Genomic DNA, 440530 nt, shown 5'->3' with positions numbered 1-440530 from the left:
GGAGGCCGTGCGTCAGGGCGTGCAGGTCGCGATCGTCGTGGGCGGCGGCAACTTCGGCATGGCTGTCTACACCCTTCCCGAGCTGTCGTACGACTACGGCGCACTCGAGCCCCACATCTCCGGCCGCATCATGGAGCTGCACCACTCCAAGCACCACCAGGCCTACGTGACCGGCGCCAACACCGCGCTCGACAAGCTCGCCGAGGCCCGCGACTCGGGCGACCTGGCCGCGGTCAACCTCCACGAGAAGAACCTCGCGTTCAACCTCGGCGGCCACGTCAACCACTCCGCGTTCTGGACCAACCTCTCYCCCGAGGGCGGCGGCGAGCCCACGGGCGACATCGCCGCAGCCATCGACGAGGACTTCGGCTCGTTCGAGAAGTTCAAGAAGCACTTCGCCGCGGTCGCCGCMGGCGTCCAGGGCTCGGGCTGGGCCATCCTCGCCTGGGACACCCTCGGCAAGAAGCTCATCATCGTCCAGCTCTACGACCAGCAGGGCAACATCGCCCTGGGCCTGGTCCCCATCGTCCTGCTGGACGTCTGGGAGCACGCCTACTGCTCGTAGACGGTCCGGAAGTCCTCGTCATCGAGCCCCGCGAGCAGCTGTTNCATCCTCGCCTGGGACACCCTCGGCAAGAAGCTCATCATCGTCCAGCTCTACGACCAGCAGGGCAACATCGCCCTGGGCCTGGTCCCCATCGTCCTGCTGGACGTCTGGGAGCACGCCTACTACCTCGACTACCAGAACGTGCGCGCCGACTACGTCACCGCCTGGTGGAACCTCGTCAACTGGGCCGACGCCGACGCACGCCTCGCACGCGCCCGCACCCAGGGCGAAGGCCTCATCATCCCCGCCTGACCCTCTGCGTCGCCCCACGGGCCGCACAGCCCCCTTCTCGGGGTGCCTGTGCGGCCCGTGCGTCGTCCGGGGACGCCCACGGGGCACCGATCTCCGCGGTGCGCCAGCCGTCGCGGCTCGAACGCCGGACGTGCACACATCGAGGCGTCCCGTCCCGCTCGTCGCCGCCCAGAGTCAGCAGACCGGGACGGCGCGCGCACCGGTCAGGGCCGACGACGAGGCGCGCTCTCCTGCCGGCCTGGAAGGCTGCGACGCCGGTTCCTGCTCCGGCCTCCCTTCCTCGGCCGAGGAGCTCTGGAGGGAGGCTGCTGGGTCCGCGTGGTCGTAGGGCGGCCACAGGTGTCGCCCTCGTGGCCTCTCCGATGCTCTTCGTGCTTGCCTCCGGCAGACCACCAGGTCTTCTCGCCCAGATCGAGCAGCGCCCCTTCTCCTCGATCACACAGGCACTCCTCCGGCGACGCCCCCGGGCAACGATCACGCCCTGGGGCGGCGCGCCGGTCCCCCACGGAGAACACGCCCTCGTGCAACGTGAGCAGGAGTCCGCGCTTCGTGCCCGGGAACGCCGACGGGCCCCGCCTCCCAGAGGGAGACGGGGCCCGTCGTGACGTTCAGGCGATCAGTGCGCGTGCTGTCCGCGAGAGAACTCGAAGACCCAGCCCACCAGTGCGACGGCGCCGAGGACGGCGCCGATGCCGAAGATCCACCAGCCCAGGGCGAGGCCCAGGAAGGCGATCGCCGCTGCACCGGCGATGGCCAGCGGCCACCAGCTCCAGGGCGCGTACACGCCCTGGTCGCCGGCGCCCTGCTCGATGAGACCGTCCGGGTCGTCCTCGGGCCGGGCGTCGATGCGCTTGGCCGTCAGCGCCAGGTAGCCACCGATCATGGCCGCGAGGCCGAAGGTCAGGAACAGCGCTGCGGAGCCGACGGGCTCCCAGTGGCTCCAGAACCCGTAGACGAGCGCCACCAGGAGGAAGAACGGTGCGAGGAAGAGGTGGAGCCTCGATTCGACCTTCACTTGCCGTCCTCCTTCTCGCCGGCGTGCGGCTCGTCGATGATCATGGTCGAGGTCGACGAGCTGGAACGCTCGGTGCCCTCGACACGGTCCACGGCGGCTGCGGTCTCGCCGCGGCGGTCGGCATCGCCGTAGACCTGCTGCAGGACGCTCGGGTTGGGCTCCGCGTGGTCCATGGCCGCGACCTCAGGGTGGTGCAGGTCGAACGCGGGGCGCTCCGAACGGATCCGGGGCAGCGAGGTGAAGTTGTGCCGCGGAGGCGGGCAGGACGTCGCCCACTCGAGCGAGGCCCCGTAGCCCCACGGGTCGTCCACGGTGACCTTGGGCGCGTTGCGCCAGGTCGTGTAGACGTTCCAGAGGAACGGCAGGGTCGAGGCGGCGAGGATGAAGGCGCCGACCGTCGAGACCTGGTTCATCCACGTGAAGCCCTCCTCCGGCATGTAGTCCGCGTAACGACGCGGCATGCCAGCCACACCCAGCCAGTGCTGGACGAGGAAGGTCGCGTGGAAGCCGATGAACAGCAGCCAGAAGTGCAGCTTGCCGAGCTTCTCGTTGAGCATGCGACCCGTGAACTTGGGCCACCAGAAGTAGAAGCCCGCGAACATCGCGAACACCACGGTGCCGAAGACCACGTAGTGGAAGTGCGCCACGACGAAGTAGGAGTCGGAGAGGCTGAAGTCCAGCGCGGGGCTCGAGAGGATGACTCCCGTGAGACCACCGAAGAGGAAGGTCACGAGGAAGCCGATCGACCAGAGCATGGGCGTCTCGAACGTGAGCTTGCCCCGCCACATGGTGCCGATCCAGTTGAAGAACTTCACACCGGTCGGAACTGCGATGAGCATGGTCATGAACGCGAAGAACGGCAGCAGGACCGCACCGGTGACGTACATGTGGTGAGCCCACACCGTCACGGAGAGGGCAGCGATCGCGATCGTCGCGTAGACCAGACCCTTGTAGCCGAAGATCGGCTTGCGGCTGAAGACCGGCAGGATCTCGGAGACGATGCCGAAGAACGGCAGCGCGATGATGTAGACCTCGGGGTGCCCGAAGAACCAGAAGAGGTGCTGCCAGAGGATGGCGCCACCGTTCTCCGGGTTGAAGATCTGCGCACCCAGGCGACGGTCCGCGCCGAGCGCGAACAGCGCTGCGGCCAGCGGGGGGAAGGCCATCAGGACCAGGAGGCTCGTGACGAGCGTGTTCCAGGTGAAGATCGGCATGCGGAACATGGTCATGCCCGGGGCGCGCATCGTGATGATCGTCGTGATGAAGTTGACGGCACCGAGGATGGTTCCGAACCCGGCCAGCGCCAGGCCGAAGACCCAGAGGTCTCCACCAGCTCCTGGACTGAACGTCGTGTTCGACAGCGGCGCGTACGCGAACCACCCGAACGACGCGGCCCCCTGCGGGGTGAAGAAGCCGGCGGAGGCGATGAGCCCACCGAACAGGTACAGCCAGTACGCGAACATGTTCAGTCGCGGGAACGCGACGTCAGGCGCGCCGATCTGCAGCGGCATGATGACGTTCGCGAAGCCCGCGAACAGCGGGGTCGCGAACAGCAGCAGCATGATCGTGCCGTGCATCGTGAAGAGCTGGTTGTACTGCTCCTTGCTCTGCACGATCTGGATGCCGGGCTCGAAGAGCTCGGCACGGATCACGAGGGCCATGAGGCCACCGATGCAGAAGAAGATGAACGACGTGATCAGGTACATGTACCCGATCGTCTTGTGGTCGGTCGAGGTGACCCACTTGATGACGGTTCGTCCGAGCGTCTGGCGCTTCGGGGCGAGACCGGGAATGACTTCGGCCTGCGCGACCATCAGTTCTCACCTTCCGTGACGACGGGCTGGTTCGGGTCCTGGAGGCGGTTCAGGTCCAGCCCGAGCTCGCCGATCTGTCCCTTGTCCTCGAGCTTCTGCATCTGGGCGTCGTACTCCGCACGGGAGACCACGGCCACGTTGAAGAGCATGCCCGAGTGGTGCTCACCGCAGAGCTCGGCGCACTTGCCGGCGTAGACACCCTCACGCGTGGGGGTGACCTGGAACTCGTTGGTGCGCTCCGGGATCATGTCCATCTTGTAGAGGAACGCGGGGATCCAGAACGAGTGGATGACGTCGCGGGAGTCCAGCTTGAAGCGGACGACCTCGTTGACGGGCAGGTAGAGCGTCGGCAGCGAGGTCGCGGTGCCCGGGGCACCCTCGATCTCGTCCTCGGAACGGAGGTCGCCGACGTTGGCCTCGTGCTGGCCGGACTCGTAGACGTCGTCCGTCAGGTAGTTGAAGTCCCAGCTCCACTGCTTGCCGATGACCTGGATCTCGACGTCAGGGGTCTCGGAGAGATCCTTGATCGCCGTCATGTCACGGTCGGTGTAGTAGAAGAGCACGAGCACCATGACGATCGGCACAGCCGTGTACATGATCTCGAGGGGCAGGTGGTAGCGCGTCTGCACGGGCAGGACGTGGTCGTCCTTGCGCTTGCGGTAGGCAGCGACGCACCACAGGATCAGTCCCCACGTGATGACGCCGACGATCAGTGCCGCGATCCAGGACCCGTTCCACAGCGATGTGATGCGGGCGGTCTGGTCGGTCACCTCACCGTCGGAATATCCGGGGAGAAATCCGCGCTGAACGGTCTCACTGGCACAACCGGACGCCACCGCAGCGACAGCGACAGCGGTTGCCGTCGCTCGCAGGATGGTTCGCCGTGTGCGGCTAGGGGATTGCGAGTGCAAGGGGGGCCTTTCACTTCAACGTCCGACAGGGGGGCTCGATCTCTCCACGAGGTCCCCGCAGAACCTTCGTCCTCGACCCACAGAGCCTAGCGCTTGAATGCCCTCCCGCGCGCCGTCAACGCGCCTTGTGAACGTGACGAATCCGCCAACTTTCCCCGAAAACACGGGGTTCGGCACACCTCTGACCGTTCTGTCAGATCGTCGCTTCGCCCGAGCCTCGCGCTACCGTGCAGACTGTGAGAAGCAGCCTCGGCACATTCGGCGCATCTCCAATGAAAGTCCGCCGATCGACGGGCCCGCGGAGCCCTCCCCACCGTATTCCACGCCACTCAGGAGCACATGTGACGGATACCACCACTCCCCCGCGTCGGGTCTACCTCGACAACGGGGGCAGGGCGCTCCTGCACCCCCTCGCCCGCACCGCGTTCGACCAGGCGCTCGACGACGGCTGGGCGGATCCACGTCGACTGCACGCCGAGGCACGTCGCGCGGCCGTGCTCCTCGACGGCGCACGCGAGGCCGTCGCGGCGGGCCTGGGCGCCCGCACCGAGGAGATCCGCTTCTCGTCCTCGCACACCGCGTCGCTGCACGCGGCGGTCGGTGCGGTCGCGCTCGGGCGTCGGCGGGCTGGACCGGGCATCGTCGTCTCGGCGGTCGAGCGCGCGGCCGTCCTGCACGCGGCCGAGCTCGCGACGTCCTCGGTCACCCCCACCGCCCCCGACCTCTCCACGACGGACACCCCCCGGACGGACCTCCGCCCGGAGACCAGCGTGGCTCTCGAGACGCCGTCGACGGCGCGCCCCCTCGTGACCGTCCCGGTCGACCTGCTCGGACGGGTCGACGAGGCCGCGATGATCGCGGCCGTCTCGTCCCCGGGCGTCGCGCTCGCCGCGCTCCAGGCTGCCAACGGCGAGGTCGGGACCCTCCAGCCCGTCGGAGCCGTCCACGACGCCGCCCGCCGCGCGGGCGTCCCGCTCCTCGTGGACGCGGGCGCCGTCGTCGGGCACGCGGAGGTACCCGGTGCCTGGGACCTGCTCGCCACCGACCCGGGCGACTGGGGCGGCCCCGCCGGGGTCGGTGTCCTCGCGGTGCGCAACCGCGTCCGCTGGCGCCGCACGTGGCCCGAGGACGCCGACCCCTGGTTCCCGGGCGGGGTGAGCGTCCCCGCGGCGTTCGCCGCGGCCGTCGCGCTCCAGTCCGTCCTGGCCGACCGCGCGGCCCAGGACGCGCGCCGGCGCGCGATCGTCGCCAAGGTCCGGGCCGTCGTCGGGCAGATCCCCGACGTCGAGGTCGTGGGCGACCCCGACGACCGGCTCCCCCACGTCGTGACCTTCTCGTTCCTGTTCGTCGACGGCGAGGCCCTCGTGAGCGAGCTCGACCGTGCGGGCTTCGCGGTCGGGTCCGGCTCGGCGTGCACGTCGAGCTCGCTCGAGCCCAGCCACGTCCTGGCCGCCATGGGCGTCCTCACGCACGGCAACGTCCGCATCGCGCTCGACCGGAGCACGACCGAGGAGGACGTCGACCGCTTCCTCGCCGTCCTGCCCGGCGCCGTGGCGCGCGTGCGCGCCTCCCTCGGGGTGAGCGGGCTGTGAGCATCGAGCCGACCACGCAGCCGCCGGTCCCGGAGGTCGTCGACGCGCGCGGGCTGCGCTGCCCCCTGCCGGTCATCCGGCTCGCCGCGGTCGCGCGCGACCGGTCGCCGGGCGACGTGCTGACGGTCTGGTCGACCGACCCCGCGGCCCGCCACGACGTGCCCGCGTGGGCGCGCATGCGCGGGCATGCCGTGGTCGAGAACGCCGTGCTGGACGACGCCGTGGTCGAGACCGCGCGCGACGCGCGTCCCGCGCCCGCCGACGCCGCCCCACCGGGCGCGCAGGCGGCGGCCCAGGAGAGCACCCCGAGCGTGCCCGACGGCGGCACGACCTGGGCGATCACGATCCGTCTGGGCGGGTGAGCGGAAGGTCCGAGGACGCCGACGGCCCGGCCACCGTGAGGTGACCGGGCCGTCGTGGCTCGACCGCTGCGAGGTCCGCAGGGCCGGGCGCCGCGGATCAGCCGAACGAACCGCCGCACGCGCAGGCGCTGCCCGCGTTGGGGTTGTCGATCGTGAAGCCCTGCTTCTCGATCGTGTCGGCGAAGTCGATGGTCGCGCCGTCCAGGTAGGGGACGCTCATCTTGTCGACGACGACCTCGACGCCGTCGTAGTCCTTGAGGACGTCGCCGTCCAGGACGCGCTCGTCGAAGTAGAGCTGGTAGATCAGGCCCGAGCATCCGCCGGGCTGGACGGCGACGCGCAGACGCAGGTCGTCGCGGCCCTCCTGCTCGAGGAGGCTGCGGATCTTGCCGGCCGCGAAGTCCGTCAGCAGGACGCCGTGGGTGGCGGTCTCGGTGGTCTCGCTCATCGTGTTCTCCGCACAGTCTTCGGTGGGCTCTCGCCCCGTGGTGTGCCGTCGGCCTGCGGCTCCCGCTCCCGGGCAGGCCGATCGGTCCTCAGGCTTGTCGCATACCCGTCAACACGACGGGTCGTGGTTCTGTTCCCGAGTCTACGACGGCGGCGCCCGCGGCTCGTCGTGGGGCCCACGAGGCGGTCCGCGGGTACTGGGCCTCAGGCTCCCGGCACGCTGCCGCTCCACGTCCGCGCCACGCGCCCGACGCGTGCCCTCGCCGCCGACAGGTCGCGGCCCAGCTCGTAGGCCCCGCTGATCCCCGCGGCAGCCTGCTCGCGCCGGCCGGCGAGGACCTCCCGGGCGAGGACGACGACGGGGAGGCCGAGCGCGGCGGCCCGGCGGGCGACCTCGGGCAGGGCGCCGTCGTGCACGGCCGAGGCGTCGAGCGCATCGACGACCACGACCGCCAGGTCGGCCGCGGCGACCCGGGCGTCGAGCCCCACCACGTCCGCGACGACCGCGATGCCCGGCAGCAGCCGTGCTCCGAGCGCCGCGAGGCCGAACCCCAGCCCACCACCGGCCCCAGCACCGGGCAGCGCCGTGAGGGCACGGCTCGTCTCCCGGACGGACTGCGCCGCGCCGGCCGCGGCCCGAGCGCTCGGGCCGGGCGGCGCCGTCGGGCCTGCGAGCAGCGAGCGCGACGCCGGACCGGTCGGCACGTGCGCGAGGGCTCGCGAGACCTCGTGGGCCCAGTGCCCGTGCGCCCGCTCGAGCTCCTGGGCGAGCGCAGCCAGGGCGGGGTCCGCGTCCGCGAGCGCGCCGTTCGTCCCGTGCAGGCCCAGCAGGGGCAGGTCGGAGTCCACGGCGCCGACCAGCTCGGTCCCCGCGAGGTGCTCGCGCGCCGCGAGCACCTGGGCCGCGTCGGCCCGGCCCGCCTCGCCGAGAGCCGTGCCTCCCCGGGTCAGGGGCCCGTCCCCTGCTCCCGCGAGCGCCGCGACCAGGCCCGCGCCCGCGTCGTGCGCGCCCAGGCCGCCGGTCGCCACGACGACGCGCGACGCGAGCCGTGCGGCCTGCGCGACGACCTGCCCGACGCCGTAGCTCGTCCGCGCGCCCAGGTCGCCCTGGTCAGGGTGCGCAGAGGCGCCCGGGGGGTCGGTGGGTGCCGAGCCGACCGTCGCCCGGAGAGCCGCACCCTCGACGTACGCGGTGCGCGCGCCGCCCGTCGAAGCCTGTCCGAGGCGGAACGTCACGGGCACGTCACGCCCGCGGGTGTCACGGGCGACTGTCACGACCTCGTCCGTGACGTGCTCGGCCAGCGCGCGCAGGAAGCCGCCCGCGCCCGGGTCGAGCACGCACGCGTCGACCAGCGCCCCCGACGCCGCCCCCCAGGCCGTGGCGACCAGGTCCCGCACCTCGCTCGCGGAGAGCGTGCCGTCGGTCAGTGCGAGCGGTTCCGCGACGGCGAGGAGAAGGCGCATGGCGCGATTGTGCCAGGTCCGCGTGCCGTCGGTGGCGCAGGTCACACGGGGTCGCTCTCGCGAGGCGACCACCTCGCGAGACGGACCTGCTCACGAGACGTGCGCGGCGCCGTCGGGCGGCCCGGAGGAGCCGGACGAACCCCCTCGTCCCGGCCTCGTTGTGCGACGATGTTCCCGTGAGCACCCTGCTGGACAACACCTTTGCGGAACCTGCCCCGTCCCCCCTCCTGCTGCTCGGGCAGGGCCGGGACCTGGCCTCCGAGCGGGGGGTCGAGTGCACCGGCGAGCTGCCGGCGGCGAGCGACCCCGACCTCGTCGAACGTGCCCGCGCGGCCCGCGCCGCGCTCGGCTCGCGAGCCTTCGTGCTGGGCCACCACTACCAGCGCGACGAGGTCATCGACTTCGCGGACGTCACGGGCGACTCGTTCAAGCTCGCACGCGAGGCCGCGGCCCGCCCCGAGGCCGAGTTCATCCTCTTCTGCGGCGTGCACTTCATGGCCGAGAGCGCGGACATCCTCACCTCGGACGCCCAGCAGGTCGTCCTGCCGGACCTCGCGGCGGGCTGCTCGATGGCCGACATGGCCGCGATCAACCAGGTCGAGGACGCGTGGGAGGTCCTCCAGGACGCCGGGATCGCCGACGTCACGCTCCCCGTCACGTACATGAACTCGACCGCCGCGATCAAGGCCTTCACGGGTCGGCACGGCGGGACCATCTGCACGTCCTCGAACGCGGAGGTCGCGCTGCGGTGGGCGTTCGATCAGGTGGGTGGGGTCGACGGCACGGGCAAGGTCCTGTTCATGCCCGACCAGCACCTCGGACGCAACACTGCACTCCTCAAGCTCGGCATGTCCCCCGCGGACTGCGTCGTGTTCGACCCCCGCAAGCCCAACGGCGGCCTGACCGACGCCGAGCTGCGCGACGCCCGCATGATCCTGTGGCGCGGGCACTGCTCGGTGCACGGGCGCTTCTCCGAGCGCAACGTGACCGACATCCGTGCCGCCGTCCCTGGCGTCAACGTCCTGGTCCACCCCGAGTGCAAGAACGAGGTCGTGGAGGCCGCGGACTACGTCGGCTCGACCGAGTACATCATCAAGATGCTCGACGCGGCCGAGCCCGGCTCGTCCTGGGCGATCGGCACCGAGCTCAACCTGGTGCGCCGCGTCGCGCGCGCGCACCCGGACAAGCAGGTGCACTACCTCGACTCGACGGTCTGCTTCTGCTCGACCATGAACCGCATCGACCTGCCCCACCTCGTGTGGGCCATGGAGTCGCTCGTCGCGGGCCGCACCGTCAACCGGATCGTGGTCGACGCCGACGACGCCCACTGGGCTCGCGTCGCGCTCGACCAGATGCTCGCCCTGCCCGGGCTGTAGGACCCCCGGCGGGTCCGTCGGCGCGCGCCGGCGGACCCGCCGACCGCACGACTGCACTGCCGCAGAAGAACCGAGGGGTGAGTGATGACCACCGGAAACGGTCTGAGCATCGGCATCTACGTGTTCGACGGGGCCGAGGAGCTCAACGTCGCCGGCCCCTTCGAGGTGTTCACCGCGTGGCGCGAGCGCTCTGCCCTCAAGCCGCGGGTCGCCACGTTCTCGTGGGACGGGCGCGGGGTCCGGCTGGCGCAGGGCCTGCACATGGTGCCCGACAGCTCGGCCGACGACGTCGGCCCCCTCCAGCTTCTCGTCTATCCGGGCGGTCCCGGGGTGCAGCCGCTCGTCGGCGACCGGATCCATCTCGAGTGGCTCCACGCCATGCGCGTCCAGACCCCGCTGCTCGCGAGCGTGTGCACGGGCTCGCTCGTCCTGGCAGCAGCCGGGCTGCTCGCCGGTCGCCCCGCGACGACCCACTGGGACCACTACGACGAGCTGGCCGGGATCGACCCCAGCATCATGGTCGACACCGAGACCCGCTTCGTCGACGACGGCGACGTCGTCACCTCGGCAGGAGTCTCGGCCGGGATCGACATGGCGCTCCACCTGGTCGAGCGGTTCGAGAACGCGGAGGTCGCGGACCAGGTGCGCCACGACCTGCAGTACGAGGGCGCCTGAGCCCGAGGGAGGGCGCGTCGCCGGACAGGCGGACCGGCGCGTCCGTCAGGCGCTCGTGCGCTCCTCGTACCGGCCCGATCGGTGGGCCCACCGGTCGAACACGACCGTGAGGAACGGCGGCAGCGTCGCCGCGAGGGCGAAGAACACGGTCAGGAGCGTCCAGCGCTGGCGGACCGCGACGAGGATCGCGAGGAGGACGTACGCGATCACGAGCGCGCCGTGGACCGGGCCGAAGACCTTCACCCCGATCTCGGAGGCCTCGGCGATCCACTTGACGTACATCCCGACGAGCAGGCCCGCCCAGGAGAACGCCTCGGCGATCGCGACCGCGCGGAAGGCGCGGACGCTCCAGTGGTGCGAGGTCGTGGGCTGCGCGGCCTGGTCGGCGTGCGTGGCGCTGTCGGGCAGGGGGGCGGCGGTCCGGGAGGTCACGGGGGCCATCCTCACACGTCGCCCTGGACGGTCCGAAACCCTGTGGCGCGTCTCCGCGACGGCCTCGGCCTGGCGTGACGTCGCCCGGGATACCTGATACCGCACGTTCCGGGTTGTACCCTGCGACGGTGACCCGACAGATCCAGCTCACGATCGCCAGCACCCTGCCGCGCAAGGCCGTCCCGGGCCGCGGGGTACTCGACCCCTCCGTGACACGCATGCGCGTGCGCCCGGGCGACCTCGACTTCTACCTGCACGTGAACAACGGCGTGTACCTGCAGATGATGGACGTGGCCCGCAGCAACTTCCTCGCCGACCTCGGCGCGTTCGGCCTGCTCCGCGACAAGGGCTGGTACCCCGTCGTGGCCTCCTCGACCATGAAGTACCGCCGCTCTCTCCAGCTGTGGGACCGCTTCGAGATCACGACCCGGGTGCTCGGGTGGGACGAGCGCGTCGTCTACCTCGAGCAGGTCTTCTCCCGGGGCGGCGACCTGTGCGCCCGCGGGCTGATCGCGGGCCGGTTCCTCTCGAAGGCGGGCGACCGCATCCCCGGGCCCGACGTCGTCGGGCTGCTGGGCGCGGACGTCACGAGCCCCGAGCTCCCCGCGGACGTGCGCGACTGGGCCCAGGCCGTGGACGTCGCGGCCCGCTGACCTCCGGTCGCCCTAGGGTCGTGGCCATGACCGACGAGGTGCTCGAGCACGCCCTGCTGCACGTGGTTCCCGGCCGCGAACAGGCCTTCGAGGAGGCCTTCGGCACGGCGCGCGGGATCATCGCGTCCGTGCCGGGCTTCCGCGACCTCTCGCTCGGCCGCTGCCTCGAGCGGCCCGCGACGTACCTCCTGCTCGTGCGCTGGGACAGCCTCGAGGCACACACCGTGGGTTTCCGCGGCTCGGCCGGGTACCAGGAGTGGAAGGCGCTGCTCCACCACTTCTACGAGCCGTTCCCGGTCGTCGAGCACTTCCGCGAGGTGTCGTGGGACGAGGCCGACCCGACCACCCGTCCCGCCTGACGCACAGCCTGGGCTCCGGTCCCCAGGAAGCCCTCGCGCGACGCGGCGCGGCGAGGGCAGCGCCCGCCAGGATCGTCACGAGCCTGGCGGGCACCACCTGGAGGGGCCGGTGGGCTCTGCGGGGAGCCGCCGACGCTAGACGAGGGCGAGCTCCTTGACCGGCTCGGGCTCGTCGGCGTCCGGCTCGTGCGGCACCGACCCGGTGCGCAGCGGCTTGAACCTGTCGATGACCACGACCAGCGCGAGGGACACGGCTCCCCAGATCCCGAACGTGGTCAGGTGCGCACCGACCGTGTCGCCGCCGAAGTAGAGGATCGAGCGGATCGCCTCCACGGCCGCGGGCATGGGCAGGATCTCGTGCAGGACCCGGAAGACCTCCGGCTCCATGTAGATCGACAGCCCGCCCCCCGAGGCGGGGACGCCGACGAGCATCAGGATGCCGACCGCGGGGACCACCGCGAGCATCCCGAACAGCCGTTCGAGCACCGCGCTGAACATGGCCACGCAGAAGATCGCGACGATCCCTGTGCCCCACAGCGGCCAGAAGTGCCCGGACACGCTCCCGGTGATCGGACCGGCGATGAGCCACAGGACCGCCGACATGAACACCGCCCACCCCGCCACGATGGGCACGAGCCGGCGCAGCGGTCGGGAGCTCGGTGCCGCGTTGGCGCCGACGATGATGATCATGAATCCCGACAGGACCCAGCCCATGGCCAGGTACATGCTCACCGAGCCCATGGTGTCGGTGGTCGACAACGGGGCGACGTCGTCGGTCTCGAGGTCGAGCTGCTGCCCCGCGGCGACCTGACCGAACACCGCCGTGACGACCTGCTTCGCGCTGGCGCCGGCGGCCTGGTTGGTCACCAGGGTCGCGCTCGGGCGCTCGGCCGACGGCAGGACGAACGCCGCGCTGACCGTGCGGTCCCGCACCTGGGTGCGCGCCTCGTCGGCCGAGCCCACGGCCCGCAGGTCGAACAGGCCCGGCATGCTCCGGTCGAGCCCGTCGACCGCGTCCTGGGCCTGGTCCACCGTGGCGCCGACGACCGCGACGGGCATGTCCCGCGGCGTCGGGGACGACATGGCGCCGAGCATGACCGAGATCATCATGGTGACCATCGCGAGCGGGAAGAAGAGCAGGGCGGCATAGCGCCACCGGCGGGTCGCAGGCCGCGGACCGCCGTGCAGCGAGGGCACGGTCACGGGGGGCGGCCCCGCGTCCGGGTTGCGGCGGCGCTTGCGAGCGTCGAACACGAGCGTCAGCACCAGAGCGACGACCGCACCCACGACCAGGACCAGCAGGTGCGAGCCCACGCCTGACCCGTCGAAGTACAGGACCGAGCGCAGCGCCTCACCGACCGCCGGCAGGGGAAGGAACCCGTGCAGGACCGTGAAGAACTCCGGCATGGTGTAGACGCTCATGCTCATGTTCGAGGCCGGCATGCCCAGCACGGTCAGGAGGAGCATGGCCGCGATCACGGCCATGGGCCCCAGGAAGCGCGTCAGCAGGAGCTGGACCGCGCCGACCGAGAAGACCCCCAGCCAGGCGATGCCCAGCACCTCCGGGGTGTGCCCCTGGACCACGCCGAGCAGCGGACCGGTGACCGTCCAGACGAGGGCCGCGACCAGGGCGGCCCAGCCGGCCAGGAGCGGTATCGCTCGCCGGAAGCGCAGGAGCTCGGGCGAGTTGGAGAGGGTCACGCTGAAGGGCAGGTAGCCGGCCATCACCAGGCCGTGGCCAGGAACATCGCGCCCAGGCCCGCCGGGTCGGACGTGGGGAGCGGGGCGAGGTCCTCGGTCTCCAGGGTCAGCCCCTGGGCCAGGACCTGCGGGGCGAGCATGCCCGTGACGGTCGAGGACTGCGACGCCCCGGCCGAGCTTGCGGTGTACACCGTCGCAGCGCCGTCGGCGACGTGCACGGCTCCGGACACCTCCCGGTCGAGCACCAGGCCGCGCGCCTCCTCGTCGGAGCCGACGAGGAGGACGTCGACGGCGTCGGGGTCGGCAGCCTCCAGCGCGTCGGCGAAGGCCTGGGCCCGCGGCGCGCTGCCCGAGACGGCGACGGGCATGTCGTGCGGCGCCGGGGCGTGCATGGTGCCCAGGTAGCCGCTGATCATCATCGACACCATGACGAGCGGCATGAAAAACATTGCCACGTAGCGCCCGATGGTCTCGGCCTTGGCGCGCTTGAGGGCGGCCGCCTCGGCGTCGGCCTCAGCGCCGTCCGTCGTCGTGACGGCCGGGGAGTCGGGGTCCGGTAGCACCTGGTCCGAGCTGCGCGCGGGTGTCTTGTTGCTCAAGTGTGTGCTCCTGTACGGCGTGGCGAGAGGGCGACGTGCTACCCCGTGCGCCGTTGCAAGGGCGCCGCCTCGATGTGCGGCTGGGATGAACCAACCGGACGAGATTACGCCACGTGGCGTAAAAATGTCACGTGCTGGACGCGAGGGTCCCGCCCAGCGACGCGGCGAGCACCCCGGCCGTCCGGATGGCATGATCGCCGCAGTCGGGACCGCCGCACGAGCCGTGGCTGCCGGCTGTCCACGGAGCCTGACGGGAGCGGGCTCGTGCCCGCGCAGGTCGGAGCCCCTGACCGGTCCTCGACGAGGCGCCCCCAGCACACGACCGAACCACCACGAGACGAGGCCCCACCGCATGGGACAGCACAGCGACCGGGCGCGCGAGACGCTGCTGAACTCGGCCGAGGAGCTCTTCGCGCGCGACGGCATCGACGCGGTGTCCAACCGGCGGATCACCGAGCACGCGGGCACCGCCAACCACTCGGCCATCGCCTACCACTTCGGCGGCCGCGACGAGCTGCTGCGCGCGCTGCTGGGCCGGCACCTCGAGGAGATGAACAGGCGCCGGACGGCGCTCGTCGCATCCTTGAACGACGACTCCGACGTGCGCGACCTGCTCGCCTGCCTGCTCCTGCCCTGGATCGAGCACCTGGCATCGTTGCCCGTCCCCAGCTGGCGTGCGCGGTTCGTCTTCCAGGTCCGCACGGTCCCCTCGGTCGCCGAGGCGCTCGCCGGACTGACCACGGCCAACCCCGTCGTCGAGGACCTCGTCCGCCGGCTGCAGGCCGCACTGAGCGACCTCCCCCCACGCGTGGTCCGGGGACGTTTCGAGATCCTCGGCCCCATGACCCTGGGCGTCTGCGCCGAGCACGAGGCGCGCGTCCACGAGGGGACCCCGCCGGCCTGGACCGGGGTCGGCTACTTCCTGATCGACGCGAGCGCGGGCATGCTCGCGGCGCCCGTCACGCACCCCGACGACTACCTCACGGTCCCCAGCACGCCGTTCCTCCTGTGAGGCGGCAGGTCGCCCCGACCGTCCCGACGCGCTCTCTCACCCCTGCGCGTCCAGCCACGCCCGAACGTCCTCGAGCTGCGTCAGGATCGTGGTCAGGTCCTGCGTGAGGTGCTGGCCTCGCGCCACGGCGACGCACCGGTCGACCTCGTCGAGCATGCGCCGCGCCGTCCCGGCGTCGTCGAGCCGCACGGCGAGCTCGGCCCGGTAGGCCTGGGCCTCGACCCGGTCACGCGCCGACGCGCCGGCGTCCCCGAGGGCCTCGTCACGCCGCAGTGCGCCGTCGAGGATCTTCGCGGCCTGCTCGACGTCGCCGCGCGAGTCCGCCTGGACCACCGCGTTCGAGACGGCTCGCAGCAGGCGGGACTCACCTGCCAAGGCCTCGCCGATCCCTGCCGCATCGACGTCGCCGGCCGGCACCTCGGGCACCGGGCCGGCCGCCCTGTCGGCCGCGACCCCCGCCGGCTCGCTCGCGGCCCTCCGCACGACGCGGATCCAGTTGCCCGCAGGGTCCACCAGGCTGAAGCCGCTCAGACCGTCCGCGTTCGCCCGACGGCGAGGCCGGGTGATCCGGGGGAACCCGCTCAGCGGGAGCCTCCCGTGGACCGCGCGCAGGCCCGCGGCCCACGCCTCGTACAGCGGCTCGGTGTCGTCGACCACGACCAGGCACGAGCCGTACGAGTCCTCCGGACGGAAGCCGTCGATCCCGAAGTAGTGCAGGTCGATACCCTCCCGCCGGAGCGCGAGGTACGGGTTCGGTCGGGTCTGCCGGAAGGTGACCTCGAACCCGAGGGCCGCGGCGAAGTCACCGATCTCGTCGATCGAAGCACACGGCAGCAAGGGGACCATCGACTCGTTCGCCATGTCCCCATCCCACCACCGGTCGCAGGAGACGACCACCGCCCAGGCGCCGGACGACGCGACCTCCGCGCGCGGTGACACGGCTGCGCGCGGAGGGGACGTCGTCGGGCAGAGTCTGCCCTGGGTGGCGGGGACTCCCGCGGCTCAGGGCGCGGAGGCTTCCCCGCTGCTCAGGCCGCAGCCGCTGCCCCTGTTCAGGCCGCAGCCGCTGTCCCTTTTCAGGCCGCGACCGCCTGAGCCACCCGCACCATGTTGCCCGACGGGTCCCTGAACGCGCAGTCTCGCGGGCCCCAGTCCTGGTCCATGGGCTCCTGGAGGACCTCGGCACCCGAGGCCCGGACGGTCTCGAAGAGCGCGTCGACGTCGTCGGTCTCGAACACGAGGATCGGCAGGACGCCCTTGATCATGAGCTCCTGGAGCGCGTCCCCGTCGGCCTGCGACCGGCCCGCGTGCGGGGCCGAGAGCACGATCCCGAGCCCCGGCTGCACGTCGGACCCGAGCGTGACCCAGCGGAACCCGCCGGCGCCCACGTCGTTGTGCACCTTGAGGCCGAGCGCGTCGCCGTAGAAGGTGATCGACTCGTCGACGTCGTTGACGGTGATGTTGCAGAACTTCAGCGAGATGGTCATGTCGGCGACTCTAGGACGAGGCCCGTGCGCTCGCTTCTCCGATCCTGCTCGATGCTCCGGCCGCACCTGCGGACGCGCCCGTCGCTCCGCGGGCCGGGCGCGTGAGGACCTGCGCGACGCACGGCGGCATCGCCTTCACGGCAGCGTGCTCGCGGCTCCGGTACACCGACGGGGGCTCGCCCACGATCTCCGCGAACTTCGCGCTGAACGAACCGAGCGACGTACACCCCACGGCCATGCACGCGTCCGTGACGCTCGCGCCGCCGCGCAGCAGGGCCATGGCGCGCTCGATCCGGCGCGTCATGAGGTAGCAGTAGGGCGTCTCGCCGTAGGCAGCGCGGAACCGGCGCGAGAAGTGCGCCGGAGACATGAGGGCCTTGCGCGCCATGGTCGGGACGTCGAGCGGCGCCGCGTACTCCCGGTCCATCAGGTCCCGGGCGCGGCGCAGCAGGACGAGCTCCTCGAGATCCTGCGGGGTCATGCTCCGAAAGTAGCACCGGGCTCCCCCGCCAGACAGGGCGGGCGTCGGGGAGCGGTACGGGCCGCCCGTCGGCCACGCCTCGCCTCCCCCGGCCCAGGTCCTGACGACCCGAGGCCGGGTCCGGGGTCGCCGTCAGACCGACGGCGACCCCGGACCCGGCCTCGGGTGACAGGAGCGCGGGGGCGTCAGCCCTGCGCGAGCCTCGTGAGCAGCAGCGCCTCGGCCAGGACGACCTTCTCGAGCTCGCCCAGGTGGACGGACTCGTTGGCTCCGTGCGCCCGCGAGTCCGGGTCCTCGACGCCCGTGACGAGGATCGACGCGTCCGGGAAGACGTCGAGCAGGTCGGCGATGAAGGGGATCGACCCGCCGATGCCGATGTCGACCGGAGCCGTGCCCCACGACGTCTCGAAGGCCCAGCGCGCGGCCTGCATCGCCACGGAGTCGGTCGGCGCCTGGAACGGCTTGCCGAGCTCGCCGTCACGGACCGTGACCTGCGCTCCGAAGGGAGCGTTCGCCTCGAGGTGCGTCCGCAGCGCGGCGAGCGCGGCGGCGGGGTCCTGGCCGGGCGCGATGCGCAGCGAGAGCTTGGCGGTCGCGCGCGGGGTCAGCGTGTTGGACGCGTGCGCGACGCTCGGGGCGTCGATCCCGATGACCGACAGCGCGGGCTTGGTCCACAACCGGCCGGACAGGGCACCCTCCCCCGCGAGACGGACCCCGTCGAGGACCGAGGAGTCGGCGCGGAAGTCCGCCTCCTCGTAGTCGACGCTCGGGTCCGGCGCGGACACCAGCCCGTCGACCGCGACGTTGCCCTGGTCGTCGTGGAGCGTCGTGATCAGGCGCGCGAGCAGCGTGAGCGCGTCGAGCACCGGGCCGCCGAACATGCCCGAGTGCACCGCGTGGCCCAGCACGGCGACCTCGACCTCGCAGTCGACCAGCCCGCGCAGGCTCGTCGTGAGCCCCGGCACCCCGACCTTCCAGTTCGAGGAGTCCGCGACGACGATCACGTCGGCCGCGAGCAGGTCCTGGTACTGGTGCAGGAAGGGCAGGAAGCTCGGCGAGCCGACCTCCTCCTCGCCCTCGACGAAGACCGTGACGCCGATCGGCAGGTCCTCCCCGAGCGCGGCGAGCGCCCGCAGCGCACCGACGTGCGCGACGATCCCGGCCTTGTCGTCGGCCGCACCACGACCGAACAGGCGACCGTCGACCTCGGTCGGGACGAACGGGTCGGTGTCCCACGCGGCGGCGTCACCCGGGGGCTGGACGTCGTGGTGCGCGTAGAGCAGGACCGTGGGCGCGCCCTCGGGGGCCGGGCGGCGCGCGACGACCGCGGGCGCGCCGAGCGGGCCCGCGACCCCGGTCGCCTGCAGGATCTGCACCTCGGGCAGACCGGCCCCGCGCAGGAGCTCGGCCACGGCCTCGGCGCTCGCCGCGACGTGGGCCTGGTCGAACGCCGAGTTGGACACTGACGGGATGCGCACGAGCGCCTCGAGGTCCTCGCGCAGGGCGGGGAAGAGCTCGGCGACCCGGGCGCGCAGGTGAGCGACGTCGTCGGGCTCGGAAGGAGTACTGGTTCCAGGTGTGCTGTTCACCCGGCCAACGCTACCCGTCGGTACGTTCTCGCTCCGGCCCACGCGCGTGACGAGGCAGCCCCCGTCCTCGACTACGCTGGACCTGTGTTCTCACGCAACAAGTCCTCCGCGCCCTCGTCGAACGACGCCCCCGATCCCGTTGCCGCTGCAGCCGAGATCGAGAAGGCCGGCGGCAAGGGCAGGCCGACGCCCAAGCGCAAGGTCGCCGAGGCCGCCAACAAGCGCCCGCTCGTGCCCTCGGACCGCAAGTCCGCGGCCAAGACGGCGCGCCAGCAGCAGCGTGACGCACGCGACCGCCAGTTCCAGGCCATGCAGACGGGCGACGAGCGCTACATGCCTGCCCGCGACAAGGGCCCGGTCAAGCGCTACGTGCGCGACTACGTGGATGCCCGCTGGAACCTGGGCGAGTTCTTCCTGCCCGTGGCTCTGGTGTTCATCGTCCTGACGTTCGTGTTCAACCAGAACCTGAACATGGCGACGATCATCATCTTCGTGCTCTACGGGATCGTGCTCATCACGATCATCGACGCGTTCATCATGTGGCGTTCGCTCAAGAAGCGCCTGATCGCCAAGTTCGGGCCGTCCGCCCCCAAGGGCAACGCCATGTACGCCGTGATGCGCGCGTTCCAGCTGCGCCGCGCGCGCCTGCCCAAGCCCATGCACAAGAAGCACGGCACCTTCCCCGAGTAGCCGCCCGCCGGGCCGCCGGACGGGCCGGAGTTGCACCGAGGTGCCCCGGGCAACCTAGTGTTGTCCCCATGCCCAACTACCGCTTCCTCGGCAACTCCGGTCTCAAGATCTCCGAGATCACCTACGGCAACTGGCTCACCCACGGCTCGCAGGTCGAGAACGACGTCGCCACCCAGTGCGTCCACGCCGCCCTCGACGCCGGCATCACCACGTTCGACACCGCGGACGTCTACGCGAACACCAAGGCCGAGCAGGTCCTCGGCGACGCCCTCAAGGGCCAGCGCCGCGAGTCGCTCGAGATCTTCACCAAGGTCTACTGGCCCACGGGCCCCGGTGGGGCCAACGACTCGGGCCTGTCGCGCAAGCACGTCATGGAGTCCATCAACGGCTCGCTCCAGCGCCTCGGCACCGACTACGTCGACCTCTACCAGGCGCACCGGTTCGACCAGTCGACCCCGCTCGAGGAGACGATGCAGGCGTTCGCCGACATCGTCCGCCAGGGCAAGGCCCTCTACATCGGCGTGAGCGAGTGGACCGCGGACCAGATCCGTGCGGGCCACGCCCTGTCGAAGGAGCTCGGCTTCCAGCTCATCTCGTCCCAGCCGCAGTACTCGATGCTGTGGCGCGTCATCGAGGACGAGGTCGTCCCGACCTCGCGCGAGCTGGGCCTGTCCCAGATCGTCTGGTCCCCCGTCGCCCAGGGCGTCCTGTCCGGCAAGTACCTGCCCGGCCAGCCCGCCCCGGCGGGTTCGCGTGCCACGGACGCCAACGGCTCGCGCTTCATCCAGCAGTTCATGACCGAGGACGTGCTCACGCGCGTCCAGCAGCTCAAGGCCGTCGCCGACGAGCTGAGCCTGACCCAGGCACAGCTCGCGGTCGCGTGGGTCCTGCAGAACGACAACGTCGCTGCCGCCCTGATCGGCGCCTCGCGCCCCGAGCAGGTCGCCGAGAACGTCAAGGCCTCGGGCGTGGTCATCCCCGCCGAGCTCATGACGAAGATCGACGAGATCCTCGGCGACGTCGTCGAGCGCGACGCGGGCAAGACCGCCGCCGGAGCCCCCGGACCGCGCTGACGCTGTTCGCTGTTCGCAGGACCTGAGCGAGTTGTCAGAAGTGCACCGGGGAATACCCCGGTGCACTTCTGACAACTGAGGGGGGACCTCCGCTCGCACCCCCGCCGGACCCCGCCGACCGGAGCGCGCCGGTTGGCCGGTGCGCGGTACACCCTGGCCCCACAGCACCCCCTCCCCCGACCTACGGTGTGAGGGTGTCCTCACCTTGCTTCCCGGCCCGCGTCGTCACGGCGACGCGCATCACGCCGCACATGGTCCGTGTCCATCTCGAGGCCGTCGGCGACTGGCGGTGGACGACCGACGGGCAGGGCGACGAGCGCATCGACCTCGCCTTCCCCGTCCCCGGCGAGACCGTCGCCGAGATCGACTTCTTCAACCAGGACGACTACGGCGTCGTGCCCGTCGAGGGCACCGAGCCCCCGTGGCGCCACTACACGGCCCGCCGCGTGCACGACGAGGGCCGGACGATCGTGGTCGACCTCGCGGTGCACGACGGCGGCCTCGCGTCCGACTGGGCCGTCCGCGCCGAGCCGGGCCACGTGCTCGGCGTGTTCGCGGGGGGCGACTCGCGCAGCTACTACGACGCCCCGGCCGACGCCGGCTGGCGCCTGCTCGTCGCCGACCCGACGGGGCTGCCGGGGCTGGGGCGGATCGTCGAGGAGCTCGCGCCGGGTGCCGTCGCGCACGCGGTCGTCGAGGTGCCCACGCTCGAGGACCGCCAGGAGCTCGAGACCCGGGGCGACGTGACCTATACCTGGCTCGTCACGGCCCAGGGCGCCCGCACGGGCGCCGCACTCGTCGAGGCCGTGCGCGACCTGCCCGTCCTGGAGACCCCGGGCTACGCGTGGGTCGCGTGCGAGAGCGCCGCGAGCCGCGACATCCGCCGCACCCTGCGCACCGCGTGGGGCATGCCGCGCGACCGGCACCAGGTCGTCGGGTACTGGACCGCGGGAGCGGTCAACGTGCGGGCCGACCGCGACGACGAGGACGCGCCACCGCACGACCACGACCACGAGCACGGCCACCCCGAGCCCGCCCACCAGCACTAGGCCCCGTCGGGCGCGCTGACGGCGTTCCGGCCACCTGACTGCCCGACGACGGAGCGCGCCCGCGCGCCCGGGTGCGCTCCGTCGTCGGGCTTCCCCTCGTGGGGGGACCCGTTGTCAGAAGTGCACCGGGGTATCCCCCGGTGCACTTCTGACAACTGATCGCGTAGCCGCGGCGAGCCGGACCTAGGCCGCGTGGGGCTCGGGCTCTCCCGGCACGTCCCCCAGGGCGACGTCCCCCGGGAGGTGCGCGACGCCGTCGAGCACCTCGACCGGCACGACCGCCGGACGCAGGTGCGGCGCGAGCCACCTCGCCGCGACCTGGACGACGGGGCCCACGCCCAGCGCGTAGAGGACCGTCGCCCACCCGAGCGTCCCGCCCAGCGCGAACCCGATCGCGACCACGAGGACCTCGATCGCGGTCTTGACGCGGCGCACGGGCCAGCCCGTGCGGGCGACCAGGCCCGTCATGAGGCCGTCGCGCGGGCCGGGGCCGAGTCGCGCACCGAGGTAGGCGGCGGTCGCGATCCCGTTGAGCACCACGCCCGCGACCGCGAGCGCCACCCGTCCGGCCGTCGTGGGCTCGGGGTCGATGCGCTCGAGCAGCAGCAGGAACGGGTCGAGGGTCGCGCCGATCACGACGATGTTGGCGATCGTGCCGATCCCTGGGCGTTGGCGCAGCGGGATCCACAGAAGCATGACCACGACGCTCGCGGCCACGACGACCACACCGAGCGGGAGCCCCGTGCGCAGCGCGACCCCCTGGTGGAAGACGTCCCACGGCATGGCGCCCATGCCCGAGTGGAGGAGCAGGGCCATGGTCAGCGAGAAGCCGAAGAGCCCGAGCACGAGCTGGACGGTGCGGCGGAGGGGGCCGAAGCCCTGGTTGATCGACACTCCCCCACTGTGAGGCACGAATGGACTGGTAATCCATAGCCAATTCGGCGAGAGTGGCCTCATGCCCACCTCGCTCGCCGCGCCCGCCCCCACGCTCCCCCCGGTGCACCGCCGACTCTCTGCACCCGCGCTCGGCGCACTCATCGCCGGGTGGCAGACCGAGGGGCCCGCGTACGTCGCGCTCGCCGACGCGGTCCGTGGCGCCGTCCTGTCCGGCACGGTCGCCCCGCACACGCGCCTGCCGAGCGAGCGCGACCTGGCCGGGGCCCTGGGCGTCTCGCGGACCACCACGGCCGCGGCGTACGCGGCGCTGCGCGAACGAGGGTTCGTCACGAGCCGCACGGGTGTCGGGACCGTCGCGGTCCTGCCGCGCCCCACGCGCCGCGCCCAGCCCCGCTGGTGCGGCGGTGACGCCCCGGTCCCCGTGGGCGTCGAGCCGCCCGACGACCTCGTCGACCTGGGCCAGGCCGCCCCCGCCGCCCCGCCCCAGCTCCACGCGGCCTACGGGCGGGCTCTCGAGGCCCTGCCCGACTACCTGTCCGGCCGCGGGTACGAGCCGCTGGGCCTGCAGCCTCTGCGCGAGGCGATCGCGCACCGGCTCACCGAGCGCGGCACCCCCACGACCCCCGACCAGGTCCTCGTCACCACGGGAGCCCAGCACGCGATCTCGACCATCGCGCAGTCGGTGCTCGGCCCGCGCGACCGGGTCGTGGTCCAGTCGCCCACCTACGCGCACGGCATCGAGGCCATGGTCGGGCGCGGGGCGCGCGTCGTCGGCTTCCCGGTGGGCGCGGGGCTGCCGGGCGACGGTCCGGGCTTCGACGTCGCACTGTTCGAGTCGACGGTCCGCGCGGCCACGCCACGGCTCGCCTACCTGATCCCGGACTTCCACAACCCCACGGGGTACAGCCTCACGCCCGACGAGCGCGCCGAGGTCCGCCGTATCGCGCTGCGCCACCGCGTGACCGTGATCGGCGACGAGACGCTCACCGACATCGTGCTCGACGGGCCCGCGCCCGAGCCGCTCGCGGGCGACGGGTCGGCGACGAGCCACCTGCTCACCGTGGGCTCGGCGTCCAAGACCTTCTGGGGCGGCCTGCGCGTGGGGTGGGTCAGGGCGCACCCCGACGTCGTCGCGCACCTCGCCCGGACCCGCGCGGCGAGCGACATCGCGACCTCCGTCCTCGAGCAGCTCGCGGTGACCGAGCTGCTCGCCCGGCGCGAGGAGGTCCTCGCCGAGCGGCTTCCCCTGCTGCGGTCCCAGCGGGACCTGCTGCGCTCGGCCGTCACGGCCGCGGTGCCGTCGTGGCGCGTGGCGTCACCCGCGGGCGGCCTGTCGCTGTGGATCGACCTGGGGCGCCCGCTCGCGCACGCCCTGACCGCGGCGGCGGCCGTGCGCGGCGTGGTGATCAACCCGGGTCCGTCCCTCACGCCCGACGGCGGAGCCTCCTCGCGTGTCCGTCTCACCTTCGCGCCGGACGCCGAGGCGATCGGACGGGCCGTGCCCCGGCTGGCGGCCGCGTGGGAGCACGTCGCGGGGTAGGCGGGGTGGAGCCGGCAGGACGGGGTCTCGGTGCCCGGGCCTCGGTGCCGAGCATGCGGTTGTCGTCGCGAGTCGCCTCCTGCGCGACGACAACCGCATGCTCGACCAGCGGCAACCGCATGCTCGGCGGGACCGGGGAAGGCTCGGGCGCCGCCTCGTGCGCGGCCGCTAGGGTGACCCGATGCCGACCGCCGCGACCTTCTGCGCCCCGACCGACCTCGACCGCGGGTCTGCCGAGTACCTCGGGCTCCTCGAGTCGGCCAGCGGCCATACCGGCGCCGCGTTGCAGAGCCTCGCGGCCGAGGTGCAGGACCACCTGACGACGGTCGTCGCGCTCGTCGACGGCCGACTGGTGGGCCTCGCGGCGTACGAGACGGGCCGCACGAGCACGGTCCTGCGCTACCTCGCGGTCGAGGGCACCCGCAGGGAGGACGGGCTCGGTCGCGCGCTCGTGTCGGCGGTGCAGGCCGCCGCGCCGGATGCGCCGGTGGTCGCCGAGACGGACGACGACGCCGTCGGCTTCTACCGTCGGACCGGCTTCGCCGTCACGGCGTTGCCGCGCGATCCGCGCCGGCCCGACGTCCAGCGATACAGGTGCATTCTCGCTGCCGCCGGGCGCTGACCTCGACGGGCATGTCCCGGAGCGCGGCTCACGCCGTGCGCAGCTCCACGGTGGCCGTCGCCTGGGCGCCGTCGTTCAGGAGGCGCGCCGCGGCCGCTCCCTGTGCCGCGAGGTCGCGCCAGCTCTCGCCGAGCCACTGCTCGGCGTCGAACTGGTTGGTGAACGCCGGGCTGACGGGTGTCGTGAGCGCGCGCCCGTCCGCGTCGTCGAGCTCCCACACCCACTGGGGTCGGATCATCGTGCGCCTCCACCTCGGGTTCCTCGGACCGCGTCGCGGACCAGGGACCGGTTGATGCTCGCGGCCCAGAACGGGCCGTTGTAGATCATGCCGGTGTAACCCTGCACGAGGTCGGCACCGGCCGCCAGGTAGGCGCGCGCGTCGTCGGCCGTCGAGATGCCGCCCACGCCGACGATCGCGACGTCCGGGCCGAGCCGGCCGCGGAGGCGAGCGACGACGTCGAGCCCGCGCTCGAGCAGCGGGGGCCCCGAGAGCCCACCGGGGCCCAGGTCGTGCCCGATCGTCGTGTTGACCGCGATGACGCCGTCGAGGCCCAGCTCGAGCGCGAGGTCGGCGACCGCGTCGACGTCCTCGTCCGCGAGGTCCGGGGCGATCTTGACGAGCAGCGGGATGCGGCGCGCCCCGGCGGCACGCGTCGCGTCGTCGGCCGCCTCGCGGACGGCCTGGAGGATGGGTCGCAGCGCCTCGGTCGACTGCAGGTCGCGCAGGCCCGGGGTGTTGGGCGAGGACACGTTGACGACCAGGTAGTCGGCGTGGGGCGCGAGGAGCGCGGCGCTCGTCGCGTAGTCGCCCGCGGCGTCCTCGGCCGGGGTGACCTTGGTCTTGCCGATGTTCGCGCCGATCATGACGGCCCGCCCGGACGCCGAGCGCCGCAGGGACTCGAGACGCTGGGCCGCGGCCGCCGCGCCCTCGTTGTTGAAGCCCATCCGGTTGCGGATGCCGCGCAGCGACAGCTCGCGCCACATGCGCGGCTTCTCGTTGCCGGGCTGCGCGTGCGCGGTCACGGTGCCGATCTCGATGAACGCGAAGCCCAGCATGGTCAGGCCGCGGATCGCCTTGGCGTTCTTGTCGAACCCGCCCGCGAGACCGAACGGCGCGGGGAACGAGCGGCCGAGCGCCTGGACGCTGCCGGGGCCGTTCGTGCCGCGACCCAGGTAGGGGGCCGCGGCCCCCTGGATCACGTCGCCCACGACGGGCGTGCGTCCCGCGAGGGAGATGACCGGGAACACCACCTCGTGCGCCTTCTCGGGGTCCATGTGCCTGAAGACGCCGTTGAAGAGGAGGGAGTACAGCCGGCTCATGCGGGATCCTTCGGTTCGGTGGTGGAGTTCTGGGGCGGGCGCGTGCGCCACAGCCAGGTGAGGCCCACGACCGGCAGGACCAGCGGCACGAACCCGTACCCGATCCCGAAGTCGGACCACACCGTGGGCTCGGGGAACGCGACCGGGTCCAGCAGGGACCACGCGCCGACGGCGAGCACGCCCACGAGCTCGACGCTCACCGCGGTCCAGGCGACGGTCCGCGAGGTGCGCGACCCGCGCGCGAGCGCGACGGTCGCGACGATGTACACCACGGCCGCGAGCGCCGACAGGACGTACGCGACAGGCGCCTCGTGCCAGTCGCGCAGGAGCTGGACGGAGGCGCGTGCGGTCGCGGCGACCGCGAAGATCCCGTAGACGAGGACCAGGACGCGGCCGAAGCCGCTGCCCGTGGTGCGCGGCGTGTCCGGGGAGCGGGTGGTCCGGGACGGCCCCGGGCCCGACGACGTCGCCGGGGTCGCGGGGTCGGGTGCGGTCTCGGGGTTCTCGGGGTGCGTCACGCCATCTCTCCTCAGGCGGTCCAGATCTGCCACAAGCGCCACTCGAGGAACGCGACCGTGATCGCGGCGACCGCGAGCACGACCGAGCTCCAGCGGGTGCGTTCGGCGAACGCCCACACGGCGGCGACGGGCAGGATGAACAGGGCGGTGATCAGGTAGCCCCAGAGCTTCACGGGGTCGCTCGCCGTGCTCCCGGTCGCGGCGAGGACGCCCGCGACGATCATCTGCACGACGATCACGCCCTCGATGACGGCACCGCCCCACAGCTGCTTGAGGATCACGGCGCGGTCGCGGGCGACGAACCACCCTGCCCAACCGGTGAGGGCCGCGCACAGCGCGACGGCGAGGAGGACGAGGGGGAGGACCACGACGCCGAGCCTACCGGCGAGCGGCCCACGGGCAGGAATCGCCCGTCCGCCCTCGCCCCGCACGGCGCGCCCCGCCCGGCTCGTCGGGGCGCGCTCGTCGGGGCGTGCTCGTCCCGCCGGTGGCCCGCGGCCTGGCAGCGGCTAGCATCGAGGCGTGGCTGAACTCACTCTCTCCAGCAAGAACCCGACCGGCGTGAAGGTCGACGCGCTCGTCGTCGGGACCCAGACGACGTCAGACGGCGTGGCCGTCGTGGGGGACGACCTCCCCCGCGACGTCGTCGCCGAGCTCGAGGCCCTCGCTCCGGCGCTGGGCATCACGGGCGCGCGCGACGAGGTCCGCACGGTGCCCGCGGGCGCCCACCTCAAGGCGGGCGTGCTCGTCCTGACCGGCCTCGGCGCCCGGGACGGCTCGGGCTCGTTCCCGGCCGAGACCCTGCGTCGCGCGGCCGGCGCGGCCGTCCGCGAGCTGACCGGGGCGTCGTCCGTCGCGGTCGCGCTGCCCGCGGCCGACGAGGCCGAGGTCGCGGCGATCGCCGAGGGCGCGCTCCTCGGGGCGTACTCGTTCACGCGCTACCGGGACACGGCGGGCGCCGCCGCCTCGACCAAGCCTGCCAGCGGCGTCTCGACGATCGAGGTCCTCACCTCGCTCGCCCGCGGGGCCAAGGCCAAGGCCGCGGTCGAGCGTGCCGCGACGATCGCCGCGGCGGTCCACGCGACGCGCGACCTGGTCAACACCGCCCCGAACGACCTGTTCCCCGCGGCCTTCGCCGACATCGCCAAGGCCGCGGCCAAGGGCACGGGCGTCAAGGTGACCGTGCTCGACGAGAAGGCCCTCGCGGCCGGCGGCTACGGCGGCATCCTCGCCGTCGGGCAGGGGTCCTCGCGCGGCCCGCGCCTCGTGAAGGTCTCCTACTCCCCCTCGCGCCCGCACGCCAAGGTCGCGCTCGTGGGCAAGGGCATCACGTTCGACTCGGGCGGCATCTCGATCAAGCCCGCCAAGGGCATGGAGGCCATGAAGTCGGACATGGCCGGTGCGGCTGCCGTCCTGCACACCGTGCTCGCGGCCTCGAGGCTCGGCCTGCCGGTCGCCGTGACGGGGTGGCTCTGCCTCGCGGAGAACATGCCGTCCGGCACGGCCCAGCGCCCCTCGGACGTCATCACGATCCGTGGCGGCAAGACCGTGGAGGTCCTCAACACCGACGCCGAGGGCCGCCTGGTCATGGCCGACGGCCTGGTCGCCGCGATCGAGGAGAACCCGGACGTCGTGCTCGACGTCGCGACGCTCACCGGGGCTCAGATGGTCGCGCTCGGTACCCGCGTCTCGGCCGTCATGGGCACCGAGTCCGTCCGCAGCGAGGTCGTCGCCGCGGCAGAGTCCGCAGGCGAGCAGTTCTGGCCCATGCCCCTGCCCGAGGAGCTCGCCGCCTCCATGAAGTCGAAGGTCGCGGACATCGCGAACATCGGCGACCGTTTCGGCGGCATGCTCGTGGCAGGCCTGTTCCTGCAGGAGTTCGTCGGGTCCACGCCGTGGGCACACCTGGACATCGCGGGCCCCTCGTTCAACGAGGGCTCGGCGTTCGGCTACACGCCGGTCGGCGGCACGGGGGTCGCGGTGCGCACCCTCGTCGAGCTGCTCGAGGCCCGCGCCGCGAAGTAGGCCTTCCGGTGCACGACAGGGCGGGCACGACCTCGAGGTCGTGCCCGCCCTGTCGTGCACCGGGGGCCGGTTGGGCAAGAGGCCCGCTCGGAGCGCTCAGCGCCGTCGTTGCTTGGAGTTCCAGTCGCGCATGCGCTGCGGGTAGCCCGTGAAGTTCACGTCGTAGACCGGCAGCTCGAGCTGCTCGGCGAGCTTGCGCGCGGTCCTGGCGTCGGGGACCCGGCGCCGCGTCCACTCCCCCGTGGTCGCGATCAGCATCAGGGTCGTGGGCGTGTCGTTCGTGGGCGGCTCGATGTACGCCTCGACCCCGACCCGGGTGCGCGCGAACTCGGCCAGGTGCTCGACCGTCGCCCGTCGCTGGTCGGCGGCGGACGGCGAGCCGGCGCCGCCCGACGACGCGGGACCGTTCGCGGGCTTGCGGGAGAAGAGCTGGGACAGCCTGGACATGGAGGCAGAGTACTTGCTCCGCCTGGAGCGGGCCTGAGATCGCCCGCCCTCCGGTCCGTGTCGTGGTCGGGCGGGGTCGCCCGCGCCGGCCGGTGCGCTCAGCCGGCTCGCGCGGCGAACCATCGAGAGACCGGGCACCCGACGGCGTGCCCGGGCCCTGGCTGTTCCCTGCCTCACCTGTCTTGAGCATCACACCGCCGACCGTGCGTTCCGATTGGGGTACGGGTGCCCAAAGTGCCAAGATGTCACAAGAACTTTGCTCTCCCTCTTTTCGTATGCCCCTAAGGAGCTGCACGTGGCCGAGACCGGCACACCTTTCGACGTCGTCGTCCTGGGCGGAGGCAGCGGCGGTTACGCCACGGCGCTGCGCGCCGCCGAGCTCGGCCTCAACGTCGCCCTTGTCGAGGCGCACAAGCTCGGCGGGACCTGCCTGCACAACGGCTGCATCCCCACGAAGGCCCTGCTGCACGCGGCCGAGCTCGCCGACAACGCCCGCGAGGGCAGCGCGTACGGCGTCCTGAGCCAGCTGCAGGGCATCGACATGAACGGCGTGAACTCGTACAAGGACGGCGTCATCGCCGGGCTGTACAAGGGCCTGCAGGGCCTGATCAAGTCGCGCAAGATCACGGTGATCGAGGGCCACGGCACGCTCGTCGCCGCGGACACGGTCGAGGTCGCGGGCCAGCGCTACACGGGCAAGAACGTCGTGCTCGCCACGGGCTCCTACGCCCGCTCGCTCCCGGGCCTCGAGATCGGCGGCCGGGTCATCACCTCCGACCAGGCGCTGAACCTGGACTACGTGCCCAAGAGCGCGATCGTCCTGGGCGGCGGCGTGATCGGCGTCGAGTTCGCGAGCGTCTGGAAGTCGTTCGGCGCCGACGTGCAGATCATCGAGGCGCTCCCGCACCTCGTCCCCAACGAGGACGAGTCGCTGTCGAAGGCCCTCGAGCGCGCGTTCCGCAAGCGCAGCATCGGCTTCACGCTGGGCGACCGGTTCTCGGGCGTGACCCAGGACGACTCGGGCGTGCACGTGACCCTCGAGTCCGGCAAGACGTTCGACGCGGACCTCCTCCTGGTCGCCGTCGGCCGCGGTCCCCGCACCGCGGACCTGGGCTACGAGGCGCAGGGCATCACCATGGACCGCGGCTTCGTGATCGTCGACGAGCGCCTCCACACGGGCGTCGGCAACATCTACGCGGCCGGCGACATCGTCCCCGGGCTCCAGCTCGCGCACCGCGGGTTCGCCCAGGGCATCTTCGTGGCCGAGCAGATCGCGGGCCTGAACCCGACGCCGATCGTCGAGTCGGGCATCCCCCGCGTGACGTACTGCGAGCCCGAGGTCGCCTCGGTCGGCCTGACCGAGGCCAAGGCCAAGGAGCTGCACGGCGCCGACGGCGTCGAGACGCTCGAGTACAACCTTGCCGGCAACGGCAAGAGCAAGATCCTCGGGACCACGGGCTTCGTCAAGCTCGTCCGCCAGAAGGACGGCCCCGTCGTCGGCGTGCACATGGTCGGCGCCCGCGTCGGCGAGCTCATCGGCGAAGGCCAGCTCATCGTGAACTGGGAGGCGTACCCCGAGGACGTCGCCGCCCTGGTCCACGCGCACCCCACGCAGAACGAGGCTCTCGGAGAGGCCCACCTGGCCCTCGCCGGCAAGCCGCTGCACGCCCACAACTGACCCAACGATCGAAGGAGACCCGAGAGGTCATGTCTGACAACGTGCAGATGCCCGCACTGGGCGAGTCCGTCACCGAGGGAACCGTCACCCGCTGGCTCAAGGCCGTCGGCGAGAGCGTCGAGATCGACGAGCCCCTGCTCGAGGTCTCGACCGACAAGGTCGACACCGAGATCCCCTCGCCGTTCGCCGGCGTGCTCGAGCAGATCCTCGTCCAGGAGGACGAGACCGTCGAGGTCGGCACCGACCTCGCCGTGATCGGTACCGGCGCGGACGCAGCCCCCGCTGCCCCCGAGGCGCCGGCCGCTCCCGCCGCTGAGGCCCCGGCACCGGCCGCTGCTCCCGCAGCTCCTGAGGCGCCCGCCGCCGAGGCTCCGGCCCCGGCAGCCCCCGCCGCAGAGGCGCCTGCCACCGAGGCGCCCGCCGCCTCGGGCGGCGAGGAGATCAAGCTCCCCGCGCTCGGCGAGTCCGTGACCGAGGGCACCGTGACCCGCTGGCTCAAGGCCGTCGGCGAGACCGTCGAGATCGACGAGCCCCTGCTCGAGGTCTCGACCGACAAGGTCGACACCGAGGTCCCGTCCCCCGTGGCCGGTACCGTCCAGCAGATCCTCGTCCAGGAGGACGAGACGGTCGAGGTCGGCACCGTGCTCGCGATCGTCGGCTCGGGCGCCGCGGCTCCCGCACCGGCCGCAGCAGCACCGGCACCCGCCGCTGCGCCCGCTCCGGCTCCCGCCCCCGCGGCACCTGCAGCGCCGGCACCGGCTCCTGCCCCTGCTCCGGCACCGGCCGCTACCCCCGCCCCGGCTCCGGCTCCCGCCGCAGCCCCGGCCCCCGCCGCTGCAGCCCCGGCCGCTCCGGCGGCCCCGGCCTCGCGTGCCACCTCGGGCGCCACCGGTGGCTCCTACCTGACCCCGCTCGTGCGCAAGCTCGCCGCGGAGAAGGGTGTCGACGTCGCGTCCCTCACGGGCACGGGCGTCGGTGGCCGCATCCGCAAGGAGGACGTCCTCGAGGCGGCCGCCAAGGCGGAGGCTGCCAAGGCGACTCCTGCACCTGCCGCTGCTGCGCCGTCGGGCACCGCGCCCAAGGCCCCCAGCGTCCCGGCCGTCTCGCCGCTGCGCGGGACCACCGAGAAGATGTCGCGCCTGCGCAAGCTCGTCGCGACGCGCATGGTCGAGGCCCTGCAGACCCAGGCCCAGCTCACCACGGTGGTCGAGGTCGACGTGACCAAGGTCGCCAAGCTGCGCGCCAAGGCCAAGAACGACTTCAAGGCTCGCGAGGGCGCCAACCTCACGTTCCTGCCGTTCTTCACGCTCGCCGCGGTCGAGGCCCTCAAGGCCTACCCGAAGATCAACGCGAGCATCGACGGCGACTCGGTCGTCTACCACCCGCAGGAGAACGTCGGCATCGCGGTCGACACCGAGCGCGGCCTGGTCGTGCCGGTCATCAAGGACGCCGGTGACCTCAACCTCGCCGGGATCGCCCGCAAGATCGCCGACCTCGCCGGCCGCACCCGCATCAACAAGATCGGGCCGGACGAGCTGGGCGGCGCGACGTTCACGATCACGAACACCGGTTCCGGTGGCGCCCTGATCGACACGCCCATCGTCCCCGGCGGCCAGGTCGCGATCCTGGGCACGGGCACGATCGTCAAGCGTCCGGTCGTCGTGACCGACGCAGACGGCAACGAGTCGATCGCGATCCGTTCGATGAGCTACATCTTCCTGTCCTACGACCACCGCCTGGTCGACGGCGCGGATGCAGCCCGCTTCCTGGGTGCGATCAAGAGCCGCATCGAGGAGGGCGCCTTCGAGTCCGAGGTCGGTCTCTGACCCTCGGAGCTCGCTGAGCCCACCACGACGGCGGCCCCTCGACCCTCACGGGTCGGGGGGCCGTCGTCGTGCTCGGGGGCCCCGGGCACCGGACACGCCGGACGGCGCGTGGCCCGAGCAGCGCAGGCAGGCCGCACGGGCCGTACCGTGGTCGCATGGACATCGTCGTGGCCGGCTCGCACGGTCTGATCGGGACCGAGCTGCTCGAACGTCTGCGCGAGCGCGGGGACACCGTGCGCCGCCTGGTGCGCCGTCCTCCCCAGGCCGCGCACGAGGTCTTCTGGGACCCCGACGAGGACGCGCTGGACCCGCAAGCGCTCGAGGGCGCGGACGCCGTGGTCAACTTCGCGGGCGCGGGGGTCGGCGACCACCGGTGGACGACCGAGTACAAGCGCACCATCCTCGAGTCCCGGACCCGGACCGCAGGACTGCTCGCGCGTACGCTCGCGCACCTCGACGCTCCCCCGCCCGTGCTCCTGCAGGGCACCGCGGTGGGCTACTACGGGGACCGGGGTGCGGAGGTCCTGACCGAGACCTCGGGCCCGGGCACGACGTTCCTCGCGCGCGTCGTCACCGAGTGGGAGGCCGCCACGGCCCCCGCGCAGGACGCGGGGGTGCGTGTGGCGCACCTGCGCACGGGGATCGTCCTGTCCCCCGACGGCGGCGCCCTCGCGCGCATGCTGCCCCTGCTGCGGCTCGGCGTCGGGGGGAGGCTCGGGAGCGGCACCCAGTACTGGAGCTGGATCACGCTGCGCGACCACGTGTCGGCCGTGCTGCACCTGCTCGACGCCGACGTGCGCGGCCCCGTGAACCTCACGGGTCCCGCTCCGGCGACGAACGCCGAGGTCACGCGCGCGCTCGCCCAGGCGCTGCACCGACCCGCGGCGCTGCCCGTGCCGTCCGTGGCGCTCAAGGTGGTCCTGGGCGAGTTCGCGTCCGACGTCCTGGGGTCGCAGCGCGCCCTGCCGCGCGTCCTGGAGGCGAGCGGCTTCACGTTCGAGCACGACGACCTGGAGTCGGCCGCCCGATGGGTCACGAGCGGCTGAGCGCCCTCACCCGACCTCCCCGACGCGCCACGCGCCGTCCGTCCAGCGCAGCGTGAGCACCGCGACCTCGGGCTCCTCAGCAGGGACCTCGATCACCGTGCCGTCCGCGGCGCGCTGGGTGTGGGCGCCCACGACGTAGGTCACCTCGACGCTCGCCTGGTCCGGGCTGCCAGCGTCCGCGCTCACCGCGTCCAGCCCGCCGGTGGCGATGTTCCGGGCGTCGAGGACCTCGGCTCGGGCGCCCTCGACGACGACACCCGTGTCGGCGATACGCTCGAGCAGCTCGGCGTCGGCCTGCTCCGCGGGTGAGCCCGGCACCACGACCTCGGCCATGGCCCGGTCTCCCGCCAGCAGCTCGACCCTGCGCTCGGTGAGCTCGACCGTCGCGGCGAGCGGGTCGTCGTGGTGACGCGTCGGGTCGGCGCCCGTGGCGTCCTGGCCGTTCGTGCGGGGTCCGGCGAGCACAGGGTCCCGGGCGCCGGACGTGTCCCCGGCCCAGGACCGCAGAGCCAGGCCCCCTCCCGCGAGTGCCGCGCAGACCGTGAGCACGAGCACGACGACGAGGGCGGGATGGCGTTGCCCGCGCGACCGGCCACCGCCTCCCCGGCGGCCGCTGCGGCCGTCGGGTCCACGCGCGGTCGAAACGGCCCGACCGGCAGTTTCACCACCGCGACGGGGCCGCTCGGGGGCCCTCGCCCGCGACGCGGCACGGGTGGCCAGCGCGGGTGCTCCGCCGTCGCGGGCGCGCGCCGGACGGACGACCGCACCGCCGGCCCCGGCCCCGTCCCGCGACGGAAGGCCGGAAGCGTCCCCGCCGCCCGCTCGGCCCGCAGCCGGTCCTCGGGGGCTCGAACGTTCCGCGATGGCCGCGGCCGCGAGGCGCGCGGGGTCCGGGAGGACGAGTGGAAGAGGCGGGGCGGCCTCGTAGCAGAGCGCCGCGAAGGTCCCGGCCTCGGGGCGCCCGCGGGGGTCGGCGCGCTGGGCGGCGGCGAGCTCGGCGTGCAGTGCGGCGAGCGCCGCCTCGTCGTTCCCTTCCCCCGGCCCGACGGCGCCGCGAACGCCCGCGTGCAGCGTCGCGGGGGGCGGCACGAGCCCTGTGACGAGCGCGGCGAGCGCCCGGACGTCCTCCGCGGGGCTCGCGGTCGAGACCACGAGCGGTGCGCGCAGCACCGCACGGCCGTCGGGACCGACCGTCACGTCCCTCCGGCTGAGCGCGCCGTACGTCTGGCCGGCGTGGTGGAGCGCGGCGAGCGCCTGCGCGAGCGGGACCACGAGCGTCGCCGCCTCGCCGGCGCTCAAGGGTCCACGGCACCTCAGGAGAAGGTCCAGCCCGGTCCCGTGGGGACGTCGGGTCAGGACCCCGAGGTGCCCCGGGTCCCCCTCGACGACCTCGTCGATCGCGGCGAGGTGCTCGTGGTCGAGCGCGCGCAGCACGCCGAGGCGTTCGACGACCAGGGCGCGCTCGCGGTGCTCGGCGGGCACGGGCACGAGCGTCAGGTCGTCCTGTTGCCCGGCACGGTCGACGACGACCCACGCCTGATCGTCGGCGCCGTCGCCCGGCGCGTCCCGCGACGTCGCTCGGTCGGCGATCCTCCAGCCGCGGCTCACGAGCTGTTCAGCAAGGGTGGGAGGGAGCACCGGGCCGTCCGGTTCGCTCCGCCTCCCCGGTCGCCGGGGCCGTGACTCGCGGACGGGGCGTGCACTCGACATGCCCCCATCCCACCAGGGCGGAGCGGGCGTCCCGGCTTGTCCACAGGCCGGGCGTGTGCGCCGGCCTCGGGCTCAGACGTCGAGGCGGCGCCCGCTGCGCGCGCTCTCGCGCGCGACGTCCAGCACGTGTGCCGTCCGCACGGAGTCGGCCGGGTCGACGGGCGCCGGCCCGCCCGCGAGCCACGCGGCCACCGCGCGGTAGAAGTCGGCGTGCCCCCCAGGGGCACGCGGCACGGGCGTCCGCTCGCGTCCGCGGGTGATCCACCCCTCCGTGCCCTCGGGAGCCGCGTCGTCGAAGACCTCGAAGGGGGAGGCGTCGTTCTCGAACGTGGTCACGACGTACGCGCCCGCGGTGCCGAGGACGCGCGTGCGCGGGCCGGGCGCACCCACGACCGAGGCCGCCCAGAGTCGGCTGACGACCTCCCGGCCCTGGCGGCCCTCGTGGTGGAGGGTCAGGAAGACGTCGTCCTCGGTCGGGGTCGTCAGGGAGCGCAGCTCGGCGTAGACCGAGCGGACGGGTCCGAAGAGCTGGGTCGCGGAGTCCACGAGGTGCGGGCCGAGGTCGAGCAGGAGCCCGCCCCCGACGGGGTCGTTCTCCTTCCAGCGCTGCTGCGGCACGGGTCGCCACCGCTCCCACCGGCGCTCGAACGTGTGCACCTCGCCGAGCTCGCCCGACGCCAGGACGGACTCGAGCGTGAGCTGCTCGGGGTCCCACCGCCGGTTCTGGAAGACCGTGAAGGGGGTCCCCGCAGCAGCCGCGACCGCGACCACCTCGGCCGCCTGCGTGCCGTCGAGCGCGATGGGCTTGTCGAGCACGAACGGGACGCCGGCCGCGGAGACCTGCGCGGCGTGCTCGGCATGGAGCGCCGACGGGCTCGCGACGACCACCACGTCGTAGGTGCCCCGGTCCGCCAGCAGACCGGCGAGGTCGTCGTGCAGGTGCACCCCCGGCCAGTCCTGCTCGGCCTCGGCGCGACGTCCCGGGTCGCGCGCGACCACCGCGGTGACCTGGAGCCCCGCCTCGCGCGCGAGGCGGGCGTGGATGCCTCGGCCCGCGCCGCCGTACCCGACCAGCCCGACGCGCGCGACCTGTTCCTGCGTGCTGCTTCCGCTCATGGCGACCAATCTAGCGGCCGTCCCGGAGCACTCCCGAAGACTGGCAGAATGTACCGAATCCTCCTGGAACTGTCGTTCTCGGCATGTGCCCGAGTTCGGGAAGGTCGTCCGTTGAGCACCAAGAGCTCGAAGAGCCAGAAGAGTCACAAGAGTGCGCGCCTGCGCCGCGCCGTACGCATCACCCTCATCGCCCTGGCGCTGGGCGTCGTCATCGCCAACGCCGTGAACCAGCAGACGATCGAGGCCCACGAGGCGCCCGCCTCGGGGACCGCGCTCGCGGCCCTCGCGACGCTCGACGTCAAGGGGCCCGCGGCCTCGACCGGGTACGAGCGCGAGAACTTCGGCTCGGCATGGGCGGACGTGGACGGCAACGGGTGCGACACGCGCAACGACATCCTCGCGCGCGACCTCACCGATCTCACGTACTCGACGCGCGACAAGGCGTGCGAGATCCGGACGGGCACGTTCGACGACCCGTACACGGGCGAGGTCATCAGCTTCGTGCGCGGCAACAAGACCAGTGCGGCGGTCCAGATCGACCACGTGATCCCGCTCATGGACGCCTGGCGCAAGGGCGCACAGTCGTGGGACGCGCAGACGCGCCTGCGCTTCGCGAACGACCCGCTCAACCTGCTCGCGTCGGACGGCTCGGCGAACCAGTCGAAGGGGGCACGCGACGCATCGGCCTGGCTGCCGCCCAACAACGCGTTCCGCTGCACGTACGTCGCCCGCCAGATCGCGGTCAAGGTGACCTACGACCTGTGGGTGACCCCCGCCGAGCACGACGCCATGGCCACGGTCCTGGACGGCTGTCCGTCGGAGCCCCTGCCCGTCGCCTCCTGAGTCCTCAGATCGCGCGGCCCGTCGTGCTCCTCTGGACGCGCCGCCGCTGGGCGCACCGCCGCTCGGCGCGCCGCCCCTGGGCGCCCGATCGACGCCCCGATCGACGTCCCGCTCGACGTCCCAGGCACCGCCCACGTCTCCCGAGCGGGTCCCGGGCGAGCCGCCTGACGCGAGGCGGCCCGTCCGGGCCCGCGGCTCAGGGCGCGGCGCGGCGGAGCGAGCCCGGCCACCACACGACGCGTCCGACGTCGTGCACGAGGGCCGGGACGAGCAGGCTCCTGACGATCAGGGTGTCCACCAGGACACCGAACGCGACGATGAACGCGAGCTGGGCCAGGAAGAGCAGCGGGATCACCCCGAGCGCAGCGAAGGTCGCGGCCAGGACGACTCCCGCCGACGTGATGACCGAGCCCGTGACGGCGAGCGCCCGCAGAGTTCCGCGACGCGTGCCGATGATCCCGGACTCCTCCCGGACTCTCGTCATGAGGAAGATCGAGTAGTCGACGCCCAGCGCGACGAGGAAGCAGAACGCGTAGAGCGGGACGGTGGGGTCGGCGCCGGGGAAGTCGAGCACGTGGTTGAACACCAGGGCCGCGACGCCCAGGGCCGCTCCGAACGAGAGCACGTTGGCCGCCATGAGCAGGACGGGCGCGAGGATCGAGCGCAGGAGCAGCATCAGGATCAGGAGGATCACGACGAGCACGACCGGGACGATGACCCGCAGGTCGTGGTCGCCCGCGATCTGGGTGTCGAGCCGCTCGGCGCTCGCCCCGCCCACGAGGGCCTCGGGCGAGACCTCGTGCACCGCGTCGCGCAGCGCGGCGACGGTCTGGGTCGCGGCGTTGGTGTCGCTCGGGTCCTCGGTCACGACGTCGACGCGGACGTCACCGTCGACCACGAGGGGCGGGCCCTGCGCGGGGGCTCCCGGCGCCCCGCCCGTGCCGGCCTCGGTCACCGCGGCGGCCGACGCGACGCCGTCCGTCGCGGTCGCGGCCTGCAGCACGGCGTCGAGGTCCTCCTGGGGGGCGATCACGATCGCGGGCTGGACGCCCACTCCCCCGAAGTGCTCCTCGAGCGCCTGCTCCCCGTCGACCGAGTCGACCTGGGTGAGGAAGACGTCGGAGTCGCTCGTGCCCTCGGCCTGGAACGTGGGGACGAACGCCGCGCACCCCGCGAGCACGAGTGCCGTGACGATCCACACCGCCCGGTCGCGGCGCCCCACGAAGCTCGCGACGCGGGACCAGATCCCGTGCCCCGCGACGTGCACCTCGACGTCGTGGCTCGCGGCGAGCGCGAGGTCGCGCGCGCCCTCACCGGAAGCCGGCGTGCTCGGGTCCACGGCCACCGGCGCGGGGGCCGCACCCTCGTCCGCTGCGGCGGGGTCGTAGGTGGGCTTCTGCGGCCAGAAGATCCCGCGCGAACGCCTGCCACCGAGCACGAGCAGCGCAGGCAGGAGCGTCAGTGCGGCCAGGAAGGCCGCCGCGATGCCGATCGCCCCGACGGGGCCGAGGCTCCGGTTGGACCCGAGGTCGGACAGCAGGAGGCACAGCAGGCCCGCGATGACGGTCCCGGCCGAGGCCGCGACGGGCTCGATCGAGGCGCGCAGGGCCCGGCGGACCGCGGTGTACGGGCTCTCCACGACGCGCAGCTCCTCGCGGTAGCGGGCCACGACGAGCAGCGAGTAGTCGACCGCGGCGCCCACGACCAGGATCGACAGGATGCCCTGCGCCTGGCCGTTGAGCGTGAGCGTGCCGTTGTCGGCCAGGAGGTAGACGACCAGGCCGGCGAGGCACAGCGCGAAGACCGCGGTGAGGATCACGATGAAGGGCAGGATCGGCGAGCGGTAGACGATCGCGAGGATGATGAGCACGGCACCGAGCGCGACGAGCAGCAGGACCGTGTCGATCCCGCCGAACGCGTTGACCAGGTCGGCGACGAACCCGGCGGGCCCGGTGACCCAGGTCTGCAGGCCCGAGTCGGCGAGGGCGGTCTCGAGCTCGGCGCGCACCTCGGCCACCACGACGTTGTTGACGCGCTCGTCGTCGGCCATGAGGTTCGAGGCCTGCGACGCGTCGAGCGAGGCGACGATCATGGCCGCCTCCCCGTCCTGCGAGGGCACGACGACGGGGTCCCCCGTGAGCGCGTCCCCGACGGTCTGAGGGTCGTCGGGTCCGGCGCCGGGCAAGGGCAGGCCGGGCAGGTCCGCAGCGACGTCCTGGAGGAGCTGGAGCTGCTCGGGCGTGACCGCTCCCCCGGCGGTCGGCACCGCGACGACGAGCGCGGGCAGGCTCTCGTCGGACACGAACGCCTGCGCCTTCTCGGCGGCTCGGGTCGACTCGGCGCTCGAGGGCAGGAAGGCCGCGGAGTCGTTGGTCTGGACCGTGCTGAGCTTGCCCTGCGCCTGCCCCCCGATCGCGCCGATGGCCAGCCAGACACCGAGTACTGCGACAATGACCAGGCCTCGGAGCACACCACTCCAGCGATTACTCAGCATGCTGAGTACTATTGACGACGGAGGTCTCAGAAGCAAGTGGACGCCAACCCCGTGAGCAGGGAACCGAAGGACTGGCCGACCGGCCGGCTCCTGTCGGCGGTGACCCGGCGGATCGAGCGTGAGTGGAACCATCACCTCGACGGCTGGGACCTCAACCACGCCTCGATGCCCGTCCTGCTGCACCTCCTCGCCGGCCCGCGGACCCAGCGCCAGCTCGCGGCCGAGTCGCACATCACCGAGCAGACCATGAGCCGCGTCCTGGCACGCCTCGAGCGGTCCGGGTACATCACGCGCGAGGACGACCCGTCCGACCGCCGACGACGCGCCGTGGCCATCACCCCGCCGGGACGGCAGGCCGCGCTCGCGGCCGCGAGCCCCCGGCCTGCCGAGGAGCTCAGCACCCGCGGCCTGAGCGACGACCAGATCGCCACGCTGCGTGAGATCCTCATCACCATGGTCGAGGCCCACCCGCGCCCGGGCGAGGACTAGCCTGACCGCATGCACTTCCGCACCGAGGGGCCCGGCCTGACCGACTACCAGGACGCCTGGGACCTGCAGCGCCAGGTCCACCAGGAGGTCGTGGACGGTCTCGCGCCGGACACCGTGATCCTCGTGGAGCACCCGAGCGTCTACACCGCGGGCCGGCGCACCAACAGGGCGGAGCGGCCCGACGACGGCACGCCCGTGGTCGACGTCGACCGCGGCGGGAAGATCACCTGGCACGGTCCGGGCCAGCTCGTGGCCTACCCGATCGTCCGTCTCGCCGAGCCCGTCGACGTGGTCGCCTACGTGCGCGCCCTCGAGGGCGCGGTCATGGACGTGTGCACGAGCCTGGGCGTCGAGACCTTCCGGGTCGAGGGGCGCAGCGGCGTGTGGCTCGCCGCGACCCCGACCCGGCGAGAGCGCAAGGTGTGCGCGATCGGGGTACGGGTCGCACGCGGCGTGACCATGCACGGGCTCGCGCTCAACTGCTGCCCGGACCTCGGCGAGTTCTCCCGGATCGTGCCGTGCGGCATCGCCGACGCCGACGTCACCTCGCTCTCGCTCGAGACCGGCCGCCAGGTCACGCTCGACGAGGTCTCCCCGCTGCTCGTCGCGGCACTGCGCACGCACCTGGCACCGCTACTCGCGGAGCACGAGGCGGCTCCTCTCCCCTTCTGAGGCGTTCGCCGCTAGAATGGGCCTCACCTCAAGGGAATCCTTGCGCAACCGGAGTACGGGTGGGTCGGTGCGCGGATCGGTTGACCCCTGAAGGACCCTCATGACCCGCACTCCCAGCCCCCTCGCGCCCGCTCGGCGCGACGTCGAGCCTGCCGCGACCGGCACCCTCGGCTCCCCTGCTCCGGCTCCTGACGACGTCGAGCCCCGGCGCGGGACCCTCGCCACGTACGGCGAGCTGCCTCGCCTGGCCGGCAAGGCCTTCCTCCCCATCGCCTTCCTGGCGCGGCTCCCGTTCTCGATGATCACGATCGGCACGCTGCTGCTGGTCAGCACGACCACGGGGTCGCTCGCGCTCGGCGGGCTCGCGAGCGCGGCCGCCGCCGTCGGGACGGCGCTCGGTGGCCCCACCCAGGGGACCCTCGCGGACCGCATCGGGCAGCGCACGGTGCTGCTCGTCGTCGTGCCCCTCAACGTCCTGGCCGTCCTGGGGCTCGTCCAGGCCGCGAGCGCCGGGGCCTCCTCGGCCGTCATCCTCGGAACCGCCGCGCTCGTGGGAGCGTTCGCCCCACAGGTCGGACCGCTCGCGCGCGTGCGCTGGATCGCCATGACCCAGCACCGCCCCCGGACCCTGCTCGCCGCGATGGGATACGAGTCCACGGCCGACGAGATCGGGTTCGTGCTCGGCCCGGCGCTCGTGGGCATCCTCGCGAGCGTCTGGTCGCCCCAGGCGGCGATGCTCTTCGCCGCGGGCGTGTGCGCGGTGTTCGGCCTGGCGTTCGCGCTGCACCCCACCGCGACCCCCGGCGCCCCCAAGCCGTCCCCGGAGGCCTCGGCCGCCGCCGGGCAGGACGCCCACGGCTCGTTCGCAGGGCTCCTGCGCCGGGTCCTGGTGCCCGTGCTCGGCATGCTCGCCATGGGCATGCTCTTCGGCAGCACCCAGACGGCCGTCACGTCGTTCATGCGCGACGCGGGGTCCGAGTCGCAGGCGGGCCTCGTCTACGCCGTGCTGGGCTTCGGTTCGGCGATCACGGCCCTGGCCGTCGTGGCGCTGCCGGCCCGCTTCGGTGCGCGCTCGCGCTGGGTGGCCTTCGCGTCGGGCCTGACCGTCGCGGCCGTCCTGACGTTCGTCGCAGGCGGCAGCGGGTCCCTCGGCACCCTCATCGGTGCTCTCGCGCTCCTGGGCCTGTTCGTGGGTCCCGTCATGGTCACGATCTTCACGGTCGGCGGAGACCTGAGCCCCACGAGCCGCAGCGGGGCCGCCATGACGATGCTCGCGAGCGCGAACGTCGTCGGTGTGGCCGTCGGCGCGAGCGTCGGCGGCCAGGTCGCCGAGGGGGTCGGGACCGCAGCCGCGTTCGCGCTGCCCGCGATCGCCGCCGCGCTGCTCGTGGTCACGGGACTGTCGCTCAGGTCACGTCCGGCACCGGTGGACGCTCCGGCACCCTCCGCGGCTCCTGGCGTACGCTGACTTTCACCCGATACCGGGCACGACTCCAGGGGGCCACCGCCCACCACGGACTGGGAGAGACCGCGTGACGATCGCACCTGAAGGGCGGCGCATGCTGCGGGTCGAGGCCCGCAACGCTGCGACACCCATCGAGAAGAAGCCCGAGTGGATCAAGACCCGGGCGACCATGGGACCCGAGTACACCGAGCTCAAGGGCCTCGTGCGCAAGGAGGGCCTGCACACGGTCTGCGAGGAGGCGGGCTGTCCCAACATCTTCGAGTGCTGGGAGGACCGCGAGGCCACGTTCCTCATCGGCGGTGACCAGTGCACGCGTCGCTGCGACTTCTGCCAGATCGACACGGGCAAGCCCGCCGACTTCGACGCGGACGAGCCGCGCCGCGTCGCCGAGTCGGTCCAGGCCATGGGTCTGCGCTACTCGACCATCACGGGCGTGGCCCGCGACGACCTGGCCGACGGCGGCGCGTGGCTCTACGCGGAGACCGTCCGCCAGATCCACGCGCTCAACCCCGGTACGGGCGTCGAGCTGCTCATCCCGGACTTCAACGCGATCCCCGAGCTGCTCGACGCGGTCAACGAGTCCCGCCCCGAGGTGCTCGCGCACAACGTGGAGACCGTGCCGCGCATCTTCAAGGAGATCCGCCCGGGCTTCCGGTACGACCGCTCGCTGTCCGTCATCACGCGGGCCCGCGAGGCCGGCCTCGTGACCAAGTCGAACATCATCCTCGGCATGGGCGAGACGATCGACGAGGCCAAGGAGGCCCTGCAGGACCTCCACGACGCAGGCTGCGACCTCATCACCATCACGCAGTACCTGCGCCCGTCGCTGCGCCACCACCCGGTCGCACGCTGGGTCAAGCCCGAGGAGTTCGTCGAGCTCTCCGACGAGGCCGAGCGCATCGGTTTCCTCGGCGTCATGTCCGGTCCGCTCGTGCGGTCGTCGTACCGCGCGGGCCGGCTGTGGGGCCAGGCCATGAAGCGTCGCGGCATGGAGATCCCCGCCGCGCTCGCCCACCTGGCCGAGCCGCGCACCTCCCGTCAGGAGGCAGCGAGCCTGCTGGCCCGCTGATCCCCCGCAGGACCGTTCGACACCGCTCGTCCCCGGGCCGGTCCCCGCTCCCGTCCTCCCGTCGTCGTGCGAGAGAATCGTGGGGCGGGGTCCGGCTCGCCGCCGTCCTCGCCCCTTCACCGGAGCACTCTCCGCCACCACTAGACTGAGGCACCATGGCCCGCAACAAGAGCACCGACCCCTCGACCGGGGTCGACGGCACCAAGCCGAAGAAGCAGAAGAAGCAGCGCTGGTATCACCAGGTCTGGGACGCGTACAAGATGACGCGCACCGAGGACCCGGCGGTCACGTGGATCATGCTCGCCGTGTTCGTCGGCATCCTCGCCGTCGCGATCGGGATCGGGCTGGCGTGGGGCCCCTGGGTCTACACGCTCATCGTGGGTCTGCCGTTCGCGTTCCTCGGCTCGCTGTTCGTCCTGACCCGTCGCGCCGAGACGGCTGCCTACAGCCGCATCGACGGCCAGCCCGGTGCTGCCCGTGCCGCGCTCGGCACGATCCGCCGCGGCTGGACGTTCGACGACGAGCCCGTCGCCCTGACCCCCCAGCAGGACCTCGTGTTCCGCGGGGTCGGCCGTGCCGGTGTGGTCCTCGTCGGCGAGGGCCCCACGCACCGCGTGACCAAGCTGCTCGAGGGCGAGAAGCGTCGCATCACCCGCGTCCTGCCGAACGTCCCGGTCACCACGATCCAGTGCGGCAACGGCGAGGACCAGGTGCCGCTCAAGAAGCTCGCACGCCAGGTCCAGAAGCTGCGCCCGACGCTCACCAAGCCGGAGGTGGCCGAGGTCAGCAAGCGCCTGCGGGCGCTGGGTGGCGCCAAGCTCCCCATCCCCAAGGGGATCGACCCCACGCGTGCACGCCCCGACCGCAAGGGCATGCGCGGGCGCTGAGCCTGCGTGCAACGCACCGACAGCCCGTCGACAGCCCGTCTGTCGGCGGGCTGTCCGCGTTCCTGGACCGGCAACACCGACACCCTGCGCCGACGACGCCGGAGGAGACCCGTGAGCGACCCGTGCTGGAACCACAACACCCACTACCACCCCGACCTCACGCGGCTCGTCGGCCCCGGGACGCGCACGGCCCTGGACGTCGGGTGCGGTGAGGGGCTCCTGACCCGTCGCCTGCGGGCGGCCGGTGCGGGACGTGTCCTGGGGATCGACCTCGACCAGGACCAGGTCGAGCGTGCGCGGGCAGCGTCGGGCGGTCCGCCCCAGGCGACCGGGCTCGACTACGTCGCGGGCGACGTCCTCGCCCCGCTGCCCGGCCTCGCCGAGCCGTTCGACCTCGTCACGACGGTCGCGACCCTGCACCACCTCCCGCTCGACCTCGGGCTGCGGAGGCTGCGCGGGCTGGTCGCACCGGGGGGCACGCTCGCGGTCGTGGGTCTCACCCGGCCCCGCACGGCGTGGGACCACGCGGTCAGCGCGGCCGCGATCCCTGCGGCCGTCTGGGCCCGACGGCGTCGCGGCGAGTGGGAGCACGGGTCACCGATCGCCGAGGTCACCACGAGCCACGCCGAGCTGCGCGCGGCGGCCCGCGAGATCCTGCCGGGGGCACGCCTGCGACGGCGCCTCTACTGGCGGTACACGCTCGTGTGGCGCGCGCCCGCGGCGAGCGGGGACCAGGGCGAGCGGGCACACCAGCGGACGTGACGGCGTCGGGCCACGGAGCCGTGGACCGGGAGCCTCGCGGGCGTCACCAGGCGGCGCACGGGAAACAGGGAGAGGGGCCGGGTCAGGCGCGGACGATGACCGTGCCCGCGGCCTTGTCGTGCATGCCGCGCCCGTCGCCGTCCCACACCACGGCCGGGACGACCAGGCACAGCAGGGCAGTGCGCACGAACCCGCGCCACAGACCGACCATGCGCCCCTCGCCGCCCAGGACCCGCACCTGCAGGCCCAGGACCCGGTGCCCGACCGTGTAGCCGAGCGTGCTCACCAGGAGCAGGTTCTCGACCGCGAACACACCGAGCGTCGCCATCGAGTTCGCGTCGAACACCAGGTAGCTGATGAGCATGCTCAGCAGCCAGTCGATGCACAGCGCGACGACCCTGCGCCCGACCGTCGCCATCGAGCCGGGACCGTCGGGCGGCAGGCCGAGGCGGCCGCCTCGGCCGTCCTCCCCACCGGTCGGCGTACCCTCGAGCCAGGAACCCACATCTTCACGCGACACCACGGCCCCAGCCTACGTGTCGGCGAGCGAGGTTCCGGCGCCTGACCGGCTTGTCCTGGTTCGGGGTCCCCCACCACGCATCGTCGCGCCGATGTCACACGGCAGGACGCTGTGTAACACGGACGAAACATTCGGTACACGGTGGGGAAACTCCCGGGGCCTAGGTTCGAGGCGCCACTGGAGGTACGGCCAGAGGACCCACTACCAAGGAGTTACGGATGTTCAAGAACGCGGAGGAGGCAATCGCCTTCACCCGGAACGAGGGCGTCGAGTTCGTCGACGTCCGGTTCTGCGACCTGCCGGGCGTCATGCAGCACTTCAACATCCCGATCTCGCAGTTCGCCGAGTCCGCCTTCACGGACGGCATGATGTTCGACGGGTCCTCGATCCGCGGCTTCCAGGCGATCCACGAGTCGGACATGAAGCTCATCCCTGACGTCACGACCGCCTACATCGACCCGTTCCGCAAGCGCAAGACGCTCATCGTGAACTTCTCGATCGTGGACCCCTTCACCGACGAGGCGTACTCCCGCGACCCGCGCAACGTGGCCTTCAAGGCCGAGGCGTACCTGCGCAGCACCGGCATCGCCGACACCGCGTTCTTCGCCCCCGAGGCCGAGTTCTACATCTTCGACGACGTCCGGTTCAAGACGAGCCAGAACGAGTCGTACTACCACCTCGACTCCAAGGAAGCGGCCTGGAACACCGGCCGCGTCGAGGAGGGTGGCAACCTCGGCTACAAGACCCGCTACAAGGGTGGCTACTTCCCCGTCTCCCCCAACGACCAGATGGCCGACCTGCGCGACGAGATGTGCGCAGTCCTCGACCAGGTCGGCCTGGACGTCGAGCGCGCGCACCACGAGGTGGGCACCGCCGGCCAGCAGGAGATCAACTACCGCTTCTCGACGCTCACCGCAGCGGCCGACGACCTGATGAAGTTCAAGTACGTCATCAAGAACGTCGCCTGGGAGGCCGGCAAGTCCGCGACCTTCATGCCGAAGCCGATCTTCGGTGACAACGGCTCGGGCATGCACTCGCACCAGTCGCTCTGGAAGGACGGCGAGCCCCTCTTCTACGACGAGAAGGGCTACGGCGGCCTGTCCGACCTCGCTCGCTGGTACATCGGCGGCCTCCTCAAGCACGCGCCCGCGCTGCTCGCGTTCACCAACCCGTCGGTCAACTCCTACCGTCGCCTGGTGCCCGGCTACGAGGCCCCCGTCAACCTGGTCTACTCGGCGCGCAACCGCTCCGCGTGCATCCGTATCCCCGTGACGGGCAACAACCCCAAGGCGAAGCGCGTCGAGTTCCGCGTCCCGGACCCGACGGCCAACCCCTACCTGGCGTTCGCGGCGCAGCTGCTCGCGGGCATCGACGGCATCAAGAACCGTATCGAGCCGCCGGAGCCGGTCGACAAGGACCTGTACGAGCTGCCCCCCGAGGAGCACGCCGCGATCCAGCAGGTGCCCGCGTCGCTCGAGGAGGCTCTCGACGCCCTCGAGGCCGACCACGACTTCCTGACCGTCGGGGACGTCTTCACGCCTGACCTCATCGAGACGTGGATCGCCTACAAGCGCGAGCACGAGGTGGACCCGATCCGTCTGCGCCCGCACCCGCACGAGTTCGAGCTCTACTACGACCTCTGATCGGTCCCGCTCCCCGCACCCGCGCTGAGCTGCTGAACTGATGCGCCGGCACCCCGGCCGCCCTCGTGGCGGTCGGGGTGCCACACTTTTGCCGCACGGCGCCCGGGGACGCCCTCTCACCGGCGGTCCGGGGCGCCGACTGCGCCGCCCCGCGAAGTTGGCGCGCCCGGCGCCCATCAGACGAAGCGCCTACAGGTCGCGCGCGCCGATGACCGTGAAGCCGCACGCGCCGAGATCGCCGCAGGACACCAGCGGTGAGCACCACCCGAGCCCACGGCACCGGCCGCCGGATCGACAACGGCCACGTCTGTGACGCGCTCCGTTAGCGCACCTGCCTCGCCACGGCACGCCCGACACCAGTCTCGTGACGGGTGGCTTGTGGGACGCTCCTCCACATGACGCCCAACTCTCCGACGAAGACCGAACTACGAGTCCGCACGCGCCGGAACGTCGCCGGGTGGTGTGCCGGTGGGGTGCTGCTCCTGGTTGGAGCGCTACCAGCCATGTACTTCTACATCCTGGGCAGGGAGTCGCAGAGCAGGTATTGCAACTCGGAGGTGTTCGTCAGGAGCGTCTGCGACCTGGCTCCGGAGAGGTTCGTCTGGGTCGCCGCCCTGCTCGCCGCGCCGCTCCTGATCGGGCTTCTCATCGCGCGCCCACGGGGTGTGCGGATCTACGTGACCGTAGTCACCCTGGCCGCCTTTGGGCTCTTCGCCCTCCTGCTCGCGACCGGCGACCCGGACCGCCCGGTGTTCGAGCTCCACCCTCGCGAACATGGCGATGCCCGTGCCGACACTGCGCGCCAGCCTTCGTCGGTCACCGTGGACGACCGCGGTGCCGCATGACTGCCCGTCCCTCCCCCTGGACGAACGCCCGCGTGCTGCGTCGATGCCTAACCCCTGCCCCGGGGATCCGAGGCCCGGCGCGCGGAGGGTGCGTCCGCCTGCGCCTCGCAGGCCCCCGGGTGGTAGGAAGGACGCGCCCACCCGCCACGAGCGGGTCCGTCCTGAGGAGACCCATGGCCTACTTCCGTCGCACCGGCGCGACGACCTTCGACCCGACCGAGCACGTGGGGGGCGCGTGGCGCACCGACGAGCAGCACGTCGCGCCCTCGCTCGGCCTGCTGGCCCACCTCGTCGAGACGGACCGCGACGAGCGCGGACGCAGCGACCTCGCCGTGACCCGGCTGTCGTACGACATCTGGGGGACGTACCCGCTCCTCGAGGTCGACACCCGGCTCACAGTGCTACGCACCGGGCGCACGGTCGAGCTCGTCGAGGCAGAGCTCACGTGCGGCGACCGCCGCGCGATCACGGTGCGCGCGTGGCTCGCCCGGACCTCCGACACCACAGCCTTGGCGGGCGGCGCTCCCCCGCCCGTGACCGGCCCGCAGGAGACGCCCGCCTGGGATCCCTCGACCGTGTGGCCGGGCGGCTTCATCGAGTCGATCGACGTGCGTCGCTCCCTGGTCGAGCCCGGGCGCGGGACCGTGTGGGTCCGGACCGACCACGCGCTCGTCGCGGACGAGGACGCGAGCCCGCTCGCCCGCGCAGCGGGCCTGCTCGACGCGGCCAACGGCATGTCGGTGCGCGCGCACCCGCGCGAGGTCGCCTTCCCGAACCTGGACCTGACCGTCCACCTGCATCGCTCGCCTCGCGGGGACTGGGTGGGCCTCGACACGACCGTGACGTTCGGCCGGACCGGGGCCGGACTCACGCACGCAGTGGTGCATGACGAGCACGGAGCTGTCGGGGCGCTCGCGCAGTCGCTCGTCGTGCGCCCGATCTGATGCGAGCCCCCGCCGCGGGCGCAACGACGGAGTGAGCGCCGCCGTCGGGAGGCCCGACGACGGCGCGCGGCCGGGGTGGCAGGCTCACCTGCCACCCCGGCCGTCGGACGAGGGCGCCGCTCAGAGGCGACGCTCACGACGGAACAGCGAGCGCGCCCACACGTACCCGGCGACGCCGATCACGACGCACCACGCCACGGCCTGCACCGCGGTCGAGCCCTCGAGCCCCGCACCGCCCGCGAGCAGGCCGCGCACGGTGTCGATGATGGGCGTGAACGGCTGGTGCTCGGCGAACCAGCGCACGGCGGTCGGCATGGTCTCGACGGGCACGAACCCGCTGCCGAGGAACGGCAGGAGCAGCAGGATCATGGGTGTGTTGCTCGCGGTCTCGACGCTGCGCGCGTTGAGCCCCATGGCGACGCACAGCCAGTTGAGGGCGATCCCGAGCAGGACGAACAGGCCCAGCAGCGCGAGCCAGTCGAGCGCGTCGGCCTCGGGGCGGTAGCCCATCGCGACCGCAGCGCCCAGCACGAGCACGAGCGCGATCAGGGCCTGGACGACGAACCCGAGCACGTGGCCCGACAGCACCGACCCGGGCGAGATCGCCATGGTCTTGAACCGGGCCATGATGCCGCTCGCGGCGTCCATGGCGGCGCTCACGGCGACCGACGTCGCTCCCCCGACCACGGTGATGACCAGGAGCGTGGGCGTGATGTAGTCCAGGTACGCGGCACGTCCGTCGGCTCCGGGCGTGACCCCGGGGGCGACGCCCGCGCCGAACGCCCCGCCGAACACGTACACGAACAGCAGGAGCATGACCAGGGGGCCGGCGACGATGAAGACCGTCAGTCCCGGGTAGCGCACCGCGCGCAGCAGGCTGCGGCGCAGCATAGTCAGGACGTCGGCGAGCGGTCGAGGTCGCGCGACGGTGGTGGGGGCGGTGGTGGCGATGGCGGTCATCGGACGTTCTCCTTGTCCTGTGTCGTTCCGGTCTCTTCGTCGGTGGACGGTTCGGTCAGCGCGAGGAACACCTCGTCGAGCGATCCGGCGTCGTGCACGGCCTTGAGCTCGTCGGGCGTGCCCTCGGCCACGACGCGCCCGTCGTGCAGGACGGCCACCGAGTCGGCGAGCCGGTCGGCCTCCTCGAGGTACTGCGTGGTGAGCAGGATCGTGGTGCCGCCAGCGACGAGCGTGCGCACCTCGTCCCACAGGGTGATGCGGCTGCGTGGGTCGAGGCCCGTGGTCGGTTCGTCGAGGAACACGACCGACGGCGTCCCGACGAGCGTCATCGCGAGGTCGAGCTTGCGCTTCATGCCGCCCGAGTAGGTCGCCACGGGCTTGCCCGCGGCCTCGGCGAGACCGAACTGCTCGAGCAGCTCGGCCGTCCGGCGCCGCCCGGCCGTCCGGCCCAGGTGGTTCAGGTCGGCCATGAGGCGCAGGTTCTCGGTGCCCGTGAGGAGCTCGTCGACCGCGGTGATCTGGCCGGTCACTCCGATCGAGGCGCGCACCGCGTCGGGCTCGCGGGCCACGTCGTGACCGGCGACCCGCACCGTGCCGGCATCGGCCGCCAGGAGGGTGGACAGGACGCCGACCGTGGTGGTCTTGCCCGACCCGTTGGGGCCGAGGAGCGCGGTCACGGTCCCGGCGGGGACCACGAGGTCGACCCCGTCGAGCACGAGCTGCTTGCCGGACTTCGACGCGTAGGACTTGCGCAGGCCGGCGACCTCGATCGCGGGTCCGCGGGTTGGGGTGGTCATGTGCTTCTCCTTCGATGGTGGTGGACGTGCGGGTGGAGCGACGATCAGGTGGGGCACGGAGTGCAGGAGGTCGACGAGACGATCAGGCGTGCGGCCGACGGACGACGACGTCGCCGTAGCTGGTGCCGGCACGGACCTCGACGGTCAGGTCGCTCTCGTCGGGTCCTGCTGCGTCCTGGAGGAGGTTGCGGACCTGGCCGTGCTGCGACGTCGCGTCGAGCCAGGCAGCCGTGCCCTCGGGCACGCCGACCTCGATCGAGCCGTACGAGCTCTCGAGCTGGACACGACCGTTCACGGCCTGCTCGACGCGGATACCGCCGTGCGCGCACCGGACCACCGTGTCGCCGTGCGACCGGTCGATCGCGATGTCCCCGTGCGCACCGTTGACCCGCAGGCTCCCCGTGGTCCGGCCGATCTCGGTCGTGCCGTTGGGGACCTTGACGACGGCGTCGCCGTCGAGCTCGCGGACCCGCAGCCCGCCCGCCGTGACCACCGCGTCGACAGGGCCGGAGACCCGGCCGACGCTGAGCGAGCCTGCCGAGACCTTGATGTCGAGGCGGTCGACGTCGTCGAGCCGGGCGTTGCCGCCGTTGAGGTTCAGGTCGACGGACCCGAGCCTGCCCTCCGCGTACAAGGACCCTGCCTTGCCGCGCAGGTCCGACCCGGCCGGGAGCTCGATGGTGACCTTGGCGCCACCGGACGCGAACGGCAGGACGTACTGCTTCCAGGAGCTGGGGTAGACGACGGAGATCGCGTCGCCGTCGCGTTCGACGCGCGTCTCCTCGGCGGCGCGGACCGAGCCGGACTTGGTCGGGTCGGCCGGCAGGACGGTCACGACGACGTCGTCCCGCTCTCCGGCGACGACGTACAGGTTGCCGAACGGGACGTCGATGACGACCGGGACGGGCGTGGGAGCAGCGAAAGTGGGCATGACGGATCCTCCAGAGGGGTGTACGTGTCCGCCCCGTGATGGCGGGGCGCCGGATGTGGTGTCGAGTGGTGGTCAGCGCACCCAGCCGGTCACACGACCGGAGGTGCTCGTGGCCCGTGCGGCCGGGCGGGACGTGGCGGTGGGTGCGAGCGCCGCGGCGACCGCGCGCACGAGCCACGTGTTGACGGACATGCCCTCGCGGGCTGCCGCCTCCTCGACCTGCGCCTTGAGCTGGTCGGGCAGTCGGAGCGTCGTGCGGGACGTGCTCACGTCGTCGGGGTCCAGGACCGCCGGGCGGGCGGGCTCCGCCGCCGGGGCGGCAGCTCCGTCGAAGGCCGGGCTCGGGGCCGGGGTCACGACGAACTCCGGGTCACGACCACGGAGCCGGACGTCCACCGCCCCCGGGGCGAGCTCGGCCGTGATCTCGTTGGCCGCGGTCGAGAGCGCCTCGAGCAGGACGAGGCGGACGGCTGCGTCGAGCGGGGCCGTCAGACGACCTGCGAGCTCACGTGCCTCGTCCCCGCCTGCGGCGGCCGCGGTGGCGAGCTGGTGCTGCAGCTCGTCGACATATCTCGTCAGTTCCATGACGCCACTATGACACCACTAATGGTGTCACCGCAAGAGATGTGGCGTCACTTCTTCGAAGTGGTGGTGTCATCGAGACGTCATGTCAGCGTCTTGGCAGGTCAGAGCGCTGCCGTCGCGATGCTCTTCACGACGTGCGCGCCTTCTTGACCGCCCCGAAGATGACCTGGATGCCGAGGCCGAGGATCACGAGGTCGAGCAGCACCTGTGCTGCCACGAGCAGCCTGACCGGTTCCGAGCGAGGGGCGATGTCACCGAATCCCACGGTCGCGAACGTCGTGATCGTGAAGTAGAGCGCGTCGGACCGGGTGAGCGGCTCGCTGAACGTGGTCGGGTCCTGGAACGCGATCATGAAGTACGTCGCCGCGAAGACGAGCAGGAACAACGGCACGGTCGTCGCCAAGGCCTGGGTCGCCCGGATCCCGGGGAACCTGGCGCGGACGATCGCGCGGACCTCCCAGTACATCGTGGTCACGAGCACCAGGAGGCAGAGGACGAGGGCGACGACCAACGACGACGGCGACGGGCGGTCGAGCGGCACCAGGTAGTAGAGCGCGACCAGCAGGATCGCGATCCCGCTCGCCCGGAGCAGTCCGAGCGCGATCAACGTCCATCGTCGCCGGGTCGAGAGGCCGCTCATCGGCCCCTGACCCGCCTCGCCGCCGTCGTCGTCGGGCATGCCCTCGACGGGTGCGTGCGCTGTCACGACGTCCTCCTTGCCATCTCGGACGCCCCCTGGGCGTCTCGTCTACTGGAGCATCCGTCGCACGACGGGCTCGGCCGTCGTTCGGACGCCCCCTGGGCGTCTCGTCTACTGGAGCATCCGTCGCACGACGGGCTCGGCCGTCGTGACGACGTGGTCGAAGAAGCCGTGACGACGCAGGCGGGAGACGCCCTCGGTGGCTACCGCCCAGGCCCGGACGGCGAGGATCAGACCGACGATCCCGCCCACGACCCCGCCGAGCGCCGTCACGACCAGCACGACCAGCGGATGGATGTCGAGCGTGCGGCCCATGACCCGCGGCTCGACGAAGTTCTCGAGCAGCAGGTTCGACGCGACCACGACGACGAGCATGATCACGGCCGGGGCGATCCCCCCGTCGCCCAGCGCCACGGCCACGGCCAGACCGCCCCCCAGGAACGCACCGATGTACGGGATGTACCCGCCGATGAAGTTCACCACCACGATCGTGAAGATCAGAGGAAGGCCCAGGAGGAGCGCGGCGACCCCGATGACCACGGCGACGACGACCGACATGGTCGTCCGGCCGCGGCCGTAGTCGCGCAGCGTCCGGCACGAGTCACCGATGAAGCCGTCGATCTCGGGCTGTGCTCCCGCCCTGAGCTGAGCGACGACCGAGCCCCTCAGCCGGGCACCGTCCTTGACGAGGTAGTACATGATCAGCGCGCCGAGGATCAGCCCGCTCGCGATGCCCACGAGCGCGCCGATCCCGCTCACGAGCCCGGTCAGGAAGCCACCGGTCACGCCCGGAGCCGAGTCCACCAGGGTCTCCCGTACGGCCTCGAGCGACTGCTCGTCGACGTCGAGCTCCGCGACGAGCTGGTCCGTCGCAGCATCGACCGAGGCACCGATCTCGTCGGTCTGCTGGACGATGCCGCGCGCGGCAGCGACGGCGACCGTGGTCGTGAGGGCGATCAGCGCCAGGACGACCACGCCCGCGGCCAGGCTGCTCGGAACGCCCCGTCGCCGCAGCCGGTCCGCGATCGGCTTGAAGCACACCGCGAGCACGGCCGCGAAGGTCAACGGCAGGACGATCTCGCTCACGGCCGCGAGCGCCAGCACGACGAGGACGACGGCCACGACCGTGCCGACGAAGCTCCACGCCCAGAGGCCGACCTTCGGGCCCCAGGAGAGCGTGGCGACCGGGCCGGCACGCCCTCCTGGACGCCCGTCCGCGACGCCGGGAGGGGGTTCGGCTGACTCGGGGATCACACGCCTACGCCTCGTTCTGCTCCGCGATGTCGGCGACCGCGACAGCGATCTCGAACGCGAGCGACTCCGCGATGCCTGCAGACGCCGCGACCACGCGAGGAGTGCCGACGATGGGCGCGACCGCCGCGAGGACGCCTGCGACCATGTCCGCGTCGATCCCGGCCTCCATCCCGGCCTCCAGGTTCATCAGGTACGACACCGGGGGCGCGTCGACCGCCACGAGCGCCGCGAGCCGCACCAGCATCACCGTCTGGATGTCGAGGCTCGACGCCTCGACCGAGTCCGCCGTCATCTCCACCAGCAGGTCGAGCACGGGGGTGCCCTCGGTCTGTTCGCTCATGATGGATCCTCTCCGTCCCGGACCGGTCAGGGTCCGGCGTGCCAGGTCTGCTCGGGTCGTGCGTGACGTCGGCCCGTCCTGAGGTCACCCCTCGGCACGGCGAGGTCGACGTCGGCTCTCGCGCAGGGCGCGGTTGCGCGCCTCTCCCATTGAGCGCCCCGGGCGCGCGGCCGCGCGTCATGCAGTTCGTGTGAACCTGCGCCTTGTCGCGCCCTTGAGCCGACCTGTCGGTCGAGCAGGAATCGAGAAGCCCGGCGTCGGTGGACCCCGCTAGCGTGTCCCGCAGGCCCCTGCCGCACACCTCGCCCTGCGTGCGCAGCGGGGCCGAGCGTCCGACGATGGACGGAAGCGTCCGGCGACCACGGCGGGGACCGCACCCCGCCCACCAGGAGGAGACAGATGAGCACCGCCACGAGCACGGGCACTGCCGTGCCCGCACCCCACGTCGCCGACACCCACGACATGATCCGCGTGCAGGGCGCCCGGGAGAACAACCTCCAGGACATCAGCGTCGAGATCCCCAAGCGCCGCCTCACGGTGTTCACCGGGGTCTCCGGCTCGGGCAAGAGCTCGCTCGTCTTCAGCACCATCGCTGCCGAGTCCCAGCGCATGATCAACGAGACGTACAGCGCGTTCCTCCAGGGCTTCATGCCCTCGCTCGCGCGCCCCGACGTCGACCTGCTGGACGGGCTGACGACCGCGATCATCGTCGACCAGGAACGCATGGGGGCCAACCCGCGCTCCACGGTGGGCACCGTGACCGACGCGAACGCGATGCTGCGCATCCTCTTCAGCCGCCTCGGGCAGCCGCACATCGGCTCACCGCAGGCGTACTCGTTCAACGTCCCCTCGGTCTCGGGCAGCGGCGCGATCACGATCGAGCGCGGCGGCAAGACGCAGGCGGAGAAGGCCTCGTTCCACCAGCTCGGCGGCATGTGCCCGCGCTGCGAGGGCAAGGGCAGCGTGACCGACTTCGACCTCACGGCGCTGTACGACGACAGCAAGTCGCTCGACGAGGGCGCGCTGACGATCCCGGGCTACTCGATGGACGGCTGGTACGGGCGCATCTACCGGGGCAGCGGCTTCTTCGACGCGGCCAAGCCGATCAGCAGGTTCACCCAGCGCGAGCTGCACGACCTCCTCTACAAGGAGCCGACCAAGATCAAGGTCGAGGGCATCAACCTGACGCACGAGGGCCTGATCCCCAAGATCCAGAAGTCCTTCCTGTCCAAGGACGTCGACGCGATGCAGCCGCACATCCGGGCGTTCGTCGAGAAGGCCGTGACGTTCCAGACGTGCCCGGAGTGCGACGGCACGCGCCTGAGCCCCGAGGCACGCTCGTCGAAGATCGGCGACAAGAGCATCGCGGACGTGTGCACGATGCAGATCAGCGACCTCGCCGAGTGGGTCCGCGGTCTCGACGAGCCCTCGATGGCACCGCTCCTCAAGGGCCTCCAGCACCTGCTCGACTCGTTCGCGGAGATCGGCCTGGGCTACCTCTCGCTCGACCGCCCCTCGGGCACGCTGTCAGGCGGCGAGGCGCAGCGCACCAAGATGATCCGCCACCTGGGCTCCTCGCTCACCGACGTCACCTATGTGTTCGACGAGCCGACCATCGGGCTGCACCCGCACGACATCCAGCGCATGAACACGCTGCTGCTCCAGCTGCGGGACAAGGGCAACACGGTCCTCGTCGTGGAGCACAAGCCCGAGGCGATCACGATCGCGGACCACGTCGTCGACATCGGCCCGGGAGCCGGGCGGCACGGGGGCACCATCTGCTTCGAGGGCACGGTCGAGGGGCTGCGCGCGAGCGACACCACGACCGGCCGCCACCTCGACGACCGCTCGACGGTCAAGGCGAACGTGCGCGCTCCCCGGGGCGCGCTCGAGATCCGTGGCGCGACCGAGCACAACCTGCAGGGGGTGGATGTCGACGTCCCGCTCGGGGTCCTGTGCGTCGTGACGGGGGTCGCCGGGTCGGGCAAGAGCTCCTTGATCCACGGCTCGGTCGCGGGCCGCGAGGGGGTCGTCGTGATCGACCAGAGCGCGATCCGCGGGTCGCGCCGGAGCAACCCGGCGACCTACACGGGCCTGCTCGACCCGATCCGCAAGGCGTTCGCCAAGGCCAACGGGGTCAAGCCCGCGCTGTTCAGCGCCAACTCCGAGGGCGCCTGCCCCGTGTGCAACGGTGCGGGCGTCATCTACACCGACCTCGGCGTCATGGCCACGGTCGAGACGCCGTGCGAGGAGTGCGGGGGCAAGCGGTTCCAGGCCTCGGTGCTCGAGTACACGCTGGGTGGGAAGAACATCGCCGAGGTGCTCGCGATGTCCGTCACCGAGGCCGAGGAGTTCTTCGCGGCGGGCGAGTCGCGCATCGCGGCCGCCCACTCGATCCTCACGCGCCTCGTCGACGTGGGCCTGGGCTACCTGAGCCTCGGCCAGCCCCTCACGACGCTGTCGGGAGGCGAGCGCCAGCGGATCAAGCTCGCGACGCAGATGGGTGCCAAGGGCGGCGTCTACGTGCTCGACGAGCCCACGACGGGCCTGCACCTGGCCGACGTCGAACAGCTGCTCGGCCTGCTCGACCGGCTCGTCGAGTCGGGCAAGTCGGTCGTCGTGATCGAGCACCACCAGGCGGTCATGGCGCACGCCGACTGGATCATCGACCTCGGCCCGGGCGCCGGGCACGACGGCGGCCAGGTCGTCTTCGAGGGCACGCCGGCCGACCTGGTGGCCGACCGCTCGACGCTCACGGGCCAGCACCTCGCGGCGTACGTCGCCCCCTGACGGGGAGCACTGCCCGGTCCCCGCGCGCACCGCGCCCCCGGGCGACGCGGCCTCACCACTCCCCCGGTGCTCCCCTCACTGCCTTGCCATGGCGATGCGCAGGCGCTCGTCGGGGTCGATGAAGTGGTCGTGGTCGTCGGTCCCCACGTCGATCTGCACCCAGTGGATCCTGCCCGAGAACCGGCTCGACCGCGGCGAGTAGTCCGGGCTGACCGGTGTCCCCGACTCGTACCCGACGTCCGTCGTCTCGTCGGCGGAGAAGACCATGGCCTGGGTCGCGCCGACCCGGCCGGTGCCCACGGGGGTGCCGTCGTGGAAGAGCGTCACGTCGCCTCCCTTGGCGAGCCCTCCGCCGTCGTACGCGAACTCCATGCGGACCTGGTGCGTGCCCTCCGGGACCGTGGCCTGTGCCTCGGTCGCGAACTCCTGGATGCCCAGGACGTTGTAGACGAACTTCAGCCTGCCCTCCTTGGCGTACAGGCTCCAGCCGCCGAACCTCCCACCCTGCGCGATGATCACACCGTCCGCACCGGAGGCCGGGACCTCGATCTCCGCGGTCACGGAGAACGACTTGTTCTTGATGTTCACGACACTGTTCTCCGAGAGCCGCCCCATCCCGGCGAACAGCAGCTGGCTGTTCCCGTGGACGAGGGTCGGGCGCCCGGCGGTCTCGGGGTTCAACCGGTCCGCGGTCCGGTCGTCGAGCGGGAGCACGTCGTACTTGACCGCCTCGATGAGCCACAGGCGCTGGAGGGAGTGCAGCCGTTCGGGCTGCTCGGCGGACAGGTCGTGCGCCTGGCTGTAGTCGGTGCTGCCGTCGTAGAGCTCCCAGACGTCGTCGTCGAACGCGATGGCCGACCCGCCGACCATGTCCCACGGCGTGCGGTGCTTGGTGACCGCGCTCCACCCCTTGTGGTAGATCCCCCGGTTGCCGAACATCTCGAAGTACTGGAGGTCGTGGCGCTCGGGCGCGTCTGCGTCGTCGAACGCGTAGAGCATGCTCGTACCCTCCATGGGTGACTGGAGCACGCCGTTGACCTGGGTGGGCTCGGGCAGGCCCGCGGCCTCGAGGATCGTGGGGGCCACGTCGATGCAGTGCGTGAACTGCGAGCGCAGCCCGCCGGAGTCCGTGATGCGCCGGGGCCAGTGCACGACGGTCCCGTTGCGCGTCCCTCCCCAGTGCGAGGCGACCTGCTTGGTCCACTGGAAGGGGGTGTCCATGGCCCAGGCCCAACCCACGGCGTAGTGGTTGTACGACGACGGCGAGCCGAGCTCGGCCAGCTTGGACGCCATGAACTCGGGTGTCTCGAGCGCCGCCATGCCGTTGAAGTTGGCCATCTCGTTGAACGCGCCGTTGATCGTGCCCTCGGCCGAGGCGCCGTTGTCCCCGATCACGTAGTAGATGAGGGTGTCGTCGAGCACCCCCAGGTCCTCGATCGCGTCGACGACCCGGCCCACGTGGTGGTCGGCGTGCTCGAGGAAACCCGCGTAGACCTCCATCTCCCGCTCGAGCACGGGCCTGAGGTCGTCCGGCATGTCGTCCCACGCCGGGATCTCGGCGTGGCGCGGCGTGAGCTCGGCCTCGGGCGGGATCACACCGAGCTCCTTCTGACGCGCGAACGTGCGCTCCCGCTGGACGTCCCAGCCGTCCGCGAACCGGCCCGCGTACCGGTCGGCCCACTCCTGCGGGACGTGGTGCGGGGCGTGCGTCGCGCCCGGGGCGAAGTAGGCGAAGAAGGGCTTGTCCGGCATGAGCGCCTTCTGCGTCCGGATCCAGCTGATCGCCCGGTCGGCGAGGTCCTCGGTCAGGTGGTACCCCTCCTCGGCGGTCCTCGGGGGTTCGACGGGCGTCGTGCCCTCGTAGAGCGCCGGCTCCCACTGGTTGTTCTCGCCGCCGATGAAGCCGTAGAACGTCTCGAACCCTCCGCCGACGGACGGCCAGGCATCGAACGGCCCCATGGGCGAGGACTGCCAGACCGGGACCTCGTGGCACTTGCCGAACTGCGCCGTCGAGTAGCCGTTGAGCTTGAGCGTCATCGCGAGCGGCGCCTTGGTGTTGGGCTTGAGCGAGCTGTTCCCGGGCGCGGACGTCGCGGTCTCGGTGATGCTCCCCATGCCGACCGAGTGGTGGTTTCTCCCGCTGAGCATCGCGGCCCGGGTGGGGGCGCACAGCGCCGTGGTGTGGAAGCGGTTGAACGTCAGCCCGCCGGCCGCCAGCCGCTCCGCGGTCGGAGTGTGGCACGGCCCCCCGAACGCGCTCGACGCACCGAAGCCCACGTCGTCGAGCAGGACGATCAGCACGTTCGGTGCGCCCTCGGGCGGGCGCAGCGGCTCGATCGGCGGGTAGGACGTGTCGGGGTCCTTGGCGTCGTACGTCGTCAGCCCGGGCCGAGGGCGGTCCGGGATGGGCAGCATGGTGCGGGCGTGCTGGTCGGGACGCATGAGAGCTCCGCTCGGTCGGGCACGAGGACATGGATACCTTTCACGGTAGGGACGGGTGCTCGCGCGCGCATCACCCAGTCCACGTGATCACCGGCGCCACGGGTGCTGCCCGCCCACCCCCCACGGGTCGGTTCCGTCGGAGATCCAGTCCGGAGGACACGCAGCAGACGTCCGGCGCTGCGACGACCCGCGCCCTATGGTGTGAAGGTGAGCGACGAGCAGGGGACGGCGCGTGCGGACGAGGAGCTCGACGGGCTGCTCCTCGAGGCCAAGTTCAGCGTGCCCCGGCGGCACGCGCCGGTCGTGAGCCGGGCCGACCTGATCGACGCGACCCGCGCGAGCGGACGGCGCGTGGTCGGGGTCACGGCGCCCCCCGGCTACGGGAAGTCGACCCTGCTGGCCGAGTGGGCCGAGCGCGACCCTCGTCCCGTCGCGTGGGTCACGCTCGACCGGCTCGACGACGACCCCGCGAGACTGCTCGTCGTGCTCGCCTCGGCCTTCGCGCGCCTGGGTGCGGGGCGCCCCGACCTCGTGGCGGACATGGTCGGAGCCGACACCTCGCTCCTGGGCCGAGCCGCCCCGCGCCTGGCGTCGGCCCTGCGCTCGAGCCCCGAGCCGTTCGTCCTGGCGCTCGACGACCTGCACGAGGTGCGGTCGGCGGCCTGCCACGACGTGCTGGGCATCGTGCTCGCGGGGATACCCGAGGGGTCCCAGCTGGTCGCGGCGAGCCGAGACGAGCAACCCCACCTCGCGCGCCTGCGCGCGGCTGGCGAGTCGGTCGAGATCGACGCGCAGGACCTGGCCCTCGACGTCTCCGGCACCGAGCAGGTCTTCGCCGCCTCGCAGGTCCGGGTCACGCACGAGATCGCGACCGCCGTGACCGAGCGGACCGAGGGCTGGCCCGTCGGCGTGTACCTCGCCTCGCTCGTGGCCGCCGGAGACGGCTCCGGCCCCGAGACCGTGACCGGCACGGACCGCTACGTCGCGGACTACCTCCAGCGCGAGTCGTTCCGCCGGCTGTCCGCCGAGACCCAGCTGTTCCTGCGACGGACCGCGGTGCTCGACGAGCTCAGCGCACCGCTGTGCGACGCACTGCTCGGCGTCCGCTCCTCGACCCGGATCCTGCGCGCGATCGAGGCCTCGCACCTCTTCCTCGTCCCGGTCGACCGGCACAGGCAGTGGTTCCGCTACCACGCGCTGTTCCGCGAGTTCCTCCTCGACGAGCTCCTCGCGACCGAGCCCGAGCTCGCCGACGACCTGCGGACGCGGGCAGCCGACTGGTACGAGGAGAACGGCTCGCCCGAGCGCGCGATCGAGATGCTGCTCGCGACTCCCGAGATCGAGCGGACCTCCCGGCTCGTCGCACGCGTCGTGATGCCCCACGTCCAGGCCGGACGGGTCACGACGATCGACCGGTGGCTGGCCGCGCTCGGCGACGAGTCGATCACGAAGTACCCGCCGCTCGCGGTGCTCGCGGGCCTCGTCGCCGTGCACGAGGGGCACGCCGCGACGGCCGAGCGGTGGGGGTCCGTGGCAGACACCTCCTCGGCCGACGACGAGCCGGTCGACGGCACCGCCTCGTTCGAGTCGGCCCGCGCCATGTTCCGGGCGCTGCGCTGCCCGGACGGCCCCGAGCAGATGCTCGACGACGTCGGGACCGCCCTCGACTCCGAACCGGCGTGGAGCACGTGGCGGGACACGGTGTTCGTGCTGCGCGGCGACGCCCTGCGCCTGGTCGGTGACGACGACGCGGCGACCGAGTACCTGGAGCGCGCCACCGAGGCGGCCGGAGAGCTCGATCATGCGAGCACGCTCGTGCTCGCCGAGGCGCAGCTCGCGCAGCTCGACATGGATCACGACCGGTGGGCGCGCGCAGGCGACCGGGTCCGCAGGCTCCTCGACGCGATCGACGCACGCCGCATGCACGACTACCCGACGAGCGCCCTCGGGTTCGCGCTGGCCGCACGGTACCGCCACCATGCCGGCGACCTCGCGGGCACGCGCGCGCTGCTCACCCGGGCGATGCGTGCTCGCACGTTCAGCACGTACGCGTTCCCGACGCTCGCGGTCCGCACCCGCCTCCAGCTCGCCCGGACGAGCTGGGCGACGTCGGACGCCTCGACCGTCAACCACCTCCTGCGGGAGATCGACGACGTGCTGCTGCGTCGCCCAGCGCTCGGCGTGCTCGCCGAGGAGGCGGTCGAGCTGCGCACGGCGTTCGACGCCGCCTCGCGCACGGCGGCCCTGCCGACGTCGAGCACTCCCCTCACCCCTGCCGAGCTGCGCCTCCTGCCGTACCTGCAGACCCACCTGACGATCCGCGAGATCGGAGAGCGGCTCTTCGTGTCCCGGAACACGGCCAGCTCGGAGATCGGGTCGATCTATCGCAAGCTCGGGGTCTCGAGCCGGAGCGACGCCGTGCGCACGGCGATCGGTATGGGACTGCTGGGCGCCTGACCGCTACCCGGGTTCTCTCACGTCGAACGGGTCGAACCCGAGCGCGAGGGCGAGCTTGGGGGCTGCCGCCACGACGCTCGGCAGCCCGACGATCGGGATGGTCGCCGACAGGACGTCGACGATCTCGGCGGTGGTCGCCCCTGCGTTCACGGCGTCGTCGACCTCGCTGCCGTAGGTCGGCTCGGCTCCGCCGACCGCGACGAGTGCCGCCAGGCGGACGAGGGCGAGGGTCTTGGGGTCGAGCATCACCTCCTCGGCCTCCAGGTCTTCCTCGAGCCGTGCGTCGTTGGCGGCGAAGCGCCGTAGTCGGTCGGTGTAGTCCACGTCGTGCCCTTCGATCCTGTCGCCGGGTCATGTCCCCCCATTGCCGCACGCCGGCAGACCGCCGCGCATCACCACGATCACATGATTCGCCGGGACGTCGGGTGTGCGGTCCCTGACCCGAACTTCATGCGGTCTGCATGACGACGACCACGCTCCTGCGGAGCAGTCTGGTCCCAGGCAGGGCGGTGTGCGCGCCCCGTGCAACCGGGCCCAGCCCCCGAAGGAAAGGACGACCGACCCATGACACAGGAGCCGACCGACCTGCAGGAGTCGGGACCCATCGACTACCTGATCGTCGAGTTCCCGTCGGAGGCCATGACCGGCGAGGCGTTCCCCCTGCTCGTCGACCTGGTCGACCGAGGGATCGTCAGGGTGCTCGACCTGCTCGTGCTCCGCAAGGAGGACGACGGGACCGTGACCGGCCTCGAGCTCGACGAGCTCGCCGACGGCACGACCGGGCTCGAGATCTTCGCAGGGGCCGTGTCCGGTCTCCTGGGCCACGAGGACCTGGCCGAGGCGGCGGAGGCCGTCGAACCGGGCAGGACGGCGGCCGTGCTCGTCTACGAGAACGTCTGGGCCGCCCCTTTCGCGACCGCACTACGGCGAGGCGGCGCCCAGCTCGTGGCCGGGGGGCGCATCCCTGTGCAGGCCGTGCTCGCCGCGCTCGAGGCCGACGAATCCACCGACTGATCCCGGACCGACCTAGGAGGCCCACACCATGCCCGGACTCATCCGAGGAGTCGCACGCACCGCCGTCGTGGCTGGGACGGCGACGGCCGTCTCCAACCGCGTCTCGCGACGACAGGCGGGGCGCTGGGCGTCCCAGGAAGCCCCGCCACCGCAGCAGCCGGCACCCCAGCCGACCTACGCCCCCGCGCCACCGCCACCGGCACCCGCACCGGCGCCGGTCGACATGGACGCCCGGATCGCGCAGCTCACCCAGCTCGCCGCTCTGCGCGACCAGGGCATCCTGAGCCCCGCAGAGTTCGAGGCCCAGAAGTCTCAGATCCTTGCCGGTTGACCGGCACCCGTACGAGGAGGACGTCGCATGGACAGCTTCATGGACTGGTTCTGGTTGATGATCTGGTGGTTCTTCTTCTTCATGTACCTCATGATCCTGTTCAGGATCCTGGCCGACCTCTTCCGGGACCACGAGCTCAGCGGCTGGTGGAAGGCGCTGTGGATCGTCGCGCTGGTCCTCGTCCCGTTCCTCACGGCGCTGATCTACGTCATCGCCAGAGGGCGCGGCATGGCCGAACGGCAGATGCAGGACGTCTCGCAGGCCAAGGCCCAGACCGACGCGTACATCCGGGGGGTCGCGAAGTCCGAGTCCTCCGCGGCGACCCAGATCAGCGACGCCAAGGCCCTGCTCGACGCCGGCGTGATCGACGAGAACGAGTTCGCCACGCTCAAGGCCAAGGCACTCGCCTAGTCGGACGAGCGCGCACAGGACCGACGTGACCGACCACGGGAGCCCCAGCCCCCGTGGTCGGTCCACGCCTGGGGCCACCAACCCGTCGACCGGTCCGGGCAGCCCGGCCGCACCGGGCGGCCCCGTCGCTGCGGTCCACCGGCACCTCGAGCTCGTCGCGGCCGTCCTGCTCGCGATCGCGACCGTCATGACGGCCTGGTCCGCGTTCCAGAGCGCGCAGTGGGGTGGGGAGATGGCGACGTCGTACAGCGCGGCCGGTGCCGCACGCACCGAGAGCAACCGCGCCTCGACGCTCGCGGGGCAGCAGACCATCATCGACGTCCAGCTCTTCACCGACTGGCTGAGCGCGCTCGACGAGGAGCAAGGACGCGTGGGCCCGGCTCCCGGCTACGTCCCCGACCCCGCGACCTACTCGGGGTTCCTCTACGCACGGTTCCGCGAGGAGTTCGAGCCCGCGGTCCAGGCGTGGGTCGCGCTGGACCCGTCGACCAACGCCGACGCACCGCCCAGCCCGTTCGCGATGGACGAGTACGTGCTCTCCGCGACCCAGGAGTCGCAGCGGCTCGAGAAGAAGGCCGACGCTGCCGCCGCGCGGGCGCACCACGCCAACGGGGTCAAGGACAACTACGTGCTCGCCACGGTGCTGTGCGCGTCGGTGCTGTTCTTCGGCGGCATCGGGGCGAAGCTCTCGTCGCCCCGGCTGCGGCTCGCGATGGTCGGGATCGGCGGTGTCGCGCTCCTCGCGACGCTGGGCGTCCTGATCTCCTACCCGGTGCAGGTGTGAAGCCGTGAACATCCTGATCGCAGCGCTCGTCACGTTCGGCGCCACGGCCGTGACGGTCACGGCCATGCTGCTCGTGCGCGCGCGGGCACCCGAGGGCAGCCGCTTCCGCGACGGGGACCGCGCCTCGGGCGTGTTCGGGGTCCTCGCCACGGGCTTCTCGGTGCTCCTGGGCTTCATCATCTTCCTGGCCTTCGAGTCCTACGACGAGGCGCGCAGCGGCGCCGAGGAGGAGGCGCAGGTCGTCGCGCAGCAGATCCAGACGGCGCAGTTCCTTCCCGCTGACGCCGGGGCCGAGCTGTCGGGCCAGCTCGTCTGCTACGCGCGCTCGGTCGCGACGACCGAGTGGGAGGCCATGGCCGACGCGCGGCTCGGCGACGCCGTCAACCCCTGGGGCGTCGAGATGTTCCGCACCATCCGCGGGGTCGAGCCCGCCTCGGACACCGAGCAGTCGGCCTACGACCGGTGGATGGACCAGACCGCCGACCGGGAGCAGGCGCGCCAGGCCCGCGTGCACGGCGCCGAGGGACTGATCCCGCTCCCCCTGTGGCTCGTCCTGTTCGCCATCTCCGCGACGATCTTCGTGTTCATGCTCTTCTTCGCCGACTCGGCCGAGGGCGCCGTCACGCAGTCGGTGCTCATGGGCAGCGTCACGCTCGTCATCTCGCTCATGCTCTGCCTGCTCGTCTTCTTCGACCATCCGCACGGGCACCAGGTCGGCAAGCTGCAACCCGTCGCGATGGAGCGCACGCTCGTCCTCGTCGAGACCCAGCTCGACGCGGTCGGCATCTCCGTGACCCCGCCGTGCGACGAGGACGGCCGCGCGCAGTAGGCGCGAGGGTGGCCGGGTGTGGGAGCGTGCGACGAGCCCGCGCCGACGCCACGGACCACGTCGACCGGGCCACCGGCTCGACGAGGAACGGGACGCTCAGTCCTCGCCGTAGAACACGCGCTCCATGACGGCACGCGCCCGCCGGGCCGTGCGCAGGTAGCGATCCTCGAGCTCGGCCCCCGACTCCTCACCGATCACGCGCGCCAGGCCCGCGAGCGCCCGGACCTCGTGCGGCAGGACGTCGGCCGAGGGGCCCCCGGTGCGACCGGACCAGAGCACGAGCGCGCTGCGCAACCGCGACGCGAGGTGCCACGACTCCCCCAGGGTCGCGGCGTCGTCGGGCGTGACGATGCCCGCGTCCGCGGCCGCCTCGAGGGCGTCGACCGTCGACGTCGTCCGCAGACCCGGGACCTCGTGCGCGTGCTGGAGCTGGAGAAGCTGGACGGTCCACTCGACGTCGGAGACCCCGCCGCGGCCCAGCTTGAGGTGGCGCGAGGGATCGACGCCGCGGGGCAGCCGCTCGGCCTCGACGCGCGCCTTGATGCGCCGGACCTCGCGCTCGGTCGCGGGCTCGATCCCGCCCGCCGGGTAGCGCACGGGGTCGACCAGCTCGACGAAGCGCTCGCCGAGCCCCGGGTCTCCTGCGACGGGCCGCGCGCGCAGCAGGGCCTGGCTCTCCCACGCGGCCGACCAGCGGTCGTAGTACTCGGCGTAGGACTCGAACGAGCGCACGAGCGGGCCGTTGCGGCCCTCGGGGCGCAGGTCAGCGTCCACGGGCAGCCCCGGCTCGGGTCCCATGTCCCCGAGCAGCGAGCGCAGACGGGTCGCGACGAGGAGCGCGAACGCCTGGGCGTCGCGGTCGGCGGCCCCCTCGACGGGCTCGTACACGAAGAGCACGTCGGCGTCCGAGCCGTAGCCCATCTCCCGGCCACCCAGGCGTCCCATCGCGACGACCTGCAGGCGGGCGGGATCGTCGGCGGGGCCCGCGATCCCGAGCTCCTGGCGCGCCACGAACTGCGCGACCCGCAGTCCGCCCACGAGCAGCAGGTCGGCGGCGTCGGAGATCGCGCGCGCCGCGTCGACCGCGTCCACGACGCCCAGGATCTCCGCGGCCCCCGTGCGTGCGAGCTCGCGACGGCGCACCGCCCGCAGGGCCTTGGCCGCAGGACCGGCCACGTCGGCACGGGTCAGGATCGCGTCGGCCTCGACCGCCAGCCGGGCCGCTCCGCGCGGGGCCAGCTCGGCGTCGTCCGCGAGCCAGGCGACGGACTCGGGCGAGCGCGAGAGGGCGTCGGCCATGTAGCGCGAGCTCGACAGGAGCGTCGCGAGACGGTGCGCGGCCGACCCCGAGTCGCGCAGCAGCTTGAGGTACCAGTGGGTCGAGCCGAGCTCCTCGGACAGCGTGCGGAAGTTCAGGAGCCCCGCGTCGGGGTCCGCGCCCTCGGCGAACCAGCCGAGCATCACGGGCAGGAGCTGACGCTGGATCGCCGCGCGGCGGCTCACGCCCTCGGTCAGCGCGACGACGTGGCGCATGGCACCCGCGGGGTCGCGGTAGCCGATCGCCTGGAAGCGCGCCTTGGCCGCCTCCGGTGCGAGGCTCGCCTCCTCGGTCGAGAGCTGCGCGGTCGCCGGGAGCAGCGGCCGGTAGAACAGCTCCTCGTGCAGCGCGCGCACCTCGCGGCGCGTCGCGCGCCACCGTTCCATGAGCCCTTCGGCGCCCTCGGAGCGCATGCCCACCGACCGGGCCAGACGGCGCAGGTCGTCCTCCCCGGTCGGGATGAGGTGGGTGCGGCGCAGGCGGAAGAGCTGGATGCGGTGCTCGAGCGAGCGCAGGAACCGGTAGCAGGCGGCCAGGCGGGCGGCGTGCTCGCGGCCGACGTAGCCACCCGCCGCCAGCGCGGCGAGCGCCGTGAGGGTGCTGGGGCTGCGGATCGAGTCGTCGGCCCGGCCGTGCACGAGCTGCAGGAGCTGGACCGTGAACTCGACGTCGCGCAGTCCCCCCTTGCCGAGCTTGAGCTGGCGGTCCGCCTCGGCGGCCGGCACGTGGTCCTCGACCCGGCGGCGCATGGCCTGGGAGTCCTCGACGAAGTTCTCCCGAGCCACGGCCGTCCACACGAACGGGTTGATCGCGTCGTGGTAGGCCGCCGCGAGCTCGGCGTCCCCCGCGACCAGGCGCGCCTTGAGCAGCGCCTGGAACTCCCAGGTCTTGGCCCAGCGCTCGTAGTACGCGAGGTGGCTCGCGAGGCTCCGCACGAGCGGCCCGTTCTTGCCCTCGGGGCGCAGTGCGGCGTCGACGGGCCACAAGGGCGGTTCCGAGGACGTGCCCGAGCAGACCCGGGCGAGCCCCGTCGCGAGGCGTGCCCCGACGCTCGTGGCGTAGGCCTCGTCGTACCCGTCGGCGGGCTCGGCGACGTAGATCACGTCGACGTCGGACACGTAGTTGAGCTCGCGCCCCCCGCACTTGCCCATGCCCATCACAGCGAGCCGGACGCCCGCGCCGTGGTCGTCGAGCTCGGAGCGGGCGACCGCGAGCGCGGCCTCGAGCGCGGCCGCAGCCAGGTCCGCGAGCGCCGCGGCCACGGCGGGCATCGCGGTCAGGGGGTCGGGCGCGGTGAGGTCGGTCGCCGCGATCCGCAGGATGCGCGCACGGTAGGCCCGGCGCATCGCGTCGGTGGCCGCGCCGACGGGGACGGCCGCGACCGGCTGCCCCGCGTCGGGGTCTGCATCCACGGCGCGCAGCAGCTCGGCGCGCACGGCCTCCGCCGGCACCCCGGTCCCCGGCGTCGGGTCGGCGACGACGTGCAGCAGCTCGGGGTGGGAGACCAGGTCGTCGCCGAGCGCGACCGAGGCGCCGAGCACCGCCAGGAGGCGGTCGCGCCCGGTCGGGACGGGGCCGTGCGACGCCGACGCATCCTCAGTGGCGTCATCCGAGCCTGGGCGCGAGGCGGTCGCCGGGGCGCCCGCGCCCGCAGCCTTGCCGGCAGTGTCGGTCGGCAGCTCGCCGGTGTCCGCGGCGGCCTCGCCCGCCGCCGCGCCCGAGAGCACGTCCCTGAGCAGCGTGCACGACGCCTCGTCCCCGGCCACCGCGGACGACAGCCGGGCGAGCTGGAGCAGCGCAAGGTCAGGGTCCGCGGTCGCGCCGACCGCGGCGAGCAGCTCCTCGGACAGGGGCCCGAGGACCCCCACGAGGTCCTTGTCGTCGAGCAGCGACAACGAGCGGGTGACGTCGGCGAACCCGAGCCTGCGCAGGCGCGAGGTCGGGGTGGTGCGCCGGGAACCCGCAGGCGCGCCGAAGCTGCTGAGGTGAGCGCCGCCGTCGGGCCCCGGGGTCATCGCGACCACCAAGGCCCGACGGGCCCGCGGGAGGACGGGCTCACAGGACCTGCAGGAACCGCTTCAGCTCGAACGGCGTGACCTGCGAGCGGTACGCGTCCCACTCCTGGCGCTTGTTGCGCAGCACGAAGTCGAACACGTGCTCGCCCAGGGTCTCGGCGACGAGCTCGGACGTCTCCATGATCTGGATCGCGGCGTCGAGCGACTGCGGCAGCGGCTTGATCCCGAGCGCACGGCGCTCGGAGTCCGTCAGCTCCCACACGTCGTCCTCGGTCTCCTCGGGGAGCTCGTAGCCCTCCTCGATGCCCTTGAGACCGGCCGCGAGGATGACCGCGTACGCGAGGTACGGGTTGGTCGCGGAGTCCAGCGCGCGGTACTCGATGCGGCTCGAGTTGCCCTTGCCCGGCTTGTACATGGGCACGCGCACGAGCGCCGAGCGGTTGTTGTGGCCCCAGCAGACGTAGCTCGGGGCCTCCGACCCGCCCCACAGGCGCTTGTAGGAGTTCACGTACTGGTTGGTGATCGCGGTGATCTCCGCGGCGTGGACCAGCAGGCCCGCGATGAACGAGCGCGCCGTCTTGGACAGCTCGAACTGCGCACCGGGCTCGTGGAACGCGTTGCGGTCGCCCTCGAACAGCGACAGGTGCGTGTGCATGCCCGAACCCGGCTGGTCGGCCATGGGCTTGGGCATGAACGACGCGAAGACCCCCTGCTCGAGCGCCACCTCCTTGACGACCGTGCGGAACGTCATGAGGTTGTCGGCCGTGGTCAGGGCGTCGGCGTAGCGCAGGTCGATCTCGTTCTGGCCGGGGCCGGCCTCGTGGTGGGAGAACTCCACCGAGATGCCCATCGACTCGAGCATCGTGATCGCCGCGCGACGGAAGTCGTGCGTCGATCCGCGGGCCAGGTGGTCGAAGTACCCGCCCTGGTCGACCGGGACGAGCGGCGACGAGGCGTCCGCCGGGTGGTTGAAGAGGTAGAACTCGACCTCGGGGTGCGTGTAGAACGTGAAGCCCTTGTCGCTCGCCTTTGCCAGCGCGCGCTTGAGCACGTTGCGCGAGTCCGCGAGCGAGGGCTCGCCGTCGGGCGTGAGGATGTCGCAGAACATCCTGGCCGTCCCGTGGCGGTCGCCGCGCCACGGCAGCACCTGGAACGTGGTCGGGTCGGGGCGCGCGATCATGTCCGCCTCGTACACGCGCGTGAGGCCCTCGATCGAGCTGCCGTCGAAGCCGATGCCCTCCGAGAAGGCCGACTCGAGCTCGGCGGGCGCGATCGCGACCGACTTGAGCATCCCCAGCACGTCGGTGAACCAGAGACGGATGAAGCGGATGTCGCGCTCCTCGACCGTGCGGAGCACGAACTCCTGCTGCCTGTCCATGGCTACATCCTGCCTGATGAGTGTGTCGAGCGGGTTACGACGCGTCCTGACGGCGCGACGTGTCGCCAGCGTGCCACGGCCGCGCGCCGAACGGTACCGATGGGCACCTGACCGGCGGGTTCGCATAGGCTGGCGAGCATGGCAGAACTGCGCATCGCCCTCGCACAGATCGACACGTGCGTCGGAGCGATCGACCAGAACACGGCGAAGATCCTCGAGTGGACCCGGCGCGCGGCGGGCGAGGGCGCCCACGTCGTCGCGTTCCCCGAGATGACGCTCACGGGCTACCCGATCGAGGACCTGGCGCTGCGCGCCTCGTTCCGTCGCGCCGCATGGGCCGCGGCGGCCGACGTCGCCGCGCAGCTCGAGCGCGAGGGCCTGGGTGACGTCACGGTCGTCCTGGGCACCGTGGGGACCGCCGGGACGCCGGACACGCCCGAGCGCGCGGCCTCGGGGGCACCGGCCGACCTGCCGACCAACCGCGCGGTCGTCATCCAGCACGGCGAGGTCCTCGCCGCCTACGACAAGCACCACCTGCCGAACTACGGCGTGTTCGACGAGTTCCGCATCTTCGCGCCCGGGACCGAGCCGCTCGTCGTCGAGATCGAGGGCCGCGCGGTCGGCATCGTCATCTGCGAGGACATCTGGCAGGACGGCGGGCCGATCACCACGCTGGGCGGTCTCGACGAGGCCGGCCACGGGATCGACCTGCTGCTCGTGCTCAACGGCTCTCCGTACGAGGAGGGCAAGGGGCACGTCCGCACGGACCTGGCCGCGCGCCGCGCCGCAGAGGTCGACGCCCCCGTCGCGTACGTCAACATGGTCGGCGGGCAGGACGACCTGGTGTTCGACGGCGGGTCGTTCGTCGTGGGCCCCGACGGCTCGGTGCTCACGTCCTCGCCGCAGTTCGTCGAGGACCTGCTGGTCTGGGACCTGCCCGCGCGGGCGTCCTCCACCGACCTGACGGGCACCGCGCCGGCGACCGTCTACCCCACGGGGCGCATCGCTCCCCCGCTGCACCCCGACGAGGAGGTCTACCGGGCCTGCGTCACGGGCCTGGCCGGGTACGTGCGCAAGAACGGCTTCCGGTCGATCGTCCTGGGGCTGTCGGGCGGGATCGACTCGGCGCTCACCGCGACCCTCGCGGCCGACGCGATCGGCGGCCAGAACGTCGTGGGCGTCTCGATGCCCTCGTCGTACTCGTCCGAGCACAGCAAGGACGACGCCGCCGACCTCGCCAAGCGCCTCGGCGCCGACTACCGCGTGCAGCCCATCGCGCCCATGGTCGAGGCGTTCCAGGGCGAGCTCGCGCTCGAGGGCGTCGCCGAGGAGAACCTCCAGGCACGCGTGCGCGGCGTGGTCCTCATGGCGATCTCGAACCGCGAGGGCCACCTCGTCATCGCGCCGGGCAACAAGTCCGAGCTCGCGGTGGGCTACGCGACCATCTACGACGCGGGCAGCATCGGCGGCTACGCGCCGCTCAAGGACGTCGACAAGTCGCGCGTGTGGGCCCTCGCGCGCTGGCGCAACGACGCCGCGCTCGACGCGGGCGAGATCCCCCCGATCCCCGAGTCCTCGATCACCAAGCCGCCGTCGGCCGAGCTGCGACCCGGCCAGACCGACCAGGACTCGCTGCCTCCCTACGACCTGCTCGACGAGGTCCTCGACGCGTACATCGAGCACGCCGAGGGGCGCGCCGAGCTGCTCGCCCGCGGGTTCGACCCCGAGGTCGTGGACAAGGTCGTGACACTCGTCGACCGCGCCGAGTGGAAGCGGCGCCAGTACCCGCTCGGCCCCAAGGTCACCTCGCTCGCGTTCGGCCGCGACCGCCGCCTGCCCGTCACGTCCCGCTGGCGCGAGCCGGCCGAGTAGTCCGGCTCACCGCCAGGGCCGCACGCCCCCACCTGCTTCCCGTACGACCGGCCCACCGACCACCGGCGGGCCGCACGACCTGGAGAGACGAGAGCATGTCCGCACACACCCAGCCCGGCCAGACCCCGGCCACGCCCGTCAAGCGCTTCCGCGTCCACCACCTCGCGGAGGCCAAGGCGCGGCACGAGAAGCTCACGATGCTCACCGCGTACGACGCGGTGACCGCCCGCATCTTCGACGAGGCGGGTATCGACATGCTCCTCGTCGGCGACTCGATCGGGAACACCATGCACGGGCACCGGACCACGCTGCCCGTCACGGTCGACGACATGATCCCCGCCGCGCGCGGCGTCGCACGGGCCGCGCAGCGTGCGCTCGTGATCGTGGACCTGCCGTTCGGCTCGTACGAGGCCGGGCCGGAGCAGGCCCTCGCGACGAGCGTGCGCATCATGAAGGAGACCGGCGCGCACGCGGTCAAGCTCGAGGGCGGGCGTCGCTCGGCCACGCAGATCCGGGCGTTGACCGACGCGGGCATCCCCGTCGTCGCGCACCTGGGCTTCACACCGCAGTCGGAGAACATCCTGGGCGGGCCGCGCGTGCAGGGCCGCGGGGACGACGCCGCCGAGCGCCTGTGCGAGGACGCCGTCGCCGTGACCGACGCGGGCGCGGTCGCCGTGGTCCTCGAGATGGTCCCGGTCGAGGTCGCGGCCCGCGTGACGGAGATCGTGCGCATCCCGACCATCGGGATCGGCGCGGGTCCCGAGTGCGACGGCCAGGTCCTCGTCTGGACGGACCTCGCCGGGATGACCGAGTGGTCGCCGCGCTTCGCCAAGCGGTTCGCGGAGATCGGTGCGGCCCTGGGCCGGGCCGCGCAGGACTACGCGGAAGAGGTCAAGGGCGGCACATTCCCGGACGCGGCGCACAGCTTCGAGAAGTAGCCCCTCCCCGCCCGACGGCGTCGCTCCCCCCGGGGTGCTCCGGTGCACCCGGGGTGCGTGGCGCCGTCGGGCGTCGCCGTGCCGGGCCCCTTGCCTCGGGGCGGGGAGGCTCGCCGGCCTGCGGTTGCTCCGGGGAAGGGGGCTACCCCGCCCAGGCGACCACGCCCGCGGCGATCGCGTCGGCGTAGCGCTGGCGTCCCTCCTCGGAGGACGCCAGCGCGGCCTCGTCCGGGTTGCGCATCTCGGCGAGCTCGAGCAGCACCGCGGGGCGCGCGGCGAGGTTGAGCGTCGCGAGATCGCCGCGCCGCGAGATCGCGCCGGCGACGCTGCCCGAAGGCGTGAAGCCCGCGGATCCCAGGGCTCCGACCATGGCCGTCGCGAGACGCTCGCTCGACGCCGCGTCGTCGGCCCGCGGCGGGCCGTCGATCTCGACGACCGGCGGCGGGTCCGCGACGATGACGAAGAACCCCTTCGCCGCGCGGTCGTCGCTGCCGTTGGCGTGGACCGAGACGAGCACGTCCGCCCCCACGTCCTGGGCGAAGCCTCCCCGGACGTCGACGCACGGCCCGACCCCATCGTCGTCCGCGCGGGTCAGGACGACCCGTGCACCGAGGTCCTCGAGCGCCGTGGAGGCCCGCGAGGCGACGTCCCACGTGAACGCGTGCTCGGCGTAGCCCGCGTCGGTCGACGTGCCGACCGTGTTGCACGCCTTGGAGCCCCCGCGACCGTCCGGCACGAGCGCACCGGCCTGGTCCGGGTGCTGGGCGTTCGCGCCGTTGTGCCCCGGGTCGAGCGCGACCGTCAGCCCGGTCAGCGGGAGCGACGCAGGGTCCGGTGGGGACGATTTGCCGGAGCCTGCGACGCCGGGGACGTCGGTCGCGGACGCACCCGAGGTGCGCTCCGTCGTCGGGCTCGGGGAGGGCGCCGGGCGCTCGTCGCCCGCGCCGCTGCCGAATGCGAGCCAGGACACCCATCCCACCGCGAGGCCCGCGAGCAGCACCGCGAGCGCCACGGTCCAGCGGCCGGCCCGACCGGCCGGATCCGTCACTTGTCGCGCTCGCGCTCCCGTTCCTCCTCGTCCCAGGCCTCGGAGCGGGCACGGGCCAGCTCGAGCGCCTGGGCCGCGGCCTCACGCGTCGGGTACGGGCCCATGCGCGAGGACCACGTCGACTGCGGGCCCTTCGAGACCTCCCCCGTGCGCGTGTCGAAGTAGTACTGGTCCTCGGAGACCGGGTCGCCGTCGTCGGAGAATCGTTCCTTCGTCATAGGACGATCCTGCCTCACCCGCGCGCACGGTGTCGGCCGTACGCACCGGGCCGCGGGCACTCCGTAGACTGGCGGCATGCCCGATTCCTCCGTCCTGACCGCCCCACGCGGACCGTTGGTCCCGGGGTCGGTCTCTCCCCTGCGCGTCGTGCCACGCTCGATCGCACGGCCCGAGTACGTGGGGCAGCCCGGCCCGCAGCCCTTCACGGGCGACGACGTCGTGGACCCCGAGACCCTCGACCGGATCCGGGTCGCGAGCCGCATCGCGGCCCAGGCCCTCGCCGAGGTCGGGATGCACGTCGCCCCCGGAGTGAGCACCGACGAGCTCGACCGGATCGGGCACGAGTTCCTCCTGGACCACGGCGCCTACCCGTCGACGCTCGGCTACCGCGGCTTCCCCAAGTCGCTGTGCACCTCGCTCAACGAGGTCGTGTGCCACGGGATCCCGGACTCGACCGAGATGGTCGAGGGCGACATCGTCAACGTCGACATCACCGCGTTCATCGGCGGCGTGCACGGCGACAACAACGCCACGTTCGCGGTCGGTGAGATCAGCGAGGAGGCCGCGCTGCTCGTGCAGCGCACGCGCGAGTCGCTCGACCGGGCCATCAAGGCCGTGCGACCCGGGCGCGAGGTCAACGTCCTGGGCCGCGTCATCGAGAAGTACGCGCACCGGTTCGGCTACGGCGTGGTGCGCGAGTACACGGGCCACGGCGTCGGCGAGTCGTTCCACTCGGGGCTCGTGATCCCCCACTACGACGCGGCCCCCGACCACGACACCGTCATGGAACCGGGCATGGTCTTCACGATCGAGCCCATGCTGACGCTCGGCGGCCCCGAGTGGCGCATGTGGGACGACGGGTGGACCGTAGTCACCGCGGACAGGTCGCTGACCGCGCAGTTCGAGCACACCCTGGTCGTCACCGAAGACGGAGCGGAGATCCTGACCCTGCCATGAGCAAGCACTCACACCACCACCACGGGCTGGCCTTCGGGATCGACGTCGGCGGCAGCGGCATCAAGGGCGCACCGGTCGACCTCGCCACGGGCGAGTTCGCCCAGGAGCGTCACCGCATCCCGACGCCGCAGCCCTCCACGCCCGAGGCCGTCGCCAAGGTCATCGCCGAGCTCGTCGACGAGTACGACCTGCCGCACGACGTCCCGATCGGCGTGGCCTTCCCCGGCCCCATCCACCACGGCGTGATCGGGTTCATCGCGAACCTCGACAAGTCCTGGAAGGGCGTCGACCTGCCCGCGCTGATCAAGAAGGAGACCGGGCGGCACGTCGTCGCGGTCAACGACGCGGACGCCGCGGGGATCGGCGAGGTCCGCTACGGCGCGGCCAAGGACACCAAGGGCGTGGTCCTGCTCGCGACCCTGGGCACGGGCATCGGCAGCGCCCTGGTCGTCGACGGGATCCTCGTGCCCAACACCGAGCTGGGCCACCTCGAGATCGACGGGTTCGACGCCGAGTCACGGGCCGCGGAGTCGGCGCGCGGCCGGGAGGACCTCTCGTGGGAGGAGTGGGCCGCTCGGCTCCAGCGCTACTTCGAGGTCGTCGAGATGCTCTTCTCGCCCGACCTGATCGTGGTCGGCGGCGGGATCTCCAAGCACCACGAGAACTTCCTGCCGCTGCTGCACCTCAAGGCGCCCATCATCCCGGCCGAGCTGCGCAACGCCGCGGGCATCGTGGGCGCGGCCGCGCTGGCAGCCGAGGGAGCCGGGCTGGCCTGATCGGCGGTCGGCCTGACGGCAGGCCGACCCGGCCGACTGTCCGGCCGCGCTCGGACGGGTGCGCCCGGCGCTTGGTCGGGTCCGTCGCCGCCGGGCGTGGTCCGTCCCGCTCCGCCGGGCGTGGTCCGGCCCGCCGCGAGGCGGGTCAGACCGCGCTCTGGTGCTGTGGTTCGTCGTGCTCGACGTGGTGCGTCGGCAGCCCCGGGAAGATGTCGATCACGCCCAGCATCTCCAGGACGTCCGTGACGACCGTCGGAGGGTTGCGCAGGCTGACCTGCAGGCCCTCCTCGCTGCCGATCGTGTAGAACTGCACGAGGAACGCGATGCCCGTGGAGTCCATGAACGTCACCTTCGAGGTGTCGATCACGACAGGCACGTCCCGGTCCAGTGCGTTCGCCAGTGCGGCACTCGCCTCGCTGCGCAGCGCCACGTCGATCTCGCCCCACATGTCCACGACACTCGAATCCGGCTGCTCGAGGAGAGTGATACCGCCGGTGGTCGTCGTCTTGCTCGGAGTCATGAGTCCAGAGCCCCCGCTCGTCGTGTTCTCGGCACCCGACGTCTAGAGCGCCGTCAACAGAGCCAGGGTACCCCCAAGTGGCACCGGCATGACAGCATTCTGGGGAGCGCTTTACCTGGGATGCCATCGGCGTGCGTTTTTGGGCGAATCCTCCTCCTGGTCGTCTTCGCCGCTCTTGACCTGCTCTGGCCCGGTGCCACGTGCCGAGCAAGTGCTGCGGGGTCGTCGTACGGTCGAGAGACCTGTTCATCGAGACCTCGAGAGGTGATCCTGTGCCCAGGCGAGACCCCGGTCCTTCGGTCAAGGACAAGGAGCTGTACGAGACCCTGCGCGACGAGGGGAACTCCAAGGAGAAGTCCGCGCGTATCGCCAACGCCGCGGCGGCATCGTCCCGCAGCACGGTCGGGAAGAAGGGTGGGTCGTCGCCCGCCTACGAGGAGTGGACCGTGACCGAGCTGCGCAAGAGAGCTCGCGAGATCGGGATCGAGGGCCGCTCGACCATGCGCAAGAGCGAGCTCGTGTCGGCTCTCCGGAACCACTGACGAGGCCGCCGTGGACACGGGCGGTGGGGGTGGCCGGGAGCCCGTGGGCGATCGGGCCGGCGGCTCGGGGGCCGGCGGCTCGGGGCCCCGGCACTCGCAGTCGTCGGGGGACGACGTGGCTGGCGCTGCCGACTCGCGCCACGAGTCGGCCGAGGAGCGCGCCGACCGCAACTGGGCCGAGCTCCTGCAGGAGCTGCGCGTCACGCAGATGGGCGTGCAGATCCTCACGGGCTTCCTGCTGACCCTGCCGTTCCAGCAGCGGTTCGGCGAGCTCGACGACACCCAGCGCACCATCTACCTGTGTCTCGTGGTGCTCTCGGTGCTCGCGACCGGACTGCTCGTCGCGCCCGTGTCGTTGCACCGCCTGCTGTTCCGCAAGCACCTCAAGGCCCGGCTCGTGACGTCGGCCGACCGCCTGGCGCGCGTCGGGCTCGTGGTGCTCGCGCTCGTCGTGGCCGGGACCGTGCTTCTCATCTTCGACGTGGTCGTGGGGCCCGCCGCCGCGGTGATCGCGGCCGTGGGAGCGCTCGTGCTGTTCGCGCTGCTCTGGGTAGCGCTGCCGCTCGAGCTCATGCGGCGAGCGGGGTCAGCCGACGGGTGACGGGTGACCGGTGACGGCTCAGACGCGGTGGTCGTAGACCGCCTCGACCGCCTCGTAGGGCGCCTCGCCGGGTACCAGGTTGAGCATGGTCATGCGCCCGCCACCGCCCTCGACCGGAGCGACGAAGATCTGCCACCAGCCCCAGTCCGGCCCTTCCGGTGCGGCATAGCTCCCGGTCAGCCGGACGACGCTGTCCTCACCGACCGACCCGGCGAACAACATCCAGGCGGGCGACGAGTGCCACGAGTCGACCCAGACAGCGGAGACCCCCTCCTGACCCGAGCCGCCGCTCAGGAGGAGAAGTCCCTCCTGGGGCGCGTCGCCGTCGGACCACGTGTAGGCGAGCGAGACGAACTCGCGGGCCGTGACCGTCACCGACGCCGTGGCGTCCGACGCCACGAACTCGTCCGTGGGCAGGAGCCGTTGACGGTGGACGCCCTGCCACTGCCCCAGCACCGGGGCCAAGCACTCGACGATCCTCATCCAGCCAGCGTACGCAGGGCGAGGTACGGGCGACAGAGGAGGCGGGGTCGCCGGGACGGGTGAGGGCGGATGAGTCGGTCGGTACGCCGGGTTCTGTCCCCGCGCGCGGTTGCCCCCGCACGGGTGACGGCCATCCATCTACGACGTACGTTGCCGCACGCCTCCAGCGGTCTACCCGGAAGCTCGGGCGAGCAGCCCTCGAACGCTTCCTGTCTGACCTTGCTCCAGGTGGGGTTTACCTAGCCGGACCAGTCACCTGGCCCGCTGGTGGTCTCTTACACCACCGTTTCACCCTTACCGCCCACGGCCGAGGCCGTGGGAGGCGGTCTGTTCTCTGTGGCACTGTCCCGCGGGTCACCCCGGGTGGGCGTTACCCACCACCTTGCCCTGTGGAGCCCGGACGTTCCTCGGCGGTGCCACGAGGGCACCGACGCGGCCGTCTGACCGACTCATCCGCTCCCGCAGCCTACACGTCCACGCGGTAGCCCAGCGCGAGCTCGTCGCCGCTCCTGCCGCGGATCCCCCAGCTCTCGGGCGGGCTCTCGAGGATGACGACCTCGAGGTCGTCCGCCGCCAGCCCCAGGAAGGGCGCGACGTCGTCGAACATCGCGGCGATGAGCGCCCGCTTGGCCTCGCGCGAGCGGCCCGTGAAGCACACGACCTCGATGACGAGGTAGGCGTCGCTGCGCTGCGGCGCGATCAGGTCGCCGTCCTCCATGAGGAGGAAGCGGTGGAAGCGCTTCTCCTCGGGCAGCCCCCAGGCGCCGACGACCGCGCGGTGGATCGCGTCGGAGATGTCCTCGCGCTTCATCTCCCAGACCGTGCGGGTGCCGTAGACCTTGACCTGAACCATGCGGCACAACCTAGTGCCGGGGCGAGCGGTCCGCCACGGGTGACCATCGCCACGCCCCGCCGCGGTCCGTGGCCGTCCGCGACCGCCCTAGAGTGGCGGTGTGCTTCTGCTCCTGCCGCCCTCCGAGGGAAAGTCCGTGCCCGACGACGGAGCTCCCGTCGATCTCTCGGCCCTCAGCTCGCCGTCGCTCACCCGGCACCGCAAGGCCGTGCTCCGCGCGCTCGTCGCCGCGAGCAGGCGTCGCGACGCGCTCGACGTGCTGGGCGTGAGCAGCGGGCTGGCCGACGAGGTCGCGCGCAACGTGTCGCTGCCCACCGCGCCCGCGGCTCCGGCCGCACAGGTGTACAGCGGCGTCCTGTACGCAGCGGCCGGGCTGGCCGACCTGCCGCCTGCCGCGGCTGCCCGGGCCGAGGAGTCGGTACGGATCGTCTCGGCACTGTGGGGCGCGGTCTCCCCCGCCGACCGCATCCCCGCCTACCGGTTGTCGATGGGGACCAGGCTTCCGCCCCTCGGCGCGCTGGCTCCGACCTGGCGCCCGCACCTCGCCGGGGCGCTCGACGCGCGGGCTGCGGGAGACGTCGTGATCGACTGCCGGTCGGCGCCGTACGCGGCTGCGTGGAAGGTGCCCGCGGACGCCGAGCACGTCGCCGTCCGGGTGCTGCGCGAGCTCGACGGCCGGCGCAGCGTCGTCTCGCACAACGCCAAGCACACGCGCGGCGTCCTCACGGGGCACCTGCTGACCCGTGCCGAGCCCGTGCACTCGGGCGAGGAGCTGCTCAAGGCCGCGTACGAGCTGGTCGGGACGGAGCTGCTCGACGCGACCATGCTTCCTGGGGCGCGCGGCGCCTCGACGCTGGAGCTCGTGGTCTCCTGAGCCGTTCTGCGGCGCGAGCTGCCCTGCGGCACGCGAACGGTCGCCGACGCGGGGTCGACGTGTGGTCGACGTGGATCGGCGGACACGAACCATCTGGTCGCCGCTTCCCTCACCGACTGTTTGCCGAGTCCGGGTGTTCGAGGCGTGCGGGTGCCGAGAACGAGGTTCCGCGCGGTCGAGCACGAGGTTGAGAACGCTGAGGACCTCAGAACGACCGCAACCTCGTGCTCGGCACCGTGCGGGGGCGGGGCGCTGCGGGACGGTCTAGGGCTCGCTCGGGCACCCGACCACGGTCAGCTCGGTCGCGCCGTCGGCCCACAGCCGCAGGATGCTGACCGATCCCGGCGGCACCCGGAAGCCGGCCCACCGCGAGGGCGGCGCCTCGATCGCGCGGCCGACCGCGGCACGCACCTGCACCGCATGCCCCACCACGACCACGGTCCGGCCCGTGCCGCGAGCCAGCAGGTCCTGCAGCCCGGCCCAGACCCGGTCGCCGACGTCCGCCATGGACTCCCCACCCGGCGCGACCTCGGTGCCCGACGTGAGCCACCTCTCCGGATGCCCGTCCCACCGCTCGGCGATCTGCGGGGCGGTCAGTCCCTCCCACTCACCGAAGTGGACCTCGGCGAAACGGTCGTCGGTCCCGACGTGCAACCCGAGACGGCGCCCGACGGCCCGCGCGGTCTCCTGCGCACGCACCATGGGCGAGGCGACGATCGCTGTCGGTCGGGGCAGGTCGGTCCAGCGGTCGCGACCGATGCGGTAGACCAGGTCGGCCGCCTGCGCGGCCTGCACCCGTCCCCGCGCGGTCAGCGACGGGCCCGGGACCGAGGAGCCCGAGTAGGCGCCGGCGACCGTGAGCGGGGTCTGACCGTGGCGGACCAGGACGACGGTGAGCGGCTCGGCGCCGTCGAACCGTGCGCGGGCCCCGGAAGGGCGTGACGGCGTGTCGAACGCCGCGGCGTCGTCGGTGGCCGGACGGGCAGAGCTGTCGACCGCACCCGAGGTCTCTTCGGCGCGTCGTCCCTGGTCCTCGCCCCTGCTCTGGTCGTCGTGCGCTTCGCCGACGGCGGGGTCCGGGTAGTCGCGCGCGATCTGGCCGCCCGTGTCCATGGCCTCGTTGGCAAGCTTGTCGGCTGCGGAGTTGTCGGCGCGCGGCACCCACTCGTACGAGACCTGGGACGGCGGGAGGACGAGCGCGGCCTCGGCAGCGAGGCGTCGCATGTCGTCGTGCTTGATCTTCCAGCGGCCCGACATCTGCTCGACGACGAGCTTGGAGTCCATCCGCACGAGCACGCGGGCATCGGGGTCGATGCCCCGCGCTGCCTCGAGACCCGCGACGAGTCCCGAGTACTCGGCGACGTTGTTCGAGACGACGCCGAGGTAGCGCGCTCGCTCGGCCAGCACTGTTCCCGTCGTGGCGTCCCGGACGAGCGCGCCATAGCCCGCCGGACCGGGGTTCCCGCGCGACCCGCCGTCCGCCTCGACGATCAACGACCTACCCATGCTGTTCCTCCACGTCCGTCTCGCCTCGTCCATCCGGCGCCTGCTTGCTCGGCCGCCTCTGCGTGCTCGGGTGCCTCTGTCGGCGATGGCCCGGGCTTCACGCGCCCGGAGCCGTAGCCCGACCGTGTACCCATGCCAAGGTGCGCCGCCCGGCCACCTCAGTGTTCCTGGTGCTGGTCGTGGCGTCGAACAGGGGCGATGCGGGCGTGTCTCGTCGAGGTCAGTCGAGGGGGTCGGTGACCAGGCGCGAGCGTGCCTCGTAGATGGTCAGGGGTGGGGCGGTGGCGGTCGTGTGCGCGGTACCCGTGATGGGGGTCCAGCTCGAGGTACCGGTGATCTGGAAGCGTCCTTCCCAGGTGGTGCCGAGGGTGATGGTGGCGGTGCCCTCGTCCGTGTAGGTGTGGAAGACGCTCTGGTGGGGATAGGGGGCGCCGGGGTCGGTGGTCTGGGTCGGGGTGGTGCCGTCGTCGTAGTCCCAGGTGTACGTCGCGGGCGTGGCCTGGATCGTGACCGGGATGCCGAGCAGGGTCGTGGCGAAGGTCTGCGGGGTTGGGGTGGTGTAGGTGATGGTCTCGATGTTGACCAGCGTCCAGCCGTCCGGCGGCTGGACCGTGACGGGCGACGGGGCGATCGTCAGGCGTTGGAACTCGACCTCGGCCAACGGTGCGAGGTCGACCGCGGTCAGGCAGTCGCCGTCGTTGAGCAGGGTCCAGCCGGTCAGACCACTGATGGTTCCGTCCGGGTTGTTGGTCCAGGTCTGCACGAAGACGGGTTCCAGGGCGATCTCACCCTCGGGACACGAGACCTGGAACTCTCCCTCGACCTCACCGTCGGCACAGGACCCGATCTGCCCCTTGGTCGTGGTGAAGTCCGCGCTGTGGCACAAAGCGGCGGGCATCCGCCGGTACTCGGAGGACGCAGGGGTTCCGTCGGAGTTCTTCGGACGATGGGCGGAGCCGTCTGCGGAGACGTCGGTGGCGACGACATCGACAGCATTACCCTCGGCGTTCCCGAAGATGTCTTTGCCAGCCGGTAGTGCCGTCCCAAAGGCGAGCGAAGTTACCCCGATCATCAATGCTAATGCCGCTGTCTTCATGATGTTGGCATGTTGGTCGAGACCTCCAGCAAGAGCCATGCAACACCGTCGTTCATGACCTCGACACGAAGTGGACCCGATGCTGATTCGCTGCTCTCGACCACAGTTCCACCTTCGTCAGCAATGACGGATGCATCTTGGCTGAGCACGACATCAACTGGGAATGCTCCTAGCAGAGTGTCGAGGGGATAGGTCTTCGTCACGTCGACTTCGACATCCCCACCGCTGTACGTCGTCCTGGCCGCTTGCTGGGACGCCACGTCCGCAGAGACCTTGACACAGAACTCACAAAGGTCAACGAGGGAGATCCGCTCCCACTCCTCGAGGTCCCCCGTCGCCATCACGTACGGGTAGAGCTCCAGGAAGTAGGTCGCCGCAGCCGCCGCCCCCACCTCGTCGGTCCGGTCCATGTCTGCCGGTCGCTCGGGCTTGACCGGACCTGTCGGAACAGGCGTGGGCGTGGACGTGGGGCTCGGAGCCTCGCTCACGACCGACGGTGTCTTCTCCACCTCCGGCGCAGGCGTCGAGCAGCCGCCCAGGACCACACCGATCCCGACCACCAGCGCGATCGCGCCCACCGACCACGACCGGCCCCAGTCGCCGCGCTCGTGTCGACGCCCAGCGCCCGACACGCCTCTGCGCGCATGCGCGGCAGCCCTGTGCAACCCCTGCGAACCCATCCCTGCCCCCTCGGTAGGTACCGGCACAGGGCCACACCGCCCCCTACCTCCCCAGGAACCTAACGGGTCAAACCGCCGCACCACCACCCCCCGTCCCAGGCTGTGGACAACCGGCCTCCACCGACCTCGGGCAGCACCGGACCCGACGACCGGCTGCCACCGCGGGCCGGCCGCCACTGCCCCAGGCCACCGCCCGCGCATCCCGCACGACACCCACCACCGCGACCATGCGGTTGACGTCCCACGAGCATGCGGTTGCCGTCGCTCTCAGCCCGAATCACGACGCCAACCGCATGTTCGGCACCACGAGCGACGTCAACCCACCGAACACGACGTTGCGCGCATGCGAGCACGAGGTTGCGGTCGTGGAATCCGTCAGAACGACCGCAACCTCGTGCTCGGCACCGGAACCCCCCGGACACAGCACGACCCCGCCCCACGAGGGACGGGGTCGTGTCGACCGTTGCGACCGCAAGACCGGCCAGCAGGTCCGGTCAGCAGAACCAGCAGCACCGGCAGGTCCCATGAGCAGAACCAGCAGCACCGGCAGGTCCCGTCAGCTCCAGCTAGCGGACAGTCCCAGCAGTATCAGCAGCCCCTCAGGCGTCGAGACGCACCAGGATGCGCGAGCACTCCTCGCAGCGCGCGACCTGGTCGGGGCTCTTGGCCTTGATGATCTCGACGTCGGACGGGTTGAGCTCGAGGCGGCACCCCTCGCAGCGGCGACCGCTGAGCACGGCAGCCCCCAGGCCACCGAGCTGTGCGCGGAGCCGGTCGTAGAGCGTGACGAGCCCGGTGTCGAGCCCCTCGACGGCCTGGGCGCGCGCGGCGGTCACGGTCGCGACCTCGGCGTCGATCTGCGCGAGCTCGGCGTCGCGCTCGACCACGACGGCGGCCTTCGCGGCGAGCAGCTCGTCGTTCGCGGCGTCGAGCTTGGCGAGCGCGTCCTCGTGCGCCTCGAGGCGCTCCATGACACCGAGCTCAACCTCCTCGAGGACCTCCTGGCGGCGGGCGAGCGAGGCGAGCTCCCCCACGAGCGCCTGGGCGTCCTTGGCGCCGACCTGGCCCGAGTCGAGGCGGGTCTGGTCGCGGGCGGCACGCGTGCGGACCTGCTCCACGTCACCCTCTGCCTTGGTGAGCTCGCGCTTGAGGTCGCTCACGGCCGTGCGGGAGGCGACGAGCGAGGTGCTCAGGTCGGAGATCTGTGCGTCGAGCTCCGCGATGCGGGCGATCGAGGGCAGCGAGGTGCGCTTGTGCGCGAGCTGCTGCAGGCGGGTGTCGAGCGCCTGGACCTCCAGCAGTCGTCGCTGGTCCTCGGGGGGTGCAGTGGTCACAGGGTGCGTTCCTTTCGATGCAGTTGTGGGGCGCCGTCTCAGGCGCGGGGCGCGGAGCCGATCCGGGCGGTCCAGGGGTCGGTCCGTCGGACGCTCACGCGGGTCTCCACCGTACCCGCATCTGCAAGCCGTTCCGTCAGGTCGGCGGCGGCGTAGCGCAGCCAGGGCCACTCGCTCGCGAAGTGCGCGACGTCCACCAGGAACGGACCGCCCGCCGCGCCGCCCTCGAACTCGGCGCGCTCGCGCAGCTCGGACGCCGGGTGGTGGCGCAGGTCCGCGGTGACGTACACGTCGGCCCCCGCGCTGCGGACGGCGTCGAACAGCGAGTCGCCCGAGCCCCCGACGACAGCCACGGTGCTCACGGTCGCGTCCAGGTCGCCTGCGACGCGCACGCCCTGCTCGGTCGCGGGCAGCGCGGTGGCGACGCGCTGTGCGAAGGCGCGCAACGTCGTCGGCTCCTCGAGGCGTCCCACGCGACCGATGCCGGTCTCGACGGGGTACGCGCCGCCGTCGGGCGCAGAGGGCGCCGGGACGAGCGGCGACCGGTCCACCAGACCGATCGCGTCCGCGAGCGCGTCCGCGACCCCGCGCGGCGCGGCGTCGGCGTTGGTGTGGGCGACGTACAGCCCGACCCCGGCCCGCACCAGCCGGTGCACGAGCGAGCCCTTGAACGTGGTCGCCGCGATCGAGTGCACGGGCCGCAGGAAGAGCGGGTGATGGGTCACGATCAGGTCCGCGCCCCACTCGATCGCCTCGTCGGCGACCGTCGCGACGGGGTCCACCGCGAAGAGGATCTTGCGGACCTGCTGGGCGGGGTCGCCCGTCACGAGCCCGACGGCGTCCCACCCCTCCGCGGTCGACGGCGGGTAGAGCGCCTCGAGGGTCCGGACGACGTGGGCGAGCGTGGGATGTGCGGTCACGGGCACCAGGCTATCGGCCGCACGCCGTCGGACGGCTGTCACGAATCCTCCTGGGAGCGCTCCCTAGGTGTGTCCGGCAGGGGAGCCGGACCTCGCGACGACGCCCCGGCGTCCACCGGCACCGGACAGACCCGTGCCCACGGTGCGCACCGCACCGCACGTCACCCGCACCTCCCGTACCGGCGAGCGCCGGGTTCACCAAGCCGTCCACGACGACGGTCCTGCCCGCAGCGCCGCCCAGACCACGGGCGCCCGACGTCGACGTCCCGCGCCCGAGGAGAGAACCGATGATCAGGAAGACCAAGAGCATCAGACGGCCGCGCACCACGCGCGGACCGCAGCGGACCGGCACGATCGGGGTCGCGCTCGCCCTCGTCGGGGCGCTCGCGCTGGGCGCGCCCCCCGCCCAGGCGCACGACGACCGGTACGGCCACGGCGGAGGCGGAGGCGGCCTGCCGACCCCCGGCAGCCCGCAGACCCTCGCGACCGGGCTCCTCGGCCCGCTCTCGCTGGGTGTGGGCGACGACGGCTCGTCGTACGCCTCGCAGAACTTCGGCGGCTTCGTCACCGAGGTGAACCGCCGTGGCCAGCAGAACGTCTACGCGGCCGCCGTCCCCGGCTCGGAGATCAGCGCTGTCTCGACCGACGGGCGCCGCGTCCTGTTCACCGAGGGCACCCCCGACGGGTCGAGCGTGCTCCTCCAGGAGCGCGACAAGCGTGGGAAGATCCGCACGGTCGCCGACATCGGCGCGCACGAGCAGGCCACCAACCCCGACGGCGGCGTGATCTACGGCTTCCGCGACCTCGCGCCCGACTGCGCGGCCCAGGTGCCGCCCGAGGTCGGCGGCGCGAGCCACCCCGGCGAGGTCTACTCGCACCCGTACGCCTCCACGACGATCGACGGCACGACCTACGTCGCCGACGCCGGGGCGAACGCCATCTGGTCGGTCGACCGGCGCGGGACGGTCCGCACCGTCGCGGTCCTGCCCGCCCAGCCGCTCGCGGTGACCGCAGAGGTCGCCGCGGCGACCGGGATGCCCGAGTGCACGATCGGCCACACGTACTACAACGAGCCGGTCCCGACCGACGTCGAGCGCGGCCCCGACGGACGCCTGTTCGTCTCGCTCCTGCCCGGCGGGCCCGAGGACCCCTCGCTCGGAGCCCGTGGAGCGGTCTACACCGTGAGCCAGCGCGGGAAGGTCTCCTTCTACGCCGGTGGTCTGCTCACGGCGACCAACCTCGCGGTCTCGCCGCGCGGCGACGTGTACGTGGCCGAGCTCTTCGCGAGCCGCATCTCGGTGATCCGCAAGGGCACCACGACCCCCGTTCCGTTCGCCGAGGTCGTCATGCCCGGCGCGCTCGAGTGGACCTCGTCCGCGCTGTACGTGACCTCGGACGTGCTCGCCGGCCTGCCGACCGGACCCGAGGAGCCCGGCGAACCGGGCGGGGCGAGCATGCTCTCGCCGACCGACTCCGCGAGGCACCGCCCCACGCCCACGCCGACCCCCGAGCCGGTCCCGGGCGGGACGCTCGTCAAGATCCCGCTCAAGGGCGGGCGGTAGCGCGATCCGTCACGACGGGCGCCGGCCGCAGGGATAGTCCTGCGGCCGGCGCCCATCGCCATGTCACCTCCCCCGGGACGGTCAGCCACCGGCCGGGGCACGGACCGCAGCGCCGCCTTCCGGGACGTCCTACGGTGGAGGGATGAGCCAGCACTACGTGCGCTCCTCGCCGACCGGTCCCCTGGCGTCCGCGGTCGGTTCGATGCTGGGCTACGAGATCGCCGACGACGCCCCGTCGGTCCACCGCGGACTGCCCTCCCCCTGGCTGACGCTCGTCATCAGCCTCGACGGTCCGGTCCCGACGGCGACCGGCCCCGGCGCGGACGCACCGCTGCACCGCTTCGAGTCGCTCGTCGGCGGCCTGCACACCACTCCCGCCTACATACATCAGCCTGCGCACCAGGCCGGCGTCCAGCTCGCGCTCGACCCGCTCGCCGCCCGTACGCTGCTCGGGGTGCCCGCCGGAGAGCTCGGCATCGTCACGGACGCCGACGACGTGCTCGGGCGCGCCTCGCGCGCGCTCCGGGAACGGCTCGGCGAGGCCGGCTCGTGGGCCGAGCGGCTGGCCCTCGTGGAGGATGCCCTGCGGCGCGCGGCGGCCTCCCGGCGTCCTGCGCTCGGCCCGGTGCGGGCCGAGATCGCCGAAGCCTGGCAGCTCATGGTGCGTCGGGGCGGGCGGGTCCGGGTGCCCGAGGTCGCCGCGCACGTGTGGCTCAGCACCCGCCAGCTCTCGTCGCTGTTCACGGCAGAGCTCGGCCTGAGCCCGGGAGCCGCCTGCCGCCTGGTCCGCTTCGACGCTGCCCGGGACGCCGTCCGCGCGAGGTCCCTGGCGCCGTCGGGCCCGAACCTCACGGCGATCGCCGTGCGCACCGGCTACGCCGACCACTCCCACCTGGTGCGGGACTTCCACGCGTTCGCGGGTCTGAGCCCCACGGCATGGTTGGTCGAGGAACGCGCAAACATCCAAGCCGGGGGCGGTGCCCCGCGCGCAGGATGAAGGCATGGACACCGACAGAACACCTCAGGCACAGGTCTGGCCCACGCTCCAGGCGCACGACGCGCCCGCGCTGATCGATTTCCTCGTCGACGTCGTGGGCTTCCGGCGCAACACCGTCATGACCGACGAGGACGGGCGGGTCGCGCACGCGCAGCTCGACTGGCCACCCGGCGGGGGGATCATGCTGGGGTCTCACAAGCCCGACGGCGAGTGGTCCCGTCAGCCCGGCACGTTCGGGGGGTACGTGGTCGCCGGGGACTCCGGGAGCGGCGTCGGGGTCGAGGAGATCGAGGACCGGGCGACGCGCGCCGGGGCCACGATCCTCGCCCCGCTCCGTGAGACCGACTACGGCAGCCGTGAGCTGGTCCTCGCCGACCCCGAGGGCAACCTCTGGTCCATCGGGACGTACCGCGGCGAACCGCGCGCCGACCTGTGACCGGTCGTCCGCCAGGTCCTGGGACGTCCGTGAGCGCCCGCCGCCTACTTGGCCTGCGAGTAGTCGTCGACGATCGCGACCGTCAGCGGGAAGTCGACCGGGAAGTCGCCGAAGAGCAGCTTCCCGGCCTCGGTGCCCGCGGCCCGGATCTCGTCCGCGACCTGCTCGGCGAGCTCGGCAGGGGCATGCACGATGATCTCGTCGTGCAGGAAGAAGACCATGTGCGGCTGCTCGGTGAAGGGAGCCGGGGCCCGGCCCGGGGTCCGGGCCTGCGGCATCGCGGCGAGCCGTCCCCGCAGCGAGGCCATCCAGCACAGCGCCCACTCCGCTGCGGTTCCCTGCACGACGAAGTTCCGGGTGAAGCGGCCCCAGGCGCGGGTCTGGCTGCGGGCGCGGGACTGGGCGTCGCTCGACGCGGACTCGTCGTACGCGCTGCCCTGCGTCTCCTCCCAGCCCGACCCCGGCGGGGGCGAGCTCCGCCCCAGGCGCGTGGTCACGATCTCGCCGCGCTCGCCCGCGCGCGCGGCCTGCTCGACGAGCTCCAGGGCCCGGGGGAACGCCTTGGCCAGGCGCGGCAGCATGAGTCCGCTCTCCCCCGTGGTGCCTCCGTACATGGCGCCGAGCATCCCGATCTTGGCCTGCGCGCGCGTCTCCACCGCGCCCGCGTCGACGATGCCCTGGTACATGTCGCCGCCGCGCCCGGCCTCTGCCATGACGAGGTCTCCCGAGAGCCCCGCGAGGACGCGGGGCTCGAGCTGAGCCGCGTCGGCCACGACGAGCTTCCAGCCCGGGTCCGCGACCACGGCCGACCTGACCTGGTGCGGGAGCTGGAGCGCTCCCCCGCCGTTCGCGGCCCAGCGCCCCGTGACGACTCCCCCGACGACGTACTCGGGCCGGAACCTCCCGCCGCGCACCCAGGTGTCGAGCCAGTTCCAGCCGTTGGCCGTGAGCAGGCGGCTGAGCTTCTTGTACTCGAGCAACGGGGCCACGACCGGGTGGTCCACCCGTTCGAGGTCCCACTTGCGGGTCGACTTCACGCCCACCCCGGCGTACTCGAGGGCCTTGAGGAGCTCGGGTCCCGAGTCGGGGTTGAGGGCCGGCGCGTCGAGCGCGGTCCGGACCTGCTCGGCGAGCGCCTCGAGGCGGGCCGGGCGCAGGCCCAGCGGCGGACGTGTCCCCAGGACTCCCGTGAGCATCGCGTCGTGGAGGTCCTCACGCCACGGCAGCCCGGCATGGCTCATCTCGGCGGCGACCAGGGCGCCCGCGGACTCCGCGGCGAGCAGCAGCCGCAGCCGCCCCGCGCCCGACGACGTCGCGACGGCCTCGAGCTGTCTGTGCAGCTCCCCGACCGGGTCGGGTGGGGAGACGGCGCGCCGGTCGCCGAGGTCGAAGAGCGCGTCGGGGCGGTCGAGCCCCGGGACGGGGGCGGTGGGCACGGGGTGCATCTGGTCCCACGCGTCGCGCGGCGCCCGTGCGAGCGGCGTGCCGACCGTGAGCGTCGAGCGGCGCAGGATCGCGCGGGACAGCCGCAGGTCATGCGCGCGCTCGATCCGTCGGCCCGCTGCGAGGGCTGCCGGGTACCAGAGGTTGGTGTCGTCCCAGACCCAGCGGGTCACCGGGGGCGGGGAAGGCTCGCCGCTCCGACCGTTCGGCTCGCGCGCGAGCAGCCCCGGCCAGGGCGCGTGGGTGCGCGGCGGGCCGAGAGGCTCGCCGCGGGCGTCGAGGTCCTGGACGTCGACGAGGCCCGGGTCGGCGGGCGACGTGCGGAGCGGGACAGAGTACACGACGCAGAGTCTGCCGTGCGGGTCTGACACTCTTCGTCGCACCTCCGCGGGCCCCATCGCTCTCCCGGGCCGACGAGCGCACCCCTGACCCGGGTCCGTCATCCCGTGAGCGCGAGCGCCCGCCCGAGCACGAACCGCGCCCGCAGCACGTTCTCCGTCGTGGGGTCGGCGAGCAGGTCCGCGAGGGACCGTCCGACGGTCGCCATCCCGAGGTCCCCCGCGAGGCGCTGACGTGCGGTGAGCGCCTCGTGCTGCCATCCCGTGAGGCGGCGACGGCCCGTCGCCCCGAGCGAGTCGACGACCTCGAGCGCGGGTTGGCAGACGCGCACCACGGGCCCCCGGTCGACCGGCTCCGCGACGTGCGTGGTCGACCCCTTGCGCAGCGCGGCGATCCGCGCCGTGAGGCGACGCATCGCGGTCCAGCCCGGCGAGGTGCGGTACACGGGCGACATCGAGGGGGAGAAGAGCTCGATCCCCCCGGTGCCGTCGCGCAGGAAGATGCCTACCGGCTCGTCCGCTCCCCCGCCCGGCTCGCGCTCGACGAGGACCGCGACCACCGGTCGGCGCGACGCCACGACCGACAGCAGCGCCTCGACGCTCCGTTCCTGGTCGACCGCGACGCGCAGGACCTGCGTGCCGCCGTCGGCCGCCGTGACGGGCCAGGTGACCTCGCGCCGCACCTCCTCGACCCCGATCGCTCCCGTCTCGCGCACCATGACCAGGCGCACCCGGCGGGCCGCGCGACCGAAGCCCACCGTCCCGGTCGTCGCCGAGTCCCGGAGCCGGTCGGCGACGGTGCGCAGCTCCTCGACGTCGAACCTCCCGTCGCCCACGCGACGCGTGCGCGAGGTGACGCTCAGGGTCCCGTCGGGGCGGGTCTCAGGGGCGTCGAGCGTGAACGGTCCTGCGCAGACGCTCGCGACCGAGGACCCCCACAGCATCGGCAGTTCCACGTCCCGGCGGAAGGCCGGGTCTGCCCCCGAGGGGCGTGCGGCCGTCGCCGTGCGCACCACGCCGTGCTCCTGGTCCCAGGCCGTGAGGGTCATGCCGCGCGCCCCGCTCGCTGCCCGCCACCACCGCACCCCGAGCGGCACGAGGCGTCCGGGGCGTTCCTCGCCCTCGTCGTCCGCCGCGCCGCGGGCGCGCCGGGCCGGGGCGCCGACCAGGTCCGGCAGGGCCCCGGCAGGGGCGTCGCGGAGCGCGGCCGCGAGCGCCCAGGCCTCGGCGAGCGCGCCCAGCGCGTCGGCCTCGGTCACGTCGTCGTCGCGCGATGCGAGGCCGTCGACGAGCCCTGCGGCGACGAGCAGGAGCCGGTGGAGGAGGAGCAGGCCCACGAGCCGGGCACGTCCGGCCGCGCCACGCAGCGTGTCGGCGGCATCGGCCCCGAGGTGGGACAGTCCGGCATCGACCACGTGCCCGACGACGGCGCTCGCCTCCTCGATCCCCGCCCGCTGGGCGGTGGTCAGCTCGCCCGAGCGCTCGACCTCGATCTCGTGGGGCCACGACCACGAGCGTCCCTCGCGGGCGAAGGCCCGGACGACCGCCTCGAGCCGGGCGGCGGCCTGGTCGGCGGCGGTCGACTTCCCTGCGACGACCATGCCGCCGTAACCCGCGGGGGCGACGAACACGACGACGTTCGACGGCCCGGCCGGTACCGTGGCACGGCCCTCGGGCGCGGGGTCACCGGTGGCCGGGCGGGCCAGGCCGGCGATCGGCCACGAGATCGTGAGCCGTGCGCCGTCGACCGCGAGGTCGCACGCCTCGGTGATGCCGTTCCCCTCCGCCGCGACTCCGGCGAGGAGCGCGCTCGGCAGACGCTCGACGACCCGGCGCACGGCCACCTTGCCCGCAGCCCGGCACACCTCGGCCGGGCTCAGGGAGAGGAGAGCAGCCAGAGGGCTGGCAGCCTCGTCAGTCGTGGCAGGTCCGGGGCCGGGGCCCGTGGGGTCGCCACCACCGCCGTCCGTTCCACCGTCCGTCGCCGCAGCCCCAGGACCGGCGTCGTCCACGCCGGGTTCAGGCGTCGAGCCCGCCGGGTGCTCGCGAGCCCAGAGGCACGCGGCCACGACGTGCTGGCACACGCCCGCCGTCGGGCACGAGCACGACGCCGCGACCGGACCCTTCGGCCCGAGCCGGACCACCGCGGACCCGCAGGCGACCACGACCTCGTCCGGGGACTCGGACGCGAGCGACACCTCGCCCCCGACGAGGTCCTTGCGGGCGCGCCGCAGGAGGCCCGCGTTGCCGAGCGCGATCAGCGCTGCGTCGTCGTACCCCGCGAACACGGCCAACCACGCGGGCGTCATACGAGCACCTCCCCGAGCCACTCGGCGAACCGCTCGGGCGTGAGCGCGGCGACGTGCATGCCGCTCTCGGCCAGACGACGCGCCGTGCCCTGGTCGTAGACAGGCTCGGCGGACTCGTCGAGCGCCGCGAGGCCGAGCAGCCGGACGCCCGACTCCGCGAGCCGCCGGACCGACGCGAGGAGCTGGGCCACCGACCCGCCCTCCTCGAAGTCGCTCACGAGCACCACGACCGTGCGGCTCGGGTTCGTCACCTGCTGCTCGGCGTAGCGCATGGCCTTGGCGATGTCGGTGCCCCCTCCGAGCTGGGCCGTGAGCAGGACCGCGACCGGGTCGTGCGCGAGGTGCGTCAGGTCGACGACGCTGGTGTCGAACACCGCGAGCCGCACCGAGATCCCGGGCAGGGCCGACATGATCCCCGCGCAGACCGCACTGTAGAGCAGCGAGGCCGCCATGGAGCCCGACTGGTCGACGAGCAGCACGACCTCCCACGTCAGGGTCCGTCGCGCCCTCGACACGAACCGCACGTCCTGGACGATCAACCGGCCGGACTCGGGGTCGTAGCGCGAGAGGTTGGCCTGCAGCGTGCGCTTGCCGTCGAAGTTCTGGCTGACCTTGTGCATCGAGCGGCGCGACCGGTCCTTGCGGCCGCTCAGGGCGGTCGCGAACTGGGGGCGCAGGCGTCGCACGATGTCCTCGACCACGCGAGCGATCACGGTGCGGAGCCCGGCCGCGGCGCGATCGTCGAGCCGGCCACGGACCTGCAGCAGCGCGGTCGCGAGCTCACGGCTGGGCTCGAGGGCCTCGGCGGCCGCCGGGTCGGCGAGCAGCTCCGTGAGCCGGTAGCGGCTCACCGCGTCGACCTGCATGCGCTCGAACGTCTCGCGCGGGAAGAGCGTGCGTGCCTGGCCGAGCCAGTCGAGCGCCTTGAGCGCCGAGGGGTCGAGGCTCCCTCCGCCGCCGCGAGCGCCCGGCTGCTTGCCCAGACGGTGACCACGCTCGACGTACTCACGGTCGTAGAGGTACTGCAGTGCGCGCTCGATCCCTGCGTCGCCCGGCCCCTGCTGGAGCTCCTGGGCGGCGTAGCGGCCCAGGACGAGCCGCCAGCGACGAGCGGCCTCCTGGTCGGTCACCTGGCTGGTCGCCGCGCCTCCCGCACGATCGGTCACGGGAGCGAGGGCGCCTCGGCCCAGGTGGGCGTCGGCATCGCGGCCGAGCTGCGGGTCGGTCACGGGTGGTTCTCCTGGAGGTCGTGGCGGTCGCCCTGGTCGTCGAGCACCTGGTCGGCGGGCGAGCCGGTGGGGCCGACAGGGCCGTCGAGGCCTGCTGCACCCGCCGCGGCCGGTGCTCCGACGGGCTCGCGGCGCGTCCCGCCGCCCCAGGCACCGAGGCCGTCGCGGTCGAGCATCGCGGTGAGCTCGCGCTCGAGCGCGAGGCCCACCTCGAGGTCCCGCTCGGTCGCCGTCAGGTGCACGTCGATCCGCTCGGCGCGCGTACCGGTGCGATCGGCCACCTGCTGGGCGAGTTGGTGCGTCTCGGCGGGCTTGAGCCACGTGAAGGCGCGGCGCAGGTCCGGCAGGACGGCCAGGAACGCCGGCTCGTCGAGGTCGCGCAGCCCGGCGTGGACCGCGTCGAACAGCTCGGGGGTGTGCAGCAGGAGATCGGGGGCCGCGCGCAGCAGCCCGCCGAGGAAGCGGACCGCGGCGACCGGGTCCGCGCCGGGACTGAGCTGGGCGCGCACCTCGGCGACCAGGACGTCGTCGCCGAGCGAGTCGTCGACCGACGCGAGCGCGACGAGCGCTCCCCGCACCCCGGGCGCCGTCGCGCGATCCTCACGCAGGCGGGTCAGCTCGCGGCGCACGGGCACGGGGCCGCCTGCCCCGGGACGGGTCGGCGCACCGCCTGCCGCGGACGAGGCCGGTGCGCCGCCCGCCTCGGGCGCGTCCGCGAGAGGCCGCGCGACGCCGTCGGGCACGGTGCTGAGCGCACCCGCACGGTGCACCTCGCGCAGGAGGTCGCGCAGCGAGACGAGCGTCCCGACGGCCGCAGGCTCCGCGTCCGCGTCGACCTTCCCGAGGCCGGGGACCAGGTAGGCGGCCGTCGCCAGACCGTGGTCCACCAGGTCGAGCAGCTCGGGCGCGTGCCCGTCCAGGCCGAGCTCGACGCGCGCGTCCCACAGGTCGACGAGGCGGTGCAGCCCGCCCACGACCGACTCGAGCGACGGGTCGACGTCGAGCGTCGACCGCAGCAGCGCGACGAGCCGGTCGAGATGGTCAGTGAGGCCCAGGACGACGGCCTGCGCCACGAGTCGCGCGACCCCGAGGGCCGAGCGGCCGGTCGTCGCGAGCTCGTGCTCGAGCCGGTGCAGGCGGTGCACCGCGACCGCCTCGAGCGTCGCGCCGTGGTGCGAGAGCTCGACCAGGGAGGCCTCGACGAGCGGCGTCCAGGCGTACTCCCACTCCTCGACCAGCAGGCCGAGGCCGCGACCCGAGACGTGGTCGGGACCCGAGACCCGGTGCGCGAAACCGCTCCCCACGAAGTCCATGAGGGCCAGGAACGCCCGGCGTTCGCGGTGCCGGGGCGTGCGCCGCGCGTCGAGCCTCGTGCGGCGCGGCGTCGAATCGGTCACGACGAGCCGCAGCGCCTCGGCCCGCTCCCGGGCGCGCTGGACGAGCGGGGGCGACGCGAGACCCGGCGGGACCTCACCCAGTGCCCGGCCTCCGAACACCTCGGCGACCGCCTGCCCCAGGGGACGCCCGAGGCCCAGGTCGAGCCCGCCGTCGTCCTTGACGAAGCACGAGGTGAGGGCGTCGAGCAGGTCGGTGCGCCCGGGCCACGGTCGCTCGCGCAGGTCCGCGAGACGACGCGCCTGCTCGGCTGCCGACGCGACCTCGGCGAAGCTCACCTGCGCGCCACGGGTCGTGGCGGCGGCCGCGACGTCGACGAGCAGCGCGGTGCTGAGCGCCGCAGGCCCGGCGGGGTCGCGATGGGCGGCCCAGAGGCGCTCGTAGTAGCCGGGCGAGGGCATGCCGGCCCCGTACCCTCGCAGGCCGTCGAGCCGTTCGTGGTCGTAGCGGATCAGCCAGGCGTCGGCCGCAGCCGGGTCGCCGTAGCCGCCCGCCGGCCGCCGGTCCACGACCGCCCCGCCCTCGGGCGCCCCGGTGAGGGCCTCGACGAGCGCGAGCGTGTGGAACGCGCCGGTCACGACGACCACAGGCCCCTCGACCCGCGCCCGGTGCTCGGCGACACGGGCGGACATGAGGGCCTCGCGCGCGAGCGACCCGTCGGCGTCGAGCACCTCCTCCTCGTAGTCCAGGCGCGCGAGCGCGGCCCACGCGAAGACGTCGTCGAAGAGCTCGCGCCAGTCCGTGAGCTGCTCGCGCGTGCGCGCCTCGAACAGGTGGTCCCACACCTCGTCGTGGTCGCGGCACCCGAGCCGCTCCGCGATGGCCGCGACCGTCCGCGAGTGCGCGAGGTTCCGCTCGGACTGCAAGGTCCGGGCGAACGCGTCGTCCTCGGCATCGCCTGGTGCGTCAGGTGCGTCGGGCGCGTCCGACGTGCCCGGCGCGACGGCCGCCTCGCGCGCGGCCCAGGACCGGTCGACGAACGCGACCTCGGCTCCCAGCCGGTCGGCCGTGCGCAGCGCGACCCACTCGGGCGAGAACTCGGCGAGGGGGTAGAACCCCGCCCCCTTGCCGTCGGTCCCGAGGCTCAGCACGGCGACGGGCGGGCGCGTGCGGGGGTCGAGCAGCACGGGCAGGAGCCGGCCGTACTCCTCGGGCCCTTCGACGAGCACGACGGCGGGGCGGACCTCGTCGAGGAGCGCCTCGACCGCGAGCGCGCAGGCCGGGCTGTGGTGCCGCACCGGGGCGAGGTAGATGCCCTCGGCACGCAGCTGCTCGACGCCGGCGACCGCACGCTGCATCCGCTCGGGTGCGAGCCCCCAGGCCGCCCGCACCGGCCCGGGTGCTACTGCCACAGGGACTCCGCCGCCGAGAGGAACGACTTCCAGCGCGGGTCGCGCCGCGCCCGCTCGCGCACGACGTTGTCGACGTAGTGCCGCAGCCGACGGGCGTCCTCCTCGTCGCCCTTCGAGGCCACGCCCGCGAGCTGGCGTGCGACCTCGGCAGGGGTCACGGTGCCGTCGCCGAGGTACCGGGCCTCGAGCGAGGCCGCGACCGCGACGTTGACGGCCTCGGCCGTCGACATCACGGTCTCGGGCCGCTTGACGGGTGCTCCGTTGCTCGTGGCGCCGGTCCGCAGGTCCTGGAACGCCGTGACCAGCACGTCCAGGACGTCGCGCGAGAGCGGAGGGCGGTCGGCGGGCGCACCGAGCTCGGCGGTCAGCTGCGCCTCGATGAGGTCGATCTCGAACTGGCGGTCCGTCAGCGGCTTGATGGTCTCGAAGTTGAACCGTCGCTTGAGCGCGGCCGACATCTCGTGGACGCCCCGGTCCTTGAGGTTCGCGGTCGCGAGCACGTTGAACCCCGGCCGGGCCGAGACCCTCGCCTCGCTCCCGAGCTCGGGGATCATGAGCTGCTTCTCGGAGAGGATCGAGACCAGGGTGTCCTGGATCTCCGGGGCGCAGCGCGTGATCTCCTCGAACCGGACGATCTTCCCGGCGCTCATGGCCTGCTGGACGGCCGACGGCACGAGCGAGCGCTCGCTGGGCCCCTCGGCGATGAGCAGCGCGTAGTTCCACGAGTACCGGATGTGGTCCTCCGTGGTGCCGGCCGTGCCCTGGACCGTGAGGTTCGACGTGCCGCTCACCGCGGCGGCGAGCAGCTCGGACAGCATCGACTTCGCGGTGCCGGGCTCGCCCACGAGCATGAGGCCCTGGCGTCCCAGCAGGGACACGACGGCACGGTCCACGAGCGGGTCGTCGCCGTAGAACTTCCGGCGCACCCCGAGCTCGGCGTCGCCCACGACGAAGGCGCGCACGGCCCGCGGGCTGAGCCGCCAGCCGGGCGGCAGCTCTGCGCCACGCGCCCGGTCGGCCGCTTCGAGGGCCGCGAGCTCGTGCGCGAACCGCACCTCGGCGGGCGGGCGGATCTCCTGCGCCGCCTCGCGGTCGATGACCGGGGGCGTGCCGCTCGGTGCGGCGGTCGGTGTGGTCACCATGCGCTCTTCTTCTCCCACTCGGCGTCGAAGCTGCCGGCGGCAGCGACGGTCAGGTAGTCGCGGTAGGACTCCGCGACCAGGACGGGCGGCAGGTCCGCGAGGCGCGCCTCGGCGCTCTGCCCGTAGGCCCGCGTCGTGCGCCGGAAGACCAGCTGGGTGAGGGCCGCGGGGATGTTCTCCTCGGGCAGGAACGCGCCCGTGAACTCGATGATCGCGGTGATCCCGACGCTCGGGTACGCCTTCTCGTAGCCCGAGAACCATCCGCCGTCCTCCGCTTGGCTGCGCGAGTACCCGAGCTTGGTCGCCCGGCCGCGCACCGTGAAGCTGTCGGTGAGCCAGCCCTTGCGGTCCGCGATCGACGTCGCCTTCTGGTCGGTGACGGGGACCGCGACCTCGAGCTGGTCGAACAGCGGCTTGATCTCGTAGTCGGCGAGGTGCTCGCGCCAGCGACCGGCCTGGTCCTCGCCGAGGAGCACGCCGTGCGCGACCGACACCGTCGCGCCGTCGGCGAGGGTCACGTCCTCGTCGTCGACGTCGATCAGCACTCCCCCGTCACCCGGGCGGAACGCCCGCTGGTCGGGGCCGGGGTTCTCGAGCCAGACGAGACCGGCCGCGAGCCGCGACATGATCGGGTGCCCCAGCACGAACTCCTGCCAGTCGGCGGCGGGCCACTCACGTCCGGTGCACATGGCCTCGTACAGCCGCTGGGTCTGCAGCGCGACGACGGCCTTGAGCTCCTTGCGGCTCGCGGAGAGCTGCGACTTGGCGGCCTTGACCTGCTCGGCGTCGTCGTCCACCCGTGCCGCGGGCAGGGCCTTGACGACCTTGCCCGCCTCGTTGGTGAGCTCGAGCGTGAACGTGGGCGTGATGCGTCCCGTGTACTCGCGCGCCCCGAGGTGCAGGTGCAGGATCCCGTCGTCCTCGAAGCCCGCGGTCTGCACCGTGCGGTCCGCGAGCTCCTCGGCGGACCAGCCCCGCCGCTCGGCCAGGTCCTGGGCGAGCGCCTGGGCGGTCGCCTGCACGGTCGCCTGCCGGTGGCGGCGCGCGACCGACAGCAGGAGCTGGATGGCCGCCGGGTCGCCGTTGGCCGCGAGCGCCCGGACGAGCGCCTCGATCTGCGCGCGTCGGGTGTTGTGCGCCTTGAGGTACTGCTGGGCGGCGCGGGACAGGTCCGTACCCGGCATGCCGACCGTCAGGGCGAGCAGCCCCTTGTCGCTGATGGCCGACCCCAGGTAGTTGGCCTGGTGCTCGCGGAACGCGTCCTGGTGGTGCTGGTCGACCGTCCTGGACGCCTCGGCCTCGTAGTACTGCGGGTGCTGCTTGTACCAGTGCTGGTAGCGGTCGTAGCGCTGCTGGGCCTCGCGGTCGGCATAGGCGCGGCTCTCCTCCGCGGAGGGGCCCCGTGTGTCCTGACCGATCCACGCGTCGAGCACGAACCGGCCGAGCGCCGCGCGGCTCTGGTCGTCGAGCAGCGAGACGTAGCGGGCGATCAGGCCGAGCCCGCTGGGGTCCTTGAGCTTGACTGCGAGCACGACCCACCACCGCACGACCTCGGCCGGCACCGGCTGGGCGTCCGCGGCCCACCGCAGCTGCGGCAGCCCGTCCACGGGGAACCAGGCCATGCTCGCAGGAGCCTTGCCCTTGAGCCCCTTGGTGGCCTCGGCGAGCAGGGTCGCGGGAGCGATCTCCGTGGAGATGTCGTCGCCGAGCGCCTCGAGCGCACCGAGGAGCGCCGCTCGGGCCACCTCGCGGCGTTCTTTGGCGAGCGCGGCACGCAGCGCCGGGATCGCGGCCGGGTCGCCCAGGCGCTGGAGCCAGACGGCGGCCGTGACCCGGATCTCTGTCTTGCCGTCACGCAGCCCCTGCTCGGCGAGGTCTCGCGCACCGGCGTGCGACTCGAGCACCTTCTGCGCGGCGACGCGGTGCGTCTTGCCGTCTCCGAGCGCCAGCTCGGCCAGGCGTGGGAGGTAGCGGTTCGGGAGCGTGGGGAAGCCGCCGAGGATCGTGAGCGCGACCTCGAGCCGCTCGGAGCGGCTGTAGCTGTCCACCTTGGTCGGGGGACGCAGGCCGAGGTGGGTCTCGAGCGCAGCCGGGTGCTCGGCGTAGTAGGGCCACAGGTGCTCGGGCGCGAAGGTCTCCCGGGCGAACCAGGAGTCGAACACGAGCTCCGCGACGGCCACCTCGGAGTCCTGGACGCCCGCGCGCTCGACGCCGTCGGCCAGGATCCGCACGTCCATCGCGAGGTCGGCCGTGGCGTTGAGCTGGTACCAGGGGTACCGCTGCCGGCCCCCACCGTGCGAGCGTGCGAAGCGGATGTCGTGGAGCATGGTCAGGCCCTCGAGGCGGTTGCGGATCGCGGGGGCCTGGAGCTCGACGAGCACCGTGCGCGGGGGCACCTTGGTCAGGGCGCCAGAGAGGTACTGCGCGACCTGACGGAGGTGGTCGTCGGTGATGGCCGACAGGTCCTTGACCGCGCCCCGGGCGTGCGTGAGGCGCCAGCCCTGGGCCTCCGCCTTGGGCAGGGCCTCGAGGTCCTCGAGCTCCTTGCGGGCCGCGGCGAGGCGACGGTCGACCGCGTCGCGCGCCGAGCGCACGAACGGCTCCCCGAGCTCGGCGTCGGGCAGGGGCGTGAAGGGAGGGAGGACGAGGGGCTCGTCGGCGGCCACGGTCTCGACGTCGAGGGCCGTGGCCCGCTCGAGCGCGTTCGAGAGCAGCGTCCCCCGTGCCCCGCGGCCGTCGGCGGCGTGCGCGCGCCGCAGCGCGTCGACGCCGCCCTCGACGCCCACCAGGTGGGTCACGAGGCCCCCGATGCGGCCCGCGGGCATCGTGGTGAGCAGCGGCTCGAGGAGCTCGACCTGACGCGCCGCGGGCAGGGCCGCGAGGTTGCCTGCGGCCTCCTCGCGCACCGACTTCGCGCTATCCGTCGCGAGCTGGGCGACGAGCCCGACGAACTCGTGACGCGCCGCGGGCTGGGCGCGCAGGAACTGGAGGAGCTCGACCTTGCCGGTCGCGCGCAGCAGCGGAGCGAGAGCGACGACCTCGGCGTGATGGGCGACCAGATAGTCCTCGACGCCGGGCTGCGCCGCGAACACCGCGAGGGGGTCGCCGTAGTAGTCGGCCGTGACAGGACGGTCGAAGATCGCCGCCACGACGGCGGCCGGGATGCTCGCCTCGGCGACGCCGCCGTCGCGCAGGATCGCGACCAGCAGCTCGGGGGTCCAGGCACTGCGGATGCCGGGCTTGCCCCCCTTGCCCCGGGTGCGGCGGTCGCCGCACGTCTTGGCGACGTCGGTCAGCAGGGCCGCGAACCAGGCAGGAAGCCGGTCCGAGGCACGCGAGACGTCGGGCGAGACGGCCGCGAGGAGCCGTCCGAGCCGGACGAGCGCGTCGATCGCGACGGGTTCGGTGAGCGTGTAGAGATTGCCGCGAGCCGTCGTGCTCTTGTCCACGTTCCAGCCGGGCACGTGCTCCTTGATGGCCTTGTCCTGGGCCTGGCTCGTGTAGGTCCACACGCCCAGCGTCGCGGGCCGGTTGAGCAGACGGTCCGTCGAGTCGTCGCCACGCTGCGAGAGCTCGGTCACGAGCTCCGGTCCCTCACCGGTGTGGACGTAGGCGACGGCACGGGCCGCGAGACCCGGGGTGTCCGCGTCCAGGATCTTCAGTCCGTCGATCAGCCGAGCGGAAGGCTTCGTGTGCCGCGCACCCTCTGCTCGGTCGCCCTCGAGCGACGTCCCGCCGCCCTCGACCGCACCGTCGTGGTCTCCCTGGAGCCAGCCCTTGATCTTCTCGAACACGTGTCCCCGCCGTCTCGTCCGGGCCGCCGGACCGGGTCCGGAGGCCGCCGCGCTCCGTCGGCGCGGCGTCGGACGTCACAGTAGGAGAAGCCACCGACACGCACCGTTGCTGTCAGTGGAGAACGGTCGCGGCAGCCGGCTCGCCGGTGTCCCGGGACCGGCGGTACCCGTCGGCGGCACGCTCGCCGCTCGACCGCGGGAGCTCCCACGGCACTGCGGGTCGAGGGCGCACGGCGCGGGAGGGCGCGTCAGGCCGAGGAAGGGGGCCGCGACAGATCGGCCTGGATCTCGCGGATGGTCGTGGCGAGCACTCCTGACGCCAGCAACCCGGAACCCAGCGGTCCGGACGCGTCCTCCCCGAGCGCGGGCAGGCTCGACAGGGCGGCGCGGACGTCCGTGGTCAGGTGAGCCAGCTGCCAGCGGACCTCGTCACGGCGGCCGGCTTCCTGGTCGGGCGCGGCGAGGGCAGCGGCCTTCGCCGCATAGGCGGCCGCTCCGAGAGCATGTGCGCCCATGTGCGCGACCCCCGAGGCCTGGCCGGCCGCCCGCGCGGCCGCGACGGCGGCTGGAGCCTTCACCGAGCGAGCCGCCCGCCCCGCGACGAACCGGCGGCGAATCTCGTCGGCAGTCCCGAGCTCACCGCGTCCGAAGGCCCGGGCACGCTCGACCCCGTCCCGCGCACGGTCGTCTCCCGAGGCCTCGGCCTCGAACAGGGGAAGGACCCGCTCCGCGCAGTCGGCCGCCCACAGGGCGACCAGACGACGATCGGCCTCGCTGAGCGCCTGCGGGGATGCCATGCATCAACTCTTGCACAGGCGAGGCGGGCCTCGACGGCACGACGTCGCTCCCGCACCAGGGGTCCGACCATTCCATCGGTGGTGGGCCCGGAGGGACTCGAACCCCCGACATCCACGGTGTAAGCGTGGCGCTCTAACCAACTGAGCTACAGGCCCCAGAACAGCGGTGCACAGCCTACCGGGTCACCGGCCGTGCCTCGCACATCAGCCGCAGATCGGGCATCGCCCGCCCGACGACGCACGGCCGCCGCGGGCCGCCCACGCCGGGTCACCCGTCGAACCCGGTCCGTGGGACCGGTCGCCCGTCGCACCTGGTCGTTCGACCCACCGGTCACGCGGCTCACCGGTCGACCGACGCGCGAACGGGCGCACCGCGGCTCAGGGCCGCGGCACGCCCGTCGAGGGGGTGCGCGTCAGAGCTCCGCGAGCGCCGCCTGGTACCCCGCGAGGTCCCGGCGCTGCCCGCGCGGGTTCACGACGGCCCACCGGACGACGCCGTCCGCGTCGATCAGGAAGCTGCCGCGGATCGCGAGGCCGCGTTCGTCGTCGAACACCCCGTACTGGCGCGAGACCTCGCCGTGCGGCCAGAAGTCGGACAGGAGCCCGAACGTGTAGCCCTCCTGCGCGGCCCAGGCCTTGAGCGAGAACACGGGGTCGCACGAGATCGCGAAGAGCGTGACGCCCGCGGTCTCGAAGTCCTCGATGTTGTCGCGGAGCTCGCACAGCTCGCTCGTGCACGTCCCCGAGAAGGCGAACGGCACGAACACGAGCAGGACGGGGCCGCCGCGCAGGTCCGAGAGACGGACCGGGGTGCCGTGCGTGTCGGTCAGCGTGAAGTCCGGGGCGACGTCGCCGGTCCGGACCGTGAGCTCGGGCGCCTCAGCGCCCACGGCCACGCGTCCCGAGCTTCGTCGCGGACCAGTCCGGCGCGATCGCGAACGTGCTGGTCGCGTGCAGGCCGGCCGTCGTCGCGGCCTCCTGGAGGTCGTTGTGGCCCACGTGGCCGTCGCGGCCCGCCTTGGGCGTGAAGATCCAGATGAGACCACCGTCGTCGAGCACGGTCTGGACGTCCACGAGCATGTCGGCCAGGTCGCCGTCGTCCTCGCGCCACCAGACGACGACACCGTCGGTCACGTCGCCGTAGTCCTCGTCCACCAGCTCGGAGCCGACGAGCTCCTCGATCTCGGCGCGCAGGTCGTCGTCGACGTCCTCGCCCCAACCGAACTCCTGCACCACATGGCCAGAGAGGAACCCCAGGCGTCCTGCACCCTGGGGGTCCGTCGTCGCTCCCACTTGTGTCTCTTTCCCTTCTTCGTACTGCTTGATGATCAGTGCCCTGCTTGGCAAAGGTAGCCCACGGCACTCCCGCATGCCTCAGCAGGACGGGCGTTTCGTGCGGCGTGTCCACCAGCGCAGAAGCCCAGTGTTGCGGGGAACCGCACTCGGCACAACGTCAGAGCGCGCGCGAACGTGCCTCGACCGACCGGGCCGGGCTCCGCCGTCGGGCCCACGAGGAGGCTCCCGGAACACCGCCGTACCCCGCACGATCCCCTCCTCCGCACCGTCTGCACCCGACCTACACCCTCCTGTGTCGTGAGGATCACGCTCCCTTGACCCCCTTGTGGTGTGACTTCCTGGCTGCGGGGTAACAGAATGGTTCGACCACCCGAGAGTGTGGAGGGCACAGTCGCCACCAGCGACTGCTCTCGCTACGCAGGAGTGGCTGGAGGAGAGCGGGCACGGTGTACCGCGCCGTGATTCAATCCGAATACCGCTCCGAACGAGATATGAGGTTGCTGGTGGCTTCGTTTGACGAGACAGGACCGCTGATCAACGGTCTGCTCAGCCAAGTACCGGACATCGACCCCGCTGAGACGAGCGAGTGGGTCGAGTCCCTGGACGGACTGATCGACGACCGTGGCGGCCCTCGCGCGCGCTACGTCCTGCTCAACATGCTCAAGCGAGCACGCGAGCGCAACGTCGCGATCCCCACGTCCATCAACACGCCCTACGTCAACACCATCGGTGTGCACGAGGAGCCGTACTTCCCCGGCGACGAGGCCATGGAGCGTCGTTACCGCAGCTGGAACCGCTGGAACGCCGCCGTCATGGTCACGCGCGCCCAGCGCCCCGGGATCGGGGTCGGTGGACACATCTCGTCCTACGCGTCGGTCGCGACGCTGTACGAGGTGGGCCTGAACCACTTCTTCCGCGGCAAGGACCACCCGGGCGGCGGTGACCAGGTCTACTTCCAGGGTCACGCGAGCCCCGGCGTCTACGCCCGCGCGTTCCTCGAGGGTCGCCTCTCGGCCGACCAGCTCGACGGGTTCCGCCAGGAGAAGTCGCACGCGGGCGGCGGGCTGCCGTCCTACCCGCACCCGCGCCTCATGCCGGACTTCTGGGAGTTCCCCACGGTCTCGATGGGCCTCGGCCCGGCCTCGGCCATCTACCAGGCCTGGACCAACCGCTACCTGCACAACCGCGGCATCAAGGACACGAGCCAGCAGAACGTCTGGGCGTTCCTCGGTGACGGCGAGATGGACGAGCCGGAGAGCCGCGGCATGCTGCAGCTCGCCGCGCAGCAGGGCCTGGACAACCTGAACTTCGTGGTCAACTGCAACCTGCAGCGCCTCGACGGCCCGGTCCGCGGCAACGGCAAGATCATCCAGGAGCTCGAGGCGCAGTTCCGCGGCGCCGGCTGGAACGTCATCAAGGTCATCTGGGGCCGCGAGTGGGACACCCTGCTCAACGCCGACAAGGACCGTGCGCTCGTCAACCTGATGAACGTCACGCCCGACGGCGACTACCAGACCTACCGTGCGGAGAGCGGCGCGTTCATCCGCGAGCACTTCTTCGGGCGCGACCCGCGCACCAAGCAGCTCGTCGAGAACATGTCGGACGACGACATCTGGGCCCTCAAGCGTGGCGGCCACGACTACCGCAAGCTCTACGCGGCGTACGCGGCGGCCACGGCCCACACGGGCCAGCCCACGGTCATCCTGGCCCACACGGTCAAGGGCTACGGCCTGGGCTCGGGCTTCGCGGGGCGCAACTCGACGCACCAGATGAAGAAGGTCGGCCTGGCGGACCTCAAGACGCTGCGCGACTCGCTGCGCATCCCGATCACGGACGAGGAGCTCGACGCCAACCCGTACGAGCCCCCGTACTACCACCCGGGTGCCGACGCGCCGGAGATCCAGTACATGCAGGAGCGTCGCCGTCAGCTCGGTGGCTACGTCCCGGAGCGTCGCTCCGCGCCGGCCCCCGTCACGCTGCCGGGCGACAAGACGTACGAGATCCTCAAGAAGGGCTCGGGCAACCAGGAGATCGCCTCCACCATGGCGTTCGTCCGTCTGCTCAAGGACCTCATCAAGGACAAGGAGATCGGCAAGCGCATCGTGCCGATCATCCCGGACGAGGCCCGGACCTTCGGTCTGGACTCGATCTTCCCGTCCGCGAAGATCTTCAACACGCAGGGCCAGAACTACCTCGCCGTGGACCGCGAGCTCATGCTGAGCTACAAGGAGTCCGAGGCCGGGCAGATCATGCACACCGGCATCAACGAGGCCGGTTCCGCGGCCGCGTTCCAGTCGGTCGGCACCTCGTACGCCACGCAGGGCGAGGTGATGATCCCGTTCTACATCTTCTACTCGATGTTCGGGTTCCAGCGCACGGGCGACCAGTTCTGGGCCGCCGGCGACCAGCTGACCCGCGGGTTCATCATCGGCGCGACGGCCGGGCGCACGACGCTCACCGGTGAGGGCCTCCAGCACGCGGACGGTCACTCGCCGCTGCTGGCCGGCACCAACTCGGCGATCGTCCAGTACGACCCGGTCTACGGCTACGAGATCCGCCACATCGTGCGCGACGGCATCGAGCGCATGTACGGCGACGGCTCGGACGGGCGCGACCAGAACGTCATGTACTACGTGACGGTCTACAACGAGCCCATGCAGCAGCCGGTCGAGCCGGAGGACGTCGACGTCGAGGGCATCCTGCGCGGCATCCACCGCATCAAGGTCTCCGAGGCGTCGGGACCCAAGGCGCAGATCCTCGCCTCGGGCGTGGGCGTGCCGTGGGCCCTGGAGGCGCAGGAGCTCCTCGAGCAGGACTGGGGCGTCTCCGCGGACGTCTGGAGCGTCACGAGCTGGAACGAGCTGCGCCGCGACGGCCTGGCCGCCGAGCAGGACGCGTTCCTCAACCCGGCCGCCACCCCGCGCGTGCCGTACCTGACGGCCAAGCTGCAGGGTGCCGAGGGCCCGTTCGTCGCGACGAGCGACTACGACCACCTGGTCCCCGACCAGGTGCGCCAGTGGGTCCCGGGCGACTACGCGGTGCTCGGTGCGGACGGCTTCGGCTTCTCCGACACCCGCGCCGCGGCCCGTCGTCACTTCAAGATCGACGGTCCCTCGGTCGTGGTCCGCGTGCTCCAGCAGCTCGCGAAGCAGGGCAAGGTCCCGGCCGAGGCCTCGGCCCAGGCGATCGAGAAGTACCGTCTGATGGACGTCACGGCCGGTACGTCCGGCAACGCGGGCGGCGACTCCTGATCGCTCCTGCCCCGCGCCCGGCGCCGGTCTGACCGGCACCAGGACCGCAGTTCCCGACGGCGCCGCTCATCTCGCGAGAGGTGGCGGCGCCGTCGGTGCGTCCGGAGGTGGGAGACGCCTGGGCGCGCCGCACGCCGGGGGCGCAGGGGGCCCGGCCGACGCGACGTCGTCGGGCCTAGGTGCCCGAGCGGTGCTGCTCGGCGTGCGCGATCGCGAGCGTGAGCTCGTGCCGGATCGGGGCGACGACCGCCGCGTCCGGGTACAGCGCGAGGGCCTCGAGGTGGTGCTTGGCCTCGAAGATGCGGTCCGCGTCGATCGCGGCCAGGACGAGCTGGCGCCCGGCCTCGGGCGTGTGCTCGCGCGCTCGCCAGTGCCCCACCCCCAGGCCCAGGGCCTCGACCGGCAGGTGCGCCTCGCGCAGGATCTGCATGCTCTCGGCGAGCGCGAGCCCCGACGGGTCGCGCTCGGCCGCGGTCGCGAACCGCCGCAGCGCCGCCTCCTGGTCGTCCTCGAGCGAGAGCCGGCCCAGCTCCACGAGCGGGTACCAGCCGCGCGGGTGCCCCGCGAGCTCCTCCGCGAGGGCCCAGACCGCGAGGTCCGCGGCCTGCTGCTTCTCGCTCTCGTCCGCGGGGGCCGCGAGCGGGTCCGCGGACACGTGGGACTCGGCCGCCCGCCGCCGGACGATCTCGGCGAGCGCCTGGAAGGCCCGCTCGTCGTTGGGGTCGTCGACGAGCATGGCGCGCAGCGCGTCCTCGTGCACGGTGTCTCCTCGCCTGTCGGCGCTGGTGGGGCGACGAGCACCCACGGTCGACGCCGAGGACTGGCGTCGCATGAGCTGTCGTAGTCGGGGCATCAGTGCCATGGATCGACCCTAGCGGCTCCCGTCCGCCTCGCCGCGTGAGGACCGCATGTCATGGTTCCCCGTTTTGTGGACTCCCCACAACCACGCCGTATGCTCGGGGCGTGCCGATCACGGGGAACTCCGACAACCTGCAGCGACTTCGCGACGGCAGCGGGCTGCTCGCCGCGGCCGCCCTCCGACGACTCGACGAGGACCTCCCCTGGTACCGCGCGCTGCCTGCCGACGACCGCTCGTACGTGGGGCTGGTCGCGCAGTCGGGCATCACGGCGTTCGTGACCTGGTACGCCAACCCGGCCTCTCCCCCGCACGGCGTGAGCGAGATCTTCGCGGCCGCCCCGTCCGAGCTCACCCGGTCCATCTCGCTCCAGCACACGCTGCAGCTCGTGCGGATCGTGGTCGAGGTCGTCGAGGCGTACTCCGACCAGCTCGCGATCCCCGGCGGCGAGCGTGACCTGCGCGAGGCCGTGCTGCGCTACTCGCGCGAGGTCGCGTTCTCGGCCGCGGAGGTCTACGCGCGCGCCGCCGAGGTGCGCGGCGCGTGGGACGCGCGCCTCGAGGCGCTCATCGTCGACGCGCTCATCCGCGGCGACGGCGACGACTCGCTGCGCTCGCGCGTCTCGGCGCTCGGCTGGGGCGGCCACGGGTCGGTCCTGGTCATGGTGGGCACCGCGACCGCGCCGCTCGACGAGCTGCGCACGGCCGAGCTGCGGCGCGCGACGCGCCGTGCCGCGGGCGACGCGCTCGTGGGCATCCACGGCGACCGCCTGGTCCTCGTCCTGGGCGGTGAGGGCGACCTGCAGGCCGCGGCGGCCTCGCTGCTCCCCCGCTTCGGCCCGGGCCCCGTGGTGATCGGCCCCACGGTCCCCTCGCTCGACGACGCCGCGCGCTCGGCGCAGGCCGCGCTCGCGGGCCTGGCCGCGGCCCCCGCCTGGCCCCAGGCCCCGCGGCCCGTGCTCGCCGACGACCTGCTGCCCGAACGCGTCCTGACGGGCGACACCACGGCCCGCCGCACCCTGGTGGTCCAGGCGTACCGCCCCCTGCTCGAGAGCACGGGCGCGATCCTCGAGACGCTGTCCGCCTACCTGGGCACCGGACGCTCGCTCGAGGCCGCCTCGCGCAGCCTGTACGTGCACCCCAACACCGTCCGCTACCGCCTGCGCAAGGTCGCCGAGATCACGGGCTGGGACCCGCTCGACGCGCGCGAGTCGTTCGTGCTGCAGATCGCGCTCGCGCTCGGCCAGCTCTCGGGCGACCCAGCGGGGCGCTGAACCGCGCACCTCTGGCGCGGGACGGCGCCGTCGGCGACGCCGCCAGCCCGCGCCTCTTGTAGGTTCGGCACAAACGGCCTGGACAAGGTTGGTGCGGGTCGTGACGTCCCGGCGGCGTGCCGGGTTGGCACAGTTGACGAGTGCTAGCCGTCTTGTGCCCTGGACAGGGCTCCCAGTCCCCCGGAATGCTCGCCCCCTGGCTCGAGCTGCCCGGGGTCCCCGCGCAGCTCGACGCGTTCTCCGCCGCGTCCGGCCTCGACCTGCGTGCCCACGGCACCGAGTCGGACGCCGACACCATCCGCGACACCGCGGTGGCCCAGCCGCTCATCGTGTCGGCCTCGCTGATCGCGCTGCGCGCGATCCTCGACGGCCGCGACACGTGCGAGGTCGTCGACGTGACCGCGGGCCACTCGGTCGGCGAGTTCGCGGCCGCAGCCGTCGCGGGCGTGTTCGAGGACGCCGCCGCGGTGGGCCTCGTGACGGCCCGCGCCCGCTTCATGGCCGAGGCAGCCGCCGCGACGCCCACCGGCATGGCCGCGGTCGTGGGCGGCGACGCCGAGGAGGTCCTCGCCGCGATCGAGGCCGCGGGCCTGTGGCCCGCGAACGTCAACGGCGGCGGGCAGGTCGTGGCCGCGGGCTCGCTCGAGGGCATCACGACGCTCGGGGCCAACCCGCCGGTCAAGGTCCGGGTCATCCCGCTCCAGGTCGCGGGCGCGTTCCACACGCCCTTCATGCAGTCCGCGCTCGACGCGTTCGCCCCGGTCGCCGCAGGCTGGGACGCCACGGACCCGCGCCTGCCCTTCCTCTCGAACGCCGACGGCGCCTCGTACGCGAGCGTCTCGGGTGCGGAGTCCGGTGGCTTGTTCGGCCTCGAGCAGGACGTGCTGGCACGACTGACCGCGCAGATCGCCGCCCCGGTCCGCTGGGACCTCTGCCAGGAGACGCTCGCGTCGCTCGGCGTCACCGCGATCCTCGAGCTCGCGCCGGGCGGTGTCCTGACGGGCCTCGCGCGCCGCACGCTCCCGGGAGTCGAGACGGTCGCGGTCAAGTCGACCGCCGACATCGACAAGGCTCGCGACCTGATCGCGCGCCACAGCGACGCGGCCGGCTCCTCGGCCTCCGGCGGCACGCCGGTCGTCGGCGGGGCCACCGCGTGAGCGCGCTGACGATCCGCCAGGCTGCGGGCGCCGAGTACTCGCGCGTCCTGGGCATCGGCGGGGTCCGCGGCGAGAACGTCGTCACGAACGACGACCTCGCGGGACCGATCGACTCCTCGGACGAGTGGATCCGCCAGCGCACGGGCATCGTCACGCGCCGACGTGCGGGTGCCGACGTCGACGTCGTCGACCTCGCGGAGGGCGCTGCGCGCAAGGCGCTCGCCGCGGCGGGCCTGACCGGCGGCGACGTCGACGCGGTGCTGTTCGCGACCACGACCTACTTCCACCAGACGCCCTCGGCCGCCGCGGTGCTCGCGGACCGGCTCGGCGCCACCCCGGCGGCCGCGTACGACCTCTCGGCGGCCTGCGCCGGGTACACGTACGGGATCGCCCAGGCGGACGCCCTGGTGCGGTCGGGCGCGGCGCAGCACGTGCTCGTGGTCGGCGCGGAGAAGATGAGCGACTTCGTCGACCCGACCGACCGCACCATCTCGTTCCTGCTCGGTGACGGCGCGGGCGCCGCGGTGGTCGGCCCGTCCGACACCCCCGGCATCGGCCCCACGATCTGGGGGTCGGACGGCGGCAAGGCCCCGGCGATCCGGCAGACGCACGCATGGTCGGACCTGCGCGAGAACCCCGAGCTCGGCTGGCCGACGCTGCGCCAGGACGGGCAGACGGTCTTCAAGTGGGCCGCCTTCCAGATGGCCCCGGTCGCCGAGAAGGCGCTCGCCGCCGCAGGCGTCACCGCGCAGGACGTCCAGGCGTTCATCCCTCACCAGGCCAACATGCGCATCATCGACCAGATGATCAAGCAGCTCGGCCTGCCGGAGTCGGTGGCCGTCGCGCGCGACATCGCGGAGACCGGCAACACGTCGGCCGCCTCGATCCCGCTCGCGACCGACCGGCTCCTGTCCGAGGGCCTGGCGACGTCGGGCGACCTCGCGCTGCAGATCGGCTTCGGCGCGGGCCTCGTCTACGCGGCGCAGGTGATCGTCCTCCCGTAGGGGAGAATCATCCTGTCTGTCCCCGGTCCGCGTCCGCGCGGGGCACGGGACGGGCACGTACGACCTTTCCACTGTTCCACTGCAGGTTCCCGGTGCCGGACGGCCCCGGCACCCATCACAAGGAGAAACCCATGGCTTACACCGAGCAGGAAGTCCTCGCTGGTCTCGCGGAGATCGTCAGCGAAGAGACCGGCCTCCCCACGGACGCCGTCCTCGCCGAGAAGTCCTTCACGGACGACCTCGACATCGACTCGCTGTCGATGATGACGATCGTGACGCACGCCGAGGACAAGTTCGGCGTCCGCATCCCCGACGAGGAGGTCAAGAACCTCTCGACCGTCGGCGACGCAGTGTCCTTCATCACGGGCGCACAGGCCTGACCAGCTGCTCGACAGCTGATCGGCGCCGGGCCCTCGCGGCCCAGCCGGTGCGGGCCGGCGGTCGATGACCGCCGGCCTGCCCGCCCCCTTCCTCCCCCCTCACTCACCTGGAGCTGCCATGACCTCCGTCCGTGAAGTCGTCGTCACCGGTCTCGGTGCCACCACGCCGCTCGGCGGGGACGTGGCCTCCACCTGGGCCGCGGCGCTCGCCGGGCAGTCCGGCGCACGCACCCTCGAGAACGACTGGGCCGAGCGCTACGAGATCCCCGTCACGTTCGCCGCGCAGATCAAGGTCAAGCCCGAGGACGTCCTCGCGCGACCCGAGATCAAGCGCATGGACCCGTCCACGCAGTACGCGATGATCGCGACGCGCGAGGCCTGGGCCGACGCCGGGAGCCCGGAGATCGACGGCGACCGCCTCGGCGCGGTCGTCTCGTCGGGCATCGGCGGCATCTGGACCACGCTCGACGGCTGGGACACGCTCAAGGAGCGCGGCGCGCGGCGCATGCTGCCCATGACCGTGCCCATGCTCATGCCGAACTCGGCCGTGGCCTACGTCTCGCTCGAGATCGGCGCCCGTGCCGGTGCGCACGCGCTCGTCTCGGCCTGCGCCTCGGGCGCCGAGGCCATCGGGTACGGCGTCGACATGATCCGTGCCGGTCGCGCGGACATCGTCGTGGCCGGCGGCACCGAGGCCACGATCCACCCCATGCCCATCGCCGCGTTCGCGGCCTCGCGCACCCTGTCGCTGCGCAACGACGACCCGCAGGGCGCCTCGCGGCCCTACGACGTCGACCGCGACGGGTTCGTGATCGGCGAGGGCGCGGGCATCGTGGTCCTCGAGAGCGCCGAGCACGCAGCGGCCCGCGGTGCGCGCGTGTACGCCCGCATCGGCGGCGTGGGCCTGTCCTCGGACGCGTACCACATCACCTCCCCGGACCCGGAGGGTCGCGGGCAGGTCGCCGCGATGACCCGTGCCCTCGGGGAGGCCGGTGCGCAGGCGCGCGACGTCGTGCACGTCAACGCCCACGCGACCTCGACCAAGGTCGGCGACCTCACCGAGACGCGCTCGATCCGCACGGTCCTGGGCGACGACGCGGACCACGTCCTGCTCTCGGCCACCAAGTCGATGACCGGGCACCTGCTCGGCGGCGCGGGCGCCCTGGAGACCATCTTCACGGTCAAGGCCGTGCACGAGCGCCTGGCTCCCCCGACCATCAACGTCGCCCAGCCCGACCCCGAGCTCCAGGTCCCCCTGGTGCGCGACGTCCCGGCCGAGCTGCCCGCAGGCGACATCGCCGCGATCAACAACTCGTTCGGGTTCGGCGGCCACAACGTCGCCCTCGTGGTGACGAACGCCTGACCCACGTCGTCGGCGCAGTCCTCCTGCGCCACGATGCATCGACGCCCGGTGGGGCCGAGGACCTTCGTCCTCGCCCCCACCGGGCGTCCGTGCGTCCGGGGCGTGCGCGCAGGGCTTCCTTGAATCGTTAGGACTGGTTAGTATTCTGCGCAACGCGGTCGCCAGGGCCGTCCTCGACGTGGAGGTACACGGGTGAGCACCGCACGCTCCCGCACGCTCGTGCAGCGCGCGACCATGGTCGTCGTCCTGGCGGTGGTCTCGTTCCACATGATCTCGACGTTCCTGTACGCCGCGCCCAGCTCGTCCCTCAGCCAGGAGGCCGCGCCCGTCACGACCGCGCACATGCGGCCCCTGTTCGGGCAGAACTGGCAGATCTTCGCCCCCGACCCGCAGTCGGTCGACCTGCGCGTCTGGGTGCGTGCCTCGACCCGCGACGCCGAGGGCACCGAGTCGGTGACCGAGTGGGTCAACCTCGGCGACGTCTTCAACGAGCAGGTGCGGCACCAGATCCTGCCCACGCGCACGTGGCGCATCCCCGTGAGCGTCAACCGCTTCTACACCTCGGCCTACGGCGCGCTCGTGGGGCAGCAGCAGGCCGTGGTCCAGTCGGACCACGTCGCCTCCACGGAGGGCGGCCAGGGGCGCCAGGACCTCACCAAGGCCCTCCTGGGCACAGGAGCGAGCGTGAGCGGCATCGACTCGTACCTGCTCGCCGAGGACGCCCTGTACCTGTTCGGCACGCAGGCTGCACTCGACCTGTGGCCGGACACCGAGCTCGTCGCGATCCAGATGAGCACCTCGACGCAGGGCGTCGTCCCGTTCGAGCAACGCCTCGTCCCGGGTGTGCAACGACCCGAGGAGCAGTTCACCCGGCTCGGCTGGCGCGACCCGTCGCCCGTCACCCCCGAGGCCCGTGCAGGCTTCAGCAGCGTCTTCGGAGGGTGGGTCTCATGAGCGGGCTGGTGACGAGCGCGACCACCTGGCTCCGCACGACGTACGCGGCCGGTGAGTCCTGGATGCTCGACTCGCGCAAGGCCTCCTACGGGACGGCCGTGCTACGCATCGGCTTCGGCCTGATCCTGGTCGTCCAGCTCGTGGCGGGCTGGGGCGACCGGAGCCTGGCGTGGGGAGCCGGGCGAAGCTTCGCCCAGGGGCGCGTCGACGTCGACGAGTTCCCGGCCTTCCTCGACCTGTTCTTCAACGGTTCCGCGCCGGCGTGGGCGTTCGACCTCCAGTACCTGGCGCTCGTCGCGCTCTCGGTGCTGCTGGTCCTGGGCTGGCGCTCGCGGATCGTGATCCCGGTGCTGCTCGTGCTGTACATCGCGCTGTTCCGGACCAACCCGTTCATCGGCGACGGCGGCATCCAGCTCATGCGGATGGTGCTCGTGTACATGCTCTTCGCGGACACGTCGGGCAGGTGGTCCCTCGATGCCCGACGGCGCAGCGCGGCCCAGGCGTCCGGCACGCCCTCGCGGTTCGCGTCGTGGGCCTGGCTGGGGACCCTGCTGCACAACGGCGCGGTCCTCCTCATCGCCTTCCAGATCTTCGTCGTCTACGTCGCCTCCGCGATGTACAAGATCCAGGGCGGCATGTGGCAGCACGGCACGGCGATCTACTACGTGTTCCAGCTCGACGAGTTCTCGACGTGGCCGCAGGTCACCGAGCTGATCGGCCGCTCCGGGGTGCTGGTCGCGATCCTGAGCTACAGCGCGGTGTTCGTGCAGCTCTTCTTCCCGTTCCTGCTGCTGCGGCGCCCCACCCGCATCCTGGCCCTGATCGCCATCACGGGCATGCACCTGGGGATCGGGGTGCTCATGGGGCTCATGTACTTCTCGATGACCATGATCGCGATCGACGCGATCTTCATCCGTGACGTGACCTACGAGGGGGTGCAGCGCCGTCTGGCCCCTGTCCTCCGACGCACGTGGGACCGCATCCGACGACGTCCCACCGTCACGCCCGCGGCCCCGGAGGAGCTGGACGCCGAGGGCGGTGCCCCGGCTCATGAGGCCACGCCCCGGGAGGACGGGGACCTCGTTCCCGCGGGGGCCGCTGCCCCTTCCAGCCCGCCGGCAGGGGACGTCGAGGGCTCCGGCGCTCCGGAGCGGGATGCAGCGATGCCCGCCGGTTCCTAGTAGCCGGCGGGCATCGGGCGACCGTGGTCGCTGGGGTCGGTGAAGCGGGTCAGCCCACCCGGTGGAGCCATCGCACGTTGGATCCCTCGCCCGCGTAGCGGAAGGGCTCGAGCTCGTCGTCCCACGCCTTGCCCAGCGCGAGGTGAAGGGCCTCGCGCATGGCCCGGTTGTCGTGCGAGACCTCGAGCGCCGCACGGACCCGGTCCTCGGGGATCACGACGTTGCCGTGCACGTCGGTCACCGCGTGGAAGATGCCCAGGTCAGGGGTGTGCGACCAGCGGGCGCCGTCGGCACCGTGGCTCGCGTCCTCGGTGACCTCGTACCGCAGGTGCGACCAACCGCGCAGCGCCGAGGCCAGGCGCGCGCCCGTGCCCTGCGCGCCCTGCCAGGCGTACTCCGCCCGGTACAGGTCGCGCGCAGCAGGCTGCTCGGTCCAGTCCAGCGTGACGCGCACGCCAAGAACGTTCCCGGCAGCCCACTCCAGGTGCGGGCTCAGCGCCCGGGGCGCCGAGTGCACGAAAAGAACACCGCGTGTGATGGCACCAGTCATGTCGTCCTCCCTAGGTCGAGGTTTCGTCTTCCCCAACGTCCTCACCCAGGGTGAATCATCATGCAGGGTCGTCCAGCGGTATACCAGGCATATCTTGCCCGAGACCTCGGCGGATCGCGAGGGGAGAACTCCCCATCGCAGATTTCACCCGCTCCGGGTAGGGCCGCACGCGGTCCGCACCGGCTGCGCATACGCCGTCGCGATCCCCGGCCCCAGGGGTTGCCAGGGGCCGGGGATCGCGTGACATCGCGTCAGAGCTGCGCGCGCATCTCGCGCATGGCCTTCTTGCGGACCGCCTTGTCCAGACGGTCGAGGTAGAGCATGCCGTCCAGGTGGTCGGTCTCGTGCTGCAGGCAGCGCGCCATGAGGCCGGTGCCCTCGACCGTGATCTCGTTGCCGTCGAGGTCCATGCCCACGACGCGTGCGTACCAGGCGCGTCGCGTCGGGTACCACAGGCCCGGGACCGAGAGGCAGCCCTCGTCGCCGTCCTGGATCTCGTCGGAGAGCTCGACGATCTTCGGGTTGAGGACGTAGCCGATCTCGTCCTCGATGTTCCAGGAGAAGGCGCGCAGGTTCACGCCGATCTGGTTGGCGGCGAGGCCCGCGCGGCCTTCGTAGTCGACGGTCTCGACGAGGTCGGCGACCAGCGAGCGGACCCGGTCGTCCACGGTGGTGATCTCGTCGCACGGGGTGCGGAGCACGGGGTCCGGAATCACGCGGATCTCTCTCATCGCCATGGGCGTCATTGTTTCATGACGCCCGTGCCGGTCTCACATCCGCGCGTACCGAGCACGCGCGAACGAGTACACCCCGTACGCCGCGAAGCCGACGCCCGTCGCGGTCAGGAGGAACGCGCCGAACGGCTGCGCGCCGATCGTCCGCAGCGCGGTGTCGAGACCGCTCGCCTTCTCGGGGTCCGCAGTGGCCGCCGCAGTGACGACGAGCACCCCCAGGACGGCCAGGGCGATGCCCTTGGCGATGTAGCCGACCCGTCCCAGGACGACGACGGCGTTGCCGACCTGCCCCTTCGCGTTGCCCTCGAGGTCGCGCAGGAACCACTTCTTCCAGCCCTTGACCACGTGGTAGACACCCGCGGCGGCGATGCCGACGCCCACCACCCCGACGAGCACCCGCCCGGCCCCGTTGGCCAGGAGCGAGGCCGTGAGGCTGTCCTGACCGCCTCCGGAGCCCGAGCCGCTGACGACCTGGAAGGTCAGCACCCCGAGCGCGAGGTAGATCACGGCCTTGCCGACCGACTTGGCCCGGAAGGTCGCCTGGTCCTTCGCGTCACCGCTCGTCCCGGCGACGGCCTCGAGAACCTGCCAGACCCCGAGGGCTGCGAACGCGACGACGGCGAACCACAGGACGAACGCTCCCCCGGTCGTGCTCGCGACCTCCTGGAGGGCGCCGGTCTGGTCGGCCTCTCCGCCGCCCGATCCCGTCGCGATCCTGACCGCGATGACCCCGATCATGATGTGGAGCAGGCCGCTGACCGCGTACCCGGCCCGGGCGAGTGCCCGCAGCCCCTTGCTCTGCTGAAGCCGCTGCGCGGTCCCTGACGTCGTGCGGTTCGAGCCGGTGCTCATGGTGCATCTCCTTCAGGTCGTCGGACGTGGCATCGTGTCACGACCGGCCGCCACTCGCCTGTCGAACGCGACAATCCAGGCGTCAGGGAGGTATGGGGCGCTTCGGTCTCGATCGGTCGTGCGCGGCCTGTGGAGGCGCCCGGAGGGGTGCCGGTGCACGGGGCCGGTCCTGTCCGGGTCGGCCCGTCCGGGGCCGAGCACGAGGTTGCGACCGCTCTGGTGGCGAAAACGACCGCAACCTCGTGCTCGACGGCGCGCAACGTCGTCCTCGGCAGGGCCCGGCCGAGGCAGGGGCCCGTCGAGTCAGCGCCCCGTCGCTTCCAGGTAGTCGCGCAGCACCACGGCCTGGTTGTCCTGCTCGTCCTTGGCCCCGTACAGCAGCGTCACGACGGGGTGCTCGGCCACGATCGCGCGCAGCTCCTCGACTGCCGGGTTCTCGTCGAGCTCGGCTCGGTAGCGCACGACGAACTCGTCGAACAGGGAGCGGTCGTGGTGGAACCATGTCCGGAGCTCGTTCGAGGGCGCGACCTCCTTGAGCCACCGGTCGACGTGCGCTCGCTCCTTGCTCACACCGCGCGGCCAGAGGCGGTCGACCAGGACGCGATAGCCGTCGTCGGGCGTGGGGTCGGCATAGACGCGCAGGATACGGAGGGGCATGCCTCCATGGAACGCCGGGTGTCGTCTCGGCGCACGCGCGCACCCATCAGGGGACCGGGAGAACGACCCGTGGCGCACGTCTGCACGAGGGTCACGGGTCGTTCCCGGGTAGGGCAGGTGGGGCTTGAACCCACGACCGGCGGATTATGAGTTTGCCGCTAGACTCGTTTGGACAGGCAGAACGCCCGCCACATTCCAGTGTTTTCAAGGGTTCTGCGCTTGCCTATCCTGACTAGTCCTGACAGGGTGTGGCTACAGTTGTGGCTACAGTTGAGGAGCGAGCATGGCGAGCAAGACCGGCAGGCGCGACGCGGGCGCCGGGGCGCTCTACCAGCGCGCGAGCGATGGCCTGTGGTGTGTATCCGTCACGCTCCCCTCGCACGACGGCAAGCGACGGCGCAAGACGATCGCCTCCAAGACCAAAGAGGGCGCCCAGGCCAAGCTCCGCGCACTCCAGCGCGAGCTCGCCAGGAACGGGGACCTGCCCACGGCTTCTCCGACGCTCACGCAGTGGATCGACCGCTGGCTCAACCAGATCGCGGTGAAGCGGCTCAAGCCGCGAACCTTCGACTCCTATCGCGGCGTGATCGACAGGTACATCCTCCCGTCGATCGGGCGCATCCGACTCGACAAGCTGACCACTGCGCACGTCCGCCAGATGCACGACTACGTGACGGTAACGAGAGGGCTCTCGACGACGACCGCGCTGCAGGCTCACCGCGTCCTCGCGAAGTGCCTGACGGACGCTGAGCGAGACGGCATGGTGATGCGCAACGTCGCTACACTCGTCGACGCGCCACAGAAGGCCGTCGTCGAGCGAGACGCACTCTCGGCGGATCAGGCCATCGCACTCTTGCGCTCTGTCGCCGACGACCCGCACGGCGCTCCAAGGTGGTCGCTCGCGCTCTTCGCCGGCATGCGGCAGGGCGAGTGCCTCGGCCTGACGCGCGAGTTCGTCGACCTCGAGTCGGGCACGATCACCGTCGCCTGGCAGCTCCAGCGCCTCACCTGGAAGCATGGATGTGGCACGAAGACCGGGTCCGGCTGGCCGTGCGCGAAGGCGAGGGCGGGCTACTGCCCAAGCCGGCACATGAACATCCCGGAGGGGCAAGAGGCGCGGCAGGTCCATGGCAATCTGTGGCTGCTGCGGCCGAAGTCGCGCACCTCGTGGCGCCGCGTTCCGATGGCGGCAACACTCTGGCAGGTCATGCGCCGACACCTCGAGTCAGTCCAGGGCGACCTCGTCTTCACGACCCCTGCAGGGTTGCCCTGGGACCCCTCGGACGACTGGGAGGCGTGGGGCGAAGCGCTCAAGCAGGCCGGGCTCCCCCACATGCCGCTCCACTCGGCGCGACACTCGACGGCGACGCTGCTCTACAAGCTCGGCGTGCCTGAGCAGACGCGGATGGAGATCCTCGGACACTCGTCCGCGACGACGACCGCGGGCTACACGCACATCGACATCACGATGGCGCGCGAGGCCATGTCTGCGTTCGACGGCCTCCTGGCTCTCGAGCAGTAGGCGCACGCAGAAGAGCCCCCGCCATCAGGCGGGGGCTTTCGTGCGTTCAGGCTCAGTCGACGCTCGAGCGGCGCGTGACGTACCGGTGGATCTTCATCGCACGAGTGATGCCGATGACACCCCAGATGAACGCAAGGACGAAGAGCAGGAACGGCAAAGTCTCGACCTGTGCGAGCGCGAGCAGGATGCCGAGAAGGAGCGCGCCGAGCGCGAACCAGAGCTGGTATCCAACAGGCTTGAGCTCACGAGGCTTGGTCATGGTGCAGATCCTCCCCTACGCCACCGACGCGCGTAGCGGCCCGCTCGGGTGAAGTTCGCGTCGACGCTCAGACTGCACGCAGGTGTCGCAGCCGAGCGCGCGGCCGGACGTAGTTCTCGCGCCACAGCAGCACGTAGTTCTCCGTGACGGCGAGCTCTTTCGCGATCGCTCCAGGGTGGGCCCCGACGATGCGCTCGGCGCGCGCGTACTCCTCGAGCGAGATGAGGATCTGCGCCGCGAACATGTCGGCCTCGCGCTCCTGCCGGGCGCTCAGAGCAGGGTCGTCGGTCCAGGCGTGGTCGTGGTGGGCGTGCCCGATCTCGTGCGCCATGGTCATGCGGATCGTGAAGCCGGTGCGCCGGCGATCGTTGATCGTGATCAACCCTCGGGAGTACTCGCCGTTCCGCCGCCCGAGGTCGCGGTACTTTACTCCCCAGCCGCGTCCAAGCGCGTAGTCGATCAGGTCCTGCATGCCCAGTCCTCCTAGCTAGTCGAGCTGAGCGATGCCCTCTTCTTCCAGGGTCGGATCCTCGTTCGCCACTGCCCTCTCAAGGACCGTATCGACGTCCGACACGCCTGTCCCGGCCGACACGCCCGCGCCGGGGAACGCATGAACGGTGGCCCCTTGCTGGCGAGCGTCGCGCATCCGCGTCGAGATCTCCTCGACAAGCTCACGCGCACCCATGCCGGCCATTTCTGCGACGGCCGCGATGATGTCTGTGTCGACTGGTCGTCGCCCGCTCGTGCGCTCAGAAACGAAGCCTTGCGAGCGTTCGAGCCGCTCGGCGAGGGGCACCTGTCGCACATCCCGCTCGCTCATGATGTCGCGCAGGTGCCGTGCGAACGCCTTCGAGAAGTCACTGGTCATGGCTCCACGTTATCGGATATCCGACACGCCGCGCGTCAGCCGTTGCGTCTCCTATCGGATATCTGATAGAACTACAGCCATGGAACTCACCTACTCCCGAGGGGCGATCGCCGCCGAAGTGCGGGCCTGCCTCTCTCGGCGCCGGACCTCCCAGAAGGAGCTCGCTGTAGCACTCGGCATCTCCGTCACGACGATGAGCGACCGCATGACGGGCCGCTCGGCGTTCGACACGGACGAGCTGCTACAGATCGCCGAGCTCCTGGATGTCGACTTCGTGGAACTCTTCCCGATGAGCATCCGGACGTCTTCTGCGGCCTAGCGATATCAGATATCCGATTCAGCGGTGCTGGGTCGGAGTGCTGAACACCTGAATACAGCGCATGAGTGCAGATATCCCGGGACGACAACCGTCCTACGCGGCCCGGGAAGCACGCCGAGAGGGAGCAGTCGTGGACGCGGCGGGCCCCGGCAGGGAACGGAACTCATGTGTGGATGCGCAGCCAACCGGTAGGTCCCGGCGTGGAGCTGCGTGCATCACCCCAGGCATGACAGCGCCCCCGCTCCGACCAAGGAATCACGGGGGCACCACCCAAGGAGATGGTCTCATGACCGACATCACCCCGTTCGACTTCGACGGCCAGGCCGTCCGCACCACTGTCAGCCCCGACGGCAAGCCGCTCTTCGTTCTGGCGGACATCTGCCGCGTTCTCGACCTCGGGAACCCATCGATGGTCGCCGGAAGGCTCGACGGGGATGACCTAAGCACTACTGAGGTCATCGACTCGTTGGGCCGCACGCAGCGCGCCCACGCGGTCACCGAGTCAGGCGTCATCGACGTCACCCTCGACTCCCGCAAGCCCGACGCCCGCCGCTTCCGCCGCTGGCTCACCCACGACGTCGTCCCGCAGATCATGCAGACCGGGTCCTACGGCACGCCGCAGCTCACCGGCCCAGCACTCATGGCCGCGGCGCTCATCGAGGCGCAGGCGACACTCGCCGCGACGACCGAGCAGGTCGCCGCGCTCACCCCGCGCGCCGAGGCGTTCGACGCGTTCCTCTCGACGTCCGGCGATCTCAGCGTGAACGAGGCCGCGAAGATCCTGAGCCGCGACCACGGCATCCTCACGGGCGAGAAGCGCCTGCGGGACTGGATGCAGGCCAACGGCTGGATCTACCGCAACGAGGCCAACGAGCCCCGCGCGTACCAGCGCCGCATCGACCAGGGCGCACTCGCCGAGCGCGCGCGGTGGCACCACCACCCGGAGACGGGCGAGCGCGTCATCGACACCCCGCAGGTCCGCGTGACCGCGAAGGGTGTCGAGGCGCTCGCCAAGTCGCTCACAAAGGTCGTCGACCAGGGCGAGTTCGATGTCACAGGCGGTGACGCCGCGTGAGCGCCATCGCCCCGATCGCAGTGCCCCGCGCGGAGGCCGCTGCACTCGTCGGTCTGTCGGACCGGGAGCTCAAGCGCGCGATCGATGCAGGCGAGATCAAGGCCCGCTTCCGCGGTCGCAAGTGCCTCGTCGACGTCACCGACCTGCGCGAGTGGTACGACGCGCTCCCCGCCGAGAAGGAGATCTGACATGAACCCCCTGAACCTCTTCCGTCGTCGACGTCTCGCCCCCCTCCCAGTGCAGGCGCTCGAGGCACTGTCCTCCCCCGCCCTCCCCCGCCGGATCCCGGCCCTGTTCTTCGGCGCTGGCTCGACGGCCACCACCGAGGATGAGGCGCTAGTGATCGCGTCGGGCGCTCTCCGTCAGCACGGGCCCCGCGAGGCTGTCGCGGTGCTCGAGGGCTTCGTGTCTCGCGAGCTCGCAGCCATCCCGGAGCGGGAGCAGGTCATCCAGGACCCGTCGCTGCCCTACGACGACGTCGAGATGGAGGCGTTCGCGCCAGGATCGCTCGCAGACCAGGCCGAGGCGTGGCTCGCGGACGGTGCGTAATGACCGCCACGACGGACCGATTCCGACCACTGCTCGCGACGCTCCCGCCCGGCCTCGCCGACCAGATCGAGCGTGCGGCCGCCGAGTGCGTCGCGGCCGCCCCGGAGGGCGAGGTCGTCTACGCCGCCTGCTGGTGCGACGACGACGCCCACACCTTCGCGGACTACGTCCAGTGGCGCCAGAGCATCGAGCGCGCGCGCCGCGACCGGGACGACTCCCCATACCCCGCCCACCTCATCCGCCGCATCACCGTCACGGAGGCAGTCGCATGAGGACCCTCGAGCAGCACGAGCAGGCGACGCTCGTCCGCCAGCGCGACGACGCGATCGACAAGGTCCAAGCCCTCGCGCCTGTGGCCCAGGCCGCGATCGCGTTCCGGGCCCTCGAGCTCGGCGGCCACTACCAGACCACGGAGTGGCACGGCGCGGGCGAGCACCTCCGCGGCCTGGTCGACCGATACGTCGAGGAGCACGGGACCGAGGTGGACGCATGAGCGCCACCTGGGCCGACGTCGTCGGCACAGCGGTCTGCCTCGTCCTCCTCTTCGCCTCGGCGTGGTGGGCCGGACGTGTCGACGAGCGCCGCAAGAAGGAGGGGCGGAAGTGATCGAGACCGGCATCCATTACGACGTCCCCGAGCTCGAGTACCACGCGCTCCCGGGACTGTCCTCGACGGGCGTGAAGGCCATGCTCGACAGCCCGGCGCGCTACCAGCACTCGCGTGCACATCGGGTCGAGAAGACCGCGTTCGACCTGGGCCACGCCGTCCACGGCATGGTGCTCGGCACCGGGCTCGACCTCGTGCGGGTCGACGCCGAGGAGTGGCGGACGAACGCGGTCAAGGAGGAGGTCGCGGCCGTCCGTGCCGTGGGCGGCGTGCCGCTCAAGCCCTCGCAGTACGACACCGCAACAGCCATGGCCGAGAAGGTGAAGGCCCACCCGGACGCCGGCCGCCTGTTCGCTGGCGGGCGCCCCGAGGTGTCGCTCATCTGGGACGACCTCGAGACCGGCGTTCGCTGCCGCGGGCGCCTCGACTACCTGCACGAGGCCGCGGGCGTCGTCGTCGATCTCAAGACAGCGCGCTCCGGGGACCCTCGCGAGTTCGCCCGGACTGCGGCGAACCTCGGCTACGACGTCCAGGCCGCGCACTACCTCGACGGCCTCGCCCAGGCCGGCGGAACCGCAGTCCGCTTCCTACACGTCCTCGTCGAGACCGAGGCGCCGCACCTCGTATCGGTCGTCGAGCTCGACGTCGACTACCTCACGATCGGGCGCGCCAAGACGCGCGCCGCGATCGACCTCTACGCCCGCTGCCTCGAGCGCGGCGAGTGGCCGGGTTACCCGACCGGCATCACTCGCATCGCACCGCCGCGCTGGCACTCTGCACCCGACCTCATCGAGGAGTACGCATCATGACCGACCTCGTCACGACCACCGCCGCCCTGCCGCTCGCCGAGCAGTGGCGCTTCGCCGAGACCGTCTCCGCCTCGTCGATCCTCCCGCGCGCCTACCGCGACGACCCCGGCGCCGTCCTGGTCGCCGTGAACCTGGGCGCCGCGATGGGCCTCGCGCCCGCCGAGTCGCTGTACCGCATCCACGTCATCGAGGGGAAGCCGTCGGCGTCCGCAGAGCTCATCGCGACGAACGTCCGCAGGGCCGGCCACCGGCTGCGCGTCCAGGGCGACGACCAGAGCGCGCGCGCCGAGATCGTCCGCGCCGACGACCCCGACTTCGTCTACACCGCCACCTGGACGATCGAGAAGGCCCGCGCCGCCGGGCTGTCCACGAAGGACGTCTGGAAGAAGTACGCGTCCGCGATGCTCAAGGCCCGCGCCATCACCGAGTGCGCGCGTACCGCCTGCCCCGAGGCGCTCTACGGCGTCACGTACACCGAGGAGGAGGCGCGCGAGGCTGCGCCCGCCGAGCCCGCGCGTCGCGAGTCCGCGGCCGACGTCCTCGCCGCCGGCGAGCTCGTGCCCGACGCCACCGAGCCGACCATCACCCCGGACCAGCTCCGCGCGCTGCACGCGTCGTTCGGGGAGTTCGGCATCGCCACGCGCGACGACGGACTGGCCTACGCCTCGCAGGTCATCGGCCGCATGGTCGGCTCCACCAAGGAGCTCACGAAGCCCGAGGCATCCGCGGTGATCGACAACCTCAAGCGCGACATCGCGAACCTGCCCGTCGCCGAGGCCGAGCCCGAGGCTGACGAGGTCGCGCCATGAGCGCGAACCTCACCATGACCGATCTCTTCTGCGGCGCCGGCGGCTCGTCCACCGGCGCCGTTGGCGTCCCTGGCGTCGAGGTGAAGCTCGCGGCGAACCACTGGGACGTCGCGATCGAGACGCACAACGCGAACCACCCCGAGACCGACCACCTGCAGGCCGACATCTCGAACACCGACCCGCGATACGTCCCGACGACGGATCTCCTGTGGGCGTCCCCGGAGTGCACGAACCACTCGCGAGCGAAGGGCCGCAAGCTCGCGGGTCAGCAGCCCGACCTGTTCGGCGACGTCCTGCCCGAGGCTGCGGCCGAGCGGTCGCGGGCGACGATGTGGGACGTCGTGCGGTTCGCCGAGGCGCACCACTACAAGGCGGTCCTGGTCGAGAACGTCGTCGAGGTCGTCGACTGGTCCTCTCCCTGGGGCGTGCGCGGCGGGCTGTTCCAGTCGTGGCTGGCCGCGATGCACGCGCTCGGGTACCGGCACCGCATCATCTCGATGAACTCGATGCACGCCCAGGGGTACGGGCTCCCGGCCCCGCAGTCGCGCGACCGCGTCTACATCGCGTTCTGGCGTACCGGCGACCGGGCCCCGGACTTCGATCGCATGCTGCGCCCGAAGGCGTACTGCGCGGGCTGCGACCAGATCGTCGACGCGATGCAGTGGTGGAAGAAGGGCGACGGGCAGACCCGCCCGGGTCGGTACCGCTCGCAGTACCTGTACCGGTGCCCGAACGTCGCGTGCCGCAACCAGGTCGTCGAGCCCGCGTGGCTCCCGGCCTCGTCGATCATTGACTGGTCGAACCCCGGCACCCGGATCGGGGACCGCGCCAAGCCGCTCGCTGAGAAGACCATGCGACGCATCCAGGTCGGCATCGAACGGTACTGGTCTCCGATCCATGTCGAGCACGGCGGCAACCAGTACGACGCCGCCGACCCCAAGCACGCCGGGTTCGGTGACCCGAGCTCGTACTACCGGGCCTGGCCCGCGTCCGAGCCGCTGCGCACGATGCACACTCGCGAGTCCAAGGCGATCGCGTACATGCCCGTCATGGTCCCGGTTGAGGGCCGCGAGGGGAAGCAGCCCATGACCATGGGCGACCCGCTGCGCACCCAGACGACCCGCAACGAGTCCGGCCTCGCGTTCCCACCGTTCCTCGCCGAGCTCCGTGGCGGCGGGTCCACCGCGCGACCAGCGGCCGACCCGCTCGCCACCATCACGGCGTCCGGGAACCACCACGGACTCGTCATGCCGTACTACGGCAACGGCCGCACCGCACCCACCGGTGACGCCCTGTCGACGGTCACGACGGTCGACCGGCACGCGTTGATCCACCGCAACAACGGCGGCGGAGCGGAGATGACGACGCTCACCGGGGAGCCGGTCCGCACCATCACCACCGCTGGCCACCAGTCGCTCCTCACCGGACAGACCGTCGACATCGAGGACGTCCGCTTCCGGATGCTCGAGCCGTCGGAGATCAAGCAGGCCATGGCCTTCCCTGCCGACTACGTCATGGCTGGCAACCGCCGCGAGCAGGTCAAGCTCTCCGGCAACGCCGTCACCCCGCCCGCCGCCCGCGACCTCGTCGCGACCGTCGTCGCCGCCCTCACCGGTGAGGCGGTGGCGGCGTGATGGACCCCATGCCTTACTCCCCCGACTGCGCCACCGGCAAGCACAGCGCGTGCACCGGTGGCGCCTGGAACTACACGACCGACGAGCCCACCGACTGCGCGTGCGGCTGCCACCAGGAGGACCAGTGACCAACCTGCGCGCCCAGACCATGACCCGACCAACAAACCCGCTCGCGTCCCGCGAGCCCGAGGACTGGCGCCTCGACGCGAAGTGCCGCGATTGGGACCACGAGCTGCAGGGCGACCCGTGGCACCCGGACTCGGATCTCCCGGGCGCCTACGACGACGCCCGCAAGATCTGCGCGGGCTGCCCAGTCTTGGCGGCCTGCCTCCGGGCGGCGGTCGACGCGGAGTCCAGCAGCTACGGAGCCCTGCGCTTCGGGATGTACGGCGGCACGACGCCGGCCGAGCGCTCGGCAGCCCTCCGCAAGGAGCAGCGCGAGCGCGCCGCCCGGAGGGCCGCGGCGTGAGGCGGGCGCCGTCGGTCGAGGACTACGCGCGGATGTCGCAGCAGTCCCGCGACACGGCGTACCGCCTGCTGGTCGCCGAGCAGGAGACGTACCAGTCGCGGCTCGACGTCCTGGCCGAGCGCGCCCGCCGCGCCCAGGAGACCGAAGACCCCGACGCCACACGCGCCGCGGCACGTCGCCTCAAGCCGATCTACGAGCGCCGCCACGGCGACACCCCCACCCTGCAGGCCGCACGTCGCGACGCCCTGCAGACCGAACCCGACGGCGCCGAGTCCCGGCGCCGAGAAGCGAGAGCAGCATGACCACCCACACCTGCCGATGCGGGGCCACGTTCACCCCGGACCCCGCCGGCCGACTCCGCCACCAGATGCTCCACGGCCACCGCCCCACCGTGCTCACCGCCCCACCACCTCCTGAGGAGGCGGCGTGACATGGGGGAAGGTCGACGACAAGCTGCACTCGGCGATCAAGTGGCGCGGCGCGTCGAAGGGCGCGCGAGCGCTCTGGGCGACCGGACTCTCATGGTGCATGGACCAGCTCACGGATGGGTTCGTGCCGAAGGAGATGCTCAAGCACCTCGACGGGACACCTGCGGAAGTCGCGTCTCTGGTGCGCGTCGGCCTGTGGGAAGAGGTCGACGGCGGGTGGCTCTTCCACGACTGGCTGGACTACCAACCGTCACGCGATCAGGTGCTCGCCGAGCGCGCTGCGGCCTCCGAACGTCAGCGAAAGGCGCGCGAGAGGGCGAAGGCGAAACGCGCGGCCGAGCCGTGAACGGAAACGACAAGATTGGCGGAATTCCGCGCGAAAGTCGCTCCTGTCACGCCGTGACTCACGCGTTAGTCACGCGTGAGTCACGGCAGCAGTCACGGTCCCCCCGACCCGACCCGACCCGACCCGTCCTTAGTCTTTCGGCTCACCTCCGTTTTGGACGTGGAGACCAAGTCCAAATCGTCACCTACGTACCGCGCGAGCGGCACGACGGATTGGCCTTGGGATGCTGACCCGGACCGAGGTCGAGCGCCTGGCCGCAGCCGCTAACGCGCTGCGACCCGACTGGCCGCTGCGATCGCTCTGCACCTTCCTCGAGCGCGACCACGCCCACCGCGCCTACCGCGACGTCGCCGTCGCCCTCGCATGGGTCGCGACCGACCCGAAAACCCAGACCCCGAAGCGCATGAACGAGCTCGGGCCCTGGTGGCAGGCCATCGCCGGCACCGAGACCGTCGGCAGCCGGTACACACCCTGCGACATCGAGGGCGACGCCCACAGGTCATTCCCCAAGGGCAACTGCTCGGCGTGCAGGGCCGATCAGCTCGCACGAGAGACAGACACCCCACCCACCCCGGTCCAGCCCCTCACAGGGGCGTACAGCACCGGCGCCAACCTCGTCCGGCAAGCCGCCGGACTCCCGATCAAGGAGCACCCATGACCATCGCCCAGTCCGTGTCGACCGAGTGGGTCGAGGCCCTGCCCGTCGGCACCGCACTCCACTGCACCGCCGCGCACGGCCGCGCCGTCCTCGCGATCAAGGTCGGCAACGCCCAGACCCACGGCCGCGATGTCTGGCAGACCACCGACGGCGCCACCGTCACCTCGTTCACCATCAGCATCGCCAACCCGCGCCGCCTCGAGACGGCCGCCAACGCGGAGGAGGACGAGCCGTCTGACGAGGCGCGCGGTCGCATCCTGGACGCGGTCAACACGCACCGCGCCGCCCCCGCGCCGCTGACGTTCGCCACCCCGACGGACTTCGAGGAGCGCCTGACCGTCGCCGTGGAGGACGCCAGCCTCGCGTCACTCCTGATCCGCGACGCCTACGACCGCCCGTGGATCGTCACCTGGGACGAGTACGGCGACGCGTTCGTCATCTCCTACCCCGAGGAGAGCGACGACGGCGCGATGCCCGAGCCCTCCACCTACTGGGGTCAGATCACGCTCCCCACCTACCCCGTCCGCATCGTCACCGAGGAGACGCGAGCATGAGCACCCCAGCCCCCCTCACCGCCACCCAGCTCGACGCCCTGCCGCCGGGCACCGCCGTCCGCTGCACCACCGACCGCGGCCGCACGTTCCTCGCGCTCAAGATCGACCAGGGCACCGGGCGGCACAACCCGTCGCGCTGGAACACGACCGACGGCCCCGCGACGACCGTGCAGATCGCCGCGCACAACCCCGTGCACCTCGTGCCAGCCACCGACACGACCGAGGAGGCAGGAGCATGAGCCGCCTCGCCGGCCACGAGCTCTGGCGGGAAGGCGCACCCCACACCTCGAAGGGCCAGCTCATCTACCGCGGCCACATCACCACCGGTGGAACCGGCCACGGGAGGTGCTCCTGCGGAACTCTCTCCCCCGAGCTCCCGTCCGGCACTCAGCGCCGCGCATGGCACCGCGAGCACAAGGCCCAGATCACCCGCGACCAGGCCGGAGAGACCCGATGACCTCACCGAAGCCCACGACACCGGCCGACCCCAACGATCTGCGCACCGCCCTCACCAAGGCGATCGACCGAGCCGACCCGCCTGGCGGTATGCGCGCTGGCACGCCGTCCATCTCGGTGCCCGTCCTCCGTGGCCTGCTCACCGCCCACCCAGTACCGGCCCCGGTCCGCTCGGGACACGACATCGCGTGCGACGCGGACTACCTCAACGCGTCATGCATCTGCGACGAGATCAGCCCCGCGCCGGAGGTTTGCGGGAACTGCCTGGGGCACGGCGTGGAGACCTGCGCGGCGCACCCCGCCCCGGTGTCCGACACCCGACGCGAGGACGTGGCACGGGCAGAGGAGGCAGGCGCACAGGCGTCTTGGAGGCCGGTGGTCGGCTTCGAAGGAGCGTACGAAGTGAGCGACCGAGGGCGGGTCCGCTCTCTCGACCGGCTCGACTCGCGTGGCAACCGGATCCGTGGCCGGGTTCTCCGTGCAGCGACGAAGCGCAGCGGCCATCAGCACCTCAGCCTCTGTGTCGACGGCAAGGGGATCACGCTCCTTGTTCACCGCATGGTCCTGGAGGCGTTCGTTGGCCCTGCGCCTGAAGGCATGGAGGCCTGCCACAGTGACGGCGACCCGGCGAACAATGCGCTGTCCAACCTCAGGTGGGACTCCCGCTCGGAGAACACCCTCGACCGCGTCCGACATGGAACCCACCATCTCGCTCGCAAGACGCACTGCCCGGTTGGGCATCCGTACGACGCCGACAACACGCATTTCGACAAGCGCGGAGATCGCATCTGCCGCGAGTGCAAGCGCGAGCGCAACCGCGCCGCCCGCCTGAGAGGAGCAACCCGTGGCTGACGAGCACACGCCCACGACCGAGCGCGTCCGTGACCTGTTCACCTGGGCGTACGCCTGGCGCCCGACGGATGAGCCGGGGAGCACGGACCTGAGCCGGCTCCGTGCCTCGAACCAGGCCGAGTTCGACCGGTGGCTGGCCGCGTATGAGGCGAGCATCCGGGAGCGCATCGCCCAGGACATCAACGACAAGACCCCGGATGGCCGCAAGTCACAGGCGTTCTGCGCAGGGATGGACCGCGCCGCCCGGATCGCGAGAGGAGCAACACGATGACCGCCGGAACCGTTCCGATCCAGATGTGCGACGACGAGGGCGGGTGCTCGGAGTGGATGCCCGACTACTACGCGATGACCGTCGACAACTGGCGCGAACTCCTCGGCGGCTGGTACTTCGACCCGCGCGCTGATCGGGCGTTTTGCCCCGAGCACAAGGAGTACGCATGAGCACCGACGACCTGACCGCACGAGCGAGGAGGTTCGCCGCTGGCTTCATCGCTGACCTCGACATAGCGACCGCCCTCGTGTCCGAGCTGGCCGACGAGGTAGACCGACTACGGGCCGAGGCAGACCGGTACCGCACCCTCTGGGACCGCCACGGCAAGAACGACCTCCTCGCCGAGCGTGATGCGGCACGGGCAGCACTCGGGCGCATGACCGAGCTGCTCACCCTCTGGGCGCGCCTCGCCTCCCAGCAGGCCAACCTAGGCGACGTAGTACACGACCTCACCCGAGCCCTCGAAGGGGAGCCATGACCCGCATCGGCACCGTGGACCAGCTCGAGGCGAGGTCGGCCGGCGCGACGCGGCGCTCAGTCCTCGGCGGAGCCAGGGTCCACTTCCCCGGCATTGCGGATGAGGAACGCAGAGCGAACTTCCACCCCGTTGCGGGCCGGCTCTCGATCTAGCGTCAACATCCGCCAACCGAGCTCGCCGAGATAGTTCAGAACCTCGATGAAGTCGAGGCTCGACGGATCGAACCCCGATTCGCTGATCAACCTGATGAGCTCGGCTTCGGCTTCAGCGTGGCCCACAGCACGGACTAGGCCCCGCTGAACGCCCCTGAGTTCCTGGGTGAGATGGAGATACTCGTAGGTTTCCATGGCGCTGAGCATCCCATCAGCGCTGGCGGGTGAACAGGATGAAGTCCTTGGTCAAGGTTGAGCACCTACACCTTGACCAACGAGGACACAAGACCAGGTTGCGGTCGTGTCGCCACCTACCCCCCAAGGAACGTCGTCCCCCACTCGAGAAGTTTCGTGGCGGCGATGTTGCCGACGATGCCGTTGCCGACAGTTACCACACCTCGGCCAACCCTTTCGGCGAACTCGCGCAACTTGCTCTTGTCCGGATCGTTGCGCGCTTCGAGCACGGCCTCGACGTACTCCGTGACGTCACCGCCCGCGAGTCCAAGGCTCTCGGCCGCGCGCGCGAGTGAGCCGATGTCTCCGACGTTTACCGTCACCGTCTGTGTGACGGACGCCCCCTGGGCGATTGTTGGCGCCCCGCCGTAGACGTTCATGTAGAAGTTCGTGACCGCCCCCTCGACCTTCGGGTTGTCCTCAACCGTCGGACCGCCAGGCTCGCCAGCTGTGTCAGCGGCGCTCTGCAGGTCAAGTGCGAACTTCATGACCTCGGTGCGCACCGCGTCAAGAACACCAACCACCGCCTGCTTGGCGACCTTTGTCTCCGCTGTGTAGAGGCGCATCCCATCAACGTGAACCGCGCGGCCGGCGTCGATCATCTCGTTCCAGCGGCTGAGCGCGACTACCGGCCATGGCAGTCCTAGTTCGCCGGCCACGTCGGCATAGGACTCGAGTTCAGACACAGGTTGACGGAAGACGACCCGGAACCACGGACTGAACCAGTCGTCGGGCTTGTCGAGAGGGGTGAGACTTGTGGTGACAGAGGAATTGAAAGGCCCCGCCCAGTTGGCTTTGACCGCAGTATCGAGTCCCCGGCGGTACGTGGGGAGTTCCTCCTCCTCGATGCCGTCATACCCAGAGAGTTCACGCTCGGCCCACCCCTTCACCTCGTCTGCGCGCACGCGGTGGGCCGCGGCAAGAGTACGGCGCAGAAGGTCGGACGTGCTGACCGATGGGTCGGATGCGCCGTCAATGATCCGGTCGAGTGCGGTTGCCATGGACCGAGTATCGCGAGGTTCCTGGCACGAGCCAAGCGCATAGCGAGTCAAGGCCATAGGCCAGATCCAAGAGAACTGGCCTCAGGGCGTGAGTCACTACCTGACTTGCTCGGGAGGAGCTGGGTTCCTCAACATGCGGAGCGCCCCGCCTTCTTCTTCTACAAGCGGCCACGGGCATCAGCGAGTCAGGGTTGACCACGCAACCTTGACCTACCGGCCCGCACGTCAAGGTTACGCATCAAGGCCTGAGGCCAGACGAGGCCCTCATCTAGCCTCAGGCCTTGATCTCGTCTTGAAGCTCGCACGCCGGGTCCGTACCATCGATCGCCCTACTGGAAGGCGAGCCAGTGGCAAGCGAAGCATGGAAGCCGATCGACGGCTTCGAAGGTCAGTACGAAGTGAGCGACCTTGGGCGCGTGAGGTCCATGGATCGGGTCGACCCGCGCGGGCGCCTGAGGGACGGCCGCCACCTATCCCCGTTCGCAACGCGCAAGGGCCACCTGCGCGTGGCCCTCTGCCACGGCACAGGCAACCGCAAGCTCTACATCCACCGCCTCGTCCTAGAGGCGTTCGTAGGCCCGGCCCCGGATGGCACCGAGGCGTGCCACGGCGACGGAAACCCCGCCCACAACGCCCTCGAGAACCTGCGTTGGGACTCGCGAAGCGAGAACAATCGGGATCGCGTCCGCCACGGCACGCATCACGAGGCACGAAAGACCTGTTGCCCACAAGGCCATGCCTACGATGCGAGCAACACGTACACCGACCAGCTCGGTAAGCGCTACTGCAGAGCATGTCAGCGCGCCCGCAGGGCGCGAGCGGCGGTGGCGGCATGAGCGACACCCTGGCCATCTACAGCAACCGCGACACCCTCCTCGAGATGGCCGACATGTTCGAGACTGTCGCTGCCACCTCCCCCACGCAGAGCGCGCCGGCCGGACACACCGTACCGGGCCCGCGACTCCCGCCAGGGCTGGCCGAGATCCTCGACGTCGACGAGCTCGACAGCATCCTGACCGCCATCACCGAGTGGGCCGAGTTCCTCGCCCACGTCCTCCTCGACGAGGTCGACGCTCCCGACGCCGGGACGACACCCGGACGGCTGCGATCAGTCGCCCAGCACGTCGCTCACCTGCTCGAGCACGACGACCAGCTGCTTGCCCTCGCGTTCGCCGACGACCTCGACGAGCACGCACGCACCCTCCGACACCTTGCCCGACGCGGCGTGCGCACCTACCGCACCGGCTGCGACTGCCAGGACGGGACGTGCGATGGGCAGTATGAAGTCGCCATGTCCGGCACCTACCCGCCCGCCGTCTGCCCCAGGTGCCACGACGTCGTGCCGTGGTCCGTCTGGTCCTCGTGGCCGCACAAGGACATCGTGTACGTGACCGTCGAGCACGCCGCTCGGCTGGCCGGCACCACCGTGGCCGGAGTCAAGATGCGCGCCTCACGCGGAGGCTGGCGCAAGACCGGCACCGGGCGCGAGGTCAAGTACCACGTCGACGACGTCCGAGGCGTCGACGTCACCACACACGAGAGGATCAGCGCATGAGCCTGACCGTCGGGGACCTGACCCCGCAGCACATCGGCCGCACCGTCACCATCGACGGGGCCGGCGCACGCGTCACGGGCCCGCTCTCGAACCTCCGCGTCGAGACGGACTGGATCACCGAGCAGCGCCTCGGGTCCGACGAGTCCGAGCAGGTCCCCGGACAGCAGACCATGACGCTCGCCGTCGGTGCGTGGACCACTGAGGGCCTGCCGCTCACGACGGCCGTGGAGGTTCCGTGATGTCACGGCACCGTGACAAAGCGGAAAGTCACGGCACTGTGACACGGCCGTGATGATCAGGTAGCGTGTTACTCGAGCGCGGATGACCGCGCCCAAACGAAGGTCCCGAGGTTCGCCACGGGGCCTTTTCTCATGCCCGCCAGGGCCCGCGGGCCGCGAGCCGACGACGCCACCCGTGAGAGCGAACCAGCCCTGCGGGGCCGCGAGCGGGTGTCGGCTGTACGAGTCAACCCGTTGCCGATGCGTAGCGCTAGACATCCCGGCTCTCTTACCGGTCACGTCAGCAGCAGGTGCTAGTTTCCGGCCCATGAACACCATCCTCGACTGGATCCATGCTCACGTCTCTCGGTGGCACGACACCTGGGAAGTTGTCGCTGCGCTCGGGACCGCAGTGGCGGTCATCGTCGCCCTTTTCGAACTAGTCGGACAGTCGCGCGCCCGGACGAGGGCGGAAGAACGCGAGCGCGAAGCTGCCGATCTACACGCCGCTGAGCGCGAGGCTGCCAAGGTTGAGCGGGAACGGGCCGCCATCGAACGAGAGCAATCGGCCGCTATGCGAGCAGAGCGCGATCGTCGCGCTCAGGCACTGCATGTCGTCGCATGGCTTGAGCCGCACGAGACCACCAGCTGGCAGGGTCTCGGCGGGAAGCGGATCAGCGAATTCGAGAACAAGATCTACTTCACGAACGGCTCTACTTCCCCTGTCTTCGACGTTCAAGTCCTGGTGTACGACAAGGCCACGAACCAGTACCACGATCGTGGACGGATCCCGGTACTCGCGGCAGAATCGACAAGGGAATCGTGGCTTCGAGAGCCAGAGCATCTGATATCGAGCGACACCGTTGTCGCCGAGATCCGTTTTCGCGACCTCCAAGGAAACAGGTGGCGACGACTCGAGAACGGTGAACTTCAGGAGGTCGACGAGCACGGCAATCCCTTGGGCCCGAGCTCTCCGCCTACAGCCGCGAGTGCTTACGCGGCGCCGCACACTCCCTGACGGCGTCGCCGGAACCCCGTGGCCAACCACTGGCTCAGCACGGCGAGCGACCCGACCCGTCAGGGGCACCACGTGGCAGGAGGTGGGCGGGATGCCTCGAGGCTGGTCCCCCTGCTCCCGCTGTCCCGATGTCGCACGGCCTGGTCGCTCGACCTGCGACGCGTGCCGAGCCGAGGCTGATCGGGCACGCCGACCAGCTGGCAACCCCTACTCCACCAAGGGTCACCGCCGCTTCCGGGAGGACGTGCTGGCCCGCGACCCACGGTGCGTGTGCACTGGCGACTGCGGTGCACACGCTGGCCTCTGCGCCGCGGTCTCCAACGTCGCTGACCACCACCCAGTCGAGCGCGTCGACCTAGTGGCCATGGGTCAAGACCCCAACGACCCGGACCACGGGCGCGGCGTCTGCGCCCCATGCCACGACCGCAAGACAGCCCGCACCAAGCCCGCGGGCTGGGCCGCCCGGTGAGCGTCCGAACCGGACATCACGGGCGCGCCTGACCGGCCGTTCGAGGTGGGGGGACCCCCCTGAGGGCCACCTTGCCGGAACCGCCGGAGAGGGGGATTTTCCTCTGTACGGGTTCCGGGACTCCTGGTGGTGAACACACTTCGACGCTCGACGGAAGGTCGGGCGCCACTTTCGTAGGCCGCGCAAGGCGGTGAAGAGGTGATCGTCATGCCGGGTCCTGCTCCGAAGCACCCGTCCACTCGTGCTCGCCGCAACGACCCGAAGAAGGGCTTCACCTCGCTGCCCGCTGGCGGCCGGCTGGGTGCGATCCCGCCGTGGCCGCTGCGCCCCAACCCGTTCATGACGGCCCAGCTCGAGACCGCGCGCGATCGCGTGGCCTCGCTGCAGGTCGATCTCGAGGCGGCCGAAGACGGGCGCGCTCGTGGCCGGCTCCGGCGCGAGCTGAGCAAGAACGAGATGACCGTCGCCACACTGAGCCTGCAGATCGAGCAGGCGACCGACGACGAGGTCGCCCTCTGGGACGACTTGTGGCGGACCCCGCAGGCCACGGTCTGGGAGGACTCGCACTCGAGCCGCGAGGTTGCTCAGTACGTCCGGTGGAAGGTGCTCGCCGAGCAGGGCGACCTCAAGGCTGCCGCTGAGGCACGCCAGCTCTCCGACCGCCTCGGCCTGAACCCGCTGGCGCTCACGCGCCTCCACCTGGAGATCGAGCGCGCCGACGAGGCCGAGACGCGCGGCGAGCAGCGCCGCAAGAAGGCCACCCCGCCCACGGACAACAAGCCGAAGGGTGACCCTCGCGGCACTCTTCGGGCTGTGTGACTACCTTCATCGTCCCGTCGTTCGACGAGGAACCCTGGCCGTCTCTCGGCGGTCCGATCTGCGACCTGATCGAGGAGCGTGCGGTCTTCGGGCCCGGCTCCCTCAAGGGCGAGCCTGCACGGCTGGACGACGAGAAGCGCGCCGCGATCTGGAAGGCCTACGAGGTCTACCCTCGCGGCCACGAGCTCGCGGGGCGCCGGCGCTTTCGGCGCGTGCGGATCTCGTGGCGCAAGGGCACGGCCAAGACCGAGTTCGGCGGCTGGGTCGCGTTCGTAGAGCTGCACAGCGAGGGACCGGTCCGGTTCGACGGCTGGGACGCGGACGGCAACCCCGTTGGGCGCCCGGTCCGCGACCCATACATCCCGCTCCTGGCGACCACGCAGGAACAGGTCATGGAACTCGCCTACGGCGTCCTCTACACGGTCTGCACCGAGGGACCCGACGCCGACCTGTTCGACCCCTCGCTCGAGCGAATCATCCGCCTGGGCGAGCGCGGCGCGGACGGCAAGGCCGTCCCCTTGGCCGGGTCGCCGAACGCCCGAGACGGCGCCCGGACCACGTTCCAGTACTACGACGAGACGCACCGCCTGAACTCCCCCACGGCCCTGTCGGCCTACGAGGCAATGGAAGCGAACCTCCCCAAGCGTCCGCTCGACGACCCCTGGTCGCTGGGCACCACGACCGCGGGCGAGCCAGGCAGGGGCAGCGTCGCAGAGAAGGACAAGGACGAGGCCGAGCTCATCAGCAAGGGCGAGGTCGACGAGCCCGAGCTCTTCTACTTCCACCGCGAGGCCGGGACGCACGATCCGACCACCGGCAAGGAGTACGACCTCTCGGTCATGGCCGATCGCATCGAGGCCATCCGGGAGGCGTCTGGCCCATCGGTTGCCGCCTGGTCGGACCTGCGCGGCATCGCCAAGCAGTGGGACCGCCCCCGTGCCGATCCGCGCTACCTCGAGCGAACCTGGCTGAACCGGTGGACGCAGGCCGAGGCCCAGGCATTCGACGCTCGCCGCTGGAAGGACGAACTCGCCAAGGTCGGTGCGACGATCCCGCGCCGGGTGCGCCGCAAGGTGACGCTCGGCTTCGACGGTTCGCGCTGGAAGGACACGACGGGCCTCGTCGTGACCGACATCGAGACGGGGCTGCAGCAGAGGTTCGGCCTGTGGGCCCCGGACTACGCCGACGAGTCGCCCGACGGTACCCCTGAGGTGCGGGTTCACGAGGTCAACGAGGGCGTCGACGAAGCGTTCAAGGTCTTCGACGTCGTGCGCATGTACCTCGACCCGGCACAGGGCTGGGACGAGCAGGGCGCGACCTGGGCCGGCAAATACGGCCCCAAGAAGGTGCTGTTCTTCTACACCGACTCGCGCAACCTGCGCCGCACCGCCGAGATGTGCCGGTCCTACGCCGGCGCGATCAAGGCGGGCGAAGTCACGAACGACGGCGACGAGGACCTCGCGTCGCACATCGCCAACGCGCAGAAGCGCGAGATCAAGATGGTCGACGACGAGGGCCAGCCCCTGTGGGTCATGTCCAAGGAGCGCCACGACTCGCTCAACAAGATCGACCTCGCGATGGCGGGCGGCCTGTCCTGGCAGGCGCGCCTGGACGCGATCGCGTCCGGCGTCTCGACCTCGCCCACCTACTTCTACACCGCATCGACCACTCGCCGGAGGTGAGAATGGACTCCGCCGAGATCCTCCGTCTTGCGACGCTCATGGCCGACAAGATCCGGGCCCGGCGCCCCGACATCGTCTCGAACGTGGCGTACTTCAAGGGCACCGAAGGGCGCATGCGGTTCGCGTCCGACGAGTTCCGCGACTACTTCGCTGACCGGTTCTCCGGGTTCTCGGACAACTGGTGCATGCCTGTGGCGCAGGCCCCGATCGAGCGCATCCACCAGCTCGGCATCCGACTCGACGGCAGCACCACCGCCGATGTGGAATCGGCCCGCATGTGGGAGCGCAACGAGGCAGACCGAGGGCTGTCCGAGGCGCTGATGATGATGACGGTCGCGAAGCGGTCGTTCGGCATGGTCTCGCCGTCGCCGGTCGGGGCCCGCGTCACCTTCGAGCACCCCGACTCCGCGTGCGTGATCTACGACGCGACCACTCGCCAGCGCCGCGCCGGCATGGTCGTGTGGCAGGACGAGAAGTTCGAGTACTCGGAGTTGCAGACCCCGCGGTACATCATCCCGCTCAAGCGCCCCCGCTTCATCCAGGAGAGCGGCGACAAGCACATCGCGCCGAACGCCGACGGCTGGGCGTTCGACCAGGCCCGCGAGCTCAAGGCGAACCCCCTGGGCGCGGTCCCGCTCATCGAGTTCCGCAACCAGGCGCTCCTCGACGACGAGCCCATGAGCGACATTGCTGGCGTCAAGCCGATCCAGGACACCATCAACCTGGTCTGGGCGTACCTGCTCAACGGGCTCGACACCGCGTCCCTGCCCGCTCGCATCATCAAGGGCATCGACGTCCCCAAGGAGCCGATCCTCGACCAGGACGGGCAGATCATCGGCGAGAGGCCGATCGAGCTCGACCGCCTGATCCGTGACCGCGTCATCTTCATCCCCGGTGAGGGCGACGTGGCCGAGTGGACCGCGGGCAACCTCGAGGTCTTCTCCAAGGTCATCGGTCACGCCGTCGAGCACGTCGTGGCACAGACCCGCACCCCGGCGCACTACCTGATCGCCGCGTCATCGAACACGCCCGCGACCGGGTACGAGCTCGCGGAGGCCGGCCTGGTCTCCAAGGCCGCCGAGCGCATCTCCTACGCCAACCCCTCAGTACGCGAGATCTACCGGCTCGCGGCGATCGCCGAGGGGCAGGCGGAGCGCGCGGCGCAGATCGCCGTCGGGAAGGTCCTGTGGAAGAAGCCCCAGTACCGGTCCGAGCAGCAGCTCATGGACGGGCTGCAGAAGATGCGGACCGCGGGCTTCCCGTTCCAATGGATCGCCGAGGAGTACGGCCTCTCGCCCTCGGAGGTGGACCGCGTGATGGAGATGAAGCGCACCGAGGAGCGCGACGCGACGATGGAGCAGGTCGCACGTGACCTGGCGATCTGATGGTCACGATTCCGCAGGCCACCCAGGACCACTACCGGCGGATGCAGCGCCTGCAGGTCCTCGCACTGCGCTCCTCGCGCCGCTCCTGGACCCGCGTTGACTGGCGCCACCTCTCGCAGTCCTGGGCGCCCGTGGTGGCTCGCGAGCTCGAGCCGCTCATGTCCGGGATCCAGGTGCAGGCCGCTGCGACCGGGGCGTCCTACGGCGCCCTGACGCTCGCCGAGCAAGGCTCCTGGGTCGCGCCCGAGGCGTTCGTTGACCCGCGAGCCTTCGGCGGGTACGCCGCTGACGGACGCTCGCTCGACGGCCTGCTCTTCTCGCCCATCACGAGCGTGAAGACATGGATCGCCGACGGACGCTCGGCCTCCGAGGCGCTCGCCATGGGCGGCCGGGCGCTCGACACGATCGTGCGCACGGTCGTCGCTGACGCCGGGCGTCAGGCGGCCGGGATCGACACGGCCTCGCGCAAGAGCGTCGGGTACGTGCGGATGCTCAACCCGCCCTCGTGCTCGCGCTGCGTCGTCCTCGCCGGCCGCTTCTACCGCTGGAACGCCGGCTTCCGCCGGCACCCGCGCTGCGACTGCGTGCACGTCCAGTCTGCCGCCGGGTCCACGCAGGCCGCGCTCGACGAAGGGCTCATCTCCGACCCCTACGACTACTTCCGGGGCCTGCCGAAGGACGAGCAGAACAGGATCTTCGGCGAGCACGAGGCCGCCGCGATCCGCGACGGCGGCGACATCTTCCAGGTCATCAACTCCAAGCGCGGCCGACAGGGCTCCTTCACCACCGAGGGCACCGGCCGTCGCGGCAACGCGTCGACCGTCCTGCGGCCCGGTCAACGGCGCATGACGCCCGAGACGATCTACCGCCTCAACCCCAACCGCGAGGACGCCCTCAAGGCGCTGCGCGACCAGGGCTACATCCTCCCCGGCGGCCAAGTCCCCACGGGCTCGTTGCGCGGACGCGTCGAAGGCTTCGGGCAGATGGGACGCGGCGGGACACGCAAGGCCGCATCCGCCGCCGTCGAGGAGGCCCGCAGGACGGGCGTCCGTGACCCGCGGTCCCGCTACACGATGACCACCGCCGAGCGGCGCCTAAGCGACGCCGAGCAGCGCTACCAGATGGTCCTCGAGGGCCGGAACCCGTTCGCCTCCCCCGGCTTCGGGAACACCCCCGACCCTCAAGGGCTGGGCCTGAACACGGTCGGCGCATCGCGCGGACCCCTCACCCCACAGATCGCCGCCATGGTCGAGACCGACTACCGGCGCTGGCTCGCCACCGGCGGCCAGAAGTTCGCAGCCTGACGCCGCAAGGGCTCAGGACCTCCCCCTCTCGCAAGGAGAGACATGCACCCGATCCGCACCCGCGCGCACCTGCGCCGGCTCATGTTCATCACGGACACCGACGCCTCGGGCGGCGGATCCACCGACACAAGCGGCGCCGACGTCGACGAGCCGACCGACGACACCGACACAGGGTCCGGCGACAGCACCGACCAGGAGGCCGACACGGTCAACTGGCAGGAGAAGTTCGAGGCCCAGCAGAAGATCAACCGCGACCTCGAGCGCAAGGTCAAGGGCGAGGCCGGCACGCTGCAGGTCAAGCTCGACGCCCTCCAGGCCAAGCTCGACGGCACGGAGGCCGAGCACGCCGAGACCCTCAAGTCCCGCCAGACCGAGGAGGCCGCGCTCGCGAAGGCGAACGAGCGCATCCGCAAGGCCGAGGTCCGCGCCGCCGCCGCCGGGAAGCTCTCCGACCCGGCCGACGCTCTGAAGTTCCTCGACCTCGAGCAGTTCGAGGTCGGGTCCGATGGCGAGGTCGACACCTCCGCCATCAACGAGGCCCTCGAAGGTCTCGTGAAGTCCAAGCCGTACCTCGCCGCGCAAGGTGGCAGCGGCGTCACGTTCGAGTCCCCCGGCGCCCATCGCAAGGAGCGCGCTGGACAGGTCACGCAGGCCGAGCTCGACCGCATGACGCCCGACCAGATCAACGCCGCACGCGCCGAGGGTCGACTCAACGACCTCCTCGGCATCAAGCCCTAGACCCTGAGGAGGGTTCCCCATGGCCATCACCAAGTTCATCCCGAAGATCTGGTCCGCCGCGCTGCTCAAGGCGCTGCGCAACCAGCTCGTGTACGCCCAGCCCGGCGTCATCAACCGCGACTACGAGGGCGAGATCGCCCGCGCGGGCGACACCGTCCACATCACCTCGTTCGTCGACCCCGCGGTCCGCGCGTACACCCGCAACGGCACGATCACGTGGGACCTGCTCACCGACACCCAGCAGTCGCTCGTCATCGACCAGCAGAACTACTTCGCGTTCAAGGTCGACGACATCGACAAGCGCCAGGCCATCGACGGCTTCGTCGAGGAGACCACGACCGGTGCGTCGTACAACCTCTCGGCCGAGGCCGACGAGTACGTCGCGACCACGATCGCGGCCGGCGTCGACGCGGGCAACGCCCTCGGCGCCGTCACGGTCGCGACTCCCGCCGACGCCTACGACCTCCTGGTCGAGTTCCGCACCAAGCTCAAGCGGAGCAACACCCCGGACGCCGGCCGGTACGCGGGCGTGTCCCCCGAGTTCTACGGGCTCCTGCTCCGCGACGACCGCTTCATCCGCCTCGACGCCTCGGGCACGACCGACGGGCTGCGCAACGGCGTCGTTGGGCGGGCCGCCGGCTTCGACATCCTCGAGGCCAACACGGTCCCCGAGGCCGCGGGGGTCCAGACCATCATCGCGGGCCACTCGATCGCGACGACCTACGCCCAGCAGATCCTCAACACCGAAGCGCTGCGGCTCGAGAACACGTTCGGCGACGGCATCCGTGGCCTGCACGTGTTCGGGGCGAAGGTCATCCGCCCCAAGAACCTCACGTCCGCTCTCGTCACCATCTCCTGACCGAAAGGGTCGAACATCATGCCGCTCTACAAGGCACGCCACGGCAAGGACAAGAACGGGAGCGTCATCTACGGCGCCCCCTTCGCCTACGAGCCGAAGAACCCCGACGGCCCCGCCGCAGAGAACGCCGCGGCCAAGGTCGAGGCAGGGCTGTGGGTCGAGGTCGAGCCCGCCGAGAAGCCGCTCGAGAAGCGCACGGCGGGCGACCTCAAGGCCTACGCCACCGAGCACGACATCGACCTCGGCGAAGCCAAGACCAAGGCCGAGATCCTGGCCGCGATCCTCGCGGCCGAGCCCAAGCAGGACTGACAAGGGAGGCCACCGTGGCACTAGCACCGCTCGCGACGGTGGCCGACCTGTCGGCCCTCGGGATCGACACCACGAACACCGCACTCGTGGACTCGCTGCTGACCTCCGTGTCGGCAGCGGTCCGCGACGCGGCGGGCGTCCCGATCAGCCGCACCGTCTCGACCATCACCATGTGGACCGAGGCATCACGGCGCATCGAACTCCCCGCACGCCCCGTCCACTCCGTCACGGACGTCACCCTCGACGGCGAGCCCGTCACGGACTACGTCGTGCGTGGCTCGTCGCTGTGGCGCACCTGCCTGTGGCAGGCGCACAACGCCATCCCGGGCGAGCTCACGCTCACCTTCGACCACGGCCTCGACGAGGTGCCCGCCGACATCGTCAAGATGGTCTGCACGTTCGTCGCCGCCGGGCTCAACGAGGTCCGGGAAGGCATCGGCGAAGGCCGCGGCCTGTCCTCGGAGCGCATCGACGACTACCAGGCGTCGTTCACACGCGGCGACGACGAGCTCGTCGACAAGACCGAGCTCCCCGAGCGCACCCGGCGCAGGCTCCGGCAACGCTTCGGCGGTGCCAGCGCCACGGTCCTCGGAACGACACGATGAGCGCCGGCGGCGCGATCGCCCGCGGTCGCCGCATGGCCGAGCGGCTCATGGTCGACACCTGCCTCGTGCAGCGCGTGGTCGGCGAGACGACGAACGAAGAGACGGGCGCCGTCGAGCCGCTGCTCGAGACCGTGTACTCGGGCCCGTGCAAGCTGCAGAACCAGTCCCAGTACGAGATGGGCGCTGAGGCCGGCGGGCACATGTCTGTCGAGCAGCGCTCCCTCGTGCACTTCCCGGTCGGCTCTTTCCAGGTCAGGCATGGGGACCTGTGCACCTTCACGGCCTCCGTCGCCCCCGGCGTCGCTGGCCAGAAGTACCGCCTGCAGGGCGAGACGCCGTACCGGACGTTCGAGACCGCGTACCGCGTGTACGCCGTGCAGGAGGTGGCCTGATGTTCGACATCGACGTCTCCGAGCTGCGTGCGCTCGCGACTGACCTCGGCAAGATCCCGACGCGTCTCCTGCCCGATGCAGGCGCGATCGTGAAGCGGGGCGCGCAGAACGTCAAGGAGCACATGGCTGCTGACCTCACGGCGTCCAGGAGCTTCCGTGGTGCCGCAGGTTCGGTCTCCTACGACTCGGACTATCGCCCTGGCCTGGTCCAGTACGAGGTCGGTCCGGACAAGGCTCGCCGCGGCGGCGCTCTGGCGAACATCGCCTACTTCGGTGGCGCGAACGGCGGCGGTGGGACGGTCGACATCGACGCCCCGCTAGCCGCTGAGGAGCCGCGTCTGACGTCCGCGATCGACAAGCTGCTGGACGGTCTGCTGTGAGCGTCCGGGTGCTGGCCCAGGCGTTGCGGGCCCTGGCTCCGGTGGGCGTGAGCGTCCACGTCGGCGAGACGTCCCCCAGTCCGACACTGCCGTGGGCCGTCCTGAACTTCGCGGCACCTGGCGTCTCGGAGCGCTCGCTCGCGTCCGCTCCCCTAGCCGGTCCTGCCCGCCTGCTGGTGACGATTGCCGGGGCGACTGAAGACGCGGTCCTGATCGTCCTCGAGAAGATCCTCGCGGCCTACGAGGGTGCACGTCCTGTTACTGACGGCTGGCAGTGCTCGCCGCTCGAGCAGGTCGGTGACGTGAAGATCTTCCCTGACGACGTCGTGGTCGCGTCCGTGAACCGGCGCGTGGTCGTCGGCAAGGTGACGTTCGAGACCACGGTCGCCCGCACCGCCTGACCTCACCCCATCAGCCCCAGCGTGCCGCGCATGGGGCCCATTCCGATGCCCAGGAGGCACGCATGACCAGCTGGAAGCGAGTCCGCGACACGACGACGGGCCACCAGTACGACGTCGACGAGCGCCTGCCGCTCGCCGAAGGCGTGGAGCTTGTCAAGGGCGCCCCCGTCCTCTCCGGCCGTGGCGCCCGACCGCGCCCCGCCAAGCCGCGCCGCACTCTCGACGCGGCCGTCCAGACCGCCCGCGAGAAGCGGGCATCCCAGACCAGGGACACCACACCCACCCCCGTGCCGGACGACCCGGCCAACTCGAAGGAGTAGCCCCATGGCTGGAGAAGTCCCCCCGGGCAGCGTCGCTGACGGCAACATCATGGCCCTCTGGGTCCCCGCGCTCGCCGACCCGTCCAAGCCGAAGGTCACCGAGTGCACCGCGGCCGGCGTCGTCGACCTCTCGTGCTACCTCACGAAGGACGGCCTGAACCTCGGTGGCGACGAGCAGACCATCACCGACGACCGCCTGTGCTCGACGCAGACGTTCGAGGCGCCGGGCACGTACACCGACACGCTCGACGTCGTCTACGTGTACGACGCCCAGTCGGCGCTCCCCGCGGACAACGGGGCGCACCTGACCCTCAAGCACCTCACACCGGGCTACATCGTGCTCCGCTACGGCCTGCCCTTCGAGGAGGCCCCCGAGGCAGCGCAGGTCGTGGACGTCTTGACGGTCTCGTGCGGCGTCCAGCGCAAGCAGGCGCCGGAGGCCAACGCGAAGCTCAAGATCGGTCAGAAGATGCACGTCACGAACTCGACGCACCGAGACGTGGCTCTCGCAGCCTGACCCAAGACCCCTGCCGGCGCGCGGATCCCCTGGTCTGGGCGCGCGCCGGCAGGCTCACCACTCACCCAGACCGCGACCCCAGACCAGGGAGATCACCATGCCCATCGCCGTGAAGCGAGCGCGCCGGACCGTGAAGTTCTGCGCCGACCTGTCCACCCAGGCCGAGTACGACCGCGCGACCGCCGCGCTGACCGAGGCGCAGCGCGCCGACGGCCAGATGCTCAACTCATCGCCCGTCACGCGTGACGCAGCGGCTGAGGTGCAGGCACTCGAGGAGCGCATGAAGGCCGCCACGATCGACTTCGAGATCGAGGCCCAGCGCCGCGACAAGTGGCAGGCGTTCGAGGCCGCACACCCCCCGCGCGAGGGCGACAAGACCGACGAGCAGTTCACCATCGACATCTCCTCGCTCGACGAGGTCATCGCCCGGTCGATCGTCGCGATCACCGACCACGAGGGGAACGAAGTCGACTTCGACCCGCGCACCGAGTGGGCCGAGCTCGCGGACGAGATGAGCGATGGGCAGTGGCAGGACTTCGCCATGGCCGTCCTGGCCGTGAACCGCGGGGTGAAGGGCGCCCCTTTCTCGCAGGTCGCGTCGCGCGTGATCCGGGCCTCCGCGACCGACTAACTCTCGCGCGGACGCTCGGCATCTCGTACAAGCGGCTGTCCGGCTGGGAGCCGGTCACGCACTACGAGTACGACGATGCCGGGCGTCTCGCGTCCTCACGGCCTGATGTCGAGTGGGACGAGGACCAGGCCTCCTGGATGCTCGCGCTTGCCGAGTACGAGGACGGCCTGTGCCCTCGCTGCGGGATGCCGCGGGAGATCTGCCAGGCCCGCGAGACCGAGGGCCGCGTCACCGTGCCCCCGCCGTCGCGCTGCCACGTCACGACCGCGATCCTCGGCGCCCAGAAGGGCTACGCCGAGAACGAGCACCCAGGCGCGCTGCTCTTCGGGGCGAGCGTCAACACGCCTCCTGGATCCTCGCTTCCGTGAGGAAATAGGCCGTCGCGGCGTCGTCGCTGCTGCTCGAAGCGGCCCAGAGCATCGCCGCATCGTCCAGGTCCGTCGCGAGCTCGTCGTCGGTCGCGAGGCTCGCGGCCGACCGCAGGACATCGCCAAGGCTGGCGGAAGCCTCCCTATGAGCAGCCTTCGCCTGCTCGGACAGGTCGGCGTCCGGCCCAAGGAGCGCATCCCGCGCATCCCGTGCAGTCCTAGTCGCCTCAGTGAACGCGGCGCAGGCGGCGGCGTCGCCAGAGTCCTGACTCGAACATCCGGTCAAGGCCAGTGCCGCCAAGGCCACCGCAGCCACGCGCTTTCTCATGCCTCACATCTAACTCCATGCCGCTGATCCCCGGGAGGTTGAAATGGCCGACCGGTCGATCACACTCAAGGTCGGGGCGAACGTCCAGGGGGCCCTGAACGGGCTCAAGACGCTCGCGCAGGCGACGCAGGACCTGGGGACCCGCACGTCGAGCTACATCGAGCGCAACGAGCAGGGCATCAACACGCTCTCGAACGGGTTCGCGGTGGCTGGCGCAGCGGCGACTGGGTTCGCGTTGCTCGCGGTCAAGAAGTTCTCGGACTTCGACGCGGCGATGTCGTCCGTGAAGTCGTCGGGAGCAGACGCCGCGGGGAGCATCGATGCGCTGCGCGATGCCGCGATCGACGCGGGTGCGGACACCGTCTTTTCCGCGACCGAGGCAGCGGGCGCGATCGAGGAACTCGCCAAGGCCGGCGTCTCGGCGTCCGACATCCTGTCCGGCGGACTCAAGGGATCGCTCGACCTCGCGGCCGCGGGGAGCATGGGCGTGGGAGAGGCCGCCGAGTACGCGTCGATCGCCATGACGCAGTTCAACCTCAAGGGCAAGGACGTCGGACACATCGCCGACCTCCTCGCCGCCGGTGCTGGCAAGGCGATGGGCGAGGTCTCCGACCTCGGCCAGGCGCTCAAGCAGGGCGGACTCGTCGCGGCCCAGACCGGCCTCACGCTCGAGGAAACGACGGGCACTCTCTCGGCGTTCGCCGCAGCGGGCCTGCTCGGCTCAGACGCGGGCACCTCCCTCAAGACCATGCTCCAGCGGCTCTCCGCCCCCTCGGGCGAGGCCGCTGGGCTCATGGAGGAGCTCGAGATCTCTGCCTACGGCGCAGGCGGAGAGTTCGTTGGCATGACGAACTTCGCTGGCCAGCTGACGCGCGCGATGGGCGACATGACCCCGGCCGCGCGGCAGGCTGCGATGGCGACGATCTTCGGCGCCGACGCCGTCCGTGCGGCTGGTGTCATCTACGACCAGGGCGAGGGCGGGATCCGCGACTGGATCTCCGCGGTCGACGACCAGGGCTACGCGGCTGAGACCGCTGCGACCAAGCTCGACAACCTCAAGGGCGATCTCGAAGGCCTCGGCGGCTCCCTCGAGACCCTGTTCATCCAGTCCGGGTCCGGGGTCAACGACGGCCTGCGCTCCATCGTCCAGGGCACCGACGCCGTCGTCGACAAGCTCGGCGAGATCCCCGCTCCTGTCCTCGGCGCCGTCACGGCGATCGTCGGCACGGGCGGCCTCGTCGCACTCTCGATCGCTGGCATGGGCAAGATGGCGATCGCGATCAACAACGCCAAGGTCGCATTCGATGGACTTGGCCGCTCGGCCAAGGTCGCCAGCGTCGCAGCCGGGGTAGTTGGCCTCGCCGTGGCCGCGGCGGCCATCGGGTTCGCGCACTGGGCCCAGAAGGCAGCAGAGGCCCGCGCGTCGACCGACGCATTCAAGGGGACACTTGACGAGCTCGGCCGAGCGACCGACTCGACGATGTCGCGGATCAACGACATCCTCTCGCAAGACCGCGACACCTGGATGCCCAACTTCCTGGAGTCGGCTGACTCCTACATCCAGACCGCCGAGAAGATGGGCCTCACGACCGAGGACCTTCAGGGCTACCTCCTCGGCGAGGCGGACGCCGTCAAGACCGTCACCGCTGCCTACGAGGAGTACGAGAAGCGCGGGAAGGAGGGTCGGATCGCGGGCCGCGATGCTGACGCGGCGATGAAGATGATCAACGGTCTCGAGCTTGAGGCCGAGAACCTTGCGCGCGCAACGACCGAGACCGAGCGCAAAGCCGAAGCGGACAAGATCGCCGGCGTCGCAACCAACGAGCTCACTGCCGCCACGGTCGAGTCGACCTACGCCACCGCGGCCCAGGTCACGACGCTTGAGGACGCGATCAGCGGGCTTTCGACGCTCGCCAACATGGCCCTGGCAGCGCGCGACTCCCAGCGCGGGTTCGAGGCTGCCGTCGATGCTGCGGAGGCCGCGCTCAAGGAGAACGGCGCGACGCTCGACATCACGACCGAGAAGGGCCGCACGAACCAGGCGGCTCTCGACGGGATCGCCGCAGCGAACCTTCGTCTGGTCGAGGACATGCAGAAGAACGGCGCCACGCAAGGCGAGGTCCAAGGCGCTGTGCAGCGGTCGCGAGACGAGTTCTTGCGCATGGCCGGACAACTGGGGATGACGGCCGGCGAAGCGAACGCCCTCGCGGACGAGCTTGGCCTGATCCCGGGCAACTACGAGGCCAAGGTCACGGTTCACACCGGTGAGGCGCTCCGCCAGATCCAGGCCGTGCAGAGCGCGATGTCGTTCCTCAAGGACAAGACGATCGACGTCACCGTGCGCCAGCACGCGTACAACAACGCTGCGACCGCATCGCAGGTCGTCGAGGGGCGCGCGTCAGGTGGCCCTGTGAGGGGCGGCGAACTCTATCTCGTGGGCGAGGAGGGGCCCGAGCTCCTCGTGATGCCGCGCTCGGGGACAGTCGTCAACGCACGAGACACCGCCGCCGCAATCGGCGACCTTGGGGGGCGCAACACGAACGCCCCCGCGCAGGCGCTCCAGTCTCCGCAGTTCGCGTACTCGGTACCCGCACAGTCGACTGCCGCCCTTTCCCCGTCCCTCGATCTCACCGGCCTGCGGCTCGTGGGGACGCTCATGGTCAACGGGATGGAGGCGCGCATGGAAGCGGTCGCGGTTGGCGTCGTGGATGCGCGTGATCGGTCGTCGGCTGGGTCTCGGTCGACTCGTGGGAGGGAGTGGTGATGCGCACGAACCTCGTCCGCAACCCGTCGTTCGAGGTGGATCTGACCGGCTGGGGAACCGTTGCTGGTGCGCAGATCCGCGCGACCGCCTACGGCACGCAAATGTGGGCCGGATTGGGCCTTCGCTCGGGGGGCTCGATGCTCCAGGCGACCTCCGACGGAACGAACGCCTACCTCACGACGCAGCAGGCCACCGGGCAGGGGTTCGCTGTTGCGCCGGGGCAGTGGGTCGGCGTCTCGGCGCTCGTCGCCTCGGACATCCCCGCGCCGGGCCGCGTCCGTGTGGACGTCCAGTGCGAGGGCACGGCGACGACCTACCACGCAGAGCCTGTGAACAGCCCGTCAACGTTCTACGCGGGTCGACGAGTTCACTACGCGTTCCAGGTCCCGGCCACCGCAGCGACGGCCCGCGTTCGGGTTCAGGGGTTCTCTGGCAGCACCGCGCTTCTCGCTGCGACGAACCGCATCTGGGCCGACAACATCATCGCGTCCGTGGCCGCCACGCAGGCCGAAGCCCTGGCCGCGGTGACCCCGTACTTCGACGGCGATACCCCGGACACGGTGGACCTGACGTACTCCTGGTCGGGGGCTGCGCACGCGTCGACGTCGCTTGCGACGGCGACGCCGGGGCTGCGGGTGGAGCGCCTGCCGGACGCCGGCGCCCCGCAGGCCGGGATCACGGTGACGGGTCTGGCGCCGTCGTCTGAGTCGGTGATCAGCGTGCAGGTCTCGTGGGACGACGGGCGCTCGTGGCACGGGGTCCGCGGCGCCGAGCGCGTCACGGTGACCGGTGGTGACTTCTTCCGCGATCACGTGCCACCGCTCAATGTCGCGGCCCGCTACCGGCTCGTCGTGCACACCGGGGCCCTGACGCCCCTGCGACTCGAGGACTCGATCACGATCGAGTCCGACTACGCATGGATCCAGGACCCCCTCAACCCGCGGGGCGCCGTCCAGGTCGAGTGCGTGCGCACCGGCGCCGGGCTCATGCTCATGACCGGCACCGCCGCGCGCATCCTGCGCCGCCAGGCCGTGGACCTCACCACCGTCGAGGGCGCCCGCTACCCCGTCGCATCCGTCGGAGTCCGGCAAGCGCCCTCGGGTATCCCGCTCGCGCTCCGCGCGATCGCAGCATCCCAGGGCACGCTCATCAACACCATGCGCGACCTGCTCGACTCCTCGGGCCAGGTCGTCATCCGCGGCCTGCCGGTCGCCATCCCACTCGACGCCGTCGCCCACGTCACCACGGGCGACGTCGAAGAGATCCCCGTCATCGGCGGCCTCCTCGGCTTCCGCAACGACTGGGAGCTCAGCGTCACGCAGGTTCGTCCGACGTCGATGCGGATCACGATCCCGTGGTGGACCTACGACCAAGTCCGGGCCCTGTGGTCGCCGCGCACCTACGACGCCGTCAAGGCTGCCCGGCCGGGCGACACGTACATCGACTGGTCCAGAGACCCGGAGGTCCCCTGATGCGCGTCGAGTCCCTTGACCTGGATGCGGAGATCGCTGGCACGACGCAGGGTGACCGTCTCGAGGTCCATGCCTGGCGCGGCGGCGTGCTGGTCGCGCAGGACCTGGATGTCTCGGACTGGTCACTGGCCCATGATGCGGACCGGCAGGTCCAGGGACAGGCCACGATCACGGTCGGCGACCCAGACGGGACGCTCGCGCCCTGGGGCATGTCAGACCCGCTCGGGCCCGGCGGGTCACGCCTGCAAATCACGTGGGTCTCGGGCCTGTCTGGGAGCCGGGTCCCGCTGGGCTGGTGGCGGATCCGTCGCCCGGACCCGCAGGAGACCTGGCAGGCCTACAACTCGAGCGGGACGTTGATGCGGGTCGCGGGTGGTGGGTCGGTCACGGTCCAAGCAGACGAAGAGACCTCAACCGCGGTCATGAGCCGGCTCGACGCGGAGGTCGTTACGGCGCCGACGTGCGTTGCTGAGGTGCGGCGCCTGCTGCAGGACGTGTGCCCAGTGGTCGCGCTCGAGGGCGTGATCGATGGTCCGGTGCCCGGGTCGCTGGTGTACGGCGACGGGCGCTTGGACGCCGTCGAGGACCTGCTTGCCACGATCAACGCGACCTACCGGATGGGCCCCGACGGCGCGATGGAGATCGTGCCAGTGGCGGGGATCGGCCCGGTATGGACGCTCGCTGGCGGCGAGGACGGGGTCCTGGTCCAGACCGTGCGGTCGCTGTCGGACGACGGGGTCTACAACGCGGTCATCTCCACCGGGCAGACCCCCGAGGGTTCGCCGCTCGTGGGCCGCGCGGTCATCGCGTCCGGGCCCCTGGCCTGGGGCGGCCCGTTCGGGAAGGTCCCGCTCTACCACCGCTCGATCGCGACCACGCAGCTGGGCGTGCAGGCCGACGCGCAGTCAACCCTGGACGCCCGCGTGGCCTCGGGCGAGGTCGACCTGGCGGTCACCTGCCTGACCCACCCGGCCCTGCAGCTCAACGACCGCGTGATCGTGATCGCCGCGACCACGGCAGGTGACCAGGCACTGGAAGGGCGGGTGGTCGGGATGCGCATGACCTCGGCAACCTCGGACGCAGGCACCACCCCCTCCAAGACCATGAGTCTGCGGGTGCGGGTCAGCGTCCAGACGTTGGAGTCGATCGCGGCCCGGGTGCGCCGTGGGTGACCTGTCGGTCGTGCGGCTCAAGGCCGGCATCGTCCAGGCCGCGGCGAACGGTGCCTTCACGGTGAACGTCGACGGGTCCTCGCCACCAGTGTCCTGGCCGGCCGGTTACATCCCCACCGGCGGCGACGCCGTCCGGGTCCTGCTCGTCGACGGTGAGGCCCACGTCCTGGGCCCGGTCGTCACGGCTGGCAAGCGGCCCCTGACCGGGACCGTGTCCGGTGCTGCGTCCTCGGGCACCGTGCCCGTCACCACCACCGCAGGAGTGATGCGCTGCCGGTACGTCGGGACCGCACCAGCGATCGGCGCCCTGGTGCGCCTGGACTGGCAGTCCACCTCGCCGTGGATCTGGCCCTCGGCCGCAGCAACCGTCCCGACCCCCGACCCCGGCACAGGCACCCCGCCCCTACCACCGCCCGTGCAGTCCACGGGGACGCTGACCATCACCGCCACCGACTCCGGGTCCTGGCAGGTCGGCGGCACGTGGGGATGGGCCGGAAACGACGTCATCCAATGGCGCTTCGGCAGCAACCGCGAGAATCGGGGCGCGTGGTTCTACGGCAACGGCGCCGCCCAACTCGCCGGCGCCACGATCACCGGCGCCCGGATCCGGCTCGGGGCACGCCTACGCATCGGGTCCTACAACGCAGCCCAGACCCTGCACCTGTACCGGCACACCAACCCCGCCCGGCCCGCCGGCGACGTCGCCCGCGTCGCGGGACCCCACGACATCAACCTCGCCCCGAACTCCGAAGGTGGATGGGTGCCCATCCCCACCGCTTGGGGGCAGGCCCTGATCGCCGGGGGCGGCATCGCCGTCACCGGATCCCCCTACGTCGGCATCACCGGTGTCGACGCCGACCCTGCCTCCGGGCAGCTACAGCTCGACTGGAGGCGCTAACCATGGCGACCACACCCACCGGCCTCATCGTCCCGGCCGGCACCGACGTCTTCGACCCCGACGGCGACATGCGCGACCTCGCCGGATCCCTCGAGGGCCGCATCATCGTCCCCGTCGCGAACACCACCGACCGCGCCACCCTGGCCGCCGCAGTCTCCCCGACCCCGACCGAGCCCCTCTACGCCCACCGCATCGACGCCCCGGCCGGGCGCGAGCTCGAACGCACCCTCGACGGGACGAACTGGCGCCCGGTCGGGGCCCGCATCGACATCGCAGGCACCACCTCGCCCGACGCCTGGATCAAGGCCGGCGACGTCGTGGCCCCGACCAACGCCGGCGGCGACGGTCAGATCGTCTTCGCCGAGGCGTTCCCAGTCCAGATGTACACCGCGATCCTGACCGACGCGACCGACAAAGACGTCCTGGGCCCCGTCCTGATCAAGTACACCGCCGTCAGCAGCGACCGCACCCGCATCACCTTCCGCGCCTACAGCTCCTCCGGCGTCCCTCTGGCGAACTCCGCAGGCCTGCGCATCGCCTACATCGCAATGGGCCGGTGAGCCCATGACGCCCCCACCCGCTGGCACCCCCTGGTGGGCCTGGCTGCTCGCCGTCGTCCTTCTGGCGCTAATCGCCAGCGGGACCACCGTGCTGGCTCAGCGCCCGATGCAGCGAAAGCTCGACGCGGTCGCGGTCGATGCCCGCGAGGCCCGCGAGCAGACCGCGAACGAGCACGCGGACGCCGAGTACCCGAACCTGCGCGACGAACTCACCGCCGTGCACGAGACGCTGCGTGACGTCGCGGCTGGCCAAGGGCGCCTCGAAGAGGGCCAGAAGCGCCACGACTCCGAGATCGGCGGGATCCGCCACACCCAGCGCCAGCAGACCGACGCCCTCGCCCGACTCGACGAACGCATGGAAGGCCGCGACGCCGAGCAACGCCGCGAGCACGCCGTCCTGGCCAAACGCCTTGACGACCACCTCGACCCCACCAACTGACCCACCCCGCCCGGGCCCCGATACGCACAACGTCGGGGCCTTCGTCATGCCAGGAGGCACCCATGTCGTGGCACCGCCCCAACGCCCCCAGCGGGCCGATCACCAGCCCCTTCGGTCCACGTGGGCCGATCGCGAACGCCCCTAACGCGTCCCGCAACCACCTCGGCGTCGACCTGCGCGCCGGAACCCTCGGCGTCACCAGCGACATCTACGCCGCAACCGCTGGCACGGTGCGCCGCATCTACAAGACCCCGCTCAACGCGTGGGTCCTCGAGCTCGACCACGGCAGCAAGGTCTGGACCCGGTACGCGCACATGCAGCGAGTCGGGATCGCCGTCGCCGTTGGCGCGAAGGTCGTCGGCGGGCAGCGCGTCGCCGCCGCCAGCAACTCCGGCGCCCCAACGGTGCACCTGCACTTCGAGGTGCTCATCAACGGCGTTCAGGTCGACCCCGTCTCGTACCTACGGGCCCGCGGCATCGACCTCACCACCACGACCGTCGCCAAGCCCGGCGGCGGCACCGGCGGCCCGATCACTACCCCCACCATCCCGGGCCGACCAGCCCCCATCACCCCGGAGGACGACATGGACGCAGCACAGAACGCAGCCCTGGCCGACATCTACTCCAAGGTCCCCAGGATCCTGCAGATCCTCGAGGCCTTCGACCCTCAGCGACCGCGCCTGGTCGAGGCGGCCGACCGCGTCATGGGCGTCCTGCCCAACCTGCGCACACCCGACGGGCGCGTCGCGACCGTCCTGACCACCGCGGAGGGCCAGATCCTGCGCGACGACATCGCCGCCTCCACCGCCCGCGCCGTGGCCGAGACGTCCAGCGCGTTCCACCAGCTCGTCGCGCGCGTCGACGGCATCGAGACCGGCGAGATCGACATCGACCACCTCGCGACCGCACTGCGCACCACCCTCGGCGACGCCGTCGTCGAGGCCCTCGCAGAACGACTCAAGGGAGCCTGACCATGGCCGACAACGGACGCCTGCCCCCGAGCGAGCTCGCCGCCCTGTTCTATGCCTCCAACCACCGGCTGCGCCCCGACGCCGCCCGCTCCTGGAACCGCGTCAACGCCGCCTTCCGCTGCAGGACCGGCATCAACATCGACCTGTCCGACTCCTACCGGTCCTACGACGACCAGGTCGCGATCTTCCTCGACCGCTACCAGACCACCTACATCGAGTACGCCCCCGGGCGCACCGACCGGCGCGTGTGGAACGGGACCGCGTACTGGCGCAAACCCGGCACCTCCGCCGCCGCCATCCCCGGCACCTCCAACCACGGCTGGGGCCTGGCAGTCGACGCCGACGGCCTCGGCGGCTTCGCCGGCTACTACTACGCGATCTTGACAGCCGTCGCCCCCCGCCACGGCTGGAACAACGAAGCAGGCAAGACGATCGACGAACCCTGGCACTGGGAGTACTTCCCCAGCGCCGACACCCACCCCGAAAGGAACGACATGGCACACCTCATCAAGGGCAACCTGTCCCCCGCGATCTACGTCCTGGAACCCAGCACCGGCCTGCGCCGCTACATCACCAGCACCGAGTACACCGTCTACACCGACCAGGGCTCGTCCTTCACCACCATGCCTCAGGCCGAGTTCGACGCCATCCCCAAGGCCCCCGGCTCCCGCTGAGAAAGGACTCACCCATGACCACCACTCCGACCCAGCAGGCCTACCCGGTGCGTGCATCCCGGCGCACCGCGGTCCAGAACGCCCTGTCCGTCATCCTCGTCCTCGGGGTCGTCGCCCCGATTGTCGCGGCAATCCTGCACGAGGAGCTCTCCGGGTACCTGCCCGAGGCGTGGCTCGCGTGGGTCATTGGCGCGGCTGCCGTCCTCGCCGCGGTCTCGGCGGCCATGGCGCGGATCATGGCGATCCCCGCCGTCGACGCCTGGCTGCGCCACCTCGGCCTGTCCTCCACCCCGCTCCAGACCTCCAGTACCCCGCCCGGCGTCCTGCAGCGCGGCGACCACGTCACCATCGCGGCCACCGGCCAGGGCGGCAGGGTCTTCTACGTCGAGCAGCGCGAGGACGGCTGGCACTACGGCGTCCAGCTCGACGGCTCCGACTTCGTCGCGATGTTCCGCCCGGACGACCTCACCTGACCCGTGCATGACGAAGCCCCGCCCTCCTTCGGGAGGGCGGGGCTTCGTTGCGTCCTAGACCAGGGCCGAGTTCTCGCTGTCGGCACGGAGCGAGAGAGATGGTTTCTCCCAGCCCTCCGTGATGCAGTGGGCCGCGTGCAGCGCAGTACGGAGATCACTGTGGAACTTGTCGATCTCCGGGTCCGCCTCGTCGGCGCCGAATACCGTGAAGGTGGCCTTTCGCTGCGTGATGCTGGCGCTGAAGTCGATGTCTTCCCGACCGATCTTCTCGAGTTCGTCGAGGACCGAGTCGAGGAAGTCCTCGAACTGCTCGTCGCTGCCATCAGCGTCCTCGAAGGTGCAGATCACATCGATGTTCATCTGCTACTTCCTCCTTCCTTCCAACAGGTGTCCCGCTTGAGCTTCCCGCGCAGATTGCGCGGATAGTTCGGATCCGACGGCGTACAAGCGATGGTCTTGATGTGCTTGTCGATGCAGCCGCACTTGGCCTTGAAGTGCTTTCGCCCCTTCTCGACCACCCAACCTTGAGCCTCGAGCGATCGAATGATCTCCTCAAGTTCAGGCCGGGAATGCTTGGCCCGTCCCCCCATCGCCAGTACCTACCGTCCTTCGCATGGTGACACACCAACCTGGGTGCTGCCTGTTAGCAAGATCACAGTGTGGCGACACCAACTGTCACGACACGCCCGTCGGAAACGAAGCATGGCAGATCGCCACTGCGCCTGTCACGACCGCTCTTGATACTTCACCTCATCCATGGCCTGCCCCGTGTCGGACTCGCGACCGCAGCCTGCGCCGATCCGACAAGCATCTTCGAACATATGTTCGATACGCTGGTCGGGTGAGCAGACCGACCGGCAACACCCCGTTCCCGAAGCGGGCCCGCACGCTCAACCCGAAGCAGTACGGGCACGAGGTCACGACGCCGGAGACTCCGATGCCGGTCCGGGCCTGGATCGTGACGATGCAGGGCGACGAGTTCGAGATCGACGCCGACGCGATCGCTTGGACCAAGCGCGCCGTGCACATCAGCTACATGGACCGCTTCGGCCACCCTGATACGGCCTGGGTCTGGGCGGGCGCCGTCGTCAGGCGGTAGGCGCGTCGTCCTCGCCGAGTGCGGAGCAAAGTTGCTGGACGAGTTCGTCGAGAGCTTGGGCGACCTCGCGCTCTCCAGCCTGGTCAGGCGGCAGCGAGAGTCGCCTTGCGAGCGACGAGAGCATCCCGGCGTCGACGTTGTGCGCGAGGATGTGGCCCGTCAGCGTTGCGAGCACGCCGATCAGGTCAGAGAGAGTCTCGGGAGGCAGTGCCCGATCCGGCTGCCCGTCCACGCTTCGAGGCTAGCTCGGCTTCTTGCTCACCGACGACTGCGCGATGCGGCACGTCCGGCACCGGCGCCGAGTGCCCACGTCGGACGGGAAGCGGTAGATATTCTCCGGCCTGTACTCGTGCCCGGCCGGGCAGTGAGTCTTGGCGGTCTGCCAGTCACCTCCGGACGAACGCTCGGTGCGACCCGTGCGCAGGCGGCGCTGGTAGTGCATCTTGCACATGTCCTGTAGCCCGGCCCGCGTCCGCTCGCAGCCCTCGATGCTGCATGGGACGGGTTCGCGTGGTGTGCGCAGCGGGGCGGTCTGCTCGAACCGCTCGAGCACGAGCCGCGCCCGCTCCCCGTCGAGGATCCACGGGCCCGACACCGGCCGCGCCCAACCCTGTGCGTCGATCCACGCCCACACGCTCTTGCGCGACACCCCGGCCTTGCGCGCGAGCTCACGGATCGTCCACTCCCCTGCCATGCCGGGAGCCTAGCGGGCCCACGCTGGCCCCTCACGAGGCCTGTGCACGAAGTTGGCTACAGTTGTGGCTACACCAGCGATGTAGGCAACTCCGAGTTTTCCTAACGTTTGCAACGTAGGGCAGGTGGGGCTTGAACCCACGACCGGCGGATTATGAGTCCGATGCTCTGACCGACTGAGCTACTGCCCCTCGGCGGACAAGCGTACCGGCAGGTGCGCGCCCGTCGGGCAGCAGGGCAGTACCGTGTCTGGCATGGCTCTGTTCGCCCGTAGCTCCCTGCCCGACGACGCCCGCAGGTCCCTGCGCCTCGCCCCCAAGGACGCGGTGCTCGCTGCGGCGCAGCTCGTCGACGGCTCCTGGGCCGCGGCGACGCGCACGGTCCTGGCCACGACGGGTGAGGACGGCTCGTCCCGCCCCTGGTGCGACGTGGACCGCGCAGGCTACGACCCGGTCACCGCGTCGATCACGGTCGAGTGGGTCGACGGCGCCGCTCCCCTGGTCCTGCGTCTCGCCGACTCGCGGCGCACCACGCTGGCACAGACCGTCCGGGAGCGCGTGCAGTCCTCGGTCGTGCTCGCGGAGGTGGTCGCTCTCGGGGCCGGCCGGTCGGCCAAGGTCGCGGTCCGCCGCGACACCGACGGCTCGCTCTTCTCGCAGGTCGTCGCCGAGGCCGGGGTGGACCTCGACGACCCGCGGACACGGGCTGCGATCGACGCCGCGGAGGACCGGGTCCGCTCGATGTCCGGACTACCCCTCTGATGCTGATAGAGTTTTCTCCGGTCGCCCAACCGGTGCAAAACGGTGGGTGAGCGGTCCCGCGTAGCTCAGCTGGCAGAGCATCCGACTGTTAATCGGACGGTCGTAGGTTCAAGTCCTACCGCGGGAGCACGACGAGAGGCCCCTGATCTGCGGAGACGCAGGTCAGGGGCCTTTGTCGTTCCTCGGGTCACCTCGAGCCGGCGAGAGGTGTGACCTTCATCTCAACGGGCTGAGCAACTGTGCGCCACGACCCACCTGGGCCAGGACGAGGCCTCCTCCGGTACCTGCTCCCTCGACACGGCGCGGCATCACGGCGACCCGGAACGCGAGGTAGCGGTCGACGTTGGCGACCGCCCGGTAGAGGCCGACCAGGAAGGTCGCCAGTCCGGACAGGGCCACGAGACCACCGAGGACCAGGAGCGCAGCCACCCCCGAGGCGTCAGGCGACCTGCCGTAGGACGATGCGCCGTACGTCGCGGCCCCGTCGAGCGTGAGGGCTACGACCACGAAGAGCTGGGCGAGTGCCAGGGCGGACATCCCGCCCACGATCAGAGCGGCACTGCGGGCAAGGGTGGGTACCGCGACGGCACGTGACATGAACGGTCTCCTCGGAAAGTGCCTGGAGCGACGGGGTTCCTCCCCGCGGTGGTGCCGGCCGGCACCACCATCCTCACCCGGTCGAGGCCCTCGACCCCCGCTGTCCACAGCACCTTGTACGGGTCGATCGCACCGCGGACGGCCGGACGGAGGGCGGCACGCGTCACCCTCGGCGACCGGGCGCACGCCACGTCCTCAGGCGCCCTCGCGCAGCTCTCGACGTTCCCGCTCGACGGCCAGGAGCTCAGCGAACGCCGCCCCGTAGGCCTCCTGGTCCCCCGCAGGGTCCAGGCGCTGGAGGCGGCTCTTGGCGTCCGCGACGCGCCGTGTGAGGCCCAGGTCGACGAACGCCTTGATGACGCCCTTGACGTACCCCTGGATGACGTTCTCGCGGTCCTCGGGCAGCGGGGCGACGGCCAGCTGGTTGACGATGCCGCGCACCGTCTCCGGGGACTGCTCGATCACGGCCTCGACCCACTGCCCTGCCGGGTGCGCGGCCGATCCGGCCATGCCACCCGCGGCCCGGATCGCGTCGTGCACGGCTCGCCACGCGGGCGTCGCGAAGGCCGACTCGGAGAACGCGTCGAACTCCTCGGCGGGCACGAACTGGGGGTACTGGAGCGCGACGACGAGCGCCTGCCGCTCGAGACGGGCCACGGGGTCGCGCGGGTCCGGCGGAGAGAAGACCGGGCCCGACGGCGCGGCGGGAGCTGCGTCGTCGGGCGTGGGGGACAGCGGGCGGACCGGGGCCGGCAGCGTCTGCGGGACCCCCGCCTTGCCCGCCGCCGCGACCGCGCGGCGCACCGACTCCGAGTCCATGCCGATCCAGCCCGCGAGCATGCGCGCGTACTCGGGCCGCAGGGCCGTGTCGCGGATGCCCGCGACGACCGGGGCCGCGGCGCGCAGCGCGGCCACGCGCCCCTCGGCGGTGTCCAGGTCGAACGTGTCGAGCGTGGTGCGGATGACGAACTCGAACAGGGGCTGGCGGCCCTCGACGAGCGCGCGGACACCCTCCGGGCCGTGCGCCATGCGCAGCTCGCACGGGTCCATGCCGCTCGGCTCGACCGCGACGAACGTCTGCGCGTAGAAGCGCTGGTCCTCGCCGAACGCGCGGACCGCGGCCTTCTGGCCCGCCGCGTCGCCGTCGAACGTGAAGACGATCTCTCCCCCGAGCGACGCGCCCGACGCGAGCTGGAGCCCGCCGCCCGCGGTCGTGTCGCCCAGGAGGCGGCGCACGATGCGCGCGTGGTCCGAGCCGAACGCCGTGCCGCACGTCGCGACGGCCGTCGTGATGCCCGACAGGTGCGCGGCCATGACGTCGGTGTACCCCTCGACGACCACGACGCGCTTGTTCTTGGCGATCTCACGCTTCGCGAGGTCGATCCCGTAGAGCACCTGGGACTTCTTGTAGAGCGTGGTCTCCGGGGTGTTGAGGTACTTGGGGCCCTGGTCCTCGTCGAAGAGCTTGCGCGCACCGAACCCGATGGTCTCGCCCGTCACGTCGCGGATGGGCCACACGAGGCGGCCGCGGAAACGGTCGTAGATACCCCGCTGGCCCTGGCTCATGAGGCCCGACGCGATCAGCTCCGCCTCGGTGAAGCCGCGCCCGCGCAGGTGGCGCAGCAGCGCGTCCCAGCCCGTCGGGGCGAACCCGACGCCGAAGCGCTCGGCGTCCGACCGGTCGAAGCTGCGCTCCGCCAGGAACGTGCGCGCGACCGTGGCGCCGGGAGCGAAGAGCTGCTCGGAGAAGAACTGCGAGGCCACGCGGTGCGCCTCGAGCAGGCGCTGGCGCTTGCCGGGCTCCTCGGTGCGGCGCGGACCGCCGCCCTCCTCGTACCGGAGCTGGATGCCCACGCGGTCCGCGAGGTACTCGACGGCCTCCGTGAACGTCATGCCGTCGATCTTCTGGACGAACGAGATGACGTCGCCGCCCTCGTTGCAGCCGAAGCAGTGCCAGCGCCCCACCTGGGGGCGGACGTGGAAGGACGGGGAGCGCTCGTCGTGGAAGGGGCACAGGCCCTTGAGCGAGCCGACACCGGCCGGCTTGAGCGTCACGTGCGAGGACACGATCTCGTCGATCCTCGCGCGTTCGCGCACCGCGTCGACGTCCTCGCGTCGGATCAGACCTGCCACGTACCCGAGTGTAGGTGCCGCCGGTGACGTCTCGCGCCGGGCCCCGTCCGATCAGCCATCAGCCGCGCCCACCGACCGCTCGGGTGACCTCAGGAGGACACGAGCTCGAGCAGCCGGGCGCGGGATTCCGCGCACCGCCGCGCGTACGCCCCGGGGGTGTGACCGGTCACGGAGACGAAGTCCACAGCCAGGTGCGCCTGGTCGTAGTAGCCCACGTCGACCGCGAGCGCCGACAGGTCCTGGCCGGGGTCCTGGGCGAGCCGCTCGGCCGCGAGGTGGACGCGATGGCGTTGCAGGACCCACTTGGGCCCGACGCCCAGCCGCTCGCCGAGCAGCCGCTGGAGGCTGCGCGTGCTCGTGCCCGCGACCCGGGCGAGGTCCGCGACGCGCGCTCGGGGTCCCAGGTCGCCCGAGGTCGCGGCGTCCAGCACGCGCGAGACCTGCGCGAGGTGCTGGTCCGGGGCGAGCCGCTCGCGCACGAGCCCCGCGAGGACGCGGACCGCGTCCTCGTCCTCGCCGCGCTCGGCGAGCGTGAGGGCGCGCTCCCCCGCCTCGTCCGCACCGGCGCCCAGCACGCCCGACGCCGGCACGGACGTCCCGCGCGGGACGTTCAGCGCGCCCGGACGCAGCTTGGCGGCCACGACGACGCCCGTCCCGACGAGGGTGCGGTCGAAGAGCCCCTCGGGGATGCCGTGGGCCGCGAACCCGCTGGGCTCTGCCACGAGGTTGACGCACGGGTGCGGGATGACGGTCTGCGTGAAGGACTCGCCCGCCGGCAGGTCCCACCGCACGAGCCAGAACCAGTCGACGCGGTCGGCGAGGTCCGCGGGAGCCGGGAACCGTCCGAGGGCGAACGCTCGGCGCGCGGCGACGGGGTCCACCACGCCGTAGGTGGTGGACGGGACGCCGGAGACCCCGGGGACGCTGCCGCGTTCGTGTCGCATTCCTCCAAGACTGCCACCGCGCACCGACAGACGATGGGGACATCAGCACCCGAGCACTGGAGGAACCATGGACATGTCCGCCCTGCACCCCAACCTGGCCGTCAGCGACGCCCGCGCGGCGATCGACTTCTACACCGCGGCGTTCGGCGCCGAGGTCGACGACGTGATCACGGCAGGGGACGCGATCATCCATTCCGACCTGCGCCTGCCCACGACGTCCGGGTTCTCGACGTTCACCGTCGCGCAGGAGTTCCCGGGGGCCGGCTCCGCGGCACCGGATCCCGAGGGCCCGACGCCCGTGTCGTTCACGGTGCCCGTCCCCGACACGGACGCGGCCTACGCCCGCGCGATCGCCGCGGGGGCGACGAGCACGGCCGAGCCCGCCGACTGGTTCGAGGGCTTCCGCCAGGCCGCGGTGCGCTGTCCGTTCGGGCACCGGTGGTACTTCGTGACGGTCGCGGGCTCGGTCACGCCCGAGGACGTGCAGCGGGCCAGCGACGCGTGGATGAGCGAGCAGCCGGCCGGCTGAGCGCTCGCCCGTCCGCACCGCCAGGCCCGATCGACCAGGCACGGTCGACCAGGCCCGGTCGACCAGGCCCGGTCGACCAGGCACGGGCGGTAACGTCCTGCCCATGACGAGCACCGAGCACCCCGGGAGCATCCGCATCTGGGGTGCTCCGTCGTTCACCGAGGAGCCCGCGGTGCCCTACCGGGCGCCCGAGGGGCGTTTCGTCGCCGACCCGTGGAGCCTCGCGACCAACGTGTTCGAGCCCGGCCACGCGCGCGAGTGGCCCGACGAGGTGCACTACGAGCACGAGCTCGTCTGGGGCGAGGGCGGGCCGCTCGACGTCGAGGCCACGGGCCGACGCTGGCTGGTCCCGCCGAGCCTCGGCATCTGGCTGCCCGCCGGGACGCGGCACAAGGTCCGGGCCGACCCCGACGTGACCGTCTACGCGACCTACCTGAATCCCGACCAGGTCGCGCCGCGGTGGGAGAGCGTCGTGGGGGTACCGGTCAGCGCCCTGCTGCGCGAGCTGCTCCTGCACGACACCACGGCCGTCATGCCGGACACCAGCCGGCACAGCCTGCAGGCGCTCGCGATCGAGCAGATGCTGCCCCTGCCCGTGGCGAGCATCGAGCTGCGCATGCCGCGCGACGTGGACCTGCTGCACGTCGCCGAGCGGCTGCTCGCGTCCCCCGGCGACGGCCGGTCGCTCGACGCCTGGGCGTCCGACGTGGGCATGAGCCCGCGTTCCTTCATGCGGCGGTTCGTCGCCGAGACGGGGTTGTCCTTCGCCCAGTGGCGCATCCTCGCCCGGACGGGGGCCGCCCTGGTGCTGCTCGCCGAGGGCCGCTCGGTCCGCGAGGTCGCACGGACCGTCGGGTACTCGAGCCCGAGCACGTTCGTCACGGTCTTCCGTCGCACCACGGGCATGTCGCCTGCGGCCTACGCCCGCCTGCTCGGGGCCCCTGGCCACTGACCCTGGCGGGAAATCGGTCCGCGCTGGCAGGATTTCTCGATCCGGCCCGGGTTAGCCTCACCTTTGTTCCGCCAACTAAGGCTAGGCTCATCTAACTACCGAGCGCCTCGCATCGCGAGCCGCTCGACGGAGGACCTCTTCATGACCCCGACCAGCTCCCGCCGACGGACCACGCCGCGGCACCTCCTGGGCGCCGTCGCCTCGCTCGTGACGCTCGCCGCGCTCGCGGCCTGCTCGACGGGTGGCACCGACTCCGCCACGTCCGTCCCCGCGGGGGGTGGCGACGTCGCCGCGACCAGCCTCGCCGAGGCCGACGCGTTCCCGGTCTCGATCGACCACGCCTACGGGTCGACGACGATCGAGAAGGAACCCCAGCGGGTCGTCACGATCGGCTGGAGCAGCCAGGACGCCGTCGTCGCGTTCGGCAAGGTCCCCGTGGGCATCGAGAAGTTCACGGGCCCCGGCATCGAGGACGACATCCTGCCGTGGCTCACCGAGACGTTCGAGGGCGCGACCCCCGAGCTCCTCACGTCCAACCCCGACGTCCCGTTCGAGCAGATCGCTGCGCTGCGGCCCGACGTGATCATCGCGGTCTACTCGGGGATCACGGACACGGCTTACGAGCGCCTCGCGGAGATCGCGCCCACGGTCGCGTTCCCCGGCTCGGCGTGGGAGACGTCGTGGCAGGACCAGACGACCATGATCGGCGCGGCCCTCGGACAGCCTGCCCGTGCGGACGAGCTCGTCGAGGGCGTCGGGACCACGGTCGCCGAGACCGCCGCGGCCCACCCCGAGCTCCGGGGCAAGACCATCACGTACGCCATGAACGGCGAGGGCGGCGTCATCGTCTTCTGCCCCTCGGACCCGCGCATCGAGCTGCTGACGCAGGTCGGGCTCGAGCCCTCCCCCGGCACGCTCGCGGTCTGCGGCGCCGAGGACGCCTCGTCGGTCTCGGTCAGCTCCGAGCTGATCCCCACGCTCGACGCCGACGCGTTCATCCTCATCGATGTCGACGAGACGGTCTACGACACGCTCCTGGGCAACCCGCTGTTCGCCGCGCTGCCCTCGGTCGTCGACGGCCGGGTCGTGCGGGTCGTGGGCATGGACTACGCCATGGCCACGTCCGCGCCCACGGTCCTGAGCATCCCCTACGCGCTCGACGAGTTCGTCGCGCAGCTCACCACGACGCTGGGCTGACCAGCGGCACGACGGCGGCCCGCACCCTCCGGGGCGCGGGCCGCGGTCGTGCGGTGGATCAGCGCGGCGACACCCACCGGTCGTGCAGCTGGTAGGCGCTGACGTCGGTGAGCGACGCGACCTGGTCGACGACCACGCGGAGGCGAGCGGCGTCGTCGGGCGCCTCGAGCCAGTCCGCCGCGAAAGGCGCCTCGAGCGCGTCGGGCGCCTTGTCGCTGAAGACCTCGACCAGGTCCGCGAGGACCTGGCGCTGCTGGTGGTGCAGCGGCTCCTGCTCGCGCGGGGCCATGACGTACGCCACGGCCATGCCCTTGAGCACCAGGATCTCCGCGGACGTCGTCGCGGGGACCACGAGGCGGGCCGAGTAACGCGTGAGCAGCCCGTCGCCGTACTCCTCGCGCGTCGCGGCCTGGGCCGACCCGCTGAAGCGCCCGATGAGCTGGCTCGTCGAGTCCTTGAGCGCCGCGAGCGCCCGGCGCGAACCGTCGAAGCCGCGCATCAGGTGGCCGGTCGCCTCGAGACGGGAGATCGCGGCGTCGAGCTCGGCCTCGTCGTAGGCGTCGCCGTACCAGGCGCGCACCGCGGCCACGACGCGCCCGCGCTCGTCGGGGTCGGCCAGGACCGCGAGGTCGAGCTTGCCGCCCACGATCGCGTCCTCGACGTCGTGCACCGAGTAGGAGATGTCGTCGGCCAGGTCCATGACCTGGGCCTCCATGCACTTGACGTGCTCGGGGGCACCCTCGCGCAGCCACGTGTAGACGGGCACGTCGTCGGGGTAGACGCCGAACTTGTGGGTCGTGGTCCCGTCGGGGCGCCGCGGCCCCTCGCCCCGGCGCCACGGGTACTTGACGCTCGCGTCGAGGCTCGCGCGGGTCAGGTTGAGCCCGACGGGCGTGCCGTCCGCCGCGAAGACCTTGGGCTCGAGGCGGGTCAGCAGGCGCAGGGTCTGGGCGTTGCCCTCGAACCCGCCGTGCTGGGCCATGATCTCCGCGAGCGCCCGCTCGCCGTTGTGCCCGAACGGCGGGTGCCCCAGGTCGTGGGCCAGGCACGCGGTGTCGACGACGTCGGGGTCGCAGCCCAGGGCGCGGCCCATCTCCCGTCCCACCTGGGCGACCTCGAGGCTGTGCGTGAGACGCGTGCGCACGAAGTCGTCCGACCCCGGGCCCAGGACCTGGGTCTTGGCGCCGAGCCGGCGCAACGCCGAGGAGTGGACGACGCGCGCCCGGTCGCGCTCGAAGGGCGTGCGGGACTTGCTCTTGGGCGGCTCGGGGACCCAGCGCTCGACGTCGGCGGCCGAGTACCCGAGGGCGTTTCCTGGCGTGGTGTGCGGCACGGGTCCCACCCTATCGAGGCGCACGGCGCGCGGTGGCGCGCCGCCCCCGCGCCGCCCCCGCGCCGAGAAGTGCGTAGATGCCCCTGATCGCCGCGGACCAGGGGCATCTGCTCACTTCTCGTCGAAGACCACGTGTGCGTACCGGCTCAGCCGATCCGCCACACCCCGACGCCCGGTCCGTCGCCGGCCAGGTCGAGCCCCTCGGCGGTGACCTCGAGACCGAGCTCGCCGTACAGGCGCTCGGGCTCGGTGCCCGTGAGCAGGTGCCGCGGCAGCCGCGCCCCGGCCCACGCGTCGCGCGCGACGACGACGAGCACGCGCTCGTCGGTCGTCTCGCGCAGGTACGCCACGGCGTCGTCGTCGACCAGGAGCCAGCGCAGACCGCCCTCGCGCAGGGCGCGGCTCGCGCGGCGCATCGCGACGAGCCGCCGGTAGACCTCGAAGGTGTCGCTGTCCCAGCGCTCCGAGCGGCCCCACGGCATGGGCACGCGCGCGTGCTCGCCGTTGGTGCCCGTCAGGCCCACCTCGTCGCCCGCGAACATCACGGGCGTGCCGGGGTAGGTCAGCAGGAGCGTCGCGGCGACCTCGACCATCTCGGCCGACCCCACGATCGAGCGCAGTCGCGGAGTGTCGTGCGAGCCGAGCATGTTCCACTGGCGCGACGTGACGGCCCACGGCAGCACGGCGTCGAAGTCGCGCATGGTCTCGACCATGCTGCGCCCGCCCCGCCGCGGGGTCGTGACGGGCAGCCCGAGGAACGGGACGCTCGAGTCGTGCGGGGCGAGCCACGTCCAGACGGGACGCGTGAACGCCGAGTAGTTCATGTTGGCGTGCCAGCCGTCGCCGGCCAGGTCGAGCGACGCGTCGTGGAAGTGCTCGCTGACCAGGACCGAGTCCGGGTTGACCTCGGTCATGGTCGCCCGGATGCGGCGCGCGATCTCGAGCGTGCGGTCCTCGTCGGCGTAGCGGCCCGTCATGTTGGCGACGTCGATGCGCCAGCCGTCGAGCGAGAAGGGCTCGCCCAGGTACCGCCCGACGACGGAGCCCGGCCCGTCGATCATCCTCGCCCCGAGCGTGGGCGAGCCGTAGTTGAGCTTGGGCAGCGACGCGTGCTCGAGCCAGCCCACGTAGCCGGGCTCGCCCGGCGTCCAGTAGAACCAGTCGCGCTCGGCGCTCGACGCGTCGGCGTGCGCGCGCTCGAACCACTCGTGGCCCGCGCCCGTGTGGTTGGTCGTCAGGTCGCCGAGCAACCGCATGCCGCGCGCGTGCACGGCGCGCGAGAGCGAGGCGTAGGCCTCGTCGCCGCCCAGGAGCGGGTCGACGTGGTCGAACGTGCTCGCGTCGTAGCGGTGGTTGGAGCGCCCGGGGAAGACCGGGGTCAGGTAGACCGTCCCCACCCCGAGGGCCTGGAGGTGGTCGAGGTGCTCCTCGATGCCCCGCAGGTCTCCGCCGTAGTACTGCGTCCCCACGCCGGGGCCACCCACGAGGGGCTCGTCGTCCCAGTCCGCGGGCTGGGCCCAGTCCGGGACCGGCCGGTCGTCGGCCTCGGCCGAGCGCGCGAACCGGTCCGGGAAGACCTGGTAGACGACGCCGTCGCCCATCCAGGACGGCGCGGGCGGGTGGACCGTGAGGCGGAAGTCCGCGGCGTCCGGCACGTCGCGGTCGAAGACCCCGCGCCCGTTGAGCCACTGGTACCCGCCCGGGACGTCCAGGAAGAAGCGGTAGCTCGTGACCGGGTTGTGGACCAGGACGTCGGCGACGTACCAGGACTCGTCCTCGTCCTTGCGCTCGAGCCGTGCCTGCGACAGGCGGGGCTCGCCGTCGCGGACCGTCCGCAGCCACACGGACCGGACCTGGGCGGCGGGACCGCCCGGCCCCCGGGGCACGCGGACCCGGACGGGGACCACGTCCCCGAGGGCGGGCGTGCCCCCGGGGACGTAGACCTCGGAGCCGTCGTGGTGCGCGGCCAGGGCGACCACCTCGCGGGGCGAGGTGGCCGACCCGGCGGACGTGACGTCGTCGGGCAGGGAGGTGCTCATGCTCAGCCCTTGACCGAACCGGCCGTCAGACCGCCCACGATGTACTTCTGCAGGTAGAGGAACAGCGCCAGCACCGGCAGCGCCGAGACCACGGCGCCGGCCGTGAACAGGCCCCAGTTCGCCTCGCGCAGCGACGAGACCCAGCCGTACAGGCCCACCGCGAGCGTCCAGTTGGACTCCGACGTCAGCACGATGCGGGCGATGATGAACTCGCCGTACGTGCTGATGAAGGACAGCAGCGCGACCACCGCGAGGATCGGGGCGACCAGGCGCAGGATGATCGTCCAGTAGATCTGCGCGTGCGTGGCGCCGTCGAGCTTGGCCGCCTCGTCGAGCTCGCGCGGGACCGTGTTGAAGAACCCGTACATGAGGAACGTGTTCACGCCCAGCGCGCCACCGAGGTAGACGCAGATCAGCGACAGCTTGCTGTCCAGGCCCAGGGCCGGGACCACGTCTCCGAGGCTCAGCAGCAGCAGGAAGATCGCGATGAACGCGAGCATCTGCGGGAACATCTGGATGATGAGCAGCGACGTCAGGCCGGCGCGACGCCCCGAGAAGCGGAAGCGCGAGAACGCGTAGGCCGCCGCGGCCCCCATGAGGACCGTGCCGATCGAGGTCACTACGGCGATCACGAGCGTGTTGAGCATCCACGTCCAGAACAGCGACTCGCTCAGCTGCGCGTAGTTCGCGGTGCTCACGTCGCTGAAGAGCGTGTTCGAGCCGGTCAGCGTGCCGTTCTCCGAGAGCGAGGCCGACAGGACGTAGACCAGCGGGAACGCCGCGAACACGACCGCGACGACGCCCACGAGGTGGCGCCAGCCGAGCTCGCTGAACCAGCGGCCGGGCTTCATGCGCTGACGGCCGACACCCGAGCCGGACGGGGTGCCCGACGAGCTGCCCGAGGACGAGCCGACGGAAGGGGAGACAGAGGTGGTCGCCATGTCAGTTGATCTCCTCGAACTTGCGGGTGCTCCGGAAGGCCAGGGCCGAGATGGTGCCGACGATCACGAAGATGACGATCGACAGCGCGCTCGCGAGCCCGAAGTTCTTGGGGGCTGAGCCGTCGACGCCGGAGATCTGGTAGACCATCGAGATCAGGATGTCCGTGTGGCCGAGCGGCACCGAGGCGTCCGCGAACCGTGGACCACCCCCGGTGAGCATGTAGATGAGCGTGAAATTGTTGAAGTTGAACGCGAACGACGAGATCAGCAGCGGCGCCGTCGAGATGAGCAGCAGCGGCAGCGTGACCGAGCGCCACGTGCGCCAGCGCCCGGCGCCGTCGATCTTCGCGGCCTCCATGACGTCCGACGGCAGCGACTGGAGCGCGCCCGTGCAGATGAGGAACATGTACGGGAAGCCCAGCCACAGGTTCACGAACAGGACCGAGAGCTTCGCGAGGACCGGGTCCGTGAGCCACGGGATCTCCGCTCCCCCGAAGATGACCTCGTTGATGAAGCCGAACCGTGTGTTGAGCAGGCCCGACCACAGCAGGGCCGCGAGGAACCCTGGGATCGCGTACGGCAGGATCATGAGCACGCGGTAGATCTTGCGACCGCGCATGCGGACGTCGTTGAACGTGATCGCGAGGAACAGGCCGAGCAGGAACGTGGTCGCCACGGACCCGATCGCGAAGACGAACGTCCAGGCGAGGATCTTGACGAACGGCTGCGCGTAGCGCCCGTCCGAGAACGCGGTGACGAAGTTGTCGAACCCGACCGCGACACGCCAGCCCACGGCCAGGGTCGAGCCGTCCTCGGCCTCGAACTGCCCGTCGTCGTTGGGCGTGTAGACGGTCCCGGTGGTCGTGTCCGTCATGGTGTCGCTCGCGGCGTCCCACTCGAGCGTCGAGGTGTAGACGTAGCCCGTCATGGCGTCCGGCGTGCGGATCGACCCGTCCTCGGGGTCGTCCGACACCGGCACGCGGAGGTTCGTGACCTCCTCCTGGCGCTCGAGCACCTGGCCGCGCTCGAGGACGTCGTAGCCCGGGACCTCGGCGGCGCGGCCGCCCACGACCTCGGCGCCGTCGACCACCGTGAGGGGCTGCTCGGCCGTGCCGACCTCGACGTCCCCGTCCGGGGTGACGATCGCGAAGGCGAGCTCGTCGCCGTCCACGAGGACCGTGAGCGGCGCGGACTCGGAGCCCTCGACGCGGCGCTCGTTCTGCACGAGCAGCGCCTCGACCGCCTGGTCCTTGGTCGTGTTGTGGCCCGTGCCGTAGTTGGTGAAGGCGATGTAACCCGTGTAGGCCACGACGAAGATCTGGTAGGCCAGCAGGAACAGCAGGCCCGGCAGGATGTACTTGAGCGGCAACGCCCGCTTGGAGAAGTAGACCCAGTTGGCGGCGACGAGCATGGCCAGCATCGCCGCGAGGATCCCGTACGACTCCGCGCTCCACGCGGACCAGACCACGTACACGCCGAGCGCGTCGATGACGGCCATGAGGGCGAGCTTGACGAAGAACCCGGGGCTGTAGTTCCGGGCGTGCGAACCGTCACGGTCCCGACGGGGGCGCTGTGCGCGGGGCCCCTGGGGCGGCCCGGAGTCCTCCGGAGCGCCGACTTCGCTGTCGGTGGGCGTGATCTGTGGGGCGGACATCGAGCCTCCGTAGTCGTGCGACACGGGGGTACGGCCCGCGTCATGGGGCTGGCGCAGCACCGCTGGTGCGGTCCGCGCCGACGGCTCGTGGCCGTGGCGCCAGGCGCCACGGCCACGAGGTCAGGTGATCAGGAACCGATCGCTGCCTGGATGTCGGCGATCATCTTGTCCCAGGTGGGGATCGGGTCTGCGCCACCGACGATGGCGGCCTCGGTCACGCCCCAGAAGCTCCACACGGAAGCCATCTCGGGGATCGAGGGCATCGGGACGGCGTCGGCACCGACGGCGCGGAAGCCCGCGATGATCGGGTCCTCGGCAGCGGCCTTGTCAGCCGAGACGGTGAGCGCCGGCGAACGGTTGCCCGCCTTGTAGAGGGCCGTCTGGGCCTCCTCGGTCGAGAGGAAGTTGACGAGGAAGTCGTTGGCGACGAGAGCGTTCTCGCTCTGGTTGCTCAGGTAGAAGCCCTGCACGCCCACGAACGGCTGGGCGGGCTGGCCACCGGCGCTGGGGACCGGGTCGATCGAGAGGTCCAGGCCCTCGAAGGACTCGATCATCCACGGGCCACCGACGATGAAGGGCGACTCGCCGTTCTTGAAGGCCTCGACCGCGATGTCGTACGTCGTGTCCTGGCTGAGGTTGCCCGCGGCACCCTGTGCGCCGAGCCACGTCGCGAACGCCTGGCCCTCGGGGCCGCCCATGGCGAGCTCGGAGGTGTAGGAGCCGTCAGCGTTCTGCGAGAACACCGGGGCGCCGAACGACGTCTGGAACGGGTAGTGCGTGTACGGGTCGCCCTTGGCGCCGTCCGACTGGACGAGGATCGGGAACTTGGTCCCGGCGGCCTGTCCGGCGGCGATGGCCTCGTCCCACGTGGCGGGGGCCGCGGGGGCGAGCGCGGTGTTGCGGATGAGCGCGATGTTCTCGATCGCGTAGGGCAGGCCGTAGACCTGGCCGTCCTGCGTGAAGGCCTCGATCGAGACCTTCTCGAACTCGGACGCCTTGTCGCCGAGCTCGAGGGGGGCGACGACACCGTTGGTGGTGAACTCGCCGAGCCAGTCGTGCGCGCCGACCGTGATGTCGGGGCCCTTGCCGGTCGGGACCTGCGCGAGGAAGTCCGCGCGGATGTCGTCGAAGTTCTTGAGGACGACCTCGACCTTGGTGCCGTTCTCGGCCTCGAAGGCCTTCGCGGCGTCGGTGACCGCGGCCTGGCGGGTCTCGTCGACCCAGACCGTCAGCGCACCGGTCGAGCCGGTCGAATCGCCGGACCCCGAGGTGGTCTCGTCGTCTCCGCTGCCGCCGCCGGAGCAGGCAGTGAGCGCCAGCGTGGTGCTGAGCGCTGCGGCTAGAAGGATGCTCCGTCGCATCTGAGTCACTCCAAGCATTCGAGATGTCAGCCAAGGGTGGCGAACCTGCCCTCCTTGGCCCTGATGTGGACGACCGTACGACGTCGGGTAGCCATCGTGCAAGCGCTTGCGGTAACTTTCATGCAACGCTTTACACACAACGGCGAAACAAGCTCGTCGCACACAGTCGCCTGTCCAGAATCATCCGACCGGCGAGCAACCAGGACGAGGAGGTCCGGTGTCACCTACACTGCCCCACGTGCGTACCCGTCTCACAGATCTCGCCGAACAAGCCGGCGTCAGTACTGCGACGGTCTCGCGCGTCCTGAACGGGAAGGCCGGTGTCGCCAGCGAGACGCGCCAAGCAGTGCTCGCTGCGCTGGACCTCCTCGGCTACGAACGTCCCGAGAAGCTCCGCAACCGGTCCGCAGGCCTGGTCGGCCTGATCGTCCCGGAGCTGACGAACCCCGTCTTCCCCGCGTTCGCGCAGATCATCGAGTCGCTGCTCTCCGAGCACGGGTACACCCCTCTACTGTGCACGCAGTCCCCGGGGGGCACCACCGAGGACGAGTACGTCGAGATGCTCCTCGACCACGCGGTCGACGGCATCGTCTTCATCTCGGGCCTGCACGCGGACACGCAGGCGAGCCACGACCGCTACGAGCGCCTGCGCAGCCGCGGGATGCCCATCGTCCTGGTCAACGGCTACGCACCGGGCGTGGACGCCCCGTTCGTCTCGCCCGACGACGTCGCGAGCGTCGAGCTCTCGGTGCGCCATCTCGAGTCGCTCGGCCACCGAAAGATCGGTCTCGCGATCGGCCCCGGCCGGTTCGTGCCGGCACAGCGCAAGCTCGCCGGCTTCGCCGACGCGCTCGTGCGCCACGGGCTGGTCTCGGACGTGGCCGAGGCGCAGGAGCACATCGTGGTGACCCTCTTCACGGTCGAGGGCGGTCAGGCTGCGGCCGGCGAGCTCATCGACTCGGGGCACACCGCGATCGTGTGCGGCTCGGACCTCATGGCGCTCGGCGCCATCCGTGCGGCCCGCGCGCGCGGCCTGCGCGTCCCCGAGGACGTGTCGGTCGTCGGCTACGACGACTCGCCGCTCATCGCCTTCACCGACCCTCCGCTGACCACGGTGCGCCAGCCCGTGTCCGCGATGGGCCAGGCGGCGATCAGCGCCCTGCTCACCGAGATCTCCGGCGACAGGGCCCCGCGGTCCGAGCTGCTGTTCCAGCCTGAGCTCATCGTGCGCGGGTCGACGGGCGCGGCACCGGCCCCTCGACTCGACAACCCCTAGCCGCAAGCGCTTACACTCGGACGACGGCTCGTCGGGCCCGCCTCCTTCATCGGTCGCGCCCACGATCCCCGTACCGGTGATCCTCCGGGCCACGACGCCCGGTTTCCCGCACGGACCGCCTCGCTGCACCAGGCGCCCCGGACCGTCGGCCACCATCCCCAGAACGTGCTCCACCACGCCACACCCCGCACACAGTGAGGACCTGTACTCCATGTCTCGTATCGATTCGATCCCGGCGGCCGAGGTCGACTCCGCACCTGCACTGACCGCCACCCAGCTCGTCCACGCGGCCCACGAGGGCCCGGGCGAGTGGTGGCGCGACGCGGTCATCTACCAGGTGTACCCGCGCTCCTTCGCCGACGGGAACGGCGACGGGATCGGCGACCTGCCCGGCGTGACCGCCCGCCTGCCGCACCTCAAGTCACTGGGGATCGACGCCGTCTGGCTCTCGCCGTTCTACCGCTCGCCCCAGAAGGACGCCGGCTACGACGTCTCCGACTACCGCGACGTGGACCCGCTGTTCGGCACGCTCGCCGACTTCGACGAGATGCTCGCCGCGGCGCACGCGATGGGCATCCGCGTCATCGTCGACGTCGTCCCGAACCACACCTCCGACCAGCACGCCTGGTTCCAGGAGGCGCTCGCAGCGCCCGAGGGCTCGCCCGAGCGCGCTCGCTACCTGTTCCGTGAGGGCAAGGGCGAGAACGGCGAGCTGCCCCCGAACAACTGGCAGTCGATCTTCGGCGGCCCGGCCTGGACGCGCGTGACCGCGGGCCCCGGCGCGCACGTCGTGACCGGCGCCGAGGGCGAGGTGGCAGGTCAGTGGTACCTGCACATGTTCGACTCGACCCAGCCGGACCTCGACTGGACCAACCCAGAGGTCCGCGCCGAGTTCGAGGACGTCCTGCGCTTCTGGCTCGACAAGGGCGTCGACGGCTTCCGCATCGACGTCGCGCACGGCATGGTCAAGCAGGACGGGCTGCCCGACTGGGACGGCTCGGTCTCGATGGTCGAGGGCACCGACGCGGGCGCTCCCGAGGACGGTTCCACGGGCGCGGGCAACTCGGGCCCCATGTTCGACCAGGAGGGCGTGCACGACATCTACCGCGCCTGGCACAAGGTCCTGGCCGAGTACGACGGCGACCGCGCCCTCGTGGCCGAGGCCTGGGTCGAGCCGCTCTCGCGCCTGGCCCGCTACGTGCGCCCCGACGAGATGCACCAGGCCTTCAACTTCTCGTTCCTGACCACTGCCTGGGACGCCGCGCCGCTGCGTGCGGTCGTCGCGGCCTCGCTGCACGCCTCCGACGAGGTCGGTGCGCCCACCACCTGGGTGCTGTCCAACCACGACGTCGTGCGCCACCCCTCGCGCCTGGGCCTGGCCGAGCCCGGCCTGCGCCCCAACGGGATCTTCGCGCACGAGCCCCAGCCCGACGAGGAGCTCGGCCTGCGCCGGGCCCGCTCTGCGAGCCTGCTCATGCTCGGCCTGCCGGGCAGCTCCTACCTCTACCAGGGCGAGGAGCTCGGGCTGCCCGAGCACACGTCGCTGCCGAACGAGGTCCGCGAGGACCCCGCGTTCTTCCGCACCGAGGGTGCCGAGGCGGGCCGCGACGGCTGCCGCGTGCCGCTCCCCTGGTCCGCCGAGGCCCCCGGCCTCGGGTTCGGGGCCACGGGCAAGACCTGGCTCCCCCAGCCCGAGTCGTACAAGGCCCTCGCGGCCGACGCGCAGTACGGCGTCGCCGGCTCGACGTTCGAGATGTACAAGGCCGCGCTCGAGATCCGCAAGGCGGAGAACCTCGGTGCGGGCTCGCTCGCCTGGGTCGACGCCTACGCGGACTCCACCGACGTCATCGCGTTCCGCAACGGCGACGTGGTGGTCCTGGCGAACCTGGGCTCCGAGCCCGTCGTCCTGCCGCACGGCGCGCAGGTGCTCGTCGAGAGCGGACCCACGTTCTCCGACCGCAGCGCCGACCCGCAGGTGCGCGTGCCCTCCGACACCACGGTGTGGTTCCGCGCGTGACCTGGTAGCCCGTCGGGCCGCGCGAGCGGCCCGACGGGTCCACCACCGCCCCCGGGAGCACGAGCACCCGGTACGCGACGACGGCCCGGTGCCGGAGGAGATCCTCCGGCACCGGGCCGTCGTCGTCGGGCGTGCAGCGTCCTGCGGGCCTCAGCCCCCCGAGACGCTCAGCTCCGCCTCGCGCAGCTTCTCCTCGAACTCCTCGGAGAGCTCGCGCGAGTCGAGCCAGCCGTAGGGCAGGTGCGGCTTCTTGGGTGAGCCCGCGCGGCCGCGCTGCCCCTCGGCGGCCTCGCCCGGATAGGGCTGGTCGAGGTCGAGCGCGTCGAGCTTGCCGCGCAGCTCCTCGAGGGTCGAGACCATCGCGAGGCCCTGCCGGGCCTCGCCACCCACCGCGTACCCCTTGAGGTACCAGGCCATGTGCTTGCGCAGGTCGCGCATGCCCTTGCCCTCGTCGCCGCCGAAGTACTCGATCATGAGCTCGCCGTGACGGTAGATGGTCTCGGCGACCTCGCGCAGGCCTGGCGTCACGCGCACGTCCGAGCCCGAGAAGGCCGCGGCGAGGTCGGCGAAGAGCCACGGACGACCCTGGCACCCGCGCCCGACGACGACGCCGTCGCAGCCCGTCTCCCGCACCATGCGCACGGCGTCCTCTGCCGACCAGATGTCTCCGTTGCCGAGGACGGGGATCTCGGTCACGGTCTCCTTGAGGCGCGCGATGGCCGACCAGTCCGCGGTGCCGCTGTAGTAGTCGGCGGCGGTCCGCGCGTGCAGCGCGACGGCCGCGACGCCCTCTGCCTGGGCGATGAGCCCGGCCTCGAGGTACGTCAGGTGGTCCTCGTCGATGCCCTTGCGCATCTTGATCGTGACGGGCACGCCGTACGGCTCGGCGGCCTTGACCGCAGCCCGGACGATCGAGGTGAACAGGTCCCGCTTCCACGGCAGCGCCGAGCCGCCGCCCTTGCGGGTCACCTTGGGCACGGGGCAGCCGAAGTTCAGGTCGACGTGGTCCGCCCGGTCCTCGCCCGCGATGATCTTGACCGCGGCGCCGACCGTCGCCGGGTCGACGCCGTAGACCTGGGCCGAGCGCGTCGCCTCGTCCTCCTCGAACGTGACGATCCGCAGCGACTCCTCGTTGCGCTCGACGAGCGCCCGGCTGGTCACCATCTCCGCGACGTACAGGCCGGCGCCGTGCTCGCGGCACAGCCGACGGAAGGCCGCGTTGGTCACGCCCGCCATGGGGGCGAGGACCACGGGGGTGTCGACGACGTGGGGCCCGATCCGCAGGGGCGGCAGCACGTGTCCGGTTGCGGGCGCCGGGGTCTCGGGCGCGCGCGAGGCGTCGGAAAGGGTGGGGAGGGTCACCGGGCCATTCTCCCACCATCCCCCCAGCAGGCGAAAAAGGGCCGCCGTCCACGGGTGGACGGCGGCCCTTCGCTGCCCCGCGGGGCGGACGCGCTAGGCGCCGAGGAGGCGCGCTGCCAGGTAGGCGGTCACCTGGTCGAGCGCGACGCGCTCCTGCTCCATGGAGTCGCGGTGACGGATCGTCACGGCCTGGTCCTCGAGCGTGTCGAAGTCGACCGTGATGCAGAACGGCGTGCCGATCTCGTCCTGGCGGCGGTAGCGACGACCGATCGCGCCCGCGTCGTCGAAGTCGACGTTCCAGTACTTGCGGAGCTCGGCCGCGAGGTCGCGCGCCTTGGGCGAGAGCTGCTCGTTGCGGCTCAGCGGCAGCACGGCGGCCTTGACGGGCGCGAGGCGCGGGTCGAGGCGGAGCACCGTACGGACGTCGGTGCCGCCCTTCGCGTTGGGCGCCTCCTCCTCGTGGTACGACTCGACGAGGAACGCCATGAGCGAGCGCGTCAGGCCCGCGGCGGGCTCGATCACGTACGGCACGTACTTCTCGTTCGTGACGGGGTCACGGTAGGTGAGGTCCTTGCCGGAGTGCTCCGAGTGCGTCTTGAGGTCGAAGTCGGTGCGGTTCGCGACGCCCTCGAGCTCGCCCCACTCGGACCCCTTGAAGCCGAAGCGGTACTCGATGTCGACCGTGCGGGTCGAGTAGTGCGACAGCTTCTCCTTCGGGTGCTCGTAGAGGCGCAGGTTGTCGCGCGAGATGCCGAGGTCGACGTACCAGCTGGTGCGCAGGTCGATCCAGTACTGGTGCCACTCCTCGTCCGTCCCGGGCTCGACGAAGAACTCCATCTCCATCTGCTCGAACTCGCGCGTGCGGAAGATGAAGTTCCCGGGCGTGATCTCGTTGCGGAACGACTTGCCGATCTGGCCGATGCCGAACGGCGGCTTCTTGCGTGCGGCGCCCACGACGTTCTGGAAGTTCACGAAGATGCCCTGCGCGGTCTCGGGGCGCAGGTAGTGCATCCCGGACTCGTCCTCGACGGGGCCGAGGTAGGTCTTGAGCATCATGTTGAAGTCGCGGGGCTCGGTCCACTGACCACGGGTGCCGCAGTTGGGGCAGGCGATCTCGGCGAGGCCGCCCTCGGGGGCGCGGCCCTTCTTCTCCTCGAACTCCTCGATCATCTGGTCCTCGCGGAACCGCTTGTGGCACGAGAGGCACTCGGTGAGCGGGTCGGTGAAGACGCCGACGTGGCCCGAGGCGACCCAGACCTCGCGCGGGAGGATCACGGAGGAGTCGAGGCCCACCACGTCGTCACGGCTCGTGACCATGGTGCGCCACCACTGCTTCTTGATGTTCTCCTTGAGCTCGGTGCCCAGGGGCCCGTAGTCCCATGCGGAGCGGGTACCGCCGTAGATCTCGCCCGAGGGGAAGACGAACCCGCGCCGCTTGGCGAGGGAGACGACGGCATCGAGTCGAGAAGGCGCAGTGGCCACGGGCGATCACTCCAGGAAATCGTGTGTACCCCGCACGTGGCTTCGTGCGGGACGGTGCAGGACAGGCGCCCCGGTCGCCGCGTCGAGGCGGTCGAGGTCCGTGGGCGCCAACGTCCCAGGCTACTCGGTCTTTCCTGGCGAGGTGAGCCCGGGGTGGGCCGCAGGCCCGACGGCGCAGGCGCCGTCGGGCGGTCGCGTCCCCCTGGGCGCTGTGTCACCCAGGCCACACCCACCCTTGTTGACATCCGTTATCAATATCAACGACGATGGGGACATGCCCCTCCTCTCTCGATCGCACCGTGCCGCCCTCGTCAGCTCCGTCGCCCTCGCGACCACGCTCACCTTGGCGGCCTGCGGCTCCGGGGGGACGTCGGGCGGCGGCGGGTCGGGCGGCGACGCTGCGGGAGACACCGTGCAGGTGCTCGCGTCGTTCTACCCCCTGCAGTTCGTCGCCGAGCGCGTGGGCGGGGACCGCGTCGAGGTCTCCAACCTCACCCCGCCCGCGGCCGAGCCCCACGACCTCGAGCTCTCGCCCGCCCAGGCCCGCACGGTCGGCACGGCCGACCTCGTCGTCTACCAGTCCGGCTTCCAGGCGGCCGTCGACGAGGCCGTCGAGGGTCGTCAGCCGGCGCACGTCGTCGACGCGTCCGAGGCCGCAGGCCTCGAGGAGCACCCGGGCGAGTCGGGCACGCGTGCGAGCACGACTGGCACCGAGGACGCGCACGACGACCACGCGGACGACGGAGACGCCGACGACGGGCACGACCACTCGTCGCACGGCGGCCTCGACCCCCACTTCTGGCTCGACCCCACGCGCCTGGTCCCGGTCGCCGAGCAGGTCGCGGCCGAGCTCACGGCGATCGACCCCGACGGCGCCGACGAGTACGCGGCCAACCTGGCCGAGCTCACGGCCGACCTGACCGCGCTCGACACCGAGTACAGCGAGGGGCTCGCGAGCTGCGCGAGCCCCTACCTCGTGACCTCGCACGAGGCGTTCGGGTACCTCGCCGAGCGCTACGGCCTGGAGCAGATCGGCATCACCGGGATCGACCCCGAGGCCGAGCCCTCCCCTGCACGCCTGCGCGAGGTCGCGGACGTCATCCGTGACCACGGCATCACGACGATCTTCTTCGAGACCCTCACGAGCCCCAAGGTGACCCAGACCCTCGCGCAGGACGTCGGCGTGCAGGCCGCGGTCCTCGACCCCCTCGAGGGCCTGAGCGACACCGGCAGCGACTACCTTGACGTCATGCGGAACAACCTGGAGGCGCTGCGCACCGGCCTGACCTGCGCATGAGCACCTCGATCCTGAACCCACCGGCGATCGAGGCCACCGGGATCCACGTGACCCTCGGCAACAGCGACATCCTGCGCGGCGTCGACCTCACGGTCGAGCGCGGCGAGGTCGTCGCGCTGCTCGGCGCGAACGGCTCGGGCAAGTCCACGCTCGTGAAGTCCCTCGTCGGCATCGTGCCGCTCGCGGCGGGCCACGTGCGGCTCCTGGGCGCGGACCTGGGCCCCCAGGTCCCGTGGGCGCAGCTCGGCTACGTCCCCCAGCGCGTCTCCGCACAGGCGGGCGTGCCCTCGACGGCCGAGGAGGTCGTCGCGTCGGGCCTGCTCCACGGGCGCCGCATCCGGCTGCCTCGTGGCTGGCGCGCGACGGCCCGCGAGGCCCTCGACCGCGTCGGCCTCGCCGACCGCGCGCAGAGCGCGGTGCACGAGCTCTCGGGGGGCCAGCAGCAGCGCGTCCTCATCGCCCGGGCCCTCGCGCGCGACCCCCGGCTGCTCATCCTCGACGAGCCCGTCGCGGGCGTGGACCAGCCCAGCCAGGAGGCGTTCGCCGCGACGCTGACCGAGCTCACGCGCGACGGCATGACGGTCCTGGTCGTCCTGCACGAGCTGGGCGCGCTCGCGCCGCTCATCCAGCGCTGCGTGGTCCTGCGTCACGGCCTGGTCGTCCACGACGGCGCCCCGCCCCGGGTCACGTCGGCGCACGCCGGGCCGGACCACGAGCACCTGCACCCGCACGGCGACGACCCCGAGCGCAGCGCCTCGCCCGGTTCGGACATGGGCCTGACCGACGCCCCGCTCACGCGCCACTCCCCCGCCCCCGCCCGTATCGACCGTGGAGCCGCCTCGTGAACGCCCTGGACGAGCTCGTCGGGATGCTCTCCGACCCCTTCATGCAGCGCGCCCTGATCGCGGCCGTGCTCGTGGGGGTCACCGCGCCCGTCATGGGGACCTACCTCGTGCAGCGCAAGCTGTCGCTGCTCGGCGACGGGATCGGGCACGTCGCCCTGACCGGTGTCGCGCTCGGCTGGCTGGTGGGCGGCGCCATGGGCGTGGTCCCCAACGACGCGCTCGCGATCCCCGGCGCCGTGGTCGCGGCCGTGATCGGCTCGGTGATCATCGAGCTCGTGCGCGAGCGCGGGCGCACGAGCGGAGACGTCGCCCTGGCCCTGATGTTCTACGGCGGGATCGCGGGCGGCGTGCTGCTCATCGGGGTCGCCGGCGGCAGCTCGGGCAACCTCATGCAGTACCTGTTCGGCTCGATCTCGAGCGTCTCGCCCACCGACCTGTGGCTCACGCTGTTCCTGGGCGTGCTCATCCTCGCGGTCGGCATGGGCCTGCGCGCGGCGCTGTTCGCGGTGAGCTACGACGAGGAGTTCTCGCGCGCGTCGGGCCTGCCCGTCCGGGCGCTCAACATCGCGATCGCGGTCATCGCGGCCCTGACCGTGACCGTGGCCATGCGCGTCGTGGGTCTGCTGCTCGTCAGCGCGCTCATGATCGTGCCCGTCGCGATCGCCCAGCTCGTGACCATCTCGTTCCGCCGGACCATGGCGCTGGCCATGGTCATCGGCGTCGTGGTCTGCGTGGTCGGGCTCTCCGTCACGTACTGGCAGACTCTGTCCCCGGGGGCCACGATCGTCGTCCTGGCGATCGCCCTCTACGCGGTCGTGGCGATCCTGCGTCCCGTGCTCGTGCGGCGCAGGCCTCGCACGTCGCACGACCCGCACCCCGACATCCCCGACGACGTCCACGTGGAAGGTGGCGAGCGATGCAGCGCATGACCCGGCAGCGGGCGGCGGTCTCCGAGGCTCTCGAGGACCTGCCCGACTTCCGCAGCGCGCAACAGCTCCACGAGCTGCTGCGCGCCCGCGGCGATGCGGTGGGTCTGGCGACGGTCTACCGCACCCTGCAGACCCTGGCGGAGGGCGGGCACGTCGACGTCCTGCGCACCGAGGACGGCGAGAGCCTGTACCGCAAGTGCGAGCGCAGCGAGCACCACCACCACCTGGTGTGCCGCGCGTGCGGCACGGCGGTCGAGATCGACGGCCCGACCGTCGAGACCTGGGCCTCGCAGGTCGGCGCGGCCCACGGCTTCACGGACATCCAGCACACGATCGAGCTCTTCGGTACCTGCGCGGCGTGCCGGGCGAAGCAGGACGCATGAGCGCGGTGTCCGCGCTCGCGGGGGCGTTCGTGGGCGCACTCTCCGTCCCGACGGCGTCGCTCGCCTCCTCGGGCCCCGTCACCTCGGTCGTCTCGGCGGCCGGTGACGAGTCGTCCGGGATCTTCTCGATCGACGGCGTGCCGTACTGGATCATCTACGCCGCAGCGTTCGCGATCGTGTTCGTCCGCGCTCAGGCGACCTACTGGGCCGGTCGCGGTGTGGCACGGGGCACGGTCAACACGTCGTGGTCGCGACGGCTCGAGAGCGAGCGCGCCCAGCGAGCGATCTCGACGATCAACACGTGGGGACCCATCGCCGTCACGCTGTCCTTCTTCACCGTGGGCGTGCAGACCGTCATCAACCTGACGGCCGGCTACACGCGCATGAAGTTCTCGCGCTACCTCGCGGCGCTGCTGCCCGGCTGCGCCATCTGGGCCGCGATCTGGACGACGATCGGGATCGCAGCATTCAACACGGCTGTGCTGCTCGCGGCCCGCAGCCCCGTCGGGCTGGCCGTGATCGTGCTCCTCGTCGTCGGGCTCGTGGCGTGGATCGTCGTCGCCTCGCGGCGCCGTCGCCGGGCCCGCGCCCTCGCGGCGGACGCCGCGGACGGGACGAGCGGCTCGCCCGAGGGCGACGCCATCGCTACGGACGGCCAGCCAGGGGCGGACGGGGCGGCGCGTTCGCGGCCGGCCGGTGCCAACCCGTTCGGCGACGTGGCGGACCTGCTGCTCGACGCACAGGACGACCCGCAGGACCACTCGCGTGGCACGCGCGGTCCGGACTCGACGCCCTCGCAGGCCCACCGCCCGCGCGACTGACGAGGTACCGGCGCGACCGCTCCCCGGGGAGACGGCGCGTTCGCGGCCGGTCGTCGCGCGTGCCGACCGTCGGTGGTCCGCGACGTCGACCGTCCGCCACGGACTCGGCCGACGGTCACGTCCCCGCCGTCAGGAGATCTCGGTGGCCGTCTCGTCGGGCTCGCCCAGGCAGAACTGGTTGCCCTGCGGGTCGGTGAGCACCGACCACCGGTAGCCCGGGATCGTGTGCTCTGCCACGAGGCCCGCGCCGTCGGCGACCAGGCGCGAGACCTCGGCAGCCCGGTCCGGCGCGGACAGGTCGAGGTGGATCTTGTTCTTGCCGGGCGTCGGGTCGTCGACCTTCTGGAACCCGAGCACGGGCCCCTGGCCGTCGCCCGCAGGCACGACCTCGAGGAACCAGCCGTCCGCCTCGTCGACGAGGCGACCGCCCGTCTGCCGTGCCCACCACTGCGCCAACGGGCGCGGGTCGGTCGAGTCCACCGTGACCATGCCGATCGAAAGAGTCATACCGGGCAGGCTAGCGAAGGGCACCCACACGCGCAGGACGACGCCCCGTGCCGTCCGGAAGGGCTCCCGTCGAGGGGCGGCTCGGGGCCTCTCCCCTCGACGGAGAGCTCGACCCAGGCCTCAGGGGAGGTCGGCCGACTTGTCGATCGCCCCGCCGTAGCGCCGGTCACGGCTCGCGTACTCCTCGACCGCGCGCCACAGGCTGCGTCGGTCCACGTCCGGCCAGTGCTCGGGCAGGAAGACCATCTCCGCGTACGCGGCCTGCCAGATCATGAAGTTGGACGTGCGCTGCTCGCCCGAGGACCGCAGGAACAGGTCCACGTCCGGCAGGTCCGGCTCGTCGAGGTACTTGGCGACGGTCTTCTCGGTGACCTTCTTGGGGTCCAGCCGACCGGCCGCGACCTCCTGCGCGATCGCCTGCGCAGCGTCCGCGATCTCGGCGCGGCCGCCGTAGTTCACGCACATCGTCAGGGTGCAGGTGTCGTTGCCCGCCGTGAGCCGCTCGGCGTCCTCCAGCTCTTTGATGACCGAGCCCCACAGTCGCGGGCGGCGACCCGCCCAGCGCATCCTCACGCCCCAGCTGCTCATCTCGTCGCGCCGACGACGGATCACGTCGCGGTTGAACTGCATGAGGAAGCGCACCTCCTCGGGTGAACGCTTCCAGTTCTCGGTCGAGAACGCGTAGGCCGAGACGTGCTTGACGCCGATCTCGATCGCGCCCGCCACGACGTCGAGCAACGCCGCCTCGCCGGCCTTGTGCCCCTCGGTGCGCGGCAGCCCGCGCTCGTTGGCCCACCGTCCGTTGCCGTCCATGACGATGGCCACGTGGTTGGGGACGAACCGCGCCGGGATCCTGGGCGCGACGGCCCCCGAGGGATGGGGCGGTGGCGGCTGGATCGGTCGGGCCATCAGGCCTCTCCTCCGGCCCGCGGAGTGACCGCTCCGTCTCGTTCCACCATCCGCAGTGATCGCAACGTTCTCTCCAGGTGATATTGGCTGTAGGCGGCCACGAGGCCGCTGGCTTCCTTGCGGTGGCGCGCGTCGGACGCGTCCGCCACGTCCCACTCGCCCGCGAGCAGCGCGGCGAGCAGCGAGAAGGTCTCGGGGGCGGGGGCCGTGGACCCCGGGGGCCGGCAGCGACCGCACACGGCCCCGCCCAGCGCCACCGCGAACGAGCGGTGCGGACCGGGCTCGCCGCAGCGCGAGCAGTCCGTGAAGCTGGGCGCCCATCCCGCGACCGCGAAGGCGCGCAGCAGGTAGGAGTCCAGGACCAGGCCGGGGGCGTGGGCGTTGACCGCGAGCGAGCGGACGGCCCCCGCGAGCAGCCAGAACTGCTGCACCGCGGGCTCCTTCTCGGCCTCGACCAGGCGGTCGGCGGTCTCCAGCATCGCGGTCCCCGCGGTGTAGAGGCTGTAGTCCTCGCAGATCGCCCGGGCGTAGGGCCCCACGGTCTCCGCCTGGGTCACGACGTCGAGGCTGCGCCCCACGTGGAGCTGCACGTCGACGAACATGAAGGGCTCGAGCCGTGCGCCGAAGCGCGACGACGTGCGCCGCACCCCCTTGCCCACGGCCCGGACCTTGCCGTTCTCCCGTGTCAGCAGGGTGACGATGCGGTCGGCTTCGCCCAGCTTCTGGGTGCGGAGCACGATCGCTTCGTCTCGGTAGAGGACCACTCCCCTATTGTCCGCCATGCCACCCACGTCCCGGTGCACGCGCCCCGTCTCGTGGGCCTACGTGCACAGGTCCCTCACGGGCTCGTGCCCGTGGGGGCGGAGCTCGTGCGCGCTACGCCAGGCGTGTCGCGCAGGAGCTCCGCCCCCACCGGAGGCCGGCAGGCTGCGAGGTCAGACCGCGACGCGCTCTGCGCGGTTGACGGCCGAGACGATCGCCTTGAGCGAGGCCGTCGTGATCGACGGGTCGATGCCGACGCCCCACAGCACCTCGTCGCCCACCTGGCACTCGACGTAGGCCGCGGCGTTGGCGTCGCCGCCCTCCGACAGCGCGTGCTCGGCGTAGTCCAGGACCCGTACCTCGACCCCGACGTGCGCGATCGCGTCGACGAACGCCGCGACCGGCCCGTTGCCCGAGCCGTCGAGCGTCAGCTCGTCACCGCGGTCCAGGACGTCGACGGCCAGGGTGTCCGGGCCGTCCTCGGTCGACGACGCCCGGGTGCCGCGCAGCTTCAGGCGGCCCCAGGGCTCGAGCCCCGAGTCCGGGTCGACCGGCAGGTACTCGTCCGAGAAGATCCGCCAGATGTCGTCGCCCGTGACCTCCTGGCCACCCGCGTCGGTGAACGCCTGGACGACGCGCGAGAACTCGATCTGCAGCCGCCGCGGCAGGTCCAGGTGCCGCTCGGACTTGAGCAGGTAGGAGATGCCGCCCTTGCCCGACTGCGAGTTGACCCTGATCACGGCCTCGTACGAGCGCCCGACGTCCTTGGGGTCGATCGGCAGGTACGGCACGCCCCAGACCAGGTCGTCGACGCCCTTGCCCGCGGCCTCGGCCTGCGCAGCCATGGCGTCCAGGCCCTTCTTGATCGCGTCCTGGTGCGAGCCGGAGAACGCCGTGAACACCAGGTCACCCGCGTACGGGTGACGCTCGTGGACCGCGATCTGGTTGCAGTACTCGACCGTGCGGCGCACGCGGTCCATGTCGGTGAAGTCGATCTGAGGGTCGATCCCCTGGCTGAACAGGTTCATGCCCAGCGTCACCAGGCAGACGTTGCCCGTGCGCTCCCCGTTGCCGAACAGGCAGCCCTCGATGCGGTCCGCTCCGGCCTGGTAGCCCAGCTCGGCCGCCGCGACGGCCGTGCCGCGGTCGTTGTGCGGGTGCAGCGACAGGACCACGTTCTCGCGGTGCGCGAGGTGGCGGTTCATCCACTCGATCGAGTCGGCGTAGACGTTGGGCGTGGCCATCTCGACCGTCGCGGGCAGGTTGATGATGACCTTGCGGTCCGCCGTCGGCTCGAAGACCTCGATGACCTCGTTGCAGATCCGCATCGCGAACTCGAGCTCGGTGCCCGTGTACGACTCGGGCGAGTACTCGTAGAAGACGGCCGTCTCGGGGATGGTCTCCTCGAACTTGCGGCAGAGCTTGGCGCCCTCCACCGCGATGTCGACGATGCCGTCCTCGTCGGTGCGGAACACGACGTCGCGCTGCAGGCGCGACGTCGAGTTGTACAGGTGCACGATCGCCTGCTTGGCGCCGCGCAGCGACTCGTACGTGCGGGCGATCAGGTGCTCGCGCGACTGGGTCAGGACCTGGATCACGACGTCGTCCGGGATGTGCCCGTCCTCGATGAGCAGGCGCACGAAGTCGAAGTCCGTCTGGGAGGCCGACGGGAAGCCGACCTCGATCTCCTTGTAGCCCATCTCGACGAGCAGCTGGAACATCTTCAGCTTGCGCTCGGCGTTCATGGGCTCGATCAGTGCCTGGTTGCCGTCCCGCAGGTCGACCGCGCACCAGCGCGGGGCCTTCTCGATGCGCTTGTCCGGCCACGTCCGGTCCGGCAGCGACACGTCGAACTGCTGGTGGAACGGCTCGTACTTGTGCACGGGCATGCCGGACGGCTGCTGTGCGGAGCGGGGGCTGGTCTGGGGGGTCTGCGCCGTGGTGCTCATCATGTCCTTCGCGATCTCTTCGTCGGTGCTGTTCAGCCGGCACACCAACCACCGCGACGAGGTTGCGGCCTAGAGGGCCTCGTCGCGGCAACGAAGGAGGAGCAGCTGCGTCAGGTGCACGTTGTCACCATACCCCCGTCCGGGGCCATGCTCAGGGACGTCCCGCTGGATGACATGCGAGAGGCGGGCCCGACGGGTCGTGTGAGCGACGTCATCGGGCCCGCCTCAGCGGGTCGCCGGGGTCAGCGTCCGCGCGAGCGCAGCGCGGCGTCGACCGCGGGGTCCCCGAGGTTGCCGAGCCACTCGAGCAGCGCCGGGTACGTCGACGGGTTGGCCGCGACCTGGGGCCGCAGGTGCGGCGCCTCCTGGACGATCTGCGCGAGGACCTCGAGCGGCGTCGACGGGTCGAGCGCCTGCGCCGCGCTGAAGCCGACCGGCTGCGGGTCCTGGTAGGCCGGCAGGACCGCGGTCTCCCCGGCTGCCTGGGCCGCGTAGCCCGGACGGGCCGCGTAGCCGGAGCGCTCCTGGACGGCCGGCTGCACGGGGCGCGCGGACTGGACGCCCTGTGCAGGCAGCACCTGGGTCGGCTGGTACTGCTCGACCGGGCGCACAGGCTGCTGCTGGGGCTGGGCCGGGCTGTACGGCTGCTGGCTCGGCTGCGCGGGACGGTACTGCTCCTGCGCGACCGGCTGCGTGGGCTGCTGTGCCGGCTGCGCCGGAAGGTGCGGCTCCTGCGCGACCGGCTGCGCCGGCTGCTGAGCCGGCTGCTGGGCCGGGGCCGGGCTGTACGGCTGGGGGCTCGGCTGGTAGGGCGCCTGCGCGCCGGGCTGCGCCGAGGTCGGTCGCGACACGGGGGCCGCCGGGTCCTGCTCGCGGGCGCCCGCGGCCGGACCGTAGCCGTCAGGACCGGTCGCGTAGCTCCCGCTGCCGTACGGGCCGGCGACGGGCTCCTGGGCGGGCTGGGGGCGCACGGGGCGAGGCGCGGGCGGCTGCCACACGTAGGCGCTCGGTGCCGCGTCGGCCCCGACGACGGACGCCGGACGGTTCTCGGCGAAGTGCGTGCGGACCTCCGCGGGCACCGTGAGCGCGAACGCCGTGATGGCGGGCAGGCCGAAGGCCAGCAGCAGCAGGTCGGTCCCGACACCGATCCCCAGGCCGGACTGGTTCGCGACGACGATGAGGAGCACGATGCCGAGCACCGCCACGACCCCCGCGCCGCCCAGCGCGAGCGTCCTGCCCGACACGGCGTCCCGGGCGAGGGCACGACGAGCGACGAGGCTCACGCCCACCATGAGGAGGCCGAGCACGAGCGCGAGGATCACGACGACCCCGCTCAGCCCGGCGGCGAGCCACAGGATCGCCTGGAGCGTCAGCACCGCCGCGACGACGAGGACCAGGTCCAGGGTGTCGACCGCCACGGCGACCCACGTCTCGACGGGGGACGCGGACGCCGTGCTGCGGGCGACCGCGGGCGAGGCGGCGACCGCTGCGGCCGCCGGGATCAGCAGCAGGCCGAACTGGCCGCCGCGCAGGCTCTCGTAGCTCACGAGAAAATTGCCCGTGTTGAGGACGTAGAGCACCACGAGCGCGATCCCGAGGCCGACGAGCACCAGGCGCCAGGACTCCTGCTTGCGCAGGATCCCCCACACGGGCAGTCCGACGAGCCCGACCGCGAGCGCGGCGACGACCAGGCGCGCGAAGATCCCGACGACGCCGAGGCCGAGCGTCAGGCTGAACACGAACGCGACGACCGCACCCACGACCGCGAGCGCGCCGATCCCGATCAGGACCTTGACCCAGGTCTGGGACACGGCCCGGTCCTGGTCGACCGGGCCGAGCTCCGCCTGGCGAGGCTGCGCGGCCAGCACGGCCCCGGCGAGACCGAGCGCGAGACCCGTGCCGAGGCCGCCCCACCCGTTGCCGGCCGTGCCGTTCACCAGGTCCAGGACGACGTAGACGGCGACCAGCAGCCCGTAGGGTGCGTTCGCCAGGAGCCGGACCCTGCGCGTCGTGTGCACCGTCCACGTCGTGGGCAGGACCCCCGTCCGCGCCAGGTACGGCAGGGCGAGCGAGAGCAGGGAGAGGACCGAGACGAGGATGACCTCGACCTTGTCCGACGCCCGGTTCGCGAAGTCCCACGGCATGGTCAACGAGACGAACAGCAGGAGCGCCGCGACGCCGTCGCGCACGTAGTCGCTCACCGGGATCCCGGCGAAGGGGTTGGCCGGCGCGGCAGGTGACGTGGTCGCCGACGCGGACGCCTTCTCCTCGGGCTGCTCGGACGGCTTGCCGGACGACGTGGCCGCAGGGTCCGCCGACGACGCCGTGGCGCTGCCGGGAGCCGACTCGTCGGGCGTCCGAGCCGTGGCCCGGGCGAGCGGCCCCGTCCCCCCGGTCGGTTCCTGCTGATCGGGGCCGGGCCCCGGGTCGGTCTCGTTGGTCATCGTGCTCTCCCTACAGGTCGCCCCGGCCTCGGGATCGGTCGAGCACCGGTTTCAGGCCATGACGGCCCCGTCAGTTTCTACCGGTTGATCACCGATGGCTCAAGTCTCCCACCAGGAGACCGGCCGACCCCTCAACCGATCCGGACCACTTCCGTGTCCGTGACCGCGAAGAGCTGACCCTGCGCCGAGACGACTTCTCGGTACGTGGGATCCAGGACGTCTCGCCACTCGAGACCGCCGTCGAACAGGTTGAGCGAGACGAGCTCGGACGCCCCCACGTCCGGGTCGTCCCTGCGTCCCGTGATCGTGCTCGTCAGGAGCAGGGAGTCGCCGTCGGTGAAGGCCCGGTGCACCTCGCTCGACAGCCAGCGCCGCCACAGGTCCCGGCCCGTGCGGGTCTCGATCGCGATCAGCCGGGAGCCCGACTCGACGACCAGGACGTCGTCGGTCTGGAGCCAGATCATCTCGGGCCACTCCTCCCGGTGCCACAGGCGTCGCCCGGAGAGCGCGTCGTACCCCGTGAAGCCGGGTGACCGGACGACCAGGACGTGCGGCACCGTCCCGTCGGTCACCGCCGGGACGAACGGCTCGCCCGGCAGGACGTACCGCTCGCTGCCGTCCGCGTCGAGCACGCGCACCTCCTCGACCTGCCCCGTCCGGGCGTCGAGCGCGGCCCGGACGCGCAGGTCTCCCGGCAGGGGACCGCCGGCGGCCCAGCCTCCGGGCACGGACCGGGGGCGCGCATAGCCGGTCGCGTACTCCCCGGACGCGTCGAAGGTCTCGCGCAGGTCCGGCGCCCGGACGTGGAGCAGCCCGCGCAGTCCGCGCAGCTCGATGGTCCCGGCGTCCCGGTCGTCCTCCCGGGTCGTCGAGCCGACGGCGTCGACCGGATAGCCGGCCGCGTGCAGGACGCGCGTCCGCACGAGAGTCCCGTCGAGGGCCTCCTCCCAGCTCACGACCGCGCGGTCGCCGTCCCGACGAGCGGTCGCCACGAGCCCGTCGGCGAGGGGGGTGGCCGCGTCGGTCGCCCCGGCGAGCGCACGGGTCCCCACGACCTGACCTGCCGGGTCGAGGACGGTCACGACGAACGTGGACCGCGAGGTCGACGGCTCGGAGGCGTCGACCGGGCCGTCCCCGGTGCCCGGCGCCTCCCCTGCCGGTGCCGGGTCGACCTCCGTCACGCACACGAGCGGCGATCCCACGCTCCCCGGGTCGAGCAGGTCCGGGCCGCACACGCTCGTGCCCTCGGGCAACGAGGCCGACCACAGCGGCTCGCCGGTCGCGACGTCGAGGCCCTGCAGGGCTCCGTCGGCCTCGAGCACGACCTGCCCCTCCACGGCCGCGGGCCATCCGCCGTCGGTCGGCGCCCGCCAGACGACGTCAGGATCAGGGGCGACCGACCACAGACCGCCCGGCTGCGTCGCGACGAGCCCGGCCCGATGACGGTCGGAGAGCCCCCCGACGACGAAGGACGCGCCTGTGCCCGCCACGGCCACGGCCACGGCGGCCACGACCAGGGCACGCGCCGGGACCCGCCGAGCGCGGGAGGGCAGTGCGGACGCGTCCGGCGCGGACGGCTCGGACGACTCCGTCGGCGCCGACTGCGCGAGAGTGCCGCTGGCGACACCGGGTGTGTCCGTACCCCCTCGGCCACCACGTCGCGGGCTCGGGCGCCCCGTGCGACCCCGGTCTGGTCCCGTCGTCGGCGGCGCCCCTCCCCCGCCCGTGGCGGTCCGACCCCCAGGAGGCAGACCCCAGGTCGCGTCGAAGTCGTCGTCGAGCTCGGCCACTTCGACCAGCTCGACGGCGTGGGCGGAGTGCTCACGACGACGTGGGGCCACCTTTTCCACGGTAGCCCTGATCCGACGGGATGGAGCCGCCGAGCGTCGGCCTCCTCTCAGCCCAGTCCCAGCAGCCCGCCCTTGTCGGTCACGAGCACGAGCCGGCCCCGGGCAGTGAACGCCCAGAACAAGGCCACCGGGAGGTCGGACGCCCAGAGCTCCTGGCCCGAGTCGACAGAGATCGCCGTGACCCGCGTCGAACCGTTCCCGCTCCGCCCGACCAGGTAGAGGTCCGTGCCGTCGGTGAAGGACTGACCGTACGTCAGGATCCCCTCCGCCTCCCAGGCCCTCTCGCCGGTCGCCAGGTCGACCCCCCACAGCCGGCCCGCACCTGACAGGACACCGACGTCCCCGATCTGCGCGACCGCGCGGTCGAGGGATCCGTCGACCGTCCAGAGCGTCCGCCCCGTCCGGCGGTCGAGCGCCGAGAACACGGGCCGGGCGATCGTCCCGGCCGCGTCCATCACGTCGCCTCCGCCCGAGACGAACAGGGGAGCGTCCGCCGACCCGTCGGTCACCTCGAACGGGACGACGTTCCCCTCGACGCTGAACGACTCGTGCCCGTCGGGGGCGAAGACCGTCCAGGTCCCGTCGCCCCCCATCGAGAGCCTGCCTCCGTCGGGGAGCGTCGAGTCCCACGACGGATCCTCCCGCGTGTCGACGGACTTCCCGTGCGCGTCCAGCGTCACGCTGAGGCCGGCCGCCTCGACGCGGAGCCCGTCGCCGTCGGGCCACCCCTGGAGATAGCGCGCGCTCGCCGCGCTCTCCTCGGGGTCGGGGACCAGCTCTCGGGTCCAGCGCACCTCCCCCGTGGCCAGGTCCTCGAGCGTCACCACGACCTGGCCTCCCGCATCCCACGCGAACGTGGCCAGGCCGTCCGTGAACGCGACGGTCGCCGCGGTGGTCTCCCCGTCGACAGCCCGCGAGGTGACCAGGTCACCGGTCGTCGGGTCGATGACCTCCACGCCGCGCAGGTGCGCCTCCTCGGAGGTCTCGCCGAAGACGGTCACCGGGCGGTAGTCGGACGTCGTGCAGACGACGGGACCCCGGTCCCCGCGCGGACCGCTGCCGCTGCACCTCGTCTGGCCCCCGCTGCGGGACGCGCTCGCCGACGGCACCGACGAGTCAGCCACCCTCCACAGGCGCTCCCCCGTGACCGGGTCGTACCCCGCCACGGGATCCCCCGGGACGACCAGCACCCCGTCCACCAGGACCGGCTGGCTCCACCGGCCCAGGTCCGGCGCGTTCCCGCCCGCGAGGGGGTCGATGCTCCAGACCACCGCGACGTCCGCGCCCAGGCTCCGGACACCGCCCGACGAGGCCATGACCCGCTCGATGCGCGCGGCCTCGTTCCGTTCTCCGACCACGAGACCGCCCACGACGAGCACGACCACCGCGGCGACAGCAGCGGCCAGGAGCCCACGGGCCCTGCGCGACAGGCGCCGACCAGGCCGGGCTCCCCCGGGCGCCTCGCCAGACCCCGGACCGCGGCCCGCCGACGGGAGGCGAGCTCCGCCGTCGGGCTCCTCGCCGCGAGCCGGTGCGGTGCCCTGCACCCCCGGGCCCGCCGGTACCGGAGAAGGCCAGTCGACGTCCTCCTCGACCTCCTCGAGCGCGAACGAACGCATCCGCCCCTCGGCCCCGTCGCGCGCGCGTCGTCCCATGCCTCGACCCTAGGCGTCCGACGCGTCCGGCGTCAGATGCCCAGCTGGTAGACGCCCCAGTACGCGAGCGTGACGAGCAGGATCGTGGAGCCGGCGACCGTGGCCCACAACGTCGTGCGCGCACCCACGCCCGTCGCCGGACGCACCACGACACCGCCGCCCTCGGGAGAAGCCAGGACCGCCTTGCGCGCCTGGCGCAGGTCCGACAACCGGTTGATGATGAACGCGGCCGCGACGACCGTCGCCAGACCGAGCAGGCGCACCGCGATCCACCCACCCTGCACGACCCACGAGTCCGTCTTGTAGTCGAGCGCGAGCCGCGCGACGGCGACCAGGTACACGACCAGTCCCGCCATCGTCGCGACCGACCCCACGGCCAGCCCCGCGAGCGGCCACCGCAGCCCTGGCGCGAGACGACCGGCAGGGTGCGGGGTGCGCCGGACCCTGCGCACCGCCCCCGTGACCAGCCACACCAGCGGGCCCACCACGAGCAGCACCCCGCCCACGATCACGAACCCGATCACGATGTCGCCGTTGCCGTACCAGCGCGGGTTCGGCACGGCCGAGGCCAGGTAGAGCTGGTTCGGCTGCCCGCCCGCGACCGTCGGCGGGGCGCTCGCGGTCCCCGGCAGCCCCTGCACCCAGGCGCTGACGTCCCGCGGGAACTCGGGGACCATGACGTCGTCGATCTTGATGCCGTGGTTGGCGCCCTCGTAGTAGCGGACCGTGACGTCGTGGTTCCCGTTGGCCCCGGCGTCGGCGATGATGCGCAGCGCACCCTGCTCGACGGGCATCGACGGGTCGGCCGTGCCGTACGCCACGAGCGTGGGCACCGAGAGCCGCGCGAGGTAGGGCGTGACGTCGAAGTCCGCGTACTCGAAGCCGCCTCCGGGCATCTCCATGCCCACCGCGCGCGGGATCGCCCGGAAGACCCCCTGCGGCACACCCGTGTTGCGCAGGTACGAGTCCACTGCGAACCCCGCCTGCTGGCGCGGCGGCACCACCGGTGCCGAGACCAGGACGACGAACGAGACGTCCTGGTCCTGGTCTACCAGCACGGGCGCGACCCAGGTGCCCTCCGACTCGGCGTAGAGCCCTACCCGCGCGGGATCGACCGACGGCCTGGCGCGCAGCAGGTCGACCGAGCGCTCGTAGTCGTCGGCCATGTCGACGTAGTCCCGGTGCCGCGTCGTGTACGTGTCGAGCCGCTTGGACGGCACGAGCGTGACCACGCCCGCGCTCGCCAGGTCTGTCGCGACGTCGACGAACGCCTCGTCGGCCGAGCCCGTGCCCGCGCCGTGGAGGAAGACCACCCCGGGCAGGCCGTCGGGCGCGTCGACGGGCTCGCGCACGATCCCGTCGACGCTCGTCCCGTCGAGCTGGACGACCACGGGGGTCTCCTGCACGGCGTAGGTCCCGACCGGCTGGACGTCGGGCCCCTGCCCGCCGATCGTCGTGTCGGGCGTCGAGGGCTCGAGGTGGTCGGTCACGGGCACGGGATCCCACTGGGGTCCCGTGACCGCACCGACCAGGGCGAGGCCGATCGCGAGGGCGGCGCTCGTGGCGGCGGTCCGGAAGATCACGTCAGGATCGTATCGAGGCGGGCTGGAGTCCCGCCTGCGTTCGAGGAAAGAGGCGGGACGTCCCGAAGGCGGACCGGGGGCCCACCCTAGAAGCCGAGCCTGCGCAGCTGCTTGGGGTCGCGCTGCCAGTCCTTGGCGACCTTGACGTGCAGGTCCAGGTAGACGCGCGCGCCGAGCAGCGCCTCGATCCCCTTGCGCGCCTCGGTGCCGACGTGCCGCAGCCGCGACCCGCCGCGCCCGATGATGATGGCCTTCTGGCTGTCGCGCTCGACGAACAGGTTGACGCGCACGTCCAGGAGCGGAGGCCTGCCCGTCGCCGGGTTGCCCGAGCCCTCGCGCGGCAGGATCTCGTCGACCACGACCGCGAGGCTGTGCGGCAGCTCGTCGCGCACGCCCTCGAGCGCGGCCTCGCGCACGAGCTCGGCGACCATGACGGCCTCGGGCTCGTCGGTCAGCTCACCGCCGGGGTAGAGCTCAGGGCCCTTCGGCAGGTGCTTGACGAGGACCTGCTCGAGGACCTCGACCTGGAAGCCGTCCACGGCCGAGACCGGGACGATGTCCTGCCACTCGCCCAGCTGGTCGACCGCCAGCAGGTGCTTGGTCAGCGTCTCGCGGTCCACGAGGTCCGCCTTGGTCACGACCGCGACGACCGGGGTGGGTCGCCGGCCCTTCATCAGGTCGGCGAGCTGCGCCGCGATGTACTTGTCACCCGGGCCGACCTTCTGGTCCGCGGGCAGGCAGAAGGCGATCACGTCGACCTGCGCGAGCGTCTCGCGCACCAGGTCGTTGAGCCGCTCGCCGAGGAGCGTGCGCGGGCGGTGCAGCCCGGGCGTGTCCACGAGGATGAGCTGGGCGTCGGGACGGTGCACGATGCCGCGGATCGTGTGCCGGGTCGTCTGCGGGCGCCCGGAGGTGATCGCGACCTTCTGCCCGACCAGTGCGTTCGTCAGCGTGGACTTGCCCGCGTTGGGCCGCCCGACGAAGCACGCGAAGCCGGACTTGTGCTCGGGTGCTGCTGGGTCGTTCTGGGTCACCGGTGTGCTTCTCTCTCGTTCGTCTGGCCCGCGCGGCGCGGGTCCTCGCTCGTCCTCCCGGCGCGCTCTGCGCGCTCGGGGTGTGTCTGGTGGTCGCGCTCGACGCGCTCCCGGTGGTCGTGTCGCTCCTGGCGGTCGGTACGGCCCGACGGCGTCTCGTCCGCCCCGTCCGTCTCGTGCTCCGGGGTGACGGCCCGCACGAGGACCGTCGCGAGCTGCTTGCGCCGTCCCTCGACCCGTTCGCCGACCATGTGCACGCCCTGCGCCTCGGCGACCGATCCCGGGAGCGGGACCTTGCCCAGCGCCTTGGCGAGCAGGCCACCCACGGTGTCGACGTCGTCGTCCTCGATGTCGAGGTCGAACAGCTCGCCGAGCTCGTCGAGCGGCAGCCGCGCGGGGATGCGGAACTCCCCGTCGCCCAGGTCCTCGATCTCGGGACCGGACTTGTCGTGCTCGTCGGTCAGCTCGCCCACGATCTCCTCGAGCGCGTCCTCGATCGTCACGAGCCCCGCGACCCCGCCGTACTCGTCGACGACCATCGCGATGTGCGAGGCCGAGGCCTGCATCTCGCGCAGCAGGTCGTCGACGGGCTTGGACTCGGGCACGAAGATCGCGGGCCGGGCGACGTCCGCCACGCGCCGCGAGCCGGCCTCGGGCGAAGCGTTGACGACCTTGACGACGTCCTTGAAGTAGACGACTCCCACCAGGTCGTCGACCGACGTGCCCGTGACGGGCAGGCGCGAGAACCCCGAGCGCAGGAACAGCGACAGCGCCTTGGACAGCGAGGTGGTGGCCGGGGTCGTGATCATGTCGGTCCGAGGGACCATGACCTCACGGGTCAGGGTGTCGCCCAGCTCGAAGACGGAGCGGATCATCTCGCGCTCCTCCTCCTCGATGATCTCGGACTCGTTCACGCGGTCCACCATGTCGCGCAGCTCGCGCTCGTAGGGGCCGTCCGATTCGTCCTTCGAGCCCGTGACGCGCGCGACCCAGCCCGTGAGCGCGACCGCGGGCGTGAGCACGCCCGAGAGCAGGAGCAGGACCTGCACGGGGTGACGGCGCCCCAGCGCACGGGGCGCGATGCGCGCGAACACGAGCGCCACGACGACTGCGAAGACCAGCGCCGCGAGCAGCGCCTGCCACCAGTCGTCGAGCCACACCGAGACCAGGAGCGTGACGCAGGCAGCGGCCACCATCTCCGCGACGACCCGCAGGAACGCGAGCGCGGCCGCGGTGTGCGGCGGGTCCTCGGTCAGGGACTGGACGCGTCGCGCGCGGGCGACGCGAGGTGGGACCGGGCCTCCGGCCCCACCTCCGGACGCACCTGCGGTCCCCGTGCCCGCCTCGGCCTCCGCGGCCGCCTCGGCGACCGCGGCGCGCGTGACCCGCATGACCGCGCTCTCGCCCGCGCCGAGCGCGCCCGCGAGGACGACGCCGAGCACGGCCAGGACGAGGAGCAGCGCGACGGGGACCTCGGTCATCGGCTGGCGAGGAAGGTCAGCAGGAGCTTGCGCTGGAGCGCGAACATCTCCTTCTCCTCCTCGGGCTCGGCGTGGTCGTACCCGAGCAGGTGGAGGATCCCGTGCGTGGTGAGCAGGAGCATCTCCTCCGCGGTGGAGTGGCCGGCCGTGACGGCCTGCTGGGCCGCGACCTCGGGGCACAGGACGATGTCGCCCAGCTCGCCGGCCGGGGTCACGTCGCCGTCACGACCCGGACGCAGCTCGTCCATGGGGAACGACAGGACGTCCGTGGGTCCCGGCTCGTCCATCCACCGCACGTGGAGCTCGGTCATGACGTCGGTCTCGACGAAGCGGATGCCGAGCTCGCTCTGCGGGTGCACGTGCATGGCGTCCAGGACGTAGCGCGCCAGCGCCGCGAACTCGGCCTCGTCGACCTCGTAGCCGGACTCGTTGTTGATCTCGACGCTCATCAGCGTGCCCCTTGCTCTCGTTGGTCTCGTGGTCTGCCCTGGCGAGAGGTGCCTCCGCGCGCCGAGCCGTGCTGGTGGTTTCCGCTGTCGCGTGGGGGCCGTGCGCTGCTGACGTCCCAGCGGGCGTAGGCGTCGATGATCTCGCTCACGAGGCGGTGCCGGACGACGTCCGTCGACGTGAGCCGGCAGAACTCGACGTCGTCGACCCCGGTCAGGACGTCCTCGATGACCCGGAGCCCCGAGGTGGTGCCCCCGGGCAGGTCGACCTGCGTCACGTCGCCCGTGATGACCATCTTGGAGCCGAACCCGAGGCGCGTGAGGAACATCTTCATCTGCTCCGTCGAGGTGTTCTGCGCCTCGTCGAGGATGATGAACGCGTCGTTGAGCGTACGGCCACGCATGTAGGCCAGCGGGGCCACCTCGATGGTGCCGGCCTCGATGAGCTTGGGGATCGACTCGGGGTCGATCATGTCGTGCAGCGCGTCGTACAGCGGGCGCAGGTACGGGTCGATCTTCTCCGAGAGCGAGCCCGGCAGGAACCCGAGCCGCTCGCCCGCCTCGACCGCGGGGCGCGTCAGGACGATGCGGCTGACCTGCTTGGCCTGCAGCGCCTGGACGGCCTTGGCCATCGCGAGGTAGGTCTTGCCCGTCCCCGCAGGACCGATCCCGAACGTCACGGTGCTCGCGTCGATCGCGTCCACGTAACGCTTCTGCCCGACCGTCTTGGGCCGGATGGTCCGTCCGCGGTTCGAGAGGATGTTGAACGTCAGGACCTCGGCAGGACGCGACGCCGTCGCGGCCGTGAGCATCGCGATCGAGCGCGTGACGACGTCGGCCGAGAGCTGCGTGCCCGACTCGACGACCTCGACGAGCTCGTCGAGCAGCCGTGAGGCGAGCGCGACGTCTCCGACCGGCCCCTTGACCACGATCTCGTTGCCCCGCGCGTGGACGTCGACCGAGGGGAACCCGGCCTCGACCGCACGCAGGACCGAGTCACCGCTGCCGAGCAGGGCCGCCATGGAGACGTGGGACGGGACGACGATCCGGTGCTCGACCCGTGTGCTGGGGTGCTGGGCGCCCGGCGCCCCTCGGTCGTCCGTGCCGTTCGTCTGCTCGGAGCGCGCGCGCCCCGGGTCGCGGGAGGAGCCTCCGGGGCCGGGCGTCGACGAGCCGTGCGGCAAGGGTGGTGTCGAGGATGGCATGAGCCGGCTTGCGCCGAAGCACTCCTTCTGCAGGTCGGGGAGATTTCGTGGTGCATCCATGGTAACGAGCGCAGGGCGACGGGTCAGGACGAATTACGCCCTGAGCGGGTGTGTCCTGCGCCCGGCACCCTCCGCGGGTCGTGACGAGGTCAGGCCGGGGTCCAGCCCAGCTCCTTGCCGCCGATCACGTGTCCGTGGACGTGGAAGACGCTCTGGCCTGCGCGCGGGCCCGAGTTGAAGATGAGCCGGAACTGGCCGTCGGCCTGCTCGCTCGCCACGGCGTCCGCGAGCGCGACGACGCCCGAGAGCAGCTCGGGGTCCGCGGCCGCGAGCTGCGCGATGTCACCGTGGTGCGCCCGTGGCACCACGAGGACGTGCAGCGGGGCCTGGGGGTTGATGTCCTTGAAGGCGACCGCCTGGTCCGTCGCGGCGACGACCGTCGCGGGGATCTCCCCCGCGACGATCTTGCAGAACAGGCAGTCCGGGTCGGTGGGCCGGGAGGTGTCGTTGCTCGTCATGTCGGCAGGCTACCCCCGGTCACCGGGCCACAGCCCGGCGACCGCACGCTCCGGAGCGCGTCCGCTCACGCGGGCGTCCCGTCCCAGCGGCCGAGCCGCTGGACGAGCAGCGCGATCGCGACGGGTCCGGCGGTCGACGTGCGCAGCACGTGCGGCCCGAGCCGCGCGGTCAGCGCGCCGGCCTCGGTGAGGGCCTCGACCTCGCGGTCGGAGATGCCGCCCTCCGGCCCGACGACGACGAGCACCTCGGGCGCCCGGGACCCGTCCTCGGACGCGGGGACGGGCAGCGGCACCTCGGCGAGCGGGGCGCTCGCCTCCTCGTGCAGGACGATCACGGCGCCGCCCGACGCGACGACCTCGCGCGTGCGCTCGACGAGCCCGCGCGTGTCGATCGCGACGTCGACGCGCGGCAGGCGCGCACGGCGGGCCTGCTTGGTCGCGGCACGCACGGTCGCGAGCCAGCGGGCCCGCGACTTGGCGGCACGGTCCCCGCGCCACACGACGATCGAGCGCTCGGCCTGCCACGGGACGACGGCGTCGGCCCCGACCTCGGTCGCGGCCTCGATCGCCATCTCGTCCCGGTCGCCCTTGGCGAGTGCCTGGACGAGGGTCACGACGACGTCGGGCGCCGGCTCCTGCACGACCTCCTCGACACGCAGGCTGACCTGGGCAGCCTCCACGAGCTCGATGACGCACCGCAGCCGCAGCCCGTCGCCGTCGACGACGTCGACGTGCTCACCGACCCCGCGCCGCTGGACGACGCCCGCGTGGCGCCCCTCGGCGCCGTCGAGCACGTAGAGCGAGCCCGCGGGGTACCCGGCGAGGCCGCTCGCGGTCGCGCCGTCCGACGAGCCGCCCGCCTCGGCGAGGAAGACCGGTGCGCTCATGCCTCAGCGCCCCGAGAGCTTGTCGCGCAGACGGGAGAAGACCCCCGGGTGCGCGGCCGACAGGCGCGGGTCCGGGCGTTCCTCGCCACGGGCCTTGGCGAGCGAGCGCAGCAGCTCCTGCTGCTCGTCGTCGAGCCCCGTGGGCACCTGGACCTCGACGTGCACGTTGAGGTCGCCGCGACCACCCGTGTGCAGGTGCCCGACACCGAGGTTCTTGAGCGTGACGATCTGGCCGGGCTGCGTGCCGGGGCGCAGGTCGATCTCCTGCGGGCCGTCGAGCGTCTCGAGCTCGAGGACCGTGCCGAGCGCGGCGGCGGTCATGGGGACCTGGAGCGTGCAGTGCAGGTCGTCGCCGCGGCGCACGAAGATCTCGTGGTTGCGCTCGCGGATCTCGACGTACAGGTCGCCCGCGGGTCCGCCGGCCGGGCCGACCTCGCCCTGGGACGTGAGCTTGATGCGCGTCCCGGTGTCGACGCCCGCGGGAACGTTCACGGTCAGGGTGCGGCGGCTGCGCACGCGCCCCTCGCCCGCGCACTCGGCGCACGGCTCGGGGATGACGGTGCCGAAGCCCTGGCACGCGGCGCACGGGGCGGTCGTCATGACCTGGCCGAGGAACGAGCGAGCCACGCGCTGGACCGTGCCGCGCCCGTTGCAGACGTCACAGGTGCGCGGCGAGGTGCCGGGGCGACAGCACGAGCCGCTGCACGTCCCGCAGACCACCGCGGTGTCCACCTGGAGCTCGCGGCGCGCCCCGAAGGTCGCCTCCGAGAGGTCGATGTCGAGCCGGACCAGGGAGTCCTGGCCACGGCGGGCGCGCGGGATGGGGCCGGACTGCGCCTGTCCCCCGCCGAAGAACGTCTCGAAGATGTCCTGGAAGCCGAAGCCCCCGCCCATGCCGCCACCGGCGGCGGACGGGTCCGAACCGAGGTCGTACTGCTGGCGCTTGTCCGGGTTGGACAGGACCTCGTACGCGCGGGACACGTCCTTGAACTTGTCCTCGGCGGCCTCGCCCGCGACGTCAGGGTGCAGCTCACGGGCCAGCTTGCGGTAGGCCTTCTTGATCTGGTCCTGGCTCGCGTCCCGGGGCACGCCCAGGATCTCGTAGTAGTCGCTCACAGGTCACTCTCTACTAGCGCACGCCGACGGTGGATCGGCGACTTCCGACAACGCCCCGCGGCACGTACCGGGCCCGAGGGCCCGGTCACCGCACCCGGTGGCGCAAGAACCATGCTCATGCAGTCAGGACGCGCGACAGGTACCGCGCCACGGCGCGGACCGAGGCGATCGTCCCTGGATAGTCCATGCGGGTCGGTCCGATCGAACCGATCAGCGCGACCGAGTCGCCCTCGTTACCGTATCCGCTCGTCACGACCGAGGTCTCCGCGAGGCCCTCGAGCTGCGTCTCGTGACCGATCCGCACGCTCACCCCGGACTCCGCGGCCATCTCGGTCAACAACCCGAGCAGCACGACTTGTTCCTCGAGCGCCTCGAGGACCGGCCGCAGCGCGTGCTCGAACCGCATCCCGACCCGGGCCAGGTTCGCGGTGCCGGCCAGCACGATGCGCTCCTCGGACTCTTCCGAGAGGGTCTCCTCGACCAGCAGCGCGAGCGAGCGGGCCAGGTCCTGGTGCTCGGGGCGGAACTGCTCGGCGACCTCGGCGAAGCCCTGCCCGAGCTCCGCGAGACGCTTGCCCGCGGCGACCGCGTTGAGCCGCGAGCGCAGCTCGGCGAGCGTCGCCTCGTCCGGGGCCGCGGCGACCTCGAGCGTGCGCTGCTCGACGCGGCCCGTGTCCGTGATGATCACCACGAGCAGGCGGCGGTCACCGACCGGCACGAGCTCGAGGTGACGCAGCCCGGAGCGGCGCAGCGACGGGTACTGGACCACGGCGACCTGACCAGTGAGCTGGGCGAGGAGACGCCCGGCACGCGCCACGACGTCGTCGAGGTCGACGGCCTCCGACAGGAAGGTCTCGATCGCCCGGCGCTCGGGCGACGACAGGGGCTTGACCGTCGAGAGCCTGTCCACGAACAGGCGGTAGCCCTTGTCCGTGGGGATGCGTCCGGCCGACGTGTGCGGCTGGGCGATGTAGCCGTCCTCCTCGAGGGCGGCCATGTCGTTGCGGATCGTGGCCGGGGACACGCCCAGGCGGTGCCGCTCGGCGAGGACCCGCGACCCCACCGGTTCCCTGGTGAGGACGTAGTCCTCGACGATCGCACGCAGCACATCGAGCCGTCGTTCCTCGCTCATGTCCACCTCCTGCCGATCGTCGCGCGTTCGCACTCTCTACCGTCGAGTGCTAATTCTACGCGGTCGCGGGAGGCCGGCGGGCGCCGTGCACATCCTCCTCACGGGGTCTGCGGGAAGGGTCCCCGGCGAGGGCGTGCTGCACCCGACCACACCACGCACGCTCCGCCGTCGGGCCTCGTGCGTTCGCCCGGCAGCACCGCGCGGCGCACGCCGTGCCCTGCCCGACGGCGGAGCTCACGTCGCGGACGGCACCTTGCCCTCAGGCGCGCCCTGCGCGTGGCGCGCCCGCAGGTCCACGACCGCGACCACGAGCGAGACCGCGACCAGCGCGACCGTGATGAGCATCGCGGTGCTCGCGGCGACCGCACCCGTCGAGCCGCCCGCCTTGAGCGAGTAGTACGTCGAGAGGACCACCGCGATGCCCATGGCCGAGCCCACGCGCTGCCCGAGCTGGAGCATGCTCCCCGCGACCCCCGCGAGCTCGACCGGCACCCGTGCGAGGGTCAGCGTCTGGTTGGGCGAAATGACGGTGCCGCTCCCGATCCCCGCGACCATCATGGTCAGAGCGATGGCCCACCCTCCGGCCGACACGTCGTCGCCCGTGACACGGATCGCGAGGATCACGCCCGCGAGCCCCACGAGCACCACGACCAGCCCGGCCACCACGAGCGGCCGACCCCAGCGCGCGACGCCGCGCCCCGCGAGCCACGACGCGACGCCCGACGCGATCGCGAACGGCATGCCGATGAGCCCCGCGTGCAGGGGCGTGAAGTGCAGGTCGTTCTGCAGGTAGAGCGTCGCGACGAGGAAGATCCCCGTGAAGCCCGCGAAGTACGTGATCCCCAGCAGCGTGCCGTTGCGGAACGACGTGAGCGACAGGACCCGCGGGTCCAGGACGGGGGCACCCGTGGTGCGCTGGTAGCGCCGCTCCCAGAGCACCGTCGCTGCCACCGCGGCCGCCCCGACCGCGAGCCACCACCAGCGACCCGGGTCGTCGTCCTGGCCCGACGTCGTGACGAACGGGAGCATGACCGCGACCGTCGCGACCGCGATGAGGACCAGGCCCACGGGATCGAGCTTGCGCGGGCCGGCCTTGCGCGTCGACGCGGGCAGGAAGCGGATCGCGAGCGGCAGGACGACCGCGATGATCGGGACGTTGATCCCGAAGATCCACCGCCACCCGTTCTCCTCGCCCGCGACCTGGAGGATCAACCCGCCGAGGAGAGGCCCGAGGGCCGTGGATACGCCGATCGTCGCGCCGAACATGCCGAACGCCTTGCCTCGCTCGTACCCCGAGAACATCTGCTGGATGAGCCCGATGACCTGCGGGTTGAGCAGTCCCGCGCTCGCCCCCTGCAGGAGCCTCGCGATCGCGAGCCACTCGTCGCTCGGCGCCAGGCCCGCTGCGAGGCTCGTGAGCGCGAAGCCCACGAGCCCGACGATGAACAGCGTGCGACGCCCGCCCGCGTCGCCCAGGCGACCCGCGGGGACGAGGGCCAGACCGAACGCGAGGGTGTAGCCCGCGACGATGAGCTGCAGCTCGGTGGGGCCCGCGTCGAGCGCCTTCTCGATCGACGGGAGCGCGACGTTGACGATCGACACGTCGAGCATGGTGATGAAGCCGACCGCGAGACACAGCCCCAGGACGCGCCATCGCTGGGGGTCGGGCGCGGCCTGACCGCTCGAAGTGCTCACCGGCCAGTCGTACCACGGCCCGCGCCACGGCACCCGGCGAGCCGGGCGGGGGTTCACGGGTCGCCGCGCGCCCCTTCCGGGCCCGGGGCCGACCAGCGCCTAGGGTGAGTCGGGTGAGCTTCGATCGCTACGGTGCCGACGTCCTGTCCAGCGCGACCCCCGCCCCGGTCCCCCACCGCAGGCGCCCCGTCTCGCGTCCGCAGCCCGCCGAGCGCGGCCTCGTCGTCGAGGACGTCGAGACCGGCTGGGTCGGCGCGGTGGTACGGGTCGAGAAGTCGGGCGGCATGCACATCGTCGTCCTCGAGGACCGTGCGGGACGGACACGCACCTTCCCCCTGGGCCCCGGCTTCTGGGTCGACGGCGAGCCCGTCGAGCTGACGGCACCCGTGACCTCGCGCGCCCCCGCCGCGCCCACGCGCACCGCGTCGGGCTCGCGCGCGGTCGCCGACGTCCGCGCCCGCGTCGCCCGCGGTTCGCGCATCTGGGTCGAGGGCAAGCACGACGCCGAGCTCGTCGAGAAGGTCTGGGGCGACGACCTGCGCATCGAGGGCGTCGTGGTCGAGCTCCTCGACGGCGTGGACAACCTCGCGGAAGCTCTCAAGGACTTCAGCCCGACGGCGGAGCGCAAGGTGGGCGTGCTGGTCGACCACCTGGTCCCGGGCAGCAAGGAGACGCGCCTGGTCGCCGAGGCGCTGCGAGGCGTGCGCCCCGGCACCGTCAAGGTGCTGGGCCACCCCTACGTGGACGTGTGGCAGGCCGTGCGCCCCGAGCGCGTCGGCCTGACCACCTGGCCCGTGATCGAGCGGGGTACCGAGTGGAAGCGCGGGATCCTGCGCGAGCTCGGGTGGCCCGCGGCCGAGCAGGCCGACGTCGCCCGGGGCTGGCAGCGCATCCTCGGCACCGTGCGGACCTACGCCGACCTCGAGCCGTCCCTGCTGGGCCGGGTCGAGGAGCTCATCGACTTCGTGACGGTCGACTGAGCTACTTCACGATCCGCACGTCGACCGGGTAGCTGGTCGCCTGGCCCTTGCCGACGGCCTGGAAGTTCAGGACGCCGAACACGAGCGACGTGACCCACACGCCGAAGATCACGAGGCCCTCGAGGAGGCCGGGGAGCACGAGGTTCGCGCCGACCAGCACGATCGCCACGAGGATCTGGAAGTTGAGGGCCTTCTTGGCCTCGCCGTCCACGACGTAGCTGCGCTCACGGAAGACCAGCCAGATCACGAGGGGCGCGAGGAAGCCGAGGATGCCGCCCAGGAGGTGCGACAGGCTGGCCCACGTCTTGGTGTCCGCCGGCGAGAGGGGCTGGGCCGGTCCCGGCTGGCCCTGCGGCGGGTACTGCCCGAACTGTCCGGGCGGCGGGTACTGCCCCTGCTGTCCCGGCTGCTGGCCGGCGGACGGCCCGTAGCCGCCGGGCTGACCGGGATAGCCGTTCTGGCCCGGATGTCCCTGGGGGCCGGGGGCGCCGCCCTGGCCGGCCGGCGGGACGTACTGCCCGTAGTCCGGAACCTGGTCGGAGGAGTGCTGGTCGCTCATCGTGGCCTCTCTGCGGTCGAACCGGACCCTTCGTGACGGACCGGGCGCCTCACGCTAGCCGGTCGCGATCGCCCGGGGCCACCCTGCCCGGGGGCTGGGCGCACCGGTCCCGCCCACGACCTCGCCCGACATGGCGCCGGACCCCGGCGCCGCTCCACGAGAGCGGCACCGGGGCCCGGTGACCTTGGTCTGCTGTTCCGGTCAGACCGGCTGCTCGCCGATCAGACGGCGGTAGGCGTAGGCAACCGCGATGTAGGACAGCGGGAGCGTGACCAGCAGGCCGATCCCGCACAGGAGGGCCCCGACGATGTTGATGCCGAAGAGCGCGAGGAGCAGCAGGAAGACCGACCCGAAGTTCTTCGCGACGAGCGACCAGCTCGACTTGATCGCGGTGATCGCGTCCTGCTCCTTGTCGAGCGTGAAGTAGTAGACGAAGGCCGAGAAGAGCAGGACCGCCAGGCCGGGCAGGACGCAGAGGATCGTGCCGACGGCTGCCATGATGCCGACCAGGAAGGCCGCGAGGATGACGTTCACCACGTTGCCGATCCCGAAGAACGCCGCGACGTCGGGTTTGCGCCCCTGCGACTCGTCGAGGGCCCCGCGGGTGAAGAAGGCGGTGATGAGGTAACCGATGATCGCGCCGATGATCGACAGCACCACGCTGCCGACACTCAGCCCGACGGCCTCGAACATGTTGGTGTCGGTGAACCCGTCGGTGCGATAGTCCGAGAACTGCTCGAAGCCGCCGGTGAGCCAGCTGAAGAGCGTGTTGATCAGCAGGAAGATCAGCGCTGCGAGGACCCACGGCCAGGGGTTCGCCCAGAACTTCTTCCATCCGAATCCGATCGCGTCACCGACCGCGAAGGGCGCGGCGCCCGCGTAGGCGGGCTGCCCCGGAGGCGGGTACGCGCCGCCGGGAGGGGGGTACGCACCCCCGGCAGGCGGGTAGCCGCCACCCGGGGGCGGATAGCCACCACCGCCGGGGGGCGGGTAGCCGCCACCGCCGGGGGGCGGAGCGACGGGCGGCTGGCCTCCGGCCGGTGCGCCGTAGGGCGGTGCGGCCGGGGGCGGGGTCGGCGCCCCGTACGGGGGCGGGGCGACGGGCGGTGCTGTCGGGGGCGTGACCGGCGGCGCGGTCGGCGGTGCGGTCGGCGGCGTGGGCTGTGCGGGCGGGGTCACCGGAGGCGTGACGGGCTGCACGGGCTCGGAGGGAGGCGGCGCGGCGTCCGGGTCGGGCGTGCTCGCGTACGGGTTCTGCGGCGTGGGCTCGTTCTCGTCCGGCGGCGGCCCGCCTGCAGTGTTGTCGCTCATCGGGATCCCTCGGTCGTCGGGGTGCGGCAAGCCACACTGTGAACAGACTGTGACGATCGAACATTTCACAGATCGCTATCAACGATGACGCTTCGGGACGTTTCCCGCCACAGGAGCAGCGGGTGACGTCGAGGACCTGCGACGTGAGCACCTGTTCTCCCGGGGTGTCCCCCACGCGCACCGCAGGTAACCGGTCCGGACAGCGCGAACCAGGGCTGCGCAGAGCCAGCAGGGTCAGCCGCGGAGCGCGACCGCCTGCGCGAGGCCGGCCGCGACCACGCTCGCGTAGAGCGCGGTCCCCTCCCCTGCCGGGTGCACGCCGTCGGGCCCCAGGAGCGTCGGCTGAGCCGCGATCGCCGCGCTCCAGTCAGCGACGACGACGTTGCCGAACCGCTGGGAGGCCCCGATCATCTCGGCGTTGGCGACGGGCACCCAGGACCTGTCGGCGTACCCCGTCACGAGCACCACGGTGTGGTCCGGTCCGATCGTCGCGAGGACCCGGTCCATCATCGCGGCGTCGACCGTGCTGTTCGTGCCCAGCGAGACCACGACGTAGGGCCGCAGGTTCCCGGCCGCCCGGACCGTGTCCACGAGCCCACCGGCGTCCTTCATCTGCCGGGAGACCGCGCCGTCGATGAGCACCCCGGGCAGTGCAGCCGCGAGCGCCGGTGCGCTCGCGAGGGTGACCGAGTCGCCGATGATCGTGACCTGGTCGCCCGGTGGGGGCCCTGGGACCGCGGCTGGCGCCGCGGGTTCCTGGACCGCCGGGTCCGGGGGCGCGGGCTCCGGGGCCGCTTCGGGGACCGGCGTCTCCTCGACCGCCGCTCCACCCGGCTGCTGCGTCCCCGCCGCCACCTCCTGCCCTGCGAGGATCTGCGACTCGACCGAGGAGACGGCCGGGGCCCGCACGAACCCCGTGACGGCCAGCCCCACGACGAGCAACGACGCCGCGAGCGTGACCCACCCGTGCACGGGCAGCGGGTTCCGCCCCGCGGCACCCCGCCGGGCCCACGCGACGACCGTGCGGACGTAGCCGCCGAACCCTCGTCCCATGACCGGCCGTTCGACGAACCGGTAGGACAGTGCCGCGGCGGCCACGGTCACGGCCGTCGCGATCAGCGCGACCCACGGACCGGGGGTCGCATACAGGCCACCGCCGCCCGCGATCGAGGCGACCAGGACGAGCACGGGCCAGTGCCACAGGTAGAGCCCGTAGGACCGGGCGCCGATCCAGCCCGCGGGGCCCCTGTCGAGCACCCTGCCGAGCCGAGGGGCGTGCAGGACGAGGTTGACGACCCCGGCGGTGGCCAGCGACACGACGAAGAGCCCGCCTCGGTAGGTCACCGCTGCGTCCCACGGCATCCCGACCATCGCGAGCACCAGCACGACCGCGCCCACGATCCCCGCACCGAGCACGAACGCCGCGCCGCGCGTGGTCGACGTCCGCGGGGACTCGCGCACGAGCGTCGGGCGCCCGGTCCGCAGGTGCCAGAAGGCCAGGAACGCACCGATCATGAGCCCGAACAGGTGCGTGTCGGTGCCGAAGTAGACCCGGGTGGGGTCCGTGCCCGGCACGTACAGCAGCGACATCGCGACGGCGGAGACCACCGCGAGAGCCCCTGCCAGGACCAGGGCCCGGCGCCGGGTGATCCGCAGCGCGAGCACCCCGAGGACCGCGAGCGGCCAGAGCAGGTAGAACTGCTCCTCGACCGCGAGCGACCACAGGTTGGCGAAGAGCTGCGGCGCGAGACCGCCCGAGTACGTGCTGCCCTGGGCGATGTACACCCAGTTGCTCGTGAAGGTGGCGGCACCGGCGACCTGCGCGCCGATCCCGACCAGGACGTCGCCGCCCACGAGCCCTGCGACCGCCGTGCACGTGAGCACGACGAGCGCGAGCGCGGGGAGCAGGCGACGCGCCCTGCGGACCCAGAACCGGCTCAGCGAGAGCGTGCGCCGCTCCCGGAACTCACGGACCAGGAGCGTCGTGATGAGGAAGCCCGAGAGCACGAAGAAGACGTCGACCCCGACGTACCCGCCCGGCAGCAGCTGCGGCGCGAAGTGGAAGAGCATGACCGAGACGACGGCCAGAGCCCTCAACCCGTCCAGGCCGGCGATCCGCCGGTAGCGGACCGTGGGACGGGCGGGGCGGGAGGGGCGCTCGGGCCTGCGCCCGGCAGGTTCTTCACGGCCCGACGGCGGCGCGACGGCCCCGGTGGTCGGGTCCGCGAGCGATCCTGGACCCAGCAGCTCGGTCGGCTGCAGTCGTTGCCACACGTCGACGTGCTCGGTCGACGTCCTGGCCACCCCGGTCTGCACCGAGGCCGACTGTCCGACCATCGTCACCCGTCCGTCAGCTCCCGCACGACCGTGTCTGCCAGCAACCTCCCGCGCAGGGTCAGGACCCCGCGGCCGTGGATCGCCGCCCTGCCGTCGAGGAGGCCTGCCGCGACCATCCCGGCCACGTTGCGCCGGCCCACCTCGGTAAGGACGCTCAGGTCCAGTCCCTCTCGCAGCCGCACCCCCAGCATGACGCGTTCGAGGTGCGCCTCCTCGAGCGTCAGGAGCTCGCGTCCGGCGGCCGGGCTCTTGCCCGCCTCGAGCAGCGCCGCGTACCGCCGCGGGTGCTTCACGTTCCACCATCGCACGCCCTCACGGCCGCCCTGGACAGGCTCGCCCGACGCGTCCGACGAGTCGGTCGTCGACTCCGACGGCGTGGTCAGCGTGCCGCTGACGTCCGTACGGTTCGCCGCGCCTCCGATGTACGAGTGGGCCCCGGGGCCGATGCCCCACCAGTCCTCACCACGCCAGTAGGCCAGGTTGTGCCGGCACGCGAAGGCGGGATCCGGGCCGACCGCCGCGCCGACCGCCGCGGCACCGGCGTCACCGGTGGACCGCCGCGCCCAGTTGCTCACCTCGTACCACTCGAGCCCGGCAGCTGTCAGCAGCTCGTCCGCGAGCTCGTACTTCTCGGCCTGGTCGTCCTCGCTCGGCAACGAGATCTCGCCACGGCGGACCTGGGCCGCCATCTTGGTCCCCTGCTCCACGACGAGCGCGTACGCCGAGACGTGGTCGACACCGGTGGCCAGGGCAGCCTCGAGGCTCGTGCGCCAGTCGGCGAGCGTCTCGCCCGGCGTCCCGTAGATGAGGTCGAGCGACACCGCGAGCCCCGCCTCGCGGGCCCAGCGCACCACGTCGGGGATGCGCCGGGGGTCGTGGGTCCGTTCGAGCGTCGCGAGCACGCGCGGCACCGCCGACTGCATCCCGAACGACACCCGTGTGAACCCCGACTCGGCGAGCTGCGCGAGCGACTCGGGGGTCACCGAGTCCGGGTTGGCCTCGGTCGTGACCTCGGCGCCCGGAGCCAGGCCCCACGCGTCGCGCACGCCCGCGAGCATCCGGCCGAGGTCGCCGGCGGGCAGCAGCGTCGGCGTGCCACCGCCCACGAACACGGTCGAGACCGGACGCGACGCCAGGCCCGCCTGCTCCATGACGCGCGCCGCGAGCTCGATCTCCCGCAGGGCCGTGTCCGCGTACGAGGCCTGGCTCGCACCGCCGCCCAGCTCGGAGGCCGTGTAGGTGTTGAAGTCGCAGTACCCGCAACGCACCGTGCAGAACGGCACGTGCAGGTACACCCCGAACGCGCGACCCGCGTGGTCGTCCGACCCGGCCCCGCCGGGACCGGGTCCCACCCACGCAGGGAGAGCGCCGTCGTCGGGCACGGGGATCCCGTCCGGGAGCGCCGGGCTCATGCCCGCACCCCGGACGCCGCAGAGCGCGTGGTCCCCGCGACAGCGAGGACCACGCGCTCACCAGGAGAGCAGCACATCACTTCTTGGACTTGTCCTTCGCGTCCTTGCCGCCGCTGCTGCCCGCGCCGTCGGAGGACAGCGCCGCGATGAACGCGTCCTTGGGGACCTCGACCGTACCGATCGTCTTCATGCGCTTCTTGCCCTCCTTCTGCTTCTCGAGCAGCTTGCGCTTACGGCTGATGTCGCCGCCGTAGCACTTGGCGAGCACGTCCTTGCGGATCGCGCGGATGGTCTCGCGGGCGATCACGCGCGCGCCCACGGCGGCCTGGATGGGGACCTCGAACTGCTGACGCGGGATGAGCTCCTTGAGCTTCTCCGTCATCATGACGCCGTACGAGTACGCCTTGTCCTTGTGCACGATCGCGCTGAACGCGTCGACCGTCTGGCCCTGGAGCAGGATGTCGACCTTCACCAGGTCCGCCGCCTGCTCGCCCGAGAGCTCGTAGTCGAGCGACGCGTAGCCACGCGTCTTGGACTTGAGCTGGTCGAAGAAGTCGAACACGATCTCTGCGAGGGGCAGCGTGTACCGCAGCTCGACGCGGTCCTGCGAGAGGTGGTCCATGCCGCCCAGCACGCCACGCTTGCCCTGGCACAGCTCCATGACCGCACCGATGAACTCGGTGGGGCACAGGATCGTGGCCTTGACGACGGGCTCACGGATCTCGCCGATCTTGCCGCCCGGGAACTCGCTCGGGTTGGTGACCGTGACGACCGAGCGGTCCTCGAGGGTCACCTCGTAGACGACGTTCGGCGCGGTCGAGATGAGCTCGAGGTCGAACTCGCGCTCGAGGCGCTCGCGCACGATCTCGAGGTGCAGCAGGCCCAGGAAGCCCACGCGGAAGCCGAAGCCGAGCGCGACCGAGGTCTCGGGCTCGTAGTTGAGCGCCGCGTCGTTGAGCTTGAGCTTGTCCAGGGCGTCGCGCAGGACCGGGTAGTCCGAGCCGTCGATCGGGTACAGGCCCGAGAACACCATGGGCTTGGGGTCGCTGTAACCACCGAGCGCGTCCTCCGCAGGCTTGCCCGCGTTGGTCACGGTGTCACCGACCTTGGACTGGCGCACGTCCTTGACGCCCGTGATGAGGTAGCCGACCTCGCCCACGCCGAGCCCCTTGGTGGGGTGCGGCTCGGGCGCGCTCACGCCGATCTCGAGGAGCTCGTGCGTCGCGCGCGTCGACATCATGACGATCTTCTCGCGCGGGTTCAGGCTGCCGTCGACCACACGGACGTAGGTCACGACGCCACGGTAGGTGTCGTAGACCGAGTCGAAGATCATGGCGCGTGCCGGGGCGTCGGCGTCGCCCTGAGGGGCCGGCACCTCCTGGACGATGCGGTCGAGCAGCTCGGTCACGCCCATGCCCGTCTTGCCCGAGACCTTCAGGACGGTCGAGGGGTCGACGCCCACGAGGCCTGCGATCTCCTCGGCGTACTTCTCGGGCTGCGCGGCCGGCAGGTCGATCTTGTTGAGCACGGGGATGATCGCGAGGTCGTTCTCCATCGCGAGGTACAGGTTCGCGAGGGTCTGCGCCTCGATGCCCTGCGCGGCGTCCACGAGGAGCACGGCCCCCTCGCACGCGGCGAGCGAGCGCGAGACCTCGTACGTGAAGTCGACGTGCCCGGGCGTGTCGATCATGTTCAGGGCGTAGGGGACGAGCGGCGCCGACGTGTCGTCCGGGTCGTCACCCTCTCGCACGGCCCACGGCATGCGCACGGCCTGCGACTTGATCGTGATGCCGCGCTCGCGCTCGATGTCCATGCGGTCGAGGTACTGCGCACGCATGGCGCGCGCGTCGACGACGCCGGTCAGCTGCAGCATGCGGTCGGCCAGCGTGGACTTGCCGTGGTCGATGTGCGCGATGATGCAGAAGTTGCGCAGCAGCTCGGGCGGCGTCGCCGCGGGCTGGATGCGGGTGCTCAGCTGGGCGCTGGGGATCGGGGACAACGGGGGTGCGCTCCTGTGGTGGGTCAAGACGGGGCGGCGGACGGCGCCCGGACCTGCGGCTCGGTGCTCGACGACGGAGCGTGAGCCGCCGGGTTCTGCCCGGCAGGTCGCTGGTCGCCGCGCGCAGGGTCGGACAGCAACCATCATTGTCCCACGAGCCCGCACGGGCACGGCTCACCCCTCCGCCGACGGACGGGACGCCTCCGAACGCACCGCACGCTCCCGGTAGATTGCGGGCGTGGCTCAGAACAAGTGGATCTCCCTGCTCACGGACGCGGCCCGCGCGATCCTCGGCGCGCTCGGCGGCTCGTCGCGGTCCGGTGGCTCGGGCACGGGTCGTACGACCTCCGGCCCGACGACGTCGGGCACCCCGCGCGGTGTCGCTCCCCGACCCGGGTCCGGTACGCCGTCGTCGGGCACGGCCCGCCCCACGCCGGGGCCGCGCACCACGGCGGGAGCCCCGCGAGGGGCCGCGAGCACGCGGCCTGCGGGCCGCAAGCCCGCCCCCGCCCAGACGCGCGGGCCCCAGCCCGGCGCGGGCACCTACCCCGGCGACTACACCGGCCGGGTGCGCGCCGAGTACGCGCCGCAGCTCGACGGCGACCCGGACCCCGGCGAGATCGTGTGGACCTGGGTCCCCTACGAGGAGGACTTCACCCAGGGCAAGGACCGTCCCGTGCTGCTCGTGGGGCGTGACGGCGGCTGGCTGCTCGCGATCATGCTCACGAGCAAGGACCACTCGCGCGACGCCGCGGACGAGGCCCGCTGGGGCCGGCACTGGCTCGACATCGGCTCCGGTCCCTGGGACGCCCAGGGGCGCGACTCCGAGGTGCGCCTCGACCGTGTGATCCGCGTCGACCCCGGCGCCGTGCGCCGCGAGGGGGCGGTCATGGGCCGCTCGACGTTCGACACGATCATCCGCGAGATGGGCAAGGTCTGAGGCTCCGTCCGGGCCTGCGTCCCGGCACGAGACCGTGGGGTCGGGGTCTGCTTGCCCCTGCGCAGGGCGCCGCACGGGGCGCGCGCGGGCCGCACGAAGGGCGGCGCGGGCCGCACGAAGGGCGGCGCGGGCCGCACGAAGGGCGGCGTTCCAGCGTTCTGGCCGATCCTGCGGTCGGCTGGTAGTCTTGGTGGTCGCGTGTCCGCCCAGGTCGGCGGGCACAGTTCCAGCTCCTCTCCAAGGGTTCCCCACCCCCAGTCCCGGAGCTGGAATCGCCCTCTACGACCTATTCGATCGCTTCGGCGAACACACCAGAAAGTCCACACGTGGCTAACATCAAGTCTCAGATCAAGCGCATCAAGACGAACGAGAAGGCTCGTCTGCGCAACAAGGCTGTCAAGTCGGAGCTCCGGACGAACGTTCGCCGCGTTCGCGAGGCCGTCGCCGCCGGTGACAAGGAGGCCGCAACCAGCGCCCTCGTCGTCGCGTCGAAGAAGCTCGACAAGGCAGTCTCCAAGGGTGTCATTCACGAGAACCAGGCTGCTAACCGCAAGTCGGCACTCGCGAAGGCCGTCAACGCTCTCTGAGCCTGACACTCCCTTCCACGCGTGACCTTGTGCGCCCCTGATCCACCTCGGGCAGCACGGTGAACGTCGAGAGGCGCTGCTCCCTCCACGGAGCAGCGCCTCTCGTGCGTCCGGGGGTGGCCCTCAGGCCTCCTGCCGCATCCCGTCCAGCCCGGCCCGCAGCAGCACGCCGCTGCCTCCCGTGAACCGGATCGTGTGGAACGACGCGGCGCGCGCCACCTCGTGGAATCCCCACCGGCGGTGGAGCGCGATCGACGCGGCGTTCGTAGCGTTCACGACGTAGCAGACGAACGAGGCGCGACCCGAGATCCAGTCCATGCGTGCCTGGGTCAACGCGGCCCCGACGCCCCGACGGCGGGCCGCCGGGTCGACCGTGATCCCGCCCAGGTAGTGTCCGACCGGAGCGGGCCCGTCGGCGTACTGCCACCAGTGCGTCTTCGCCCACCCCGCCACGGCATCGTCGATCGTCGCGACGACCACGAACCGTCCCGGGTCGGCCATGGCGAGGCGCACCTGGTCGAGGTTTGCGCCGCGCGCCGCGCGGCGTTCGATTCCCGCGATGCTCGCGAGGTCGTCCTCCCCGGCCGGCCTGACCCTGATCGCGCTGCGGCCCTGGGTAGCACCGCCGGTGGTGCTCCGGGACAGGGTCACCGACCGGTGCCGTGCGCTCCCGCGATCACGAGTACCGCGCGCTCGACCGCGAACACCGGGTCGCGTCCGCCGCCCTTGACCTCGGCGTCGGCCTGAGCGACCGCCGTGATCGCCGCCGCGAGGCCTTCAGGGGTCCAGCTCGAGAGGTCCTTGCGAGCCCGGTCGATCTGCCAGGGGGCCAGGCCCAGGTCCTTGGCCGACGCCCCTCCCCGCCCGCGCATGGCCGCGACCTTCGCGAGCGTGCGCAGCTTCATCGCGAGCACGGCGACGAGCGGCACGGGGTCCGCGCCGGTCGCCAGCGCGTGGCGCAGCAGGGACACTGCCTCACCAGCCTTGCCCGCCACGGCCGCGTCGGCCACGCGGAAACCGCTCGCCTCGACGCGACCGCCGTAGTACTTGTCGACCGTCGCGGCGCCGATGGTGCCGGTCGTGTCCGCCACGAGCTGGGCGCACGCGCTCGCGAGCTCGCGCAGGTCGTTACCGAGCGCCTCGACGAGGGCCTTGACGGCCGCTGCGTCGGCACGGCGACCCGCCGCCTTGAACTCGGCGGCGACGAACGAGAGCTTGTCGGCGTCCTTCTTGATGGCCTCGCACGCCACGACCGGCGCGCCGCTCGCCCGGATCGCGTCGAGCATCTTCTTGCCTCGGACGCCGCCGCCGTGCACGATCACGACGGTCGTCTCCGGGTCCGGCGAGGCGACGTAGTCCACCACGTCGGGGATGAGCGCGTCGGCCGCGGCCTCGGCGCCCCGCACGACCACGAACTTGGGCTCACCGAAGAGGGACGGGCTCGCGGCGACCGTCAGCATGCCCGACTGATACGTCACCGCCTCGATCTCTGACTTCTCCGCCTCCGCATCGCGGGCCCGTGCGAGCTCGAGCAACGAGTCGACGGCGCGCTCCGCGAGCAGACCCTCCGGTCCCTGCACCAGCACCACGGGGGCGAGCTCGACCGCGTTCCAGGGGAGCGTCGCGGACGGGCGGGCAGAGGTGCGGGAGGGAGCGGGAGCCATGGGCACAACGATCCCACGGGCCACCCACCGAGGGCACATCGCCGACCCCTGGCGGGGCACGACTCACCAGCGCGCGGCACCTGGGGCGGGGCCCTCAGCAGCCGACGGCCGGCTCGTCCGTCCCCGTCACCCGTCGTCGCACCCCGCGACCGCGAGCGCCCCGTCCCGCACGACGAGCGCGAAGGTCCCGCATCGGTCCGTGCGGAGGACTGCGGCTCCCACGCCCGCGTAGAGGTCGAGGGCCTCCTGAGTAGGGTGCCCGTACGTGTTCTCGCCCGAGCTGACGATCGCGACCGCCGGGCTCAGCGTCGCGGCAAGGCGTGCGGACTGGACGCGCGAGCCATGGTGCGCGACCTTGACGACGTCGACCGACGGGTCGCCCGCGCGGGCTCGCAGCGTCCGGTCGAGGGTCTCCTGTCCCCCAGCCTCCAGGTCGCCGAGCGCCACGAGCGTGAGCCACGGGGTCACGACACGCAGCGCGATGCTCGCGTCGTTGGCTCCCCCGTCGGCCTCGGCGAGACGGGGACGTCCGTCTCCGGAGGCGTCGGGACCGGGCGTGGAGCCCGCCTGCAGCACCTCCCACGACACGTCGCCGAGCGTGCCGCCCGCACCGGGTTCGGCCACCTCCACGGGAACACCTCGGTCGGCGAGGTCGTCGAGCACCCACTCAGCCTGCTCCGCGGGGTCACCGAGCCCGGTCACGAGCGCTCGTCCCACCTGGCGCCCGTCGAGCACCGCACCGAGCCCCCCGACGTGGTCGGCATGGAAGTGGGTCAGGACGAGCAGGTCGAGGCGCTCGATCCCCAGGTCGTCGAGGCACCGCCCTGCGGCGTCTCCCGCCGGACCGACGTCGATCATGAGTCCGCGCCCGTCGCCGGTCCGGACCACGAGCCCGTCCCCCTGGCCGACGTCGCACGCGGCCACGGCCCAGTCCGCCGGGACGTCCCGGCCGGCCGGTGCGATCCAGCGGGGCCACGCGATCACCACGCACCCGACCGCTCCCACGGCGACCACGGCCCACGCCGCGACGAGGCGCAGGGTCGCGCGCCGCCGTCGGGCAGCCAACGCCTCCCGGACGCCCGCGCGCACCGCCGTGCGCCACGTGTGCGGCCAGCCGCTCCCCCGGCTCCACGGGACCCGCACGCCCAGCAGGCCCGCCACACGCCGCCAGCGCCACACCAGGGCCAGCGCCGCGAGGGTCAGCAGGGCGAGCGCCGTCGCGCCCAACGCACCACCGGGCCACGGCACGCGCGCCCCGGGCAGCCCGGTGAAGAACCGGGCGACCGCCGCGATCCACCAGGACGCGAGGCCCGCGGGCCACGCGAGCACGACCCCTCCGAGCGGGAACCAGGGGGCCACGAGCGTGGCGAGCACCCCGAGCACCGTCGCGGGCACGAGCGCGGGCGCCGCGACCAGGTTCGCCGGTACGGCGTACGTCGCGATCGACGGGTCGAGCAGGACCAGGACCGGCGCGCACGCGAGCTGGGCCGTGAGCGGGACCGCGAGCGCGAACGCGAGCCCCTTGCCGATCCACGGCGCGAGACGTCGTGCCACGGGCTGGGTGCCCAGCACGAGGGCGGCGGTCGCGACGCTCGACAGCACGAACCCGTACGAGCGCGCGAGCCACGGGTCGAGCACGAGCAGCACGACGACGACGGCCGCGAGCGCGGGCACAGCGCGCGAGGGACGCCCCAGCCCGATCCCGACCAGCCCGACCACCCCCATGGCCGCGGCACGCAGCACGCTCGGGTCGGGATGGACGAGCAGCACGAACCCCGCCATGACCGCGCCAGTGACCCCGATGCGCACACCGCGCGGCGCCCGGGCCAGCGCGCACAGCGCCGTCACGGTCGCCACGACGATCGCGAAGTGGCCGCCCGAGACCGCGGTGACGTGCGTCAGGCCGGTCGTCCTGAGGGCCGCGTCGAGCTCGTCGTCGATGCGCGAGGTGTCGCCGACCGCGACGCCCGGGAGCAGCGCACGGGCGTCGGCGGGCAGACCGTCCGAGGCCGTCAGCAGGTCCGCGCGGAGCACGCCCACGACGCCCAGCGCCCGGGAGGGCGGCGCGGTCACGACCGGCGGCCCGCTCGCGACGAGGGTGGCCACCGTCCGGTCGCCGGGGCCGGCAGGCAGGAGCCGGCCCGACGCGCGGACCTCGGCCCCGTAGTCGGCCTCGCCCCAGGCGAGGTCGCCCAGCACCCCGATCTGCCCCCCACCCGGCGCGACGACACCTCTCCCCTCGACCGTGGTCAGGTCCAGGGCCGTGCGGACGCTGTCCGACGCGCCCGACCACGGGTTCACGACCACGACGGGCTCCTTGACGACCCGTCCCACGACCTCGACCGTCGCCCCCTGGCCCGCGAGGTCCGCGGCTCCCCCACGCTCCCGCGCGACGAGGTCGGCCGTCCCGCCCAGCAGGACCGCGAGCGCGCACGCCGTCACGAGGACGCACTGACCGAGCCCACGGGGTGGGCGGGCCCGCCGCACGAGCAGCAGCATGCCCATCAGCGCGAGCAGTCCGGCAGCGGCCGCCGCTCCCACGAGGGCCGTCCTGGACCCTGCCGCGGTGAGCCACCACGCGACTCCCCAGGCCACGAGCGCACCCGGGACCAGCCGCAGGTCGGTGGCCGAGACATGGCGCGGCGTGGGCACCGGGGCCACGCCCGGAGCGGGGGTCGTCGGGGCGCTCGCGGGCACAGGGGCGCCTCTGGCCGGGGATCGGTTCCCCACCTCAGACCCGTACCTGGTCGCGCAGCCTCGCGAGCAGCGCGTCGCCGATCCCGCTCACCTCCCCGAGCTCCTCGACGCTCGTGAACCTCCCGTTGGCCTCGCGCCACTCGACGATCCGGGCCGCGAGCACGGGCCCGATCCCCGACAGGGCGTCGAGCGCGGTCTGGTCCGCCGAGTTGAGGTCGACGGGTCCGGCCTCGCTGCCCGGCGCGGTCGCGGGACCGGGCGCCGCGGCGACGACCTCCCCCGGGCGGGGCACGACGATCTGCTCGCCGTCGACGACCTCGCGCGCCAGGTTGACGCCCGCGAGGTCCGCCTCAGCCGTGGCGTCCCCTGCGGCGGCGAGCGCGTCGGCCACGCGTGACCCCTCGGGCACGGTCACGAGCCCGGGAGCACCCACCGCGCCGACCACGTGCACGACGACGTCGCTCGCCCCGGCCGCACCGGTCGCCCCGACGTCGCTCGCCTCGGTCGCACCCGGCGCGGTCGAAGACCCGTCGTCCGAGGCCCTGGTCTCGCTCGACGCCTGCCCGCCCGGCCCGGCGCCGCCCTCGGAGGCGGTCGCTGGGTCGGCGAGCGTCGCCACAGGGCGCAGGTCGCCATCTCCCCGAAGGGTCCACGCGCCGACACCGACCGCGAGCAGCAGGACCGCGACCGCCGCCACCACGGCCGTCCGCGCGGCCACGGACCAGCGGCGGGGACCGCCGTCGGGCACGTGCTCGAATCCCGCGTGCGACGTCGGGTGGCCGTTCGCCGCGGTGTACGCGGCGGCGACCGCGTCGAGCGCGCCGCGCGTCCCGGCGGGGCCGTCCTGCACGCTCGACGGCCGTAGGCCCCCGTCGACCAACCCTCGACGTGAGGTCGAGCGTAAGGGGCCGCGTCCCTCCTCACCGGGCCCTCGACCGTCGGTCGAGGGTTCGGTCGCCACGCCCGCCGAGACGCTCCACCACGCCGGTTCCGGCCCGGGGTCCTGCCGCTCCTCCGGCCTCAGGTCCGGGTCGAGAGTCACGGACGAGAAACCGTCCGCAGGCTCGGCCCCCCGCACCGACGGGGCCGACGCACCCCGGACGGCCGCGGGCCCGGGTGCCGCACCCGGGACGCTCCGCAGCCTTCGCAGCCGGGCCGCGCCGTCCTCGCCCGGCGGCTCGGCGAGCGGGTCAGCAGGCGTCGTGTCGTGCGAGCGGCGCACGCGGGAGAAGGTCACCCCGGCACGCTAGGCGCGTCCGCTCACGCCTCGCGGGGCATCAGGGATCCCCTGTGGAGGAGGTGCCTTCGAACCCGCCTGTGCACGGCCAGACACCGCCCAGAGCCTCAGGTCGCGCGGTCGGCCACGACGATCGCCAGGACTCCCGGTCCCGCGTGCACGCCCACGACCGCGCTCACAGGAGTCACCGCAGCCCGCACCCCGGTTGCGTCGAGCAGCCGCTCGGCGACCTCGGTCGCCGCGGCGTCGTCCCCCAGGAAGTGGACCGCGAGCTCGGGCTCGGCGCGCCGCTCGACCGACTCGACGGCGACGTGCACGAGCCGCTCGACCGCCGCAGCCCGGGTCCGGACCTTCTGGATCACCTCGATCCGACCGTCGCGCACCGCGAGGAGCGGGCGCACGCCCAGCACCGTGCCGAGCGCAGCCGCCGCGGCCCCCAGGCGTCCGCCGCGCCGCAGGTACTCGAGCGAGTCGACCATGAAGATCGCGCGGCTCGAGTCGGCGACCCCGATCGCCCGCCGGGCCACCTCGTCGATCGTCGCACCGGCCGCCGCGGAGTCGGCCGCAGCGAGCGCCGCGAACCCCAGGCCCATGGCCACGGTCCGGGAGTCCACGACGCGCACCGGGATCGGCGACCGCGTCGCCGCGAGGGCCGCCGCGTGCACGGTGCCCGACAGGTCTCCCGAGAGGTGGATCGAGACGACCGAGCGCGCCCCCGCACGGGCCGCCGCCTCGTAGACCTGCACCAGGGCGTGCGGCGTCGGCTGGGAGGTCGTGACGCGCTGGCCCGAGCCGATCCTGGCGGCGACGTCGTCGGGTGACACGTCGACGCCCTCGAGGAACGTCTCGTCACCGACCAGCACCTGCAGCGGCACCACGGACAGGGACGGGCGGTCACCCGGGGGAAGGGAGGCGGTCGAGTCCGTGACGACGTGGACGGCCGGAGGCTTGGCAGGACTCATCTTCGGGAGATCCTACGTGGCGTGCCCCTGCGGTCGCACGCGGTCGGCCCGCGAGGGCGTGCGTGCGCCGCGCGCTCACCCCGGCACCGCCCTAGGATCCGAGACATGCCCGACGACGCAGCCCCCTCCCCCGCAGAGCTCGCCGCCCTGAAGGCCGCCGCCGCACAGGCAGCTGCCGAGGCGGCCGAGGCGAAGGCAGCCGCGGCCCAGGCCGCGCTCGAGGCGGCGCAGGCCGCTGCAGCCTCGTCGGCCCCGGGCGCGCCAGCCGGTGGCGCACCGTCGGGACCCGCCGTCCCGGCCAGGTCCGAGGCCACCGCCGAGGCGAGCGCCGTACCCGCGGACGCTCCGCCGTCGGGCAGCGACGAAGCCGGCCCCGCTCCGACGGACGCCGCTCCTCCCGCGGACGCTCCGCCGTCGGGCACCTCCCCCGGGCCGCTCGAGGGGTACCCCGCCGAGGTCGCCGCGGGCTACGCCACCAAGGGCGGGACGCTCGCGCTCGGCGCGCTGCTCGAAGCGCCCGACCGGACGCCCGGCGACCCCGTCCCACGCGCCGACGTCCAGGTCGGGTTCGCGCTCGCGATGCTCAACCGGCACGGGCTCGTCGCCGGGGCCACCGGCACGGGCAAGACCAAGACGCTGCAGGGCATGACCGAGGGACTCTCCGACGCCGGGGTGCCGACGTTCGTCGCCGACATCAAGGGCGACCTGTCCGGGCTCGCGGTGCCGGGCGCGAGCGGCGAGAAGATCCTCGAGCGGACCGCGAGCATCGGGCAGGACTGGAAGCCGACCACCTATCCGGTCGAGTTCTACTCGCTCGGCGGGCTCGGCAAGGGCATCCCGATCCGGACGACCGTGAGCGACTTCGGGCCTCTGCTGCTCTCCAAGGTGCTCGGGCTCAACGACACGCAGGAGTCGAGCCTGGGCCTGATCTTCCACTGGGCCGACACGCAGGGCCTCGCGCTGCTCGACCTCAAGGACCTGCAGTCGACCATCGCGTACCTCACCTCGGACGACGGCAAGGCCGAGCTCAAGGGCATCGGCGGGCTGTCCGCGGCCACGGCCGGGGTCATCCTGCGCGAGATCGTGACGCTGCAGGCGCAGGGGGCGGACGTGTTCTTCGGCGAGCCCGCGTTCGACACGACCGAGCTCCTGCGCGTCGCGGCCGACGGCCGCGGCACCGTCTCGGCGCTCGAGCTGCCCGCCGTCCAGGACCGGCCCGCGCTCTTCTCGACGTTCCTCATGTGGCTGCTCGCGGACCTGTACCAGGACCTGCCCGAGGTCGGCGACCTCGACAAGCCCAAGCTCGTGTTCTTCTTCGACGAGGCGCACCTGCTCTTCACGGGCGCGTCCAAGGAGTTCCTCCAGCAGGTCGTGCAGACCGTGCGCCTCATCCGTTCCAAGGGCGTGGGCGTGTTCTTCGTGACGCAGAGCCCCAAGGACGTGCCCGCCGACGTCCTGGCCCAGCTCGGCAACCGGGTCCAGCACGCGCTGCGCGCCTTCACGCCCGACGACGCCGCGGCCCTGCGGGCGGCCGTGCGGACGTTCCCCACGTCGCCGTACGACCTGGAACAGCTGCTCCAGTCGCTCGGGACCGGCGAGGCCGTGGTCACGGTGCTGACCGAGAAGGGCGCCCCCACGCCGGTCGCCTGGACCCGGGTCCGGGCGCCCCAGTCGTCCATGGAGCCGGCGCCCGAGACCGTGATCGACGGGATCGTGGCGGGGTCGCCGCTCGCCGCGCGGTACGCCGAGGCGGTCGACAACGAGTCGGCGTACGAGCTGCTCACCGCGCGCATCGCCGCGCAGCACGCCGCGGCCGAGCAGGCGGAGCTCGCCGAGCAGCTCGCCAAGGAGCAGGAGGCCGCCCAGAAGGAGGCCGACAAGGCGGCCAAGAAGCAGGCCGACGAGCTCGAGAAGATGCGCGCCAAGCTCGAACGGGACGCGGCGCGCGCCGGGAGCGGGACGCGGACGAGCACGGCCCGGAAGTCGACCGCGTCGTCGGGGCTCGACAAGTTCCTGGGGTCGATGGCGACGCAGCTCGGCCGGGAGATCACGCGGACGGTGTTCGGGACGCGGCGGCGGTGAGCCCAGGGCTGTCCGGCCCGCCGTCGAGTGCGTGATTCGGCTGCGACACGCCCGGCGAGTCGCAGCCGAATCATGCACTCAACGGGCCAAGGCCGCCCGCACCCGCCGGATGAACCTCTCGGGGTGTCGCATCACGTCGTCGGCCGTGACCGTGATGATCAGCCAACCCGCCTCCTCGAGCCGCTGTCGACGCTCGACGTCACGTCGCCACGTCCCGGGGTCGGTGCGGTGGACGTCCCCGTCGTACTCGATCGCGATCCGGAGCGCCGGGTAGGACATGTCCGGGAGGGCGAGGAATGATCCCGCCCGGTCCAGGGCGGGCATGTTGACCTCCGGGCACGGCAGCCCTGCGTCGACCAGGATCATCCGGGTCCGCGACTCCATCGAGGAGTCGGTTCCGCCGACGACGTGCTCGATCGCCACCCGCGACGCCACCAGTCCCCTCATCCTGTGGGTGCTCCCGAGGAGCCTGCGCATCTCGATGACCGAGGTCGCAGGGCCCTTCCGGCGGGTCATGGCGTCTCCGAGGACGACCAGCTCGTTCACGCTCAGCCCGTGCGAGAGGTGCAGCCACGTCTGCGCCGGGGTGGTGACCGGGATCCCGTGCCACGTCGTGACGGCGAGAGCCGGTTGGGTGCAGGTGTGAGCCACCAGGTCGTCGCGCTGCGGTCGCAGGTCCCTGCGTGGCACGACGACGTGCAGCCGCTCCCCCGGCCCACCACCCGCCTCGGCCGACGACCGGTCCAGCCGCCAGGGCACCTCGATCCCGAGGAGCCGTAGTGCCGTGACGTGGCTGAACGCCGCAGCGGACGGCAGGATCTCGAGCGCAGCCCGGCACCGAGCGGCGATGCCGTCGATGCTGCCCGCCGGTACGCGGACGCCGCGGGTCGGGGCCTCCCACCAGGGCCGACCGAGCTCGTGGCGTGTCAGTCCGTGGCTCGCGGCGTCCCGCGACCGGAGCACGACGGACGGCACCTGAGGGTTCGACATGCCGCCACGATGCCGCCTTTCGCACGCCCAGGGGCGGGCCCGCCGGTCATCTGTGGACAACCCGCCGTCGAGTGCGTGATTCGGCTGCGACACGCCCGGCGAGTCGCAGCCGAATCACGCACTCAAGCGACGAACGTCAGGCCGGGACCACGTTCACGAGCTTGGGCGCCCGCACGATCACCGTGCGGATCCCGCGCCCGTCGAGCGTGCGCTGCACGTTCGCGTCCGCCAGGGCCAGCTCGCGCAGCTCGTCGTCCCCGATCGAGGGCGAGACCTCGAGCCGGCTGCGGACCTTGCCCTGGACCTGCACGACGCACGTCACGGTGTCCTCGACCAGGTACTCGTCGAGAGCGACCGGGAAGGGCTCGTGCGCGAGCGACTGCGGGTGACCGAGCCGGGACCACAGCTCCTCCGCGATGTGCGGCGCGATGGGCGCGACCATGAGGATCAGCGGCTCGATCGCCTCGCGGGGCACCCGGTCCAGGCCCGTGAGGTGGTTGTTGAGCGCGATGAGCTTGGCGATCGCCGTGTTGGAGCGCATGTGCTCCATCTCGACGCGCACGTCGGCGATGGTGCGGTGGACCAGGCGCAGGGTCGCGACCTCCGCGGGCTCCTCCGAGACCGTCGTCTCGCCCGAGTCCTCGGACACGACGTTGCGCCACAGCCGCTGCAGGAAGCGCTGCGAGCCGACGACCGCGCGCGTGTCCCAGGGGCGCGACAGGTCGAGCGGTCCCATGGACATCTCGTACACGCGGAACGTGTCGGCGCCGTAGGCCTCGTACATGTCGTCGGGCGTCACGACGTTCTTGAGCGACTTGCCCATCTTCCCGTACTCACGGTTGACGGGCTCGCCCTTCCACAGGTACCGGACCTCATCGCCGCTGCTCTCCTCGACGACCTCTTCCGCGGGCACGTACGCGCCACGCGAGTCGGTGTACGCATAGGCCTGCACATAGCCCTGGTTGAAGAGCTTGTGGAACGGCTCGGTGCTGGTCACGTGCCCCAGGTCCAGGAGCACCTTGTGCCAGAAGCGCGCGTAGAGCAGGTGCAGCACGGCGTGCTCGACGCCGCCCACGTACAGGTCGACACCGCCCGCGGGGCCGGCCGTGGCGTTGTGCCCGGGGCCGGTCCAGTACTTCTCGAGCTCGGGCGAGGCCATGTGCTCGGTGTCCGCCGGGTCGAGGTAGCGCAGGTAGTACCAGCACGACCCTGCCCAGTTGGGCATGGTGTTGGTGTCGCGGCGGTAGGTCTTGGGGCCGTCGCCCAGGTCGAGCGTGACGTTGACCCAGTCCTCGTTGCGGCCCAGCGGCGGCTCGGGCGAGGAGTCGGCGTCGTCCGGCTCGTAGGTGCGCGGCGAGTAGTCCGGGACCTCGGGGAGGTTGACGGGCAGCAGCGAGTCCGGCAGCGCGATGGGCTGGTCGTTCTCGTCGTAGACGATGGGGAACGGCTCGCCCCAGTAGCGCTGACGGCTGAAGAGCCAGTCGCGCAGGCGGTAGGTCACGGTGCCGCTGCCGATGCCCTTGGCCTCGAGCCACTCGATCATGGCGCGCTTGGCGTCGGGCACGCTCAGGCCGTCGAGCGAGATCTCGTCGTTGGACGAGTTGACGATCTCGCCGTCGCCGGTCCAGGCGCCCTCGTGGTCCTCGGGGGCCGCGACCGTGCGGACCACGGGCAGCTCGAAGGCCTCGGCGAACGCGTGGTCGCGCTCGTCGCCGCCGGGGACCGCCATGATGGCGCCCGTGCCGTAGCCCATGAGGACGTAGTCCGCGGTGAACACGGGGATGAGCACACCGTTGACGGGGTTCACGGCGAGGTGGCCCGTGAACACGCCGGTCTTCTTGCCCGCGTCGGCCTGGCGCTCGACCGCGGTCTTGGCGGCGGCCTCCTTGCGGTAGGCCGCGACGGCGTCGATCGGGGTCGCGTGCCCGCCGGTCCAGACGTCGTGCGTGCCGTCGGGCCACTCGGCCGGGACCTCGTCGAGCAGCGGGTGCTCGGGCGAGACGACCATGAACGTCGCGCCGAACAGGGTGTCGGGGCGCGTCGTGAAGACCTCGACGTCGCCGACGGGGCTGCTCCCGCCGATCGCACCGTCGATCGCGAAGCGCACGGTGGCGCCCTCGCTGCGACCGATCCAGTTGCGCTGCATCGACTTGACCTTCTCCGGCCAGTCGATGAGGTCCAGGTCGTCGGCCAGGCGGTCCGCGTACGCCGTGATGCGCATGTTCCACTGGCGCAGGCTGCGCTGGAAGACGGGGAAGTTGCCACGCTCGGAACGACCGTCGGACGTGACCTCCTCGTTCGCGAGCACGGTGCCCAGGCCCGGCGCCCAGTTCACGGGCGACTCGGACACGTAGGCCAGGCGCTGCGGGTCGATCACGGCGCGCTGCGCGACGCGGTCGAGGTCCTCCCAGCGGGTGCCCTCGGGGTGGCCGGGGACGGCACGCGTACCTGCGGCGTACTCGGCCACGAGCTCGGTGATGGGGCGCGCACGGCCCGTGCCGCCGTCGGGACGCTCGGCGTCCTCGTCGTACCAGGCCTCGAAGATCTGCAGGAAGATCCACTGGGTCCAGCGGATGTACTCGGGGTCGATCGTCGCGAACGAGCGGCGCGAGTCGTGCCCCAGGCCGAGCCGGCGCAGCTGGCGCTTCATGTTGGCCATGTTGGCCTCGGTCGTGACGCGCGGGTGCTGACCGGTCTGCACCGCGAACTGCTCGGCGGGCAGGCCGAACGCGTCGTAGCCCAGCGCGTGCAGCACGTTGTCGCCGCACATGCGTCGGAAGCGTCCGACGACGTCGGTCGCGATGTACCCGAGCGGGTGGCCCACGTGCAGGCCCGCGCCCGAGGGGTACGGGAACATGTCCATGATGAAGTACGGCGAGCGGCCGTCGGCGTGCCTGCCCTCGCCGTCGGTGAGGTGCCCCGAGGGGTTGGCCGCGAAGAACGTGCCGCGCTCCTCCCACGCGTCCTGCCACCGGAGCTCGATGTCCTGCGCGAGGGCGGGCGTGTAGCGGTGGGAGGTCGTCTCGAGCGAGGCCGCGGGGGCGGTGTGCGCGGACTCGGCGGGGTTCTCGGGGGCGGGGTTCTCTGGCGTGCTCACCCCGCGAGTTTACCGTTCGGCGCGGGGGCGCCCGGCAGCGTCTTCGCTGCTGGGCACGGGGTGCTCCGGTCGCCGCCCGCCGGGGTGTGACCGGCCCGACGGCGCAGCGCACCCCGCGCTGCCCGGTCGCCGTCCGTTCGGGTCTCCCGGGCGAGCGGGGGCGGGTCACCGGGCCGGTGGTGCCGGCCACCGGCCCGGTGGGTTCTGGACCTGTCAGGTGCTGCCGAGGGCCGTCCGGCCCCTCCGGCCGCCGATCAGGTGCTCTGGAGGTAGGTGACGATCGTGGGGCCCATCTCCAGGAAGACCCAGGCCACGAGGAGGACGTACATCACGGCGAGCAGGATCCCGCGGTTGTCGACGATCAGCCGCTTCGCGCCCTCGCCGACCGGGAGGTACCCCTCCTGCACGGCGTGCACGACCTGGTACCAGAACAGCGGGATCATCGCGGCCCACACGACCATGCAGAAGGGGCAGAGCACGACGAGCACGTAGAGGCTCGTCCACACGAGGAAGACGATGAGCCCCATCGCGACCGTCGTGACGGCGAGCATCGTGAGCCAGAACCAGCGCGGCAGACGCGCACCGGTCAGCACCACGACGCCGATCGTCATGACCACGGGGAACGCCGCTACCCCGAGGTAGGGGTTGGGGAACCCGAGCAGGGTGCCCTGCCACGACGCCATCGCGGGACCGCAGTCGAGGAACGGGTTGAGCGAGCACGACGCGACGTGGTTCGGGTCGATGAGCTTGAGGTACTTCTCGATCGCGAGCCAGGCGGCGCCGACCAGGCCGACCGCGCCCGCCACCACGAGGACCCACCCGAAGGCTCGGGTCGAGAGGTTCTTGGCGTCGACGTCGGGCAGCTCTGCGGCTGCGTCCGGGCGCCGCGCGCGGGGCGCCGGGGTGCGCCCGGCACGGGAAGGACGGGTGGGGCTCTCGCTCACGAACCGCTCCTGGAGGTCTGCGTGTGCACTTCCGGCACACAGGTGGGCCCAAGGTACCGGCGAACTCTGAGGTTTGGCTGGAGGTCTCGCCGGTCCGTCACCTCAGGACGCGGCGACCGCCTCCTCGACGGGCGCGTCTGCCGGGACCACGTCCTCGCGGACGTGCGCGACGCGCTGGCGACCGAAGGCCACGATGATCGCGAGCCCCACGAGCGTCAGCGCGAGCCCTGTCCAGGCCGGGGCGAGGTAGCCCCAGCCCGCGGCGATCACGAGACCGCCGAGGAACGCCCCGTTGGCGTTGCCCACGTTGAGCGCCGAGTGGCACAGCGCGGCGCCGAGCGAGGGGGCGTCCGGCGAGAGGTCCATGAGGCGGGTCTGGAGCGCGAGCCCCAGGATCTGGGAGGTCACGCCCAGCAGGAACAGCGCCGCGACCGCGGGCACGGGGCTCTGGCCCGTGAGCGCGAACGCGACGAGGGCCGCGGCCGTGGACCCGAACCCGATCCAGACCGTGCGCATGACGTCCTTGTCCGCGAGCCTGCCCCCGACGACCGTCCCGAGCGTCATGCCCAGGCCGAAGATCGCGAGGACCACGGGGACCACGCCGAGCGAGAGCCCGGTGACCTCGGTCATGGTCGGGGCGACGTAGGAGTAGACCGCGAACATGCCGCCGAACCCGATCGCCCCGCCCACGAAGCTGATCCAGAGCGCGCCGTTCTTGAGCGCCGCGAGCTCCTGGCCCACGCTCGACCCGGTGTCGCCGGACCCGGCCGGGACCCAGCGCCACAGGGCAAGGAGCGTGATCCCGCCCAGGACGCCGATGAGCACGAACGCCGCGCGCCACCCGAGCACCTGCCCGGCGTAGGTCGAGAGCGGCACGCCCACGACGTTCGCGACGGTCAGCCCCGTCATCATCATGGCGACGGCGTGGCCGCGGCGTCCGGGGCCCGCCACGGCGGCCCCGACGGCCGCCCCGACGCCGAAGAACGCGCCGTGCGGCAGTCCGGCGAAGAACCGGCCCGCGATGAGCCACTCGAGGCTGGGGGCCGCGGCGGACAGCACGTTGCCGAGCGTGTAGGCGAGCATGAGGCCCACGAGGAGCTTCTTGCGCGAGACGCGCGCGGCGAGCACGGTCAGGAGCGGCGCGCCGACCACGACGCCCACGGCGTAGGCCGTGATCGCGTGCCCGGTCAGGGGGATGGAGGCGTCGAACGCGGTCGCGATGTCGGGCAGCAGGCCCATGGTCGCGAACTCGGTGGTGCCGATCGTGAAGCCGCCCACGGCGAGCGCGAGCAGCGCGAGGCCTGCGGTCCGGGTGCTGCGGGGTGCGCCGCCGGTGCGTGCCCGACGGCGGTCCGCGCCCGGGACGGGCGCGTCGGAGCGGGTGTCGGTCGTCCCGGGCAGGCCGGTGCTGTCGACGGTCAAGGCGCCCCCTTCAAGGGTGTCGTTGCAAGGATCGAATCGTTTCGAACGCAACGCCGGCGCCATCGGCAGCGTGATGCGGGAAGACCGCCAGTCTAGACCGGGGCGGAGTCCGTGGCGAGAGGCGCGGGCACGACCCACACGCGCGACGCCGCCGGCAGTCCCAGGTGGACCGGGCTCGCGTCGCTCCCCCACGTGATCGCCATGGTGCCCGCGTACTCGCGCCGCTCGTGCACGCGGACCTCGGCGTCGAGGCCCAGGCCCAGCTCGGCCAGGTAGCGCAGCACGTCCGGGTCCGAGTCCGAGATCCGCGCCACGACCGCGCACGCCCCCGCGTCGAGCTCCGAGAGCCGGATCGCCGCCGGACGCGGGACGAACCCGGACGCCGTGGGGATCGGGTCGCCGTGCGGGTCGCGCGTGGGATGGCCGAGCAGGGCGTCGATGCGGTCGAGCATCAGGTCCGAGACCGCGTGCTCGAGCACCTCGGCCTCGTCGTGGACCTCGTCCCACGAGTAGCCCAGCTCCGAGACCAGGTACGTCTCGAGGATCCGGTGCCGACGGACCATCGCGACCGCGTGCGATCGCCCGAGGTCCGTGAGCTCGATCGCACCGTAGCGCGCGTGCACCAGGAGCCCCTGCGACGACAGGCGGCGCACGGTCTCCGAGACGGTCGAGGCCCCGACGCCGAGCCGGTCCGCGAGGAGCTTGGTGGTCACCGGCTCGTCGGACCACTCCTGCGCGGACCACACCACCTTGAGGTAGTCCTGGGCGACGGAGGTCAGGTCGAGGGGATGGTCCACGGCGCCCACTCTATTTCACGGCCCTCCCCCGGGGCCGGGAGGACCGAGGTCCGGACGCCGGCGCGCACCCGGCGCCCGCCCCCTCGCCACGCCCCGGCCACCACCTCACCCCGCGACCAGCTCCGCGGGCTCGCGCTCCGCCGTCGGGCCGGAGGACGGCACGACGCGCGGGCGGCGCGCCAGGTGCACCACGTACGCGACCGCGAACACGACGCCCTGCGCCACCACGATCGTCGCGGCGCTCGCGGTGTCGAGGTAGTAGCTCGCGTAGATCCCCACGACGGCGCACCCGACCGCGACGAGCGGCGCGACCACGAGCATGCGCGACATCCGGTCGACCAGGAGGTAGGCCGTCGCGCCCGGCGTGATGACCAGGGCCACCACGAGCACGACCCCGACCGCCTGGAGCGCGACCACCACGGTCAGCGCGAGCGACCCCAGGAGCAGCGCTGACAGCCGCCGCGGCGAGATCCCGACGGCGTGCGCGTGCACGGGATCGAACGCGAACAGCGTCAGGTCGCGCCGCTTGAGCACGAGCACCACGGTCGTCAGCGCACCCAGGACCACGACCTGCCACAGGTCCGCGTCGGTGATGCCCAGCATGTTGCCGAACAGGATGTGCCCCAGGTCGATCTGGCTCGGGGTCACCGAGATGAGCACGATCCCGATCGCGAAGAGCGTCGTGAAGACCACGCCGATCGCCGCGTCCTCCTTGAGCCGGCTCGTGTCGCGCACGGTCCCGATCAGCGCGACCGCGCCGACCCCGAACACGAGCGCCCCGATCGCGAACGGCACCCCCACCACGTACGACAGGACCACACCGGGCAGCACCGCGTGCGAGACCGCGTCGCCCAGCAGCGACCAGCCGATCATGATGAGCCAGCAGCTCAGGAGCGCGCACACGATGCTCGCGACGACCGCGACGAGCAACGCGCGCTGGACGAACTCGTACCCGAGCGGCGCGGCGAGCCAGTCCCCCGCGCTCGCGAGAAGGTCGACGGGGTTCAACGGGCTGCTCCTTCGGACGGGGCGTCGGACGGGTCGGCGACGGCCGAGCCGTGGTCGGCGACACCAGAGGTGGTGGTCGAGGCGCCCGAGCTGTCGCTCGCACCTTCGCGGCGCGCCGACGCGAGCGGGTCGATCCCGAACGTGCGCGCGAGGTTCTCGGGGCGCAGCACCACGTCGGGCGGCCCGGTCATGATGATGCGTCGCTGGAGGAGGATCGCGTCGTCCACGAGGTCGGGCAGCGACGCGAGGTCGTGCGTCGAGACGAGCACGGCGCACCCCGCGGCGGCGAGGCTCCGGAGCACCGAGGTGATCTGCGCCTCCGAGACCTTGTCGACCCCGGCGAAGGGCTCGTCGAGCAGCAGCAGCCGCGCGCCCTGCGCGATCGCGCGCGCCACGAAGACGCGCTTGCGCTGCCCGCCCGACAACCTCCCGATCTGCCGGTGCGCGAGGTCGGCGAGCCCCACGCGGTCGAGGGCGTCGGCCACGGCCCGCCGGTCCTCGGCGCGTGCGCGGCGCGTGGGTCCGAGCCCCCCGTAGCGCCCCATGGTCACGACGTCGCGCACGTCGACCGGGAAGGACCAGTCGACGTCCTCGGACTGCGGGACGTATCCCACGAGCCCGTCCTTGCGCGCCACGTCGGCGTCCCGGCCGTAGATCCGGACGTCTCCCACCTGGGTGACGCCGCTGCCGCGCGTCATGCCCATGACGGACCGGAAGAGCGTCGACTTGCCCGAGCCGTTGGCCCCGATGAGCCCGGTCACGGTGCCCGGGGCGAGCGAGAGGGCGACGTCCTCGAGGGCCAGCGTCTCGCGGTAGCGGACCGTGAGCCCGCGGACCGCCAGGGCTGCAGGTGCAGCGGGCTCAGCAGGCTCGACCGGTGCAGCGCTCCGGGCCAGGGCCGACCCCGCGTCCGTCCCTGGTGCCACCGCACCGCTCCCGACGTCCGCGCTCACGACTCGCCCCGCAGACCCTCGCTGATGACGCGCGCGTCGTAGGCGAGGAGGTCGAGGTAGGTGGGGACGTCGCCGTCGGGCCGGGAGAGCGAGTCGACGTAGAGCGTGCCCGCGTACGTCGCGCCCGTCTCCGCGGCGACCTGGCGCTGCGCGGAGTCCGAGACGGTCGTCTCGCAGAACACCGCGCGCACGCCGTTGTCACGCACGTGGTCGATCACGCCCGCGACCTGCTGGGGCGTGCCCTGCTGGTCGGCGTTGACCGGCCACAGGAACTTCTCGTCGAGCCCGACGTCGCGCGCCAGGTAGGAGAACGCCCCCTCGCACGTCACCAGGACGCGCGACCCCGCGGGCACCTGCTCGACCTCGGCAGCGAGCTCGCGCCCCACGGTCTCGATGCGCTCGGCGTAGTCGGTCGCGTTCGCCCGGTAGTCCGCAGCGTGCGCAGGGTCCGCGACGGCGAACGCCTCACCGATGTTGCGCGCGTAGATCGCGCCGTTGACGGGCGACATCCAGGCGTGCGGGTTGGGCCGCCCGTCGTACGCGCCCGAGGCGATCGAGAGGACGTCGACGCCGTCCGAGACCGTGACGTGGGGCGCGTCGAGGCGTGCGACGAAGGGTTCGAACCACTTCTCGAGCCCGAGCCCGTTGTCGAGGACCAGGTCCGCGCCCGCAGCGCGCCGCAGGTCCGCGGGCGTGGGTTCGTAGCCGTGGATCTCGGCGCCGACCTTGGTGAGCGAGGAGACCTCGACGTGCTCTCCCCCGACCTCGCGGGCCATGTCCGCCAGGACGGTGAAGGTCGTCAGGACCTCTAGGCGCCCGACGGCGTCGCTCGCCGCCGGATGGTCGGCGGAGGTTCCGGCGGGCTCGCCCGGGGCGGTGTCGGCCGCGCACGCCGCGGCGAGGAGCAGGGCCGTCAGGCCTCCGAGGAGACCTTTCACCCCTGTGCGAAGTTGAAAGTTCGGCATACCGAACTTTAACCACGAACGAGGTGCCGCGTCGAGTCCTCAGGGCGGATCGAACGGGTTCCTCGAACAGGTTCAGGGCGAGGTGGGCGCCGGGGACGGCGCCTCCGGGACACGCTCGAGCTCGAGCAGCATCTCGACCGTCCCCGAGGGCTCGACCGTCACGAACGGCAGCTCGGGCAGGTGCACGCCGTAGTCGGCGAAGGTCACGGGGATCGCACCGCTGACCTGGACCCCGTCGCCCGAGCGCCGCGCCTCGAGCGTCACGGTCACGGGCTCGGTCACGTCGCGGATCGTCAGCGTGCCGCGCGCCTGGACCGTGAGGGGCTCGTCGCGTTCCTCGACACCCTCGAGGTCGACCGGCTCGGTGAGGATGAACACCGCGTCGGGGAAGACGTCGGTCTCGAGCAGACGCCGGAACGCGTCGTCGCGCACCACGCTGCTGCTCGCGATCGACGCGGTCTTGACCGTGATCTCGGCCCGGACGAGCTCGCCGTCCGTCACGACGAGCGTCCCCGCGACCTCGTCCGTCCGGCCGACGACCGTGCCCTTCTCGCCGCTGAGCACCTCGTCGAACCGATAGCCCGCCTGCGACCCCGCGCCCACGACCCAGGTGCCGTCCGGGTCGAACGGGCCCGGGTCCGGCGTGGCCGTCGGGGAGGCCGTCTCCCCCGGGGTCTGGAGCCCGAGGGGCGGCGGGGCCGTGCCGGCCGAGAGCCGTGCGACCAGGTAGGGGCCCGCGAGCACGATCACCAGCGCCGCGACGATCGCGGCGAGGATCCATCGGGCACCTCTGCTCATACCGCGTATTCTGCCGCGTCCGCGGTCGGGGTCGAGACCGCGACCGGTCGATTCACCCGCTCCGTCGGAGTCGTGCACGAGCCCCTCACTCCTCCTTCGCGGAGTCGTCCGTGATCGTCGCCGCGGGCGCCCCGTCGGCGCCGTCACCGGTCCCGTCGGCGCCGTCACCGGTCCCCGTCCCGTCCGGCGCCTCGGTGCCCTCGCCGGTCCCGTCGAGGACCTCCTCCGGCACCGGCACGGGGAACGCCTCGCGGGCGCCGACCTGCGCGGAACCGTCGGGGAAGACCTGCACGAGCTGCCAGTCGACGAACTCGCGCAGCACGGGGTCGAAGCGCAGGACGGTCATCTCCGCGACCCCCTTGAGCGGCCCGACGGTCGGCTCCCCCGACTCGGCCCCCGCGGTGCTCGCGTTGACGTACCGGATGCCCAGGCCGAACTGCTCGGGCCCGCTGCGGCGGTGCGTGTGCCCCGAGACCTGCAGCGGGACGCAGCCCGTCTCGAGGGCCTCGTTCCCGGCGCGCGGCGAGTGCACGAGCAGGAGATCGATCCCGTCCTTGGCGTCGCACGCGGCCTGCGCGAGCCGCTCGGCCTGCTCGGCGGGGGTCTCGGGACGGGCGGCCTTGGACCCGGCACCGATCCTCGTCTCGAGCGCGTCCCGGTCTCCGAGGATGCGGACCCCGTCGACCTCGATCACGTCGCCGTCGAGGATCTTGACGCCTCGCTTGCGCTCCTGCGCCGAGGTCTCGACGCTGTCGTGGTTCCCGTCCGCGACGACCATCGTGGCGCCGTCCGGGACAGCGGACGTGAACGAGTTCACGCAGAACTGCTCGACGCTCGTGCCGTTCATGGTCGTGTCGCCCGCGTTGAGCACGATGCTCGCCCCGGAGCGCTCGGCCGCGGTGCGGATCAGCGGGGTCATCCCGATGTTGCAGTGCAGGTCGCTCACCACGAGCATCGAGACGAGCTCGTCCTCGGGCGTCGCGGACGGCGACTCGGTCGAACCGCCCGAGGGGGTCGCACCACGACGCGCGGCGGAGCCCTCCGTGCCCTCGGCGGCCCGGTCGCCCTCGCTGCCCGACGGCGCCTCGCCGGCCGGGTCCTGGGCCGCACCGTCGGTGCCGGTCGGGTCGTCGGGGCCCACCTGGTCGCCCGCGACGCCGCCGTCGGCCCCCTGCTCCCCCTCCGCGGGCGGCGCGGTGGCCGCGTCGCGTGCGGCCTGCTCGTCGGCCTCCCGCTGGGCGGCGGCCTCCTCCTCGAGCACGTCGCGCTCGTCCCACGCGACGCCCAGCGCCGTGTTCGCGCGGGCGTAGAAGGCCTCGTTGTCCTTGTAGGCGTTCATGAGCATGCCGCCGTAGGTGTCGACGACCCCCGCGAGGCGGCCCGTGATCCGGGCTCCCTCGAGCGGGGTGCCCGCGAAGACCGCCGATGCGGGGCGCGAGTCGGTCGTCGAGGGCTCCTCGGCCGAGGCGGACAGCACACCGAAGACGAGCGAGACCACGACGACGCCCGCGGTGATCTCCCAGGTCCTCGGCGCGACCGCCTCGCCGATCTCACGCCGTCGGGCCGCTCCGAGGAGCAGGTAGAACCCCGCGCCCGCGGCCGCGACCACCAGGATCGCGAGGCCCGTCCGCCGCGCGGCGTCGGCCACGAGGCTGCGCGTGACCTGCTCGATCGTGTCCTGCGGCCCGCCGAAGAACTGCAGGTACCCCTGGAGGTCCTGCGTCAGGGCGGCGATGGTCGTCGCCTGGTCGAACGCCGTGAGGTCCGCGGGGATCTCCTCGACCGTGATCCGTGCACCGAGACCCACCGGGAGCGGCGAGTCGATCTCGAGCGTGCCGAGCGGGCCGAGGTCGACCACGACGAGGCTGTCGGTCGTCACCTCGTACCGGGCCTCGTGCGGGCCCAGGCTGAGGTCCGCGGTCGCGGTGGTCACGCCGAACACGACGCACGGGACGAGCAGGGCGACGACGGACAGCGTGTAACGGACCCAGCGGGGCGGGGTGCGACGGGGACGATTCATCACCTCTCACCCTTGCGGATCGGACGCCCGGATGCCAGCGGGCACGCTCGCCGGCATCCGGGTGAATCTCACGCGCGTGCGGAACGCAGGGCCACGAGCGCGATGACCGACGCCACGAGCATGAGCCCGAAGCCGATCCAGGACGTGGTCCCGACGCCGCTGCCGAACGCCTCGTGCGCCGAGGCGAGCAGCGCCTGCGCCTGCTCGGTCGGCAACGTCTGCGCCACCTGCGTGGCGCCGCCGAGCGTCTCGGCGGCCGCCGCCGCGTCCGCGGCGGGCACCCCGTCGGGCACGACGACGTTGCGGTGGTAGGAGGCCGTGAGGATGCTGCCCAGCACCGCCGTGCCGAGCACGGCCCCGACCTCGTACGCGGTCTCCGAGATCGCCGAGGCGGCGCCCGCCTTGTCGGCGGGGACCGCCGAGACGATCAGGTCGTTCGACACGGTCTCCGCGGCTCCGATCCCGATCGCGAGGACCACGAACGCGACCACGAGCCCGGTCAGCGTGCTCGCCCCTGCAGTCAGGGCGACCATCGCGTACCCCGCGGCGGCGAACAGGATCGCGACCGCCACGACGTGGGACGGGCGCACCCTGCGCACGACCCGGACCACCAGGAGACCCGCGACCACCATCGCGACCAGGCCCGGCAGCAGGGCGTAGCCCGCCTTCATGGGGCTCAGCCCCAGCACGAGCTGCACGTCCTGGGACACGAAGAACAGGAAGCCCACGAGCGAGAAGACCGAGAGCAGGTTGATGACCACGGCCCCCGAGAACTCGCCCTTGCGGAACAGCCGGACGTCGATCATGGGGTCCGGGCGCCCGAGCTGACGGCGCACGAAGACCCAGCCCGCCACGAGACCGAGCACGAGAGCCCCGAACGCCAGCGCGCTGGGACCGGACTTCGCGAGGGTCTTGATCCCGAGCACGATCGGCGCCATGGTCGCCATGGAGAGCACGATCGAGACCACGTCGACGCGGCCGGGGTTCGAGTCCCTGGACTCGGGCACGAAGACCGGCGCGAGCACGAGGAGCAGCACGAGGACGGGCACCGCCAGTAGGAAGACCGAGCCCCACCAGGCGTGCTCGAGCAGGAACCCGCCGGCGATGGGCCCGATCGCGTTGCCCGCGGCGAAGCCCGCGGCCCAGATCGCGATCGCGAGCCGCCGCTCCTCACGGTCGGTGAAGATGTTGCGCAGCAGCGAGAGCGTGGGCGGCATGATCATGGCGCCGAAGAACCCGAGCCCCGCGCGCGAGGCGATGAGCGCCTCGGCGCTCGGAGCGTAGGCCGCGACGACGGAGAGCAGAGCGAACCCGACCGCGCCGACGAGCAGGAGCCTGCGCCGGCCGATCCTGTCCGCGAACGAGCCCATCGAGACGAGCAGGCCCGCGAGCACGAGCGGGTAGATGTCGATCATCCACAGCAGCTGGGTCCCCGTGGGGCGCAGCGCCTCGGAGATCTGCGGCAGCGCGAACGTCAGCACCGTGTTGTCGATCGAGACGAGCAGCACGGGGAGCATGAGCACGGCGAGCGCGACCCACCGGCGCCTGCGGGTCAGGGGCGTGCCACCGGTAGGGGTCGTGGGGTCCTGCGGTGCGCCGACGGGGCCGTTCGGGTCCCGGGGCGTCCGGTTGTCCTGGACGAGAGTCACGGGAGCGTCCTTTCACGTACGAGGACGGCTGGGGCGGCGCTGTGGCGCCGGACTGCCAACCGTCCAGACGGTATAGTAACCGTCCGGTCGGTACACTTTCAAGATGCCGCCGCCCCCCGCCGCTCGCGCCAAGGTCCTCGAGGCCTTCGCCACCCTGCTCGTGACCCAGGGAGAGCGCGCGACCACGCTCGACGCGGTCGCCGCCGAGGCCGGCGTGTCCAAGGGCGGCCTGCTCTACCACTTCGGGTCCAAGGTCGCGCTGGCCGAGGGGCTCATGGAGCACCTGCGAGACCTCACGGCCGCCGACGTCGACGCCATGCGCACAGCCCCCGCAGGCCCGGTGGACTACTTCATCCGCACGTCGGCCGACTCCGACAGCGACTTCGAGCTCGTCTACGTCGCGGTCTCGCGGCTCGCTCAGGGCAGCTACCCGCAGGCACGCGCCGCGCTCGACGACGCGCACGACGCCTGGGCCGGGGCCGTGCTCGAGGTCGTCGGCGACCCTGTGCTGACCCGCGCGATCATGCTCATCGGCGACGGCCTCTACGCCCAGGCGAGCGAGCACTTCGCGAGCGGCGCCTCGCCCGCGAACGCGGCGACGCCCCAGGGCGGGTCGATCGACGACCTGCTCGCCCTGATCGACCAGATGATCGCGCTGCGCGCACAGCACGCCTGAGGACGCCGGGCCCGGCCGGCCACAGGCAGGCGGCGCGTCGCCGTCGGGCAGGGCGCTCCTTCGTCGCCGGACATGCGAGAGGCGCCGTTCGCCCCCAGTGGCAACCGGCGCCTCTCCCTCCCGCACACCTCTATGCGGTACCCCCGCCCTGCGAGCAGCGCGGGGGATTCCCTCGTGCCTCGCCCGGGGCTCCCACGGTCCGTAGCGTGGTGCGTCCGGTACGACGACGGTCAGGGGGCCCGAGGGCCCACGAGCCAGTCTCCACTGTCTCGGCCCTGACCGCCAGGGTGACACGAGGCCGGAGGTCGGTTCGCACCGACCTCCGAGCAGCGGCAAGGCGTCCGGGGACGCCGTCGGTCGAGCCTCGGCCCGCCCGGCGGCGTCCCCGTCCCCCTCGTCAGGTCAGCCGACCCCGCCGTACGCGACGGTCCGGTCGACGCTCACCTTCTTCCCGTCCACGGTCCTGGTCACGGTGACCGTGACCTCACCCGCGGGGATCGTCGCGGCCCGAGCGTTGAAGCTCTGGCTCGCACTCTTGCCCGGCAGCACGCCGACGAACGACTTGGTGCCGAAGGGCGTCGTGACGGCGACGTCGACCGGGACGTCCTCCTCGTTGACGGCGCGCACCGACAGGAGCACCGAGGCGCCGCTGCGCTTGGCCGAGGCCTCGGCCGAGAAGGCGATCTCCGGGGCAGGCTCGGCGCACGTGAACCTCGCGTCGCCCCACACGCCGTGCGCGCCGTTGATGGCGCCCGGGCTCGTGGGGTCGACGACCAGGTCGATGTACTGGGCCCCCGTGACGTCGACCGAGACCTGCTCGGTCGGGAAGCCCGCCTGGAACGTGGTGCCCTGGTACCGGTTGGCGCCGTCGACGTCCACCTTGAAGATCACCGACCCCTTGAACGGGTCCTCGAGCCCGACGTCCGCGGTGAACGCCGTGCACTGCCCGCCGAGGTAGTACGTGACCTTCGACGCCGCGTGGACGCCCAGCCCCTTGGTGTAGGTCTTCTTGAGCTCGGGCGTCGTGTTGATGACGAGCGGCTTGTCCGGAGAGGAGGCCGAGTCCTTGTTGGCGACGTCCTTGCCGATCACGCCGTAGCCGTTGGTCGCCGACGTCCACGTGAGGTCGGAGGCCCAGACCGTCCCCTGCGGCGCCTCCGGCAGCCCGAGCGTGGCGACCTTCATCGCGAACAGCTTGGCGTTGGTCTGCACCGGGAACGTGACGGACCGCAGCTCCTTGGCCGGGTTGAGGATCACGGTGTCGGAGTAGACCTGGTACTTGTACGTCGGGTACTCGTACCCCGCCGGGTTGTTCTTGTTGTTGCGGCCCTGGCTCGCGACCGCGACGCTCGACCCGTTCAGACCGCCCTGGAGCAGCCAGTTCGGGAAGAAGAACGACTGCTTGGACGTGGTGCCGTCCGCGTAGGTGATGGTCACCTCTGGAGTGACGCCAGCCCCGGCGGACGCCGAGCCGAGGAACGCGAGGTGCGTCCCCTTGCCCGAGAGCGCGACCGTCTGACCGTCGAGGGCCATCGAGTTGGCGACGCCCGGCGCTGCCGCGGGCCACGTGTACTCGATGGTGTCCTCGCCGCTCGTCACGGTCAGGGGTTCGCCCCACGTGGCCCCGGCGGCCGCGAGCGCGTCCTCCGAGAACGAGGCTCCCCCGCCGTCGAAGTTGCCGGCGTCCTTGGTCGCGAGCGACGTGACGGACACGTGGTTGAAGGCTGCCGCCAGGGTGCCGTAGGCGACGTAGAGCTGGTTGGCCCCCGCCACCGTGCGCTCGTCGCCCGCCGCGTCGCGGTAGGTCGCACGCGCACCCACGGTCTGCTGCCCGGCCGCGGACCCCGCGGCCGGCGAGACCACCACGCGGGCCGTCACGCTCGCCCCCGGCGCGACCGAGGCCGCCGTCGTCCCGGTGCTGCTCACGAGCGTCCACCCCTGAGGGAGGACGGGTTCGATCGCCAGGTCGGTCTTGGCCTTGGTGCCGGTGTTGGTGAAGGTGAGCTCCGCCGTCGTCTCCTGCCCCTGGAAGACCTGGGCCGCGAGGCCCACGGTCACCGAGGCACGGCCCGCGTCGGAGTCCTTGCCGCCGACCGCGCTGGTCCCGGCCAGGACGACGGTCGCCGAGGCGTCGGACGAGATCGCGCCGAGCTTGACGCGGACCACACCACCCGGTGCCGACGCGTCGTAGAACCATCCCGTCGCGACGGACTCGAGGGCCGCCGCGTCGGCGACCTGCGTGAGCGCCGCTCCCCCGACCGTGACACCCGAGGGCGCCGAGCCGGTGTGGACGTCGAGCAGGTACGGGCGCGCCGCAGCCTTGCCCGCGTAGTCCCCGACCCGCTCGCCGACCGTGACCGTCACGTCACCACCGTCCTGCTCGGGGGCCGAGACCGTGAGCTCCTGGGACGCCGTCGCGTCGTCCTTGTAGGCACGCGTGAGCTTGTCGTCCTCGTACAGCGTGAAGCTCTCGTCGCCCTGGGGGTAGACGTCGAGCGTGATCGCCGAGTCCTCGGGCACGAGCGACGCGTTGCGCGCCACCAGGCCCTGCGGGACGACCGCACCCGCCCGCACGAACACGGGCAGCGTGTCGAGCGGGGCGCTGTACCCGTTGAGCACGCGACCGCCGTCGAGCACGTCGCCCGTCCAGTAGTCGACCCAACGCCCCTCGGGCAGGTAGATCCCGTTGCGGATCTCCGAGTCGGAGAACACGGGCGCGACGAGGAAGTCCTCGCCGAGCAGGAACTCGTTGTTCGCCTCGGCCCCGTAGGACATGGGGTCCTGCGGGTACTCGAGCGCGAGCGAGCGCATCATGGGCGTGCCCGTCTCGTGGGACCCGGCCGCGAGCGTGTAGATGTACGGCATGAGCCTCTGCCGCAGCTGGAGGTACTTGCGGTTGATCTCGGTGGCCTCGTCGCCGTAGAGCCACGGGCGCTTGTCGACCGACGCCCAGCCGCTCATCGAGTACAGGGCCGGCGCGAAGGCCTTCCACTGCAGGTCGCGCACGTAGGACTTCGTCGACCCACCGAAGATCCCGTCGACGTCACCCGTGCTGAACGCGAGCCCCGAGTTCCCGGCCCCCGTGAGCGCCGAGATCTGCCAGCGCACCGCGTCGAGGTTGCCCGAGTGGTCACCCGTCCACTGCATGCCGCACCGCTGCGACCCCGCCCATCCCTCGACCATGAGGGACGTGCCGCGCGCGTCCGAGTAGTCCTCGAAACCCTTGTAGGCGGACTCGCAGCCCGTCAGCGCCATGCGGTAGCCGTTGCCGACCCACGCGACGTCGAGCTTGCGCATGCGCACGCCCGCCTCGCCGACCTCGTACTCCTGGTTCGTGAGCGACCGCTGGGTCCACAGGCCCGTGACCAGGTCCGAGTCCTCGGCGATCTGGGCGACCGTCTCCGGCAGGTCCTGGTACTCGCAGCCGTAGCCGTCGTTGACGAGCATCCAGCCCGCCGGCATGTCGTTCTCCTTGAAGCGCGCGGCCGTGATCGCCGCCTGCGGCGTCTTCTGCTTGATCCCCTCCGGGTCGCCGAAGCCCGACGACGAGTACGTGGGGTTGGAGCGGTTGTAGCAGTCGGCGTCCCCGTACTCGAGGGCGTAGACGGGCGGCATGAGGGGGCGGCCCGTGAGCTGGGTGTACCCGTCGAGCGCGCCCTTGTAGTCGCCCACGAAGTAGTAGGCGTCGAAGCGCCGCTCCTCGTGGGTCGTCGTGGCCTCGTCGGTGAAGGCGTAGGTCCCTCGGGCGAACGTGTTGCGCAGCGCTCCGTAGCCGTTCGACGTCATGTAGTACGGCACCGCGTTGGGGTAGCCGTCGTCGTCCCAGTCGAAGTTCCGCGCGATGTTGATGGTCGCGCCCGTGTGGATCGAGCGGCCGTTCTGCATGCCGCCGCCGAGGAACTGCTCGTCCGACGCCGTGCGCAGGTGCTGGGTCGCGGACGAGGCACCGAACGAGAGGGGCGCCGACTCGTCCCAGACGACCGAGCCGTCGGCCCGCACGAGCGTCATGCGGCCCGTGGCCTTGTCGATCTTCAGCGTGACCTTCGCGGTCGCGAGCGTGATGGTCGCGCCGTCGGTCACGGTCGGGGTGGCGCCTGCGAACTCGTCGAGCCCGACGACGATGTTCGCCGTGCGCGTCGCGTCGCCCTGGGGCGTGTTCGCCGGGTCGGAGAACGTCCCCGAGGGGTCGGCCTCGACGCGCAGCGTCTCGTCGTCGAGGAACGTCACACGGTAGGCGCCGGTGCCCGCCGTGAGAGTCACCTTGTTGGCGACGGCCGTGACCTGCGTGATCGCCCCGAGCGGCTTGCCCGCCGCGTCCACGGGGACCTCGGGGGTCACGGGCTTGGGGGCGGCGTTCGCTGCCGCGAGCGAGGTCGCTGCCGGCGCGGCGGGCGCCGCGCCGGCAGGGACGGAGACGAGGCCTGTGCCCACGAGCGCCAGAGCGGCGATCGAGGCAGCGAGGACTCGGGATGAAGGCGGTGCGCCGCGACGGGGGGTCGCGGGGCGGCGCTGTACGACCGGTTTCATTGAGCTCCCTTGCCTAATGACTGGTTGTGCGTGTTTTAGCCTTGAACCACGCACTAAGAATCAGCCACCTCGGCGTCGGAGGCAAGAGATACGGAAGTACTAGCGCAGATGTACAACTTTCAACCAGGCCTCGGCGAGGAGGTCGTGGCCCGCGGGCGTGGGGTGGACTCCGTCGTACGCCCACGCCTGGGGACCCAGCCCGCTCGTCGCGACGGCCTGGGCGAAGGGCCCGTCGGTCGCCACGAGCGGCAGGCCGTAGGACTCGGCGAGCCGGCGCACGACCTGGATCTTCGGGTCGAGGTCCTCGCGCCAGCCCCACTGCTCCGGGCGCACGGGCACCAGGAACGGCTCGACCAGGACGAGCGCCGCCCGCGGCGCACCGGCGAGCGTGCGGTCGAGCAGGTCGCGATACCCGGCCTCGAAGTCCTCGGCACTCGTCTCGTCGCCCGCGTCGTAGCGGCGCCAGGTGTCGTTGATGCCGATCTTGATCGAGACGAGGTCGGGCTCCAGCGCGAGGACGTCCTGGTCCCAGCGCGCCTGGAGGTCGACCACCCGGTGGCCACCCACCCCCCGGTTCAGGACCGTGACGCCGCGACGCCCGCACACGCCCGCGACACGGGCCGCATAGCCGTGCCCCAGGCCGAACTCCCCCTCGGCGAGGCGACCCGCGTCGGTGATCGAGTCACCGATCAGCACGACCCGCGAGCCCGGGCCGAGCGACGGGCCGCTCATGCGACACCGCCCCGCACACCCTGGGACTCCTGGGCACCGGCGGCCGTTGCCGCGGCGACGCGCCCCTCCTCGACCGTCGAGGCCATCTGAGTGAGCGCGTCCCGGAGGGGCGCGTAGTGCGCGACGACGGCGTCGCGGTAGGCCTCGGCGTCCCCGGCCTCGGCAGCGCGGAGCATGGCCCCGTGCGCCTTGGCCGTGAGGTCGATCTGGTCGGGGGCCGGCAGGCCGAGCTTGGGCGAGACGACCTGGTGCACGTCCCAGAAGGCGGTGCCGAGCTGGGCCACCAGGAAGTTGTCGAGGTGGGCGAGCAGGTGCGAGTGGAACGCGCGGTCCTCCTCGAAGAAGTCCTCACCCGCGCGCGCCTTGCGCTCCATCTCCGCGACGAGCCGCTCGAGCTCGGGGTTCCTGCTCCCGGCCATCTCCGTGACGATCTGCTCGGCCATCGAGATGTCGAGCGCCTGGCGGACCTCGACGACCTCGCGCAGCGCCGAGAAGTCGTCCCCCGGGATCAGGACCCCGCGGAAGACGAGCCCCTCGACCAGCGGCTTGAGCGAGAGCTGCCCCACGTACGTGCCGTACCCGTGCCGCACCTCGACGATGTCGAGCGCCGCGAGCGTCCGGATCGCCTCCCGGACGTTCGACCGGCTGACGCCGAGCAGCGAGCACAGCTCGGCCTCGGTGGGCAGCAGGTCACCGGGCCGCAGGTGGGCCCGCAGGATGTACTCCTTGATCTGCTCCGTCGTCGTCGGGGGACGAACCCCCTGTCGAGCGAATCCCCCATGATCCACGGGATCGGTAGCTGTCATGCGCCTTGACCTCCTCAGGAATTGCCTCTACCGTTCAACCCTACCAGCGTCAGACATCAGACGTCCTATATCTGGAGAGTTCATGGCTACCTCGATGGCGAATAGCACGAACGCGACCGACACCTCTCGCCGCAGCTTCCTCAAGCTCGCCGGAGTGATCGGCGCCGGAGCAGTCCTGGCGAGCGCGGTCGCCGCCTGCGGCGGACCTGCGTCCACCTCGGCCGACCCGCAGACCACCCCCGCCGGCAGCGGGGCCAAGCCCAACCTCGACGGCACGATCGAGGCCGGCATCTCGTACGCCCTGTCCACGGGCTTCGACCCCATGACGACGTCGGGCGCCGTGACCATGGCCGCCAACTGGCACGTCCTCGAGGGGCTCGTCGAGCTCGACCCCGCAGCCCGCACGCCCTACGCCGCGCTCGGCAAGGAGCTGCCCAAGAAGATCGACGAGACCACCTGGGAGGTCACGCTCCGCGACGGGGCCACCTTCCACGACGGCTCCCCCGTCACGACCGACGACGTCGTCTTCAGCTTCAACCGCGTCCTCGACCCGGCGAACGCCTCGCTCTACTCCCAGTTCCTGCCGTTCCTCGCCTCGGTCGCGGCCAAGGACGACAAGACGGTCACGTTCACGCTCAACTACCCGTTTGGGCTGTTCGTCGACCGCGTCTCGGTCGTCAAGATCGTCCCGAAGGCCATCGTCGAGGCCGACCCCAAGGCGTACGACTCGCTGCCCGTCGGCACCGGCCCGTACAAGCTCACGAGCGCCACAGTCGACGACAAGATCACGTTCGAGCGCTTCGACGCGTACAACGGTTCGCGCCCGGCGCTCGCCAAGGCCATGACCTGGAACCTGCTCTCCGACGCGGCCGCCCGCGTGACCGCGGTCGAGTCGGGTCGCGTCCAGTCGATCGAGGACGTGCCCTACCTCGACGTCGAGCGCCTCTCCAACGCCGTCACGGTCGAGTCGGTCCAGTCGTTCGGCCTGCTCTTCATGATGTTCGACTGCACCAAGGCGCCGTTCACGGACAAGCGCGTGCGCCAGGCGTTCTTCCACGCGCTCGACATGGACAAGATCATCAGCACGGGCCTGCTGGGCAACGCGACCGCGGCCACGAGCTTCCTGCACAAGGAGCACCCGTCCTACGTCGAGGCCGGCACGGTCTACACGTACGACCCGGCCAAGGCCAAGAAGCTCCTGACCGACGCGGGCGTGAGCGACCTGTCGATCACCCTCCTGACGACCGACACGAGCTGGGTCAAGGACGTCGCCCCGCTCATCAAGGAGGACCTCGACGCGGTCGGGATCTCCACGACGCTCGACATCGGCCAGTCCGGCGGCCAGTACAAGAAGGTCGACGACGGCCAGCTCGAGGTCATGGTCGCCCCGGGCGACCCGTCGGTCTTCGGCAACGACCCCGACCTCCTCCTGCGCTGGTGGTACTCGGGCTCGGTGTGGCCGGTCAAGCGCTACCGCTGGGCCAGCACGCCCGAGTTCGCCGAGGTCACGCGCCTGCTCGACGCGGGCGCTGCCGAGCAGGACGCGACCAAGCAGAAGAAGACCTGGGGCGAGATCTACGACATCCTCTCGGACGAGGTCCCGCTCTACCCGCTGCTGCACCGCAAGCTCCCCACGGCCTGGGAGGACTCCGCGCTCACCGGGTTCAAGCCCATCCCCGTCACGGGCCTGTCCTTCCTGGACGTCTCCCGCACCGCCTGACGTCCCCGTGTTCCGGGTGGCGGCGGCGCCCCTCCCTGCGCCGCCGCCACCCACCCCGACCCCGAGGAGTACCGCGTGACCGCGCTCCTACGACTGACCGGACGACGTCTGCTCGCCCTGCCCGTCATGATCCTGGGCATCACCCTGCTCGTCTTCGTCGTCATGCAGTTCGCGCCCAGCGACCAGGCGACCAACGCCCTCGGCGAGTCCGCCACGGACGCGGCCAAGGAGGCCTATCGCGCCGCGAACGGTCTGAACGACCCGATGCTCGTGCAGTACGGCAACTTCCTCGCCGGCCTCGTGCGCGGCGACATGGGCATGACCGTGCCGCCCTCCCAGCCCGTGAGCGAGCTCATCTCGAACGCGTTCCCGCTCACCCTCCAGCTGACCTTCATGGGGCTGGCGATCGCCGTCGTGCTGGCCCTGGTGCTCGGCGTGAGCGCCGCGCTCTACCGCGACCGGTGGCCCGACCAGGTCATCCGCGTCCTGTCGATCGCGGGCGTCGCGACGCCGTCCTTCTGGCTCGCGATCCTCCTCATCCAGCAGTTCTCGCTGCGCCTCGACTGGTTCCCCTCGGGCGGCTACACGAATCCCGCGGACGACTTCGGGATGTTCCTCGCCTCGATGTTCCTGCCCGCGCTCTCCCTCGCGATCCCCGTCGCGGCGTCGCTGACCCGCGTGGTCCGCACCGCCATGGTCGAGGAGCTCGACCGCGACTACGTGCGCACCGCGATCGGCTCGGGCCTGCCCCGCGGCGTCGTCGTGGGACGCAACGTCCTGCGCAACGCGCTCATCACGCCCATCACGGTGCTGGGCCTGCGCGTCGGCTACCTCATGGGTGGCGCGGTGATCATCGAGGTCATCTTCGACCTGCCCGGGATGGGCAAGCTCATCCTCAACGGCGTGACCGCGAGCGACACGGCCCTGGTGCAGGGAGTGACGCTGACCGTCGCCCTGACCTTCGTGGTCGTCAACATCCTGGTCGACCTCCTCTATCTCGTCGTCAACCCTCGAATCCGGACGGTGTGACATGCGTCGGAAGCTGACAGAACGACTGTCCCGCCCGGGTCTGCGCCTCGCCGCTCTCCCCCTGGGCTCCAAGATCGCCCTGGCGTTCGTGCTCCTGGTCGCGCTCCTGGCGATCTTCGCCCCGCTCGTCGCGGCCTACGACCCGCTGCAGTCGGGCACCCCGGCCCAGCCGCCCTCGGGCGAGCACTGGTTCGGCACGGACCGCACGGGTCGCGACATCTTCTCGCGCATCGTCTACGGTGCTCGCTACTCGCTCGTGATCGGCCTGGGGGCCACTGCCGTGGCCCTGGTCGCCGGTGCGATCCTCGGCTCGGTCGCCGCGACGGCCCACAAGGCCGTGAGCGAGACGCTCATGCGCATCCTCGACATCATCATGGCCTTCCCGGGCATCGCCCTGGCCGTGGTCTTCGTGGCCGTGTGGGGCAAGTCCCTGCCGGTCCTCATCTTCACGATCGCGTTCCTCTACACCCCGCAGATCGCCCGCATCGTCCGCGCCAACGTCCTGAGCCAGTTCGGCGAGGACTACGTGTCGGCCGAGAAGGTCATCGGGGCGCGGACGTCGTTGATCCTGATGAAGCACGTGGCCCGCAACTGCATCGCCCCGATCATGGTGTTCGCGACCGTCCTGGTCGCCGACGCGATCGTGTTCGAGGCGAGCCTGTCGTTCATCGGCGCGGGCGTGCAGGACCCCGAGCCCTCGTGGGGCAACGTCATCGCCTACGGGCGCAACCTGCTGCTCAACGGCGGCTGGTGGGCGACGTTCTTCCCGGGCATGGCGATCCTCCTGACGGTCCTCTCGCTCAACGTCCTGTCCGAGGGCCTGACGGACGCGATGGTCCGCCCCGCGGCCCGCAAGCCGGCCGAGGCTCGTGCCGCGGCCGCTGCGTCCGAGGACGCCGCGCACGCCACGGACCCGCTCACGGAGCCCGACGCCGACGCTCCCCTCGAGTACTCGGGTGCGGCCGACCTGCGCGAGCCTCGCGTGCTCGACGAGCTGGTCGCGGACACCTCGGTCATCCCCGACCCGCAGCTCGCGGTCGCGGCGGCCGCCGCCCAGCGCGAGGCCCTCGCGGTCCAGCTCGAACGCCTGCGGGTGGCCGAGCGCGAGCGCTCCGACCGCCTGGTCTACACGGGCGACGCCGCTCCCCTGCTCGAGGTCAAGAACCTCTCGATCCGGTTCCCCGAACGGCACGGCGACGTGGCGGTCGTGGACGACATCAGCTTCGCGGTGCGCCCCGGGGAGACCATGGCGCTCGTGGGCGAGTCGGGCTGCGGCAAGTCGCTCACGAGCCTCGCGGTCATGGGCCTGCTGCCCGCTTCCGCGCAGGTCACGGGCGAGATCCTCCTCGACGGCGTGGACCTGCTCACGGCGACCCCGGCCCGCCGGAACGCTCTGCGCGGCCACGAGATGGCCATGGTCTACCAGGACGCGCTCAGCTCGCTCAACCCGTCGATGCTGATCCGCACCCAGATGGCGCAGCTCGTCAAGCGTGGCGGGACGCGCACCGCGGTCGAGCTCCTCGAGCTCGTGGGCCTCGACGCCCAGCGCACGCTCAAGAGCTACCCGCACGAGCTCTCGGGCGGCCAGCGCCAGCGCGTGCTCATCGCGATGGCACTGACCCGCGACCCACACCTGGTCGTGGCCGACGAGCCGACCACGGCCCTCGACGTCACGGTCCAGAAGCAGGTCGTGGACCTGCTCAACGAGCTGCGCGACGAGCTCGGGTTCGCCATGGTCTTCGTGAGCCACGACCTGGCGCTCGTCGCCTCGCTCGCGCACCGCGTGACGGTCATGTACGCGGGCCAGGTCGTCGAGTCGGCCCCCGTGCCGAGCCTGCTCATGAACCCCCAGCACGAGTACACGCGGGGTCTGCTCGGGGCGGTCCTGTCGATCGAGTCGGGCGCCGAGCGCCTGCACCAGATCCCCGGCACGGTCCCCTCCCCGCGCGACTTCGCGACGGGCGACCGGTTCGCGCCTCGGTCCTCCCGACCGCAGGACGCGTTCGTGCCCAGGCCCCCGCTGCGCACGCTGCCGGGGACCGACCACCGCTATGCGAGCCACACGGAGTCGACCGAGAGCGGTCTCCTCGTCCAGGAAGGTGCCCGATGAGCGACGACACGCCCGTGCTCGAGCTGAAGGACGTGCACGTGGTGCACAAGGCCCGCACCGGCAAGCTCTTCCGCCCGGACCGCGTCCACGCGGTCGCCGGGGTGGACATGGCCGTGCGGCGCGGCGAGACCATCGGGATCGTGGGTGAGTCGGGTTGCGGAAAGTCGACGCTCGCGAAGGTCATGGTGGGCCTCCAGGCCCCCACGAGCGGCGACGTGGTGTTCAACGGCCGCAGCGTGCTCAAGCGCAACGCCCGCACCCGCAAGGAGTTCGGGCGCGCGATCTCGATCGTGTTCCAGGACCCGTCGACGGCCCTCAACGGCCGCATGCTGGTGCGCGACATCCTGCGCGACCCGCTCGACGTGCACGGGATCGGCTCGCCGCGCGACCGCGAGAAGCGCGTGTCCGAGCTGCTCGATCTCGTGGGTCTTCCCCAGTCGGCCCTCGACGTGCTGCCGAGCCAGGTCTCGGGCGGCCAGCGCCAGCGCGTGGCGATCGCCCGCGCCCTGGCACTGGACCCGGACGTGATCGTCGCGGACGAGCCCACGTCGGCGCTCGACGTCTCGGTGCGGGCCCAGGTGCTCAACCTGCTGACCGACCTCAAGGCGCGCCTGAACCTCGGGCTCGTGTTCATCTCGCACGACATCCAGACCGTCCGGTACGTCTCGGACCGCATCGCGGTCATGTACTTCGGGAAGGTCGTCGAGGAGGGCACGGCCGAGGAGGTCTTCGACCACCCGACGAACGACTACACCCGGACCCTGCTCGGCGCCGCGCCGACGCTGCTCTGACGGTCCCCCCTCATCCACCCGGTGCCGGGCGGTCGTCCCGCCCGGCACCACCGCACCATCCTTGGAGTCCGCTGTGCCCACCCCGACCACGCCCACCTTCTCCGGCGTCATCCCTCCCGTCGTCACGCCTCTCACGGCGGACGGCGAGCTCGACCGCGCATCGTTCGAGCGCGTCATCACCAGCCAGCTCGACGCGGGCGTGCACGGCCTGTTCGTGCTCGGCTCGTCCGGTGAGGTCGCCTATCTCGACGACGCCCGTCGCTCCCAGGTCATGGAGGCCGCCGTCGAGATCACGGCCGGCCGCGTCCCCGTCATGGCAGGCGTGATCGACCTGACGACGCACCGCGTCGCGGACCAGGTCCGGCGCGCGGTCGACGCGGGCGTCGACGCGGTCGTCGCGACCGCCCCGCTGTACATCCGCACGAACGACGAGGAGATCGAGCGTCACTTCCGCGGCGTGGCCGCGGCGAGCGACCTGCCGTTGTTCGCGTACGACGTCCCGGTGTGCGTGCACTCGAAGCTCGACCTGGACATGCTGGTGCGACTGGGCACCGAGGGCGTCATCGCAGGCGTCAAGGACTCGAGCGGCGACGACGTCGGCTTCCGCCGCCTGGTCGCGGCGAACCGTGCCGCCGGCAGCCCGCTGCGCCTGTTCACGGGTCACGAGGTCGTGGTCGACGGCATGCTGCTGCTCGGCGCCGACGGCGTGGTCCCCGGCCTCGGCAACGTCGACCCGGCGGGCTACGTGCGCCTGTGGGACGCGGCGCAGGCCGGCGACTGGACCGCGGCGCGCGACGAGCAGGACCGGCTCGCGGCCCTCTTCGAGATCGTCTTCCAGCCTCGCGGCTACAGCGGCGGCGCGAGCGGCCTCGGCGCGTTCAAGACCTCGCTCCAGCTCCTCGGCCTGATCGAGTCCAACGTCATGACGACGCCGGCCCCCGCCCTGGAGGGCGAGGTCGTCGACCAGATCAAGGTGATCCTCGCGGAGGCCGGGCTGCTGTGACGAGCTCCCCGATCAGCCACCGCACCGCCGTCGGGATCGACCTGGGCGGCACCAAGATCGCCGCCGGGCTCGTGCGCGACGACGGCACGGTCCTCGCCCGGGCCGGGGTCCCCACCCCTGCCCGGGAGGGGGCGGCCGCGATCCTCGACGCGGTCGCGCGCCTGGTCGGGCTCGTCCTGCCCGACGGCGCCGACGCGCCCGGGTCATCCGGCTCGCCCGACCTCCTGGTCGGGGTGGGCATCGGCTCGGCCGGGGTGATCGACTCGGGCCGCGGGACCGTGGTCTCGGCGACCGACGCCCTCACGGGCTGGGCCGGGACCGACCTCGCGGGCGGGGTCGCGGCGCGGCTCGCGGCCTCCGGCAGCCTCGCGGCGCGCCTGCCCGTGCTCGCCGAGAACGACGTGCACGCCCACGCGCTGGGCGAGCACTGGCTCGGCGCGTGCGCGGGGACGCGCACCGCGCTCGTGGTCGCCGCGGGCACGGGGGTCGGCGCGACGCTCCTGCTCGACGGCTCGCCCCAGCACGGCGCCCGGCACGTCGCGGGGCACCTGGGGCACCTTCCCGCGGCCGAGGCCGCAGGGCTCGCGTGCACGTGCTCACGCACGGGCCACCTCGAGGCCGTCGGGTCAGGTCCCGCGCTGCACGCGCTCTACCTGCGGCTCGGCGGCGACCCTGCGCACACGACGGCACGAGCGGTGTGCGAGGTCGCCGACGTCGACACGATCGCGCGGCACGCGGTCGTCGTCGCGGCGACCGCGCTCGGTCGCACGGTCGGCGGCGTCGCGAACATGCTCGACCCGGAGGTCGTCGTGGTCAGCGGCGGGCTCGCCGGGGCCGGGGCGCTCTGGTGGGACACCATGAGCGCCGCGCTCGCCTCCGAGCTCATGCCTCCGCTCGTAGGTCTGCCCGTGGTCCCGGCCGTGCTCGGCGGGGACGCTGCGGTCCTCGGTGCCGCCCGGCTCGCGCTCGCCGCGCACGACCGGACCCGTGGCGGTGCCACCGCCCTCCCGCACGACCCCGAGGTCGGCCTCGACCTCGTCACCGCTGTCCCGTCCGCCCCCTCGGCTCCCCGGAGGAACTCGTGACCGACCGCTCGTCGACACCGCCCGGCACCCCCGCCCAGGACCCCTTGATCGCCCTGCGCGGCGGGCTGGTCGTCTCGTGCCAGGCCTACCCGGGCGAGGCCATGCGCGACCCGCGCACCATGACCCAGGTCGCGCTCGCCGCGGTCGAGGGTGGTGCGGCGGGCATCCGCGTCCAGGGCATCGCCGACATCGAGCACGTCACGCGTGCGTTCGCGGAGCGCAGGATCACGGTGCCCGTCACGGGGCTGTGGAAGGACGGGTCCGACGGCGTCTTCATCACCCCGACCCTGCGCCACGCGGTCGCGGTCGCCGAGGCCGGCGCGACGATCGTCGCGATCGACGGGACCCGCCGCCCGCGTCCCGACCGCCTGAGCCTCGCGGGCACGGTCGCCGGGCTGCGCGAGCACACGTCCGCCCTCGTCATGGCCGACTGCGGGAGCCTCGACGACGCGCTCGCGGCCCTCGACGCCGGGGTCGACGTGGTCGGCACCACGTTGTCGGGGTACACGGGCGAACGTCCCCGCACCGACGGGCCCGACCTCGAGCTGCTCGCCGAGCTCGTCGACCGCCTCGACCTGCCCGTGATCGCCGAGGGCCGCGTCCACTCGCCCGCCCAGGCCCGGTCCGCTCTCGACGCGGGCGCGTGGGCAGTCGTCGTGGGGACCGCGATCACGCACCCCACGAGCATCACGGGATGGTTCGTCGACGCGCTGATGCGCTGACGCCCCCGCTCCTCCCGCCCGAACCCGCCCCGTCCTGGGTCGTCCGCACCGCCGCCGACGCCCCGGGCCCAGACCGGACGCCCTCACCAGCACCACGGGTCGCGACGACCACGACGGTCCCGCACCCTCCCGCCCGACGCACGCTCCGCCGTCGGGCACCTCGCACCAGGAGCACCACAGACCGGACCCCCGCACCCGACTCGGTGCCGAGGCGGAGGTCCGCGCAGTGCTCTCCCCGCGCCCCGGGGCAGGCACAGCACCCGCAGGACCGCACCGTGCACCAAGAGCTCTGACCCGACGAAGCCAGGAGTATCTGATGCCACTGCACCCTTCCACCCCAGCGACCCCGCCCGACCCGCGCTCACCGGCGTGCGCCCGCCGCCGCGGGTCGCGCACGGCCCTCGCGGCCGGGCTGTCCCTGCTCCTCGTGGCGCCGGCCGCGAGCGCCCAGGCGTTCGACCCGTTCCCGCCCGCCGCGACCGACGGGCCGGGGACGTTCTCCGAGCAGACCCTCGCGGTCGGCGGCACGGGGGGCTACGCGAACTACCGCATCCCCGCCCTCACCACGACGAACGACGGCACGATCCTCGCCTCGTACGACGGGCGCCCGTTCAACGCGGGCGACGCCCCGCAGCCCAACTCGATCCTGCAGCGCGTGAGCCGTGACGGCGGCGCGACCTGGGAGCCCACGACCGTCGTGGCCGCGGGGTACGGGACGAACTCTTCCCCCGACAAGTACGGGTTCTCGGACCCCAGCTACGTCGTGGACCGCGAGACCGGCACCATCTTCAACTTCCACGTGAAGTCCTTCGACCAGGGCTTCGGCGGGTCGGCCACGGGCATCGACCCGACCAACCGCCAGATCCTGCACGCCGCGGTCAGCGTCTCCGAGGACGGGGGCGAGACCTGGGAGGGCCGCGTCATCACCGAGGGCGCCAAGGACCCGTCGTGGGCCGGCATCTTCGCGGCCTCGGGCGAGGGCATCCAGCTGCGCTACGGCGAGCACGCCGGACGCCTGGTCCAGCAGTTCACGGCCCGCACGGGCGGGACCTACAAGGCCTACAGCGTCTACTCCGACGACCACGGCGCCACGTGGCAGCACGGCGAGGCCTTCGGCACGGGCATGGACGAGAACAAGTCGGTCGAGCTCTCCGACGGGCGCGTCATGATGAACTCGCGCGACTCGGCGGGCAGCAAGTACCGCAAGATCGCGTTCTCGAGCGACGGCGGGCACACCTACGGCCCCGTCACGCTCGACCGCCAGCTCCCCGACCCGACCAACAACGCGTCGATCTCGCGCCTGTACCCCGACGCCCCCGAGGGCTCGGCCGAGGCGAAGATGCTGCTGTTCAGCAACTCCAACAGCACCACGGGCCGCGAGAACGTGACCGTACGTCTCTCGTGCGACGACGGTGCGACCTGGCCGGGCTTCCGGGTCGTCAACCCCGGGTCGGGCGCCTACTCGACGCTCTCGCCGCTCGGCGACGGGCGCTTCGGGCTCCTGTACGAGACGCAGGGCATGAACGCCATCTCGTTCGCGAGCTTCGACCAGGCGTGGCTGAACGCGACGTGCGCCTCGACCGTCGTGCCGGACACGACCGTCGCGACGGGCGCCACGGTCCAGGTCCCCGTCCGCGTCACCAACCAGAACCAGGCGCCGCTGGCCGCCTCGCGCCTGACGATCGACGCCCCCGTGGGCTGGAGCGCGACGACGGTCGACGTGCCGGCGCTCGCGGTCGGCGAGACCGCCACGGTGCAGGTCGCGCTCACGGCGTCCGCGACCGCTGCGGCGACCACGGCTGCCAACCCCGTCCGTGTCCAGAGCGTCCTGACCGCGGCCGACGGCACGCAGGCGCGTGCGTACGGCTACGTGACCGTGACCGGCGGCCCCGCGGGGGGAGCCGTGACCTCGCTCGCGGTGTTCGGGAAGTACACGACCGACCGTGACGTCGCGACCCAGCCGTACACGGTCGGCGAGCGCGTCCCCTACTCGTTCCGCGTCTACAACACCGGGACCACGGCCTACCGCTCGACCGCGACGGGCAACCTGACGAACCTCTCCCCGGGCTGCAACTGGAGCAGCCTGCCCGCGGGCGGCACCTACCTGTGCGCGCTCGCGTACCGCGTGGTGACGGCAGGCGACCTCGCGGACGGCTTCTTCGTCCCCGAGACCCGCTGGTACATGAACGCGGACCAGGCCTCGTCGGTCTCTCTCACGGGCGAGCCCGTCGACCTGGTCGACCGCCGTCCCTCGCTCGCGGTGACGGTCGGCGAGCCCACGGTCGAGGACACCGACGGGACCGGCTCGGTGAACGCGGGCGACGTCGTGGTCAACCAAGTCACGGTGCGCAACACCGGCAACGTGCGGCTGACGGGCGTCGGGGCCACGGGCCTGTGCACGCTGCCCGAGCTCGCGGCAGGAGCCGAGGCCTCGTGCGGCACGGTGCGACGCACCCTCACCGCGGCGGACGTCGCGGCAGGCTCGCTCGCGGGCCGGACCGTCACGGTGGACGCCGTGAACGGCGACCTCGCCGTGACCGGACGGGTCGACGTGGCGCCCTACGAGCTGCCCACGACTCCCGTCTCCCCCGTGGCCGTGGACGTCGCCGCGAGCGCCCAGTGCGTGGCGGGCAAGGTCCAGCTCACGGGCCGCGCGGTCAACGCCGGGGACGAGGCGGTGGACGTCACGATCCGCACGAGCGCGGGCTCCAAGTCGTTCGCGGGCGTGGAGGCCGGGCGCAGCGCGTCGCAGCGGTTCGCGACCCGTTCCGCCTCGGTCACGGCCGGCGAGGTCGCGTTCGACGTCATGGCCGGTGGGTCGACTGCGACCCTCGTCGCACCCTACGACGCGACGTCGTGCTGATCGGCGGCTGATCCGCGACTGATCCACCTCGGGGTGCGGCGCCCTGCCTGGCGCTGCACCCGCACCACAGACCTCGGCCCTCGTCCCCATGCCGGTGGGGACGAGGGCCGAGCCTCGCGCGGCACTGTCGCTAGGAGAGCACCACGACGACGACCGTCGCCCACCGCAGGTCGTCGAGGTAGACCCGGACGCGTGGCGAGTCGTCCTCCTCCGCCGCGACGACGACCCGCAACGAATCGTCCGTGGCCTCGAGGACGATCCTTCCGTTCCCGCCCTCGAACCGGCCGTCGAACACCAGGCTCAGGTCGGCAACCAGCGAACGCGGCGCCTTCGCGTCGAAGACGACGACCGTCACGGGGCCGTCGACGGCGCTCCGGACGATGACGCAGAGCGAGTCACCGTCGTGGTGAACGGGCCCGCCCGTGGGGTCGAACGTCTCGTGGACGGACTTGCTCCCGTCCTCGGCGACCACCAGGAGCCCTTGCTCGAAGAACGCGTCGAACGACGCAAGGAACCTCTTCTTCCCGAGAAACGTCCTCGAGAGGATGGTCGATCGCACAGAAGCGCTCCGCTCGTCCGGGCCTCGGGCACGACTGCCTCAGGCTCCCGGGGCATTCTCCCCTGCGAACGCAGCCCGCAGCGCGGGCATCTCGAGCTTGATCATCTGCATCATGACGCCCATCATCCGCGCCACGGCCTCCTGGTCGTCGGACTGAGCGAGCTCCTCGAACTCGACCGGCACGACCTGCCACGACAGCCCATAGCGGTCCTTGAGCCAGCCGCACTGCGACTCGGTGCCGCCGCCCGAGAGCAGGGCGTCCCAGTAGCGGTCGACCTCCGCCTCGTCCTCGCAGCGCACGATGAACGAGACGGCCTCGCTGAACGGGAACAGGTGGTCGGGGCCGCCGTTGATGAGGTTGAAGGGCTGCCCCTGCAACGTGAAGTCGATGGTGACGAGTGTGCCGTCGGGCATCCTCAGGGAGTCACCGACGGTGCTGTCGGGGAACACCGAGGTGTAGAAGGCCACGGCCTCCTCGAGTCCTCCGTTGAACCACAGGCTCGGGACGATCGGTCTCATCGCACTCCTCCTCCCGCGCGGCGCGCGGTGCGTCGCGCTCTTCAGGTTCGACCGGCAGGGACCGGCGAACTCATCGGTCGGCGCACCCGGTCAGGCGCGGCGGCGCGGCGGGCGCGTCAGGCGGCGGTCCGCAGGAACGTCCGCAGGGCCTCGACCACGAGCAGGTGGTCGTCGCGCTGGGCCAGGCCGGACACGGTCACGACGCCGATCACCCCGACGCCCTCGACCCGCAGCGGGAAGGCCCCGCCGTGGGCCGCGTACTCCTGGAGCGACAGCTCGTGCTGCGCCGTGAACGTCGTCCCCCTGGCCTTGGCGCGCAGCCCCATGAGGTACGACGACGCGCCGAACCGCTCGACCACGCGCACCTTGCGCTGGACCCAGGTGTCGTTGTCGGGCGTGGTGCCCTCGGTCGCGGCGTGGAAGACCTGCTGCGGCCCGCGGCGCACGTCGATCGTGATCGGCAGCGACCGCTCCGCGGCGAGCTCGACGAGCAGGCAGCCGAGCCGCCACGCGTCGTCGTGCGTGAAGCGCGTGAGCACAAGGTCGCGTTCGTGCTGCTCGGCCTCGGCGACGAGGCGGGCGAGGTCGGGGTTCTCGGGCTGGTCGTGAGTCATGGCGTCAGCCTGGCACGCCAGGGCTCGTCACGCCGAGGCCTTCTTGCGCGTCGTCTTCTTCGCGGGTTCCTTCGTCGAGGCGGGCGCCTTGGTCGAGGCGGCCTTGCCGCCCGAGGCGCGCGACGCCGTCGGGCGCTCGCTCTTCTTCTTCGTGGTGCCCGACGACGCAGCCTCCTTCGCTGGCACCTCACCCTTGGCGTCACCCGACTTCTTGCCGCGCGAGCTCTCGACGCTGCGGCGCAGCGCCTCCATCAGGTCGATGACCTCGGCGCCGTCGCCGCCCTTCTCCTCCTGCTCGCCGAAGGTCTCTTCGGTGCTGAACGTGTCCCCTGCTTCGATCTTGGCCTCGATGAGCTGGCGGAGCTGGGCCTGGTAGTCGTCCTGGTACTCCTCGGGCGTGAAGTCGGCCGCGAACGACTCGACGAGCTGCGACGACATCGCGAGCTCCTTGGCGCTGACCTTCGCGGGCTCGTCGAGCGTCGGGAACGCGGCCTCGCGCACCTCGTCGGCCCACAGCAGCGTCTGCAGCACCAGCACGTCGTCGCGCACGCGCAGCGCCGCGAGCCGCGTGCGCTGGCGCAGCGCGAACTTCACGATCGCGGTGCGGTCGGTCTCCTCGAGCGTGCGGCGCAGCAGCACGTAGGCCTTGTTCGAGGAGGAGTCGGGCTCGAGGTAGTAGCTGCGGTCCAGGAGCATGGGGTCGATCTGGTCGGTGGGCACGAACTCGACGACCTCGACCTCGCGACTCCGCTCGGCGGGCAGCGACCCCAGGTCCTCGGCCGTGAGCACGACCGTGCGCTCGCCGTCGTCGTACGCCTTGTCGATGTGCTCGTACGCCACGACCTCGCCGCAGACCTCGCACCGTCGCTGGTAGCGGATCCGACCGCCGTCCTTGTCGTGCACCTGGTGCAGCGGCACGTCGTGGTCCTCGGTCGCCGAGTACACCTTGATCGGCACGTTGACGAGACCGAACGTGATGGCACCCTTCCAGATGGCCCTCATGTCTCCATGGTGCTCCCGGGGCCGGGGGCTGGCGAGTCGTCAGACCATCTGGAGCCGGTGGTGCGGGCCCACGGGCAGCTCGACCCCGATCACGTCGCCGACCGTCTCGCCCCTGTGGGCGGCGCCCGGCATCATGGGCGCATGGCCGGCACCAGGTACGAGTTCGAGGCGGAGCTGTGGCGCTGGACCGCACGCAGCGACACGTGGGTCTTCGCGGCCCTGCCCACCGACGTCAGCGACGAGATCGCCGACTCCCCGCTGCCTCCGGCCGGGTTCGGGTCGGTCAAGGTCGAGGTCACGCTCGGCGGCTCGCGCTGGTCGACGTCGGTCTTCCCCGACGCGGAGCGCAGGACGTTCGTGCTGCCCGTCAAGGCCGCGGTGCGTCGGCGCGAGGCGGTCGACGTCGGGGACACCGTGCGGATCGCGGTCGAGACGCTGATCTAGCCCGCGACCCCTGAGGCGCCGCCGGTGCCCTCGGAACCGGGAGCGTCCGTGGCGCCCTGCCCTCCCCCCGTGCCCCGCAGGTAGGAGTCGAGCAGGTCCCACGAGGGCGTGAACGGTCCCGCCACCTTCTCCGTCTCGGGGCGGAGGTCCACGGTGTCGCGAGAGTGCTGGAGCACCTCGTCGTGCAGTCGCTCCATCTTCTCGTCGAGCGCGGAGGCCGCGAGCGAGGCCTCCTTGAGCTCGTCGAGCAGGCGCTGCGGGACGGCCTTGTCGTACTTGTAGTAGATCTTGTGCTCGAGGCTGGCCCAGAAGTCCATGGCGATGGTGCGGATCTGGATCTCGACGACCACGGGCTGCACGCGGTCTGACAGGAACACGGGCACCTCGACGATCAGGTGCAGGCTCTTGTACCCGTTGCCCTTGGGGTGGGAGATGTAGTCGCGCTCCTCGAGCACCACGAGGTCCTGCTGCGCCGCGATCATGTCGCGGACCTTGTAGATGTCGGACACGAAGCTGCACGTGACGCGCACGCCCGCGATGTCGAAGATCTCGGCACGCAGGGCCTCGATCGTCAGGTCCACGCCCTTGCGCCGCGCCTTGGCGAGCAGCGACTCGGGCGACTTGAGGCGCGAGGACACGTGCTCGATCGGGTTGTACTCGTGGGCGTAGGCGAACTCGTCGCGCAGGATGGTGATCTTGGTCATCACCTCGTCCATGCCGAACCGGTACGTCATCATCAGCCGCGTGAAGTGCTCCCGCAGGGCCCGTAGCTCTGCCCCGACCTGGGGTTCACCGCTCATGAGTTCCTCGCTGCTCGTGCTGACACCGACCATCTACCGTCGCACACCGCGCACCCCCGGAGGGACCACGTCCGCCCTCGCCCCCGGGCCGTCTCACGTCGTGGCGCGGGCCGAGGCAAGGGGCACTGCCCGGTCGCGGGCCCAACGGCCCAGTTCTCCGGGACCTACGTCCTGACCTGCCGGAACACTGTTGACGCTGTGTCAATAGCGGTCCTAGCGTCGGTGTCATCAGCTCGGGAAGGAGCCCCAGATGACCGACGCCACGAGGCCCAGACGCCGTCGTTCGGCGCCCGAGGTGCGGGCCGAGGAGATCGTCCTCGCGGCGCGCGACCTCTTCGCCGAGCAGGGCATCGCCCACACCTCGACCAAGGACGTCGCCGAGCGGGCGGGCGTCGCGCGAGGGCTCGTCTACTACTACTTCCCCGACAAGGACACGCTCGTCGACGCGGTGCTCGAGGGGTACGTCACCGAGTTCGTCGAGGCCGTGCACGCGTGGGACGCGGCCCGCGAGCCGGGCAACATCGACAAGGCGCTCGTCGACTGCGTCGCGATGTTCCGCACCCACCTGCGGTCGGTCGACCCGCTGCGCGACGACCTGCAGCGCGCCGAGCACACGGGGCTGTACAACCGGTTCCTCGACCGCGCCGTGCGCGCGGTCGTCGAGTGCGTCGAGGCCACCACGGTCGAGGCCTACGCGGCCCGGCACCAGGTCCGCATCGAGCACGTGCCCGAGACGTTCTACGTCCTGGTCTACGGCCTCGTGGGCCTGGCCCGGAACTGTCCCGAGGTCGACGACGCGGTGCTCGTGACGATCGTGCGGCAGGCACTGCACCTCGAGGGGGCGCGGGCCGATTCCGAGTGACGCGACAGCACGGACCACACCGGTGCGCCGGGGTCCGCGCCCGTCCACCTGGCGCACCTCCCCCACCCGCCGGGACGACACCTGCCGTCCCGCCGTCCTGAGAAAGGGAGCGACGTGTTCCTGTTCGACTCCATCCCCTGGCAAGCCGCCGTCATGTGGTTCGTGGTGCTCGCGGCCCTCGTCGGCCTCAACGAGCTGGTCCGCTGGTCCAAGGCCGCCGCGATCGGGATCTTCATCGTCCTGCCGGTCCTGCTGACGATCTTCGTGTGGCCGCACACCGCGGGCGCCGGGTCCTCGACCGGCACCTGGTTCCACTGGGTCAAGGTGTACTCGGCCCTCGCCGGGTGCATCGGCTTCATGCTCATCCGCTACAACCCCCGCATCGCGGCCATGAAGTACGCGTTGCTGTTCCCGCCGGCGATCCTGGGCCTCAACATCCTCGAGGCCGTGATCCGCGACTTCCAGGTCTCCGGCATGCACGGCATGGTCGACGGCGTCTTCATGGTCGGCGGCTCGTGGAACGTCATGAACGGCGTCGCGGGCATCCTGAACCTGCTGACGATCTGCGGCTGGGCCGGCATCTACATCACCCGCGACCGCTTCAAGGACATGGTCTGGCCCGACATGATGTGGTTCTGGATCATCGCGTACGACCTGTGGAACTTCGCGTACGTCTACAACTGCGTGGGCGACCACGCGTTCTACGCGGGCGCGGCGCTGCTCATCAGCTGCACCATCCCGGCGTTCTTCCTGCGCAAGGGCGCCTGGCTCCAGCACCGCGCTCACACGCTCGCGTTCTGGATGATGTTCACGATGGCCGTGCCGACGTTCGTGTCGGACTCGGCGTTCGCGGTCGACTCGTCGCACAACCCGACGGCGCTGTTCGTCGTGAGCCTGGTCTCGCTCCTCGCGAACGTCGCGGTCGCGGTCTACCAGGTCAAGGTCATCGTGACCAGGCGGCGCAACCCGCTGCGCGACGAGCTGTTCACCGACCACCGGTCGTACCAGGAGCTCGCGAAAGACCGTCCCGCCCCGGGCCCCGTGGCGGCGACAGCGGGCAGCGCGGCGACGGCCTGAGGTCCCGCTCTGCGCTCACGACGACGGGTCGCCCGACACGCTGTCGGACGACCCGTCGTCGTGAGTGGGAGAGCCCACCGACTCACCAGAACCATCGTTCGGTGCCGTCGGGCGAGCAGATGGAGAGGCGCCCACGATCGGTAGCGAAGCGCCGCGCGGCCACCGCCTGGACGATCGACGACAGCTCATCCTTCGAGGCCCGGACGCTCACGTCCGTCAGCAGGACTCGAACCACCTCCCAGCCCTCTGCAAGCCGCCAGACGTCCATCGACAGATCACCGGACGCGTCGTCGTCGAAGCTGACCACCAATTCGTCTTCGCCGTCATGAACCCATACTGATTCGACCCCAGGGACCAGCGACAGCTCACCTGGAAGATCCACTGGCGCTCCTCATCCACAGCCGGACGAACTCAGATCCTTGACGCCGAAGTGCGGACCCTGCGGAGAAGGTCCGCGCCGCGAACCCGCTTGCCCCACCTGCGTTCCTGCTCGCGTCACGCGAGAGTCTCGCACGTCCTCAGAGTGCACAAGCTCTCTCCCGGACGGCGAGATGCGAAGGGACCTCCGGCCGCGGCCGGAGGTCCCTTCGTGCGCGGTGGGGACTACCGCTCGCGGTGCTGGGGCCCGCTGGTCGCGTCCTCGAGGGGCCCGACGGCGTCGCTCGCCTCGTCCTCGTCGGTCACCAGGAGCTGGCCCTCGGCCAGGGACTCCGCGGCGATCTCGTGCTCGACCGAGGTCGCGAGCGGCTTCTCGTGGACGAAGCACAGGGCGATCGCCGCGATGATCGCGAGCGGCACCATGTAGAGGAAGAGCGGCACGAGCGCCTCGTTGTAGGACTCGATCACGAGGGCGCGCACGCCGTCGGGCAGGGACTGGACCAGGTCCGGGGTGAGCGAGCCCGTCCCTCCCGCCGAGCCCGTGCCCTGCGGGAACTTCTCCGCGATGAGCGTGGTCAGGCGCGAGATGAAGACGCTGCCGACCACGGCCGAGCCCAGCGTGGCGCCGACCTGACGGAAGTAGTTGTTGGCCGCGGTCGCGGTGCCGACCTCGCGCAGGGGGAACGAGTTCTGCACGATCAGCGTGAGGATCTGCATGCTGCTGCCCAGCCCGATCCCGATCACCCCGAGGAACACGCAGATCATGGGGGTCGGGGTGTCGGCCTTGACGGTCGAGAGCAGGGCCAGGCCCACACCCAGGATCAGCGACCCGACGATCGGGAGGACCTTGTACTTCCCGGTCCGCGAGACCATCTGCCCCGTGACGACCGAGGTGACGAGCAGGGACCCCATCATGGGGATCATGAGCAGGCCCGCGACGGTCGCGCTCGCGCCGGTCGCCATCTGCAGGTACGTCGGCATGTAGCCGATCGCGCCGAACATCGCGATCCCGGTCGCGAGGGCCGCGATGGTCGTGACCGTGAAGTTGCGGTCTGCGAACAGGTGCAGCGGGATGATCGGCTCGTCGGCACACTTCTCGACGAGCACGAACGCCACGGCGGCCACGACGGCCAGCGCGATGAGCCCGAGGATCGTCGCCGAGCCCCACGCGTACTGCGAGCCGCCCCAGGTCCCGACCAGCACGATCGCCGTGGTGGCCACGGCCATGAGGGCCATGCCGAAGTAGTCGTGGCGCACGCGCTCGGGGCCACGCTGCTTCTTGGGCAGGTGCAGCAGGAAGATCGCGGCGAGCGCTGCGAGGATGCCCAGCGGGATGTTGATCCAGAACACCCAGCGCCAGCCCGGCCCCTCGGTGAACCATCCGCCGAGCAGCGGGCCGGCGACCGAGGAGACCGCGAAGACGGCGCCCATGATCCCCATGTACCTGCCGCGCTCGCGTGCGGGGATGACGTCGGCGATCGCGGCCTGCGACAGGATCATGAGACCTCCGCCGCCCAGGCCCTGGACCGTGCGGCCCACGATCAGCATGTTCATGTCGCCCGCGACGGCGCCGATCACCGAGCCCGCCATGAACAGCAGGATCGCGGTGATCAGGAGGGGCTTGCGCCCCAGGACGTCGGAGATCTTGCCGTAGATCGGCATGGTGATGGTCGAGGCGAGGATGAAGGCCGTGATGACCCAGCTCATGTGCTCGACGCCGTTGAGCTCGCCCACGATCGTCGGCAGCGCGCTCGAGAGCACGGTCTGGTTGAGTGACGCGAGCAGCATGGTGACCATGAGGCCCATGAAGAGCAGGACGATCCCGCGGTCCTTCTGCGCGACCGGTGCTGCGGGCGCTGCCTGGCCGGGCGCGGTGGGAGCCGCGCCTCGCGTGGGTGCCGGCGTGCTGCCGGCTCGGGTGGGGTTGGTCATAGCGTGGCCTCGAAGACCTCTCGGAAGATGGTGATCGCTTCGCTGATCTCGGCTTCGGCGTCGGCGTCGCTCAGGGCGGCTCCGGGGTCGCGCGAGTACGCGAAGCGCATGATGGTGCCGGCGAGCATGAGGAGCGCTCGCGCGGTGTCGGGGCTGTCGGGCAGGCCCAGCGACGCGAGCTCGCTGAACCCCGTCCCGTCCTCGGCCCGGTCGGACAGCAGGTCGTTGACGAGCCCCTCGACCTGGGAGACGTAGCCCATGGCGTGCCGCCGCAGCTCGGGGTGCTCCCGCACGAGCGCCTTGCGCTCGGCGAACGGCACACCGGGGTGCAGCGTGGACCGCAGGATCGAGAGCAGGAACCGCACGACCCGCTCGAACGCGGGCCCCTCGGTCTCCGCCCGGAAGGCTGCGAGCGCCTCGTCGGAGACGCGCGGGGGCACGAGCCCCAGGATCGCCTCTTCCTTGGTCGCGAAGTAGTTGAAGAACGTCCGCTGCGAGACACCCGCCGTGGCGGCGATCTCCTCGACGGTCGCGTGCTGGAGCCCCTTCTCACGGACCAGCGCAGCGGCTGCCTGATGGATCGTGAGCCAGGTCTCGGCGCGCTTGCGGTCGCGGAGGGACGTCGGGGCGTTGTGCATTACTGCACTATATGCAGCACTGCAATGATTGCACAACTGCACCTTTGCGCAGCGGGGCCTGCTGAGTGCGGAGCGGCTGTCGCCCGACGGACAGATCGACGACAGCCACGCCGCACTCAGGCGCGTCGTCGCCGCGCTCGCCGGCTCCGGTTCACATCCCCATTCCGCCGTCGACGGGAAGGCCCGCGCCGTTGACGAACCGTGCCGCGTCCGACGCGAGGAACACGACGGCGTCCGCCATGTCCTCGACCGTCCCCAGGCGTCCTGAAGGAGTCAGGTCGACCACGGCGCCGACCGCCTCCTCGGCCGAGCCGTACAGCCCCAGGGTCGCCATGTCGTTCGCGAGGCCCGCACCCATCGCGGTCGGTACGAGGCCGGGGTAGACGCAGTTGACCCGGACGCCGTAGCCGAGCTTCCCGCTCTCCATCGCGGCGACCCGCGTGAGGCGGTCGACCGCGGACTTGGTGGCCGAGTAGACGGAGATGCCGGGGAACGCGATCGTGGCCGCGACCGAGGAGACGTTCACGATCGCGCCGCCGGACCCCGCCGCCCCACCCGGGCGCATCGCCCGCAGGCCGTGCTTGATCCCGAGCGTGGTGCCGAGGACGTTCACCTCGAGCATCCGCCGGACGTCGTCGGGATCGACCTCGGTGAGCAGACCGGAGATCTCGATGCCCGCGTTGTTCACCAGGATGTCGAGGCCACCCAGGGCGTCGACCGTCGCGGCGATCGCCCGTTCCCAGTCCGGCTCCGCCGTGACGTCGAGGCGGGTGAACGCATGGTGCTGGCCTCCGCCTGACGGCAGTCCGGCCGCGACCTGCGCCCCGCTGTCCTGCAGGTCTGCGATCACGACGCTCGCGCCCGCCGCCGCGAGCGCGCGGGCCATCCCTTCGCCGAGGCCCTGGGCCCCGCCGGTGACGAGGGCCCGGCGCCCGGTGAGGTCGAACACGGTCATGGCGTCTCCTGTGGTGTCGGCAGGGCGGCCGGGACAGGGAGGACGAGCCGCCCGCGGGCCGCTCACCGCCGCCGAGACGGCCGAGAAGTGGTGCGGGTCACATGCTCGTCGAGTCCCCGGTGCCCGTCAATCGCTCGCTTCCCGCCCACCGACCGACGCCCCCCACCGAGCGCGACCACCCGCCCCGGGCAACCATGGACCCATGGCCTCCTCGACGGCGGCGCAGACCGTGAGCGTCGGCGGTCATCGCCTCAAGCTCACCAACCTGGACAAGGTCCTGTACCCCGCCACGGGCACGACCAAGGGCGAGGTCCTGGCCTACCTCGCGGCGGTCGCCGACGTCCTGCTCCCCCACGCCTCGAACAGGCCGGCGACGCGCAAACGCTGGCCCAACGGTGTCGAGGGGCCCGTGTTCTTCCAGAAGAACCTCGACGCGGGAACCCCCACGTGGGTCCGGCGCCGCACGATCCAGCACAAGCACAGCACCAACGCGTACCCGCTCGTCAACGACCTCGCGACCCTCACGTGGCTCGGGCAGATCGCCGCCCTGGAGATCCACGTGCCGCAGTGGCAGTTCGGCCGGACAGGGGTCCAGAAGAACCCCGACCGCCTGGTCCTCGACCTCGACCCCGGTGAGGGCGCGGGCCTGCCCGAGTGCGCCGAGGTCGCCCGCCTGGCCCGTGACGTGCTGCGCGGCATGGGCCTGAACCCCCTGCCCGTGACGAGCGGCTCCAAGGGCATCCACCTGTACGCGGCGCTCGACGGGCACCAGACCACCGACGAGGTCAGCGCGGTCGCGCACGAGCTCGCCCGCTACCTCGAGGCCGAGCACCCGGACCTCGTCGTGAGCGACATGAAGAAGGCGCTGCGCGGCGGCAAGGTGCTCGTCGACTGGAGCCAGAACAACGGCAACAAGACCACCATCGCGCCCTACTCGCTGCGGGGCCGCGCCCACCCCACGGTCGCGGCACCGCGCACGTGGGACGAGCTCGACGACCCCGACCTCGCACACCTCGACAAGGACGAGGTCGTCGAGCGGGTGCGGACGATCGGCGACCCCCTCGCGGCCCTCACCGCGGGCCACCTGGCCTCGCTCGAACCCACGCCCGAGCGCATGGCGACGTTCGCGCGCAAGGGGGCGACGCCGTCGGGCAGCACGCGCGGGAGCAGCGGCGAGGCCGAGCAAGGCGGCGAGGCCGACGCCGCTCCCCGGCGCGACCGCCTCGAGACCTACCGCGCCAAGCGCGACGCCTCCCGGACCCCCGAGCCCGTCCCGGGCACCGCAGAGCCGGCCGACGGGTCGCCAGGGGGCAACAGCTTCGTCATCCAGGAGCATCACGCACGCCGCCTGCACTGGGACTTCCGCCTGGAGCACGACGGAGTGCTCGTGAGCTGGGCTCTGCCGCGCGGCGAGCCGACCGACACGAAGCAGAACCACCTCGCGGTCCAGACCGAGGACCACCCGCTCGCGTACGGCTCGTTCGAAGGGACGATCCCCGCGGGCGAGTACGGCGGAGGGGAGGTGACCATCTGGGACGCGGGCACGTACGAGCTCGAGAAGTGGCGCGACGACGAGGAGGTCATCGTCACGCTGCACGGCGAGCAGCACGGCACGCGGAGGCTCGCGCTCATCCACACGGGAGGTCATCAGGAGCGCAGCTCGTCGGGCAGTGCGAGCAGAGCCGAGGAGAACAGCTGGCTCATCCATCTCATGGCCCCGCGCGACGAGGCGCACCCCCCGAAGCGAGCTGGGCACGGCAGCGCGACACTCCGCCCCGCGGGGCCCGACGACGAGCCCGCCGGGCCCGCCCTGCCCCGCCCCATGCTCGCGACCGCCGGGACGGTCGAGACGCTGACCGCCGAGGGCGACCCCGACGACTGGGCCTACGAGATGAAGTGGGACGGGTTCCGCGTGATCGCGCAGGTCACGGGCGCAGCCGACGACGCCTCGGTCCGCCTCGTGAGCCGCAGCGGCAAGGACATGACCCTGACCTACCCCGAGCTCCAGGACCTCGCGGCCCGCGTCCCTGCCGCGGACCTGCCCGTGGTCCTGGACGGCGAGATCGTGGCGCTCGACGCGCGCGGGCGGCCGAGCTTCCGCCGCCTGCAGCAGCGCGCGAACCTCACCAAGGCGGGTGACGTCGCGGCGGCCCGCGCCAAGGTCGGGGTCGAGCTCATGCTGTTCGACGCCCTGTCCGTCCGAGGGCGCTCGCTCGTCAGGCGAACGTACGACGAGCGGCGCGAGATCCTCGAGGACCTGGTCGACGGGTCGGGGATCGTGCACGTGCCGCCCGCGTTCGACGGCGACCTCGCGGGGGCCGTCGCGACGAGCAGGCAGCTCGGCCTCGAGGGTGTGGTCGCCAAGCGGCGCACGAGCACCTACACGGCAGGGCGGCGCTCGCGGAGCTGGATCAAGGTCAAGCACTCGCACACCCAGGAGGTCGTGGTGATCGGCTGGCGTCCGGGGCACGGGGACAGGTCGCACCTCGTGGGCTCGTTGCTGCTCGCGGTGCCCGACGACGAGGGGCTGCGCTACGTGGGCCGCGTCGGGTCGGGCTTCACCGAGAAGGACCGGCGCGACCTCGTGACCCGGCTCGGCCGGATCGCACGGGTCACGAACCCTGCTCTCGACGTGCCGGCCGCGGACGCCTCGGACGCCCGCTGGGTCACGCCGCACCTGGTCGGCGAGGTCGACTACGCGGACTGGACGAGCGCCCCCGAGGGCGACGGCAAGCTGCGGCACGCGGTCTGGCGCGGCTGGCGCCCGGACAAGTCGCCCGAGGACGTGCGCCGGGAGGGCTGAGCCCTCAGTCCTGCGGTGCGTCCCGTCGCGCGACCCCGCCGCGCTGGGCGAGCCGCGCGCGCGCCGCGTCGCGGCTGGTCCGCAGGTGCCCGACGGCGAGCCGCGCCGCCTCCTGCCCGTCGCCCGCGCGGATCGCGGCCAGGAGCGCACGGTGCTCGTCGACCATCTCCTGGAGGTCGACGTGCTGCCCGAGCAACCAGCGCAGCCGGCTCGCGGTGATCGCGCCGATCTCGTCGAGCAGGGGGCTCGCGGCCGTGGTCGCGACGAGCTCGTGGAAGTCGGCGCCTGCCCGGTGGGCGGCCGTCGCGTCGCCCTCCCGCGCGGCGCGCTCCTCACGGTCGAGCGCGGCCTCGAGCTCGACGAGACGCTCGGGGGTCCTGCGCTCGGCCGCGAGGCGGAACGTCAGGGTCTCGATCGCGGAGCGCACCTCGATGAGGTCCTCGACGTCGGCTTCGGTGAAGGTACGCACGACCGCCCAGGTGCGGGGGCGCGGGGTCACGAGCCCCTCGGCGATGAGCGTCTTGAGCGCGTCGCGCACCGGGACGCGGCTCACGCCGAGCTCGGTCGCGAGGTCGCGCTCGACGAGCTTGTCCCCCGGGGCCCGCTCGCCGTCGATGATCTGCTCGCGCACGATCCGGGCGACGCGCTCGGCCTCGGGCTCGAACTGCTCCGCTGGGCTCATCCCACCATTCTTCCCGGTCAGCCTCTCCAAAAATGGTATACCGTTTGAGCGCAGGCTGCTCCGGGGGGTGGGCCGGCCTGCGATCGCCGAGCACCGCCCGAGGAAGGACCTCTCATGCCCCCGTTCTCCACCACGCCGCAGGTCGCCGTGTCCGTGCTGCGCAACGTCCGCCCCTGGGGCGGCGACGCCGTCGACCTCCACGTCGCGGACGGGCGCATCACCCAGGTGACGCCCCACGTCCCGGCCGCCGAGGCGCCGTCGGGCAGCACGACCGCCGTCCCGGGTGAGGTCGACGGGCGCGGCCTCCTCGCCCTGCCCGGGTTCGTCAACGCGCACGCGCACGTCGACAAGAGCTGGTGGGGCAAGCCCTGGGTCAGCTACGGCGGCGAGGCCACCACGCAGGGGCGCATCGCGCACGAGCGCGAGCACCGCGACGAGCTCGGCATCCCCGGCGTCGACGTCACGGTCGCGGTCCTGCGCGAGTTCCTGCGCCACGGCACGACGGCGATCCGCACCCACGTCGACGTCGACCTGGGCCTCGGGCTGCGCGGCATCGACGTGGTCCGTGAGTCGCTGTTCGTGCTGGGCGGCGCGGTCGACGCCGAGATCGTCGCGTTCCCCCAGGACGGCGTCCTGCGCCGGCCCGGCGTGCTCGAGCTGCTCGACGCCGCGGCTGCCGCGGGGGCCGAGCACATCGGCGGTCTCGACCCCGCCTCGATCGACCGCGACCCCGTGACCCAGCTCGACGGGCTGTTCGAGATCGCCGAGCGGCGCGGCGTGGGGGTCGACGTCCACCTGCACGACGGCGGCGAGCTGGGCGCGTTCCAGATCGAGCTCATGATCGACCGCACGATCCGCGCCGGGCTCCAGGGCAAGGTCAACGTGGCGCACGGCTTCGCGGTCGGGCAGCTGCCCGCGACCCGCATGGCCGACCTCGTCGAGGCCATGGGCGACGCGGGCATCAGCATGACGACCGTCGCCCCGATCGGCGCCACCCCGCTCCCGCTCGACCTGCTGCGCGAGCACGGCGTGCGCGTGGGCCTGGGCACCGACGGCATCCGCGACCTGTGGGCCCCCTACGGGACGGGCGACCTGCTCGCGCTCACCACGCGCCTGGCCCAGCTCGCACGCTTCCGCTACGACGAGGACCTGGTCCGCGCGGCCCGGCTCGCGACGAGCGACGCGGGCTTCTTCGTGGGCCACGACGTCCACGACCTGGTCGTCGGGTCGCGGGCCGACGTCGTGCTGGTCGACGCCGAGAACACCCAGGACGCCGTGGTCCGCGCGCCGGCCCGTGCGCTCGTCGTCGCGGCCGGCCAGGTCGTGGCCCGCGACGGCGAGGTCCTGGTCTGACGCGTCCGCCGAGATAGAGGGCTCGCGTCGAGGTGGAGGGCTGCGACCCTCTACCTCGACGTATCCCCTCTACCTCGGCGCCAGGGGTTCCGAGGAGCACCGATGAGTTCTCGGGGGGTGCCCGGTCTACACCGACGACACCCTGTCCTCGCCGACCGGAGCAGCACCCGGCGGCACGTCCGAAGGAGAACGTCATGGCCGGAACCCAGATCTTCGTCAACCTGCCCGTGGCAGACCTCGAGAAGTCCAAGGCGTTCTACACGCAGCTCGGCTTCTCGATCAACGAGCAGTTCACCGACGAGAACGCGTCGTGCGTGGTCATCAGCGACACGATCTACGTGATGCTCCTGACCCACGAGTTCTTCCGCCGGTTCACGCCCAAGGCGATCGTCGACGCGCAGGGCGCGACCGAGGCGATCAACGCGATCAGCGCCGAGTCCCGCACGGGTGTCGACGACCTCGCCGACCGCGCGCTCGCCGCGGGCGGGGCGCAGACCAACCCGCCGCAGGACGAGGGCTTCATGTACTCGCGCAGCTTCTCGGACCTCGACGGCCACCTGTGGGAGGTCATGTACATGGACCCCAGCACGATTCAGGGCTGACCTGCCGGGACGCGACGGGCGGCGGCGTCGGGGAATGCCTCGGCACCGTCGCCCGTTGCCGCCTGCATGCGAGCGATCACCTACTCCCGCTTCGGCGGAGCCGACGTCCTCGAGCTCAGCGAGCTCCCCACGCCCAAGGTCGGACCGGACACCGTTCTGGTCCGGGTCAAGGCCACGAGCGTGAACCCCGTGGACTGGAAGGTCCGCGAGGGCTACCTCGACGCGATCATGGACACCACGTTCCCCGTGGTGCCGGGCTGGGACGTCGCGGGCGTCGTCGAGCGCGTCGGCCTGGACACGCCCGAGCTCTCGGTCGGCGACGAGGTCTTCGGCTACGTCCGCAAGGACGTGGTCTCCGGAGGCACCACGGCCGAGCTCGTCGCGGCCCCGGTCCGCACGCTGGCCCGCAAGCCCGCGTCCTGGACGTGGGAGCAGGCCGCGGGCGCGCCGCTCGCCGGGCTCACGGCCCTGCAGACGATCGACCGCGCCGGGGTGACGAGCGGCCAGACGGTGCTCGTGCACGCGGCCGCGGGCGGCGTCGGGTCGATGGCCGTCCAGATCGCGGTCGCGCGCGGGGCGCGCGTGATCGGCACCGCGTCCGAGCGCAACCACGAGTACCTGCGGTCGCTGGGCGCCGAGCCCGTGACGTACGGCGACGGCCTCGCCGAGCGCGTACGTTCCCTCGCGCCCGACGGCGTGGACGTCGTCCTCGACTACATCGGCGGCGAGGCCCTGGCCACCACGCCCGACGTCCTGCGCGAGGGCGGCACGGTCGCCTCGGTCGTCGACGCCGCGGCCCGCGACGAGCTCGGCGGACACTACGTCTGGGTCCGCCCCGACGTCGAGGGGCTCACCGAGCTGGCCCGCCTCGCGGACGCCGGACAGCTCACGGTCGACGTCGCCGAGGTCTACGACCTGGCCGACGCCGCGAAGGCCCACGAGGCGAGCCGGACCGGGCACGTGCGCGGCAAGGTCGTCATCACGGTCTGAGCCGCCCGGCCGCTGAGTGCGGAGTTCTTGTGCGACTCGCCGGGCGTGTCGCACAAGAACTCCGCACTCAACCGCGAAGGTGTCCAGGTGAAGCACCACGAGACCGGCGCGCCCGACGACGAAACTGCGGACGGTCCCGACGACGTCGATCACCCAGAGCGCCCCTCGACGCGCATTCCGCGCACCGGATCGCGCTCCGCTATCGCGAGTGGTCCCTCCTCGACGGAGGCGGACGCGCTGGACGGCTCGAGGCAGACCGCCGCATCGAGGACTCGGAGGAGGTCAGCCAACGGGTCCTCCACGACCTCGATCCCCTGCCGCTGCTCGACGCCCTGATCGCACTGGGTGTCGAGACCGACGACGACGGCGCCTTCCTCGACCGGGTCAGCACGGGTGCGATCGAGGACGTCCTGAACCACCGCGCCGACCTGCACCAGCAGATCGCCGACCGGTGCCGTGCCGAACCGTCGTGGTCCGAGGCCGTTCGCGGGGCCAGGATCGACGACAAGCTCGCGTCCCGGCTGCCGTCACCGCTCCCGGACCTCTTCCCCGTCCCTGTCCCAGGAGCGCCAAGGATCGACGCCCCGGGGCGTCGGAACGGTCGCCGTCCGTCCAGGCGGCAGGACCGCACCGGCCGACGCGGGGGCCGCACGGTTTGACCGTAGCGCGGCCGTGCTGCACCGTGAAGCCCATGCCCGCCACCGTCCCCGCCCTCGTCGCAGCCGACTCCGCACGCCTGCGGACCCGCGCCGCACGGCACGCCCGCTCGCTCCCGCTCGCCGCAGCAGGGGTCGCGACCCTGGTGATCACGGGGCTGAGCCTGCTCGCGGGCGACTGGCTGTGGCTCATGGTGCTCGTGCCGGTCGCGGCGTTCCTGCTGACCTTCCTGGCGGCGTTCGTCCTGCGACTTCCTACCGGGGTAGGGGTCGGGAGCGACGGGTACGGGATCGCGATCGTCCTGAGTGCCGTGATCGCCTTCCTACTCCCCTCGATCAGCTTCTGGATCGGCGTGCCGTCGATCCTGGGGATGGGGCTCGCCGTCCTGGGGCTGCGGGCCTCGGACCGCTTCCTGTGGCTCGCAGGCATCGCGACGATGGCGGTGTCGTTCGTGCTCACCACCACCGGTGACGCCCTGTTCGACCCGTCCGCCCCCACAGCGGTCGGAGGTCTCGCCCTCGGCCTGGCCCTCCTCGTGGTCGCGGGCCTCGCGTTCCGCGGTGAGCGGCAGACCCTCGCGAGCGGCGGCGACGCGCTGAGCATCGGCGACCCCGCGACCGACAACCTGCGCGTGCTCGCGGTGCTCGGGGACGCCGACGAGGCCGACCAGCCCGCGCTCGCCCGCCTCACAGGTGTCGAGGAGCGCAACCTCGCGGCACGCCTGCACGACCTCACCGAGGCCGGCCTGGTGCACGCCCGGATCACCAAGAACCGGAACTGGGCGCAGATCACGCGCGAGGGCCGCGAGGAGCTCCGGACGCGTCGCGAGGCGCTGCGCGGGGTCGCGGAGCACCGCAAGGCCTGAACCCCGTCCACGGTGGGCGACGGGGACCGGGCCGCGCTCCGCCGTCGGGCCCCTTCTGCGCCGGCGCGACCCGCTCGTCCGGCGCGTCCGCGCTGCCGGTGGCAGGCTGACCCCATGAGGGAGTTCACCGCACAGGACTTCGCCGCGCGCATCGACCGCGCCGCTGCCCAGGCCCGCGACGCCGGCCTCGCCGGGGTGCTCGTCACCCCCGGCCCGGACATGACGTACTTCACGGGGTACACGCCCACGGCCATGACCGAGCGCATCACGTTGCTCGTGGTGCCGGTCGAGGGCGAGGCGTCGATCGTGGTGCCCGTCCTGGAACGGCCGGACCTGGACCGCGCGGCCGGCGCCGCAGCCCTGCACATCACCCCGTGGACCGACGGCGTCGACGAGTACGCGGTCACGGCCGGCCTGCTCGACGCCGCGGGGCGGTACGCGATCTCTGACTCGGCGTGGGCCATGCACCTGCTGGGTCTCCAGCGCACGCTGCCGGGCTCGTCGTACTCCGCGATGACGCAGGCCCTGCCCATGCTGCGCGCGGTCAAGGGGCCCGACGAGATCGAGCGCCTCGCGGCTGCGGGCGCGGCCAACGACGCGACGTTCGCGGACATCGTCGAGATCCGGTTCAGCGGACGCCGAGAGCTCGACGTCGCCGCGGACCTCGCGGGCTTCCTGCGCGATCACGGGCACTCGCAGGTCGACTTCACGGTCGTCGGCTCGGGGCCCAACGGCGCCAACCCGCACCACGAGGCGGGCGACCGGGTCATCCAGGAGGGCGACATGGTCGTGCTCGACTTCGGCGGCCTCAAGGACGGCTACGGCTCGGACATGACGCGCATGGTGCACGTCGGGGGCGATGTCACGGACCAGCAGCGCGAGGTCTTCGAAATCGTGCGCGCCGCGCAGCAGGCCGGCGTCGACGCGGTACGTCCCGGGGCGACCTGCCAGGACGTCGACCGCGCAGCGCGCGCCGTCATCACCGAGGCCGGGTACGGCGAGCAGTTCATCCACCGCACGGGCCACGGGATCGGCCTGACGACGCACGAGCCGCCGTACATGATCGAGGGCGAGGAGCAGCCGATCGTCTCCGGCATGTGCTTCTCGGTCGAGCCCGGGATCTACCTCCCGGGGAACTTCGGGGTGCGCATCGAGGACATCGTGGTCGCGTTCCCGGACGACGTGCCCAACGGCGCCCGCCGCCTCAACAACGCGCCGCACGAGCTGCACGTGGTCGAGTAGGCCGGACTGCGTCTCAGGTGGCCGGAGCGTCGGCGACGCCGCCCGCGGCCACGACCTGCTCGTTGCGGATGCCTACCCAGCTCACGAGACCGCCCGCGACGAGCAGTGCGGCCGTGACGATCAGTGCCCGGTGGAACCCGGCGACGTCGAGCACGGGACCGATCACGATCCCCGCGCACGCGATGACCACGAGGCCCGCGATGCGCGACACCGCGTTGTTGACGGCCGACCCGATGCCCGCGTCCGCCGCGGGGATGGAGCCGAGGATCGCGGCCGTCAGGGGCGCCACCGTGATCGCGAGGCCCAGGCCGAACAGCAGGATCCCGGGGAGGAGCTGCGTGAAGTACCTCGCCTCGGCGGTCGTCGTGAGCATGAGCAGGTAACCGCAGCCCGCGATCAGCGGGCCCACGGTCATGAACAGGCGCGGCCCGTACCTGCCCGCGAGCGCCCCGAAGCGCGAGGACAGGAACAGCATGAGGAGCGTCACGGGCAGCAGGGCCAGGCCCGCGAGGGTCGCGCTGTACCCGGCGACCTGCTGGACGAACAGGGTCACGGCGAACCCGCCGAACGCGAGCGCCCCGTAGATCGCGGCCGTCGCGACGTTGCCCGCCGCGAAGTTGCGCACCGAGAACAAGGACAGCGGGAGCATGGGGTCGGGGGCGCGTCGCTCCCAGCCGAGGAACGCCACGAGCGCCGCGATCCCGACGACGAGCGGCACCCACACGACGGGGCTGGCCCACCCGAACCGCCCGTGCTCGATGAGCGCGAAGACGGGCCCGGCGAGCCCGACGGCCGCGAGCACCGCGCCGCGCACGTCGATCCGCCGCCCGGTAGCGGTGTCTCCCTCCTCCAGTCCGCGCAGGATCCACAGGGTCACGGCCACGGGCAGCAGGTTGATGCCGAACACCCAGCGCCACGAGAGCGTGTCGACGAGCACACCTCCGAGCAGCGGGCCCGCGATCATCGCCGTGCCCGTCCAGGCCGTCCAGGTCCCGATCGCCTTGGCCTGCGCCGCGCCGCTGAACGCCGAGATGATCATCGCGAGCGAGCTCGGCACGAGCAGCGCGCCCGCGACGCCCTGGAGCCCGCGCGCGATCACGAGGACGACTCCGGTGGGCGCGAGCGCGCACAGCACGGAGGTCACCGCGAACCCGACGAGCCCCCACCACATGACGCGGCGGCGCCCGTGGACGTCGGACAGGGAGCCGGCCACGAGGATGAGCGAACCGAGCGTGATGAGGTACGCGTCGACGACCCACTGCTGGAGGGCGAGCCCTCCGAGCGCTCCCCCGGCCAGCTCGTCCGCGATCGCGGGCAGCGCGACGTTGACCACCGTCCCGTCGAGGAAGGACACGAACGAGGCGAGGATCGCGACGAGCAGCACGCGGCGTTGAGCGGGCGTCACGCCTCCACGCTAGCCCCGCCGTCGAACCTCCACCGGGTCGCGGTGTAGTCCTCGCCGCGCCCGTACGCGTGGACGGTGACGGGGCGCACCTGGAAGACGAAGGCCTCCCCGGCAGCACGCTCGTCGGAGGGCGTGCCCTCCGAGGGCGCCTCGCTGTCCCAGAACGCCCCGTCACGCACCTCGAAACGCCAGTCGTACTTGCACGCCCAGCGGTCGGCCAGGCGTCGGAGCACATGGTCCTCCGTGAGGCGCTGAGCGGCTCCGGCGAGCACGACGTCGAGTCCCTGGCCCATGAGGTTGGTCCCGGTGGTCAGCACGCACCAGGGGTTCTCCTCGAGGTTGCGCGCCTTGCGCTCGGTGCGGCCCGTGCAGAAGTGGAGCGCACCATCGGCCCAGACGGTGATGAGCGGCGTGACGTGGGGGCGCCCGTCCGGGCGGACCGTGGACAACCAGAAGATCTCGGCGGTCTGGAGCACGGTCAGGGCGTCCGCCCAGGAGGTGGGGGCTGCGCCGGGGGACGAGAAGTCCGTCATGAGCTCTCCGACGGGACCGTCGTCGGGCGACTCCGCGGGGGCGGGCTGGACAGGTTCTACGACCATGGGAGGTCCTCCGTCTCTCGGGTGGCTCCGTCGCCACACCGTCCTCCTTCGACCGGCGCGGGGCCCCGAACTCATCGGCGGCGCGGGGTCTCACGCGTTGGGGGCGACGGACGTCCCGGGGCCGCGGCGACGAACCGTCACGCCGGTCTCGCTCGACGGAGCACCGGCGCCGCTCACCACGATCGCCGTGTCGTGCTCGTCCGGGAGTGCCGTGGCTCGTCCATCACCGTCGGCCCCCTCCACCACGAACCCTCCGTCGGCGAGCAGGTCGAGGTCCGCCTGCGCCGCCTGCCCCTCGCTCGTGAGGTAGTCACCCAGGAAGATCGAGCTCACGATCTCCAGCGCGAGCGGCTGGAGCGAGCGCAGGTGCACCTCGCGGCCGGCCGCGAGCCGGAGCTCGGCAGCGGGGCACACGAACCGCAGCATCGCGAGGATGCGCAAGCACCGCTGGGGCGTGAGGTCCCAGGTTCCCGCGAGCGGGGTGCCCTCGAACGGCACGAGGAAGTTGACCGGGACGGAGTCCGCGCCGAGGGCGCGCAGCGCGAGGGCCACGTCGACCAGGTCCTCGTCGCTCTCGCCCAGGCCCGCGATGAGCCCCGAGCAGGGCGAGAGCCCCGCTCCCCGCGCCCGCTCGACGGTCTCGACGCGGTCCGCGTACTCGTGCGTCGTGCAGATGTCGGCGTACGTCGCCTCGGACGTGTTGAGGTTGTGGTTGTAGGCGTCGGCGCCTGCCGCGGCCAACCGCTCGGCCTGCCCGTCGCGCAGCAGCCCGAGGCACGCGCAGACCTCGACGTCGGGGTGCTCGCTCTTGATGCCGTCGACCATCGCGGTCACGCGTGTCACGTCGCGTTCGCTCGGCCCGCGTCCGCTCGCGACGAGGCAGACGCGACGCGCTCCGCCCGCGATCCCGGCCCGGGCCGCCGCGACCGCGTCCTCGGTGCGCAGCCACGAGTACTTCAGGACCTGGGCCGTCGAGCCGAGGCGCTGCGAGCAGTACGTGCAGTCCTCGGGGCACAGCCCCGACTTCAGGTTGACCAGGTAGTTGAGGCGCACGCGTCGGCCGAACCGGTGACGACGGACCCGACCGGCGGCGGCCACGAGGTCGAGCAGGTCGTCGTCGGTCGTCCGCAGGACCGCGAGCGCCTGGGCGCGGGTCGGTGACTCGTCGCGCAGGCCCTGCGCGACGAGCACGTCGAACAGTGCGCGGGCATCGTGAGGATCGTCGTGGTCCGGCGCGAGGCGGTCGGTGTGGAGAGCGGGGAGCGGGTTCACGACCCACGATCCTTCTCGCCTGGGCTCTCCTTCTCCCCGGCCGACCTCCACAAGGCGACCGGCCGCTCGTTGGGCGGGACCGCAGCGGGTGGTGGGCTTCCTCCAAGAACCCGGCCCACGGGTTGGCCCCGGCCCATCTCTCGACACCATACCTAGAGGTAGGTATGGTGTCGGCATGAGCGATCCCGACCTTCCCCGCCGCGAACGCCTGGTCCGCGCGGCACGCGACCTCTACTGGGCCCAGGGGGTCGAGGGCACGAGCCCGCGCCAGGTCCTGGAGGTGAGCGGCGTGGGGCAGGGCAGCCTCTACCACCACTTCCCCACCAAGCACGATCTCTCGCTCGCCGCGATCAGCGCGACCGCGCAGGAGGCGCTGGCCTCGGTCGAGGGCGACCTCACCGACACCGACCGCCCGCCCGTGGAACGGCTCGTGGCCTATCTCGAACGGCCGCGACCGGCGCTCGCCGGGTGCAAGGTGGGGCGTCTGACGAGCGACCGGTCGGTCATGGCGGACGAGGAGCTGCGCTCGCCCGTCCACGCCTACTTCGCGGGTCTGGTCGCGCGGGTCCAGGAGGTCTTCGAGGAGACCGGCCTGCCCGACGACGTCGCTCACGACCGCGCGTACGCGGCGGTCGCGATCGTCCAGGGCGGGTACGTGCTCGCGCGCGCCCTCGACGACCCGGCGGCCCTGACCGCAGCGGTCGAGGGATTCGTGACGATGCTCGAACCGGCGCTCGAGACCGGCACCGCGGTGACCCGATGAGCGACCGGTCGCAGGACCTCGCAGGAGCGGGACCCGGCCAGGCCCGGACGGCCGGTCGGACCGAGGGCCCCGGGGGCGCGGGCGGCAGCACCGAACCCGCGCCTGCGACCTTCCGCGAGCGACTGCGCGCCCTGCCGACGTTCGGCCCCGGGCTGCCGACGCTCGACCCGGCCACGGCGCCGCCGGACCCCACGACGCTGTTCCTGGAGTGGATCGGGCAGGCGATCGACGCCGGGGTGCCGCTCCCCCACGCCATGACGTTGTCCACCGCGGGGGCCTCAGGCCGGGTGACGGCGCGCACCGTGATCCTCAAGGACGTCGACACGTCGGGATGGTGGTTCGCGACCAGCTCGTCGAGCCCCAAGGGCCACGACCTCGCGGAGAACCCGAACGCCGCCCTCACGTTCCTGTGGCCCGCGCTCGGGCGTCAGGTCAGGATCGTCGGGCCCGCGCTCCCGGCCGACGCCTCGACGAGCGCGGCGGACTTCCTCGCCCGCTCGGACGGTTCGCGTGCCGCAGCCCTCGTGGGCCACCAGAGCGAGGACCTCACGTCGCGGCAGGAGTACTGGGACGCCTTCGCGGGCACGCTCGCGGCGGTGCAGGAGGACCCCACGGTCCTCGCACCCGCCTGGACCGCGTACGCGCTGGCGCCCACGTCGGTCGAGTTCTGGCAGGCGTCGGACGACCGCGGACAGACCCGGCTGCGCTACCGCGCGGCCGGACACCACTGGGAGAAGGGGCTGCTCTGGCCATGACAGGGACCACGCAGGACACGACCGCACCGCACGCCGTCGACACGGCTCGCACGGGCCCGCTCGACGCCCCACCGGCAACGGGCCGCGAGGACCTCCCGGCCGTCCGGCGTGACGCGGCAGCCGCGCTGCGCGCGCTCATCGAGGCCGCCCACGACCTCGACGACGACTCGCTCGGGTCCCCGAGCTCCCTCGACGGGTGGACGGTCGGGCACGTGCTGTCGCACGTGGCGATGGTCGGCGAGGCGCTCGCCCGGCAGGCCGAGCTCGCCGCTCAGGGCGAGACCGCCGAGGTCTACGAGGGCGGGGCAGAGGGGCGCGCGGCGGGCATCGAGGCGGGCGCGCACCGCACCCGGGACGAGCACGTCGACGCGCTCACCGCGGCAGGCGCGAGGCTCGAGGCCGCGTGGTCCCTCACGGACAGCACGGGGTGGGACGCCCCGGTGACCTACCGCGAGGGGACCGTCGCCGACGTCCTCGACTGCTGGTGGCGCGAGGCCCGTATCCACGCGACCGACCTCGGCGAGGTCAGCGCCGCCCTGCGCCTCACGCCGTCGCAGACGTGGGAGCTCGCGTTCACGGACCACCTGCTCGACTTCCTGAGCCCGCGCCTACCCGGCCCGGTGGTCACGGTGCGCCACGAGGACGGGGCGCGCTCCGTCGTCGGGCCAGAAGGGGTATGGCCCGCCGTCGAGAACACGAGCACCGACGACGGCCTCACGACCGTGGCCGGCAGCGCGGCGGACGTCGCCGCGTGGCTCGCGGGACGCGCGACGGCCACCGACCCGACGGCGCACCGGCACGGCGAGACCGTCGACCTTCCGGCGCTCGGTCCGTGGCCGTCGGGCGTCCCCGTCCGGCGCTAGGTGCGACTCACGCCCGGACCAGGACCGTCCCGTCCTCGACCGCGACCTCGAAGGTCCGCAGCGACTCGGGCTCCTTGCCGCTCGGGTCGAGGCACTCGCCCGTCGTCAGGTCCCACACCTGCTTGTACATGGGGGACGTGATGGTCGGTGTCTCGCCCACCGAGCCCACGATCCCGCGCGAGAGCACGTTCGCCCCCGAGTACGGGTCACGCTGCTGGACCGCGAGCACGCGGTCGTCGGCCAGGCGGTAGACCGCGACCTGGGTCCCCTCGACGAGCGCAGCGACACCGCGCTCGGGGACGAGCCGCTCGAAGGGGCAGACCGTGGTCCATGCCGTCGCGCTCACTTGCGAACCTCCACCGTGCGGGCGATCACCGGGTTGTTGTCCGAGGGCTCGCCCGGGCGGGCCGGGCGCACCTGCCCGCGCACGCCCACGTAGGCGAGGTCGGGGTCGTGCTGGTCGGGGGCGTTGACGAACGACACGAACCGCGACAGGCGGTCCGGGTCGTCGAGGGTCTGGGCCCACTCGTCGACGTACGACTCGACGTGCTGCGCGATCTCGGCCTCGAGGTCGGCAGCGATGCCGAGCGAGTCCTCGACCAGGACCTTGCGCAGCTCGACGATCCCGCCCGGGAAGTCCGCGACCCAGGGAGCCGTGCGCTGCAACCGGTCCGCGGTCCGCACGTAGTACGCGAGGAACCGGTCGATCACGGCCACGAGCCGTTCGTCGTCGAGGTCCTCCGCGAGGAGCTCGGCATGCCGCGGGGTGAAGCCGCCGTTGCCGCCCACGTACACGTTCCAGCCCTTCTCGGTCGCGATCACCCCCACGTCCTTGCCGCGGGCCTCGGCGCACTCGCGTGCACACCCCGAGACGCCGACCTTGAACTTGTGCGGCGAGCGCAGCCCGCGGTACCGCAGCTCGAGGCGGACGGCCATGCCCACCGAGTCCTGGACCCCGAACCGACACCACGAGGAACCGACGCACGACTTCACTGCTCGCAGCGACTTGCCGTACGCCTGGCCCGACTCCATGCCGGCGTCGACCAGGCGGCGCCAGATCTCGGGGAGCTGGTCGATCCGCGCCCCGAACAGCCCGATGCGCTGGGCTCCCGTGACGCGCGTGTAGAGCCCGAAGTCCTTCGCGACCTGCCCGATCACGATGAGGTTCTCGGGCGTGATCTCCCCGGCCGGGACGCGCGGCACCACCGAGTAGGTGCCGTCCTTCTGCAGGTTGGCGAGCGCCCGGTCGTTGGTGTCCTGGAGCGCGGCCTGCTCCCCGTCGAGGATGTACCCGCCCCACAGCGACGCGAGGATCGAGGCCACGACGGGCTTGCAGACCACGCAGCCGCGACCCGTGCCGTGCGCCGCGACGATCTGGGTGAAGGTCCGCAACCCGTCCTGGCGCACGAGGGCGAACAGCTCGGCGCGCGACATCGAGAAGTGCTCGCACATGGCCTTCGACACCATCACGCCGCTCGCCTCGAGCGCGGTGTTGACGATCTTGGTGAGCACCGGCACGCACGACCCGCACACCGTCCCGGCCTTGGTGCAGGCCTTGACCTCGCCCACGCTCGTGCAGCCGTGCTCGGTCACCGCCCCCCGGACCGTCCCGGCCGTGACGTTCGCGCACGAGCAGACCACGACGTCGTCGGGCAGGTCGCCCCCGAGCGCGGGCACCCCGCCCTCCGGGGCGAGGAACGCCGACGGGTCCGCGCCCAGCGAGCGCCCCAGCATGGGGCGCAGCGACGCGTACAGCGCCGCGTCCCCCACGAAGACCCCGCCGAGCAGCGTGCGCGCGTCGTCCGAGACGACGAGCTTGCGATACGTGCGGGCGACGGGGTCCGCGAACGTGACCTCGAGCGCTCCGGGCGTCAGCCCGAACACGTCGCCGAAGCTCGCAGCCTCGATGTCCACGCCCTTGAGCTTGGTCCCCTCGGGGGCCGGGGAGTACGTGGCACTGCCGCCCAGCAGCCGGTCCACCACGACGTCGGCCATGGCGTTGCCGGGCGCGACCAGGCCCACGCACTGGTCCTCGAACGACGCGCACTCGCCCGCGGCCCACACGGTCGGGTCCGAGGTGTGGCACGCCGCACCCACGACGACGCCGCCGCGCTCGCCGATCGCCAGGCCCGCCTCGCGCGCCACGCGGTCACGCGGGCGGATGCCCGTCGAGAAGATCACGACGTCGGCCGGGATGCGCGACCCGTCGGAGAGGTCCATGGTCCCCACGGCACCGTCGCCCGCGGCCGTGAGCCCCGTCGCGCCCGTCGACGTCCGCACGTCGATTCCGCGGTCCGTCACGAGCACGCGCAGCGCCTCGCCGCCCGCGTCGTCGAGCTGGACGCTCATGAGCCGGTCGGCGAACTCCACGACGGTCGCGGACGTGCCGAGCCCCTGGAGCGCGGCTGCGGCCTCGAGCCCCAGCACGCCTCCCCCGACCACGACGCCGTGCAGCGTGCGCCCCAGCCGCTCGGTGCGCAGCTCGACGTACTCGCGCAGCGCCTGGACGTCGGCCATGGTCCGGTAGCTGAAGACCCCCGGCAGATCGGTGCCCTCGGTCCGCGGCGTCCACGCCCACGAGCCGGTCGCCAGGACCAGGTGGTCGTACGCGAGGACCCGGCCCGACCGTGTGGTGACGGTCTGCGCCTCGCGGTCCACGGCCGCGACCGCGTCGCCCGTGACCAGCTCGGTGCGCGGGTCCTCCCAGACGGCAGGGTCCATCGTGAGGTCGTCGGCCGAGCGGCCGCCGAAGAACTCGGACAGGTGGACGCGGTCGTAGGGGGCACGGTCCTCGTCGCCGACGACGGACACCCGCCACTCCCCCTCGGGCGAGCATGCGATCATCTGGCTCACGAATCGGTGGGCGACCATGCCGGCGCCGACCACCACGACGCGACCGGGGGTGGGAGTGCTCATCTGGGGGGCCTCACAGGACGTTGGGGTGTGACGTGGAGCGACGTGACGAGTCGAGGCCGACCGGGGCGGGATCGGTCTCGCGCACCATCCTCGTCCATAGATACGAGGGATCCTGGTCAAAACTGCTGATCAGCGCGTCGTGAGGACCTTCGAGGGGCTGTCGAGGGACCTTGGTCCCGAGAAAGTGTGACCCACGACCGTGACGGACCGCACACCATGTGCACTCCTTCACAAGCGTAAAATCGAGCGCGTGGCGACTAAGAAGACAACGGGTCAGAACACCATCGACGTAGCCCTCATCGGCGGCGGCATCATGAGTGCGACCCTCGGCGCCCTCCTGAAGCTCCTCGAGCCCTCGTGGACCATCAAGGTCTTCGAGCGCCTCGACGCGGTAGCCCAGGAGTCCTCCAACCCGTGGAACAACGCTGGCACCGGCCACGCCGCGCTCTGCGAGCTGAACTACACCCCCGAGAAGGCCGACGGCACCGTCGAGATCTCCAAGGCGGTCGCGATCAACGAGCAGTTCGAGGTGTCGCGCGAGTTCTGGCACCACCTGCTCACCGGCGGCCACCTGCCCGAGCCCGCGAGCTTCATCAGCCACACCCCGCACATGACGTTCGTGCGCGGCGCGGCCAACGTGGACTACCTCAAGCGCCGCTTCACCGCGCTGAGCGCCCACCCGCTGTTCAGCGAGATGGAGTTCACCGACGACCCCGCGGTCATCGCGCAGTGGGCCCCTCTCCTGGTCCTCGACCGGGACAGCGACGAGGCCGTCGCGGCGACCCGCGCGACGAGCGGCACCGACGTCGACTTCGGCGCCCTGACCTCCCAGCTCTTCGCCTACCTCACGGCCAACGGCGTCGAGCTGAACCTCCAGCACGAGGTCAACCGGCTCAAGAAGCGCAAGGACGGCACCTGGGACGTCACCGTCAAGGACGTGTCCTGGAACGCCAAGGCCGCCCCGCGCACCGTCAACGCGCGCTTCGTGTTCGTCGGTGCGGGCGGTGGCGCGCTGCCGCTCCTGCAGAAGGCGGGCATCAAGGAGGCCAAGGGCTACGGCGGCTTCCCCATCAGCGGTGAGTTCCTGCGGACGGACGACCCGGAGCTCGTCGCGCAGCACCAGGCCAAGGTCTACGGCAAGGCCGACGTCGGCTCGCCGCCCATGTCCGTCCCGCACCTCGACACCCGCGTGGTCGACGGCAAGACGTACCTGATGTTCGGCCCGTACGCCGGGTTCAGCCCCAAGTACCTCAAGAAGGGCTCGCTGCTGGACCTGTTCACCTCGCTGCGGACCCACAACATCGGGTCGATGCTCGGTGCGGGCCTCAAGAACATCGACCTCACCCAGTACCTGGTGGGCCAGCTCCTCGCGAGCCCCGAGTCCAAGTTCACGGCGCTCCAGGGCTTCATGCCCACCGCGCACCCCAAGGACTGGGAGAAGATCACCGCGGGCCAGCGCGTCCAGGTCATCAAGAAGGACCCGAAGAAGGGCGGCGTGCTCGAGTTCGGCACCGAGGTCATCGCGGCCGCAGACGGCTCGATCGCCGGCCTCCTGGGCGCCTCGCCGGGCGCCTCGACCGCGGTCCCCGCGATGATCGACCTGCTCGAGCGCTGCTTCCCGCAGCAGTTCGCCGCCTGGCGTCCCGAGCTCGCGACCATGATCCCGAGCCTCGGCCAGGCCCAGTGGGAGGCGACCGAGCTCGACTCGCTCTCCGCTGCCGCCGGCCCCTCGGAGGAGGCGGTCGGCGCCCGCTGACCCCGCACCGCTGAACGCACCGACGCCCCGGTCTCCGCACGGAGACCGGGGCGTCGTGCTGTGCCGGGCGACGTCGGATCTGGACGCTCACGCCCAGGTCAGGACTACTGCTTCGCCTCCGCGAGCACCTCGTCGACCGCGTCCCAGAAGTCGACGCGGGCCTGGTGCGTGGCGGCCGGAGTCGCCCCGGTCTCGTCGAGGCCGAGCGGCAGGTAGGGCGCGACCGCGAGGAAGTGCCCGGCTTCCTTCTGCTCGACCGTCGTGACCAGCTCCTGGTCGTCGAAGCGCGGCCTCACGTCCCGCAGGCGGCCGCATGCGTCCCACTGCGGGTCGGCCGTCCCGCAGGCCAGCACGACCGGGCCCTCGATCGCCTCGACCGGCACCTGGGTCTCGGGCGGTGTGCCGACCACGCTGCTCGGCGCGCACGGCAGTCCCGTCCCGTCGAGCGTCCAGGCCGACACCCTCCAGTTCGGGTAGCCGCAGTACAGGCTGCCCGCACCGGTCGGTGCGAACGCGCCATGGATCTCGTCGGGGTGGTTGGCCGCCAACCACAGGGCCATCTCCCCACCTCGCGAGACGCCGAACGTGAAGACCCGGTCGGTGTCGACCCCTGGCTGCTCACGCAACCAGGCGAGCCCGGTGAGGAAGGTCTCGACCGGCACCTCCGCGAGCTCGGTCGGCTGCCCAGGGCTCTTGAAGTAGCTGATCGCCAGCGCCGGGTACCCGAGCCCTGCGAGCCAGGTGGCGTCGGCTCGGGCGTTCCCGAGCCCGCCCTCCGACCCGCTGAACACGAGCACGGCCGGCGACGCTTCGTCAGCCGAGAGCCCGGCCGGCACAGCGTATGCGGCCACCATGGCGTCGTCGGTCACGGGGCGGACCTCGACGTCCGCCCCGTAACCCGTCCGCTCGACGACCGTCTCGGCGAGAGGCTCGCCGTCGGCGCTCAACGACAGGGTCACCGAGTGGTCCGCGCGCCCTGCCTCGATAGCGAGGCTGCTACCCGTCATGGACCAGAACGGCCCCATCGCGTCGACCGTCGTCCACGACCCCGCGGTCGGGGCGGTCGTCGTGAGGTCGACCCGACCGTCCTCGTCGGCCACGAACGTCGCTCGCGACGACATCGCCGCCCCGTCGAGCTCCGTCGTCGCGACCAGGCGCACCTCGCGTCCCGCACCGAGCCCGGTCAGCGTGATCGCGAGCGGGTCGAACGCACCGTCCTGAGCGACGACCTCGATCGCCGGGTCCGGTTCCGGAGGCGCCGAGCACGCAGCGAGAGCCAGCAGGGAAGCGGTCAGCAGGAGGGCAACGGCAGGGACATGGTCACGTCGTCGGGAGGCCATGGGCAAATGTTCCCGCACCTCACCAATTCGGCACAACCTGCCACGCCGGGCGGCCGCCACGACCCGGGTCTCACCCCCGAAGACCCCGCGCACCGACCAGGTCGACCTGCCGACGCGGGTCCCCCCGCCCGGCCGGCGGCAGGGTCCATCCGTCGTCCGTCCCGGCGGGGAACCGGCCTCCTGCCGGCGGGCGCCGCAGCGCCATCACCACGAGCGGCGCCACGAGCGCCGCGATCACGACCAGTCTCATCACGAGCTCCAGGATGTCCATGCCTCCACCCTGGTCCGGCCGCGCGGCGTGCACGAGTGGCAGGAGGGACAGGTATCGACAAGATCCTGCCAGCGGCGTAGCGTCGAAGGATGTTGCGCACCGTGGCGGCCGTCGTGGCCGACGGACTGGCCCCGTTCGAGTTCGGCGTCGTGTGCGAGGTCTTCGGCCTCGACCGCACGGACGACGGGGTACCCCTGGTCGACTTCCGCGTCTGCGGCCCGGTCGCGGGAGTCCCTGTCCGCACGAGCATGGGCGCCTCGCTGATCCCCGACCACGGCCTCGACGCGCTCGAGGACGCGGACCTCATCGCGATCCCCGCGCTCCTCATCCGCGACGAGTACCCGCAGGAGATCATCGACGCCCTGCGCGCGGCCCACGCCCGCGGCGCGGTCCTGCTGAGCGTCTGCTCGGGCTCGTTCCTCCTCGCCGAGGCGGGGCTCGTCGACGGACGCCGCATCACGACGCACTGGCGCCACGCCGACGAGCTCACGGCCCGGTTCCCGCAGGTCGAGGTGGACCCGGACGTCCTGTTCGTGGACGACGGCGACATCATCACGAGCGCGGGCACGGCCGCGGGGATCGACGCGTGCCTGCACATCGTGCGCAAGGAGTTCGGCAGCGCGGCGGCCAACGCGATCGCGCGCCGCATGGTCGTCCCTCCCCAGCGCGACGGCGGCCAGCGCCAGTACATCGACCGCCCCGTGCCGCAGTGCGAGGAGCAGAGCATCCGCGAGGTGCTCGCCTGGATGGACGAGCACCTCGACGAGCCCCAGACCGTCGAGGACCTCGCGCGCCGCGCCCACCTGTCGACACGCACGTTCGCGCGGACGTTCGTCGCCGAGACCGGGACCACCCCCATGCAGTGGCTCGCGACCCAGCGCGTGCAGCACGCGCGGACGCTGCTCGAGGAGTCGGGCCTCGACCTCGAGGAGATCGCGCGCCTGAGCGGGTTCGGGTCGGCCGCGCTGCTGCGCCACCACTTCCGGCGCGCGGTCGGCGTCCCGCCGACCGACTACCGCCAGACGTTCCGCCACGCGTCCTGAGTCGCGCCCGGGTGAGGTGACCGGCCGGGCACGCGGCGCCGTCGGGCACGGTTCTCCACGTTGCACGACGACGGCACGCGCCTAGGGTCGAGAGGGTCCGGTCCCGTACGACGTGAGGCGCGCTCCATGACCATCCCCACCACCCTGCTGTCCTCGGGCCACCACATGCCCCTGCTGGGCCTGGGCACCTGGCCGCTCGACGACCACGCCTCGGCGCGGGCGGTCGAGAGCGCGATGGGCCTCGGCTACCGGCTCGTGGACACCGCGTCCCGCTACGAGAACGAGGTCGGGGTGGGGCAGGGCCTCGCCGCGTCAGGCGTGGACCGCGCCGAGCTGTTCGTCACGACCAAGCTCCGCGGCGCGGACCAGGGGTACGACGCGACCCGCGACGCGCTGCACGCGAGCCTCGACCGGCTGGGTCTCGACTACGTCGACCTCTACCTGATCCACTGGCCCCTCCCCCGCCTCGACCGGTACATCGAGTCCTACCGCGCGATGATCGACCTCGCCGCAGAGGGCCTGGTCCGCAGCATCGGCGTCTCGAACTTCCGCGAGCACCACCTCGACCGGCTGATCGCGGAGACGAGCCACGTCCCGGCCGTGAACCAGATCCAGCTCTCGCCCGCGCTCGCACGCACCAACCTGCGCCGGTACCTCACCGACCGCGGCATCACGGTCGAGGGCTGGAGCCCGCTCGGGCAGGAGGAAGGCGTGCTGACCGAACCCGTGATCCAGGAGATCGCCGCCGCCCACGGACGCTCGCCCGGCCAGGTCGTGCTGCGCTGGCACGTCCAGCAGGGCATCGTCACGATCCCCAAGTCCGCGAGCCCCGAGCGCCAGCGTTCCAACGCCGAGATCTTCGACTTCGCCCTCACCGAGGACGACATGGCCCGGATCGCGGGCCTCGACCGCGGCGAGGACGCCGCGCGCGACTCCGACGAGCACGAGGAGTTCTGATGAGCGACCTGCCGACCGTCACGGTCCTGGGCACCGGGACCATGGGCACGGGCGTGGCGCACTCGCTGCTGCGCGAGGGTTTCGACGTCACGGTGTGGAACCGCACCGGGTCGCGCGCCGCGCCGCTCGCCGACGCCGGAGCACGCGTGGCACCGACCGCGGCGCAGGCGGCCCACGGTGCCGACGTCGTGCTGAGCATCCTGTTCGACACGGCTGCGGTCCTCGACGTCCTCGACGCCGCGGGCCCCTCGGTCGGCACCGGCGCGGTATGGGTCCAGGCGTCGACGATCGGGCGCGACGGGACGGCCATCGTCGTCGAGCGCGCGCGACAGCTCGGCGTGACCCTGGTCGAGGCCAACCTGCTCGGCACCAGGCAGCCCGCCGAGGAAGGGAAGCTCACGGTGCTCGCAGCGGGCGACCCCGACGTCCTGGCCGGCGTCGCCCCCGTGCTCGACGCGATCTCGGCCAAGGTCGTGATCGCGGGCACCGAGGTGGGGCAGGGCACCGCCCTCAAGCTCGCGTGCAACGCCTGGCTCGCGACGATCACGGCCGGCACGGCACAGTCGATCGCCCTGGCCCGCGCCGAGGGGATCGACCCGCACCTGTTCCTGGACGCCATCGCGGGCGGCGCGTCCGACTCCCCCTACGCCCACCTCAAGGGAGCCGAGATGATCGCGGGCGAGTTCGCCCCGCAGTTCGCGCTCGACGGGCTCCGCAAGGACATCGGCCTCATCTCGGAGGCCGCGGCCCAGGCACACCTGGACCCCGCGCTGCTCGACGCGCTGACCGACCTCTACGGCAGCGCGGCCGCGCGCGGGCACGGCGGCGACGACATCGCGGCCGTGTACACGGCGTTCGGCACGGCCCGCGCGCCGTCGCCGGCTCGCGACTGACCTGCACGCCGGCGGCACCTCCGGGCACGCAGGCCGGGACCTCGACGAGATGTCAGCCGGCCGGGCCGTCTGCATCGACTGCGCGGCGCGGCGCCGCGCCGCGCCGCGCCAAGACGTCGCAGGTCAGGCCGCGGCGCGTCCGTGACGCCAGTACCCGATGAAGTCGACGTGCGCCTTGGGGACCCCACGGTCGTTCACGAGGTGACGGCGCGCCCCCGTGACGAGGCTCGACTCACCGACCACGTAGGCGTAGACGTCGCCGGACGGCAGGTCCGCCCGCTTCAGCACGTCCAGCGCGAGGCGCCCGGGGACCACGTGCGGGTCGGCCCCGTGCTCGTCGCGCGCGACCCACCGGAGCTCCACCCCGGCCGGGACGCGGAACTCCTGGGCGTCGGCCGCGTGCGGGAGCTCGACGATCGCGACCCCGCGCGCGTCGTCGGGCAGCGAGGCGCAGATGCCCGCGACCGCGGGCAGGCCCGTCTCGTCCGCGACCAGGAGCGTCCAGTCGTGCGGGACGCGCGGGTTGTAGCCGACCCCCTGGTCGAGGATGCCCACGGGATGACCGGCGCTCGCTCCGAGCGCGAACGCCGACGCCGGCCCGCCGTCGTCGTGCGCCACGAAGTCGATGTCGATCTCACGATCCGCCGGGCGCGCGTCCCGGACCGTGTAGTTGCGGACCCACGGTCGTCGAGACTTGGGCGTCGCGAGGTACTGCACGTACCAGAGCCCCGAGGTGGCGGTCGGCAGTCGTAGCGACTCCTGCTCGTCCCGGGGCAGGAAGAGGCGGAACCACTGGTCGAGCCCCATGGGCGAGAAGTGCTCGACCCCCTCGCCGCCGACCGTGACCCGCACGATCGACGGGCTCACCCGCTGCGAGGCGACTACCTCCGCGGCGATGACCTGCACGACGGACGGCTTGACCATCTGGAACCCGGCCACGACACTCCTTCTGCTCGGAAAGAAGGCTAGGCTAACCTCACTACCGACCGGTCGTCACCGTCGTCCATGAGCGCGGCACAGGCCGGCGCAGCCCTCGCTTCCCGGCCGCGACACGCCCGAGCGGGCGTGACGACCAGGCTGCGCGACGTCGCCGTTCCCGTACCGACTCGGCCGGGTCCGCACCGGACCTTCGTCCTTTCTCCACGCCGATGCCGACGCCACACGTAGACTCGGGCCATCTGTACAACGGGCATCTCGCTCACCCCGCGGCTGGGAAGTCGACTCCAGCCCTGAGAGGGACGTATGACAGACGCAGCCGTTCTCCCCGGATTCCGCCCCACCAAGCCCCGCACGGGCGACGGGACCAGCATCACCAGCACCTACACGGACCTGTCCAAGCGCGTCCGTGAGGCCGGGCTCCTCGAGCGGACGCACGGGTACTACGGCTGGGTCGCGGCGATCCTCACGGTCGCGCTCGGCGGGGCCGTGGCCGGCTTCGTCCTCCTGGGCGACTCGTGGTTCCAGCTCCTGATCGCGGGCGCCCTGGGACTGATCCTCACGCAGTTCGCGTTCCTCTCGCACGAGGCCGCGCACCGCACGATCCTCACCTCGGGCCCCGCGAACGACCGTGTGGGGCGGTTCCTCGCCAACGGCGTGGTCGGCATCAGCTACTCGTGGTGGATGAACAAGCACACCCGCCACCACGCGAACCCGAACCGCGTGGGCAAGGACCCGGACATCGAGACGGACACCATCTCGTTCCTCGAGGAGAGCGCGGCCGAGCAGAAGGGCTTCCTCGCCCTCATCACGCGCCACCAGGGCTGGCTGTTCTTCCCGCTGCTCACGCTCGAGGGCATCAACCTCCACATGATCTCGATCCGGTCGCTGCTCTCCTCGGCCAAGAGCCGCGCACGGACCATGGAGCTCGTGACGATCGCGCTGCGCCTCACGCTCTACGTGGGCGTCGTCTTCTGGTTCCTGCCGCTCGGCATGGCGTTCGCGTTCCTCGGTGTACAGCTCGCGGTGTTCGGTGTGTACATGGGTGCGTCGTTCGCCCCCAACCACAAGGGCATGGCGATCATCCCCGCGGACAGCAAGCTCGACTTCCTGTCCAAGCAGGTCCTGACCTCGCGCAACATCACGGGCGGCCGCGTCATGAACGTCCTCATGGGCGGGCTCAACTACCAGATCGAGCACCACCTGTTCCCGAGCATGCCCCGACCGCACCTCGCCAAGGCCCGCCTCATGGTCCGTGAGCACTGCGCCCGCCTCGGCATGCCGTACACCGAGACCAACCTGCTCGCGTCCTACGCGATCGTGGTCCGCTACCTCAACCAGGTGGGCCTCGCGGCACGCGACCCGTTCGACTGCCCCCTGTTCAACCAGCTCCGCAAGGTCTGAGCGCTCACGCGGGTCGGCCCCGCACCGGTCAGAGGGGACGGACGGGCTGACGCAGCACCGTCCGCAGCTTCTCGGGCGCCGTCCGGCGCACGTCGCTGAGATAGACCTCGTGGTGCGGCCCGTTGAACGTCAGCCCGTGCTCGGGCAGGTACTCGTCGTGCAGCCGCGCGAGCGTGGGCGCCTCGCCGTCGTACGACCCCACGTGCAGGACCTGCACGCAGTCGCCCTCGTCGTACGCGGCGAACCGCACGCGATCGAGCGCCGGCAACCCCTTCTTACGACGCGTCGTCTCGGCCACGTCCGCGACGAACGCGTCGTCGAGCCAGCCGGGCTGCAGGACCATGAGGGTCCAGCTCCACGCGTCCTTGTCGCGGCGCACGAACGCCGCGGGGTCCTCGGCGGTCCACAGGCCTTCGAGCGGCCCGACGACGTAGTCCCTGCCCAGGTCCTTCTTGCTCGCGAACTTCACGGCGTACGCGAGCGAGAACAGCGCCTCGACCGCCTCGGCGTAGGCCGGAGCCGAGTTGGGGTCGCCCTCGCCGTCGATCTGCAGGTAGGTCAGTGGCGGCACGACGACCCGGACGAACTCACGGGGCGGCGCGTAGAGCTCGCGGTACTCCTTGCGCAGGTCGACCTTGTCCATGGGGTCCTCCAGCGGACGTCGTAGCGGCTCGTCGGTGCGTGGGTCGGCATCGGGAACCCGGGCCGACGGTGTGCACGCCCCGGGTCGGCACCATGCTCCACCCGGCCCTCGGTCCGGGCCACCCGACGGCGAGAGCCTCTCTCCGCCGTCGGGCGGGCGGACGACGAGGAGGCGGGCCCGCCGCCCTGCCTGACGACCGACCCACCTCCTCGCTTCCCTCTCCTCGCGCGGGTCGCTCCACCCGCGCCGGGCCTCAGAGCGCCTGGATGATGTTCTCCACCTGGTCCTTGGCGTCTCCGAAGAGCATCGCGGTGTTGTCCTTGAAGAACAGCGGGTTCTGGACCCCCGCGTACCCCGTGGCCATCGACCGCTTGAACACGATCACCTGCTTCGCGTTCCAGACCTCGAGCACGGGCATGCCCGCGATGGGCGAGCCCGGGTCGTCGAGCGCCGCCGGGTTGACCGTGTCGTTGGCGCCGATGACCAGCACCACGTCGGTGTCCGGCAGGTCACCGTTGATCTCGTCCATCTCGAGGACGATGTCGTAGGGCACCTTGGCCTCGGCGAGCAGCACGTTCATGTGCCCCGGCAGACGCCCCGCGACGGGGTGCACGCCGAACCGGACGTCGACCCCTCGCTCGCGCAGCCGCCGCACCAGGTCCGCAACAGGGTACTGCGCCTTGGCGACGGCCATGCCGTAGCCGGGCGTGACCACGACCGAGCGGGCGTGCTTGAGCAGGTCCGCGACCTCGGCCGCCTGGATCTCGTGGTGCTCACCGTAGTCCTGGTCGGACGCCACGACCGTGCCGCCCTCGGCCCCGAACCCGCCCAGGATCACGCTGATGAACGACCGGTTCATGGCCTTGCACATGATGTAGCTGAGGATCGCACCCGAGGAGCCGACCAGGGCTCCCGTGATGATGAGCAGGTCGTTGCTGAGCATGAAGCCCGCTGCCGCCGCGGCCCACCCGGAGTACGAGTTGAGCATCGAGACGACGACAGGCATGTCGCCGCCACCGATCGAGGCGACCAGGTGCCAGCCGAGCGCGAGCGCGACGACCGTCATGAGGATCAGCGGCAGCAGCCCGTGGCCCGCGATGAACCAGGCCATGAGGCCGCCCGAGGCGACGAGCGCCCCGAGGTTCCACCAGTTGCGCCCCGGCAGCATGAGCGGGTTGGAGCGGATGCGTGCCGACAGCTTGAGGTAGGCCACGATCGAGCCCGTGAACGTCACGGCGCCGATGAGCACCCCGAGGAAGACCTCGACCAGGTGCACCACGTCGCCCTGCTCGGTCAGGTACGAGTTGAAGCCGACGAGGACCGCGGAGAGGCCCACGAAGCTGTGCAGGAGCGCGATCATCTCCGGCATCTGCGTCATCTCGACGCTGCGCGCACGCCACGTCCCGACGACCGCGCCGATCACGAACACCATGCAGATGAGCAGCAGCGTCACCATCACGGGACGCTCGCTGTCCTGCAGCGCGAGCGCGACCGTGGCCACGAGGGCGAGCCCCATGCCCGTCATGCCGAGCAGGCTGCCGCGACGGGCCGTCTCCTGCTTGGACAGGCCCGCGAGGCTGAGGATGAACAGGACGGCCGCGATGACGTAAGCAGCCTGGACCAGGGAGGTCAGCACGGGTCAGGCCTCCTTCCGGAACATGCCGATCATGCGGTAGGCCACGAGGAACCCACCGAAGATGTTGACGGAGGCCAGGGCGGCCGCGACGAAGGCGATCGTGGTGACCACCCAGCTCGAGTCGCCGATCTGCAGGAGCGCGCCGACCAGGATGATCCCGGAGATCGCGTTCGTCTGGGCCATGAGAGGGGTGTGCAGCGAGTGGCTCACGTTGGAGATGACGTAGTAGCCCACGACCACCGCGAGGGCGAACACCGTGAAGTGCCCCACGAACGCCGGGGGCGAGAACGTGATGGCCAGCGCGGCCAGCACCGCGGCCAGGGCGTACCCGACCGCCCGGCGGGTGCCGCGCCGTCGGGCGTCGTCCAACGCGGTCGCCGCGTCGAGAGCGGCCTGGGCCTCGTCGACCACGGGCGCTGCCGGGGCCGCGGGGGCCGCGGCCGAGACGGCGACCGGGGGCGGCGGCCACAGGACCTCGCCCGCGCGCGCGACCGTCATGCCGCGCAGCACCTCGTCGTCCAGGTCGAGCACGACCTGTCCGTCGCTGCCCGGGGTCAGGAGCTTGAGCAGGTTGACGATGTTCGTGCCGACGAGCTGCGACGTGTGCTTGGGCATGCGGCTCGTGAGGTCCGTGTAGCCCAGGATCACGACGCCGTTGTCCGTGACGACGCGCTCCCCCGGCACCGTGAGCTCGCAGTTCCCGCCGCCCGAGGCTGCGAGGTCCACGATCACGCTGCCGGGCCGCATCGCGGCGACCATCTCGGCGCTGAGGGTGCGCGGCGCGCGGCCCCGCACGAGCGCCGTGGTGATGACGATGTCGGCGCGCGCGCTCTCCGCCGCGTACATCTCCGCGGTGCGGCGCTCCTGCTCGGCGGTCAGCGCGCTCGCGTAGCCGTCGGTGCTGACCTCCTGGCGCGCGCCCTCAGCCTGGACGAACTCGGCGCCCATCGACTCGATCTGCTCACCGACCTCGGGACGCACGTCGAACGCCCGCACCTGCGCGCCGAGGCTAGCGGCCGTGCCGATCGCCGCGAGACCCGCGACGCCCGCACCGATCACGAACACGGACGCTGGGGCCGTCTTGCCGGCCGCGGTGACCTGGCCGGCGAACATGCCGCCGTACTCCTCGGCCGACTCGACCACGGCGCGGTAGCCCGCGACGTTCGACATCGCGCTGAGCACGTCGAGCGACTGGGCGCGCGAGATGCGGGGCACGGCGTCGAGAGCCAGGGCCGTGACGCCGTGGTCCGCGAGCTGCTGGACGAGCGCCTCGTTCGAGCCGGGGGCCAGCATCGCGATCAGGGTCGCATCCTCCGGCAGCGACGCGACCTGCGCGGCCGACGGGCTGTTGACGGCCGTGACGACATCGGCTCCCCACGCCTGCGCCGCGTCGCCCAGGCTCGCGCCCGCCTCCACGTACGCCTCGTCGGGGTAGCTCGCGCGCTCACCGGCGCCGCGCTCGACCACGACGTCGTACCCCAGGCCCACGAGCTGGGCCACGGTCCGGGGCGTCGCGGCGACGAGCCGCTCGCCGGGACGGGTCTCTCTGGGCACGCCGATGCGCATGCTGACCTCCTTGCTCGGATGGCTGCACGGTATCGGTACGGCAAAGGATCCGCCGCAAGGCACGCATCGTGGACGGTTGTCGTCCATGCGGATCGCGGTCCGGGACGCGAGACAGGTGGCCGCTCGCCTGCAGCCCTTGCCCCTGCCCGACGGCGTCAATCACCTGGCGAGGCCCGCTCACCGCTGGCTAGGGTCACGGCATGAGCGCTTCCGGACCCGCCGATGCCCGTGGACGACTCGTCGAGGATCCGTTCGACCACCGCGTCACAGCCTCCGGGACCGTCCTGGCCTACCGAGGCGGTCGGCTCGTCGCCACGATCTCCGGTGCCCGGGCCGCGCGCCTGATCGCGGCTCTTGAGACTGCCGACGAGGACCGGGCGCAGCACCTGCTGGCGCGGGCGACCGGGAACTACCGTCGAGGGAACGAGCGGTGACCCCTTGAGACACAGGCGGTGCCCGCCCAGGCGGGGCATCGGTCGACGATCCTGAGCGCCTCCTCAGATATCGACTCGAGACGGTCCCACGCCTGATCGGCCGGCGACACATGACTCGCTCGTCGTGATCGGTGGTCACGCAGGGAGTTCGCCAGCCAGTACGCTCGCGCCGTGGAGACTCCCAACAGCTGGACGACGATCGTCGAGAACCTGGCCGACGCAGCCCGCGCCGGCGAGCACGAGGCGTTCTTCGCCGCCGGGCAACGACTTGCCGACTCGTTCGTCAACGCGACGCGGGAGGACCTCGACGCGGCAGTAGTCCTCCTCGCACCCGTGCTCACCGAGGCTCGTGGTTCGCTGGGCGGCACCCTCGCGCAGTACATCGGCTCCCTCGTCGGCATGGACGGCGACGCGACCCCGGTCCTCGATACCCTGGTCGAGCGCGCGTGCACGGCGCTGGACAGCACCCACCTCTTCGTGTCGCTCCACGAGGAGCTCGTCGGTCCCGTCCCCGATCGTGATGACTGCGGGGATCGCGAGTACGAGGCCTTCGTCTCCGCCGCCGCCCACCACATCAGCGATCCTGGCCGCGTGGCCGGGGGGTGGATGAACGCCACGTCATGGGTCCAGCCGGTGCTCGTCCTGCTGCAACGCGCCGACGTGCGCCGCTCGCTTCCGCAGAAGGAACGTCTGACGGCGGCAGCGATCGCGGCGCACGATCTCCTGCCGGACCTCGCACCATGGATGCTCGGTCTGCTGAGGATCCTGGACGACGACACCGTGATCGTGCTGCACAGGGAAACGGGAGTCGGCTTCCGCGCCACGATCACCGGCGTCGCCGACAACTTCCAGCTCCACACGCTGCTCGCCGCGCAGGTCCTCCCGCTGCTCCCCGCGCCACGACAGGGCCTGTTCCGGCGACGCGACACCGGACGGTTGCCCGACGTGCCGACCTCCGCCATGGTCGCCGCGGCCGACGGGTCCGGTGAATACGCGCCCGAGGGCGGGATCGTCGGCCAGTTCAACCTCGTCGACGCCGCGGGCGATTGGATCTGGAACGAGGGAAGGCCCGACGACATCCCGTTGGTCGACGGCGTACGCGTCGTCGTGCTCGACCCACCGCCCTACCAGCGAGGCTGGGATTCCGGTCGCGCCTACCCGCTTCTTCGCGCACGGGTCGAGGTCGCCCCGCTGCCGACCGCCGAGGCTACGGCCTGGCTGTCCCGCGTGGCCCCCTCGAAGACGTTCAGCGAGACCACGTCCACAGCGGCCCCAGAGTGGACTGGCGACATGACCGTGCCGTTGCCGACCGGCCGGGACGTGGCAGGACTCGTCGCACGCGTCCAGGCGCTCGTAGAGGACGGGACCACCGACCTGGAGACGGAGGCCACCGTCGCGCGCGAGTTCTCCCTCACGTCGGACGACGCAGCGCTCGTCGTCGGCCGTTTCCACGGCGGAGCCGCGCGTGCCGCGACGGGGAACGAGGCCAATCTTCCCGATCCGGCCAAGGATCCGATCGCCTACGAGTCGTACCGCCAGGCACTGCAGCGCACGGAGACGTGAGCCGTCAGGCGAGCGACGCCAGCACCTCGTTGAACCCCTCGGTCGAGGACGGGTGGGTGTAGATCGCGTCGCGAAGCTCTGTGGCCTTCACACCGTGCCGCATCGCGAGCGCGACCGTGTTGATCAGCTCCTGCGAGTCCACGCAGAGAAGTGCAGCGCCGAGGACCAGGCCGCTCCTTGCGTCCACGACGAACTTCATGAGCCCGTCGGTCTGCTCGACGATCCGCGCCCTCGGCATCGCGGCAAGCGAGGCGACCGCCTTGCTCGCGACCAACACATCGTGCCCTGCCTCCCGCGCCTCCCGCTCCGTGAGACCCACGCGCGCGAGTGGGGGTGAGAGGAAGACCGTGTAGGGCACCGCGACCCGGTCCGCGGTGGACCGCTCCCCCGAGCCCACGAGCTGGTCGAGCACGATCCGCGAGTCGTCGAGCGAGATGTACGTGAACTGCGGACCGCCGTTGACGTCCCCGACGGCGTACACCCCGGGGACGCTCGTCCGCAGGCGCTCGTCGACCTCGATCGCTCCACGGTCCGTCGTGCGCACCCCAGCCGCATCGAGCCCCAGCCCGGCCGTGACGGGACGCCGCCCCGCGGCCAGCAGGACCAGGTCGCCCGTCACCGCGCCAGTGCCGGCCTCCCCCGGCCCTGCGACCTCGTACGTGACCGTCGCGCCGTCGTCGGCGTCCCGGATCGAGGTCGCGCGCACCCCGGTCAGGAACGTGACCCCCTGCCGCTCGAGGATCCCGCGCGCGGCGTCCGCGACGTCCTCGTCCTCCCGGACGAAGACCCGCTCCGCCGACTCGAGGACCGTGACCTGCGACCCGAACTGCGCATACATGCCCGCCAGCTCGATCCCCACGTAGCCTCCGCCGATGACGACGAGCCGCGCCGGGAGGTCCTCGGTCGCGATGAGCGTCGTGCTCGTCGTCACGCGTGGGTTGTCGAGCACCCCCGGGATCTCGGAGATCACGGGCTCCGAGCCCGTGTCGATCACCACCGTCTCCGCGCGGATCCGCAGGACGTCGCCTCCCGCCCGGACCTCGACCTCGCGCGACCCCACGAACGTCGCCCGCCCCGTCACGACGGTCACGGTGTCGATCACGTCGAGCATGTCGAAGTTCTTGGCGCGCAGCAGCGCCGTGAGGTCGGCCTTGCGGGTGACCGCTCGCGCGTACCAGTGCTTCGGAGCGTCCCCCGACCGACGCGACTCGGCGTCGTGGACCAGCGCCTTGGTCGGTACGCACCCGATGTTGATGCACGTCCCGCCGTACATCTGATCGGACTGCTCGACCATCACGACCCGCCGGCCCCCGCGTCCCATCGCCGCGGCGATCGTCTTGCCACCCTTCCCGAACCCGATGACCAGAAGGTCGACGTGCAAGGCGTCCATGGTCTGTCTCCTTCGACGGTGCAGGCACGGGACGGGGGCTGCGACGCGCCGCGTCGTGGACCCCGTCGCGACCAGTCAACCAGGGACGACCCCGCGGCACAGCCGCAGACAGTGATCGGGGTCACCCCGCGACCTCGGTGCGACCCGCCGGCGTCAGCGCCCGGACAGAGGATCGACCCCCACGACCTCCCCGAAAGACGGCCGACCAAACCCCTGTGATGCGCGACACAATGGGCGGTCCGTCCCGCAGAACAGGCCTGGGAAACGACGAAGGCCGCCTCCCGTGAGGGAGACGGCCTTCGTGTCGGGTGGAGCTGAGGGGACTCGAACCCCTGACCCCCTGCATGCCATGCAGGTGCGCTACCAGCTGCGCCACAGCCCCGAGAACCATTGCTGGTCCCGCACTTCCTTGAGGTTTTCCCCCTCGGAAGCATCGCTAGTTTATGCCGAAGTCGGCTGGAAAATCCAATCGGGTCCAGAGCTCCACTCGTCGAGCGAGAAGTCGGCTCCGACGTTGTGCGCGACGAGCCTCCACGAGGGGTACGCGTTCGCTCCCGAGCGCTGGAGCTGGGACCAGTGGACGTTGTTCAGGCCCGAGATCCCCCGCCAGCTCGTCGGGTCCAGACCGAGCATGGCCGTGATGGCCAACGTGATCGCCGCACCGTGCGAGACGACGACGAGCGTGTCCTTCTCGTCCAGTGCGTCGGCGTGCTCGGTGACGGCCTCGACCATGCGCGCCGCGACGTCGGCCCGCGACTCGGCGCCCGCACGAGCGGGCTCCTCGCCACGGCGCCACGCCGCGTACTCGTCGGGCCAGCGCTCGGAGAGCTCCTCGCCCGTCATGCCCTCCCACTCGCCGAACCCGCGCTCGCGCAGACGCTCGTCGAGAGAGACGGGCATGCCCGTCGCCTTCCCGTAGTACCCGGCCGTCTCGGCCGCACGCGTCAGGTCCGACGCGACGACGAGCGTCGGGGAGTGCGCGGCCGCGAGCGATCGCGCCCCCTGCTCGGCCTGCCAGTGCCCGACGGCGTCCAGCGGGATGTCGACCTGCCCCTGGAGGCGCATGGCCGCGTTGTACTCGGTGCGCCCGTGGCGCAGGAAGACGACGGTGCGCGCGCTCACGCCTGCGTGTCCTCCGCGAGGTAGATGGCGCCGTCGTCCGAGGCGTCGGCATCGTCGGTGCTCGACGACCCGTCTCCGCCACGCGCGTCTTCGGGCAGCTCAATGACCGGGCAGTCCTTCCACAGGCGCTCGAGCGCGTAGTAGACCCGGTCCTCGGCGTGCTGGACGTGCACGACGATGTCGCCGAAGTCCAGCAGGACCCAGCGGGCCTCCGCCTTGCCCTCGCGACGGATCGGCTTGACGCCGACCTTGTGCAGCTCTTCCTCGACCGCGTCCACGATCGCGGACACCTGCCGCTCGCTCGTTCCCGAGGCGATCAGGAAGACGTCCGTGAGCACGAGCTGCTCACTGACGTCCAGGGCGATGATCTCTTCGGCCTTACGGTCCGATGCGGCGCGAGCCGCAATCACCGCAAGCTCGACAGCGCGTTCCGTTGCAGTCACGACTCTCCGTTGTGTGTTCCGAGGCCTGTCAGGAGGACAGGCCGACGTGTGGGTGGGTGGCACTGGCCACGATCTCGCCGGGGGTGGCGGCTGCGGCCTCTGCAGAGCTGCCCTTGAGGAGCATCTGCCAGATCAGCAGGCCGAGCACGAACGCGACGGCGATCAGGATCAGGTAGTGGAGCCAGGTGTAGGCGTGGCCCGGGGGACGTTCGTCCTCGTCGAGCTCGTCGTCCGTGGCGCGCCGTGCGGGCGTCGCCGGGCGAGCACCACCAGCGACGGGGAAGAGGGAATCGACCGGCTCGTCGCGCACCGCGGCGCCCGGTGCACCGAACGGCGAACCGGCCGCGGGACCGGTCTCCCACGGCAGTACCGGGGGCGCCTCGCTCGCTGGCGCCTGCGGCGGGACCGGCGGGGGTGCCGCAGGTGCGGTCGCCTGCTGCCAGGGCAGCGTCGGCTGCGCAGGCGCGGGCGTCGCCGCAGCTCGCGGCGTCTCCGAGGGCTGGATCCGCGAGGACACGGACTCTCGGGCAGGGGTGGCCGTCTGGGACGGCGGGAACGGCGACGGGACGGGGGCTGCCTGCGCCGCGGGCGGGGCTGACTGTGGAGCCGGGGTGGGCCGCGAGGCCGGGGACTCGAACGGGGACGGCGCGGTCGACGGCGCCCGCATGCTCTGACGGACAGGGGGGGTCATCCCTGCCGGCGGTGCCTGGTTCGGTCGGATCGCGACGTGCTCGACGGTCTCCTGGATCGGCGTGAGACGGCCCGTCTGGTCGACTCCTCGCATGCCGCCCGTCATGGAGGGCGGACGCACGACCGGGGCGGGGCTCGGAAACCCGTCGCTCCCCGCCGGGCCGACCGGCTCACGCATCGAGCGGCGCGAGGGCGGCGGTCCTGCCGGCGCGGCCGGGGCCTCCGGAGCGGGAGCGGGAGCGGCTGCCGGCGGCGGGAACCCGCCCGAGGCGGGCGGGGCGGAGGCGGCGGCCTGCTCGGCTGCGGCGGCCTCGCGCTCGCGGATCTCTCGGCGCGTCAAGGGACGGACGGGCTGCATGCTGCCCCCGTGCTGATCACTCATGGTGCTGACCTCTATACAGACCGTGCTTCGCGATGTACTGGACGACACCGTCCGGTACCAGATACCAGACCGGCTGGCCGGCCTCCGCCCGCTGCCGACAGTCCGTCGACGAGATGGCGAGCGCGGGGATCTCCAGCGTGGAGACGACCCCCGGCGGCAGTCCCTCGACGCTGAGCTGATGACCCGGACGGGAGACCGCCACGAAGTGTGCCATCTTCCACAGGTCGTCGGCATCCTTCCAGGTCAGCATCTGCTCGATCGCGTCCGCTCCCGAGATGAAGAAGAGGTCCGCGTCCGGGCGTTGCGCGCGCAGGTCGCGCAGCGTGTCGACCGTGTAGGTGAGCCCCGGTCGGTCGACGTCCACCCGGCTGACCGTGAACCGTGGGTTCGAGGCCGTCGCGATGACCGTCATCAGGTAGCGGTGCTCGGGAGCCGTGACCTTCTGGTGCTGCTTGAAGCTGGGCTTGCCCGTGGGGACGAAGACGACCTCGTCGAGACCGAAACGGGCTGCTGCCTCGCTCGCCGCGACGAGGTGGCCGTGGTGGATGGGGTCGAACGTGCCACCCATCACCCCGAGCCGGGGCCTGCTCGAGGTCATGTCCGACGGGTCCACCAGCGACCGGGTCAGTGGCGGGTACCGACGCTACGGAAGGCGTAGGTCACGAGGAGGAGACCGATGAGCACGCCGAACCCGACGATGCCGAACCCGATCGGCGGGATCGGAAGGTGGGTGACGGCCTCGGCGTTCTCCTGGGCAACCTGTGCGGCAGCAGCGAGCACGATGTCCTCCTACTAGTTCTGGTACGTGGAGCGTGGATCAGTGGATGACCGGCGCCGGGCGCCGATCGTCGTCCAGTCTCTCACGGTCGTGCTGGACGCAGGGCAGCCTGTGATCAGGGACGCACGTGGCCGTCGCCGTGGACGACCCACTTGGTCGTCGTGAGCTCGGCCAGGCCCATGGGCCCGCGCGCGTGCAGCTTCTGGGTCGAGATCCCGATCTCCGCGCCGAGCCCGAACTGGGCCCCGTCGGTGAAACGGGTCGAGGCGTTGACCATGATCGCGGCCGAGTCGAGCTCGGCGACGAAGCGCTCGGACGAGGCCAGGTCGCGCGTGACGATGGCCTCGGTGTGCCCCGACGTCCAGGTGCGGATGTGCTCGAGCGCGGCGTCGAGGTCCGGGACGACACGCACCGCGATCTCCGGCGCGAGGTACTCGCGCGCCCAGTCGTCGTCGGTCGCAGCGAGCACCTCGACACCCGCGGGAGCGAGCTCCGCGGTGCGCGCGTCGCCGTGCAGCACCACCCCGGCCCCGTCGAGCGCGGCGAGCGCCGAGGGCAGGAACTCGGGGGCTGCGTCGGCGTGGACCAGCAGCGTCTCGGCGGCGTTGCAGACCCCGACGCGCTGCGTCTTGGAGTTGAGCAGGATCGCGAGCGCGCTCGCCTGGTCCGCCGAGGCGTCCACGTAGACGTGGCAGTTGCCGACGCCCGTCTCGATCACGGGGACGGTCGACTCGCGCACGACCGTCTGGATGAGGTCTGCTCCGCCACGCGGCACCAGCACGTCGACCAGACCGCGCGCGTGCATGAGCGCGACGGCGCCCGGACGCCCGTGCCGGTCGATGGACTGGACGAGGTCCGCGGGCAGCCCCTGGGCCTCGAGCGCACGCCCGAGCACGTCGACGATGACCTCGTTCGAGGCCGCCGCGGCCGAGCCGCCGCGCAGGATCACGGCGTTGCCACTCTTGAGCGCGAGGCCCGCCGCGTCCACGGTCACGTTGGGGCGTGCCTCGTAGATCATCCCGACGACGCCCATGGGCACGCGGACCTGTCGCAGGCGCAGGCCGTTGGGCAGGGTCGAGCCCCGCACGACCTCGCCGACCGGGTCCGGCAACGACGCGAGGTCGCGCAGCGCGTCGGCGATCGCGGCGATCCGCTCGGGGGTCAGCGCGAGGCGGTCGAGAAGACCGGCGGACGTGCCGTTCTCGCGGCCACGCTTGAGGTCCTGCGCATTGGCCGTGACGATCTCCTCGGTCGCCTCGACCAGGGCGTCGGCCAGCGCGAGCAGCGCGGCGTCCTTGGTCGCGCGCGTGGCGGTCGCGAGCGTGCGCGAGGCCGTCTTGGCGCGGCGCGCCGTCGCCTCGACGGCCTCCGCGACCGTGGGGGCCGGGGTGCCAGACGCCTGCGGGGCACCTGTGGCGGTGGTCGCGGTCTGGTCGAGGTCCGAGTCGGGGATCAGCGCGGTCATGCGACGAGCCTACGTCGCACGAGCCGAGCCTGTCTGCGGCGTCCGGGGACTGAGGCGGTCATCCCCCGAGCAGCTCCATCTGGGGGTGCCGCTGGCCACGGACCTCGCTGCGCGGCCACAGCGCACCGATGGACTCGACCTCGTCCGCGCTCAGGTCCACGAGCGCCGCATCCACGTTCTGCTCGAGGTAGGCGGTGCGCTTGGTGCCCGGGATCGGGACGACGTGCTCCCCCTGGGCGAGGATCCACGCGAGGGCGAGCTGCGCCGTCGTGACCCCACGGCCTGCGGCGACCTCCTCGAGCCGGGCGACGAGCGCCCGGTTGTGCGCGAAGTCCTCGCCGCGGTAGCGCGCGTGGGAGCGACGGACGTCGTCGGCGGCGAAGCCCTCGGTCAGGTCGACCGTCCCCGTGAGGATGCCGCGCCCCAGCGGTGAGAACGGCACGAACCCGATCCCGAGCTCGGTCAGGGCAGGCAGCACCTCGTCCTCGGGGTCGCGCGTCCAGAGCGAGTACTCGCTCTGGACCGCCGTCACCGGGTGCACGGCGTGCGCGCGCCGGACCGTCTCGACCGAGGCCTCCGAGAGGCCGACGTGGAGCACCTTGCCCGCCGCGACCAGCTCCGCGAGCGCCCCGACCGTGTCCTCGACAGGGACCTGGGGATCGACGCGGTGCAGGTAGTAGAGGTCGAGCCGGTCCGTGCCGAGACGGCCCAGGCTCGCGTCGATCGCGCGGCGAACGTAGGCAGGACGTCCGTCGACGGGGCGCCCGTCCGGGTGGCCCCCGGCCGGAGGCAGGCCCAGCTTGGACGCGATGACGACGCGGTCCCGGTCCGGCCCGAGGACTCGCCCGAGCAGCTCCTCGTTGCGACCGTGCCCGTACACGTCGGCCGTGTCGAACAACGTGACACCGGCGTCCAGGGCTGCACGCAGGGTGTCGGTGGCCTCGCGCTCGTCGGCCGGCCCGTAGGCGTCCGTGACGGACATGCCGCCGAAGCCGATCGCGGAGACCGTGAGCGGACCGGCGGGCGCGGCGCCGCCGAGGGTGCGGGTGGGAAGACTCATGCGCGCATGCGATCACCCCGAGGGCCGGAGGACAAGGCCTGCGCCCGTTCTTCCCACCGTTCGAGAACTGGTGTCGACCGAGAGGCTCACGCAGGCTGCAGCGCGGCCTCGGCTGCGGGGCTCCCGGCTCGGGCCCGACGGCGGCGCGCCAGCACGTCGTCGAGCACCGAGCACACCGTGGCCGCCACGGCGAGGAGCGCGGTCACGACGACCGCGCCCGCGAGCGCCGCATCGTGCCCTGCCGGGCTCGCGGCGGCGCCGACGAACGCGCCGGTCATCGCGGCGATGCACACGGTCGCGGAGAGCCGCTGGGAGACCTGGAGCATCCCGGCCGCGACGCCGTGCTGCCCGGTCGGCGCCTGGTCGAGCGTGAGGGCCTGGTTGGTCGAGATGCTCAGGCCGCCCGTCACCCCGGTGAGCACCTGCCCGACGACGAGGCTCGCCACCACGAACCGGTCCGGCAGGAGCAGCACCGCCAGGAGGAGCGCGACGGCGACCGGGATCTTGGCCCCGACCGCGGCGGTGACCCCCGCACGGCCGAAGCGTCGCACGAGCCGCCACGAGAGGTGGGCCGCGACGACCGACGCCAGGGCGCCAGGGGTCGTGGCGAGCCCGGCCTGGAGCGGGGTGAGCCCAGCCCCCTCCTGGAGATAGATCATGAGGACCGCCGAGAACCCGAGCGCCGAGCCGAACGTGAACGTCGCCACGAGACAGCCGAGCGCGAAGCCCGGCGCCCGGAGCAGCTCGGGCGACAGGACCGGAGTCCGCCCCGAGCGGGAGTACCGGCGCTCCCACCACACGAGTGTCGTCGCGCCCACCACGGCGGCCGCACCCCACGACGCCCGTCCCGCGAGCGAACCGGGCAGGACGAACGGCACGAGGAGCCCGAGCGCCGTCACCGAGAGGAGCGCGAGGCCCACCGGGTCGATCCCGGGCGCCGACCTGAGCGGACGGCCGGCGCGCGGCACGAAGCGTGCGCACAGCACCGCGGCCGCGAGCGCGAACGGGAGGGTCAGGACCAGGGAGATCCGCCAGCCCGCTGGACCTGCCGCGGCGAGCACGACCCCACCGACGAGCGGGGCGATCACGGCGGCGAACGCGCCCGTCGAGGCGTAGGAACCCAGGCTGCGCGCTCGCGCGGGGCCGTCGAAGTGGTCCTGGAGCAGCCCGATGACCTGCGGGTTGGCTGTGCCTGCCCCCACTCCCTGGACCAGTCGCGCGACGACGAGCACGTCGGCGTCCCGCGCGCTCGCCCCGACGAGGCTCGTCAGGGCGAACAGCACGAGACCGGCCACGAGGAACCACGGGCGTCCGTAACGGTCGCCCAGTCTGCCCGCCGGGACGAGCGCGAGCCCGAACGTCAACGAGTACCCCGCGAGGATCCACTGGAGCTGGACCGTGCTCGCCCCGAGCCCGTCGCGCAGAGCAGGCGCGGCGACCGTGAGCACCGCGGAGTCGAGGAGCGTCGCGAATCCCGTGACGAGGCACACGACCAGGACGCGGGTCTGGAGCGGGGTGCGGGTGGGGACGACGGGAACGAGACGTCTCGACATGGTGTGCTCTGCTCCGTGGTGGTCGTCGGCCCGCCGACCGCGGGACCGTGGTTCGGACGACGGTCGGGACGCGCCCGGTGGGACCGCCCCTGACGGAGCGGTCCCACCGGGACCCGGGATGCTAGTCGGCGTCCTTCCAGGTGCTGACGAGCGAGTCGAGCCGGGAGTCGGCACCGAACGTGAGCCCGTGCACGGTCGGCTGGGTGCCGATCACGCTCGTGAGCTCGTGCACCGGGATCTGGTAGTACTGGCTCGCGAGGCGCTCCTGGGCCTGCGCCAGGATCTCCGCGCGCTCGGCCGGGTCGCCAGCGGCCAGCTGGGCCTGGAGCAGAGCCTCGAGCTCAGGGTCGGTGATGCGCGGGTAGTTCGTCGCGCCGGTCGAGAAGGCCGTCCGCAGGATGTCCCCGTCGGCACGGGACTGGTTGTGCCAGGCGAAGTCGTAGTCCCCGCCCTGCTGGCGCTCGAGGAACTCCGGCACGGTCCCGCCTTCGAGGGTGATCTCGATGCCGACCGCCTTGAGCTGCTGCTGGAGGAGCTCGAGCGAGGTCTGGTTCGGGCCGAAGTTCGTGATCCACGCGACCTTGAGGGACAGCTTCTGCCCGTCCTTCTCGCGGACGCCGTCGGAGCCGACCGTCCACCCGGCCTGGTCCAGGAGCTTCTCGGCCTTGGCGCGGTCGAACGCGAAGTACGAGCTCTGGTCGGCCCAGCCGGGTGTGGTGCTCGCGAGGACGCTCGTCGCGACCGCGAAGCTCCCGTTGAGCGACGTGTCCCTGATCTCCTCGGCATCGATCGCGAAGGAGATCGCCTCGCGCACCTCGACGTCCGACACGATGGGGCGCGAGTTGTTGAAGTAGACGCCGAACACGTTGCCCGGGTTGGCGCGGCTGATGACCGGGAAGTCGCTGATCTCGAGCGTCTCGATGTCCGTCGGCTGGATCCCTCCGGCGACGTCGACCTGGTCGGAGGTCAGGCTGCCGGTGCGCACACCCGCCTCGGGGACCACCTGGAACGTGACCTTCTCGAGGTGCGGTGCACCGTCGTTGCCCAGCGCGGAAGGTGCCCAGGCGTACTCGGCGCGCTGCGCCAGGACCGTCTCGACGTCCTTGGTGTACGACTCGAGGACGAACGGACCGGTGCCGACGACCCCTTCTCCCGTCGCCCGGTCGTCGAACGGGATCGCGACCGTCGACGCGGCGACGATCCCCAGGGCGGGCGACGCCGTCGAGCTGGGGAAGGCCGCGTTGGGCGTCGCGAAGTCGACCTCGACGGTGTCGTCGTCGATCACGTTCGTCCCTTCGTAGCCCACGAAAGAGCTGAGCGCGCCGCTCTTCGCCCCTGCCGCCACGATGTCGTCGAAGGTCCCCTTGACCTCGGCCGCCGTCAGGGGCGTGCCGTCGGAGAACGTGACGTCGTCACGCAGCTCGAACGTGAAGGTCGTGGCGTCCGCGTTGGCGCTCCAGCTCGTCGCGAGCCACGGTTCGAGCTCGTTCGTGTCCGGGTTCTGGTAGAGCAACGAGTCCACGATCTGCCGGGTGACGTAGAGGGTGTCGTTGCCCGACCCCGTGCCGGAGGGATTGAGCGAGATCGGGTCGTTCCCGATCGCGAAGGTGAGCTCACCTCCGTCGACCGGGCTAGAGGTCGAGGCCGAGACGTCGTCCGCGACCGAACCGGTCCCTGCTCCTGCTCCCCCACCGCACGCGGTCAGGGCAAGGGTGGCGGCGACGGACGTCGCGAGGGCGGTTCCTCCCCGTCGGATACGTGCGTTCATGATTCTCCTTCGTCGTGGACCGAGGTCCGGTGGTGGTGGTGCGGAAAGCGCGGGTCAGTCCTGGTGGAGCGCGCGGGCGCCCGGGATCGCGTCGAGCAGGTTGCGGGTGTACTCGTGCCGGGGTGAGCGGAAGACCTCGTCGACCTGCCCGGTCTCGACGACCTTGCCCCGGTGCATGACCGCGACGGTGTGGGCGATCTCCCGGACCACCGCGAGGTCGTGCGAGATGAACAGGTAGCTGAGCCCGAGCGACTCCTGGAGACCGGAGAGCAGCCCGAGGATCTGGGACTGCACCTGGACGTCGAGGGCCGAGACGGGCTCGTCGAGCACGAGAAGCTCGGGGTTGATCGCGAGGGCCCGTGCAATCGCGACCCGCTGGCGCTGCCCGCCCGAGAGCTCGGACGGCTTGCGGTCGAGCGCCGAGGCCGGCAGGGCGACGACGTCGAGCAGCTCGAGCGCGCGCGAGCGCCGCTCGTGCCTCGAACCCAGGCCGTACGCGGCGAGCGGGTCGGTCACGACCTCGCCCACCGACAGCCGGGGGTTGAGCGAGGCGAACGGGTTCTGGTGCACGAGCTGCACCCGGCGCCGGAGGTCGCGCAGGCGTGCCCCACGCACCTCGGTCACATCGGCCCCGTCGAACGTCACGGTCCCGCTCGTGACGTCGGTCAGCCGCAGCGCGAGCCGCGCGGTCGTCGACTTCCCGGAGCCGGACTCCCCCACGAGGGCGAACGTGTGGCCGCGCGGGATCCGGAAGCTCACGTCGTCGACGGCACGATGGGTGCCGCCCCCGGCGGCGCGCGGGAGGGGGAAGTCCTTGACCAGGTGTCGGGCCACCAGGACGTCCTGCCCGGTCGGGTCCGCCGGTCCGTCGTCGGCCGCCCGTGCGACGAACGGGTCCCCCGCGCGCCCGGCGAACGTCCGTTCGCTCACGGCTCGGGTCAAGGGTGTCGCTGTCCGACGCAGCTCGCCGTGCGCGTTGAGGCTCGGAGCCGAGGCGAGGAGTGCTCGCGTGTAGGGGTGCTCAGGGTGCTCGAGCACCTCGCGCGGGGTGCCGACCTCGACGACCCGCCCCTCCGACATGACGACGATCCGGTCTGCCCGGTCCGCTGCCACGCCGAGGTCGTGGGTCACCAGGAGGACGCTCGTCGCGGTCCGTCGGGTCAGTGCCGCGAGGTGGTCGAGGATCTGTCGCTGGACCGTCACGTCGAGCGCGCTCGTGGGTTCGTCGGCGATCAGCAGCGCGGGTTCCGCGATGATCGCGATCGCGATGAGGACGCGCTGGCGCATGCCGCCCGAGAGCTCGTGCGGGTACTGCTGCGCGCGGACCTCGGGGTCCTCGAGGCCCGCGGCCCCGAGCGCCTCGACGGCCTGCGCCCTGGCAGACCTGCGGTCGGCCAGACCGTGGACGAGCAGGACCTCTGCCACCTGGTGGCCGATGCGCTTGACCGGGTCGAGCGAGACCGTGGGGTCCTGCGGGACGAGCCCGATCTGCCGGCCGCGGAACGACCTCAGCGCCGCGGGCGAGGCGGTCGCCAGGTCGGTTCCCTGGAAGACGATCCGGCCGTGCGTGACCGCCGCGGACGATGCGAGGAGCTGGACGATCGCGTGCGCGGTCGTGGACTTCCCCGACCCGGACTCGCCGACGACCGCCACGGTCTCGCCGGGGAGCACGTCGAACGAGACGTCCTGGACGGCCGCGACCGTCCCGCGGCGCGTGCGGTACTCGACCGCCAGGCTGTCGATGCGCAGCAGCGGTGCGCTCCGGTCCGTGCTCATCGGTTCCGCCGTCCTTCGGTGTCGAGGGCTCGCGAGATGCGGTTGGCCGAGAGGACCGTCAGCACGATCGCGAGCCCGGGGAGGGTCGTGAGCCACCACGCGTTGCGCAGGAAGTCACGTCCGGTCGAGACGAGCTGACCCCACTCGGGGGCAGGCGGCGGCGCCCCGTAGCCCAGGAAGCTGAGGGACGAGACCGCCAGGATCGCGGTGCCGAGCTCGAGGGTCGCGAGGACCACGACGGGCCCGGCCGAGTTCGGCAGGACGTGCCGCAGCAGCACGCGGTGCCAGCGGTTCCCCGACGCCTGCGCGGCCTCGACGTACACCGAGCTGCGGACGCGCACGACCTCGGACCGCATGATGCGGGCGACGCTCGCGACGCTCGCGAGCCCCACCGCGATCGCGACGTTCACGGTGCCGAACCCGAGGACCGTGACGAGCGCGAGCGAGAGCAGCAGGCTCGGGATCGCGAGCAGGACGTCGGCGACCCGCATGACGGCGTCGTCGACCCAGGAGCCGAAGAACCCCGCGAGCAGGCCCAGCGTCGAGCCGACGACGAGCCCGAGGCCGACCGCGATGAGCGAGGCCTGGAGCGTGAGCGCTGTGCCGTGAACCACCCGGGAGTAGAGGTCGCGGCCGAGCTGGTCGGTCCCGAACCAGTGCTCGGCCGACGGCGGCTGGAGCTTGTCGGCCGGCACCCCGGTCAGCGGGTCGGAGTGCGCGAGCAGCGTCGGGGCGAAGGCGGCCACCAGGACGACGACGATCCAGACCACGGCCGCGAGCAGACCGGGCCGCCGGACCACGAAGCCCAGGCCCGCCACGAGGCTCGAGAGGCCACGGACGCGGCCGGGCGGCAGGTCCGCGGACGAGGGCCGCCGAAGACCGGGCGTGGTGCCGTCGACGGCATCGGCCTCCGGCAGGACGCTCTGCTCGTGCGGGGCGAGGGCGGTGTCGGTCATGCTGCACCTCCGTGAAGGACGGCGACCTCGGGGGTCGACGATCTGGTGGGTACGGTCTGGTCCTCGGGGGCGGCGGCCCCTCCCCCGGGCGTCGCCCCAGGCGTGGTCGCGCCTCGGCGACGTCCCGTCACCACGCGGGGATCGAGCAACGGGTAGGCCAGGTCGACGAGCAGGTTGGACACGACGAACACGACGGCGGCGAAGATCACGATGCCCTGCACGACCGGGATGTCCTGGGTCTGCACCGCGGACGCGGTCACGCGGCCGAGTCCCGGTCGGGAGAACACCGTCTCGGTGACGACCGTGCCGGAGAGCAGCTGGCCGACGATCAGGCCGGTCATCGTCAGTGCGGGCAGCGCGGCGTTGCGCAGGGCGTGCGAGAAGAAGACCCTCGGGCGACCGGCTCCCTTGGCCCACACCGCGTCGATGTACGGCTCCCGCAGCGTGGTGGCCAGGCTCTTGGACAACAGCTGGGCGATCGTCGCCCCGGTGGGCACGGCGAGCGTGATCGCGGGCAGGACGATCGAGGCGAACCCCTTGTTCCCCATCGCGGGGAAGATCGGCAGGGTGAAGGAGAACCACTGGATGAGCAGGAGGCCGAACCAGAAGGCGGGGATCGCGACCCCGAGGGGCGGCAGCCCGAGGAGCAGCTGCCCGAGACCGCGGAACCGTGTGTAGGTGGCCGCGACGGCCAGCCCTCCGCCGAGCACCACCGCGAGCAGCAGACCGGCCGCGGCGATCTGCACGGTCGGTGGGATCGCCTCGACGATGAGGTCCGCAGCGGGGCGCCCCGTGCTGATCGACTGACCGAGGTCCCCGCGGAACAGCCCGGCGAGCTGGGAGAAGTACTGGACCACGAGCGGGCGGTCCAGACCGTGCTCGGCACGGAGCGCGTCGAGCTGCTCGGGGGTGATGTCGTTGGCGTCGGCCCCGGCCATGAGCTGGGCCGGGTCGCCGGGCAGGGCGTAGAGCACGATGAAGGACACCGTGTAGGCGGCCCAGAGCACGCCGACCGCCTGGGCCAGTCGCGTCGCGAGATAGCGTCCCATGGTGGTTCTCCCCCTCCGTCAGGCGCCGACGGCGACGGCGGCGGCGGTCCGCTCGACGGGCGGCGATCCCGGCACCGTCGAGCCGGCCGTTCCCGCACGGTCCGTGGCCGGCGTCCAGCCGAGGGCCGGGGCGACGAGAGTCGCGACGTCGTGCAGGATCTGCTCGTACTCCTCGTCGCTGAGCTCGTAGGGCAGCTCGAGGCGCAGCTCGCTGACCTCGCCCACGACGGCGTCCGCCACGAGCCGCTCGAGGATCTCCTCGCTGGGCCCCACGAGATCGGGCGCGAAGAGCGTCCGGCGCTCGCCCTGCGGGGCGAGGGTCCGGGCTCGGCGCGACTCCTCGAAGGCTCGGTAGCGTCGGCGCGACGAGGCGTCGGCGCAGTCGGTCGGCACGATGACCCGCCCGAGCGCGACCCGCGTGGTCCGCGCGTCGCCGCGCCCCGCGCGGTAGGCGGCGAGGTTCGCGAGCTGGGCGGTGACGAAGTCGTCCGACTCCTCGCCTGCCACGATGTTGCCGGTCAGGAGGTTGAGCCCGTTGCGCGCGGCCCACTCGGTCGAGCGGCGCGAGCCGGCGCCGTACCAGAGGCGGTCGACGAGCCCCGGGCTGTGCGGCTGCAGCCGGGGCCGCTGGACGTTCCCGGGCGAGTGCACCACGGTGTCCTCGTCGCCGATGAAACCGCCCGACAGGTTGGCCGCGAGCCGCTCGATGCGTGCGTGCGAGAAGTCGTGGGACTCCCAGTCCCCGTCGAAGACCAGGTCACCGATCAGGTCGGCGTGCGGCGGACGGCCCGCGCTCAGGCCCACCTGGAGGCGCCCCTGCGCGAGGACGTCGGCGGTCGAGAGGTCCTCCCCGAGGCGGAACGGGCTCTCGTACCCGATCGGGATGACGCCTGTCCCCAGCTCGATCGTGCTCGTGCGTTGGGACGCCGCAGCGAGGAAGACGGTCGCCGACGAGATCCCGTGCTCGAGGTGCCGCTGGCGGACCCACGCTCCGTCGAACCCCCAGGCCTCGGCGCGCTCGAACAGCCGCAGCGTCGCCTCGAGACCGCTGGCGGGGTCGTCGTCCGGGAAGTTCCCGGGGGTGAGGAAGGCCAGCGAGGAGATCGCCGGGGTGCTCTGGCTCACGATGGTGCGTCCTTCGGTCGGACGACGTGCGGGTCCCGCCCGTCCCCGGGCACGCCACAGGAACCCGTGGACGGGGGTCGTTCGTCACGTCGTGTGCTTACCGCGACCTGTCGGCGCGGTCAGGTCCTGCCCGGAGCACCCCGTCACATCGAAGGGTTGCTGGCCAGCGAGCCGGGTCTTGGCGCTGGCGCTCTTCACCTGCCGCACAGGAAAGCCTCCCGGCGCCGTGCAGTCAAGGAGTGAGAGCGGCGTCCCACTCCATGAGACAACGCAAACGAGAGACGGGGCCCGGAGACCGTTCCAGGTCTCCGGGCCCCGTCGTGGGACCGAGCGCCGCCTCCGCGCTGCAGCCGCGAGCCGCCCTCAGGACGCCTTGCGCCTGCGCCCCACGAGCACCAGGTCGTCGCGGTGCACGACCTCGCGGTCGTAGCCCTCGCCGAGCTTGTCGCGCAGCTCGTGCGTCGAGCGGCCGAGGAGGTCGGGGATGTCGGTCGAGTCGAAGGCCACGAGGCCGCGCGCGATCACGCGCCCGTCGGGCGCGACGAGCTCGACGGGGTCGCCCGCGTCGAAGTCGCCCGTGACCCCGACCACGCCCGCGGGCAGCAGCGAGGCCCGCCCGCCCAGGACCGCGGTCACGGCCCCCTCGTCGAGCTCGAGGCGCCCCCGCGTGCGCGCGGCGTGCGCGAGCCACAGGCGTCGGCGCGTGGTGCGCTTGCCCGTCACGGCGAACCAGGTCCCGACCTCGCGCCCGGCGAGCGCGCCCTCGGCGTTCGCGGCCTTGGTCAGCACGACCGGGATGCCCGAGCCGGTCGCGATGCGCACGGACTCGAGCTTGGTGAGCATGCCGCCCGTCCCGACCGAGCTGCCGCGCCCCGTGACCTCGATGCCCTCGAGGTCGAGCGGCGAGCGGACCTCGCGGATGCGTTGGGTGCCGGGGCGCGAGGGCGGGCCGTCGTAGAGCCCGTCGACGTCGGTCAGCAGCACCATGACGTCGGCGCGGACCAGGTGCGAGACGAGCGCCGCGAGGCGGTCGTTGTCGCCGAAGCGGATCTCGTCGGTCGCGACCGCGTCGTTCTCGTTGACGACGGGCACGACGCCCAGGTCGAGGAGCCGCTCGAGCGAGCGCTGCGCGTTGCGGTAGTGCCCGCGGCGGATGGTGTCCTCGGCCGTGAGGAGGACCTGCCCCACGCGGATGCCGTACTCGGCGAACGCCTGGGCGTACCGGGCGACCAGGAGGCCCTGGCCCACCGAGGCCGCGGCCTGGGCCGTGGCGAGGTCGCGTGGTCGGGCGCTGAGGCCGAGCGGACCGATCCCCGCCGCGATCGCCCCCGAGGTCACGAGCACGACCTGCCCGCCCGCGGCGTGCCGCGCGGCGATGACGTCGACGAGCGCGTGCAGGGCCGGGACGCTGAGGTGCCCGTCCGGTCCGGTGAGCGAGGAGGAGCCGATCTTGACGACGACCCGGTGGGCCGTGGCGACCTGGGAGCGTGCGGAGAGCGCATTCACCGGGACATCATCGCGCGCCAGGCGCCCGGGCGCGGAGTCATGTCACCGTGTGACACCCCGGGGTGAGACGACATGGACCCTGCCGCGCCGTGGTGTCAGAACTGCACCGGCGCATGGCCCGGTGCATTTCTGACAGCTTCTCCGGCGTGAGCCCGCCCGACGACGTCGCCCACCTCCCGCTCCCGTCCCACCCGGGCGGTGGTCGTCGCTCGACCGGTACGCCACAGGGCGGGCACGACCCGAGGGGCCGTACCCGCCCTGCGGGCGGACGTCGTGGGCGACAGCATCGGCGCGGGAGTCGGGCGTCGGGGCACCCGACCGCTCGGCCCGTCGCTGCCCTGCGGCACCGTGTCCGGAGGTCAGTCCTTCTCGGGGTCCGTCCAGTGACCGGACTCGCGCTCGGTCCAGAGCTCTGCGCGGGCCTCGGCCTTGGCGTCCATGCGCTCGTTGTACTCGCGACGCTTGTCGTTGCGCGTGGGGCGCGAGTGGTCGTCGAAGCGCAGGTCGGTGCCACGGGGTCCGCCGAGGTGCTCGGAGCCCGTGATGAGCGTGGGCTCCCAGTCGAAGACCACGGCGTTCTTCTCGGACCCGATCCGCACCTCGTCGCCGGCGACCGCCCCGGCCTTGAAGAGCTTCTCCTCGACACCCAGGCGGGCGAGACGGTCCGCGAGGTAGCCGACGGCCTCCTCGTTCGCGAAGTCGGTCTGACGGACCCAGCGCTCGGGCTTGGCACCGCGGACCTCGAAGTAGAACGTGCCGTCGCCCGCGTTCTTGCGGGTGACCGTGAACCCGGCGTCGTCGACGGCCTTGGGGCGCAAGATCGTGCGCACCGGAGCGGGCGCGGGGGTCTCGCGGCGCGCCGTGTCGACGAGCCCGGCGAGCGCGTAGGTCAGCTGGCGCAGGCCCTCGTGGCTCGCTGCCGAGATCTCGAAGACCTGCAGGCCGCGGGCCTCGAGGTCGGGGCGGACCAGGTCGGCGAGCTCGCGCGCCTCGGGCACGTCGATCTTGTTGAGCACGACGAGGCGCGGGCGCTCGTTGAGCGGGAGCCCGCCCACGACGCCCGAACCGTCGAGGTCGCCCGAGTAGGCGGCCAGCTCGGCCTCGAGGGCCTCGAGGTCGGAGATGGGGTCGCGGCCCGGCTCGAGCGTCGCGCAGTCGAGCACGTGCACGATCACGGCCGTGCGCTCGATGTGGCGCAGGAACTCGAGCCCGAGCCCCTTGCCCTCGCTCGCACCGGGGATGAGGCCCGGGACGTCGGCGACCGTGAAGCGCACGTCGCCGGCCTGGACCACGCCGAGGTTCGGGACGAGGGTCGTGAACGGGTAGTCGGCGATCTTGGGTCGTGCGGCCGAGATCGCGGCGACGAGCGAGGACTTGCCCGCGCTGGGGAAGCCGACGAGCGCGACGTCCGCGATCGACTTGAGCTCGAGGACGAAGTCGACCTCCTCGCCGGGCTCGCCCAGGAGAGCGAAGCCCGGGGCCTTGCGGCGCGGGGAGGCGAGGCCGTGGTTGCCCAGGCCGCCGCGACCGCCCGCAGCGGCGACGTACTCGGCGCCCTCGCCGATGAGGTCGGCCAGCACGTTCCCCTGACGGTCCTTGACCACGGTGCCGTCGGGCACGCGCAGGATCAGGTCCTCACCGTTGGCACCTTCCCGGTAGTCGCCCTTGCCCTGGGTCCCGGACGCGGCGTGCCGGTGCGGCGAGTGGTGGAACTCGAGGAGCGTCGTGGTCTGCGTGTCGACGACGATCCGCACGCTCCCACCGTCCCCACCCTTGCCGCCGTCGGGGCCGGCGAGCGGCTTGAACTTCTCCCGACGGATGGAGGCGCAGCCGTTTCCGCCGTCACCGCCGGAGGCGTGCAGAACGACGCGGTCGACGAACGTGGCCATGGAAAGGGTCCTCTCGAGCGGGGGGAAGAACACCAGGAGGGGCGCACCGCGTCGGTGCGCCCCTCCTGTCAAGCATGTGCAGCGTCGTGGATCAGGCCTCGGCAGAGACGATGTCGACGACCTTGCGACCACGGCGCGTGCCGAACTGGACGGCGCCGGCGGTCAGGGCGAACAGCGTGTCGTCGCCACCGCGACCGACGTTGTTGCCCGGGTGGAAGTGGGTGCCGCGCTGGCGGACGATGATCTCGCCGGCGCTGACGACCTGGCCACCGAAGCGCTTCACGCCGAGGCGCTGGGCGTTGGAGTCACGACCGTTGCGCGAGGAGCTCGCGCCCTTCTTGTGTGCCATGTCGAACCTGCTTTCGTGCTGGAAGAAGAGGGGGTGGGATCACCTGCGGCGGCTCTCACGAGCCACCGAGGGAAGTCACTTGATGCCGGTGACCTTGAGGCGGGTCAGCTGCTGACGGTGACCCTGGCGCTTGCGGTAGCCGGTCTTGTTCTTGTACTTGAGGATCGTGATCTTCGGGCCCTTTTCGTCCCGGACGACCTCAGCAGTGACCTTGACCTTCGCGAGCGCCGCAGCGTCGTGGGTCACCTTCTCCCCGTCCACCAGCAGGATCGCAGGAAGCTCGACGGACTGTCCGGCACCAGCCGACAGACGGTCGACGACGACGATATCGCCGACGGACACCTTCTCCTGGCGGCCACCGGCCTTGACGATCGCGTACACCACGTTGTTGCTCATCTCTTCTAGTCTTGGCGTGCTCGCCATGTCTGGCCGTCTTGGCAGGACTCAACACACCTGTGCGTGCGAGTGCGACCTGTCCATGGGCACACGGGACCAGTGCGCACCGAGCGCACCGACGTTCAAGATTACGGAATCACGGGCGCAGGGTCAAATAACCGCACCCGGGCCCGCCGGTCAAGTCGGCACGCCCGGGCGCGGCGATCGGCCCCCCGTTCGAGGACCGGGTTCAGTCGAGGACGAACGTGACCTCGAGCGCCACCTGCCAGGCCACGATCTTCCCGTCCCTGACCTCGACCTTCTGCTCCTTGACCCACGCGCCCGTGAGGTTGCGCAGGGTCTCGCTCGCCCGCTCGATCCCGGTCTTGACCGCGTCGTCGAAGCTCACGTCGGACCGTGCACTGATCTGGGTGATGCGCGCTACCGAGCCGCTCATGACGTCCTCCGTCATCGTCGGGCGGACGCCTCGTCGCGCCCGCGCTCCCCTCCACGATCCTCCGCGCCCCCGCGGGTCGCCAGCGCAGCGGCCGGATCGCCCGCCGGCGTGCGAGCCCAGCCGCCCGAGGCCGGGCGAGACGGGGCCGCCGACGAGCGCCTCGGCACCGGCCCTCACCCGAGCCGCGTCGCGAGCCCCGCCACGATCACGTCGACCCCGAACACGAACCGCTCCTCGAACGCCGCCGCCTGCGAGCGGTCGAGCTCGCGCAGGTCGACGGCCTGCTCCTCCACGACGAAGCCCAGGACGAAGGCGAGCAGCGTCCCCCAGGCGCGCGCGGCGCCGTCGGGCCCGAACCCCGCCGCCGTGAGGATGCCCATGGGCACCTCGACCGCGCCGCGCAGCGACTCGTCGGTGACGAAGGTCCCGCTGAAGACCCGCGCCCCGTCGCGGTGCGAGAGCAGCATCTCGCGCAGGGCGGTCGCGGACTCGCGCACGCACTCCTGCCAGGGCGCCCCCGCAGCCACCGCCTCGTCCCAGGCCGCGCCCTCGACGAGGTCGCGCAGCATGGTGGCCGCCATCTCGTCGAGCAGGTCGCGCTTGCCCGCGAAGTGCCAGTAGAGCGCGGGCGCCTTGACGTCGAGGTCCTGGGCGAGCCGGCGCAGCGTCAGCCCGTCGAGGCCGACCTCGTCGAGCAGCGCGAGCGCCGCCCGCACCACCCGTTGCCGGTCGAGCCGCTCGGCCACCGCTCCACCTCCTCGCGCGCCCGGCACCTCCGGACCACCACACCTTGACACCTTAACGATGCTCAGCAACTCTAACGCTGTTAGATTGAACGACGTTAAGGAGACTCTGATGCGCGTCCTGCTCGTGATCGACCACCCCTACGAGGGCAGCTACAGCCGGGCGCTCGCCGCAGCCGCGATCCGCGGCGCCACGACGGCCGGGCACGAGGTCGACGTGATCGACCTCGACCTCGACGACTTCGATCCCGTGGTCCGGCGCGCGGACCTGGGCGCATGGCGCGAGGGACGGACCGTGGACCCACGGGCCGCGGAGTACCAGGAGCGGCTGGCCGCGGCCGACCACCTCGTCCTCGTCCACCCGGTCTGGTGGGAGGTCATGCCCGCGCGCCTCAAGGGCTTCTTCGACAAGGTCCTCGTGCCCGGGTTCGCCTACACCGAGAACAGGGTCGGGGCTCTCCAGGGCCTGCTCGGGCTGTCGGGGGTCACGCTCGTGACGACCATGACGACCCCCGGCCCGCTCTACCGCACGTGGTTCGGCGCGCCGGTCCAGAGGGTCGTCGCCCGCGGGGTCTTCGGCCAGCTCGGCGTGCGGCGGGTCCGGTGGGTCAACCACGCGCGCGTCGCCCAGGTCTCGCCGGCGCGGCGCGAGCGCTGGCTCCGGCGCCTCGAGCGCCTCGCCGCGGAGCTCCCCGAGCCGTCGGGAGCCGTCCGCGACCGCGCAGTCCGGCGCCGCCGCGACCTGGACGCGCAGGAGGCCGCGCGGCACGCCCTGCCGAGCCCGACGCCCGTCGGGCCCGCGGCCTGAGCGCCTGACCCCGGGACGACGAAGGACCCCGGCCGGAGCCGGGGTCCTTCGTCGAGCTGCGTGCTGCGTGCGCCAGAGCGTCAGGCGTCCGCCTGACCGTTCGACCCGGCGGCCTGCGCCTGGGCGATCTGGGCGCGGACGTCGTCCATGTCGAGGCCCTTGACCGCCTCGACGACCTGCTCGAGAGCGGGTGCGGGGAGCGCGCCGGGCTGCGAGAAGACGAGCACGCCCTCGCGGAACGCCATGAGCGTCGGGATCGAGGTGATGTTCGCCGCGGCCGCGAGGCCCTGCTCGGCCTCGGTGTCGATCTTGCCGTGCACGACGTCCGGGTGGGTCTCCGAGGAGGCCTCGAACACCGGGGCGAACTGGCGGCACGGGCCGCACCACGACGCCCAGAAGTCCACCAGGACGATGTCGTTGTCCTTGATGGTCTGCTCGAACGTGGCGCCGGTGAGTTCCTGGGTTGCCATGAAGGTCCTTCCTGAGGGGTTCACCAGGTGCAGCAACCTGCCGCGGCCGGGTATTCCCGGCGCGGCGGGTGGGAATCCGCGCGTGCCGTCGGCTCGGTCGACCCCCGTCCGCCCGGCCTGCACGGCCGTGAGCGAGGTCACGTCTAGGCTGTGGCGCGTGGAACGCCTCAGGCCGCGCACGATCGCGGGATACGCCATCGGTTCGGTCGGCACGGGTGGGTTCGGCACGCTGCCCGGCCTCATGCTCCTGTACTACCTGACCGACGCGCTCGCCGTCCCGGCCGCGGTCGCGGGCCTGGTCGTCACGGGCGCCAAGGTCTGGGACGTCGTGATCGACCCGTTCATCGGGTACGGCAGCGACCGCGATCTGGTCCGCACCGGGTCCAGGCGGCGCTTCATGACGATCGGCGCGGTCGCGATCCCGGTGTTCTTCGCGCTGACGTTCGCCGTGCCTGCGGGGGCCTCGACCGTGGCCGCCTCGATCTGGGTGCTGGTCGCGTTCCTGCTCGCGGCCACCGCGTTCTCGATGTTCCAGGTCCCGTACATCGCGCTGCCCGCGGAGATCGCCCCGACGTACGACGAGCGCACGCGCCTCATCAGCTGGCGCGTGGCGACGCTCGCGTTCGCGATCCTGCTCTTCGGGGCCGGGGGCCCGGTGCTGCGCGGCGAGACGAGCTCGCTGTCCGGGTACCTGACGCTCGGCGTGGTCGCGGGCCTGGTCATCGGGGCAGGCATGTTCGTCGCGTCGCGCGTGGCCCCGCGCGGCGCACGCGCAGCAGGCCCGACGGCGCCGCTCCCCCCGGGCGTGCAGGCCGCGGCCCCGGCAGCGGCGGTCTCGGCGCTGGGAGCCTTCCGGATCGCGGTCGCCGAGGCGGTCTCGACCCTGCGCCGGAGCCAGCCGTTCCGCGTGCTGCTGACCGCGTTCTTCCTCCAGGCGCTCGCGACGGGCCTCATGCTCGCGGCCGCGAACTACGTCGCGACGTACGTCCTGGAGTCGGACCTCGCGGTGAGCCTGCTGTTCGCGGCGCTCATCGCCCCCGCGTTGCTCGTCATGCCGCTCTGGAACCGGCTCGCGCGCCGCGTCGGCAAGGAGCGCAGCTTCATCCTCGCGAGCGCGCTGTTCGCGCTCGCGACGCTGTGCATGGTGCCCCTCGCATGGGCCCCGGGGGCCTGGGTCTACCTGCCCACGGCCCTCGCGGGCGTCGGCTACGCGGGCATGCAGGCCCTGCCGCTCGCGATGCTCCCCGACGTGATCGCGCACGACGCGCGCAACACACCCGGTGTCGCCGACCGGGGCGGGGCGTTCAGCGGCGTGTGGACCGCGGGCGAGACGACGGGCATGGCGTTCGGCGCCGGCCTGCTGAGCCTCGTGCAGTGGGTCACGGGCTACCAGTCCTCGAGCGCGGGAGTCACGCCCGAGCAGTCCAGCGCCGCGATCGACGGCATCGCGCTCTCGTTCTCGCTGGTCCCGGCGGTTCTTGTCGCGCTGAGCCTCGTCGCCCTCGTACGCTATCGACTGCGCAGGGGCGACATCGACGTGCCCACCGAGGAGTCCGCCGCGCATGAGCGCCCTTGACGACACCCCCCTGCCCGCCCCGACCGTCCTGAGGACCGAGGGCATCCTCGACCGCCTCGCAGCACTGCGAGCGGCCGACGCCCCCACGCACGGGGGCCGCGTGCTCTCGTACGTCTACGACCCGGACCTGGCCGAGCTCGACGCTCTCGCCGGCGACGCGATCCGCGCGGTCCAGCCGCTCAACGCCCTGGACCCCACGACCTTCTCGTCGGTCGCGGTCATGGAGCGCGAGCTCGTGTCCTTCGCGCGCGACATGCTGCACGGGACGGGCGCGCAGGACGCGAGCGGCGTCGTCGGGACCGTGACGTCCGGCGGGACCGAGAGCTGCCTGCTGGCGGTCAAGACCGCGCGCGACGCGTTCCTCGCCGCCCAGCCGGCACAGGCCGACGGGTCGCCGCGCACCCTCGCGACGCTCGGCTTCGCGCTGCGCGTCGTCGCACCCACGACCGTGCACGCCGCGTTCCACAAGGCCGCGGCCTACCTGGGGCTCGAGCTCGTGCTGGTCCCCGTCGACCCCGCGTCGTGCCGCGCCGACCCGGCCGCCCTGGCCGAGGCCGTGGGCGACGGACGCGACGTCGCGCTCGTCGTGGTCTCGGCGCCCTCCTACCCGCACGGGGTCGTGGACCCTGTCGAGGAGGTCGCGGCGGCCGCGAGCGCCCTGGGCGTGCCGGTCCACGTGGACGCGTGCGTGGGCGGCTGGGTCCTGCCCTTCTGGCCCGACGCCGCAGCCCAGGTCCCGGTCTTCGACTTCCGCGTCCCGGGGGTCACGTCGGTCTCGGCCGACATCCACAAGTACGGGTACGCCCCCAAGGGCACCTCGGTCCTCCTGACACGCGACCGCGACCGCCAGCGCCACCAGCTGTTCGCGACGACGCGCTGGCCCGGCTACCCCGTGGTGAACTCGACCATCATGGGCTCCAAGTCGGCGGGGCCGCTCGCTGCGGCCTGGGCCGTGACGCAGGCGCTCGGCGTGCCCGGCTACCAGGCCGTGACGGCCCGCTGCGCGGAGGCCACGTCCGCCTTGCACGAGGTGCTCGGGTCGATCGAGGGCCTGCGGGTCGTCGGGCTCCCGGTGGGACCGCTCGTGGCGGTCGCGACCGACGAGTCCGTCCCTGCCGGCCGCCGGATCGACCCGCACGTGTGGTCGGACGCGGTGCGCGCGAGCGGGTTCGTGCTCCAGCCCCAGCCGGGCTTCACGCAGCCCGACGGCTCGCGGCTGCCGCACACGACGCACTTCACGGTGACACCGGTGACGGCGGGCGTCGTCGGCGAGCTGGGAGCCGCGCTCCTCGACGCCGCGGAAGCCGTGCGCGGTGTGCCGCGGCCCGACCCCCAGCAGGTCCTGGCCGGGCTGCTCGCGACCCTCGCCCCGGGCGTCGAGCCCACCGACGCGGTCGCCGCGCTCGGGTCGCTCGACTCGGCCACGGCCTGGGAGCTCGTGCAGCGCACGGTGCTGGGGGGCGCCGACACACGCGGAGGCGACACGCCCGAGCCTGGCACGGGGCCCATGGCCCCGCTCCTGGCGCTCGTCGAGGCGCTGCCGCCCGCGGTGAGCGAGCGCCTGCTCGTCGAGCTCATCGCCCGGCTTGCCGAGCCCGTTCCCGGGTCGGTCGAGGACTGAGGCCCCCGGGTGGAGGGCGTCGCGGTGCTCGCTCGACGAGACGCCGCGGCGCCCCTCCCGTCGGGGTCCCGTCGCCCGCGGTCCAGCGCACGGACGGGCGCGGGTGGTAGAACAGTCGGGTGACGGACACCGCGGACTTCCCGCCCGACGACTTCTCCCGTGAGCTCCCCCAGCCGGCCGGGTGGCTGAGCGCCGAGGACCTCGCGGCCGCACGGTCGCACCTTCCCCTCGTCTACGTCGACGCCATCCCGGTCCGGGTCGACGACTCGGGCGACGTCGTCGCGGTGGGCCTGCTCCTGCGCGTGACGCCCGAGGGCCAGATGACACGGGCCCTGGTGTCGGGGCGCGTGATGTACCACGAGCGGATCCGCGACGCGCTGCTGCGGCACATCGAGAAGGACCTGGGCCCGGTGGCCCTCCCCCACGTCCCGGCCTCCCCGCAGCCGTTCACGGTCGCCGAGTACCTCCCGACACCCGGCATCACGGGCTACCACGACCCTCGTCAGCACGCGGTCTCGCTCGCGTACGTCGTCCCGGTCTCGGGAGACTGCCAGCCCCAGCAGCAGGCGCTCGAGCTGGCGTGGCTCACGCCCGAGCAGGCGTGCAGCGACCAGGTGCAGCTCGAGATGCACGGCGGGCAGGGCACGCTCCTGCGCCAGGCGATGGCGTACGTCGGCCGGCTCACGTGAGCACGGCGCGCGTCGCCTCGCCGTCGAGCACCGGATGGCGAGGCCTGACGGCTGCCCGCTGGTGGCACGGCGTCGTCGCAGCCATGGCGCTCGTCGGCGTCGTCTGGGAGCTCTTCGGCACGCTCGGGCGCGGGCCGCTCCTGGGCGACACCACCGTGGACCTCGTCGTCCACTTCTTCAGCTACTTCACCATCCTGTCGAACATCCTCGTCGGGGTCACGTGCGCGCTGCTCCTCGTGGACCCGCTGCGCGACGGGCGGGTGTTCCGCGTCGCGCGGCTCGACGCGCTGCTGTGCATCGCCGTGACGGGGATCGTCTACAACACCGTGCTCGCGGGGCTCAACGAGCTGAGCGTCGCCGGCTTCTTCACGAACCTCCTCATGCACCAGGCGGGACCGTTGCTCGCGGTCGTGGGTTGGCTCGTCGTGGGCCCGCGCCCGCGCATCGACGCCGCGACCGTGTGGTGGTCCGTCGTGGCTCCGCTCGCGTGGATCGTCTACATCTTCGTCCAGGGAGCGTTCTCCCGCTGGTACCCCTACCCGTTCATGGACGTGACCCAGATCGGGTACCCGCAGGCGCTGGTCAACACGGGCATCGTGGCCGTGGTGTTCCTAGGGCTCGCGGCCCTCCTGGGCTGGATCGACCGGCGCATGGAGCCGGCCCCCGCGCGGGGCTGACGGCCGCGTCCCGTCGGGCTCGCGAGACGTCCTGATCTTCACCCGCTCGGCCCGGACCGCTCGTCTCGCGCGCCTGCCGGAGCGGCCCCCTGGCGGCGGTAGCGTGTCGCCATGTCGAAGACGTCGAAGAAGAAGTCGAAGAAGGACAAGGCCCCGTCCCTGTCCCGTGAGGTCTACGAGGCCGAGCTGTTCCGGCTCCAGGCAGAGCTCGTCAAGCTCCAGCAGTGGACGCAGGCCACGGGCGCTCGGGTCGTGGTGATCTTCGAGGGTCGTGACGCCGCGGGCAAGGGCGGCACGATCAAGCGCATCACGCAGTACCTCAGCCCCCGCGTCGCCCGCATCGCGGCACTGCCCACGCCCACCGAGCGCGAGCGCTCCGAGTGGTACTACCAGCGCTACATCGCCCACCTGCCGGCGGCGGGCGAGATCGTGCTGTTCGACCGCTCCTGGTACAACAGGGCAGGCGTCGAGAAGGTCATGGGCTTCTGCACCCCCCAGGAGTACCAGCGCTTCATGCGCCAGACCCCGGTCTTCGAGGAGATGCTCATCGACGACGGGATCCTGCTGCGCAAGTACTGGTTCTCGGTCTCGGACGCCGAGCAGCTCAAGCGTTTCCGCTCACGTCTGTCCGACCCGGTGCGTCAGTGGAAGCTGAGCCCCATGGACCTCGAGTCGATCCACCGCTGGGAGGACTACTCGCGCGCCAAGGACGAGATGATGGTGCACACCGACGTCCCCGAGAGCCCGTGGTTCGTCGTCGAGTCGGACTCCAAGAAGAACGCCCGGCTCAACATGATCGCCCACCTGCTCTCGACCATCCCGTACGTCGACGTGCCGCACGACAAGGTCGTGCTGCCCGACCGCCCCCAGGCGTCGAGCAGCTACGTGCGCCCGCCGCGCGAGCTGGCGAACTACGTCCCGGACCACGTGGCCCAGCTCCTGGGCGACCCCGAGAACGGGTTCTGAGCGGCGCGCTCTAGAGCTCGAGCGTGGGCCAGTCCGCGAAGTCCTCGCGCATCCTGCGGTCGTGCGTCGCGACGACCACGGCCGCAGGCGTGACGCGCAGCGCCTGGGTGAGCTCGTCGACCAGGTCGATCGAGAGGTGGTTGGTCGGCTCGTCGAGCAGCAGGACGTGCGGCACCGCGAGCAGCGCGCGGGCCAGGTCGAAGCGCCGACGCTGCCCCGCGGACAGCTCGCGCAGCGGGCGGTCCAGGTCTTCCTCGGTCAGCAGCCCGAGGAACGCGACGGGCACCAGGTGGTCCGGGTCGAGCGTCCCGGCCGAGAGCAGGTCGAGCGCCTCCTGCGCGTACTCCTCGAAGCCCGTGCGCTCCTCGGCGCCCGGCGGGAGCACGGGGCCCTCCTGCGCGACGATCCCGACCCGCACCCCCTCAGCGACGGACCGCGTGCCGCGGTCGAGCCGGACCGTTCCCGCGAGCGCCGCGAGCAGGGTCGACTTGCCCGACCCGTTCGGCCCGGTGATCAGCAGCCGTCCCGACGGCGGGATCGCGATGCGCGTCCCGGGCAGATCGAGCCGGGCACCGGCGGGTGCTGCAGCGGTAGCCGGGACGTCGTCGCCGTCGGGACGGCCGCCGGGCTCGCTCTGACGCTCGCGCGGCCCCGCGTCCACGCGCGGGCTGCGCACCTCGAGCAGCGACAGGTCGGGGGCCCACCCGGGCGACATGGCCAGCAGGTCGGGGAAGCGCAGCTCGAGCGGGGGCACGGGCACCTCGACGGCCTCGGCCTCGAGCTTCTGCACGAGCCGGTCCGCGGCCTTGACGTGGATGCGCGCGTGCGTCGCACGACGGTGCTTCTGGCTCCCCTTGGCGGGTCGCCACTCGTCGGAGAGCCCCTCGTACGACGCGTCGAGGCGCTCGGCGAGCTTCTCGGCACGCTTGCGCTCGGCCCGGTAGCGCTGACGCCACCGGTGCAGGGCCTGGTTCTTGGCGAAGCGGTAGGCGAGGTAGCCCGGCTGCCCGTACAGGACGGGCTTGCCGTCCATCGCGGGATCGAGGTCGAGGATCTCGGTCGCGACGTCGTCGAGCAGCTGGCGGTCGTGCGTGACCATGACGATCCCGCCGCCCCACGCCACGATCTCGCCCGTGAGGAAGTCGATGCCGCTCGTGTCGAGGTGGTTGGTCGGCTCGTCGAGCAGGAGCAGGTCGCTGCGCTCGGCCAGGCGGCACGCGAGGCGCACGCGGTAGCGCTCGCCGACCGAGAGCGTCAGGAGCTCGCGGTGCGGGTCGCGGCACGCGCCCAGCCGGGACAGCGCGACCTCGACGCGACGGTCGGCGTCCCACACGGCCAGGTGCTCGGCGCGGGCCAGGACGTCCGAGAGCTCGGCGAGGCTGCCGTGCTCGTGGTCGAAGTCGCGCGTCACGGCGTCGAGCTCCGCTCCCACGGCGCGCACGGTCGCGAGGCTGTCGCGGACCAGGTCGCCCACGGTCTGACCGGGCAGCGGGACGAGCTCCTGCTCGACGACGGCGAGCGAGCCCTGGCGGCGCACGTCACCTCCGCCGGGCGGCAGCGTCCCGGCCAGGACGCCCAGGAGCGTCGACTTCCCGCTGCCGTTCTCACCGACCACGCCGAGGCGCGTGCCGGGGGCGACGCGCAGGGAGACGCCCGAGAGGACGGGGCGTCCGGGGTAGGAGAAGGAGAGGTCGTCGACAGCCAGGTGCACGGGTCAACCCTAGAGGGAGCCGACGGGCGAGCGCGCACTTGCCTCCAGCCTGGCCTTCGTCCCGGCCGTGGACGTGGCCCGCGCAACAGCGGGCAGGGCGCCGCGGGGAGCCAGGAGAGGGTGGTGCTCCGGTAGCGTCGTGGCCATGACCTCGACGCCTGCCACCGCCCCGAACCCGACCCGCCCGACCGTCCGGACGGGCGTCGTCGCCCTGGCCGTCGTGCTCGACGTCGTCGCGGTCCTCGCGTTCGCGGCGGGAGGCCGGGCGACGCACTCCGCGGACAGCCCGCTGACCGCGGTCCTGTCGATCGCCTGGCCGTTCCTCGTGGGCCTCGCCGCGGGCTGGGTCCTGCTGCGCGCGTGGCGCCGGCCGATCGCGGCCTGGCCGACGGGCCTCGTGCTGTGGGTCACGACGTGGGTCGTAGGGATGGCGCTGCGCTGGGCCACGGGCGAAGGGCTGGCGACCGCGTTCCTCGTGGTGTCGGCAGCGTTCCTGCTCGCGACGCTCGTGGGCTGGCGGCTCGTCGCGCTCCTGGTGGTCACGCTGCGCGGGCGCCGGTAGGGCGGTACGTCTCGCGACTTGGGGCCCCCTGCGCGGGCGAAGGTAGCCCGTCTCGTGACCGAGCACCGCTCGATGCCCTGCACCCCCTGGTGCCGAGAACGAGGTGGAGATCGTTCTGCCCGGTCTGGCGGCCGCAACATCGTGGTCGAGCGCACGGAACGTCGTTCTCGACGTGCGGCTCGACGTCCGAGCGAGCGCGACCCGGAGGTCGCGCTCGCTCGGACGCTCGTCGCCGATCCGACCGGTGGCCCGGCGACCGGGCACCCCGGCGACCGGAGCACCCCGGCGACCGGGGCACCCCGGCGACCAGGCAGGCCGTCGCCACGCGCAGCTCAGGCGAGCGGCTGGACCTGGACCTCGTCGACGGCCGTCCCCGTGAGCACCGCGACGACCTGCGGCGCGAGAGCGCGGAACGCCTTGCCGCGGTGGCTGATCGCGTTCTTCTCCGCGGCCGACAGCTCGGCGGCCGAGCGGGTCTCGCCGTCGGGGAGCAGGATCGGGTCGTAGCCGAACCCGCCCTCGCCACGCGGGGCGGTCAGGAGCGTGCCACGCATCTCACCGGTGCGCACCCACTCTCCCCCACCCGGCGTCACGAGCGCGGCAGCACACACGAAGCCCGCAGCCCGGTGCCCGGCGGGAACGTCACCGAGCTGTGCGAGCAGCAGGTCGAGGTTCGCCTGGTCGTCGCCGTGACGACCGGACCAGCGTGCCGAGAAGATCCCCGGCGCCCCGCCCAGGACGTCGACCGCGAGCCCCGAGTCGTCCGCCACGGCGGGCAGGCCGGTCGCCGCAGCCAGCGCTCGAGCCTTGATGAGCGCGTTCTCCGCGAACGTCACGCCGTCCTCGACGGGTTCCGGCGCTCCGACCTCGCGCGCCGAGACCACGGCCTCGGGCGGCAGGTCCAGGCCCGGCTGGGCCGCGAGGATGGCCCGCAGCTCGGCGAGCTTGCCCACGTTGTGGGTCGCGAGCACGAGCCGTGCGCCGGCCGGGACGCTCACGCCGGACGCAGCGCTCACCGCGACGCCTCGTCGAGCGCGAGCTGCTGGATGATCGCGAGCTCGGACGTGCCGTGGAGGGCGAGGTCCAGCAGGACGTCGAGCTCGGTGCGGTTGAACGGCGCGTGCTCGGCCGTGCCCTGCACCTCGACGAAGTCGCCCGAGCCCGTGACCACCACGTTCATGTCGGTGTCCGCGCGCACGTCCTCGACGTAGGGCAGGTCCAGCATGGGCGTGCCGTCGATGATGCCGACGCTCACGGCCGACACCGAGTCCGTGAGGACCTTCTTGCCGCCCTTGATCGCGCCGTGCTTCTTGCCCCAGGTCACGGCGTCCGCGAGCGCGACGTACGCGCCCGTGATGGCCGCGGTGCGCGTGCCGCCGTCGGCCTGCAGGACGTCGCAGTCGAGCACGATCGTGTTCTCGCCGAGCGCCGAGACGTCGATCACGGCACGCAGCGAACGGCCGATGAGGCGCGAGATCTCGTGCGTGCGCCCGCCGATGCGGCCCTTGACGGACTCGCGGTCGCTGCGGGTGCTGGTCGCGCGCGGCAGCATCGAGTACTCGGCCGTGACCCAGCCCTGACCCGAGCCCTTGCGCCAGCGCGGCACGCCCTCGGTGAACGAGGCCGCGCACAGCACGCGCGTGCGGCCGAACTCGACGAGCACGCTGCCCTCGGCGGCGTCGAGCCAGTTCCGGGTGATCGTGACGGGACGGAGCTCGTCGGGCGCGCGGCCGTCCGCGCGGACGGTCTGGGAGGTGGAGGCTGAAGTCATGGAGCCAGCCTATCCGGGCTCAGAGCGTGAAGACCCGGCCCGTCGCGGCGAGGTCGACCGGACCCGCGTAGACCGCGGTGGCCTCGTCGCGCGCGGCCCGCTTGTCGTTCCACGCGGGCAGGTGGGTGAGGACCAGGCGCTTGACGCCCGCCGCGGTGGCGACCTCGCCCGCCCGCCGTCCCGTGAGGTGGATGCCGCGGTCGACCGCGTCGTCGCGCCCCTCGTGGAACGCGGCCTCTGCCAGGAGCAGGTCGGCGCCACGGGCCAGCTCGACCACGCCGTCGCAGACGTCGGTGTCGCCCGTGTACGCGAGCGTGACCCGCTCCCCCGGGGCCAGGCTCGAGGGCCCGGTCACGCGCACGCCGTAGGCCTCGACCGGGTGGAACACGCGGAACGGCTCGATCTCGAGCGGGCCGACACTGACGACCTGCCCCGGGACCCACGCCCGGAAGTCGAACTGGGACTCGAGGGACTCCCCCGCCTCCAGGCCGTAGGTCGCCCCGATCCGCTCGGCCGTGTTCGAGGGGCCCCACACGGGCAGCGTGCCCGCCGTGGCCTGGTCGGCGGACCCACCAGGGGCGACGGGGGCCACGTCCGCTCCCGTGCCCGAGGCGGCCGCCGCCGTGAGCCGGTCCGGGTGGTACTTGAGGTACACGTACAGCCCGCAGACGTCCACGAAGTGGTCGGGGTGCAGGTGGGACAGGCCGATCGCGTCGAGCCGGCGCGGGTCGAGGATCCCCTGGAGCGCACCGAGCGCGCCGTTGCCCATGTCCAGCAGGAGGTTCCACTCCCGCCCGTCCGGCGAGTCCGCGGCGGGCACCTGGACCAGGTAGGAGGACGCAGGAGAGTCGGGGCCGGCGAACGAGCCGGAGCAGCCGACGACGACCAGCCGCATCAGACGGCCTCCACGAGCGAGACCTCGGGCCCGAGGAACCGACGCGCGAGCTGGTCGAAGGGCTCGGCGCTCCCGGTCGCGCGGAAGCGGTGCCGCGGCGCACCTGCCTCGCGCGAGCGCTCGAGGCCGTGCGCCACGAGCGTGCGGTAGACGTCCTTCGCGGTCTCCTCGGCGCTCGAGACGAGCGTGACCTCGTCGCCCATGACGTACGAGATGGCGCCCGCGAGCAGCGGGTAGTGCGTGCAGCCGAGCACCAGGGTGTCGACCCCGGCGGCGCGCACCGGTGCGAGGTACTCGTGCGCGATCTCCAGGACCTCGGGGCCCGAGGTCACCCCGGCCTCGACGAGGCGGACGAACTCCGGGCAGGCCTGCGACGTGAGCCGCAGCCCCGGGGCCACGGCGAACGCGTCGTCGTAGGCGCGCGACTCGATGGTCCCCCGCGTCCCGATCACGCCGATGTTCCCCGTGCGGGTCGCCGCCACCGCGCGGCGCGCCGCGGGCAGGATGACCTCGATCACGGGCATCCCGTAGCGCGCCGTGTACCGCTCGCGCGCGTCGCGCAGCACCGCGGACGACGCCGTGTTGCACGCGATGACGAGCATCTTGACGCCCTCGTCGACCAGCTGGTCCATGATCGAGAGCGCCATGGCTCGCACCGCGGCGAGCGGCTTGGGCCCGTACGGGCTGTTCGCCGTGTCCCCGATGTACAGCAGCGACTCGTTCGGCAGCTGGTCGAGGATCGAGCGGGCGACGGTGAGTCCCCCGACTCCCGAGTCGAAGATGCCGATGGGTGCGTCGTTCACGGGGTCGAGCCTAGTGCCGCCCACCCCGGTTGGACGTCTCCGGCGCCCCGGCACCCCTGTGTCGACCGACACAAGGGGCGCCGGGCACGACGAAGGGCGCCGCACGTACGTGCGGCGCCCTCCGGCCCTGGCCCCGGGTCTGCCTGTCAGGACGGCGACCCGGGCTGCCTAGACCTTCGCCTTGCCCCGTCCGATCAGCCCCACGACGAGGCTGACGACGAGCACGATGATGCCGAGCCAGATCAGGAACTTCGCTGCTTCGACGGCCACACCGAACACGAGCAGCACGACTCCGACGAGCAGGATGATGAGCCACGTAGGCATGTTGTCCCTCTTTCTCTCGGCCGGGACGCGGACGTCCCGGTTCAACAAGGACAATCCTGACACCACTTCACCCTCTGCGCATCTTGACAGAAATGTGGCGAGTGACCTACAAGCATGCTAGGTCGTTTGCGCGACTCAGCGGGGCGAGCGGCGGACCTCGGCGAGCATCAGGTCCACGAGCGACTCCTGGAGCCAGCCCGACATGAGGAACACGCTCGCGAGGAACCGCCTGGCGGCGTCGGGAGCGCCCTCGTCCTCCTCGACGTCAGCGGCCTCGCGTGCGAGCACCTCGTCGTGCAGGTCCTCCACCTGGTCGTCGGTGCGCAGCTCGAGGCGCTCCGCCAGGACGACCCGGACGTCGGTGAGGGCCCCCGCGACGCGACGTGCGTCGTCGGGCCGGACGACGAGCGGCGTGAGCGCCTCCGCGTCCTGCGGGTCCCCCGCGAGCAGGAGGTCCGCGAGCAGCAGCAGCCGCTGCGACTTCTCGGCCGCCAGGTCGCCCTGGGTGAACCGGCGGAACTCGGCCGAGACCCCCGCGTCCTCGGGAGCGGCGTCAGGGAGCAGACGGCGGACCGCAGGGTCCGTGGGCGCGCGCACCTCCTCGGGAGGCGCGGAGAGCGGAGCGACGCCCTCGATGGTCGCGGCCTCCAAGGGCGGCGCGACCTCCTCGCTCCCGGGGCCCACCTGCTCCTGCAACAGCTCGACGACGTCACCCACGACGTGCGCGAGGACGAGCCGCTCGGCGGCGCTCAGCTCCGCGACGTAGCCGCGGCGCGCCCGACGGAACGGGCGCACTACTCCCCGCTCCGCTGCATCGTGGCCCACAGCCCGAACTCGTGCATCGCCTGCACGTCCACCTCGACCTTCTCCCGCCCACCGGACGAGACCACCGCCCGGCCCTCGTGGTGCACCTGGAGCATGAGCGTCTTGGCCTTCTGCTGGCTGTACCCGAAGTAGCTCTCGAAGACGTAGCTGACGTAGCTCATGAGATTCACCGGGTCGTTCCACACGAGGGTCACCCAGGTGTCGGCGAGGGAGAGCCCCTCCCGCGTGTCGATCTCCTCGTCGAGGCGAGGCCCCGCTGTCGCCGTTCCAGTCACGACCCCACTCTATGCGGTGCCCCACCACCCGCCGCGCGCCGTCCATGCGCAGGTGGGAGCCCTGAACGCGGGTGCAGGGCGCCCCGGCCGGCTCGTGCGTGCGCCCGCTCGTGCGGGCACGCACGCCCCCCGAGCCGCTTCTGCCCTAGGTTGGGCACATGAGTCCCGCAGACCGCCCGGGCACCGGCGCCCCGGCCGCTCACCGTGCCCCGTTCGCCCCCTCCGCCCAGACCTCGCTGCTGACGGACCGCTACGAGCTCACGATGCTCCAGGCCGCGCTCGCCGACGGCACCGCCGAGAGGCACTGCCTCTTCGAGGTCTTCACGCGACGCCTGCCCGCTGGACGCCGCTACGGCGTGCTCGCCGGGACCGGTCGCGTCCTCGAGTCGCTCGCGACGTTCCGGTTCACCGACCTCGAGCTCGACTGGCTCCGAGAGGCGGGCGTGGTCGACGACCGCACGCTCGACTACCTCGCGGGCTACCGGTTCACGGGCTCGATCACCGGGTACGCCGAGGGCGACGTGTTCTTCCCCCAGTCCCCCGTCATGGTCGTCGAGGGCACGTTCGCCGAGGCCGTCCTGCTCGAGACGCTCGTGCTCTCGATCCTCAACTACGACTCCGCGGTCGCCTCGGCCGCCTCGCGCATGACGAGCGCCGCCGTCGAGCGCCCCTGCCTCGAGATGGGCTCGCGGCGGGCGAACGAGCACGCAGCCGTCGCGGCGGCGCGCGCCGCGGCCGTCGCCGGCTTCGCGGGGACGTCCAACCTCGAGGCCGGGCGCCGGTACGGGATCGAGACGATCGGCACCGCCGCGCACGCGTTCACGCTCCTGCACGACGACGAGCCCTCGGCCTTCGCGGCCCAGGTCGCCTCCCTGGGGGCGGGGACCACGCTCCTCGTCGACACCTACGACGTGCGCCAAGGCGTCAAGAACGCGATCGCCGCGGCAGGGACCGGGCTCGGGGCCGTCCGCCTCGACTCCGGGGACCTCGGCATCCAGGCCGTCGAGGTCCGCAAGCAGCTCGACGGGCTGGGCGCCCAGAACACCCGGATCACCGTGACCTCCGACCTCGACGAGTACGCGATCGCCGCGCTCGCGGCGGCGCCCGTCGACGCCTACGGCGTGGGCACCTCGCTCGTGACGGGCTCGGGCGCCCCGACGTGCGGCATGGTCTACAAGCTCGTGTCCCGCGCCGACGCCGACGGGATCCTGCAGCCCGTCGCGAAGGCATCGACCGCCAAGACAAGCACGGGTGGTCGCAAGTCCGCGGCCCGCCAGTTCGGCGACGACGGGCGGGCCGTCGCCGAGGTCCTCGTCACCGGGCCCGACGACGTCGTCGCGGCCTGGGAGGCCGACGCCGACGAGGACCTGCGTCCCCTGCACGTCCCGCTCGTCGTCGACGGCGCGGTCGACTCCCGCTGGATCGGCGCGTACGGCGTGCACAACGCGGCGAGGCGCCACGCCGAGGCACGCGCGGAGCTTCCTCGCGGCGCCCGGCGCCTGTCCGCGGGCGACCCTGCGCTGCCGACCGTGGTGCGCCGCCTCGACTGACGCGAGAGGGCCCGCACGCTCACCGAGCGTGCGGGCCCTCTGCGGTCGCGGAGCGCGCCGCGACGACGACCGCTACTTCTTGCCCACGAACCAGCCGCGGAGCACGGCCACGCGCGCGTCGAGCTGAGCGACCGTCGCGAGCGGGACCTCCGGCCCACCGCACCGGCGGCGCAGCTCGGTGTGGACCGTGCCGTGCGGCTGCCCGCTCCGGCGCGCCCACGCGCCGACGAGCTGGGACAGCTCCTTGCGCAGCTCGGCGGCCCGCCGGTGCTCGAGCTCGCTGCGCTCGGCCTCCGAGCTCTTGGCCTTCTTGGTCCGGGCGGTCATCTGGTCGGCCTGGCGCTGACGCAGCAGGCTCGTCACCTGGTCCGCGTCCAGCAGACCGGGCAGCCCCAGGAAGTCCTGCTCCTCGTCCGACCCGACGTCGGCCTCGGTCCCGAACTCTCCCCCGTCGAACAGCACGCGGTCGAACGAGGCCTGCGCCTCGAGCGCCTGGAACGAGCCCTGCATGCCGTCCGCGAGGTCGTCGGACGCCTTGTCCTCCCGGTTCGCGGCTGCCATGAGCGCGTCCTCGGGGTTGTACATGTCCCCCTGCTCCTCGGCCGTGAGCGGGCGGTCGAGCGCATGGTCGCGCTCGAGCTCGAGGCCGTTCGCGAGCGCCAGCAGGTGCGGCACGCTCGGAAGGAAGACCGACGCGGTCTCACCGCGGCGTCGGGCACGCACGAACCGCCCCACCGCCTGGGCGAAGAACAACGGCGTCGCGGTCGACGTCGCGTACACGCCCACGGCGAGGCGGGGGACATCGACTCCCTCGGAGACCATGCGGACCGCCACCATCCACCGGGCGTCGCCGTCGGAGAACTCGTCGATCCGCCCGCTCGCGCCCTCGTCGTCGGACAGCACGACCGTGGGCGACTTCCCCGTGATCCGAGCCAGGTGCCCTGCGTAGGCACGCGCGTCGGTCTGGTCGGTCGCGATGACCAGGCCGCCCGCGTCGGGGATCGCCCGACGGACCTCGGTCAGACGCTTGTCCGCGGCGGCCAGGACCGACGGGATCCACTCACCCTCCGGGTCCAGCGCGGTCCGCCACGCCTGGCCCGTCATGTCCTTGGTCAGCGCCTCGCCCAGGCGCGCGCTGACCTCGTCACCGGACTTGGTCCGCCACCGCATCTGCCCCGAGTAGGACAGGAAGATCACCGGGCGCACGACGTGGTCGCGCAGCGCGTCGCCGTAGCCGTAGGTGTAGTCCGCCGAGGAGCGCCGGATCCCGTCGGCCCCTCGTTCGTACGTCACGAACGGGATGGCCGCGGTGTCCGAGCGGAACGGCGTACCGGTCAGCGCCAGGCGCCTGGTCGCGGGTTCGAAAGCGTCCCGGACCGCCTCTCCCCAGGACAGCGCGTCGCCGCCGTGGTGGACCTCGTCCAGGATGACCAGGGTCCGCTCGGCCTCGGTGCGCGCCGTGTGGAGCGCCGGCTTGGCCGCCACCTGGGCGTACGTCAGAGCGACCCCGTCGTAGCCCGCGCCATGGCGGCCCTGGCTGTTGCGGAAGTTCGGGTCGATCCGGATCCCGACGCGCGCGGCCGCGTCGGCCCACTGGTGCTTGAGGTGCTCGGTGGGCGCGACGACCGTCACGCGCCGGACGACACCCTGCTCGAGGAGCTCGGTCGCGACGCGCAGCGCGAACGTCGTCTTGCCGGCGCCAGGGGTAGCGACCGCGAGGAAGTCACGCGGGGCGCGTGCACGATAGGTCTCGAGCGCCTCTGCCTGCCATGCGCGCAGCTTGGAGGCGGTGCCCCACGGGGCACGGCGGGGGAACGCGGGCGACAGGTGCGAGGCAGCAGCCGACGAGGCCCCCAGCGGGGCCGAGGGGGGAAGGTTCGAGGACGGGCGAGCGGACGAGTTCGAGAGAGGCTGTCCACTCACTTGCCGGAATCACCCTCGCCGTCCTGCGGGGCGCGAAGGCCGTCGTAGATCTCCTTGCACGTGGGGCAGACCGGGAACTTCTTGGGGTCGCGGCCCGGGACCCAGACCTTGCCGCACAGGGCGATCACGGGCTTGCCGGACAGCGCCGACTGCATGATCTTCTCCTTGCGCACGTAGTGCGCAAAACGCTCGTGATCCCCCGGCTCGACCTCGGCCGTGGTCTCCGTGCGCTCGAGGACGCTCGTCGACGTCCCGCCGTTCGGGTCGCTGTCCGGAACGAGCGGCTCCGGTCCGGCCGGGCTGCCTGCGGCGGGTCCGCTGGTGGGGGTGGTCAGGGGTTCGATCATGGTCTCGAGTCTACGTCGGGGAAGAAGAGACCCGCCGACCCGGGTCAGGGGCGTGACCAGGGTCGGCGGGTTGTCCTGCGGCCTCCCCGGAGGGGTGGCCTGGGAGAGCTGGGGTCAGAGGCCCTGCCACTCCGGCTTCGAGAGGAACGTCTGGCGGTAGTAGTCGCCGAGCTGCAGGCGCGAGGCCGCGGCGTCGTCCACGAGGACGGTCGCGTGCGGGTGCATCTGCATGATCGTCGCGGGCCACATCGCGGACACCGGGCCCTCGACGAGCTGGTGGACCGCCTCAGCCTTGCCCTTGCCCGAGGCGAGGAGCACGAGGTGCTTGGCCGACATGATGGTCGCCAACCCCTGCGTGAGGCAGTGCTGCGGCACCTGTGCGAGGTCGTCGCCGAAGAAGCGCGCGTTGTCCTCACGCGTCTGGGCCGTCAGCGTCTTGATACGCGTGCGCGAGGCGAGCGACGAGCCCGGCTCGTTGAACGCGATGTGCCCGTCGGTGCCGATCCCGAGGATCTGCAGGTCCACGCCCCCTGCGTCGACGATCTTGCGCTCGTAGTCGGCGCACGCGGCGACCAGGTCCTCGGCGTTGCCGTCAGGCCCCTGCACCGCACCGGGAGCGAAGTCGACGCGCGAGGCGATCTCCTTCTCGATCACGTTGCGGTAGCGCTCCGGGTGGTCCTCCGCGATCCCGACGTACTCGTCGAGCATGAAGGCCTTGGCCTGCGCGAACGAGAGCCCTTCCTCGGTGTGGCGCCGGACCAGCTCGTCGTACACCTTCAACGGGCTCGAGCCGGTCGCCAGGCCCACGACTGCGGTCGGGGTCGCGCGGACCAGCTTGTCGATCGCGTCTGCGGCGAGCACCGCGAGCTGATCGGCGGGGGCAATGACAACTTCCATCAGGACACCTTCCTACGGCCGGCGATGGCTGCTCCCACCGCGGCAACGGGCACATCACTCGGAGCCAGAGAGACACGCTTCTCGAGCTCCAGGGAGGACAAGAACGGCGACGTGCTCGACTGCGCGACGAGCGCGCTGCGCACCACGTCGAGGAGAGGCTGGCCGAGACCGGTGACCCCTCCCCCGAGGACGACGTGCTGCACGTCGACCGTCAGCTCGAGGATGCGGACCGCACTCGCCACCGCGGCGGCGAACTCGTCCCTGATCCTCAGCGCTTCCGAGTCTCCGGCCGCTGCCGCCTCGAAGAGCTCCGCGGGGGCCGGGCGACCGAACCTCGAGGGCCACCGCGCGCTGAGCGCGGTCCCCGAAGCATAGGTCTCGACACAGCCTCGTTGGCCGCACGCGCACAGCGGACCCTCGGGATTGATGGGGATGTGTCCGATCTCACCAGCAGCCCCGCTCACGCCTCGTCGGAGCTCGCCACCCAGGACGATGCCTGCCGCGAGCCCCGTCCCGAGCGCGAGGAACGCCAGGTCCTGACCGTCCGGGCCCATGGCGTGCGAGGCGCCGAGCGCCGCCACGTTCAGGTCGTTGTCCACGTCCACCGGGATCCCGCCGAAGAGGGCCGAGAGCTCGTGGGCGAGCCCGAACGGCTCTCCCTCGATCCCGAGGTTCACCGCGTGCATCACCGATCCGCTCTCCGGGTCGACCAGCCCGGGCACGCCCAGGCCGAGGCCCGCGAGCGCGGCGGGCGCGAGGCCCGCCGCGTCCGTCAGGGACCTGACGGCCTGGGCTGCGCTCGAGACCACGCCCTGCGGGCCGCGGACGGTCGGCAGCTTGACCGACCCCTCGATCGCTCCGTCCGGTCCGAGCAGGACGCCGAGGACCTTGGTCCCACCGACGTCCAGCCCGACCGAATGGCCGCCCGGTAGTGCGGCTGCCTCGCCGAGCGACGAGGTAGCCGTGCTCACCTCACTCACGTCAGCCCTTCACCGCACCTGAGACGAGACCGCCGGTCATCCGCCCCTGGACGATGAGGAAGAAGATGACGACCGGGATAGCGATCAGCACCGAGCCGGCCATCAGGCCACCCCAGTTGGTGGCCTGCGTGGCCTGCTGGAACGTGCGCAGCCACAGCGGCAGGGTCATGGACTCCGGTCGCGTCATGATGATCAACGCCATCACGAACTCGTTCCAGGCCTGGATGAACGCGAAGACTCCCGTCGCCACGAGGCCCGGCGCCAGCAAGGGGAACGTGATCCGCCAGAAGGCCTTGGCGCGCGAGCAGCCGTCGATCATGGCCGCCTCCTCGAGCTCGGCCGGCACCCCGGCGACGAACCCGCGCAGCGTCCAGATGGTGAAGGGAAGAACACCCGACAGGTAGACGATGCCCAGGCCGATGATCGAGTTGAGCAGCTGCCACCCGTCGATGATCCGGAAGATCGAGATCATCATGGCCTCGCCCGGGATCATCTGGACCGCGAGGATCGCGATGATGAAGGCCTTGCGGCCCTTGAAGTTGAACCGGGTCACGGCGAGCGAGGCCAGGAAGGCCAGGACCATGGACACGATCAGGACGAAGAACGTGACCATGACCGAGTTGCCCAGGGCGGGCAGGAACGGTGCGCGCTCCTGGTCGAAGATCGCGTTCTTGTAGTTGTCGATCGTGAACGAGGACCCGGGGAAGAACGTCAGGTCCGTGCTGCGGATCATGTTCGTCGGCAGGAAGGACGAGTTGATCATCCAGTAGACCGGGAAGGCCGAGGCCGCGAAGACGATCACGGCGATCACGCTGTAGACGACGTTCGAGACCTTCTTGCGCTGTCCCTCACGGGTCTTGCGCGGGCCGCTCCCCGAGGATCGAGGTGCCGTCGTGGCGGTCCCTGCGACGGTCGGGTTGAGGGTGCTCACAGCTCTTCCTCCTTGACGGTCTGACGCACGTAGTAGTACGAGATCCCCATCATGATGAACACCAGGATCACCGCGATCGCGCTTGCGGTTCCGTAGTGCCCCTGGGCCATGCCCATCTGGTAGATGTACACGCCGATGGTGTTGGTCTTCTCGGCGATACCGCCGATGCCCTGGAGAACGAAGATCTGGGTGAAGACGCGCAGGTCCCAGATGATCGACAGGATGATGAGGACGACGATGATGCTCCGCACGTAGGGCACCATGATCAGGCGGAAGCGCTGGGCCGGGGTCGCCCCGTCGAGCGAGGCGGCCTCGAGGACCTCACCGGGAACCTGGGTCAGACCGGCGTACATGGTGAACGCCACGAAGGGCACGCTCTGCCAGACGATGATCAGGGCAGCCACGATGTAGAACATCAAGGGGTTGATGAGCCACGAGTGGCCCATCCAGTTGTCTCCGGTGATCTTCGTCAGCACGTTGTTGACCACCCCGTACTGGGTGTCGAAGATCCAGCCCCACACGATCACGGCCGCGAGGGCGGGCATGGCCCAAGCCAGCAGCAGGCCGATCGAGACGAGCAGACGGAAGAACTTGTTGAGGCGCATCATCAGCAGCGCGAGCAGGATGCCGATGGCCATCGTCAGGAACACGCAGACCACCATGAAGGCGAAGCTGCGGGCGAGGACGGTCCAGAAGACCGGATCGGTGAGCGTGTCGGTGTAGTTCTGGAAGCCCACCCATTCGGCAGGGACTCCCATGAGCTGGGCTCGCTCGTACTTCTGGAACGACATGATGAAGAGGTTGACCAACGGGTAACCGACCATGATGGCCAGGACCAGGAGGCTAGGGGCCAGCAAGAGCCAGGGCAGCTTGGATGACCGCTTCTTCGGGGGCTTGAGAGTGTCCTTCAGCTCGACCGCTGGGGACGACTCGAGGGTGGATGAGCTCATTTTCTCACTCCGTCGAGGGCTTGCACGGTTCGAGCAGGACCGTGCGGAGGCAGGTGGTGCGAGGGGGTCCAGTCATGCCGAGGGGTGGGAGCTCCGCGGAACTCCCACCCCTGCGGCATCTGGTCGATGGCCCTCCCGCACGGGAGGGCCATCCGGGATCAGCTGTTGAGCGTCGACTCGATCTGCTCGTCGAGCTTCGTGGCGATCGCCTGGACGTCGCCACCCTGAGCGAGCTGCACGAATGCGTCCTGGAGGTAGCGCTTGGCCTCGACGTCGGCCCACTTCGGGGAAGCCGGGGTCAGCTTGGCAGCAGCTGCGGCAGCGGCGCCCGCCTGCGTGATCTCGTCGTCCGGCAGGAACTTGGCCTGCGAGACCTTGGCCGGGATCAGACCGTTGGTGGCCATGATCTCCTGGTAGCCGTCGCTCAGCATGATCTCGAGCGCGCTCAGCGCGAGCTCCTGGTTCTGGGACTTGGTCGCGATGGCGATGTTCGAGCCACCGGCCATGACCTGAGCGGCCGTGCCGGCCTCCTTGCCCGGCAGGGCGAAGGCGTGCAGGTCGGAGCCATAGGTCGTGGCGCAACCCGGCGCCTCGGCCGTCTCCTCAGCCTTGATGGACCACTGGACCCACGTGGGCGCGGAGAGGAAGCCGATGTTGCCCTCGCAGAAGGGGATCTGCTGGTCGGTCTCCTGACCGTCCTTCGGAGCCTTCGAGGCCGTCAGCATGACGTCCTGGATCTGCTCGAGGCCCTTGATGCCACCCTCGGAGGAGAAGCCGGCCTCCCACTTGTCGCCCTTCTTCTCGGCGATGAAGCCACCGTTCTCCCAGATGTACGGGAGACCGTTGTACCAGTCCTGGCCAGGCCAGTAGATGCCCGAGCGCGTGTCGGTCGTGAGGGCCTTGCCCTGCGCCACGTAGTCGTCGAGCGTCTCGGGGGCGACGAAGCCGTCGCCGACGATCTGCTGCGAGTAGAAGACTGCACGTGCACCGGAGTAGTACGGGGCTGCGTAGAACTTCTCGTCGTACGTGCCGGCCTCGACGAAGCCGGGGAGCAGGTCGTCGCCGCCGAGCGCCTCGTACTTGTCCGTCAGGTCGGTGAAGAAGCCGGCCGAGGTGAAGGCGGCGGCCTGGGTGTTGCCGACCTCGACGACGTCGGGGCTGTCGGAGCTGGCGAGCGAGGTCGTGAGCTTGTCGACCAGACCCGTCCAGGACTGCTCCTCGATGGTGAGGGTAGAACCGGGGTTCTCCTTCTCGAAGGTCGTCTTGAGGTACTCGCGAGCGTCCGCGGGCGTGTCGGTGCCGACGAGCCAGACGCGGATGTCGCCCGTCTTCGCGGCGTCGCCCGAAGCGCCGTCGCCGGAGCCGGAGTCGCCGGAGCCACAAGCGGTCAGCGCGAGCGCCAGGGTGATCGTCGAAGCCACCGTGGTGGCAACGAGGCGGTTCCTCTTCACTGGGGTACTTCCTCTCGGTAATTCGAAGTGGCGGCGTCGATGACACCACCTGAGGTGATACGGGAGGTACTGCGGTACTGCTACTGGGATTACTGCAGGACCGGGTCAGCCCGACGGCTGTGAGACGAGCTCACGAGACGCCCAGCTGGCCGGACAGGATGAGGACGGCTGCCCCGGCGAGGACGACGTCCTCGTCGAGCGAAGCCATCCGGAGCTCGAGACCGGCGTTGATCGCCGGCATGGTCCGAGCGTTGATGGTGTCGATCGCCGCATCACGGAGAGGACCGTCGAGCAGGTCCGCGGGACCGCTGATGAGGATCTCGCCGAGGTTGAGCGCTGAGACAACAGGAGCGAGGGCGATGCCCAGGAGCCTGCCGACCGACGCCAGGACGGCATCGGAAGCTTCTTTGTCGAGCCCCTCGACGGCACGGCGGAGCGCCGGCACGGAGAGGATGGTCTCGAGGCAGCCCGTGCGCCCGCAGGCACAGGGCAGTCCGTCGTCGACGACGGTGACGTGCCCCAGCTCGCCGGCCGCGTCGACCGCGCCGCGAACCCTGGACCCGTCGAGCATGATGCCGGCCCCGACACCCTCACCGACCGTGAGGACCATGAGCCCGGTGCCGTCCGCGCCGCCGAAGGTGAACTCGCCGAGCGCGGCGATGTTCGCGTCGTTCGCGACGTGGACGGGAAGAGCGAGACTCTCGGCGAGCTGCTCGGCGAGCGGCACGTCGTACCAGCGACGGTTCGGAGCCTCGATGACGCGCCCGGCGGTGTCGACCACTCCAGGCGAACCGATGCCCACGCCGAGGACAGGGCGCGTCGCGACGGCGATGAGCCCGCGACAGAAGCGTGTGAGGAGGTCCACCAGCTCGGTGCCGGCACGGCCCTCGATCGCGAGGCTCTGGCGGACCACGAAGTCGCCCGTGAGCGACATGACCGCGCCGCGCATGAGCGCGTCGTCCGTCAGGTCGACCGAGACGATCTGGTACGCGCTCGTCCGCATCCCGATGAGGATCGCGGGCTTGCCCACGCGCTGTCCCGGGCGGATGCCGAGCTCCTCGACCAGCCCCTCGGCGATGAGCACCGAGACCAGGTCGGAGATGGTCACCCTCGTCAGCGAGGTGGCGCGAGCCAGGTCCGCACGCGAGGTGGGCCCCTCGTGGAACAGGTGCTGGAGGACCAACGACCGGTTGTGCGCACGAGCGTGCTCGGGGAGCACCTTGGAGGTGGGTCGGAGGCCTGTGCTCAGACCCCTCCGTGCTGCTGCACTTCTCGTGACTGCCGTTGTCATGTTTGTTAGTAGACCTCCTTTACTAAGCGCGTGTCAACCCGTTCAGCGCGTCGTGTCCAAACCGTTGTACTTCGTTCACACTCCCGCGATATGCGGCACGAGCCTGAGGCTCTACGCCACCCCGCGGGCACCCGCCGCCAGGTCGCGCGCCTCGGGCATGCGGTGCGTCGTCGCTGGTCAGCGGTCTGACGCGCCGCTCTGGTGGATCCATCCCCTGGCGCCCGGAAAGGTCACGGAACGCGAGGCGACCACGGCCGCTTCCTCGAGCGCGCGCTCCCACGGCCCCCCCGCGGGCGACTCCGGCGGCGAACGCACCGTGCAGCACGTCACCCGCCCCCAGGGTGTCGACGACCTCGTGGACCACCGGGACAGGGACGGTCGACCTGGCGCCCTTGTCGAGCAGCTCGAGCGGCGCCGCCCCGCGCGAGCGCGCGACGAACGACGGGCCGAGCTCTGCGACCGCGTCGAGCACGCGGCCGACGGGCACGTCCGGGACACGGAAGTCCTCCGAGAGCACGACCGCGTCGCACAGCGGAAGGAGATCGGCCGTCCCGTCCTTCCACGACCCGCCGTCGAGGACGACGGCATACCCAGCGGCTCGCGCTCGAAGCGCCACTGCCGAGGCGAGCGCCGGGTGGTGCCCGTCGAGGAGCAGGACGTCCCGCTCCAGGGACGAGACCCTCCCCTCGTCGCGGCCCTTCGGCCGGGGTCCGAACACACGGTCGAGCAGCGACCCGTCCGGCAGCGCGACCGGCCGGTTCGCCGCGTTCGTGCTCACCACGGCCCGCTCTCCGGTCCCCGCGGTCACGAGCACCGTGGACACGGCCGGGCCGCTCGCTCCGCCCGGCGGGACGGCACCCTCCGCACGGTCGACGGGTTCTACCAGCTCGACCCCCGCGGCAGCGACCTCTGCCCTCACGACGTCCGCGAGCACACCCGAACCCACAGCGGTCACCAGCCGGACGGGGACGCCGAGCACCGCGGCCGTCGCTGCCGCGTTGGCTGCCGGACCTCCGAAGGTCGCGTTCTGCGAGAGCGCCACGACCTTCGCGTTCGGCCCCGGGAGCGCGCGGACCACCTGGGTCAGGTCGAGGGTCACGAGACCGCAGCAGATGAGCACGCCCCCATCCTTCCCCATCACTCCGGGAGCAGGACGCCCCGGGGAATAAGGCGCCGCTCCATGCGTTTGCATACACATGCGACTTGGCTTCTACACCTTCGGCGACAACGCCCCCGACCCGACCACCGGCGAGCAGATGCCGGTCTCCCAGCGCTTGCGCGACGTCCTCGAGCGGATCCGCGTCGCCGACGAGGTCGGCCTCGACTATGCCGGCATCGGCGAGCACCACCGCTCGGACTACGCGATCTCGTCCCCCGCGACCATGATCTCCGCGGCCCTGGCACAGACCGAGCAGATCACGGTGGGGAGCGCCGTGACCGTCCTCTCGACCGAGGACCCCGTGCGCGTCTACCAGCAGTTCGCGACCATGGACCAGTTCTCGGGCGGCCGCGTCGAGCTCCTCGCCGGGCGTGGCTCGTTCATCGAGTCCTATCCCCTCTACGGCGCAGACCTCGACGACTACGACGCCCTCTACGACGAGAAGATCGTCCTCCTGCGCCTGATCGACGAGGGCAACCCCGTCACGTGGTCGGGCCGCTTCCGGCCTGCGCTCGACGAGGCCGTGATCCTCCCCCGGCCGTTCGACAAGCCTGGTCGCGGCGAGCACCTCGACATCGCGATCGCCACGGGTGGCAACCCGCAGTCCTCCGTGCGCGCGGGCGTGCTCGGCCTCCCGATCAACTACGCGATCATCGGCGGCAAGCCCGCCCAGTTCGCACCGCTCGTCGACCTCTACCGGCGGGCCGCCGCGCAGTCGGGCCACGACGCGGCCTCGCTCGAGGTCTCGGTGTCGACCATGGGCTTCGTCGCCGACGACGGCAAGCAGGCCAGGGACTTCTTCTACCCGTACTACCTGCAGAACATGAAGAAGATCTCGGCCGAGCGCGGCTTCCCGATGCCCAACCGGATCTCCTACGACGCCACCGCAGCACGCGGAGGTGCCTACTTCATCGGTTCGCCCGAGGAGATCGCCGACCGCATCATCGAGCTGCACGGTGCCCTCGGGCACGACCGTCAGATCTTCCAGATGGACCTCTCCGGAGTTCCGCAGAAGGAGTCGCTGCGGGCGATCGAGCTCCTCGGGACCGAGGTCGCCCCCCGCGTGCGGGCCGCGCTCGGCTAGGTCGACCGGACCGCTCCGCGCAGCCGCCGTCCGATACCGGATCCTCTCGGATGGGAGCGTTCCCGCAGGTCCGGGGGGTCAGCCGACCTCCCGGACCCGGCACGGCCCGACACGCGAGGCCCGGTGACGGTGCGGTGACGACCAGTTCACAACACGGTCACGATCTGCCCGAACCCCCACCCTCCGGGCGAACCCACGCCTAGGGTCGTCGCATGCGCACCTCCTCTCGCACGTCGGGCGTCCTCGGGACCGCTCTCCTGGCCGTCCTGCTGCTCGCCGGCTGCACCGGATCGGGAGGCGACGAGTCCCGCTCCGCTTCCGCGGGCGCCGACAGCGCGGCTGACGTCGCACCGGAGGCGCCCGCCGAGGCAGCCGGTATCCAGCTCGACGGCGCCGTCGAAGGTGATCTCCGTGAGGTCATCACCACCGGCAGCCTGACCGTGGTCACCGACGAGCCACGCGCGGCCGTGCAGGCGATCGCCGAGCTCGTCGAGTCGTCAGGCGGCCGGGTCGAGAGCCGGTCCGAGCACTCGGCGCAGGCCGGCTCCGACGCCTCCGGACAGATCACGGTCCGCGTTCCCGCAGCCCAGGTCACCGCCACCGTCGACGCGCTGGACGGCGTGGGCGAGGTACAGGACGTCTCCCTCGATGCCGAGGACGTCACGGCGACGGCCATCGACCTCGACGCGCGGGTCCAGGCCCTCGGGACGTCCGTCGCGCGACTCGAGGCCCTCATGGGGCAGGCGGCGACCACGGCCGACCTCCTGGCCGCGGAGAAGGAGCTCACCGCGCGCCAGGCCGAGCTCGAGAGCCTCCAGTCGCAGCGCGCCTCGCTCACCGACCGGGTGGACATGTCGACCCTCCACATCCAGGTCGTCGCCGAGGCCCCTGCCGCGACGATCCGGCCCGCCGGGTTCCTGGGAGGTCTGGACCGCGGCTGGAGCGCCCTCCTGAAGACGATCGACGGGCTCGTGGTCGTCCTCGGGGTCCTGCTCCCCTGGATCGCCGTCGCGGCCCTCGTCGCGCTCGTGGTGAGAGTCGTCGTCCGACGCACGCGACGCCGTCGGGCAGGGGGGAGCCCCACCGACACCGGACGCGCGCCCCTCTCCGGCCCTGACGTGGGGCCGGGCGCCCCTCCCCACGAGACCAAGCCGCTCGTCGAGGCCGGTGACCGCCGTGGATGAGGCGTCGAAGCCCGGGCAGGGAACCGCCCGGCTCGAGACGTACCGGCGCCGGATCGGACGCCTGCGCGACGCCGACGGCCCGGTCGGGCACCTCGTCACCCGGGTCTGCACGCACTGGGAGACCGTGGGTCCCCACTCGTTCCCGACGTACGTCAATCCCGAGGAACGCCTCCAGTGGAGGGTCCACTTCGACGACCCGGCACGCCCGGACACCTTCAGCGACGACCAGGACCGCTGCGTGGACCTCCTGCGCGGGCACGAGACCGACGCCTGGGAGGCCGGACTCCTCGAGCTCGACGAGCAGACGCTGCGCATCGAGTGGCTCGACGGCTCGGACGCTGACGCCGCCTGGGCGGCCAACAGCTGGTAGCGCACGCACCACGGACACGACGAAGGGGCCGCCCGACGGGCGGCCCCTTCGCAGTGACAACTGGGGTGATGCGCCGCCCGAGGGCGACGTGGTGGAGGTGCGGGGAATCGAACCCCGGTCCGGTGACGCAAATCCAGGTCTTCTCCGGGCGCAGTCTGCTGTTGATTTTCTCGGCCCCAGCACTCACACAGACAAGGTGCTGACGGGCTCAGTCATCTAAGAGTCCCTACGCCGCCAATGACGAGCGTCGTAAGCAGTGGCTCTCTAGCTGACGCCAGGAACCGGGGCGAGAGCAACCCCGGGCTGACGGACTTCGAAGACTCGCTCAGGCGGCGAGTGCGAAGTCGGTGCGCTTGGAATCGGCACCTATTGGTTTGCAGACGTCGTTTACGAGATAAGTCTGCATCCTCGGCCCGCTTCTCCTCGAAGCACGACCACCGTCGAAACCGATCACCCCCTATGCAGTTGTCAATCACCGACCGATTCCACCCGTCCGTCCGCCGAGGCGTCCGTCCGGTGCGTCACCGAGTCAGTGGTACCAGCCTACGGGATCAACACCACCGCGGGCGAACCTATTTCCGTGGCTACTTCTTGCGGCTCAGCGCGTCGACCAGCAGACCACCCGCGATGCCCAGCAGGAACACGTCCTTCGCGAGCCCGATCCCCTGCGGCGTGGGGCGGATCCCGTCCGACTCCGTCATCCCCGGCGTCTTGAGGTACATCGCGACGAGGCCTGCGGAGAAGGCCCCGAGGCCGAGCGCGACCACTCCCGTCGGGACGAAGGGCACGAGCAGCGCGGTACCCAGGGAGATCTCGGTCGTGGACAGCGTCCGGGTGAACTGCACGGGGTCCTGGTCCTCGAGGAACGGGAACGTCCCCGCGGCCATGCCGTGGATCCCCTGTGCGGTCGCCTCGTCGGCGTTCCTCTTGTTGAGCCCGGAGTTGAGGATGAACGCACCCGCGGCGACGCGCGGGATGTACTGACGGAGCTTGACCATGGGGCCTCCTCGGCAGGGTGACGTCGACTACCCTGCGACGCTACGTCGTCGGGCAGGAGGATGCATCCCCACGCGGCGTGTCCCCCGACACGTCCTCACCCGCGTGTCGACCGCCCTCGTGACCCGCCCTGGGACGCGGCCGTCACCAGCCGCCCACGCCTCCGCCCCCGCCGCCGCCGCCACCCGAGAACCCGCCACCGCTCGAGAAGCCGGAGTCCCCCGAGGAGCTGGGCGTCGCGGCCGAGATCGACGTCGTGGCCGCGTCCGAGAAGGCGGTCAGCGACGACCCGAACGACGAGTACCCGACCCAGAACATCCCCGGCCCGTAGCCGGGGCCGACGTACCAGGTGGGCTCGGCCACCGACTGCCCCTGCGCCGCGAGCCGCGCGAAGATCCCGGCCCACCGGTCCGCGACACCGAACACGATCGCGTACGGCAGGTACCGCGAGAACACGTCCTCACCCTCCTCGAAGCGGAGCTGCCCGGCCTCCGCGGTCTCGAGGTAGCGCCGGAAGCCGAGCGTCTGCGTGAGCACCGCGGTCCCCTCGGCCGTGCGGGCGGGCGCCTTCTCGCACAGGACGAGCGCCAGCACTCCGAGCACCGCCACGGGGGCCGCGACGAGGGCCCACGTCGAGCCGAAGACCGCCCCGAGCACCAACGCGAGGACCACTCCTCCCACGAGCAGCACCATGCCCGCGAGGAGCCAGTGGTTGCGCACGGACCTCGGGTTGGCGCGGAACCAGCCCCGACGCGTGACCTCGGCGTAGAGCTCGGACTGCACGAGGGCCATCGAGGCCGCGAACGTCGTGCGGAGGTCGGAGAGCGTCACGCTCTCGCGCCCCGCGAAGATCTTGTCCAGGAGCGTGCGCTCGAAGCCGAGCAGCTCCTCGTCCGGGCCGGCGAGCCGGTCCAGACGCCAGTCGCCGCCCTTGCCCCGCTTGCTCGGGGCCTCGACCTCGACGATCTGCAGGTGCCCGCGAACCGCGAGATCGACGATCGTCGCGGTCACGTCGTGGGGGTCGGCACGTTCGTCGACGAGCGTCCCGATCTCACCGGGCCTGCTCGCGGCCGGTGGCGTGAACTGGACGGCGACGGGAAGCCGACGGTCGCGGGGGCCCACGCGAGCGTCGTCGCCCGCCACGGGAACCGTGCCCGGGACCAGCCCCAGGTACTGCTCGTCCCGTCCGCGCTGCCGGACGCGGTGCACCATGAACCACGCGCCACCGCCGAGGAGCAGCGCGGTGAGCCCGCCCGACACCGGGGTCACCTCGAACGGACGCTCGCCCGTGGCCTGGGCACGGTCGACCACGACCGGCTCGGCACCCTCGAAGGTTCCCGCCGGGTACTCGGCAAGGACCGTGAAGAAGGTCCCGGCCGGCACGTCGGCCTGGGTGAAGCTCGCGACGGTCCCGGTCGCGGAGCTCGCGGTGCACGGGTCGGTCGATCCTCCGGGCCCGGCGAAGCAGCTCGTGCGCGACACGTCCCCGGGGCCGTCGAGGGTCACGCTCGCGTTCTCGATGTCGATCTCGGACGTGTCCGGCAGGACGTTCCAGTAGATCTCGTCCTGGCCCTCCGCGCCGACGCCGGGGTTCACGAGACCGCGCAGCGTGTAGGTGATCGTGTACTGCTCGAGCCCGTCGAACGTCCGGTCGGCGGACCCGACCCGCACCAGGAGGTCTCCCCCACCCTGGTCCTCGACCTCGACGTCGGCCGCTGCCCCCGAGTCGCTCGACGCGCGGACGTCCGAGACCTCGTAACGGCGCAGGTGGTCCGGGTCGCCGTCGATCTCGAACAGCGTGGGGATCACGAGCGTGGGCCCGTGCCCCTCGTCCCCCCGGAAGTCGTAGTCCATGTCGATCGACACACCCATGGTGCCGTCCCGCTCGACCTGGGCCGCGACGTCGTACCGCGTCACTGCGCGGTCCGAGACGTCTGCGGCGGCGACGGGGGCGAGGACCAGGCTGCTCAGCGCGGTCGCGACGGCCGCGAGGCCCAGGAGCCGTGCGCGTGCGGCGGCGCGCGCCCGCATCCCCGGCCCGACGGCGGCACGCGCCGCACGCATCCGGGTCACCGGTTCTGCCGGTGGCGCATGGCGCGCTGTGCCTCACGGTTGTCCTGCTGCTCTCGCAGCGCCTGACGCTTGTCGTACTCCCGCTTGCCCTGCGCGAGGGCGATCTCTACCTTGGCCCTGCCGTCGAGGAAGTAGAGGGCGAGGGGGACGATCGTGTACCCCTTCTCGCGCAGCTTGGCCTCGAGACGCAGGATCTCGTCCTTGTGCAGCAGGAGCTTGCGCTTGCGCCGCGGGGCGTGGTTGTTCCACGTGCCCTGGGAGTACTCCTGGATGTGGACGTTCTCGAGCCACGCCTCACCGCCGTCGACCGCGACGTAGCCGTCGAGAAGCGACGCCCGGCCCTGCCGCAGCGCCTTGACCTCGGTGCCGCTCAGCACCAGTCCCGCCTCGAGCACGTCCAGGATGAGGTAGTCATGGCGGGCCTTGCGGTTGCTGGCGATGATCTTGCGGCCAGTCTCCTTCGCCATGGGTACGTCGTCCGATCTGCTCGTGCTCGTGGTGCGCCCAGGACGGACCCACCCGCGCCGTGCGGCGCGACGTCCCAGGTTACGCGAGTTCGGCCCGCGACCAGTAGGTGATTACCTCAACCTCAGAGCATGGTCTGCGGGTCCACCGTGCTGCCGTTGACGTACACCTCGAAGTGCAGGTGGCAGACCTGGCTCGTCCCCGTCGTGCCGGAGTACCCGATGAGGGTCCCTTGCGCGACGCTCTGTCCGGGCGAGACCGCGAAACGGGACAGGTGGTTGTAGCTCGTCATGAGGTTTGCACCACCGACCGTGCCGTGGTTGATCATGACCTGGTTGCCGAGCCCCCCGTAGGTGCGGGCGAACAGGACCGTTCCCCCTGCGGCCGCGTAGATCGGGGTACCGCAGTAGGCGCGCAGGTCCGTCCCGGCGTGCAGGCGGTAGACCCCCGGAAGGAAGGGGTGGTGCCGCATCCCGTACTTGGACGTGATGTGCGGGACCGCGGTCGGATAGGCGAGGAACTTGCCGGTCGGTGCGCCTCCGCCACCGCCGCCACCGCCGCCGCCGCCTCCTCCGCCGGAGTTGCCGCCGCCACCTCCTCCACCGCCACCGGTCGCGGGCGGGGGCTGCTTGGCCGCCTCCTCGGCGGCCTTGCGGTCGCGCTCGGTCTGCGCGGCGATGATCCCCTTGAGCTCCGTCGTGAGATCGGCCTGCGCCTTCTCGTTGGCCGCGATCTGCGCGAGTGCGGCCTCCTTGCGCGACTCGATCGTGGCCTGCTTGGCCTGCTGCTCGACGATCAGGCCCTCGATCTCGGCCTTCCGGTCGGCTGCGGCCTTGCGGGCAGCGTCGGCCGCGACGACGTTCTGGTCGGCCTGCACCTTGAGGTCGGCGATGGTCTCGCGGATCGCGGTCAGGCGGGCCTCGCGGTTGCGCGCGATCGACTCGGCCTCCTGCAGGTCCGTCAGGGTACGGGCCTGCGTACGCGCCGCGGTCGAGGACATCGCGTACTGCTCGATGAAGTCGTCGGTGCTCTGCGCGCCCGTGACGATCCCGAGCCCGCTCACCTCGCCCTGCCCTCGGTACGCCTGCCGGGCCATCTCGGCGATGCTCGACTTCGCGGTGCTCACCTTGCCCGCGGACTCCTGGATCTCCTCGTTGATGGCCGCTTCCTCGACCTGCGCATCCTGGAGCCTGACCGCGAGCTGCGCAGCCTCTCGCTGTGTGCGCTCGAGCTCGGCCTCGGCCTGGTCGAGCTCTGCCTGCGCCACGGGGAGACGCGCCTCGATCGTCTGGAGGTCGAGGATCGCCTGCGCGAGCTCGGCGTCGGTGCCCTCGAGCTGCGACTCGAGGCCCTCACGGTCCTGCTGCGCCTGGGACTGGCGACGCTCGGCCGCTGCACGCTGGTCGTCCAGGTCGTCGGCGGTCGCGACGACCGCCGTCCCGAGGAGAAGGATCAGGGCGGTTCCCGCAGCAGCGAGACGTCGGGTCAGCTGGGACATGTCACACCCTCGTGTAGCGGCTGAGCGTGACGACCGAGGAGATGGCCGCCAGGACGAATGCGATCAGGATCAGGAGCGGCGCGATGCGCAGCACGTCCGTCTCGGAGATGTATGCGATCCAGCTGACGGAGCTCTGCAACCAGTCGGTGACCAGGTACTTGACCCCCAGCCAGAGGCCGCCGACGGCGAGGAGCGCACCCGTGACCGCGGCGATCGCCCCCTCCAGGATGAACGGCAGCTGGATGAAGAGCTTGGAGGCCCCGACAAGCTTCATGATCTCGGTCTCGCGCTGCCGGCTCATGGCCGACAACCGGATCGTCGTCGTGATGAGGAGCACCGCGGCGAGCATCATCACGACCGCCAACCCGCCCGACATGAGCGAGGCGCGGTTGAGAGCGAGGAAGAGCGAGTCGAAGATGCGTCGCTGGTCCTCGACGTCCTCGACCCCCGGCCGCCCCGTGACGACGTCGTTGACGACCTCGTAGTTCTCAGGGTTGGTGAGCTTGAGCCGGAACGAGGCCTGCATGTCGTCCACCGTGAGCTGGGTGCCGTTGAACCCGTCGGGGAACCGCTCCTGGAAGGCGGCGAACGCCTCCTCCTTGGTCTCGAAGAACACCGTCTCGACCTCGTCGCCGAGCTCGCCCGCGAACACTCCCTCGAGCGCCTCGATCTGCTCGGGCGACGCCTCGCCCCCGGCACACGTCGGGTTGGGCGAGTCGATCGGGCACAGGAAGACGGAGACCTCGACCCGGTCGTACCAGTCGTCCTTGAGCTTGTCGATCTGGATCTGGAGCAGCGCCGAGGCGCCCACGAAGGTCAGGGACACGAAGGTCACGAGGACGACCGAGATCGTCATCGCCAGGTTGCGACGCAGACCGGACCCGATCTCGGCGAGGATGAACTGAGCGCGCACCGGGCTACCACTCCCCGCGGCTGGAGGACTGGGCTGGTTCAGGTTCGCCGGGCCGCTCGGTGACGTCCTCGCCCGGGGCGACGAGCGTCGTCGTGCGCGGGCCGAGGTGCGATCCCGCCCGCCCCGCGAGGTGACCCGACGGCTCGCGCAGGGCGTCGTCGTCGGACAGCGGCACGCCGGCGCCGTAGACGCCGTCCTTCTGGTCCCGGACCACGACCCCCGAGGCGAGCTCGATCACTCGCTGACGCATCTGGTTGACGAACCCCGAGTCGTGCGTCGCCATGACCACGGTGGTCCCCGTGCCGTTGATGCGCGAGAGCAGGTTCATGATCCCCAGCGAGGTGTTCGGGTCCAGGTTCCCGGTCGGCTCGTCGGCGAGCAGGATGGAGGGCCGGTTGACGAAGGCCCGCGCGATCGCGACGCGCTGCTGCTCACCACCCGAGAGCTCGTGCGGGCGCCGCTTCTCCTTGCCCTGCAGTCCGACCATCTCGAGGACCTCGGGGACGGTCACGGCGATCGTGTGGCGCGGCTTGCCGGTCACCTGCAGCGCGAACGCGACGTTCTCGAAGACGGTCTTGTTCTGGAGCAGGCGGAAGTCCTGGAAGACGACGCCGATCTGTCGACGCAGCGACGGGACCTTCCAGCTCGACAGGGTCGAGAGGTCACGGCCCGCGACGAACACCTTGCCCCGCGTGGGCCGCTCCTCACGCAGCACCAGGCGCAGGCACGTCGACTTCCCGGAGCCGGACGCGCCGACCAGGAAGACGAACTCACCGCGCTCGATCTCTGCGGACATGTCGTCCAGGGCAGGCCTGGCGCCGCGGGCGTAGACCTTCGAGACGTTCTCAAATCGGATCACAGCTGTTGACCAGTCTCTCGGTGGGGGAAGCGAATTCGTTCGCTGGTCGCCCACGAGAGTAGGCACGCCCCGCAGGGCTGACACCGCTGACACGCCGGGCTCGCCCGGATCGGGCACGGTTCGCGATGGTGGCGGCCCCGCGGTGAGGCCGGCTCGGGATCAGGTGCTGGGCCCGCCGGGGCCGGGGCAGGGCGCTCTGGCCCGGCCCGACCCCCGGCGCGTGGCGTCAGGCCTGCTCGGCGCCCCGTCGCCAGCGGATGCCGGCCTCGATGAAGCCGTCGATGTCCCCGTCGAACACGCCCGAGGTGTTGCCGACCTCGTACTCGGTGCGCAGGTCCTTGACCATCTGGTACGGGTGCAGCACGTAGGAGCGCATCTGGTCGCCCCAGCTCGCCTTGATGTCGCCTGCCATGGCCTTCTTGGCCGCGCTCTCCTCGGCCTGGCGCTGGAGCAGCAGGCGCGACTGGAGGACGCGCAGCGCAGCGGCACGGTTCTGGATCTGCGACTTCTCGTTCTGCATCGACACGACGATCCCGGTGGGGATGTGGGTCATGCGCACGGCCGAGTCGGTCGTGTTGACGGACTGGCCACCCGGGCCCGACGAGCGGAAGACGTCGACCTTGATCTCCGACTCGGGGATCTCGACCGAGTCCGTCTGCTCGATGAGCGGGATGACCTCGACCGCGGCGAACGACGTCTGACGACGCCCCTGGTTGTCGAACGGGGAGATGCGCACCAGGCGGTGCGTGCCGGCCTCGACCGACAGGTTGCCGAACGCGTAGGGGGCCTTGACCTCGAAGGTCGCGGACTTGAGCCCCGCCTCCTCCGCGTAGGACGTGTCGAGGACCTGGGTCGGGTAGCCGTGGCGCTCGGCCCAGCGCAGGTACATGCGCATGAGCATCTCGGCGAAGTCGGCCGCGTCCACGCCGCCTGCCCCCGCGCGGATCGTCACGACGGCCTCGCGGGCGTCGTACTCGCCCGAGAGGAGGGTCTTGACCTCGAGCGCGCCCAGGTCCTTGCGGATCTGCTCGAGCTCGGAGGCCGCCTCCGCGAGCGTCGCAGCGCTGTCGGCATCACCGACGTCGGCGTCACTCGCCATCTCGACGAGCGTCTCGAGGTCGTCGATCCGGTCGCCCATGTTCGTGATGCGGTCCAGCTCGGACTGCGTCTGCGAGAGGGCCGTCGTGACCTTCTGGGCGGCGTCAGGGTCGTCCCAGAGGTCGGGAGCCGACGCCTTGTCCGAGAGCTCCGCGATCTGGACGCGCAGCGCGTCCGGGTTGCTCACGGCGCTGATGGTGCCGAGCGTCGTACGGAGGGCGCGGATCTCGTGCGGGAAGTCGATGGTGGCCACGATCGTCTAGGTTACGCGACGCGGGGGCTCACGTGGCTCGGTGCCCGCCGTGGCGGGCACCGAGCACGTCACGCGCCCGACGACGGAGCGTCGGCTCCGGCGGCGGTGTCGCCGCGGTCCGTGCTCCCGGCCGAGGACGTCGCGGGCGCCGTCGGTGCGGGTGCGGTCGCACCGCCCTGCTCCTGGTCGACGTCGCCTGTCCCGGCCGCTGCGCGGCCTTCGGCGCGCGCCTTGGCGAGCAGCGCCTCGAGGCGCTGCTTCTTGCGCTTGCGGTTGTCGCGCAGACCGATCACCAGGACGGCCACCGCGGCGAGGAGGAGGATCTGGACCCACGGGATCGCCCAGGTCGTCACGGTGACCGTGACGGGCTCGAACGGAGCCTCGACCGGGATGTCCACGGCCCCTCCCGTGCTGACGGGCACAGGAGTCACGGTGATCTCGGTCGTCACGGGTCCGACGGGCCAGATCCCCGCCACGGCGAACGCGGTCGAGCGGGAGGTCCCCGGGATCAGCTCCTCGACGCCCTCGGTCCCCCGGTCGACCGTGGTGTCGCCGATGCCGAACGGGCCGGACACGTGCGCCTGCTGCTCGGCGCCGACGCGGAGATTCCCGTCGTTGGTCACGCCGTACGCGACCCGCACCGAACCGGGGGCGAACGGGTTCCACGACGGCTCGTACGTCGCCTTGACGTCCGTGAGCGCGAGCGAGGGCGTGACCTCCCCGGGCACGCGCAGGTTGACGCGCACGCCGACGCGACTCTCGACGCCGACGCCGGGACCCGCTGCGGTGGACGCGGACGTCACGGTCGCGACGATGCCGGCCGGGTGGTCTCCCGGGGTCGCGCCCTCGGGGACCGTGACGGTGAACGGCACGATCACGGTCTCCCCCGCGGGCACGTCCACGGTCGGCTGGACCTCGAACCACCCGCCCGAGTCCTGGGGTTCCTGGTCCGAGGTACGGATGTCGAACTTGCCCATGGGTGTGAAGATGCCGTCGTTGGTGACCATCGTGAACGTGACCGGTCCGGCCCCGTGGTTCGAGACGGCCACCTGATCCTGGATCTGCTCCCCCGGCTCGGCGACGAAGTCGAAGATCCGACGCTCGTCCGGCCCCTCGGGCGTCGCCGTCGTGACCGAGAAGCGGATCTCCCCGGGATTCTTCTCGTCAGCCTGCGCCGCCCCGAGGCCGCCGGCCAGTGCCAGCAGCAGAGCGCTCAGCCCCAGGACGCTCCTGCGGAGACGGCCCGCACGACGAGAGACCACGGGCCGAGATCCCGCGCCCGACACCTTGTGCACTTCCTTGCTCACCACGACTTCCGATCATCCTCGAACGGTCTACCTGCTCCGGAGACGGTACAGGGCCGACGGAGATCCGCCGGCCCTGTGTCGTCACCGTCCGTGACACTGATCGCGTGAAGCGGTCAGCTCTCCATGAGCGTCAGCGTCAGCGTCGACGCGTACGCACCGGAGGGGGTGCTCTTCGGCACGGTCAGGTTGAGCCCGGCCTTGACGCCGAACGTCTGGCCGTTGGCCTCGGCGGACGAACCGGACGAGACCAGGAGGTCGCCGACCTGGACACCGCCCGTGAGCCAGTCGCCACCGGGACCCTCGGTGTCCGGCACCTCCTGGAGCTCACCGGCGATCGGCTGGCCCGGGGTGACGTTGAAGTCGCCGGGGATCGGGTTGGTCAGCTCGGGGACCCAGCCGAGGTTGGCGGAGTCGATCTCCGGCAGGCCGGCTGCCACGAAGTTGCTCACCTGGCCGCTGACGTTCCAGGCTGCGTCGGCACCCACGTCGTTGCGGTCGTCGGAGACGCTGACGCCGTCGAGGGTGCCCGTGAACTCACGGTTGCCCGCTGCCCAGATGTCGTCGCTGGTGGACTCGTTCAGCGTGACGGACGGGTTGGCGACCGTGAGCGTGAGCGCTCCGACCGGGGTGACCGAGACCTGGATCTGAACGTCCTCGTCCTGGTTCACGTCGGCCGCGGCCGACGACGCCATCGCGATGGTCCCGAGCAGCATCGCGCTGAGCGCTCCGCCAGCGATCCACTGCTTCCTTGCACGTGCATTCATGTAAGTCTCCGTCGTTGGAGGGTGTCGGACCGGATCACCATAGCGGCGAACCGGCGGTTTTGGCAGCCCCCAGTCAAAAGTCGCACCTTTCGTTAAGAAAGTTAACGATCGTGTTAGCGCTAACTCAATCATGTTCACTCGCCCGACACTTTTTCGGGAAGGGAGGGTGGATCACCAAGCTCGCGCACTGGACTCTGCACGCACGATGATGCCATCAGACCAGAGCTGCGTCACCCAGCTGACGAGAACCGGGCGCGACCGTGCCGCCAGCCGGACGGTCGCCGTACGCCCGTCCGGCGTGGAGGCCTCGACGATCGTGACGTCGTCGAGCCCTGCCAGCGTGGCCGGGTGAGCGACGAGAAACGACCGGACGGACGACTCGACGTCCGCGTCGCTCAGGACCAGGACCGCCCCCTCGACCGGGTCCGCCAGACCTCCCTGGTAGACGGCCTCGGCGGGCATCGCGTCGGCGGCATCGAGAGCAGAGGCGTCGGCCAGGTCGAACAGCCGCTTGCGGTCCAGGTGGACCTCCGACGCGGAGACGACCACGGCCACCAGGACGAGCGCGAACGCGACGAACATGCTGGTGAGAAGCATGATCTGGCCGCTCTCGCCGTCTCGCTCGTGCGCACGCCCTCGTCCGGGGGCACCACAGGAACGCCTCACGACCGAGCCCCCGCGTAGCTGTCGACCGGCGAGGTGTGCACGGCCTGGACCGGGATCGACAGCGGCACCCAGGACCGGATCCCCGAGGGGACGAAGGGCAGCCCGACGTCGTATCGCACGACCGCCACGACCTCGCTTCCCGGAGCGAGGCAGGGGTCGCTGGAACAGGAGAGCTCGAGGATCTCCGAGGGCAGCACGTCATCGAAACCCTGGTCGGAGAGCGCCAGCGCGGTGGCCACCGCCGCCCGTACCTGCCCCTCGGCCACCGAGTCCGCTGTCACGAAAGCGCGAGCGGACTCCTTCGCCGCGCCCTCGACCGCAAAGGTCGCCGCCTGGATCCGGCCGAGAGTCAGTGCCAGGTACAGGACCGGGAGAATCAGGACAAGTGCCACACCGAGGAACTCGACCTGCGCGTTCCCTTCGTCGCCGCGCGCTCGGGCGGCGACCTGATGACCAGAATTCACCCGGTCGTCGGGGATCGACCGTGGGCGGGTACGTCGCTCGACGACCTTCGAGACCCCGCGCGGGTACCCCTCGTGGACCGAGCGGGCCCGGGATCTCACGGCTCCTCCACCAGCGCGTGACCGCTGACCGTCAGCGTGCCGGCCGGGCCGAGCAGGCCGACCACCGGGAACGGGGCCGTCACGGTCACCTCCACGACCGACAGGCCCTCCAGCTCGACCTCACGTGCGGTCACGTCCTGGGCGAACCGCTCGGAGAGCGCGGCATCGATCAGTTGCCGCGTGCGTTCGACACCGTCCGCGGGGGTGCGGTCCGCCCGCCCCGCGAGGCGCGCTCCCTCAGCAGCACTGTCGATCACGACGGCGCGCACGTGGAGTGCGAGCACCACCTGCACGACGCCGAGGAGGAGCGCGACCACGAGGACCGACACCAGCACGAAGTCGACGACGGCAGATCCGTCCTCCGCTCCTCGCGCATCCCCCAGGTCGGCGTCCCGGCCCATCTCAGGGCCCGCTCACGCTGCTGATCGCGTCGCTGAAGGTGCTGGTCAGCGCGGGACCGGCCACGGCCCACAGGGCGATGACGAGCCCTGCCGTCATGAGCGTCACGAGGACCCACCCCGGGACGTCACCCCGTTCTGCCCCTCGGCCCGAGACCCGTCGCACCAGCCTGCTCGTCCAGTCCTTCACCTGCTGCTCCACCGCTGCTCCCTGATCGTTCGCTTCTCGGATCCTGACCTGGACGGTCGTCCAGGACGAGTGTTCATGTCGGCGGTCTTTCGAAGGCCGCGGGCCGGTGCGACGCGCGACCACCCGCCGCGGCGCCCGAGGTGGTGCCCCGCCGGCATGCCAGCACTTCCGGCCCCACGCTCAGAGCCCGATCTGCAGTGTCACGATCGACGGATAGACCGCGAAGACGACCGTCACCGGAAGGATGAGGAACACCACCGGGATCATCATGAGGACCTCCTTGCGTCCGCCGGACTCCATGAGTGCTCGCCTTCCCGCCTCGCGCACGTCCTGGGCCTGGGCTCGGAGCACCTCCGCGAGAGGCGTTCCTCGCTCGACGGCCACCGCCACCCCCTCGGCGAACCGGGTCAGGCTCGCGAGCGTCGTCCGGTCGGCGAGGTCCTCGAGCGCGCGGGCCAGGGGAACCCCGGACCGGACGGCTGACAGCGTGGCTGCGAGCTCGACGGAGAGCTCGCCGTGCGCGCTGGTGGCGACCCTCTCCATCGCCGCGACCGGCCCTTCTCCGGCTCCGACCGACAGGGCGAGCAGCTCGGCGATCGTCGGGAACTCGCTGAGCATCCGCTCCTCGCGCCGAGCGATCCGACGCGAGAGCATCTGATCGCAGGACAGCAGCCCGCCGACCCCGCAGAGGAGCACCAGCAGGAGGAGCACGACGACCGAGGACCCCCGCGTGGCCGCGAGGAGGAGCGCAACGACCAGGCCCCCGGCGAGCCCCACGGCCCCCCAGACGACCTGACGGGCTCGGAACTGGTCCACGCTCTCCTGCGAGCCGGCCCGGTCGAGACGACGGCGCACCTCGGAGCGTGAGGAGCCGAACCGTTCCAGCAGCCGGCCCGCCGCCGCGATCCTCAGCCCGAGGACACGGTCGACCGTGTGGAGCCTGCTCGCCGACGACGTCTCCGCCAGCAGTCCCGAGGTCGCGCCGTGGAGCCTCAGGTACGGACCGACCCGCTCGTCGAGCCGGACCCGCCGCGCCCGGAGCCGGGAGGAGATCACCAGGACTCCCCACCCGAACAGGGCGCCGACCGTCGCCCCGGACCACAAGAGCCCGGAACCGTCCGCCCCGCTCACCGCAGCACCCGCGCTTCCTCGGGCAGGCGACCGATCCTTCGCATCAGCTGGTAGGCCACGAGCGAGCACACGGCTCCTCCCCCGAGGACCGCGACCCCCTGCATCGAGTTGTAGGCCTGCGCGGTCTCGGGCCGGGTCGCCAGCAGCGCGAGGACGACCCAAGGACCGGCCACCGCGAGCCGCGCGCCGCTGACCGTCCACGACTGCCGCGCCTCGAGCTCACCACGCGTCCTCGCGTCCTCCCGCAAGAACAGGGCGAGCGTGCGCAAGAGCCTCCCGAGGTCGGTCCCACCGACCTCCCTGGTCATGCGCAGCGCCTCGACGATCCGGTCCGCGACCGGGTCTGCGAGCCGTGTCTTGAGCGCGTCCAGGCAGTCACCGAACCGGCCGGAAGCCCGAAAGTCCTGGGCGAACTGTGCGAACGGCTCCCGCAGCTCGACAGGACCGCGCTCGCCGAGCTGCCCCACGGCCTCCGGGAGCGAGAGGCCCGCACGAACTCCCGACGCCAGGTGGTCCACGGCCTCTGGCCACACGTCCCGCAGGCTCGTCCTTCGACGTCGGGCCCGCGAACGCACCACGGCGACCGGCGCGAGAGCGGCGAACAGCGCGAAGCACGCGGCGATCGGCAGAGCGCGCGTCAGGGCGAGCCCGACGACTAGCACGAAGAGCCCTGCTCCCACGCTCCCGGCGACGAGCGCTCGAGGCGAGACACCCGGAAGCCCCGCCTGCACCAGGGCGTCCTGGGTACGGACGGACCAGCCGTCCGCCTCCCGCGGCGCACGAGGGCGCGGCTCCCACCAGGACGACCACAGGCAGACGAGCCCCGCGCCCAACAGCAGACCGACAACGACCCCCATGTCAGCCCTGCCCCCCGGGTCGAGGCGACATCAGAGCCGCCAGGTCGACACCCACCCGCGCGAAGCGGTCCTCGGCCGGCGGGAACCCGTCACCGCGGACCAGTCGGCCGCCGGACCGGTGGAACAGGTCAGAGACCTCGACGACCCCCTGCTCGACGCGTCCCGTCACCCCGACGATCTCGCGGACCTCGCGCCGACCGTCCGCCGTCACGCCGAGGTGCACGACCACGTCCACAGCGTTCGCGACCGTCGGGACGACGAAGCGGTCCGACACGTTCTCCCCGGCCAGGAGCGGCAGGGTGCACATCTTGGAGATCGCTTCCCTGGCCGAGTTCGCGTGGATCGTGCACATCCCGGGAACACCCGCGTTCAGAGCGATCAGCAGGTCGAAGCTCTCGGCCTCGCGCACCTCCCCGATCACGATACGGTCCGGGCGCATGCGCAGCGCCTCCTTGACGAGCCGCCGCAGCGGGATCTCGCCGGTCCCCTCGAGGCTGGGCTGGCGGCACTGCATCGAGACGATGTCTCGCACCGCGAACCTCAGCTCGAACACCTCCTCGCACGTGACGACCCGGTCCTGCGACGGGATCGATCCGGCGAGAGCGTTGAGCATGGTCGTCTTGCCCGCCTGGGTCGCCCCGGCGACGAGGACGTTGAGACCGGCCCGGACCGAGGCGTGCAGGAACGCCGCCGCGTGCGGGGTCAGGGAACCCAGCCGCACCAGGTGGTCCAGGTGCGAGGCCCGCACGACGTGCTTGCGGACGTTCACCGCGAAGTGCTCGCGGGTCACGTCCGGGATCACCACGTGGAGCCTCTCACCGCCGGGCAGCGCGGCGTCGACGAACGGGCTCGAGAGGTCGAGGCGCCGACCGGAGGACTTGAGCATCTGCTCGACGAGGTCGCGGACCTGCGTCGAGGTCAGGATGGTCGAGGTGAGCTCGGCGCTCCCGCCCCGGGCGACGAACACCTTGGCGGGCGAGTTGATCCATATCTCCTCGACCTCCGGGTCGTCGAGGTACTTCTGGAGCGGACCGAGCCCCGCGACCGCGTCGAGGACCGCACGCATCGCGCCCTGCGCGTCGGCGAGCGGTGGGACGACCCCGAGAGCGGTCCGGGAGTCGTAGTCGGCCAGGGCGTCCGCGACGAGGCGGTCGATCCCGTCCTTGTCGCGCACCGGGTCCACTCCCCGCCGACGGATCAGCTCGCGCACCTCGGTCTCGAGGATCGTCACACCGCTGGTGCTCACGTCGTCGTCACGCCCCCTTGCGTCCCCCTGCACGCCCCCCGCGCAGCCAGCGGCCCCGGCGTCGCGGAGCGGCTGAGCGCCGACACTAGGGCACATCGCCCCGGGCGCGCACGCGCCCTGTGGACGACGGGTCAGGATCGGCGGATTTCCGCGCCCCGGGTCGCCGCGAACTGTCCGGAATGTGGTCACCGTCACGTTCGTTCCGGGACCCGGTCGCGCCCGTTCGGACGTCCAGCCACGTTCGACCTGGTGGCGACCACCCCGCCCGGCGGCGCCCTCGGCACACACCGACGCCGCCAGGCTTAGGGTCGTGGTCATGTCGACGCCCCGCCCCGCAGACCCGAGGCCCCCGCAGCGCACCCAGTCCTCGCCCCACGTCCCGGGCCGCTGGCGCGCGGCCGCGGCAGCCACCGGGCTCCTGCGCGCCGACGGCAGCGTCGCGTCCACGATCTTCGCCGAGATGACGAACCTCGCGGCGCGCACGGGCGCGATCAACCTGGGCCAGGGCTTCCCGGACGTCGACGGCCCGCACGCCATCAAGCAGGCCGCGATCCGCGCGATCGAGGACGGGTACAACCAGTACCCGCCGGGCACGGGAGTCCCCGAGCTGCGCCGGGCCGTCGCGGACCACCAGCGACGCCACTACGGCCTGGACCCGGACCCGGACACCGAGGTCCTGGTCACCACGGGGGCCACCGAGGCGCTCGCGGCCACCGTCCTGGCCCTCGCGGGCCCGGGCGACGAGGTCGTGACCCTGGAGCCCTTCTACGACTCCCACGCGGCTGTCATCGCTCTCGCGGGGGCCACGCACGTGACCGTGCCGCTCCACCCGACCCCGGACGGCTTCCGCCTCGACCCCGCCCAGGTGCGTGCCGCCGTCGGGCCGCGGACCCGGCTGGTCCTCGTCAACACACCGCACAACCCGACCGGGACGGTCCTCACGCGCGCCGAGCTGCAGGTGGTCGCGGACGCGGCCCGCTCCGTGGACGCGATCGTCGTGACCGACGAGGTCTACGAGCACCTCGTGTACGACGACGCCGTGCACGTGCCCGTCGCGACCCTGCCGGGCATGGCCGAGCGCACGATCACCATCTCCTCGGCGGGCAAGACCTTCTCGTTCACGGGCTGGAAGATCGGCTGGCTGCACGGGCCGGCACACCTCGTCGAGGCCGTGCGGACGGTCAAGCAGTTCCTGACGTACACGTCGGGGTCACCGTTCCAGCCCGCGATCGCCCAGGCGCTCGCCGACGACGAGGCCCCGCGCGCGCTCGCGGCGTCCTTGCGCGACCGGCGGGACCTGCTGTGCGAGGGTCTCGTGGCGGCCGGGTTCGAGGTCGTCGTCCCTCGCGGGACGTACTTCGTGGTCGCGGACGGCGCCCCGTTGGGTTTCGACGACGGCATCGAGCTGTGCCGCCGTCTCCCGGGCCTCGCAGGCGTCGTGGGCGTGCCCGTGAGCGCGTTCTGCCGCGCGCCCGGAGTGCCGGGTGACCAGGCGCACGGCCCGACGACTGCCCGCGCCCTGGCCTCGCGGGTCCGCTTCACGTTCGTCAAGCGCGAGGACGTGCTCCGTGACGCGGTCGGGCGCCTCGGCGCACTGCGCGAAGGCCGGTAGGCGCGGGCCGGACGGTTCCCGCCTCTGCTCGCCGAGCACCCGGCTCGCCGGGGGCGAGGCGTCAGCAGACGCCGGGCAGCCGCTCCTCGACCACCGGGGGGGCGACCGGAGGAGCGACCTCTCCCGCGCCGGCACCGGGGTCCGTTCCCGGATCGGTCCCCGCTTCCGGGTCCGTGCCGGCCGCGGGGTCCGTGCCCTGGACCGCGCCGGTGTCCGGCGCCACGTCGGTGGGGGCGGGGGTCTCGTGCCCGGGCGGCGGTTCGTCGGCGGCCATGCGGTCCCAGATCGCCTGGGCGTCCTTGGTCCACACGACACGGTTCTTGTCGGTGGGCGCATCGATGACGGGCAGCTCGCTGAAGACGATCTCGTTCGTGTCGATGTCCTTGAGCGAGAACGCCAGGCCGGCGAGCGAGTCGAGGCCCGCGAGGCTGGGGCTCGCGCTCACGGAGGACAGGACGGCCTTGATCATGCCGTAGAGCTCGGGCGCGTTGGTGATGAGGTTCTTGGACAGGACCTCGCGGAGCATCGAGTCGATGAACGCCTGCTGGCGCGGGATCCGGGAGAGGTCGCTCCCCATCTCGAGGCCCATGCCCGTCCCGTGGCGCGCCCTCAGGTAGCTGATCGCCTGGTCGCCGTTCAAGGTGGTCTGACCTGCCGGCAGGTCGAGCGTCCCGTACCGCGGGTTCTCCTTCATGGGTTCGGGGAAGCACATGGTGACCCCGCCGATCGCGTTGACGACGCCCACGACGCCGTTCATCTTCAGCACGACGTGGTCGGTGATCGTCAGCCCGGTGAGCGACTGCACGGTCGTGATGGTGCAGGCGGCAGCGCCCACCATGTCGTCGTCCTGCCCGGCCCCGATCTGGAACGCCTCGTTGAACATCGTGTCCTTGCGCGGCTTCGACGTCGAGCCGTCCGACAGGTTGCACGACGGGATGTCGACCAGCGAGTCGCGCGGGATGGAGACGACCTCCATGCGCGTGCGGTCACCCGAGACGTGCACCACGAACGTGGTGTCCGACCGCATACCCTCTTCCTCGCCCGCGATCGCAGCGTTCTCCGCGTCGCGGTAGTCCGTGCCCATCACGAGGATGTTGAGCGCCTTGCCCGCGAACGGGTCGTCCGGGTCCCGAGGAGGCTCCGGTGACGCGCCCTCGACGAGGTCCGAGACGTCGCTCACGTCCACCGCGTTCTGGAAGTCGACGTACATCGCGGCCGCGGCCGTCCCGGCGAAGACCAGGCTCCCCGTGGCGACCATTCCGACGATGCGAAGGGCCTTGTGCGAGCGCAGGGAGCGCGCGTGATGAGGGCCGCTCTTCGAGGCGGTCTTCGGGCTGGGCATGGGAAGAGCCTAGAGGCACCAGAAGGGTGCGGCCTTCGTGTCGTGCAAAGGAAGTGTGAAGTGTCCCGTCGGCATGGGGGCGCGCGGCAGTCCCACGACCCGTCAGGTCGGCAGGTGCCAGCCGCCCTTGCGGAAGGCCGGGGTGGCCAGACCGAGCACCAGCAGGGACGCCAGCACGGCGCCGAGCATGACCGCGCTCATGGCCACCTCGTCGCCCCCGAGAACGCCCACGAGGGGGCTCACGAGGCCCGCGACACCGGCCTGGAACGCCCCGATGACCGCCGCTGCGGTGCCGGCCCTCTCGCCGTGGCGCGTGAGCGCGAGCGCCGACGCGTTGGCCGGGATGAGCCCCTGGAGCGCGAGCGTGAGCCAGAGCGCCGCGAGGAGACCGATCAGCCCGCCCGCCCCGGTGAGCGCCACGACGAGCAGACCTACGGCGAACACCGACTGCAGGACGAGGGCCGTACGCAGGATCCGGATGGGCGCGACCCGGCGCACCAGCGAGGCGTTGACCTGGGCGGAGATCACGAGCCCGATCCCGTTCACCGCGAAGAGCGCCGCGAACTGCCCGTGCGTCAGGCCGTAGCCCTCCTGCAGCACGAACGGGGAGCCGACGACGTAGCTCATGAGGACGGCCATGCCGAGCCCGGGCAGCACGGCCAGGGCTAGGAAGTGGCGGTCGCGCAACAGGGTCCCGTACCCACGGAAGACGCTGCCGATCCCGCCGGTCTGGCGCCGCTCGGTCTCGAGCGTCTCGGGCATGAAGCGCAGCACGATCAGGGCCAGGATCACGCCGAGCACCGCGAGGACCCAGAAGACCCAGCGCCACGTCCCGTGCGAGGCGATCAGCGAGCCGAACGTGGGCGCGAGGAGGGGCGCGAGCCCGATCACGAGCATGAGGCGCGACAGGATGCGGGCCGCGTCCGACCCGGTGAACCGGTCGCGGATCACGGCGATCGAGACGACCTGGGCCGAGGCGTTGAAGAAGCCCTGGAGCACGCGCAGCGTGATGAGCCACCCGATCCCGGGCACGACCGCGCACAGGATCGAGGTGACGACGTGCAGCGCGAGCCCGACGATCACGGGCGCACGGCGTCCGTACCGGTCGGAGAGCGGTCCGATCACCAGCTGTCCCACGGCGCCTCCGACGAGCATCCCGGCCAGGGTGAGCTGCGCGAGCGCGGGGCTCGCGTCCAGGTCGGTGGCGACGTCGGGCAGCAGCGGCAGGTACATGTCGACCGTGAAGGCCGGGAGCGTCGCGAGGGCGCCGAGGAGGAGGACCCACTTGACCGTGGAGCGGCCGGACCTGCGGGCCGGGGTGCCGACGGTGCTGCGGACGACGTCGAGGGGCGGCGCCGTCGGGGCGGAGGCAGGTCCTGCCGGTGGGGTGCTCATGGGAGCCAATCATAACGATTCGATGATTGCCCCGAGCCACCGCCACGAGGCGGTAGCCCTCGCGGCTCCGTGGCGCGGGGCGAGCGCGGCGTCCCGGCCGGACGCCCCAGCGGGTACTGGACGCCTAGGGTCCCGCGAAGAGCCAGGCCGCACCGAGGGGGGCGAGCGCGAGGAGCGGGACGGTCCAGGTGATCAGGGACGAGACGACCCGTGCACCTCGGTCTGCCGCTTCCCCAGCCCCCTCTCCCGCGACCGGCAGCGGCGAGACGACGGGGTCGTCGAGGGCACCCTGGCGGACCTGGACGACGCTCCAGACCGTGCCCGCGACGAGGACCAGCGCCCCCGCGGTCGCGACCGGCACCGCCGGGAGGACGAGGACCTCGCTGTCCAGCAGGACGGCACAGACCCCGAGCGATCCCGTCAGCAGCGTGAGGACGAGCCAGGAGACCACCGGCCGGTCGAGGATGTGCCGCAGCACCGTCGAGCTGTGTCGCGCGAAGAGCAGGAGCACGACGCCGAGCGCCACGACCATGAGCAGCATCCCGACCGTGAGGCCGACGGTCGCGCCCGCCGCACCCGTGCGCCACGCGTCGACGGCGGCGCCACCTCCCCACCCGAGCACCAGCATCCCGAGGACCTGACTCCCCACGGGCCCCAGGACCGTCACCATGTCCCACCGCCCTGCGGGCTGCACGGGCAGGTCGAGGCTGCGCGCGTAGGCCACCGGGTCCCCGAACACCTCGGACGCCTTCTCGCCGCTCTCGGCGCAGTGGGACTCGACCTCTGTGAGAGCCGCCCCGAGCACGTCCCCGGGCACGTCGAGCAGGCGCAGCTCGATCACGAAGCCCTCGGCCCACTCCTCCTCGACGTGAGGGGCCAGGCTTCGCTCGATCTCGTAGCGCGCGGCTCTGCGCCTCTCGCGCAGGGGGGATGTCTGAGGGGTGCGGGACATCAGGTCTCCTCGGTCTGTGCTGGTCGGTCGGCGGGCTCGGTGCGGTCCGGTCCGACGACAAGGTCATGGGTGGTCTGCACGAACGCGTCCCACAGCGCGGCGCGCTGTGCGAGCTCGGCGCGGCCCGCCGGGGTCAGGTCGTAGTACTTGCGCCCGGGTCCGCCGTCGCCGGCCCGCCACTCGACGGTCACGAGCCCGCCCGCCTCGAGGCGCCCCAGCAGCGGGTAGAGCGTGCCGCCCTTGATCGCGCCGAGCCCGGCGTCGGCGAGACGCGCGGCGATCGCGTACCCGTAGGTGGGGCCGTCGGCGAGGATGCGCAGCACGCAGACGTCGAGGACGCCGCGCAGCCACTCGCTGGGCCAGGTGTTCTCGGACATGACTAGATAGTGTCGCGAACTAGTCAGGCTGTCAATCTAGTTGGGCACCATGCCCGACGGCGCCGCCGGGCACCATGCCCGACGGCGCCGCGCACCCCGCCTCCGACGCGGCGGCCGGGCGCAGCGTGGGTGGCGCGAGGCATCCTGGGAGACATGTGCGGACGCTATGCCTCCTTCCGGGACGCCCAGGACCTGGCCGACGAGTTCGCGATCGCCGACCTCGCCGACGACGCGCGCCTCCTGCCGTCCTCCTGGAACGTCGCCCCGACCGACCCCGTGCGGATCGTGGTCGAGCGCGCGGCCAGGGACACGGGCGAGGTCCGCCGCTCCCTGCGGGTGGCCCGGTGGGGACTCGTGCCGAGTTGGGCCAAGGACCCGGGCGTCGGAGCCCGGATGATCAACGCCCGCGCGGAGTCGCTGCTGGACAAGCCCGCGTTCGCCAAGCCGTTCGCGGCCCGCCGCTGCCTGGTGCCCGCCGACGGGTACTACGAGTGGCGCCGCATCGAGACTCCCCCGGCTCCGGGATCGACCGCCCGCAAGCCCAAGGTCTCCAAGCAGCCCTTCTTCATCCACCCCGAGGGGTCCGCGGTCGCCGCGTTCGCGGGGCTCTACGAGTTCTGGCGCGACCGCACCAAGGCCGACGACGACCCGGACCGCTGGCTCGTGTCGGCGACCGTCGTGACGACCGCCGCCGCGCCGGCGCTCGCGTCGATCCACGACCGCATGCCGCTGACGCTCGCCCCTGACCTGTGGGACGCGTGGCTCGATCCTGCGGTCGGCAAGGACGAGGCGGCCGGTCTGCTCGTCGCCCCCGAGGTACGCATGACGGCGCAGGAGGTCGCACCGCTGGTCAACAGCGTCGCCAACAACGGGCCCGAGCTGGTCCTCGCGGTCTGAGACGCGGGGTGCCGTTCCGGCGACGACGGGCGTGCACTACGGCGCGGACCGGTCACCGGTCCGCGCCGCTTTGGCCGACGGGCAGGTCAGCCCTTGTACGCCCACTGGAGGCGCACGGGCTCGATCACCCCGAGGCCATGGACCTCGCGCTCGGGCTGGGCCGTCAGCGCGAACCGCGAGTCCCGCGACAGGAGCGCGGCCGTCTCGCGGTCGATCAGCACGGTCGCCGGCTCGGCGATCTCGGTGAGCCGCGACGCGAGGTTGACCGACGGGCCGAACACGTCACCGAAGCGCGAGAGCACCCTGCCCCAGACGAGGCTGACCCGGACGGGCGGGACCTCGACCCCCTCGCCGGCCCGCTCGGCCTCCTCGGCGAGACCGAGCGCGACCTTGGCACCCGTCGCGACGTCGTCGGCGACGTACAGGACCGCGTCGCCGATGGTCTTGACGACCCGACCGCCCGCGGCGGTGATGACGTCGCGCGCCCGGGTCTCGAAGAGCTGGACGAACTCGGCGAGCTCGCTCGACCCCAGACCCGCCGTCCGCTTGGTGAACGACACGATGTCGGCGAACCCGACGGCCCGCGGGAGCGGCAGCGCCTGGGAATCCGTGACGTCGCCCGCGCGCGCGTCGGAGAACTCGACCGTGAAGCGCGCGGCGACGGCCGCGAGCTGGCGGCGCCAGGCGTGGCTCAGCTGGGTCTCCAGCACGGGCGCGAGGTCCGGGAGGCGGTCGAGCACGAGCAGCCGGGCGCTCGTGTCGTCGAGGTCGAACCGCTTGGTCATGTGCTCGACGAGCGCCTCGACCTGCCAGAGCACGAGCCGTTCGGTCGTGTGGCCCATCGACCGGATGAGGGTCGTCAGCGACCGGTCGTCGAACTGCTCGCGCTCGGCGACCGAGTAGATCTGCTCGAGGGCGACCGCGTCGTCCTCGGTGAACATCTGCTCCTGCTCCTCGGTGATCGGGAGCCCGAGCGCCTGCCAGTACGAGCGCACCTGCTTCTCCGTGAGCCCGGCCCGCTCCGCGAGCCCCTCGACCGTGAGGGCACGGGGCCCACCCAGGAGGGCCGCGTCGACGTCTGCCTCGACCGTCACCCGCTCGGGGACACCAGGGCCGTCCGCTCGACTCTCCTCGGCTGCCTTCGTCGTCTCGGTGGTCTCTTCGGCTGCCTCAGGGATGTCGTGCGTCACAGACAGATCCTAGTTCAGCGCGGCCGTGCGCCTCGGCCCGCTCACCCGGCGGGAGCACCGACGGGGCCGCCGACAGGCCCCGAGGAGGCCGTCCCGCCGGTCACCGAGGAGGTCCCCGAGCCGGCCGCGGATCCCGAGCCCACGCGCAGGTGGTGCACGTCGCCGCTGTGCAGCGAACGGGCCGTCCCGTCGTCGCCCCGGACGAGCAACGAACCGTCGGGGCCGAACCCGTAGGCCTCGCCCGTGACCTGTCCCCCGCCCGTGAGGTCGATGCGCACGTGCGCACCCAGCGTCCCGCTGACCTCGACGCACTCCGCGACGAGGCCCGCGGCCTCGGCGTCCCCGCCCGCGTCCTGCCACCGACCGAGCGTCAGCGCGAACGACTCCTCGAGCGCGGTGAGCAGGACCTCGCGGTCGGTCGTGGCCGCCCCCGCCAGGGCGAGCGACGTGGCCGAGGCGACCGGGAGCTCGCCCACGCCCTGCAGGACGTTGAGCCCGACGCCCACGATCGCTCCGCCGTCGGGCAGGAGCTCGCACAGGATGCCCGCGACCTTGCGGTACGTCCCCCACCCCTCGATCTCCTCCGCTTCCTCGCCACCGGCAGCGGCGCCCGGCCCCGGGACGAGCACGTCGTTGGGCCACTTGACCACGGCCTCGACGCCCGCGGTCGCGCGCAGGCACCGGACCGTCGCGAGGCCCGCGAGCAGCGGCAGCCAGCTCAGGCTCTCGCGCGGCACGTCGGGCCGGACCAGGAGCGAGCCCGTCAGCGCGGTCCGCGCGGGCGTCTCCCAGGTGCGCCCCGCACGTCCCCGCCCACCGACCTGGTGCTCGGCCACGAGCAGCGCGGGCGCAGGCCAGGCCCGCGGGTCCGCAGCCACGGCCGCGGCCAGCTCGGTGTTGGTCGAGACGGACTCCTCGACGACCTCGAGGCGCTCGAGCGGGCCGTGCGGGACCACGAGCAGGTCCCGCAGGAAGTCGGGGCGCAGCGCGGGGCGATCGGCAGTCGTCATGCCCCCATCATGCACGGACGCGCCCGGGGGACGGCAGCACCACCCGCACGACGAACCGGCATCCCGCACGACGACGGGCACCGCCTCGCAACGGTTTGTGGGAACCCTCCAACGCCGACGCGGACGCCGGTGCGATCCCCCGCACCCGCTTGGTCCCACCCACCAACTAGGCTCGTCTGCGTGAACGAACCTGTCGCCGGCACCACCCCGGCCCCCACCGGTCAGCTCATCGGCACCGCAGCGAAGCTCGCCGACCTCGACCGTCGGCGCGCCGAGGCGTCCGTCGCGCCCGAGGAGACGGCTCGCGCCAAGCAGCACGCCCGGAACAAGAAGACGGCCCGCGAGCGCATCGAGGCCCTGCTCGACGAGGGCAGCTTCGTCGAGCTCGACGCGTTCGCCAAGCACCGCTCGACCAACTTCGGGCTCGAGAAGAAGCGGCTCGCGGGCGACGGCGTGGTCGTGGGGCACGGGACGGTCGACGGCCGTCAGGTGTGCATCTACTCCCAGGACTTCACGGTCTTCGGCGGGAGCCTCGGCGAGGTGCACGGCCAGAAGATCACCAAGGTCCAGGACCTGGCGCTACGCACGGGCGTACCGCTCATCGGGATCTCCGACGGCGGCGGCGCACGCATCCAGGAGGGCGTCGCGGCCCTGACGCAGTTCGCGGAGATCTTCCGCCGCAACGTCGCGGCCTCGGGCGTCATCCCGCAGATCTCGCTCATCCTCGGCCCGAGCGCGGGCGGGGCCGTGTACTCCCCGGCCCTGACCGACTTCATCGTCATGGCCGACCAGACGTCGAACATGTTCATCACGGGCCCCGACGTGATCCGTGCGGTCACGGGCGAGGACGTGGGCTTCGAGGAGCTCGGCGGGGCGCGCACCCACAACGAGCGCTCGGGCGTCGCGCACTACATGGGCACCGACGAGGACGACGCGATCGACTACGTGCGCCACCTCATCGGCTACCTGCCGCAGAACAACCTCTCGGACGCCCCCGGCTTCCCGCCCGAGGACACCGAGCTCGAGGTCACGGACGAGGACCTCGAGCTCGACACCCTGGTGCCCGACTCGGACTCGCAGCCGTACGACATGCGCACCGTGATCGAGCACGTCCTGGACGGCGGCGACTTCCTCGAGGTCCAGCCGCTGTTCGCGAAGAACGTGCTGATCGGGTTCGGGCACGTCGAGGGCCAGTCGGTCGGCGTCGTGGCCAACCAGCCCCTCGCGATGGCCGGGACGCTCGACATCGACGCGGCCGAGAAGGCCGCGCGGTTCGTGCGCACGTGCGACGCGTTCAACATCCCCGTCCTGACCCTCGTGGACGTCCCGGGCTTCCTGCCGGGCGTCGACCAGGAGCACCAGGGCATCATCCGTCGCGGCGCCAAGCTCATCTACGCGTACGCCGAGGCCACGGTCCCGCTCGTCACGCTCATCACCCGCAAGGCGTACGGTGGCGCGTACATCGTCATGGGCTCCAAGCAGCTCGGCGCCGACGTCAACCTGGCGTGGCCCACGGCCCAGATCGCCGTCATGGGCGCGGGCGGCGCGGTCAACATCCTCCAGCGCGGCACCCTCAAGGCCGCGGCGGACGCGGGGCTGGACGTCGACGCCGAGCGGGCCCGCCTGGTCGGGGAGTACGAGGAGGCCATCGTGAACCCCTGGGACGCGGCCGAGCGCGGCTACGTCGACGCGGTGATCCGTCCGTCGGAGACCCGCGTGCAGGTCGTGCGCGCGCTGCGCGCGCTGCGCACCAAGCGTGCGAGCCTGCCCCCCAAGAAGCACGGGAACATCCCGCTGTGACCTCAGCACCGCACGACGACGCGAACCACGAGACGAACCGCGAGGACGACATGCCCGACGAGCACACGAGCGACAGCCACGAGGGCCACGAGGGCCACGAGGGCCACGACCACCCGGACAACGGTCACGACAGCGTGTCGCACGGCGCCGAGCCGCTCGGCCCGGTCGACGAGGCACCGCTGCACGCCGCGGTCGACGCCCTGGCGGCGGCGCTGCACGACTACATCGGCACCGCGGTCGGCGTGCGCTCCGAGTTCGGCGCGTCCGAGGCCGACGAGGACCCGCGCGTCCTGGCCCTCGAGGCGCGCATCAGCACGCTCAACGCCCAGGTCTACGACGCGCTGCACGGTTCGCTCGGCATGCACCCGGACCTCACGTCGCTCGTGTGGGCCTCGGACGAGGAGCTCGGCGCGGGCGTCGACGCGGACGCGCCCCCGGCCCCGGAGGTCGCCGAGCCCTTCTACCTGGGCTTCGTCGTGGGGCCGGGCTCGACGCCCGACTCCTCGCTCGACTCGGTCATCGACTTCCTCGACAACGCGGGCGAGCAGGTCGTCGCGGCCCTCGCCGAGGCCGGCTTCGACATCCCCGAGTGGGCCGCGTCGCGCGGCGAGGCCGCCGACTTCGAGGGGTACGGGGACGCGGCGGACGACCCGACGGACGGCAACCTGTGAGCGGGACCCCCGAGGCGTCGTCGGGACGCTCGCTGCGCGTGGTGCGCGGCGCTCCCGACGACCTCGAGGTCGCGGCGCTCGTCGCCGGCCTCGCCGCGGCCGCGGCGGCCGCGCACGTGCCCGACGACGAGGCGCCCCTGTCCGAGTGGACCAACCGTGCGCGCGGTCTGCGCGGGACCGGGGCGGGCGCGACGGCCAAGAGCTTCGGTGGCCGCTCGGGTCGGCACAACGCCGACTCCTGGCGGTGGAGCCTGCAGTCATGAGCCAGTCCACGACCGTCCTGGTCGAGCTCGCGGACGGCCCCGGGGCCGTCGAACGCCCGCTCACGACCGACGGCAGCGGGCCCGCCCTGCCACCGCTCCCGGCCCGCACCGGCTGGCGCCGGTGGGCGTGGATCGTCCCGACCGTCCCGACGGTCGCGCTCGTCGCCTACCAGCAGCTCGCCCCGTCGCAGGGCTGGCCCCTGCCGGCCGCCGTGCTGGGCGTCCTGACCGTCCTGCTCCTGCTCGTCGCGGTCCTCGCGCTCGCGCGCTACCTCGACGACCGCGACGCGCAGCGCGAGACCCGCGCACGCGACGCACTGCTCACGGCGGCCGAGCGCACCACGGGCTCGGTGCTCGTCGACATCACGGCCGGGGTTCCCTCAGGATCCGCACGCGAACTGCCCGACGGCGCCGCGCACGTGAGCGGTCGGCTCACCTTCTCGGTCGACCACGTCCCCGTCCGGGCACCGTTCACGGTGCCCGTCCCCGCCGGGACGGACGGCCCCCGCTCGGGCGACCCCGTCGCGGTCTGGTACCCCCGGGGCACGGAAGGACGCCCACGCGTCGTCCTCGTGCGCTACCAGCGCGCCTGGGCCGACGACCTGCTCGCGGCGATGCACCCGGAGCGAGGGACGAGCGCCCCCGAGGCCGCGACCGCCGACCCGTCGCCTGCCGGTGAGGCCACCCCGTCCTCGGCGCCGACGAACCAGGACCTCCTCGATGCCCTCGGCCGGGCGGGCGCAGAGCACCCTCGCCTGGACACCGAGCTGGTCGCGCCCACCGGGGCGTGGAGATCCGTGCGCGTCGAGCTCTCGCTCCCGGGCAGCACGCGGTCCGTCCTCGTCTTCGAGGACGATGACGAGCTCGTGTACATCGGCCCGGACGGGGGCGGTGCGCAGTCGCTGGACCTGACCGCCCCGTCGGCCGTGCTCGACCTGGCGGAACGACTCCTGCGCCAGGACTGATCATCCTCACGGACGACTGCCCCTGCGGGTACCACGCAGTAACCTCTACCGGGTGACCTCACCCACCTCGCCGGCCGAGCCCGGCACCCCCACCGCCCGGACCCCCCGCACGCCCTCGGCGATCGACGCGATCGCCGACGCGTACGTGCTGACGGTCGCCGACCTGAACCCGCTCGCCGCCACGGCCATGGGCCTCACGGGCTACGACCACCGCATGACCGACCTGTCGCCCGCCGGGTACGAGGCCCTCGCGGCCGCGGACCGGGCCGTGCTGGCCGAGCTCGCGGACGTCGAGCCCGTCGACGACGTCGACCGCGTCACGCTCGCCGCGATGCGCGAGCGCATCGGTCTCTCGCTCGAGCTCCACGAGGCCGGCGAGGACCTCTCGCTGCTCAACAACATCGCGTCCCCGCTGCAGGAGCTGCGCGACATCTTCGACATGATGCCCACGGGCACGGTCGAGGCCTGGGAGAACGTCGCGGCCCGGCTCGCCGCCCTCCCGGGCGCCATGGACGGGTACATCGCCTCGCTCAGGGCCGGCGCCGCGCGCGGCAACGTCGCAGCGATCCGCCAGGTCCGCGAGGGCGTCAAGCAGGCCCGCGAGCTCGCGGACCCCGAGACGTCGTTCTTCGTCACGTTCGTCCGTGGCGACGAGGCCGCAGCGGTCCTCGACGAGTCCGCCGCATGCTCCCTGGTGCGCAAGGAGCTCGAGATCGGCGCCGCCGACGCCGTGGCCGCCTACGGCAGGCTCGCTGCCTTCCTCGAGGACGAGCTCGCCCCGCAGGCCCCCACGGCCGACGGCGTGGGGCGCGAGCGCTACGCCCTCGCGTCGCGCAACTTCCTCGGGGCCGAGGTCGACCTCGAGGAGACCTACCGGTGGGGTCTCGAGGAGCTCGCGCGCGTCATCGCCGAGCAGGAGGCTGTCGCCGCCCAGATCGCCGGGCCCGGCGCCACGGTCGAGGAGGCCGTCGCGATCCTCGACGCGGACCCGAGCCGCAAGCTCGACGGCACCGACGCGCTGCGCGCGTGGATGCAGGAGACGTCCGACGCCGCGATCCAGGCGCTCGACGGCGTGCACTTCGACATCCCCACCCCGGTCCTGGACCTCGAGTGCATGATCGCCCCGACCCAGACCGGCGGGATCTACTACACGCCCCCGAGCGACGACTTCTCGCGCCCCGGGCGCATGTGGTGGTCCGTGCCCCCGGGCGTCACCGAGTTCAACACGTGGCGCGAGAAGACGACCGTCTACCACGAGGGCGTCCCGGGCCACCACCTGCAGTGCGGCCAGGCCGTCGCGGCGCGCGACACGCTCAACTCCTGGCGCCGCCTCGCGTGCTGGGTCTCGGGCCACGGCGAGGGCTGGGCCCTGTACGCCGAGCGCCTCATGGCCGACCTGGGCTACCTCGACGACCCGGGCGACCGGCTCGGGATGCTCGACGGCCAGCGCATGCGCGCGGCGCGCGTCGTGCTCGACATCGGCGTGCACCTGGGGCTCGACGCCCCCGAGGAGTGGCGCGGCGACTCCGAGGACCCGCGCTGGGACGCGGACAAGGCCTGGGAGTTCCTCAAGGCCAACGTCAACATGGACGAGTCGTTCGTGCGCTTCGAGCTCAACCGCTACCTCGGGTGGCCGGGGCAGGCCCCGTCCTACAAGGTCGGCCAGCGCCTGTGGGAGCAGACGCGCGACGCGGCCCGTGCGGCGGCGGCGGCCCGCGGCGAGGAGTTCGACGTCAAGGCGTTCCACGAGCGCGCGCTGAACCTCGGCTCGGTCGGCCTCGACGTGCTGCGCGGGGCCCTGCGGTGAACGAGCCCACCAGCCCCCCTGCACCCCGCCTGCTCCTGGCCTCGCAGTCCCCGGCCAGGCTCGCGACCCTACGCTCGGCGGGCGTCACGCCCGAGGTCCGGGTCTCGGGGCTCGACGAGGACGCGGTCCTCGACGCCGCGACCGCACGGTTCGGTGCGCTCGACCCCGCCGACGCGGTGCTCGTCCTCGCCCAGGCGAAGGCCGAGGAGGTCGCCCAGGTGATCACGCGCGAGGTGCGCGAGCGGGACGAGGCGAGCGACGCCGTCGGGCCCGAGGAGAGCGCACCGATCGTGGTCGGCTGCGACTCGATGCTCGAGCTCGCGGGCGAGGTGTACGGCAAGCCGAAGGACGCCGACGAGGCGACCGCCCGGTGGCGCGCGATGCGCGGCCGGTCCGGCGTGCTGCACACCGGGCACTGGCTCGTCGACCTGCGCGACCCGCAGGACGGCGGCAGCGGGGCGACGCTGGGCGCGACCAGCTCGACCACGATCCACTTCGCCGACGTGACCGACGCCGAGATCGCCGCCTACGTCGCGACGGGCGAGCCCCTCGCGGTCGCCGGCGCGTTCACGGTCGACGGGCTGGGCGGGGCGTTCGTCGAGAGCATCGAGGGCGACCACCACGGCGTGGTCGGCATCAGCCTGCCGCTCGTGCGCGAGCTGCTCGGCGAGATCGACGTGGCCTGGACCGACCTCTGGGCGTGAGCCCCTGACGGCCCGCCCGCTCCCCCGCGCCACGCCCTCGGGCGCGGCGCGGCGGAGCGGGCGGGCCGTCGCTTGTCGAGGCCGCACAACCCAGGCCGACCCCGGGGCGGTTCGTCCCGCCGACCATGGAGGGTTCCTACAAACGACCCCGGTGCGCCTTGGCCTGATCTCCAATCTTGTCCGGTACCGGTGGTCGGAGCGTGAACCGAGGGCGCCCGACGCGTTACCGTGAGCCGTGCCCGTGAACTCAACGAACCCCGCGACCAGCCTGCCCAGACGACTGTCGAAGGTTCTCATCGCCAACCGCGGGGAGATCGCGGTCCGTATCGCCCGCGCCTGCGCCGACGCCTCGATCGCGTCGGTCGCCGTCTACGCGGACTCCGACCGCGAGGCCCTGCACGTCCGCCTCGCCGACGAGGCGTACGCGCTCGACGGCGCACGCGCCGCCGACACCTACCTCGACGTCGCCAAGCTGCTCGACGTCGCACGCCGCGCGGGCGCCGACGCTGTGCACCCGGGCTACGGCTTCCTCGCCGAGAACGCCGGGTTCGCCCAGGCCGTGATCGACGCGGGCCTCGTCTGGATCGGCCCGCCCCCCGCCGCGATCGACGCGCTCGGCGACAAGGTGAGCGCCCGGCACATCGCGCACCGCGCCGGCGCTCCCCTGGTCCCGGGCACCCCGGACCCCGTCGCCGACGCGACCGAGGTCCACGCGTTCGCCGCCGAGCACGGCCTGCCCATCGCGATCAAGGCGGCCTTCGGCGGCGGCGGGCGCGGGCTCAAGGTCGCACGCACGGTCGACGAGATCGACGAGCTGTTCGACTCCGCGGTCCGCGAGGCCACGGCCGCGTTCGGTCGCGGCGAGTGCTTCGTCGAGCGCTACCTGGACACCCCGCGCCACGTCGAGACCCAGTGCCTGGCCGACGAGCACGGCACGGTCGTGGTCGTCTCGACGCGCGACTGCTCGCTCCAGCGCCGCCACCAGAAGCTCGTCGAGGAGGCCCCCGCGCCGTTCCTGACCGACGAGCAGCAGGCCGAGCTCTACAAGGCGTCCGAGGCGATCCTGCGCGAGGCCGGGTACGTCGGCGCCGGGACCTGCGAGTTCCTCGTGGGCGCCGACGGCACCATCTCGTTCCTCGAGGTCAACACGCGCCTGCAGGTCGAGCACCCGGTCTCCGAGGAGGTCACGGGCATCGACCTGGTGCGCGAGCAGCTGCGCATCGCGGCGGGCGAGCCGCTCGGCTACACCCAGGTCGCCACCCGGGGGCACTCGCTCGAGTTCCGCATCAACGGCGAGGACCCGGCCGCGAACTTCCTGCCGGCGCCCGGTCGCATCTCGCGCCTGCACTTCCCCAGCGGCCCCGGCGTACGCGTCGACAGCGGCGTGAGCGAGGGCGACGTCATCTCCGGCGCGTTCGACTCGATGATCGCCAAGGTCATCGTGACCGGCGCGACGCGCCTCGAGGCCGTCCAGCGGGCGCGGCGCGCGCTGCGCGAGATGGTCGTCGAGGGCATCCCGACGGTCGTCCCGTTCCACCGCGCGGTGCTCGACTCCGAGGACTTCGTCCCGACCGACGGCTCGGCGTTCCGCGTGCACACGCGCTGGATCGAGACCACGTTCGCCGACGAGCTGACCAAGCTCGCGCCGGCCACGCCCGCCCAGTCGCCCACCGAGGAGGACGAGGCCCCCGCGACCGAGCGCGTGGTCGTCGAGGTCGGCGGCAAGCGCCTCGAGGTCGTGCTCCCCGCGGGCCTCGGCATGGCGGCGGGCCGCGCCCGCTCGGCCAACGCGGCTCGCCGCCCCGCCCGTCGTTCGACCGCCAAGGCGGGGTCGAGCAACGGCACCACGCTGGCCTCGCCCATGCAGGGCACGATCGTCAAGGTCGCCGTGGCCGAGGGTGCCGTGGTCGCCGAGGGCGACCTCATCGTGGTCCTCGAGGCCATGAAGATGGAGCAGCCTCTCGTCGCGCACCGTGCAGGGCGCATCACGGGCCTGACGGCGGGCGTCGGCGCGAGCGTCAGCTCGGGCACCTCGATCTGCGAGATCACGGACGTGACCGAGGCGTCTGCCTGAGGTTCTTCCACCGAGACGCCGACGGGGTCCGGTCGGCACGCTCCACCGAGCGTGCCGGCCGGACCCCGTCGGCGTCTCCGGCGTCTGACGGTCAGACCGTGGTCGAGGTGTGCGCGTCCGCCGCACGCATGGCCCGGCGCCCCGAGGGAACCAGGGTCGCGACCGCGATCACGACGAACATGAGCGCGCCCGACACGATCAGGAGCGACTCGACCGAGTACCGGTCCGCGAGCGGGCCGAAGATCAGCATGCCGAGCGGCATCGCGAGCGCCATCACGATGCCGACGAACCCGAAGACACGCCCCTGCCGGTCGGGTTCGACCGTCTCCTGCAGGACCGTCATCGAGGTCGTGGCGAAAGCGGGCACGGCGACGCCGAGGAGGAACATGAACGTGAAGAAGACCCACATGTTCGTCGACAGGCCCAGGCCGACCGAGAGCACCCCGAACACGAACGTCGCGCCGACGATCATCGCGACCCGGTTCTTGAGCCCGCCCCAGGTGGCGAGCAGCACGCCGCCGACGATCGCGCCGAACGAGAACGCGAGCTCGTTGGCCGTGAGCTTCCAGACCTCCTCGCCGAACGTCCGCACGACCATGAGCGGCGTGAGGTAGGACGGGGCCACGATCAGCAGGAACACGATCGCGTAGAGGCCCAGGACCCAGCGCACGAAGGTGTGGCCACGCAGGTAGCGCAGGCCGCCCACGAGGTCGTCGAAGTACCCGACCTTCTCGCCCGCCGCCAGGTCGGCGCGCAGCACCTTGGTCACCGGGATCAGCGCCAGGAGGCCGATCCCGATCACGGCCGTGACGACGTCGACGAAGAAGATCGCGACGATCGAGGCGCTCGCGTAGACGCCCGCCGCGACCGCGGGGGCGAGCAGCGTCATGGCCGACTGGATCGACCCGTTGATGCCGTTGACCCGCATGAGCTTGCTCACCGGGACGAGCTGCGGGAGGAGCGAGGACACCGCGGGCATCTGGATCCCGGCACCTACCGAGCGGATCGCGAGCGCGGCGTAGATGAACCACAGGTCGTCGCTGCCCGAGAGCATGAGCAGCGCGAGCGCGAGGGTCGTGACCGCGATCGAGGCGTCGGCCGCGATGATCAGGAACTTGCGGTTGAGCCGGTCCGCCCAGACCCCGCCGAAGATCGACACGACCGCCTGGGGCAGGAACCCGAAGACGGTCGCGAGCGCCAGGACCGACCCGGACTTGGTCTCGAGCGTCAGGTGCCACATGATCGCGTACTGCACGAGCATCGACCCGAACAGCGAGACGGTCTGCCCGCCCAGGAAGATCGTGGCGTCGCGACGCCAGCGCGGCTTGTCGGCCTCGTCGTCGGTCGGCGGCGGGCCGGACGGGCCGGACGGGCTGGCGGGGTCAGCCTGGTCTGCGGGCTCGGGCTGGCCCGCGGGACCGGAGGGACCGTAGGGAGCAGCCGCAGGATCGGCGGGCTCAGTAGGGTGGGAGGGACTGGCGTCGGCGCCTGTCGAGGCATCCTCTGCGGTCGGGTCGGACACGATGTTCGGCTCGGGATGACTCACCCGTCCATGGTGCGGGGCGCAGGACCGTGCGTCCACCGAATTCGGGCCCGTCGTCCCGTCCCCAGACGAGTCGCCCGGGCCGGGGCACCCCGGGAGGGCGCACGGCCGTCTCCCCGCCCGGTTCCCGCTCGCGGCACCGCCGTGGTGGCAGGGTGGGCCCGTGACGTCCGAACCGCCCGCACCGATCCCCGCCGGGAGCCCCCGCGCCGCCCCTGCCCGGACCGTCGACCTGCTCACGGGACCGGTGCCGTCCCCCGGTCTGGTGCGCGCATCGTCGATCTCGGCCGTGGTCGCGGGCCTGGTCGCGGTCATGGTCTCGTTCGCCGGACCGTCGCTCATCATCCTGCAGGCCGCGCACGACGGCGGGCTCACGACGGCCCAGACGACCTCCTGGCTGTGGGCCGTCTCGATCGGCAGCGGACTGACGGGCGTGGTCCTGAGCCTGCTGACGCGTCAGCCCGTCATCACGGCGTGGTCGACGCCCGGCGCCGCCCTGCTGCTCGGCACGCTGGGCGACTTCGCGTTCTCCGACGTCGTGGGCGCCTACCTCGTCGCAGCCGTGGCAGCGCTCGCGCTCGGCGCGAGCGGGGTGTTCGGACGGCTCCTGGCGGCCGTCCCGCCCCAGATCCTCTCGGCGCTGCTCGCGGGGGTCCTGCTCCCGTTCGTCCTGGGGGCGGTCGTGAGCGCGGTCGGCTCGCCCGCGATCGGGGCGAGCGTCGCGGTCGCGTTCGTCGTGGTGCGTCGCCTCGCGCCGCGCTACGCCGTCCTGGCGGCGCTGCTCGCCGGGGTCGTGGCGGCGCTCGTCGCGGGCGACGTCTCGCGCCCGACGACCGCGCTCGCCCTGGCCGTCCCCGAGTGGACCACCCCGACGCTCGACCTGGGCGCGGTCGTCGGGATCTCCGTCCCTCTCCTGCTCGTGACGCTGAGCGCCCAGAACGGCCCGGGCCTGGAGATGCTGCGCGCGAGCGGATACCGCCCGAACAGCCGGCTGCTGGTCGGCGGGACCGCGGCGGCCTGGGCCTTCCTCGCACCGTTCGGCGCGCACGGCATCAACCTGGCCGCGATCACCGCGGGCATCTGCACGGGCCCGGAGGCCCACGAGGACCGCACGCGCCGCTACGTCGCGGGGGTCGCGTGCGGCGTGGGGTATCTGGTCGTGGGGACGTTCGCGGGGAGCCTGGTGGGCCTGTTCCACGCCGTGCCGACGGCCCTGGTCACGACCGTCGCGGGCGTCGCGCTCGTCGGTGCGCTCACGGGTGCCCTCGCGGGGACCTTCGCACCCGCGGCCTCGACGCCCGGCGCGAGCCCCTCTCCTGCGGCACTCGAGGCGGCCGTGCTGACGCTCGTCGTCACGACCTCGGGGATCGTGGTCGCCCACGTCGGGTCGGCGTTCTGGGGAGTCGTCGTCGGGCTCGTCACCTACGGGGTCCTCACGGTCGGCAGGCGTCGCCGCGCGGCGTGAGGGCCACCCGGGCGCGGTGCGCGCCCCGGCCGCGTGGCGCCGTCGGGCCGGTCCTTCCTCCTGCCCGACGGCGGAGCCTCCGTTCTCTTCGCAGGTCCCCCTGCGGGGCTGGCTGTCCACGACGTGGTCACCGCGGCCGGGCGCTGTCCCGGCGGGCCCGCCGGATGGCAGGGTGGGACCGTGACGATCCCGACCGAGCCCACGCCTCCGAGCCCCACGACCGACGCTCCCCGCGCCCCACGACACCTCCAGCCCGGGGACGGCTGGGTCGAGTGCACGTGCGGCAGGCGGCACTGGGGGCTCGCGGGAGCCGCGGGCCTGCTCGTCGCGCGCCGGGGCGAGGACGGGCGCGTGGGCCACGTCCTGCTGCAGCACCGGGCGACCTGGAGCGACCAGGGCGGCACGTGGGGCGTGCCCGGTGGCGCGATCCACCCCGACGAGACGCCCGAGCAGGGCGCGCTGCGCGAGGCGCACGAGGAGGCCGGCGTGGACCCCGCACTCGTGACGATCGTCGGCGACCGGGTCCTGGACCACGGGCCGTGGCGATACACGACGGTGCTCGCGGAGGTCGTGCCGGGTGCGCACCTCGAGGCACGAGCGACCGACGCCGAGAGCCTCGAGATCGCGTGGGTCGCGGTCGAGGACGTCACCTCGCTCCCCCTGCTGGACGCGTTCCGGGACGCGTGGCCCGAGCTCGTGGGGCGGTTCGCCGAGGTCGCCTGACGACGTCGGCCGCCCCCGTGGTCGCCCCTCGTACGTCGAGGGGCGACCACGGGCCGTCGCCGCGTGGCGCTAGTGCTCCGGTCCGTCCGCCGGGGCGCTCTCGACCTCGGCGGGCGTGGACGCCTTCGCGGGTCCGTGCGGGACGAGCTTGAGCCCCACGACCGCGGCGATGATGCCCGCGATGAAGACGATCTTGCCGACGGAGGCGGACTCGTCGCCCGTCAGGATCGCGTAGGACACGGTCAGGGCCGCACCGATGCCGACCCACACCGCGTAGGCGGTGCCGATCGGGATGTGCTTGACGGCCCAGCCGAGCCCACCCATGCTGACGGCGAGCGCGACGAAGAAGACGATCGACGGGACGAGGTTCGAGAATCCGTCGGACTGGCCCAGGGCCGTGGCCCAGACCGCCTCGAAGACGGCACTGACGAGCAGGACGATCCACGGCATGTCAGCTCACCACCTTGAGGCCGACCACGGAACCGACGAGCAGGACCAGGAGCAGCCCGCGCAGCCAGGTGAACCGCTCGGCGCCGGTGAAGAATCCCCAGACGACCGTGAGCGTGGCGCCGATGCCGACCCACACCGCGTAGGCGGTACCCGTGGGCAGCGAGGTCATCGCCCAGGCGAGACCGACCATGCTCAGCGTCAGGGACAGGGCGAAGACGACCGTCGGTCGCTTGCGCGTGAAGTTCTCCGATGCGGACAGCGCCGTCGCCCAGACGGCCTCCAGCATCCCGGAGAGGACGAGGACAACCCAAGCCATGACAAGTAACCCCTCTGAGTCAGTCTTGTCCGTGCGGGTACTGCTCCCTCGTCCGCGCGTTCCTCGTCGGAGGAACTTGGTACCAGTGTACCAAGAGTGCGCCGCTGCGGCCAGGGAGAGGATCCAGGTCGTGTGGGACAGGTCACGCGGACTCCGGTTCCCGCACCCGGGCGACGGGAGTACTGTTCTCGCGGAGGAAGGCAAGCCTTACCAAACTAGGACGCGAGTCCCAAGTCGGCCGGGCCCCACCGCTGCGACCACCGGCCGCCCCGGCCTCCGGCTCCCGGGCTCCCCCGCCCCGCGACCCGTCGAAGGACTCCCGTGTTCGCCAACTTCCTCATCGGCCTGCGTGAAGGCCTCGAGGCCGCGCTCGTCGTCAGCATCCTCGTCGCCTACCTGGTCAAGACCGGTCGGCGCGACCTGCTCCCGTACCTCTGGCTCGGGGTCGGCATCGCCGTGGCCGTCTCGATCGGCTTCGGCGCGGCCCTGACGTACGGCCCGCAGGGGCTGACGTTCGAGGCCCAGGAGGCCATCGGCGGCACGCTGTCGATCGTCGCGGTCGGACTCATCACGTGGATGATCTTCTGGATGGGCAAGACCGCCCGGCACCTCAAGACCGATCTGCAGCACAAGCTCGACGACGCCGTGGCGGCCGGGAAGTGGGCCGTGGTCGTCATGGCGCTGCTCGCCGTCGGGCGCGAGGGCCTCGAGACCGCGCTCTTCCTGTGGGCCGGTGCCCAGGCCACGGGCACCACGACCAAGCCGCTGCTCGGAGCCGTGCTCGGGCTGGCCGTGGCCGTCCTGCTCGGCTGGGCCGTCTACAAGGGTGCCGTCAAGCTCAACCTGCGCGTCTTCTTCGCCTGGACCGGCCTGTTCCTGATCGTCGTCGCCGCGGGGGTCCTCTCCTACGGCGTGCACGACCTCCAGGAGGCCGGCATCCTGCCCGGGCTGCACAACCTGGCGTTCGACGTCAGCGCGCAGATCCCGCCCTCGAGCTGGTACGGCACGGTCCTCAAGGGCGTCTTCAACTTCTCCCCCGCGACCACCTGGCTCGAGCTCGCCGCCTGGTGGCTCTACCTCGTCCCCACGCTGTTCTTCTTCGTCCGGACCGTCTGGTTCAGCGCGCCTCGCAGCAGTGCCACCGCGCAGGCCAGCACCCCGGCAACCATCGTCACGACTCCCGGAGGAAACCGATGACCCGCTCACGGGCCACCCGCGTCGCAGCGCCGCTGCTCGCCGTCGCACTGCTCGTCCCCGCCCTGGCCGCCTGCACGCCCAACGACCCGGCCGCTGCCGGTGCGACCGGCGCCGCGGACGGTTCCGCGAAGCTCACGGTCGACTCCTCGGCCGACGCGTGCACGCTCTCGGCCGCCGAGGCGCCGTCGGGCAACATCGTCTTCAGCGTGACCAACACGGGCGACGACGTGACCGAGTTCTACCTGCTCGCCGAGGACGGCCTGCGGATCGTGTCCGAGGTCGAGAACATCGGCCCGGGCATCAGCCGCGACCTGGTCCTCACGGCCAAGCCCGGCCAGTACGTGACGGCCTGCAAGCCCGGCATGATCGGCGACGGCATCCGCTCCGACTTCACCGTGACCGACTCGGGCAAGGACGTCGAGCCCACGGGCGCGGTCGCCGACCAGATCGCCCTGGCCTCGACCAACTACGTCGCGTACGTCAAGGACCAGACCGAGCAGCTCCTCGAGGGCACCCAGGAGTTCGTGACCGCGTACAAGGCGGGCGACGACGAAGCGGCCAAGGCCCTCTACGCCCCGGTGCGCGTCCACTGGGAGCGCATCGAGCCCGTGGCCGAGTCGTTCGGCGACCTCGACCCCAAGATGGACCTGCGCGAGGCCGACCTCGAAGAGGGCCAGGAGTGGACCGGCTGGCACCTGCTCGAGAAGGACCTGTGGCAGCCCGCGCCCGACGCCAACGGCGGCGAGACCTACGTGGCCCTGACGCCCGAGCAGCGCACGCAGTACGCCGACCAGCTCCTCGCGGACACCCAGGAGCTCTTCGACCGCACGCACGAGGCGTCGTTCGCGGGCGGCATCGACGCGCCCGCGATCGGCAACGGCGCCAAGGGCCTGCTCGACGAGGTCGCGACGGGCAAGGTCACGGGCGAGGAGGAGATCTGGTCGCACACGGACCTGTGGGACTTCCAGGCCAACGTCGACGGCGCCAAGGTCGCCTACGACGGTCTGCGCGACGTGGTCTCGGCCAAGGACGAGAAGCTCGCCACGACGCTCGACGAGCGCTTCCAGGCCCTTCAGGGCCTGCTCGACGAGCAGAGGCAGGGCGACGGGTTCGTGCTCTACACCGACCTCACGCCCGAGCAGGTCAAGGCGCTCTCGCAGGCCGTTGACTCGCTGAGCGAGCCGCTCTCGCAGCTCACCGCCGCCGTGGTGCTCTGAGGACCGACGCACCATGACGACCTCGCCCGACCAGCCCGACTCCCGCCCCTCCTCGCCCGGCGCCCCGGCGGGACCTGCAGAACCCGTGCACGAGGCGCGACGCATCTCGCGGCGCGCCGTCCTGGGGATGGCCGGCGTCGGGCTGGCCGGTGCGGGGCTCGCCGGGGGCTTCCTCGCGGGGAGCGCCACGGCCTCGGCGCGCGACACCGCGCCGAGCGCGGGCCCCGCCGAGGGGGACGGAGCGTTCGCGTTCCTGGGCGAGCACCAGGCGGGGATCACGACCCCGGTCCAGGACAGCCTGCACTTCGCGACCTGGGACGTCACGACCCAGGACCGCGACGAGGTCGTCGCGCTGCTGCGCGCCTGGACGCTCGCGGCCTCGCGCATGACGCAGGGCCTGCCCGCCGGGGAGTTCGGCCCCATGTCCGGTCCGTACGACGCGCCGCCGGACGACACGGGCGAGGCCGAAGGGCTGCCGGCCTCCGGACTGACGATCACGTTCGGGTTCGGCCCCTCGTTCTTCACGGCCGCCGACGGCTCTGCCCGCTTCGGCCTCGACGGGCGCAAGCCCGACCTCCTCGCCGACCTGCCGCACTTCCCGGGCGACATGCTCGAGGACGCGCGCTGCGGCGGCGACCTCGCCGTCCAGGCGTGCGCTAACGACCCGCAGGTCGCGGTCCACGCGATCCGCAACCTCGCGCGCATCGCGTTCGGGACGGCGTCGGTGCGGTGGAGCCAGCTCGGCTACGGGCGCACGTCCTCGACCACGACCGCGCAGCCCACGCCCCGGAACCTGTTCGGCTTCAAGGACGGCACGGCCAACATCACGTCCGAGGAGTCCTCGGCGATCGACGAGCACGTGTGGGTCGCGCCGGGCGACGGGGCCGACTGGCTGGCGGGCGGCTCGTACCTCGTCGCGCGCCGCATCCGCATGACGATCGAGACGTGGGACCGCGCTCCCCTGCGCGAGCAGGAGACCATCGTGGGGCGGACCAAGGGCTCGGGGGCGCCGCTGTCCGGCGGCGAGGAGCGCACCGAGCCCGACTTCGAGGCCGCGGGCCGCGGGGGTGTCCCCCTCATCGACCCGGCGTCCCACGTGCGCCTCGCGCACCCCACGAGCAACGGCGGCGCGCGCATGCTGCGCCGCGGCTACAACTACACCGACGGCTCGGACGGGCTGGGCCGGCTCGACGCTGGGCTGTTCTTCCTCGCGTACGTGCGCGACCCCGCGACCCAGTACGTGCCCATGCAGAACGCGCTCGCCAAGCACGACCTCATGAGCGAGTACCTGCGGCACACCGGCTCGGGGATCTGGGCCGTCCCGCGCGGGGTCGCCGAGGGGGCCTCGCTGGGCGGGGACCAGGGTGCGTTCGTGGGTCAGGAGCTGTTCGCCTGACCCCGCCCGGGCCGGGGCGTCACCCGCGGACCCGGCCCGCCTCCTGGACCGCGGGACGGACCAGCTCGCCGTAGGCCTGGAGCGTCTCGTCGTTCGCGTCGTGCTGGAGGTAGAGCGCGAACTGGTCGACGCCGAGCGCCTTGAGCTCGAGCAGCCGCTCGACGTGCCGCTCGGGCGGCCCGACCAGGCAGAACCGGTCCACGATCTCGTCGCTCACGAACGCGGCGTGCGTGTTCCCCGCGCGCCCGTGCTCGTTGTAGTCGTAGTCGACGCGCCCGGCCACGAAGTCGGTCAGGGCACGAGGGATGCGCGGGCCCGCGTCGCCGCCCGGCCCTGTGCCCGTGCTCTCCCCCGCCCCGTAGCGCGCGACGATCTCCGCGACGTGGTTGCCGACCATGCCGCCGAACCAGCGGCACTGGTCATAGGCGTGGGCGAGCGCCCGCCCGCCCGCGCTCCCACCCGTGCCTGTACCTGTGCCCGACGCCGAGTCTCCCGTCACGTACGCGGGTGCGGCCACGCAGATGGTCACCTCGGCCGGGTCGCGGCCGGCCTGCTCCGCGGCCTGGCGCACCGCGTCGATCGACCAGGCCACGATGTCGGGGTCGGCGAGCTGGAGGATGAAGCCGTCCCCGACCTCGCCCGCGAGCGCCAGGGCGCGCGGGCCGTACGCCGCGACCCACACGGGGGTGCGGCTGTCGGGTGCCCAGGGCAGGTGCAGGGTCGTGCCGTGGTACTCGACCGACTGCCCGCCGGCGAGCCCCCGGATGGTCGTGACCGCTGCCCGCAGCTCGGCCAGGGTCACGGGCTTGCCGTTGGTCACCCGGACCGCGGAGTCCCCGCGACCGATCCCGCAGACGGTGCGGTTGCCGAACATGTCGTTGAGGGTCGCGAAGAGCGAGGCGGTCACGGTCACGTCGCGCGTCGCGGGGTTGGTGACCATGGGCCCCACGGTCACGCGATGGGTCGCGGACAGGATCTGGGAGTAGATGACGAACGGCTCCTGCCACAGCAGGTGCGAGTCGAACGTCCACACGTGGCTGAACCCGTGGAGCTCGGCGCGGCGCGCGAGGTCGACCACACGCCAGGCGGGTGGGTTGGTCTGCAGGACGACGCCCAGGTCGAGGCGCTCGGCGGTGCCTGCCGCGGTCATGGCTGGTTCCCGCCCGTCATCGCAGGTAGGCCGAGGTGCTGCGGCGCAGGTACCGACCGTGCCCGGGGTGCCCGTGGTACTCGCCGTCCGAGATCAGGACCGTTCCGCGCGAGATCACGACGTCCACGTGCCCGTCGATCTCGAAGCCCTCCCACGCGGAGTGGTCCATGTTCATGTGGTGGGTCTTGCCGTTGCCGTCCGAGGGGTAGCCGATCGAGGTGTGCCCGGCGGGGTCGTAGACCACGACGTCGGCGTCGGCCCCCGGGGCGAGCACGCCCTTGCGGTCGCCCAGCCCGAACATGCGCGCCGGCGTCGTGCAGCACAGCTCGACCCAGCGCTCGAGCGAGATCTTCCCGTCGACCACGCCCTGGTACACGAGGTCGAGGCGGTGCTCGACGCCGCCGATCCCGTTGGGGATCTTGGAGAAGTCGCCGAGCCCGAGCTCCTTCTGCTCCTTGAAGCAGAACGGGCAGTGGTCGGTGCTCACGACCGACAGGTCGCCCGTGCGCAGGTAGCGCCACAGCTCGTCCTGGTGCTCCTCGGCCCGCGAGCGCAGCGGGGTCGAGCAGACCCACTTGGCTCCCTCGAAACCGGGCGCCCCGAGCTGTTCCTCGAGCGAGAGGTACAGGTACTGCGGGCACGTCTCGCCGAACACGTTCCAGCCGTCGTCGCGGGCCCGGGCGAGCGTGGCCACGGCCTGCTTGGCCGACATGTGCACCACGTAGAGCGGGGCGCCTGCGAGCCGCGCGAGCATGATCGCGCGGTGCGTGGCCTCCTCCTCGGTCTCCCAGGGGCGCGTGGTGCCGTGGAAGTAGGGGGCCGTGTCGCCGCGGTCGAGGGCCTGACGCACGAGGACGTCGATCGCGATGCCGTTCTCGGCGTGCATCATGACCATCGAGCCGTTGGTCGCGGCCTTCTGCATGGCCCGCAGGATCTGGCCGTCGTCGCTGTAGAACACCCCGGGGTAGGCCATGAAGAGCTTGAAGCTCGTGATGCCCTCGGCCACGAGCTCGTCCATGGCCTTGAGCGAGTCGTCGTCGACCCCGCCGAGGATCTGGTGGAACCCGTAGTCCACGGCGCAGTTCCCCTCGGCCTTGGCGAACCAGGCGGCGAGCGAGTCCTGGACCCGCTCCCCGGTGCGCTGGACCGCGAAGTCGACGATCGTCGTCGTGCCTCCCCAGGCTGCGGCGCGCGTCCCGGTCTCGAACGTGTCCGAGGCGGCCGTGCCGCCGAACGGCAGCTCCATGTGGGTGTGCGGGTCCACCGCGCCCGGGATCACGTACTTGCCGGTCGCGTCGATCACCGTCTCCGCGACCGAGGCGAGGTCCACGCCGAGCGTCGTGTCGCCCGGGCGCACGAGCGCGGCGACCTGCTCGCCGTCGAGCAGGACGTCGGCGCGCGAGCGCCCCGTGGGCCCGACGACGGTGCCACCCGTGATGAGGGTCAGTGCCATGGTGCGGTCCTCTCGTTCCTCGGTCGGTCTTCTGTGCGGGGGCCGGCTCCGAGCTGACGAAGTGCCTGCTCGGGGCCCTCGGCTCAGGGCGCCGTCAGCGGGCCGTACGCGTCTGGGCGGCGGTCGCGGTAGAACTGCCAGCGGTTGCGGACCTCGGTCAGCAGGTCGAGGTCGAGGTCACGGACCACGAGCTCCTCCTCGTAGGCGTCTGCCGTCTCCCCCACGAACGCTCCCTCGGGGCTCACGAAGTAGCTCGTGCCGTAGAAGTCGTTCGACCCGAGCTCCTCGAACCCGACCCGGTTGATGGCCCCGACGTAGTACTCGTTGGCCACGGCCGCCGCAGGCTGCTCGAGCTTCCACAGGTAGTTCGACAGGCCGCGGCTCGTGGCGCTCGGGTTGAACACGACGGTCGCCCCGGCCAGGCCCAGGGCCCGCCACCCCTCGGGGAAGTGCCGGTCATAGCAGATGTAGACCCCGATCCGCCCGACCGCGGTGTCGAAGACGGGGTAGCCGAGGTTCCCGGGGCGGAAGTAGAACTTCTCCCAGAACCCGGGCAGGTGCGGGATGTGGGTCTTGCGGTACTTGCCCAGGTAGCTGCCGTCGGCGTCGATCACGGCAGCGGTGTTGTAGAGGATCCCGGGCTGCTCGAGCTCGTACACGGGCAGGACGATCACGATGCCCAGCTCCCGGGCGAGAGCCGCGAAACGCTCGGTCGTGGGGCCCGGCACCGGCTCGGCGTAGGAGTAGAACGCGGCGTCCTCGACCTGGGGGAAGTAGGGAGCGTTGAACACCTCCTGGAAGCAGATGACCTTCGCCCCCTGGTCCGCGGCCAGACGTGTGAACGTCTCGTGGGCCGCGAGCATGGACTCCTGGTCGCCGGTCCAGCGGACCTGGGTGAGGGCGGCTCGCACGATCATGGGTTCTCCTCGGGTCTGTGTGGCTGCTGGGTCGGCGGGTCTCCTGCGGGTGGCGGTCCGGCTGGTCCGGCCGGGCCAACCGCCTCGGAGGGCGGGTGCGGTCAGGTGGGCGAGGGGTCGACGACGTACCGGTCGGCGACGTCGAGAGCGGCGTCGATCACGTCGAGGCCGTGCTCGAGGTCCTCGACCGACGTCACGAGCGGTGGGGCGAGGTGCAGCCGGTTGACCTGGGGGAAGGGCCAGACGCCGCCCGCCGTCACGGCCGCGACGACCTGCGCCATGGGCGCGTTCTGGGCAGCCGTCCCCTGGAAGGGCACGAGGCGCTCGCGCGTGGCGGGGTCGCGGACGAGCTCGATCGCCCACAGGAACCCGAGCCCGCGCACCTCCCCCACGCTCGGGTGGCGGGCTGCCATGTCACGCAGGCGCGCGCCGATCACCTTCTCGCCCAGCGTGCGGACGCGGTCGAGGATCCCCTGCTCCTCGAAGACCCGGATGCTCGCGACGCCCGGCGCGCACGCGAGCGGGTGCCCCGAGTAGGTCAGGCCGCCGGGGAACGCAGCATGGTCGAAGCTCGCGGCCACGCGCTCGGAGATGATGACGCCGCCGAGCGGCACGTACCCGGAGTTCACTCCCTTGGCGAAGACCACGAGGTCCGGCACCACCCCCCAGCGGTCGACCGCGAACCACTCGCCCACGCGACCGAACCCGACCATGACCTCGTCGGCGACGTACAGGATGCCGTGCTCGTCGCACAGCTCGCGGACGCCGGCGAGGTAGCCGTCGGGCGGGACGAGCACGCCGTTGGTCCCCACGACCGTCTCGAGCAGGATCGCCGCGATCGTCGCGGGGCCCTCTAGCTCGACGACCTCGCGCAGGTGGCGCAGCGCTGCCACGCACTCCTCGGTGTCGTCGGCGGCGCCGAACGCCGAGCGGTAGGTGTACGGCCCGAAGAAGTGCCGCACGCCCGGGTCCACCTCGTTCGGCCAGCGGCGAGGGTCCCCCGTGGCCGTCACGGCCGTGCCGGTGTTCCCGTGGTACGAGCGGTAGGCCGCCAGGACCTTCTGGCGCCCCGTGTGGCGACGTGCGAGCCGCACGGCGTTCTCGACCGCGTCGGCGCCACCGTTGGTGAAGAACACGCGGGTCAGCCCGCCGTCGGCGCCTCCCGGCGCGCGCTCGACGACGAGCCGCGCGAGCTCGCTGCGGACCGGGTTCGCGAACGACGGCGCGACCGTCGCGAGACGCCCGGCCTGCTCCTGGATCGCGCCCACGAGCGCGGGGTGCTGGTGCCCGAGGTTGAGGTTGATCAGCTGTGACGCGAAGTCGAGGTAGCGGCGCCCGTCCGTGTCCCAGAACCAGGCCCCCTCGCCGCCCGCGATGGTCACGGGGTGGATCAGCTCCTGGGCCGACCACGAGTAGAAGACGTGGACGTCCTCGCGGTCGCGCCGCCCCGTGCCCGTCACCTCGTCCGTCATGCGCCGGTCCTCCGTCCGGTCCTCGGCCCGCTCCCCACGCCGGGTCGCACGGTCGCCGCCGATGCCTTTCTCCACCTGCCGTCGCGTGCGGTCACGTGGGGTCACCTGTTCCGGGGGAAGCCGAGGTCGATCGTGCTCGTCGCCGGGTCGGGCCAGCGCGACGTCACGACCTTGGTCCGTGTCGAGAAGTGGATGGCCTCGGGTCCGTAGATGTGCGAGTCGCCGAACAGCGAGCCCTTCCAGCCCCCGAACGAGTAGTAGCCGACGGGCACCGGGATGGGCACGTTGATCCCGATCATCCCGGCCTGCGCCTCGACCTCGAAGCGTCGGGCCGCGCCTCCGTCGCGCGTGAAGATCGCCGCCCCGTTGCCGTAGGGGTTCTCGTTGACGAGGCGCAGCGCGTCGTCGAACGTCCGGACGCGGACGACCGAGAGCACGGGGCCGAACACCTCCTCGCGGTACACGGTGTGCTCGGGCAGCACGTGGTCGACCAGGCTGGGTCGCAGGAAGAACCCGCCGCTCACGTCCACGCCGTCGGCCCCGGGAGCCACGGGCGGCCCCGCGCGTCCGTCCACGACGAGGCTCGCGCCCTCGTCGAGCGCGCTCTGCACGCGCGACGCGACGCGGTCGCGGTGTTCGGCCGTGATGAGCGGCCCCATCTGGGAGGTGGGGTCGTTCCCCGGCCCGACGACGAGCCCCTCCACGCGCGTCCGGATCGCCTCGACCAGCCGGTCGCCGATCTCACCGACCGCGACCACGACCGAGATCGCCATGCACCGCTCTCCCGCGGACCCGTACCCCGCCGAGACCGCAGCGTCCGCAGCGGCGTCGAGCTCGGCGTCGGGCAGGACGACGAGGTGGTTCTTCGCCCCGCCCAGGGCCTGGACCCGCTTGCCGTGGCGCGTGCCCGTCTCGTAGACGTGCCGCGCGACGGGCGTCGAGCCGACGAAGCTGACCGCCGCGACGTCGGGGTGCTCCAGGAGCCGGTCGACCGCGACCCGGTCGCCCTGCACCACGTTGACGACGCCGTCCGGCAGCCCCGCCTGCGCGAGCAGGCGCACGAGCAGCAGGGAGACCGAGGGGTCTCGCTCGCTGGGCTTGAGGACGAACGTGTTGCCGCACGCGATGGCCGTCGGGATCATCCACAGGGGCACCATGGCCGGGAAGTTGAACGGCGTGATGCCCGCCATGACGCCCAGCGGCTGCTTGACCTCGTGGACGTCCACGCCCGTGGCGACCTGCTGGCTGAACCCGCCCTTGAGCAGGTGCGGGATCCCCGCCGCGAACTCGACGTTCTCGAGCGCGCGCGAGACCTCGCCCTCGGCATCGCTCACGACCTTGCCGTGCTCGGCCGAGACCAGGTGCGCGATCTCGTCGCGGTGCGAGCGCAGGAGCTCGTGGAACGCGAAGAGGATCTCGACGCGCCGGGACAGGCCCGTCGAGGACCAGCCCGGGAAGGCCGCGAGCGCCGCGGCCACGGCCCGGTCGACGTCGTCCACCGAGGCCAGCGCGACGTGCGCCGTGACGCGCCCCGTGGCGGGGTCGTGGACCGGGCCGAACCTCTCGGCCTCTCGCACGGGGCGGCCCCCGACGACGTGGCCGACCACCCCTGCAGGCGGGGCGGGGACGGTGCTCGTCATGCTGGCCTCCCTCCCGGGCGTGGCTCGGTGAGCGGTGGCCCGGGTCGTCGACGACTGCTTCTCAGTGTGGCACGATCGCCCTGTTTCTGTGATCCGGATCACAGTACGACCGTGGGAGGTGGTGAGCGACCTGTGAACGTCGCGCGTCCCCCGCCACCGCGTCAGCGGCCCCTAGTACCGTCGGGCCGTGACCGACGACCACCGCACCCGTACCGACCTCCCGGACGACCCGCCGGCCTCGGCCGCTCCCCCTGCCACGGACGCACCGCGGGACGCGCCCTCGACACCCGCGACCCGGGCCGAGCGTCGCGCCGCCCAGCGCGCCGCGGAGCTCGCGGACCTGGCCCGGCGGTCGGACAGCACGGTGCACCGCGTCCCCACGCACACCGCGGCGATCGGCCAGGTCGCGCCGGCCGCCTCGCCCGACACCGCCCCCACGACCCCGCAGGCCGACGCGCGCTTCGCACCGGCACCGTCGAACCCGCCGGCACCCCTGCCGGCACCGTCGAGCGTGATGTCCTCGGCGCGGTCCGCACCTTCGGTGGCGTCAGCACCTGTCATGCCGACCGTGCCGACGACCACCCCGGCCCCGGCCGACGACACCCCGCACGCCCCGTCGACGGACACCGCCGGAGAAGAGCCCCCCTCCTCGGCAGGCCCATCGACCTCGGGCACCGCACCGCACACGACGCGCCGCCAGATCGCGCACGCCGCACGCCGGGTCGCGAGCCTCGGACGCGGCAACGCGGCGAGGCTGCTGCTCCTCACGGTGGTCACCGCGCTCGCGGTCGAGATGATCCGGGCGAGCGGGCCCCTGCTGGACCACGCGTTCACCTCGGGGGTCGTCACAGCCGCGGTCACGGCACTGGTCACCTACGCCGCGCCGGCCCTCGCGGTGACCATCGTCGCGGCCCGCCTGCCCGTGAACGGTCGCGTCGTCGTCGGTGCCGTCGTCGCGCTCGTGGTGTGGCGCCTGGGCCTGCAAGGACTCGGGCTCGCGGCCGCCTCGGGCTCCTGGCTCGGCACGGCCCGCTACGGGCTCGGGCTCGGGGGCGCCGCGCTCGCGGTCGCGACCGTCGTCCTGGTCGCCGGGTTCGCGAGCGGCACCCGGCCTCATCCCTCGACCGAGCCAGACGGCAGCCATGCGGGCCTGCCGCGCCCGGCGAACGGCCGGATGGTCGCGATGGGCATCGGCCTCGGGATCCTCGGCGCGGCCGGGGTCAGCCTGCTGCACGGCACGTGGGACGCGTACTGGCGCACCGACCTGCTCGGCTGGGTCGCGCCGGTCGTCCTCGGCGGCGTGGCAGTGGTCGCGGCCTGGCTCCTGCGTCGCGACCCCGCCACCCCGGGCTCGCGCGGCCTGTGGGTGCTCGGGCCCTACCTCGCGCTGGGCGTCATGGTCTTCGGCAACCCCGCGTTCGTCGCGTCGCAGACCGGCCTCTCGCTGCCCGTGGCCGGTGGAGCGGTCGCCGTCACGGCCCTGGTCGTCGGGCTGCTCCCGCTCTGGGGCGTCGCCGGGACGAGCACACCCGCCGCTCGCGCCCTGGCCTCGACGGGCCGCTGGGTCTCGCTCGTGCTGCTGCCCGCGTTCACCGCGGTGCTGTTCCTGGTGCCCGGGCGCACGCAGGACGTCTCGTCGCCGCTCGGCTGGGCGCTGCTGGTGTGCGTCGTGGGGCTCGCGGCGACCGCGACCGACGCGGTCCGCCACGCCCTGACCCGACCCGCCCACGAGCTCGGGTGGGCGCGCCTCGCCGGGGCGAGCACCGCCGTCGGGCTGGGCCTGATCCTGCCGCTGCTCGTCTACCAGCTCGACTACGACGTCCCCCTGCCCGTGCCCAACGCAACCGTCCCGGTCGCCGTCGCGGTCGTGCTCGCGGTCGCGGGCCTGCGCCGTGCGCGCGGCGGTCCGGCCGACCTCCCCGAGGCAGCCGGCACAGCCGCGGGCGCCGCAGCCGACGCGGCCCACGCGCCCGCACCGGGGCTGCGCATCTCCCTGCCCGTCACCGCGGCGGTCGCGGCCCTGGCCGCCGCCGGCGCGCTGCTCGTCTCCACGAGCGCGGCCGCCGTCGCGGTGGCCGACCGCGAGCAGCGCCTCACGGTGCTCGACTGGAACCTGCACTACGGCGTGAGCGCGACACCGTCGGTCGACCTCGACGAGGTCGTCGCGATCGTCCGCGACTCGGGCGCCCAGGTCGTGACGCTCCAGGAGGTCTCCCGCGGCTGGGTGCTCGGGGGCGGAGTGGACATGGCGTCCTACCTCGCCCGCGAGACGGGGCTGGAGGTCGAGTTCGTGGGTGCGGCCGACCGCCAGTTCGGCAACGCGATCCTGTGGAACCCCGACGTGGTCGCGGCGAGCGACGTCGCGCGCCTCGAACTGCCGCTGGGCGCCGGTCCGCAGAACCGCTCGACCGTCTCGGCCACGTTCACCCCCGTGGACGGCGACACCTCGTGGCCCGACGGCGTCCGGGTGACCTCGGTGCACCTGCAGCACCGCGAGGCGAACACCCCGACGCGCCTCGACCAGCTCGACGCACTGTTCGCGGCCGAGCCCGTGACGGGCCCGTACCTGCTCGCGGGAGACCTCAACGCCGAGCCCGGCTGGGAGGAGATCGAGCTCGTCGAGTCCCACGGTCTCGTCAGCGGGCAGGACGACGTCGGGAACCCTGGCGACCTGACCTCGCCCGCGGACGCGCCCGCCTACCGGATCGACTGGGTGTTCGGCGCGGGGCTGGAGTTCCAGCGCGTCACGGTGCTCGACGTCGCCTGGTCCGACCACCGCCCGCTCGTCGCGGTGGTCCGGCCGAGCATCCTGGACTAGTTGAAGGGAAACAGATTCTGAGTAGACCAAGTCGTGGCGGTAGAACCGCACTCCATACCGGTACCGGCGACCGTCACTGGACCTCCCCTTCCTGGCGAGCAGCTAGTCCCGGAGGTAGATGTTCACATCGGCTCACTTGGCACCCTCCAGAGGCACAACTCCACCGCGAGCGCGCTATCATCACCGCAAGACCCCGAAGGGAACCGTCATGGCAGCAGCGAGAATCACAGAACTACGCCTAACTTCATTCAAGTCGTTTCGACGTCAAACGCTTCCAATCGATGCCACAACGATCCTGATCGGCCGCAACGGGGCCGGAAAATCTAACGCCCTCGACGGGCTCGAAGTGCTTTCTAGGCTCGCATCTGGCGATGACATCCGGGACGCGCTCGATACCGAATCAAGAAGCCGCGACGCCATTCGGGGTGGCTCTGCTGGCTGCTCTCCACATGGATCCAACTCTTTCGAAATCGGATGTCGAGTCGTTCACGAAGGCAGAGCATTCGAATACGACGTCTCGATCCAAACAAGCCCGGAAGTGCGGGTATTGCGCGAATCACTCACAGGCCCAGCGCCCGCGATTAAGTCTGGCCGGATCGAACAGCGCGACCTCATCAAGTCGCAACTAACGTCAGGCCGCTCATCGTCTATCAATGCTGAAATATACAATGGCAGACGCGGAACAAACCCGAGCGAGGCTTTTCGCGACAACAGACTTATAATTACACAGGCTCCCATTCGCCTTTCAGGCAAGAATTCGGCAGAGCGCGCAATTCAAGCCGCGTGCTCTGCGGTGACAAGTGCGATGATCGGAATCTTTCACCTCGATCCGATCCCACATCTGATGCGCTCCTATACGCCCGAGCGATTCAGCGATCTCCAGCGCACCGGAGCGAATATCTCAGCAGCGATCGGGAAGCTCCGCTCTACCGACAACGACACACTGGGCCGCATCGTTGCATTGCTTGGAAGCGTCTCGGACCTCGACCTTAATACCATTAGGGTTGTTCGATCAGATTTTGGCGACGTAATGATGGCACTTTCGGAAATGGTCGGAGGAGACGAGGAAGTCACCCCAGCTAGAGAAATGAGCGATGGACTGCTTAGGTTTACCGCGATCTGCACCGCCCTCCTGACATCGAATCGGGGGCTAGATATCGCCGAGACTCTAGACCCCACGGCGGCAGAACCAGGCGTTACGCTGGTTGTCGAAGAGATCGAGAACGGTCTGCATCCAGCCCAAGCCGAGCACGTACTGAACTTTATTCGAGAAGTAAGTGCGGAACTCGATACCCAAGTACTCCTTACAACCCACAGTCCCGCTCTCTTGAACGCTATCAAGGGCCCACTCAATCGATCAGTCATCGTTTGCTATCGAAATAGAGAAACCGGCAAATCCGAACTCGGGCGAGTGACGAGTTTGCCTGGATATGCTCGAGCAATGACCCTGGGGGGCCTTGGCGATGTAGTGACCAGTGGAAATCTTGCTGGACCGAGCAAAACACCTACTGACTACTCTGACTTTTTGGATTTTCTGGGGAATGTCGAATGACGCGCATCATGTTTGTAGACACAAGCGTTCTCGTCAACTTCATTCCAGTACCCGGGCGAGATCAGGATCGGGACGAGGTTCAATCGGAGTTTCAGCAATTGGCCGCTTCCGGCGCCACACTCCTCCTGCCTGTGACCGCTGTGATTGAGTGCGGGAACTTTGTTGCTCAACTTAATGACGGACCTACACGCCGAACCACATCCGAACGCTTCTGTAGATTGCTCAGCCTGATCGCGGGAAGCAAGTCGCCTTGGCTATTCAATCAGGTAGATTGGTCCGAAGAGTTTTGGCTCACACTACTACATGGGGCTTCTACAGGCGAGGAGCTCTTGGAACTTCTGACACGAAGAATAGGCGTTGGCGACCTCGCTATTATCGCCGAGCGCGATGACTATCAAGTTCGGTCCGGCCTTAGCAACGTCGAGATTTGGAGCCTCGACGCCGGGCTTAGTTCCTACTCGTAGGGCACTACTTTGGAGATAAGGACACTCTTCGAAGTGGGCAGAACTGCAGCACCTTTGCGCTTTCAGTCCTCGCGGTGGTGGAGCATGCGGGCGACCTCGGCGATGGACCCGCTCAGCGACGGGTAGACCGTGAAGGCCTCGGCCACGTCGTCGACCGTGAGGCGGTGCGCGACCGCGAGGGTGATCGGGAAGACGAGCTCGCTGGCCCGCGGCGCCACGACCACGCCGCCGAGCACGACGCCGGCCTCGGGGTGCGCGAACAGCTTGACGAACCCGTCGCGCATGCCGAGCATCTTGGCGCGCGGGTTGCGGGCCAGGGGCAGCGTCGTGGTCACGTACTTGGAGCCCTGCTCCTTGAGCTTCTCCTCGCTGTACCCGACGGTCGCGATCTCGGGGGCCGTGAAGATGTTCGCCGCGACCGTGCGCAGCTTGATGGGGCTCACGGCGTCGCCCAGGGCGTGCGACATGGCGACACGGCCCTGCATCGCGGCGACCGAGGCGAGCGGCAGGATGCCCGTGCAGTCGCCGGCCGCGTAGATGCCGCGCACCGACGTGCGCGAGACCTTGTCGACCTGGACGTGGCCGCTCGGCGTGAGGCGCACCCCCGCCTCCTCGAGCCCGATCCCCTGCGTCGAGGGGATGGACCCGACCGCGAGCAGGACGTGGGTTCCCTGGACGACCCGGCCGTCGGCGAGCGTGACCTCGACCCCGTCCTCGGTGCGCACGGCGGCCTCGGCACGCGAGCGCGACATGACCGTCATGCCCCGCGAGCGGAAGACGCCCTCGATGAGCTCGGCGGCGTCGGCGTCCTCACCCGGCAGGACGCGGTCGCGGCTCGAGACGAGCACGACGTCCGAGCCCAGTGCGTTGTACGCCCCCGCGAACTCGGCGCCCGTGACGCCCGAGCCGACGACGATCAGCCGCTCGGGGAGCTCCTTGAGGTTGTAGAGCTGGGTCCACGTGAGGATGCGCTCGCCGTCCGGGACGGCGGTCGGCAGCACGCGCGGCGTCGCGCCGAGCGCGAGCAGGATGACGTCCGCGTCGAGCGTGACGGGTGGCTCGTCCGCGTCCGCGGGCGTCACCTGCACGCGCGTGGGCCCGTCGAGGCGGCCCTCGCCGAGGAGCACGCGCACGCCCTCGCGCTCGAGACGCGCGTGGATGTCGGCCGACTGGGCGGCCGCGAGCGCCATGACACGGGTGTTGACGGCGTCGAGGTCCACCATGTGCCGGCGCATCGCCGGGTGCGCCGCCTTGACGGTGTCGACCGGCAGGCGGATGCCGAGGTCTGCCGCGCGGTCCGCGATGGTCATCCAGTCGGCGGTCGCGATGAGGGTCTTGGAGGGGACGACGTCGGTGAGCACCGCGGCCCCCCCGAGCCCCTGGCGCTCGACCACCGTGACGTCCGCACCGAGCCGACGGGCGACGAGGGCCGCCTCGTAGCCTCCGGGACCACCGCCCACGATCACGATACGGCTGGCCTGCAGGTCACTGTTCTCGTTCGTCACGGGTGCCATTGTGTCAGGAAGTCCGAGGTCACCGTGTCAGCATGCGGACAGATCGGTCACCCGGTCCCCGGGTGGGTCTTCGGCGGGGCGCGAGGCCCAAGAACGGCTAGCCTCGTCCTATGACGACGACCTTGTCTCTCGACGACCCCACCACCGACCCGTTCCTCGTGGCCCGCGCCGCTGCCGACCACATCGCCCACGCCACCGGGATCGAGGGGCACGACGTGGCCCTCGTGCTCGGGTCCGGCTGGGGCGGGGCTGCCGAGCTCCTGGGCGACGTCGTCGCGGAGATCCCCACGAACGAGATCCCCGGCTTCTCCAAGCCTGCCGTCGCCGGGCACGTGGGCACGACCCGCTCGATCCGGATCGAGCGCGCCGACGGCTCGGTCCGCCACGCGCTCGTGCTCGGGTCGCGCACGCACCTGTACGAGGGCAAGGGCGTCCGCCACGTCGTCCACGGCGTGCGGACCGCTGCCGCGACCGGCGCGCAGACCGTCATCCTGACCAACGGCTGCGGTGGCCTGAACCTGGACCATGGGCCGGGCACCCCGGTCCTCATCCGTGACCACATCAACCTCACCGCGACCTCGCCCCTCGAGGGGGCCACGTTCGTCGACCTCACGGACCTGTACTCCCCGCGCCTGCGGGACCTGGCCCGGTCGGTCGACGGCTCGCTCGGCGAGGGCGTCTACGCGCAGTTCCCCGGCCCGCACTACGAGACCCCGGCCGAGGTCCGCATGGCCGGGATCCTGGGCGCGGACCTGGTGGGCATGTCGACCACTCTCGAGGCCATCGCCGCACGGCACGCGGGCCTCGAGGTGCTGGGCATCTCGCTCGTGACCAACCTCGCCGCGGGGATCAGCCCCACGCCGCTCTCGCACGGCGAGGTCATCGAGGCCGGCCAGGCTGCCGGTCCCCGGATCAGCTCCCTGCTCGCCCAGATCGCGAAGTTGGTGTGAGATGACGAACCCCGAGCCCTTCGCCAACGAGGTCGACGACCCCGGGTACGAGGCCGGCGCCGGCCACGCGGCCTTCCTCGCGCAGGTCGAGGCCTGGATCGAGGCGGACCCCGAGCCCGCCGACCAGCTCGAGCTGCGCACGCTGCTCGCGGAGGCCGACTCCCCCGACCCGCGCGACCACGAGGTGCGTGCACGGGCCCGCGCCGAGCTCCGCGACCGCTTCTCCGGGACGCTGCAGTTCGGCACGGCCGGCCTGCGCGGCGAGATGGCGGCCGGCCCGAACCGCATGAACCGTGCGGTGGTCATCCGCGCCGCCGCGGGCCTCGCGTCGTTCCTGCGCGACGCTCTGCCCGGCCAGACCCCGCGGGTCGTGATCGGCTACGACGCCCGCCACCACTCGCACACGTTCGCGCAGGACAGCGCCGCGGTCTTCACCGCCGCCGGGGTCGAGGCCTCGATCCTCCCGTCGGCCCTCCCCACGCCTGTGCTCGCCTACGCCGTGCGCCACCTGGGCGCCGACGCGGGCGTCATGGTGACCGCGAGCCACAACCCTCCGCGGGACAACGGCTACAAGGTCTACCTGGGTGGGCGGGTCGTGACCGACTCGGGCCAGGGCGCCCAGATCGTGCCCCCGTACGACGCCGAGATCGCGGCGGCGATCCACCGCGCCCCCGTGGCGGCACGGGTCCCGCGGGCGACCGACGGCTGGACGGTCCTCGGTCGTGACCTGGCACTCGGCTACGTCGAGTCCGTGGGCCGCCTGTCCGACGGCGCGGCGCGCGACCTGCGCATCGTCGCGACCCCGCTGCACGGCGTGGGCGGGGCGGTCGTCAACCGGGTCCTCGAGAACGCGGGCTTCACCGACGTCATCAGCGTCGCCGAGCAGTTCGAGGCGAACCCCCTGTTCCCGACCGTGGCCTTCCCCAACCCGGAGGAGCCCGGCGCGATCGACCTCGCGCTCGCGTACGCGCAGGACGCCAAGGCAGACCTGGTGATCGCGAACGACCCGGACGCCGACCGGTGCGCGCTGGCCGTCTACGACCCGCGCGTCGGGACCTACCAGGGCGCCGAGACCGCGCGCTCGAACGGGTGGCGCATGCTGCACGGTGACGAGGTGGGTTCGCTCCTCGGCGAGGAGATCGGCAAGCGGGCGGAACGGCTGCGCACCGCCCCCGGGACGCAGTTCTTCGCGAGCTCGATCGTGTCCTCGCGGCTGCTGCGCAAGATCGCCGAGAGCCACGGCCTGGGCTACGCCTCGACGCTCACGGGGTTCAAGTGGATCTCGCGCGTCGACGGCCTGGTCTACGGCTACGAGGAAGCGCTCGGCTACTGCGTGGACCCGCAGAACGTGCGCGACAAGGACGGCATCAGTGCTGCGCTGCTGCTCGCACAGCTCGCCAACCGGCTCAAGGCCGAGGGGCGCACGCTCGTCGACGCGCTCGACGACCTGGCGCGCACGCACGGCCTGCACGTGACCGACCAGCTCTCGGCCCGGTTCACGGACCTGGACCAGATCACGGCGGCCATGTCGCGGCTGCGTGCAGCGCCTCCGCGGACGCTCGCCGGTTCGGGCGTGAGCGAGGTCGTCGACCTGTCGGACGGTCTCGACGGCCTGCCCCCGACCGACGGCGTGCGGCTGCTGTCCGCGGACGGGACCCGGGTCATCGTGCGCCCCAGCGGTACCGAGCCCAAGGTCAAGTGCTACCTCGAGGTCATCGTCCCGGTCGCACCCGACGCGAGCTACGACGACCTCACGGCCGCCCGCGCGTTCGCACGGACCCGGCTCGACCACGTCCGCCGCGACGTCGCGGCGGCGCTCGGGATCTGACCCATCGCTCCTGCGCCCCTCGGGCCGCCGTGCAGTCCCCGTCCGGGGACGGGCGGCGGCCCGAGACGTGGGGGCCGAGGTCCGCGGATCAGGACCGCAGCGCGGGCTCCTCGTCGCGCGCCACGGCGGCCTTCCAGTCGGCCTTCTCGGCGCGCCAGCCCTCCTCGGTGCGTCCGCGGCGCCAGTAGCCCGACGCCGAGAGCGACGTCACGGGTACCTGCCGCTCGAGCCGGACGTGGCGGCGCAGGGTCCGTACGAACCCGGCGTCGCCGTGCAGGAACACCTGGGGCGTCCCGGGCAGGAACGTGAGGCTCTCGACGGCCTCGACGAGCGCCTCGCCGGGCGCCCGGTCGGGGTGCTCGTCGCGGCGCACCCATCGCAGGTCGAGCGCTCCGGGTGAGGTGAGGGGCTGCTGCTCGTCCGCGGAGGCGACCTCGACGACCGCGAGGACGGGCACGCCGTCGGGCACGGCCTCGAGGGCCGCAGCGATCGCGGGCAGGGCGCTCTCGTCACCCACCAGCAGGTGCCAGTCCGCGGTGCCCGACGGCGCGTAGTCGCCTCCCGGACCGAAGAAGGAGATCGGGTCCCCCACCCGTGCGGCGGACGCCCAGGGGCCCGCGAGCCCCTCGTCGCCGTGCGCGACGAAGTCGATGGCCAGCTCGCGCGCCGCGGGGTCCCACGAGCGGATCGTGTACGTGCGCATCGGGACGCGCCCCTCGGGCCCGGCCGCCTCGGGGAAGAGCAGCTTGACGTAGCGGTCGGTGTACGGACCGGCGTCGAACCCGTCGAGCCCGTCCCCGCCGAGGACGACGCGGATCATGTGCGGCGTGAGCCGCTCGGTGCGCACCACCACGGCGTGGGTCGCGACGCGCTCGGGCCTGCGGGGGGTGGGGTCGGTCATGCGGTCCTCCAGGGTGCGCTCCGCCGGTGATGGCGAAGTGAGGCTAGCCTAATCCCGGACGTGCCGAGGGGTGGCCGCCCGTCCAGGCTCGGCCACCCCTCGGTCGTGACGAACGGGTCAGTAGCCCGACGAACCGCCCTCGACGGGCTCGATCCCGTCGAAGCCCGCGAGCACGGCCGCGGTCCCGGACAGGCCCAGGCGCGTCGCGCCGTGCTCGATCATCGCGAGAGCGTCGGCGAGCGTGCGCACGCCGCCCGAGGCCTTGACCCCGAGCCGGCCGCCCACGGTCTCCGCCATGATGGACACCGCGTGCGTCGAGGCGCCACCGGCCGGGTGGAAGCCCGTCGAGGTCTTGACGAAGTCGGCGCCCGCGGCCTCCGAGGCGCGGCACGCCTCGACGATCTCGTGGTCCGTCAGTGCCGCGGACTCGATGATGACCTTGAGGATCTTGGGGGCCGGGACAGCGGCCCGCACGGCCGCGATGTCCGCCTGGACGTACGCCCAGTCCCCCGCCTTGGCCGCACCCAGGTCGATGACCATGTCGACCTCGTCCGCGCCGTCCGCGATCGAGCGGGCCGCCTCGGCGGCCTTGACCTCGCTGTGGTGGGTGCCCGACGGGAACCCGCACACGGTCGCGATCTTCAGGCCCTTGCCGTCGAGCGGCAGGACCGAGGGCGAGACGCACACCGAGTAGACGCCGAGCGCGACGCCCTCGTCGACGAGCGCCTCGAAGTCCGCGCGGGTCGCCTCGGGCTTGAGGAGGGTGTGGTCGACGAACTGCGCGAGGGACGCGCGGTCCAGGGGGGACGTGCCTGCGGTGCTCACAGCTGTGCTCCTTGGATCTCCTGGTAGCCGGGGAGGATGACGTCGTCGATGAGCGCACGGCGCTCGTCGTGGTGGATGAAGGCGCTCCACGCGGCCGTGGCCGTCACGTCGTAGAGGTCCTCGAGCGTCCAGCCGGCCTGCTCGACGAGCAGCGTCATCTCGTGGGTCATGGACGTGCGCGACATGAGGCGGTTGTCCGTGTTGAGCGTGACCGCGAAGTCGAGCTCCTTGAGGCGGGTGATGGGGTGCGTCGCGATCGAGCCCGCCGCACCGGTCTGCAGGTTCGAGACGGGGCACAGCTCGAGCGGGATCTGGTGGTCGCGGACCCAGTGGGCGAACTGCCCCAGGGCCGCCGTGCCGTGGCTCTCGTCGAACGAGATGTCCTCGATGAGGCGCACACCGTGGCCCACGCGCGAGGCCTGGCCCAGGTGGACCGCCTCGGCGATCGACGTGACGCCCGACGCCTCGCCCGCGTGGATCGTCACGGGGAAGTTCTCGTCGGCCAGGTACTGCCACACGGCGGGGAAGCGCGAGGGCGGGAAGCCGTCCTCGGCCCCGGCGATGTCGAACCCGACGACGCCGTTGCCCCGGTTGGCGACCGCGAGCTCGGCGATCTCCTGCCAGCGGTCGGCGTGCCGCATCGCGGTCACGAGCTGGCCCACGCGGATGGTGCGTCCCTGGGCCGCGGCGAGGGCCACGCCCTCCTCGAGCCCGGCCTGGACGGCGTCCACGGTGTCCTGCAGGCTCAGGCCGCGCTGCACGTGCTGCTCGGGGGCCCAGCGCTGCTCGGCGTACACGACGCCGTCCGCGGCCAGGTCGAGGACGGACTCGCGGGCGACGCGCGCGAGGGCCTCGGGCGTCTGCATGACGGCGATGGTGTGGTCGAAGGTCTCGAGGTAGCGCACGAGCGAGCCCGAGTCGGCCGACTCGACGAACCAGGTGCCCAGCGCGTCCGGCTCGGTCGCGGGCAGGTCGTGCCCGATCGCGGCGGCCAGCTCGATGATCGTCGCGGGGCGCAGCCCGCCGTCGAGGTGGTCGTGGAGGACGACCTTGGGGAGCGCGGCGATCGCCGCGACGGTCTCGCTCACTGAGGAGGGTGTGGAGGTCATGCGCTCACGCTACCGGGCAGGGGACGGGTGCACCCGACGTCCGCCCCGCCGGGCAGGTCACGGCTGCGTCACGGGCGGTCATGCGGTCTCACGCGCCGTCGTCGCCCGGGACGTCCGCGTCGTCGTCCCCGCCCTCGCCGACCGGGACCACGGCAGCCTGCTCGACGACGTCGGCCTCGGCGGCCTCACCGTCCAGGTCGGGCCGCGGGGTCCCCGGGGTGTAGTCCTCGGCGTCCTCGGGCGAGGGCGGCGGGTCGCCCTGCGACTCCTCCTCGACCAGGTTCGTGGGGACGTCGTCGGGGGTGACCAGCCCGGCGTCTCGCCAGGCCTCCGCTCCGGGCACGGTGCTCATGGGGGTGCTCCTCTCGCCGTCCCTCCATCGTCACCCGACCCGGCGCGACCCGCCAGCCCGTCCGGCGGGCAGGACCGCCCAGGTCACGTACGGCCAGCCCCCGAGCGCGCGGCGCACGGCCTTGCTCGGGTCCCCCGCGACGCGGGTGCCCGCCAGGAGGTCGGCGACCCGCACGCGGTGCAGCGCCCCGGACGACGGCTCGTAGACCGAGCACCAGCGACCCCCGTGCGCCGGTGTCCCGTCGTCCCCTCCCGCCTCGGCCTGAGGACCGCTCACCCCGGCCAGGAGCACGACGTGCCGCGGCACCGCGGTGGACCACCCGGTCCCGACGTCGCCGCCCGTGTACAGCGGCACCGGCACGCCCGCGGCCACGGACCGCAGCGCGCTCGCGAGCACCGGGTCCCCTGGCCCGCCGCCCGCGACGATCCGGTGCGTGAAGCGCACGTCCGCGTAGCGGGCGTCGCGTGCGGCCGTCCAGGGCGGCGTCCCGAGCCTGCCGGGCCACGGGAAGGGGCCGAGCGCGGCCCGCGTCGTGCGCGCCTTGAGGAGGCGCTGGAGCGCCTGGAACCGGCCCGACGACGTCTCGAGCTCCCGGGCGGTCGCGTCCACCTGGCCCTCGCTCACGACGAGCTCGCGGGCCCCTCGCGAGACGTCCGTCCCGGCGACGAGCCACAACGAGACCACCGGGTCCCCCGCCGCGGCCAGGACGGCCAGCACCGCGGACCCGCACGTCGTCTCGTCGACCTGGACGGCGCGGGCCCGGCCCAGCACGAGCGGTTCGGGGAAGCGCAGGTCCGGGCGCCCCGGGGCCGACCCCTGCCCCTGACCGACCGGCCGCCCGACCGTCAGGTCGGGTCCACCCGCGAGGTCACGGCGCTGGTCGGGTGCGACGGAGCGGCGACGCAGCGGGTCGAGCACGTGCTCGCGCTCCCACGGGCGCAGCGACTCGAGCACCGTGACGAGCCGGTCGGCGACCTGCCCGGGATGCCCCGCGCGCAGGGCGGCCCGACGGGCCGAGGAGGCTGCGGCGTCGGGCAGGGCATAGCGCCCCGACGGAGGCGGCAGGGGCAACGGACCCCGGCCCGCGCCCGCTGCGCGCAGGACCCGGGTGAGCTGGAGGTCGGCGAGGATCATCCGGACAGCCTGCCATCCTTCGCACACGTCGAGCGCCTCGCTCCTCGCACCGCCGCCCTCAGAGCAGCCGGACGAGTGCGCTCGCCGCGCCCAGCAGGCCCAGGACGCCCACGAGCGCGGCGACCCGGACCAGGAAACCCCACGACCTCAGACGGCCGTCCCGGGGCAGACCGCCCGACGGCGGCCGCAGGACCGCGGGCACGAGCGTCGCGACCGCGAGCGTCCCCGCGCACGCCGCGAGGACCGGCTGTCCCGCGCGCAGACCGGCCACCGCGAGCAGGATCGCGCCGATCACGACCGCGAGGACCGTGCGCTGCCAGGCCAGGGCCGTGCGCTCTGGCTGGAGCCCCGGGTCCCGGGTCGGCGGCGTCACCGCCGCCAGACCTCGGTGACCGCGTACCCGGCCACGAGCAGCGCGAGCACGACGACGCCCGCGACGAGCACGGGCAGACCGGTCGGGGACGGCAGCGGGTCGCCCCGGCGGATCGCCCGCTCGACGCGCTTCCAGGAGAGGAGCGCGTACCCCGCGAACCCGGCCCCCGTGAGGCAGGCCACCGCGGCGATCAGGTCGACGAACCCCGTGAGGTCCGCGAACGACGCGAACGACGTCAGCGCGACCCCGCCCGCGACCAGGCCGAGCCCCGTGCGTACCCAGGCCAACGCAGTGCGCTCGTTGGCCAGGCTGAAGCGGATGTCCGGCTCCTCGCCGACGCCGTAGACCGAACGGGGTCGGCGGTCGTCGGGCGGGGAGGCCTCCGGGTCGCGCGGTGCCGCGCCCCCCGAGGCCTCCCCCTCCGCCGTCATGTCAGGCGAGCCGGTCGAGGATCAGGGCCGGCGTCTCGACGACCGTGCCCGGGTCCGCGACGGCCCAGGCGCCCTCGAGCGCCTCGACCGCCCGGTCGAACCGCTCCGGGGTGTCGGTGTGGAGCGTGAGCAGGTGCTGCCCCTTGGTGACCACGTCGCCCGGCTTGGCGTGGATCTCGATCCCCGCCCCGGCCTGCACCGGGTCCTCCTTGCGGGCACGGCCCGCACCGAGGCGCCAGGCCGCGACCCCCACGCCGAACGCGTCGAGGTGCGAGAGGACGCCGTCGCGGTCGGCGACCACGTGCTCCTTCTCGCGCGCCACGGGAAGCGGAGCGCGGGCGTCGCCGCCCTGCTCCGCGATCATCTCGCGCCACTTGTCCATGGCCCGGCCGTTGGAGAGCGCGTGCCGCACCTCGTCCTCCGGGACGGGCCTGCCCGCCGCGTCGAGCATCTCGACCGCGAGCGCGACGGTCAGGTCGACGACGTCGCGCGGGCCTCCGCCGGAGAGCACGTCGAGCGTCTCGCGGACCTCGAGCGCGTTGCCTGCCGTCAGCCCCAGCGGGGTCGACATGTCGGTCAGCAGCGCGACCGTGCGGACGCCCGCGTCCGTGCCCAGGTCCACCATGGTCCGCGCGAGCTCGCGCGCCTGCTCGATGTCCTTCATGAACGCGCCCGAGCCGACCTTGACGTCCAGGACGAGCGCACCCGTGCCCTCGGCGATCTTCTTGCTCATGATCGAGGACGCGATGAGCGGGATCGCCTCGACCGTGGCCGTGACGTCGCGCAGCGCGTAGAGCTTGCGGTCGGCCGGGGCCAGCCCCGAGCCCGCCTGGCAGATGACGGCGCCCACGTGCTCGAGCTGGTTCATCATCTGCTCGTTCGTCAGGGCGGCGCGCCAGCCGGGGATGGACTCGAGCTTGTCGAGCGTGCCCCCCGTGTGCCCCAGACCGCGCCCCGAGAGCTGCGGCACCGCGACCCCGAAGACCGCGACGAGCGGAGCGAGCGGCAACGTGATCTTGTCCCCCACGCCTCCCGTCGAGTGCTTGTCGGCCGTGGGACGCGAGAGCGCCGAGAAGTTCATGCGCTCGCCCGAGGCGATCATGGCCGCGGTCCAGCGCCCGATCTCCGTGCGGTCCATGCCGTTGAGCAGGATCGCCATGTTGAGGGCGGCCATCTGCTCCTCGGCCACGACACCGCGCGTGTAGGCGTCGATGACCCAGTCGATCTGCTCGGCCGACAGACGGCCCTTGTCCCGCTTGGTGCGGATGACGTCGACCGCGTCGAACGACTCGGTCTCCTTGTTCGGCAGCGCGCCGGAGGCGCCCACCGGAGTGCTCTGCGTGCTCATGCTCGCTCCACCAGATCTTCAGGCCCGAAAGCGTCGGGCAGCACATCGGTCATGGGCTTGATGCCACGGGTCGTCTCCACGAGCAGCCGGGGCCCGCCGTGCTCCCACAGGAGCTGGCGGCACCGTCCGCACGGCATGAGCACGTTGCCGTGCCCGTCGACGCAGGCGAACGCCACGAGGCGCCCGCCTCCGCTCCCGATCAGGTCGCTCACGAGCGAGCACTCGGCGCACAGCGTCACGCCGTACGCCGCGTTCTCGATGTTGGCGCCCGTGACCAGCCGGCCGTCGTCGACCAGCGCCGCGGCCCCGACCTTGAACGAGGAGTAGGGCGCGTACGCCTTCTCCATCGCGGCCCGGGCGGCGACCCGCAGGCCCTCCCAGTCGATCGTCGGTGTCTCGTCGCTCATCCGGTCATCCCTTCACGTACGGTTCGCCCGCGGCAGCGGGCCCGCGCACGCGACCGACCAGGCCGGCGACCGCGAAGATCGTCACGACGTAGGGCAGCATGAGCATGAACTGGTTGGGGATCGGGGTCTCGAGGACGCCGAGCACCTGCTGCAGCTTGTCGGCGAACCCGAAGAGCAGCGCGGCGCCCAGGGCCCCCCACGGGCTCCAGCGACCCAGGATCATCGCGGCGAGCGCGATGTAGCCCTTGCCGGCCGTCATCTCCTGGCCGAACGCACCCACGGACCCGATCGTGAAGAACGCACCGCCGAGGCCCGCGACCATGGACCCGAGCAGGACGTTGCCCCACCGGGTGCGGTTGACGTTGATGCCGACCGTGTCCGCAGCCTGGGGGTACTCCCCGACCGAACGGACGCGCAGGCCCCAGCGGGTGCGGAAGAGCGCGATGCTAATGACGATGACCGCGACGTAGAGCAGGTACACGATGATCGACTGGCGGAACAGCACCGGGCCGATGATCGGGATCTCGGAGAGCAGCGGGATCGGGAGCGTCGGCAGGCGCGGCGGCGTGTTGAGCGTCGCGGGGTCGTTCTTGAGCACCGAGGAGAACAGGAAGCTCGTCAGGCCCACGGCGAACACGTTGAGCACCACACCGACGATGATCTGGTTCACGTGGTACTTGACCGTGAACAGCGCGAGCATCGCGCCGATGAGCAGCCCCGCGAGCGGAGCGGCGACCAGACCCACGTACGCGTTGCCCACGACCGAGGCGAGCACCGCAGCGCCGAAAGCGCCCGTGAGCAGCTGACCCTCGATCGCGATGTTGACGACGCCGGCCCGCTCGTTGAGCAGACCGCCGAGCGCACCGAACGCGAGCGGGACCGCGAGGAGCAGCGAGCCCTGCAGGAGGCTCACGATCGACGTGCTCTTGTCCGCGACGGCCCACACGAGGAACGTCAGGACCCACAGGACGCCGAAGACCGCGAGCACCCAGCGCCCGACCGGCTTGTCCGCGCGGACCCGCAAGGTCGCGTAGCCGGCCAGGAGCAGGCAGAGCACCGAGAGCACGATCGCGGTGGCCCGCGTGGGGAGCTCGACCGGGTCGAACTTGAGGAGGTCGGCCCCCGTGGAGATCCCGAAGGTCGTCACGGAACCGGCAGGTCCCAGGAGACCGAACAGGACGAACGAGAGCAGGCCGAAGACCCCGAGCGTGATGGGGACCTTCCAGCTGCGGGTCGCCGTCACGGCAGCGACCTGGGTACGCGGTGCGGCCATGGCGGTCATGCGCTGGCTCCCTTCACGACGACGGGGTTCGGGGCGGGCAGCCGGAAGATGGCCCGGACGAGCGGCGGGGCCGCGATGAAGAGCACGACGAGCGACTGGATGACCAGGACGATGTTGATCGACGTACCCGTCGAGGCCTCCATGGCCCGTCCACCCACGTTGAGCCCGGCGTACAGCAGGCCCGCGAAGAAGATGCCGAGCGGCTTGGACCTGCCCAGCAGGGCGACGGTGATCGCGTCGAACCCGATCGAACCGGCGATCCCGCCGGTCAGCGCCTTCTCCGTACCGAGGATCTGCACGGCGCCCGCGAGGCCCGCGAGGGCACCCGAGACGACCATGACGAGCACGAACGACGACGCCACTCCCATGCCTGCGGTCCGGGCGGCCTGCGGGTTGGAGCCCACCGCGCGGAACCGGAAGCCCCACGTCGAGCGGGACATGAGCCACCAGACGAAGACCGCGGCCAGGATCGCGACCAGGAAGCCCGCGTTGAGGCGGAACTGGTCGCCCAGGAGCAGCGGCAGCTGGGCCGTGTCCTTGACGCCCGGGCTCTTGGGCTGGTTGGAGCCCGGCCGGGTGAACGCGCTGGTCGTGAGGAACCACGCGACGAGGTAGAGCGCGACGTAGTTCAGCATGATCGTCACGATCACCTCGTGCGCGCCCGTACGGGCCTTGAGGAATCCGGCGATGCCGGCCCAGAAGCCACCGGCGAGCACGCCGCCGAGCAGCGCGAGCAGCAGGTGCAGGACGGGTGGCAGGTTCCAGGCGAAGCCCACGTAGCCGCCGATCGCAGCCCCCATGAGGACCTGCCCCTGCGCGCCGATGTTGAACAGGCCCGCACGGAAGCCGACGGCCACGCCGAGGGCCGCGATGATGAGCGGCGTCGAGACGGTCATGGTCTCGGTCAGCGAGCGGATGCCGCGGGCGAACGTCGGGGCCTCGTAGTTGTAGACCGCGCCGCGGAACATGGCCGAGTAGGCGTCAGCCACCGCGCTCCAGGCCGCACCGAAGAAGTCGGCGGGCTTGGCGAAGAGGTAGCTCGCGGCAGCCGTCACGTCGGGGTCTGTGACGATGATCAGGAGCCCGCCGATGACGAGCGCCAGGACGAACGCCAGGACGGTGACGCCGAACGGGCCCGTCGTGATCTCCCGGAAGGTCGCAGCCCAGCGGGCGTCGCTCGCGGGCTTCGCCGCGCTCGGCGCCTCGGGGGCCGGCTCCCCCGTCGCCGGAGGGACGGGCTGCTGGTCGGTCACTGGGTTGCTCCCGTCGTGTCGGTCTGGTCGGTCACCTGTGCGGTGGCCTCGTCGTAGGGCACGCCGGCCATCATGAGGCCGAGCACCTCGCGCGACGTCGTGGGCGGGACGAAGCCCACGATGCGCCCGCGGTACATCACGGCGATGCGGTCGGCGAGCTCGACGACCTCGTCGAGCTCGGTCGAGACGATGATCACCGGGGTGCCGTTGTCGCGCTCCTGGACGATGCGGCGGTGCAGGAACTCGATGGATCCCACGTCCACGCCGCGCGTCGGCTGGCTCGCGATGAAGAGCTTGAGCGGGCGCGAGAGCTCCCGCGCGAGGACGACCTTCTGCTGGTTGCCGCCGGAGAGCCGGCCGACCTCCTGACCGGGGCCCTGCGTGCGGATGTCGAACTCGCTGATGCGGTGCTCGGCGTTGCGCCGGATCTCCGGCAGGTTGAGCGCGATGCCCCGCGCGTACGGGGACTTGTCGTAGAGGTCGAGCACGAGGTTCTCCGCGACCGTGAAGTCGAGGACGAGCCCGTCGACCTTGCGGTCCTCGGGCACGAACCCGATCCCGGCGTCGAGGGCCGCGTCGGGCGAGAGCCCGCGCAGCTCCTTGCCGTGGAGCGCGATCGACCCCTCCGCGGAGGGCAGCAGCCCGAGGATGGCCTCGGTGAGCTCGGTCTGCCCGTTGCCCTGCACGCCCGCGACGGCGAGGATCTCGCCCTCTGCGACCGAGAACGAGACCCGGTCGACGACGGCCTGCCCGTTGGGCGCGAGGACCGTGAGGTCCGTGACCACGAAGGTCTCCTCACCGAGCTGCGGGGGTGCCTTGTCGAGACCGAGCGAGACCGAGCGCCCCACCATGAGCGACGCGAGCTCGGTCTCGGAGGCTGACGGCTCGGCCTTGCCGACGACCGCACCACGACGGATGACCGTGATGACGTCGGCGACGGCCTTGACCTCGCGCAGCTTGTGCGTGATGAAGACGATCGACGTGCCCGAGGCCTTGAGCTGTCGCATGATCTCGATCAGCTCGTCGGTCTCCTGCGGGGTCAGCACCGCGGTGGGTTCGTCGAGGATGAGGACCTTGGCCTCGCGTGCGAGCGCCTTGACGATCTCGACGCGCTGCTGCACGCCGACCGGCAGGTCCTCGACGACGGCGTCCGGGTCCAGGCCGAAGCCGAACCGCGCGGACAGGTCGCGCACCCGGGCACGGGCGGCCTCGAGGTCCAGGAACCCCCCGGCCTTGACGTCCTCGTGCCCGAGCATGACGTTCTCTGCGACGGTGAACACGGGCACGAGCATGAAGTGCTGGTGCACCATGCCGATCCCGGCGGCGAGCGCGTCGCCCGGTCCCCGGAAGGCGCGCTCCTCGTCGTCGAGCAGGATGGCGCCCGAGTCGGCCTGGTAGAGGCCGAACAGCACGTTCATCAGCGTGCTCTTGCCTGCGCCGTTCTCCCCGAGAAGGGCATGGATCTGCCCCGGTTCGATGACGAGGTCGATGTGGTCGTTGGCGACGAGCGGTCCGAACGACTTGGTGATACCGCGGAGCTCCAGCTTCACGTACGGTCCCTTCGATGCACAGGCAGCCTTGCCTGTGACGTTAGCCCAAGACTGGTCGAGCCGGCCCGGCGAGGATGCCGGGCCGGCTCGACCACGAGGTACAGCGTCAGGTCACGGCGAGCTCGGGGACTCCACGACGATGGTGCCGTCGATGATGTCCTTGCGGAGCTGGTCGATCTCGTCCTTGAGCTCCTGCGGGACCTTGGACTCGAAGTCGTGGTACGGCGCGATGTCCACGCCGCCGTTCTCGAGCGTGCCCACGTAGGGCTCGTTCGAGAACTCGTCCTCGGAGGCTGCGGTGATGACGTCCTCGACGCCCGCACCGATCTCCTTGAGGACCGAGGTCAGGATCAGGTCGCCCGAGTCGGGGTTGGTCTCGAAGCCGTCGGCGTCGACCCAGATGACCGACACGTCGGTCGCGTCCTTGGCTGCGGCGAGCGTGCCGACACCGACCGGACCGGCGACGGGCATGATGATGTCCGCACCCTGGTCGATGAAGGTCTGCGTGAGCTGCTGGCCCTGGGACTGGTCCTCGAAGCCACCGGCGAACGAGCCGTTCTGCGACTCCTTGTTCCAGCCGAGGGTCTTGACGTCGGTGCCGTGCGTCTCGTTGTAGTTCGCGACGCCGTCGACGAAGCCGTCCATGAAGATCGTCACGGACGGGATCTGCAGACCGCCGTAGGTGGCGACCGTGCCCGTCTTGCTCATGCCCGCGGCGAGGTAGCCCGCGAGGAACGATGCCTGGGCGGTGTCGAAGCTGATGGGCTTGACGTTGTCGAGCTCGATCGTGTTGCCGTCAGCGTCTTGCGCCGTCGAGTCGACGATCGCGAAGTCGACGTCGGCGTTCGCCTGGGCCGCGTCGCCCGTGGCGGTCGCGAGCAGGAAGCCGACCGTGACGATGATGTTGCAGTTCTCGGAGATCAGGTTGTCGATGTTCGGAGCGAAGTTCGACTCCTCCTTCGACTCCGCCGTGGCGGTCTGGATGCCCAGGTTCTTCTCGGCAGCCATGAGGCCGTTGTAGCCCGACTCGTTGAAGGACTTGTCGTCGAACCCGCCGGCGTCGGACACCATGCAGGCCTTGAAGCTCGACTCGGAGCCTCCCGCCGTTCCCGTGCTGCCACCCTCGTCGGGCGCGCTGCCACATGCGGCCAGCGTCAGCGCGGCGACCGCCGCGAGCGCGGTCATCTGCGTTGCTCTCTTCACCATGAGCTCCTGTCGATCTCGTCGATGGCCTCACGGAGATGACCGGGACCCGCCCGCGCGCCGTTGCACGGGAAGGTCACGGAGTCCGTCGGCCTGTATGGATCGAACACTAGCCACGTCCAGGAATCGTGGACGTTACTTGCGGGTAACGACGCCGCTTCGTTATGGAAGCGTCATCTGGCGTCTCAGCCGTGGTCGTTCTCGGTCCACGGATCGGACACCTGGTTGTGTCGAGCAACCACGCCGTACCCCCGAGAGAGTCCGCCACGGCTCCCCGGAGGCCCTCCCTCTCATCCCAGCGCGACGCGCGCGAGCAGCCGGACCCCGGCACCGATCGCCGACTCGTCGATCTGCAGGTCGCCCTGGTGGATGTCGTAGGACCGGCCGCCGGGCGTCCGGGTCCCGAGCCGTGCCATGGCCCCCGGCACCTTGGTCAGGTACCAGGCGAAGTCCTCCCCACCGAGCGACTGCTCGGTCAGCAGCACCGAGGTCGGCCCGAGCACGTCGCGCGCGGCCGCCTCGAGGGCGCCCGTGCAGTCCTCGGCGTTCTCGACCGGCGGCACGCCGCGCGTGTGGTTCACGGTGACCTCGACCTCGTAGGGCGCGACGACCTGCTCGACCGCGTCGTGGAGCACCTGCCCCGCGAACTCCCAGGCCCGCACGTCGAGGCAGCGCAGCGTCCCCCGGACCGTCCCGGTGCTGGGGATCGCGTTGTGCGCCGACCCCGCGTGCACCGCACCCCACGTGAGGTTGACGCCCGAGCGCGGGTCGAGCCGGCGCCCGAGCACCGCCGGCACCTGGGTGATGACCTGGCCGAGCGCGTAGACGACGTCGCCCGTCAGGTGCGGCCGAGAGGTGTGCCCCCCGGGCGACGTGATGGTCACCGACACCTCGTCCGAGGCCGAGGTGATGGGTCCGATGCGCGTGCCGATCTGTCCCACGTCGACCTTGGGGTCGCAGTGGACCGCGTAGATCTCGTCGACCCCGTCGAGGCCGCCCTGCGCGATGACGTCGAGCGACCCTCCGGGCTGGACCTCCTCGGCGGGCTGGAAGATCAGCCGGACGGGGCGGGCGAGCTCCCCGCGTCGCGCGAGCTCGGCGAGGACCAGGCCGGCCCCGAGCACCACGGTCGTGTGGACGTCGTGGCCGCACGCGTGCGCGACCCCCGGGACGGTCGAGGCCCACGGCAGCTCGCAGCGGTCCTGGAGCGGCAGCGCGTCGATGTCGGCGCGCAGCGCGACCCGGCCGCGCGTCTCGCCGTCGGGCCCCTCGGTGCCGCCGATGTCGCAGACCAGACCGGTGCCCTGCAGCAGGCGCGGCGAGAGCCCGGCTGCGCGCAGGCGGTCGGCGATCAGTGCCGTGGTGCGGGTCTCGGCCCGCGAGACCTCGGGGTGCGCGTGGATGTCGCGCCGGATCGCGACCAGCTCGTCCGCGAGCGACGCCGCGACGGCCGTGACATGGTCCCCCGCCCCGGTCCGCCCCCCGCCCGAGGGCAGCGACGGGGACCGGTCGTTCTGGATGCTCTCCTCAGGCGTGCTCACACGCCGAGACTATCGCCGACCCGTGCGGGTGGGGCGGGGGCGGCCACGCACCGGGACGGCGGGAAGCCTGCGCGGGCCGCGCTGCGCCGTCGGGCCGCGCGGGAGACCCGGCCCGCGGCCCGACGGCGCCGCTCGCCCGGGGCGCGAGCGCGCACCCCGGGCGAGCGGTGAGGAAAGGGGTCAGAGCAGCTCGTCGAGCCCGCGCTCGCGCACCGCGTCGACCATGGACTTGACCTGCTGCGCACGCGCCCGCGTCGTGACCAGGAGCGCGTCCGGTGTGTCGACGACCACGACGTCGTCGAGACCGAGGATCGTCACGACGCGCTCGCTCGCCGGGACGACGACCGAGCCCGCGCTCTCGAGCCGGACGACCCGACCGGCGTCCCCCAGGACCTTGGAGCCCGACTCGTCCGCTGCGGGCAGCAGGGCGGCGAGCGAGTTGAAGTCGCCCACGTCGTCCCAGCCGAAGTTGCCCGGCACCACCGCGACCCCGCCCACGGCGGCGACGGGCTCGGCGACCGCGTGGTCGATCGCGATCTTCTCGAGCCCGGGCCACTCGTCCGCGAGGACCTGGTCCCGCTCGGGCGTGTCCCAGGCCGCGGCGATCCGCCGCAGCCCGTCGTGGAGCTCGGGGCGCTGGTCGGCCAGGTGCCCGAGCAGGACCGAGGTCCGCGTGATGAACATGCCCGCGTTCCAGCGGTACTCCCCCGAACGCACGTAGCGCTGCGCGGTCAGGGCGTCGGGCTTCTCCGTGAAGCCCTCGGCGTGCAGACCCGTCGGCGCCCCCTCGAGGCCGAGCGACGCCCCGCTGCGGACGTAGCCGAAAGCGGTGGACGGCCTCGACGCCGCGATCCCGACCGTCACGACGTAGCCCGCCCGCGCCGCCTCCACACCCTCCCGGACGGCCTGCTCGAACGCCGCCTGCCCCGTGATGACCTGGTCGGCCGCGAACGAGCCGATCACCACGTCGCCGTGACGCTGCTCGAGGACCGCGGCCGCCAGCCCGATGGCGGCCATCGAGTCGCGGGGGGACGGCTCGGCGAGCACCGAGTCCTCGTCGAGCCCTGGCAGCTGCGTCCTGGCCGAGGCCACGTGCTGGCGACCCGTGACCAGGACGATGCCTCCCTCGCCCGTCAGGGGCGCCAGGCGGTCGACCGTGGCCTGGAGGAGCGAGCGCCCGGTGCCCGCGAGGTCGAGCAGGAACTTGGGGTTGCCCCGCCGGGACAGAGGCCACAGCCGCGTCCCAGCCCCGCCCGCGGGGATCACGGCATGGAAGCCGGGGACGGCCCGGTCGTCTGTGGACGACCCACCAGGAGAAGGGGCAGGCGCAGGAGTGGTCGACATGCTAGGAAGCATAGTGACCACGGGTCGAGACGCCGCCCGGGACGCCCGCGAGACCGGTCCTCGACAGTTCCCCGAGGCCATGTGGAATGAGTCACAATCCGGGGTGGGCAGGGCGCCTGGAAGCCCCGGCGGTCCGCAACCTGACGCCGATGTCACTATGGTGGAACCCCAGAGACGGATATCGACGGACTCCGGCGAGCCCTGGATCTGCCGCTCCTCCCGACTCCTCGGAGCCTCGGGACGGAGCGGTCGTGAACGGCCACCGGCGGACGACGTCGTCCAGCTCGATATCTCACCCCTGAACTCGCCACAGGAGGCCCCTAAAGTGCCCAGTGCACCTGCTGGCACGCTGTACCGCGGCCGTGAAGGCATGTGGTCGTGGGTCGCGCATCGCGTGACCGGCGTGCTCATCTTCTTCTTCCTCCTCGTGCACGTGCTGGACACAGCGCTGGTACGAGTCTCGCCCGAGGCGTACGACGCCGTGATCGGCACGTACAAGACCGTGATCATGGGACTCGGTGAGGCCGGCCTGGTCGCCGCCATCGTGTTCCACGCCTTCAACGGTGTCCGGATCATCCTCGTGGACTTCTGGGCCAAGGGCCCCAAGTACCAGCGCACCATGCTGTGGGTCGTCGTCGGTCTGTTCGCCGTGACCATGGCGGGCTTCCTGCCCCGCCACCTCATGAACGTCTTCGGAGGTGGGCACTGATGGGCACCACGACCACCAGCTCGCCCCTCGCGGCCCCCCGCGACCCGTACAAGCGCCAGAAGACGACGCGCTCGAACTACGAGCTGTACAGCTGGGTCTTCATGCGCGCCTCGGGCGTCGTGCTGATCGTCCTGATCTTCGGGCACCTCTTCGTGAACCTCATGGTCGGCGAGGGCGTCCACGCGATCGACTTCGGCTTCGTCGCCGGCAAGTGGGCCTCGCCGTTCTGGCAGGTCTGGGACCTCCTGATGCTCTGGCTCGCGATGATCCACGGCACCAACGGCGTCCGCACCATCATCAACGACTACGCCCAGCGCGACGGCACCCGCATGGTCCTCAAGTGGGCCCTGTACCTGGCCTTCGTGATCGTCACCGTGCTCGGCACCCTCGTGGTCTTCACATTCGACCCGTGCCCGCCGAACGCGCTGGACTACCAGCTCCCGTCGTTCTGCACCGCCTGACGGACCTGCCGGCCGACGTTCCCCCAGACGCCGCCTGACAGCCCCCGTCCCCCTTCCCACTCGTCACAGGAGGCATCGACACCGATGCAAACCCATCAGTACGACGTCGTCATCGTCGGAGCAGGCGGCGCCGGCATGCGCGCGGCGCTCGAGTCGTCCGGCAAGGTCCGCACGGCGGTCATCTCGAAGCTCTACCCCACCCGGTCCCACACCGGCGCGGCGCAGGGCGGCATGTGCGCCGCCCTCGCGAACGTCGAGGAGGACAACTGGGAGTGGCACACGTTCGACACGGTCAAGGGCGGCGACTACCTCGTCGACCAGGACGCCGCGGAGATCATGGCCAAGGAGGCCATCGACGCGGTCCTCGACCTCGAGCGCATGGGTCTGCCGTTCAACCGCACGCCCGAGGGCAAGATCGACCAGCGTCGCTTCGGCGGTCACACCCGCAACCACGGTGAGGCCGCGGTGCGCCGCTCGTGCTACGCCGCGGACCGCACGGGTCACATGATCCTCCAGACGCTCTACCAGAACTGCGTCAAGCAGGACGTGGAGTTCTTCAACGAGTTCTACGTCCTGGACCTCATCACGGACCACGACCTCGCCGCCGAGGACGTCCCCGACGGCGAGACGGTCAACGCGACCGGCGTCGTCGCGTACGACCTGGCGACCGGCGAGATCCACGTCTTCCAGGCCAAGGCGATCATCTTCGCCACGGGCGGCGCGGGCAAGATCTTCAAGACGACCTCCAACGCGCACACCCTCACGGGTGACGGCATGGCCCTGGCCTACCGTCGCGGCCTGCCGCTCGAGGACATGGAGTTCTTCCAGTTCCACCCGACAGGTCTCGCCGGGCTCGGCATCCTCCTCTCGGAGGCGGCCCGCGGTGAGGGCGGCATCCTGCGCAACGGCGAGGGCGAGCGCTTCATGGAGCGCTACGCACCCACCATCAAGGACCTCGCACCGCGTGACATCGTCGCGCGGTCGATGGCGAACGAGGTCCGCGAGGGACGCGGTGCCGGGCCGGACAAGGACTACGTCCTGCTCGACCTGACGCACCTCGAGCCCGCGCACATCGACGCCAAGCTGCCGGACATCACCGAGTTCGCGCGCACGTACCTCGGTATCGAGCCCTACACCGAGCCCGTGCCCGTCTACCCGACCGCGCACTACGCCATGGGCGGCATCCCGACCAACGTCGGCGGCGAGGTCCTCCGCGACGGTCACAACGTCGTCCGCGGCCTGTACGCGGCCGGCGAGGTCGCGTGCGTCTCGGTGCACGGCTCCAACCGCCTCGGGACCAACTCGCTCCTGGACATCAACGTGTTCGGCAAGCGGGCGGGCCGCCAGGCCGCCGCGTACGCCGCGACCGCCGAGTACCGCGAGCTGCCGGAGAACCCCGCGGCCGCGGTGATCGCCCAGCTCGACGAGATGCGCAACCGCCCCGACGGCGAGCGCGTGGCCGACGTCCGCAAGGCGCTCCAGGAGACCATGGACGCCAACGCGCAGGTGTTCCGCACGGGCGAGTCGCTCAACCAGGCGCTCTCGGACATCCGCACCCTCCAGGACCGCTACCGCAAGGTCTCGGTCCAGGACAAGGGTCGTCTGTTCAACACCGACCTGCTGGAGGCCATCGAGCTCGGCTTCCTCCTCGACATCGCCGAGGTCACGGTCATCGCGGCCATCAACCGCAAGGAGTCGCGCGGTGGTCACTACCGCGAGGACTTCCCGGACCGCGACGACGCCAACTACATGCTCCACACGATGGCCTACCGTCGCCCCACGGCTGCCGGCGACACCGCCGACGGGCACGTGGAGGGATACTTCGACCACGTCGAGGAGTTCGATTCCTACAAGATCGTGCTGGGTTCCAAGCCCGTCACCCAGACCCGGTACGAGCCCATGGAGCGTAAGTACTGATGACTGCCACACTCGAAGCCCCTGCCGGTTCGGAGAAGACCGAGGTCGGCGCCGTGCCCTCCTTCGAGGTCACGATCAAGCTCCGCCGCTACAACCCCGAGTCCGAGCACGGTGAGGACGCGTACTGGGAGGAGTACACGGTCCTGGCCCACGGCACGGACCGCGTGCTCGACGCGCTGCACAAGATCAAGTGGGAGCACGACGGCTCGCTGACCTTCCGTCGCTCGTGCGCCCACGGGATCTGCGGCTCGGACGCGATGCGCATCAACGGTCGTAACCGACTGGCCTGCAAGACGCTCCTCAAGGACGTCAACCCGGACAAGCCGATCACCGTCGAGCCCATCAAGGGCCTGCCGGTCATCAAGGACCTGGTCGTCGACATGGAGCCGTTCTTCGCCTCCTACCGCGAGATCATGCCGTTCCTCATCACGTCGGGAAACGAGCCGAGCAAGGAGCGCCTGCAGTCTGCCGAGCAGCGCGAGCGCTTCGACGACACCACGAAGTGCATCCTGTGCGCGGCGTGCACGTCCTCGTGCCCCGTGTTCTGGACGGACGGCCAGTACTTCGGCCCGGCCGCGATCGTCAACGCGCACCGCTTCATCTTCGACTCGCGCGACGACGGTGCGACCCAGCGCCTGGAGATCCTCAACGACAAGGAGGGCGTGTGGCGCTGCCGCACGACCTTCAACTGCACCGAGGCGTGCCCCCGTGGCATCGAGATCACCAAGGCGATCCAGGAGGTCAAGCGCGCGATGATCACCCGCGCGTTCTGACGCCCTACGAGCACTGCCCGACGGCGGTCCCCGGCTCCGGCCGGCGGGCCGCCGTCGTCGTTCGCGGGCCTGAGCTGAGCCGCGGCGCTCAGACCTCGGCGTGCACCCGCGGCTCCCGGCCTCGGCGCACCCCGCGCACCAGGGGGCTCCAGGGATACCCGTACCCGGCCCCTCGTCGGACCTCCGCGTCGAGCCGCTCCTCCTGCTCGGCCTCGGCCTGCGCGCGCAGCTCCTCGACCGTCGGCTGAGCGGGCGGGTCGGCGATCCAGGCCGCGACCATGAGCAGGATCCGGGTGACGAAGTTCGCGAGGAGCAGGATCGTGACGAACGTCGCGAACGAGCCCAGCAGGGCGTTGCGGGACGAGCTGCCGACGATCACGCTCGTCCCGAGGTAGCGCAGGACCCCGAAGGCCGCTGCGGCCGCCATGGCCCCGATGTACAGGTCCTTGCGGGGCGGACGTACTCCCGCCACGAAACGGATGATGAGCAGGACCACGAGCGCGTCGAAGACCAGGCCTACGAGGATGCCCGCCACGGGCACCAGGACCGAGGCGAGCGCCCCGTCCCCGAAGAGCGTCGCTCCCACCGTCTGGACGACCACCGTGGCCGCTGCCGAGATCACCACGCTCAGCCCCAGGACGGCGAACCCGCCGAGCTCGCGCAGCTTGGAGAGCACCGGGTTCTGTCCCACGTTGGTCAGCGAGAACATGGCACGTGTCGAGGTGCGCAGCGCGGCCATGAACGACACGGCGCTGAAGAGCAGCACGAACACCGCGACGACGCTCGAGACGCTCAGTCCCGAGTTGATGATCAGGTCGTCGGGCGAGAGGATGCCGCTCCCGTTCGGGGTCGTCTTGATGAGCCCCGGGATCGCCTTGTCGATCTGGGCGAAGATCTCGTCGCGCAGCTCCTCGCGGTTGCCCAGGAAGGCCATGAAGGCGGTATAGAAGATCGTCAGGCCCGCGAACAGAGAGAACAGGGCCGAGTAGGCCATACCGCCGCACAGGAGAGCCCCCCGCTGGACCCCGTACTGCGCGAGGGCCCGGGCGGGCCGGGTCGTGTTCCACCAGGCCTGCACCGCCTTGGCCCGGGTCGTGAGCCGAGCCACCAGGCCGGGAGCCTCGTCGTCGGTCGTCGTGGGAGAAGTCATCGCCCGAGCCTAGGAGAGGAACCCCCGACTCACCCGTCCGACAGACCGGAGAGCTCGAACCGGCGAGCCGGACGCCAGACCCCGTCGTCTCCGTGCTCGTAGAGATAGATGCCCGTGACGTCGAACGCGGCCTCGAACCCCGCCATCTCCTCGAACGCGAGGTCCAGCGCCTCGTCGTCGACCTCGTGGGCGACCGTGACGTGCGGGTGATAGTTGAACCGGAGCTCCTGGTCCAGCACGCCCGAGCGCACCGCACCCTCGAGCTCCTCGCACTCCGCGATGCCCTGCGCGACGATCACGAAGACGACGGGCGACACGGGACGGAACGTCCCGCTGCCTCGCAGGATGACCCGGAACGGCGCAGCATGCGCGGTCACGCGCTCGAGGTGCGTGTACACGTCCTCGAGGGCCGACTCGTCGACGACCGTCGGCCCGAGCAAGGTGATGTGCGGGGGGATGTCCCCGGCGAAGGGGTCGCCGAACGCGGCGCGAGCCTCCTGGAGCGCAGGGCCGAACGGCTCGGGGATCTCGATCGCGATGCCGATCCGCACCTGCGACGGACCGCGCTCGGGCAGGTTCATCAGCGGGTCCGACGAGCCGGCAGCAGACCGACGCGGTCGTAGATGCGGTCCAGGGTGGTCTGGGCGAGCCCTCGCGCACGCTCGGCCCCGCGGGCCAGGACCGCGTCGAGCTCGGCCGGGTCGGACAGGTACTCGTTCGCCCGGGCCTGGAACGGCGTGAGGAAGTCGACGACGACCTCGGCCAGGTCCACCTTCAGGTGCCCGTACCCCTTGCCCTCGTAGTCGGCGGCGATCGCCTCGACCGGACGGGAGGTCAGGGCCGAGAAGATGGTCAGCAGATTGGAGATGCCCGGCTTGCTCGCCGGGTCGTAGCGGATCTCGTTGTCCGAGTCGGTCGCCGCGGAGCGGATGCGCTTGGCGGCGGCCTTGGGGTCCTCGAGCAGCCAGATGACGCCCTTGCCGCCCGACGACGACTTGCTCATCTTGGCGGTCGGTTCCTGCAGGTCGTAGATCTTCGCCACGGCCTTGACGATGTGGGGCTCGGGGACCACGGCGGTGTCCTCACCGAACCGCGAGTTGAGGCGCTCCGCGAGGTTGCGGGCCAGCTCGAGGTGCTGACGCTGGTCCTCGCCCACGGGTACGAGCGCCGCGTCGTAGAGCAGGATGTCCGCGGCCATCAGGACCGGGTAGGTGAAGAGGCCCACGGTCGTGCCGTCGGTGCCCTGCTTCGCGGACTTGTCCTTGAACTGGGTCATGCGACCCGCCTCGCCGAAGCCCGTCTGGCACGACAGCACCCAGGCCAGCTCGGCGTGCTCGGGGACGTGCGACTGCACGAACAACGTCGAGGTCTCGGGGTCCACTCCCCCGGCCAGGTACTGCGCCGCGGTGCGACGGGTACGCTCGCGCAACTTCGCGGGCTCGGGGTTGACCGTCAGGGCGTGCATGTCCACGACGCAGTAGATCGCGTCGTACGACTCCTGCAGCGCGACCCATTGGCTCAGAGCCCCGATGTAGTTGCCCAGCTGGAGCGAATCCTCCGTGGGCTGCATCCCCGAGAAGATGCGTGGACGCCGTTCACCGGGAACCTCGTTGACCATTGCCCCATTCTGACAGGTCGACGTGCGTCGACCGAATCCGGGTCGGTCGCCGGGACGCCGGACCCTGCGCTCAGGTCGCCTCGTCGTCGAACGGCGCCGGGACGCGCACTCCGTCCGCGTCCACGGGCGCGGGAGGCGGGGGCGGGACGGGCGACGCGCTGCGGGGCCGCGAGGACGTGCCCAGCAGGTCGTCGTCGTCGAGCAGCGCCTCGCGGACGATCCGTCGGGGGTCGTACTGACGAGGGTCCAGCTTGGACCAGTCGACGTCACCCACCTCCGGACCCAGCTCCTCGTCGACGCGCGACTTGGCGTCCTTGAGGAAGCCGCGGGCGGTGCGGACGAACGCGCCGAGCTGCTCGGCATAGCGGGGCAGTCGCTCGGGACCGATGACGATCACGGCGACGACGAGGAGGACGACGAACTCGGCGCCGTTGATACCGAACACGCGGTCAGACTACTCGCTCGTGGCTTCGTCGAGCACAACGCGGACGTCGCGCTCGGCGTCGCCCGTGCGCACGCGCAGCGTCACGGTGTCTCCCGGGGCCTTCGCGCGGATCGCCACGATGAGCTCGTCGCTCAGGCTCACGGGCCTCCCGTCGATCGCGAGGATGACGTCCCCGGCCTGGATCCCGGCCTCGTCCGCCGGACCTCCCGCGGTCACGGGCGACTGCCCGCCCTGCGGTTCGGTCGTGACCTGGACGCCCTCGCCCTGGTAGCGCGAGTCGAGCAGGACCCCGATCACGGGGTACGTGGCGGTGCCCTTCTCGATCAGCTCCTCGGCCGTCCGTCTGGCCTGGTCGGAGGGGATCGCGAAGCCGAGGCCGATGCTGCCCGTCGCGCCACCCGTCCCGGGCGGCTGCGCGATCGCGGAGTTCACGCCCACGACCTCGCCCGCTCCGTTCACCAGCGGGCCGCCCGAGTTCCCCGGGTTGATGGCCGCATCCGTCTGGATCGCGTTGATGAACGCGGTCTCGGCCGAGTCGCCTGCCGCGACGGGACGGTTCAGCGCGCTGACGATCCCGGTCGTGACGGTCCCGTTGAGCCCGAGCGGGGCACCGATCGCGACGACGGGGTCCCCCACGACCACGGCGTCCGAGTCGCCCAGCACGAGCGGGACCAGACCTGCCTCGTCGACCTTCACGACCGCGAGGTCGTAGTCCGCGGTCCGACCGACGATCGTGGCCGGACGTTCGCTGCCGTCCGCGAAGAGCACCGTGACCTTGCCGCCGTCCGCGCCACCGGCGACCACGTGGTTGTTGGTGAGGATGTAGCCGTCCTCACGGATCACGAAGCCCGAGCCCGTCGAGATCCCGTCCGCGCCCTCGACCTGCAGCGACACGACGCTCGGCAGCACGGTCGCCGCGATCGCCGCGACCGAGCCCGCGGGACGCTCTGCCTCGGGGGCCGTGCCCGCGAGCGGGAGCGACGCGCTGACCGGGCGACGCTGGGTGCCGTCGACGATCCGGTCGGCCGCGATGCCACCGACCGCGCCCGCCACGAGGGCGAGCGCAGCGATGCCGGCGACCGCGCCGGTACCGATGCGGCGTCGGGGCTTCTGCGCCGGCGGAGGGGGCGGGGCACCCCAGGGCTCGACCGGCGTCGTGGGGCCGTGCGGGTCGGCCTCTCCGGGCGGGCTTCCCGCTCCCGGATACGCCGGCTGCGGCGGGGCGGTTCCGTGCTGCGCAGGCCCACCCGGCGTGGCCGTGGCGTGCTGGTACGCGGCGGCGTACGGGTGCTGCCCGTCCGGTGACTGCGGGGCATATCCCGGGAGGCCCGGACGGGCGACGGGCAGTGCGCCCAGGGGCGCTCCGTACGGGCGCGTGTCGTGCGGGCCGGGCGGAGGGACGGGGCTCGCACCCGGCGCGACGGGGCTCAGGGGTGCGGTCGCCGTGGACCGGAACGCCGACGGCGGAGCGAAGGGGTTGGGAGCGGCCGGAGGCTGCACGGGGGCAGGGCGAGGCACCAGGACCTCCTCGGTGCGCTGCTCTCCCCCGGGCGTGGGCGTCTGCTCCGAAGGGGCGCCGGACGCCAGGGCCGACGGCTCACCGCCTGGCTCGCGATCCGACGCAGGAGCGTCCGGTGCCCCGGCTGCCACCTGCGCCTCGGCCGTCGACCGCCCCGTGGGGGCCTCAGGGGCGTCCGCCTGCGGGGTCGACGCCCGCTCGGGCGAGGACGGAGCAGCCTCGACCGTGGCGGGGTCGCTCGCGGTCTCGGAGGCCTGCGAGGGCGAGGGCACGTGAGGCTGCGCAGCGGGCTGCGGCTCGGCGGGGTCCAGCGCTGAGTCGTGTGCGGTCATGGGGTGCCCAAGGCTCCTGTCATGGTCGTCCATCCCCGGGAGATGCGGGCCGGGACCCCCTCGTCGAAGTCGTGCGCGGGGAACGTCGCCACGAACGAGGCGAGGACGTCCTTGCTCACCTCTGCCACGACGTCGATCACCGTGTCCCCAGCCTGCCACACCAGGTGAGGCGGCTCGTCGGACAGGACGTAGACGGCGCGCCCCTCGAAACCCTCGGAGCGCGAGAGGGTGGACGTGTCGAGCCGACCGACCTGCTCCCGGACCACGATGGTCCCCTCGGGGCCCGTGAGGTCCACACGGAGCACGTCGCGCTCGGGTCCGACGAGCTGGACCGAGGTGACGTCGAACCCGTCCAGGATCCCCGTCGGGCTCGTCCACCCGTGCTCGGCCATCCAGGCGAGCGCGGTCGAGTCCGCGAGGTCCACGCTGCCGGCACCGTCCTCGCCGCCCGCGGCGCCCGAGACCTCCGGCAGGACGGGGACGAGGGCCACCTCGGTGGCCCCTGCCGCCATGGCACCGCCGGCCTCTGCCAGCACCGTCAGCGGCGACGCCACGTGCCGGTCCGGCACCACGACGGGCCGGTCACCGAGCGTGAAGAGCGCGACGGCCAGCACGGCGACCCCGCTCGATGCCGCGACGAGCACGCGACGGGAGCGGCGGCGTCGGGCATGGGCGGCGATGTCTCCCGTGAGCGCGCAGCTCAGCGCCCCCGCCTCGGGAGCGGGCGCCCACGGGTCGCGCGCCGCCGGCCCCTTGCGCAACGGGTCGCCCTCGGCGTCGGGGATCTGGGCCGAGAGCGCGAGGAGCCGGGAGGTCAGGTCCGTCGTCGGCAGGACGTCCCGCGCGCACGACAGGCGCTTGCGGACCGCACGCGCGACCGCGAGCTCGGCGGCGCACTGGTCACATCCCGCGACGTGCGTCAGTGCCCGCTCGCGCGTCGCGGGCGGGAGCTGGTCGTCGGCCAGCGCGCTGATGAGGGTCCCGAGGTGCGTCATGGTCCCCCCGGTGCGGTGCGGGTCCCGAGTGCCGTCAGCTCGTCGACCGCGACGTCCCCGGACGGTGCACCGTCCGTGGCGGCACGCTCGGACGGGTCACGGTGCGGCAGGGCCGCACGCAGCTGCGAGCGCGCGCGGTGGATGCGCGAACGCACCGTGCCGAGCTTGATGCCCAGCGTGACCGCGATCTCCTCGTAGCTCAGACCCTCGATGTCGCACAGCACGACCGCCGCCCGGTACTCGGGCGACAGGGCGTCGAGCGCACGCTGGACGTCGTGGTCGAGGTTCGTGTGCTCGTACCCGCGCTCCGGGTGCGTCATCTCCCCCGTGGCCGCGTACTGGGCCGAGTCCTCGCCCATGGCCTCCATACGGATGCGCTGCTTGCGCCGCACCTGGTCCAGGAACAGGTTCGTGGTGATGCGGTGCAGCCACCCCTCGAAGGTTCCCGGGGTGTAGCTCGACAGCGACCGGAAGACGCGGATGAACGTCTCCTGGGTCAGGTCCTCGGCGTCGTGCTGGTTCCCGGTCAGGCGGTACGCCAGCCGGTACACGCGCGCGGAGTGCTCCCGCACGATCTGGTCCCACGAGGGGGGCGTCCAGGGCTGGGCACTCACGTCACTGCTCACACGGTCCATTGTCCCCGTACAACGCGGTGCGTCGCGCATCCGTTCCCGACGTCGCACGGACGTGCGCACCACGTCCACGAAACCTCCCCCGGACGTGGGCTCATCCAGCGCCACGGAGCCCGCGGGCCGGTACGATCGCCTCACCTGCACCGCGCAGGACGGCAGCACCGCAGCAGTCCGTCCGGGGTTCCCCGGAGACGCGCGGTGCCCGAGACCAGGAGGGCCCTATCACCACCGACATCGGCCGGACCAACGCCAAGGCGTCGAGCTGGACCTACTGCGAGGAGTTCGTGCCGGAGGACGACGTCCTCCTGCGTGCTCGCGAGCGTGCCGCCGAGCTGGGTTGCCCCGCCGTCCTGCCAGGCGTGGGAGCAGTGCTCCAGGCGCTCGCGGCCGCCCTGGGCGCCCGCTCGGTCGTCGAGATCGGCACCGGTACGGGTGTCGCGTCGCTCTGGCTCCTGCGCGGGATGCCCGAGGACGGCGTCCTGACGACCATCGACGTCGAGGTCGAGCACCAGCGTGCCGCCAAGGACGCGTTCGCCGAGGCCGGGATCCGCGCCACCAGGACCCGGACCATCCCCGGCCGCGCGAGCGACGTCCTGCCCCGGCTCACCGACGGCGCGTACGACCTGGTCCTCGTCGGCGCCGACCGTCACAGCTACCCCGAGTACGTCGAGCAGGCACTGCGTCTCCTGCGTCCCGGCGGCATCGTCGCGGTCGACGGCGCGCTCGTCGGTGACCGCGTGGCGGACCCTGCCCGGCGCGACGAGATCACCACGATCGTGCGCGAGGTCGGTCGCTCGCTGCGCGCCGACGACCGCGTCCTGCCCGCACTGATCCCGAGCGGCGACGGACTGCTCCTCGGCGTGCGCCGGTAGCGCACCGTCGCCTCCCGCGGCGCTCCGCACGCAGCCGCGCGAGCGTGAGCACGACGAGGGCCCCTCACCCGCCGAACGGGTGAGGGGCCCTCGTCATGTGCCCGGCAGGTCGCCGGGGCCGGCCTCAGCGGAGGTCGGTGAGGTACCGGAGCAGGAGGCGCGCCCCGTACCCCGTCGCCCCCTCGGTGACCTCGTGCCGCGACGCCGTCGCCCGTGCCGGGCCGGCGATGTCGAGGTGGACCCAGGGCAGCCCTCCCGTGAACTCCCGCAGGAAGAGCGCGGCCGTGATGGATCCGCCACCCCCGGCCTCGAGCGGCACGTGCCGCAGGTCCGCGACGGTCGATCGCAGCGCGGACGTGTAGTCCTCGACGAGCGGCATGTGCCAGACCCGTTCGCCCGTCGCTGTCGCAGCGGCCTCGAGGCCGGCCACGAGCTCGGGAGCGGTCGCATAGAGAGCCGCGTGACCCCGCCCGAGCCCGACGCTCGCCGCGCCGGTCAGGGTCGCGACGTCGATCAGCAGGTCCGGCGCGAGCTCGGAGACCGCGTAGCCGAGCGCGTCCGCGAGGACGAGTCGCCCCTCGGCGTCGGTGTTCGCGACCTCGACCGTGCGTCCCGAGTAGGTGCGCAGCACGTCCCCGGGACGGTAGGAGTCCGCGCCGAAGTGGTTCTCGGCGAGCGGGAGGACCGCGGTGACCTGGTGCCGCACACCGGCCTCTGCCGCGCCGAGCACCACGGCCAGCGCGACGGCGGCTCCCGCCATGTCCGTCTTCATGGGCACCATGGCCTCGCGCGGCTTGATCGAGAGCCCGCCGGTGTCGTACGTGATGCCCTTGCCGACGAGGACCACGTGCTGCTCGGCGTCCTCCGGCGCGTAGGTGACCGTCACGAGCCGGGGAGGGCTCGCCGAGGCAGCACCCACGGCCAGGAGACCGCCGAAACCCTTCGCCGCGAGCTCGCGCGGACCGAGGACTGCGGTCTCGAGGCCGGCGGCACCCGCGAGGTCGATCGCCTGCTGGGCGAACCAGGCCGGGTCCTTGATGTTGGACGGGGTGTTCGACAGGTCGCGCACGAGCCAGGTCGCGCTCGCCGCGATCCGAGCAGCGAGGATCTGCTGCTCGGCTCCCTCTCCGAGGAGGACGAGCTGCTCGGCGGCCGCATGCGGGTCCGGAGCGGGCCCGCGCACCTTGCGGCTCGGGGCGAGCCCGCCGAAGCGTGGCGTGCGGTAGGCCGCGAGCAGGTACCCCTCGACGAACGCCGTGACGCCGCTGGGGGTGGCGTCGGCCGTCGCGGCGCTCACGACGCGCTCGAGACCCCGCGTCGCCCCGGCCAGCGCCGCTCCCGCACGCCGGAGCTCGAGGTCGGAGCCTGCGCCGATACCGAGCAGAACGATCGTGGACGGGAGACCCGCCCAGGGCAGCGGGTTGGCCGCTCCGGCGTGCGTGCGCGGCAGGTCGACGGTCGTGACCTCGCCGGCCGCGCCCCGGAAGCTCGAGCCTCCGGAGCGGTCGGCCAGCTCTGCGAGGTCGATCCCGTAGCGCGCGGCCGCGTCCACGGTCCCCGCACGCGGCTGCAGCCCGTCCTCCTCCTCGAGAGGAGGGGCCACGGCCACCACGAGGGCCGAGACCGCGTCGTCCGTCAGGAACGGGCAGTCCAGGACGGTCCCCGGCGTCTCGACCACCTCAGGGAGGTGGCGGGGAGCTCCCCCGACAGGAGGAAGGTCCAGGAGCGGCTGTGCGTCGCGCGCGGTCAAGGCGTCTCAGCCCACGACGGCTTGGAGCGCCTCGCCCAGCTCGCTGGCCTCGGTCGCGTTGAGCTCCACCACGAGTCGACCGCCACCCTCGAGCGGGACACGCATGACGATGCCGCGGCCCTCCTTGGTGACCTCGAGCGGGCCATCCCCCGTACGCGGCTTCATCGCAGCCATTGTGGGCTCTCCATTCCGTAGTCCAGTACTGCTGTGGTCGGCGCCCCGGCAGGGTGGCAGCACGTCACCGCGCCGACCGCCCGAGGACGCCCGTGCACCATTCTAGTTCACCCGTGCGACACGCCGTCGCGGCAAATGCGCAGATCGTGACCTGGTTGCCGCTAGGGCGGCCATCCGCTCGGCGGGGTGAGCCTCCACAGGCCCCAGACCCACCAGGCCTGCCCCGCGACGCACGCTGCGACGCACCCCCAGAACCACCACCGCGACCGGGTCCACCCGAGCGTCACGGCTCCGAGCGGGAACGCGAGCAGGAGGAACCGGACCAGGCTCGTCCAGGGCTCGATCACGGCGACGAGGTATCCCAGGTAGGCGAGCGGCCACACCTGGAGCTCAGGGCCGAGCCGGCGCGCGACGGGGCTCAGGCCCACCGCGGCCACGGCGGCCAGGACCGCCACGAGGACCCAGGGGCCGGCGCTGCCGAAGAGCATCTGCGAGACCTGGACCCAGGGCACGAACGGGACGACCGGTCCGGTCCCACGCCAGGCCTCCTGCGTCAGGAAGTAGGCGTCGGGTCGACCGGTCACCAGGCCGCACAGGACCTGCCACACGAGTCCGCTGAGCACCGTGACGACGAGGAGCCCCCCGATGCGGGCGACGTCGCGCCAGGGCACCGCCACAGGACCAGCACCCGGCTCCCGCCCGACCACGCGCCTGGCGCGCCACCACACCCTCCCCCGGACCACCGCGTGCCACGCGACGACCAGGGCGAGCGGCAGCGCGACGGCACGGCTGAAGCCGAGCAGCACGACCACGAGCCCCGCCCACTCGTAGCGGCGCGCCCACACCAGGTACAGCGCGCCGGCGATCAGCAGGAGCGCGAGGGCCTCGGTGTAGGCCACCTGGAGCACGACCGACGAGGGGAAGACGCTCACGAGCGCGACCGTGGCGAGCGGGAGGCCCGGACGGCGCGCCACGGCGAGGCGACCGGCCCGCTCGACCAGGCGGTGGATCACGAGCATCGCCCCGGCGCCGCACACCAGCGCCACGGTAGGGGCGACGACGTCCCATCCCAGGCCGGTGACCTGCTGCACGGCCCGCACCAGGAAGGGGAAGAGCGGGTAGAACGCCCAGACGTTCTGCTGCACCCGCCCGTCGCCCCCTACGGGCAGCTCGGCGGGGTACCCGTTCTCGGCGATCTGCTGGTACCAGGACGCGTCCCACATCCGCCCCGTCCACGCGGAGTACGACGGCGCCGCGTCGGTCCAGAGGTTGGCCTCCTGCGAGCGCGCGACGACCAGGAGGATCACCGCGGTGACGAGCCGCGCCGCGGCGTAGACCGCGAGCACCTGCACCCACCACGTCCACCGTGCGGGCGCCCGGAGGACTGCCAGGAGCGCGGAGTCCCGCCCGGACCGTGCGGCGTCGCCCGCGGCCGGTGGGGCCGTTGCCCTGGCCCCGGGCCGGGTCGCGCGCTCGTCGCCGGGTCGCTGCCCCGCGGCAGGCTCGCTCACGCGAGCCCGCGCAGCGCGACCGCCGGTGGCGCGTCGCCCCGGATCGCGGCCACGGTGTCCAGCGTCCGCCGTGTGGCCGCCACGTCGTGGGCGCGGAAGACCCGGGCGCCGAGCCACGCGGCGACTGCCGTCGCGGCGAGCGTCCCCTCGAGCCGCTCGTCGGCCGGGAGATCGAGCGTCTCGCCCACGAAGTCCTTGCGGGACAGCGCCATGAGCAGCGGGAAGCCGAGACCCGCGAGCGCCTGGGTCCGGCGTACGAGGTGCAGCGAGTGCCACGTGTTCTTGCCGAAGTCGTGCGTCGGGTCGACGAGCACAGAGGCCGCGGGCACCCCGCACGCGACCGCACGCGCGGCAGCCGCGGTGAGGGTCGCGACGACGTCCTGCACGACGGCGTCGCGAGGGTCGTCCGGCCGGGTCGCCGCGCCGTCGTCCTCGTGGGACCGGTAGGCGACCCGGAACGGGTCCGTCCGCGGCGTGGCGCCGCCCGTGTGGGAGCACACGACCCCGACGCCGAGCTCACCCGCGACCTCGACCAGGCGTGGGTCGTGCCCTGCCCAGGTGTCGTTGATGAGGTCCGCACCGGCCAGGGCCGCCTCGCGCGCGACCTCGGCTCGCCAGGTGTCGACGCTCACGAGGAGGTCGGGGAAGTCGGCCCGCACCCGTTCGACGAAGGGCACGACCCGACGGATCTCCTCGGCCGGTGTGACCTCGGGCCCGGTCCCGGCACGCACTCCCCCGACGTCGACGATCGCCGCGCCCTCGGACCACGCCCGCGCGACGGCCTCGAGCGCGGCGCCGTCGTCGAGCTGTCGCGCGGGCGCGTAGAACGAGTCCGTCGTCCGGTTGACGATCGCCATGACCACGGGGCGTACGGGGCGACCCGGCACGCTCTCGTCGACCCCCACCTCCCGCCCCCGCAGGACGAGCGGAGCGCACTGCGGGGGAACCGGTGCGAGGGGTCCGGTCGAGGACGGGTCGGCGCCGGTCGACCGGCCCCCCGGCGCCGGGGTCGCGGCGCCGGTCACCGGTCGCCGGCGGCCCGCTGCTGGGCGGCCGCGGTCTCCTCGACGGACTCCCGTTCCTCGGCGCGGAGCTCCGCGCCCCGCTCGCACACGTACTCGACGGCCTCGGCCGGGTCGTCGCACAGGTACAGCAGGTCGAGGTCGTGCGCGCTGATCATGCCGCGCCCGGCCACGGTCGTCCGCGCCCAGTCGAGCAGGCCCTGCCAGTACTCGGTGTCAACGAGCGCGATGGGGAACTCGGTGACCTTGTGCGTCTGGACCAGGGTCAGCGCCTCGAAGAGCTCGTCGAACGTGCCGAACCCGCCCGGCAGCACCACGAAGCCCTGCGCGTACTTGACGAACATGGTCTTGCGGGCGAAGAAGTACCGGAAGTTCACGCCGAGGTTGACGTACTTGTTCATGCCCTGCTCGAACGGGAGCTCGATCCCGAGGCCGATCGAGAGTCCGCCCGCCTCGTTGGCGCCCTTGTTGGCGGCCTCCATGATCCCGGGGCCACCACCCGTGATGACCGCGAGGTCGCGCTCGGCGAGGAGACGGCCGACCTGCTCGGCCAGTGCGTAGTCCGGGTGGTCGGGACGCGTACGCGCCGATCCGAAGACCGACACCGCCGGGCCGACCTCGGCGAGGGCACCGAAGCCCTCGACGAACTCGCTCTGGATCCTCATGACCCGCCACGGGTCGCTGTGCACCCAGTCCGCGCTGCCGGCGGTGTCCAGGAGGCGCTGGTCGGTCGTCTGCTGGGGGATCTGCTCGCCCCGCAGCAGCACCGGCCCCTTGCGGTAGCCGGTGCCTGCCTGGGGAACTCCGTCGTCGCTCATGCTCTCGAGCCTAAGCGTTCCCGGGACCCGTGGCGGGGACGATCAGCGGGTGAGCCACGCGTGCAGCGCGTCGTGGCACAGCGCGAGGTGCCCGACCGGGCAGCGCTCGTCGTCCTTGTGCGCGAGCACGGGGTCGCCGGGGCCGAAGTTCACCGCCGGGATCCCCATCTCGGCGAAGCGCGCGACGTCCGTCCAGCCGTACTTGGGGGCAGGCGCCCCGCCCGTGAGCTCGAGCACCGTGGCGGCGAAGTCGGCGGCGATCGGATCGTCGAGCCCGGGGCGCGCACCGTTGGCGGCGTCGGTGACGACCACCTCGAATCCGGAGAAGAGGTCGCGGACGTGCGCCTCGGCGTCGGGCAGCGAGCGCGAGGGCGCGAAGCGGTAGTTGACCGTGACCACGCACTCGTCCGGGATGACGTTCCCCGCGATGCCACCGCGAATGCCGACCGCGTTCATGCCCTCGCGGTAGACGAGCCCCTCGACCTCGATCGACGCGGGCTCGTAGGCCGCGAGGCGGTCGAGCACGACCGACGCCGAGTGGATCGCGTTGGAGCCCATCCACGCCCGCGCCGAGTGCGCCGTGACCCCGGGGACGCGGACCTCGACCCGCAGCGTCCCGTTGCAGCCGCCCTCGATGCCAGCGGCCGTGGGCTCGCCGAGGATCGCGAAGTCGCCCTGGAGGAGCTCGGGGTGGTTGCGGGCCAGGCGTCCCAGACCGTTGAGGTCGGACGCGACCTCCTCGAGGTCGTAGAAGACCCACGTGACGTCCTGGGTGGGGGCCGTGAGCGAGGCAGCGAGCGCGAGCTGGATCGCGACCCCACCCTTCATGTCGACCGTGCCGCGCCCCCAGACCTCGGCCTGGGCGCCCTCGCCGACGAGGCGGGTGGGCAGGTTCGGCGGGTCGGTGAGCGGGACCGTGTCGATGTGCCCGGCGATCACCACGCGGCGCGAGCGCCCGAGGTGCGTGCGGGCGACGATCGCGTTGCCGTCACGCACGACGTCCAGGTGCGCGAGCGGTCGCAGCGCGGCCTCGACCGCGTCGGCCAGGGCCCGCTCGTCCCCGCTCACGGACGGCACGTCGCACACCGCGCGGAAGAGCGCGGTGAGGTCGCCGTCGAGGTCGAGCCGGATCGCCGGTGCCGACGACACCGGCGGTGCGGTCTGGTCGGAGGACTGGTCGGGAGTCTCGTCGCTGGTCACACGCAGACCCTACCCGGACAGTTCACCCCCCGGCCTGGAGTGACGGATAGGGTGAAGGCATGACTTCAGCGACTCCCACCGGCGCCGCAACGGGCCCCCGCACCGCCTGGGCCTTCGGCCTCGCCACCGTGACCGACGAGGGCGCCGTCCTCGACGTCTGGTACCCGTCCCCCGTGCTCGGGGAGGCCCCCTCGGACGAGACCGTCCCCGCGTCGCTCGACGCGCTGACCGAGCACGACGAGGCGCGTCGCGTGGACGTCGTGGTCGTGCGCACCGTGATCGACCTGGACGCCGCACCGTCGGGCGCAGCGGACGCCTACCTGCGCCTCCACCTGCTCTCGCACCGCCTCGTGGCCCCCCACGGCCTCAACCTCGACGGCGTGTTCGGCGCTCTCGCCAACGTCGTCTGGACCAACCACGGCCCGTGCGCGGTCGAGGGCTTCGAGGAGACGCGCCTGCGCCTGCGCGCTGCGACGGGCCAGCCGGTCCAGGTCCTCGGGGTCGACAAGTTCCCCCGCATGGTCGACTACGTGGTTCCGTCGGGCGTGCGCATCGCCGACGCCGACCGCGTGCGCCTGGGCGCGCACCTCGCGGCGGGCACGACCGTCATGCACGAGGGCTTCGTGAACTTCAACGCCGGCACCCTCGGCACCTCGATGGTCGAGGGCCGCATCTCGGCAGGCGTGGTCGTGGGCGACGGGTCGGACATCGGCGGCGGCGCGTCCATCATGGGCACGCTCTCGGGCGGTGGCCGCGAGATCATCTCGATCGGCCAGCGCTCGCTCCTCGGCGCGAACGCCGGGCTGGGCATCCCGCTCGGCGACGACTGCGTCGTCGAGTCCGGGCTCTACGTGACCGCGGGCACCAAGGTCACCCTCGTGGGACGCAGCGGTCCCGACGGCGGGCCCCTGGTCGTCAAGGCCCGCGACCTGTCGGGCCAGGACAACCTCCTCTTCCGCCGCAACTCCCTCACGGGCGGTGTCGAGGCGGTCTCGCGCACGGGCGTCGGGATCGAGCTCAACGCCGCGCTGCACGCGAACTGACATGTCCTCCGTCTTCGGCGCCCCGGGCCACCAGGGTGCCCCGTCCGCTCCTGGGCAGGGGGACACGAGCCCCCGCGCCCAGGGGCGGGACCCCCGTCGGCGTCGGCACCGCCCCCTACGCCTCGCCGTCACGGTCGTGACCGTCCTCGCGGTCGCGAGCGCCGGGGTCGTCATCGCGCTCAACCGGCTGACCGACCACACGCCCGTCGCCGAGCGCTGCTCGGCCGAGGCCGACGGGCAGGCCTGGCACCTCTCGCCGGCCCAGGCGGACAACGCCGCCCTGATCGCCGTCACGACGGTCCGTCGCGGCATGCCCGCACGTGCCGCGACCATCGGCCTGGCGACGGCGCTGCAGGAGTCCCGGCTGCTCAACATCGACTACGGGGACCGCGACTCGATCGGGCTGTTCCAGCAGCGGCCGTCCCAGGGCTGGGGAACCATCGAGCAGATCATGGACCCCGTCTACTCGACCACCGCGTTCTACGACGGCCTCGACACGGTGGACGGCTACGAGGACCTCCCGGTGACGGTAGCGGCCCAGGCCGTGCAGCGTTCCGGCTTCCCCGACGCCTACGCGCAGCACGAGTCCAGGTCACGCGCGTGGGCCTCGGCTCTGACGGGCAACTCCGAGGGCACCCTCTCGTGCGAGCTCGTCGCGGTCGATCCGGCCACGCTCGTGAGCGTCGCGGACTCGAACGAGGCCCTGAGGACGCGCGTCGTGCGCGACCTCGGAGACCTGCCGGTCACGGTCGAGGGGGCGAGCACCGTGGTGGACACCGCACCGCTCACGGGCGTCGCGTCGGAGGCTCGCCGGACCGGGTGGGCCGTCGCCCAGTGGGCCGTCGCGAGCGCTGACGCGACGGACGTCGTCCGGGTGGACGTCGGTGACAGCACCTGGACCCGCGAGGACCCCGTGTGGACGCCGTCGAGCGACCTGCCGGCGGACGAGGCCGGCGCTGCCCTCCCGGTCGGCCAGGTACGGATCACGGTCGCCACGTCCGACGAGGGGTGAAACCCTCGCGCGCCGCGGCGGTCGGGCGGAGCGGTCGCGCTCGTTCCTGGCGAGCGTCCTGCATACGACGACGGCGCCCCGCACCGAAAGGTGCGGGGCGCCGTCGTCGGTGCTCGTGATCGACGAGGTCAGCGACCGTCGACCGGCAGGTACGGACGCTCGGTCGCGCCCGTGTAGACCTGGCGCGGACGCCCGATCTTGGTCTGCGGGTCCTTCATCATCTCGCGCCACTGCGCGATCCACCCGGGCATGCGGCCCAGGGCGAACAACGGGGTGAACATGGCCGGCGAGAAGCCCATGGCCTTGTAGATCAGCCCGGTGTAGAAGTCGACGTTCGGGTAGAGCTTGCGCTCGATGAAGTAGTCGTCGTTGAGCGCGATCTCCTCGAGCCGCAGCGCGATGTCGAGCAGCTCGTCCTTCTTGCCGAGGGTCGAGAGCACCGCGTCGGCCTTGGCCTTGACGATCGCCGCGCGCGGGTCGTAGTTCTTGTAGACCCGGTGCCCGAAGCCCATGAGGCGGACACCGTCCTCCTTGTTCTTCACCTTCTTCATGAAGGTGTCGACGTCGAAGTCGCTGTTCTGGATCTTGTCCAGCATCGACAGGACGGCCTCGTTGGCACCACCGTGCAGCGGACCCGAGAGCGCGTTGACGCCCGCGGCGACCGACGCGTAGAGGTTGGCGTGGCTCGAGCCCACGACGCGCACGGTGGAGGTCGAGCAGTTCTGCTCGTGGTCCGCATGCAGGATGAGGAGCTTGTCGAGCGCGTCGACCACGGTCGGGTCGGACTCGTACTTCTCGTAGGGCGTCGCGAACGTCATGCGCAGGAAGTCGTCGACGTACCCGCGCGAGTAGTCCGGGTAGAGCAGCGGCTCGCCCACGGCGCGACGGTGCAGGTAGGACGTGATGGTCCGCGTCTTGGCGAGGAGCAGGACCGTCGCGAGCTCGACCGTCTCGTCGTCGAACGGGTCGAGCGACTCCGGGTAGAACGTCGACAGCGCGTTGATCGCCGAGGACAGCACCGCCATGGGGTGCGCATTGCGAGGGAACGTCCCCATGAACGTGCGGAAGTCCTCGTGCACCAGGGTGTGGCGGTTGACGCGCTCGACGAACGCGTCGAGCGTGGGCCCGTCCGGGAGCTCGCCGTGGATCAGGAGGTAGGCGACCTCGAGGAACGTGGACTTCTCCGCGAGCTGGTCGATCGGGTACCCGCGGTAGCGCAGGATCCCCGCGTCGCCGTCGATGTACGTGATCTCAGACTCGCACGAGGCGGTGTTCATGAACCCGGGGTCCACGGTGACGAGCCCGGTCGACTTGAGCAACGAGGACACGACGATGCCGTCGTTGCCCTCGGTCGCTGCGACCACGGGCAGGTCCTGGCTCGATTCGTTGACGACGAGCCGAACGGTCGCCTGCTGGGTGGTGGTCATGTCTTCCTTCCTTGCGCGCTGCCGCTCCCCCTGCGGGTGGCTGCGCGTGTCTTCCGTGGTGTCGCCGCGAGATCGCCACCTGTCCGGCCGAGCCGTCGGTGGCCGAAGTGTCGGACAGCGTTGGCCTGGGTCGACGGTACTCGCTTCACCCACACGTGACCAATCTGGAACGGTCACACAACCGACACTCGCCTGTGATGCGGGTCACAGGCGAGAACGAGGCGCAGTTCGCCCAACAATCGACAGGTGGGTCACACCGCGGTCAACCGGGCCGCCGCCTCGTGCACCCGCTCGTCGCTCGCGGTGAGCGCCACGCGGACGTGACCCGCCGCCGTCGGGCCGTAGAAGGCCCCGGGACCCACGAGGATGCCGAGGTCCGCGAGAGCCCCTACGGTCTGCCAGCAGTCCTGGTCCTCCGCCGCGCCCGCGGGGCGCGACCAGAGGTACAGACCCGCCTGCGACCCGTCGACCTCGAGTCCCGCGTGCCCCAGCGCAGGCAGGAGCACGTCCCGACGTCGCCGGTACACCTCGCGCTGCGCCGCGACGTGCGCGTCGTCCGTGAGGGCCGCGACCATGGCCGCCTGGACCGGTGCCGGCACGATCATGCCCAGGTGCTTGCGCGTCGTGAGCAGGTCGGCGACCACCGCCGGGTCGCCCGCGACGAACGCGGCCCGGTACCCCGCGAGGTTCGACTGCTTGGACAGCGAGTACGCGGCGAGCAGGCCCTCGTTCGAGCCACCGCTCACGCGTGGGTCCAGGATGCTCGGCACGCCGGAGCTCGCGAACGGCTCCTCCCACGCGAGCTCGGCGTAGCACTCGTCGCTCACGACGACCGCGCCGATCTCCCGGGCGGCCGCGACCACCCGCGCGAGCTCGTCGACCCCGAGGACCTCACCCGTCGGGTTGCCCGGCGAGTTGACCCAGACCAGACGCACGTCGTCGCGACCGGTCCAGTCCTCGACCCGGTCCGTCGCGAGCGGGGTCGCCCCGGCGAGCCGGGCACCCACGTCGTACGTGGGGTACGCGGTGGCCGGGTGCACGACGACGTCCCCCGGGCCGAGCCTCAGCAGCGACGGCAGCAGGCCCACGAGCTCCTTGGAACCGACCGTCGGCAGCACGGCGTCCGGGTCCAGCCCGGGCACCCCGCGACGCCGCGCGAACCAGTCGACAACGGCCTCGCGGAGCGCGGGCGTGCCGTGCGTGGTCGGGTACCCGTGCGCGTCACCGGCGGCGGCGAGCGCGTCGCGGACGACGGCGGGGGTCGGGTCGACCGGCGTGCCGATCGAGAGGTCCACGATCCCCCGCGGGTGCTGACGGGCGCGCTCGGCGAACGGCGTGAGCGAGTCCCACGGGTAGGCGAGGCCACCCAGGCTGGCGAATCCCATGGTGTTGTCCGGCCTCCGGGCTCAGGCCTGGGGGGCCAGGGCAGCGATCATCGGGTCGTCCTTCTCGATCATGCCCATCTTCGCCGCACCACCCGGCGACCCCAGGTCATCGAAGAAC

419 protein-coding genes, 4 tRNA genes, 2 other RNA genes, 2 pseudogenes and 2 riboswitches are annotated in these 440530 nt (G+C 72.0%); of the genes and pseudogenes, 183 read left to right on the top strand and 244 right to left on the bottom strand.

Features of this window, described 5'->3' with window-relative positions; genetic code table 11:
• Nucleotides 1–58: 58 nt before the first annotated feature.
• Nucleotides 59–541: pseudogene (locus ASE27_RS13735) on the top strand (superoxide dismutase); the annotation flags it as partial.
• A gap of 68 nt (nucleotides 542–609) precedes the next feature.
• The coding region (locus ASE27_RS13730; RefSeq protein ID WP_235535441.1) for a superoxide dismutase at nucleotides 610–859 on the top strand (250 nt) is incomplete at its 5' end.
• 616 nt (nucleotides 860–1475) lie between these two features.
• Here the strand turns inward: ASE27_RS13730 and ASE27_RS13725 are convergent.
• From ASE27_RS13725 to coxB, 3 genes are read right to left on the bottom strand one after another with little or no spacing between them, the layout of a single operon-like run.
• Nucleotides 1476–1874, bottom strand: coding sequence for a cytochrome c oxidase subunit 4 (locus ASE27_RS13725; RefSeq protein ID WP_056651272.1), 399 nt, complete (start codon nucleotides 1872–1874; stop codon nucleotides 1476–1478).
• The gene (gene ctaD, locus ASE27_RS13720; RefSeq protein ID WP_056651268.1) at nucleotides 1871–3688 is read right to left on the bottom strand and encodes a cytochrome c oxidase subunit I; all 1818 of its coding nucleotides are present in this window, start codon (nucleotides 3686–3688) and stop codon (nucleotides 1871–1873) included. The genes ASE27_RS13725 and ctaD overlap by 4 nt, the downstream gene beginning before the upstream one ends.
• Nucleotides 3688–4599, bottom strand: coding sequence for a cytochrome c oxidase subunit II (gene coxB / locus ASE27_RS13715; RefSeq protein ID WP_056651265.1), 912 nt, complete (start codon nucleotides 4597–4599; stop codon nucleotides 3688–3690). The genes ctaD and coxB overlap by 1 nt, the downstream gene beginning before the upstream one ends.
• Nucleotides 4600–4940: 341 nt before the next feature.
• Between coxB and ASE27_RS13710 the strand changes: the two genes are divergently transcribed.
• Together ASE27_RS13710 and ASE27_RS21185 are read left to right on the top strand one after the other, a co-directional pair.
• Entirely contained in the window at nucleotides 4941–6191 is a 1251-nt protein-coding gene (locus ASE27_RS13710; RefSeq protein WP_056651262.1) for a cysteine desulfurase family protein, read from the top strand.
• A complete protein-coding gene (locus tag ASE27_RS21185; protein WP_369819017.1) occupies nucleotides 6188–6553 on the top strand; it encodes a sulfurtransferase TusA family protein in 366 nt (121 codons plus the stop codon). Before ASE27_RS13710 ends, ASE27_RS21185 begins: the two co-directional genes overlap by 4 nt.
• Before the next feature lie 97 nt (nucleotides 6554–6650).
• Here the strand turns inward: ASE27_RS21185 and ASE27_RS13700 are convergent, their stop codons facing one another.
• Both ASE27_RS13700 and ASE27_RS13695 read right to left on the bottom strand, forming a co-directional pair.
• Nucleotides 6651–7001, bottom strand: coding sequence for an iron-sulfur cluster assembly accessory protein (locus ASE27_RS13700; RefSeq protein WP_056651260.1), 351 nt, complete (start codon nucleotides 6999–7001; stop codon nucleotides 6651–6653).
• A gap of 203 nt (nucleotides 7002–7204) precedes the next feature.
• Nucleotides 7205–8464, bottom strand: coding sequence for a glycerate kinase (locus tag ASE27_RS13695; RefSeq protein ID WP_157257620.1), 1260 nt, complete (start codon nucleotides 8462–8464; stop codon nucleotides 7205–7207).
• 176 nt (nucleotides 8465–8640) lie between these two features.
• Between ASE27_RS13695 and nadA the strand changes: the two genes are divergently transcribed.
• Both nadA and ASE27_RS13685 read left to right on the top strand, forming a co-directional pair.
• Nucleotides 8641–9840: a quinolinate synthase NadA gene (nadA, locus tag ASE27_RS13690; protein WP_056651253.1), complete on the top strand. Its 1200-nt coding sequence runs from the start codon at nucleotides 8641–8643 to the stop codon at nucleotides 9838–9840.
• Between the two features lie 84 nt (nucleotides 9841–9924).
• A complete protein-coding gene (locus ASE27_RS13685) occupies nucleotides 9925–10515 on the top strand; it encodes a DJ-1/PfpI family protein (RefSeq protein WP_056651249.1) in 591 nt (196 codons plus the stop codon).
• A 45-nt stretch (nucleotides 10516–10560) separates the two neighbouring features.
• On the opposite strand, the gene ASE27_RS13680 is transcribed toward ASE27_RS13685, so the two are convergent.
• On the bottom strand, nucleotides 10561–10947 hold the full coding sequence (locus ASE27_RS13680; RefSeq protein ID WP_235535440.1) for a DUF3817 domain-containing protein: 387 nt from the start codon (nucleotides 10945–10947) through the stop codon (nucleotides 10561–10563).
• A gap of 128 nt (nucleotides 10948–11075) precedes the next feature.
• Between ASE27_RS13680 and ASE27_RS13675 the strand changes: the two genes are divergently transcribed.
• Nucleotides 11076–11600, top strand: a complete 525-nt coding sequence (locus ASE27_RS13675; protein ID WP_056651497.1) for a thioesterase family protein — start codon at nucleotides 11076–11078, stop codon at nucleotides 11598–11600.
• Between the two features lie 26 nt (nucleotides 11601–11626).
• On the top strand, nucleotides 11627–11959 hold the full coding sequence (locus ASE27_RS13670) for an antibiotic biosynthesis monooxygenase (RefSeq protein ID WP_056651247.1): 333 nt from the start codon (nucleotides 11627–11629) through the stop codon (nucleotides 11957–11959).
• A 135-nt stretch (nucleotides 11960–12094) separates the two neighbouring features.
• On the opposite strand, the gene ASE27_RS13665 is transcribed toward ASE27_RS13670, so the two are convergent.
• Together ASE27_RS13665 and ASE27_RS20655 are read right to left on the bottom strand one after the other, a co-directional pair.
• On the bottom strand, nucleotides 12095–13684 hold the full coding sequence (locus tag ASE27_RS13665; RefSeq protein ID WP_200955943.1) for an ABC transporter permease: 1590 nt from the start codon (nucleotides 13682–13684) through the stop codon (nucleotides 12095–12097).
• Complete coding sequence (locus tag ASE27_RS20655) at nucleotides 13684–14259, bottom strand: hypothetical protein (protein WP_200955942.1); 576 nt, start codon at nucleotides 14257–14259, stop codon at nucleotides 13684–13686. Before ASE27_RS20655 ends, ASE27_RS13665 begins: the two co-directional genes overlap by 1 nt.
• A gap of 352 nt (nucleotides 14260–14611) precedes the next feature.
• Between ASE27_RS20655 and ASE27_RS13660 the strand changes: the two genes are divergently transcribed.
• Nucleotides 14612–15271, top strand: coding sequence for a TetR/AcrR family transcriptional regulator (locus ASE27_RS13660; protein ID WP_056651243.1), 660 nt, complete (start codon nucleotides 14612–14614; stop codon nucleotides 15269–15271).
• A 36-nt stretch (nucleotides 15272–15307) separates the two neighbouring features.
• On the opposite strand, the gene ASE27_RS13655 is transcribed toward ASE27_RS13660, so the two are convergent.
• The 4 genes from ASE27_RS13655 to ASE27_RS13640 all read right to left on the bottom strand — a co-directional run bounded on the left by ASE27_RS13655 (nucleotide 15308) and on the right by ASE27_RS13640 (nucleotide 18828).
• Entirely contained in the window at nucleotides 15308–16132 is an 825-nt protein-coding gene (locus ASE27_RS13655) for a hypothetical protein (RefSeq protein ID WP_056651493.1), read from the bottom strand.
• 215 nt (nucleotides 16133–16347) lie between these two features.
• A complete protein-coding gene (locus ASE27_RS13650; RefSeq protein WP_056651239.1) occupies nucleotides 16348–16758 on the bottom strand; it encodes a VOC family protein in 411 nt (136 codons plus the stop codon).
• A gap of 10 nt (nucleotides 16759–16768) precedes the next feature.
• The gene (locus tag ASE27_RS13645; RefSeq protein ID WP_056651237.1) at nucleotides 16769–17239 is read right to left on the bottom strand and encodes a helix-turn-helix transcriptional regulator; all 471 of its coding nucleotides are present in this window, start codon (nucleotides 17237–17239) and stop codon (nucleotides 16769–16771) included.
• Nucleotides 17240–17424: 185 nt separating this feature from the next.
• Nucleotides 17425–18828: a dipeptidase gene (locus ASE27_RS13640; protein ID WP_056651234.1), complete on the bottom strand. Its 1404-nt coding sequence runs from the start codon at nucleotides 18826–18828 to the stop codon at nucleotides 17425–17427.
• 84 nt (nucleotides 18829–18912) lie between these two features.
• On the opposite strand from ASE27_RS13640, the gene ASE27_RS13635 reads away from it, so the two are divergent.
• The 3 genes from ASE27_RS13635 to ASE27_RS13625 all read left to right on the top strand — a co-directional run bounded on the left by ASE27_RS13635 (nucleotide 18913) and on the right by ASE27_RS13625 (nucleotide 21640).
• The gene (locus tag ASE27_RS13635; RefSeq protein WP_056651232.1) at nucleotides 18913–19518 is read left to right on the top strand and encodes a DUF3043 domain-containing protein; all 606 of its coding nucleotides are present in this window, start codon (nucleotides 18913–18915) and stop codon (nucleotides 19516–19518) included.
• Between the two features lie 68 nt (nucleotides 19519–19586).
• Nucleotides 19587–20591, top strand: coding sequence for an aldo/keto reductase family protein (locus tag ASE27_RS13630; protein WP_056651229.1), 1005 nt, complete (start codon nucleotides 19587–19589; stop codon nucleotides 20589–20591).
• A gap of 194 nt (nucleotides 20592–20785) precedes the next feature.
• Nucleotides 20786–21640: a siderophore-interacting protein gene (locus tag ASE27_RS13625; RefSeq protein ID WP_235535439.1), complete on the top strand. Its 855-nt coding sequence runs from the start codon at nucleotides 20786–20788 to the stop codon at nucleotides 21638–21640.
• Nucleotides 21641–21823: 183 nt separating this feature from the next.
• On the opposite strand, the gene ASE27_RS13620 is transcribed toward ASE27_RS13625, so the two are convergent.
• Complete coding sequence (locus ASE27_RS13620; protein ID WP_082608933.1) at nucleotides 21824–22456, bottom strand: YitT family protein; 633 nt, start codon at nucleotides 22454–22456, stop codon at nucleotides 21824–21826.
• A 139-nt stretch (nucleotides 22457–22595) separates the two neighbouring features.
• On the opposite strand from ASE27_RS13620, the gene ASE27_RS13615 reads away from it, so the two are divergent.
• On the top strand, nucleotides 22596–24077 hold the full coding sequence (locus tag ASE27_RS13615; RefSeq protein WP_056651224.1) for a PLP-dependent aminotransferase family protein: 1482 nt from the start codon (nucleotides 22596–22598) through the stop codon (nucleotides 24075–24077).
• A 181-nt stretch (nucleotides 24078–24258) separates the two neighbouring features.
• Nucleotides 24259–24699, top strand: a complete 441-nt coding sequence (locus ASE27_RS13610) for a GNAT family N-acetyltransferase (protein WP_056651221.1) — start codon at nucleotides 24259–24261, stop codon at nucleotides 24697–24699.
• Between the two features lie 28 nt (nucleotides 24700–24727).
• Here ASE27_RS13610 and ASE27_RS13605 read toward each other — a convergent pair whose 3' ends face one another.
• Genes ASE27_RS13605 through ASE27_RS13590 form a run of 4 tightly spaced genes read right to left on the bottom strand, consistent with a single transcriptional unit; the run spans nucleotide 24728 to nucleotide 26905 of the window.
• Nucleotides 24728–24937, bottom strand: coding sequence for a hypothetical protein (locus tag ASE27_RS13605; RefSeq protein ID WP_056651218.1), 210 nt, complete (start codon nucleotides 24935–24937; stop codon nucleotides 24728–24730).
• Entirely contained in the window at nucleotides 24934–26019 is a 1086-nt protein-coding gene (locus ASE27_RS13600) for a quinone-dependent dihydroorotate dehydrogenase (protein ID WP_056651216.1), read from the bottom strand. The genes ASE27_RS13605 and ASE27_RS13600 overlap by 4 nt, the downstream gene beginning before the upstream one ends.
• On the bottom strand, nucleotides 26016–26537 hold the full coding sequence (locus ASE27_RS13595; RefSeq protein ID WP_369819016.1) for a hypothetical protein: 522 nt from the start codon (nucleotides 26535–26537) through the stop codon (nucleotides 26016–26018). The genes ASE27_RS13600 and ASE27_RS13595 overlap by 4 nt, the downstream gene beginning before the upstream one ends.
• 11 nt (nucleotides 26538–26548) lie before the next feature.
• Nucleotides 26549–26905, bottom strand: coding sequence for a hypothetical protein (locus ASE27_RS13590; RefSeq protein WP_056651213.1), 357 nt, complete (start codon nucleotides 26903–26905; stop codon nucleotides 26549–26551).
• Nucleotides 26906–27059: 154 nt separating this feature from the next.
• Here ASE27_RS13590 and ASE27_RS13585 point away from each other — a divergent pair, with 154 nt between their 5' ends.
• Complete coding sequence (locus ASE27_RS13585) at nucleotides 27060–28562, top strand: leucyl aminopeptidase (RefSeq protein WP_056651210.1); 1503 nt, start codon at nucleotides 27060–27062, stop codon at nucleotides 28560–28562.
• A gap of 96 nt (nucleotides 28563–28658) precedes the next feature.
• Here ASE27_RS13585 and ASE27_RS13580 read toward each other — a convergent pair whose 3' ends face one another.
• Nucleotides 28659–29009, bottom strand: a complete 351-nt coding sequence (locus tag ASE27_RS13580; protein WP_056651207.1) for a hypothetical protein — start codon at nucleotides 29007–29009, stop codon at nucleotides 28659–28661.
• 295 nt (nucleotides 29010–29304) lie between these two features.
• Between ASE27_RS13580 and lpdA the strand changes: the two genes are divergently transcribed.
• The 3 genes from lpdA (at nucleotide 29305) to ASE27_RS13565 (ending at nucleotide 33559) form a co-directional block, all read left to right on the top strand.
• Nucleotides 29305–30687, top strand: coding sequence for a dihydrolipoyl dehydrogenase (gene lpdA, locus ASE27_RS13575; protein WP_056651204.1), 1383 nt, complete (start codon nucleotides 29305–29307; stop codon nucleotides 30685–30687).
• A 29-nt stretch (nucleotides 30688–30716) separates the two neighbouring features.
• The gene (sucB, locus tag ASE27_RS13570) at nucleotides 30717–32513 is read left to right on the top strand and encodes a 2-oxoglutarate dehydrogenase, E2 component, dihydrolipoamide succinyltransferase (RefSeq protein WP_056651203.1); all 1797 of its coding nucleotides are present in this window, start codon (nucleotides 30717–30719) and stop codon (nucleotides 32511–32513) included.
• Nucleotides 32514–32668: 155 nt separating this feature from the next.
• Nucleotides 32669–33559 carry a TIGR01777 family oxidoreductase gene (locus ASE27_RS13565; RefSeq protein ID WP_056651200.1) on the top strand — a complete coding sequence of 297 codons (891 nt, stop codon included), beginning with the start codon at nucleotides 32669–32671 and terminating at the stop codon, nucleotides 33557–33559.
• Between the two features lie 6 nt (nucleotides 33560–33565).
• On the opposite strand, the gene ASE27_RS13560 is transcribed toward ASE27_RS13565, so the two are convergent.
• Together ASE27_RS13560 and ASE27_RS13550 are read right to left on the bottom strand one after the other, a co-directional pair.
• Nucleotides 33566–35197, bottom strand: coding sequence for a hypothetical protein (locus tag ASE27_RS13560; RefSeq protein WP_157257618.1), 1632 nt, complete (start codon nucleotides 35195–35197; stop codon nucleotides 33566–33568).
• 144 nt (nucleotides 35198–35341) lie between these two features.
• Entirely contained in the window at nucleotides 35342–36385 is a 1044-nt protein-coding gene (locus tag ASE27_RS13550) for a Gfo/Idh/MocA family protein (RefSeq protein ID WP_056651190.1), read from the bottom strand.
• A gap of 111 nt (nucleotides 36386–36496) precedes the next feature.
• On the opposite strand from ASE27_RS13550, the gene ASE27_RS13545 reads away from it, so the two are divergent.
• Entirely contained in the window at nucleotides 36497–37228 is a 732-nt protein-coding gene (locus ASE27_RS13545) for an HNH endonuclease family protein (RefSeq protein ID WP_056651186.1), read from the top strand.
• Nucleotides 37229–37424: 196 nt separating this feature from the next.
• Here the strand turns inward: ASE27_RS13545 and ASE27_RS13540 are convergent, their stop codons facing one another.
• On the bottom strand, nucleotides 37425–39722 hold the full coding sequence (locus ASE27_RS13540) for an MMPL family transporter (RefSeq protein WP_082608909.1): 2298 nt from the start codon (nucleotides 39720–39722) through the stop codon (nucleotides 37425–37427).
• Nucleotides 39723–39773: 51 nt separating this feature from the next.
• On the opposite strand from ASE27_RS13540, the gene ASE27_RS13535 reads away from it, so the two are divergent.
• From ASE27_RS13535 to ASE27_RS13510, 6 genes are all read left to right on the top strand, one after another.
• The gene (locus ASE27_RS13535) at nucleotides 39774–40211 is read left to right on the top strand and encodes a MarR family winged helix-turn-helix transcriptional regulator (protein ID WP_231907770.1); all 438 of its coding nucleotides are present in this window, start codon (nucleotides 39774–39776) and stop codon (nucleotides 40209–40211) included.
• A 9-nt stretch (nucleotides 40212–40220) separates the two neighbouring features.
• Nucleotides 40221–40883: a lipoyl(octanoyl) transferase LipB gene (gene lipB, locus ASE27_RS13530; protein ID WP_056651182.1), complete on the top strand. Its 663-nt coding sequence runs from the start codon at nucleotides 40221–40223 to the stop codon at nucleotides 40881–40883.
• A gap of 100 nt (nucleotides 40884–40983) precedes the next feature.
• Nucleotides 40984–42351, top strand: coding sequence for an MFS transporter (locus ASE27_RS13525; protein ID WP_056651179.1), 1368 nt, complete (start codon nucleotides 40984–40986; stop codon nucleotides 42349–42351).
• Nucleotides 42352–42415: 64 nt separating this feature from the next.
• Nucleotides 42416–43417, top strand: a complete 1002-nt coding sequence (gene lipA / locus ASE27_RS13520; protein WP_056651175.1) for a lipoyl synthase — start codon at nucleotides 42416–42418, stop codon at nucleotides 43415–43417.
• Nucleotides 43418–43572: 155 nt separating this feature from the next.
• On the top strand, nucleotides 43573–44304 hold the full coding sequence (locus ASE27_RS13515; protein WP_056651169.1) for a DUF4191 domain-containing protein: 732 nt from the start codon (nucleotides 43573–43575) through the stop codon (nucleotides 44302–44304).
• 111 nt (nucleotides 44305–44415) lie between these two features.
• Nucleotides 44416–45066, top strand: a complete 651-nt coding sequence (locus tag ASE27_RS13510; RefSeq protein ID WP_056651166.1) for a bifunctional 2-polyprenyl-6-hydroxyphenol methylase/3-demethylubiquinol 3-O-methyltransferase UbiG — start codon at nucleotides 44416–44418, stop codon at nucleotides 45064–45066.
• A gap of 82 nt (nucleotides 45067–45148) precedes the next feature.
• Here ASE27_RS13510 and ASE27_RS13505 read toward each other — a convergent pair whose 3' ends face one another.
• Nucleotides 45149–45589, bottom strand: coding sequence for an RDD family protein (locus ASE27_RS13505; protein WP_056651163.1), 441 nt, complete (start codon nucleotides 45587–45589; stop codon nucleotides 45149–45151).
• A gap of 215 nt (nucleotides 45590–45804) precedes the next feature.
• Between ASE27_RS13505 and glnA the strand changes: the two genes are divergently transcribed.
• The 3 genes from glnA (at nucleotide 45805) to ASE27_RS13490 (ending at nucleotide 49018) form a co-directional block, all read left to right on the top strand.
• Nucleotides 45805–47229: a type I glutamate--ammonia ligase gene (gene glnA, locus ASE27_RS13500; RefSeq protein WP_056651160.1), complete on the top strand. Its 1425-nt coding sequence runs from the start codon at nucleotides 45805–45807 to the stop codon at nucleotides 47227–47229.
• 395 nt (nucleotides 47230–47624) lie between these two features.
• Nucleotides 47625–48074: a hypothetical protein gene (locus tag ASE27_RS13495; protein ID WP_157257616.1), complete on the top strand. Its 450-nt coding sequence runs from the start codon at nucleotides 47625–47627 to the stop codon at nucleotides 48072–48074.
• A gap of 173 nt (nucleotides 48075–48247) precedes the next feature.
• The gene (locus ASE27_RS13490) at nucleotides 48248–49018 is read left to right on the top strand and encodes a thioesterase family protein (RefSeq protein ID WP_056651153.1); all 771 of its coding nucleotides are present in this window, start codon (nucleotides 48248–48250) and stop codon (nucleotides 49016–49018) included.
• Between the two features lie 120 nt (nucleotides 49019–49138).
• Here ASE27_RS13490 and ASE27_RS13485 read toward each other — a convergent pair whose 3' ends face one another.
• From ASE27_RS13485 to ASE27_RS13455, 7 genes are all read right to left on the bottom strand, one after another.
• Nucleotides 49139–49978, bottom strand: a complete 840-nt coding sequence (locus ASE27_RS13485; RefSeq protein WP_082608908.1) for an ABC transporter permease — start codon at nucleotides 49976–49978, stop codon at nucleotides 49139–49141.
• Nucleotides 49975–50775 carry an ABC transporter ATP-binding protein gene (locus ASE27_RS13480; protein WP_056651150.1) on the bottom strand — a complete coding sequence of 267 codons (801 nt, stop codon included), beginning with the start codon at nucleotides 50773–50775 and terminating at the stop codon, nucleotides 49975–49977. The genes ASE27_RS13485 and ASE27_RS13480 overlap by 4 nt, the downstream gene beginning before the upstream one ends.
• 82 nt (nucleotides 50776–50857) lie before the next feature.
• Nucleotides 50858–51706, bottom strand: a complete 849-nt coding sequence (locus ASE27_RS13475) for a DUF4097 family beta strand repeat-containing protein (RefSeq protein ID WP_056651148.1) — start codon at nucleotides 51704–51706, stop codon at nucleotides 50858–50860.
• A gap of 72 nt (nucleotides 51707–51778) precedes the next feature.
• Nucleotides 51779–52291 carry a ribbon-helix-helix protein, CopG family gene (locus tag ASE27_RS13470; protein ID WP_056651146.1) on the bottom strand — a complete coding sequence of 171 codons (513 nt, stop codon included), beginning with the start codon at nucleotides 52289–52291 and terminating at the stop codon, nucleotides 51779–51781.
• A gap of 127 nt (nucleotides 52292–52418) precedes the next feature.
• Nucleotides 52419–52997, bottom strand: coding sequence for a potassium channel family protein (locus ASE27_RS13465; protein ID WP_235535438.1), 579 nt, complete (start codon nucleotides 52995–52997; stop codon nucleotides 52419–52421).
• A gap of 105 nt (nucleotides 52998–53102) precedes the next feature.
• Nucleotides 53103–54245, bottom strand: a complete 1143-nt coding sequence (locus ASE27_RS13460; RefSeq protein ID WP_056651143.1) for an AI-2E family transporter — start codon at nucleotides 54243–54245, stop codon at nucleotides 53103–53105.
• Nucleotides 54246–54249: 4 nt separating this feature from the next.
• Nucleotides 54250–54585: a carboxymuconolactone decarboxylase family protein gene (locus ASE27_RS13455; protein WP_056651141.1), complete on the bottom strand. Its 336-nt coding sequence runs from the start codon at nucleotides 54583–54585 to the stop codon at nucleotides 54250–54252.
• Between the two features lie 399 nt (nucleotides 54586–54984).
• Here ASE27_RS13455 and ASE27_RS13450 point away from each other — a divergent pair, with 399 nt between their 5' ends.
• Entirely contained in the window at nucleotides 54985–57375 is a 2391-nt protein-coding gene (locus tag ASE27_RS13450; RefSeq protein WP_056651138.1) for an excinuclease ABC subunit UvrA, read from the top strand.
• 75 nt (nucleotides 57376–57450) lie between these two features.
• Here ASE27_RS13450 and ASE27_RS13445 read toward each other — a convergent pair whose 3' ends face one another.
• The gene (locus ASE27_RS13445) at nucleotides 57451–59817 is read right to left on the bottom strand and encodes an arylsulfatase (protein WP_056651135.1); all 2367 of its coding nucleotides are present in this window, start codon (nucleotides 59815–59817) and stop codon (nucleotides 57451–57453) included.
• 207 nt (nucleotides 59818–60024) lie between these two features.
• Between ASE27_RS13445 and ASE27_RS13440 the strand changes: the two genes are divergently transcribed.
• The gene (locus tag ASE27_RS13440; protein WP_056651479.1) at nucleotides 60025–62274 is read left to right on the top strand and encodes a LuxR C-terminal-related transcriptional regulator; all 2250 of its coding nucleotides are present in this window, start codon (nucleotides 60025–60027) and stop codon (nucleotides 62272–62274) included.
• A gap of 3 nt (nucleotides 62275–62277) precedes the next feature.
• On the opposite strand, the gene ASE27_RS13435 is transcribed toward ASE27_RS13440, so the two are convergent.
• Nucleotides 62278–62598: a carboxymuconolactone decarboxylase family protein gene (locus ASE27_RS13435; protein WP_056651132.1), complete on the bottom strand. Its 321-nt coding sequence runs from the start codon at nucleotides 62596–62598 to the stop codon at nucleotides 62278–62280.
• 240 nt (nucleotides 62599–62838) lie between these two features.
• Here ASE27_RS13435 and ASE27_RS13430 point away from each other — a divergent pair, with 240 nt between their 5' ends.
• The 5 genes from ASE27_RS13430 to ASE27_RS13410 are packed head-to-tail and all read left to right on the top strand — an operon-like array spanning nucleotide 62839 to nucleotide 65643.
• Entirely contained in the window at nucleotides 62839–63288 is a 450-nt protein-coding gene (locus ASE27_RS13430) for a DUF6325 family protein (RefSeq protein WP_056651130.1), read from the top strand.
• A 28-nt stretch (nucleotides 63289–63316) separates the two neighbouring features.
• Entirely contained in the window at nucleotides 63317–63619 is a 303-nt protein-coding gene (locus ASE27_RS13425; protein ID WP_056651127.1) for an SHOCT domain-containing protein, read from the top strand.
• 27 nt (nucleotides 63620–63646) lie between these two features.
• On the top strand, nucleotides 63647–64030 hold the full coding sequence (locus ASE27_RS13420; RefSeq protein WP_056651125.1) for an SHOCT domain-containing protein: 384 nt from the start codon (nucleotides 63647–63649) through the stop codon (nucleotides 64028–64030).
• Between the two features lie 25 nt (nucleotides 64031–64055).
• Nucleotides 64056–64814 (top strand): hypothetical protein, encoded by a 759-nt coding sequence (locus tag ASE27_RS13415; protein WP_056651121.1) that lies wholly within the window; start codon nucleotides 64056–64058, stop codon nucleotides 64812–64814.
• A gap of 4 nt (nucleotides 64815–64818) precedes the next feature.
• Nucleotides 64819–65643 (top strand): DUF4239 domain-containing protein, encoded by an 825-nt coding sequence (locus tag ASE27_RS13410; RefSeq protein ID WP_056651118.1) that lies wholly within the window; start codon nucleotides 64819–64821, stop codon nucleotides 65641–65643.
• 96 nt (nucleotides 65644–65739) lie between these two features.
• Here the strand turns inward: ASE27_RS13410 and ASE27_RS13405 are convergent, their stop codons facing one another.
• On the bottom strand, nucleotides 65740–68976 hold the full coding sequence (locus tag ASE27_RS13405; RefSeq protein WP_056651476.1) for a bifunctional [glutamine synthetase] adenylyltransferase/[glutamine synthetase]-adenylyl-L-tyrosine phosphorylase: 3237 nt from the start codon (nucleotides 68974–68976) through the stop codon (nucleotides 65740–65742).
• Between the two features lie 40 nt (nucleotides 68977–69016).
• Nucleotides 69017–70354, bottom strand: coding sequence for a glutamine synthetase family protein (locus tag ASE27_RS13400; protein WP_056651115.1), 1338 nt, complete (start codon nucleotides 70352–70354; stop codon nucleotides 69017–69019).
• Between the two features lie 138 nt (nucleotides 70355–70492).
• Between ASE27_RS13400 and ASE27_RS13395 the strand changes: the two genes are divergently transcribed.
• Both ASE27_RS13395 and panB read left to right on the top strand, forming a co-directional pair.
• Nucleotides 70493–72226, top strand: coding sequence for an NAD+ synthase (locus tag ASE27_RS13395; protein WP_056651111.1), 1734 nt, complete (start codon nucleotides 70493–70495; stop codon nucleotides 72224–72226).
• Nucleotides 72227–72321: 95 nt separating this feature from the next.
• Nucleotides 72322–73164 (top strand): 3-methyl-2-oxobutanoate hydroxymethyltransferase, encoded by an 843-nt coding sequence (gene panB, locus ASE27_RS13390; protein ID WP_056651110.1) that lies wholly within the window; start codon nucleotides 72322–72324, stop codon nucleotides 73162–73164.
• Between the two features lie 142 nt (nucleotides 73165–73306).
• On the opposite strand, the gene ASE27_RS13385 is transcribed toward panB, so the two are convergent.
• Both ASE27_RS13385 and ASE27_RS13380 read right to left on the bottom strand, forming a co-directional pair.
• Nucleotides 73307–74212, bottom strand: coding sequence for an N-acetylmuramoyl-L-alanine amidase (locus tag ASE27_RS13385; protein ID WP_056651107.1), 906 nt, complete (start codon nucleotides 74210–74212; stop codon nucleotides 73307–73309).
• Nucleotides 74209–74430 (bottom strand): hypothetical protein, encoded by a 222-nt coding sequence (locus ASE27_RS13380; protein ID WP_056651104.1) that lies wholly within the window; start codon nucleotides 74428–74430, stop codon nucleotides 74209–74211. Before ASE27_RS13380 ends, ASE27_RS13385 begins: the two co-directional genes overlap by 4 nt.
• A gap of 76 nt (nucleotides 74431–74506) precedes the next feature.
• Here ASE27_RS13380 and map point away from each other — a divergent pair, with 76 nt between their 5' ends.
• Nucleotides 74507–75388 carry a type I methionyl aminopeptidase gene (map, locus tag ASE27_RS13375; RefSeq protein ID WP_056651102.1) on the top strand — a complete coding sequence of 294 codons (882 nt, stop codon included), beginning with the start codon at nucleotides 74507–74509 and terminating at the stop codon, nucleotides 75386–75388.
• Nucleotides 75385–76164 (top strand): polyphosphate--glucose phosphotransferase, encoded by a 780-nt coding sequence (gene ppgK, locus ASE27_RS13370; protein WP_056651100.1) that lies wholly within the window; start codon nucleotides 75385–75387, stop codon nucleotides 76162–76164. The genes map and ppgK overlap by 4 nt, the downstream gene beginning before the upstream one ends.
• 145 nt (nucleotides 76165–76309) lie before the next feature.
• On the opposite strand, the gene ASE27_RS13365 is transcribed toward ppgK, so the two are convergent.
• Nucleotides 76310–76684 (bottom strand): STAS domain-containing protein, encoded by a 375-nt coding sequence (locus ASE27_RS13365; RefSeq protein ID WP_056651097.1) that lies wholly within the window; start codon nucleotides 76682–76684, stop codon nucleotides 76310–76312.
• 272 nt (nucleotides 76685–76956) lie between these two features.
• Between ASE27_RS13365 and ASE27_RS13360 the strand changes: the two genes are divergently transcribed.
• Nucleotides 76957–77226, top strand: a complete 270-nt coding sequence (locus ASE27_RS13360; protein ID WP_056651094.1) for a Rho termination factor N-terminal domain-containing protein — start codon at nucleotides 76957–76959, stop codon at nucleotides 77224–77226.
• Between the two features lie 115 nt (nucleotides 77227–77341).
• A complete protein-coding gene (locus tag ASE27_RS13355) occupies nucleotides 77342–77827 on the top strand; it encodes a DUF6328 family protein (RefSeq protein WP_056651473.1) in 486 nt (161 codons plus the stop codon).
• A gap of 18 nt (nucleotides 77828–77845) precedes the next feature.
• Here ASE27_RS13355 and ASE27_RS13350 read toward each other — a convergent pair whose 3' ends face one another.
• The 3 genes from ASE27_RS13350 to ASE27_RS13345 all read right to left on the bottom strand — a co-directional run bounded on the left by ASE27_RS13350 (nucleotide 77846) and on the right by ASE27_RS13345 (nucleotide 79163).
• The gene (locus ASE27_RS13350; protein WP_056651091.1) at nucleotides 77846–78310 is read right to left on the bottom strand and encodes a DUF1579 family protein; all 465 of its coding nucleotides are present in this window, start codon (nucleotides 78308–78310) and stop codon (nucleotides 77846–77848) included.
• 66 nt (nucleotides 78311–78376) lie between these two features.
• Nucleotides 78377–78762: RNase P RNA component class A (rnpB, locus tag ASE27_RS13740), an RNA gene on the bottom strand.
• A 14-nt stretch (nucleotides 78763–78776) separates the two neighbouring features.
• Nucleotides 78777–79163, bottom strand: coding sequence for a tautomerase family protein (locus ASE27_RS13345; RefSeq protein WP_056651087.1), 387 nt, complete (start codon nucleotides 79161–79163; stop codon nucleotides 78777–78779).
• Nucleotides 79164–79263: 100 nt separating this feature from the next.
• Between ASE27_RS13345 and ASE27_RS13340 the strand changes: the two genes are divergently transcribed.
• Nucleotides 79264–80037 carry a YaaA family protein gene (locus tag ASE27_RS13340; protein WP_056651083.1) on the top strand — a complete coding sequence of 258 codons (774 nt, stop codon included), beginning with the start codon at nucleotides 79264–79266 and terminating at the stop codon, nucleotides 80035–80037.
• A gap of 264 nt (nucleotides 80038–80301) precedes the next feature.
• Here the strand turns inward: ASE27_RS13340 and ASE27_RS13335 are convergent, their stop codons facing one another.
• The 5 genes from ASE27_RS13335 to ASE27_RS13315 form a co-directional block, all read right to left on the bottom strand.
• Complete coding sequence (locus tag ASE27_RS13335; RefSeq protein WP_056651081.1) at nucleotides 80302–81543, bottom strand: bifunctional RNase H/acid phosphatase; 1242 nt, start codon at nucleotides 81541–81543, stop codon at nucleotides 80302–80304.
• Nucleotides 81544–81763: 220 nt separating this feature from the next.
• A complete protein-coding gene (locus tag ASE27_RS13330; protein WP_157257614.1) occupies nucleotides 81764–82441 on the bottom strand; it encodes a hypothetical protein in 678 nt (225 codons plus the stop codon).
• 194 nt (nucleotides 82442–82635) lie between these two features.
• Nucleotides 82636–83217 (bottom strand): DUF6318 family protein, encoded by a 582-nt coding sequence (locus tag ASE27_RS13325; RefSeq protein WP_056651075.1) that lies wholly within the window; start codon nucleotides 83215–83217, stop codon nucleotides 82636–82638.
• A gap of 701 nt (nucleotides 83218–83918) precedes the next feature.
• Nucleotides 83919–84653 carry a zinc ribbon domain-containing protein gene (locus tag ASE27_RS13320; protein ID WP_056651074.1) on the bottom strand — a complete coding sequence of 245 codons (735 nt, stop codon included), beginning with the start codon at nucleotides 84651–84653 and terminating at the stop codon, nucleotides 83919–83921.
• A 38-nt stretch (nucleotides 84654–84691) separates the two neighbouring features.
• Nucleotides 84692–85573 (bottom strand): Nif3-like dinuclear metal center hexameric protein, encoded by an 882-nt coding sequence (locus ASE27_RS13315; RefSeq protein WP_056651471.1) that lies wholly within the window; start codon nucleotides 85571–85573, stop codon nucleotides 84692–84694.
• Nucleotides 85574–85860: 287 nt separating this feature from the next.
• Between ASE27_RS13315 and ASE27_RS13310 the strand changes: the two genes are divergently transcribed.
• The 3 genes from ASE27_RS13310 (at nucleotide 85861) to ASE27_RS13300 (ending at nucleotide 88568) form a co-directional block, all read left to right on the top strand.
• The gene (locus ASE27_RS13310; RefSeq protein WP_056651071.1) at nucleotides 85861–87135 is read left to right on the top strand and encodes a ScyD/ScyE family protein; all 1275 of its coding nucleotides are present in this window, start codon (nucleotides 85861–85863) and stop codon (nucleotides 87133–87135) included.
• Nucleotides 87136–87277: 142 nt separating this feature from the next.
• Nucleotides 87278–88132, top strand: a complete 855-nt coding sequence (locus tag ASE27_RS13305) for a helix-turn-helix domain-containing protein (protein WP_068708740.1) — start codon at nucleotides 87278–87280, stop codon at nucleotides 88130–88132.
• Nucleotides 88133–88136: 4 nt separating this feature from the next.
• Nucleotides 88137–88568, top strand: coding sequence for a VOC family protein (locus ASE27_RS13300; protein ID WP_056651068.1), 432 nt, complete (start codon nucleotides 88137–88139; stop codon nucleotides 88566–88568).
• A 44-nt stretch (nucleotides 88569–88612) separates the two neighbouring features.
• On the opposite strand, the gene ASE27_RS13295 is transcribed toward ASE27_RS13300, so the two are convergent.
• The 10 genes from ASE27_RS13295 to ASE27_RS13250 form a co-directional block, all read right to left on the bottom strand.
• Nucleotides 88613–90352 (bottom strand): bifunctional 3'-5' exonuclease/DNA polymerase, encoded by a 1740-nt coding sequence (locus ASE27_RS13295; protein WP_235535437.1) that lies wholly within the window; start codon nucleotides 90350–90352, stop codon nucleotides 88613–88615.
• Between the two features lie 98 nt (nucleotides 90353–90450).
• Nucleotides 90451–92658, bottom strand: a complete 2208-nt coding sequence (locus tag ASE27_RS13290; RefSeq protein ID WP_056651065.1) for an SWIM zinc finger family protein — start codon at nucleotides 92656–92658, stop codon at nucleotides 90451–90453.
• The gene (locus ASE27_RS13285) at nucleotides 92655–93887 is read right to left on the bottom strand and encodes a VWA domain-containing protein (RefSeq protein ID WP_200955941.1); all 1233 of its coding nucleotides are present in this window, start codon (nucleotides 93885–93887) and stop codon (nucleotides 92655–92657) included. The genes ASE27_RS13290 and ASE27_RS13285 overlap by 4 nt, the downstream gene beginning before the upstream one ends.
• Nucleotides 93884–96634, bottom strand: coding sequence for a DUF5682 family protein (locus ASE27_RS13280; RefSeq protein WP_157257612.1), 2751 nt, complete (start codon nucleotides 96632–96634; stop codon nucleotides 93884–93886). Before ASE27_RS13280 ends, ASE27_RS13285 begins: the two co-directional genes overlap by 4 nt.
• Nucleotides 96625–97776: an AAA family ATPase gene (locus ASE27_RS13275; protein ID WP_082608905.1), complete on the bottom strand. Its 1152-nt coding sequence runs from the start codon at nucleotides 97774–97776 to the stop codon at nucleotides 96625–96627. The genes ASE27_RS13280 and ASE27_RS13275 overlap by 10 nt, the downstream gene beginning before the upstream one ends.
• Complete coding sequence (locus ASE27_RS13270) at nucleotides 97770–101570, bottom strand: DUF4132 domain-containing protein (RefSeq protein ID WP_056651060.1); 3801 nt, start codon at nucleotides 101568–101570, stop codon at nucleotides 97770–97772. Before ASE27_RS13270 ends, ASE27_RS13275 begins: the two co-directional genes overlap by 7 nt.
• A 248-nt stretch (nucleotides 101571–101818) precedes the next feature.
• Nucleotides 101819–102367 carry a putative immunity protein gene (locus tag ASE27_RS13265; protein WP_056651058.1) on the bottom strand — a complete coding sequence of 183 codons (549 nt, stop codon included), beginning with the start codon at nucleotides 102365–102367 and terminating at the stop codon, nucleotides 101819–101821.
• A gap of 79 nt (nucleotides 102368–102446) precedes the next feature.
• Nucleotides 102447–102523 (bottom strand) — tRNA-Val (locus ASE27_RS13260).
• 257 nt (nucleotides 102524–102780) lie between these two features.
• Nucleotides 102781–103257 (bottom strand): peroxiredoxin, encoded by a 477-nt coding sequence (locus ASE27_RS13255; RefSeq protein ID WP_056651455.1) that lies wholly within the window; start codon nucleotides 103255–103257, stop codon nucleotides 102781–102783.
• Complete coding sequence (locus ASE27_RS13250; protein ID WP_056651057.1) at nucleotides 103247–103660, bottom strand: DUF3052 domain-containing protein; 414 nt, start codon at nucleotides 103658–103660, stop codon at nucleotides 103247–103249. Before ASE27_RS13250 ends, ASE27_RS13255 begins: the two co-directional genes overlap by 11 nt.
• Before the next feature lie 506 nt (nucleotides 103661–104166).
• On the opposite strand from ASE27_RS13250, the gene aceE reads away from it, so the two are divergent.
• A complete protein-coding gene (gene aceE, locus ASE27_RS13245; protein ID WP_056651055.1) occupies nucleotides 104167–106914 on the top strand; it encodes a pyruvate dehydrogenase (acetyl-transferring), homodimeric type in 2748 nt (915 codons plus the stop codon).
• 175 nt (nucleotides 106915–107089) lie between these two features.
• Here the strand turns inward: aceE and ASE27_RS13240 are convergent, their stop codons facing one another.
• Nucleotides 107090–107776 carry a hypothetical protein gene (locus ASE27_RS13240; protein WP_056651053.1) on the bottom strand — a complete coding sequence of 229 codons (687 nt, stop codon included), beginning with the start codon at nucleotides 107774–107776 and terminating at the stop codon, nucleotides 107090–107092.
• 101 nt (nucleotides 107777–107877) lie between these two features.
• Here ASE27_RS13240 and ASE27_RS13235 point away from each other — a divergent pair, with 101 nt between their 5' ends.
• From ASE27_RS13235 to ASE27_RS13205, 7 genes are all read left to right on the top strand, one after another.
• Nucleotides 107878–109044, top strand: a complete 1167-nt coding sequence (locus tag ASE27_RS13235; protein WP_056651050.1) for a CdaR family transcriptional regulator — start codon at nucleotides 107878–107880, stop codon at nucleotides 109042–109044.
• A 140-nt stretch (nucleotides 109045–109184) separates the two neighbouring features.
• Nucleotides 109185–110201, top strand: a complete 1017-nt coding sequence (locus tag ASE27_RS13230) for an ACP S-malonyltransferase (RefSeq protein WP_056651048.1) — start codon at nucleotides 109185–109187, stop codon at nucleotides 110199–110201.
• Complete coding sequence (locus ASE27_RS13225; protein WP_056651045.1) at nucleotides 110198–111205, top strand: beta-ketoacyl-ACP synthase III; 1008 nt, start codon at nucleotides 110198–110200, stop codon at nucleotides 111203–111205. The genes ASE27_RS13230 and ASE27_RS13225 overlap by 4 nt, the downstream gene beginning before the upstream one ends.
• 131 nt (nucleotides 111206–111336) lie before the next feature.
• Nucleotides 111337–111585 (top strand): acyl carrier protein, encoded by a 249-nt coding sequence (locus ASE27_RS13220; RefSeq protein WP_056651042.1) that lies wholly within the window; start codon nucleotides 111337–111339, stop codon nucleotides 111583–111585.
• 118 nt (nucleotides 111586–111703) lie between these two features.
• Nucleotides 111704–112948 carry a beta-ketoacyl synthase gene (locus ASE27_RS13215; protein WP_056651039.1) on the top strand — a complete coding sequence of 415 codons (1245 nt, stop codon included), beginning with the start codon at nucleotides 111704–111706 and terminating at the stop codon, nucleotides 112946–112948.
• Nucleotides 112949–113140: 192 nt separating this feature from the next.
• On the top strand, nucleotides 113141–113902 hold the full coding sequence (locus tag ASE27_RS13210; RefSeq protein WP_056651034.1) for a DUF5819 family protein: 762 nt from the start codon (nucleotides 113141–113143) through the stop codon (nucleotides 113900–113902).
• Complete coding sequence (locus ASE27_RS13205; RefSeq protein ID WP_056651032.1) at nucleotides 113899–115083, top strand: HTTM domain-containing protein; 1185 nt, start codon at nucleotides 113899–113901, stop codon at nucleotides 115081–115083. Before ASE27_RS13210 ends, ASE27_RS13205 begins: the two co-directional genes overlap by 4 nt.
• A 49-nt stretch (nucleotides 115084–115132) precedes the next feature.
• Here ASE27_RS13205 and ASE27_RS13200 read toward each other — a convergent pair whose 3' ends face one another.
• From ASE27_RS13200 to ASE27_RS13185, 4 genes are all read right to left on the bottom strand, one after another.
• Complete coding sequence (locus ASE27_RS13200; RefSeq protein WP_056651029.1) at nucleotides 115133–115633, bottom strand: DUF3145 domain-containing protein; 501 nt, start codon at nucleotides 115631–115633, stop codon at nucleotides 115133–115135.
• Nucleotides 115634–115884: 251 nt separating this feature from the next.
• Nucleotides 115885–116370, bottom strand: a complete 486-nt coding sequence (def, locus tag ASE27_RS13195; protein WP_056651026.1) for a peptide deformylase — start codon at nucleotides 116368–116370, stop codon at nucleotides 115885–115887.
• A gap of 33 nt (nucleotides 116371–116403) precedes the next feature.
• Nucleotides 116404–117219, bottom strand: coding sequence for a DUF1206 domain-containing protein (locus ASE27_RS13190; RefSeq protein ID WP_056651023.1), 816 nt, complete (start codon nucleotides 117217–117219; stop codon nucleotides 116404–116406).
• A gap of 303 nt (nucleotides 117220–117522) precedes the next feature.
• On the bottom strand, nucleotides 117523–117876 hold the full coding sequence (locus ASE27_RS13185; protein ID WP_056651020.1) for a DUF488 domain-containing protein: 354 nt from the start codon (nucleotides 117874–117876) through the stop codon (nucleotides 117523–117525).
• A gap of 283 nt (nucleotides 117877–118159) precedes the next feature.
• Between ASE27_RS13185 and ASE27_RS13180 the strand changes: the two genes are divergently transcribed.
• A complete protein-coding gene (locus tag ASE27_RS13180) occupies nucleotides 118160–119398 on the top strand; it encodes a site-specific integrase (protein WP_056651017.1) in 1239 nt (412 codons plus the stop codon).
• Between the two features lie 52 nt (nucleotides 119399–119450).
• Here the strand turns inward: ASE27_RS13180 and ASE27_RS13175 are convergent, their stop codons facing one another.
• From ASE27_RS13175 to ASE27_RS20455, 3 genes are all read right to left on the bottom strand, one after another.
• On the bottom strand, nucleotides 119451–119657 hold the full coding sequence (locus ASE27_RS13175; RefSeq protein ID WP_056651014.1) for a hypothetical protein: 207 nt from the start codon (nucleotides 119655–119657) through the stop codon (nucleotides 119451–119453).
• Between the two features lie 67 nt (nucleotides 119658–119724).
• Nucleotides 119725–120129, bottom strand: coding sequence for an ImmA/IrrE family metallo-endopeptidase (locus tag ASE27_RS13170; protein WP_056651012.1), 405 nt, complete (start codon nucleotides 120127–120129; stop codon nucleotides 119725–119727).
• A gap of 15 nt (nucleotides 120130–120144) precedes the next feature.
• Complete coding sequence (locus ASE27_RS20455; protein WP_056651008.1) at nucleotides 120145–120525, bottom strand: hypothetical protein; 381 nt, start codon at nucleotides 120523–120525, stop codon at nucleotides 120145–120147.
• Between the two features lie 79 nt (nucleotides 120526–120604).
• Between ASE27_RS20455 and ASE27_RS20450 the strand changes: the two genes are divergently transcribed.
• The 20 genes from ASE27_RS20450 to ASE27_RS13070 all read left to right on the top strand — a co-directional run bounded on the left by ASE27_RS20450 (nucleotide 120605) and on the right by ASE27_RS13070 (nucleotide 130838).
• Nucleotides 120605–120844: a helix-turn-helix transcriptional regulator gene (locus tag ASE27_RS20450; protein ID WP_056651005.1), complete on the top strand. Its 240-nt coding sequence runs from the start codon at nucleotides 120605–120607 to the stop codon at nucleotides 120842–120844.
• Nucleotides 120845–121130: 286 nt separating this feature from the next.
• Nucleotides 121131–121919 (top strand): phage antirepressor KilAC domain-containing protein, encoded by a 789-nt coding sequence (locus ASE27_RS13155; RefSeq protein ID WP_056651002.1) that lies wholly within the window; start codon nucleotides 121131–121133, stop codon nucleotides 121917–121919.
• On the top strand, nucleotides 121916–122107 hold the full coding sequence (locus tag ASE27_RS13150; protein WP_056651000.1) for a helix-turn-helix domain-containing protein: 192 nt from the start codon (nucleotides 121916–121918) through the stop codon (nucleotides 122105–122107). The genes ASE27_RS13155 and ASE27_RS13150 overlap by 4 nt, the downstream gene beginning before the upstream one ends.
• Before the next feature lies 1 nt (nucleotide 122108).
• Nucleotides 122109–122468 carry a hypothetical protein gene (locus ASE27_RS13145; RefSeq protein ID WP_056650997.1) on the top strand — a complete coding sequence of 120 codons (360 nt, stop codon included), beginning with the start codon at nucleotides 122109–122111 and terminating at the stop codon, nucleotides 122466–122468.
• Nucleotides 122468–122740 (top strand): hypothetical protein, encoded by a 273-nt coding sequence (locus tag ASE27_RS13140; RefSeq protein WP_056650995.1) that lies wholly within the window; start codon nucleotides 122468–122470, stop codon nucleotides 122738–122740. Before ASE27_RS13145 ends, ASE27_RS13140 begins: the two co-directional genes overlap by 1 nt.
• A complete protein-coding gene (locus ASE27_RS13135; protein WP_056650992.1) occupies nucleotides 122737–122961 on the top strand; it encodes a hypothetical protein in 225 nt (74 codons plus the stop codon). Before ASE27_RS13140 ends, ASE27_RS13135 begins: the two co-directional genes overlap by 4 nt.
• A 109-nt stretch (nucleotides 122962–123070) precedes the next feature.
• Nucleotides 123071–123883, top strand: coding sequence for a PD-(D/E)XK nuclease-like domain-containing protein (locus tag ASE27_RS13130; RefSeq protein WP_056650989.1), 813 nt, complete (start codon nucleotides 123071–123073; stop codon nucleotides 123881–123883).
• Complete coding sequence (locus tag ASE27_RS13125) at nucleotides 123880–124692, top strand: hypothetical protein (RefSeq protein ID WP_056650986.1); 813 nt, start codon at nucleotides 123880–123882, stop codon at nucleotides 124690–124692. Before ASE27_RS13130 ends, ASE27_RS13125 begins: the two co-directional genes overlap by 4 nt.
• Complete coding sequence (locus tag ASE27_RS13120; RefSeq protein ID WP_056650983.1) at nucleotides 124689–126326, top strand: DNA cytosine methyltransferase; 1638 nt, start codon at nucleotides 124689–124691, stop codon at nucleotides 126324–126326. Before ASE27_RS13125 ends, ASE27_RS13120 begins: the two co-directional genes overlap by 4 nt.
• A gap of 124 nt (nucleotides 126327–126450) precedes the next feature.
• Complete coding sequence (locus tag ASE27_RS13115) at nucleotides 126451–126795, top strand: WhiB family transcriptional regulator (RefSeq protein WP_056650980.1); 345 nt, start codon at nucleotides 126451–126453, stop codon at nucleotides 126793–126795.
• 32 nt (nucleotides 126796–126827) lie between these two features.
• A complete protein-coding gene (locus ASE27_RS13110) occupies nucleotides 126828–127097 on the top strand; it encodes a hypothetical protein (protein ID WP_157257608.1) in 270 nt (89 codons plus the stop codon).
• A 124-nt stretch (nucleotides 127098–127221) separates the two neighbouring features.
• A complete protein-coding gene (locus tag ASE27_RS13105) occupies nucleotides 127222–127569 on the top strand; it encodes a hypothetical protein (protein ID WP_056650976.1) in 348 nt (115 codons plus the stop codon).
• A 223-nt stretch (nucleotides 127570–127792) separates the two neighbouring features.
• Nucleotides 127793–128227 (top strand): hypothetical protein, encoded by a 435-nt coding sequence (locus ASE27_RS13100; RefSeq protein ID WP_056650973.1) that lies wholly within the window; start codon nucleotides 127793–127795, stop codon nucleotides 128225–128227.
• Nucleotides 128224–128781, top strand: a complete 558-nt coding sequence (locus tag ASE27_RS13095; RefSeq protein WP_056650970.1) for a hypothetical protein — start codon at nucleotides 128224–128226, stop codon at nucleotides 128779–128781. Before ASE27_RS13100 ends, ASE27_RS13095 begins: the two co-directional genes overlap by 4 nt.
• On the top strand, nucleotides 128778–129020 hold the full coding sequence (locus ASE27_RS13090) for a hypothetical protein (RefSeq protein WP_056650967.1): 243 nt from the start codon (nucleotides 128778–128780) through the stop codon (nucleotides 129018–129020). The genes ASE27_RS13095 and ASE27_RS13090 overlap by 4 nt, the downstream gene beginning before the upstream one ends.
• Complete coding sequence (locus ASE27_RS20275) at nucleotides 129017–129238, top strand: hypothetical protein (RefSeq protein ID WP_056650964.1); 222 nt, start codon at nucleotides 129017–129019, stop codon at nucleotides 129236–129238. The genes ASE27_RS13090 and ASE27_RS20275 overlap by 4 nt, the downstream gene beginning before the upstream one ends.
• Nucleotides 129235–130089: an NUMOD4 motif-containing HNH endonuclease gene (locus ASE27_RS13080; RefSeq protein WP_200955940.1), complete on the top strand. Its 855-nt coding sequence runs from the start codon at nucleotides 129235–129237 to the stop codon at nucleotides 130087–130089. The genes ASE27_RS20275 and ASE27_RS13080 overlap by 4 nt, the downstream gene beginning before the upstream one ends.
• Nucleotides 130082–130360, top strand: coding sequence for a hypothetical protein (locus ASE27_RS13075; RefSeq protein ID WP_056650958.1), 279 nt, complete (start codon nucleotides 130082–130084; stop codon nucleotides 130358–130360). Before ASE27_RS13080 ends, ASE27_RS13075 begins: the two co-directional genes overlap by 8 nt.
• Entirely contained in the window at nucleotides 130357–130530 is a 174-nt protein-coding gene (locus tag ASE27_RS20270; RefSeq protein WP_157257606.1) for a hypothetical protein, read from the top strand. The genes ASE27_RS13075 and ASE27_RS20270 overlap by 4 nt, the downstream gene beginning before the upstream one ends.
• Nucleotides 130527–130838, top strand: coding sequence for a hypothetical protein (locus tag ASE27_RS13070; RefSeq protein ID WP_056650956.1), 312 nt, complete (start codon nucleotides 130527–130529; stop codon nucleotides 130836–130838). Before ASE27_RS20270 ends, ASE27_RS13070 begins: the two co-directional genes overlap by 4 nt.
• A 56-nt stretch (nucleotides 130839–130894) precedes the next feature.
• On the opposite strand, the gene ASE27_RS13065 is transcribed toward ASE27_RS13070, so the two are convergent.
• Nucleotides 130895–131185 carry a hypothetical protein gene (locus ASE27_RS13065; RefSeq protein WP_157257604.1) on the bottom strand — a complete coding sequence of 97 codons (291 nt, stop codon included), beginning with the start codon at nucleotides 131183–131185 and terminating at the stop codon, nucleotides 130895–130897.
• 116 nt (nucleotides 131186–131301) lie between these two features.
• Entirely contained in the window at nucleotides 131302–132225 is a 924-nt protein-coding gene (locus ASE27_RS13060) for a hypothetical protein (protein WP_056650951.1), read from the bottom strand.
• A gap of 347 nt (nucleotides 132226–132572) precedes the next feature.
• On the opposite strand from ASE27_RS13060, the gene ASE27_RS19860 reads away from it, so the two are divergent.
• The 19 genes from ASE27_RS19860 to ASE27_RS12975 all read left to right on the top strand — a co-directional run bounded on the left by ASE27_RS19860 (nucleotide 132573) and on the right by ASE27_RS12975 (nucleotide 146195).
• Nucleotides 132573–133061, top strand: coding sequence for an NUMOD4 motif-containing HNH endonuclease (locus ASE27_RS19860; protein WP_157257602.1), 489 nt, complete (start codon nucleotides 132573–132575; stop codon nucleotides 133059–133061).
• Complete coding sequence (locus ASE27_RS13055) at nucleotides 133058–133780, top strand: hypothetical protein (protein WP_157257600.1); 723 nt, start codon at nucleotides 133058–133060, stop codon at nucleotides 133778–133780. The genes ASE27_RS19860 and ASE27_RS13055 overlap by 4 nt, the downstream gene beginning before the upstream one ends.
• On the top strand, nucleotides 133777–134019 hold the full coding sequence (locus tag ASE27_RS13050; RefSeq protein ID WP_056650945.1) for a hypothetical protein: 243 nt from the start codon (nucleotides 133777–133779) through the stop codon (nucleotides 134017–134019). Before ASE27_RS13055 ends, ASE27_RS13050 begins: the two co-directional genes overlap by 4 nt.
• Nucleotides 134020–134326: 307 nt before the next feature.
• Complete coding sequence (locus ASE27_RS20265; protein WP_157257598.1) at nucleotides 134327–135016, top strand: hypothetical protein; 690 nt, start codon at nucleotides 134327–134329, stop codon at nucleotides 135014–135016.
• Between the two features lie 676 nt (nucleotides 135017–135692).
• Complete coding sequence (locus ASE27_RS13045; RefSeq protein ID WP_157257596.1) at nucleotides 135693–136304, top strand: hypothetical protein; 612 nt, start codon at nucleotides 135693–135695, stop codon at nucleotides 136302–136304.
• Entirely contained in the window at nucleotides 136301–137986 is a 1686-nt protein-coding gene (locus ASE27_RS13040) for a hypothetical protein (protein ID WP_056650939.1), read from the top strand. Before ASE27_RS13045 ends, ASE27_RS13040 begins: the two co-directional genes overlap by 4 nt.
• A gap of 2 nt (nucleotides 137987–137988) precedes the next feature.
• Nucleotides 137989–139371, top strand: a complete 1383-nt coding sequence (locus tag ASE27_RS13035; protein WP_056650936.1) for a phage portal protein — start codon at nucleotides 137989–137991, stop codon at nucleotides 139369–139371.
• A complete protein-coding gene (locus ASE27_RS13030) occupies nucleotides 139371–140675 on the top strand; it encodes a hypothetical protein (RefSeq protein WP_056650933.1) in 1305 nt (434 codons plus the stop codon). The genes ASE27_RS13035 and ASE27_RS13030 overlap by 1 nt, the downstream gene beginning before the upstream one ends.
• A 42-nt stretch (nucleotides 140676–140717) precedes the next feature.
• Nucleotides 140718–141413, top strand: coding sequence for a hypothetical protein (locus tag ASE27_RS13025; protein ID WP_056650931.1), 696 nt, complete (start codon nucleotides 140718–140720; stop codon nucleotides 141411–141413).
• A gap of 19 nt (nucleotides 141414–141432) precedes the next feature.
• Complete coding sequence (locus tag ASE27_RS13020) at nucleotides 141433–142272, top strand: P22 phage major capsid protein family protein (protein WP_056650929.1); 840 nt, start codon at nucleotides 141433–141435, stop codon at nucleotides 142270–142272.
• 18 nt (nucleotides 142273–142290) lie between these two features.
• Entirely contained in the window at nucleotides 142291–142581 is a 291-nt protein-coding gene (locus tag ASE27_RS13015) for a hypothetical protein (protein WP_056650926.1), read from the top strand.
• Between the two features lie 14 nt (nucleotides 142582–142595).
• Entirely contained in the window at nucleotides 142596–143186 is a 591-nt protein-coding gene (locus tag ASE27_RS13010) for a hypothetical protein (RefSeq protein WP_082608896.1), read from the top strand.
• Nucleotides 143183–143578 (top strand): DUF6093 family protein, encoded by a 396-nt coding sequence (locus ASE27_RS13005; protein WP_056650919.1) that lies wholly within the window; start codon nucleotides 143183–143185, stop codon nucleotides 143576–143578. Before ASE27_RS13010 ends, ASE27_RS13005 begins: the two co-directional genes overlap by 4 nt.
• Nucleotides 143578–143958 (top strand): hypothetical protein, encoded by a 381-nt coding sequence (locus ASE27_RS13000; protein WP_056650916.1) that lies wholly within the window; start codon nucleotides 143578–143580, stop codon nucleotides 143956–143958. The genes ASE27_RS13005 and ASE27_RS13000 overlap by 1 nt, the downstream gene beginning before the upstream one ends.
• Nucleotides 143955–144359, top strand: a complete 405-nt coding sequence (locus tag ASE27_RS12995; protein WP_056650914.1) for a hypothetical protein — start codon at nucleotides 143955–143957, stop codon at nucleotides 144357–144359. The genes ASE27_RS13000 and ASE27_RS12995 overlap by 4 nt, the downstream gene beginning before the upstream one ends.
• Nucleotides 144360–144421: 62 nt before the next feature.
• On the top strand, nucleotides 144422–144679 hold the full coding sequence (locus tag ASE27_RS12990; protein ID WP_056650911.1) for a hypothetical protein: 258 nt from the start codon (nucleotides 144422–144424) through the stop codon (nucleotides 144677–144679).
• A gap of 4 nt (nucleotides 144680–144683) precedes the next feature.
• Entirely contained in the window at nucleotides 144684–145196 is a 513-nt protein-coding gene (locus ASE27_RS12985) for a hypothetical protein (protein WP_056650909.1), read from the top strand.
• A 97-nt stretch (nucleotides 145197–145293) separates the two neighbouring features.
• The gene (locus tag ASE27_RS12980) at nucleotides 145294–145827 is read left to right on the top strand and encodes a hypothetical protein (protein ID WP_056650906.1); all 534 of its coding nucleotides are present in this window, start codon (nucleotides 145294–145296) and stop codon (nucleotides 145825–145827) included.
• A 137-nt stretch (nucleotides 145828–145964) separates the two neighbouring features.
• A complete protein-coding gene (locus ASE27_RS12975; RefSeq protein WP_056650903.1) occupies nucleotides 145965–146195 on the top strand; it encodes a hypothetical protein in 231 nt (76 codons plus the stop codon).
• Here the strand turns inward: ASE27_RS12975 and ASE27_RS12970 are convergent.
• Entirely contained in the window at nucleotides 146164–146523 is a 360-nt protein-coding gene (locus ASE27_RS12970; RefSeq protein WP_056650899.1) for a hypothetical protein, read from the bottom strand. The genes ASE27_RS12975 and ASE27_RS12970 overlap by 32 nt on opposite strands.
• A gap of 43 nt (nucleotides 146524–146566) precedes the next feature.
• Between ASE27_RS12970 and ASE27_RS12965 the strand changes: the two genes are divergently transcribed.
• The 9 genes from ASE27_RS12965 (at nucleotide 146567) to ASE27_RS12925 (ending at nucleotide 155946) form a co-directional block, all read left to right on the top strand.
• Nucleotides 146567–149287: a phage tail tape measure protein gene (locus ASE27_RS12965; RefSeq protein WP_056650897.1), complete on the top strand. Its 2721-nt coding sequence runs from the start codon at nucleotides 146567–146569 to the stop codon at nucleotides 149285–149287.
• Nucleotides 149287–150759, top strand: a complete 1473-nt coding sequence (locus ASE27_RS12960) for a hypothetical protein (RefSeq protein WP_157257594.1) — start codon at nucleotides 149287–149289, stop codon at nucleotides 150757–150759. The genes ASE27_RS12965 and ASE27_RS12960 overlap by 1 nt, the downstream gene beginning before the upstream one ends.
• Nucleotides 150759–151931 carry a hypothetical protein gene (locus tag ASE27_RS12955; protein WP_056650891.1) on the top strand — a complete coding sequence of 391 codons (1173 nt, stop codon included), beginning with the start codon at nucleotides 150759–150761 and terminating at the stop codon, nucleotides 151929–151931. The genes ASE27_RS12960 and ASE27_RS12955 overlap by 1 nt, the downstream gene beginning before the upstream one ends.
• Nucleotides 151924–152829 carry a hypothetical protein gene (locus ASE27_RS12950; RefSeq protein ID WP_056650887.1) on the top strand — a complete coding sequence of 302 codons (906 nt, stop codon included), beginning with the start codon at nucleotides 151924–151926 and terminating at the stop codon, nucleotides 152827–152829. The genes ASE27_RS12955 and ASE27_RS12950 overlap by 8 nt, the downstream gene beginning before the upstream one ends.
• 2 nt (nucleotides 152830–152831) lie before the next feature.
• Entirely contained in the window at nucleotides 152832–153389 is a 558-nt protein-coding gene (locus ASE27_RS12945) for a hypothetical protein (protein ID WP_056650884.1), read from the top strand.
• Nucleotides 153390–153393: 4 nt separating this feature from the next.
• Nucleotides 153394–153828 carry a hypothetical protein gene (locus tag ASE27_RS12940; protein ID WP_056650881.1) on the top strand — a complete coding sequence of 145 codons (435 nt, stop codon included), beginning with the start codon at nucleotides 153394–153396 and terminating at the stop codon, nucleotides 153826–153828.
• A 62-nt stretch (nucleotides 153829–153890) separates the two neighbouring features.
• Entirely contained in the window at nucleotides 153891–154799 is a 909-nt protein-coding gene (locus ASE27_RS12935) for a M23 family metallopeptidase (protein ID WP_056650878.1), read from the top strand.
• Nucleotides 154800–154801: 2 nt separating this feature from the next.
• Complete coding sequence (locus ASE27_RS12930) at nucleotides 154802–155473, top strand: D-alanyl-D-alanine carboxypeptidase family protein (RefSeq protein ID WP_056650876.1); 672 nt, start codon at nucleotides 154802–154804, stop codon at nucleotides 155471–155473.
• Between the two features lie 14 nt (nucleotides 155474–155487).
• Nucleotides 155488–155946: a hypothetical protein gene (locus ASE27_RS12925; protein WP_056650874.1), complete on the top strand. Its 459-nt coding sequence runs from the start codon at nucleotides 155488–155490 to the stop codon at nucleotides 155944–155946.
• 54 nt (nucleotides 155947–156000) lie between these two features.
• Here ASE27_RS12925 and ASE27_RS12920 read toward each other — a convergent pair whose 3' ends face one another.
• Nucleotides 156001–156306 (bottom strand): hypothetical protein, encoded by a 306-nt coding sequence (locus ASE27_RS12920; RefSeq protein ID WP_056650871.1) that lies wholly within the window; start codon nucleotides 156304–156306, stop codon nucleotides 156001–156003.
• A 481-nt stretch (nucleotides 156307–156787) separates the two neighbouring features.
• On the opposite strand from ASE27_RS12920, the gene ASE27_RS12915 reads away from it, so the two are divergent.
• Nucleotides 156788–157045 carry a hypothetical protein gene (locus ASE27_RS12915; protein ID WP_056650868.1) on the top strand — a complete coding sequence of 86 codons (258 nt, stop codon included), beginning with the start codon at nucleotides 156788–156790 and terminating at the stop codon, nucleotides 157043–157045.
• Here ASE27_RS12915 and ASE27_RS12910 read toward each other — a convergent pair.
• The 3 genes from ASE27_RS12910 to ASE27_RS12900 form a co-directional block, all read right to left on the bottom strand.
• Complete coding sequence (locus ASE27_RS12910) at nucleotides 157035–157277, bottom strand: hypothetical protein (protein ID WP_056650865.1); 243 nt, start codon at nucleotides 157275–157277, stop codon at nucleotides 157035–157037. The two genes, ASE27_RS12915 and ASE27_RS12910, sit on opposite strands and share 11 nt — an antisense overlap.
• Before the next feature lie 9 nt (nucleotides 157278–157286).
• A complete protein-coding gene (locus tag ASE27_RS12905) occupies nucleotides 157287–157739 on the bottom strand; it encodes a hypothetical protein (RefSeq protein WP_056650861.1) in 453 nt (150 codons plus the stop codon).
• Nucleotides 157740–157855: 116 nt separating this feature from the next.
• Nucleotides 157856–157929, bottom strand: a tRNA-Ile gene (locus tag ASE27_RS12900).
• A 63-nt stretch (nucleotides 157930–157992) separates the two neighbouring features.
• Here ASE27_RS12900 and ASE27_RS12895 point away from each other — a divergent pair.
• Nucleotides 157993–158499 carry a hypothetical protein gene (locus ASE27_RS12895; RefSeq protein WP_056650858.1) on the top strand — a complete coding sequence of 169 codons (507 nt, stop codon included), beginning with the start codon at nucleotides 157993–157995 and terminating at the stop codon, nucleotides 158497–158499.
• Between the two features lie 54 nt (nucleotides 158500–158553).
• Nucleotides 158554–158626 (top strand) — tRNA-Asn (locus ASE27_RS12890).
• An 89-nt stretch (nucleotides 158627–158715) separates the two neighbouring features.
• Here ASE27_RS12890 and ASE27_RS12885 read toward each other — a convergent pair.
• The 3 genes from ASE27_RS12885 to ASE27_RS12875 all read right to left on the bottom strand — a co-directional run bounded on the left by ASE27_RS12885 (nucleotide 158716) and on the right by ASE27_RS12875 (nucleotide 162173).
• Nucleotides 158716–159096: a hypothetical protein gene (locus ASE27_RS12885; RefSeq protein ID WP_157257592.1), complete on the bottom strand. Its 381-nt coding sequence runs from the start codon at nucleotides 159094–159096 to the stop codon at nucleotides 158716–158718.
• 195 nt (nucleotides 159097–159291) lie between these two features.
• Nucleotides 159292–161229: a DNA primase gene (gene dnaG / locus ASE27_RS12880; protein ID WP_056650852.1), complete on the bottom strand. Its 1938-nt coding sequence runs from the start codon at nucleotides 161227–161229 to the stop codon at nucleotides 159292–159294.
• Between the two features lie 89 nt (nucleotides 161230–161318).
• Nucleotides 161319–162173, bottom strand: a complete 855-nt coding sequence (locus ASE27_RS12875) for a helix-turn-helix domain-containing protein (RefSeq protein ID WP_056650849.1) — start codon at nucleotides 162171–162173, stop codon at nucleotides 161319–161321.
• A 73-nt stretch (nucleotides 162174–162246) separates the two neighbouring features.
• On the opposite strand from ASE27_RS12875, the gene ASE27_RS12870 reads away from it, so the two are divergent.
• The 3 genes from ASE27_RS12870 to ASE27_RS12860 all read left to right on the top strand — a co-directional run bounded on the left by ASE27_RS12870 (nucleotide 162247) and on the right by ASE27_RS12860 (nucleotide 164851).
• The gene (locus tag ASE27_RS12870) at nucleotides 162247–162702 is read left to right on the top strand and encodes a VOC family protein (RefSeq protein ID WP_162259131.1); all 456 of its coding nucleotides are present in this window, start codon (nucleotides 162247–162249) and stop codon (nucleotides 162700–162702) included.
• A 103-nt stretch (nucleotides 162703–162805) separates the two neighbouring features.
• The gene (locus ASE27_RS12865; RefSeq protein ID WP_056650843.1) at nucleotides 162806–163654 is read left to right on the top strand and encodes an AraC family transcriptional regulator; all 849 of its coding nucleotides are present in this window, start codon (nucleotides 162806–162808) and stop codon (nucleotides 163652–163654) included.
• A 141-nt stretch (nucleotides 163655–163795) separates the two neighbouring features.
• Nucleotides 163796–164851 (top strand): iron-siderophore ABC transporter substrate-binding protein, encoded by a 1056-nt coding sequence (locus ASE27_RS12860; RefSeq protein ID WP_056650840.1) that lies wholly within the window; start codon nucleotides 163796–163798, stop codon nucleotides 164849–164851.
• 58 nt (nucleotides 164852–164909) lie between these two features.
• Here ASE27_RS12860 and ASE27_RS12855 read toward each other — a convergent pair whose 3' ends face one another.
• The 5 genes from ASE27_RS12855 to ASE27_RS12835 form a co-directional block, all read right to left on the bottom strand.
• A complete protein-coding gene (locus ASE27_RS12855; RefSeq protein WP_056650837.1) occupies nucleotides 164910–166184 on the bottom strand; it encodes a deoxyguanosinetriphosphate triphosphohydrolase in 1275 nt (424 codons plus the stop codon).
• Nucleotides 166185–166330: 146 nt separating this feature from the next.
• Nucleotides 166331–168223 (bottom strand): glycoside hydrolase family 13 protein, encoded by a 1893-nt coding sequence (locus tag ASE27_RS12850; protein WP_082608894.1) that lies wholly within the window; start codon nucleotides 168221–168223, stop codon nucleotides 166331–166333.
• Nucleotides 168224–168225: 2 nt separating this feature from the next.
• Entirely contained in the window at nucleotides 168226–169164 is a 939-nt protein-coding gene (locus tag ASE27_RS12845) for a sugar ABC transporter permease (RefSeq protein ID WP_056650834.1), read from the bottom strand.
• A gap of 1 nt (nucleotide 169165) precedes the next feature.
• Complete coding sequence (locus ASE27_RS12840; protein WP_056651450.1) at nucleotides 169166–170818, bottom strand: ABC transporter permease subunit; 1653 nt, start codon at nucleotides 170816–170818, stop codon at nucleotides 169166–169168.
• Between the two features lie 128 nt (nucleotides 170819–170946).
• The gene (locus ASE27_RS12835) at nucleotides 170947–172179 is read right to left on the bottom strand and encodes an extracellular solute-binding protein (protein WP_056650832.1); all 1233 of its coding nucleotides are present in this window, start codon (nucleotides 172177–172179) and stop codon (nucleotides 170947–170949) included.
• 238 nt (nucleotides 172180–172417) lie between these two features.
• On the opposite strand from ASE27_RS12835, the gene ASE27_RS12830 reads away from it, so the two are divergent.
• Both ASE27_RS12830 and ASE27_RS12825 read left to right on the top strand, forming a co-directional pair.
• Nucleotides 172418–173455 carry a LacI family DNA-binding transcriptional regulator gene (locus ASE27_RS12830; RefSeq protein WP_235534383.1) on the top strand — a complete coding sequence of 346 codons (1038 nt, stop codon included), beginning with the start codon at nucleotides 172418–172420 and terminating at the stop codon, nucleotides 173453–173455.
• 211 nt (nucleotides 173456–173666) lie between these two features.
• Nucleotides 173667–175472: an alpha-amylase family glycosyl hydrolase gene (locus tag ASE27_RS12825; protein WP_056650825.1), complete on the top strand. Its 1806-nt coding sequence runs from the start codon at nucleotides 173667–173669 to the stop codon at nucleotides 175470–175472.
• A 150-nt stretch (nucleotides 175473–175622) separates the two neighbouring features.
• Here ASE27_RS12825 and dusB read toward each other — a convergent pair whose 3' ends face one another.
• Both dusB and ASE27_RS12815 read right to left on the bottom strand, forming a co-directional pair.
• Complete coding sequence (gene dusB, locus ASE27_RS12820) at nucleotides 175623–176834, bottom strand: tRNA dihydrouridine synthase DusB (protein ID WP_056650822.1); 1212 nt, start codon at nucleotides 176832–176834, stop codon at nucleotides 175623–175625.
• A 93-nt stretch (nucleotides 176835–176927) separates the two neighbouring features.
• Nucleotides 176928–178316, bottom strand: a complete 1389-nt coding sequence (locus ASE27_RS12815) for a glycine--tRNA ligase (protein WP_056650819.1) — start codon at nucleotides 178314–178316, stop codon at nucleotides 176928–176930.
• Nucleotides 178317–178590: 274 nt separating this feature from the next.
• On the opposite strand from ASE27_RS12815, the gene ASE27_RS12810 reads away from it, so the two are divergent.
• Genes ASE27_RS12810 through ASE27_RS19845 form a run of 5 tightly spaced genes read left to right on the top strand, consistent with a single transcriptional unit; the run spans nucleotide 178591 to nucleotide 182591 of the window.
• Complete coding sequence (locus ASE27_RS12810; RefSeq protein WP_056650816.1) at nucleotides 178591–179613, top strand: metal ABC transporter substrate-binding protein; 1023 nt, start codon at nucleotides 178591–178593, stop codon at nucleotides 179611–179613.
• A complete protein-coding gene (locus ASE27_RS12805) occupies nucleotides 179610–180458 on the top strand; it encodes a metal ABC transporter ATP-binding protein (protein WP_082608893.1) in 849 nt (282 codons plus the stop codon). The genes ASE27_RS12810 and ASE27_RS12805 overlap by 4 nt, the downstream gene beginning before the upstream one ends.
• Nucleotides 180459–180481: 23 nt before the next feature.
• Entirely contained in the window at nucleotides 180482–181387 is a 906-nt protein-coding gene (locus ASE27_RS12800) for a metal ABC transporter permease (RefSeq protein ID WP_056651447.1), read from the top strand.
• Complete coding sequence (locus tag ASE27_RS12795; RefSeq protein ID WP_056650813.1) at nucleotides 181375–181770, top strand: Fur family transcriptional regulator; 396 nt, start codon at nucleotides 181375–181377, stop codon at nucleotides 181768–181770. Before ASE27_RS12800 ends, ASE27_RS12795 begins: the two co-directional genes overlap by 13 nt.
• Nucleotides 181767–182591 carry a DedA family protein gene (locus tag ASE27_RS19845; protein ID WP_082608892.1) on the top strand — a complete coding sequence of 275 codons (825 nt, stop codon included), beginning with the start codon at nucleotides 181767–181769 and terminating at the stop codon, nucleotides 182589–182591. The genes ASE27_RS12795 and ASE27_RS19845 overlap by 4 nt, the downstream gene beginning before the upstream one ends.
• Nucleotides 182592–182720: 129 nt before the next feature.
• On the opposite strand, the gene ASE27_RS12785 is transcribed toward ASE27_RS19845, so the two are convergent.
• From ASE27_RS12785 to ASE27_RS12705, 17 genes are all read right to left on the bottom strand, one after another.
• A complete protein-coding gene (locus tag ASE27_RS12785; protein WP_056650810.1) occupies nucleotides 182721–183098 on the bottom strand; it encodes a VOC family protein in 378 nt (125 codons plus the stop codon).
• Between the two features lie 120 nt (nucleotides 183099–183218).
• A complete protein-coding gene (locus ASE27_RS12780; RefSeq protein ID WP_056650807.1) occupies nucleotides 183219–184007 on the bottom strand; it encodes an isoprenyl transferase in 789 nt (262 codons plus the stop codon).
• Nucleotides 184007–184771 carry a DNA repair protein RecO gene (gene recO / locus ASE27_RS12775; RefSeq protein WP_056650803.1) on the bottom strand — a complete coding sequence of 255 codons (765 nt, stop codon included), beginning with the start codon at nucleotides 184769–184771 and terminating at the stop codon, nucleotides 184007–184009. The genes ASE27_RS12780 and recO overlap by 1 nt, the downstream gene beginning before the upstream one ends.
• A gap of 171 nt (nucleotides 184772–184942) precedes the next feature.
• Entirely contained in the window at nucleotides 184943–186721 is a 1779-nt protein-coding gene (leuA, locus tag ASE27_RS12770) for a 2-isopropylmalate synthase (protein WP_056651445.1), read from the bottom strand.
• Between the two features lie 239 nt (nucleotides 186722–186960).
• The gene (locus ASE27_RS20260) at nucleotides 186961–189162 is read right to left on the bottom strand and encodes a DUF2304 domain-containing protein (RefSeq protein ID WP_056650800.1); all 2202 of its coding nucleotides are present in this window, start codon (nucleotides 189160–189162) and stop codon (nucleotides 186961–186963) included.
• 131 nt (nucleotides 189163–189293) lie between these two features.
• Nucleotides 189294–190673, bottom strand: coding sequence for a PQQ-binding-like beta-propeller repeat protein (locus tag ASE27_RS20445; RefSeq protein ID WP_162259130.1), 1380 nt, complete (start codon nucleotides 190671–190673; stop codon nucleotides 189294–189296).
• A gap of 386 nt (nucleotides 190674–191059) precedes the next feature.
• Nucleotides 191060–192667, bottom strand: a complete 1608-nt coding sequence (locus ASE27_RS12755; RefSeq protein WP_056650792.1) for a PQQ-binding-like beta-propeller repeat protein — start codon at nucleotides 192665–192667, stop codon at nucleotides 191060–191062.
• Nucleotides 192668–192699: 32 nt separating this feature from the next.
• Nucleotides 192700–194250 carry a S9 family peptidase gene (locus tag ASE27_RS12750; protein WP_056650788.1) on the bottom strand — a complete coding sequence of 517 codons (1551 nt, stop codon included), beginning with the start codon at nucleotides 194248–194250 and terminating at the stop codon, nucleotides 192700–192702.
• A gap of 86 nt (nucleotides 194251–194336) precedes the next feature.
• A complete protein-coding gene (era, locus tag ASE27_RS12745; RefSeq protein ID WP_056650785.1) occupies nucleotides 194337–195284 on the bottom strand; it encodes a GTPase Era in 948 nt (315 codons plus the stop codon).
• Nucleotides 195281–196765, bottom strand: a complete 1485-nt coding sequence (locus ASE27_RS12740; RefSeq protein ID WP_082608891.1) for a hemolysin family protein — start codon at nucleotides 196763–196765, stop codon at nucleotides 195281–195283. Before ASE27_RS12740 ends, era begins: the two co-directional genes overlap by 4 nt.
• Nucleotides 196762–197214, bottom strand: a complete 453-nt coding sequence (ybeY, locus tag ASE27_RS12735) for an rRNA maturation RNase YbeY (protein ID WP_056650782.1) — start codon at nucleotides 197212–197214, stop codon at nucleotides 196762–196764. The genes ASE27_RS12740 and ybeY overlap by 4 nt, the downstream gene beginning before the upstream one ends.
• Nucleotides 197214–198233 carry a PhoH family protein gene (locus tag ASE27_RS12730; RefSeq protein WP_157257630.1) on the bottom strand — a complete coding sequence of 340 codons (1020 nt, stop codon included), beginning with the start codon at nucleotides 198231–198233 and terminating at the stop codon, nucleotides 197214–197216. The genes ybeY and ASE27_RS12730 overlap by 1 nt, the downstream gene beginning before the upstream one ends.
• Nucleotides 198234–198565: 332 nt before the next feature.
• On the bottom strand, nucleotides 198566–198934 hold the full coding sequence (locus ASE27_RS12725; protein WP_056650779.1) for a histidine triad nucleotide-binding protein: 369 nt from the start codon (nucleotides 198932–198934) through the stop codon (nucleotides 198566–198568).
• 65 nt (nucleotides 198935–198999) lie between these two features.
• A complete protein-coding gene (locus tag ASE27_RS12720; RefSeq protein WP_056650776.1) occupies nucleotides 199000–199821 on the bottom strand; it encodes a 16S rRNA (uracil(1498)-N(3))-methyltransferase in 822 nt (273 codons plus the stop codon).
• A gap of 3 nt (nucleotides 199822–199824) precedes the next feature.
• Nucleotides 199825–200937, bottom strand: coding sequence for a molecular chaperone DnaJ (gene dnaJ, locus ASE27_RS12715; protein WP_056650773.1), 1113 nt, complete (start codon nucleotides 200935–200937; stop codon nucleotides 199825–199827).
• Nucleotides 200938–201052: 115 nt separating this feature from the next.
• The gene (gene hrcA / locus ASE27_RS12710) at nucleotides 201053–202069 is read right to left on the bottom strand and encodes a heat-inducible transcriptional repressor HrcA (protein WP_056650770.1); all 1017 of its coding nucleotides are present in this window, start codon (nucleotides 202067–202069) and stop codon (nucleotides 201053–201055) included.
• Between the two features lie 234 nt (nucleotides 202070–202303).
• Nucleotides 202304–203764 carry an MFS transporter gene (locus ASE27_RS12705; protein WP_056650767.1) on the bottom strand — a complete coding sequence of 487 codons (1461 nt, stop codon included), beginning with the start codon at nucleotides 203762–203764 and terminating at the stop codon, nucleotides 202304–202306.
• A gap of 113 nt (nucleotides 203765–203877) precedes the next feature.
• On the opposite strand from ASE27_RS12705, the gene ASE27_RS12700 reads away from it, so the two are divergent.
• Nucleotides 203878–204744 carry a DUF3097 domain-containing protein gene (locus tag ASE27_RS12700; protein WP_056650764.1) on the top strand — a complete coding sequence of 289 codons (867 nt, stop codon included), beginning with the start codon at nucleotides 203878–203880 and terminating at the stop codon, nucleotides 204742–204744.
• 1 nt (nucleotide 204745) lies between these two features.
• On the opposite strand, the gene ASE27_RS12695 is transcribed toward ASE27_RS12700, so the two are convergent.
• The 5 genes from ASE27_RS12695 to lepA all read right to left on the bottom strand — a co-directional run bounded on the left by ASE27_RS12695 (nucleotide 204746) and on the right by lepA (nucleotide 212362).
• Nucleotides 204746–205303 (bottom strand): DUF4870 domain-containing protein, encoded by a 558-nt coding sequence (locus ASE27_RS12695; protein WP_056650761.1) that lies wholly within the window; start codon nucleotides 205301–205303, stop codon nucleotides 204746–204748.
• Between the two features lie 201 nt (nucleotides 205304–205504).
• On the bottom strand, nucleotides 205505–206614 hold the full coding sequence (locus ASE27_RS12690; protein ID WP_082608889.1) for a hypothetical protein: 1110 nt from the start codon (nucleotides 206612–206614) through the stop codon (nucleotides 205505–205507).
• Between the two features lie 234 nt (nucleotides 206615–206848).
• Nucleotides 206849–208951 (bottom strand): acyltransferase family protein, encoded by a 2103-nt coding sequence (locus tag ASE27_RS12685; protein ID WP_056650758.1) that lies wholly within the window; start codon nucleotides 208949–208951, stop codon nucleotides 206849–206851.
• A gap of 2 nt (nucleotides 208952–208953) precedes the next feature.
• The gene (gene hemW / locus ASE27_RS12680; RefSeq protein WP_056650757.1) at nucleotides 208954–210363 is read right to left on the bottom strand and encodes a radical SAM family heme chaperone HemW; all 1410 of its coding nucleotides are present in this window, start codon (nucleotides 210361–210363) and stop codon (nucleotides 208954–208956) included.
• A gap of 76 nt (nucleotides 210364–210439) precedes the next feature.
• On the bottom strand, nucleotides 210440–212362 hold the full coding sequence (gene lepA, locus ASE27_RS12675; RefSeq protein ID WP_056650754.1) for a translation elongation factor 4: 1923 nt from the start codon (nucleotides 212360–212362) through the stop codon (nucleotides 210440–210442).
• Between the two features lie 238 nt (nucleotides 212363–212600).
• Between lepA and ASE27_RS20650 the strand changes: the two genes are divergently transcribed.
• Together ASE27_RS20650 and rpsT are read left to right on the top strand one after the other, a co-directional pair.
• Nucleotides 212601–213302, top strand: coding sequence for a type II toxin-antitoxin system PemK/MazF family toxin (locus tag ASE27_RS20650; RefSeq protein ID WP_082608888.1), 702 nt, complete (start codon nucleotides 212601–212603; stop codon nucleotides 213300–213302).
• Between the two features lie 326 nt (nucleotides 213303–213628).
• Nucleotides 213629–213889, top strand: a complete 261-nt coding sequence (gene rpsT / locus ASE27_RS12665; protein WP_056650751.1) for a 30S ribosomal protein S20 — start codon at nucleotides 213629–213631, stop codon at nucleotides 213887–213889.
• Between the two features lie 123 nt (nucleotides 213890–214012).
• Here rpsT and ASE27_RS12660 read toward each other — a convergent pair whose 3' ends face one another.
• The 5 genes from ASE27_RS12660 to ASE27_RS12640 form a co-directional block, all read right to left on the bottom strand.
• Entirely contained in the window at nucleotides 214013–214540 is a 528-nt protein-coding gene (locus ASE27_RS12660) for a GNAT family N-acetyltransferase (protein ID WP_235535436.1), read from the bottom strand.
• Nucleotides 214537–215553 carry a DNA polymerase III subunit delta gene (holA, locus tag ASE27_RS12655; RefSeq protein WP_056650747.1) on the bottom strand — a complete coding sequence of 339 codons (1017 nt, stop codon included), beginning with the start codon at nucleotides 215551–215553 and terminating at the stop codon, nucleotides 214537–214539. Before holA ends, ASE27_RS12660 begins: the two co-directional genes overlap by 4 nt.
• 126 nt (nucleotides 215554–215679) lie before the next feature.
• Nucleotides 215680–218250 (bottom strand): ComEC/Rec2 family competence protein, encoded by a 2571-nt coding sequence (locus ASE27_RS12650; RefSeq protein ID WP_235535435.1) that lies wholly within the window; start codon nucleotides 218248–218250, stop codon nucleotides 215680–215682.
• A gap of 34 nt (nucleotides 218251–218284) precedes the next feature.
• Nucleotides 218285–219100: a ComEA family DNA-binding protein gene (locus ASE27_RS19825; protein WP_157257590.1), complete on the bottom strand. Its 816-nt coding sequence runs from the start codon at nucleotides 219098–219100 to the stop codon at nucleotides 218285–218287.
• A gap of 494 nt (nucleotides 219101–219594) precedes the next feature.
• Nucleotides 219595–220449, bottom strand: a complete 855-nt coding sequence (locus tag ASE27_RS12640) for a DegV family protein (protein WP_056650744.1) — start codon at nucleotides 220447–220449, stop codon at nucleotides 219595–219597.
• Nucleotides 220450–220554: 105 nt separating this feature from the next.
• On the opposite strand from ASE27_RS12640, the gene ASE27_RS12635 reads away from it, so the two are divergent.
• Nucleotides 220555–222531: a helicase HerA-like domain-containing protein gene (locus ASE27_RS12635; protein WP_056650741.1), complete on the top strand. Its 1977-nt coding sequence runs from the start codon at nucleotides 220555–220557 to the stop codon at nucleotides 222529–222531.
• A 78-nt stretch (nucleotides 222532–222609) separates the two neighbouring features.
• Here the strand turns inward: ASE27_RS12635 and ASE27_RS12630 are convergent, their stop codons facing one another.
• The 11 genes from ASE27_RS12630 to ASE27_RS12580 form a co-directional block, all read right to left on the bottom strand.
• Complete coding sequence (locus ASE27_RS12630; RefSeq protein ID WP_056650738.1) at nucleotides 222610–223521, bottom strand: endonuclease domain-containing protein; 912 nt, start codon at nucleotides 223519–223521, stop codon at nucleotides 222610–222612.
• Nucleotides 223522–223657: 136 nt separating this feature from the next.
• Entirely contained in the window at nucleotides 223658–226618 is a 2961-nt protein-coding gene (gene leuS / locus ASE27_RS12625) for a leucine--tRNA ligase (RefSeq protein ID WP_056650735.1), read from the bottom strand.
• A 254-nt stretch (nucleotides 226619–226872) separates the two neighbouring features.
• A complete protein-coding gene (locus ASE27_RS12620; RefSeq protein ID WP_082608887.1) occupies nucleotides 226873–227562 on the bottom strand; it encodes a vitamin K epoxide reductase family protein in 690 nt (229 codons plus the stop codon).
• 102 nt (nucleotides 227563–227664) lie between these two features.
• Nucleotides 227665–228855: an MFS transporter gene (locus tag ASE27_RS12615; RefSeq protein WP_056651426.1), complete on the bottom strand. Its 1191-nt coding sequence runs from the start codon at nucleotides 228853–228855 to the stop codon at nucleotides 227665–227667.
• A 221-nt stretch (nucleotides 228856–229076) separates the two neighbouring features.
• The gene (locus ASE27_RS12610; RefSeq protein WP_282956068.1) at nucleotides 229077–229781 is read right to left on the bottom strand and encodes a metal-dependent transcriptional regulator; all 705 of its coding nucleotides are present in this window, start codon (nucleotides 229779–229781) and stop codon (nucleotides 229077–229079) included.
• A 105-nt stretch (nucleotides 229782–229886) separates the two neighbouring features.
• Entirely contained in the window at nucleotides 229887–230789 is a 903-nt protein-coding gene (locus tag ASE27_RS12605) for a metal ABC transporter permease (protein ID WP_056650729.1), read from the bottom strand.
• Nucleotides 230786–231685, bottom strand: a complete 900-nt coding sequence (locus tag ASE27_RS12600) for a metal ABC transporter ATP-binding protein (RefSeq protein ID WP_082608925.1) — start codon at nucleotides 231683–231685, stop codon at nucleotides 230786–230788. The genes ASE27_RS12605 and ASE27_RS12600 overlap by 4 nt, the downstream gene beginning before the upstream one ends.
• A 53-nt stretch (nucleotides 231686–231738) precedes the next feature.
• Nucleotides 231739–232707, bottom strand: a complete 969-nt coding sequence (locus tag ASE27_RS12595) for a metal ABC transporter substrate-binding protein (RefSeq protein ID WP_056650726.1) — start codon at nucleotides 232705–232707, stop codon at nucleotides 231739–231741.
• 72 nt (nucleotides 232708–232779) lie between these two features.
• Nucleotides 232780–233505, bottom strand: coding sequence for a YceI family protein (locus tag ASE27_RS12590; RefSeq protein WP_056650724.1), 726 nt, complete (start codon nucleotides 233503–233505; stop codon nucleotides 232780–232782).
• A gap of 85 nt (nucleotides 233506–233590) precedes the next feature.
• Nucleotides 233591–235525, bottom strand: coding sequence for a metallophosphoesterase family protein (locus ASE27_RS12585; protein WP_082608885.1), 1935 nt, complete (start codon nucleotides 235523–235525; stop codon nucleotides 233591–233593).
• A 68-nt stretch (nucleotides 235526–235593) separates the two neighbouring features.
• Nucleotides 235594–237081, bottom strand: coding sequence for an MFS transporter (locus ASE27_RS12580; protein ID WP_056651424.1), 1488 nt, complete (start codon nucleotides 237079–237081; stop codon nucleotides 235594–235596).
• Nucleotides 237082–237277: 196 nt separating this feature from the next.
• On the opposite strand from ASE27_RS12580, the gene ASE27_RS21125 reads away from it, so the two are divergent.
• The gene (locus ASE27_RS21125) at nucleotides 237278–237850 is read left to right on the top strand and encodes a TetR/AcrR family transcriptional regulator (protein WP_056650721.1); all 573 of its coding nucleotides are present in this window, start codon (nucleotides 237278–237280) and stop codon (nucleotides 237848–237850) included.
• A gap of 402 nt (nucleotides 237851–238252) precedes the next feature.
• Here ASE27_RS21125 and ASE27_RS12570 read toward each other — a convergent pair whose 3' ends face one another.
• The 3 genes from ASE27_RS12570 to ASE27_RS12560 all read right to left on the bottom strand — a co-directional run bounded on the left by ASE27_RS12570 (nucleotide 238253) and on the right by ASE27_RS12560 (nucleotide 243915).
• Nucleotides 238253–242281, bottom strand: coding sequence for an NPCBM/NEW2 domain-containing protein (locus tag ASE27_RS12570; RefSeq protein ID WP_235535434.1), 4029 nt, complete (start codon nucleotides 242279–242281; stop codon nucleotides 238253–238255).
• Between the two features lie 195 nt (nucleotides 242282–242476).
• Nucleotides 242477–243109 (bottom strand): SGNH/GDSL hydrolase family protein, encoded by a 633-nt coding sequence (locus ASE27_RS12565; protein ID WP_056650719.1) that lies wholly within the window; start codon nucleotides 243107–243109, stop codon nucleotides 242477–242479.
• The gene (locus tag ASE27_RS12560; protein WP_082608883.1) at nucleotides 243106–243915 is read right to left on the bottom strand and encodes a FadR/GntR family transcriptional regulator; all 810 of its coding nucleotides are present in this window, start codon (nucleotides 243913–243915) and stop codon (nucleotides 243106–243108) included. The genes ASE27_RS12565 and ASE27_RS12560 overlap by 4 nt, the downstream gene beginning before the upstream one ends.
• 94 nt (nucleotides 243916–244009) lie before the next feature.
• Here ASE27_RS12560 and ASE27_RS12555 point away from each other — a divergent pair, with 94 nt between their 5' ends.
• From ASE27_RS12555 to ASE27_RS12520, 8 genes are all read left to right on the top strand, one after another.
• Nucleotides 244010–245635 carry an ABC transporter substrate-binding protein gene (locus ASE27_RS12555; protein WP_056650715.1) on the top strand — a complete coding sequence of 542 codons (1626 nt, stop codon included), beginning with the start codon at nucleotides 244010–244012 and terminating at the stop codon, nucleotides 245633–245635.
• 75 nt (nucleotides 245636–245710) lie between these two features.
• Nucleotides 245711–246664, top strand: coding sequence for an ABC transporter permease (locus ASE27_RS12550; RefSeq protein ID WP_139107857.1), 954 nt, complete (start codon nucleotides 245711–245713; stop codon nucleotides 246662–246664).
• A 1-nt stretch (nucleotide 246665) separates the two neighbouring features.
• Nucleotides 246666–248774 (top strand): dipeptide/oligopeptide/nickel ABC transporter permease/ATP-binding protein, encoded by a 2109-nt coding sequence (locus tag ASE27_RS12545; RefSeq protein WP_056650714.1) that lies wholly within the window; start codon nucleotides 246666–246668, stop codon nucleotides 248772–248774.
• Nucleotides 248771–249565: an ATP-binding cassette domain-containing protein gene (locus ASE27_RS12540; RefSeq protein ID WP_056650711.1), complete on the top strand. Its 795-nt coding sequence runs from the start codon at nucleotides 248771–248773 to the stop codon at nucleotides 249563–249565. The genes ASE27_RS12545 and ASE27_RS12540 overlap by 4 nt, the downstream gene beginning before the upstream one ends.
• A gap of 73 nt (nucleotides 249566–249638) precedes the next feature.
• Nucleotides 249639–250568, top strand: coding sequence for a dihydrodipicolinate synthase family protein (locus ASE27_RS12535; protein WP_056650709.1), 930 nt, complete (start codon nucleotides 249639–249641; stop codon nucleotides 250566–250568).
• The gene (locus ASE27_RS12530) at nucleotides 250565–251653 is read left to right on the top strand and encodes an ROK family protein (protein WP_235535433.1); all 1089 of its coding nucleotides are present in this window, start codon (nucleotides 250565–250567) and stop codon (nucleotides 251651–251653) included. Before ASE27_RS12535 ends, ASE27_RS12530 begins: the two co-directional genes overlap by 4 nt.
• Nucleotides 251650–252375: an N-acetylmannosamine-6-phosphate 2-epimerase gene (locus ASE27_RS12525; RefSeq protein ID WP_056650706.1), complete on the top strand. Its 726-nt coding sequence runs from the start codon at nucleotides 251650–251652 to the stop codon at nucleotides 252373–252375. Before ASE27_RS12530 ends, ASE27_RS12525 begins: the two co-directional genes overlap by 4 nt.
• 316 nt (nucleotides 252376–252691) lie before the next feature.
• Nucleotides 252692–255238: a sialidase family protein gene (locus tag ASE27_RS12520; protein WP_056650703.1), complete on the top strand. Its 2547-nt coding sequence runs from the start codon at nucleotides 252692–252694 to the stop codon at nucleotides 255236–255238.
• Nucleotides 255239–255368: 130 nt separating this feature from the next.
• On the opposite strand, the gene ASE27_RS12515 is transcribed toward ASE27_RS12520, so the two are convergent.
• From ASE27_RS12515 to ASE27_RS12500, 4 genes are all read right to left on the bottom strand, one after another.
• Complete coding sequence (locus tag ASE27_RS12515; RefSeq protein WP_056650700.1) at nucleotides 255369–255797, bottom strand: hypothetical protein; 429 nt, start codon at nucleotides 255795–255797, stop codon at nucleotides 255369–255371.
• A gap of 39 nt (nucleotides 255798–255836) precedes the next feature.
• Nucleotides 255837–256316, bottom strand: coding sequence for a VOC family protein (locus ASE27_RS12510; RefSeq protein WP_056650697.1), 480 nt, complete (start codon nucleotides 256314–256316; stop codon nucleotides 255837–255839).
• Nucleotides 256317–256432: 116 nt separating this feature from the next.
• On the bottom strand, nucleotides 256433–256930 hold the full coding sequence (locus ASE27_RS12505) for a heme-degrading domain-containing protein (RefSeq protein WP_056650694.1): 498 nt from the start codon (nucleotides 256928–256930) through the stop codon (nucleotides 256433–256435).
• Between the two features lie 27 nt (nucleotides 256931–256957).
• Nucleotides 256958–257932: a Ku protein gene (locus ASE27_RS12500; RefSeq protein ID WP_056650690.1), complete on the bottom strand. Its 975-nt coding sequence runs from the start codon at nucleotides 257930–257932 to the stop codon at nucleotides 256958–256960.
• 141 nt (nucleotides 257933–258073) lie between these two features.
• Here ASE27_RS12500 and ASE27_RS12495 point away from each other — a divergent pair, with 141 nt between their 5' ends.
• A complete protein-coding gene (locus ASE27_RS12495; protein ID WP_056650687.1) occupies nucleotides 258074–258376 on the top strand; it encodes a DUF1905 domain-containing protein in 303 nt (100 codons plus the stop codon).
• Here the strand turns inward: ASE27_RS12495 and ASE27_RS12490 are convergent.
• Nucleotides 258373–259176 (bottom strand): GTP pyrophosphokinase family protein, encoded by an 804-nt coding sequence (locus ASE27_RS12490; RefSeq protein ID WP_082608922.1) that lies wholly within the window; start codon nucleotides 259174–259176, stop codon nucleotides 258373–258375. The two genes, ASE27_RS12495 and ASE27_RS12490, sit on opposite strands and share 4 nt — an antisense overlap.
• 250 nt (nucleotides 259177–259426) lie before the next feature.
• Here ASE27_RS12490 and ASE27_RS12485 point away from each other — a divergent pair, with 250 nt between their 5' ends.
• Both ASE27_RS12485 and ASE27_RS12480 read left to right on the top strand, forming a co-directional pair.
• Nucleotides 259427–260038 carry a TetR/AcrR family transcriptional regulator gene (locus tag ASE27_RS12485; protein ID WP_056650684.1) on the top strand — a complete coding sequence of 204 codons (612 nt, stop codon included), beginning with the start codon at nucleotides 259427–259429 and terminating at the stop codon, nucleotides 260036–260038.
• Between the two features lie 114 nt (nucleotides 260039–260152).
• A complete protein-coding gene (locus ASE27_RS12480) occupies nucleotides 260153–261115 on the top strand; it encodes a DUF5692 family protein (RefSeq protein WP_056650681.1) in 963 nt (320 codons plus the stop codon).
• Between the two features lie 82 nt (nucleotides 261116–261197).
• On the opposite strand, the gene ASE27_RS12475 is transcribed toward ASE27_RS12480, so the two are convergent.
• The 4 genes from ASE27_RS12475 to ASE27_RS12460 all read right to left on the bottom strand — a co-directional run bounded on the left by ASE27_RS12475 (nucleotide 261198) and on the right by ASE27_RS12460 (nucleotide 265018).
• Nucleotides 261198–261497, bottom strand: a complete 300-nt coding sequence (locus ASE27_RS12475) for a hypothetical protein (RefSeq protein ID WP_157257588.1) — start codon at nucleotides 261495–261497, stop codon at nucleotides 261198–261200.
• 221 nt (nucleotides 261498–261718) lie between these two features.
• Nucleotides 261719–263425, bottom strand: coding sequence for an MDR family MFS transporter (locus ASE27_RS12470; RefSeq protein WP_082608882.1), 1707 nt, complete (start codon nucleotides 263423–263425; stop codon nucleotides 261719–261721).
• Nucleotides 263422–264063, bottom strand: coding sequence for a TetR/AcrR family transcriptional regulator (locus tag ASE27_RS12465; protein WP_056650677.1), 642 nt, complete (start codon nucleotides 264061–264063; stop codon nucleotides 263422–263424). The genes ASE27_RS12470 and ASE27_RS12465 overlap by 4 nt, the downstream gene beginning before the upstream one ends.
• Nucleotides 264064–264214: 151 nt before the next feature.
• Nucleotides 264215–265018, bottom strand: a complete 804-nt coding sequence (locus ASE27_RS12460) for an SDR family NAD(P)-dependent oxidoreductase (RefSeq protein ID WP_056650674.1) — start codon at nucleotides 265016–265018, stop codon at nucleotides 264215–264217.
• A gap of 202 nt (nucleotides 265019–265220) precedes the next feature.
• Here ASE27_RS12460 and ASE27_RS12455 point away from each other — a divergent pair, with 202 nt between their 5' ends.
• Entirely contained in the window at nucleotides 265221–267821 is a 2601-nt protein-coding gene (locus tag ASE27_RS12455; protein ID WP_056650671.1) for an ATP-dependent DNA ligase, read from the top strand.
• Between the two features lie 4 nt (nucleotides 267822–267825).
• Here the strand turns inward: ASE27_RS12455 and ASE27_RS12450 are convergent, their stop codons facing one another.
• Nucleotides 267826–268503, bottom strand: a complete 678-nt coding sequence (locus ASE27_RS12450; RefSeq protein ID WP_056650666.1) for a GntR family transcriptional regulator — start codon at nucleotides 268501–268503, stop codon at nucleotides 267826–267828.
• A 114-nt stretch (nucleotides 268504–268617) separates the two neighbouring features.
• On the opposite strand from ASE27_RS12450, the gene ASE27_RS12445 reads away from it, so the two are divergent.
• From ASE27_RS12445 to ASE27_RS12435, 3 genes are all read left to right on the top strand, one after another.
• Nucleotides 268618–269856 carry an amidohydrolase gene (locus ASE27_RS12445; protein ID WP_056650664.1) on the top strand — a complete coding sequence of 413 codons (1239 nt, stop codon included), beginning with the start codon at nucleotides 268618–268620 and terminating at the stop codon, nucleotides 269854–269856.
• Nucleotides 269857–270050: 194 nt separating this feature from the next.
• On the top strand, nucleotides 270051–270458 hold the full coding sequence (locus tag ASE27_RS12440) for a VOC family protein (protein WP_056650656.1): 408 nt from the start codon (nucleotides 270051–270053) through the stop codon (nucleotides 270456–270458).
• Between the two features lie 66 nt (nucleotides 270459–270524).
• Nucleotides 270525–271448 carry an NADP-dependent oxidoreductase gene (locus tag ASE27_RS12435; protein WP_056650652.1) on the top strand — a complete coding sequence of 308 codons (924 nt, stop codon included), beginning with the start codon at nucleotides 270525–270527 and terminating at the stop codon, nucleotides 271446–271448.
• Between the two features lie 149 nt (nucleotides 271449–271597).
• On the opposite strand, the gene ASE27_RS12430 is transcribed toward ASE27_RS12435, so the two are convergent.
• The gene (locus ASE27_RS12430; RefSeq protein ID WP_157257586.1) at nucleotides 271598–271867 is read right to left on the bottom strand and encodes a hypothetical protein; all 270 of its coding nucleotides are present in this window, start codon (nucleotides 271865–271867) and stop codon (nucleotides 271598–271600) included.
• 272 nt (nucleotides 271868–272139) lie between these two features.
• On the opposite strand from ASE27_RS12430, the gene ASE27_RS12425 reads away from it, so the two are divergent.
• The gene (locus ASE27_RS12425) at nucleotides 272140–272970 is read left to right on the top strand and encodes a hypothetical protein (RefSeq protein ID WP_056650647.1); all 831 of its coding nucleotides are present in this window, start codon (nucleotides 272140–272142) and stop codon (nucleotides 272968–272970) included.
• A 114-nt stretch (nucleotides 272971–273084) separates the two neighbouring features.
• Nucleotides 273085–274212: an aminopeptidase P family protein gene (locus tag ASE27_RS12420; RefSeq protein ID WP_056650644.1), complete on the top strand. Its 1128-nt coding sequence runs from the start codon at nucleotides 273085–273087 to the stop codon at nucleotides 274210–274212.
• A 13-nt stretch (nucleotides 274213–274225) separates the two neighbouring features.
• Here ASE27_RS12420 and ASE27_RS12415 read toward each other — a convergent pair whose 3' ends face one another.
• From ASE27_RS12415 to bioB, 3 genes are all read right to left on the bottom strand, one after another.
• Nucleotides 274226–275617, bottom strand: a complete 1392-nt coding sequence (locus tag ASE27_RS12415) for an MFS transporter (protein ID WP_056650641.1) — start codon at nucleotides 275615–275617, stop codon at nucleotides 274226–274228.
• Nucleotides 275614–276216, bottom strand: coding sequence for a pyridoxamine 5'-phosphate oxidase family protein (locus ASE27_RS12410; RefSeq protein WP_056650638.1), 603 nt, complete (start codon nucleotides 276214–276216; stop codon nucleotides 275614–275616). Before ASE27_RS12410 ends, ASE27_RS12415 begins: the two co-directional genes overlap by 4 nt.
• A 90-nt stretch (nucleotides 276217–276306) precedes the next feature.
• Nucleotides 276307–277488: a biotin synthase BioB gene (gene bioB, locus ASE27_RS12405; protein ID WP_369819015.1), complete on the bottom strand. Its 1182-nt coding sequence runs from the start codon at nucleotides 277486–277488 to the stop codon at nucleotides 276307–276309.
• A 175-nt stretch (nucleotides 277489–277663) separates the two neighbouring features.
• Between bioB and ASE27_RS12400 the strand changes: the two genes are divergently transcribed.
• From ASE27_RS12400 to ASE27_RS12390, 3 genes are read left to right on the top strand one after another with little or no spacing between them, the layout of a single operon-like run.
• Nucleotides 277664–278251 carry a TetR/AcrR family transcriptional regulator gene (locus tag ASE27_RS12400; RefSeq protein WP_056650635.1) on the top strand — a complete coding sequence of 196 codons (588 nt, stop codon included), beginning with the start codon at nucleotides 277664–277666 and terminating at the stop codon, nucleotides 278249–278251.
• On the top strand, nucleotides 278248–279006 hold the full coding sequence (locus tag ASE27_RS12395; protein ID WP_056650631.1) for a pyridoxal 5'-phosphate synthase: 759 nt from the start codon (nucleotides 278248–278250) through the stop codon (nucleotides 279004–279006). The genes ASE27_RS12400 and ASE27_RS12395 overlap by 4 nt, the downstream gene beginning before the upstream one ends.
• A complete protein-coding gene (locus tag ASE27_RS12390; RefSeq protein ID WP_056650629.1) occupies nucleotides 279003–279869 on the top strand; it encodes a maleylpyruvate isomerase family mycothiol-dependent enzyme in 867 nt (288 codons plus the stop codon). Before ASE27_RS12395 ends, ASE27_RS12390 begins: the two co-directional genes overlap by 4 nt.
• A gap of 7 nt (nucleotides 279870–279876) precedes the next feature.
• On the opposite strand, the gene nirD is transcribed toward ASE27_RS12390, so the two are convergent.
• On the bottom strand, nucleotides 279877–280215 hold the full coding sequence (gene nirD, locus ASE27_RS12385) for a nitrite reductase small subunit NirD (protein WP_056650626.1): 339 nt from the start codon (nucleotides 280213–280215) through the stop codon (nucleotides 279877–279879).
• Entirely contained in the window at nucleotides 280212–282785 is a 2574-nt protein-coding gene (gene nirB, locus ASE27_RS12380; RefSeq protein WP_056650624.1) for a nitrite reductase large subunit NirB, read from the bottom strand. The genes nirD and nirB overlap by 4 nt, the downstream gene beginning before the upstream one ends.
• A gap of 241 nt (nucleotides 282786–283026) precedes the next feature.
• Between nirB and mqo the strand changes: the two genes are divergently transcribed.
• On the top strand, nucleotides 283027–284541 hold the full coding sequence (gene mqo / locus ASE27_RS12375; protein WP_255354314.1) for a malate dehydrogenase (quinone): 1515 nt from the start codon (nucleotides 283027–283029) through the stop codon (nucleotides 284539–284541).
• Between the two features lie 104 nt (nucleotides 284542–284645).
• On the opposite strand, the gene ASE27_RS12370 is transcribed toward mqo, so the two are convergent.
• Nucleotides 284646–285881 (bottom strand): acyl-CoA thioesterase/bile acid-CoA:amino acid N-acyltransferase family protein, encoded by a 1236-nt coding sequence (locus ASE27_RS12370; RefSeq protein WP_056650615.1) that lies wholly within the window; start codon nucleotides 285879–285881, stop codon nucleotides 284646–284648.
• A 70-nt stretch (nucleotides 285882–285951) separates the two neighbouring features.
• A complete protein-coding gene (locus ASE27_RS12365; RefSeq protein ID WP_056650612.1) occupies nucleotides 285952–286152 on the bottom strand; it encodes a hypothetical protein in 201 nt (66 codons plus the stop codon).
• 89 nt (nucleotides 286153–286241) lie between these two features.
• Between ASE27_RS12365 and ASE27_RS12360 the strand changes: the two genes are divergently transcribed.
• The 3 genes from ASE27_RS12360 (at nucleotide 286242) to ASE27_RS12350 (ending at nucleotide 289045) form a co-directional block, all read left to right on the top strand.
• Nucleotides 286242–287195, top strand: coding sequence for a helix-turn-helix domain-containing protein (locus tag ASE27_RS12360; protein WP_056650609.1), 954 nt, complete (start codon nucleotides 286242–286244; stop codon nucleotides 287193–287195).
• Between the two features lie 126 nt (nucleotides 287196–287321).
• A complete protein-coding gene (locus tag ASE27_RS12355; RefSeq protein ID WP_056650606.1) occupies nucleotides 287322–288152 on the top strand; it encodes an aldo/keto reductase in 831 nt (276 codons plus the stop codon).
• The gene (locus ASE27_RS12350; protein WP_056650603.1) at nucleotides 288152–289045 is read left to right on the top strand and encodes an NAD(P)-dependent oxidoreductase; all 894 of its coding nucleotides are present in this window, start codon (nucleotides 288152–288154) and stop codon (nucleotides 289043–289045) included. Before ASE27_RS12355 ends, ASE27_RS12350 begins: the two co-directional genes overlap by 1 nt.
• Nucleotides 289046–289168: 123 nt before the next feature.
• On the opposite strand, the gene ASE27_RS12345 is transcribed toward ASE27_RS12350, so the two are convergent.
• Nucleotides 289169–289984 carry a siderophore-interacting protein gene (locus tag ASE27_RS12345; protein WP_235534374.1) on the bottom strand — a complete coding sequence of 272 codons (816 nt, stop codon included), beginning with the start codon at nucleotides 289982–289984 and terminating at the stop codon, nucleotides 289169–289171.
• 303 nt (nucleotides 289985–290287) lie between these two features.
• On the opposite strand from ASE27_RS12345, the gene ASE27_RS12340 reads away from it, so the two are divergent.
• Entirely contained in the window at nucleotides 290288–291385 is a 1098-nt protein-coding gene (locus ASE27_RS12340) for a fatty acid desaturase (RefSeq protein ID WP_082608880.1), read from the top strand.
• Nucleotides 291386–291413: 28 nt separating this feature from the next.
• On the opposite strand, the gene ASE27_RS12335 is transcribed toward ASE27_RS12340, so the two are convergent.
• The 3 genes from ASE27_RS12335 to ASE27_RS12325 form a co-directional block, all read right to left on the bottom strand.
• The gene (locus ASE27_RS12335) at nucleotides 291414–292028 is read right to left on the bottom strand and encodes a GyrI-like domain-containing protein (protein ID WP_056650600.1); all 615 of its coding nucleotides are present in this window, start codon (nucleotides 292026–292028) and stop codon (nucleotides 291414–291416) included.
• Nucleotides 292029–292281: 253 nt separating this feature from the next.
• Nucleotides 292282–293664, bottom strand: coding sequence for a Re/Si-specific NAD(P)(+) transhydrogenase subunit beta (gene pntB, locus ASE27_RS12330; protein ID WP_056650597.1), 1383 nt, complete (start codon nucleotides 293662–293664; stop codon nucleotides 292282–292284).
• Nucleotides 293665–293667: 3 nt separating this feature from the next.
• Nucleotides 293668–295230, bottom strand: coding sequence for a Re/Si-specific NAD(P)(+) transhydrogenase subunit alpha (locus ASE27_RS12325; RefSeq protein ID WP_056650594.1), 1563 nt, complete (start codon nucleotides 295228–295230; stop codon nucleotides 293668–293670).
• Nucleotides 295231–295430: 200 nt separating this feature from the next.
• Between ASE27_RS12325 and ASE27_RS12320 the strand changes: the two genes are divergently transcribed.
• Together ASE27_RS12320 and ASE27_RS12315 are read left to right on the top strand one after the other, a co-directional pair.
• Complete coding sequence (locus tag ASE27_RS12320) at nucleotides 295431–295664, top strand: hypothetical protein (RefSeq protein WP_056650593.1); 234 nt, start codon at nucleotides 295431–295433, stop codon at nucleotides 295662–295664.
• Between the two features lie 171 nt (nucleotides 295665–295835).
• Complete coding sequence (locus tag ASE27_RS12315; RefSeq protein ID WP_056650588.1) at nucleotides 295836–297227, top strand: hypothetical protein; 1392 nt, start codon at nucleotides 295836–295838, stop codon at nucleotides 297225–297227.
• A 4-nt stretch (nucleotides 297228–297231) separates the two neighbouring features.
• On the opposite strand, the gene ASE27_RS12310 is transcribed toward ASE27_RS12315, so the two are convergent.
• The 21 genes from ASE27_RS12310 to ASE27_RS12210 all read right to left on the bottom strand — a co-directional run bounded on the left by ASE27_RS12310 (nucleotide 297232) and on the right by ASE27_RS12210 (nucleotide 318106).
• Complete coding sequence (locus ASE27_RS12310) at nucleotides 297232–298617, bottom strand: FAD-dependent oxidoreductase (RefSeq protein ID WP_056650565.1); 1386 nt, start codon at nucleotides 298615–298617, stop codon at nucleotides 297232–297234.
• Between the two features lie 309 nt (nucleotides 298618–298926).
• Nucleotides 298927–298999: transfer RNA gene (locus ASE27_RS12305), tRNA-Ala, on the bottom strand.
• Nucleotides 299000–299058: 59 nt separating this feature from the next.
• Complete coding sequence (locus tag ASE27_RS12300; RefSeq protein WP_056650561.1) at nucleotides 299059–299739, bottom strand: histidine phosphatase family protein; 681 nt, start codon at nucleotides 299737–299739, stop codon at nucleotides 299059–299061.
• A complete protein-coding gene (gene rsfS / locus ASE27_RS12295; RefSeq protein WP_056650555.1) occupies nucleotides 299736–300182 on the bottom strand; it encodes a ribosome silencing factor in 447 nt (148 codons plus the stop codon). Before rsfS ends, ASE27_RS12300 begins: the two co-directional genes overlap by 4 nt.
• A gap of 28 nt (nucleotides 300183–300210) precedes the next feature.
• Nucleotides 300211–301254 carry a hypothetical protein gene (locus ASE27_RS12290; protein WP_157257584.1) on the bottom strand — a complete coding sequence of 348 codons (1044 nt, stop codon included), beginning with the start codon at nucleotides 301252–301254 and terminating at the stop codon, nucleotides 300211–300213.
• Nucleotides 301247–301852, bottom strand: coding sequence for a nicotinate-nucleotide adenylyltransferase (gene nadD / locus ASE27_RS12280; protein WP_056650547.1), 606 nt, complete (start codon nucleotides 301850–301852; stop codon nucleotides 301247–301249). The genes ASE27_RS12290 and nadD overlap by 8 nt, the downstream gene beginning before the upstream one ends.
• Nucleotides 301853–301878: 26 nt before the next feature.
• Entirely contained in the window at nucleotides 301879–302034 is a 156-nt protein-coding gene (locus tag ASE27_RS20645) for a hypothetical protein (RefSeq protein WP_169834194.1), read from the bottom strand.
• Nucleotides 302035–302147: 113 nt separating this feature from the next.
• Nucleotides 302148–303497 (bottom strand): glutamate-5-semialdehyde dehydrogenase, encoded by a 1350-nt coding sequence (locus ASE27_RS12275; RefSeq protein ID WP_056650545.1) that lies wholly within the window; start codon nucleotides 303495–303497, stop codon nucleotides 302148–302150.
• Between the two features lie 58 nt (nucleotides 303498–303555).
• The gene (locus ASE27_RS12270; protein ID WP_056650541.1) at nucleotides 303556–304557 is read right to left on the bottom strand and encodes an aldo/keto reductase; all 1002 of its coding nucleotides are present in this window, start codon (nucleotides 304555–304557) and stop codon (nucleotides 303556–303558) included.
• A gap of 86 nt (nucleotides 304558–304643) precedes the next feature.
• Nucleotides 304644–306110 carry an MFS transporter gene (locus tag ASE27_RS12265; protein ID WP_056650538.1) on the bottom strand — a complete coding sequence of 489 codons (1467 nt, stop codon included), beginning with the start codon at nucleotides 306108–306110 and terminating at the stop codon, nucleotides 304644–304646.
• Between the two features lie 121 nt (nucleotides 306111–306231).
• A complete protein-coding gene (locus ASE27_RS12260; RefSeq protein WP_056650535.1) occupies nucleotides 306232–307878 on the bottom strand; it encodes an ABC transporter substrate-binding protein in 1647 nt (548 codons plus the stop codon).
• Between the two features lie 54 nt (nucleotides 307879–307932).
• A complete protein-coding gene (locus ASE27_RS12255; protein WP_056650532.1) occupies nucleotides 307933–309654 on the bottom strand; it encodes an ABC transporter ATP-binding protein in 1722 nt (573 codons plus the stop codon).
• Nucleotides 309651–310610 (bottom strand): ABC transporter permease, encoded by a 960-nt coding sequence (locus tag ASE27_RS12250; protein ID WP_056650528.1) that lies wholly within the window; start codon nucleotides 310608–310610, stop codon nucleotides 309651–309653. Before ASE27_RS12250 ends, ASE27_RS12255 begins: the two co-directional genes overlap by 4 nt.
• Complete coding sequence (locus tag ASE27_RS12245; RefSeq protein WP_082608879.1) at nucleotides 310607–311659, bottom strand: ABC transporter permease; 1053 nt, start codon at nucleotides 311657–311659, stop codon at nucleotides 310607–310609. The genes ASE27_RS12250 and ASE27_RS12245 overlap by 4 nt, the downstream gene beginning before the upstream one ends.
• 18 nt (nucleotides 311660–311677) lie before the next feature.
• Nucleotides 311678–312784, bottom strand: coding sequence for an LLM class flavin-dependent oxidoreductase (locus tag ASE27_RS12240; RefSeq protein ID WP_056650526.1), 1107 nt, complete (start codon nucleotides 312782–312784; stop codon nucleotides 311678–311680).
• A gap of 88 nt (nucleotides 312785–312872) precedes the next feature.
• Nucleotides 312873–312983, bottom strand: a riboswitch (SAM riboswitch).
• Between the two features lie 164 nt (nucleotides 312984–313147).
• Nucleotides 313148–314290, bottom strand: coding sequence for a glutamate 5-kinase (proB, locus tag ASE27_RS12235; RefSeq protein WP_068625112.1), 1143 nt, complete (start codon nucleotides 314288–314290; stop codon nucleotides 313148–313150).
• A gap of 359 nt (nucleotides 314291–314649) precedes the next feature.
• Nucleotides 314650–316179, bottom strand: a complete 1530-nt coding sequence (obgE, locus tag ASE27_RS12230) for a GTPase ObgE (protein WP_056650519.1) — start codon at nucleotides 316177–316179, stop codon at nucleotides 314650–314652.
• Nucleotides 316180–316270: 91 nt separating this feature from the next.
• Nucleotides 316271–316528 (bottom strand): 50S ribosomal protein L27, encoded by a 258-nt coding sequence (rpmA, locus tag ASE27_RS12225; RefSeq protein ID WP_030151568.1) that lies wholly within the window; start codon nucleotides 316526–316528, stop codon nucleotides 316271–316273.
• Between the two features lie 75 nt (nucleotides 316529–316603).
• Nucleotides 316604–316912: a 50S ribosomal protein L21 gene (rplU, locus tag ASE27_RS12220; protein ID WP_191789147.1), complete on the bottom strand. Its 309-nt coding sequence runs from the start codon at nucleotides 316910–316912 to the stop codon at nucleotides 316604–316606.
• A gap of 241 nt (nucleotides 316913–317153) precedes the next feature.
• A complete protein-coding gene (locus ASE27_RS12215) occupies nucleotides 317154–317360 on the bottom strand; it encodes a dodecin family protein (protein ID WP_056651409.1) in 207 nt (68 codons plus the stop codon).
• Between the two features lie 173 nt (nucleotides 317361–317533).
• Nucleotides 317534–318106 carry a TetR/AcrR family transcriptional regulator C-terminal domain-containing protein gene (locus ASE27_RS12210; RefSeq protein ID WP_056650515.1) on the bottom strand — a complete coding sequence of 191 codons (573 nt, stop codon included), beginning with the start codon at nucleotides 318104–318106 and terminating at the stop codon, nucleotides 317534–317536.
• A gap of 109 nt (nucleotides 318107–318215) precedes the next feature.
• Here ASE27_RS12210 and ASE27_RS12205 point away from each other — a divergent pair, with 109 nt between their 5' ends.
• The gene (locus ASE27_RS12205) at nucleotides 318216–318911 is read left to right on the top strand and encodes an NAD(P)H-dependent oxidoreductase (protein ID WP_056650512.1); all 696 of its coding nucleotides are present in this window, start codon (nucleotides 318216–318218) and stop codon (nucleotides 318909–318911) included.
• 80 nt (nucleotides 318912–318991) lie between these two features.
• Here ASE27_RS12205 and trxA read toward each other — a convergent pair whose 3' ends face one another.
• The gene (gene trxA, locus ASE27_RS12200) at nucleotides 318992–319381 is read right to left on the bottom strand and encodes a thioredoxin (RefSeq protein ID WP_056650509.1); all 390 of its coding nucleotides are present in this window, start codon (nucleotides 319379–319381) and stop codon (nucleotides 318992–318994) included.
• Between the two features lie 157 nt (nucleotides 319382–319538).
• Between trxA and ASE27_RS12195 the strand changes: the two genes are divergently transcribed.
• The 5 genes from ASE27_RS12195 to ppk2 all read left to right on the top strand — a co-directional run bounded on the left by ASE27_RS12195 (nucleotide 319539) and on the right by ppk2 (nucleotide 324910).
• Entirely contained in the window at nucleotides 319539–320957 is a 1419-nt protein-coding gene (locus ASE27_RS12195; RefSeq protein WP_235534373.1) for an MFS transporter, read from the top strand.
• Entirely contained in the window at nucleotides 320944–322578 is a 1635-nt protein-coding gene (locus ASE27_RS12190) for an aspartate aminotransferase family protein (protein WP_056650507.1), read from the top strand. Before ASE27_RS12195 ends, ASE27_RS12190 begins: the two co-directional genes overlap by 14 nt.
• Nucleotides 322579–322697: 119 nt before the next feature.
• Nucleotides 322698–323267, top strand: coding sequence for an NUDIX hydrolase family protein (locus tag ASE27_RS12185; RefSeq protein ID WP_056650504.1), 570 nt, complete (start codon nucleotides 322698–322700; stop codon nucleotides 323265–323267).
• The gene (locus ASE27_RS12180) at nucleotides 323264–323944 is read left to right on the top strand and encodes a Pr6Pr family membrane protein (RefSeq protein ID WP_235534371.1); all 681 of its coding nucleotides are present in this window, start codon (nucleotides 323264–323266) and stop codon (nucleotides 323942–323944) included. The genes ASE27_RS12185 and ASE27_RS12180 overlap by 4 nt, the downstream gene beginning before the upstream one ends.
• A 111-nt stretch (nucleotides 323945–324055) precedes the next feature.
• Complete coding sequence (ppk2, locus tag ASE27_RS12175; RefSeq protein ID WP_056650501.1) at nucleotides 324056–324910, top strand: polyphosphate kinase 2; 855 nt, start codon at nucleotides 324056–324058, stop codon at nucleotides 324908–324910.
• Between the two features lie 10 nt (nucleotides 324911–324920).
• On the opposite strand, the gene ASE27_RS12170 is transcribed toward ppk2, so the two are convergent.
• On the bottom strand, nucleotides 324921–326621 hold the full coding sequence (locus ASE27_RS12170) for an ABC-F family ATP-binding cassette domain-containing protein (protein WP_056650498.1): 1701 nt from the start codon (nucleotides 326619–326621) through the stop codon (nucleotides 324921–324923).
• A 145-nt stretch (nucleotides 326622–326766) separates the two neighbouring features.
• Between ASE27_RS12170 and ASE27_RS12165 the strand changes: the two genes are divergently transcribed.
• Nucleotides 326767–327183: a DUF3054 domain-containing protein gene (locus ASE27_RS12165; RefSeq protein WP_082608876.1), complete on the top strand. Its 417-nt coding sequence runs from the start codon at nucleotides 326767–326769 to the stop codon at nucleotides 327181–327183.
• A gap of 332 nt (nucleotides 327184–327515) precedes the next feature.
• Here ASE27_RS12165 and rdgB read toward each other — a convergent pair whose 3' ends face one another.
• The 7 genes from rdgB to clpS form a co-directional block, all read right to left on the bottom strand.
• Complete coding sequence (gene rdgB / locus ASE27_RS12160; RefSeq protein ID WP_056651398.1) at nucleotides 327516–328181, bottom strand: RdgB/HAM1 family non-canonical purine NTP pyrophosphatase; 666 nt, start codon at nucleotides 328179–328181, stop codon at nucleotides 327516–327518.
• Between the two features lie 14 nt (nucleotides 328182–328195).
• Complete coding sequence (gene rph, locus ASE27_RS12155; RefSeq protein WP_056650494.1) at nucleotides 328196–328954, bottom strand: ribonuclease PH; 759 nt, start codon at nucleotides 328952–328954, stop codon at nucleotides 328196–328198.
• Between the two features lie 19 nt (nucleotides 328955–328973).
• A complete protein-coding gene (locus ASE27_RS12150; protein ID WP_056650492.1) occupies nucleotides 328974–329849 on the bottom strand; it encodes an MBL fold metallo-hydrolase in 876 nt (291 codons plus the stop codon).
• Complete coding sequence (gene murI, locus ASE27_RS12145) at nucleotides 329849–330652, bottom strand: glutamate racemase (protein ID WP_056650490.1); 804 nt, start codon at nucleotides 330650–330652, stop codon at nucleotides 329849–329851. The genes ASE27_RS12150 and murI overlap by 1 nt, the downstream gene beginning before the upstream one ends.
• A gap of 168 nt (nucleotides 330653–330820) precedes the next feature.
• Nucleotides 330821–330976 (bottom strand): hypothetical protein, encoded by a 156-nt coding sequence (locus ASE27_RS20640; RefSeq protein ID WP_168210118.1) that lies wholly within the window; start codon nucleotides 330974–330976, stop codon nucleotides 330821–330823.
• Between the two features lie 135 nt (nucleotides 330977–331111).
• The gene (locus ASE27_RS12140; RefSeq protein ID WP_056650488.1) at nucleotides 331112–331771 is read right to left on the bottom strand and encodes a DUF2017 family protein; all 660 of its coding nucleotides are present in this window, start codon (nucleotides 331769–331771) and stop codon (nucleotides 331112–331114) included.
• Nucleotides 331771–332034, bottom strand: coding sequence for an ATP-dependent Clp protease adapter ClpS (gene clpS, locus ASE27_RS12135; RefSeq protein WP_056651395.1), 264 nt, complete (start codon nucleotides 332032–332034; stop codon nucleotides 331771–331773). The genes ASE27_RS12140 and clpS overlap by 1 nt, the downstream gene beginning before the upstream one ends.
• A gap of 200 nt (nucleotides 332035–332234) precedes the next feature.
• Between clpS and ASE27_RS12130 the strand changes: the two genes are divergently transcribed.
• Nucleotides 332235–333626, top strand: coding sequence for a nicotinate phosphoribosyltransferase (locus tag ASE27_RS12130; protein ID WP_056650485.1), 1392 nt, complete (start codon nucleotides 332235–332237; stop codon nucleotides 333624–333626).
• Between the two features lie 72 nt (nucleotides 333627–333698).
• Here ASE27_RS12130 and ASE27_RS12125 read toward each other — a convergent pair whose 3' ends face one another.
• The 9 genes from ASE27_RS12125 to ASE27_RS12085 form a co-directional block, all read right to left on the bottom strand.
• Nucleotides 333699–335483 (bottom strand): DEAD/DEAH box helicase, encoded by a 1785-nt coding sequence (locus tag ASE27_RS12125; protein WP_056651390.1) that lies wholly within the window; start codon nucleotides 335481–335483, stop codon nucleotides 333699–333701.
• A gap of 62 nt (nucleotides 335484–335545) precedes the next feature.
• A complete protein-coding gene (locus ASE27_RS12120; RefSeq protein WP_056650482.1) occupies nucleotides 335546–335896 on the bottom strand; it encodes a DUF3039 domain-containing protein in 351 nt (116 codons plus the stop codon).
• A 114-nt stretch (nucleotides 335897–336010) separates the two neighbouring features.
• Nucleotides 336011–336793: a glucosamine-6-phosphate deaminase gene (nagB, locus tag ASE27_RS12115; protein ID WP_056650479.1), complete on the bottom strand. Its 783-nt coding sequence runs from the start codon at nucleotides 336791–336793 to the stop codon at nucleotides 336011–336013.
• Nucleotides 336793–337764: an ROK family protein gene (locus tag ASE27_RS12110; protein WP_056650476.1), complete on the bottom strand. Its 972-nt coding sequence runs from the start codon at nucleotides 337762–337764 to the stop codon at nucleotides 336793–336795. The genes nagB and ASE27_RS12110 overlap by 1 nt, the downstream gene beginning before the upstream one ends.
• 10 nt (nucleotides 337765–337774) lie before the next feature.
• The gene (locus ASE27_RS12105) at nucleotides 337775–338704 is read right to left on the bottom strand and encodes a carbohydrate ABC transporter permease (protein WP_056650473.1); all 930 of its coding nucleotides are present in this window, start codon (nucleotides 338702–338704) and stop codon (nucleotides 337775–337777) included.
• Nucleotides 338701–339654 (bottom strand): carbohydrate ABC transporter permease, encoded by a 954-nt coding sequence (locus tag ASE27_RS12100; RefSeq protein ID WP_056650470.1) that lies wholly within the window; start codon nucleotides 339652–339654, stop codon nucleotides 338701–338703. Before ASE27_RS12100 ends, ASE27_RS12105 begins: the two co-directional genes overlap by 4 nt.
• Before the next feature lie 158 nt (nucleotides 339655–339812).
• Entirely contained in the window at nucleotides 339813–341105 is a 1293-nt protein-coding gene (locus tag ASE27_RS12095; protein ID WP_082608873.1) for an extracellular solute-binding protein, read from the bottom strand.
• 130 nt (nucleotides 341106–341235) lie between these two features.
• Nucleotides 341236–342396 (bottom strand): ROK family transcriptional regulator, encoded by a 1161-nt coding sequence (locus ASE27_RS12090; protein ID WP_056650467.1) that lies wholly within the window; start codon nucleotides 342394–342396, stop codon nucleotides 341236–341238.
• A gap of 22 nt (nucleotides 342397–342418) precedes the next feature.
• Nucleotides 342419–343516 (bottom strand): PfkB family carbohydrate kinase, encoded by a 1098-nt coding sequence (locus tag ASE27_RS12085; protein ID WP_056650465.1) that lies wholly within the window; start codon nucleotides 343514–343516, stop codon nucleotides 342419–342421.
• Nucleotides 343517–343592: 76 nt separating this feature from the next.
• Between ASE27_RS12085 and ASE27_RS12080 the strand changes: the two genes are divergently transcribed.
• The 3 genes from ASE27_RS12080 (at nucleotide 343593) to ASE27_RS12070 (ending at nucleotide 346193) form a co-directional block, all read left to right on the top strand.
• Nucleotides 343593–344639: an LLM class flavin-dependent oxidoreductase gene (locus ASE27_RS12080; RefSeq protein ID WP_056650462.1), complete on the top strand. Its 1047-nt coding sequence runs from the start codon at nucleotides 343593–343595 to the stop codon at nucleotides 344637–344639.
• A gap of 212 nt (nucleotides 344640–344851) precedes the next feature.
• Nucleotides 344852–345823: a DUF4349 domain-containing protein gene (locus ASE27_RS12075; RefSeq protein WP_056650459.1), complete on the top strand. Its 972-nt coding sequence runs from the start codon at nucleotides 344852–344854 to the stop codon at nucleotides 345821–345823.
• Entirely contained in the window at nucleotides 345816–346193 is a 378-nt protein-coding gene (locus ASE27_RS12070; RefSeq protein WP_157257580.1) for a hypothetical protein, read from the top strand. The genes ASE27_RS12075 and ASE27_RS12070 overlap by 8 nt, the downstream gene beginning before the upstream one ends.
• Nucleotides 346194–346282: 89 nt before the next feature.
• Here the strand turns inward: ASE27_RS12070 and ssrA are convergent.
• From ssrA to ASE27_RS11990, 17 genes are all read right to left on the bottom strand, one after another.
• Nucleotides 346283–346651, bottom strand: a transfer-messenger RNA (tmRNA) gene (gene ssrA / locus ASE27_RS19820).
• 126 nt (nucleotides 346652–346777) lie between these two features.
• Nucleotides 346778–347191, bottom strand: a complete 414-nt coding sequence (locus ASE27_RS12065; RefSeq protein ID WP_056650455.1) for a hypothetical protein — start codon at nucleotides 347189–347191, stop codon at nucleotides 346778–346780.
• Between the two features lie 142 nt (nucleotides 347192–347333).
• Complete coding sequence (locus ASE27_RS12060; protein WP_056650443.1) at nucleotides 347334–349253, bottom strand: DUF2207 domain-containing protein; 1920 nt, start codon at nucleotides 349251–349253, stop codon at nucleotides 347334–347336.
• Nucleotides 349254–349258: 5 nt separating this feature from the next.
• On the bottom strand, nucleotides 349259–349729 hold the full coding sequence (gene smpB, locus ASE27_RS12055; protein ID WP_056650441.1) for an SsrA-binding protein SmpB: 471 nt from the start codon (nucleotides 349727–349729) through the stop codon (nucleotides 349259–349261).
• A gap of 122 nt (nucleotides 349730–349851) precedes the next feature.
• Nucleotides 349852–351225 (bottom strand): peptidoglycan DD-metalloendopeptidase family protein, encoded by a 1374-nt coding sequence (locus ASE27_RS12050; protein WP_056650437.1) that lies wholly within the window; start codon nucleotides 351223–351225, stop codon nucleotides 349852–349854.
• Nucleotide 351226: 1 nt separating this feature from the next.
• The gene (gene ftsX, locus ASE27_RS12045) at nucleotides 351227–352138 is read right to left on the bottom strand and encodes a permease-like cell division protein FtsX (RefSeq protein WP_056650434.1); all 912 of its coding nucleotides are present in this window, start codon (nucleotides 352136–352138) and stop codon (nucleotides 351227–351229) included.
• A 4-nt stretch (nucleotides 352139–352142) separates the two neighbouring features.
• Nucleotides 352143–352997, bottom strand: a complete 855-nt coding sequence (gene ftsE / locus ASE27_RS12040; RefSeq protein ID WP_082608872.1) for a cell division ATP-binding protein FtsE — start codon at nucleotides 352995–352997, stop codon at nucleotides 352143–352145.
• Between the two features lie 226 nt (nucleotides 352998–353223).
• Nucleotides 353224–354348, bottom strand: a complete 1125-nt coding sequence (prfB, locus tag ASE27_RS12035; RefSeq protein ID WP_056650431.1) for a peptide chain release factor 2 — start codon at nucleotides 354346–354348, stop codon at nucleotides 353224–353226.
• Nucleotides 354349–354416: 68 nt separating this feature from the next.
• Entirely contained in the window at nucleotides 354417–355655 is a 1239-nt protein-coding gene (locus ASE27_RS12030; RefSeq protein WP_162259228.1) for a WxL protein peptidoglycan domain-containing protein, read from the bottom strand.
• Nucleotides 355656–355768: 113 nt separating this feature from the next.
• Nucleotides 355769–356419: a hypothetical protein gene (locus ASE27_RS12025; RefSeq protein ID WP_139107718.1), complete on the bottom strand. Its 651-nt coding sequence runs from the start codon at nucleotides 356417–356419 to the stop codon at nucleotides 355769–355771.
• Nucleotides 356420–356590: 171 nt separating this feature from the next.
• Complete coding sequence (locus ASE27_RS12020; RefSeq protein ID WP_157257576.1) at nucleotides 356591–357016, bottom strand: pilus assembly protein TadG-related protein; 426 nt, start codon at nucleotides 357014–357016, stop codon at nucleotides 356591–356593.
• 65 nt (nucleotides 357017–357081) lie between these two features.
• Nucleotides 357082–357648 carry a pilus assembly protein gene (locus tag ASE27_RS12015; RefSeq protein WP_235535432.1) on the bottom strand — a complete coding sequence of 189 codons (567 nt, stop codon included), beginning with the start codon at nucleotides 357646–357648 and terminating at the stop codon, nucleotides 357082–357084.
• The gene (locus ASE27_RS12010) at nucleotides 357645–358049 is read right to left on the bottom strand and encodes a TadE/TadG family type IV pilus assembly protein (protein ID WP_056650419.1); all 405 of its coding nucleotides are present in this window, start codon (nucleotides 358047–358049) and stop codon (nucleotides 357645–357647) included. Before ASE27_RS12010 ends, ASE27_RS12015 begins: the two co-directional genes overlap by 4 nt.
• Before the next feature lies 1 nt (nucleotide 358050).
• Nucleotides 358051–358236, bottom strand: coding sequence for a hypothetical protein (locus ASE27_RS12005; protein WP_056651380.1), 186 nt, complete (start codon nucleotides 358234–358236; stop codon nucleotides 358051–358053).
• Nucleotides 358237–358416: 180 nt separating this feature from the next.
• On the bottom strand, nucleotides 358417–359367 hold the full coding sequence (locus ASE27_RS12000; protein ID WP_235534365.1) for a type II secretion system F family protein: 951 nt from the start codon (nucleotides 359365–359367) through the stop codon (nucleotides 358417–358419).
• Nucleotides 359364–360224, bottom strand: a complete 861-nt coding sequence (locus ASE27_RS11995) for a type II secretion system F family protein (protein WP_056650416.1) — start codon at nucleotides 360222–360224, stop codon at nucleotides 359364–359366. The genes ASE27_RS12000 and ASE27_RS11995 overlap by 4 nt, the downstream gene beginning before the upstream one ends.
• 1 nt (nucleotide 360225) lies before the next feature.
• The gene (locus ASE27_RS11990) at nucleotides 360226–361470 is read right to left on the bottom strand and encodes a CpaF family protein (protein WP_056650413.1); all 1245 of its coding nucleotides are present in this window, start codon (nucleotides 361468–361470) and stop codon (nucleotides 360226–360228) included.
• A gap of 316 nt (nucleotides 361471–361786) precedes the next feature.
• Between ASE27_RS11990 and ASE27_RS11985 the strand changes: the two genes are divergently transcribed.
• On the top strand, nucleotides 361787–363082 hold the full coding sequence (locus ASE27_RS11985; protein ID WP_056651373.1) for a pyridoxal phosphate-dependent aminotransferase: 1296 nt from the start codon (nucleotides 361787–361789) through the stop codon (nucleotides 363080–363082).
• A 61-nt stretch (nucleotides 363083–363143) separates the two neighbouring features.
• Here ASE27_RS11985 and ASE27_RS11980 read toward each other — a convergent pair whose 3' ends face one another.
• The 4 genes from ASE27_RS11980 to ASE27_RS11965 all read right to left on the bottom strand — a co-directional run bounded on the left by ASE27_RS11980 (nucleotide 363144) and on the right by ASE27_RS11965 (nucleotide 367148).
• Nucleotides 363144–364424, bottom strand: coding sequence for an LCP family protein (locus tag ASE27_RS11980; protein WP_056650410.1), 1281 nt, complete (start codon nucleotides 364422–364424; stop codon nucleotides 363144–363146).
• 102 nt (nucleotides 364425–364526) lie between these two features.
• Entirely contained in the window at nucleotides 364527–365819 is a 1293-nt protein-coding gene (locus ASE27_RS11975) for a multidrug effflux MFS transporter (protein ID WP_082608869.1), read from the bottom strand.
• A gap of 124 nt (nucleotides 365820–365943) precedes the next feature.
• Nucleotides 365944–366771 (bottom strand): hypothetical protein, encoded by an 828-nt coding sequence (locus ASE27_RS11970; RefSeq protein WP_056650407.1) that lies wholly within the window; start codon nucleotides 366769–366771, stop codon nucleotides 365944–365946.
• Nucleotides 366771–367148 (bottom strand): PadR family transcriptional regulator, encoded by a 378-nt coding sequence (locus tag ASE27_RS11965; RefSeq protein WP_056650403.1) that lies wholly within the window; start codon nucleotides 367146–367148, stop codon nucleotides 366771–366773. Before ASE27_RS11965 ends, ASE27_RS11970 begins: the two co-directional genes overlap by 1 nt.
• A gap of 153 nt (nucleotides 367149–367301) precedes the next feature.
• Here ASE27_RS11965 and ASE27_RS11960 point away from each other — a divergent pair, with 153 nt between their 5' ends.
• A complete protein-coding gene (locus tag ASE27_RS11960; RefSeq protein WP_056650400.1) occupies nucleotides 367302–368045 on the top strand; it encodes an SOS response-associated peptidase in 744 nt (247 codons plus the stop codon).
• A gap of 86 nt (nucleotides 368046–368131) precedes the next feature.
• Here ASE27_RS11960 and ASE27_RS11955 read toward each other — a convergent pair whose 3' ends face one another.
• The gene (locus ASE27_RS11955; protein ID WP_235535431.1) at nucleotides 368132–369235 is read right to left on the bottom strand and encodes an adenylate/guanylate cyclase domain-containing protein; all 1104 of its coding nucleotides are present in this window, start codon (nucleotides 369233–369235) and stop codon (nucleotides 368132–368134) included.
• A gap of 41 nt (nucleotides 369236–369276) precedes the next feature.
• Nucleotides 369277–370245, bottom strand: a complete 969-nt coding sequence (locus ASE27_RS11950; protein ID WP_082608868.1) for a biotin--[acetyl-CoA-carboxylase] ligase — start codon at nucleotides 370243–370245, stop codon at nucleotides 369277–369279.
• Nucleotides 370246–370425: 180 nt separating this feature from the next.
• On the opposite strand from ASE27_RS11950, the gene ASE27_RS11945 reads away from it, so the two are divergent.
• The 7 genes from ASE27_RS11945 (at nucleotide 370426) to ASE27_RS11915 (ending at nucleotide 378529) form a co-directional block, all read left to right on the top strand.
• Nucleotides 370426–372045, top strand: a complete 1620-nt coding sequence (locus tag ASE27_RS11945; RefSeq protein WP_056650398.1) for an acyl-CoA carboxylase subunit beta — start codon at nucleotides 370426–370428, stop codon at nucleotides 372043–372045.
• A complete protein-coding gene (locus ASE27_RS11940; RefSeq protein WP_235535430.1) occupies nucleotides 372042–372716 on the top strand; it encodes a hypothetical protein in 675 nt (224 codons plus the stop codon). The genes ASE27_RS11945 and ASE27_RS11940 overlap by 4 nt, the downstream gene beginning before the upstream one ends.
• Complete coding sequence (locus tag ASE27_RS11935) at nucleotides 372713–372979, top strand: acyl-CoA carboxylase epsilon subunit (protein WP_056650394.1); 267 nt, start codon at nucleotides 372713–372715, stop codon at nucleotides 372977–372979. The genes ASE27_RS11940 and ASE27_RS11935 overlap by 4 nt, the downstream gene beginning before the upstream one ends.
• Nucleotides 372976–373944 (top strand): hypothetical protein, encoded by a 969-nt coding sequence (locus ASE27_RS11930; RefSeq protein WP_056650392.1) that lies wholly within the window; start codon nucleotides 372976–372978, stop codon nucleotides 373942–373944. Before ASE27_RS11935 ends, ASE27_RS11930 begins: the two co-directional genes overlap by 4 nt.
• A 52-nt stretch (nucleotides 373945–373996) precedes the next feature.
• The gene (locus ASE27_RS11925; protein ID WP_157257574.1) at nucleotides 373997–375751 is read left to right on the top strand and encodes a DUF885 domain-containing protein; all 1755 of its coding nucleotides are present in this window, start codon (nucleotides 373997–373999) and stop codon (nucleotides 375749–375751) included.
• On the top strand, nucleotides 375748–376455 hold the full coding sequence (locus ASE27_RS11920; RefSeq protein ID WP_056650388.1) for a nucleoside triphosphate pyrophosphatase: 708 nt from the start codon (nucleotides 375748–375750) through the stop codon (nucleotides 376453–376455). The genes ASE27_RS11925 and ASE27_RS11920 overlap by 4 nt, the downstream gene beginning before the upstream one ends.
• Before the next feature lie 241 nt (nucleotides 376456–376696).
• Nucleotides 376697–378529, top strand: coding sequence for a biotin carboxylase N-terminal domain-containing protein (locus ASE27_RS11915; protein WP_369819014.1), 1833 nt, complete (start codon nucleotides 376697–376699; stop codon nucleotides 378527–378529).
• 91 nt (nucleotides 378530–378620) lie between these two features.
• Here ASE27_RS11915 and ASE27_RS11910 read toward each other — a convergent pair whose 3' ends face one another.
• On the bottom strand, nucleotides 378621–380075 hold the full coding sequence (locus ASE27_RS11910) for an MFS transporter (RefSeq protein ID WP_369819013.1): 1455 nt from the start codon (nucleotides 380073–380075) through the stop codon (nucleotides 378621–378623).
• Nucleotides 380076–380235: 160 nt separating this feature from the next.
• Here ASE27_RS11910 and ASE27_RS11905 point away from each other — a divergent pair, with 160 nt between their 5' ends.
• Complete coding sequence (locus ASE27_RS11905) at nucleotides 380236–381537, top strand: benzoate/H(+) symporter BenE family transporter (RefSeq protein WP_235535429.1); 1302 nt, start codon at nucleotides 380236–380238, stop codon at nucleotides 381535–381537.
• A 180-nt stretch (nucleotides 381538–381717) separates the two neighbouring features.
• A complete protein-coding gene (locus tag ASE27_RS11900; protein WP_235535428.1) occupies nucleotides 381718–382260 on the top strand; it encodes an NUDIX domain-containing protein in 543 nt (180 codons plus the stop codon).
• Nucleotides 382261–382329: 69 nt separating this feature from the next.
• Here the strand turns inward: ASE27_RS11900 and ASE27_RS11895 are convergent, their stop codons facing one another.
• Together ASE27_RS11895 and ASE27_RS11890 are read right to left on the bottom strand one after the other, a co-directional pair.
• Nucleotides 382330–382710, bottom strand: a complete 381-nt coding sequence (locus tag ASE27_RS11895) for a multidrug efflux SMR transporter (RefSeq protein WP_056650386.1) — start codon at nucleotides 382708–382710, stop codon at nucleotides 382330–382332.
• A 1-nt stretch (nucleotide 382711) separates the two neighbouring features.
• Entirely contained in the window at nucleotides 382712–383026 is a 315-nt protein-coding gene (locus tag ASE27_RS11890) for a multidrug efflux SMR transporter (RefSeq protein ID WP_056650383.1), read from the bottom strand.
• 13 nt (nucleotides 383027–383039) lie between these two features.
• A riboswitch (guanidine-III (ykkC-III) riboswitch) is annotated at nucleotides 383040–383107 on the bottom strand.
• A gap of 240 nt (nucleotides 383108–383347) precedes the next feature.
• On the opposite strand from ASE27_RS11890, the gene efeU reads away from it, so the two are divergent.
• The 3 genes from efeU to efeB are packed head-to-tail and all read left to right on the top strand — an operon-like array spanning nucleotide 383348 to nucleotide 386836.
• Nucleotides 383348–384223, top strand: coding sequence for an iron uptake transporter permease EfeU (gene efeU / locus ASE27_RS11885; RefSeq protein ID WP_056650379.1), 876 nt, complete (start codon nucleotides 383348–383350; stop codon nucleotides 384221–384223).
• Nucleotides 384220–385440 (top strand): iron uptake system protein EfeO, encoded by a 1221-nt coding sequence (gene efeO / locus ASE27_RS11880; RefSeq protein ID WP_056650376.1) that lies wholly within the window; start codon nucleotides 384220–384222, stop codon nucleotides 385438–385440. Before efeU ends, efeO begins: the two co-directional genes overlap by 4 nt.
• Nucleotides 385441–385453: 13 nt before the next feature.
• Nucleotides 385454–386836, top strand: coding sequence for an iron uptake transporter deferrochelatase/peroxidase subunit (gene efeB / locus ASE27_RS11875; protein ID WP_056650373.1), 1383 nt, complete (start codon nucleotides 385454–385456; stop codon nucleotides 386834–386836).
• Nucleotides 386837–386855: 19 nt separating this feature from the next.
• Here efeB and ASE27_RS11870 read toward each other — a convergent pair whose 3' ends face one another.
• From ASE27_RS11870 to ASE27_RS11850, 5 genes are all read right to left on the bottom strand, one after another.
• Nucleotides 386856–387986, bottom strand: coding sequence for a TIGR03842 family LLM class F420-dependent oxidoreductase (locus ASE27_RS11870; protein ID WP_056650370.1), 1131 nt, complete (start codon nucleotides 387984–387986; stop codon nucleotides 386856–386858).
• A 16-nt stretch (nucleotides 387987–388002) separates the two neighbouring features.
• Nucleotides 388003–389439 (bottom strand): dihydropyrimidinase, encoded by a 1437-nt coding sequence (hydA, locus tag ASE27_RS11865; protein ID WP_056650367.1) that lies wholly within the window; start codon nucleotides 389437–389439, stop codon nucleotides 388003–388005.
• Between the two features lie 83 nt (nucleotides 389440–389522).
• Nucleotides 389523–390356: a nitrilase-related carbon-nitrogen hydrolase gene (locus tag ASE27_RS11860; RefSeq protein ID WP_056650364.1), complete on the bottom strand. Its 834-nt coding sequence runs from the start codon at nucleotides 390354–390356 to the stop codon at nucleotides 389523–389525.
• Nucleotides 390357–390457: 101 nt separating this feature from the next.
• Complete coding sequence (locus tag ASE27_RS11855) at nucleotides 390458–391828, bottom strand: aspartate aminotransferase family protein (RefSeq protein WP_056650360.1); 1371 nt, start codon at nucleotides 391826–391828, stop codon at nucleotides 390458–390460.
• A gap of 101 nt (nucleotides 391829–391929) precedes the next feature.
• Complete coding sequence (locus tag ASE27_RS11850; RefSeq protein WP_056650357.1) at nucleotides 391930–393468, bottom strand: CoA-acylating methylmalonate-semialdehyde dehydrogenase; 1539 nt, start codon at nucleotides 393466–393468, stop codon at nucleotides 391930–391932.
• A 187-nt stretch (nucleotides 393469–393655) separates the two neighbouring features.
• Between ASE27_RS11850 and ASE27_RS11845 the strand changes: the two genes are divergently transcribed.
• Both ASE27_RS11845 and ASE27_RS19815 read left to right on the top strand, forming a co-directional pair.
• Nucleotides 393656–396286 carry an endonuclease/exonuclease/phosphatase family protein gene (locus ASE27_RS11845; RefSeq protein WP_056650354.1) on the top strand — a complete coding sequence of 877 codons (2631 nt, stop codon included), beginning with the start codon at nucleotides 393656–393658 and terminating at the stop codon, nucleotides 396284–396286.
• Between the two features lie 208 nt (nucleotides 396287–396494).
• A complete protein-coding gene (locus tag ASE27_RS19815) occupies nucleotides 396495–397838 on the top strand; it encodes an AAA family ATPase (RefSeq protein ID WP_162259227.1) in 1344 nt (447 codons plus the stop codon).
• Nucleotides 397839–398364: 526 nt separating this feature from the next.
• Here ASE27_RS19815 and ASE27_RS11840 read toward each other — a convergent pair.
• Nucleotides 398365–399816: an NAD(P)H-quinone dehydrogenase gene (locus ASE27_RS11840; RefSeq protein WP_056650351.1), complete on the bottom strand. Its 1452-nt coding sequence runs from the start codon at nucleotides 399814–399816 to the stop codon at nucleotides 398365–398367.
• A 110-nt stretch (nucleotides 399817–399926) separates the two neighbouring features.
• On the opposite strand from ASE27_RS11840, the gene ASE27_RS11835 reads away from it, so the two are divergent.
• Together ASE27_RS11835 and ASE27_RS11830 are read left to right on the top strand one after the other, a co-directional pair.
• Entirely contained in the window at nucleotides 399927–400766 is an 840-nt protein-coding gene (locus ASE27_RS11835; RefSeq protein WP_056650348.1) for a purine-nucleoside phosphorylase, read from the top strand.
• 1 nt (nucleotide 400767) lies between these two features.
• Nucleotides 400768–402594, top strand: coding sequence for a phospho-sugar mutase (locus ASE27_RS11830; protein WP_082608865.1), 1827 nt, complete (start codon nucleotides 400768–400770; stop codon nucleotides 402592–402594).
• An 88-nt stretch (nucleotides 402595–402682) separates the two neighbouring features.
• On the opposite strand, the gene ASE27_RS11825 is transcribed toward ASE27_RS11830, so the two are convergent.
• The 15 genes from ASE27_RS11825 to ASE27_RS11755 all read right to left on the bottom strand — a co-directional run bounded on the left by ASE27_RS11825 (nucleotide 402683) and on the right by ASE27_RS11755 (nucleotide 417647).
• The gene (locus tag ASE27_RS11825) at nucleotides 402683–403495 is read right to left on the bottom strand and encodes a siderophore-interacting protein (protein ID WP_056650345.1); all 813 of its coding nucleotides are present in this window, start codon (nucleotides 403493–403495) and stop codon (nucleotides 402683–402685) included.
• A gap of 117 nt (nucleotides 403496–403612) precedes the next feature.
• Nucleotides 403613–404320 (bottom strand): deoxyribose-phosphate aldolase, encoded by a 708-nt coding sequence (deoC, locus tag ASE27_RS11820; RefSeq protein ID WP_056650343.1) that lies wholly within the window; start codon nucleotides 404318–404320, stop codon nucleotides 403613–403615.
• A complete protein-coding gene (locus ASE27_RS11815) occupies nucleotides 404317–405429 on the bottom strand; it encodes an adenosine deaminase (protein WP_056650340.1) in 1113 nt (370 codons plus the stop codon). The genes deoC and ASE27_RS11815 overlap by 4 nt, the downstream gene beginning before the upstream one ends.
• An 88-nt stretch (nucleotides 405430–405517) precedes the next feature.
• A complete protein-coding gene (locus tag ASE27_RS11810; RefSeq protein ID WP_056650337.1) occupies nucleotides 405518–405781 on the bottom strand; it encodes a hypothetical protein in 264 nt (87 codons plus the stop codon).
• A 30-nt stretch (nucleotides 405782–405811) separates the two neighbouring features.
• A complete protein-coding gene (locus tag ASE27_RS11805; RefSeq protein WP_056650333.1) occupies nucleotides 405812–406915 on the bottom strand; it encodes a hypothetical protein in 1104 nt (367 codons plus the stop codon).
• A 58-nt stretch (nucleotides 406916–406973) separates the two neighbouring features.
• Nucleotides 406974–407288, bottom strand: a complete 315-nt coding sequence (locus ASE27_RS11800) for a DUF202 domain-containing protein (protein ID WP_056650332.1) — start codon at nucleotides 407286–407288, stop codon at nucleotides 406974–406976.
• Nucleotides 407285–407719 (bottom strand): YidH family protein, encoded by a 435-nt coding sequence (locus tag ASE27_RS11795; protein WP_056650329.1) that lies wholly within the window; start codon nucleotides 407717–407719, stop codon nucleotides 407285–407287. Before ASE27_RS11795 ends, ASE27_RS11800 begins: the two co-directional genes overlap by 4 nt.
• A gap of 1 nt (nucleotide 407720) precedes the next feature.
• Complete coding sequence (locus ASE27_RS11790; protein WP_056650326.1) at nucleotides 407721–409067, bottom strand: thymidine phosphorylase; 1347 nt, start codon at nucleotides 409065–409067, stop codon at nucleotides 407721–407723.
• Nucleotides 409064–409474, bottom strand: a complete 411-nt coding sequence (locus tag ASE27_RS11785; protein WP_056650323.1) for a cytidine deaminase — start codon at nucleotides 409472–409474, stop codon at nucleotides 409064–409066. Before ASE27_RS11785 ends, ASE27_RS11790 begins: the two co-directional genes overlap by 4 nt.
• A gap of 4 nt (nucleotides 409475–409478) precedes the next feature.
• Nucleotides 409479–410747, bottom strand: a complete 1269-nt coding sequence (locus ASE27_RS11780) for an ABC transporter permease (RefSeq protein WP_056651346.1) — start codon at nucleotides 410745–410747, stop codon at nucleotides 409479–409481.
• A gap of 5 nt (nucleotides 410748–410752) precedes the next feature.
• On the bottom strand, nucleotides 410753–412009 hold the full coding sequence (locus ASE27_RS11775) for an ABC transporter permease (protein WP_056650320.1): 1257 nt from the start codon (nucleotides 412007–412009) through the stop codon (nucleotides 410753–410755).
• The gene (locus tag ASE27_RS11770) at nucleotides 412006–413559 is read right to left on the bottom strand and encodes an ABC transporter ATP-binding protein (protein ID WP_056650318.1); all 1554 of its coding nucleotides are present in this window, start codon (nucleotides 413557–413559) and stop codon (nucleotides 412006–412008) included. The genes ASE27_RS11775 and ASE27_RS11770 overlap by 4 nt, the downstream gene beginning before the upstream one ends.
• 111 nt (nucleotides 413560–413670) lie before the next feature.
• Nucleotides 413671–414762 carry a BMP family protein gene (locus tag ASE27_RS11765; RefSeq protein WP_056651343.1) on the bottom strand — a complete coding sequence of 364 codons (1092 nt, stop codon included), beginning with the start codon at nucleotides 414760–414762 and terminating at the stop codon, nucleotides 413671–413673.
• 290 nt (nucleotides 414763–415052) lie between these two features.
• On the bottom strand, nucleotides 415053–416258 hold the full coding sequence (locus ASE27_RS11760; RefSeq protein WP_056651340.1) for an amidohydrolase: 1206 nt from the start codon (nucleotides 416256–416258) through the stop codon (nucleotides 415053–415055).
• A gap of 225 nt (nucleotides 416259–416483) precedes the next feature.
• Nucleotides 416484–417647: a mannose-1-phosphate guanylyltransferase gene (locus ASE27_RS11755; RefSeq protein WP_056650315.1), complete on the bottom strand. Its 1164-nt coding sequence runs from the start codon at nucleotides 417645–417647 to the stop codon at nucleotides 416484–416486.
• Nucleotides 417648–417972: 325 nt separating this feature from the next.
• Here ASE27_RS11755 and sdhC point away from each other — a divergent pair, with 325 nt between their 5' ends.
• The 4 genes from sdhC (at nucleotide 417973) to ASE27_RS11735 (ending at nucleotide 421507) form a co-directional block, all read left to right on the top strand.
• On the top strand, nucleotides 417973–418356 hold the full coding sequence (gene sdhC / locus ASE27_RS11750) for a succinate dehydrogenase, cytochrome b556 subunit (protein WP_082608862.1): 384 nt from the start codon (nucleotides 417973–417975) through the stop codon (nucleotides 418354–418356).
• Entirely contained in the window at nucleotides 418356–418817 is a 462-nt protein-coding gene (locus ASE27_RS11745; protein WP_056650313.1) for a succinate dehydrogenase hydrophobic membrane anchor subunit, read from the top strand. Before sdhC ends, ASE27_RS11745 begins: the two co-directional genes overlap by 1 nt.
• Nucleotides 418818–418901: 84 nt before the next feature.
• The gene (gene sdhA / locus ASE27_RS11740) at nucleotides 418902–420734 is read left to right on the top strand and encodes a succinate dehydrogenase flavoprotein subunit (protein ID WP_056650310.1); all 1833 of its coding nucleotides are present in this window, start codon (nucleotides 418902–418904) and stop codon (nucleotides 420732–420734) included.
• Nucleotides 420734–421507, top strand: coding sequence for a succinate dehydrogenase iron-sulfur subunit (locus ASE27_RS11735; protein WP_056650307.1), 774 nt, complete (start codon nucleotides 420734–420736; stop codon nucleotides 421505–421507). The genes sdhA and ASE27_RS11735 overlap by 1 nt, the downstream gene beginning before the upstream one ends.
• An 88-nt stretch (nucleotides 421508–421595) precedes the next feature.
• Here the strand turns inward: ASE27_RS11735 and ASE27_RS11730 are convergent, their stop codons facing one another.
• From ASE27_RS11730 to sigE, 7 genes are all read right to left on the bottom strand, one after another.
• Nucleotides 421596–422657: a YihY/virulence factor BrkB family protein gene (locus tag ASE27_RS11730; protein ID WP_082608861.1), complete on the bottom strand. Its 1062-nt coding sequence runs from the start codon at nucleotides 422655–422657 to the stop codon at nucleotides 421596–421598.
• A gap of 29 nt (nucleotides 422658–422686) precedes the next feature.
• Complete coding sequence (locus tag ASE27_RS11725) at nucleotides 422687–423238, bottom strand: 2'-5' RNA ligase family protein (RefSeq protein WP_056650301.1); 552 nt, start codon at nucleotides 423236–423238, stop codon at nucleotides 422687–422689.
• Nucleotides 423238–424275, bottom strand: coding sequence for a tryptophan--tRNA ligase (gene trpS, locus ASE27_RS11720; RefSeq protein ID WP_056650298.1), 1038 nt, complete (start codon nucleotides 424273–424275; stop codon nucleotides 423238–423240). Before trpS ends, ASE27_RS11725 begins: the two co-directional genes overlap by 1 nt.
• Before the next feature lie 70 nt (nucleotides 424276–424345).
• On the bottom strand, nucleotides 424346–424720 hold the full coding sequence (locus ASE27_RS11715) for a twin-arginine translocase TatA/TatE family subunit (protein WP_056650295.1): 375 nt from the start codon (nucleotides 424718–424720) through the stop codon (nucleotides 424346–424348).
• A 9-nt stretch (nucleotides 424721–424729) separates the two neighbouring features.
• Complete coding sequence (locus tag ASE27_RS11710; RefSeq protein WP_082608860.1) at nucleotides 424730–426571, bottom strand: S1C family serine protease; 1842 nt, start codon at nucleotides 426569–426571, stop codon at nucleotides 424730–424732.
• Nucleotides 426568–427566: a zf-HC2 domain-containing protein gene (locus ASE27_RS11705; protein ID WP_056650292.1), complete on the bottom strand. Its 999-nt coding sequence runs from the start codon at nucleotides 427564–427566 to the stop codon at nucleotides 426568–426570. The genes ASE27_RS11710 and ASE27_RS11705 overlap by 4 nt, the downstream gene beginning before the upstream one ends.
• Entirely contained in the window at nucleotides 427563–428201 is a 639-nt protein-coding gene (sigE, locus tag ASE27_RS11700) for an RNA polymerase sigma factor SigE (RefSeq protein ID WP_056650289.1), read from the bottom strand. Before sigE ends, ASE27_RS11705 begins: the two co-directional genes overlap by 4 nt.
• Before the next feature lie 218 nt (nucleotides 428202–428419).
• Between sigE and ASE27_RS11695 the strand changes: the two genes are divergently transcribed.
• Entirely contained in the window at nucleotides 428420–429070 is a 651-nt protein-coding gene (locus ASE27_RS11695; RefSeq protein WP_369800608.1) for an O-methyltransferase, read from the top strand.
• A gap of 124 nt (nucleotides 429071–429194) precedes the next feature.
• On the opposite strand, the gene ASE27_RS11690 is transcribed toward ASE27_RS11695, so the two are convergent.
• From ASE27_RS11690 to dapE, 6 genes are all read right to left on the bottom strand, one after another.
• Nucleotides 429195–430820: a M17 family metallopeptidase gene (locus ASE27_RS11690; protein ID WP_235535427.1), complete on the bottom strand. Its 1626-nt coding sequence runs from the start codon at nucleotides 430818–430820 to the stop codon at nucleotides 429195–429197.
• A gap of 6 nt (nucleotides 430821–430826) precedes the next feature.
• Nucleotides 430827–430994: a DUF3117 domain-containing protein gene (locus tag ASE27_RS19810; protein ID WP_064506638.1), complete on the bottom strand. Its 168-nt coding sequence runs from the start codon at nucleotides 430992–430994 to the stop codon at nucleotides 430827–430829.
• Between the two features lie 161 nt (nucleotides 430995–431155).
• A complete protein-coding gene (locus ASE27_RS11685) occupies nucleotides 431156–432505 on the bottom strand; it encodes a hypothetical protein (RefSeq protein WP_157257568.1) in 1350 nt (449 codons plus the stop codon).
• A complete protein-coding gene (gene folP, locus ASE27_RS11680; protein WP_082608917.1) occupies nucleotides 432502–433362 on the bottom strand; it encodes a dihydropteroate synthase in 861 nt (286 codons plus the stop codon). The genes ASE27_RS11685 and folP overlap by 4 nt, the downstream gene beginning before the upstream one ends.
• Nucleotides 433363–433526: 164 nt before the next feature.
• Nucleotides 433527–434345 carry a TIGR00730 family Rossman fold protein gene (locus ASE27_RS11675; RefSeq protein ID WP_056650280.1) on the bottom strand — a complete coding sequence of 273 codons (819 nt, stop codon included), beginning with the start codon at nucleotides 434343–434345 and terminating at the stop codon, nucleotides 433527–433529.
• Nucleotides 434346–434387: 42 nt separating this feature from the next.
• Nucleotides 434388–435494, bottom strand: a complete 1107-nt coding sequence (gene dapE, locus ASE27_RS11670) for a succinyl-diaminopimelate desuccinylase (RefSeq protein WP_056651330.1) — start codon at nucleotides 435492–435494, stop codon at nucleotides 434388–434390.
• 110 nt (nucleotides 435495–435604) lie between these two features.
• On the opposite strand from dapE, the gene dapD reads away from it, so the two are divergent.
• Both dapD and ASE27_RS11660 read left to right on the top strand, forming a co-directional pair.
• Entirely contained in the window at nucleotides 435605–436588 is a 984-nt protein-coding gene (gene dapD / locus ASE27_RS11665) for a 2,3,4,5-tetrahydropyridine-2,6-dicarboxylate N-succinyltransferase (RefSeq protein WP_056650277.1), read from the top strand.
• Between the two features lies 1 nt (nucleotide 436589).
• Nucleotides 436590–437600, top strand: coding sequence for a hypothetical protein (locus tag ASE27_RS11660; RefSeq protein ID WP_235535426.1), 1011 nt, complete (start codon nucleotides 436590–436592; stop codon nucleotides 437598–437600).
• 128 nt (nucleotides 437601–437728) lie between these two features.
• Here ASE27_RS11660 and ASE27_RS11655 read toward each other — a convergent pair whose 3' ends face one another.
• From ASE27_RS11655 to ASE27_RS20925, 3 genes and pseudogenes are all read right to left on the bottom strand, one after another.
• Entirely contained in the window at nucleotides 437729–439027 is a 1299-nt protein-coding gene (locus tag ASE27_RS11655) for a citrate synthase (RefSeq protein ID WP_056650274.1), read from the bottom strand.
• 251 nt (nucleotides 439028–439278) lie between these two features.
• Nucleotides 439279–440412, bottom strand: coding sequence for a succinyldiaminopimelate transaminase (dapC, locus tag ASE27_RS11650; RefSeq protein ID WP_056650270.1), 1134 nt, complete (start codon nucleotides 440410–440412; stop codon nucleotides 439279–439281).
• Nucleotides 440413–440433: 21 nt separating this feature from the next.
• Nucleotides 440434–440530: pseudogene (locus tag ASE27_RS20925) on the bottom strand (ferredoxin); the annotation flags it as partial.

The sequence above is a fragment of the Oerskovia sp. Root918 genome (assembly GCF_001428945.1).
Lineage (GTDB): Bacteria > Actinomycetota > Actinomycetes > Actinomycetales > Cellulomonadaceae > Oerskovia > Oerskovia enterophila.
The sequence above is the reverse complement of the archived record's forward strand: the minus strand, read 5'-3'. Positions and strand labels throughout refer to the sequence as shown.

Coding starts and splice junctions, on each gene's coding strand:
- ASE27_RS13605 (WP_056651218.1), bottom strand. CDS start 24,937: ATGATCCGACCCCAGTGGGTGTGGGAGCTCGACGACGCGGACGGGCGC.
- ASE27_RS12755 (WP_056650792.1), bottom strand. CDS start 192,667: ATGGGACGACGCGCGCGCGACGGGGCCGAGGGGCGGATGCGTTCGTTC.
- ASE27_RS13135 (WP_056650992.1), top strand. CDS start 122,737: ATGAGGACCCTCGAGCAGCACGAGCAGGCGACGCTCGTCCGCCAGCGC.
- ASE27_RS11745 (WP_056650313.1), top strand. CDS start 418,356: ATGGGCACCACGACCACCAGCTCGCCCCTCGCGGCCCCCCGCGACCCG.
- ASE27_RS13310 (WP_056651071.1), top strand. CDS start 85,861: ATGATCAGGAAGACCAAGAGCATCAGACGGCCGCGCACCACGCGCGGA.
- ASE27_RS13005 (WP_056650919.1), top strand. CDS start 143,183: ATGAGCGCCGGCGGCGCGATCGCCCGCGGTCGCCGCATGGCCGAGCGG.
- ASE27_RS12965 (WP_056650897.1), top strand. CDS start 146,567: ATGGCCGACCGGTCGATCACACTCAAGGTCGGGGCGAACGTCCAGGGG.
- ASE27_RS20455 (WP_056651008.1), bottom strand. CDS start 120,525: ATGACCAGTGACTTCTCGAAGGCGTTCGCACGGCACCTGCGCGACATC.
- ASE27_RS13215 (WP_056651039.1), top strand. CDS start 111,704: ATGACCTCCGTCCGTGAAGTCGTCGTCACCGGTCTCGGTGCCACCACG.
- obgE (WP_056650519.1), bottom strand. CDS start 316,179: ATGGCCACGTTCGTCGACCGCGTCGTTCTGCACGCCTCCGGCGGTGAC.
- ASE27_RS11790 (WP_056650326.1), bottom strand. CDS start 409,067: ATGAGCACGCAGAGCACTCCGGTGGGCGCCTCCGGCGCGCTGCCGAAC.
- ASE27_RS19810 (WP_064506638.1), bottom strand. CDS start 430,994: ATGGCTGCGATGAAGCCGCGTACGGGGGATGGCCCGCTCGAGGTCACC.
- ASE27_RS12985 (WP_056650909.1), top strand. CDS start 144,684: ATGGCTGGAGAAGTCCCCCCGGGCAGCGTCGCTGACGGCAACATCATG.
- ASE27_RS12905 (WP_056650861.1), bottom strand. CDS start 157,739: ATGGCAGGGGAGTGGACGATCCGTGAGCTCGCGCGCAAGGCCGGGGTG.
- ctaD (WP_056651268.1), bottom strand. CDS start 3,688: ATGGTCGCGCAGGCCGAAGTCATTCCCGGTCTCGCCCCGAAGCGCCAG.
- def (WP_056651026.1), bottom strand. CDS start 116,370: ATGGCGATGAGAGAGATCCGCGTGATTCCGGACCCCGTGCTCCGCACC.
- ASE27_RS11950 (WP_082608868.1), bottom strand. CDS start 370,245: ATGACGACTGCCGATCGCCCCGCGCTGCGCCCCGACTTCCTGCGGGAC.
- ASE27_RS12060 (WP_056650443.1), bottom strand. CDS start 349,253: ATGCGTGCGGCGCGTGCCGCCGTCGGGCCGGGGATGCGGGCGCGCGCC.
- ASE27_RS13345 (WP_056651087.1), bottom strand. CDS start 79,163: ATGGTTCAGGTCAAGGTCTACGGCACCCGCACGGTCTGGGAGATGAAG.
- glnA (WP_056651160.1), top strand. CDS start 45,805: ATGTTCAAGAACGCGGAGGAGGCAATCGCCTTCACCCGGAACGAGGGC.
- ASE27_RS12505 (WP_056650694.1), bottom strand. CDS start 256,930: ATGACTCACGACCAGCCCGAGAACCCCGACCTCGCCCGCCTCGTCGCC.
- ASE27_RS12310 (WP_056650565.1), bottom strand. CDS start 298,617: ATGGACGCCTTGCACGTCGACCTTCTGGTCATCGGGTTCGGGAAGGGT.
- ASE27_RS11860 (WP_056650364.1), bottom strand. CDS start 390,356: ATGATCGTGCGAGCCGCCCTCACCCAGGTCCGCTGGACCGGCGACCAG.
- ASE27_RS12340 (WP_082608880.1), top strand. CDS start 290,288: ATGACAGACGCAGCCGTTCTCCCCGGATTCCGCCCCACCAAGCCCCGC.
- ASE27_RS13305 (WP_068708740.1), top strand. CDS start 87,278: ATGAGCCAGCACTACGTGCGCTCCTCGCCGACCGGTCCCCTGGCGTCC.
- ASE27_RS12365 (WP_056650612.1), bottom strand. CDS start 286,152: ATGGACATCCTGGAGCTCGTGATGAGACTGGTCGTGATCGCGGCGCTC.
- ASE27_RS12335 (WP_056650600.1), bottom strand. CDS start 292,028: ATGGACAAGGTCGACCTGCGCAAGGAGTACCGCGAGCTCTACGCGCCG.
- ASE27_RS13620 (WP_082608933.1), bottom strand. CDS start 22,456: ATGGCCCTGCTCCTCCACTCGGGCATGGGCGCCATGCCGTGGGACGTC.
- ASE27_RS12945 (WP_056650884.1), top strand. CDS start 152,832: ATGGCGACCACACCCACCGGCCTCATCGTCCCGGCCGGCACCGACGTC.
- ASE27_RS12250 (WP_056650528.1), bottom strand. CDS start 310,610: ATGACCGACACCGCCCTCGCCCCGCACGAGCAGAGCGTCCTGCCGGAG.
- ASE27_RS12165 (WP_082608876.1), top strand. CDS start 326,767: ATGACCTCGACGCCTGCCACCGCCCCGAACCCGACCCGCCCGACCGTC.
- ASE27_RS12990 (WP_056650911.1), top strand. CDS start 144,422: ATGACCAGCTGGAAGCGAGTCCGCGACACGACGACGGGCCACCAGTAC.
- trxA (WP_056650509.1), bottom strand. CDS start 319,381: ATGGCAACCCAGGAACTCACCGGCGCCACGTTCGAGCAGACCATCAAG.
- ASE27_RS12275 (WP_056650545.1), bottom strand. CDS start 303,497: ATGACCGCGCTGATCCCCGACTCGGACCTCGACCAGACCGCGACCACC.
- ASE27_RS13125 (WP_056650986.1), top strand. CDS start 123,880: ATGACCGACCTCGTCACGACCACCGCCGCCCTGCCGCTCGCCGAGCAG.
- ASE27_RS13470 (WP_056651146.1), bottom strand. CDS start 52,291: ATGGAACTGACGAGATATGTCGACGAGCTGCAGCACCAGCTCGCCACC.
- holA (WP_056650747.1), bottom strand. CDS start 215,553: ATGGCTCCCGCTCCCTCCCGCACCTCTGCCCGCCCGTCCGCGACGCTC.
- ASE27_RS19845 (WP_082608892.1), top strand. CDS start 181,767: ATGAGCGCGGTGTCCGCGCTCGCGGGGGCGTTCGTGGGCGCACTCTCC.
- ASE27_RS12090 (WP_056650467.1), bottom strand. CDS start 342,396: ATGACAACGGCAGTCACGAGAAGTGCAGCAGCACGGAGGGGTCTGAGC.
- ASE27_RS12500 (WP_056650690.1), bottom strand. CDS start 257,932: ATGAGGGCCATCTGGAAGGGTGCCATCACGTTCGGTCTCGTCAACGTG.
- ASE27_RS13110 (WP_157257608.1), top strand. CDS start 126,828: ATGTCGCAGCAGTCCCGCGACACGGCGTACCGCCTGCTGGTCGCCGAG.
- ASE27_RS12270 (WP_056650541.1), bottom strand. CDS start 304,557: ATGAGTCTTCCCACCCGCACCCTCGGCGGCGCCGCGCCCGCCGGTCCG.
- ASE27_RS12585 (WP_082608885.1), bottom strand. CDS start 235,525: ATGAATCGTCCCCGTCGCACCCCGCCCCGCTGGGTCCGTTACACGCTG.
- ASE27_RS13450 (WP_056651138.1), top strand. CDS start 54,985: ATGAGCACCGCCACGAGCACGGGCACTGCCGTGCCCGCACCCCACGTC.
- ASE27_RS13220 (WP_056651042.1), top strand. CDS start 111,337: ATGGCTTACACCGAGCAGGAAGTCCTCGCTGGTCTCGCGGAGATCGTC.
- ASE27_RS12840 (WP_056651450.1), bottom strand. CDS start 170,818: ATGTCCGCCCCACAGATCACGCCCACCGACAGCGAAGTCGGCGCTCCG.
- ASE27_RS11825 (WP_056650345.1), bottom strand. CDS start 403,495: ATGACCGACCCCACCCCCCGCAGGCCCGAGCGCGTCGCGACCCACGCC.
- ASE27_RS13350 (WP_056651091.1), bottom strand. CDS start 78,310: ATGAGGATCGTCGAGTGCTTGGCCCCGGTGCTGGGGCAGTGGCAGGGC.
- ASE27_RS11970 (WP_056650407.1), bottom strand. CDS start 366,771: ATGTCCCGCACCCCTCAGACATCCCCCCTGCGCGAGAGGCGCAGAGCC.
- ASE27_RS13205 (WP_056651032.1), top strand. CDS start 113,899: ATGAGCGGGCTGGTGACGAGCGCGACCACCTGGCTCCGCACGACGTAC.
- ASE27_RS12885 (WP_157257592.1), bottom strand. CDS start 159,096: ATGTCACGTGCCGTCGCGGTACCCACCCTTGCCCGCAGTGCCGCTCTG.
- ASE27_RS13615 (WP_056651224.1), top strand. CDS start 22,596: ATGCCCACCTCGCTCGCCGCGCCCGCCCCCACGCTCCCCCCGGTGCAC.
- ASE27_RS11725 (WP_056650301.1), bottom strand. CDS start 423,238: ATGAACCTGCCCGAGCGCGGTCCGTCGCAGGTGCGGATCGGCATCGCG.
- ASE27_RS12930 (WP_056650876.1), top strand. CDS start 154,802: ATGGCCGACAACGGACGCCTGCCCCCGAGCGAGCTCGCCGCCCTGTTC.
- ASE27_RS13155 (WP_056651002.1), top strand. CDS start 121,131: ATGACCGACATCACCCCGTTCGACTTCGACGGCCAGGCCGTCCGCACC.
- ASE27_RS11655 (WP_056650274.1), bottom strand. CDS start 439,027: ATGACCACCACCCAGCAGGCGACCGTTCGGCTCGTCGTCAACGAATCG.
- ASE27_RS12435 (WP_056650652.1), top strand. CDS start 270,525: ATGCGAGCGATCACCTACTCCCGCTTCGGCGGAGCCGACGTCCTCGAG.
- ASE27_RS12260 (WP_056650535.1), bottom strand. CDS start 307,878: ATGAACGCACGTATCCGACGGGGAGGAACCGCCCTCGCGACGTCCGTC.
- ASE27_RS13425 (WP_056651127.1), top strand. CDS start 63,317: ATGCCCGGACTCATCCGAGGAGTCGCACGCACCGCCGTCGTGGCTGGG.
- ASE27_RS12020 (WP_157257576.1), bottom strand. CDS start 357,016: ATGCTTCTCACCAGCATGTTCGTCGCGTTCGCGCTCGTCCTGGTGGCC.
- ASE27_RS12690 (WP_082608889.1), bottom strand. CDS start 206,614: ATGAGCGACAACACTGCAGGCGGGCCGCCGCCGGACGAGAACGAGCCC.
- ASE27_RS21125 (WP_056650721.1), top strand. CDS start 237,278: ATGCCGCCGCCCCCCGCCGCTCGCGCCAAGGTCCTCGAGGCCTTCGCC.
- ASE27_RS11965 (WP_056650403.1), bottom strand. CDS start 367,148: ATGTCCGAGAACACCTGGCCCAGCGAGTGGCTGCGCGGCGTCCTCGAC.
- ASE27_RS11980 (WP_056650410.1), bottom strand. CDS start 364,424: ATGCCCAGCCCGAAGACCGCCTCGAAGAGCGGCCCTCATCACGCGCGC.
- ASE27_RS13540 (WP_082608909.1), bottom strand. CDS start 39,722: ATGCTGAGTAATCGCTGGAGTGGTGTGCTCCGAGGCCTGGTCATTGTC.
- ASE27_RS12810 (WP_056650816.1), top strand. CDS start 178,591: ATGCCCCTCCTCTCTCGATCGCACCGTGCCGCCCTCGTCAGCTCCGTC.
- nadD (WP_056650547.1), bottom strand. CDS start 301,852: ATGACCTCGAGCAGGCCCCGGCTCGGGGTGATGGGTGGCACGTTCGAC.
- ASE27_RS11855 (WP_056650360.1), bottom strand. CDS start 391,828: ATGACGGACGAGGTGACGGGCACGGGGCGGCGCGACCGCGAGGACGTC.
- ASE27_RS13670 (WP_056651247.1), top strand. CDS start 11,627: ATGACCGACGAGGTGCTCGAGCACGCCCTGCTGCACGTGGTTCCCGGC.
- ASE27_RS13240 (WP_056651053.1), bottom strand. CDS start 107,776: ATGGCACTGATGCCCCGACTACGACAGCTCATGCGACGCCAGTCCTCG.
- ASE27_RS13185 (WP_056651020.1), bottom strand. CDS start 117,876: ATGCCCCTCCGTATCCTGCGCGTCTATGCCGACCCCACGCCCGACGAC.
- ASE27_RS12545 (WP_056650714.1), top strand. CDS start 246,666: ATGCGTCGGAAGCTGACAGAACGACTGTCCCGCCCGGGTCTGCGCCTC.
- ASE27_RS12935 (WP_056650878.1), top strand. CDS start 153,891: ATGTCGTGGCACCGCCCCAACGCCCCCAGCGGGCCGATCACCAGCCCC.
- ASE27_RS12975 (WP_056650903.1), top strand. CDS start 145,965: ATGCTCGCGCTTGCCGAGTACGAGGACGGCCTGTGCCCTCGCTGCGGG.
- ASE27_RS13365 (WP_056651097.1), bottom strand. CDS start 76,684: ATGACTCCGAGCAAGACGACGACCACCGGCGGTATCACTCTCCTCGAG.
- ASE27_RS11830 (WP_082608865.1), top strand. CDS start 400,768: ATGACGAACCCCGAGCCCTTCGCCAACGAGGTCGACGACCCCGGGTAC.
- ASE27_RS12440 (WP_056650656.1), top strand. CDS start 270,051: ATGGCCGGAACCCAGATCTTCGTCAACCTGCCCGTGGCAGACCTCGAG.
- ASE27_RS13695 (WP_157257620.1), bottom strand. CDS start 8,464: ATGCGCCTTCTCCTCGCCGTCGCGGAACCGCTCGCACTGACCGACGGC.
- ASE27_RS13490 (WP_056651153.1), top strand. CDS start 48,248: ATGGCCTACTTCCGTCGCACCGGCGCGACGACCTTCGACCCGACCGAG.
- ASE27_RS13070 (WP_056650956.1), top strand. CDS start 130,527: ATGAGCACCGACGACCTGACCGCACGAGCGAGGAGGTTCGCCGCTGGC.
- ASE27_RS12495 (WP_056650687.1), top strand. CDS start 258,074: ATGGCCGGCACCAGGTACGAGTTCGAGGCGGAGCTGTGGCGCTGGACC.
- ASE27_RS13020 (WP_056650929.1), top strand. CDS start 141,433: ATGGCCATCACCAAGTTCATCCCGAAGATCTGGTCCGCCGCGCTGCTC.
- ppgK (WP_056651100.1), top strand. CDS start 75,385: ATGAGCAAGCACTCACACCACCACCACGGGCTGGCCTTCGGGATCGAC.
- ASE27_RS12520 (WP_056650703.1), top strand. CDS start 252,692: ATGCCACTGCACCCTTCCACCCCAGCGACCCCGCCCGACCCGCGCTCA.
- hydA (WP_056650367.1), bottom strand. CDS start 389,439: ATGGCACTGACCCTCATCACGGGTGGCACCGTCGTCGGGCCCACGGGG.
- ASE27_RS13170 (WP_056651012.1), bottom strand. CDS start 120,129: ATGCAGGACCTGATCGACTACGCGCTTGGACGCGGCTGGGGAGTAAAG.
- ASE27_RS20450 (WP_056651005.1), top strand. CDS start 120,605: ATGGAACTCACCTACTCCCGAGGGGCGATCGCCGCCGAAGTGCGGGCC.
- ASE27_RS11835 (WP_056650348.1), top strand. CDS start 399,927: ATGACGACGACCTTGTCTCTCGACGACCCCACCACCGACCCGTTCCTC.
- ASE27_RS12320 (WP_056650593.1), top strand. CDS start 295,431: ATGAGCGCTTCCGGACCCGCCGATGCCCGTGGACGACTCGTCGAGGAT.
- ASE27_RS13400 (WP_056651115.1), bottom strand. CDS start 70,354: ATGGACAGGCAGCAGGAGTTCGTGCTCCGCACGGTCGAGGAGCGCGAC.
- ASE27_RS12555 (WP_056650715.1), top strand. CDS start 244,010: ATGGCGAATAGCACGAACGCGACCGACACCTCTCGCCGCAGCTTCCTC.
- ASE27_RS11735 (WP_056650307.1), top strand. CDS start 420,734: ATGACTGCCACACTCGAAGCCCCTGCCGGTTCGGAGAAGACCGAGGTC.
- ASE27_RS12470 (WP_082608882.1), bottom strand. CDS start 263,425: ATGACCAACCCCACCCGAGCCGGCAGCACGCCGGCACCCACGCGAGGC.
- ASE27_RS12445 (WP_056650664.1), top strand. CDS start 268,618: ATGCCCCCGTTCTCCACCACGCCGCAGGTCGCCGTGTCCGTGCTGCGC.
- ASE27_RS12785 (WP_056650810.1), bottom strand. CDS start 183,098: ATGACTCTTTCGATCGGCATGGTCACGGTGGACTCGACCGACCCGCGC.
- ASE27_RS13480 (WP_056651150.1), bottom strand. CDS start 50,775: ATGACCACCCCAACCCGCGGACCCGCGATCGAGGTCGCCGGCCTGCGC.
- ASE27_RS13055 (WP_157257600.1), top strand. CDS start 133,058: ATGAGCGACACCCTGGCCATCTACAGCAACCGCGACACCCTCCTCGAG.
- ASE27_RS12150 (WP_056650492.1), bottom strand. CDS start 329,849: ATGCGGCTGGTCGTCGTCGGCTGCTCCGGCTCGTTCGCCGGCCCCGAC.
- ASE27_RS11815 (WP_056650340.1), bottom strand. CDS start 405,429: ATGACCTCCACACCCTCCTCAGTGAGCGAGACCGTCGCGGCGATCGCC.
- efeB (WP_056650373.1), top strand. CDS start 385,454: ATGACGACCTCGCCCGACCAGCCCGACTCCCGCCCCTCCTCGCCCGGC.
- ASE27_RS12425 (WP_056650647.1), top strand. CDS start 272,140: ATGCCCGCCACCGTCCCCGCCCTCGTCGCAGCCGACTCCGCACGCCTG.
- ASE27_RS13525 (WP_056651179.1), top strand. CDS start 40,984: ATGACCCGCACTCCCAGCCCCCTCGCGCCCGCTCGGCGCGACGTCGAG.
- ASE27_RS12360 (WP_056650609.1), top strand. CDS start 286,242: ATGTTGCGCACCGTGGCGGCCGTCGTGGCCGACGGACTGGCCCCGTTC.
- ASE27_RS12695 (WP_056650761.1), bottom strand. CDS start 205,303: ATGAGCGACCAGCACTCCTCCGACCAGGTTCCGGACTACGGGCAGTAC.
- efeO (WP_056650376.1), top strand. CDS start 384,220: ATGACCCGCTCACGGGCCACCCGCGTCGCAGCGCCGCTGCTCGCCGTC.
- ASE27_RS11755 (WP_056650315.1), bottom strand. CDS start 417,647: ATGTCGACCACTCCTGCGCCTGCCCCTTCTCCTGGTGGGTCGTCCACA.
- ASE27_RS11705 (WP_056650292.1), bottom strand. CDS start 427,566: ATGACGCACCTCGGGACCCTCATCAGCGCGCTGGCCGACGACCAGCTC.
- ASE27_RS13035 (WP_056650936.1), top strand. CDS start 137,989: ATGGACTCCGCCGAGATCCTCCGTCTTGCGACGCTCATGGCCGACAAG.
- ASE27_RS13275 (WP_082608905.1), bottom strand. CDS start 97,776: ATGGTGACCACACCGACCGCCGCACCGAGCGGCACGCCCCCGGTCATC.
- sucB (WP_056651203.1), top strand. CDS start 30,717: ATGTCTGACAACGTGCAGATGCCCGCACTGGGCGAGTCCGTCACCGAG.
- ASE27_RS11730 (WP_082608861.1), bottom strand. CDS start 422,657: ATGACTTCTCCCACGACGACCGACGACGAGGCTCCCGGCCTGGTGGCT.
- ASE27_RS12795 (WP_056650813.1), top strand. CDS start 181,375: ATGCAGCGCATGACCCGGCAGCGGGCGGCGGTCTCCGAGGCTCTCGAG.
- sigE (WP_056650289.1), bottom strand. CDS start 428,201: ATGGACCGTGTGAGCAGTGACGTGAGTGCCCAGCCCTGGACGCCCCCC.
- ASE27_RS12730 (WP_157257630.1), bottom strand. CDS start 198,233: ATGGCGGCCCTGCTCGGCAGCGGTGACTCGGTCCTGCGTGCGGTCGAG.
- ASE27_RS12630 (WP_056650738.1), bottom strand. CDS start 223,521: ATGTCGAACCCTCAGGTGCCGTCCGTCGTGCTCCGGTCGCGGGACGCC.
- ASE27_RS11985 (WP_056651373.1), top strand. CDS start 361,787: ATGTCGACGCCCCGCCCCGCAGACCCGAGGCCCCCGCAGCGCACCCAG.
- ASE27_RS11850 (WP_056650357.1), bottom strand. CDS start 393,468: ATGACGAGCACCGTCCCCGCCCCGCCTGCAGGGGTGGTCGGCCACGTC.
- ASE27_RS13660 (WP_056651243.1), top strand. CDS start 14,612: ATGGGACAGCACAGCGACCGGGCGCGCGAGACGCTGCTGAACTCGGCC.
- ASE27_RS13030 (WP_056650933.1), top strand. CDS start 139,371: ATGGTCACGATTCCGCAGGCCACCCAGGACCACTACCGGCGGATGCAG.
- ASE27_RS12010 (WP_056650419.1), bottom strand. CDS start 358,049: ATGGGCCGGGACGCCGACCTGGGGGATGCGCGAGGAGCGGAGGACGGA.
- ASE27_RS11795 (WP_056650329.1), bottom strand. CDS start 407,719: ATGACGGCGGAGGGGGAGGCCTCGGGGGGCGCGGCACCGCGCGACCCG.
- ASE27_RS12835 (WP_056650832.1), bottom strand. CDS start 172,179: ATGCGACGGAGCATCCTTCTAGCCGCAGCGCTCAGCACCACGCTGGCG.
- ASE27_RS13580 (WP_056651207.1), bottom strand. CDS start 29,009: ATGTCCAGGCTGTCCCAGCTCTTCTCCCGCAAGCCCGCGAACGGTCCC.
- ASE27_RS20265 (WP_157257598.1), top strand. CDS start 134,327: ATGAACACCATCCTCGACTGGATCCATGCTCACGTCTCTCGGTGGCAC.
- nirB (WP_056650624.1), bottom strand. CDS start 282,785: ATGAGCACTCCCACCCCCGGTCGCGTCGTGGTGGTCGGCGCCGGCATG.
- dapC (WP_056650270.1), bottom strand. CDS start 440,412: ATGGGATTCGCCAGCCTGGGTGGCCTCGCCTACCCGTGGGACTCGCTC.
- ASE27_RS13200 (WP_056651029.1), bottom strand. CDS start 115,633: ATGACTGGTGCCATCACACGCGGTGTTCTTTTCGTGCACTCGGCGCCC.
- ASE27_RS13455 (WP_056651141.1), bottom strand. CDS start 54,585: ATGAGCGAACAGACCGAGGGCACCCCCGTGCTCGACCTGCTGGTGGAG.
- ASE27_RS12590 (WP_056650724.1), bottom strand. CDS start 233,505: ATGAGCAGAGGTGCCCGATGGATCCTCGCCGCGATCGTCGCGGCGCTG.
- ASE27_RS13120 (WP_056650983.1), top strand. CDS start 124,689: ATGAGCGCGAACCTCACCATGACCGATCTCTTCTGCGGCGCCGGCGGC.
- ASE27_RS12205 (WP_056650512.1), top strand. CDS start 318,216: ATGCGCGTCCTGCTCGTGATCGACCACCCCTACGAGGGCAGCTACAGC.
- ASE27_RS13080 (WP_200955940.1), top strand. CDS start 129,235: ATGACCTCACCGAAGCCCACGACACCGGCCGACCCCAACGATCTGCGC.
- ASE27_RS12370 (WP_056650615.1), bottom strand. CDS start 285,881: ATGGCCTCCCGACGACGTGACCATGTCCCTGCCGTTGCCCTCCTGCTG.
- ASE27_RS12640 (WP_056650744.1), bottom strand. CDS start 220,449: ATGAGTCCTGCCAAGCCTCCGGCCGTCCACGTCGTCACGGACTCGACC.
- ASE27_RS12865 (WP_056650843.1), top strand. CDS start 162,806: ATGACGAGCACCGAGCACCCCGGGAGCATCCGCATCTGGGGTGCTCCG.
- ASE27_RS11890 (WP_056650383.1), bottom strand. CDS start 383,026: ATGGCTTGGGTTGTCCTCGTCCTCTCCGGGATGCTGGAGGCCGTCTGG.
- ASE27_RS12850 (WP_082608894.1), bottom strand. CDS start 168,223: ATGAGCACCTCCCTGCCCGACGACGTCACGTCCGCCGGGTCGGCCACC.
- rph (WP_056650494.1), bottom strand. CDS start 328,954: ATGACTTCAGCCTCCACCTCCCAGACCGTCCGCGCGGACGGCCGCGCG.
- ASE27_RS12080 (WP_056650462.1), top strand. CDS start 343,593: ATGCGACTTGGCTTCTACACCTTCGGCGACAACGCCCCCGACCCGACC.
- ASE27_RS11840 (WP_056650351.1), bottom strand. CDS start 399,816: ATGGCACCCGTGACGAACGAGAACAGTGACCTGCAGGCCAGCCGTATC.
- ASE27_RS12025 (WP_139107718.1), bottom strand. CDS start 356,419: ATGAATGCACGTGCAAGGAAGCAGTGGATCGCTGGCGGAGCGCTCAGC.
- ASE27_RS12960 (WP_157257594.1), top strand. CDS start 149,287: ATGCGCACGAACCTCGTCCGCAACCCGTCGTTCGAGGTGGATCTGACC.
- nagB (WP_056650479.1), bottom strand. CDS start 336,793: ATGGAAGTTGTCATTGCCCCCGCCGATCAGCTCGCGGTGCTCGCCGCA.
- ASE27_RS13405 (WP_056651476.1), bottom strand. CDS start 68,976: ATGACCCCGGGGCCCGACGGCGGCGCTCACCTCAGCAGCTTCGGCGCG.
- ASE27_RS12805 (WP_082608893.1), top strand. CDS start 179,610: ATGAGCACCTCGATCCTGAACCCACCGGCGATCGAGGCCACCGGGATC.
- ASE27_RS12870 (WP_162259131.1), top strand. CDS start 162,247: ATGTCCGCCCTGCACCCCAACCTGGCCGTCAGCGACGCCCGCGCGGCG.
- ASE27_RS13600 (WP_056651216.1), bottom strand. CDS start 26,019: ATGAGCCGGCTGTACTCCCTCCTCTTCAACGGCGTCTTCAGGCACATG.
- ASE27_RS12065 (WP_056650455.1), bottom strand. CDS start 347,191: ATGGTCAAGCTCCGTCAGTACATCCCGCGCGTCGCCGCGGGTGCGTTC.
- ASE27_RS12685 (WP_056650758.1), bottom strand. CDS start 208,951: ATGGTCGGACAGTCGGCCTCGGTGCAGACCGGGGTGGCCAGGACGTCG.
- ASE27_RS13095 (WP_056650970.1), top strand. CDS start 128,224: ATGACCATCGCCCAGTCCGTGTCGACCGAGTGGGTCGAGGCCCTGCCC.
- ASE27_RS12560 (WP_082608883.1), bottom strand. CDS start 243,915: ATGACAGCTACCGATCCCGTGGATCATGGGGGATTCGCTCGACAGGGG.
- ASE27_RS12925 (WP_056650874.1), top strand. CDS start 155,488: ATGACCACCACTCCGACCCAGCAGGCCTACCCGGTGCGTGCATCCCGG.
- ASE27_RS11870 (WP_056650370.1), bottom strand. CDS start 387,986: ATGACCGCGGCAGGCACCGCCGAGCGCCTCGACCTGGGCGTCGTCCTG.
- ASE27_RS12565 (WP_056650719.1), bottom strand. CDS start 243,109: ATGAGCGGCCCGTCGCTCGGCCCGGGCTCGCGGGTCGTGCTGATCGGT.
- ASE27_RS13000 (WP_056650916.1), top strand. CDS start 143,578: ATGTTCGACATCGACGTCTCCGAGCTGCGTGCGCTCGCGACTGACCTC.
- ASE27_RS12490 (WP_082608922.1), bottom strand. CDS start 259,176: ATGAGCGGTGAACCCCAGGTCGGGGCAGAGCTACGGGCCCTGCGGGAG.
- ASE27_RS12245 (WP_082608879.1), bottom strand. CDS start 311,659: ATGGGACGCTATCTCGCGACGCGACTGGCCCAGGCGGTCGGCGTGCTC.
- ASE27_RS13495 (WP_157257616.1), top strand. CDS start 47,625: ATGACGCCCAACTCTCCGACGAAGACCGAACTACGAGTCCGCACGCGC.
- ASE27_RS13045 (WP_157257596.1), top strand. CDS start 135,693: ATGCCGGGTCCTGCTCCGAAGCACCCGTCCACTCGTGCTCGCCGCAAC.
- ASE27_RS12510 (WP_056650697.1), bottom strand. CDS start 256,316: ATGAGACCGATCGTCCCGAGCCTGTGGTTCAACGGAGGACTCGAGGAG.
- ASE27_RS13060 (WP_056650951.1), bottom strand. CDS start 132,225: ATGGCAACCGCACTCGACCGGATCATTGACGGCGCATCCGACCCATCG.
- ASE27_RS13650 (WP_056651239.1), bottom strand. CDS start 16,758: ATGACCATCTCGCTGAAGTTCTGCAACATCACCGTCAACGACGTCGAC.
- ASE27_RS12420 (WP_056650644.1), top strand. CDS start 273,085: ATGAGGGAGTTCACCGCACAGGACTTCGCCGCGCGCATCGACCGCGCC.
- ASE27_RS12740 (WP_082608891.1), bottom strand. CDS start 196,765: ATGACCGAGGTCCCCGTCGCGCTGCTCCTCGTCCTGGCCGTGCTCGGC.
- ASE27_RS13335 (WP_056651081.1), bottom strand. CDS start 81,543: ATGGGTAGGTCGTTGATCGTCGAGGCGGACGGCGGGTCGCGCGGGAAC.
- ASE27_RS12920 (WP_056650871.1), bottom strand. CDS start 156,306: ATGAACATCGATGTGATCTGCACCTTCGAGGACGCTGATGGCAGCGAC.
- ybeY (WP_056650782.1), bottom strand. CDS start 197,214: ATGAGCGTCGAGATCAACAACGAGTCCGGCTACGAGGTCGACGAGGCC.
- ASE27_RS13445 (WP_056651135.1), bottom strand. CDS start 59,817: ATGCGTCCCGACCAGCACGCCCGCACCATGCTGCCCATCCCGGACCGC.
- ASE27_RS12290 (WP_157257584.1), bottom strand. CDS start 301,254: ATGAGTGATCAGCACGGGGGCAGCATGCAGCCCGTCCGTCCCTTGACG.
- ASE27_RS13395 (WP_056651111.1), top strand. CDS start 70,493: ATGGCAGAACTGCGCATCGCCCTCGCACAGATCGACACGTGCGTCGGA.
- ASE27_RS13380 (WP_056651104.1), bottom strand. CDS start 74,430: ATGACGAAGGAACGATTCTCCGACGACGGCGACCCGGTCTCCGAGGAC.
- ASE27_RS12725 (WP_056650779.1), bottom strand. CDS start 198,934: ATGACGAGCAACGACACCTCCCGGCCCACCGACCCGGACTGCCTGTTC.
- lipB (WP_056651182.1), top strand. CDS start 40,221: ATGCACTTCCGCACCGAGGGGCCCGGCCTGACCGACTACCAGGACGCC.
- ASE27_RS11930 (WP_056650392.1), top strand. CDS start 372,976: ATGAGCCAGTCCACGACCGTCCTGGTCGAGCTCGCGGACGGCCCCGGG.
- ASE27_RS13300 (WP_056651068.1), top strand. CDS start 88,137: ATGGACACCGACAGAACACCTCAGGCACAGGTCTGGCCCACGCTCCAG.
- ASE27_RS12720 (WP_056650776.1), bottom strand. CDS start 199,821: ATGAGCGCACCGGTCTTCCTCGCCGAGGCGGGCGGCTCGTCGGACGGC.
- ASE27_RS12895 (WP_056650858.1), top strand. CDS start 157,993: ATGGCTCTGTTCGCCCGTAGCTCCCTGCCCGACGACGCCCGCAGGTCC.
- ASE27_RS13515 (WP_056651169.1), top strand. CDS start 43,573: ATGGCCCGCAACAAGAGCACCGACCCCTCGACCGGGGTCGACGGCACC.
- ASE27_RS13655 (WP_056651493.1), bottom strand. CDS start 16,132: ATGGCGAACGAGTCGATGGTCCCCTTGCTGCCGTGTGCTTCGATCGAC.
- ASE27_RS13700 (WP_056651260.1), bottom strand. CDS start 7,001: ATGAGCGAGACCACCGAGACCGCCACCCACGGCGTCCTGCTGACGGAC.
- dapD (WP_056650277.1), top strand. CDS start 435,605: ATGACTTCAGCGACTCCCACCGGCGCCGCAACGGGCCCCCGCACCGCC.
- ASE27_RS13330 (WP_157257614.1), bottom strand. CDS start 82,441: ATGCCCGCCGCTTTGTGCCACAGCGCGGACTTCACCACGACCAAGGGG.
- ASE27_RS12395 (WP_056650631.1), top strand. CDS start 278,248: ATGAGCGACCGGTCGCAGGACCTCGCAGGAGCGGGACCCGGCCAGGCC.
- ASE27_RS12265 (WP_056650538.1), bottom strand. CDS start 306,110: ATGTCGAGACGTCTCGTTCCCGTCGTCCCCACCCGCACCCCGCTCCAG.
- ASE27_RS13025 (WP_056650931.1), top strand. CDS start 140,718: ATGCACCCGATCCGCACCCGCGCGCACCTGCGCCGGCTCATGTTCATC.
- ASE27_RS12635 (WP_056650741.1), top strand. CDS start 220,555: ATGCCCGACGACGCAGCCCCCTCCCCCGCAGAGCTCGCCGCCCTGAAG.
- ASE27_RS13550 (WP_056651190.1), bottom strand. CDS start 36,385: ATGAGCGGAAGCAGCACGCAGGAACAGGTCGCGCGCGTCGGGCTGGTC.
- ASE27_RS19815 (WP_162259227.1), top strand. CDS start 396,495: ATGGCAGCAGCGAGAATCACAGAACTACGCCTAACTTCATTCAAGTCG.
- ASE27_RS12455 (WP_056650671.1), top strand. CDS start 265,221: ATGGCCTCCTCGACGGCGGCGCAGACCGTGAGCGTCGGCGGTCATCGC.
- ASE27_RS12120 (WP_056650482.1), bottom strand. CDS start 335,896: ATGATCGAACCCCTGACCACCCCCACCAGCGGACCCGCCGCAGGCAGC.
- ASE27_RS12255 (WP_056650532.1), bottom strand. CDS start 309,654: ATGAGCACGGACCGGAGCGCACCGCTGCTGCGCATCGACAGCCTGGCG.
- ASE27_RS12400 (WP_056650635.1), top strand. CDS start 277,664: ATGAGCGATCCCGACCTTCCCCGCCGCGAACGCCTGGTCCGCGCGGCA.
- ASE27_RS12485 (WP_056650684.1), top strand. CDS start 259,427: ATGACCGACGCCACGAGGCCCAGACGCCGTCGTTCGGCGCCCGAGGTG.
- ASE27_RS11710 (WP_082608860.1), bottom strand. CDS start 426,571: ATGACCGCACACGACTCAGCGCTGGACCCCGCCGAGCCGCAGCCCGCT.
- ASE27_RS13265 (WP_056651058.1), bottom strand. CDS start 102,367: ATGGCATCCCCGCAGGCGCTCAGCGAGGCCGATCGTCGTCTGGTCGCC.
- trpS (WP_056650298.1), bottom strand. CDS start 424,275: ATGGTCAACGAGGTTCCCGGTGAACGGCGTCCACGCATCTTCTCGGGG.
- folP (WP_082608917.1), bottom strand. CDS start 433,362: ATGGCGATCGTCAACCGGACGACGGACTCGTTCTACGCGCCCGCGCGA.
- ASE27_RS11660 (WP_235535426.1), top strand. CDS start 436,590: ATGTCCTCCGTCTTCGGCGCCCCGGGCCACCAGGGTGCCCCGTCCGCT.
- ASE27_RS12875 (WP_056650849.1), bottom strand. CDS start 162,173: ATGCGACACGAACGCGGCAGCGTCCCCGGGGTCTCCGGCGTCCCGTCC.
- ASE27_RS12860 (WP_056650840.1), top strand. CDS start 163,796: ATGACCCCGACCAGCTCCCGCCGACGGACCACGCCGCGGCACCTCCTG.
- ppk2 (WP_056650501.1), top strand. CDS start 324,056: ATGTCGAAGACGTCGAAGAAGAAGTCGAAGAAGGACAAGGCCCCGTCC.
- ASE27_RS11780 (WP_056651346.1), bottom strand. CDS start 410,747: ATGGCCGCACCGCGTACCCAGGTCGCTGCCGTGACGGCGACCCGCAGC.
- ASE27_RS11975 (WP_082608869.1), bottom strand. CDS start 365,819: ATGAGCACCCCACCGGCAGGACCTGCCTCCGCCCCGACGGCGCCGCCC.
- ASE27_RS13050 (WP_056650945.1), top strand. CDS start 133,777: ATGAGCCTGACCGTCGGGGACCTGACCCCGCAGCACATCGGCCGCACC.
- ASE27_RS12410 (WP_056650638.1), bottom strand. CDS start 276,216: ATGGTCGTAGAACCTGTCCAGCCCGCCCCCGCGGAGTCGCCCGACGAC.
- ASE27_RS12825 (WP_056650825.1), top strand. CDS start 173,667: ATGTCTCGTATCGATTCGATCCCGGCGGCCGAGGTCGACTCCGCACCT.
- ASE27_RS13665 (WP_200955943.1), bottom strand. CDS start 13,684: ATGGCCGGCTACCTGCCCTTCAGCGTGACCCTCTCCAACTCGCCCGAG.
- ASE27_RS12190 (WP_056650507.1), top strand. CDS start 320,944: ATGAGCGCCCTTGACGACACCCCCCTGCCCGCCCCGACCGTCCTGAGG.
- ASE27_RS11785 (WP_056650323.1), bottom strand. CDS start 409,474: ATGAGCGACGAGACACCGACGATCGACTGGGAGGGCCTGCGGGTCGCC.
- ASE27_RS20640 (WP_168210118.1), bottom strand. CDS start 330,976: ATGCCTACGTGGCTCATCATCCTGCTCGTCGGAGTCGTGCTGCTCGTG.
- ASE27_RS12450 (WP_056650666.1), bottom strand. CDS start 268,503: ATGAGCCCAGCGGAGCAGTTCGAGCCCGAGGCCGAGCGCGTCGCCCGG.
- ASE27_RS12980 (WP_056650906.1), top strand. CDS start 145,294: ATGCCCATCGCCGTGAAGCGAGCGCGCCGGACCGTGAAGTTCTGCGCC.
- ASE27_RS12355 (WP_056650606.1), top strand. CDS start 287,322: ATGACCATCCCCACCACCCTGCTGTCCTCGGGCCACCACATGCCCCTG.
- ASE27_RS12350 (WP_056650603.1), top strand. CDS start 288,152: ATGAGCGACCTGCCGACCGTCACGGTCCTGGGCACCGGGACCATGGGC.
- sdhA (WP_056650310.1), top strand. CDS start 418,902: ATGCAAACCCATCAGTACGACGTCGTCATCGTCGGAGCAGGCGGCGCC.
- ASE27_RS13175 (WP_056651014.1), bottom strand. CDS start 119,657: ATGACCAAGCCTCGTGAGCTCAAGCCTGTTGGATACCAGCTCTGGTTC.
- ASE27_RS20260 (WP_056650800.1), bottom strand. CDS start 189,162: ATGACCAACGAGACCGACCCGGGGCCCGGCCCCGATCAGCAGGAACCG.
- ASE27_RS11675 (WP_056650280.1), bottom strand. CDS start 434,345: ATGAGCGACGACGGAGTTCCCCAGGCAGGCACCGGCTACCGCAAGGGG.
- ASE27_RS12540 (WP_056650711.1), top strand. CDS start 248,771: ATGAGCGACGACACGCCCGTGCTCGAGCTGAAGGACGTGCACGTGGTG.
- ASE27_RS13015 (WP_056650926.1), top strand. CDS start 142,291: ATGCCGCTCTACAAGGCACGCCACGGCAAGGACAAGAACGGGAGCGTC.
- ASE27_RS13420 (WP_056651125.1), top strand. CDS start 63,647: ATGGACAGCTTCATGGACTGGTTCTGGTTGATGATCTGGTGGTTCTTC.
- ASE27_RS12390 (WP_056650629.1), top strand. CDS start 279,003: ATGACAGGGACCACGCAGGACACGACCGCACCGCACGCCGTCGACACG.
- ASE27_RS12955 (WP_056650891.1), top strand. CDS start 150,759: ATGCGCGTCGAGTCCCTTGACCTGGATGCGGAGATCGCTGGCACGACG.
- ASE27_RS11805 (WP_056650333.1), bottom strand. CDS start 406,915: ATGATCCTCGCCGACCTCCAGCTCACCCGGGTCCTGCGCGCAGCGGGC.
- ASE27_RS12100 (WP_056650470.1), bottom strand. CDS start 339,654: ATGAGCTCATCCACCCTCGAGTCGTCCCCAGCGGTCGAGCTGAAGGAC.
- ASE27_RS11995 (WP_056650416.1), bottom strand. CDS start 360,224: ATGGGGGTCGTTGTCGGTCTGCTGTTGGGCGCGGGGCTCGTCTGCCTG.
- leuA (WP_056651445.1), bottom strand. CDS start 186,721: ATGATGAGCACCACGGCGCAGACCCCCCAGACCAGCCCCCGCTCCGCA.
- ASE27_RS13685 (WP_056651249.1), top strand. CDS start 9,925: ATGACCACCGGAAACGGTCTGAGCATCGGCATCTACGTGTTCGACGGG.
- panB (WP_056651110.1), top strand. CDS start 72,322: ATGTCCGCACACACCCAGCCCGGCCAGACCCCGGCCACGCCCGTCAAG.
- ASE27_RS12460 (WP_056650674.1), bottom strand. CDS start 265,018: ATGACCGTGTTCGACCTCACCGGGCGCCGGGCCCTCGTCACCGGCGGG.
- ASE27_RS12940 (WP_056650881.1), top strand. CDS start 153,394: ATGACGCCCCCACCCGCTGGCACCCCCTGGTGGGCCTGGCTGCTCGCC.
- ASE27_RS13145 (WP_056650997.1), top strand. CDS start 122,109: ATGAACCCCCTGAACCTCTTCCGTCGTCGACGTCTCGCCCCCCTCCCA.
- ASE27_RS20275 (WP_056650964.1), top strand. CDS start 129,017: ATGAGCCGCCTCGCCGGCCACGAGCTCTGGCGGGAAGGCGCACCCCAC.
- hrcA (WP_056650770.1), bottom strand. CDS start 202,069: ATGAGCGAGGAACGACGGCTCGATGTGCTGCGTGCGATCGTCGAGGAC.
- map (WP_056651102.1), top strand. CDS start 74,507: ATGCCCGATTCCTCCGTCCTGACCGCCCCACGCGGACCGTTGGTCCCG.
- ASE27_RS13180 (WP_056651017.1), top strand. CDS start 118,160: ATGGCGAGCAAGACCGGCAGGCGCGACGCGGGCGCCGGGGCGCTCTAC.
- ASE27_RS13100 (WP_056650973.1), top strand. CDS start 127,793: ATGCTGACCCGGACCGAGGTCGAGCGCCTGGCCGCAGCCGCTAACGCG.
- ASE27_RS13140 (WP_056650995.1), top strand. CDS start 122,468: ATGACCGCCACGACGGACCGATTCCGACCACTGCTCGCGACGCTCCCG.
- ASE27_RS12465 (WP_056650677.1), bottom strand. CDS start 264,063: ATGCACAACGCCCCGACGTCCCTCCGCGACCGCAAGCGCGCCGAGACC.
- ASE27_RS12050 (WP_056650437.1), bottom strand. CDS start 351,225: ATGTCCCAGCTGACCCGACGTCTCGCTGCTGCGGGAACCGCCCTGATC.
- ASE27_RS12800 (WP_056651447.1), top strand. CDS start 180,482: ATGCTCTCCGACCCCTTCATGCAGCGCGCCCTGATCGCGGCCGTGCTC.
- ASE27_RS13190 (WP_056651023.1), bottom strand. CDS start 117,219: ATGAGCACCGGCTCGAACCGCACGACGTCAGGGACCGCGCAGCGGCTT.
- hemW (WP_056650757.1), bottom strand. CDS start 210,363: ATGAGCCCGGCGCTCCCGGACGGGATCCCCGTGCCCGACGACGGCGCT.
- ASE27_RS11960 (WP_056650400.1), top strand. CDS start 367,302: ATGTGCGGACGCTATGCCTCCTTCCGGGACGCCCAGGACCTGGCCGAC.
- ASE27_RS11895 (WP_056650386.1), bottom strand. CDS start 382,710: ATGCCGTGGATCGTCCTGCTCGTCAGTGCCGTCTTCGAGGCGGTCTGG.
- ASE27_RS13485 (WP_082608908.1), bottom strand. CDS start 49,978: ATGACCGCCATCGCCACCACCGCCCCCACCACCGTCGCGCGACCTCGA.
- ASE27_RS13065 (WP_157257604.1), bottom strand. CDS start 131,185: ATGGAAACCTACGAGTATCTCCATCTCACCCAGGAACTCAGGGGCGTT.
- ASE27_RS11810 (WP_056650337.1), bottom strand. CDS start 405,781: ATGAGCACCGTGCCCGGAGCGGAGGCCTGGCGAGACGCCGGGCTGGTC.
- ASE27_RS12595 (WP_056650726.1), bottom strand. CDS start 232,707: ATGCCGAACTTTCAACTTCGCACAGGGGTGAAAGGTCTCCTCGGAGGC.
- ASE27_RS13565 (WP_056651200.1), top strand. CDS start 32,669: ATGGACATCGTCGTGGCCGGCTCGCACGGTCTGATCGGGACCGAGCTG.
- smpB (WP_056650441.1), bottom strand. CDS start 349,729: ATGGCGAAGGAGACTGGCCGCAAGATCATCGCCAGCAACCGCAAGGCC.
- ASE27_RS20270 (WP_157257606.1), top strand. CDS start 130,357: ATGACCGCCGGAACCGTTCCGATCCAGATGTGCGACGACGAGGGCGGG.
- ASE27_RS12215 (WP_056651409.1), bottom strand. CDS start 317,360: ATGAGCGGCTCGGTAGCGCGCATCACCCAGATCAGTGCACGGTCCGAC.
- ASE27_RS12325 (WP_056650594.1), bottom strand. CDS start 295,230: ATGCGCATCGGCGTGCCCAGAGAGACCCGTCCCGGCGAGCGGCTCGTC.
- rpmA (WP_030151568.1), bottom strand. CDS start 316,528: ATGGCACACAAGAAGGGCGCGAGCTCCTCGCGCAACGGTCGTGACTCC.
- ASE27_RS12970 (WP_056650899.1), bottom strand. CDS start 146,523: ATGAGAAAGCGCGTGGCTGCGGTGGCCTTGGCGGCACTGGCCTTGACC.
- ASE27_RS13475 (WP_056651148.1), bottom strand. CDS start 51,706: ATGCCCACTTTCGCTGCTCCCACGCCCGTCCCGGTCGTCATCGACGTC.
- ASE27_RS13090 (WP_056650967.1), top strand. CDS start 128,778: ATGAGCACCCCAGCCCCCCTCACCGCCACCCAGCTCGACGCCCTGCCG.
- ASE27_RS12130 (WP_056650485.1), top strand. CDS start 332,235: ATGAGTCCCGCAGACCGCCCGGGCACCGGCGCCCCGGCCGCTCACCGT.
- ASE27_RS13610 (WP_056651221.1), top strand. CDS start 24,259: ATGCCGACCGCCGCGACCTTCTGCGCCCCGACCGACCTCGACCGCGGG.
- ASE27_RS13645 (WP_056651237.1), bottom strand. CDS start 17,239: ATGACCCCGCAGGATCTCGAGGAGCTCGTCCTGCTGCGCCGCGCCCGG.
- ASE27_RS12075 (WP_056650459.1), top strand. CDS start 344,852: ATGCGCACCTCCTCTCGCACGTCGGGCGTCCTCGGGACCGCTCTCCTG.
- ASE27_RS12780 (WP_056650807.1), bottom strand. CDS start 184,007: ATGGCCCGACCGATCCAGCCGCCACCGCCCCATCCCTCGGGGGCCGTC.
- ASE27_RS13630 (WP_056651229.1), top strand. CDS start 19,587: ATGCCCAACTACCGCTTCCTCGGCAACTCCGGTCTCAAGATCTCCGAG.
- ASE27_RS13290 (WP_056651065.1), bottom strand. CDS start 92,658: ATGACGCCCGCGTGGTTGGCCGTGTTCGCGGGGTACGACGACGCAGCG.
- ASE27_RS12845 (WP_056650834.1), bottom strand. CDS start 169,164: ATGGCGACCACCTCTGTCTCCCCTTCCGTCGGCTCGTCCTCGGGCAGC.
- ASE27_RS13430 (WP_056651130.1), top strand. CDS start 62,839: ATGACACAGGAGCCGACCGACCTGCAGGAGTCGGGACCCATCGACTAC.